Genomic DNA, 454349 nt, shown 5'->3' on the forward strand with positions numbered 1-454349 from the left:
TTCGGACGCCTGAAGGACTGGCGTCGTGTCGCTACACGCTACGATCGATGCCCGACGGTCTTCTTCTCAGCCATCGCCCTCGCCGCCACCGTCATCTTCTGGCTATAGCCAATGAGTCCTGACCCTAAGCCGTCGGGAATCGGTCTTGACCGGCTGATCCCCACTCAGCGAACATAGCTCGCCCCATTGACGTCGAGGGTTGCGCCGCTGAGGTGGCGGCATTCTCCCGAGGCCAGGAATGTCACGAGAGCAGCTATTTCCCGTGGAGGTACCCACTCGCCCATGGCGAGACTGGAATTGACGGCCGCTGCACCACCCTGCGAAGCCGCAAAATTTTCAGACATCTGGGTCTGCACGACGCCCGGCGCGACCACGTAAGTGAAAATGTTCTCCTTCGCATATCCCCGGGCGAGGGTCTGCGTCGCGGCTTTGATGGCGGCCTTGGAGGCGGCGTACGCGATCGTGTCCGGATCGGTGCTTCCACGCTGCGCCGACCAGCTCGAAATCGTGATGATGATGCCACCCTTGCTCTGGCGAAAATGCCGAACGGCGTTGCGCAGAATTCTCGCAGGCGCCAGCACGTTAACCTGAAGGGTTTCTGACCAGACGCGGTCCCAGGCAGCGTCATCTTCATCAATGCCACCATCCCACAACATCACCGCGGCATTGTTGACGACGACATCAATCCTGCCTCGCCAGCCAAGCGCGGCGCTCCATAAAGCCTCCACAGCACCCATGTCGCTGAGGTCCGCCTGCAACAGCATTTTGCGATCCTCCGGGATATCGGACGTGGCCGATTGCGCGCCTGCGAGATCGCTGCCGTATTGTGCAATGACCCTCGCGCCCGCTTCGCCGAGCGCTCGTGCAATGGCAGAGCCGATTCCCTTCGAGGCTCCGGTTACGAGAACCACCTTGTCGGCAAGATTCTGCATGTGGACGTCTCCGTTAGTGTCTGAATCAGGTCGCTGTGCTCAGGCGATTCCAGCGTCAACCGGTAGCAGCAATCCGGTCTGCGCCGCTGACAGGTCACTGGCGAGAAACAACACTGAATTCGCAACGTCTTCATCGGTCGCCATTCGCTGCAAGGCGCTCTGTTCTGCATTCTGGCGCAGGGCGTCCTCGACAGAAAGACCACCTTCTGCCGCGCGCGTTGTCATCCGCGTGATCAACGCTTCCGTCGCGATCGCTCCGGGCCCCACGGCGTTGACCCGAATCCCGTAGCGTCCGAGATCGAGCGCGGTCGCGCGAACGATGCCGAGGACGGCATGTTTGGTAGCCGAGTAAAGGCATTGACGGCCATGGGCCTTCCAGGAATTCAATGAACCCAGCGCGATGATTGATCCACCGTCCTTTTTCATGGCAGGGACGACCGCTTTGATCGTTGCGGCTACGCCCCTCACATTGACGGCGAACACTCTGTCCCATTCATCGAAATCGATAGTCTCTGTTTCTCTCCAGGGCGGCACAAGCCCGGCATTTGCCACCACGATGTCGAGTCGTCCAAACTGCTCGCGAACTTTCGCGACGGCTGCCTGCAATTCAGCGGCGCTCCGTACGTCGACCTTGGCGGAAATCCATCCAGAGGGAGCCGCCTGAGCCACGGCATCTTCATCGAGATCGAGCGCGATGCCAGTCGCACCTTCGCTCTGCAGGCGGTGGGCAATCGCTCGGCCGAGGCCACCACCGGCGCCTGTGACGAGTGCGACGCGGTTCTTCAACAGCCCCATGTCTTCATCCTCTAATTTCCATTACTCTGCCAAATCTGCCCACGTCTGCAAAACGAAAACGCACAAATGTTCGCGTTTTTCCTCGCCTTCGTGAACGTGGAGCAACCAAGAGGAACGCCGGCAATTGATCTTCCGATCGAACGTGCGATATACGAACAACTGTTCGTCTTCCTCAAGGGGTGCACTCCAATGGTCGAGGCTCTTGTCCGCAAGTCTCCCATCGCCATCATCGGTTCGGGAAGCATCGGTGTGGCATGGGCTATCGTATTCGCACGCGCAGGCCATCCGGTGGCGGTACAGGATACGGACATCGGACGGCTCGAAGTAGCGAAGGGCGATCTTTCGTCACGGCTCGCGGCGCTTGAGAGCTTCAACCTCATCGACGAACCACCGCACACCATCGCCGCACGCGTGCGGTGGTGCCGGGACCTCGCGGAAAGCGTCGCAGAAGCGGAGCTCGTGCTTGAAGCCGTCCCGGAAAATCTCGAGATTAAACGTATCGTCTTCTCGGCGCTTGATGTTGCTGCGCCCGCTGAATGCGTCCTCGCAAGTTCATCATCGGCCATCGCCGCATCGCAGTTTGCGGGTCATTTGCCTAGCCGCGCCAGGGTGCTGGTGATCCACCCGGGCAATCCACCCTATCTCATTCGTGTCGTTGAACTTGTGCCGGCTCCATTTACCGAGCCCGCAATCGTGGATCGCGCAGAGGCGATTCTGTCGGGCGCTGGCATGGTCCCGGTGAGAGTGCGGAAGGAGGTCGAAGGTTTTGTGTTCAACCGGCTACAAGGGGCGGTTCTCCGGGAGGCCTATTGTCTCGTTCGCGACGGCGTCGCATCCGTCGAGGACATCGACTCCGTCATGCGCGAAGGCTTGGGACCGCGCTGGTCAATCATCGGCCCGTTCGAAACGGTGGACCTCAATACCCGCGGCGGCATCGAGGCGCATGCGAAACGGTTAGGACCCGCATATGCGCGGATGGGGGCGGAGCGGGGACAAAACGATCCCTGGACAGACGATCTCGTGGCAAAGGTAAGCGCCGAGCGTCGCGCCAAGCTACCGCTCAGCGCCTGGGAGGAACGCGTTGCATGGCGGGACCGGAAGCTCATGGCAATGGCCAAGATCCGCGTCTCCACGGACGAACCCTGAAACAGTCCCCTTCGCGCTGGCTTTATGGAAGTCCCATGGCGATCCGCTGTGCGCCGGCCTGCAGTTCCGGCAAGAAACGGACACGCATATCGTCCAGAGTGACGCGCGGCGTCGGGCACGTGATGTTCAGGGCCGCGACTGTTGTCCCCGCTCGGTCCTTGATCGGCACTGACATCGATCGCAGGCCGATTTCATATTCCTGATCGACGATGGCCCAGCCCTGGCGGCGGGCCTCATCAATGGCGGCGCGCAATTTCACCTTCGAGGTCATGGTATTGGGCGTCAGCTTCTCGACCTTGAGCGCTTCGAGGTAGGCCTCGAATTCGGCATCCGGCAGTGCGGCCAGGAGAACCCGTCCACTCGACATGGCGTGCGCCGGAGCGCGGCTGCCAATGCTGATGCCCACGTTGACGAAACGGCGGGACTCTGCTCGCGCGATGTAGATGACGGAGTCACGGTCCAGCACTGCGGCGAAGCAGGATTCCTCCAGTTTCTCGGCGAGTTCGTCCATGACGGGACGCAGAACTTCCGTGAGGTCCATTGATGCGAGAACCGAGAAGCCGAGTTCCAGCACCTTCGGCCGGAGGCGAAAATATTTGCCATTCGTCTCGGCATAGCCCTCACGGACGAGCGTCAGCAGAAAGCGCCTTGCGGCGGCCCGGTTCATGTCGGTCCGCTCCGCCACTTCACTCAGCGTCATGGCGGGCTTGTTGCGGGTGAACGACCGGATAACCTCCAGTCCGCGCGCGAGAGAGTTTACAAAGTCGCGGCTTTCCTGTTCGACGATTTCGGGCATATGGCAAATATCAATTCTAAAAGGGAGGGAGGCAGGAGGTGATCGGCGTCACTTCTCCAGACCGGCTACGCACAGATACTTTATCTCGAGAAAGTCTGCAATTCCGTGCCGGGAGCCCTCGCGCCCTGTCCCCGATTCCTTCATCCCCCCGAAGGGAGCGCCCTCGTAAGAAATAATTCCGGTATTGACGCCAACGACCCCGAACTCGAGCGCTTCACCAACCCGCCACATACGGCCGAGATCGCGGGTGAAATAGTAGGCGGCCAGCCCGAACTCCGTCGCATTCGCAAGGGCAATGCCCTCTTCTTCGGTCTCGAAGCGAAACACGGGTGCCAACGGTCCAAACGTTTCTTCCCTGGCGACGCGCATGGTGGGCGTGACGCCAGAGATGACCGTCGGCTGAAAGAACGTCCCGCCGAGAGAGTGGCGGCTGCCGCCGACCAAAATCTCCGCGCCGTTTTCCAGAGCATCCGCAATATGCTCCTCCACCTTGGCGACTGCCGCTTCGTCGATAAGGGGCCCTTGTTCGGAGTCAGGGTCCAAGCCGTCGCCGACTTTAAGTGCGGCTACGGCCTCTGAAAGACGCTTCACAAATGGCTCATAAATGGCCGACTGCACGAGAATGCGGTTCGCGCAGACACAGGTCTGTCCAGTATTGCGAAACTTGGATGCGATCGTTCCGGCCACGGCTGTCTCGATATCCGCGTCGTTGAAGACCAGAACGGGCGCGTTTCCCCCGAGTTCGAGCGACATTTTCTTCACGGTGCTGGCGCATTTCTGCATGAGCGCTTTGCCCACTTCGGTCGAACCAGTGAACGTCAACTTGCGGACAATCGGGTTGGTGGCCAGCTCGTCGCCGACAACGCTGGCGGACCCGGCGAGAACGCTGAATACGCCATCAGGAATGCCGGCACGCCTTGCAAGCTCGCCCATGGCCAGCGCCGAAAGCGGCGTGGCGCTTGCTGGCTTGAGCACCATGGTGCACCCGGCGGCCAGCGCGGGGCCGGCCTTACGGGTGATCATCGCCATCGGAAAATTCCATGGGGTGATGGCCGCGCAGACCCCGACCGGCTGATGAATGACGATCAGGCGCCGACCATCGGAATTGTGCGGAATGGTTTCGCCATAGATGCGCTTCGCCTCTTCGGCATACCATTCGATGAAGGCCGCGCCGTAGAGAATTTCTCCTTTGGCTTCCTTCAGTGGTTTGCCCTGCTCAGCAGTCAGAATCGCCGCGAGATCGTCCGCGTGCAGCACCATCAAGTCGAACCACCGCCTCAGGATCGACGAACGTTCCTTCGCCGTCTTGGCCGCCCAGGCGGGGAGGGCGCGATGCGCCGCTTCGATGGCCCGGACCGTATCCTCGCGGGAGGCACTTGCCACTGTGGCGACCAAAGACCCGTTGGCCGGATTGGTGACATCCAGCGTCTTGCCGTCGGAGGAGGGGCACCAAGCGCCGTCAATGAACAGCTCGCTTTGGAGAAGGCCCGGGTCTTTCAACACGGGCAGGTTGCGGGTTTGAGTTGTGGCCAGATCAAGCACGGGGCTCTCGCTCCAAAACGGCGTTGGGATTTAACGAAGGACACTCTAGCACCCCACCCGCAAAAATGCGCACAAATGTTCATTAATGGGTGGGCGGCCGGGAGGTTTCTGATCTTTCTACGAGTCGCTATTCCCCACGGAGGGTCGCTTCCTTTTGTACGCCCGCCAGGTCATGGCCCAGCGGTCGGGATCTTCCAGGCTCTCGTACTTCATCTGGTGGATGGACTGATTGTGCGGCGCGGTCTTGACAAGGTCCGGCGTCGCATAGGCTTCCGCGGAGATTTGCGCGAGGACCGCGATCCAGTAGTCGAGATCCTCTTTCGAATACATCTCACCAGCTTCCGGCGTGAACGGCTCCGGCACCAGCCACGGCTCATGACTCAGCCAGTAAGCGTCCATGCCGAAATCCACCATGCGATTTTGCACGTCCAGGGTGCCGATCCCGGTTTCGGCCTTCATGGTCTCGAGGCTGTACCGGGTCATCTCCATCCGCCATGAATCCACGTCAGGGTTAGAGCGGGTGATGCCCCTGATCCCGAGCAGACCGACTTCCATGTAGTTGTTGGCCAGCACCGAGATATCGGATGCCTCATTGATCCCCTCGGCTCCCATGCTGCGCGCCCACGCATAGGCTTTCACCACCTGCGGAATGTTGCCCCAGAACTCCCGAACCTTCCCGGTGCTGTGGGGCCGGTCGGAATCGAGCGCGTAGCCGTTCTCCGTCTTGATCACCACCGGAGCCGGAAGGAATGGGGCGAGGGCCTCCGAACAGCCATAGGCGCCCACGGCAGGCCCGCCGCCGCCTTTCGGGGCACCAAAGGTCTTATGGAGCATGTACATGCAGGCGTCGAAACCGATCTCTCGCGCCCGGATCTTGCCCATGACGCCATTGAAGTTCGCGTGGTCGTAGAAGCAGAGGCCGCCAGCCTCGTGAACGATCCGCACCCATTCCTTGATATGAGGATTATAAATTCCCATGTCGTCCGGATTGTTGATCATCAGGGCGGCCGTGCGGTTCGACACAGCGGCTTTCAGCGCCTCGAGGGACGGATAACCGTCTTCCTCGAGCATCAGCGTGATCACCTTGAACCCTGCCGCAGCCGCTGTCGCGGGATTGCACGGATGGGTCTGGATGGTGGTGATGATCTCGTCGCGTTGTTCGAGTTCGCCGCGCGATGCATGGTAGGCGCGTGTCACGCAGCAATGGGTATAGGCTGCATCCGCGCCGCCGCCCGCCTGAAAGACGAACTGATCCATGCCCGACAATTCGCGCAGGATGAGATCGAAATTATGGACGATCTCGAGGGTACCCTGCAGATCTTCCTCGCTCTGATGGGGATGCACCTGCGCCAGCTCCGGGCGCGCAACGACGGCTTCGTTGACCGGCGCGTTGTATTTCATCGTGCACGTCCCGAAGAGACTGATGCCCATCATGCCGAGCGTCTGCTGCGACAGGTGGAGATAGTGCCGCAGCACTTCGGGCTCGGACAACTCCGGAAGAGAGGGCCTCGCCTTGCGCCGCATACTCGCAGGGATCATCGCGTCGATGCTCCCCGCAGCCGCGCGCAAGGCGTCTTCCGCCTGCGGAAACACGATTCCGCGCCGGCCGGGATGTCCCATCTCCATGACGACGGGTTCGTCCCACACCGCCGCGTGATAGTTGCGAAGTTTGATGGCGTTTGTCATGAGGCAAGAGCCTTGCTCAGCGCGGAGTGAAGCCTGTCGAGATCAGACTGACTGTGAATCTCTGTGACGCAGAACAAGGCGGCTTGGCCGAGCTCCGGGAAATCCGCGGAAAGATCCTTGCCCCCGAAAATCGCCTCCTTGCGCAAGCGTCGATTAATCTCAGCGACGCTCATCCCGGTCTCATTGAAATCGACGACGAATTCCTTGAAGAACGGACCCTCAAGCCTGATCCTGATGCCGGGTATCTCCTCCAGACGCTTTGCGGCGTAGTGGGCGCGCTGAAGAATGAGCGTCCCGACGTCGTGAAAGCCCTCAGGTCCCAGCAGCGACATGTAGACAGCGTTCGCGACAGCCCACATGTAAACAGAGTTACCTGTCCAATCCTTCCCCTTGTCGCGCATGCCGTAGGACGATTGATGGAACAGGCTCAGGCCGAACCCCCGCTCCCCGGCCTTGATGGTCTCACCAATGCTGATCATCAGGGTGGGATATTCGCGGGCATATTTCACTTCGTCGCGCGACGCGATGTATCCACCGACGCCGCCACCGCAGTTCATATGGACGCCCAAAGGTTGCGTCGGGCCGACAGTGATATCGGCACCGAAATCGGCGGGCGCTGCCAGGACGCCAAGGGAAATCGGATCCGCGCCGACAATGGTCTCCGCGCCGTGAGCCCTGGCCAATGCCGCGATCTCTGCGCCTTGCGACTCGATGATGCCGAAATACGACGGTGTTTCAAAGTAGACGGCCGCAACGCGCTCATTGAGTTTTGCGCGGAGGTCAGACAGATCAAGAAGGCCGGTGGCGGGGTCATAGGCGACGAGCGTGACCGCAAGATGATCCGACATCTCCGGCGGTTCGCAGTAGTTGCGAATGACCGACAGGCGCTCCGGATCGATCGCCTTCACCACCAGAACTTCTCTTCGTCCTGTAATGCGCGACGCCATCCTCAGCGCGTGACCGGCCGCGCAGCCCCAGCTGTATACCGGGAGCCCAACCAATTCCATGTTCACCAATTCGCCGATCTGGCTACAGAACTCGAACCAGGCCTGGTTGCGGCCATGGTCGGACATGGGCGACCCGAACACAGAGGTAAGGAATTCGGAACGGCGGACGATCTCCTCGCAAACCGCAGGCACATAATGTTGCCAGCACCCCGCGCCAAGAAAATTGAGGTTGGCTTCGCAGGTCTGATTCTTCGACAGGGTCTGTATCAGATGACGCCGCAATTCGCTCTCGGAGCTCAGGGCCGGCGGCAGAGCGAGGGGGCGAGAAAGACGATGGTCGGCGGGGATTTGCTCGAACAATTCCTCGATGGTTTTTGCACCGATCGCCGCGAGCATTTCCTGTTTGGTGCTCTCGACCGAATTGGCCATCCAAGGGTGAGCGGTCCCACGTGCGTACGTCACGATCATACCTCGGCTGCAGCGGCCCACGAAAAGCGGATTTTTGAGACCCGGCTAGGGGGCGCGCGATGATAATGCTCAAATTCGCACAAATGTGCGAAAGCGGCAATATCCCGCGATTGGTTTTAGCTCAGCCCCCAACACGCAGCATTACGCTGCGGCCTGGACCGATCTGAACCGGGATAAATCCTGAAAAAACGGCATCCAGGGATATGTCTCCTGTGTCCACGAAAAGACGGGCCGGCTTGAGGCCGGTGATCTTGTTCAACGAGGCCGCCACGATCACGTTCTCCCGGCCGATCCGTGCGAGCGCCCGAGCGCCCAACTGCTGATTGCCGCGTCCGAACAGGCAACCCTGGCCACCGATGACGCCTACAATCGCCTTGGCGGGGCCGGTATCGAGCAGCGCGAGAATGTCACTCTCTGTAAGGTCGCGCCCTACCAGGCGTCCGTCTCTGACGGCGTCGATGCCGAGCAGGGAGCCCCCAAGGCCGAGATGGTGCAGGATCCGTGCCGTCGTGGTTCCGGGCCCAAGGATATAGAGGCACCCTGGGGTCAGCGTTTCGGCCAGTTGGGCACACAGCGCTTCAAGCGAAGCGTCGTCGCCGTGTCCGACAGTCGATTTCGCGCTTTGGATCAAGCGGCGCTCGAAGGGCGTCCTCGCGTAGCCAAAGAGTCGGGTTGCAAACCGTCCGTCTGTGCCAGGACGGTCATCCCGATCCATGATCTCCGCCTCGCAGGTCTGGAGTTGGATCGCGTCCTGCGACAGACAGAGGGCTGCCAGCTGGCCGGCGCTCTCCGGAGTTGTTCCGAACACGCCGGAATGCATTTTCACCCCGGTTGGGATACCGAGCATCAAGGCCTTGTCCTCGACTATCCCGAAAATGTCCCGAGCTGTGCCGTCGCCGCCCGCAAAAAGAATCAATCCGCAGTGGGCATCGCGCATTTCCTGCGCTGCGTTGCGGGTATCGAGCGACGTCGAACTGGCGGCCGGATGATGGACGACGATGGGCCGATGGCCGGCCTGCCTCACCGCATCCTCGCCCATGAGGCCACCAGCTGTCATGATCTCCAGAGGTCCTGTCGCCGCAAGGGCCATAAGGGCTCGGCGGGCACGATCATTCGCAAGGGGCTGACCGCCGAGTCGCAATGCCGTTGCCACATCGGCAGGGCCATCCGTGCCTTTGAGAGCCACCGGACCGCCCATTCCAGCGATCGGATTGACGATCACCCCCAAGGTCCTTGTCTGCCGTTTAAGATGCAATGTCATGCGGAAAGGCTAACGCATCGCACAGCAAGCCAAAGGAAATTCTTGAACGGCGTGGTCTGAATTCAGGCCCTAATCTGGTTCAGGCCCACGATCTGGGGAACGCCTCGAATTGTTTCCTCACAGCCTCTCGGAATGCCGCTCGGGTTGTTTTGGGAACGGGACCAGGCCTTTCGCAGGCATGAGTCGCCTGCGCCGACTCGGCGCCAGCCCAACAAGTTGGAAGTTCGCTGAACGCCAAGCAGGAAGCAATCCAATCCATCCGGACTGTCGCACGAGACGGCCCTACGCTCTGCGCGAAAGGGACCATTCAGTGCCAATTTGGGAGTCCACTTTGTCAACATGTCCTACGCGGGCTCCACCTCAACGCCGGCATCAGCCAGATCCTTGAACCCGCCGATATTGAACACCGCTGTGTAGCCCATGTCCTGGAGTGTTTTTGCTGCCAGAGCCGAACGTCCACCAGACGCGCAGTGAAGAAGAATGGTCTTGTCCTTCTGAAAAGCCGGATTGTGATACTGGCTCTCAGGATCGGCGCGGAACTCCAACATGCCGCGCGAAACGTTCACGGCCCCTTTGATCTTTCCCGTTTGCTGGACCTCGGATGGATCACGAACGTCCACGACGAGCACGTGGCCTGATCGGATCTTTGCCACGGCATCAGGCGGCGGCAGTTTCGTGACGACCGCGTTTGCTTCGCCCAGCATATCTTTCACGTTCTTGGCCATCGTTTCATTCCCCGCACGGACATTCCCATCGGACGAGGGAGAAGGCTCCGCCCCGAGAAGACTCATGTCAAGTGAGAATGAGTTGAGTCTCTCGCGAGGTCAAACGCACGGTCGCCGCCCTGGTGATCGTCGAAATCAGCCTGCGGAGCGCGGCGCCCCCTGGCATACACCGGCTGGGTCTCAGTCCGTAAGTCACGATTTCTCATTGCGAAATGCATCGAATGCGACGTTGCTTCCTTCCATGTCGGGGCGAAAAATACCGGGTTTTGTCTCAACGTTCAAAAACTGGACGATAGATCGAGAAATCTCATCACGATGCGGGGAGGTTGATGGAGGACATGATGTTGAATGAAAACGACCATGGGAGTGTCACTCCGTGCCGTGTTGCCGGGGATAGGCGCAGGAGCTGGTAGGCTCGCGGCTCCCGCTTTTCGCTCAGCCGGGGAGAAAGTCGTCCGCTTGTGGTCGCAATTCGATCAGGCGTCCGCGCGGGATCCACGCGAGAAGGGTCCTGGCGAAATTGATCGCCGGGGTTGAGGCTGAGAACCCCGGGGGCAAGGTCGGCGCCGAACCTTAGAACTGGGTTCGGATGACCGACAAGTTTTGTCGGGACGGCTGACGGGTTGCTCTCGGCGCCGTTCCAACACACCTTGCCGGTCACCGCGACGTGTCTCGGTGCTGACATTGCGGCACGGCGGGCGGAGCATTGGCGAGGAGATCAGGGCGTGACGTCCGTTGCCCCTCGGGGCCCGCGGTATCTCGCTGACGGGCGTGACGGAGGCAAGCAAGGTGGAGGTCAGGCGCGGGCGATCGCCATTACCGTTTTCCCCGGCTGGCCACGACCATAGCAGCCTGGAGTCGCTTTTTCACATTGAGCTTCTGCAGGATGCGTGTGACGTGCCACTTCACGGTTTTTTCCGACAGGCCCATTCGCGCAGCAATCTCCTTGTTGCTGCTGGCAAGGCCGATCATTTTCAGAATTTCCTCTTCCCTCTCGGACAACGGCTCATGCCAGGATTTTAAATCCTGCCCAACCGGCGCGCGCTCTTCGATCTCAAACAGAAGATCGGCCGCAAGGCTTGGGGGCACGTATGTCCCGCCCGCATGGATCAGCCGGACGATCTGGACAAGTTCCGCACTCGCTGTGCCTTTGAGCAAGTATCCGCGGGCGCCTTCCTGCAGAGCCTGCCGGACGCTTTCCAGCCCATCATCGACGGTCAGCATGATGATGTTGATCCCCGGATGACGTCGCTTGATGGCTGCAACCGCCGACAGCCCGCCGCCCGGCATAGCCACATCGAGGATAACCACGTCGGGTGCATGTCCGTCGCAGAGGGAAAGCGCTTCGTCCGCCGTGCCGCCTTCCCCGACGATCTCGAAATCCTGTTCGGATGTGAGAGCGTAGATGATTCCTTCCCGATAGATCGGGTGGTCGTCCACCACGGCAATTCGGATGGTCTTATCCGCCATGAGCATCATCCTCTGGCAGGGGCAACCGCGCCGAGAGTGCCGTTCCCTCTCCGGGTTTGCTGACGATCGTCAGCTCTCCGCCAAGGCTGCTGATCCGGTCGCGCAGACCTTTCAGCCCGAGACGAACGTCCCCGTTGTCGAGACTGACGCCGATGCCGGGTCCGTCGTCCGAAATGTCGATGATGACGGCTTTGCCGTCGCCGCAGACCGAGACACGTTGATTGGCGGCATTGCCGTGCTTGAATGAGTTGTTGAGACCTTCTTGCAGAAAGCGGCACAGCGAGATCTTGACGAAATCAGGCGCCCGCGACGGCAGGTTGTTGAACGAACTTTCGACTTTCGTTCCCGTCTTGCGTTCGTGATGGGCCACCATGTAGCGAAGCGCCTCGGAGAAGCCAAGTTTCTCGACCTCCGGGAGCAGCATGCCGCGGCAGAGATTGCGAATGTCCGCAAGGGCTTCCAGGAGAGCCTCGCGAATTCTTTCCATGTTTTCGGCTCCATCCTTACCCGGCTGCAACCGATCGAGGCGCAGAAGAGCGAGGCTGACGAGCTGGGCTACGCCGTCGTGGAGATCGTACCCCAGGCGACGGATTCCGCGCTCGAGATTGTCGGCGGCATTCTGCGCGCCCAGCGCGATGCGACCGCGCAGGATATCGTTCTGGTGAAGAAGGGTCGAGAGCTCGGCCACCCGCGCAGACAGAGCGAGCCGTTGCTGATCGATAGTCTTGCTTCCCCTTGCCACAATCGAAAAGAGCGCGCCGATCATGAGGATTGTGATCAGGCCTGAGACGCCCCAGCTGTGCCACTGCGCTTGCTTGAGTTCGGCAGCCAGCGGCTCGGCGCGTTCGTGAAATTCGAGGACTGCGATGACGTTTCCCGAGTTAAAATCCCGAATCGGCGCATAGACTTCTAGCACCTGGAAGCCGTTCGTGATCTCCCTGTGATCTTCCTCGAAGGCGAGGTTGTCGAAAACGGTCGTGACCGCACCCTCCCAGGCAATGTTGGGGCTGGGGTTCGCAGGAAAACGGCGGCCGATCAGGTCCGCCTGCGTGCTGTAGGCGATCAAGCCTTCGCGCTTCCAGACATTGATCGCCGTCACATGGTCCCGCACCGCCCGACTCGTCATGGCGACATTGAGCGCCTCGATATTTTGGACAGACAGAGAGTCGCGGTGGGCCAGCTCCTGGAGATGGGGAGCCACGAAGCTGTTGATGTAAAGCGCCGCCTGGGTGGCCGCAACGTCGGTGACGCCTTCCTCGATCTTGCGCGTCACCCAGACGCCTTGTGCGATCATCCCGAACAGAAGAACGCCGGACGCAACGAACAGGAACTGCCGCGCGAGGTTCTGCTGTGACCTTTTCCCGGCAGACGTGAAAGTGGCCTGAAGACTCATGGGTCGGAGCTCTGCCGGGTTGCAGAGTCGCACGAACAGGCTCTTGCAAAAGTACTCATGGACAGAGAATAGCGGGCTCGTCTCAAAAGGACTATTCGGATTTGGTACCCCGTTTGCATTTGTCCGCCGGGGACGGCGGCCGAGCCGCCGGCTGCTCCGCGACCGGTCTCGGCGTACGTCGAAAAAACGATACTTCTCAATGGCTTGCCAATGGCTTCCGCAAAAGGTCCGACCTGTCGCCCGACCAAGGTCGTAGGTCGCGCCCGACCCCTCCCGGGACCTCAGTCCGTCTGGTGAGCGCATCTCTTTGCTGCGCTTCTAAGTCGAAATGAACCCCGCCATCGCCAGTCCGGAGAAACGATCATGGTAAACCTTGTCAAGCACGACCTCGAGTTCATGCTCAAGCAGATTAAGATCGCCGAAGCGCACGCGGCTGGTGGAGATCTCCAGCAACTCGTCGCGCAGGCGGGTGGGTTCGACCCGAACGCTGCTGACACGCCTGCCCAGGCGCACCTTCTCCCCTACGGCCTGCGGACTGTCGATGGAAGTTACAACAACCTCATCGACGGGCGAGAGCAGTGGGGCGCGGCAGACCAGCCGTTCGTCTCGATGTCGCCGGCGAGTTATCTCAACGAGGGTGACGATGCACTGATGTTTGGAACGCCCGCCAATCCCGTCTGGCTGACCAACAACAACTACGCCTCGACGGGCGGGACCCCTGCGCCGGGTCAGTTCCTGCCGGCTGGAACGGTCGTGGACGCGGATCCCCGGCTGATCTCAAACCTCATCCTCGACCAGACGAGCAACAACCCGGCCGCAAAGGCCCTCTACGAGTCGATGTTGGCGGAAGGAAAGGCGGTTTCGCGGACGGCATTGCTGACCGCGGATGGCGAACCGGTCTGGGAGACGGCGCCGGTCCTCGACGGCGATGGAAACGCGGTGACGCCCGGCGAGCCGGTCTGGAACTACACCTTCGTCAACGTCTCGCCGGATATCGGCGACTCGGCTCCCTACAATTCCATGATGACCCTGTTCGGGCAGTTTTTCGATCACGGGCTCGATCTCATCGCCAAGGGCGGCAACGGCACGGTCTATATCCCGCTGGCGCCGGACGATCCGCTCTACAATCCCCTCACGCCGCATACGAACTTTATGGTCATGACGCGGGCGACGCCCGGCGCCACCAACACCACGACGCCATGGGTCGACCAGAATCAGACTTATACGTCGCACGCTTCCCACCAGGTGTTCCTGCGCGAATATGCGCGGGAAGACGGTGAGACGCTGGCGACCGGTAGGTTGCTCAACGGCGAGCGCGGCCTCGCGACGTGGGCGGACGTCAAGGAGCAGGCCCGCACGATGCTGGGCATCGAGTTGACCGACGCGGATGTGGCCAATGTACCGCTCCTGCGAACCGACCCTTACGGCCGTTTCATTCCCGATCCGGTGACCGGCTATGCCCAGGTGATCGTCGGCATCGGCGCCGATGGCGTTCCGAACACCGCGGACGATATCGTCGTGTCGGGCACGCCCGACGCGCCCGTCAGTCTCACATCGGCGGTGCGCACCGGCCACGCGTTCCTTGACGATATCGCCCACGCGGCGGTTCCGGTCCTGATCGGGGGCGTCCTGCAACAGGACAGCGACAGCGATGTCGGCTATTCCGGCGCCTTCAACGGGCAGGGCAAGCAGACCTCATACGACAACGAGCTTCTTGACGCGCATTACATCACCGGTGACGGCCGCGGAAACGAGAATATCGGCCTTACGGCGATTCATCACGTCTTCCATTCCGAGCACAATGCCATCGTCGACCAGCTGAAGGAGGTCATTTTCAGCTCCGGCGATCTCGCCTTCCTCAATGAGTGGCTGCGCACGGATGTCACGTCGTTTCCAAGCCAGGCTGATGCGGCGTCCCTCCAGTGGGATGGCGAGCGTCTGTTCCAGGCCGGCCGCTTCACCAACGAGATGGAATACCAGCATCTGGTATTCGAGGAATTCGGCCGCAAGATGCAGCCGGATGTGGACGCGTTCCTCTTCGAACCGTCATCGGACATCAATCCCGCCATCTTCACGGAGTTCGCGCAGGCCGTCTATCGCTTCGGCCACTCGATGCTGAATGAGAACATCGATCGGATCAACGCCAACGGCACCTCCTACAACATCAGTCTGTTCGAGGGCTTCCTCAATCCCCTGGCACTGGGCAGCGTGGATGCTGAAGGAAACGTCATCGTCGATCATCATGAGGCCGCAGGAGCGATCATCCGCGGCATGTCGCGCCAGGCCGGCAACGAGATCGACGAATTCGTGACCGACGTTCTGCGCAACCAGCTTGTCGGCATCCCGCTCGACCTTGCGGCCCTGAACATCGCCCGCGGCCGCGACATGGGACTCCCGACGCTGAACGAAGCGCGGGCCCAGTTCCAGGCCATGGCAGGGCGAGACTCGCAGCTGAAGCCCTATGTCAGCTGGGCGGATTTTGCGCTCAACATCAACAACCCGGCATCCATCATCAACTTCATTGCCGCCTATGGGCAGCACCCGACAGTCACGGCCGAGACCACCATCGACGGCAAGCGGGCCGCCGCGCTCCTCCTTGTGCTCGGCGGCGCCGATGCGCCGGCCGACCGGGTGGACTTCCTGAATTCCGTCGGAACCTGGGCCAACCGGGAGACCGGCCTGAACGACATCGACCTCTGGGTCGGCGGACTGGCCGAAAAGAAGATGGATTTCGGCGGGATGCTGGGGTCGACCTTCAGCTTCGTGTTCGAACTGCAGATGGAAAACCTGCAGGAGGCCGATCGGTTCTATTACCTCTCCCGGGTTCAGGGGCTCAACCTGCTCAACGAACTGGAGAATAACTCGCTCACCGACATCATCATGCGGAACACGGACCTGGGCGATGAAAACGCGACGGCATTGCCGGGCGATATCTTCTCAACCCCGGATTACACCCTCGAACTGGATCAAACTCGCCAGATCGGCGCTGACCCGTCCCGCGTCGATCCCACCGATCCGACACCCAATCCAGCCGATGTGATTATGGATACGATCGCCCCGCTGGTCGTGCGGCGCGACGTGGACGGCGATGGGGACAACGACGTCCTGATCTACAACGGCTCGGCCCACGTAGTCCTCGGGGGAACCTCAGAAGACGATCTGCTGGTCGCAGGCGAAGGCGATGACACCATCTGGGGGCGTGGCGGCAATGACACGATCGAGGCCGGCTACGGAGTGGACATCGTCCATGGCGGCGATGGCGACGACATCATCACCAACGCGGGTACCGATATCGGAATGGCCGATTTCCTGCATGGCGAAGGCGGCAACGACGTCATCCACGGGGGCAGCGGTCTGGCACTCATCTTCGGCAATGAGGGCAAGGACTTCATCGTCGGCGGACCCGACGGGAAGCACGTGCTCGGGGGAACCGGCAACGATTTCATCATGGGCGGCGATGGCGGCGATTTCCTGCTCGGCAACGAGGGCGACGACTGGCTGGAAGGCGGCGGCCGCTTCGACACCTTGGCCGGCGAGAACTCCGAGCTGATGTTCAATTCGACGATCATCGGACACGACGTCCTGAACGCCGGCGGGAGCGACGGCGACTACGACGCGGAATCCGGCGATGACATCATGTTCCAGAGCGATGGCATTCAGCGCAACAATGGCATGGCGGGGTTTGACTGGGCCATCCACAAGGGCGATGCAACGGCCGCCAATTCAGATCTCGGGATCCCCATTTTCGCCAATCAGGAGGCCTTCATCCTGCGCGATCGCTTCGATCTCGTCGAGGGACTCTCGGGCTGGAAGCATGACGATCGCCTGACGGGTCGCGTGGTCGCCGTGAACACCCGCGCGGAGGCGACAGGAACGGCTGCGATTCCGGGTCCAGATGCACCTCTGGAATCGTATTCCAACGCGCTGCTGGAAAAGAATGTCGGACTCATCCGGGGTCTGGACACCCTCGTGGCACACCGCGAAAGAACCGTGGCGACCGATGCTGACGGCAATGTCATTCGGGACCAGAACGGCAATGCGGAACTGATCGTGATGGATACGGCGGACGCGTCCGATATTCTTCTGGGCGGCGGCGGCAATGATACCACCGAAGGAAAGGCCGGCAACGACATCATCGATGGTGACCGTTGGCTCAATGTCCGGATTGCCATCCACAACGCGCAAGGGTTCGAAATCGGCTCCGCTGACGGCATGTCGTCAAAGGTGTTCAATGCCAGCGGGCAGGAGCTGTTCGGAGGGCGGACGCTCGATGCGCTGATGTTCGACGCAACCCTCAATCCCGGCCAGCTTCACATCGTCCGGGAGATCCTCGACGGGAATGAGGCGGGAGATGTGGACGTTGCGGTCTACGGCGACAGCGTCGATAACTACACGTTCGTCCGCAACGGCGACGGGAGCGTCACCGTGGAACACGTCACGGTGACGGCCGAGACGGATCCGACGACCGGCAATAATCGCATTTCGGATGGCATCGATCGTCTGTTCAACATCGAGCGCCTGCGCTTCGCGGATGGAGAATTCGCGGTCGAGGATCTCATCAACAGCCCCGCCACCGGGCTTCCGATCATCAGCGACATGACGCCGACCGAGGGGCAGACGCTGACTGTCGTGACCGACGGCATTCAGGATGCCAACGGCCTGGGCGCCTTCTCGTATCAATGGCAATCCTCGGCGGACGGCGTGACCTGGACCAACATCGCAGGTGCGACAGCGGCAAATTTCACCCCTGACGATAACCTTCTGACGTCGTTCGGAGATCATGCGGGATTGCAGCTTCGTGCCGCGGTGACCTTCACGGACGGTCGAGGAAACGTCGAAAGTCTTGTGTCTGCGGCCACGCGGGCGGTGGGTGTCGACTGGGACGCCGTCCTGTCATCGACATTCAACGGCACCGCCGGCGACGACATCGCCGATGGGTCGCTGTTCTCCGACGTTCTCAACGGCAATGCCGGGGATGATGACCTGGACGGAAACGGGGGCGCCGACACCCTGATGGGTGGGCAAGGAAACGACCGTCTGGAAGGCGGCGCGAACTCCCTTTTCGGCGCTGGCGATACGGCTGTATTCTCGGGGCCAGTGACGAACTATTCCTTCTCGCTTGCCGGCGCCAATCTCGTGGTGGCGGACACCCTGGGGGCGGATGGGACCGATACCCTGAGCGGCATCGAAATTCTGCGATTTGGCACCCAGAACCTCACGCTCCGCCAGGGCACAGGCGGCAGCAACGCGCTCAACGGCGGAACGGGCGAGGATCTGGTTCTCGGATTTTCCGGGAACGACGTGATCGATGCCGGTACCGGCGATGATGTCATCCTGGCCGGCGATGGCAGCGACACCATCAACTGGGACGCGAATGCGACCGGGAGCACCGACGGTCGCGACATCATCGACGGAGGGGCGGGCGAGGACACCTATGATATCGATGGGCGGGCCAGCACGTCGGAGGTCTTCCGGGTCTACACCCGCGACGCGGCCATCGCCGCTGGCATGACGGGTCTTGCGGCCAACACTGAGATCGTGATCACGCGGAACGGCACCAACAACGCGTCGATCATTGCCGAGCTCGATAACATCGAGGAGATCTCCATCGGAACGCGCAGCGTGGCGGTTCCAGGCGGACCGACGGGCGGCACAGCGGGCAGCGGCGATTCAGTTCTCGTCATCGGTGACTTCACGAGCACCAGCTTGAACTACAATACCATCACGGTGAACGGTACCGCGGGCGACGACACCATCGACATCTCGGAACTCGCATCTGCCCACCGTATCGTGTTCCGCTCGCAGGGCGGCAACGACACCATTGTCGGGACTCTGCGGGCAGCGGACGTCATCGAGTTGGCGCCCGGCATGACGGTGGCAGATTACACCCTTGTCGATAACGGCGACGGCACGTCGACACTGGGTTGCGACACGCACAAGGTCACCTTTGCAAGCTCCGGAACGCCGACTTTCGTGGAGGCCGCCGCCCTGCCGCCGGTGGTGGACGTGCCGGTCGGGCGCGCGATTATGGACCACCACCTCACTGGCGGTGCCCGCAGCGATATTCTTGAAGGCGATGCCGGAGCCGACCAGCTCTATGGCAATGCCGGACACGACAGGCTTTATGGCCAGGAAGGCAATGACCGGCTCTACGGGGGCACCGGCAACGATACCCTGGTGGGCGGCAGTGGCAACGACACGATGGCGGGCAGCCTCGGCAACGATGTCTACTACGTCGACAGCCGCCTCGACCGAGTGGTGGAATATCGGGGGCAGGGGACAGACACGGTGATCGCGTCCGCCACGCATGTCATGGCCGCCAATGTCGAAAAGCTCCTGCTCGTCGGTTCCGCCGACCTGCGCGGCAGCGGCAACAACCTCGACAACGCGTTGACGGGCAATGCCGGCGACAACGTTCTGAAAGGCGCAAGCGGCCGGGACGTTCTCAAAGGCGGCAGCGGCGATGATCGCCTGGACGGCGGGACTGGAGACGACGTGCTGATCGGAGGGGCGGGCAACGACATCCTCCTGGGGGGTGCCGGCAACGACAGGCTCTCAGGCGGGAGCGGGGACGACACCCTCAAGGGCAATGCGGGCCACGATATCTTCGTTTTCGATCGCGGGGCCGGCCGGGATACCGTGGTCGATTTCCGACACGGGCAGGACCGGATCGACACCCGGGCGCTGCAACGTGTGGACGACCTGTCGGACCTCACCCTCCTGCAGCAGGGCAACGACACTCTCATCAGCCATGGCAGTGAGATCCTCGTTCTGAAGGGCGTCACCGCGTCCGATCTCGATCAGACCGACTTCATCTTCTGATCCCTGGGAGACAAGGCCCGTCCGGTGATGACCACCGGGCGGGCGACCGGCTTTGTCGCCCTCCAGACAGCCCCGGACCCGGCCTCTGTCGCGTTTCATTAAGGACAATCGTGATGCCTCCATCATCCCGTCGAGATCGCATCAGCCTTCTGGCATCTTGCCGGGGGGCCTTGGTGGGAGTCGCTTTGCTCAGTGGCCTCATCAACGTCCTCTATCTGTCCGGGTCGCTCTTCATGATGGAAGTCTACGACAGGGTTCTTCCCAGTCGTAGCATTCCGACGCTTGTGGGCCTCTCGGTGATTATCGTCATTCTCTACCTGTTCCAGGGCGTGTTCGACATGATCAGGGGGCGGATCTTCGCGCGTGTGGGGGCGGCGATCGACGAGGATCTCAGCCAACGGGTGTTTCAGTGCCAGGTCTCCGCGCCACTTCGCGACACCGCTGAAGGGGACAGCCAACAGCCGCAGCGGGACCTGGATCAGATCAGGGCTTTCCTGTCCGGCGGCGGGCCATCCGCGCTCTTCGATTTGCCTTGGATCCCGCTTTATCTTGCCGTCTGCTTTGCGTTCCATCCCTGGATCGGGTGGGTAACGGTTGCGGGCGCAAGCGTGCTGGTGTGCCTGACGATCCTGACTGATCTATTGACGCGGAGCGCGTCTAGCGCCGCTGTGGGCGCCGCTATTCGACGCAATGGCATCGGCGACGGCGCGCGCCGGAACGCCGAGGTTGTGCGTGCAATGGGAATGGCCGGTCGCATGGGCACACTCTGGGGCCATGCGAACGCACAATATCTGTCTCATCAGCAGAGAGCATCCGACGTCGCCGGCGGCCTTGGCGCGTTCTCCAAAGTCCTGCGCATGCTGCTGCAGTCGGCGGTGCTCGGCGTGGGTGCCTATCTGGTCATCGACAATCAGGCCACCGGCGGCATCATGATCGCCTCGTCGATTCTGGTTTCCCGCGCGCTCGCTCCAGTCGAATTGGCCATCGCCAACTGGAAGGGGTTCGTGGCTGCCCGTCAGGGCTGGGAGCGGCTCGGCGATCGGCTGTCGAAAATCGCCGAGACACGCGATCCGATCAGGCTTCCCGCGCCGCGGATGACGCTGTCACTCGAAGGGGCGGGCTCGGGGGCGCCATCGTCGAAGCGTTTTTCGGTGCAGGACATCTCGTTCGAGCTGAAAGCGGGCAGCGCCTTGGGTATCATTGGTCCCAGCGCGTCGGGCAAATCGTCTCTGGCTCGCATGCTGGTCGGCGTATGGCCGACATGGCGCGGGACGGTTCGGCTGGATGGTGCAGCCCTTGACCAATGGAATGGGGACGACCTCGGACACCATGTCGGCTACCTGCCTCAGGACGTGGAGCTCTTCGCCGGGACGGTCGCGCAGAACATTGCGCGCTTCCAGGTCGATCCCGACCCGCAAACCGTGATCGCTGCCGCCGTTGCGGCTGATGTCCATGCGATGATCCTGCGACTTCCGGAGGGGTACGAGACGCAAGTCGGCGAGGGCGGAGCCGCTCTGTCCGGCGGCCAGCGTCAGCGCATCGGGCTCGCCCGGGCGCTCTACGGCAATCCGTTCCTCGTGGTGCTCGATGAACCCAACTCCAATCTGGATGGCGAAGGCGAGCATGCGCTGACGCAGGCAATCCTGGGTGTGAAGGCACGGCAAGGCGTGATCGTGGTGATTGCCCATCGGCCGAGCGCCATCGCAAGCGTGGATCTGCTTCTCGTGCTCGCCGAGGGCAAGGTCCAGAGCTTCGGTCCAAAGGACGACGTCATCGGGCGGGTCCTGCGCCCGGTCGACGCAGGCGCGCGGCGATCGACCCCACCCGTCAAGGCGACTGATCTTCGAGGAGCCGCATCATGAGCCCGATCCACACATCACAAGCCCGCCGGTCCATCAAGAACCATACCCGGCTCGCCTTTGGGGGCGCGCTCCTCCTCGTGGGGGGGCTCGGCGGATGGGCCTTCGTGACAGAGCTCTCAGGCGCCGTGCTCGCGCCCGGAACGGTGGTCGTCGACAGCCATGTCAAGAAAGTGCAACACCCCACCGGGGGCGTCGTGGGCGAGATCCGTGCCCGTGACGGCGACAGGGTCACGGCGGGCGATGTGGTGATCCGCCTCGATGAAACGGTGGCGCGCGCCAATCTGGCCATGGTCACCAAAACGATCGACGAGATGATGGTGCGACAGGCCCGCCTCGAGGCGGAGCGCGACAGTGCCGGCGTCATTCAATACTCCGCTGTGATACAGGACAGGGCCGGCGAGACGGAGGTCTCCGCCCTGATGCGGAGCGAGCAGCGGCTCTTCGACAATCGCCAGGCCTCCCGACTGGGGCAGAAGTCGCAGTTGCGGGAGCGCGTAGCGCAGCTGCGCGAGCAGATCGACGGCACCACCATTCAGGTGGAGGCGAAAGCCGACGAGATCCGGCTGATCCAGGATGAACTCGCCGGTGTCCAGGAACTGTGGCGCAAGAACCTCATTCCGCTCACCCGGCTGACCGTTCTCAAACGAGAGGAAACGCGCCTTCGCGGCGAACGCGGGATGCTCGTCTCCAATGTGGCGCAGGCAAAAGGCCGAATCAGCGAGACCGAGCTCCAGATGCTTCAGATCGATCAGGATCTGCGCAGCGAAGTCTCGACCGAGCTGCGGGACCTTCACACGAAGCTTGCCGAATTCGCTGAGCGGAAAGTCGCAGCTGTCGACCAGTTGCGACGCGTCGACATCCGGGCGCCGCAGGATGGCGTCGTCCACCAATCCGTCGTCCATACGGTGGGCGGCGTCATCCCTGCGGGCGATGCCCTCATGCTGATCATGCCGGAGGGCGAGAGCCTCTCGGTCGAGGTCAAGGTCGCGCCGCAGGACATCGATCAGTTGCGCCAGGGCCTCGACACGGTCTTGCGGCTCTCCGCGTTCAATCAGAGAACGACCCCGGAGATTGTCGGACGCGTCTCCCGCATTGCCGCGGATCTGGTCGTGGACCCCCGCAGCGGCATCTCGCATTACCCGGTGCGGATTGACATAGCCGACTCCGAGCGCGATCGCCTCGGGGGCGCCAAGCTGGTGCCCGGGATGCCCGTTGAAGGGTTCATCCAGACCGGTTATCGGACCGTTCTCTCCTATCTGACGAAGCCTCTCACCGACAATATCGCCCGGGCGTTCCGCGAGGAATAGAACCGCTCGTCACGCGCCGAAAAACGGGTTCGATCATGCCCGTGCGCGCGAACGCCCGAATTCAACCGTTCACCCAGGCGAGGGGAGATCCCGATGTCCGTCCGTCCCAGCGAGAAACCGCCATGCTCGCCCTCGATCGAGGACCAGGTGCGTCAGCTCTTTGCCGACCTGACGGCTCATAAGATCCTGACCGAGGTGCTTGTTCACGTGATGAGCCTCGAACTGATCGTCATCAGCAGGCTTCAACTGCTCAAGATCCTCGACATGGTCTATACCGAGATGGGCAACACGCTGGGCTATGACGACGGCACCGTCCTGGCGTTCGGAGAACAGCGGGACAGTCTTCGCGTGCTTCTTACCAGCAGTGAGATTGATGAGGGGGACGTTGCGCAGGACGTCAGTTAAGCGGCGCTCCGGAGGGCTGCAGCCGCACCTTGGCGGGCCTGCGGTGCGAGGCGAGCAGAGCCGCCTCGACGCGGTTGCGCACTGATAGCTTCTGCAAAATGCTCGTCAGGTGATGTTTGATCGTCTTCTCAGTCACCGCCAGCCGGTTGCCGATTTCCTTGTTGCTGCGACCCTCGATGAGGATCTCCAGGATCTCCGATTCGCGCGGGGTGAGCGAAGCGAACTTATCCGGCGCGGTTGCGGCCGCGCTGGACGGTCGATCCTTTGCTGACAGCAGGCGAACTGCCAGGCTCGGCGTGATATAGCGGCCGCCGCTGTGAATGATCTTGATGGCCACCGCCAGTTCTGCGCCGCTGCCACCCTTGAGCATGTAGCCCGAGGCACCGGCTTTCATGGCGGGCCGAACCTGGTCCTCGTGCTCCCCCACCGACAGGATCAGCACCCTGGTGCACATCTGGTGCTGGCGAATGGCCTCCAGCGCCGTCAATCCGCCCCCGGGCAGGTTCATGTCGAGGATCAGGACGTCCGGGTGATGGTCGCTGGCGATACTAAACGCGTCCGCCGCGGTTGCTCCGATCCCAACGATCTCGATGTCTGGCTGGCAGGAAAGGGTAAACACGACACCATCTCGATAGAGCGGGTGATCGTCGACGACGGCGACGCGGATACTCATTACCCTCGACCTCGGTGCATCACGATTGTCGCCGGCGGCGGTGCGTGCCGGGGGCGATTGCGGGCGGCGTCCCATAAACGCCGCCTTCACTAGTTCATCGTTAATATCTTGATAATCCTCTGACACGTGCATTCGACTTTCGTCGAAGGTGATGCCAGTGACGTGTGTCAACCATGTCGCCGATCCCTCTCTGTTGCGGGATATGCGCTGCACCTCGCGCCGCGACCGCGACGAGCGACGTCCCGAAATCGCGAAAAAATGGCAGATATTTCAATGGGTAAGATCCGATCGCTGACACATCTCACAGCCCGTGCCGCAACGGCCGGACGGGGCCGCTTCCCCATGCGATGACGTGGCGAAGCCAAACTCGCGATGCTAAAATTCTTAGGGGTACTCAGAAAGAAGCAGCGCAGGAAAACGGTCCGTGGGCTGCCGCAGAATCCCGACCGGCCATCTGACGAACCCAGGCGCACGAGCGGCTCGGCTTTTCAGATTACGCGCCATCCTCACGCAACACCGCAGCCGGGGCTGGAGCGGAGAGGAGACGATCGGCACCGCTCGCCAGACAAGAACGGCGTGAAGGATGCGTCACGCTCTCAACAGCGACGATGATAGTCATCCGGCCCGACACCAAGAGCACGACGCGGTTTGCGATGCGCGGTATTCCCCCGATAGCGAGATGCAGCATACTTGGCGGCCGATGTGCCGAACGACATCCAACAATGTTTCGCAAGACCGCATGCGGTGAGCTGGTTCGTGAGTTGGAGAGTGTCTTTGTCCCGTGACTCTGCGCAGGCCGTCACCAAGTCTCTGATCGCTTCACAATTCGTCACCGGCACGAAGACACCGGCACGAAGAAGAGAGACTTTGTGACTGGCGGAAGGGGTGGGATTCCTTCCGTTCACCAAAACTCCTTATTTTGCAACGAAATATAGATTCGCCTTGGCCTGCAGTGCGAAAACGTGCAACAGAACGTCCAACAAAACGTGCAACATTGAGACGCCGTGCCGACGTATCTGACGAAGCGAGAAGGGTTCTGGCACTACGTCCGGCGTGTGCCGACACCCTTCGTTGAACTCGACCTTCGCGGGGTCATCAAGCAGTCGACGAAGATCCGCGTCGTGGACGATCCGCGCGGCCTGAGGGCCGCAAAAGTCGCCCAGAAAATGAATGGCGAAGCCGAGGCCTATTGGCGAGGGCTGGTAGAAGGCCAGGCTGCCGAAGCGAAGCGTCGCTACGATCTATCGCGCCGACGGGCGAAGGATCTCGGGTTTCAGTACGCGACGGCGGCCGAGATTGCTGAGGGGCCGACGACTGAGATCCTCGCTCGTCTTGAACGCCTGATGGACAAAGGGCTGGCCGAGGACGACAAGGCCGTCGAGGCCCTGACCGGGTTAGAGAAGCCACCCGAGATCATGCTGTCTCATTTGTTTGAAGAGTACGAAAGTCTGTCGCGCGCCTCGATCGCCGACCTGTCTCCCGATCAAAAGCGGAAATGGCGAAACCCGAAGAAGCGCGCCCTGGAAAACATCGTTTCCGTCGTCAAGGATAAGCCGCTGCATCGTCTAAGCCGATCCGACGCCCTGGACTTCCAGGCATGGTGGCAGGACAGGATTCTTGCGGAAGGCGTGCAGATCGGAACTGCCAACAAAGATATCTGTCACCTCAACAAGATGTTTCGCACGGTGGACCGCCGGCACCGGCTCGGGCTGGATCCGATCTTTGGCGATCTGCGGATTGAAGGCGAGCAAGAGAACTCACGGACGGCTTTCGAGCCCAACTTCGTGCAAGCGAAGCTCCTCAAGACAGGGGTGCTCGACGCGCTTAACGAAGAGGCCAGGCGTGCCTTGTACCTGATGTCCGAAACTGGGCTGCGACTCTCGGAGGCCGTGAACCTCACGACCGAGACCATCCATCTTACGGCAGCTGTCCCCTATGTTAGCGTGAGACCGGACGGTCGTCGGATGAAGACCGCCCAATCGGCCCGCGATGTGCCACTCGTCGGCGTCGCGCTAGAGGCCATGCGGCTCCAGCCTGACGGCTTTCCCCGTTACCGCGATCGGGGCGCCACCCTATCTGCGACGGTGAACAAATTTCTCTCTGACAATAATCTGCGGCCGACCGAGGGCCATTCGCTGTACTCGCTGCGGCATACCTTCGAAGATCGTCTGACGGCCGTGGAGGCGCCTGAGAAGTTGATTGCAGCCTTGATGGGGCACAAATACAGCCGCCCAAAATATGGTTCGGGGCCAAGCCTCGAACAAAAATGCAAATGGCTTCAGCAGATCGCCTTTAAGCCGCCATCGACAGTGTAACTCTCCAGGAGGAGCCGAGCGCGGTCCACCGCGCCCCGGCGCTTCCTGATATCTTCGAGCTCATGTTCCAGCCGCTCAAAGATGGGAACGAGGCCTGGACCCTTCCGGGTCACCAGATAGGCGAGGAAGACAAGCGCCCGTTCCAGGCACTCCTCTGTCACCTCGTCACTCCGGGCATTAGCCTGTGATGCCACAGTTCAGATCTCCGTCACCGATTTGCTCCGCTTCATCATGGCGACGAGAGGATCGCATTTCTCCCATTTGTAGGCGTGAAGGACCATCGCAACACCGAGATAGGTCGCTGGATTCAGCGGTGTCGAGCAGGCCGATAGGGTGAGCAGGAGGGCGAGGGCGCGGATCATGACTTGTGACCCTTGGGTGCGCGCAAGCGGAGCATCCCAGCCGTGCAGATCATTTGGAAGCCCTGCGGCTCAACCTCGACGACGTACCGCGTTCCGCCCTTGGTGGTCTGGTAGACGCTGACAATCTGGCCGGTATAGCGGGCTTCGCCAGAGTGTTTCTCGACGTGGTCGCCAAGCTTAAATTCAGCCATCTACTCCTCCTCAGGTGCGATAGCGGAACGGGCGCGGATGGCGGCGGCAACGCCTTTGGTCAACTGCCCAGAGGTAGCGAATTCGTGCGGCGCATAACTCCACGGGTCATCTGCAATCTTCGCGCACTCTTCACGTTCCGCAAGAACCGCCTCTGTGACAGCGGGTGGAGTAGGAACGGCGGCGGGCATGGCGGTGTAGAGGGCGCGTTCCTCTATTATGTAGTTCTCGCCGAGCGACGGCGCGCGACCTTGTCGCCAATCACTCCAACTCCCAACGAAAGCGGTGAAGCGCCACTGCCATGCGGCAGGCTCCGCCTCTGTGGCAGCGGGTGGAGTAGGAGCAACCGGCATCGCGCCAAACAGCCAGCAATTCCAACTCATTGTTGCGCGCGCCCAAAATTCGCGGGCTTCGGCTTCATCGGTGAATATCGCATCGCCCCGGTCGGCGTCGTCAAACCGGACGATGAAATAACGATTGGCCTGCATATCGCCAGGCTGGCACCACTTCGTGCCACGCGCGATTGACGGTTCGGTGACAGCGGGTGGAGTGGGAGCGGCGGCGAGTTTGGCGAGGATCGCCCGTGCAATCGCTGGAACGGAAGATGCTTCGTGCGCGGCCTCTTCGATTGCGCGGTTCCAACCTTCCAAGTCGGCAAGGAATGTCGCCGAGTGACCTGAAATCGGCAGCGCATCTTCGGGCGCGCTTGCCTTAGGTGCTGCGGCGGCATATTTCCGGGCGAGCATTTCAGGCGACAGGTAGGCATCTTCTATCGGGCCGAACGGAGTAGGGGCGGCGGCGACAGACTCATTCTCATCGTCGATCCCGGAAAGCGCGTCGTTCGGGTCGGTTTGCGTCATGTGTTCCATGATCTCGCAGGCTCCGGCCCAAGCCTTCCTTGAACGAGCATCTTGCGCCTCATAGAAGCGATGATCGGGCGGGACCTCGTACCCTGTGCCGATGTAGCGAAGCATGATCCGCGCAAGGTCGTTCGTCTGACTTACAATTTCCGCGTCGGTTCGCGGCTGTCGCCCTTCGGGCGCGCTTGCCTTAGGTGCCGCGTCGTACTGCTCAAGGATTGTTCGCATGTGTTTTTGGGAAATTGGTAGCGCACATAACCTTGAAAGTTGCCGCGTATAGTTCTCTACCTGCTCATCCGTCACTGCTACGGGAGCGGTGAGGGCGGCAATCCATGCGGCCTCCCATGCTTGCCACGCCTCGTGCGCGCCCATGAGTCTGTAAGATTCGCCGTTACGCCGGACGGCCTCGGGATGTTCGCCACCGTTCGAATACCAGAGTTCGAATTCGGTCCGTGCGTTGCCGCTGCTCATGGCTTATCGCTTCCTTCTGTGAGACGAGAGAGCGTTTGTCTCGCGATTTCGACCGCCCCGCCTTCGCCTTCGGCAATTGCTTCCAGCGCCTTCAGTGCCTCGTCACGCTGACGGGCCGCGTCGTCGCGATCTTGCATTAGGTCGTCACGCTCCCGTCTCAGCCGATCGACCTCTGCTGACAGGTGAGTGATGGCGACGACTCCTCTCGCCATGGCGGCGGCTCTGAATTCAAGGTCGTTATCCGACAGCCACTCAACTTTGGCCTCCATCTCATCACACAGCGCGGCATATGCCGTTACATCGGTCATGACCTGTCCTTCAGCGCTTCGTCACGAGCGCGGTTGATCAGTGCCATTCGGCGCGCATCGCCGTTTCGATCGGGATGGTGCTCGGAAGCCAGGCGTCGATAGGCCGCCTGAATGTCGCTCGCCGAAGCCGTCGTCTTGACCGCGAGAATGTCGGACCAGTGCTCGCCGGCCGGGGCCGGCAGCGCCTTAAAGCCCTCGAAGGTGGCGCGCACGAGCGCCAGCGTGCCGTGTCGAAGTTCGACGCGACGAGCCTCCACCACATGGTGGATCGCCTGGAGGTTCGCCTCGGGCGTGGCGTATCGATCGACAGGGATGCACACCTGAATGCCGTCCCACACGAACCAGGCGGCGATGCCCGGGTCAGCGGGCCTCTGAACGCCGAGCGCCACGTTCGACGAGAGGACGATGCTGCTCACCGGCTTGCCGCTGTCGCGGCCGAAAGCGGCAAGGCTCTTCTCGACATTGCCAAGCGCTGAGGACAGCGTGGTTCGGAACTGGCCGGATTCGCGGCGCTGGGCGCGCGGAAATCCCGGAGGCCATGAGAGCGGATATGCGGTTGTCATGGTGGGGTCCTAAAACGGGATGTCGTCGTCGATGTCGCCGTAGCGGGAGCTGCTGCCCGATGCCGGCGCCCGACGCTCGGATGGCGAGGCATCGGAAGGCCCGGCATAAGCGCGTTTCATCACAGCCCCGCCCAGCGGTTCGCGCGGAAGGCCCGCAGACCTCTTTCCGCCTGGCGCGCGGCCGCCCTCCGGTTGCGGATGATCTGGTGGGGCGGAGGGTATCGAAAAGTCAGGAGCAGCAGGCCGTTGGTGGCGTTCGCAATCAGCGCCAGGATGTCCGCATGGCTGCGCTCGGTGGCCGGGCAGGGCGAGGCCAGCAGCTTGCCGGCCAGTTGCGCCTGGACGGTTGCGAAGTCCGGCGGCGGCGGAAGGTCTCGAGGGATATGCGAGGCGACACAGGGGGCGAGCGCATCGAGCGTCCGCAGGCACCATTTTCGATACAGCTCGACCGCCGCCCAGTGCCGGTTGTCGGCATTGTTGGGGTAGTAGAAGCGGCCGAGCGAGGCGCGCTTGAGAAAGGCTTCCTGCAACGGTCGCGCGTCGGCAAAGGGATTGCTCCACGCTGTGCCTGGGCCAACGCAGACGGCATTCTCTGGTGAGGGATTGCCACAGCCGGTCTGGAAGCGGTGAGGGCGGTTCATAGAATCCTCCAGCAGCCCGCCACCACAAGGCATGCGAACCCGCTCACAAGGGCGGCCAGGGCGATGCAGCCGGCGGCAGGGCAGCGCGCGGCGAGAGGCGAAGGAAAAGGGTGCCGGTTCATCGTGCGGCCTCGCAACAGGGGCGCTGCTCACGGTTTTGTCGCTGGACCCGTTGCCGGTGGCGCTCCGCTGCGATCTGCTCGCCGACGATGAAGGCCAGGGCCTTCTCTGAAAAAGCCGCGGCCCCGAATCTGCGGACCGCAGCGCTCACGACAAGGGCATCCGCTTCAGGGTCGGAGCCGTAGAACCACGCGAAGACTTTGGCGTCTGGCGCTTGGCCGCGCTTGCTCTCTAAAGGAGTCAGGCGGTTCGTCTGCTGGACGGAGTTGAACTGCTCTCTCATAGGGCCACCCATCATGCGATGAGCGGTAATCTGCATTTTGCATAAATTATGTCAACTGCAAAATGCAGAGTATAAGCGAACGTTCCTTGTGCGCTTTGTTGCGGAAAACTCTGCCCGCAAGGATCGACTCATTTCGATGAGCCGGCCTTCCGCGTCTGCTGCCTTAGGCTAGTTTCCGCCAGTCGTTGCCAGTGTGGAGCCCGGACAACCGCATAGACATCGCTCGCCCAGGAAACCGGGACATCCCGCAGAGGCGCTGCGTTGTGGCTTTCCAATGTAAAAAGACCCGGGGCTGACCCCTGGACAAGCCGCTTAAGGTATCGATTGCCCTCGGGTGTCGTTACAACAGCCTCCCACCCAATGAGGCGCAACAGATCATTGGAAGGTTTCGAGCAGACGATTATGTCTTCGGGGTCATAGCGAGGCCACATAGAATCGCCTTTGACCTGTAGAGCGAAAGCACCTTGGGGCACTGGTACTGGAACGAGGACCTCGAAAATATTTCCTTCGGCGTCGAGTTGCTCGCTTCCCGTCTCTATGGATCCTCCGACGCCAATCAAGCCCTTCACGCCGACCGCATTGTTGATCCCTTGCTCCCCCTCGCCAGTGGCAAGCCATGCCAGAGACGCCTTGAATGCCTTCGCATAAAGTTTCAGCTCGTCGTCTTTGATGCCGCGACCCCCATTCTCATGGCCTGAATAGGTTCCGTAAGGGACGCCGACACGTTCGGCGGCGGCAGCGGCGGAGCGGAAGCCCGCGTCGATGCGGGCCTTCTTCAAACGGTCATGCTTATCCATTCCTGCATAATGCAGAGAAAAACTCTGCAAGTCGCAAAGAAATGGATTGACGCCAAGCTCTGCTTTATGCAGAGCTTGAGCAATGGAGACCTTTGCAGCCATCATCGATGCCTTCGGCTATGCCGAACTTGCGTCTCTCCTCGGCAAGCCGGAGGGGACTGTCAGCTCGTGGAAGACCCGGAACTTCATACCTTCTGAAGTTTGGATATCCGTTGTGAATGAAGCTTCCCGCCGCGAGCTGGAAGGTGTGACGTTCGAGTTGCTCGCTCGCCTTGAGACCGAGCGCCACTCGGCAAAGCGGTCCGCGCCTCGTAAGCCGTCGGCTGCGAAGGTGGCGCAATGAGGCGGCTAGCCGACGTCGCGCCGCCTGAATCCGGCACCCCATCTCATCACCCCTTGGCGTCAGCACCCTATCCGGCTGAGCCCTCTGCGACCGTAGGGCAGCAAAACACGCCCGACATGCGTCCTTCCCGTTTTGACGTGGGCGGGAAGGGCGTCAACACCGCGCTGGCGAGCAAAGCCATGCCCACGACCGGTGAATGTCGGGAACACGGTCGCTTCCATTTTCATGCCGAGCCTTGGCCCGGATGCTCGTCGCTCGCGCGGGGCAGGGCGGTCTGATGGCCAAAGCCCGCTACCGCTTCACAGCCTCCGGCGAATTCTGGTTCTGCACTCAGGACGGCTGGCTCCTTCGTTGGCGAGCCCCTCGGATCGATCCGATGAAGCCCATCATTCCCCAGGACGGGGACGCGCTCACCTCAAATCTCAGGATCGGAATTTCATGAGCAGGAATCCGTACTCGGCTCTCAAGGCCGCGTTTGATGCAGATGTCGACCGGCTCGGCGGTGTTGTCGCCGTTGCCAACCGGACGCGCGTCGGACCCGCGCTCATTTCGCGCTATGGCTCGATTTCCGATCAGAACATCACGACGCATGTGCCGGCGGATGTGCTCCTCGATGTCACCATGGAGATCGCCCGGCGGGGAGGGGAGCCCGAGACGCTTCGGCTTCTGGCGGATCTCGCCGGCTTCAAGCTGGTGCCCCGCGAGGCTGCGGAGTCCAACGAGCAGAACCTGATGCGCCACGTCGTGGACACCACACGAGCCCAGGCGAACCTGGCCTCCACGGTCGCGGATGCCCTTGAGGACGGCAAGATCGACGATGCCGAGCAGCTCGCGATCGATGTCGCTGCAGCGATCGTCGAAACGGAAGCCGCCGAGTTGCGCAACGACATGAAGCGCGGCGGCAATGTCAGCCCGCTGAGGACGAAACTGTCATGAACCTCCGCGAGCAGGACGCCCCGGATGATGAGGGAATGATGACCGATGCCGCGCGCGGCGCGGTCAATCTGTTCACCACGGAATCGGTGGCCGGCGATCAGCTGAAGGCCTTCATCGAGCGTCTGGAGCGCCTCGAGGAAGAGAAGGCTGGGATCAGTGCGGACATCAAGGAGGTTTACCTCGAGGCCAAGGCCAACGGGTTCGACACCAAGATCATCCGCAAGATCATTGCCCTGCGCAAACGCGATTACGCCGAGCGCCAGGAGGAGGACGCTGTCCTCGATTTGTACATGCAGGCGTTGGGAATGATCGGATGACCGTTGTCCCATCGCGCTTCCCCATCAGGCAGAACGAGCTTTACGAGACGGAGCCCTGGGCGACCAAGGCGCTGCTGCGGCACTTCCCGGTTGCGGGAATGCGGATCTGGGAGCCGGCCGCCGGCAACCACATGATGGCGGACGTGTTGCGCGATCACGGCGCGACTGTCTTTACCAGCGACATCGCGGTCTACACCCGCGAGCATGACAGGATCGCGGATTTCATCCGGGGCCTGGATGCCGGTCCGCCATGCGACGGCATCGTCACCAATCCACCCTACGGAAAAGGCAACCGCGAGGCGGTTCGCTTCATCGAGCGCGCGCTTGCGGCGTGCGATGGCCTGGTGGCGATGCTGCTCACCGCAAAGTTCGACTTCGGCAAGACCCGCCTCCACCTGACGCGCGATAATCCGCGCTTCCTCGGGCGCATCGCGCTTGTCGATCGCATCCAGTGGTTTCCCGGCGCAACAACCGGCACCGAAGATCACGCCTGGTTCGTCTGGGGCGCTGGGCGCCCGGCCGGTGCGCGCCCGATTCTGCTCTATGAGGGGAAGCCCGCATGAGGCCGGCCCTTCCGCGAGAGCTCAATCTCCACATTCAAGTTGCCAACCTGCTGACGCAGTACCTCGCAGACGGGTGGGAGTTCACGCACCCGGCCTCAGGCGAATACCGGGACAAGCGCACGGCCGCGCGCCTGAAGCGCATGGGCACGAAACCCGGATGGCCGGACCTGATCTTGCTGTCACCCACAGCCGTGTTTCACGGCCTCGAGCTGAAGCGCAAAGGCGGAAGCCTGAGCAGCGCGCAACGGGACTTCCACCGCCGTGCCATCGGCAAGGGCTGGAACGTCACCCAGGCCGACAGTTTCGACGCCGCGTTGGCGATCCTCGAGCGGTGGGGATGCCTGCGGGTCACTCTTCTGAAGTCCTATGCAGGAGTCCCCCATGCCGAAGCCTAAAAAGCTGCCCGTGCGCATTCAACGGATTATCGAAAAATGCCAGAGGGGCGCAGTTCTATGTCGATCCAACGGCCGGGAAGCCGCTGGCCCCACTGACGCGGTCTTTTTCTTCGAGCCGACGGGCGAGCGCGTGCAACCCAAAACTGCATTTCAGGTCCTAGCCACGGGCTTGTTGCGCCCGCGCGGCGACGGCCTATTCGGCGCGGAATCCTCGCAGACCTGGGAGGCGCATCATGATGCCCCGCCGGTCTGATGCAGCGAATCCGCGCGGTCTCACAGACGGCGAGATTGCCGAGGCTGTCCGCGTGTTCTGGCCACGTTTCAACACCTGCGAGATCGCACGGATCTACGCCTGGCCGGAATGCCTTGTCGCCAATGCGCTCGCGCGCCTCCGGGATGGGGTCGCCGTATGAGCCGCGGTCGCACTCTCACGTTCCAGTTCCCCGGCTCGCAACCGGCGAAGCCGGCCCAGGTCGTGGCCGAGACGCCCGAACATATCTGCGCGGTCTGCGGAGCACGACACGCATCCTTTGGCTATGCCGTCAACGAACCCGGTGGCATGCCGGTCCGCTGGTATTGTCACGCCCACTGGCCCGATCGCCCGGTAAGCCGGGAGAACGCGGCGTGAGGCTCGTTATCGTGGAAAGCCCTTACGCGGGGAACGTGCACCTTCACGAGCGCTATGCCCGCGCGGCACTCGTGGACTGCCTGCGGCGGGGTGAAGCCCCTTTCGCTTCTCACCTGCTCTACACGCAGCCTGGCGTGCTGGACGATGGCATCCAAGAGGAACGGGCGCTCGGCATCGAGGCTGGGCTGATGTGGGGCGCGAAGGCGGACGCCACGGTCGTTTACATGGATCTCGGTCTTTCTGGCGGGATGCTAGCGGGCGTTGAGCGCGCCCAAGCCGAAGGTCGACCCATCGAGGTCCGCACCATCCCGGGCTGGCCGGAGGAGGCGGCACCATGAGCTTCCAGGCCATGGCATGGGCGGCAGCCCAGAAAACCGGCTCACCGGCGCGCAAGGCTCTCCTGCTGGCGATTGCGAACTATGCGGATGAGGACGGCGTGTGCTGGCCGTCGCGCGAGACGCTTGCAGACGACTCGGAGCAGTCCGTGGACAGTGTGGACCGCCACCTCAGGGAACTGGAGGCCTCCGGTTTCATCCGCCGCACGAGCCGCGGCGGCCGGCGTCCGGATGGTGGAGAGCAGAGCAAGCTCATCACGATCCTCTACAGCCGCGAACGGCTGAAGAACGACCTAGCGGCCAATCGTGGGAGCGACCACAAGGGCTTGGGACCTCAGCCGCAATTTGCGGCCGAGGGGTCAGCCGCAAACAGCCCCGACCTCAGCCGCAAATTGCCGGTGACCTCAGCCGCAATTTGCGGCCCTAACCTATCAGTAGAACCTATCAGAGAACCTACCCCCTTACCCCCCGAGGGGGACTTGGGTGGGGTTTCGGATTCGGGTGAAGTCTCGAAGTCCGCCCGGGCCCGGTTCGATCGCCTTCGCAGCGCCTGGCCTGCCGATCCCGATATCACCTGGTCGGTTGCCGAGCGCGTGTTCTACCGGCTCAGCGCCGAGGACCAGGACGATGCTGCACGGCTGGCCGGCCGATACGTCGCCTACCGCAGGCAAGCCGGGCGCAAGCTGATGTTTCCCGGCAACTGGCTGAAAGAGCGCGGCTAGGAGGGTTTCCTCAAGGTCGAGCGCAAGTCGGCCGCCGCGATCGGCGCAGCCCGCGTGAAGGTCTTCGTCCAGGACGGGACAGCGGCCTGGGACGCCTGGCGCCGGGACTTCGAGGCGAGGGGCAAGCGCATTCCGTCCCCCCAGCAATTCAAGGGCGAGAAGGGTTTCGGATGGTGGTTCGATTCACTGTTTCCCGCGACCGCTCTCGTTTCACAAGCATCCTGACCAGAAGGGGCATATCATGAGCAAGCGAAACACCGGCACGGACAGGGAAGGCGCCAGCCGACCTGGAAGACTCGACTTCGCCAACGTCGTGAACCGGTCCCTTACGGTCTCGGTCAATGAACGCGTCTACGACGAGCTGACGAGCATGGCCAAGAAGGCGGGTATGTCGGCGACGGCTTACGCGCAGGCGCTCTTCCTCGCGGCCTATTCGGCACGGTGCGGCGTGAAGGACGATCCTGACCTCTCCGATGCTGTTGCCGGAACGCTGATCCTCCACGGAGCAGGGCTCGATTCCACCGCGATTGCAAAGACGCTGGGGATTGCCGAGCGGGATGCCGTTCGGATCGTCACCACCTGGCGCGATAGCCGGGCAAAGGTTGCCGCATGACGAAGCGCGGGCAGTGGCAGATCGAACGTAACCGAAGGGCGGCATTGTGACGATACAGACGGGACGTAAGACCTTCTCCGGAGCAGGGCGCAAAAGGCTCGCGGGTCCCCGCTACAAGAATGGGGACCGGGTCAAGAAGAAGAGCAGCGAGGCAACAGCCGGTAACCTCGCTGTGGTGCTCGCCCAGCCGCATCGCCGCGGAAGCACGGACCAGCGCCGGCATCTCCCGATCACCCGGCTCATCATGGACGGGAAGGTCAAGCACTCACGGCTCAGCGCTCATGATCTCGAGCGTGCTGCCGAACTGTACCGCAAGGCCTACGCAAACTGGCGGTGGGTGATGGATTGCCGTCGACCGCTCGCTAAAATGACGGGAGGTTCCGGCGAGCCAACGGCTGCGGAAGCAGACGTCTTTAAGGCTGGGTGGGAGCGTGTGACGCGCGCGCTGAGGGCCTGCGGCACGCGGGTTGAAAAGGCGATCGATGCTGCCGTGCTCAAGGATGATCCGGACTTTCCAGAGGACGCATACGCACCGTGGATTATCCTATCTCTTCCACAGGGACTTGAGGCGATTGCGGACCACTACGGCTTGACGACGAATCGCGCCTGTCGTATCCGGAAATAGATGATGCCTTCATGCGCTCGGAACCCCGGTTTCGGGCGTTTTTGATTCGGGTTTATGAAGATCACACGGGTCATGTCGGTAAATCTGTGCAACAGAGAACGCACTCCAGTTGATCGGCGCTACTGGTGGTGGCCTCTAGCCGCCCCATAGCTTCGCAGAGCGGCCGAGTTCGATCACGAACACCCCAAACGCAGCAGCGGCTGTGAAGCCTGCGACCCACCGTTCAAATGTTCCAAGTTCGAAAGGGCGCCGAAGCACTACCCGAATGCCGTCCCAGTAGAGCTCGCCGGTTTTTTCATTTATCCCCAGCAGACTCAATCCTTGCTGAGAAATGCCCCGAACGTTCGCGGGCCAGTGCAGCGGCGGGGTGCAAGTGGTAAATTTGAACTTCCGAACTTTGTCCCAATCCATCTCTTTTCCTTGCGTCGCAACTGGCGCAACGTAACGCCAGTCCGGACAAGTGCCTACTATTGAAGTCCCCAACGGTAACCGATGTCCTGTTAAATTTTCTCCGCCCCTTGATACTCAGTAATCCCCAAGGCCAACGCCGCACAGGCAAGCTCAACGGTCTTAGGAACGACAACGGGCCTCTCATCCTCGCGACGGCGTCCGCGCTCATAAAGGTCGACGGACCCCTTTGATATTCCAAGGGCATCCGCAGCTGCCTGTTGAGTCAGGCCCATGTGATTGCGCCAGGATTTGAACTGCTCTCTTGTCATGCTATATTCCCCGCGTGGGGTGACACCGCTCTACCCTTCCGCAGGGACCGGGCTTTCGCCCGATCCCCTTTCGCCTACCTGAAGATCAGGATGAGTTCCCGTCCAAGGAACCTGATCGACAGGATGACTTTCGGAAGCTTCATTCGGTGTCACCCCCTTTCGTCAGGCTCAAATCGCCTGACCCGACTTTGATAGCATACTCAGTATGTTTTGCAACTCAATTACACCTTGTTGAGGCGGTTTTCTTCCTGTTTTGCAGGCCGCTCGCCTTGAGCATTGCGAAAGTGGAGAAGGCTACTTGCGGAATTTCTCGAGCAGGACTCATCGGGGCGATGTGAGCCGAAGAGATCGGCCTTGGCGGGCCTGGTACGCGACGACACGATGGCGAGCCATCCGGTCGAGCCAGCTGAAGCTAGAGCCCTATTGCCGCCTCTGCCGAACGCGCGGCCAGCTCACGCTCGCAAGGGTGTGCGACCACATCGAACGTCACAATGGAAACGAGGCACGGTTCTGGTCAGGTCCGTTCCAGAGCCTCTGCGATGGGTGTCACAACATCGACAAGCAGCGCATCGAGAACGGCGGCAAGGCGCGCCAGGTGCTCGATGCTGACGGGTGGCCGCTGCCTTAGGCAGGGGGGGGCGGACGATTGGTTACAGCCTTTGGGGGCCTACACCGGTCCGGGCCAAAAGCGCGTTATCCCGCAGGTTTTCGTTTGAATTACGGAATTTGAAAAATGGGCAAGCGGGGACCCCGGCCGAAGCTGGCGGCTATCGAAAAAATCGAAGGAAATCCGGGGAAAAGGGTCATCATTGAGACCGGCATTGTCGCTGAAGGCGACGTGTTCATTTCTAGCCATTTGCACGAAGATGCGCAAGCCTGCATCGAGATCATCAAGTCTTCAATGCCCCCCAAAACGTACGCGAAAGTCGACAGTTTTGCGCTGGCTGCCTTTGCGACGGCTTGGGCGATTCACAAGCGCGCCGCACATGAGATGAGCAATCCGGACTTTGAGTGGCTCGTCGTGAATGGCGCGGGAAGTCTCGCGAAAAATCCATGGTTCGAGTATCTCAGAGGCGCGGCGAAGGACATGATGTCGCTCGGCGATCGTCTGGGCCTCGATCCAAAGGCAAGGGCCGGGCTCAAGCTCCCCGAGCAAAAGCCGAAGAGCAAATTCGACGGCCTGATCGGGCAGAGCGGATCATCGCGTTCATTGAATGCCTGATCGTTCCGAGCGGTGAAGGGCAGGGCGGCCCTTTCAAACTTCGCGAATGGCAGAAGACGTTCATTCGCGCGATCTACGAGCCCCACCAGTTCACTGGCGAGGAGTGGCGGCGGATTGTTCGCCGGGCCATCCTTTCCATCGCACGCAAGAACGGGAAGACAGCGCTCATCGCCGCCCTTGTGCTCGCCCACCTGGTCGGGCCTGAGGCTATCCCGAACGGAGAAATCTACTCCGCGGCGAATGATCGTGAGCAGGCGGCTCAGGTCTTCAAGGTTGCCCGTCAGATGGTGGATGCGGATCCGGAGCTCAGCGCTCTCGTCCGCGTCATCCCGTCGACGAAGACCCTCGTCTGCTATGGCAACGGATCGTTCTACCGGGCCATTTCCGCGGAGGCCGGAACCAAGCACGGCCTCAACCCATCGTTTGCCATCTTCGACGAGCTGGCCCAGGCAAAGAGCCGTGAACTCTACGATGTGATTGACACCTCGTTCGGCGCCAGGGCCGAGCCGTTGTTCGTGGTGATCTCGACGCAATCAAACGACCCTGAACACATCCTGTCGAAGCTCGTCGATGACGGCCTGAATAGTGCAGACCCTACGATCGTCTGCCACCTCTATGAGGTTCCGGAGGAGCAGAAGGACATCTTCGATCCGAAGTGCTGGAAGCTCGCCAATCCGGCACTCGGTGACTTTCGCTCGCTTGACGATCTGGAGGCGATCGCCGCCAAGGCGCAACGCATGCCGGCCGAGGAGCCGAAGTTTCGGAATCTCTACCTCAACCAGCGAGTCGCGCCGGTTTCGTCGCTGATCTCGCGGGTCGAGTGGTTCGCTTGCGCAGGAGAGCCGGAGTTTTCTGACGGCGAGGCCGTCTACCTCACCCTCGATATGTCGACGGTGGTGGACCTGTCGTCCCTCTGCATGGGAAGCGCCGAGGACCCCACTCGGATCAAACCCTATTTCTGGAAGCCGGCCGATCTCCTCGAGGAGCACAGTCATCGGGACTTCGGCACAGGCAACCGCCGCTATGTCGAATGGCACGCCGCGGGGCATCTCGAGACTTCACCCGGCCGATCGATCGACCCTGCCGTCATCGCCCTGAAGATCGCCGAGCTCTGCCAGCGCTACCGGGTTCTGGGCCTCGCCTATGACCGATGGCGGATCGACGACCTGTTGCGAGAACTGGACCGCATCGGCCTCCAATCCTTCAAGGAAGGCGAGAAGGGCGACGGGCTGCGCCTGATCCCATGGGGTCAGGGTTTCAAGGATATGGCCCCGGCCATCGACGCCCTTGAGCTCGCGGTGATCGACCGCAAGCTCATTCATCCGTCCAATCCGGTGCTCAACTGGAACATGGCGAACGCGGTGGCGACAATGGATCCGGCCGGCAACCGCAAGATCGACAAGAACAAGGCTCGCTTTCGCATCGACGGCGCGGTGACACTGGCCATGTTGTGTGGCCTCAAGTCGCGCGACCGCCAGGACGAGAAGCCTCCCGAATATCAGATGCTTTTCCTCTAGGAGATACGGCATGCACCGCGCTTACAGCGTCCTCGAGATCCGCTCATTCAACGATGGCGACAGGGTGATCGAGGGCATCGCCACAACCCCGTCGGCCGATCGGATGGGTGATGTCGTCGAACCGATGGGTGCAAGATTCGCGTTGCCAATGCCACTTCTCTGGCAGCACAACCACGATGAACCCGTCGGGCATGTAGAGTTCGCCAAGCCGCCTCCCAAGGGCATCCCCTTCAAGGCCCGTATCGCCATCATCGACGAGCCGGGGAAACTGAAGGATCGGGTTGATGAGGCCTGGCAATCGGTCAGGGCGCGTCTGGTACGTGCCGTATCGATCGGTTTCAGTCCGCTCAAATACGAAATCATGAAGGATGGTGGGTACTGTTTCACCGAGTGGGAATGGCTTGAGCTGTCGCTCGTCACCATCCCGGCGAATGCTGAAGCCACGATTCAGACCATCAAGTCCATCGACAAGGAATTGCGGGCCGCGTCAGGTCACGTGCAATCCGATGACGTGCGACCTGTACCGCCCGGCGCTTCGGGATCCCTCAAACAACAACCCAACGCGCCTGAGGAGGGCCGTAACATGAAGACAATTGCCGAACAGATTGCGGCATTCGAGGCAACACGTGTCGCCAAGTCAGCCCGCATGACCGAGTTGATGAACAAGGCTGCTCATGAGGGCGTGACTCTCGATACGGCCCAGACTGAGGAATATGACGCGCTCGAGACTGAGGTTAAATCCATCGACGATCATCTCGTGCGGCTCCACCGAATGGAGAAGGTGAATAATGCTGCCGCAAAGCCGGTCGACGGGACGAGCTCCGACACAGCTTCAGCATCCCGTGGCGGCGCAGTCCGCGTAGAGGTGAAAGGCAGCAATCTGCCCAAGGGTACGGCATTCACGCGCTACGCCATGGCCCTGGCGCTCGGCAAGGGCAACCTCATGCAATCCGTTGAGATTGCTAAGGGCTGGCATGAGAGCACGCCCGAAGTTGAAACGGTTCTCAAGGCAGCGGTTGCCGCCGGCTCCACTACAGATGCCGATTGGGCAAAGCCGCTGGTCGAGTACCAAAACATGGCTTCCGAGTTCGCCGAACTTCTGCGGCCGCAAACGATCATCGGCCGCATTCCCGGCCTCCGTCGCGTTCCATTCAACATCAAGATCCCGCGGCAGACCGGTGGCTCCTCTGCCTCATGGGTAGGTGAGGGCGCTCCAAAGCCGGTTTCTGAGCTGTCGTTCGACCAGATCACGCTCGGTACGACCAAGCTTGCCGGGATCGTTGTCCTGACCGAGGAATTGGTTCGCGCCTCGAACCCCGCGGCGGAATCGATCGTTCGCCAGGATCTTTCCGACACCATCATCCAGACGATGGATAAGGACTTCGTCGATCCTGCAAAGGCTGCCGTCGCGAACGTCTCGCCGGCCTCCATCACGAACGGTGTCACTCCCGTTGTCGCCAGCGGCACCGACGCAGATGCAGTCCGAGGGGACGTGCGAAAGCTATTCTCGAACTTCCTTGGTGCGAACCTGTCGCTCGCCGGCGCGGTTTGGATCATGTCGGAGACCCAGGCGCTCGGTCTGGCGATGATGCTCAACGCACTGGGTCAACCTGAATTTCCGGGAATATCCATCAACGGCGCGAGTGGCGGGACTTTCTTCGGGCTGCCTGTCGTTCTCTCGGAAAACGTCACCGCGAACGCCGGCAGCGGCAATCCTTTGGTTGGCGCCGGCGCGCGCATCATCCTGGCGAAGGCGAGCGAGGTTCTGCTCGCAGATGACGGGCAAGTCATGCTGGACGCGAGCAATCAGGCCTCCCTCCAAATGGACAGCGCTCCGACCAATCCGCCAGTCGCCGCGACCGTGATGGTCTCCCTGTGGCAGATGAACATGGTCGGTATTCGCGCCGAGCGCTTCATCAACTGGACAAAACGGCGGCCGGGCGCGGTTCAGTTCATCGACAGTGCGAACTACGGCGCTTGAACATGATCTCGGAGGGCCGGTGAAAGCCGGCCTTCCCCGTTCGTTCGGAGGTGACGATGAAGATGATTGCGACAAAATCAATGACTTACGCGACTCGGCGACTTAACGCCGGGGACGTCTTTGATGCAAAGCCGCGCGACGCGCGCATCCTGCGGGCCGTGAAAAAGGCCAGGTACGACGCCGCGACCGATTCTGACGAGGCGATAGGACACGACGCCGCGAGGCCGGCTGATCTCGCCGAGCTTCGGGTTGAGTACGAAAAGCTGGTCGGCAAGCGCCCGTTCATGGGTTGGGATGCTGCCACGCTGCGCGAGAAGATCGCGAACCGGACCGAGGGCTGAAACGGTGGAAGTCTTCGGCCTCTCGATCAAACGTCGGGGAAAGGGGGCTTCACTATCGCCCGTCGACAACCGCGGTGGCTGGTGGGGGATCATTCGCGAAGCGTTCGCGGGGGCCTGGCAGCAGAATGTCGAGGTGCGGCTCGATACGGTTCTCACTTATCATGCCGTCTATGCATGCGTGACGCTGATCGCAACAGACATCGCAAAGCTACGCATAAAGCTCGTCTCGCAGGATGCCGGCGGAATTTGGAGCGAAGTCGATAGCCCCTCCTTTTCGCCAGTTCTCAGGAAACCGAACCGCTTTCAGAACCGGATCAAGTTTGTCGAACAGTGGATTGTCTCAAAGCTCATCAACGGCAACACCTACGTGCTCAAGGTGCGAGACAACCGCAATGTGGTGACCGCACTCTATATCCTCGACGCCAGCCGCGTTAAGCCGCTGGTGGCGCCGGACGGATCGGTCTTCTATGAATTGCAGCGGGACGAACTCTCAGGTGTCTCTCAAGACAATGTCACGGTGCCCGCTCGCGACATTATTCACGATACGATGGTGGCGCTTTACCATCCGCTTGTTGGCGTCTCACCTATCCACGCATGTGGTCTCGCGGCAGTCCAAGGGATCCGAATCCAGAACAATTCGGCCCAATTCTTTGGCAACGGATCCAACCCGGGTGGTATTCTCACAGCCCCGGGAAAAATCGACGAAGCTACTGCGGCGCGTCTGAAGGCCCATTGGGATGCCAACTATACCGGCGCGAATGTTGGCAAGGTCGCGGTGCTTGGCGACGATCTCAAATACGAGCCCATGAGTGTCAATGCTGTGGATGCGCAGCTCATCGAGCAGCTCAAATGGACCGCTGAAACCGTTTGTTCGTGCTTCCATGTCCCGCCTTACATGGCTGGGATCGGGAGCATGCCCACCTACAACAACATCGAGGCGCTGAATCAGCAATACTACACGCAGTGTTTGCAAGGTCTCATCGAGTCGCTGGAGCTCTGCTTGGACGAGGGTCTTGAACTTCCGAAGCCCTACGGCACGGAACTGGATTTGGACGGTCTCTTGCGAATGGATACCGCGACGCAGTTCCAGTCGATAGCGAACGGTATCAAAGGCGGATTTCTCGCTCCGAACGAAGGTCGGAAAAGGCTTGATCTTCCTCCGCTCAAGGGCGGCGACACGGTTTACTTGCAGCAGCAGCAGTTCAGCATCGAGGCGATCGCCGATCGTGACGCCGATAAGCCCTTCAGCAAACCGACCGAGCCCACCGCGCCATCTCCTCAAAAGGAAGAAGAGCCCTCGGCCGCGGATGCTGCCGAGCGGTTTGCCTCTGGTCTCCAGCTGAAAGCCCTACAGAGGTTCAACTATGTTTGATGTGGGCAAGATGGTGGACGCTGTCCTTGATGCCATCGACAGGCCGTTCGGTGCCTTGGCGAAGCGCTTGGACGCACTCGAAAGGCGAGAGTTGCCTGAGCTCGTTCCGGGGAAGGACGGCCGGGACGGCGTTGACGGCAAGGACGGAGCCCCGGGCCGCGATGGCCGGGATGGTTCCCAGGGATTGCCCGGTGAGAAGGGCCGTGACGGGAAGGATGGCCGGGACGGTGTAGACGGCAAGGACGGTGCTCGGGGGTGCGATGGCCGGGACGGGTCCCAGGGATTGCCTGGAGAGAAGGGCCTTGACGGTAAGGATGGCCGTGACGGCGTTGACGGTAAGGACGGTGTGCCAGGGCGGGATGGCCGCGATGGTTCGCAGGGCCTGCCTGGAGAGAATGGCATGGCCGGGAAGGATGGCCGAGACGGCGTTGACGGCAAGGACGGTGCTCCGGGGCGCGACGGTCTTCCCGGATTAGCCGGTGATCGGGGCAAGGACGGTCGGGACGGCATCGATGGAAAGGACGGCGCACCAGGTCGGGATGGGGAACGTGGCGTCGATGGAAAAGACGGGCGGGATGGGATTGACGGCAAGAATGGATTGGACGGTCGCGACGGCGCAGCGGGTCGCGACGGTCGCGATGGGTTCGGATTCGACGACCTGGAAATGTCGCATGATGGCGAGCGAAGCTTTTGCTTCCGTTTCACCCGAGGCGAGGAGGTTAAGGAGTTCGCGTTCTCAATTCCGGCAGTTATCTACCGCGGCGTCTTCAGGGAAGGGATGACTTACGCCATTGGAGATTCCGTCACGTGGAGCGGATCCCAGTGGATTGCCCAGAATGAAACAGCCGAGAGACCCGAGACGGGCAAGGGATGGCTGTTGGCAGTTAAGCGCGGCCGCGACGGGAAGGATGGGAAGGACGGCGGACGCGGGGAGCGCGGTCCCCAGGGAAATCCCGGACGAGACCTGACGCAAGTCGGCCCCGATGGGAGCAAGTGGTAATGGCGCTTGTAGTCGTGACCCCGGCAGTCGCCACACGGTTGACGACGGCAGACAAGGTGATTGCGGAAGCCGGCCCTGCAGCAGCCGATATGGATGAATGCGACCTCGAAATGCTGATCGACCAAGCGTCTGCCTTGGTCTCCGGATTCTGCAATCGCGTGTTTGCCATGGAGACGGTCCAGGAAACATTCCGCAATGGGAGAAGCGGGCCTCTGATACTTCGCAGGAGGCCCGTCGTTTCGATCGACGCCGTCAAAACCGCCGGATCAATTGTCAGCAGCGCTGACGTCGATCTCGAGGCGGAGTCGGGCTTGCTGTACCGCGCCACGGGCGATTGGACCGGCCCTGTCGAGGTGACATACACATCCGGTTACATTTTGCCGGGCGAGAATGACAGCAACCTTCCGGGACTCGTGGAACGCGCCACTATTCTCGTTGCGACCGCCATCATCGCGGGACAGGCGCGAGATCCGCTGGTGAAGAGTGAGAGCGTGGAAGGCATCGGGCGAACTGACTATTTTGCCGGGTCTTCTGCTCTCACTCTCCCGCATCCTTCAGCGGAGTCGCTCCTGCAGTCCTTTGTCACTCCGACGTTGGTTTGACATGCATCCCTCTCAGGCCCTTGCAGCCCTTGACCGCCAGTTGGCGTGCCACGGCCAGACAATCCGCCTTCGGCGCGGCGCGGCCTCGACGCCCACCGCAACGGCCTGCCTGAGGGCCCATGTGCGGCGGTCACGGACAGACGAGCTCGCCGGCGACGTCGCCCAGGCCTTCAGCACGGTCATCCTCTCGCCCTCGGGCCTCGCGGCTCAACGCTGGCCGGCCTGCGAGCTTCGTCGCGGCGACTTCATCACCATCGACGGCCGCCTCTGCCACGTCGAGGCGGTCGAGGCGCTCAAGATCGGCGACACGGTCGTGCGCATCGAAGTGCAGGCAAAGGGCTGATCGATGGCGCGCCTGCAACCCGTTTCGCGGGAACTCACCATCGCCGTCTCGGCGGACCTTGCTCCGGCCGCCCAGGCGAAGCTGATCGCCGATGCCGCGCGCCAGGGACTGAAGGAAGCGCAGGCAGACAACCAATCGGCGCTCGGGCATGTCCCGGCGCATTCGACTTTCGTGAATGGAAGTAGCAGTGAGGCGCTGGAAAGCGTCAATCCCGACCGCGGCTCAATCGCGTTCGTCTTCGACGTGCAGAACCCCGTTGTGGATTGGGTGTGGGACCAGGTCGTGCGGCACTCGCCGGTTCTCACGGGCCGCTATCAACGCGCGCACCTGCTTTTTGCCGACGGCGTCGAAATGGCCGAACCCGATCCCGTGAAGACGGCCGACGAATGGGTGGTCATGGCCGGCGTCCCCTATGCCCGCAAGATCGAGCGCGGTCTGTCCAAGCAGGCGCCCGAGGGTGTCTATGAGGCGGTCTCGGTTCTCGCCGCCCAGCGCTTCGGCAACCTCGCGCAGATCCGCTTCAGCTATCGCACGGCCGTCGCCTCCACGGCCGAGGTGGCCAAGGAGAGAAAAGCGGCCGATCGCGCGGGCCGGCAGCCTGCCATCATCATCAGGATGCGCTGAACCATGGCCCGCAAGGCAGTCATTGAGGCCGTCACCGCGCGGCTCGCGGCGCAGTGGACCTCGTGTCCCATCATCCCGACCAATCGGTCAGGGGACCGGCCCCGGGACGGCAGCCCCTTTCTGGTGGTGCAGTTTCCGGTCGCCAACACCGCGCGGCTCACACACTCCGCTTACTACAGGGAGGAGGGGGCCTTTCGCATCGTCATCGCCACCGAGCGGGGCGAAGGCATGGCCACACCACTCGCCTGGGCGGACGAGCTTGCCGCCCTGTTTCGCTCTCAGCGCTTCGACGGGGTGCGGTGCAAAACTCCGGGTTCGCCGCTGATCCACGACGAGAACGACGACGGGGCCTATTTCGTGACGTCCATCGTCGTCCCGTATTTCTTCGACTTCCAGGACTGAGCAGGAGCTATCCATGGTGCAGATCACGAACAACAGCCGCCAGACCCTGACCTATGTGGTCGGCGGCACGCGCGCCAACCCCGAGCTTGCCTCTATCGCGCCGGGCGAGACCGAGACCCTCAGCATCGATCCGAACGACGCGACCCTGCGCGGCCAACGCCATGCGGGCGTGATCTCGATCGACGCCCGGCGGCCACCACGCCCCCGCAAGGACCAGGCGCCGCAGGAGCCCGATCCGGCCGCCTGATCGCCTCCACGGCATCGTCTTCAAGCCCCGTCGCCCGCGGGGCTTTTTCATGCGCACACGGCCCTGGGCAGTCGTGATTTTCTGCAGAAGGACACCACGATGGCAATCACCACCGCCACCGGCACCAAGATCTATATCGGCCCCGCCGTCACCGACACGACCGATACGATCCCTGAATTTGCGGCACTGACCCCGTGGGTCGAGATCACGCTTGTCGAGACCTATGGGGAGTTCGGCGACGAATCCTCGGCTGTGACGTTCGCTGCGGTCGGCGACGGCCGTGTCCGCAAGGCCAAGGGCGCCCGCGATGCCGGCACGCTGGCCCTGACGGTCGGTCACGACCCGCTCGATGTGGGGCAGGCCGCCATCGATGCGGCCGAGAGCACGAGCAACACCTACGCGTTCAAGGTCGTGCTCTCCGACAGCCCGTCCGATCTCTACACGGACACGGTCATCTACTTCCGCGGCCTCGTCATGTCGAAGCGCAAGAACGTCGGCGGCAACGATAACGTGCTGCGCAACACCTACAACATCGGCATCGACTCGCCGCTCCACACGATCCCGTCCGCCCTTATCTGATCGCCGGCCGGCGAGGGGCGGGGCGGTCATGTCGGGTGCCGCTCCGCCCCATTTTTCCACACCCGACGATCCGACACCGAGAAAGACACCCGATGAAACTGACATCGCTCAAGATCGATACCGAGAAGCTCGAAACCGGCGCGTGGGTCGACACCATTCCGGAGATGGGCGAGCTTCGCCTGCATGTGCGCGGCCTCAACAACGCGGATTATCGCCGGCACCAGGCCAAGCTCCTGGAGGCTGTGCCGCGCGCCAAGCGCGTCGGCGGGCGCATCGATCCGGACGAGCAGGATCGTATCGTGTCCCTCTGCCTGCTCAACACGGTCCTGCTCGACTGGGACGGCCTCACGGATGATGACGACAAGGCCTTGCCGTACAGCCGGGACATGGCCCAGACGCTCCTCGTCGATCCGGCTTATCGCCGCTTCAGGGACGCAGTGATCTGGGCTGCCGGCGTCGTCGCCGAGGATGGCGATCTCGCCCTTCAGGACGCGGTGGGAAACTCCTCGCCTGCCTCCGCTGGCACCTCCAATGGGGCAGCCAGTCAGGGCACTACGAGCGCCTGATCGAAGAGGGCCGCGACGTGCCTGCGGCCTATCTCGACCGTCCGCTCCTCGATCCGCATCTTCAACTCTACTGGGATGCGTTCTGGGAGCTGACGTCGGACCGGCCCGTCGGCATGAGCGTCGGGCCCATCCCGTTCTCGTCCATCGCCCGCTGGGCGCAATGCTACGGCATGTCGGCGGTCGATAACCTCGAGCGCCTGCGGGTGATCGTTCGGGCGCTCGATGGTGAAAGCCTCAAACATGGCCGGACGAAATCCGGGCGCGAGGAGCGCCTGGTGGAAGTCGCGGCCGACGACGTGGCCGGCGTGCGGTACGTTTTTCAGGGGCTTACGGCAAGGGCGCTACGCAACCGAACATAAGGGACATGCGGTTAAGAGCATCGGTAGGCATCTCCCACCGCGTTGTGGCTCGACCACCCACTACTGAAGTCGATGAGCAGCAAGTGCGTGCCGCTGACCTCCGCCGTCTTGCTCTTGAGCTGGGCGAGCAGGCTGTCATAGCCCTGCGACGCGAGAACTCCAGTCATCAACGAGGTGGCCCTGATCTGTCCGAGGTTCTGGCAGCCCGCCACGGCGGCCTGCTCGCGCACAATTTTCACTGACACATCGCGATCAGAACTCGAGACACACCCGGCTAACAAACCTGCCGTAGCGGCAATCATTGTAGGCAATCGCTTCATCAATCCGCTCCACCGGCACCCTGCCGATTCGAAATGATATTACAAGTGTCGATAGGTTGTGAACCATGAAGGTCGGCGAGATCGTCCGCGAGTACCGGCTCGAGGCGCGCGCGGTGGGCGTCCAGGAAACGACGGCTGCCGCGCGTGCCCTCGGTGCGGCCAACGATGCGGTGGCAATCACCAGCGAGCGGGTGGAAAAGCGCAGCCTCGATGCCGGCAGGGCGCTGGAAAGCCTGGCGCGGCGGATGGATGCGGATTACCGCGCGACGCAAAACCTGGTGGCAGCCCAGAACCTCCTCGATCGCGCTATTGCGCAAGGGCTCGGCGGCACCCGGTCGTACGAGGTCGCGCTGGAAAACGTCCGGCTGAAACAGGAGCAGCTCGCGCGATCCGCCAAGGGCGTGACCGCCGCCAACACCAACATGGTCGGGCAATCGGCCAATCTGGCGGCGCAGTTCAACGATATCGCCGTGCAGCTTGCCGGTGGCACCTCGCCGCTGACGGTCGCGCTGCAGCAGGGCACGCAGATCTCGCAGGTTTTGGGACAGGCGGGGGCCGGAGGTGTCGTGAAGTCGCTCGGCGCGGCCTTCCTGTCCGTCATCAGCCCGGTCAGCCTGTTGACGGTCGGCATCATCGCGGCAGGCGGGGCTGCCGTTCAGTACTTCGCCACGATGGGCGGGGGCACGCAGGATCTCGACGACAAGCTGAAGCGGCATAGCGAGATCATCAAGGGCGTGAAGGACTCCTACGGCGAGGCCATGAAGGGCGTCGAGCAATATGGCGAGACCAGCAAGAAGGTGCTGGAATCGCAGTTGCGCGCCTCCGTCCTGAGCCTTGGGGCCGAGATCAAGAAGACCTCGGACGAGTTCCTCAAATCGGTCAGCCGCACCCAGCATGTGCGCGCCGGCACCGGCTTGTCGCGCGCCTCGACGACGGTCGAGACGGTCGATCCGCAATACCGGGCTTTTGGGGAGGCCATCGCCAAGTTTCGCGAGGAATCGGCGCGCGGTGCGCCGGACATCCGGGCCTTGCGGGATGCGGTTGCCGACGTCATGACGCGCTTTTCTGACAACAAGAGCATCAACGAGTTCGGTGCGAAGATCCTTGACGCCTCCAAGAACGCCTCTGATCTCGACAACACCCTGCGGGCCGCCAACGGGACGCTGACGGCAACCGGCACGATCGCCGCCAACAGCGCCGAACGGGTCAAGGTCTTTGGCGCGGCGCTGACCGCCATCAACGGCCTCGGTCTTCCCGATCTGACCGACGCCGAGAAAGCCTTAGAGGCCTATCGCAAGGGCGTCTCAGCCGCCGTCACGCCCGGCGATCAACGTGTCATCAAGGACGCTCTGGTCGATGCGCAGGCGCGGATCAACATCCGCGACACCACGAAGGCGTTCGAGGAGCTGACCAAGGCAGAGCAATCGGTTCGGCTGCAGGGCATGAAGCCGCTCGAGCGGGCGACCGAGGAAGCCAACGCCAAGTTCCGCGAGCGTCAGGTGGCCATCGACAAGCTGAAAGCATCCGGGGCGGATTCATCCGCGGTCACACAAATGGAGGCCCGCAGCCACAAGCTGCTCGCTGAAGAGGTGCGCAATGCCGGTGCGGCCGAGCAGGAGCGCGGCGCGAAGTCCAAGGATGCGTTCGATGACGCGCTGACGACCGCCCACGCGCGGACCCAGCAGATCGCCGAGGAAACCCGGCTGCTCGGCCAGAACGGCGCCGAGCTCGAGGCTAACAAGCTGCGGATCGAGCTCGAAGCCCAGGCCAAAAAGAAAAGCATCGCCATGTCGGACGAGGTTCGCGCCTCGATCGAGGCGGAGGTGGCGGCCCGTCGCCAGGCCGTGCAGGAGCATAACGCCGCGCGCATGATGGGCGACCTGACTTTCGAGCAGGATCAGATGGGCCGCAGTCCGGTCGACCAGCGGGTCTATTCGCAATTGCGCTCTGCCGGCATCGAGGTCAATTCGGTGCAGGGCGAGATGATCGCCGATCAGATCCGCTTCAACGAGCAGCTGAAGGAAACCAAGGATCTGGCGGGCGAAGCGCTGAAGGGCTTCCTGTCCGATATGCGCAACGGCGTCTCGGCCTCGAAGGCGTTGGACAACGCGCTCGCCCGCATCGGCGACCGCCTGGCCGAGAAGGCGCTCGATCAGCTTACCGGGGGCCTCTTGGGCGGCAAGAGTGGGCTCAACCTTGGGGCTGCCAACGACAACACGCCGGGCAGTGAGGGCGGCCTGCTCTCCGGTCTGGGCAAAGCGATCGAAAGTGGCTTTGGCAAGATTTTTGGCACCGGCTCACTCACCGAGGCAGCGCCAAAGCCTGCCATGGAGGGCGGGATGCAGCGGGCCGGCGTCGCGGCCCAGGCGCCTGGCGGCGGCATGGGCGGCCTTGGCGGGCTTGCCGGCGGGGCCAGCCATGAAGGCGCTGAAAGCCGAGTTTACCGGCGATCTCAAGAGCAAGATCAACGATGCCAGCGGCAAGGGCTACCTCAACGATGCGGCCGACCTGGTCAAGGAACGCGCACGACTGCTGGCGGACGCCAAGCGCCTCAACGTCAACCCTGCGCTGGTCGAAAAATACTTCTCGACCGCGGCCCAGAAGCTCGTCGACGGGGCGCAGTTGACCGGCGGCGCGTTTGACGAGCTGATCAAGCAGTTCCCCTCACTCGGTGGCGTCGTCAAGCAATACGCCGCAACCATGGACGAGGCAGCCACCCGCACGGCGGGCGCGATCTCCAACATCCAGAAGTTTCTCGACGATCTCAAAGGCGGGCAGGGCTCGACCCTGTCGCCGGAGGATCGTCTTACTGCGGCCCAGGCAGCCTATGGCCGTGAGTTCTCGAAGGCGCAGGGCGGCAATCTTGACGCGCTCTCGGGCATCACGAGCTATGCGCAGAACCTGCTCGATGCGAGCCGGGATTTCTATGGGTCGGGCGCGGGCTATCAGGGTCAGTTCACGCAGATCACCGACCAGCTCACCGGCCTGCAAAACCAGTTCTCCGGCGTGGGCGGGGCGATCGCGCAGGCGGTGTCACCCACGGCGGCGGTGCCGGTGTCGGCGCCTGCCTCGATCGCTGCGCCGGCGGTCGCCAATGACAATTCGCTCGTGGCGGAAGTCCAGGCGCTGCGGCGCGAACTTGCGGCGGCATTGGCCCAGCTCGGCGCCCAGATCACGAGCGCCGACGGCGAGAACACCAGCAAGGTCACGACTGAGCTCGGCAAGCTGCGATCCGACCAACGGCAGGCCGCCAGTAGGCCCGCCATGGCCGGCAGCCGGCGATAGGAGGAGCGGATGGGAAGCCTGACGAACTACACCGAGAAGAAGCTGCTGGACCATCTCCTGGGCAAGGCGGCCTTTCCCCTGCCGGCCGGGCTTTATCTCGGCCTCTTCAAGGCCGACCCAACGGAAGCCGGATCGCTGGCAAGCGAGGTTACGGGCGGCTCTTACGCCCGCGTCGACGTGCGCAGCATCATGACCGTGAGCGATGCCACGACGGGACAGAGCGTCAATGCCAGCGCCATCGCGTTTGCGGCGCCAACCGCCGCCTGGGGGACGATCACCCATGTGGGGTTTCTGGATGCCGCGACCGGCGGCACCCTGCTCGCCTGTGCGCCCTTGAGCATCGCCCGGGTCGTCAATGCCGGCGATCCGCCCTCGCGCTTCCTGCAAGGGCAGCTCTCGATCCGGCTCGACTGACATGCTGGGCTTTGAGGCCATCGCCGAGGCAACGCTCGGCTCGCCGGTGGTCAACGCGGTGCTGCTCGACCTGCGCGGCACCCTTGATCTCGTGGCCTATCTCAGTTCGGAGTTGTTTGAGGTGCTGGCGAGCCCCACCGCCGACATCGTCTATGTGGCCGAGATCTCGATCAGCACCATCAACGACGGGGTCTCGGCATGATCGGGCACGGCGCGATCGCGTCAGCCCCTCTTGCGGCCTTCCTCGAGGAATGGAGTGCGGCCTCTGCCGGCACCGCCACCATAGAGGCGGCCGACGCCTCGCTGTTTCAGCTCTATAGCGGCACGCAGGAATTCATCACCGAGCCCGACGACACGCCGGGCAATCAGCCGATCTTCGGCACCCTGCAGCACGCCCTTCGCTTCGAGCGCTCGATTATCAGCAGTGACGGGTTCGGGCGTGTCACCATTGGGTGGGGCGAGATGGCGATCATCAACGCCGACGGCGAATACGACGACTTCATCGGCGGCTATTCGGTCGACGGCCGCCGTGTCGTGCTGCGGGCGGGCCTCGCGGGCTCGCCCTACAGCCGTTTCGTGACCGTCTTCGACGGCACCGCCCAAGACTGGCTGATCGAGGAAGACATCCTGCGCATCAAGGTGCGCGACAACGGCTACAAGCTTGCGGTGCCGGCGCAAGGCAATCTCTATGGCGGCACGGGAGGCCTCGACGGTTCGGCCGACCTGAAGGGCAAGCGCAAGCCGAAGGCTTTTGGCCAGACTCTGAACGTGACGCCGGCGCTCGTCGATCCGGCGCGGCTGCTATACCAAGTTCATGACGGAGCGATCGAGGCGGTGAGCGCCGTCTACGATCGCGGCGTGGCGCTCGTCTTCGCCGGGGACTACAGCTCCTCGGCGGCGCTTCTGTCGGCGGCGATCGCGCCCGGTCACTTTTCCACCTGCCTCACTGAGGGGTTCTTTCGCCTCGGGGCAGCCCCTGCCGGCACCGTTACGGCCGATGTGGAGGGCGACAAGGCGGGCGGTGTCTATGTGACGTCGGTCGCTGGTATCGTACGCCGGCTTGTCGCGACAACGGCCGTGACGGTGCCGGACGAGATCGATGATTTGTCGTTCGAGCGGCTGGACGCCAGCCAGCCCGCCCGGGTGGGTTACTGGCTGGCGCCGGATTCCAACGCCACCGTGGCCGATGTCATTGCCGACCTGATGGCCTCCATCGGCGGCTGGGTGGGCTTTACCCGTGCGAGCTTGTTGCAAGCCGGCATCTTCACCTTGCCCGACGGCGCGGCAGCCGGCCGCTACGATGAGCAGGACATCATCGAGATCGAACGGCTGGGCCTGCCCGAGGGCCTGAGCCCCCCGCCGTGGCGCCACCGTGTCGCCTGGGGCCGGAACTGGACGGTGCAGCAGGATCTGGCGGGCGCCGTGGGTGCCGCCCGCGTGGCGGCTTTGGCCGAGGCCTTCCGGGTGGCCGAGGCCTCACTCCCGGCGATCAAGGCGAACCGCCCCCTGGCGCAGGACCCGGCCGTCATCGAGGCCTATTTCGTCGACCAGGCGGATGCGGAGATCGAAGCGCAGCGACGGCTCGGCCTCTTCAGCGGTGCGCGCTCGCTCTATCGCGTCGTCATCAAGGGCAGGCTGTTCTCGCACGATATCGGCGATGTGGTGGGACTGACCTATCCGCGCTGGAACCTCACCGAGGGGCGGCTTTTGCGCATCGTTGCCGTGTCGGAAGACACGGACAGCCACCAGACCCAGCTCACCGCCTTCGGCTGACCCCGTCGTCTCTCCGATCCGGAGCCATCATGATCACCGCTGACACGACCGGCCTCACGGCGGATTCCACGCATCTGCGCGCCTGCGGCTGGACCGACGGCTTTGCCGATCGTTCCGCACCGGCCTGCATTGCTTTCGAGAACGTGGCCGACAGCGCAACGCTGCTCTCCTCGAGCGCCGCGGCGCTCACGCCAGTCTCGCGCCTGCAGAACGAACACGTGCAACGCAAGTGGCGCGGCACCGCCGGCGACACCGAATATCTGATCGCCGATCTGGGCACGGCGCAGGACATCGACACGGTCGCGCTGATGGGGCTCAACCTGACGCGCAAGGCGATCACCCGCGTGCGCTTCTCCAGCGCCGACCCATCGGGGGCGGCGGGCGACCTCTACGATTCCGGGTTTTCCGGCAGTGAAGTCGACGAGGCCTACGGCATGCTGGTGGGCCTGGCGCCGGCAAGCGTTTCGGCTCGCTATGTGCGCATCGATCTCATGGAGACGGGCAGGGCCTATATCGAGGCGGGCCGTCTGTTTGTCGGCAAGCGCTACCAGTTCGCCACGAACTTCGCGTTCGGTGCCTCCCGCGCGTGGGTCGATCCATCCCGGCGGACCATCGGGCGCGGCGGGCAGACCTTTATCGATCGCGCCCGCATGTACCGCACCGTCGAGGTGACTTTTGAAGCCCTTCGCGCCTCGGAACGCATCGATTTCGTCGAGCGGCTCGACTGGCTGAACGGGGCCCATGTGGACGTGCTGTTTGTCGGCAACCCGCTCAGCCTGAACCCCGGTCGCGATAGCATCTGGGGCCTCATCGACCAGGTCAGCCCCGTGCTGCAGCCGGTCGGCTGGCTCGACGGCCAGCCGCTCTATTCCAAGGCCTACAAGATCTCGGAGAGATTGTGATGTCGCTGATCATTGCCGACCGCGTGCGCGAGACCTCGACCACGACGGGCACCGGCGCCCTGACGCTGCTCGGCGGCGTGTCCGGCTTCCAAGGCTTCGCTACCGCCATGGCGATCGGCGACAGCTGCTGGTACGCCATCGCCGGCGGGGCGCAATGGGAGACCGGGCAGGGGATCCTGACCGCCGCCAACACGCTCTCGCGCACGACGGTCTTTGCATCCTCGAGCGCCGGCTCGCTCGTCAACTTCGCGGCCGGCTCCAAGGATGTCTACATGACGCTGCCTGCCAAGGCCCTGCAGGGCGCGTTGACGAGCCTGATCCCGCCCGGCGCCGAGTTTGCCTATGGGGGAGACACGCCGCCGCCGGGCTTCCTGTTTCCCTACGGGCAGAATGTGAGCCGGGCCGCCAATCCAAAACTGTTTGCGGTCTACGGCACCAAGTACGGGGCCGGCGACGGTTCGACCACCTTCGGCATGCCGGATTATCGCGGCCGTGCGCCGTTCGGCCGCGATGATATGGGGGGCATTGCGGCAGGGCGCATCACGTCGGGCGTGTCCGGCATTGTCGGCTCGTTGCTGGGGGCCGGTGGTGGATCGGAATCCATGCAGATCCATACCCATCCGGTTTCCGCAACCTATTCGGAAGGCGCCAATCAGCAGCACACCCACGCGACGCGGTTCAAGTATCTCAACGCCAGCCTCACGGCGACGCCCGGCGGCGACGTGGTCATCCTCGCCGTCGGAAACGCGCGCGGAACCACCTACGACGTCGGCACGGCCGCGGAGATTCCCGATCACGCGCATTTCGTCTCGGGACAGACGGCCACGTCCACCGGCGGCGGCAACAGCCAGAACATGCCGCCCGCCCTTATCCGCAACTGGATCATCTTCACGGGGAATTTGTCATGACGGTTCAGATCGCCAGGACCATCGTCGATGCGCTCGCGTTCGATATCGCGGCTGCGGTCGCTGATTTTACGCAGGCGGTCGACGATCACCGCCTGACCCTCGACGTACCGGCGCCGGTCGCGCATCCGCTCGTGGAGTTGATCGTGCGCCATCACGAAGGGCATTTCGAGATCATCGAGGATCCCGAGTCGCAGCCTCTCGAGGTGGAGCCACCCGCACCCTCGCGCACGCTGCCCTTCGACGTCTTCGTCAGCCGGATCGACGGCTCCGCGCAGCTGGCGCTTGTGGGCCTCACCATGACCGATCCAGGATCCAAGCTCTGGTACGATCTCGGCCTGTCACGCAACGGCTTCTCGCTCGACGACACGCGCACGATCGCGGTGCTCGACCGGCTCGTGGCCGATGACGTGCTGTCGTCAGACAAGCGCGACGCGCTCCTGGCGAACGCGCCCGTCTCCTGACATCACTCCCACACAACAGGCACAGACATGGTTCAACAGACCATCAATATCGGCACCTATCCGAATGACGGCACGGGCGATCCGATGCGCGAGGCGTTTCGGAAGGTCAATGAGAACTTTGACGAGCTGTTCGCTTCAAATGACGGCTGGTCGCCCGTCTTCGCCATTGCGACGGACGGCACGCGACGGGTGTTGCGCCTTGCAGACTGGGTCGGTGGGGAAGGCACCAAACCGGCGATCCTCAGCGGCGGGAACCCGCTCTATGTGGGCGCTGCGGGCTTCACGACGATCATTGCGAACGCGGTCGACGTTCGAGGTCCGATCGGAGCCACAGGAGCTACTGGCGCAACAGGTGCATCGGGTGCGACGGGCGCCATTGGTCCGACGGGATTGACAGGTCCGACAGGTCCTACGGGACCAGCTGGTCCAACCGGTCCGACCGGTCCCGCGGGACCGGCAGGCGGACCGGCTGGTTGGTCCCCCGTCTTCGCCATTGCGACGGATGGCACGCGACGACTGTTGCGCCTTGCGGACTGGACGGGCGGCGAGGGGACCAAACCGGCGATCCTCAGCGGTGGGAGCCCGCTCTATGTCGACGCGGCAGGCTTCACAACGGTGATATCAAGTGCGGTTGATATCAGGGGTGCTACGGGAAGTCCGGGGTCAGCTGCTGGCATCATCCTGCAGCGTCGCGTTTTCCGATACGCCCTCGCTCCAAACGTGCTTTTTGCGGCTTACATGGACGAAGGCAGCACCTCCAATACGGCCGGCGTCTATCTATGGCGAGAAACGATCGAGAAGCAGAACGCATCGTCGCGTCTGAGGATCGACGTGGTGTTTCCTGCGGTGTCGGGCAGCGGTGAGCCAGACAACTACGTGACGGGCAAAATCTTTGTCGATGATGCCGCGCCCGCCCAGACCAACATCACCTCGGCTTCTCTGGCTGGATATGGCAACCGGCAGCCCGTTTGTGCCTTGGCTGACGTCAGCGGTCTGGCAGCCGGAAGTCATGCGGTCATGTTCCGGATCGGCGAAAACCGCACGGGCCTGGGCGCGGTTGTGTGGGGATATCTGCCAAACGGCACCCCCGGCCTTTCCATCAACGCCATCATGATCATCGAGGAATATCTGCCATGAGCGTCACCATTTTGTCCGCCTTCTACGTCTCGGAGAGTGAGGACACAGCCCTCCTCAACACGGAGGAACTCGGCGCGGCGCTGGCCGACCCGCTCAATCAACCAGATCTGTGGTCCGACTTCGAGGCTTGGATCGAGACTGGCGGCGTTCCTGCACCCTACCAGCCGCCGCCCCGCACCATCGCCCGCAAGGCCTTCCTGCTGACCCTCGCCAACCTCTCGAAATACGACGCCTTCATGGCCTGGAAGGCAGGCCAGCTCGACGAGACCAAGATCCACTTCGACGAGGAACCGGCCTTTCGCGAGAATGACCTCAAGCTGCAGCAGGCCGTCGCCGCCCTGTCGGTGACCATGGGCGAATTCTTCGGCGGAATCTGACCGCCCGCATCACGCTGCCATGCCGACCGCCCGCCGCCTTCGAGGCGGCTTTTTCATGCAGCAAGTGGAGCCTCCCCATGGATGAATCTTCCAGGCTCGATCCGATGGTGTTCCCGCCCTTCACCAACCGTGAGGCATGGGAGGACGGGATCGTGCTCATCGACGAGAACGACGACCCCATCGACCTTTCGGTGCCGGGCGCTCACGTCCAGATCGAGCTGTGGTCGAAGTCGCCGGAGCGTTCGGTACTGGCGGCGAAGACGGGCGAGCCCGCGCTCACCGTCACGCCCGGCCGGATCGACTGGCTGTTTGCAGCCACCCAGACGCGGGCGCTCAAGCCCGGCACCTACAACATCGGCTGCGTCTTCCGGGAACCCAATGGCCCGACCCATCAGCTGCTCGTCGGCACCGTCAAAGTCAGGAAGGGATATATCTCATGAGCCCCAACTTCGAGCGGCCTGAAGGGACCACCCGCACCATCCGCATCGTCGGCCGCGGCCTTCCCGGCAAGTCGGCCTACGAGATCGCCCTCGATCATGGCTTTGTCGGCACGGAAGCTGAATGGCTGGCGTCGCTGGGCGGCACGGCCCATGGCGTACCGCCTGGCGGCCTGAGCGGGCAGGTCCTGGCGAAATCCTCCGATGCCGATTTCAGCGCCGCATGGATCGATCCGCCGACAGGCAGCGCGGCGCCGTCGCAATGGCTGGTCATCCTCGACGAGGGCCAATCCAACCGCGCGGGTATGGGCGGACCCGCCTCCGTCGATCCGGTGATCGACTGGATGGACGATCGCATCTTCCAGTTCTCGCCTGACGGCGGCGCGGTGCTGGTCAACGGGACGCCGACGGCGCAGCCCGGCTATGCACGCCAGCTCGTGAAGGCCTCGGCGGTGTTGCGCTCACCCCATGGCGAGACGTGGATTGGTGGGCTCGGGCCGAGCCCGGCCATGGCGTTTGCCCGTGCCATGGTGCCGTACCTGCCGGCCGGCACGAACATCGTCATCATTCCGTGCTCAGTCCCGGGCTCCGGCCTGGTCAACAGCTCCTGGAAGGCACCCGACGGCGAATTGTTCCTGCAAGCCGTGTCGGCCGCCACCGCCTTCATGACGCTCTATCCGGATGCGGAGCTCGCCTACATCCTCACCAACCAGGGCGAGAATGAAGCCGCCTCGAGCACCGTGACGCCGGCGGAATTCGAAGCCGCCTGGTACGCCAAATATGCGGCTTATCGCACATTGATTCCGAACGCCGCCAGCGCGGCCATCATCGTCGGCTCCATGGTGCCCGAATGGGTGGAGGCAGGGGCGGGAGCTTCACCGCCGGCCTTGCATGGCGCGGAGATCGACCTCATCCACCGCCTGACGCCGCAGCGGCTCGATCGCGCGGTGTACGTGGCGGGACCGCGCAACCGCTTCAAGCCGGGCGACACCATCCACTACAACGCCGATGGCGGCCGCGAGCTGGGGCGGCGCATGGCCGAGAAGGCGCGATCAACGGCGCTGACGTCCAACGGCAGCATGTCCGCACCCACCAGCCTGCAGGCGCTCGGCACGACGATCTCGTGGCAGGTGCCGACATCGGACGCACCGGGCTTTGCCATCGAGCACCGGCCGGCCGGGTCGACCGACGCATGGTCGCGCATCGTCGTGGCGCCGCGGGACTATTACCGCCCCGGCGACACCCTGACCTATCCGTTGCAGGGCTTGAGCGAGGCAAACGAGGTGAGGGTGGCCGGCCTGATGCGTGACACGTCCGGGCCCTTCAGCCCGTCGATCGTCGTGACGCCCGCCCAGTTGCCGACGCCGTGGAGCGACCTCGACTTTGCAGCCGCAACGATCACGGGCGGCAGGGTCGTGAGCGTACCGAGCACCGGGACAGACCCGACACCATGGGCCGCCCCCGCGAACAAGCAGCCGCTTCCGGGAAGCGTCAACGGCCATGCCGCCTTGCAGACGAGTGTCGGCAATTCCCTGCTGATCGGCCCGACCCTGCCGCTTGGCTCCTACACGCTGTTTGCCCTTGTCCGGCACATCGATCTCGCCGGCGGTGGCACCTACTTCTCGACGGTCGAATTCTTCACCCGATATCTCGTCTGGCGGGGCGCGTCGGTGCCGACCCACGTCTATGCGTCAATGAACGGCAATGGCGCGATCGTCGATTCCGGGCCGGTTCTCGCGCCTGACAAATGGTTCGCGATAGCGCAGGTCTTCGATCCGGCAGCCGCCGCCGGCGACGAGCTGACGCTCTACGTCAATGGCGTCACGGTAGGGCAGGGCGCCGCCGCCCTCTGGGCGCCGGACACCACCGGCATCGTCCTCAACGCCATTGGCGGCACAACGGAAGGCGACGGCAACCAGGGAGGCAATAACGCCGTCTATGGCCGCGTGACGGTCTGGACGGCGGCGCTCGCGGCGGACGAGATCGCCGCGATCAGCGCGGATGCCGCGGCTGTTTTGGGGGTGACGCTGGGAGAGTGATGGGGAATTTTGCGGTAGTGCGTGAGACTGGGGCTCGTAACGTTGAGGACTTCAGTCTCATTGCTCGTGACGGATCCACCAGAGCCAGAACGCAGCCGTGACAAGCCCGCCCACCGGCATAATCATGAGTGTGAGAAACTGGGCCGTCGTCATTTAAGGCTCCTAAGGTGCCTGCGCGTGTATCGCGGTATTTGCGGGCAAAAGTCGAATTGTCAGATAGCTACTTCCGGCGGGTCGGCTTTGGAGACGTGACAGCTTCAGGTTCTGCAACCCGCCTTAGCGCGCGGCCCAAGAGCCGCTCAAACTCGGCTTCAATCTCCTCCACCGAGAACGGGTCGGGCTTCTTACCTCCAAAGCTGGCCTCAAGCCGGGAGATGATTTCGGCGTTCATCGACGAGGTTTCCGCGGCGATTTCTAGGCGCCGATGGAGTTCCGGTGGAAGGCGGAGTGTGATCCGCACGAAGTCATCTTGCTTGCCCATCGGATAATTATGACACCACCATGGTGCAATGTCTTGACACCACCATGGTGACATGTAACTTCATGACACCACGATGGTGGAATGGAGGAAAGATGGACGCTGAAATCAGAATGACAGTGCGCCTGCCCGCCTCGGCAGCGCAATTTCTCGACGGACTAGCGAAGGAGAATTTTACCTCGCGAAACGCGGAGATTGTCCGGTCAGTCCGCGAGCGGATGGATCGTGAAGCCCAAACAAAAACGGCGACGAAGCAACAGGCCTGAGAACCCGCTTCGTCGCCGCTCTGAAAACATCAAGGTCGAAAGGACCGTCAATGAACGAGCATACATATAACGCAATTCAGGCTGGCGTCCAAGACGCGAAGAACGGGCCGGCTACCATGTCGAGCCTGGAGATTGCCGAACTGACGGGCAAGCAACACTCGCATGTCATGCGGGATATCCGCGCCATGCTAGACCAATTGGCGGGCGCTGGGGGTATCTCCACTTTTGGAGACACCTTCCAACGGGGTGTCGTTTCTGGAAACGATACCCCAAAAGGGGGTCTGCTCAATTTTGAGCATACCCACCAGAACCCGCAGAACGGCCAATCCTACCCGATTTTTCGGCTTCCTAAGCGCGAAACGCTGATCCTGGTGTCCGGCTACTCGGTCGAACTCCGCGCCAAGATCATCGATCGCTGGCAGGAGTTGGAAAGGAAAGCCGTCGAGCCGGCCTTCGTCATCCCCCAGACGTTGCCGGATGCTCTTCGGCTGGCTGCCGATCTGGCTGACGAGGTCACCCAACAGAAGGTCGTGATTCAGGATCTTTCACCCAAGGCGGCGGCGCTCGACCGGATCGCCAGCGCCGATGGCTCCCTCTGCGTCACGGACGCGGCCAAGGCGCTGCAAGTCAGACCCAAGGAGTTGTTCGCTTATCTCCGCTCTCACGGCTGGATCTACCGGCGGGCCGGCTCGCTTCACGACATCGGCTATCAGCCGAAAGTGGCAACAGGTCTATTGGAGCACAAGGTGACGACTGTGCTCCGGGCGGACGGTTCAGAGAAAATGACCGAGCAAGTGCGGATCACGCCAAAAGGCTTGGCTGCCCTGGCAAAGTTGTTTCCATCGTCCATCGCGGCATGAGCCCATGTCGAACGTCATCGCTTTCCCTGACGCGACCCCCGCCGCCAATCTCTCTCAGACCCTCGATCCGGATTTGCATCGGGTCGTCGAGGAGGTGAACCGCCTCGTCGACTACCTCAAATTCGAGGCTCGGATGCTGAGCCACGCGCTTCAGTCGATCGATGAGCGCATGAGCCTGCTCAGGGTCAAAGAGGCTGTATCCTGAAGATCTGACCGCGCAGTCACGCGGCCGCATTCATCGAGAAAAGCCGCCCTCACGGGTGGCTTTTCCGTGCGCCGCCGTCCTGGGCGTCACGCTCGGCTGAACTTCCCCCTAAACGCAGGAGACGACAATGGACGTGCTGGCCATCCAGCGCGCGCTGAACGCGCGCGGGCATGACCTTGGACGAAGCGGCCGAAACCGCGACGGCGTCGACGGCGACTTCGGCCCTGTCACCATTCAGGCCCTCAAGGTTTTTCAGGCCGGAGAAGGGCTCGTCGCCACTAGCAATCCGGACCTGCAGACGCGCGTGGCGTTAGGTGTGCCGGCGCTGTCGCCGCCAGCCTGATTTTCCACACCTCTCCGCTTTCCAGCCGCCCTCATCAGGCGGCTTTTTTAATGGACAATCCCCATGACCACCACAGGATTTGCCGGCGCCATGAAGGTCGTTCTCGCTTACGAGGGCGGCCGGGCACATCATCCCGCCGACCCCGGCGGGCGCACGAACCAGGGCGTCACGCAGCGGGTCTATGACGGCTATCGCGATCGCCAGAAAAAGGAACGCCGCAGCGTCTACAATGCGAACGCTATCGAGATCAGCGAAATTTATCGGCTGCAATATTGGCAGAAGATCCGCGGCGATGCGCTGCCCTCCGGCATCGATGTAGTGGTCTTCGATGGGGCGGTCAATTCCGGCCCGGTGCAATCGGCCAAGTGGCTGCAGCGGGCGCTCGGCACCGTGCCGGTCGATGGCATGATCGGCGAGGTGACCTTGTCGGCGGTCGAGGCCCATCCTGATCATGACCAGCTCATCGCCGGAATCCTCGAACGACGGCTGGCCTTCCTCGCGGCGTTGCGCACCTGGCCCATCTTCGGGCGCGGGTGGAGCAACCGCGTGGAGCACCTCCGAAACGTGGGTCAGGCGCTTGCGAGCGGCACCGTCCCGCCGCCGCTGGAATATTTCGTCGGGGGAGAGGCCAAGGCCACCATCGCGGATGCGCGGGGGCCGGCCTCCACAACCCTCGCTGCCGGCGCCTCAGGCGGGGGAGGGTGCGCGGCGTTGCTGTCGACGGCGCAGGCCAAGCTCGAGCCCTTTGTCGGCACGTCGGTGTGGGTGGAGCGGGTCGTTGCCGCTCTGGCAATCACGGGCGTCATCCTCATGCTGGGAGGGGCCGCCTACGCCTGGTGGATTGGGCGGCAGAACGCGAAGCTCGGCCAGGCCCTCGACCTGCGGCCGTCGCCGGTGCCGGCATGATCACGCTCCTTGCCAACTGGCGCATCGTCGCCGCGCTCCTGCTCCCGATCCTGCTCGGCCTCGTCGCCTGGCGGATCGAAGACCACGGCTATGGCCGAGGCTACGGTGCCCGCAGCGCCGAAATTGCCACCCAGACCCTCACATCGGAAGGATTGATCGATGATGAAGCCCGCCATGCTCGCGCTGCTGCTCGCGCTGCCGTGCGCCGGTTGTGCGACCGGCAAGCTGACCCCGACGCCTGTGCGCGATAGCGCCGGGGCGAGGACGCGGGTGGCGTTCTGCGACGTCGCCGAGCCCATGCCGTCGATCGACGGCGATCCGCTCCGGACGCAACAGCAAAAGGCGGCCCATAACGGCACCGGGGGATATCTCTGCGGCTGGCCAGGGAAAAAATGATGATGATCGAAGTGCTGCCAACGGTGGGGGATGTCGTGACCATCTCCCGCAAGGATCTCGACGACCTGCGGGATATCGTCCGCGCCGCCGTCCGGGAAGAACTCTATGCGGTGGGACTGCGCGCCGACGAGCCCGCCCATGTGGATGAGGCGCGCGAGGATTTCCGCTTCGTGCGCCGGTGGCGCAAGGCGATGGAAAGCGCTGCCAGCAAGGTGGGGATGACGGTCCTGGTGCTGGTCGTGGGCGGTGCGGTCTCGGTGGTTGTGTTGGGGTTCAAGACGGCGCTGGGGCGGTGACGGTAGAAGGCCTTCGAAGGCCAGGTAGACAGGGGGGCCTAAACACGAAATTCAGGGGAGGCGTGACCTTCGTTTGCAGTTGACGACTGAAGGGGCGGGTTCCAGCGTCGTGGAGCAAATGGACAAGCTGAATGCGCGGCTAGAGACGATCGGTAACACGATCATTAAAACGCTGGCGGCGAGGTAAAGCCGGCCACGTTCAGCGTGCAACATGAGCATTGACAGGCGCGGATGAAGCTGGCTCATAGGCAAATGACGAACTTTTTCCGCACTTGGCGTCTCTCCCCTTCGGGAGAATGGATCGCCGGCCTGCAGGCCCCAGCTCAGGACTAACCTGACCTGGGCGGAATCGCGTCGACTCCTCAAAAGCTAATTTCGACATAACTGCGAATTTCTTCGCGGTAACTGGATTCAGTACGATTATGACAACGCCTATAGGCAAAAAGTTGCCGAAAATCATCGTGGGAAGAACCGACAGTTTGGCCCTCACTAAACTAGCGCAGGCCGCAGAGATGCGCATGCCCACGGTGGCAGATTCTCTTCTGGCGGAGCTAGAGCGCGCTAAGACGGTGAGTGATAGTCATGTCCCGAACAACATCGTGAAGATGAACTCCGTTATTCGCTTTAGCTACGACGACGGTCCACAGATCGAAGCAAAGCTCGTCTATCCGCAGGATGCAAACATCTCAGAGGGGCGAATCTCAGTTTTGACTCCCATCGGTGCCGCGTTAATCGGCCTCTCTACGGGTCATTCCATCCCTTGGCAGGGCCCGGACGGCATCTTGCATAATCTCACGGTTCTCGAGGTGCGGTCCGAAGTGCCAGCCTAGGGCGTGAACCGGCACGGCAGGGGCTGCTCGAAGTCAGCGTTCGCGCCGGTAATGCATGGCGACCGCGCCATTTCGGAGCGGCTTGGCGGAGACCAGCTCGAGCCGTCGCGTGCTGGGCAGCCCACCCTCGTACAGGGTCGGTCCGTGGCCAGCGATCCTAGGATGGATGAGGAGCTTGTACTCGTCGATAAGATCCAGCCGGTCCAACTCTGTCGCGAGTTTGCCGCTACCGAGGAGCACGCCCGCCGGGGTCCCGTCCTTGAGCTTCTGCACGCCGGTTCGGAGGTCTTCGGCGATGTGGTGGCTGTTGGCCCAGGGGAAGTCCTTTCGCGTCGATGACACGACGTATTTCGGCTTAGCCTCCAGCTTGACCGCCCACTCGAGTACCGCCGGCGGCGCCTCCACGTCGCCGCGAGCGACAGCTGGCCAGTAGCTTTCCATCATCTCGTAGGTGATGCGGCCCCACAGCATCGCGCCACCCTCGTCCATAAGGCGGGTGTAGAACGCATGCGTCTCGTCGTCAGCGATTCCCTCCTGGTGGTCGACGCAGCCGTCCACGGTGACGTTCATGCTGAAGGTCAATAGTCCCATGCGGCGAGCCTAACTCACGCATCCGAGAAGGCCAAGGGCGCTGGTGCAGGTCGTGGCACTCCCAGCCGGTGACCTCTACAGCACGACGAGACACTCCTGAAATCCAATGACTCAGTTCTGGAAATAAACGGCGGCTTGGTTCCGACCGGCAGCTTTCGCTCGGTAGAGTGCCGCATCCGCTTGAGCAAGCAACGTGGCAGGCTCGCATCTCGCTGCTCGCGTCGAAGCGATCCCGACGCTGGCAGTGACGACCCCCTCGATACCTTCAGGATTCGTAATCCCGGCGGCAACTATGGATTTTAGCACTGTATCGGCTAAATCGGCTGCGGCAGCCGCTTCAATTCCGGCCAAGATGAGAGCGAACTCTTCGCCTCCGTAGCGGGCAGCCAGATCGTCCGGCCGGCGAGCGATCGCCGATAGGAGAGGACCGATCCGGCGTAGGGCGTCATCGCCAGCTTGGTGCCCGAGGACATCATTCAATTTTTTAAAGTGATCGATGTCGAGAAACAGTAGGGAGTAAGGCTCACCCGTGCGATGCGCTCTTCTCATTGCCACATCGAGCACATCGTCAAAACGTCTGCGATTGGCGAGCCCTGTCAAAGCATCCGTTTCAGCCAAGCGAGACAGATTCCAATTAAGGCGCCAGAGTTCAAGCTCGTCCATCGCGATAGCGGCTAGATCCTTGAGAACAGACAGGTCGATGTCGGCTTCCTGTGCCTCGTGCTTGAGAACGCACAGCGAGGCAATGGCTTCGCCCTCTTTTGTGAGCAGGGGGACACCAGCATAGAATTTGAAAGGGAGATGGGGAACAATTGGATGGCCGGCAAGGCGCGGATCGGTCTGCATGTTGCCCACAACGAGCGGCTCGCCAGACGAAATGACGATCTGGCAGACGCTATTGTCACGTCTTATCCAAGGCGCGAGCCCCTCCTTGCTGGCGGACTTCATCCACTGATCACGACCGTCGACAAATCCCAAAAATGCGACGTCGGCCGAATAAAATTCCGCAGCGAGCCTTGTTACACGATCGAACCGCTCGTCCTTTGGAGTATCAAGAATTTCACTCGACTTAAGAAACTCGAGACGCTCTACCTCATTCTTTGGGGGAGCTGGTACTGTAAACACTGAAATTTGCCTAAATAATGGTGAACTAAAATCACAACTCTCTTCTGTATACTTTAGTTCAGAAATATATTCGGAACTTTTATATTTGTCGCTGAATGAGAACTAATCGAGTGGAGTGGCCTCTCTATTTTGAGAGGAACGGGAAGGAGTTTTCACACGCGGTCGTGACCCGGATAACGCTGGTCCATCGGGCCTGAAAACGACCGTCAAGCCGGGGCTCAAATTTCATAGCTTTGATATATGGGTCGACACGGCAATTCAGGCCACCTGCGATTTCCTCGAATGCTGACGTACCTTGTCATAGGCTCGCCGGGGGTTGCGACCGGCCTTCACGACTTCCCTCCATCAATCACCTTCAGCACGCGCATAGGCGGAGGCATGTCGGGCGGCACGGGGCCGCCGACGTCGATGAACCGCGCCTTGCACCGCGGGTGATACTTGCCGCGATCGCGACCGCCCGGCTTTGGCCGCCATGGGCAGTCGAACGCGATTCGGTCGATCACCTCGTCCAGCTCCGCCTCCGCTCCGAACTTCTCCGCCAGCCTGGCGAGGCGATACTGTCCGCTCCTGTGTGGGCATAGCGCGCACCCCACGCGGACGATGACCCACGGAAAATCGGACAGACGGTCTAGCATCGAGCGACGGTAGCGCGCAAGCCGACCGTGAACAAGACAGGAACATTATACGCTGGCTGCCCGTCTCTCTCAGCTAGTGGACCTATTCGGAGCCTTTTCTGAGATTGGCGTCCATCGCACTCGCGAAGGGGATTGTCCCCAGGGCCGATTGGTTTGATGCTCATTGCTCGAAAAAGGGACCGCATCCATGGTGTCCACGACGATTGAGCTGCGCAACGTCCAGGGAACGCAAGCCGCAATGGGCTGGGCAGGCGGGCACACTGTCGTGGTCGATCGACCGGACGGGAAGGCGGGAGGCAAGGGTCTTGGCTTCAACGGCGGCCAACTCCTGGCGCTGGCAATCGGAGGGTGCTTCTGTAACGACCTGCGCTACGTCGCCGATGCCATGGGTGTGCCTCTGGGGAAAATCGCTGTCAGCGTCACGATCGAGCTCGAAGGCGCCCCCTTGCTGACAACCGGAGCCACGATGATGGTCTCGTGCGAGGCACTGGACGGCTCCGATCCTGAAGCAATCATCGAGCGAGCGAGGGCTACTTGTATGGTGAGCAACTCGCTTCGAGCCGGCATACCCGTGACGATCCGATCCGTTTCATAGACAAGGAAACTTCAGTCGAAGATTGCCTTGCATTTCAGAGTCGCAACTCCCCGCGCTTCAACACCTCCGCCAGCGCCTGGGCCGTTGACCGAGCACCGGTCTTGCGGCGGATCTGTGTGAGGTGACCCACTGCCGTCGACTCTGCGATCCCCAGGATCTGGCCGATCTCCCAGGTTGTCTTTCCCTCGGCCACCCAGCTGATCACGTCGCGCTCGCGCGGCGTGAGGGTAGGGCGCTTGTCATCCGCTGGACGTTTGACCGCCGCCCGAGCCGCCGCACTATAGGCATAGGCAGAGACCAGGTTGATGAGGGGGCGGCACTCGGGCGGCACTTCCACGTGCCGGCCGGCCATGGTGACGATCGCCTGAAACTCGAATAGCCCATGAAGGGGGACGCTCAGCCCCTTTGCCAGTCCGAATTCGGCCGCCTCATCCATGACGAGCCTAGCCGCTCTCGATTTCACCATCTCGGGCGGCAGCTCATCCCAAGCGAAGGGGGCTATCGTCTGGAAGCATCTGAGCGCGACGGGATCCACGCCGTAGTAGTGCTTGGCGTTGTAGCGCTCATACCATTCGGGCGGCCAGCCATCGATCAGGATGTGAGGATCGATGCGCTGCAGCTGTGGGGGCAGGTTGGAGATCAAAAACGACGAGAAGCCGAATTGCGAGAGGTACGCTGAGAACCGGGTCATGATGACCGTCGGATCGTCCGTCTCCCCGAACCGATCGATCATCTCGTAGATCTGCTGAGACTGATCTGGAGTGCGCTTCATCGACCGGGGCCCGTTCACGCTACGTCATGACGGCAGTTTCGCTTAGAACTAAACCGTTTCGGCCTCAACGGCTGATCTATTTCCAGCGCCGCGCGGCAGTGTGCCAAGCGCATCGGGGGGGGCGGCGTCAAGCCCTAGAATCCTAGGGCTTTCGAAACTGACAACGCGGTGTCATTGAAACAACATTGCAGACGCGGGCGGTAGGGCCCGGCGATCATCGGGTATTCCCTTCCATGGCCACGATCATTCCCTTTCCCCACGTTCCGCCGCGGCCGGTTCGGACCGAACGCGTGACGAACGACCAAGTACTGATCGATGAGGCGCAAAGAATTCTGAGCTATCTCAGGTTCGAAATCGATCACGCTCGCATGGCACTGCAGGCCTATGACGATCGGGTGCGTCAGTTGACGGACGTTGCTCCTAATCAAACGGCAGATGCGTGACAGAGGAAGCGGGAAGGGTATGGCTGCCGCCCGCATAGGCTGCCCGATTTACCGTTGGGGAACTGGCGGCCCTCTGGATCGTCTCTGACGAGGTTGTTCGCGCGTTACAGGTGCTTGAGTGAAAATTGCCACCTTCAATGTTAACGGCGTAAACGGACGCCTTCCCGTGTTGCTCCGTTGGCTGGAGGAGACTCGTCCAGACGTCGTCTGTCTCCAAGAGCTGAAGGCGCCACAAGAGAAGTTCCCTCGTAAAGAGATTGAGGCTGCTGGCTATGGGGCCGTATGGCACGGTCAGAAGAGCTGGAACGGTGTGGCTATCCTCGCGAGGGGAGCGGAACCGGTAGAGACCCGGCGTGGTCTCCCCGGTGATCCCGACGACACCCATAGCCGATACATCGAGGCCGCTGTGAGCGGAGTTCTCGTTGGCTGCCTTTACCTCCCTAACGGCAATCCTGCGCCGGGACCCAAATTTGACTTCAAACTGCGCTGGTTTGAGCGACTGTCGCGCTATGCGGCGGACCTATGCGCACTTGATGTCCCGGTCATTCTGGCCGGGGACTACAATGTCATGCCCACAGACCTGGATGTTTACAAACCGGAGCGATGGCGAGACGACGCCCTGTTTAGGCCGGAGGTGAAAGCTGCCTATCAAAAGCTCGTGGCGCAGGGGTGGACAGATGCTCTTCGCCATCTGCATCCGGAGGAGAGAATCTACACCTTCTGGAAATATTTCCGGAATGCTTTCGCTAGGGACGCCGGACTCCGGATTGACCACATTCTCCTCAATCCGTTCATTGCCAACCGCCTACGAGGCGCTGGTGTTGATCGGCATGTGCGTGGCTGGGAAAACGCTAGTGACCATGCGCCAACATTCATCGAGATAGCTTGATCGTGCTTCGGGGGTAACTCCCCGGCAATCCATCGCGCACTAGGGAGCGATACGGACCGATGAGTGACAATTCGGCGACCCGCGACGTCGCGAGATATCCGACTACTCCGGACGGCCGCTATTTCGTGGTGAAAGAACGCCTTTGGCGTCTGAGCAATCCGAGACTTCATCCGAGTGACAGAGAAAGCTACGTTGGGGCTTTGATGGCGGCTCGTAGAGCGGTTGGAGCCGCCAGGCGTAAAGTTGATACTGAGGCCGAACTTCTGGCTCGGGTCGCAGTCGATCGCGCAAAACGCAATCTTGGGGAGCGGGGGCCTGTCTGGTGGTCCGACGGAGCTCAAGATTGGAACCGTTATCTCATCAAAAACACGCCATACCAGAAATGGTATGAGGCTCTACAAGCGGAGCAGGTAGAAAAGCGTGACGGCAATCGCGATGCCTAGCAGGAGCCACGGCATCCAGGGTGGGAAAGCCTGGTTCATATAATTTCTTCCGGTGTTTTCGATCACCTGTGAAGAGGACACGGTAGACCCGTGTGCGGCCGATCCCAAGGCGCTTTCGTTACCCTCGAGGAGCCGCTGCACTTCACCGAGCGTTCGGCTCGCCGATCGTAGGTGACAAGACAGCGACGTAGGGCGAGCTTTGGGGAATCAAATTTTGGAGGGGCTATGAGTTGGGTTCCGCATAAAAACCCTCGGGCCAGCAGTATAGGCCAAGGGGGTCGTCCCCGTAGCCCTTTGGAAGGCCCGCGTAAAATTCGATTGTGAGGAAAAGCAGCAGGCTAGCGCAATCTCGGCGATGGACATGGATCTCAGAGCAAGCAGCGTTTTCGCACGCTCCAACCGCATCCGACTGAGATATCGGTGAGGCGGCATCCCCATTGCTGCCGAAAAGACCCGACTGAAGTGAAACGGGCTCAGATTGGCGACCCCTGCGAGACTATCAAGACTGACATCCGTCTCAAGATGGGCCGCCATGTAGTCGAGAACGCGTCTGAGCCGTCTCTCCTCCAGTAGGAGGCGATCACTGCGTCGGGTCGCACGCCCCGTATGGCTGGAATGGCTATCGACCAGCCATTCGGTCAGTGCAAGGGTGAGCGTATCCAGAAGCATTGTGCCCGCTGAACTCGGGGCTCGGAGTTCTCGCAGCAAGTCGATGCCCATACGTCGAACCTGCTCGTCGTAGATGCCACCGAGGTAGCGCACGGCGTCTGGTCGGGATGCCGCCCCGCCACGGACCTCAGAGAGTTGCGCAAACCGCTCGGGAGGCATGTAGATGTGGAGCACGTCGTGCCAGGCCGAAATGTCGATGTCCTCTTCCAGCACGCCGACCGGGCAAAGCCAGATCGTTCCGGGCTCGACACGCGTGTGTTGGCGCAAGCGATCGCCTGTGCGGCTGACGACGCAGTCCGCGTGGCACCCTGTGGCGATGCCGATTTCCATATGCTGCGGCTGAAAGGTGGGCAGCAGGCCCTTCGGGTGCCGTCGGTGCTCTGCAGCGATCCCGCGCCAGCCCAAACCGGCCGAAGACGCCAAGAGATCCTCGGCGCCATACTTGATGCGGCCATGCTCTTGAAGTTCCAAGGTCGTCGGCTCCTCGGCAGATCGGCATCATATCAAGGTCTCAGGCAAAACAGCAATTCGGGAATAGACGCGGTTTTGAGGTCGGCCGATGATCGAACCATGGCAGGGGAGAACAAGTGATGCGAAAGCGCGCCTTGTTGGTGGCACTGGCACTGGTCTCTTCGCCGCTAGGGAACCAAGCCATGGCCGATGAAGTGCAGTCAAAGCGACTTCCCGCGCAGCTGGTGGAGGATTTTCACGGGGCATTTGGCGAACATCACGCGCGCGCTGTGCATACCAAGGGAGCGATTTTCGGGGGTCGCTTCGAGCCCAGTCCCGAGGCGTCGACCCTGTCCCAAGCCCTTCTCTTCACCCAAGCCGTACCGGTGATAGTGCGCTTTTCCGACTTTACCGGCCTCCCGGACATTCCTGACACCAGTGGCAGTGCCAACCCGCGCGGGTTCGCCGTCAAGTTCTTGATGCCCGATGGATCAAGTCTGGACGTCGTCAACCACAGTTTCAACGGCTTTCCGGTCGCCACCTCGGCCGAGTTTAGCCTGCTGCTGCAGGCCTTGGGCCACAGCCCCGCAGGGTCTCCTGCGCCTACGCCGTTCGATAGCTTTCTCGCCTCCCATCCCGCCGCGAGAACGTTCTTCACCACCCAGAAACCGCCGCCCGAGAGCTTTGCGACCACGGCCTATTTTGGCGTGAATGCGTTCTTCTTCATCGATGGGGAAGGCCATAGCCGGCCAGTCCGCTATCGGTTCATGCCGGACGCTGGAGAGAGTTACCTTGACGAGGCGGCGCTTATCGGAAAACCACAGAACTATCTCTTCGATGAGATACCCGCCCGAGTGGCGAAAGCACCGGTGCGCTTCACGTGGCTTGCGCAACTCGGTGAGCCCGGTGACAGGGTCGATGATCCATCGCTCGCATGGCCGGACAGCCGGCGACTGGTGCAGCTCGGCGTGATCGCCATCGACAAAGAAGGGTCCAACACTGAAGCATCTGATCGCAGCCTGGTTTTTCTCCCCGGCACCCTGCCGCCTGGGATTGCGATCGCCGACCCGATGCTCACCATTCGCAATGCGGCCTACCCGGTTTCGTTTCATGAACGTCAGTAGGGTCATCGCGCTTTTTGTGATCGTGCCTGGGATGGGATTTGCGGCGCCGGCCGAGGAGACAATCGCGCCGCTGGTTCAGCAGTCGCTTCCGGGCATCCCCGGCAAGCAATTCACGGCGGTCGTCGTGACCTTCTCACCTGGAGCCCGGGCCGTGCCCCACAGGCACGGCACCGCATTCCTGTATGCGTATGTGCTGGAGGGTAGCGTGCGAAGCCAGCTGGACGGACAACCGATGCGGACTTACCAAGCTGGTGAAGGCTGGACGGAATTTCCAGGCGCCCGCCATCTCATCACGCAGAATACGAGCACCTCGGTGCCTGCCCGCCTCCTCGTCACCTTCGTTTCAGACGATCGGGCGCCTTTGAAAACGCCGGAATCGCCATGACACTTCGCCTCGATTATCAGGCTCTTACCGCCGGTGGCATGAAGGCGTTGGGCGCGGTGTATGCCTATGTCAGCGGCTGCGGGTTGCCGAGAGACCTCGTGGATCTGATTTATCTTCGCGTGTCGCAGATTAATGGATGTTCCTATTGCGTCGACAGCCACAGCCAGGATCTGCTCCGGGCTGGCACCCCACCACGAAAGCTGATGCTGCTGTCGGTTTGGCGAGAAACCAGTAGCCAATTTTCCGATCGCGAACGCTCAGCATTGGCGTGGGCAGAGGCTGTGACGCAATTGGGGGATGGGCATGTCTCTGATGACACGTTTGCCCTCGTCCGGGCCCAATTCTCCGAAAAGGAAGTCGCCGACCTCACGGTCGCAATCAGCCTCATCAATAGTTACAATCGTATTGCCATAAGCTTCCGCCGCGGGCCTCCGTGCGAATAAAAACTTCAGTATGAGTCACCCTCACGAGCCTTTCGCTCCGGTTTTTCCCGGCTGTCGCCAGTTGTCCGTGCCGGCTGCCCACCTGATGCAGGAGGCTCCGGCGGTTCGACAGTCAATGGTATCGAATGACGAAGTTAATGGCGGCCCCTAGGGTCAGGACTCATTGATCAGAGCCAGAAGATGACGGCTGCAGCGATGCAGATGGCCGAGAAGAAGGTGTGAGCACAGCGGTCGTAGCGTGTTGCGATGCGCCGCCGGTCCTTGAGCCTGGCGAAGAGGTTCTCGACTTTGTGGCGTTGGCGGTAGAGCATCTTGTCGTAGGGAGAAGGAATTCTCCGGCTTCGGCTTGATGGAATGCAGGGCTCAATCCCTTTGGCGACCAAGGCTTCACGGAACCAGGCGCTGTCGTATCCTCGGTCGGCGATGAGCGTTTTGGCGGATGGCAAGGCATCGAACACGAGGCTTGCGCCCTTGTGGTCGCTCATCTGGCCTTCCGAGAGAAGCATGAGGATCGGGCGGCCCGCATCATCGCAGACCGTGTGAAGCTTGGAGTTCAGGCCGCCTTTGGTGCGCCCGATGCGACGGGGAAAAGCCCCTTTTTGAGCAGGCTTGCGGCCGTGCGATGCGCCTTCAGATGCGTGGCGTCGATCATGATCCGCTCAGGCTTCGGTCCTTCGCCGGCAAGGCCTGCGAAAATACGGTCGAAGACGCCGAGTCGGCTCCAACGGATGAAGCGGTTGTAGAGCGTCTTGGGCGGTCCATACTCCTTCGGTGCGTCCTTCCACTGCAGGCCGTTGCGGATCACGTACACGATCCCGCTCACCACCCGACGGTCGTCCACACGAGGCACCCCATGAGGCAGCGGAAAATACGGCGAGATCCGCGCCATCTGACGCTGACTCAGCAAAAACAAATCACCCACCACGATGTCCTCCCCAACACCGTGAATCACAAATCAATCCGAATTAATAGGTCCTGAGCCTAGGGCAGCAAGCTGAGTGGTCAGATGCTGGCCCGTCGACGACACACGTTCATACCCAGACAAGGTAATTTGAAGCTCCTAAATGTCTCAATATTATATAGACCCTAACTTTATTCTGCCTCACTTATTTGAAGCCTAACCTATGGGGACAAAGAATACGTCTCACTGCATTGTCTCGCTGCGGAATAATCATAAAGGACAAAGCAATCTCCCGTCCTTGGTCGCGGGCTCTACACTCGCAGACGCGACGGACTTTAAAATTCCTTCGGATGGGGGTGTGTATAAGCTTGTTGGGGTCCCGGCGCTGATGTTGCCATGATGCCCTCTCAGTGTAGGGTTGCGCGAGGTTGGCTTGGCCGGTGGCGGCGCTGCTGAGAGGCGGGAACGGGCATCTCAGGGAAAGAAGGATCGTATGGCCGCGTTGCTAAACTCTGCCGCACCCGATCATCTACCGGCGTTCATCACTGCACCCGGTGAGACGGATGTCCTCATGGTAGTGGTGGCCATCTTCCTGACCCTTGCCGTGCTTGGGTTCGGTTTGCTCTTCCTCCGGCTGCACACCATGCCCGAGCGCATGGCGCACAAGGCCAAGAAGATCCAGTTCGAGATCGTGGCGGTCCTGGGCCTGCTCGCCCTCTTCACACACGTGCATCTCTTCTGGGTGATCGGCCTGCTGCTCGCGGTGATCGACATCCCAGATTTCGGGGGCGTGCTTGGCCGGATGGCGGGATCGCTAGAGAAAATTGCCGGTATTGCCCCGGGAAAGGGCGCCGCAGGCGTGCCGGATGACGACAACGTTGATACCAGCGAGCCCGATGAACGCCCGCAACCAACGCGGCTCCGTGCGGCTACGGGGAGCTAGGTCATGCTTGAACTTCTGCTCTGCTCCCTGCTGACGATCGTCCCGGATTACCTGTTCCGACGCTACGCCGAGGGCAAGCGTCTTGGCAAAGAGATCACCCTCTATTCAGTCTGGTTCGAGCTCAGGTGGGGAATCACCGCCTGTCTGATGCTGACCATCGGGCTGATCACCGTCATCTTCTACAACCACCCCTCCACCACTAACGCCACCCTGTTCTACAGGACCGTGCCGATCATTCCGGAAACCAACGGACGCGTGGCAGAGGTGCATGTGGGCTTCAGCGCGCAGGTTAAACAAGGCGCGCCGATCTTCAGACTGGACAGCTCGACACAGCAGGCGGCCGCGGAGGCTGCTCGCCGCAAAATCGCCGAGACCGACGCCGCCATGGTGGCCGCCCGGGCCGATGTGGCTGCGGCCGAGGGCAAAATCCAGGAGGCCAATAGCGCATATCAGCAAGCCCTCGACGAATTGCAGACGAAGCAACAGCTCAACCGCAACAACTCCGCCATTGTGCCGGCGCGCGAGATCGAGCGACTCCAGAACGTCGTGGACGGTCGTCGCGGTGCAGTTGGGGCCGTCACCGCGGCCAGGGATTCCGCCGAGGCGCAGCTCACCACCCTCATTCCGGCTCAGAAGGCCAGCGCCCAGGCCGCCCTGGCCCAGGTCGAGGTGGACCTGGCCAAAACCATCGTCCGCGCTGGCGTCGACGGGCGTGTTGAGCAATTCACGCTGAAAGTTGGTGATATCGTCAATCCGTTTATGCGTCCGGGAGGGATCCTGATTCCTGAGGGTGCTGGGCGGGGCACTATTCAAGCAGGGTTCGGGCAGATCGAGGCACAGGTGATGAAAATCGGCATGCTCGCCGAGGTCACCTGCGTGTCAAAGCCCTGGACCGTCATCCCGATGGTAGTGACGGGCGTGCAGGATTTTATCGCCGCGGGGCAGTTCCGGGGCGGCGAGCAATTGATCGATGCTCAGCAGGTCGTGCGGCCGGGATCAATCCTGATCACTCTGGAACCTCTCTATGAAGGCGGACTCAAGGGGGTCACCCCCGGCAGTTCCTGCATCGCCAACGCTTATTCGAGTAACCACGACCTGATCGCCTCAGGGAAAGTCGGCACCCTCAAGAGCCTAGCCCTTCACGGGGTGGATGCCGTCGGGATTGTTCATGCCGGGATCTTGCGGATGCAGGCGCTCATGCTGCCGATTCAGACACTCGTCTTCGGCGGCCACTGACAGTCAGGTGTCGATGACGGGCCTTTACGCGTCGCCATGGAGATCAATCTATCAATTTGAGACTGACGGCTCGGTCTCCGGAGGGAACCCACAGTTTCCCCCGATGGCTTGCAGGATTGACAGGCCAAAATGCCCCGCTACTGAAACAGGCATCCCAACGTATGGATGTGACAGCGTGCACTGGCAACGTGGTCTGATCCCCCGCGTTCGCCACGTGGAAGGGTTGTAGCTACGCTCCCAACCTGCTTTCTACGAAAGACAGGCAGCAGAGGATTAGGTCGGGGATTTACCGGCCTACCAAGGCAAAAATACCCGCTCCGCCCTGACGCAAAAGCTGGCGGTAGGCGTCGCGCCCACAAACGCGAAACGAACAGGCTGGAGAGTGAAACGTGGATGCCATATTGGTCAGTCTTGTCGCATTTTGTTCGATTTTTGGAAGTGCGCTAGCGGGCGTGCAACTCGCCCGTCGGTTGCCGGAGCCACACCTCAGTACCGAAACCAGAACAGCAGTTTCCGTATCAATGGCTGTGGTAGGCACGATGGCGGCGCTTGTTCTCGGTCTCATGATCAACACCTCCAGCACGTCGTTCAACAGTCGCTCTGAAGCAGTCGAAAGCTTGGCCGTTGGCGTTCTGAAACTTAACCGCGCGCTGATCCGCTACGGTCCGGATGCCTCGTCCATTCGCGAGACCCTGCAAAAGTATACGAAAGCCAAAATAGACGAGCTGTCGCATTCTACGCAAAGGAGTGACGTCGGCCTACCAACATTGCAGGTTTTAGAAACGATCAATGACCAGATCCTGGCCTTGGAACCGAGTGACGATCGTCAGCGAAACATCCAAGGCCGGGCTAGGGAGCTCGCCTATTCGATGGCGGACGCGCGATGGATTTTGGTCAGCAAATCAGTTTCGGCTGTACCCTTTGCGTTTCTCACTCTCCTCATTCTGTGGCTGAGCTTCCTGTTCGCAAGCTTTGGGCTGTTTGCTCCAAGGAACGCGACTGTGATCGTCGCCCTCTTTTTGTGTGCATTCGCGATCTCAGGCGGAATTTTCATGATCTTGGAGCTAGGATCACCAGCGCGTGGCCTAATTCGACCCTCGGTAGCCCCGATGTACACCGCCTTATCTGAAATCACGAAAACTACGGATTAGAGCAGAGGCCAATGCGGCAGGCTCCGCGATCCCCATCTGGGTTGTAGGGGCTGCCGTGTGGGCCCTCGTCATGCTGATGATGATCCTGGGTAATCCCCCCATGTCGCCCGCCCCAGGTGGCGGTCATGCTTTACAGCAGGGGGATTTCGTCTAGAGCCTCGTCATGATCGCCGCACCGCCGTTGTTGGCGTTGGTGGGGGGACTGATCTTTATGCGCGTGGGTCAATATGTGGTGCGAGATTTCCGCTCATGACCAAGCTTCCCGTCGCCTATATCCGGGTCTCTACAGCCCGACAGGGTCGTCGTGAACGAAGCGGCAAGCGCGCCCGCACCAAGGGTTAAGGCCTGACGCCGGTTGAGCAGGCGAAGGTTGTATTATGTGCCTTGAACCCGTCCTTCCGCGAGCCAGAAGCTAGGAGCAAAGTTGCCACCACACAAACGATTCTAATCCTGGCCTGCCGCCGACGCTCGTCAATCATAGGAAGGGTATCGTCGTCCAGATCCGCGTACTGGTCGCGCTCGTGATATGGCATCCCACTGTCCTGCCGGGCCAGAGTAACTCAGCCCTTCCAAGACTCCGCGATTAATGTAATAGTGTTGCGTATTCTGGCAAGACCCGTGGAGCGGCATGGAGCCTTTCGACCCCGACCAGCGGACCCTCGTCAGGTCCCCCCTCGACAACGAGACCATTCTCAGCGGTCAGTTCTGGGGGGAGCTTCGCGTGTTCCTGGCTGTCGCCAAGGCCAAATCGTTCAACCGCGCGGCCGATGTGCTAAACACCAGCCAGCCGACGGTGAGCCGACAGGTCAAGCGCCTGCAGGACCTGATGGGATCGCAGCTCTTCGTTCCAACCCAGAATGGCGTCAAGCTGACGGCCAAGGGCCAGGCGCTGGCCCAGTCCCTGACCCTTCTCGATCACTCCCTCTTCGCCCTCACCAACGACCTGCGAGCCGAGACGAAGGAGGCCGAGGGCGTCGTGCGCGTCTGTATCACCGACGGCCTGAACACGTTCTTCATCGCGCCGGCCTTGTCAGCCCTGTCGCTGGAGCACCCCAAGATCCAGCTGCATCTGAAAAGCCCGACGAACCTGGTGAGCCTACGGGAAAACCAGACCGATCTCATGATCGGGTTCACCCCCATGGACGGGGCGGACATTACGTCACGCAAGCTCGGGCATCTCCATTTCATCCCGGTGGTCGCCAAGTCCTACATCCAGCAGCACGGCATCCCGACCCGCAGCAATCTCGAGCGCCACCTGTTCATCCAATCGGAGTTCTATGCTGCCCGGACGGGGTTATGGGATTCGTGGAATCATGCCGTCGATCAGGGCCGAGTCGTCCACTTTTGCGATAATTCGATGGCGTATGGCATGCTGGGGAAGGCCGGTCTGGGGATCGGCCTTCTGGGGAGCTATGCGGTCCTGGAGCCTGACGCCGTGCCGCTTGAGCTCGACGTCCGCATCTCGGTGCCGCTCTATGCCCTAGCCCTGAGCGAGCGCCTCAACTCGCGCCCGGTCGGCCTGGTGTTCGAGTGGCTGTGCGAGCTGTTTGGACCGGGAAACCCGTGGTTTGGGCCCGACCCTCGCCTGAAGCACGCGCCCAGCCGGTTCGATGCCGGCATCAAGCTCCTGTTCAACCTTTGACCGTCGGGCACAGTAGCGGCTCGTCAGTCCTTCCGAGAACCGCAGGTAGGTGTTGCCCACATCCTCGAACAGCTCCGCCAGGGACAACGGGATGTCGTCGGACTGAAAGAGCAGCTTGTCGAACATCGCCGTGTGAAGCGCGACGACCTGTTGAAGGTGCGCATGAAACCGATCCATGATCATTCCTGCCGATGCGTCATTCAGGTCCAAGGTTGTCTCGATGGGGCGCGGCGTCATAACACTTCCGCCTCGAATTCGGAGCGCGCATCCCAATGTCCTTCGATCCGAAAGAGTACGGCGGTGTCCGTCTCAGATGAGATCGCATCGGCCGGTGGGGTCAGGACCTTGACCAGCTCGTGATAGGGCTCGTCATGCCCCTCGAAATGCAGGGGCACTTTTCCGGGTGCCGGCTGGAAGCCCAGCATGGTGCGCCACAGGCGTGCATATTTCGGCTTGGCGTGGGTGATGACCCGATCGTAGCCCTTGCGCGCGATGTGCTCGAAGATGAAATCTGCGCAGCGCTTGATGGTGCGCACGTCGCGCCACTTCTCCCGGAAGCTCGTCCGCTCCATCTTGGCGAAATCCTTGAACCAGCGGATCCTCGCGGTGCCGACCGGCTCGTTTCCGGCATAAACGATTACGTGCGTGGCCTGATAATCGTTGCCGTCGAAGGTTTGGCCGGCCGATACCCCGTGTTCCTCCATGAAGCAGATGGCCCGGATGGAATAGGCATGGAGCAATTGCTCGTACGTCGTGACGATCTCTACGCGAATGTCGTTGTCGTTGCGTCCTGCTGCTGACAAAGCTTGTCTCATCGAATGCCCCCCTTTGGGTTGTAAGCGGAGCAGTAAGGAGCATAGGCAGGTGGCTGAGATGAAGGCATCAATATGTTACGCTGTTCTACATCAGCGTTGAACGGGAGGCGCAATTGACCGAAAATAAAGGGCCTGTGCCCCTCACCTGGCCTCAGCTATTGCATGAGGCCATAGAACGCTTCGGGACCGACTGGAGCCTGGTTCAATCCTATGTTGCGGAGCGGGTTGCGGCCATATCGGTTGCCGATCGTGACAGGTTGAACGACGAGCTGCGCCGTGTGCTCGCTTTCCAGGCCCCCCATCGTCCGGACGTTCTCCACTAGGTAGACGCCGGATCAACCCATGAAAAAGTCCCCCAATGCGGCCGACGGTCATATCGGCCGGCGGATGCGCCTCCTGCGCCAGCAGCTCGGAATCAGTCAGGAGCGGATGGGGGAGGCGCTTGGCATCACCTTCCAGCAGATCCAGAAATACGAAAAGGGCACTAACCGGATCTCTGCCGGGCGCCTGGTCGCCGTGGCCACCATCTTCGGCGTGCCGATCGAGTCCTTCTTCGAGGGGATGGAACCGGACACAAAGGCCATCAAGACCGAGCCGGACCCGTTACGCTTTCTGGACACCGCGTTGGGCCGCCGCCTGGGGCGTGCTTTTGGGGAGATCGGTGACGAGCAGGCGCGTTTGAAACTCGTCGAGCTGGCGGAGGCTTTGAAGGGCATGAGCAAGGTGCCTGCCTCATAGGCTGACCCGTTGCCGTTGGCCGTGCGAAGGCTTTTAAGCGGCCAGGCTGAGCGTCCAGAGAGGCGATTATCAGGCTGGTTGCGCCTGGCTCAAAATGCAATTTGTTCTCGTCTTGTTCACGGTTTGGGAATCGTGCTTTGGTGTGCCTCTGAACCATCAGAGGCAACCATGGCGCACACCCTTTCAGACTGGCAACGCGCCAGGCAGGACCGTGAGGAGCTCGATTTCACGGTCGAGGCCTGGACGCGGGATGCCCACGCGATCGACCAGGTCCTCAGCCGCAACGGCAACATGCTGGTGGCGCGCGCCGCCTTCGAGCAGGCCTGCTTGCAGTACCCCAACGTCTACCTGCGACTGCGCCATGGCTGCCGTCTCATCGAAGAGCGAAAGGGCACACCTTGAGCAACACAGAGATTGAAGACGTGGCCGCGGCCTACGCGGCCGCTTGCGAGGGCGACGTCAGCCAGGCGCTGCGCGCCGCCGTCGCTGACCTCATCGAAACCCACCGCGATGCGGAACAGCGATTGCGCGCAATGGACCAATGGGTCTCGCGCGGCTATGTGCAGGGGAGGGCAAGCGACGTTTACCTTAGAAGAGCGGGCGGATGTGCAATCTCTACTCCGTGACCAAGGGACAGCAGGCGATCCGTGACCTGTTTCGGGTGGCGCGCGACAGCACGGGCAACTTGCCGCCCATGCCTGGCATTTTCCCCGACTACGCGGCGCCGGTGGTGCGCAACACTCAGGACGGCCGCGAACTGACCATGATGCGGTGGGGGATGCCGTCCTCCCAAAAAGCACTTCTGGAGGCAACCCAGCGGCGGGCTCAGAAGCTGGAGGCCAAGGGAAAGGCCGTCGACTTCAAGGAACTGCTCAGGATGGAGCCTGATAAGGGCACCACAAACATCCGGAATGTGAAAAGCCAGCACTGGCGGCGGTGGCTCGGGCCCGACAACCGATGCCTGGTGCCCTTGACCAGCTTCTCGGAATTTAACGCCGCGGCTGGCGGGGACATCTGGTTCGCCTTCGACGCGGAGCGGCCGCTGACTTGCTTTGCGGGGGTATGGACCAATTGGACCTGCGTGCGGAAAGTGAGGGAGGGAGAGGTGACGTGTGACCTCTACGGCTTCCTCACCACCGAGCCGAACGCCGAGGTAGGAGCTGTCCATCCGAAGGCGATGCCTGTCATCCTCAGGACCGAGGAAGAGCGCGACGTTTGGATGCGAGCCCCGGCAGACGAGGCCCTGTCCCTGCAGAGGCCACTGCCCGATGGATCACTTGAGATCGTTGCCAAAGGCACCCGACAGGACGGCCCGAACCTACTGAGCTTCGCCTAAGGGAACCAGCACCCAACCGGCGGCACTTTCGTCGGCATTCATGGAGAGAAACATGGCCGACGACAAATCGAAACAGGGCAGTGGCGATCGATCCCGCGTTGCCGGTGGCGAAGAGTACGAGGTGTCTCATTTCGCCAAGAAACACGGTATCTCGGCAGAGCAGGCTCGCAGTCTCATCAAAGAACACGACAACGACCGCAGCAAGCTGGACGCAGCCGCGTCGAAGATGAAGCGTTAACCGCACCTGACGATCTGATTCGACTCGCTTTGGCGGGGGCTTCACCCTCACGGGATGGCAAAGCCTCCGCCCCGGCGACCCATCACGCGCGCGACCACGCCCAGCTCGACGGCTGCTCGTGGCCCCGTCGTGCCGGACATCCGGGACCATCGCCAAGGCGCGCTTTTCGACCTGCCTGTGCCCGGATGGATCGAGCCCTGTCTCCCCACTCTGGTTGCAAAGGCGCCAAGCGGCCCGCAGTGGGTTCACGAGATCAAGTGGGACGGATATCGCATTTCCGCATATCTTGACGCTGGCAAAGCGACCATACGGACCCGCAACGGTCACGACTGGACGACCAGGTTCCCCCTCATCGCTGAGGCCCTGGCTGCTCTGCCTGTTCACTCCGCCGTGCTGGATGGCGAGTCAGTTGTCCTGGACGAGCAGGGCCGGTCGGATTTTAGCGCCCTCCAGGCAGCCCTTGGCAAAGGGCGGGCGGGCAGGAACCCAGCGGGGAGCGCCATTTTCTACGCCTTCGACCTGCTTTTTCTCGACGGTCACGACCTGAGAGACTGGAAACTCGAAAGCCGACGGGACGCGCTCGAGGCGATTCTTTCTCATCGGGACGAGGTCATCCGTCTTTCCGAAGAGATTAAGGGTGAGGGACCGACGATATTTGCCCATGCCTCCCAGCACGGCCTCGAGGGGATCGTGTCGAAGCGGCGGGATGCCCCCTATAAATCTGGCCGGCGGGACGAGTGGCGTAAAACCAAGTGCGTCCTGTCCGACACATTCTTCGTGATCGGCTTCGAGACTACGGGCGGCACCCTCGCGAGCATCAGGCTCGCGCACTTCGAGAGCGGCACCCTTAAAGTCGCTGGCGGGTTAGGGACTGGCTTTAGCCGTTCAAGCGCAGCGGATCTGCTGAAAAGGCTCAAACCCCTCGTCACCATGAGGCCTCCGGTTGCCGGAGCTGGCGGCAAAGGTGTGGTGTGGACGAAGCCTAAAATCAGAGTTGAGGTCGAGTACCGCGGGTGGACCGCCGACTGCCAGCTTCGGCATCCGTCATTCAAAGGAATCCGCGAAGAATAGCAACGGGGTCGCTCGAAAAGGCTCGTAAGGCTGGGCATCCCACCACTCGGTCAATCACTCATTGATTGCGCTTCGAAATAATAACGTCAATATGGATGTAGGGACGTGCGCCAGAATTCTGGCTTGACCAACTGTCTCCCTATCCGGACAGCAACAAGACGTCAAACCGATCCGGGAAGTCTTATCTATGCTCGGTAACATTTGAATCGAGAAGTCCATTGTTTCTTCAACCAACTGAGCTGACGCTGTGGAGCGATGAGCACATTCGGCTCGCGATCAGCGCGGCGGGTATCGCCTTCTGGTCATGGGATGTCGATACGGACCGGCTGACCCTCGACGGCCACGGTTTCGATCTCTGGGGGGTATCTCGAAGCTCTGAGGTAACCTTCGCCGAGCTTTCGGAGCGTATTCATCCCGCAGATCGGGACAGGGTGCGGGCTGCGTTCATCGCCACAAGTGCGGTCATTGGTCCCTACGAAATCGATTTCAGGATCCTCGTCGACGACAATATCAGGTGGGTCTCGGCCAGGGGTCAAGGCAATGAGGCTGGTATTGTCGGGCGGACGATGTTCGGCGTCTTCCTCGATGTCACTGGTCGCAAGCAGGCGGAGGAGGGAAACGAATTGATGGCCGGCGAGATGAGCCACCGGGTCAAAAACCTCCTTGCCGTTGCCTCAGGGTTGACCGCCATAACATCGCGCTCAACTAACTCGACCAAAGACATGGCTCGCGAACTGATCCAGCGGCTTTCGGCCTTGGGCCGAGCGCACGACCTTGTTCGGCCTCTTCGAAGCCAGGACGGAAAGGCTGCGCTCCTGGGTGACCTTTTGACCGTTCTTCTGGCGCCCTACGACGATCTCGGGGCGTTCAGCGGTCGCATACGAGTTTCCGTGCCGCGAATGGGCGTCGGAGAGGCGACAGCGACGACCCTCGCCCTGGTCATGCATGAGCTGGCGACCAACTCGGTCAAATACGGGGCGCTCTCCTCGGAGACGGGCACGTTGGATATATCCTGCAACGCGTCGGAGGATGAGTTTTTGGACATCATCTGGACGGAGCGGGGAGGACCGTTGGTCTCAGCGCCTGCTCAGGCAGTCGGATATGGGAGCACGCTGATCGCGAGGTCGATGGACCAGCTGGACGGCGCTCTCGAATACCGATGGGAGCCAGAGGGATTGATTGCCATTCTGAAGGTAAATTCAGAGCGGCTCGCCCGATGAGGAAGTTCACCTTTGTGAAGTACTGCTTTCCGCGCAGCACTGGTAATCCGTTGAAGCCTTAGTCGCGCACCTGCGCAAGGCGATCCGACTTCGCACGTGCATAGCAGGCAGCGCCGCAGAGTAAGAGTACCTCGCCCGGGACAGGAACATTTCCTCTCCCCGCTTGTTAAGAGCCCTCGCCAGGAGGGTCGAGATGGACCGAGTTCTTCAGATTGTGAGAGTGCTTCTGGTTGGAGAAGAGACAACATTCACTGCTGACGAGGTTGAAGAGGCCTTTGGGGATCATGCCGCCTTTCTGACCGCGTGCCTGAACGCCAATTGCGAGGCGACATACCACAGGTCAGCCCTTTCTGACTTTTACCGTGTGAGGCGCAAGGCGGGGTCGGTGCGTCTTACCAGGCGCAAATAAGAGAGCAGGGAACTGCAATGAGTTCACCCTTCAAGCCGGGGAGAGATCAGCTCATGTGGCCTATCTGACGTCGAAACACTTCACGAACACTACGATCGCGTCTGGCCTCAGCGCAGAGAGGGCTGACCTCATTCTGAGTCTGGCGGATCAAACGCGTGTCCAGCCCACCAGGTCCGCTTCAGAAAGCCTCATCTGTTCCGCCAGCTGTCGACGGGCTCTACTAACACGGCTTTTGATCGTTCCGATCGCGCACCCCATTCGAGCAGCAGCCTCCTCATATGAGAGGCCTTCAATGGTCACCATCGTGAGAACGTCTCGGAAATCGGCAGGCAGCGCCGCGAGCGCAGAGGCAAGTTCTTGATGAATGAGTTTGTCATGCTGCTCCGGCGCAGTGGCCATCTTGCTGGCATGTAGACCGTCTGGATCAGCAACCTCCCGGCCGTTTCTCCTGATGCCACTAAAGAATGTATTTTTGAGGATCGTGACTAGCCAGCTGCGCAGGTTCGTGCCCTCTTCGAATGCCTCGCGTTTTGACAGGGCTTTGAGGATCGTCTCCTGGACCAGATCATCCGCAAAATCGTAGTTCCTAGACAGCGAAAAGGCGAATTTTCGGAGCTCCGGTAAAAAAGAAATTATTCCCTGCAAGAAAGCTGGTTCGGTTGGTTCCTGAAAGGCTCGGATGGCGAGAAATGTTCGCTTGAGAAGCCGTCGCAGATCGGGAGGAAGGCGCTGCGCCGTTGTCTCCGCGTATATCTCCTGGAGGAGCTCTCCGAGATGCATTCGGGTAGCGGAATCCAGTTGCGGAAAGGGTGGGTTGGAAATCTCAGTCACGGGCGAAGCTCCCTGGCTTGAAAATCAACAACCGTGAAAATTCCCTAACCGGGCGTTTGATCCGCGTGGTCAGGAAATTTTTTTACGATCCGAAACTCAAGAAGGAAATCACCGAGGCGACCGATTTCTCCTAGGGAGGAAGCCCCGCCGTCTCACCCTGATCGACCCGACGAGTTGGCCTCACGCGGCCGATCGGACCACCACTTTCAGCGGGAAGCCTTGTACAGCTCAAAACGTCCAACAAAACGTGCAACATCGATTTGTGAGACAAGTCTGAAATCGTTATTTTGAAAGGTATTCAGTGATGCGAACTCGCGAGCTGGCGGAAGGGGTGTCTGCCAATAAACGTTGAAAACATTGATATTTTTACCGCACACTCTCAAAAACCTAACCCTGCACCCTAACCAAAGACGCCGCAGCCCGATGCAAACATCGACGTGCGTCGGCGTCTTGACTTGAGTAAATTCATTTCCTAAATCAAATACGCAAGTTGAGTTTCGAGTATCTGCATAAAGCGTAGTCTACATCTTAAATTAACTTCGCAATTTGCGTAGTTAGTTCAGGCAATCGTGCCGACCATTGGAAAGTTAATAGCCGCCCTGCCGGGTGGTCGAAGCTCCAAGTGGTCGCCACGTCCGGCGACCACTCCAACCGGTCCGCCAAGTCTAGGCGGCCACAAGAGTAGGGTCGCGAAATGTCAAAAAATTTTCTTCCCGGTCGTTCGGAGACCGAAAAGCCACTCCTTGTTGACATCCCGGAGACAGGGCGGCTCCTTGGTGTCGGTAAAACGTCCGTCTACGCGCTCATCAAGTCTGGGAAGCTCAAAACCCGCCGGATCTTGCGACGCAACCTCATCACGCGGGACTCTATTGACGCGTTGGCGGACAATAGCGAGGGGGCGGCATTGTGAGCCGCGTGGTTGAACTCCACCGCGCCGACATCAGCGGAGAGGAATCGATCTGCGTTTCGATCGTAGTCGCGGACCCACTCCGACTCGACATTCGGATTGTAGAGGGAGGAGTCGCAACAGCGAACGGGCTTACCCTCGACGCGGCGGCACTGCACATCCTCGGCGATGCCATCCTTGAAGCTGAGTGCCGCATTCGGGAGGCTGACATCCTGATCAGGGCAGGAGAATTTAATGAAGGCAGATGAAGACCGTACGGAGCCTGAGCTTACGCTGTTTGACCTCGTTCAGACGCCGATATCGAGGACACCGCGGCGCCGTAAGAATATATCGCTCAGAAACGCGAAGGAAGGTGATGCATCGAAGCGCGCCATAGAAACCTTGAAAAGCTCCCTTGCACACCTGCCCCCGGACAGCATCGCCTTTGCTTTCGGCCTGGTTGCGTACTTTGAAGACAACGGCCGGCTGTCGAGCAAACAGCTGGCGTGGGCTCAAAAGCTCCCGACCCTGGTGATGGGTCCGGATGAACGCGCCAATACGTCGGCTAAGAATGTTCACTTCTTAAGTCTCGCTCACCACTCCGGCATCGTCGACGACCTCGTTTATCGGTTGAGCAATCTAAGTGGCACAACAACAAGAGCCGCCGTCCGCGCCACCCAGCGACATCGCTTCATAAAGCTAGGCCTCGAGCGCGGAGCAGGTATCCAGCGGGCAGAAAGGGACGCCGACGATCTCATCCGTGAAGCAACGAACCTGGTCGAGAACAAAACAGGAGGCAGCGGAGCTGCATGACGCTGTCCTCCGTTCGTCGGGAGGTGTCGCCCAAAGAAAAGGCCCCCACGCTCACGCACGAGAGGGCTCTCAAGTCGAAATTTACATTACCGACAGATGGCGCATTACCTGCTGAAAATCAACCCAAAGTCTGGCATCGACGGACTTCCGACGCTCGCTTGTTCGGATCGGTCGTCATGTCCGAGCGGCAGAGAGCGACTCCTGGAAGCCCTCGAGCCGCGAAGATAGGGCGCGCGATCCTCAGGCAAATAGCTGACCTGGTTCGTCATCGTGGTCATTCTCACGAGGTCTCGGACGACCTGCAGATTTACATCGAGGCCGCGCTTCCCCAACTTTCGCTAATCGAGCGGGCTCACGTGAGAGGACCGGCCTTGCACGACTGGGTTGAGGAGACCCTGCCTGTTTTGTTTCGATCTCGCCGGCCCGGCTGGCTGGCGGACATGAAGCTGGCGTTTGATGATAACCCGTACCAAACCTCGATGGTCGACCTCGGCAGGATGTTACGGGTGACCGACTCGGAGCGCCAAGGGTTGAAGCTCTGGCAGATGATGCCGGTTGATATGTCGCCTGAAGAGCTCCGAGAACAGTGCCTTCAGCGCGATCGGGAGCGAAAGGCGAGAACCCGGGCTGCTGCAGGTGCCATATCGCGTGAATCTTCCAAAGCTCGAGTTAAGCCGTGGGACGACGAAGGAATATCTCGCGCAGCGTGGTACCGCCGGCAACGTATCAGCCGCGCAGGGCAGCCGTCCGGAGGCTGAGCGAGCTCTTGCCTTGGAGGCCGTCCCGGCTCCGCTACCCCGCCTCCGACGCCCAGATCCGCGCGCACCGTCTCGCAAGGCTCGCACGATGAGCGTGATTGAGACCTTGTCCATCGTCGAGATAATCGCGGACCTTAAGGCCCAGAACCGCGAGCATGGCTTGGATGCCAAGACGGTGGCCGATTACCGCGAGGCGATGACCGAGGGCGCGAAGTTTCCACCTGTCGCTGTGTTTCGATCCGCTGCCGGAACGTTCCTCGCAGACGGCTTCCATCGATACGAAGCCGCCCGCCTCGAAGCGTTCACGTCGATCGAGTGCGATATCCGGACTGGCACCCTGCGGGACGCCATCCTTTACGCAGTCGGCGCCAACGCCGACCACGGCCTGAAGCGCACCAATGCCGACAAGCGGCGCGCGGTCATGCTCATGCTTGAAGACGACGAGTGGTCCGGGTGGAGCAACCGGGAGATTGCCAGACGTTGTCGTGTCGACGAAGCACTCGTGCGGCGAATGAGGGATGATACTGCGGTTAAGCCGCAGTCTGGCGAGCGTTCATTCGTCCATCCGAAGACCGGGAAGCCTGCAACGATGAACGTTGCTGCGATCGGCAAGCCCGCGCAAAAGCCCGCGTCCCCGCCTGTCCAGGGGGTGAGCGGAGGAAACGTGATTGAACTGGCGGGTCGGCTCGAGAGCCACCTCGGTCGAGGGCAGGCGACCGCCGCGCGACCCTCAACGCCGTCACGCACCTAAAGCGGATCTTTCGCACCACCACGCCCCAGGATGACGTCATGGAAAGCCTGCCTGTGGTCATCACGACCGACAGTCTCGTCACCATCGAAGGGGAAACTCGCATCCTCGATACGGATCTGGCGGCGGCGCTCGGAATTCAGAGCCAGCGCACCATTCGAACTGTCATTCAGGATAACCGGACGGAACTTGAGAGTTTCGGGAGTTTGATGGCGAGGCCGACAAACTCCGGAACCAAAGGTGGCCGTCCCGAAAATGCATTCCTCCTCAACGAGGAACAAGCGGTCCTCATAACGATGCTTTCCCGCACCGAACGCGCCAAACAGGTTCGTGCCGACATCATCCGAGTTTTCGTCGCCTACCGACGCGGCAGCTTTCGCCATCGACCGCGGTCGTTGACCCTCGCACGGATGATCAGATGGCCGTTCTCGAGGATGGAAAACGGCCCCGAAACGAGTGAGACAGATTCGTCCGCTGATATACGTAGTACTACGGGCGGACGAATTCGTCTCACCCTGTGTTTTTAATAACGAACATAGTACCTTAGCTATATAAATATACACACCGAGCTCTGAAACAGGGTCGCATCTCTTCCAATGAACGGGCCGGCCAAGCCGGACCTCCCACTTGAATTTTAGTGGCCGGGTGTCGAAGCGGGTGACAGTCAGTCGATAGACGAATGGCTGGACGGCTCGCGCCGCCTTCGTGGTTAGGCCGTGATCAGTCCAGACTGCCATCACAGTCAACGGTTGAGCCATCACCAACAGGCGCGCGTAGACCTGCCTCCATCCCGAGTTGGACGACTAGCGCAAAGATGGCCGCAATTGGCAAAATTGGCGCGACTTTAAGGGCCGGCCTCCCTCGATACGCACTGCGGCCGTGACCTTTCGAAAACAGTAGGTCTCCGCGTCATGATGGCCGCGCCTCAAGCGCGGGCCCAATCATCGATGTCATTTCTGACGTGCATTGAACGTCTGCGTGGATCGTCTGGTCAGAGTCGTGTGTGTCATCTCCACGGTTAGGACGACTGCGCACGGGATCGAACAGGTTAGGTCGGCTCAGGTCCGCTGTGTCGTCATGACGGGTGAGGCATGGGTGAGCCTCAGAGCTTGCGTTGTGAGACCCGGCGTTGATGGGACGTGGCACGCACATCTCTCACAACGTGGGACGAAAGGTCGATCTGTGATCGAGGGCGATATCAGAGGCCAGAGCTGGCAATGAAGCGCGGTTGGTAGTCTGGATCCCGCGAAGGACGAGAACGCCGTGTGCGGCCTCCGTAGACGATTTTACGGTCAAAAAGATCTAGGGACCGTATCCGCGAGGAGGGCGGGCGAGGCGCCCCGCAGCCCGCCCCACATCACAATTTTTTCCCGCTCAAGGGGGGAACGCCGTCCCAGAGACGGCGAACCCGGCCAAAACTGATCGCTCCGGTCGATCGAGTTCAGTACCGCGACGAGTTATCCACAAGTCAGATCGTATCCTCCACGATCACCGGCAATCATCGGCGTGCACCGACAGGCAATCAGCCGCCACTCGTTGCAAATCAGAAGAAAAATAGTGGTTCAACTCTTCGCCGTCGCCGTGTTGAACTAGCTCGCGATCAATCGCTGAGGCTCGTATGACACTTCTTCTGAAACTTCCCGTCGCCGCTCGAGAATTGGCAGTCGGCATGACGACGCTGAACTCGCTCGTTCGCGAAGGACGGCTTCCGATCCGGAAGATCGGGCGCTCAACACGCGTACACCGGACCGATCTCGAAAATTTTGCAGAACGTCTTCCCGTGGGGAACGTCCTCCGGGAGAGCACCAAGTGACGATCCGGACAACTGCAGACGACGAAATTCGCGGCCAGCGAATCTTTCGGATCGGCGGCACGAACACTTTCATCAGGGTACCCACTTCAAGCTGGCAGAAGCAGGCTCCGGAGATTGAACGCGCGCCATCAGCTGCCGTATCGTCGGCCGCCCCAATCACCAATTCCCCGCCACTGGCGTCTGCGCCGACGCAACCACCCGCGACGATGTCGCCGCCCGCGGCTAAGGCTAAGGCTCAGGCTCCGGCGCCACCGCCCAAGCCATCAGCCGGAAACTGGAGTTATGCGCTCGCAATCGCGAACGGGAAACTCGCCAGCGGCTCCTCGCTTGCGGGACCACCGCCCAGCTCCTCGGTCCAAGCGACCACCGCTCCGATGCAACCGGCACCGCCCCCTAGACCCGCTGGAAACTGGAGCGGCGCGATCGTAGCCGCGAACGCATCCATGTTTGGCGATGCGCCGAAAAACCAAAGGTAAGACGATGAACTTTGAAAAAATGCGATCGGTGCTGGCCAAGCCGGACCTGAGCTCCCCCGTTCTCACGGCCGTCCTTGCGGAAGCGAAGTCGCACCTTTCGGCCGAGGTCAGCGCCCTCGAGGCGCTCGAGGCAGGGCGCGGTGATATGATCCTCGCTCCCGATTCAGAACGTCTGAAGTACAAAGCCGACTTGGCCGCAGCTCGTGACAGTGTCGACGATGCAGCGGCCCTCGTCGGTGCAATCGAGGGGCGCCTGGCGGCCGCCCACGAGACTGAGGCGGAGAATGGACGCCGCGAGCTTCGCGCCAAGGCGGACAGTCTCACAGAGGCCGCGCGCAAGGCGCTCCGGCGCTACGTCAAGGCTGCCCGGGAGATTGCCGAGATCGTGGAATGTGTCGCCCGTGCTGACGAAGCCGTCCAGGCTTCAAATTCCGATCTGCCGGCGGGCGAAAGCCCGCTTCTGTCCCCCGAGTTCGAGCAGCGGGGCCGACTCGGCTCCGACGAGCGCATCGTTTCCGACGAAATCGTAACGGTCTGGGCTTATAGCGGCAGCGGCGAGCCGGTGCCGACAGATCTTGTCGCCCGGGTGCAGAGTAGCGGTCGCGGCATGGGCTGGATCCCGGCGCCGGAGGTTACGATGGGCTCGCCGTCGATCGAGGTCGTTCTACGGCGTTTTCGGCGGATCGAGCGAATCCCGGCCGTCTCTGCGGTGCATCTGGAAAGCCTTGCCCGCTCGGTGAACTTGCCAGGACTCACACATCTCGACCCGGTTATCTTTGAGCCGGCGCGGTGGGCCGATGGAAAGTCGGTTCTTGCCCACCTCGAGAAGCATCGGAGCGCGTCTGTTCGGCGGGAGCAGGAGGCGGAAGCGGTTGTCCAGTTCATCCCGGTTTCCGACCGTGTCGATGACGCGCCGAGCCCGCGCTACGACCCAAGCATCGGCCGCACCGTCGCCCCTAAGCGCGATGAGCGAAACACCACGCCGTGGCGCGAGATCGACGTCCACGTGGGCATTGTGGGGGCAAACTGATGGCACGCCAAATCCTCGCACAACTGATCCTAAACCTCCGTGACAACCTATCGGGTGGCGCTAAAAAAGCGGCTGGAGCGCTCGACGGCGTCGGCGCGGCAGCCGACCGATTGGGAAAGAAGCGTCCGGGGCTGGATGGTCTCGCGTCGAATCTGGACAAGGCTCGGATCAGCGCTGCGGCGATGGGGAAGGAGCTGCAACACGCTCAGTGGGGTACCGCATTTACACGCCAGTTGGAGAAGATTCGGATCGCACCGAGCGAGTTCGAGCGGTTGCGATCGAGCTGGAATAAGCTTCAGACCGATCTGGCCGGAGGCAGCCGTCGCGCGAATGTCGTTCTGGGCGCGCAGGAAACCTGGCGGAAAGAAACGCTCGGTGCCCTCGTCGCCGTCCGCGCCGAAACCGAGCGGCTTCACAACGCCCGCACCCGCCTCATTGCGGGCACGCGCGGCTTCGTCAGGCAAGGCCTTCTTCTGGGCGGGATCGGCGGTGGCGGATACTTAGCCGCTCGCGGCGTCCGTGGAACCGCAATCGCCACGGCCACTGAACAACGCGAAGGTGCCCGCGATTACCTTGGCGGGCTCTCCCCCTCAGACACCGCACGCATTGCGGCAACATCCCTTTCGGCATCCAATAAGTACCAGTCAGTCGACGTGCCTACGCTTCACTCCCTCATCCGGGAGTCAGCACTGTCGATGGGCTCTGTGGATCGTGCGATCCAGGTGTCAGAGTCGATTGCGCAGTCGATGACGGTGTTGCAGTCGTTGAAGGGCAAGGACGCTGCCCTCGGACAGCTGACTGGCTTTCTCAGGGCGCTCGATACACTCGGCAAAAATCAGGATCCGGCGCAAATCCGGAGCCTGCTCGATGGCGCCACGCGCGCGGCCGGTGTTCAGGGTGCAGAGTATAATCCCGCGGACGTGTGGACGACTGCAAAGACCGCCAAATCCGCAGGGTTCTCTCTCTCAGACGAATTTATCAATTCGGTCCTTCCAGCCTTGATAGCGGACATGGGCGCGGCACGTCCTGGCACCGCGCTCGGCTCGGCAACTGCCCAACTCATCGGAGGGCGCGCCACGCCGGCGGCGAAGCTGTACCAGACGGATCTCGGACTCCGCGACAAGAACGACCGTTTCACGTCACGCGATCTTTTCGCCTCGAATCCTTATACCTGGGCGAACGAAGTCCTTGCCCCGGCGCTCGCCAAGTCTGGCGTAGATACCGCAAACGAGGCCGCCGTTGTCGAGGCAGTAAACAAGGCCTTTTCCAACCAGACCGTGGCGGATTTGATGGGCCGCATGATCACACAGCGGGATCAAATCGACAAAACACGGGCTGCGTTATCGCGGGCACCGGGGCTCCCAGCCGCCGAGGGTTTGAGCGGGAAGGACCCGTTTGTCGCGTTCGAGTCGTCCGCCGCACAGCTCCGAAATGCCGCCGCGGCACTGGCTGATCCTATCCTTCCTGCGGCCACGGCCGCGATGAACGGATTCGCCAGTGTTCTCTCCCGTCTGAGCAGCAGCCTTCGCGAGAATCCTCTTGGAACATACGGCACGGCTGCCGCCGGTGCCGGTGCGATCGGGCTCGGCGGGTTCGCCACGTGGAAGGCCATCAAGGCGATCACAGGGGCCGCCGCTCTGGAGGGCGCCGCCGTGAGCCTAGTCGGCTCTGCCCAGGCGTTGACCGCGGCGGCAACGCGTCTCGGGCTCGGAACTGCGGCCGGATCGGTAGGGGCGGCAACAGCCGCCGCGGCAGCGGGCGGAGCTTCCTCCACAGCAGGCGCGGCCTCCTTGGCTCCCGCCATGGCCGTCCTCGCTGCCGGCGGATACGCGGTGTACAAGGTCTCCAGCGGCGACTGGCCCCTCCGGACCGAAGAGTCTCGGGCCGCTGGTCGCTCGCTGGAGCAGCAAAACAATCCGATGGGCTCATCCGCCTCCCAGGATGCGGCCCTGAAGGCGATGCTGGCCGGCCAGCGCGCCGGCGCCGAGAAAGCCAACGGCATCCGCCAAGGCATTGAAGCCAACGCAGGGCAGGTCGACGCGGCGTCGCAGTCCATCATGGATCGGATCCGTTCGTACTTCAGCAGCGGCGTAAGCGTCCCGGTGCGTCCGCAACTCGGCGGCAGCGCGATCTCCGGCACTCCGGCGGTCTCCAATCCGGCCGGCCGCGCAAACGGCGGGTCGGTCTATCCCGGCGGCCTCTATCAGATCAATGAGTTCGGGAACGAGTTCTTCCAGCCAGCCGAGCGCGGCTCGATTATCCCACGTCGTAAGATGGGGGCGGGCGGGGGCGGCGGCGCAAGTAGCCCGGTCTCGCTTTCGATCCATCCGACATTCAACATCTCCGGTAGCGCAGATCCGAGTTCGATCGCAGACACGGTTATGCAGCGGATCGAATCCGAAACCCGGCAGGCTCTCCGGAGCATGTTCTCCGACTACGGCTTGGAGATTGCCTAAAACCAATTGAGCGCGGGTTTCTTCCTTTGCCGCGCTCAAGGCCGCCCGGACCATCTCTGCGTCATGGGTCCGGGCGGCACCTTTCAATTAGCGCGGTCATCGCACGGTACGAGAAGAGCTCATCATCATGACCGGCCTACGTCACGCCAAGCTCTGCGCGTTCGTCTTCGACACGCTGCGCCAAAACGGCGAGATTAGGCGCCATGAGCTGTTTATGATGGCGGTCCAACGTATCGAGTTGGACTACGGCCCGCACGGACGCGAGATGCTGCGCGCCGTGCTCGATGAGCTTGCTGAAGAGGGCTCGATCGCGTTCACGCGCCTTACCGTTCGGCCTCTCCTCGACGAACGTCCGATAAAGCCACCGGTTAAGACGCGGCGCATCTTCCGTAGCCGCCCGATGATGTGGCACCTCAAAAAGCACGGCCGATTAAAACGTCGGGAGTTCCTGGCCTGGTGCCGCACGAACTACCTTGTCGAGGCATCGTGGTACGGCGGCCACCTTTTCCGGATCTCGCTCGTCAGGCTGCAGGTTCAGGGCGTGCTGGGCTTCGACAAGGACGAGGTCTGGTACGTGGACGAAAAGCGCAGGCGAACGCCGCGCGGATTCATGCGTGAGAAGCTGGAGCGAGAGGGCAAACTCGAGGAAGCGATCGCCAAGGTGCGACCGAAAACCGTTCGCCCGCGGATCCTCCGACTCCAGGAAGAGCGATCGCGTGAGCGGGAAGAGCGCCGCGCACGGCGCGCGGCGGATGTCACGAAAACCGCGAACGACGTCACTCCTCCGTTAGATCACGCTGGATCGCCGTCGACAGACGTCACGATTCGGCAGAAAGCCGTCTCGTCGCTGGCAGAATGAGTTGAGAGACGGCCGGCGACGTTGTCCCGGAACCGCGTGTCGGATCAGCGACCGCGACGCGTAACCGTCGAGATGTCCCCCCGACTGATCCCGATATCGGAAAGCATGTGGTCACTGAGTTTGGAAAGCTGGCGCTCGGCCTGTCGGTTATCGAACCACCGGCGTATCGTAGCGAGAACATGCACAATCATCGTCTGCTCCTTCGTTGGCCCCGACGCAGTAGGCGCGCACGGTGACGAAGGTGTGAACCTTTCGGGCAAAACGGCGGCTGTGCCCGCTCGCCTCTGCACTTGGTTAAGGATGTCTTACGCAGGACTTTGGGCGACCACGCTCCGGGCGCTAGCCACGGAAGGTCTGGAGAATGAGCAAAGCTGCAGCGATCGCATTCGCAACAGCCGCCCATGCGGCCCAGCGGCCTTGTCTGCCCAGATCGCCAATGAACTCGTCCTGATCATCCCGGACGGTGACCGTCGCGGCCTTCACCCCAAGGACGGCAGCTAAACCGGTTGCGACCGCGGCGCAGATCGTCAGGGCATGATCCATTGGGCCAATCAATCTTCCGGTTCAGCGGCGAAGTTTTTCTTGAGCCTGACCCCAGGCCCCTCGCCATTCTCGGCGATAAAGATCACGCCGGCGGCTTCGAGAGCGGAACGCAGTGCGTCCGTGGACTTTTGTGAGACGGGGCGCCTCTCGCGCTCAAAATCTACGATCGTGGACAATCCGACATTGGCCGCTTTCGCCAAGTTTGGCTGCGTCATGTTCAGCATTGTGCGAGCGGCTCGACATTGGGCAGGGGTCATAATTATCACAATTTAATGTTGACTTGGATTATTGTTGGAGATACGCATACCAACATCAGATGTTGATTTCAATCTAGGGAGATGGGCAGTGGGATCACCAAAAAAGACTACCCCCGTTGATGAGATCGAAATCCTCATCAAGGATTTTTGGATCACGACCGCGTCGACGATCACGGTGAGCGACCTCCCCGATGATGAGAGAGACGACGTGATCAACGCAGCGACTTGCCGGCAGGGCGAGGTCGCGCTTCAGATTGCGGTGACGCCTTCGGTATACGTTAGGCACATCGCCGAAAAGGTGAAGGTCCTCGAGCGCCTGATGGACAGGGGCGATCGTGAGTTTAACAACCTCATCATCGAGATGCTCCTGGCATCGGTCCGTGCGGATGCAGAGGTTCTCTCGTAGACACCCGATCCTAACGTCGACGTGGGCAATTTCCCAGTTCACAATCACAACGGTCCGTCGAGCGACGGCCGTCCCCCCACGAGGCTCGCGCCTTCTGTCACGAGGAACTCAGAGCATGAGTGACGACGAAACTCCAACGACAAACGTGGTTCGCTTCGTTCAAAAAGCTGATCGCAACAAGAGCGAGGAGTTAAAGCACCGGGATCTCGTCCTGGGATATTGTTTGCCCGATGATGCCGATGACTCGCTTGTGTGGGTAGCTCAAAGTCGAACGGCCGACGTTTTGCCTGACGGCCGAACCGCTGTCATCAGTTTGGATGATGGGCCGCTCGGCGACGATAGCTGGAGCCCCATGCGACGCGCCTTCAACGATCTGTTCCGGATAGCCCAGATGAGCCCGGTGCTGGCAGAAATACCGAATGGCAGATGGCTCCGCATCAAAGTTGAGGTCAGGGACGATTGGGCTGAACACCCCCTCAATCCAGAAAATGAGTGGAATTCAATCGACAACATCAGCGCGCCTGAGGATTTTGAGGCAATTGAGCCTGCGGTTGCAGATCGCCTTCGAATTAAATTCCCGACGGTGACTTAATCCGACGAGCACACCCGGCAATCGTGCCGGCCCGAGGGAACGACCACGAAGGCCCGCCACGGCGGGCTCTCCCACGATCGAGCGAATGGCATCCCCAGGAGACCAAATGCTAATGACCGAAACCGGACGGCAGTTCACGAGGCCGACCATGCTGTGATCGGACGTGTCCTCGGAATGATCTGCGGGAATGTGACGATTGAACCCGACGACGAGTCTGCGGGCCACAGCATCACAGAGGACATGTGGCCCACCCTTGCAGAGTGGGAGGCCCGCCAGAAATATCGAGACCCTGATTCAGCTATCCGGGGTCGAATAATGACCGTTCAAGCTGGCGCTGAGGCGGAGCGCGAGATCTTTGGTACTGACGGTGGCGGGGATGGCGATGACAGAAGGCAGGTCGCGTTCATGCTCGATAGCCTTCTGCCACTTGGTTCAGATCCTCTGCAATATGAGGCACGGTTCCGTTCGCGAACTCGGTGGCTGGTTCGTCGTCACAGAAAGAACATCGAGCGCGTAGCGGAGGCACTGCTCTCCCAGGATCGCCTCACCGACGATGAGGTCCGTGCCGTTATGCACTCCGAGTAGGCAAGCAGACCGATGCCCAAAATCAACCACGGACTGTTCGCGCGCCGCAAGGTCCATGAGCCCGCCGTTCCGATCGAATTCCAATCGCCGCCACGTGCAGGGCCCTCCAAGGCGTCCCTACGGGATGAGGCGGCTCGAGCAGTAGCAGACTTCAAGGCGCCGACGCCCAAACCGGCGTCCGCTCCGGCTTCGCGCGGGCAATCCAGCTCTGCTTTCGCCACACATCCCAGCACGGTTGCGCGCGATGTCTCCATCGAATGCCAATGCGGGCATAAAGCAGTGATCCACCGGGCGCCGGCCGATCTCATCAGAAGGCGATTGCGTTGCTCAAAGTGCGGGGAAGAGCCGCTGCCTTTCTGAGAGCGCCCCTTACTTCCTATGTGCGCAGGCCGCAGCGGCGGCACCACGTGCAGACGAACCCGACACAAGCTAATTCGAGCCGCCCGAAGCGCCATTTTAGCGTTTGTACGCGGCGATGGTTTTCAGGGAAGTAGTCTCCTCAGGATGGGAGCTGGTTCCAAAAGTTGGTTCAAGTGCCTTCGGAGCATCTCTGCAAACGACGATGTCATTGCCGATGAGGGCCAATGCTCAGGCCTGACGATATCGAGATCGAACGTTAGAGAAGGGCGAAATGGTCTCAACTGCTTCATGCCGCCAGGAATTTGGCTTGCTGTCAGGCGGTCGACGATAGCTATGCCTAGTCCGCGCATCACCAGTTCCATTGCAATAGACGTCCAGAAAACCTGAATGCGTCTGCGTGTGTAAACCTTCTCCTTGTCCAAGAGGGCATCTAGCCAGAATTGCGTGCGGTCGAGATGGTCATAAGTAATCAGGTCGCGTCCTTCGAGATCGCCGATCTCAATGATGGTTTTGTCCTCCAAGGGGTCCCCGGGCGGTACTGCGCAAAAGAGTTCAAGCTTTACAAGGGGCTCGGCAACGATGCCCGGCGGTTTAGAAAAGCAGAAGCACACACCAAGGTCGACCTGTCCCGCGGCAACCCATTCGATGATTCGCGCAGAGCTTCGCGTTTGAAGGGCGATGGATGCGCCAGGTCGTTCCTTCATGAAGCTCGCCACCAAGTCTGGCATCACGCTGAACGCCAGAAGCGGGAGGCTGGCAACCGTGAGATGCCCGCGCTTCTCGCCGGCGAGATCGTGCATGAACTGCTCCACATGCGCGAGGCCGAGAAACAGGCGGTCTACCTGATCGAACAGAGCACGCGCTTCAGGGGTTGGGAGTAAGCCGCTTCCAGACCTAACAAATAGCGGCAGGCCAAGGCGTCGCTCGAGTTGCGCGATATATTTGCTGGCTGCAGGCTGCGAAATCCGAAGATGTTTCGCCGCTCGCGAAACTGAGCCCTCCTGCATCACGGCACGAAAGATTTCGATCTCGCGAACGTTCATAATCAGACTCCCTCATAACCATATGGTTATGGACTGCCTAGAAAATTGCATTAGGCAGCTATGGATTTCAAGCTCTATTAGTAGGCGGTGTTTTGCGCTTAGGGGGTGAGTTTGGTGGCAGAAGATTACGCTCGTATGCAGCTTGCTTTCCCCCGCAGCATGTACGTTTCAAACTTGGAGATCGTTCAAAGCGATCTTCGAGAAAAGGGATTGGCGGCGGTCGCAATCTTTGATCCCGAAAGCATCTATTGGCTCACAGGATATCGCTCCATTGGCTACTTCACATTCCAGTGCGTGATCGTCATGCCTCAAGGCGGCCCTATCATGGTGTCGCGTCAGGTCAATCATGCAATCGCCGAGGCCAACGACAACATTGCAAGGTTTATCTCCATTGCAGACACCGCGGATGCTGTGGAAATCCTGTCCGGCGTCCTGCATGATCTGCTGCCAGAAGGAGGCCTTATCGGGCTTGAGACCCACTCAACCTATCTCAGCGTCGCCAACTACAAGATATTGGAGAGGGCGTTCAATGGAAACCTAGCCGATTGGGGGGGGGTGATCGAAGCCGCACGCATCATCAAATCACCTCAGCAGCTTGACTACATGCGTTTGGCCGCCAAGGCTGCGGTGGCCGGACTTGATGCTGCCGTCAAAGCCGTGGCTCCCGGTTGCACCGAGAATGACCTAGCCGCCGCTATGCTTCACGGGGCGACGAAGGCTGGAAGTGAATACACCCGTGTGCCACTCGTGGTGACCGGAAAGGCAACGGGTGTCTGCTTTACCACTTGGGAGCGCCGGGAGGTTAAGCGGGGCGATGTGGTCTTCTTAGAAGCAGCAGCGAACATCAATCGTTATCACGCTATGATTGCACGCAATTGCATCGTGGGCCGGGCAACCGCAGAGCATAAGCGTCTTGCCAGTATCGTAATCGAGGCCCTGAATCGTGGAATCGAAGCGATACGGCCAGGCACAACATCTGGAGAAGTCGACGCTGCCTGTCGCTTAGTTATCGATAAAGCGGGCCTTGGGCGCTATTTTGACCATCGAACCGCCTACGCAATTGGTATCGGGTTTCCACCCAATTGGGCGGAAGGACGTTTCCTCGCTCTGAAGCCCGATGATCCGACGGTTCTTGAAGCAGGCATGACCTTCCACTTGGTCCCTTCGCTGTTCATGCCTGACTATTGCTTCATGTCGAGCGAGAGCGTCGCCGTCACCGAAAATGGGTGCGAGGTCTTGACCAGCTATCCTCGCGAACTCGTCGAGATCGATGTTTGAGCAGCAATGCCGATGCAACTGGCAGAGCGGCCGGAATTGGCATGCTTGGAATGGCTGATCTTTAGGATTGGCTCCAGATAACTTACGACAGCAGGAGAGATGATATGCGCACGAACTGGATCTATCCAGCAACGGCAATCCTGCTCTCGGTCGCGGTCTGGCAATTTTCCGTCTGGGCCTTTGCCGTGCCGGCCTATCTTCTGCCGCCACCACTCGCGGTTGCTCAGAGACTTGTGGAGGATTTCACCTTTCTTTCGTACCATTCCTGGATCACTACGCTTGAAACGCTTGGCGGCTTTCTCCTCAGCGTTATCATAGGAATCCCCCTCGGCATTCTCCTCGTCTGGTCGCGCACGTTAGAGCGGGCCATTATGCCGTTGCTCGTAGTGTCGCAGGCCTTTCCAAAAGTAGCCGTTGCGCCCCTCATCATCATTTGGTTCGGCCTAGGGCTGTTTCCGAAGATACTCATCGCTTTTTCAGTAGCGTTTTTTCCTATCGTGGTCAGCACGATTGCGGGAATGCGATCGGTCGATGCGGACCTGAACGACCTGGCCCGCTCTATGCAGGCCTCTTCCCTAAAGACGTTTCTAAAGATCCGACTTCCCTTCGCCATGCCACAGATTTTCTCGGGCCTTAAAGTTGCAATTGCCTTTGCGACTGTAGGTGCCGTAGTCGGGGAGTGGGTGGGTGCCGAAAGTGGATTAGGTTACCTGCTGCTTTCCGCCAATGCGAATCTCGACACTGCGCTGCTCTTTGCAGTTCTAGTCGCGCTGATGGTGATCGGTCTGGTACTTTACTATGCAGTTGAACTTGCGGAGCGTCTGATGATCCCCTGGCACATCAGCATCAGAAGTGATGAGCTGCGCGCCTCTTCCTAGAATATGTCACGATAACAAATGAGGGACACATGAAAATTCATCGGACATTGTTGATCGCGAGTGCGTTGGCTGCTGCAGTCTTCGCATCCGCTCAGGCTCAGGCTCAGGCTCAGGCTCAGGCTCAGGATAAGCTCAGCCTGCGTCTGGACTACAGCGTCTACGGCACGCATGCACCATTCTACCTCGGTAAAGAAACGGGTCTCTATAAAGATGCTAATATCGATCTTCAGATCGGTGAGGGCAGCGGCTCCAGCAACACGGCGAAGCTTGTCGCGCAAGGCACGGACCCTGTCGGCTTCATGGATTACGGCACCATGGCCAAAGGCGTTGCCTCGGGAATGCCACTGAAGGCGATCTTAGCGGTTCATCAGCGATCGCCTATGGTGATCATCAGTCATGCGGACAGTCCCATCAAGTCACCGAAGGACCTTGAGGGCAAGATCCTCGGCATGAGCGCGTCTGAATCAACAGCTCAGATGTTTCCGGTCCTGGCTTCGGTGTCGGGCACCGATACTGCAAAGGTAAATGTCATTTCTCCCGCCGTCGGCGCCAAAACCGCTTTGTTTCTCCAAAAGCGCGCGGATGCGATCACGGGTGTCACCTATTTCCATCTTCCGCCTCTTGAGGCTCAGGGAGCCAAGTTGCACTACTTCTACTTCGCCGATTTCGGGGTCAGTGCTCTTGAAGGCGGTGTAGTCGCCAATACGGAATGGCTAAAAGCCAATCCCGATTTGGCACGTCGCTTCGTAACCGCCACGCAGAAGGCCTTCGTGCTAGCCAAGGCGGAGCCGGCCACGGCCGTCGACGCCCTCATCAAGGCCCGGCCTGATCAGGCGCGCAACAGGGATTTGCTCGTTCGGCAACTCGAATTATCCATGAGCGCCACAGCCACTCCGAACACAAAGGACATGCCGTTTGGAAAGATGTCGGAGAAAGATTGGCAGACGATGATCGAACAACTCGTCCAATCGAAGCAAATCGCCGAGAAAATAGCCAGCGACAAGCTCTTCACGAACGAATTTTTCGCAGATTAAGTTAACGCTGATGACCACGGACGCTAATTTAGTCTCATCCGTACGAACGGAAGCAGACATTCAAATCGCTGGGGTCACTCAGCGATTTGGAAGCCTTCTCGCTCTCGACACCGTTGACCTAAGGATCTCCGCGGGAGAATTTGTCTCGGTCCTCGGGCCCTCGGGCTGCGGAAAAAGCACGTTGATGAGAGCCGTTGCTGGTCTCGTGCCTCCAACGGCGGGCACGATTCACATCGGAGCGGATCTGGTCCGCAAACCGCATCCCGATGTCGGGATCGTCTTCCAGAAAGCCACCCTTCTCCCGTGGAGAAATGTGAGAGACAACATCACACTACAGCTCGAGATGCGCAATCTTCCCGCCGCGCGCTTTGAAAAACGTCTAAGGCAGCTTATTACGCTGACAGGTCTTGAAGGCTTCGAATCGGCTCTGCCTCATCAGTTGTCGGGCGGTATGCAGCAGCGAGTCGCCCTGTGCCGGGCGCTCATTCACGATCCAAAGATCATGCTCATGGATGAGCCCTTCGGTGCGCTCGATGCGATGACGCGTGAGACGATGAATCTGGAGCTGCAACGCGTCTGGCTCGAAAGCCGCAAGACTGTGATGTTTATCACCCATAGTATCTCGGAAGCCGTCTTTCTCTCCGACCGCATCGTCGTCATGAGCAAGAGACCGGGCAAGATCGCTACCATCATCGATGTGGATCTACCGCGGCCTAGAAGCTTCTCTATGGTTGGTGAGCCTGCCTTCATCGAAGCAACGATCCGCATCCGCGAATGTTTTGATGCATTAGGAATGACGGAGTAGTTCTTCCACCAGACAGGAGCGGCTGTACTCGCCGTGTTTCGAGGCACGGGGCGCGCCAGTCCGGCTCGCCGGATATTTTCGTCTCGTCTTGGGACAGAGACGCCTAAGGTGCCTGATCGAAACAGCTCAGCAACCTGGTAGACGCGATCGTGATATAGAGCAGCGTCAGCAGCAAAGTGAGCTTTTATCGCGCGCCTTTTCGGAAGGCTTCTTAGACCGCCGGGCCCGAAGGGCGATTTAGTACCGTCGATCGCACCAACGGTCGACTGTCGATCGCACCAACGGTCGACTTCCGCGTGCTGGCAGAAAATAGTGTAGACACGATTATCCTTCTCGGCCCTGACAACCGCTTCTCGTACGTGTCGCCGGCCGCTACTCAATTGTTCGGGTGGACGCCCGAAGAGATGATTGGTCGAAGAGCGGAGGAGTACGTTTTTCCCGATGACCTCCCCGCGATCCAGCAGGCGATGTCAAAATTTAATGCCGGACTGGCGGAGAGTGCCAAGACCGTAATACGCCGTTTCCGGAAGGACGGCACACTCGTGTGGGTTGAGGTCACAGCACGCGCGTTGCTTAACCCTGCGTCAAGTGAAGTAAACGGCATCGTTCTTGTGATGAGAGACGCTGAGGAAAGAAAACGGCACGAGCAGGAACTGGAGGCTTTAGCCAGGCAGGACGGACTGACGGGCCTTGCAAATCGGAGGGCTTTTGATGAGGTCCTCCATCTGGAGTGGCGCCGCACGCTGCGTGAAGGAACCCATCTCTCGTTGCTGTTGGTCGATGTTGACCACTTTAAGCTTTTCAATGACCAGTACGGACATCAAGTTGGCGACGACTGCTTGCGCGCAGTCGCAATTGCCGTCCAGGGGGCAGCGCGCCGGCCTGGCGAGATTACGGCGCGCTACGGCGGGGAGGAGATCGCCGTCATTTTGCCCTCTACAGACGCAGCCGCGGCGCTTTTGGTTGCCGAGCAGGTTCGCTTAGCAGTCGAGACTCTACGCCTGCCACACGCCAGAAATAGCGAAGGAGGGGGCTTGGTGACAGTGAGCGTAGGAGCGGCAACCGCTATGGCAAGCATGGGCGGCACAAACACAATGCCCGAAAGCCTACTGACCTCCGCGGATATGGCTCTCTACAAAGCGAAGGAGAACGGGCGGAACCGAATTGAAACGGCGCTCCTGCTCGCGAAGCCGTGACGCTGGACGTGCTAGTAGGTCGATTGACGAACGCGGCGAACGCATTCACGATGGCTCAGCGCCATTCCCGCGAGACGCTCCAGGATGGAAAAGAGCCTTAAGGGGTGGCATCCCATCGCTAAGATCGGAAAGATCCGAGGGATCGTTATCGGTGTTTGGTGTGCGAGCGACGAGCACGGCAGGATGAAAGCGATGATGCTTGATCCCGGTGGCGTCTGGCATGACCTCTACGAGATAGACCATTCGGAGCCCGCTGCCCTTAGCCGAGCTATTGCCACTGCAGAGGCCGTCTACAAAGCCCTAAGGGTTGCAGCTGATGGGTGGCGGGTAGAGCCGCCGTAGCCTCGTCGTCGAACATCACGGCCGAAGCAAACGCCCCGAGGGCGCACCCTTTGCGTCGCTGTGACTTAGAAACAAGTCGCCCCGGCAACGGACTGGCCGCGCCGGGGCGTTGTGGAGGTCTCGGTCGATACGCAACGCGACCGATGGAATCAAACGGTAATCGAGCTCTGTTAAGGCTCCCTGACCGAAATTCGAACCGCTGTCCGGCAACTGCCGGATTACGCAACAAAAGCAGCGTGTCGTAGGCGTATGGTCCCTTAATCGCCGATTCTGAAGCCCCTCTTTCGAGGTAGGTCAGTGGACGTTGAGCTATGTTGCAGGCATGCAACACGCGGATGAGCCACTCGCATAGCATCTCGGGATCCTGAGGCGCCCTCTTTCATCGGCGGCCTCAATCCTGAGCCTGTCATGATCTTTACCTTCGACGAGTAGGTATCGGTCGCATTTCCGTATCTGGGAAATAGTTGTCCCACCGGGCTGCACCGGTTTTCAGATTGACCTCGATCGCGAACCACCGCGGGCGTCTACCTTGGAATATTCGCCGATACCCTCGTGAGGGTCTGCCCGGTTTCACCAGTGGATCTTGGTGCAAACGTGGTTCGATATAACCGTTTACAGATTGAGGCGTGGGCTAACGCCCTTCCTCCGAAACTGCGAGGAGCCCAAGCTTCCATGTACCAGAAATTGATGTCAGCAAACTCTGGAGTGGCAGCCGCCGAGGAGTTGGCGGCGGAGGAGCGACGCCACGCTTCGATTGAGCGGGATCGGGCTAACGCCGTGGCATCCCTGCAGCGACAACAAAAGACCAGGTAACAGCGAAAAGCCTTCGTTAGCTGCCCTGCTGACCGGCCCAACAAGTCAAAGGAGCTCTCGTTCGGGGTGGGTGCGATCGCGAAACGGCGACGAGACGCCGGTGCCGGTTTGAGGTGATCTGTTCCACGGCGAGTCTAGAAAGCAGTGATTTGTCGGTTGGAGGATAGATTTTCTAGTCAGAGACCAGTTGCTGGACACTCCAAAGGCGCTCTTGAACATCCTGTTCCAAAACCTTGAGCAGTGTCTTCCCGTCTACGGCAAGCAACTTTTGTTTCGTTCTTTCGCGAGGAATCGCGTTGTGCTCCTCGTTAACTTCGTGTTCTACGAGAGCGTCCCAGATCAACTCTTCCAAGCGCGTGAACTTCGCTTTCATTTCGGCTGGCATGAAAATTCCGTTCTTCAACAGGTATACGTTGAATTCGCGACATGAGGACCTACACTTGTCGAGGTGGTGCCAAAATATCGCTTTTTGGTAGTACTCTAGTTTGTCGTGCGACGCTCTAAGTTCTTCCCGTTGCGTGCCGGTGAGTGGGCTTCCAGCAAGAAACTCTTCAAGCTGTGGAAGGGTCATTCTGTTGACGTCAGGGTAGCTTCGGAAAGCGCTGGTGAATCCCTTAACTGAGCTGTGCGCGTCGATTAAGCGTGCCCATGCCTCTGGAACGACGTCGAATTCCCGCTCGTGAAGCTTTGTTGTCCGATCCATCAATGAGTTGATCCGAAACCGAAGTTGTTCAAGCTCTTTCTGCTGAGCGTGCTTATAGGCTTGGAGCCGTTCGTCGAATTTTGCGGTCAGCCACCGCTCACCCAAGTATCGGAAAAGGCCGTACACAATTATAGATATGCCGCCTCCTGCGACAACTATCGTTCCGGCAGCTGTGGCGAGGGTTGAAAACGCGGCTTGGGCTTGACCGAGGTAACTCATAGCGAACTTGGCTTAGCGCGTTTATACTGTAGGTTCACTGAGGAGAACAGCTTCTCAAAAATTTGGAGTGTCGCCTCTGGAATAATCTTCTCCGGAGAAGAACCCATCTTCGTCATAAACTCGCGCGCGGGTCGCGTTTTATTAAAGGTAAAACCAACATCCGCGAACGCCCCCTCATACTGCTTTACGATCCTCGGAACCTGCGGGTTTAATGTCAGCTTCTTGCCTCTTAATTCCTGCTTGTAAGTCTCACGGACGAGAGCATCGTAGACAGTAGCATCTAGCAAATCCTCCATATCAGCCTCTCGTTGGTGAGGAAGAGCCTCCGAGACAAGTATTACCGCTCGCTCATGGATCATTCTGGTTGTGACAAGTTCCTTTCGGGCCTCATGTCCGGCCTTCTCATCATCGAGCAAAATAATGACGTTAAGCTGCTGTGACGAAAGGAGCGCCACCATATAGGAGATCTTTCCGGCGCCCCCGGCCGGCGTAATCACTATCTCGGGCTCAAGCGCTATCCTGCCTAAAGATCGCAGGTGGTTGTTGATAGATGAGAGAATCCAGAAATCCGTAATTCCTTCGACCAGTAACATCGCGTTCCCGACAAACAGTGTCTGGGAGATACGATACCCCAACGCGGTCTGGAGTGGGAATAGTGTTCGGGAGTCACCCGTTGGATCATTAGTGACGGTCGTACCAGTCTTCGGCGAGATGTTTACCGTCCGAACCACACTAATGTCGTCTGGGGGCACCATAAACGGCGAGTGTGTTGTGTAGATGATCTGGTTTGGAAGATCATGCCGAAAGTGTCTTAGCAGGTCCTCCTGGGATCTCGCATGCAGATACAGCCCTGGTTCATCCAGAAGCAGAATAGCACCATCAGCATTGCCGCCATCGGTATCGGCGGCAAAGGTGATATGGAACGAAAAAAACCACCTAAATCCACGGCTCCGCTCATCAAGATTTACCTCGACGGGATAGGTCTCGTTTGGATCGGAAACGAGAGTATCGAGATGTGGACCATCGAGGTTAAAGCGCACCGTCAGTGAGCGATCCTTCCAGAGTCGGCGAATTTCACCTGTTACCAGAGCGCTTGCCCGGTTGAGGAGCTGACTACGGGTTTCATGATCTTGATTTTGACGCAAGTTATGAAGCATTTGAACTTTGAAATCGGCGACCTTGGCAAGCTTCTCGAAGTTCTCCTCCGCCGCTGTAAGCGGGGTGTTCTGCCCCCGGTTCTGAATATACTGATCGATATCCTGGTGACCACTTAACTCGGGGAAATCTGATACGTAAACAAAAAGCGGCAGCCATTCTGCGACCGCCGATCGAGCCTTTTTGTGTGCATCATCATAGGACGTGATGGTTGCAGCACGCTCCTCCAGTTCAGCAAGGGCTTCGTCGGCCCCATCACTAAGGATAACTCCAGCTCTCCCAAGTTCTGCACGAAGAGCAGAGGCGTGCTTTGTTGTATTGGTCGCCCAAGATTTCGCCAGGGTGACAACACAGCTAGCTGCTTTGAAGGCGTCCCAAGCACTCCTCGCAGCAGGGGCCTCACCTTCGCTCGCACGTCCGATTTCCGCGAGGACGACCGGATCTAGCTTTCGAATGTTGGCTTTGGCTTCTTTTTCGGTGATGGAAGGAAAGGCAGACCCAATGAGGTTGACCCAAAGCGTCGTGCCATACCACCGCCCGACCTCTACCTTTTTGATGGATTGAGCAAAACCAAGTATGTCTGTCAGTTCCGATATTTCATCTTCTGTCAAATCCCAACGCGTGGAAATCACAGGAGTTGTAGAAGTGCATTCCTCAAGTCGACGATGCCGCGGGAAGTCCTTGATAGGCGACATATCTTTCCGGCCGCCCGGAGGGTTTAGGCTTTGAAGAGCGAGGAGTAAGTTTGATTTGCCACTTTCATTCCGGCCGACGAGAGATGTTAGCTTGTCCGCTCGAACCCAGCCGCTATCTGTGACGGAACGAAAATTCTCGACCTTGAACTCTGTGAGCTTCATTTTGTGGCCCTATCCCAGCTGAGCCATAAGATGACGACGCTCATGCAGTGAGTCGAGTGGGGTCGGTGACTCGATTGTGAAATCCATCCAGGGCGGTCCTGAACTCTTCAGATCACTAACGCTTCGCGAGAACAGGGCCGCGCAGCCGCCAGAAAATCTGGATAGGCGCGTTAGATTTCAGTGGGTTGGCGTGATTTCGCCCGGATTGGATAGTTCCCAAACGAGCGCTGAGCAATGGTGCGAGGAAGAACAAACTTCCACAGGGGTGTTGCCGCCGTGTCGCGTCAAATCAGCCGTCGCCTTCTGAAATCGTTGAAAATCTGCCGAATCCCGGACGGGGCGCGTCTCCGGTCGTTCCCTCGCGCAACTAGGTGGCTGCGGCTGTCGGTTGATCTATTGCCTAGGGGAAAATCAATGCCTGACGAGACTCCGCCAACTTCCGGCGACCCAAACAAACCCGATCGGACCTGTTGAGCCTGGCTGTGGCCCTTGCCCCGGTTCGGCGAAGCTCGAGAGGAAACGGATTTTCCAAGAGGGTGACGAGCGAGCAAACGGGTGCAAGCGAAGGCGCCTGAATGACCAAAACGAGCGCGGCCTCAAGCGGTAACTAGCGGATCTAGAAGCCGGACATCACACTAAGTCACATCCTGTCGGTAAGGACGGCTATTCCTGGTAGGCAGAGGGAATGTGACTTACCCAAACTGATCAAAATGGCACTACCTATGCTTTTCGAGCTGCGGCGATGTCCACGACAACACCCGGATCCTTCGGCTCAATGAAGGTGGCCCAATCTTTCATGAGTGCCCTCCGCTTTTCCAAAGCATCGCCACGACGGTACGCGGCTTCAGTCTCATCCTTCACTACGTGAGCAAGGGCGAACTCTACCACGTCGCGAGGATAGGCCGTCGTCTCGCCTGCCCAATCTCGGAATGATGACCGAAACCCGTGGGGTGTGGCGTCCGTCACCTTTAGGCGGCGCAACTGCATTTCCATCGCCATCGTCGAAAGCGGGCGCCCCTGTCTGGAACCGGGGAATACGTAGGCGTCCGGATCATCTGACCCCGGCAGAAGCCCAACCTCCTCAAGAATCTCGACGGCTCTACCACTCAGGGGGACCCGATGCTCTCGCTCTGCCTTCATTCGGCCTTCCGGCACGGTCCAGAGCTTCGCTTTGAGGTCTACTTCGGCCCAGGTCGCACCAAGGGTCTCCCCCGATCGGGCGGCCGTGAGAATGGTGAACTCGAGTGCGCGGGCGGAAATTGACCCAACTTCCCGAAGTCTCGAGAGGAAAGCCGGAACGTCGTCGTACGGCATGGCCGGATGGTGCCGAACTTTTCGCTTGGTCCTATTGCCTAGGGCGGCCCGCATGATGGGGGTGAGGGCGGCCGGATTTTTCCCTTCCTCCCTCAGATTCTCTGCCATGGCTGAGTCGAGCACCCGCTCGATCCGACCTCGAACGCGAGAGGCGGTCTCGCGTTTCGTGTGCCAGATTGGTCGAAGAATCCCGATTACGTCTGCCGATGTGATTTCATCCACGGGCTTGTCCTTGATGGATCCGGCGTAATCGATGAGGGTGTTTCGCCATTGCTGGCGGTGCTTGGGGTTCTTCCACTCCTCGGCAAGATGGTCCATCAGGACGACGGCGACATTCCAGAAGGTCGGTTTGGCCTTCACCTTGGAGGCAGATTCCGCCATGGTGCGCTTTGCTGACTTTGCCTCCCGGCGGGAGGTGAGGGGATCGATACCCTTATCCTTCAGCGCGTCGAGAGCAACCGCCTCTGTCCGGGCGGCCCTGAGCGAAACCTTCGGATACACGCCGAGCCCCATTTCAGACCGTTTGACGCCGATCCTATAGATGAACACCCAACGCTTATTCCCTTTCGGGTCCACCCGAAGGTAGAGACAGGCGCCATCGGCATGAAGTCCCGCCTCTGTCGCGTTCTTCACGAACATATCGGTTAGGAGGTGTTTCGCCATGACTTATCCAGATGGGACCCGGCAACCAGAGCCCTAACCGAGAGGATGCGAATCGCCAGTTCCAAGTCCAACCCTAACCGAAAACCCTAACCAGTTTCTTGGCTTTTGAAAGGTCGCGGCGAACGTGCGCGAACAGAAACGGACGCTAAGCCTTCGATTTTGCGGAATTTTTGTGGATAATGGCGATCACTGGCGAACGCACTAAAATAGCGTTCTGGCGGAAGGGGTGGGATTCGAACCCACGGTGGGCTTGCACCCACGGCGGTTTTCAAGACCGCTGCCTTAAACCACTCGGCCACCCTTCCAGCACAGTGCGAGCGAGTGCCTGTCTATGGTGGGTTCACCGGCGTAGTCAACCGCAAGCTTAAGTCAGCCTCCGACAGGTTTTTGCTTCCGCAGGTCGATGGGGGTGCACGGGTGACGGAAGCAGATCGAAGCGATTCTTGAATGTGGCAGCATGTGGCTTCCGTGGGGCAGGTGTGGCTGAAAGGCGTCAGTCGGCGAAAAACAGAGGCGATGAGCGCCGCAAGCGACAGGGATCGTGAGACACGGTTAAGGCGCGCTTTCGTTTGGTTCATGAGTTCAGCCAAAACGCTGCTAAAGAATCGGTGCTTCGGCGATTAACGCCCGCTAAGTTCTTGTTCTAACGATATTTTACTCCTGCCTCATTTCTCTTTGCGGAACCGGAGGGTCGCAGCAGACAGGTGGTGGCGGGCAGAGGCCGGCAAAGGCCTTCATCGTTGACTGTTCTCGCATCTGACTTTCAAAACGTCCGTTATCCACCTGAAAAATCATCATCTTTACTATAACTGCAACCTTACGGTCGTTCCCTGGCCCTTACGTTGACAACTCCATGCCTTTCATCTCCTTTTAGCCTCTGGACGGCCACGCATGGGGCTATTCCGAAGTTGCGAAACTGGCCGTCTATTGGGCGGGCAAGGGGATGCAAACCAAGATGCTTTCAGAACGCGCCGAACCGAGAACCGGTCAGACCCGCTCCATTGCTGCCTGCCGCTGGTCCCCTCTCGTCCGCCTCGCAGGCGTTACTGCCATTGCGCTGATGGCCGCAAACTGCTCATCCAATATGCAAGGCGGCATCGACCCCAAATACGGCGTCGCGCCAAGCCCGCGTGTGGTTCGTGACGGCGACCCTGTGCCGAAGGGCGGCGGCCGCGAGCAGCTGGGAAAGCCCTATACCGTTGCGGGCCGGACCTACGTTCCGAGTGCAAACCCCAATTACAAGAGCGAGGGCCTCGCGTCCTGGTACGGATCGAATTTCCACGGGCGCCGCACCGCGAACGGGGAGGTGTTTGATCGGGGCTCGGTCGCCGCCGCCCACACGACCATGCCGCTTCCCAGCTATGCGCGGGTTACCAACGTCCAGAACGGCTACTCGATGATCGTACGCGTGAACGATCGCGGACCCTTCCACGGGAACCGGATCATCGACGTTTCCGAGCGGGCTGCCACCGCACTCGGCTTCAAGAATCAGGGCACCGCGCGTGTCCGGGTCGACTATGTCGGCCGCGCTTCGACCAATGGCAGCGACGATCGGATTCTGCTCTCCAGCTTGCGGACAGACGGGCTGCCGGCCGCGCTGACCAATACGCTGCCGACGATGCTTGCAGACGCGACGCCGCGCCCGGCCCCCATGCGCGAGGCGACTGTCGCGCGGGCTCCTGAGGCTGTCGAGCAAGCCGAGCCGGTCCAATCCTTCGCCTCCCAGCGTGTCGCCACGGCTGCCGACCCTGTGAACACGTCGATGGCCCGTTCCGCACCGCTTCCTCCGGAGCGCCCCTTTGATCTTGGGACCATTCCGAGCGCTGCTACGCCGGTCCGCGTGAGCGCCGTGTCAACGGGCGCTGGCCAGGCACGATCAACAGTAGCCGGCTTGTATTATGCTGAGACAGAGACGTCTCGGGCTATGCAGAAGGGCAGCGGGTTCGTGTCTCTTGACCGTTCGAAATTCCTGACGCGCTAGGGACAGCGTCAACTGCCAGGACCGATGCCGCAGGCGAGGGCCTGCGCAGCCTTCAACTGATATGCCGTTGAGGATATCAGGACTGTAAGGCCTCGGTTGCTGTCGGGCGCGCAGGGTTTGATTCATCGACAGTTGAAGACAGGCACCCTGCAGGAGCGGGGCGTCGTCAACTTGCGCCCTTCGTTCCCTGGCAGCTGGCCGTATTCGGCGGAAAACAAGCCCTCACTGCGGCTCGATCAACCATGCGGCGCGGATTCGCGCGCCCTCGTTCGAGGACCATTTCGGCCTCACTTGCTCGTGTGCGCCCCCCGTGTGAGCCACCGCACCGAGCTCTCTGACGTTTCCGATCTGCCAAGAAGCGTTGCCTTGAAGCGCCGCTGGCATGCTACAGATTCAAACTCTCCTAACGGAAGAGTTGGCATGTCTGGCAAGCGACGCATTTCAGGGCTTTGGACGTTGATCGGGCTAGGTTTTCTCAGCTCCGGTGTACTGGCTGCCGGAATCGCCAGCGGCGCTTCTGCCCAATCGTTTCAGACGACCGCGCCAACGGCAATTCTGATGGACGCGGACACACGGGCAGTTCTGTTCGAAAAGGGCGCCGATGATCTGGTGGCCCCGGCAAGCATGGCAAAGATCATGACGGCCGAGGTCGTCTTCAACGCCCTGAAGGCGGGTCGCCTCACCATGGACAGCGAGTTCACGATTTCGGTCAATGCGTGGAAGAAGGGCGGGGCAGGGTCCGGCGGATCGGCGATGTTCGCCAAAGTGAACACGATGGTGCGCCTGGAGGACCTCCTCCGTGGTCTGATCATCCAATCGGGAAATGATGCCGCGATCGCCATAGCGGAGGGAATCTCGGGGACGGAAGAGAACTTCGCGCGGCTGATGAACGAGCGGGCGCGCCAGATTGGCCTGACGAAATCGAATTTCCGTAACGCGACGGGCTATGGGGAGCCGGACCAGAAGGTCACGGTCCGCGACCTCGCCAAGCTCTCACTCTTCGTCATCGAAACCTATCCCGACTATTATAAAATGTTCGGCGAGCGCGAATTCACCTGGAACAAGATCCGTCAGTTGAACCGCAATCCTTTGCTGGCGATGGATATCGGCGCGGACGGCTTGAAAACCGGCAATGTCGACGAGTCGGGCTTCGGGCTTTCAGGCTCCGCGGTCCAGAACGGGCAGCGCCTCATCGTGGTCGTGAATGGCATGAAGACCGCCCGCGACCGGGCGACGGAATCGCGCAAGCTCCTTGAATGGGGGTTTCGGTCGTTCGAGCAATTCGCGCTGTTTGCGCCGGGTCAGGTCGTCGGCGAGGCACAGGTCTTCGGTGGGGACCAACGTTCCATCCCGCTTGTCGCCGAGCGACCGGTTCGTGTACTCGTTCATCGGGGAGAGGGCGACCGGCTCTCGGCCCGCATCATCTATCAGGGCCCCTTGCGGGCCCCCATCAAGAAGGGCACGCAAGTGGCCCGGATCGAAGTCAACCGCGGCGACACGAAAGCCCTCGACATGCCACTTTTCGCTAACGAGGATGTGGCAGTCGGGACCATGCGGCAGCGGGCCTTCGACGGTCTTCTGGAGATCAGCACCGGGTGGGTCCGGCGCGCGGTCTCGGACGTGTTCAGCGGGATCTGATGGCGGGAAAGTTCATAACGTTCGAAGGCGGGGAGGGCGCGGGCAAATCCACGCAGATTGCGCGCCTGAAAAGCCGTCTCGAACGCATGGGAAAGACAATCCTGGCAACACGCGAGCCCGGTGGTTCGCCCTATGCGGAGGACATCCGCGCGTTCATCCTAGCAGGGAATGCGAAGCCCCTGGGAGCCTTTGCCGAAGCCTTGCTGTTCACCGCTGCCCGGATCGATCACATCGACCACACCATCGCCCCGGCGCTGCGGGCTGAGACGCATGTACTGTGCGACCGTTTCGCCGATTCCACCCGTGCCTATCAGGGTGCGTCGGGGGAGGTGGAACCGGCGCTGATCCGGAGTCTGGAGCGCGCTGCCCTTAACGGATTGCGGCCCGATCTCACCCTCATCCTCGATCTGCCGCCGGAAACGGGGTTGGCCCGGGCGGGGGCCCGGCGCGAGACGAGGAGCGAGGAGATCGACCGGTTCGAGGCCGAAGATCTCACATTCCACCGCAAGCTTCGCGAGACGTTTCTGGCGATTGCGCGGACAGAGCCGGACAGGTGCGCGGTCATCGACGCTGACCGCTCGGCGGATGATGTGGAAGGAGCAATCTGGGAGATTGTGAGTTCCCAGTTGCCGCGCCTTGCCGGCCAGCGCGAGAGGAATGCGGATGTCGCGTGATGCAGGCGAAGCCGAGCCGGACGGATTTGCGGGGGCCCCGCACCCCCGCGAGAACTTTGCCTTTTTCGGCCACGGGGAGGGCGAGGCGGCCTTTCTCGATGGTTTGCGGGATGGGCGCCTGCACCATGCCTGGCTCATCGGCGGGCCTCAGGGGATCGGAAAAGCGACCCTTGCCTATAGGGTTGCCCGGGCTCTGCTGGACCCTGTCAAAAGCCATGATCGATCCATCCAGACCCTCGACTGTTCGCCGGATTCGCGGGTCGGCCGTCAGGTCGCGGTCCTCTCGCATCCCAATCTCGCAGTGCTTCGCCGAGCCCCGGCGACTGACAAGAAAGCCGCTACCACAACTATCCCGGTCGAGGCGGTCCGCAAGGCGCTCAGCATGTTCGGCTCGACGGCGGCCGATGGCGGCTATCGGGTCTGTATCGTCGACAGCGCCGAGGATTTGACAGTCGCCAGTGCGAACGCATTGCTGAAGGTCGTCGAGGAACCGCCCCCGCGCTCGATCTTTCTGATTGTGAGCCATGCGCCGCAACGGGTGCTTCCCACGATCCGCTCCCGTTGCCGACGGTTGCTGCTGCGGCCGCTCGGGGCGGCCGACATCGCTGCCTCGATCGACGCGATCGGGCCGCCCTGGACCGATGTGCCGGCGGCGGTCATGAACGAAGCGATGCAGCTAGGGGAGGGCTCCGTCCGGCGGACGCTCGATCTCATGGACGCCGATAAGGTCGCCTTCATCGGCCAGGTTCAGGGAATTCTCGACCGCCTGCCCGGTTCCGATCCGAAACAGGTTCTCGCACTGAGCGAGAGCCTTGCTCGACGGGATGCACAAGACAACTACGAGCTTGCCCTGGATACGGTGGAACGCTGGGTGTCTCGGCGTTTGCAGGAGGGCGCCAGCCTGGGCGCTGCCCGCCTTGCGCCGCTGGTAGAGGTGTGTGACAAGATCGCCCGGAAAGCGCGCGAGATCGACGTTTATAATCTCGACCGTCGCCCTCTCATCCTCGGACTGTTCGACGATCTGGCGGATGCCGTGCGACGAACCGCCTGATGGCTGTACGCACTCACGCCTCAGATCGACACCAAGGTTGCCCCATGGCCGACAGACAGACATTTTACATCAGCACGGCCATTTCCTATCCCAACGGCGCGCCGCATATCGGTCACGCTTATGAGATTGTCGCCTCCGATGCGGTCGCGCGCTTCAAGCGCATCGACGGATTCGACGTTTTCTTTCTGACCGGCACGGACGAGCACGGCCTCAAAATCCAGCAGACGGCGGACCGCAGCGGCACGACGCCCAAGGCGTTGGTCGACGAAATGGCGGCCAAGTTCCAGGCGATGGCCGATCGTCTCGACGCATCGTACGACCGATTCATCCGCACCACGGATTCTGACCATCTGGCCGCCACCCAGGAGCTGTGGCGCAGGATGGAGGAGCGGGGCGACATCTATCTGTCGAAGTATTCCGGCTGGTACTCTGTCCGGGACGAAGCCTATTACGACGAGGCCGAGTTGGCCCGGCAGCCTGACGGGAGCTTCCGCGCTCCAAGCGGCACACCGGTCGAATGGATCGAGGAAGAGAGCTACTTCTTCCGCCTCTCGGCCTATCAGGACAGGCTGCTCCAACATTACGAGGACAATCCCGATTTCATCAGCCCACCCACGCGCCGCAATGAAATCGTCAGCTTCGTTCGCTCCGGCCTGCAGGACCTGTCAATCAGCCGTACGACCTTCAACTGGGGCCTGCCGGTTCCCAACGACCCCAGGCATGTCATGTATGTGTGGGTCGACGCGCTCACAAACTATCTGACGGGTTGCGGCTTTCCTGACGAGACGTCTGAGCGGTGGCGCTACTGGCCGGCGGACGTCCACATTATCGGCAAGGACATCGTCCGCTTTCACACGGTGTACTGGCCCGCCTTCCTGTTGTCGGCCGGCTTGCCGCTTCCCAAGCGGGTGTTCGGCCACGGGTTTTTGTTCAACCGCGGCGAGAAGATGTCGAAGTCGGTTGGCAACGTCATCGACCCGTTCACCCTGGCCGACACCTATGGGGTCGACCAGCTACGGTATTTCTTCATGCGAGAAGTGCCCTTCGGTCAGGACGGAAATTATTCTCATGAGGCGATCGTCAACCGGATCAACGCGGATCTCGCCAACGACCTTGGAAATCTGGCTCAGCGCTCCCTGTCGATGATCGCGAAGAATTGCGAAGCAGCGGTGCCGCAGCCAGGGGCCTTTACCCAGGCCGACCAGGATATGCTGTGGCTGGCGGATGGATTGCCCGCGAAGGCGAGGGCGGCTGTGGCGGATTACGCGCTCCACACCGCGCTTTCGGAGATCTGGGCGGTGGTCGCGGATGCCAACCGCTATTTTGCCGCCCACGAACCGTGGAAGCTTCGCAAGGATGATCCGGTCCGGATGGCGACGGTGCTGTACGTGACAGCCGAGGTTCTGCGGGCGGTTGGCATCCTGGCCCAGCCCTTCATGCCAAGTTCGGCCAGCAAGCTCCTGGATCTCCTGGCGATCGCGCCTGAGGATCGAATGCTGGTGCGCGTCGGGCCCGACCACCGGCTTGTCCCCGGGCAGAGCCTTCCGCAACCGCAACCGATCTTCCCGCGTTACATCGAGGCAGAGGCCTAGACGCTTCCGCACGACGCGGCCCGCGCCCTTCAGCGAAAGCACAGATGTTCACAACCTTCATGTTCGCCACCGGGATCGAGAACAGCATCCCGACCATCAATAACGGCCGCACCCGCATCGACGAGATGGAAAAGTGCGGCCACTACAAGCTCTGGCAGAAGGATTTCTCGCTCCTCGCTGAGCTCGACATCCAGGTCCTGCGCTACGGACCGCCGCTTCACACGACCCTCGTCGGCCCCGGCCGCTATGACTGGTCTTTCGCCGACATGACCTTCGCGGAGCTGAAACGGCTCAACGTGATCCCCATCGTCGACCTTTGCCATTTCGGCGTCCCTGACTGGCTGGGCAATTTCCAGAACCCTGATTTTCCCCAGATTTTCGCCGATTATGCGAAGGCGTTCGCGATCCGGTTTCCATGGGTCCAGCTTTATACGCCGATCAACGAGATGTACGTCTGCGCGCTCTTTTCCGCGTCCTATGGATGGTGGAACGAGCAATTGCGGTCGGACACCGCCTTCGTGACGGCGCTCAAGCATCTGGTCAAAGCCAATGTTCTGGCGATGGAGAAGATCCTCGAGGTCCGCCCCGATGCGATCTTTGTCCAGAGTGAGTCGTCCGAATACTTCCACGCCGAGAATCCCGCTGCGATCCAACCCGCCGAGGTCATGAATTCCAAGAGGTTCTTGTCGCTCGACCTGAATTACGGGCGGCGGGTGGATTCGGAGATGTACGAATTTCTGATGGATAACGGCATGAGCCGTAGCGAGTATCATTTCTTTCTTGATCGCTCGTCCCTGCGGCACCACTGCATCATGGGCAACGACTACTACGTCACCAACGAGCACCGGGTTGCCGCCAACGGGTCCACGGTCGCGGCGGGCGATATCTTCGGCTACGACGAGATCACGCGGCAATACTACGACCGCTACATGTTGCCGGTGATGCATACGGAGACCAACTTCATGGAAGGTCCCAATGGCGACGAGGCGGTCAACTGGTTGTGGAAGAACTGGGCGAACGTTCTGCGGGTCCGCAATACCGGCGTGCCGATCATGGGATTCACCTGGTATTCGCTGACCGACCAGATCGACTGGGACACCGCTCTCCGCGAGGAAAATAACCGCGTCTGCCCGGTGGGACTGTACGATCTCGATCGGAACATCCGGCCGGTCGGCCGATCCTACAAGCAACTCATCGCAGATTGGGGCGACGTGCTGCCGGCCCAGAGCGTCTGCCTGACGCTTCCGCTGATCCTTCCCCAGGAATACCAAGCGCCGCTGCCGTTGCGTCACCAGGAGCAGGTCCTCGAGCGTATCTGCAAAACCACGAAGGACGACATCCATAAGGCAGCAGGCTGACGGGACGGTGGACGGCGCGGTCGGATCGGTCTTATGAAGGCGAGGGCGGGTGCTCCGTCGACAGAGGAGGGGCTTCCGCGCATGTTGGTCGACAGCCATTGCCATCTCGATTTTCCGGATCTGTTCGACCGCCTTCCCGCGGTGCTTGACGCTTCGGCAGCAGCAGGCGTCGGCAGGATGGTGTCGATCTCGACCTACGTGGCGCGGTATGACGTCTATCGCGCGCTGGCCGATACCCACAGTGAGATCTTCTTCACGATCGGCACACACCCGCACAACGCCGCCAGCGAGCCGGACATCCCCGCTGACCGGCTGGTAGACCTTTCCCGCCACCCGCGTTGCATCGCCATCGGCGAGGCCGGGCTCGATTACCATTACGACAAGAGTCCGCGCGATGTGCAACGTCAGGTGTTCCGGACCCATATCGCGGCCGCGCGTGCGGCCGGCCTTCCGCTGATCATCCATGCGCGCAACGCCGACGATGACATGATCGAGATCCTGACCGACGAGATGGGGCGAGGGCGATTCGACGCGGTTCTGCACTGCTTCTCGTCTGGCGCGCGCCTCGCCGCCGTGGGAGTCGATCTCGGTCTCTACGTGTCCTTCTCGGGGATCCTGACCTTCAAGAACTCCGAGGATATCCGCGCGGTGGCAGCTTCCGTCCCCACAGACCGGCTTCTGGTGGAAACCGACGCGCCCTATCTCGCGCCGATGCCTTATCGGGGCAAGACCAACGAGCCTGCTTATGTCGCTCAGACGGCCCGCGTTCTCGGCGAGGTGACGGGCGTCAGCGAGGCTGAAATCGCCCGCATCACCACGGCGAATTTCTACCGGCTCTTTGCCAAGGCACGCGCGATCGACGCAGCCACCGGATGGGCGGCGGCCTCATGACAACCCATGTGACGATCCTGGGGTGCGGATCATCGGGCGGGGTCCCGAGGGTCGGCGGCGGATGGGGGGCGTGTGATCCCGAAAACCCCCGCAACCGACGTCGTCGCTGCTCCATTCTGGTGCAGGAGAAGAATGGGGGCGGGACCACCAATGTGCTCGTCGACACCTCGCCTGATCTTCGCGAACAACTGCTGGAGGCCGGGACCTCCCATCTCGATGGCGTGCTGTTCACGCATTCGCACGCCGACCACGTCCACGGGATCGATGACCTTCGGCCACTGGTGATCACCATGCGTCGCAAGATCCCGGTTTACGCGGACCGCATGACGAGCGAACTCCTGCTCGCGCGGTTCGGCTATTGCTTCGAGTCGCCGGCGGGAAGCGGCTACCCGCCGATCCTCGAGGCGCACCGCCTCGACAATGGCGCTCCCACAACATTGTCGGGCGCTGGCGGACCCATTACGGCAACGCCATTCCGCATGGTGCACGGCGATCTCGATGCCTATGGCTTCCGGATCGGCCGGTTCGCCTATGCGCCCGACGTCAGCGAAATGCCGGCCCACAGCGTGGAGATGCTGCGCGACCTCGACATCCTCGTGCTGGATGCCTTGCGTTATACGCCACATCCGACCCATTTCTCTGTCGAGGAAGCCCTGGACCTGATTGCGGATGTCAAGCCGCGCCGCGCCATTCTCACGAATCTCCACACAGACCTCGACTTCGAGACCCTCCGGGCGCAACTCCCGGCAAATGTCGAGCCTGCCTATGACGGCCTGCAATTCGCGACGATCTGAGAACCTGTCCCGGGCGGTTCGCCAGGCGGCAGCGAGCGTCGGTGGAGCAACGGAATGTCATAAAGCGGCTCGGACGCGATGTGAGAACACGGCACCGCGAAGGGTGCAAATTGATAACCTATTCCACTGATTGAGCAATTTAAGTTCCATAATATATCTTATGCGAAATATGGATGGTCCAAGTTCTTCTGGATAAGTCCGCGCCTATCCTGACTCCCCGGTTCCCAGATGGCATAAGGCCGGCATGAGATTTGTGAGACGCGTCCTGGGGCATCGCGCGGCCGGAGGCTTTGCGGCCGCCGCGTTTGCGTATCTCCTGATGTTCCAGGGATTGGCGGGCGCCCTCGCCCAAGGCCGCGTGGTGGGTCTGCCGATGGATGTCGGCACGCTCTGTATTCCCTCGGCTGATCCTGCCGCCGGCCCAGCCGCGCCGGGTGACGGAGAGCGTCACACACTCTGCGCAATCGTCTGCCAGCTTTCCGGCGCGCACGTTGCGGCGCTTCCTGCCCATGCACCGACCTTTGGCATCCAGCGGGCACCGCAGGCATCCTGGCCTGCCCGTCTGGTGACGGCGCCGGCTACGCGGCATTTGCCGCTCCATGTGGCGGAAGCCCGAGCGCCGCCCCGCATCGGCTGATCTCTGCCTCCGAAATCACCGGCTGCCTTTGCGCGGCCCGTTTCATGGCGCGTCCTCCGACGCTTATCCGAGCAATCATCATGTCTGACCAAACCCTGAGCCTGGGTCGCGCTGGCGCGCGCGCTCAAAGCGGATCGTCCGATCTCTATCGTGCCGTCTGGCGCTGGCACTTCTATGCAGGCCTTCTTGTCCTGCCATTCCTGATTACGCTTGCCCTCACCGGCGCTCTCTACCTGTTCCGCGACGAGATCGACGCGGTCGTGCACGCCGACCTCAAGCGGGTCGCCGTCACAGAAGGCGCCAGCCGGATCGCCCCCTCCACGATGGTCTCCGCGGCGCTGTCGGCCCATCCGGGCAAAGCGGTCAAATACACCGATCCGCCGACGCCCGGATCGTCAGCAGAGGTCACCGTTGCTGCCGCGACGGGCCAACGCCTTGCGGTCTATATCAATCCGTACGATGGCCGGGTCCTGGGGTCTCTTCCCGACCGGGGCACGGTCATGTGGACCGTTCGCACTCTCCACAGCCTCAAGTATTTTGGTCCTGTCGCCCGCGGTGCCATCGAGATCGCCGGAGGCTGGGCCATCCTTCTGGTCGGGACGGGGATTTACCTTTGGTGGCCGCGAAGGCAGGGCGGCGGCGTGGTGTCTGTGCGCGGCACCCCCAAACGTCGGGTTTTCTGGCGCGATACACACGCGGTCACGGGCGTTTTCGTCGGCTTTTTTATCGTCTTCCTGGCGGTCACTGGCATGCCCTGGTCCGGGGTATGGGGCGAGAAGGTGAACGAATGGGCGAACGGGACCAATTTTGGCTATCCCACCGGGGTCTATGTAGGGGTTCCCATGTCGGACGATACGCTCAGGCAGACCGGGCCCAAGACGTGGTCGCTGGAGCAGGCGCGGTTGCCCGAATCCGCCACCCCTGCCCGCCCGACCGATCCTGTCGGCCTTGACGCGGCCGTTGCGGCCTTCGGTCGGATGGGGCTGCACGCGGGCTTTGCCGTGAGCCTGCCAACCAAGCCGAAAGGAGTTTATACGGGTACCGTCTATCCTGACGACCTCGCGCAACAGCGCGTGGTGCACCTCGACCAATATACCGGCAAGCCCCTGCTGGACATGAGCTATGCGGATTACGGGCCGGTGGCGAAATGGCTGGAATTTGGCATCAACGTCCATATGGGACAGCAGTTCGGGCTTGCAAACCAGCTCTTCCTGCTGGTGGTCTGCGCCGCCATCGTGCTGCTGGCGGCCTCGGCGGCCGTCATGTGGTGGAAGCGACGCCCGGCGGGCTCATTGGGCGTGCCGCCCGCCCCTTACGATCCGCGCGTGATGAAGGGAGTGATCGCGATCCTGTTCATCGGCGGTATCCTGTTCCCGCTCGTCGGAGCCTCGTTGATCGTGATGGTGATCCTTGACCTCACGTTGGCTGCGAGACGTCGGGAAAAAGCGGCCTGAATTTGCGGAATGCCGCCTCGGAAGGCTCTGCTCGTTCGCGTAGCAGAGCCCTCCGAGCCGCGGGGCCGTTGCGGCCAGAAGCTCAGTCTTTGTGGCTACAACGCCCCTGTCAGGTAAAGCAGAGTGCCCAATGTCGAGCATGCCGCGATCGTCTGGAGCACGCCTGCCTTATACCGGAAGATGGCAACCATGGCCCCAAGGGACAACGCCAGCGTCCAGCCGTTGAGGCTCGCAAGGACGGGCGCGTCGAAGCGGAACAGACCCCATTCGAGCAATCGTGTCTCTTCGAAGAGGGTATGAACGGCGAACCAGACCGCGAGGTTCAGGATCACCCCCACGACGGCGGCGGTCACGGCTGACAAGGCCGCGGTCAGGATCGTGTTGTTGCGGAGGTTCTCCATGAACGGCGCGCCGATGAAGATCCACAGGAAGCACGGCGCGAACGTGACCCAGGTGGCGAGCAGGCCGCCCATGCTGCCGGCGAGAAGGGGCGGCAGGGCTCCGGGATCACGGAAGGCTGCCATGAACCCCACGAATTGCAGCACCATGATCAGCGGCCCTGGCGTCGTCTCTGCCATCCCGAGGCCGTCAAGCATTTCGCCCGGGCGAAGCCAGCCGTAATGGTCGACCGCCTGCTGGGCCACGTAGGCCAGCACGGCATAGGCGCCACCGAAGGTGACCATCGCCATCTTCGAGAAGAAGATCGCGATCTGGCTGAACACGTCAGCCGAACCGAGGATGGCGGCGGTTGCCAGCACCGGCACGAGCCAGAGCGGCAGCCAGATCGCGGCTGTTTTCAGGACGCCACGTGTTGTCGGACGGGCATGGGCCGGGAGATGCGCCCCAAGCAGGCTGTCGGCGTCGCTCAAGCCGGCATGCGCCTGCCCCGGCCGGTCGATCGCAAAATGGGTCATCCCTGCCCGTGTGCCGCCCGCACCCGCCAGACCCGCCGCCACGATGATGACGGGAAACGGAACGTGGAAGAAGTAGATCGACAGGAAGGCGGCTGCCGCAACCCCGATGAGCACCCGGTTGCGCAGGGCGCGTTTGCCGATCCGCAACATCGCCTCCAGCACAATAGCGAGAACGGCGGCTTTCAGCCCGAAGAACAGCGCGGCAACGAAGCCCACGCTGCCGAACAGCGCGTAGATCCAGCTCAGCCCCATGATCGCCACGATGCCCGGGAGGATGAACAATCCGCCCGCGATCAGCCCGCCCCGGGTACCGTGCATCAGCCAGCCGATATAAGTCGCGAGCTGCTGGGCCTCTGGGCCTGGCAGGAGCATGCAATAGTTCAGCGCATGGAGGAAACGGCTCTCGGAAATCCAGCGCCTTTCATCCACAATGATGCGGTGCATCACGGCGATCTGGCCCGCCGGGCCACCGAAACTGAGCAGCGCAACCCGCGCCCAGACGCGGGACGCCTCCCTCAAACTCACACCATGCGTGGGAGGGCCGACCGCGGCTTTTTTCTGAAGCAGGTTCGGGTCGTCCATCTCAGTCTCGAGGCTTTCTGACAGGCCAGTGATGGGTTTCGTCCGTGGCGTCGCGGCACCAGCGGTAGAACGCGTCATAGAGCGCGATCCCGGCCTCGAGCTGGGGAAGGTCGTCTGCGTACATCCGTGACAGCCCAAGCGACGCGGCGAGCAAACCGGCCGCTTCCGGCGCGAGTTCGGGCTGCGCCGTATCCGCCCCGCGGACGATCGTTGCCAGTCGCAGGAGAGGCTCCGTTCCGAGGCCAAACTCATCGACCATGACGTCGAACGTGCACAGCGCCCCCCGGTGGCTCCAGAACACGCCCTCGCCTTCAATGTCGAAGGGCGCCGCCCCAAAGCGTAACGCGACCTCGCGAACCTCCGACGGGCTGACGAAGAGGAAGACCGCCGCGGGATCGACGAACCGCCGGATCAGCCACGGGCATGCGATCCGGTCGACTTTTGGGCGAGAGCGCGTGACCCAGAGTGATCGGCCGCGCTTGTCATGTGGCGGGATTTTGTCGGCCGGGACCATGGGCAGTTTTGCCGTAGACCAGGCCAATGCGCCGCCCTCGAGAGTTTCGGCAAGGGCCCCGGCATGGCGAAGCCAGGCCGCGACGCCCTGGCTGAGCTTCAGTCCTTTCTGGCAGATGACGACGACCGGGCGGCCCGTGAAGTCTGGCGCCCAGTCGGATGCGTCGGACCAGGAGCGCCGGAAGGACCCCGGGATCAGGCGCGGATCGGCCGCGAAATCCTCATCCGTTCGGACGTCCATGAGGATCGGACAGCCGGGCGTGCCAACCAGACGCGCAAGTTTGTCAGGAGATATGGTGTTGATCGACGACATGATGCGTCCTCTCGAGAAACAGGACGCGATTCTTGGGCATGTCGCCTCGTGGGGAGATCGCGATCCCCATCCATCCATTCGACTGCCGCTGGCCCGGTGTTGTCAAGGGCGATTGCAACTGGCCTTCGTCCCCGGCCGCGGTCTAAGGAGAGGGCTATACCAGCCGGAGAAACCCCTGTGACACTCTCGTCGGATATCGCGCGCTTGTTGGAAATCATGGCAGCCCTGCGGACGCCCGGTACCGGCTGCCCATGGGATCTCGACCAGACCTTTGAATCGATCACCCCCTACACGATCGAGGAAGCCTACGAAGTTGTCGACGCGATCCAACGGGGAGATTTGTCCGACCTGCGGGATGAGCTGGGCGACCTGCTGCTGCAGGTCGTCTTTCATGCTCAGATGGCGGGCGAACAGGGGGTATTTGATTTTGGAGACGTCGTCGAGGCGATCACCGGAAAGCTGATCCGCCGTCATCCCCATGTCTTCGGCACCACCCGCGATCTTTCGGCGGGCGAGGTCAAGACGCTGTGGGATGAGATCAAATTGGCGGAAAAGCGCGACCGTCGGGAGACCCGCGAGAGGCTCGGAGCCCCGCCGGAGCCGGGGGAGACTTTCCTCGGCGGCATTCCCACCGCCCTGCCCGCCCTCACCCGCGCCCAGAAGTTGACCGCCAAGGCCGCAAAGGTCGGGTTCGACTGGCCGGATCCAGGGCAGGTTGTGGACAAGATCCAGGAGGAGTTGGCGGAGGTGGCCGATGCTGCAGCCTCAGGCCAGCGGGATCGAGTCGAGGACGAGATCGGCGATCTCCTTTTCGCCGCAGCCAATCTGGCCCGCCACTACGACATCGATCCGGAAACCGCCTTGCGGCGCACCAATGCGAAATTCGAACGACGGTTCGGTTTCATTGAAACGGCCTTGGGGCACCGCGGCGAGTCGCTTTCCCAGGCAAGCCTTGAGACGATGGAAGAACTCTGGATGGAGGCCAAGCTGGCAGAGCGCATGCCCCGCTAAGCCTCGCTCCTCAGAGGGATTGTGCGGACGGAAACCGGTTCAAAAACTGCGGCTCCTTGCCGGGCATCACCCGCACGCGCAAAATCGAATGGCCCTCATCCGTGGTTTCGCGATCGAGAATTTCCGTGTTCTCGTGGAGCCAGGCCAGACCCTGGCCATCCTCGGGCTCCACGTCGACCTGATAACTGACCCGGCCCTTGGAAAGGTGCTCTTCGATCAAGGCAAGGAGTTCCGGAATGCCCTCCCCCGTCAGCGCGGAGATCAGCACCGGCCGCCGCTCTTCGTCGGTGCGGCTCGACTTGGCCGCAAGCTTCGCGCGGTCCTCTGGTGACATCAGGTCGGCCTTGTTCCAGACCTCGATAATCCGCTTGGTGTCGTCTGGATCGATCCCGAGTTCGCGCAGGACGACCGCGACATCGCCGGCCTGGGCGTCCGTTTCCCCATGGGAGACGTCGCGGACGTGAAGCAGCACATCGGCCTCAACCACATCCTCGAGAGTGGCGCGGAAAGCCGCCACCAGCATCGTCGGAAGATCGGAGATGAAGCCTACCGTATCGGAGAGGATCGCCTTCTCTCCATGGGGCAGGTCAATCGCCCGCGAGGTGGGATCGAGAGTGGCGAACAGCATGTTCTCCGCCAGCACGTCCGCCTCGGTCATCCGGTTGAACAGGGTCGACTTGCCGGCATTGGTGTAGCCCACAAGAGCGATAATCGGGTAAGGCACCCGCCGCCGGCTCTTTCGATGCAAGGTGCGGGTCTTTACAACCGTTTCGAGCTCGCGCTCGATCCGCGTCATGCGCTCCTGAATCATGCGGCGGTCTGCCTCGATCTGTGTCTCACCGGGTCCGCCGAGGAAGCCGAAGCCGCCGCGCTGGCGTTCAAGGTGAGTCCAGGAGCGGACGAGTCGGCCTTTCTGATAGGACAGATGGGCCAGCTCGACCTGCATCGTTCCTTCCTTGGTGCGGGCCCGCCTGCCGAAAATTTCCAGGATCAGACCGGTGCGGTCGATGACCTTGGCGCCCCATTCCTTCTCGAGATTGCGCTGCTGGACCGGGCTGAGAGCGCAGTCCATCACCACCAGGCCGATCTCCTCGGCGCGGATGATTCCAGCGACCTCTTCGACCTTGCCGCTTCCGATATAGGTGGCGGGGCGCGGCGCACTCAAAGGCGCGATCATCGTGTGAACAATGTGGAGGTCAATGGCAGCAGCCAACCCGGCGGCCTCATCGAGACGAGCCTCGACGGCGCGGGGGTTCTCGCCTTCCTTTTCCTCACGGGGGCCGCCCAGACGCCATTTCCGGGTCAGATAGGGCCCTATCACAAGCGTGTTCGTTCCGGCCGCAACCTCTTTCTCAGGTTCGGCCAGCTGCAACAGGCGCTCTTCTCCTGGCGTGCGCGGTTCGGTCACTTCAGGCCTTTTCGCCCACCTCGTCGACTGGATCAAATAACTGCACCGGCTGTCCGGGCATGATGGTGGAAATAGCGTGCTTGTAGACCAACTGAGAATGGCCATCCCTGCGAAGCAGGACGCAGAAATTGTCGAACCAGGTCACGACACCCTGTAGCTTGACGCCATTCACCAGGAAGATGGTCAGGGGAATTTTTTGTTTCCGGACATAATTGAGAAATGTGTCCTGGAGATTTTGCGCGCGATCGCCCGCCATGAAAGTTGCCTCGCAAGCCCATCGCCGCCGGTCTTGGCTATGGGGCCGCCTATATGGTTGTCCGCATTCGTGCGGTCGGTGACCGGCCTTCTTATTACAGGGCGAACCCTGCCGTTAGGCAAGAGGGCAATGCCCGCTTAATTGTGGGCATGGCCGATTTTCTCCATCGCCGCACTAGCCGCCGATGCCGAGGGATTTGAGCTTACGATGGAGCGCGGAGCGCTCCATTCCGATGAACTCCGCCGTGCGAGAGATGTTTCCGCTGAAACGGGCGATCTGGGCCAGAAGATATTCCCGCTCGAAGATTTCCCGAGCCTCCCGCAGCGGGAGGCTCATCAGTTTCTCGCCGCCGGACCCGCCGGGCGTCGACGGCACCAGGGCGCCAATCTCCGTCGGCAGCATGTCGGTGGTGATCGGCGCATCCGGCTCGCCGGCCGTGAGAATCATCAGCCGCTCGACGTTGTTGCGCAATTGCCGGACGTTGCCGGGCCAATCGTGGGATTGCAGGACCGCCATGGCGTCCTCGCCGATCCGCCGCTTGGGCAGCCCGGTCGTGCCCGAGATCTGGTCCATGAAGAACTCGATCAATTCCGGCACGTCCTCCCGCCGCTCGGAGAGGGACGGGACCCTGATCGGGACCACGCCCAGCCGGTGGAACAGGTCCTCGCGCAGACGGCCCGCCGCAATTTCGGCAGCCAGATCGCGGCTCGATGACGAGATGATCCGGACGTCCACATGGACCCGCGTGCTTCCGCCGACGCGCTGGAAATTCTGATCCACCAGGACGCGCAGCACCCGGTTCTGGGTTTCGCGCGGCATATCGGCGATCTCGTCGAGATAGAGGGTGCCGCCATGCGCCTCCTCGAGGGCGCCGACCCGGCGGCCCTTGCCGTCTTCGCCCTCCATGCCGAACAATTCGGCTTCCATGTTCTCCGGCGTGATCGTGGCCGCGGACACCACGACGAAGGGGCCGTTGGCGCGACCCGACAGACCGTGAATGGTGCGCGCGGTCAGTTCCTTACCGGAACCCGGCGCGCCGGTAACCAGGATGCGCGCATTGGTGGGCGAGGCACGCTCAACGGCTTGGCGAAGATGGTTGATGGTAACGGATTTGCCTGCGATCCGCGTGGCCTGAACGGAGCGGGCGCGAAGGTCGCGAACCTCCCGCTTCAGCCGGGAGGCTTCGAGCGCCCGCTCGGCCACCAGCACCAGACGGTCAGCCTTGAATGGCTTCTCGATGAAGTCGTAGGCACCCGCCTTGATTGCCGAAACGGCGGTCTCCACGTTGCCGTGGCCGGAAATCATGACGATCGGCAGGTCCGGATGTTCAGCCTTGACGAGTTCGAGAACCTGCAGCCCGTCGAGCCGGCTGCCCTGCAGCCAGATGTCGAGAAAAACAAGATGGGGACGCCGCCCCTCGATGGAGGCGAGCGCCTCGTCAGAGGAGCCGGCCGTCCGGGTCCGATGGCCCTCGTCCTCGAGGATTCCCGCGACCAGGTCCCGAATGTCGGCCTCATCGTCGACGACGAGAATATCGGCGCTCATGAAGTCACCCCGCGTGTTTCGGTCTCGGCGGGAGCCGATGGCTCCTGGACGGGAAACTGCGTGGCTTTGGGAATCCACATGCGAACCTGTCCGCCGCGTCCATCCGGGTTGTCGACAAGTTCCATGCCTCCTCCATGCTCTTCGAAAATCTTCGCAACGATGGGAAGTCCCAAACCGGTGCCTCCTTCACGTGTTGTCATATAGGGCTCCAAAAGCCGCTGCCTTCCTTCAATGGGGAATCCCTTGCCGTTATCCGTGACGGCCAGGATCAAATAGTCGGGATGAGTGGTGTCGAGCGTCACCGTGATCGCGCCCTCGCCCCGCTCAGGATCGGGAACAGCCGAAATGGCCTCCGTGGCGTTCTTGACGATGTTTTGCAGCGCCTGCGACAGCAGCCTGCGGTCGAACGGCGCCTTGACCGGACCTTCGGGCAGAACATCGGAGATGACGATGTCCGGATGCGCGATGCGCATCATGAACACCACCTGGCGGATCGTCTCGGCCAGATCCTCCACCCCGATGGTGGGCTTGGGCATCCGCGCAAAGGACGAGAACTCGTCGACCATGCGCTTGATGTCATCCACCTGGCGGACGATCGTGTCGGTGCACTGGTCGAAGACCTCCCGGTCGGTAGTGATGACCTTGCCGTATTTCCGACGGATGCGTTCCGCCGCGAGCTGGATCGGCGTGAGGGGATTCTTGATCTCGTGGGCGATGCGTCGCGCGACATCCGCCCAGGCCGAGGTGCGCTGAGCGGAAACGAGGTCCGTGATGTCGTCCAGCGTAATGACGAGGTCGCGCTCTTCGCTACGGGCCTGCTCACTGGTCACCCGGACGTTGATGGTGCGTTCCTTGCCCCGCCGCGAGATCAGGATCTGCTTTTGCATCAGCCGCTGTCGGCCGTGTCGCATCTCATCGACGAGGTCTGCGACCTCGGGCAGGATCACGCTGATCGGCGCGCCCAGCAGGTTGTCCACGGACATGGCGAGCAGCGCCTCTGTCGACGGATTTACGATGGTGATGGTCCCCTTCGCGTCGATACCGATGACGCCGGCCGAAACGCCCGCGAGGACGGCCTCGGTGAAGCGACGGCGGCGATCCATGAGATCGCTGGCAGCGGTGAGGCCGTCGTGCTGGTGGCGCAGCTCCGACGTCATCTTGTTGAAGGTCTCGCCCAGATGCGCCAGATCGCCCTCCCCGCGGCGGACAGGAACCTGAACGTAGAAGTTTCCCGTCGCGACCTGGTCTGTGGCGTGGATCAGCCGTCTGATCGGCGCCACCAGCCGGTTGGCGAAGTTCAGCCCGAACCAGATTGCCGACAGCAGGACGATCAGCGCAATCAGCGCGAACATGGAGGCGAAAGCGACCTGGATGCCGACCTTCTTCTGCTCCAGCGCCTCATAAAACGCGACGCCGGCCTCGGCCACCTGGGGGAATTCAATCGCCCGCGGATCGACTTCGCGGGCGACGAACAGGACCCTGTCCCCCTGGGACGACAGCTTAAGGACCGAGCGGAAGATATTGCCCTCCCGCGGGAACAGGCACAGGGCATCGTCCGCGCTCGCTTCGTGGAGGTCGTCCGCCGATGGCAGCGCGATCCCCTCGACCTTCTTGGGCTCGATCCGCTCAACCACCGTGCCGTCAGGCTCGAGGATCATCGCCAGCGGGAAGCCGAGAAAGACGGACCGGGAATTCATGAAATCGCGGAAGACCTTCCGATCGGCGTCATAGAGAACCTTCGCCCGGTTGAGATCGGCAGCCATGAGCTGCGTTTCACGCGCGAGCGTCGTGCATTGCAGGTCGCGATAGGACCTGGCGATCGACACGGTGTTGCCCATCAGCTCCTTGATCGAGCCGGTAAACCAGGGGTCAAGGCCGCGCTCGAGGGTCACTGTTGCGACGACCGCAACCAGAATCGCAGGAAAGACTGCCACGAGACTGAAAAGACCGACGATTCTAACATGGAGACCGGCCGCGGCGGCACCCGCCCGCCGCTCTCGCACGAGCCGCTTAGTCTGCCAGGCCACAATGCCCAGCAGGAGCACGATGAGGAGGCCGTTAAGAATGAAAACCCAAATCACCACGAAGTGGGTGGGCAGAATGGGCGTCAGGCCGGCGAGGACCAGGAAGGTCGCCAGCGCAGAGGTCAGGGCGGCCAGGACAGCCACGGGCCCTAACCAGCCGAAACCGCGCTGATGTGCCTCCGACGTCTGACGACCGGGCTGAATATCCTGCTGATTCAAGCCGAAAAGCTCCGCTGACTCGCCTCCGAAGAGGTCGCCCGTATTGTACGGTGATGCACCAACACAACACTGTGGTCAAATGACCACATTAAGGCAGCGGCGGAGAAAAGGCGGGACTGACAGGATGCGGGCTGAAAAAATCTCAGGGAGAGGAATAATTACCGGCTGGTGCGGACGACCTGTAGCTCGAGGTCGCGGACCTTCTTGCGCAGGGTGTTCCGATTGACGCCGAGCAACTCCGCCGCCCTGATCTGGTTGCCGCGGGTCGCCGCAAGCGCCGCCCCGATCAGCGGACCCTCGATCTCGCGCAGGATGCGGTGATAAAGCCCGGGTGGGGGAAGGTTGTCCTTGAAGCCCGAGAAGTAGTCCACAAGGTGCCGTTCCACCGCATCCGACAGCCCCTCCGAGGGATCGATACCCTCTCCCCGACTTGTCGACATCGGCATTGCGATGGGCTGTGAGTCGAGTTCCGAATCGATGATCGCGCCGCTGATCACATCCTGCGGATAGAGGGCGGCGAGACGCCGGACGAGGTTTTCAAGCTCGCGCACGTTCCCGGGCCAGCGGTATCGCTTCATCCGGTCCATCGCATCAGCGTCGAGTTGCTTGCGCGACAGTCCTTCCTTTTCGACCAGCGCGAAGAAGTGACGGGCGAGATCAGGAATATCCTCGACACGTTCCCGCAAGGGGGGCAGCCGCAACGGCACGACGTTGAGGCGGAAGAAGAGGTCCTCTCGGAAGAGCCCCTGCTGGATCAGGATTCGCAGATCCTTATTCGTGGCAGCCACGATCCGCACATTGGTCTTGATCGGGATCCGGCCGCCCACCGTCGTGTATTCGCCCTGCTGGAGGACACGCAGAAGTCGCGTCTGCGCCTCCATCGGCATGTCGCCGATTTCATCGAGAAACAGGGTACCGCCCTCGGCCTGCTCGAAGCGGCCGGTATTGCGGGCTGTCGCGCCCGTAAAGGCCCCCTTCTCGTGGCCGAACAGGTCGGACTCGATGAGCTCCCGGGGAATTGCCGCCATATTGACGGCCACGAACGGCCCCTGCCGCCGCTTGCCGTAATCGTGCAGGGCTTTCGCCACCAGTTCCTTCCCGGTCCCCGATTCGCCGGTGATCATGACCGTGAGATCCGTGGGCATGAGGCGCGCCAGCGACCGGTAGATGTCCTGCATCGCCTGCGACCGGCCGACGAGGGGAATCTCCTCCTGATCGCCTGTCGGCGGGGCGTTCGACATCGCCCGAGGGCGGGACAGTGCGCGCCCGACGACGGCCACCAGTTCTTTCAGGTCGAAGGGCTTGGGCAGGTATTCGTAGGCGCCCCGCTCGGACGCCTTGATGGCGGTCATGAAGGTGTTCTGTGCGCTCATGACGATGACAGGCAGGTCAGGCCGAAGTTTCTTGATCCGCGGCAGAAGGTCGAAGGCGTTCTCGTCCGGCATCACGACGTCGGTGATGATGAGATCGCCCTCCCCTTGCGCCACCCAGCGCCAGAGCGTGGCGGCGTTGCTGGTGGAGCGCACTTCGTAGCCTGCGCGGGAGAGGGCCTGATTGAGGACGGTGCGGATCGCGGCGTCATCGTCGGCGAGGAGGATCTGTCCACTGGGCATGTTGGCAAGTCTCACAATTCGGACGCGCGACCGTCATCGGCGCGGTGCATGGGAAGGAGAATGCGGAACGTGGTGCGTCGCGGCGCGGGGTCGCATTCGACGATCCCCCCGTGATCCCCGACGATCTTGGCCACAAGGGCGAGGCCGAGACCGCTCCCCTGCGCTTTGGTGGTGACGAAAGGATCGAACAGATCGGAGACCAGGTCGGCTGGAACGCCCGGACCGTTGTCGCGGACGCTGAGCTCGATCGGAAGGCTGACCCGCTCGCCCGCGCCGGGCATGTGGAGGCGCACGCCGGCGCGGAACGCCGTCGACAGCACGATCTCGCCTTCGGAGCCGTCGCTGCCGATCGCCTCGGCGGCGTTCTTCACGAGGTTGAGGACCACTTGGATCAGTTGATCGCGATTGACGAGAACCGGCGGCAGGGACGGGTCGTAGTTTTCCACGAAGCGGATATGGCGGGCGAAGCCCGACTGGGCGAGACGCTTCACGTGGTCGAGAACGCCGTGGACGTTGATCGGACCACGCTCGGAAGGACGCTCCTCGCCGAACAACTCCATCCGCTCGACGAGCTTCACGATCCGGTCGGTTTCATCGCAGATCAGCCGCGTGAGCTGCCGGTCTTCCTCGTTGGCGGATTGCTCCAGCAATTGCGCGGCCCCGCGAATCCCGGAAAGCGGATTTTTGATCTCATGGGCCAGCATGGCGCCTAACGCCGTAATGGATCGCGCCGCGCCCCGATGGGTAAGCTGCCGGTCCATCTTGTCGGCAATCGTGCGCTCCTGGAGCATCACGATCACCTCTTCGCCCGCATCGCCCATGGGTGTCGCGAAGACATCGACGATGCGCTCTGCGCCGATCCGCGGGGAGCCGATATCGACGCGGTGCTCGCTCACGCTCGAGCCCCGCTGGCGCACATCGTCGATCAGCGCCATCACGGGCGACCCAAACGGAATGAAATCGCTGAGCTTCCGGCGCTGCATCACGCGCAGGCTCATGTCGAAGAAGGCTTCCGCTGCGGCATTCGCGTGCGTGACGACGCCCTTCCCGTCGATGGTGAGCACCGGCAGCGGCAAGGCGTTCATCACCCGGTCGTTTACGCCCGCTGTCATGCGGCCTCCCGGCTGCGTTCGGCATAGATCGTTCGCAGCAATTGCAGCACCGTCCTGGAATCGTCGGTGGTGACGAGTTTCATCCGCGCGCGCGGATCGAAGGCGAAGCCCGCCGCCATGGCGACGTCCGCATAGGCCGCCAGATGCTTGCGGGCATGACGAACCGCGACCTTCGGCCCGTAGAGATCGATCAAACCCTCGTAGTGAGTGACGACGATTTCCGTCATCGCCTCCGGTGTCGGGTCGGCGATGACGCGGCCTTGCAATCCAGCGCCAATCTGGCCGACGAGCCAGGGGCGGCCGACGGCGCAGCGCCCGACCATCACGGCAGCGGCTCCGGATTGCCGAAGACAGGTGCGGGCGTCCTCAACGGAGCCGATGTCGCCGTTGGCGATCACCGGTATCGACACGGCCTCTACCACGGCGGCAATCGCCGTCCAATCTGCCGAATCCTTATAGAATTGCTGGCGCGTCCGCCCGTGCACGGTCACCGCCTTGACACCCAGTGCCTCGGCCCGCCGCGCAAGCTCCGGCGCGTTGAGCGTCGCGTGGTCCCATCCGAGGCGCATCTTGACGGTCACGGACACGCTGGCTGCTTCCACACAGGCTTCGATCAGCCGGCAGGCATGGTCGAGATCGCGCATCAGCGCGGAACCCGCATAGCCACCGATCACCCGCTTGGCGGGGCAGCCCATATTGATATCGACAATGCGCGCGCCGGCGGCCTCGGCAATGCGCACCCCCTCCGCCATCGAGCGGGGATCGCACCCGGCGAGCTGGACCACATGCGGATCGACGCCCGTCCCCTCTGCCCGCAATTGCGCTTCAGCGTAGCCCTTCACGAGTTCGTCCGAGACGACCATCTCCGAGACGACGAGGCCTGCGCCGAGGACTTGCGCCGCCCGCCGGAAGGCCACATCGGTCACGCCCGAGAGCGGCGCCAGAACCGCCGGCACCGGGACGGGAACCGCGCCGATAACGAACGCCGCTTCGCCTATTTTTTGATCAGTTCGCATTATGCCCAATGAATAGCCAATTATCTGAAAGACGCAAGTCCCTGCGGGGATTGGTCTCGCGTTCGTGCCGTTTGCCTTATGGCGATCCGGTGCTTAGGAGAAACGAACCTTGAGGAGTGCAACCCCCGCATGACAGTCGCCGCTCTCATCGTTGCCGCCGGACGCGGGAATCGCGCTGGCGCTGGCTTGCCGAAGCAGTACCGGATGCTGGCGGGCCGGATGGTTCTGTCGCGGACCGTGACGGCGTTTTTGCGGCACCCGCACATTGCACAGACGAGCGTGGTCATCCACCCAGACGATGCGGCGCTGTACGCCGCAAGCGTGTGCGATCTCGAACCGGCCTCAGGCCGGCTCCTTTCTCCGCCCATTCATGGCGGCGAGACCCGGCAGGATTCGGTGCGCTGGGGGCTCGAGGCAATGGAAGCGTCGGCACCTGACCTTGTCCTGATTCACGATGCGGCCCGGCCCCATATCGATCCCGCCCTGATCGAAAGGGCGATCCGCGCCGGCGAGACTTTTGGGGCGGCGGTTCCCGGCTGCAAGGTCACCGACACGATCAAGATCGTGGACCCGGACGGCCAGGTCGTCGGGACGCCGGATCGCACCGCGCTGCGGGCCATCCAGACGCCTCAGGTGTTTCGCTTTCGCGACCTGCTCGCCGCCCATCGAAGGGCGGCGGAAGCCGGGTTGCACCATTTCACCGATGATGGCGCGCTTGCCGAATGGGCAGGCCTTGCGGTTGCCGTTTTCGAGGGCGATGCGGGCAACGCCAAGCTGACCCACCCGGACGATTTCAAAGAGGCCGAGCGCCGCCTTGGACAAGATGCCATGCCCTACCTGACCCGTCTCGGAACCGGTTTCGACGTCCACGCCTTCGGCGATGGCGATCACGTCTGGCTCGGCGGGATCGCCGTTCCGCACGATCGCGGCGTCGTGGCCCATTCGGACGGCGACGTTATCCTCCATGCCCTCACCGATGCGGTGTTGGGCGCTTTGGCCGATGGGGACATCGGCACGCATTTTCCGCCCAGCGATCCCCAATGGCGCGGCGCGTCTTCCGACCGCTTTCTTGCTTATGCGGTCGATCTGGTGCGACAGCGCGGCGGGTTCGTCGATCACCTCGATGCGACGCTCTTGTGCGAACGCCCGAAGCTCGGGCCGGTCCGCGAAGCGATCCGCCAGCGCATTGCCGAGATTGCGGGACTTCGCATCGACCAGGTGTCGGTCAAGGCGACAACCACAGAGCGGCTCGGCTTTACAGGGCGGAGCGAGGGCATCGCCGCCCAGGCCGCCGCAACCATCCGGCTGCCAGAGGAATTGCCATGACGAACGACCTCCTGCCGCGCGCTGCGGCGCTGCTGAAGACCTGCGCAGCGCGCGGGTTCAAGATCGCGACCGCGGAATCCTGCACCGGGGGTCTCGTTGCCGGATTGCTCACCGAAATTCCGGGATCATCCACGGTGGTCGAGCGAGGCTTCGTCACCTATTCGAACGAGGCCAAGACCGAGATGCTGGGCGTGTCCAGCGATCTCCTCACCGCGCACGGCGCAGTCAGCGAGCCGGTGGCGCGGGCCATGGCCGAAGGGGCGCTCGCGCGCTCACGGGCCGATGTCGCGGTCTCGATTACCGGGGTTGCAGGTCCGGGCGGCGGGAGTACCGCAAAGCCGGTGGGACTGGTGCATTTTGCCCTGGCCCAAAAGGGACAGCCAACGCGCTCGCTTGAGCGCCGATACGGCGATCTCGGACGCAGCGTCGTGCGCGCCCGTGCGGTGGCGGACGCTCTTGGATTGCTGGAGAGCGCGGCGTCGTCCGACCCTTAAGACGGACCCGAACCGACACGGTCAGCGTAGACTAAATCCGCCCGTTCTTCAAAGGCTTCAGCGAATTTTCTGAAGGCCTTGTCGAAGACCGCACCCATGAGCACGCCGAGCGCGAAGCTCTTGAACTCATAGTTGATGTAGAAGTCGATCTCGCTGCCGGTGGGCGTCGTGCGGAACGTCCAGCGGTTCTCGAGATATTTGAAGGGACCGTCGACATACTCGACCGTGATCCGCAGGCGCGGTCGGTCCAGCTCGACGCGGCTGGTGAACCGCTCCTGGATTGCCTTGTAGCCGACACTCATGGCCGCCACGATGGTCTCGATGCCCTCGCCGCTTTGCGACCGGCGGACCACGCGCAGGCTCTCGCAGAGCGGCACGAATTCCGGGTAGCGCTCGACATCCGCAACGAGAGCGAACATGTCGGCGGCGCTGTGCCTGACAGGACGGGTGGAGCGGAACGTGGGCATCGGTCAGGCAGCTTTCGCGGTTCGGGCCAATTGCGCCGGCAGCGCCGCAAGGTCGGCGGCATTTCGCACGATAAAGGCATCCTGATCGGGCCGCAGCCGGCTCATCAAACGGGCGGTCTTCATTCCCATCGTTTGCGGATACGACCAGATCCACCGCATGAAGGAGGGGTCGAGCCGTTCCGCGCAGTCTGGACCGAGATCGGGCCTGTTGCGGCCGTAGTGACGCAGCACGCGCCAGAGCACGCGGGCGGCACAAGCCCAGCGCGGCACATCGAGCCACACCACAGCAGTGGCGCGCGGCACGCGGATGTCGAAGGTGCTGGCGTAATTCCCGTCCATGACCCAAGCGGGGCGGCTCGCGAGTTCGGTCGCCCGCACCCGCCATTCGGACTTCGACGGCATTGTCCAGCCCGGCCCGAAATATTCCCGGTCGAGATGGATGAGCGGAAGGCCGAGAGCCGCCGCCAGCCGTCGAGCGAGCGTGCTCTTGCCTGCGCCGGGGCTGCCGATCACGAGGATGCGGTGCATGGGAACTGGGCTCTCAGCCGAGGCGCGCCAGCCGGGCCGCCTTGAGCTTGGCGAAATCCTCGCCCGCATGGTGCGACGACCGGGTCAACGGGGTTGAGGAAACGAGGTGGAAACCCTTCGCGTAGGCCGTCGTGGCGAAAGCCTTGAACTCGTCCGGCGTGACGAAGCGGATGACCGGATGGTGCTTCTTGGTGGGCTGGAGATACTGGCCGATCGTCATGAAATCCACATCCGCCGAGCGCAGGTCGTCCATCAATTGCAGCACTTCGTTCCGCTCCTCTCCAAGCCCGACCATGATGCCGGACTTGGTAAAGATGGTCGGATCGATCTCCTTCACCCGCTGCAGCAGGCGGATGGAGTGGAAGTAGCGCGCGCCGGGACGCACCTTGAGGTATTTCGACGGCACCGTCTCGAGATTGTGGTTGAACACGTCGGGCTTGGCCGCGACCACGATCTCGAGCGCGCCCTGCTTGCGCAGGAAGTCAGGCGTCAGGATTTCGATGGTGGTGCCGGGGGAACGCGCCCGGATCGCCAGGATCACATCGGCAAAGTGGCGGGCGCCACCGTCATCGAGATCGTCCCGATCGACTGACGTGATGACCACGTGCTCGAGGCCGAGCTTCTGCACCGCGATGGCGACGTTCTCGGGTTCCAGCGGATCGAGCGCCTGCGGCATGCCGGTCTTGACGTTGCAAAAGGCGCAGGCCCGCGTGCAGGTATCGCCCATGATCATGAAGGTGGCGTGCTTCTTCTCCCAGCACTCGCCGATATTGGGGCAGCCGGCCTCCTCGCACACCGTGACGAGTTTATTCTCCTTCACGATCCGGTTGGTCTCGGCCCATTTGGGCGAGCCGGGAGCCTTGACGCGAATCCAGTCGGGTTTGCGCTGCTGAACCGGCTGATCGGGCCGATGCGCCTTTTCAGGGTGGCGGGGACGGCTGTCCCGGTTCAGGAGATCGAGAACGACGGCCATGGATTGGAAGTCCTTGAGCGAGACGGAAGGCTGCGCGGCAACATCCCTGACTTAAGGCTTCGGCGGCCGCTTCGCAAATCATGAGCGCCGCCGCCCTGCGCATGCCTCCCCGGAAGCCCGTCTCGTCAGGCGAGTCCCAGCATCAGGCGGATGTTCTGGACCGCAGCGCCGGATGCGCCTTTCCCCAGATTGTCGAGGCGCGCCACGAGGACGGCGTGGTGATAGGCCTCGTGTGAGAAGACCCGCAGTTCCATGCCGTCGGTGTCGTTCAGTCCCTCCGGCTCGAGGCGCTCCAGGAGCTTGCCGCCGGAAGCGGTCGGAACAACCGAGACGGTCCCGCCGTGGGCATAATAGGCCGTCAGCGCCGCCTCGAGATCACGCGCGGTCGGATTGCCGGGCAAGGTCTCGAGATGGAGCGGGATGCTCACGAGCATGCCCTGACGAAAATTGGCGATCGACGGCACGAAGATCGGCCGACGGGTCAGGCCGGTGAACACCTGAAGCTCCGGCAGATGCTTGTGCTCGAAGCCGAGCCCATAGAGCTCGAAGGCCGGCGCCCCGCCCGACTCGAACAACTCGATGGCAGGACGGCCGCCGCCGGTGTATCCGCTCACCGCATTGATCGAGATCGGGTAATCGGCCGGAATCAGGCCGGCATCGATCAATGGGCGCAGCAGCGCGATGGCGCCGGTGGGATAGCATCCCGGATTTCCGACCCGATCAGCCTTTGCGATCAGCTCAGGCTGGCCGGGCGCCAGTTCGGGAAAGCCATAGACCCATCCCGGTGTCACCCGATGGGTGCTGCTGGCGTCGATGATGCGAGGCCCCTGGCCGCCCAGGCTGTCGACGAGGGCGACGGTGTCGCGCGCGGCCTGATCATGAAGACAGAGGACCACGAGATCGACCTCCCGCAGGATCGCCAGCTTGGCGTCCGGGTCCTTGCGAAGCTCGGGCGCAATGCTCCGGATCGCGACACCGTCCAGCTGCTGCAAGCGGTCGCGGATGCCAAGACCGGTCGTCCCGGCTTCGCCGTCGATGAAGACGCTCGCCTGGCGCAGCGCTTGCTGGGAAGTGCTGTTGATCATGGTGGTCATCATCGGTTCCGTTCGTCTTGCCGGCCACTCGTATCAATCGAGGCATTCAGGCCAGTCCTGGAAAACAAAAAAGCCGCGCATCGGGCGCGGCTTACGAACAGGCTTCATGGACAGCCGTCATCGCACGCGCGCAAGAGCAGCCTTCGGTCGGCGTCGCAACAGTATCCGGTCCAATATCATGAATTTTCTATCCCGCAGATTGGCAACCCTGTCAACCAGTCAGAGTCCAGCGCCCGATAACAAAAAAAGGCGACCCGGAGGCCGCCTTTTTCGAATTCGCAGGAAAAGCGCTTAGCGCTTCGAGAACTGGAAGCTGCGGCGGGCTTTCTTCTTGCCGTACTTCTTGCGCTCGACGACGCGGGAGTCGCGGGTCAGGAAGCCGCCCTTCTTGAGGGCGCCACGCAGCTCCGGCTCGAAATAGGTGAGAGCCTTCGACACGCCGTGGCGAACAGCACCGGCCTGGCCCGACAATCCGCCGCCCTTGACGGTGACGGTAATGTCGTATTGGTCCTCGCGGCTGACGATGCCGAGGGGCTGCTTCAGGATCATGCGCAGCACGGGGCGAGCGAAGTAGACTTCGAGCGCGCGGCCGTTGACGACGATCTTGCCGGAGCCGGGCTTGATCCAGACGCGGGCGACCGCATCCTTGCGCTTGCCGGTCGCGTAAGCGCGGCCCTGGGCGTCGACCTTCTTGACGTATTTTGGTGCTTCGGGAGCAGCCGCCTCGGCGTTCTGGCCGAGATCAGAGAGTGACTGAAGGGTCGCCATTACTTAGCTCCCACGTTCTTGCGGTTGAGGATGCCGACATCCAGCGCTTCAGGCTGCTGCGCGGTATGGGGATGCTCGGCGCCCTTGTAGACGCGGAGATTGCCGAGGATCTGGCGGAACAGCGGGCCGCGGGGCAGCATGCGCTCGACTGCCTTCTCGACGATCCGCTCCGGGAAGCGGCCTTCGAGAATGAACTTGGCCGACCGTTCCTTGATGCCGCCGGCATAGCCGGTGTGATGGTAATACACCTTCTGCTCGCGCTTGCGGCCGGTGAACACCACTTTGTCGGCGTTGATGACGATGACGTTATCGCCGCAATCGACGTGAGGCGTGTAGCTGACCTTGTGCTTGCCGCGCAGACGCATGGCAACCACGGATGCAAGACGGCCAACGACGAGGCCCTTCGCATCGATCACAACCCACTTCTTCTCGACCTCGGCGGGCTTCAGCGAAGTAGTCTTCATCGCGCTGTTTCCCATTGGAGCGTTTTAAGGCTCAGGTTCTGAAATAAGAAACCGCCACGAGATGCGGCGGTCGATGGCCCGGGGTGTAAGCGGCAGGCGACGTTCTGTCAATCGATTTCATCGCGGCAGGAGGCCCGGAATGCCAGCAAACACGGGCACTTTCAGGTTGCGGTATTATGATACCGCATTTTTCGCGATTGGGATCGAATAGGTGCCTGTCGCGTGGCAGACGAGCGCGGGATCGCCCTCCGACGTTAGACGCACCTCCCCGACCGCCAGCCGCTTGCCAAGTTTCAAAATCGTACACTCCGCAATCAGTGCGCGCTGGGCAGGTTTGCGCAGGAAATTAAAGCTGAGATTGGTCGTGACGGTCAGCGGCTTTGGCCCAATCTGGGCGAGGATCGCCGCATACAGAGCGAGATCCGCCAAGGTCATCATGGCCGGCCCGGAAATCGTGCCGCCCGGACGCAGGTGCCGCTCGTGATAATCCATGCGCAAACGCGCCGTGAGGGGACCGACCGTTTCCAGATGAAAGGTCTGGCCCCCGAAATGCATCTGCGGAAACTCGGCATCGAGAAAGGCGCGCAGCGTATCGACGCTCATGATGGGTTCGTGCATTTTCATCGGCCGCCTTTGTCCATTGAACTGCCCTCGCCTCTCCCATACGGTTTGGCCATGAACCACGACTCTTATCCCAATGACTACATCCGCGACATCCTGATGGGCGTAAAGACCATCGCGCTCGTCGGTGCGTCGCAGAACCCGGCTCGCCCGAGCTGGATCGTGACGAAATATCTGATCGAGCGCGACTACGACGTCATTCCGGTCAATCCGGGCCTCGCCGGAACCGAACTGCTCGGCCGAAAAGTCTATGGCAGCCTGGCGGAGATCCCGTTTCCCATCGACATGGTGGAGATTTTTCGCAACTCGGAGGCAGCCTCCGGCATCACCGACGAGGCCCTGCGGCTGGTGCCGCTCCCGAAGGTCATCTGGATGCAACTCTCCGTCCGCAACGACGAGGCGGCCGCCCGGGCAGAGGCGAAATGCATCAAAGTCGTCATGGACCGCTGTCCGAAGATCGAGTTCGGAAGGCTTTCAGGCGAGATCTCCTGGCAGGGCGTCAACTCACGCATGTTGAGCGCCAAGAAACCGGTTCTCTCCGGCAAAGGCTTCCAGAAACTGAGCCTCAACAGGCCGCGCTGAGACCCTTGACCGGCGAACAAAACGTTCTTTAAATAGAACGAGGCTCTTTTCAACGATCGCAGAGGACGCGCCATGACCGACCGCTTGCCCGGTTTCGACACGCTTGCCATTCACGCGGGGGCAGCGCCAGACGCGGCAACCGGCGCGCGGGCGACGCCAATCTATCAAACCACGTCTTTCGTGTTCGACGATGTCGATCACGCGGCGTCCCTGTTTGGTCTGCAGGCCTTCGGCAACATCTATTCGCGGATCGGCAACCCGACCTGCGCGGTGCTCGAGGAGCGGGTCGCAGCGCTTGAAGGCGGCACTGCCGCGCTTGCCGTCGCGTCCGGCCACGCGGCACAGATGCTTGTGTTCCATGCGCTGATGCAGCCAGGCGACGAATTCGTCGCCGGAACAAAGCTTTACGGGGGTTCGATCAACCAGTTTACGCACTCGTTCAAGAATTTCGGCTGGAACGTGGTTTGGGCGAACCCGGACGAGCCATCGACCTTCGACGCTGCCATTACGCCGAAGACCAAGGCGATCTTCATCGAATCGATCGCGAACCCCGGCGGCGTGATCGTGGACATCAAGGCGATCGCGGCGATCGCCAAGAAACACCGGATTCCGCTGATCGTCGACAACACGATGGCGTCGCCCTACCTGATCCGCCCGTTCGAGCACGGCGCCGACATCATCGTCCACTCGGCGACGAAATTCCTGGGCGGTCACGGCAATTCCATCGGCGGCGTGATCGTCGACGGCGGGTCGTTCAATTTTGCCGGCGACGACCGCTACCCGATGTTGTCCAAGCCCCGCGCTGAATATGGCGGCATGGTTCTGGGCGAGACCTTCGGCAATTTCGGCTTTGCCATCGCCTGCCGGGTTCTCGGCCTGCGCGATCTCGGTCCGGCGCTGTCGCCCTTCAACGCGTTCCTGATCCTCACCGGCATCGAGACCCTGCCCCTGCGCATGCAGCGGCACTCCGACAATGCGCTCGCGGTCGCGACCCATCTGGCCAAACACGACAAGGTCGCCTGGGTGAGCTATCCGGGTCTTCCCGACGATCGCTATCACGCGCTTGCCAAGCAGTATTGCCCACAGGGCGCGGGCGCGGTCTTCACCTTCGGTCTGAAAGATGGCTACGAGGCAGGCGTCAAGCTCGTCTCCAACCTCAAGCTGTTCTCGCACCTGGCCAATATCGGCGATACGCGCTCGCTCGTGATCCACCCGGCCTCGACCACTCACCGGCAGTTGACCGACGACCAGAAGACGCAGGCTGGCGCAGGCCCGGAGGTCGTTCGCCTGTCCATCGGCATCGAGGACAAGGCCGACCTGATCGACGACCTCGACCAGGCCCTCGCCGACGCCTGAACACACAAAAGGCGCCGCCTCCCGTGGGGAGCGGCGCCTTCAATCCTTTGATGCGACGCTTGGGAAATGGGCTTCCGAACTCACGCCGGCGGCGCGCGTATCCCGATCTCTCCCAAGCCGAAGAGCTACGCCGCGCTTCGCGCGCCCCGTGCGTAAGCGCTATGGACCGCCTTCATGGAGCGGTCGATCGCGGTCCAGAGACGTGACATTTCCTCTGCCGCGTGTGAGCCCGACTCAAACTCTTCGGCGCCTTCGCCCTCCGTCAGCGCTTGGGAGAAATCGGCCCGATGGGTGACCTGTCCGGCCCAGACGGGGATCTTGAGCGCATTCAGCGCGCCGCGCGCATCGGACACGATCGCAACCTCCTGATCGTTGCGCTTGGGCGGCGCACCATTGATCACGGCAGCGTAAGGCTTGCGCAGCTCGCGCGCGAGCTCGACCGTATCCTGCACCGCAGCGATGTCGAAGACGCCGGGGCGCATCGGGATGATGACCAGTGTCGCCTGCTTAATGGCCTCGACCACCGTCGCCGACTTATCCGGCGGCGTATCGATGAGCACCCACTCGTAACCCTCGCGCTTGGCGGCCTTGACGGCCTCGGCGATGTTGCGGGCGCCATGGCGCAGCGCCGGGTTCTCCTTGCCGCGGATCTTGTGCCAGAACGACAGGGAGCCCTGCGGATCAGCATCGATGAGGAGGGTCCGGCGCGTGGGGCTGGCGATATAGGTCGCGAGATGCGCGGCGAGCGTGCTCTTTCCAGAGCCACCCTTCCGTGAAGCGAAGACCAGCACGTTCATGCCCTACTCCTCATAAAGCGCAATCATGATTCCCGGGCGTCAGGTCCGGGCATTTCCGATACAATATCTATCTAACAGGAGAATGCTCGCCTACCCAAGACAGTGGAGCAAATTGTCTCTGGACAATTTTTCAAGCCCCCCCGCAGGGACCGCTTCGTGAGGCTATCGGCTGAGCGCCGCGACGATCTCTAGGGCTCAAGCTTGACGCTTAGGAAGGTTCCACATGAATAAAGGCTTCCCCACCCGCAGATTTTGACGATTTTAGTCGGGAACTCTCAGTTTACTTTTCGGTTAGCCCACCGATTTAGACAACAGGAGAGTCCCACATGTCGAATAAAATCATTCTTGCTGGCGCAGTTCTGGCGTCGCTGATTCCCGCAGCTGCTTTTGCTCAGACCAATGCTCCCGGCGGCGCAGCGGCCGGTGCAGCGACGGGCGCCGTTGGCGGCGCGATTGTCGGCGGCCCGGTGGGCGCGGCCGTTGGCGGCGTCACCGGCGCGATCGTGGGCGGCATCGTCGGCGACCAGCAGCCGCGCTTCCGCGAATATGTCGTCACGCAGCGTCCCTCCTCGTACCGTTACCAGCAGGACGTGGCCGTCGGCACCGTGCTCCCGTCGTCGGGCGTGACCTATTATGATGTGCCGGCCGAATATGGCGTGCGCGGTTACCGCTACACGGTCGTAAATGACACTCCGGTCCTGGTTGATCCGGGCACACGTCGGGTCGTGCAGATCATCCGCTAAGCTTTTCAGCGGGAGACGGAATGGAGCGGCCGAAAGGCCGCTCTTTTCTTTGCGTTCAACTCAGGCGGGCGTGAACCACGGCCATCGCGAGCACGAGCATCGCCAGCACCTGGTGAGCAAGACCCGCAACGAGCGGGACAACGAGCACCAACGTTGCGATTCCCAAGGTCATCTGACCCAAGGCAAGACCCGCAATCGCGGTGGCTCGTCGGGCGGGTTTTGAACCCGGCATTCTCCGCAGCAGATCGACCGCGTGCCACACGGCGAGAGCAACGATCGCGTAGGCGAGCATGCGATGGTTGAATTGCACCAGGGCCAGGTTGTCGACGAAGTTTTCGATGAAGGGCGTGACGCTGAATAGCACGGAGGTCGACGGCACGAAGGCGCCGTCCATCAGCGGCCAGGTGTTGTAGGTGTATCCCGCCTTTGCGCCGGCCACGAGCCCACCCAGCCCGATCTGCAGCATGATCAGCCCGAGGATCAGCCGCGGGGCGATGGCCTTGCGGGACGCCGCGATGGCGGAGACGGGCGATGGCCGCAATCCGGCTGCAATCCACACGAGCAGAGCTAGAATAATGCTGGCCACGAGCAGATGAAGCGCAAGCTTGATCGGCGCAACCGCCGTCATCCCCGGCTCCAGCCCCGACGCGACCATGATCCAGCCGATACCGGCCTGAAGGCCACCGAGCGCCCCAACCCCCAGCAGTGCCGTTGCAAGCCGACCGGAAACGGCTCCCCGCCACCAGAACCAGGCGAGCGGCAGGAAAAAGACGAGGCCGATCACCCGTCCGAGCTGGCGGTGCCCCCATTCCCACGCGTAGATGAACTTGAATTCCGAAAGGGACATGCCCTTGTTCAAAAGCTCATACTGGGAAATCTGGCGATATTTCTCGAACTCCGCGAGCCACGCCGCCTCGCTGAGCGGCGGAAGGGCGCCGGTGACCGGTTTCCACTCGGTGATCGAGAGGCCGGATCCGGTGAGGCGGGTGGCCGCGCCCACGGCCATCATGAGGATGACCAACCCGGAAAGGGTGTAGAGCCAGGTCTTCACAGCCGGCAGGCGGGGACTGGTTGCAGTGGGGGAGTTGAGGCTTTCGGCGGATGCTGCGACAGCCATGCACGCTCTCATCATCGATTAGGGGTTGAACCCGGGATGGCGCCTGTCACATAGAGGCAGCATGACGCCGACGCAATCAATGCCGATGCCGCACCCGCGCGGCCGGTGGCGTCACAGGGAGGCCGGCCATGGGGATGCGCACGCGAAAATTCATCGGAACGGTCGTGATGCTTGTATTCATCGGGTTCTATGTTCTGTTTGCCATGGCCGCAGCCGAAGGCACGATCACCCGGGCGCCGAAACTCTTGCAGACGGTCTTCTACATCGTGCTGGGCCTGATCTGGATTCTCCCGCTCCTGCCGCTGATCCGCTGGATGGGCAAGCCCGACAAGGTGTGAATGTCCGGCAGCCAGCGGCGGATGTGGAAAGACACGACCCGATGAACACAGACAAGCAGACCACGCCCGCCCTCGGGGCTGTTCTTGAGACGGCGCTCTACGTCGCGGACCTTGAACAAGCCCGCGGCTTTTACGAGACCGTTCTGAACCTTGAGCCGCTTTTCGCGGACCACAGGCTCTGTGCGTACGACGTGGCGGGCCGCACCGTGCTCCTGCTGTTCAAGCGCGGAGCCTCGACTGGGACGACAATCCTGCCCGGAGGCACGATTCCACCCCACGATGCGGCCGGACACCAGCACATTGCCTTCGCGGTCACGGCCGATGAACTCCCGGCCTGGGAAAACGCCCTCACCGCACGGGGGATTGAGATCGAGGGCCGCACCAACTGGCCCAAGGGCGGGACCAGCATCTATTTCCGCGATCCCGATGGGCACCTGCTGGAACTCGCAACCCCGGGACTCTGGAAGACCTACTAGGGTTTCCCGCGCCGTGCCGCGAGACATGGCCGAAACGAGAAAGGCCCGCGTGACGCGGGCCCCTTTTTGCTTATCGGCAAACGGTGCGCCGGCTCGGCTGCCATCCCCAGCCGGGGACCCACTCATTGAACCGCTCCGTGTAGCAGGGGCGGTAAAGCGGCGGTGGCGGCGGGGCGAAATAGACGGGCTCCGGCTCCACATAAACCGGCGGCGGCGGTGGGGGTGGCGCGTAGACGGGCGCATAATAAGGCCCCTGCGACGCAGCGATCGCTCCGCCAACGGCCAGGCCGCCCAACACGCCGAGCGCAGCCGCGGCGCCTGGGTTGAAGCCATCCCGCGCCACGGCGGGTTCGACCACGGCCAAGCCGCCCACCAGGGCTATCGCTGCAGCCGTGCCAGAGAGAACATGCAGAACTTTCATGATCGTCACCTCGCGCCAGTGAGAGGCCGGTTGTGCGCCTCTTCAGCTGCCCGTTTTATCGGGCCCAACCTCACTGGGAGCTGAACAAATCAGGGCAGCGCCGTGTCGAAAACCTTGTTCTGGCGAGATGGTAACAAATCGGTAAACGCCAATCGGCTCAGCTCACGGCCGACCGCAACGGCACCGACAGCAACACGCGGATCAGATCCGCCTGCCGGTTGGTGTCCGTCTTGCGGAACAGGTTTTTCAGGTGGAACACCACCGTGGTCTGGGCGATCTCGCACTCCTCGGCGATCTGATCCAGCCGCTTGCCGTCGATCAGCATGAGGGCAACGCGCGTCTCGGCGGGGGTGAGGTTGTAGAGCCGCACCAGCGTGTCGCCGGACACTTTCGTGCGTTGCTCGGTATCGATCAGCAGAAGCACCACCGCCTCGGGCTTTTCTTCGGGCGTGAAGCGCTGCCCGGGGATCAGCACCAGATAGGGACGCCCCCCGGACTGGCGTGGAAAGGAGACGATTTCGTCGAGATAAGCCTCCTCGAACGCCTTCTTGAGCCCCTCGTGAAGCTTTGTGTTCTGCTTGGGGACAGCTCCTTTCAGGATGCCCCCGACCACCCCGATGCCTTCGTTCTCGCCGACGATCCGCTCGGCCTCCTTGTTCATGAGGCGCACATTGCCGGTCTCGTCCACGACCACCACACCGACGAGAAACCGGTCGAACGCGAAGGTCGCCTTGTAGAGAGCCTCGACGGTCCGCCCGCGGGACGTGTTGAGAACCTCCTGCCAGGCCTCCTCGGCGCGCTCCACCGCCCCGGTCTGGACGCGAGCGACCTGGTTCAGGCGCGCCGCGATGGTGGCGAGCAGAATCTCGTAGTCGATGGGCTTGACCAGGTAATCGTCCGCGCCGGCTTGTTTGCCGATCAGCACGTCGTTGCGGTCCGCGAGCGCGGTGAGGAAGATGAACGGCACATCGCCAAAGCCACCTTTCTCCCGCATCGCCTTCAGCACATCGTAGCCCCCAAGACCCGGCATCGTGATGTCGCACAGGACGAGATCGGGCCGGTGCTCATTGAGGATCGCGAGCGCCTGCTTGCCGTCCGAGGCCTGCAGAACATGATAATCGGCGGCCGAGAGCTCTTCGGCGATATCGCCTCGCAGATCGTCTTCGTCCTCGATGCAAAGGATCGTCCGTTGGGCGTTCATATTGGCATGCCCCCTTATGCAGCCTGCTGCGCTTCGTCGGCGTGCTCCACGGGCAGATCGAATGTGAACACCGATCCGCCCGCCTCGAAGCTCTCCACGTGAATGTCACCTCCATGGAGGTGCATGATCTTCTGGGCGAAGTTCAATCCGATCCCGGTCCCCGCAATGCCGATGGCAGTTCGCGCGCGGTAGAAACGGTCGAAGATCTTGCCCACCTCATCCGAGGGAATGCCGATCCCCCAGTCGCGGATCGAGCCATAAGCCCGCGACCCGTCAACCCAGACCTTCACCTCGACAATCGGGCGTTCGCCGGAATATTTGACGGCGTTGGACAACAGGTTGACGACAACCTGCTCGATCAGCACCCCGTCGCAATGGACCTCGACCGGCTCGTCCGGCGCCTCGACCCTGATATCGGCATGGGGACTGAGTTCGCGCTGCCGCTCGCAGATGTCCCAGATCAGCTCGTTCAGATTGCACGATGTGGGGTTCAGCTCGATGCGACCCGCGTCGAGCTTGGCCGCGTTGAGCACGCTGTCCACCAGCCGCGTCAGCCGACTGGTGGCGCTGCGGATCTTCTGCACGCGCAGGGTCAGCTCGTCGTGACTGGCATTCTGGCCCCGGCGCAGGATGCGCTGTGCGCTGGAATCGAGAATGGCGAGCGGCGTGCGGAACTGATGGGAGACCATCGAGACGAAATTGCGATAGGCGCCTGTCGTCTCCCGCTCCCGGTCCAGAGCCGATTGCAGCGCACGCGCGGCGTGCTTGTAGGCGGAAATGTCCACCAGCCGCACGAAAATGATGCCGCCCTGCGCGCGGGTCACCGACAGGCGGGCCCAGACGTCCCGCTTGATGAGAAGGTCGAGCTCGATCTCTTCCGCCGGCACCGAGTCGGAGACGAGACGCGAATCGGCCCCTTCGCAGATGGCGAAGCAGCGCAGAAAGGCGGACAGGTTCATGTCGTCCGAGCACCAGACGGTGACGGGCTCGGCCGCGCGGATCCTCTCGTTGGCGAAGAGCAGGCTTCCCTCGGCGTCGAAGGCCGCAAAGCCATCCGGCGCGGCCTCGATCGCGGCGATCAGGCGCTGTTCAGCCTGTTGAAGCGCAGCCGTGCGCTGCTGGACCTTGATCTCGAGGTCCACCGTCTGGCGCTCCGCCCGCTTGCGCGCCTGCCATTGTTCGGTGACGTCCCGCGCAAAGGCGATGCCGAGCTGACGCTCAGCCAATGTCAGCGGGAAACAGCTCAGTTCGAGGCAGCTCTCGTGCCCCTTGGCGTCGACGCCCTCGAATTCGCGGATCGCGCTTGCGCCATCTATGGCGCCATTCAGGGCCGCTGCGATGCCCGGATGGCCGAAAAGCGGGTCGAGATCCTGCAGGCTTTGGCCGACGGTAGAGTCGGGCCTGACGCCGAGCAGCGTTTCCATCCCGGGGTTCCACAGCAGGCAGTGCAGGCGTTCGTCGAAGATGACGATGCCCTGGTTGCTGATGTTGTTGATCACCAGATCGGAAAGCTCCTGCTCCTGCCGGAGCAACCGGCGCGCTTGCTTGGCTTCCTGCATGCCCTTGAAGAGCCTCAACAGCAGGAACGAGGCGGTCACCACGATGCCGGCGATGAAGGCAAGGCTCTCGAACACCACGCGCAGATACATCGAGCGGGTGCGAATCCCGTTCTCGCCGGTCACGAGTACGAGCTTGTTGGCGATGTCGCGAAGGTCGTAGGCGAGTTCCCGGGTCTGCGCGCGCAGGGTCAGCGCGCTCTCGCGATCCAGAGGAGCGTCGAAGAGGGGTTCGGCCAGAAGGATCTGCAGATAATGCCGCTTCAGATTGCTCATCATCCCGAGCCGCTCGATCGTCTCCCGCTGCGGCCCTTCCAGCAATGTGGAGAGCCGGCTGACCAGGATCGCGTAGCGGAATCGGGGCTCCTGATCGGGTTGGGCGAACGTGTCCTGAACGGCCGCGCGCGCGAGACTTTCCGACACCAACGCTGCTTCGAACTGGGTCTGGGTGATCTGCCAAAGGTTGCTGTGCGTATCTTCCGTGCGGAGGTCCGCTTCCACATAAAGCAGCCGCGCCACGGTGAACACGAGGCATGCCACCAGACCCGCGATGGCCACGAGCATGATGAAAACTGTCTTATAGCTCCGAAGGTTGATTCTCATGGCTACTCGACGTCAAGGCGATAGAGCTGCCAGACCCAGCGCGAATCGTATCTGAGATCGTCGAGATCCTTGAAATCGTCGCGGGGGTAGACGATCCACAGCGGCCCCTTGTCGCGCATTTTCAACGGCTCGCCGTCCGAGGTCGAGGCGACCAGCGGGTCGAACCGCAGGTCGCTCACAGGGATCACGGCCTCGAAATCATTGAGGGCTACCGCCCGGATTTCCTGGCCGTTTGCGCCGACGCGATCGAGAACGGCCTTCAGCGACACCCCTTCGAACCGGTGCCTCCGACCCGTGGCGGGCGTCATCGTGGTCAGGCTTCGGTGGCCGATGGCATCCAGCATGGCGCGATCGAAGCGCGCCTCGCCGGGCGCGTTCGTCACGCCGATCTTGCCCACGACCGTGAGAATAACCGGGCCGGCAGGCGCGGGAAGCGCCTCGAGGGCGCGCGCAGGTGTCGCGATTGCGAGGCAAACCGCTATTGTCGAGAGAAGCGCTGCAGCACGCGTCATGATATCGATCCGAGTGAACTTCGAATAGAACGATATCACGTCTGAAGAAATTTCCATCTAAAATCTCTGTCTTCCCTAGCGATTGCGGATAAAGTTTCACAGGAAAACAACTTCTGGATAGTAATATAGTTTCATTTCAATCTGGGCGTCTTATCCTGCGCTGAGGTAACCGCATCAGCTGCGGGCCGTGACGTGCCATGGCGCACGCAGGTCTCAACTCAGCGACAACCCGGATTGTGGAACCTGAGCCGCCCGTTATATATTCAGGGCGAGAGGCCGCGCCCCGAGGCGCAGGCCCGTTCACGATCATGGAGTGACAGATGCGCAAGTTTATTGCCGCGGTGCTCGGCGTTGTGACGCTGATGCCGGTCCTGCCCGCGGCCGCCGACGTCGTGCCGACCCCGGCTGCGACGCCCGACGTCCAGCAAGCTTATCCGTCGGAGAGCTACTCACAGTATTATCGTCGTGGTTACGGCTATTACGGCCGTCCTTATTACGGCAGGCCCTATTATCGGGACAATGGCGCGGCCGTGGCTGCGGGCGTTGCAGGTGTGGCTGCCGGCGCACTGATCGCGGGCGCCATCGCCAATCAGGCAGCCCAGCCGGCCGCTCCCCCGCCTCCCGGCACCGTCAGCCCCTCGGTGGCGGCCTATTGCGCCCGCAAATACCGCTCCTACGATCCGGCCTCCGGGACGTTTCTCTCCAATAACGGCATGCGCTACGTCTGCACGTACCCCTAAAACCCGCTCCCATCGGCGTGCTTGAAGAGCCCCGTGACGATTGCGTCGCGGGGCTTTTTCATGGGCTCCCGTCGGGCGTCTCATCGGCTGGGCCGGGTTGCGCGGACACCACCCCTCCGATGAGGTTCACGGCCAGAAGTCTTTCGGTAGAAATCCCGGCTCCGGCCAGATCCAGATTGTCACGGATCATGTCGCCCTGAGCGGCAAACGCAATCGCCAATCGTTCCGCAGCCTCCGCTGAGATGGCCTCGAAGCGGATCACCTGGCCGATCCGGGCCTGGCCGATCTTCGCCAGATCGGCGCTGACGATGGTCGCGATCTTCGGATAGCCGCCGGTCGTCTGGCGGTCGGCGAGAAGAATGATCGGCCGGCCGTGCCCCGGCACCTGGATGCTGCCATTTACGATGCCGTCGGACACGATGTTGAAACCGTCCCGGTGGGCGATGGCGGGACCGTCGAGTTGGCACCCCATGCGGTCGGTCTTCGTCGTGACCGTGTAGGGCGAGCCGAGAAAGGTCGCGATCCCCTCAGCCGTAAAGGCATCGGCCTGCGGACCCATGACCACGCGCACAGGACCCGCCTGATCGGGCCGACGATCGGCGGACAGAATGAGCGGCGGGCCAATGGGCGTTGGATCGCGCAATGGCATGACGCTGCCCGCGCGCAAGGGCGTCCCGTCGATGCCGCCGAGACCTGTGCGCAGATGCGTCGATCGGCTCCCGAGCACCGGCTCGATCGCGAACCCGCCTCCCACGGCCAGGTAGGCGCGCATGCCGGTCCGGGCGAAACCGATTGTGAGAATGCTCCCCCGTGCAAGATCATGGGCACGGTAGGGTTCTGCCGGCGCCCCGTCGATCGCAAGCGGCATCTCGGCACCCGCAACGGCGATCCGGCACAGGTCGGCCTCTACCCGCAAACTCCCGCCTGACAGCGTGAATTCGACGACAGCCTCGCCGGGACTGTTGCCCACCAGCGCGTTGGCGATGCGCATCGCCATGGGGTCGAGCGCCCCGGCGGCAGAAATGCCGAACCGTTGCAGGCCGTAGCGGCCGAAATCCTGGATCGTGGACAAGGTCCCCGGATCGAGGACGACCAGATGATCAGCCATCGATGGTCTCCACCTCGGCCACGACGTCGCCGGCTTCCGCCGCCCGGGCCATCTCGCGATAGAGCTGCGCGGAGACCGGCCGAAAGCGGATCCGGTCACCTGCGGAGAGCAGAAACGGCTCCTTCCGTGCGGGATCATAGGTCCTGACCGGCGTACGCCCCAGCAGATGCCATCCGCTAGGAACAGGCAGCGGCGGGCAGATGGCGGCCTGCTTGCCGCCGATCGAAATGCTGCTGGGCGGGATCTGGAGTCGAGGGTCAGTGCGGCGGCTTGTATGAAGCTTTTCGGGCAACCCGCCGAGATAGGCAAAGCCCGGCGCGAAGCCGATCATATAGACGCGATACTCGGCGCCGGCGTGAAGGTTGATCACCTCCTCGGGCGTGAGACCATGTTGGCGGGCCACCTCCTCGAGGTCTTCGCCAGCCTCACCCCCGTAGAGCACCGGGATGGTCCAACGTCGAAATCCGCCGCGGGCTGCCGCATCAGGAGGCCATACCGCCAGCACGCGCTCCCGCAGCACCTGTTTCGGGATGACGACAGGATCGAAGAGGATCGACAGCGACCGATAGGTCGGCACCATTTCGACGATACCCGGAATGTCCTGGGCGGCCAGCGCCTTGTCGAGTGCGATCACCAGCGCGTTGGTTGCCTCGTCAACGGCTTCGCCGAGTTCGACAGTCAGACCGCAATCGCCAGCGTCGAGAAATGTGAGTGCGTCCGACATGCGGCTTGATCGCCCGAAATGAAACTCAGACACGCTTACCACGACGGCGGCCCAGGAAAACAGCTTCCGTTTCGGCACTTGGGTCCCAGGATAGAGCCTCGCCGGAGATGTCTTCAGAGACGGCTTCCGGGCCCCCTCGCCTTCAGCCTGAATGAGAATTCGCCTCGCGCCTTCCAGGAGGGCCAAAGCGTTTTCCGCCTCCAGCCATTCGATTGCCGTGGGACCGGCCTCCGCGTGCCGGCGATCCCCACTTTGCTGGTCGCCAGAATAGCGAGCGACAGCCTGCTCAGCGGCGCAATCGCCCCGGGCGTGGCGCTCGTCGTCGCGCGTTTCCTGACACAGCGACGCGGGCTGATGTTGCGACAGTGGGTCGGGCTGAAACGCTCTTTGGCTCCCTGGCGCTTCCCGAGTGGACGATGGTGTAACGGAGGCGGTTATGATCTGCCCGCGGAATCCGGGATAGGGGGCGCAACCGACCCGTCAACCTGGCGCGCGGGCATGTGCGGCTGCCGCATGATCCGTCTCGCAGTGGCTGTGATCCCCGAGAACCTGGATGACACGGCACTCGCCCACCCGGCCATGGCCGCATTCTTCCACCATGCGCTGCAACTCTCCCCGCAGCGCAATGAGCTGGGAAATCCTGCGTTCCACATCGCCGAGATGACGACGGGCAATCTCGTCGGCGGCCGCACAAGGCTGATCGGGGGTGCGGCCCATTTCGAGAAGTTCGCGGATGGGTCCGATCTCGAAACCAAGCTCACGCGCATGCCGAATGAAGTTGAGACGGCCAAGGTCGGCGCTCTCGTAGCGTCGCTGCTTCCCTTCAGTCCGCTTCGGCACTTCCAGAAGCCCGATCTGCTCGTAGTAGCGGATGGTCGGAATCTTGACGCGGCTGCGTCGGGAGACTTCCCCGATTGAAAAATCCATTCCAGCCCCTTGTACCTCTAGCCACTAGAGGATGTAGGAAGCGAATCGAGATTGAAAAGGGTTCGCCATGACGGAAGCAGTCGCCACCCGCTATCGGGTTTCGGGAATGGATTGCGGTGCCTGCGCGGCCAAGGTGGAAACCGCGGTGCGGCGCCTGCCGGGCGTGGAGGATGTCTCGGTTTCGGCGACGGCCGGCACCATGGTCGTTCGCCATGGAGCGGACGCCCACCTGCTGCCGGCCATGACGTCCCAGCTCAGGAGCCTCGGCTATGGCCTGGCGCCGGCCTCCAGGGAGGAGGCCCCTTCGCACGCGGAGGCGCATGGCCATGACCATGACCACGACCACACTCATCATCATGACCATGACAGTGACACCGACAGCAGGAACTGGTGGACCTCGACCAAGGCGCAGCTCACCATCGGCTATGGTCTAGCCCTGGCGCTCGCCTTCGTGACAGGCTGGATCGTCCCGTCCCAGCACCAGGCCGCGTTTCTCGTGGCCATGGCGATCGGGCTCGTGCCGATCGCCCGGCGGGCCTTCGCGGCAGCCCGCTTCGGCTCGCCGTTCTCGATTGAAATGCTGATGACCATTGCGGCTGTCGGCGCGGTGGCCATCGGCGCGACCGAGGAGGCTGCGGCGGTCGTCTTTCTGTTCCTGATCGGAGAATGGCTGGAAGGGGTCGCGGCCGGACGGGCGAGGGCCAGCATCCAGGCCCTGACCGCGCTGGTGCCCAAGACCGCTCTTCGCGACCGTAACGGAACCACCGAAGAGATACCCGCCGCCGACCTCAAGGTCGGCGATGCCATCATCGTGCGCCCGGGGGACCGCATTCCTGCAGACGGCGAGATCCTCGCGGGCGAAAGCGACGTCGACGAAGCGCCGGTGACCGGCGAGAGCACGCCTCTGCGCAAAGGCCCCGGCGCATCGGTGTTCGCCGGTACCATCAATACCGATGCGGTCCTGCGGATCCGGGTGACGGCGGCTGCCGCCGACAACACCATTGCCCGGGTGGTTCAGCTGGTGGAGGAGGCACAGGAGAGCAAGGCGCCGACCGAGCGGTTCATCGACCGCTTCTCGCGGTATTATACGCCCGGTGTGCTGGTCGTCGGTGCGCTGGTCGCCATCGTGCCCCCGCTCCTTTTTGGCGGGAGCTGGACCGAGTGGATCTACAAGGGGCTGGCGATCCTCCTGATCGGCTGTCCCTGCGCCCTGGTGATTTCGACCCCGGCGGCGATCGCAGCGGCCCTGTCGGCCGGTGCACGGCGCGGTCTGCTGCTCAAGGGCGGCGCGGTGCTCGAGACGATCGGCAAGATCACTGCTGTCGCCTTCGACAAAACCGGCACGCTCACCGAGGGCAAGCCCAAGGTCACGGACATCGTCGCCTTCGGTCGCAGCGAGGCGCAGGTGCTGTCCATGGCGGCAGCCCTGGAAAGCGGCTCGAACCATCCGCTGGCCCTTGCGATTCTCGGTCGCGCCAAAGAGGACGCCGTGCCGGTGCCTCCGGCCGCGGATGCGCGGGCAGTGCCCGGTCGCGGTGTTACCGGGAAAGTCGGCGGCGAGGCGGTTTTCCTCGCGTCCGCGCGCGCCGCAGGCGAGGAGGTCGCCCTGAGCGCGGCGCAGGCCGATCAGGTGGCCAGCCTCAATGGCGAGGGCAAGACGGTGTCCGTTCTGATCGCCGCCGGCAGCATCGTCGGCCTGATCGCCATGCGCGACGAGCCGCGCGCGGATGCGGACGAGGGCATCGCTGCCTTGCGGGCGATGGGCGTCGAGCCCGTGATGCTGACCGGCGACAACCAGCGCACCGCCGAGGCCATCGCCAAGGGACTGCACATCGACGCACGGGCAGAACTGCTTCCGGAGGACAAGCTGCGGATCGTCCGTGAGCTTCAGGCAAAGGGCAAGATCGTCGCGAAGGTCGGCGACGGCATCAATGACGCCCCTGCCCTCGCCGCCGCCGACGTCGGCGTTGCCATGGGCGGGGGAACCGATGTGGCGCTCGAGACCGCCGACGCCGCCATTCTGCACGGTCGCGTGATGGACGTCGCCCGCATGGTCACGCTCTCCCGCCGGGCCATGGCGAACATTCACCAGAACATCGCCATCGCGATTGGCCTCAAGGCGATTTTTCTCGTGACCACCATTGTCGGCATAACAGGATTGTGGCCAGCGATCCTTGCCGATACGGGCGCGACGGTGCTCGTGACCATGAATGCCCTGCGCCTGCTGCGCGTGCGGCTATGACACAACCTGCAACGGCGGGGCACCTCCGTCACGTTCGCGTGACGGAGGTGCCCCGCCTGCATCCAGAATGCCCGATGATCTGTAGTCCAGGTTAGGATGGGTTGGATGCAAACCGGAGGATGACGATGGTCACAAGACGCTTTTTCGTGATGCTAGGCATGGCCGGTACAACTTCCCTCGTCGCGCCATCGCTCCGGGCCGCGGGCTCAAGCAAGGGCACGCTCAACCGCTCGGACGCCGAATGGCGCAAGCAGCTTTCACCCGAGCAATATGCCGTCCTGCGCGAGGGCGGCACGGAGATGCCTTTCACCAGCCCGCTGCTGCATGAGAAAAGAGCCGGTACCTTCATCTGCGCAGGCTGCGATCTCGCGCTGTTTTCGTCGACCACGAAATTCGACAGTGGAACAGGGTGGCCGAGCTTCTGGAGCGCCATCAAAGGGGCCGTCGGAACATCGGTCGACAGGTCGTTCGGTGCGGTCAGGACAGAGGCCCATTGCAGCCGGTGCGGCGGCCATCTCGGACACATTTTCGACGATGGCCCAAAGCCGACGGGGCTGCGCTACTGCATCGACGGCGTCGCCATGGCCTTCACCCCCTCGGTGGGATGATCGATCGCCTGTCCGCCGTGAAGACGGCGGACAGGCAGAGCCGCCCTCAGTAACGATAGTAGCGCCTGCCATAATAGCGCGGCGGCGGCCCGTAATGCCGCCCATAGGCGCGCCGGGGCGGGCCATAATAGGGGCGTCCGTAATAGGGACGTCCATAATAGCGCGGCGGGCCATAATAGGGACGACGGTAGCCATAGGGAGGCGGCGCGCCGAACCCGAACTGCACATATTGCGCATATTCGGCTGATGGGAGCAGAGCGCGCGCATGAGGCAACGGCTCTGCCGCTGCCGGCTGGATGTGTACGACAACGGGGGCCGCGAATAGCGCGAGGGTCAGAATCACTTTCTTGAGCATGTGCACTCCTTCGATAATGCCGAAGTGTGACTCTCCTAACGTGAAGCAAATCTGAACATCGGAGCTGCCGAACTTTCAGAATTTTGCGTCATCGTCATATCATTTCGAAACGCTTCAGGTTCCCTCAAGCGATCGGAATTACGTTCTGACGATGCAGAATGACTTCGCCGCGCTTCGTAATTTACTGCTCACCGACGAGATTGACCAGCGCGAGAGGACGCCGCAAGCGTGCCGCTTCACAATCCTCCCTTGGCTGCGAGCGTCCCGAGAGGCACATCCATCCGATACGTGAAGCCTGCGGGGGAATAGAGGAGTTGCACTTCCCCGTTCAGTTGCTGCCCAAGCGATGACATCATGCGGGTTCCAAAGCTGCGGCGGGTCGGCTCCCGAACGGGCGGGCCGCCTGTCTCCATCCATGTGAGCTGAAGACGCTGCTGGTCGTCATCGATGGTCCAGTCAATCGCAACGCCACCGGACGCCACAGAGAGCGCGCCAAACTTTGTCGTGTTGGTGCATAGCTCGTTAAACGTCATCGCGAAGGCGATGGCGGCGCCCGATGTGATCCGGACATCGGGACCGTTGATCGTGAAGCGTCCGCCTTCCTTGCTGTCATAGGGTTCGGTCGCGCTGCGAATGGTCTGCGCCAGACCGGCATTGGCCCAACTGACCTGCATCAGCATGTCGTGCGCGCGCCCCAGCGCCGCCAGCCGTCCCTCGATGGCGCTCTGGGCGTGGGCCGTGCTGGTGGCGGTCCGCAGGCTCTGCGTCGCGATCGCGCTCACGGTGGCGAGCGTGTTCTTGATGCGATGATGCAATTCCCCGTGGATGAGCTTCTGCAGCTTGTCGGCGGCTTCGCGCTCCTCGGCCTCGATGCCCGCCTGCACAAGCAGCGCTTTGGCATCGATCCCGGCTTGTTCGAGGGACAGACGAAGGCTGTCGTTCTCAGCAGTCAGGGTGTCCCGGCTGACCCGATCGGGATCAAGGAGCGCTGGTGTAGCGGCTCTATCGGACGGGGGCAGCGCTACCGTTGGAATGATTTCAAGCTTGCCCGACCCGACCATCGTCTGCAGGGCCGTGATCATCTCGTTGATCTCGACCGGCTTTCCAAAGAACCGGCTTTCTGCCGGCTTGTCCGCATCCGTGACCGCCACCTGCCCGGAGACCAGAATGATCTTGATCGTCGGCCACCGCCGATGGACCGCGTGAGCAAGCTTCAGCCCGTCCATGCTGCCGGGCATCTGAATGTCGGTGAAGAGCACCGAGATGTCCGAGCGTGACTCAAGGATCGCAAGGGCCTGATCAGCGCTGGCGGCTTCCAGGGGCGTAAACCCCGCGTCCTCGACAATATCGACAGCCTTCATCCGCAAGATGATCTCATCCTCGACGACGAGGACGACCGGCTGCAAGCTCGTCTGTTCTGGCGGCATGGCGAGGTCAGGCTTTCAATGGTGTGTGATCGTGAGAAAGCGTTATGGCACAACGGATCTCTCTTCGCCGTGCTTTTCTCCAGCTCAGGTTGCATTCGGTTGGCGCGGACGAGGAACAGTTGAACGTTGCAACAGGCGGATCGGCGGTTTCCGGGGCGCGTCGACAACCTGCCGCTTGTCTCGCCACATGCGGCGGCTCTAAACCCCGTCAGGGGGCTATTGCCCGAGAGAGCCCTGACAACCGGCCCAGGCCTGTAACAAGGGTGTGGCGAGCTTGCGTTGCACAGGGGCTCTGCGTGTAAGCTGGGGTCAAAGGCATTATTTGGACCGGTCAGGAACGTCATCATGTCACACACGCCAGACGGAGGCGTCGATCGCCGGGGTTTCATGATCGCATCGATGACAGCGATCGGCGCATCGGCCGCTCTCGTCTCAAGTCCGGGTTCGGCGACCGCACAACCCTCCGCGATCTCCCCTGTGGCCCCGGCGCCAGCGGCGCCATCGGCAACCGTCTATACCGGCGACGTCATCCAGGGGAAAAAGGTCGTCAGCGCGCTGGACGTCGACGACCTTCAGGCTGGGCAGAAGCATCGCCTCTATTTTCAGGGCGTTCAGATGCCCAGCGGCCAGTATTGGTATGTCTCCGTCACGGTCGCCAAGGGAGCAAGGCCGGGCAAGCGCGTGGTCTTGGTCAGCGGCGTGCATGGTGACGAGATGAGTTCCGTGCATGCGGTTCAATCCGTGATGAACCAGCTCGATCCGGCGCAGATGTCGGGCACGGTGATGGCTGTCACGGACGTGTCCCGTCCCGCCATGGAAGGCATGCAGCGCAGGTGGCCCAATTCCGGCAGAGGCGTCGATCTGATCGACATGAACAGGGAATGGCCCGGACAGGAGAGCGCGGGGGCCTCCGCGCCCAGCCGACACGCCTTCCTTCTGTTCAACCGTTTGCTGCGGCCGAACGCCGACGCCGCGATCGACTTTCACACGGGAACGACGGGGTTCGATGTCGCTGCCTTCAACCTGGCCAGTATGGATGTGCCGGCCGTCAGGGCGATGGTGGAACTCTATCCGGTCGGACAGATCTTCGACAACCATGTGTATCCCGGCGTCCTGCACAACGCCTTCGTTGACGTGGGCATTCCGGCCTTCACGCCGGAGATCGGTGCGGCGCGTGCGCTGAACCTCGAGATGATTCCGCTCTTCGTCGAAGGCACGCTGAACGTCCTCAAACACTATCAGATCCTGGCTGGGCCGATGGGGCGCACGGGCAAGGATGTGGGTGTGTTTACCGGCAACAGTGCGCTCCCGATCCTTGCCACGCAGGGCGGGCTGATCGAGCATCTGGTCAAGCTGAATGACAAGGTCAACGCAGGCCAGAGGGTGGCGATCCAGCGCAACAGCTTCGGCGAAGTGGTTGCCGAATATGCTAGCAGCGTGGCCGGAGAGGTGAGCGGCCTGCGGAGCGACGCGATGGCCGAGCCCGGCAACCCTGTGGCGTTCATCCTGTTTCACAAGGAGCCGCCCGACGGCGGTGAGAGTTACCCCGAGTAGCTGCCATCCAGTTGTCCGCGTTTGCAGTCGCGATGTGCGGGGCGGCAATGTCCTGGCCGTGGACCATGAGGCGCTGGATTGCGAATGACACGCCCAGCCTCCAACTAGCATTTTTCACCTTGGTCTCTGACAGCTGGGATCGCGTTTGCGCCTGTTTCGACATCTGCTCCGCCCGGGTAGCCAGAGTGTGGACCCGCCCGCGCCAGTGGATGCTTGCGCCAACCTGGTGCGCGATCATCGCCTCGGCGAGTCGACTCGTTGCGGGTCTGAATCCGGGCTGCAGGCGAACGCTTTTTTGAAAACCCTTTGCACACAGGGCCCAAAAACGAAAAGGCCGCCTCGGCGGCGGCCCTTCGTAAATCTCTGATGTATCGGGGTTATTTGGTCGGAGCGAGAGGATTTGAACCTCCGACCCCTAGTCCCCCAGACTAGTGCGCTAACCGGGCTGCGCTACGCTCCGACTGAGCCGCCATATAAGCTGACGCTGAGGAGGAAGCAATCGTTCTGTCGATGAAAAAGCAGGAACTTATCCGTTGACATCCGGCTCGGTCGCGCCCCGAAGGGAGCTCAGAACCCGGTCGCATTCGAGGAGTTCGTCGAGAGCGGCATGAAGCGCCTGGAAATCGGCCGCGGTGGCGGCGCCGAGTTCCGAATCGGACAGCGCGCGAAGGGTCTCGGCGGTCAGGCCGTCGTCGTCGGGGGTGAAGGATGCAAGGGCGTCGGGCGCCTCCTTGCGGAGCGCGCTTGTCGCCTGCTCGCCGCGTCCCACCGATTGCACAAATCGGACACCCTCCTCCTTGAGGATGCGCTGCACGCCCTTGATCGTGTAGCCCTCGCCGTAGAGAAAATGCCGGATGCCCTTGAGCAGGTCCACATCGTCGGGACGATAATAGCGCCGTCCGCCGCCGCGTTTCAGCGGCCTAATATGCGCAAACCGCGTCTCCCAGAAGCGCAGCACATGCTGGGGCAGGTTGAGGTCTTCAGCAACCTCGCTGATGGTGCGAAAGGCATCGGGGCTCTTGTCCATGGCACCATTCGCCATCGGGATCCTAGTCCTCGCCCGTGGCGACTTCGCCGTTGATATGCGCTTTCAGAACGTTCGATGGCTTGAACACCATCACGTGTCGCGGGTTGATCGGCACCTCGACGCCGGTCTTCGGATTGCGTCCGACCCGCTCGCCCTTGCTGCGCACGATGAACGAGCCGAACGACGACAGTTTCACCGTCTCGCCGACTGCCAGGCTGTCGCAGATCTCGGCCAGGACGCGCTCCACGAGCTCCGCCGATTCCGTTCGAGAGAGGCCGACCTTCTGGTAGACCGCCTCACTCAGGTCAGCTCGCGTTACAGTTTTGCCTGCCATCACGCCCCCCCAGCGTTCGGTTTCAAAATCAGTCCTCGAGTCTTGGTCGAAGACGCTATGCAGATGGGCCCACCGGGTCAACCGTCCAGGTGCGGACTCGACTGCCGGAATGACCTACCAGCGGATGAGCGCGCTGCCCCAGGTAAATCCGCCCCCGATGGCCTCGATCATGACGAGATCGCCATCCTTGATGCGGCCGTCCTTGCGCGCGACGTCGAGCGCCAGGGGAATCGAGGCCGCCGACGTATTGCCATGCTTGTTGACGGTGATCACGACCTTTTCGGCCGCGATGCCGAGTTTGTCGGCGCTGGCGGTGATGATCCGCCGGTTTGCCTGATGGGGCACGAACCAGTCGAGGTCGTCAGCGGTCGTGCCGGTTGCCGCGAAGGCGTCGCGAACCACGTCCGTGACCATGCCGACGGCGAATCGGAACACGTCCTTGCCTTCCATCTTCAACACGCCGGTGGTCTTCGTGGAGCCAGGGCCGCCATCGACGTAGAGCTTGTCGCGGTAGCGGCCGTCCGAGCGTAGGTGGGATGTGAGCACGCCGCGATCGGCAGCCGTCCCCTCCCCTTGCGCGGCCTCGAGCACGATCGCGCCCGCACCATCGCCGAACAGCACGCAGGTCGTCCGGTCATTCCAGTCGAGCAGGCGCGAAAAGGTCTCGGCGCCGATGACGAGGGCGCGCTTGTGCGATCCGGAGGCGAGAAACTTGTCGGCGGTCGACACGGCGAAGACAAAACCGGCGCAGACCGCCTGCAGGTCGAAGGCGGCCCCGTGCGTGATCCCGAGCCCGCTTTGGATCTGCGTCGCCGTGGACGGGAAGGTGAAATCCGGCGTGGAGGTGGCGCAGACGATCAGGTCGATATCCTGCGCCTGCAGCCCCGCATCCGCGAGCGCTGCCTGTGCGGCCTTGATGCCGAGCATGGAGGTCGTCTCGCCCTCCGCCACGATGTGGCGCTCCTCGATCCCCGTGCGCTGCAGGATCCATTCATGCGAGGTGTCGACGATCTTCTCAAGGTCTTGGTTCGTGAGGACCCGCGTCGGCAAATATGAGCCGATGCCGCGGACGATGGAACGAATGCGTGTCAAAATGGAGCCTTCCTCAGGCCTGCTGGGCGATCGGATCATGCTCGAGCATGACGCGGATCGTTTTCATCAGTTCGAAATGGGCCATGTCGTAGGCGACGTCGATGGCGCTGGCAAAGCCCAGGGCATCCGTGCCGCCGTGGCTTTTGACCACGACGCCCTCGAGTCCGAGGAATACGCCGCCATTCACCTTGCGCGGGTCCATCTTGTCCTTCAGGGCGTCGAAAGCCTGCTTTGCGAACAGATAGCCGATCTTGGCCATGATGGTCCGGCTCATGGCGGAGCGCAAATACTCGCCGATCTGCTTGGCGGTCCCTTCGGCGGTCTTCAACGCAATGTTGCCGGAAAAGCCCTCGGTCACCACCACGTCCACGGTCCCCTTGCCCAAGTCGTCGCCTTCGACAAAGCCGTGATAATTGAGATTGGGCAAGTTCGCCTCGCGCAGGATGCGCGCCGCTTCCTTGACGGCCTCGATCCCCTTGATCTCCTCGGTGCCGACATTCAGCAGACCGACGGTCGGACGCTCGAGATCGAACACGATCCGCGCCATCGCCGCGCCCATGATCGCCATGTCGACCAGGTGGCCCGCATCGGCCCCGATGGTCGCTCCCACATCGAGAACGATGCTCTCGCCCCGCAGCGTCGGCCACATGGCGGCAATCGCCGGGCGCTCGATATGCGCCATCGTTTTCAGGCAGACCTTGGCGGTGGCCATGAGCGCACCGGTATTGCCCGCCGATACCGCAGCGTCAGCCTTGCCGTCCTTCACCGCCTGTACGGCCCGCCACATGGACGACTTGCCACGCCCCATCCGGATCGCCTGGCTGGGCTTGGCGTCCATGGCGATCGCCAGATCCGTGTGGAGAATCTCCGTAACGGCCTTGAGCTTGGGATGCTGCGCGAGAAGCGGCGCGATGAGGGCTTCGTCGCCGACCATGAGGAAACGGATGCCCGGATGGCGCTCCAGGGCCAAAACCGCGCCTGGCACGACGACGGACGGACCGTGGTCCCCGCCCATCGCATCAAGCGAAATACAAACTGGTTTTGGCATGTAGCGGCGGTGCTTTCTGAATTTCCCGGGCGTGCGGGCGGAAAATAGCGGTTTGCGGGGTCACCGCAACCGAATTTTCGGACGGCGACGAAACGCCCTGACCACAGCTGAAATGTGTCAACAAGAACAGGTCTGGCTGGGGTAAACGAGAGGTTTTGCGCTGACCCTGAGGAAACGCGCGCTCGAATGCTCTCATTTCGTCATCGACAGGAGGCGGCGCGCAGCGGATCGGAGATCCCGTTCCGCCCCCTTTATCGGTCGTGCCCTACCCGCCCTTGAGCTTTCCCAATGCGGAGAAAGGCGACATCTCGGCATCGGCCGGGTCCTTGAAATCGAAGTCGACGCCAGGCTTGCGGGGATAGGGGTCGAGGCCGAGGGCCAGGAATTCGGCCGCGACAGCGCCCAGGTCGATCTTGCCGTTCACAATTTCATCGGGCGGCTCATATTCGTGCATTTCGGTGGGAGGCTCTGCGGGCATCCCGCTGGGCTTGGCGAAATCCACCTCGACGGCCTCGTCGACGGACGAGTCGAAGGGCTCGAGGCTGGCGACGCAGGTCTGCGTGATGCTGGCCTTCACGACGCCCACCACATGCACGCCCTTCGCGGTGCTCGTCAGCGTGAAGTCTGCCGCAAGCGCGTGGATGCCCTCAAGACCGAAATCCTTTGCCAGAGCGCGGCACTCGTCGGCGGTCGCGTGGACGTGGACGTGCTTGCCGCCCGGGGGAACACTCCCGACATCGATCAGGCGCGAGAGCGGACCGACAGCGTCGGGGGTCATGGTTCGCGTACCTGTCATAAGTGCCTCCCTATCGGCCAAAAGATTCGGGCTCAGGAAAAACGTGGCCTTGCGCGAGCAAAGCTGCAAGGTCTGAACGCCGCAGGTCACGATCTGCCGCAAGGACATAGCGGGCGAGCGCATGGGCGGGTTGGTCCGTGCCGATGGCATTGCGTCCCAGGGCTACGGCGAGAGTCGGCTCGTCCACCGCGTCGAGGGGCCCGTCATAGGCGTGAGCGCGACCATAGAAGGCGGCGGCCAGCGTCTTCATGCGCTTGGGCACCACGGTGTCCCCTGTCCCCATCTCCCGTAAGGACGCGTCGAGATCCTGGAAGAACGCATCGGTGAGATCTTTTGCGACATCGTCAGCAGGCGGCGGGAGATGGCGCAGGGCGCGCAGCACAAGGATCGTGTGCAGGGAGACGGATTCGAAGCGTCCCTCTAGGGTGTCGGGGATACCAAGCGACTCGTAGAGCCCCGGGGCCCGCGACGCAGTGGCAATGCGCTGGTAGAGCGTCGCGATGGCAGCGCGCCGCGGATCCTTGCGAAACAGACTGAAGATCACGGGGCTTTGCCTTCCTGCCTTGTCAAAATTACATCGTCGGGGTACGCCATCCCCATCCGAAGGCGCAAGCTTATCCGCGCCGCAGACTTGGAAGAACCATACGATGCGTCGATATAGATCACTTTTCGCACGCTTGGCCGCAGCGACTTTCCTGGCGTCGACTTTGGCGGGCTGCATGGGCGGCGAGACATTCCAGCGCGGTTACATCGTGGACGAGCGCGCCGTTGCCCAGATCAAGAAGGGCATGACAGGCGAACAGGTCCTGACGACGCTCGGCACTCCGTCGACGGTCTCCACCGTGGGCAACAAGAGCTGGTATTACATCAGCCAGACGTCGAGCCGGCGCTTCCAGTTCATGCCGGAATCCGTTGTCGATCAGCGGGTTACGGCCGTTTATTTTGACAATGCACTAAGGGTCGAGCGCGTGGCGCTCTACGGCATCCAGGACGGAAAGGTGTTCGACTTCATCACCCGCACCACTCCGTCGGGCGGACAGGAGACGAGCTTCCTCACCCAGCTGTTCCGCGGAACGGGCGCCTTCAATCCCTTCGGCGCTTAGGCGGTCTATCAACAGGTATTCATGGCCGGGCGCAGTCCCGGCCATTTTTTTGAACGCGTCGCCAAAGAAAAGCCCCGCGGTTCGCGCCGCGGGGCTTTTGTGTTCGAGCAGGAGCGCTCAGGAATGGGCGAGGATCGCCAGCAGCAGCAAGGCGATGATGTTGGTGATCTTGATCGCCGGATTGACGGCGGGGCCCGCCGTATCCTTGTAGGGATCGCCGACGGTGTCGCCGGTGACGGAGGCCTTGTGGGCCTCCGAGCCCTTGTGATGGACCACTCCGGCGCTATCGGTGAAACCGTCCTCGAACGACTTCTTGGCGTTGTCCCAGGCGCCGCCTCCGGACGTCATGGAAATCGCCACGAAGAGACCGGTGACGATGACGCCGAGAAGCATCGCGCCCAGCGCCGAGAAGGCCTGCGACTTGCCGGCGACCGAAAGGACCACGAAATAGGTCACGATGGGCGCCAGGACCGGCAGGAGCGAGGGTACGATCATCTCCTTGATGGCGGCCTTGGTGAGCATGTCGACCGCGCGCCCGTAATCCGGACGCTCGGTGCCCGCCATGATGCCGGGCTTCTCGCGGAACTGGCGCCGAACCTCCTCGACCACCGCGCCCGCTGCCCGACCCACCGCTGTCATGGCGATGCCGCTGAACAGGAACGGGATCAGCCCGCCAAACAGAAGCCCGACGACCACGTAGGGGTTGGTCAGCGAGAAATCGGGTTTGACGCCCTGGAAGTAGGGAAACTGCGCCGCGTTCTGGGTGAAGTAGTTAAGGTCCGACGTGTAGGCGGCAAACAGCACCAGGGCGCCAAGCCCTGCCGATCCGATGGCGTAACCCTTGGTGACGGCCTTGGTGGTGTTGCCAACGGCGTCGAGGGCGTCCGTGGACTTGCGGACCTCCTTCGGCAGGCCCGCCATCTCGGCGATGCCACCCGCATTGTCGGTGACAGGACCGAAGGCGTCGAGGGCGACGATAAGCCCGGCAATCGCCAGCATGGCCGTGACCGCGATGGCGATGCCGAAGAGGCCCGCCAGCGTGAACGAACCGATGATGCCCGCAATGATCACGATCGCCGGCAAGGCGGTCGATTCCAGCGAGACCGCCAGACCCTGGATCACGTTGGTGCCGTGTCCGGTCACTGAGGCCTGGGCGATCGAGCGCACGGGGCGGTAGCCGGTGCCGGTGTAGTATTCGGTGATGACGACGATGAAGGCCGTGACCCCGAGGCCGATCACCGCGCACCAGAACAGGTTCATGCCGGTAAAGGCTGCCCCCGCGACCGGGCCGAAACCGATCATCGCGTAGGTGACGAGGGCGATGGCCCCCACCGACAGGATGCCGGTGGCGATCAGGCCCTTGTAGAGCGCGCCCATGATCGACTCGTTCTGGCCGAGTTTCACGAAGAAGGTGCCGATGATCGAGGTGACGATACAGGCAGCCCCGATCCCCAGCGGGTAGAGCAGCATGGTATCGAGGTTGGGCTGGCCCGCGAAGAAGATCGCCGCCAGAACCATCGTGGCGACAATGCTCACCGCATAGGTCTCGAAGAGATCGGCCGCCATGCCGGCGCAATCGCCGACATTGTCGCCTACGTTGTCGGCGATGGTGGCCGGGTTGCGCGGGTCATCCTCGGGAATGCCTGCTTCCACCTTGCCGACGAGATCGCCGCCCACATCCGCACCCTTGGTGAAGATGCCGCCGCCGAGCCGCGCGAAGATCGAGATCAGCGATGCGCCGAAGCCGAGCGCCACGAGACTGTCGATGACCACGCGGCTGGAGCCCGCAAAGCCCTCGATCCGCGTCAGGTAGCCGAAATAGAGGGCGACGCCGAGGAGCGCGAGGCCGGCCACCAGCATGCCGGTGACTGCCCCCGACTTGAAGGCGACATCGAGACCGCCGCTCAGGGACTGGGTCGCCGCCTGGGCCGTCCGGACGTTGGCGCGCACCGACACGTTCATGCCGATGAAGCCCGCGGCTCCCGACAGGATGGCACCGATGGCGAAGCCGATGGCGACGCGGATGCCGAGGAGATAGGCCAGGATCGCAAAGAGAACCACGCCCACGATGGCGATGGTGGTGTATTGCCGCCGGAGATAGGCCTTCGCACCTTCGGCGATCGCGGCTGCGATCTCCTGCATGCGTTGGGAGCCTGCATCGCGCTTCATCACATCGTTGATGGCCCAGAGGCCATAGACGATGGACAGGAGCCCGCCCAGGATAATGAGGGTCAGTGCCATGGTGCCGTCCTTGTTATGGGAAGGCAGAATCTCGGCCTCGCAGCCTCATATTCGGCCACGAGTCGCTCTTGCCCCCAGCGAAGTGCGACAACGCTGCCAAAATTCTATGCAAGCCGCAACGCGACTTCCGCATGAGTCACAGCAAGACTCTATGCCGGAGCCAAGATTCTTGTCCGATTCTGCAAGAAAAGCAGGCTGAGGGCGATCAGGACGGGCGGAAAGACGAGCCAGTTCACCAGATCCCAGCCGCTGAAGTTGAGAAGGGTACCGGACGAGAACGACGCCATGGCGGTAGCCCCGAACACCAGGAAGTCGTTGGCGGCCTGGACCTTGGCCCGCTCTTCGGGCCGGTAACAATCGGTCACGAGCGCGGTGGCGCCGATGAAACCGAAATTCCAGCCAAGCCCCAGGACCACCAGGGCGACCCAGAAATGCCAGACCGAAAGACCCGAGAGCCCGATCACGGCCGAGAGGGCGATGAGGACCAGACCGGCTGCCGTTACCGCCTCCTTGCCAAAGCGGGCGATCAGCCGGCCGGTGAAGAAGCTCGGCGTGAACATCGCCAGGATATGCCATTGGATGCCGAGAGCGGCGGAGCCCACCGGCAACCCGCACCCGATCATGGCGAGCGGCGCCGCGGTCATCATGAAGCTCATGAGGCCATAGGAGACGAGGCCTGAGACGACCGCCACGATGAAGCGGGGCTGGGAGACGATCTCCCGCAGAGGGCGCCCGCCGCCGGTGGGAAGGGCCGTCGAAATCGGAGCGCTACGCAGGAAGGTCACGACCAGGATCGCCAGTAGCGCGAGAGCAGCCTGGCCGATGAACGCGCCGGCGAACGGCACTCCTTCGATGAGATCTTTCGTCCAGATGACCGTCTGCGGTCCGACAACTCCGGCGACAATTCCGCCCGTCATCACCCAGGCAATTGCCCGCGGCTTGAAGGATTCGGAGGCGGTATCGGTGGCGGCGAACCGGTAGCTCTGGACGAACGAGGCATAGAGACCGGCCGTGAAGGTGCCCAGACAGAAGATGAGAAAGCTCATGGACGCGATGCCGAAGGCTGCCACGCAGCCGGCGAGCACGCCGATGGCGCCACCCATCACATAGCCGGTCCGCCGCCCTGCCCGCTTCATCAGGATGGCGGCCGGGATTGTCCCCAGCGCCAGGCCGAGATGGCTGAGGCTGACCGGCAAGGTGGCAAACTGCTTGTTCTCGGCAAGAGTCTGGCCCACCAAACCGCCGAGCGACACGACGATGGCGGGGTTCGCGCCGCCCAGCGCCAGCGCGAAGGCCAGCACCAGCGCATTGCGTTTCGCCAGTCCGTCGCCGCGAAAACCCCTTGGATCGTCAGAAATGCGAGTATGAACCGCCATCGTACCGCTTCTCGGACCCGCCCAGCCTGAAAACTGGCGGATTGTCTCCCGAAACCACCTGTCCGATGACCGTGATGGGGATGCCGAGGCTATCGGCCTGTTTCCGAAAGCTGTCGAGACGCGTTTGAGACACGGTGCACAGAATTTCGTAGTCGTCCCCACCCGTAAGCGCCCGGTCGAGACGGTCTGTTTGCCCGTCGATGAAGAGGCGCGCGGGTTCCGAAAGGGGAACCCGGTCGAGGTCGACCATCGCCGAAACGCCGCTCGCCCGCATCATCTTGGCAAGATCTCCCACGAGACCGTCCGACACATCCATGGCGGCGCTGGCATGGTCGCGCAGGACCTTCGCCAGCCGGTGGCGCGGCTGGGGATGCAGGTAGCGGTCGACGAGATAGCTCACGACACCCTCCGGCAAAGGCTTCCCCAAATCGGTGGAACGCCGCAGGGCCAGCCCAAGCGCTGCGTCACCGATGGTGCCGGAGACACAGATGGCGTCACCGACCTGCGCCGAGGTGCGCTTGACCATCCGTCCCCGGGGCACCTCGCCCAATGCGGTGATCGAAAGCGTCAAGGGACCGGTCGTCCGCACCGTGTCGCCGCCGAGGAGCGGACAGGCGAAATCCCGGGCGGCAGCGCCAAGCCCGGCAGCGAAATCCGCCAGCCACGCTTCGGTCCAGTCGGGCGGAAGGGCGAGGTTGAGCAGAAACCCGGTCGGCTCCGCGCCCTTGGCCGCCAGATCCGACACGTTGACGCCCAAAGCCTTGCGGGCGATCGATCCGGCCGCATCATCGGGGAAGAAATGGACCGCTTCGACGAGCGAGTCCGTCGTCAGGACAAGGTCGTGATCGGGCCGGGGCGTCAGGCAGGCGGCGTCGTCCATCAGCCCCAGGCCGCCCTCGGCCGCAAGCGGCGCGAAGTAACGCGCGATCAGGGAATCCTCCGACAGGCGCCCGGACATCGGCCGCGTTACGGCTTGGCCTGCCCGGCCGATTTCTTCTCGAGTTCACCGGCGCGCACATCGCGGGCGAGGGTGTCGAGAACCGCATTCACGAGGCCCGGCTCGTCCTGGTCGTAGAAGCCGTGGGTGACATCGACATATTCGGTAATGACGACGCGAACCGGCACGTCCTTCCTGAACATGAGTTCGAACCCGCCAGCGCGCAGGATCGCCCGCAGAACGGCTTCGATCCGGGCCAAAGGCCAACCATCCGCCAGCGCCTTGTCGATCTTCACGTCGATCGCGCGCTGGTCCTTGACCACGCCTTCGAGAATCGCGCGGAAGAAATTGACGTCGGACGGCTGAAACTTGATGCCCTCGACCTCGCGCCCGAGCCAATGGGATTCGAACTCGGCCAGGGCCTCGGTCACGTTCGTGCCGGACACGTCCATCTGATAGAGCGCCTGAACGGCGGCGAGCCGCGCGGCTGATCGTTCTGCAGGTTTGGCCATGATCAGAGCTCCCGAACGTGTCGTTTGATGCGAAGAACGGCGAGTGCCGCCTCGACGGCGCCGCCGCCCTTGTTCATGTCCGAAACCCTGGCGCGCGCCCAGGCTTGTCCGTCATTCTCGACCGTGAGGATACCATTGGCGAGCGGAATGCGGCGCGTTACCGACAGGTCCATCAGCGCGCGAGCGCTCTCGCCCGCCACGATCTCATAGTGCCCGGTCTCGCCGCGAATGACACAACCAAGCGCCACGACCGCCTCGTAGGGCTTCTCGGCAGCCTCGGCCGCATCCAGCGCGATGGCGATGGTGGACGGGATCTCGAGTGCCCCGTCGACCGTCAGCACGTCGACGACGGCGCCGGCGGCGTCTGCCGCACCCCGTGCGCCGCGCAGCAGTTCGTCGGCGAGATCGTCGTAGAAACGAGCCTCGACGATGAGAATGCGCGCACCGGTGACAGGCGGACGGATTGTGGCTTTGGCGGATGTGGCGACCATGTGAACAACCAGTTGCGGCTTATGGCCGGACACGAGCGCCGGAACGAGCTTCAGCCCCGCCCTCAGCGATCGTCCGGCATTGCAGGAGGCGCTCCTCGTCCACGAGGCGATACGACATCCGCCTCGAAACGCGGGCGCTTTTGCGGGCGGATCAGAGTATCCCGCCTCCCTACCCCGCGTTGCGGGCATCCGCAAGCCGCGCGGCGTAGCGTGCCATCAGATCGACCTCGATGTTGAGCCTGTCGCCCGCCTTGCGCTCCCCCCAGGTCGTCACCGACAGGGTGTGCGGGATGATCAGAACCGAGAAACAATCGTTGTCGACGGTGTTGACGGTGAGCGAGGTCCCGTCGAGGCAGACCGAACCCTTCTCGGCAATGAACTGGGCGATCTGGGGCGGCACTTTGATATCGAACCGAGCGGTGGGCCCCCATGGATTGTCGCCCGCCGTAACGGCTTCGCGGGCGATGATGGTGGCCACGCCGTCGATGTGCCCGGTGACGAGGTGGCCGCCGAGTTCGTCGCCGATCTTCAGCGAACGCTCGAGGTTCACGCGGGTGCCTTCCTGCCATTCCAGCACGGTCGTTCGATCGAGCGTCTCGGCGGCGGCGTCGACCTCGAACCAGCAGCCATTGCCGTGGCGCTGGACGTCGACAACCGTGAGGCACGGGCCGCCGCAGGCAATCGACGCGCCCAGCGCGATCGAGGCAGGATCGTAGGTGGATTCGATGCGGATGCGGCGGAGGGATGTTCCCTCCGACACCGCGCTGACGCGGCCGACATCCGTGACGAGGCCAGTAAACATCTAGGCTTTCTCCCAGGACATGATGAGGTCCGACCCCACTTGCTCATCGCCGATCAGGCGCATCTCGTCCATTCTTTCATGAAGCGCCGCCCCCAGTGCCGGGACGTCGCCCTCCCCGCGCGCAGACCGCCCCGTGATGAGGACGAGTTCGTCGATCAGATCGGCCTGGGCAAGGCCTTCGGCGAGCGCCGGGCCCCCTTCGCAGAAAATGCGCGTGATGCCGCGCGACCCCAGGAGGCCAAGCGCATCCGCAAGCACGGGGCGCCCGTCGGCATCGACATCGACGCGCAGAACCTCGATCCCCGCAGCGACCAGCGCCCGCTCTGCCGCAACGGGCGCGTCGAGGCCCGCCACAATCCAGGTCGGCACATCGCGGGCCGTCGTGACAACATGCGCCTCCATGGGCGTCCGCAAGCCACTGTCGAGGATGATGCGAACCGGAGAGCGGCCCTCAAGGCCCGGCAATCGGACCGTCAGGAGCGGATCGTCCGCCAGGACCGTCCCGACGCCCACCATCACCGCGTCCGCGTGGGCGCGCATGAGATGCGTGCGGGCGTTGGCGATGTCGCCGGTGATCATCAGACGGGGTCCGCTGCGACGTCCAGCCAGCCCCTCGGTGGTGCGTGCGAGCTTGACGATCACCTCGGGCCGCCCGGTTTTCACCCGCATCAGATGGCCCCGGTGAAGCCGGCGCGCCTCCGCCTCGCACACCCCCGTCGAAAAATGGACGCCGGAATCCTGCAGGCGCGCATAGCCGTGGCCATGGGCAAAGGGACTGGGATCGCCAGCCCCGATGACCAGCCGGCCGACACCGGAGGCGACGATCAGATCCGTACAGGATGCCCCGTCATTGGTGCGGCTGCGCGAGGAGCAGGGTTCCAGTGTCACGTAGAGCGTCGCACCACGGGCCGCCTCACCGGCCGCATCGAGCGCCATACGTTCCGCGTGAGGCCGTCCGCCCGCTTGCGTGAATCCCTGGGCGATGATGACCGGCGCACCCCCGCGTTCATCCACGAGCACGGCGCCGACAGACGGATTGGGCCATGTCAGGCCGAGATGACGTTCGCCCAAAGCGAGCGCGAGACGCATGAACCGATCATCATCCGACAAGGCAGATCCGGGATGCGGTTGCCCCGGCGTGGCGGCGGGACGGGTCATTCCGGCGAGCGCGCCTGGCGCGGTTCGTCGTCAGGGCCGTCCTCGTCCGGGTACTCGCTCGCAAGTCGCACGAGGATTTCCTCGAAATCCTTCGCCTCGCGGAAGTTCTTGTAGACGGACGCAAAGCGGACATAGGCCACGTCGTCGAGGCCCTTCAGGCCCTCCATGACGAGTTCCCCCACCGTGTCGCTGCGCACTTCGCCTTCGCCCAGGCTCTCGAGCTGGCGCACGATGCCGTTGATCATGCGCTCCACCCGCTCCGGCTCCACCGCGCGCTTGCGCAACGCCACGTTGACGGATTGTTCGAGCTTGTCGCGGTCGAACGGGACGCGCCGTCCGGATCGCTTGAGCACGAACAGCTCCCGCAGCTGCACACGCTCGAAGGTCGTGAAACGGCCGCCGCAATCGGGACAGATCCGGCGACGACGGATGGCCGACGCGTCGTCCGTGGGCCGGGAATCCTTCACCTGTGTGTCCAGGCTCCCGCAATAGGGACAACGCATCGGGTGGTATCGACCTCAGGCGTAAATGGGGAAGCGGCGGGTCAGGGCGTGCGCCCGTTCCTTGACGGATTCTTCAACGGAGCCATTGGCTTCCGGGCCGTTCTTCGCGAGTCCGTCGAGGGTCTCGACGATCAGGTTTCCGACCGCCTGGAACTCCGCCACACCGAATCCCCGGGTTGTGGCCGCAGGGGTGCCGAGCCGGATGCCCGAGGTCACCATCGGCTTCTCGGGGTCGAACGGGATGCCGTTCTTGTTGCAGGTGATGGCCGCGCGCCCGAGGGCCGCCTCGGCTGCCTTACCGGTAAGCCCCTTCGGCCGCAGATCGACGAGCATGAGGTGGTTGTCGGTTCCACCCGCCACGATCGCGTAGCCGTTCGACGCGATGGTGTCGGCCAACGCCTTGGCATTGTCGACCACCGCGCGGGCATAAAGCTTGAATTCGGGCCGCAAAGCCTCGTTGAAGGCGACGGCCTTGGCGGCAATCACATGCATGAGAGGGCCGCCCTGCAGGCCGGGAAAGATCGCCGAATTGACCTTCTTGGCGATGTCCTCGTCGTTGGTGAGGATCATGCCGCCGCGCGGCCCCCGCAGGGTCTTGTGCGTGGTGGTGGTGGCGACATGCGCGTGGGGGAATGGCGACGGATGGGCCCCGCCCGCCACCAAGCCCGCAAAATGGGCGAAGTCGACCATGAAGATCGCGCCGACCTCGTCCGCAATCTCCCGGAAGCGCGGAAAGTCCCACAGACGCGAATAGGCCGAGCCGCCGGCCACGATGACCTTGGGCTTGTGCTCCCGGGCGAGACGCGCGACCTCGTCCATGTCGATCAGTTGGTCATCCTCGCGGACCTTGTAGCTCACCACGTTGAACCACTTGCCCGACATGTTGACCGGGGAACCATGGGTGAGATGGCCGCCGCAGGCCAGATCAAGGCCCATGAACGTATCGCCGGGCTTCATCAGCGCCATGAAGACGGCCTGGTTGGCCTGGCTGCCGGAATTAGGCTGGACATTGGCATATTTGCACTCGAACAGCCGGCACGCGCGCTCGATGGCCAGTTCCTCGGCAATATCGACGAACTGGCAGCCGCCATAATAGCGCCGGCGCGGGTAGCCCTCGGCGTATTTGTTGGTCATGACCGAGCCCTGGGCCTCGAGGACGGCCAGGGAGACGATGTTCTCGGAGGCGATCAGCTCGATCTCGTCCCGCTGCCGGCCGAGTTCCAGCTCGATGGCGCGGGCGATCTCGGGATCGCTGTCGGCAAGGCCGGCCGAAAAAAAGCTGTTGGACAGGTGGCTGGTGGCTTGGCTTGCGCTCATGGGAACCCTCGTCTGCTTCGATCGCCTTTTGGACGCGCAGATCTTGAACGGCCGCTTAGGCTTCCCGAGCGACCCGATCTGAACTGATCGCAGGCCTTTACCATGGGGGGATGACCGCCGCCAAGCGGCACGAAACGCATGGCTCGGCTGTGCCAACAGGACGGGGTATGAGCGTGAACCGGCGACTGGTCAAAAGAGCTGCGGCCCGGCCGATTCGCATCTCTTGGTTTGGCGCAGGACGGGACAGATCGGCTCACTTGCGTCGGACATGAAAACGTCCCGGACCATGCCGGGACGTTGATGGGACCGGGCCGCCTGCCCTGCCGAAACCGAGAGCCCAGAAGACGAACGGACGTCAGTTCTGGAGGAACATCTCTTCGTCGGGAGCGGTCGGCACGCGGCTCGCCACAGGGATCGCATTGCCGAGGCCGTCCTTGTTGTAGATGTCGTCGCGGAACTGGACCAAACCATCCGGGGTCGCCCAGGCGGTGATATAGGTCCAGTAGATGTTGACCGGCACGGCCACGCGCGCATCGGTGCGCGAACCCGCCTTGAACACTGCGTCGATCTGTTCACGGCCCCAACCGGGCGTCTCCTTGAGCAGCCATTCGATATAATCGCGCACGTTCTGCACGCGGACGCAGCCGGATGAGACGAAGCGGAAATCGTCGCCGAAAATGCCTTTTGACGGGGTGTCGTGCATGTACACGCCATGCGGATTGGGAATGTTGATCCGCACGAAACCCATCGAGTTCAACTCACCGCCCGGGTCCTGCCGGAAGCGGTAGCGAGTCGCCTCGTCCGAGAACCAGTTGACCTGGCTCGGGCTCAACTCCGTCGCGCCGTTGAAGATGCGGATCTTGTTATCCGTGAGATAATTCGGCTCCTTCTGCATCTTCGGAATCAGATCCTTGCGGATGATCGATGCGGGCACCGTCCAATAGGGATTGAAATTGATCTCGACGACCTTCGAGCTGAGGATCGGCGACTGGCGATCACTCTTGCCGACGCCGGCCGCGTGACGGGTATGGACGACGCCGCCCTCGACCGTCTCGACAAGCGCCGCCGGAATGTTGACGGTGACGTAGCGGTTGCCGAGGTTGCCCGCATGGGTGCGCAGGCGCGCAATGTTGATCTCGAGCTGCCGGATGCGCATGTCGACCGGCACGTTCATGGCGGTGACCGTGGGACCCGTCATGGTTCCGGTCGAACTCAGCCCATGCCGGGCCTGGAAGCGGCGCACCCCTGACTCCACGTACGAATCGTAGATCGGCGAATCGCCCGCCGACGGATCGAGATCGCCCGTGACAATCAGGCGCTGACGCAGGGCGACGACTGCCGGGCTCTGGACGCCGACGCGCAATCCGTCGACGCCGCGCACGGAGGGCCAGCCGCCGCGGGACGCGATCTGCCGGTATTGCTCGATCATCTGCTCGGTGGCTGCAAGCGATTCGGCGGACAGCATCGGCGTGGTGGTGCGCTTGACGCGCGTCCGGGACACGGCCTCGTAATTCTGGGACCACTCGGCCTGGTTCTGAGCCCAGACCGAGGTGGGTGTGGCGACGAGGGCGAGCGATCCTGTCAGGAGCGTACGGCGGGACAACATGAGCGCAGGCTCTTTCTTTAGCGGGTGGGAGACCGGACGGAGAGAACGCGTAACACCGTTCATAACCGCTCTCATTCGGAAACGACAGTGCCGCGAGACGATTAAGGAACGGTATCGAAAGCGTCGAACAACCGGGCCATTTTAAGGCAGATTGCCCTGTGGTGGCGCTGCGCGGAGAGGGTGTCGCGTTCGCGCAACAGTCCGATGCCGTATCGTACGGCCGTTCACGTTAATGTGATTGAAATCCTAGTCTGGCCTTAGGCCAACGCCCACCGGGTAGACCCGCGAGCCAGTCGGCTTCCGGCTCCACCTCGTGTGCGCCGAATCCATCATTCAGGCTAGGCCGGAATCGAAAAAAGCCCCCCGGTCATGTGGACCGGGGGGCTCGTTTGCTCAAGCGATCTTAGACGACGAAGAAGTCGCCTGCGCTCATCTTCAGCTTCTTGGCGGCCGAGGTGATCTCGACCTGCTTGGCATGACCGGAACCATCCGAGTCGTAGTACAGGACGCCCTTCTTGCTGTCGTAGATGACGTGCTGGTCCTTCGTCGTGGCGTGGTCGCCAATGGTGAAGAACTTCTTGCTCAATGCGCCGGGCTTGACTTCCGAACCCTTGCCGAGGGCCTTGAACACGGCGTTGTCGAGCCAGATCGAGTCGTCCTTCGTGGAGAAGTCCGTGATCTTGTCGACGTTCGTCTTGCCCAGCTTCGTGTTGAACACGAAGATGTCCTTGCCGGTGGCACCGGTCAGGATATCCTTGCCAAGACCGCCATAGATCTTGTCATCGCCGAAGGCACCGTTGAGGCGATCATTGCCGGCATTGCCGAAAATGATGTCGTTGCCCGACGTGCCGGTTGCGTTGTCCGCACCCGACGTGCGTTCACTTTGATGCTGTCACCAGCCGCAAACGTCAGGGTACCAAGGGCCGATAGCTGAGCCGGGGTGAAGCTCAGCTTGTTGTCGGTGGCATCGAGCCCATCGACGCCCTTGCCGGCGAGATCCGACAGCTGGGCAGCGGAGAGCGCGGAGATCGCAGCACCAGTATCGGTGACGGTGACCGCGTCAGCCGCCGTCAACTTCACCGTCGAGGCAGCCAGAGCAATCGCCTGCGAGACGTTCAACGCCAGCACGTTGGTGCTCGAGTCGAGGACGTCCACGTTGCTGGTGCCGAGCGCCGCGATCTGCGTGCCGGTCAGCTTGGCAAGGTTGGCGCCGGTATCGAGAACCGTCACCACATCGTCGGTGGCCAGTTTGAACGCGCCCAGGACGGTCGCCTGGGAGACGTTCAGGCTGAGAACGTTGTCGCTGGCATCGAACGAGTCGATGTTGGAGGCGGCAAGGCCCTTGTAGACATCGGCAGTCAGGGCAGCGAGCTTGGCGCCGGTGTCCTTCACCGTGATCGTATCGGCGGCGAGGAAGCTGACGGTTCCCTTGAGGGCGCCGAACTTGGCGGCATCAAGTGCGAGAACGCCGTCGCCGCTGATGTCGAGGATATCGACCTGCTTGGTGGAGATCGACCCCAGATCGTCGTCAGTCAGCCCGGTCAGTTCCGTGGCTGTCAGGGTCACAGTGACCTTGTCGGCCGCCGCAAGCTTGAGGGACCCCAAAGCCTTGAACTGCGTCAGGCTCAGAGCCTGATCGGTGCCTGTGAGGTCGACAGAGTCGACGCCGAGAGCCGTGAGCGCCGTGACCTGATCGGCGGTCAGGGCCGTGTACTCAGCCGCCGTCAGCGCCACGGTGACATTGTCGGTCGCAGCAAGCTTCAAACCGACCAAAGCGGTCGCCTGCGTGAGGCTCAGAGCCACGTCAGCGACTGTCGCCCCACCAACGTCAAGGAAGTCGACGTTCTGAGCCTTCAGATCCGTGATGTTCTGAGGCGTCAGGGCGGTGAGTTCCGCAGCCGTCAGAGAAACGCTGACCACATCGCCGGTTGCGAGCTTGAGCCCGTTGAGAGCCTGGGACTGCGCAAGGGTGAGCGAAACCGCCGCCGTATCACCCGTCACGTCGAGGGTGTCGACGGCCTGTGCCTTCAGTGCCGTGATATTCGCGGCCGTCAGGCCGGTGAGTTCTGTCTGCGTCAGGGTGACGGAGACATTGCTCGCTGCCGAAAATGCGACAGTTCCGAGGGCACTGGATCGTGCCAGCGAGAGCACGAGGTTTACATCGGTGACGTTCAGAAGGTCGACCTTGTGTTCCGAGAGTGCGGCAAGCACCGCGTCAGTCGCCCCGGCGAACTGAGCTGCAGTAATTCCGACCGTCACGTTATCGGCAACCGGATAAGGCCAGTGAGCGGTATCGAGAAGGTAATCTGCAAAAAGCAATGTCTGATCGGCCATAGGAGACTCCAAATTCTTGTTTTGCTGCAATTCATGCCTCTCAGTTACGAGAGCCATGAGTGACCGTAGGCTATCCCGCTACGTAAATGCAATGTTATTCTATTGTTAGTCTTTGCGGTCGCCTCTGCAAAATCCGTTATTTTGCAACATTTAATTTCCGGAAACAGCAAGGCGCGACATAATGCGCAAGCACGGCGGGCGACGATCGGGAGATTTCGATCATGTCGGCGGCCAGCGTTGATCTGCGGAGGCGGGAATGCGTGAACGGACCCAGCGTCAGGCGCGGCTCGCGTGGCGCCCTCGCGACAAAGGGGGCGTTGAAGGACAAGGGGTCAGGTCAACTCGCGGACATCAAGCGATGCCAGATCGACGGTCCGAGAGCAGGCGGACGCCACAGCTCATCTCATTTTGTGGCGGCGAAAGATATCGTCCGCCCTGCGTCGTCTGAATCAAGAAAGCCCCCGGCCACAGGGCTGGGGGCTGATCTCAATTACGGCAGTGCAGAAGGGCCAATAGAGAGCTCGTCGCGCTGCTCACTGGACCCAGCCCCCTGTCCTGTGACAGGGGGCTGAAGTCAGTGCTTAGACGACGAAGAAGTCGCCTGCGGTCATCTTCAGCTTCTTGGCGGTGGTTGCGATCTCGACCTGCTTGGCGGAGCCGGAACCGTCGACGTCGTAATAGAGGACGCCCTTCTTGCTGTCGTAGATGACATGCTGGTCCTTCGTCTTGGCGTGGTCGCCAATGGTGAAGAACTTCTTGCTCAACGCGCCGGGCTTGGCTTCCGAACCCTTGCCGAGCTTCTTGAACACGGCGTTGTCGAGCCAGATCGAGTCGTCCTTCACGGAGAAGTCAGTGATCTTGTCCGTGTTGGTCTTGCCCAGCTTGGTGTTGAACACGAAGATGTCCTTGCCGGTGGCGCCGGTGAGGATGTCCTTGCCAAGACCGCCATAGATCTTGTCGTTGCCGAAGGCGCCGTTGAGACGATCATTGCCGGCATTGCCGATGATGATGTCGTTGCCCGACGTGCCGGTTGCGTTATCCGCACCCGACGTGCCGTTGATCTTCACGCTGTCGGTGGCGCCGAAGGTCAGCGTTCCCAAAGCAGCCAGCTGTGCCGGGGTGAAGCTCAGGGCATTGTCCGTGGCATCGAGCCCGTCGATGCCCTTGCCGGCGAGAGCCGACAGCTGGGCAGCGGAGAGCGCCGAGATCGCCGCACCGGTATCGGTGACGGTGACCGCGTCAGCCGCCGTCAACTTGACGGTCGAGGTGGAGAGCGCAATCGCCTGCGACACGTTCAACGCCAGCACGTTGGTGCTCGAGTCGAGAACGTCGACATTGCTGGTGCCGAGCGCCGCAATCTGCGTGCCGGTCAGCTTGGCGAGGTTGGCGCCGGTATCGACAACCGTCACCACATCGTCGGAAGCGAGCTTGAACCCGCCCAGGACTGTCGCTTGGGCAACGCTGAGGCCGAGAACGTTGTCGCTGGCATCGAACGAGTCGATGTTGGAGGCGGCAAGGCCCTTGTAGACATCGGCAGTCAGCGCAGCGAGCTTGGCGCCGGTGTCCTTCACCGTGATCGTATCGGCGGCGAGGAAGCTGACGGTTCCCTTGAGGGCGCCGAACTTGGCGGCATCAAGTGCGAGAGCGCCGTCGCCGCTGACGTCGAGGATATCGACCTGCTTGGTGGAGATCGACCCCAGATCGTCGTCGCTGAGAGCGGCGAAGTCTGCCGCCGACACCGTGACGGTGACCTTGTCGTCAGCCGCAAGCTTGAGCGTGCCAAACTTCTTGAACTCGGCGAGTGTCAGCGCCTGATCGGTGCCATTGAGGTCGACGAAGTCGACGCCAAGTGCCGTGAGTGCCGTGACCTGAGCATCTGTCAGGTTGGTGTACTCGGCCGCCGTCAGAGAGACGGTGACGTTGTCTTCCGCTGCCAGCTTCACACCCGCCAAGGCGGTCGCCTGAGTGAGGCTCAGAGCCACATCGGCATTCGTGCCCGAACCGGCCACGTCAAGGAAGTCGACGTTCTGATCCTTGAGGGCGGTGAGGTTCGCGGCCGTGAGGGCGGTGAGTTCCGTTGCCGTCAGAGAAACGCTGACCACATCGCCGGTTGCGAGCTTGAGCCCGTTGAGAGCCTGGGACTGCGCAAGGGTGAGCGAAACCGCCGCCGTATCACCCGTCACGTCGAGAGTGTCGACGTTCTGGGCCTTGAGCGCGGTGATCTGGGCTTCCGTCAAGGCGAGGAGCTCATCGCCGGTCAGGGTGACGACGACCTTGTCGGCCGTGGCAAGCTTCAGCGTATCGAGGATCTTCGACTGCGCCAACGACAGGGTGACATCGGCTGTCGCGCCCGTCACGTCGAGGATATCGACGTTCTGTGCCTTGAGCGCCGTGACCTCGGCAGTCGTGAGCGCGTTCAGCTCCGTCAGCGAGAGGGACACGGAGACATCATCCAACGTCGCCAGCTTGACCGTATCGAGAGCCTTCGACTGGGCAAGCGTGAGGACGGCGGGGGAGTTGGTGACGCCATCGATGTCGATCAGATCAATGCCGCGGGTTTTGAACGTCGCCAGCTCATTGGTCGTCAGGCCAGCAAGCTCAGCGGCAGTCATGGTGACTGTCACGGTGTCGCCCGCAGAAAACGCAACCGCGCCCAGAGCCTTGACCTGCGCCAAGCTGAGCTTGATGTCGGCCGCCGCGCCCGCTACGTCGATTGTGTCGACGCCCTGGTTCTTGATCGCAGTCAACGCGTCAACGGTGAGATTTTGAAGATCAGCCGCAAGGACCACGGTGAGCGTGACGTTGTCGCCGGCGGCGAGCTTCAGGGTACCGAGAGCCTGCGATTTCGCCAGGCTGATTTGCAAATCAGCGCCGGCAACATCGAGGGTATCGACGTTCTGGGTTGTAAGAGCCGCGATCGTGGCCGGCGACAGATTGTTGAACTCATCCGTCGACAGCGTCACCGTGACATTGTCACCAGCGGCGAGCTTGACGCCGCTCAAAGCCTCGAACTGCGCAAGCGTCAAAGTCTGGTCTGCACCTGCGATGTCGATGGAATCGACGCCCCGGGCGAACAGAGCCGCGAGCTTGGCCGCGTCAAGCAGAGCGTACTCGGCCGCCGTGACCGAGAGAGTCACGTTGTCGCCGGCCGCAAGCTTCAGCGTCTTGAGCGCAGTCATGTCTGCCAAAGTCACGGCCTGGTCCGCGCCGGCGAGGTCGACGGCGTCGACACCCTGTGCGATCAAAGCGTCGACAGTTGCTGCCGTCAGATTGGTGTACTCCGTCGCCGTCAGCGCGACGGTGACATTGTCGCCAGTGGCGAGCTTGAGTGCCCCGAGCGCCTGAGACTGACCGAGCGTCAGCGACAGGTCGGTACCAGCGACGTCGAGCGTGTCGATGCCCTTGGCGATCAGCGCGGCGGACTTGGTCGCGTCCACGGTGAGGAACTCGTCAGCGCTGAGCATCAGCGTGACGTTGTCGCCGCCAGCCAGCTTCACTGCTCCCAGTGCGGTCAGGCTCGCCCAGCTCAAGGTCAGATCAGCATCGCCAGTGACGTCGATCATGTCGACGCCCTTGCCGGCCAGTTCGCCGAGCTGAGCATCGGTCAAGCCGTTGAAGGTGTCGAGGTCCATGGTCAGCGTGACGTTGTCCGTACCGACAAGCTTCAGGGTGCCCAACGCGTCCAATGCAGCCTTCGACAGCGTCAGATCCGCGCCGGCAACGTCGAGCGTATCAACGCCCTTCGCGATCAGAGCGTCGGCAGCTACGTCATCAACAGCGGCAAATTCGGTAGCCGAAAGCGTGAGCGTGACGTTGTCCGTACCGACAAGCTTCAGGGTGCCCAACGCGTCCAATGCAGCCTTCGACAGCGTCAGATCCGCGCCGGCAACGTCGAGCGTATCAACGCCCTTCGCGATCAGAGCGGCGGCCACGGTCCCATCCACGGCGGCAAATTCGGTAGCCGACAGCTCGAGCGTGACGTTGTCCGTACCGACAAGTTTCAGGGTGCCCAACGCGTCCAATGCAGCCTTCGACAGCGTCAGATCCGTGCCGGCAACGTCGAGCGTATCAACGCCCTTCGCGATCAGAGCGGCGGCCACGGTCCCATCCACGGCGGCAAATTCGGTAGCCGACAGCTCGAGCGTGACGTTGTCCGTACCGACAAGCTTCAGGGTGCCCAACGCGTCCAATGCAGCCTTCGACAGCGTCAGATCCGTGCCCTCAACGTCGAGCGTATCAATGCCCTTCGCGATCAGTTCCGCAGCCACGGTCTCATCCACGGCGCGGAATTCCTCAGCGATAAGCGTCAAGGTGACGTTGTCGCCACCGGCAAGCTTCAGGGCGCCCAGAACGAGGAGGGTAGCCTTCGACAGAGTGAGATCGGTGCCCTCAACGTCGATGGTGTCGACGCCCTGGGCGAGGAGTGCAGTGACGGCGGCCTGGTCGAGGGCGCCGAACTCGACCGTCGACAGGGCCAGCGTGACGTCACTTGCGGTCGAAAAAACGACGACGCCGAGCTTCTCGAGCCGGGCGGTGTCCAACGTGACCGCATCGGAGAAGTTGAGGGCATCGACCCCCTTGCCGGCAAGGGCCGCAACGGCGGTGTCGGTAAGGCCCCCAAAATCGTTCGCCGACAGAGTGACGGTGATGTCGTCGGCTGCCGTCAGCGCGACAGTACCGAGTCCCGAAAACTGGCCAAAACGCAGTGAGATCGAACCGTCGTTGGCTTCGATGCCATCGACGTTGTTGGTTGCGAGGGCCAGAAAGTCCGCATCGCTCATCCCGGCGATGTTGGCCCCCGAGTCTGTGATGATGACGTTGTCAGCCGCGTCCCACGTGCCGGCTTTATAGTCTACTACGGAAATAAAATGATCAACAGCCACGGTCTTCTCCCGATTTGGCGTTTCGATTCGTGCCGCCTCATCAGTCTGAAGCGCGACAGTGCGGGATTAAACATTATAGTGTTCGCTTGTCAACGCGTACGATACGAAGTTATGTTGTGTTTCGGCCAAAATTAAAGGTTATACTGTGTCAATTCGGCGACGCACGCCGCCTTTTGGCTCAGCGCGCGCGCGCGGCCAGCCAGGAAATGGTGACGTAAAGGGCCACCAGCGTCAGAAAGAACGCCATCGTGAGGAGGCCGCTCGAGACGATTCCCGGGAAGAAGGCAGCCAGAATCAGGTGGCTCATCACCGCGAGCAACCACAGGATGCCGCCCCAGGTGCTGGCCATCCAGAGGCCGACGGCCGCGATGATGTCGATCAGCGCGAAATAGATGATGGTCGATTGATAGCCGGTCGAGCGCCCTTCGAAGTGGCCGATGGGCGTCCAGATGCCGAGGATGATCGCCCAGGCGCTAAGGCCCTTCATGAGCCAGAGAATCGACAGGACCCGCATGAACCAGGTCATGGCGAAGGTCCAGCGCTGGACTCCGGCCGTCCGCTCGCCGTCGAGCCGGTCGGACGGGGCCCGCATCGGGGCCTCTTGAGTCACCCTCCGGCTGCCTGAGCCCGGCATCAGGCAATCTCCAGTTCGTCGGGGCCCAGAGCCGCGAAGAACCGCGCGATCTCGCCCGCGTCGATGGCGGCGAGATCGGGGGGATTCCAACGGGGCGCGCCATCCTTGTCGATGAGAACGGCGCGGACGCCCTCGTAGAAATCCTCTCCGTCCAGAATCCGGGAGACGATTCGGAACTCGGTCTTCATGGCCTCGTCGAATGTGAGGGCGCCGCCACGGCGCATCTGTTCGAAGGCCAAAGACAGGCTGGTGGGCGATTTGCCGTCCATGGCGGCATGGATGCGCCGGGCCGATTCGGACCCATCGCGATCGAGACAGGTGAGGATCTCGCCCACGGATTCAGCCCCGAAGCACCTGTCGATCAACGGAAGGTCAGGGGCCAAAGGGGGCGGACCGGGCTCCACGGAGCGTGCGGCCAGGGCCTGGTCGATGTTTTCGCCGCCCGCCAGCGCCGCCAGAAGGCCGTCGAAATCCTGGCTCGCGACCGCATGGGTGGCCAGATCCAGCATGAGGGCATCGGCCCGGCGGATCCGCTCGCCCGTGAGCGCGATGTAAAGCCCGGCCCGGCCCCGCAGGCGCGGAAGGGCGTAGGTTGCGCCCACATCGGGGAAGAAGCCGATTCCCACCTCGGGCATCGCAAAGAGATAGCGCTCACCCGCCACCCGGTATCGCCCGTGGAGCGAGATGCCGACGCCACCGCCCATGACGATGCCGTCGATGAGCGCGATATAGGGCTTGGGATAGCGCTGGATGAGCGCGTTGAGCTGGTATTCCTCGCGCCAGAAGGCCAGGGCCTCGTCGGCCCGCCCGGCGCGGCCGAGATCGGTGAGGCGACGGATGTCGCCCCCGGCGCAGAACGCCTTCTCGCCTGCGCCGCGGACCACCACCCGGGTCACCGCAGGGTCGGTCTGCCAGGCATCGAGGGCGACCCGCATGGCGCGCACCATGTCCAGTGTCAGCGCATTGAGCGCCCGCGGCCGGTTGAGGGTGATGAGGCCAGCCTCCCCACGGATCTCGCAGAGGATTTCCGGGTCCTGGTCCATACGCGTCTCCATGGCATTGCCTCTTGGGCTTAGGACGGTCGGGGAGCGCAGGTCAATCGACCTCTCCGACGAAGGCATGGACCGGCTGTGGAATCGACAGGGGGGCACTGGTCGGTCGGAATAAAGCCAGGGCTGCGACGTCCGGGCCTTTTTTAGAGCGATTTAAATGTGCTAAGCGATGGTGCAGGCCGGGCGCTCAACCCGGCGCCGGATTTGAAGCCTCATGTCGAAGCTGTCCCCCTTCCCTCGCCCCGCCATTCTGGAGGCGACGTCCCCCGCCCTGTCGCTGATCCAGCGGCCGCGCCGCAATCGCAAGTCCGATTGGTCGCGACGTCTGGTGCGGGAGACCACTCTGACGGTCGACGACCTGATCTGGCCGATCTTTCTGGCAGAGGGCGCAAGCGGGCGCCACGCGGTAAGCTCGATGCCCGGCGTCGAGCGCCTGACGATCGGCGAGGCGGTTCGCGAGGCCGAGCGTGCGGCTTCCCTTCGAATCCCAGCCATCGCCCTGTTTCCCAATACGGACCCCTCCCTGCGCGACGAGCGCGGGAGCGAGGCGCTCAACAGCCGCAACCTGGTCTGCCGCGCGGTGCGCGAGATCAAGCGCGCCGTTCCCGAGATCGGCATCATCACCGATGTCGCCCTCGATCCCTATACGAGCCATGGCCATGACGGCGTGATGGACGGCGATCGTATTCTCAACGACGAATCCATCAGCGTTCTGGTCGGCCAGGCTCTCGTGCAGGCGGAGGCCGGTGCGGATGTGATCGCGCCCTCCGACATGATGGACGGTCGCGTCGGCGCGATCCGGGCGGCGCTCGATCAGGCGGGCTTCACCGACGTTCAGATCATGGCCTATGCGGCCAAATTCGCCTCCGCGTTCTATGGCCCCTTCCGCGACGCGATCGGCACCAACGCGACCCTCGTTGGCGACAAGCGCACCTATCAGATGGACCCCGGCAATTCCTGCGAGGCTCTGCGCGAGGTGGCGCTCGATCTGGAGCAGGGCGCCGACATGGTCATCATCAAGCCGGGCATGCCCTATCTGGACATCATTCAGCGGGTGAAGGAGACCTTTTCGGTTCCGACTTTCGCGTACCAGGTCTCCGGCGAATACGCGATGATCCAGGCCGCAGCCGCCAATGGCTGGATCGACGGCGAGCGCGCCATGCTGGAAAGCCTGCTCGCCTTCAAGCGCGCCGGCGCCGATGGCATCCTGACCTATTTCGCTCCTCGCGTGGCCGAGACGCTCAAGGCGATGGGGTAAGCGTCAGGCGCTTCGGATTGTCGTGACCGGCTCCTTCATGCGGACTTTCTGGCGCGGGGCCGCCGTCCTGGTTCTCGCCGGCGTTGTCGCCAGCTGCTCGTCATCCGATGCGCAGCAGACCCGGGTCTGCCGGTCGACTCTCCCTGCTCTCAATGCCACGGCCCGTATCCTCGTCAAGCGGGTTGAAGCCGGCCCGGTGGCGCGCAGCCTCCGGATCGATTACGAGGCAAGCGTAGACGGGGCGCCGCCTGCAGCACGCTTCGTCATCTGCCGCTTTGCCGCCGAGGGCCTGTCTCCAAACAAGGCAGAACTGACCGAGCTCGCGACCGAGCAGGGACCGCTCGGCGGCGCCAGCCTCTATCTCCTGAAGCGCTATTATCTCGACAGTCCCGAGGGTGTCGCCGGCGATCCCGGCAGCACGATCGCGACGGCCGCGCCGGAAATTCCAGCCGATGCAGCCTACCTGCTCCAGCAGCTCAGCGCGGGCCTGCCCCGCACGGCGATCTACGGCCTGCTCGCGGTGGCCTATTCGCTGGTCTTCGGGCTTACAGGGCGGATCAACCTCGCTTTCGGGGAAATTGCCGCCATCGGGGCCGCGGGCACGATTGCGGCGGCGTCCGTTGCCCTCGCGCTCGGATCGACAGCGCCGATTCTCGGGCTCGCCATCGGGCTGGTGGCGGCGATGGTTGCAGGCGCCATCTACAATGCTGTCGGCGGGTTTTTCGCGATCGGGCGGGTGAGAGCCCGCAGCACCCAGCCGAGCCTGATCGCGACCGTCGGCCTGTCGCTGTTCCTGATGGAATATCTGCGCCTCGTGCAAAGTCCCGTCACAGTCTGGCTGCCGCCGGTCTGGTCGCAGCAATGGCCGCTGGCGCGGGCCGGTGACTTTCTGGTCACCCTGACGCCGATCTCTCTCCTCACCGCGGGGATCGGTCTTGTCGCGGCCATGGCCCTCATCGCCGTGATGAAAGCGACGCCGTTCGGCCGAGCGTGGCGCGCTTTCGCCGACGACGCCCACGCGGCAGCCCTGTTCGGAATCGACGGCGATCGGCTTCTGATCCACACCTTGCTGCTGGCGGGCGCGATGGCGGGCCTGTCCGGGATGCTCATCGTCGCCCAGTTCGGCGGCCTGGGCTTTGCCGGAGGATTCCAGTTCGGCCTCAAGGCCCTGATCGCCGCCATCATCGGGGGGATCGGCTCGGTGCCCGGCGCGCTGCTCGGCGGTCTGGCGGTCGGCTTGTTCGAAACGCTCTGGTCGGCCTATCTACCCATCGAGGCGCGCGACGTGGCGCTTTATGCGACACTTGTCGCGTTCCTGATCTTCCGGCCGGGCGGCTTGCTCGGCTTGCGGGATCCGACACCCCGGCCCGTGTAAGGGCTGGCTCACGATCGAACCGGAGGCCGCCTTGGCAGCATTTGCCATCACCATCGACGACATCAGAAACGCCGCGGAGGTCATCAAGGGACAGGTGCTGCGCACGCCACTGATCCCCTCCCCACGCCTGTCGCAACTCACCGGAGCCGACGTCTTCGTCAAGCTCGAGAACATGCAGCCGACAGGCTCGTTCAAGGAACGCGGCGCGGTCACCAAGCTTGAAAGCCTGACCGAGGAGGAGCGTCGGCGCGGCGTCATCGCCATGTCGGCGGGCAATCATGCGCAGGCAGTGGCTTATCATGCGCGGCGCCTGGGCATTCCGGCCACCATCGTGATGCCGGAGGGCGCGCCCTTGGTGAAGGCCGAGAACACCCGCTCCTACGGCGCCCGCGTCATCCTGTTCGGCGAGACCCTCTACGAATCCGCCGACCGGGCACGGCAGATCGGCTCCGACGAGGGTTTGGTCTTCGTGCACCCCTACGACGATGCGCGGGTGATGGCGGGCCAGGGCACCATCGCGCTCGAAATGCTGGCGGACCGGCCGGATCTGGACCAGATCGTCGTTCCCATCGGCGGCGGCGGCCTGATCTCAGGGATTGCAGTCGGCGCGAAGGCGCTCAATCCCGATATCGACATCGTCGGCGTGGAGGCCGCGCTCTATCCGTCGTTCCAGAATGCCATCGCGCAGGAGGACCGGCCCATCGGCGGCGCGACCCTGGCCGAGGGCATCGCGGTGAAGACCGTGGGGCAGCTTCCGCTTCCCATCGTGCGCGCCCTCGTCTCGCAGATCATCCTGGTGGAGGAGGCCCTGATCGAGCGGGCCGTGAATGCCTACGCGACCCTGCAGCGCACCATGGCCGAAGGCGCTGGCGCGGTGGGGCTTGCCGCGATGCTCGCCGAACCGGAGCGCTTCAAGGGCAAACGGGTGGGCCTCGTCCTGTGCGGCGGCAACATCGACGCCCGGATCCTCGCCTCCGTCATGGTCCGGGAGCTCGAACGCGACGACCGGATCGTCTCGCTGCGCATCACCTCCAACGACAAGCCCGGCCTGCTGGGCACGGTCGCGAGCCGGCTGGGCGATCTGGGGGCCAATATTCTCGAAGTTTCGCACGGCCGTTTGTTCCTCGACGTGCCGGCCCGTGGCGTTTCCATCGACATCACTATCGAAACGCGCGACAGAGATCATACATTGGAGGTGTTCGCCGCCCTTGCGGCGGACGGGCTGGCCCCGCGACGCATCGACTCGCGCGGCTTGTCGGAAACCGCCTTCTGAGAGTGATGGGAGAAAAGAATGGCCAACGGGCCTATCGTGCAATCCGCGAGCGGATCGTACCAAGTCGACGAACGCCTCACGCGCGGCGTGATCAGCCGGCGCTTCTGGGCCTATCTGGTCGATCTGATCGTCATTGCGATCTGGTCGGCGATTGTCTGCGTCGCCATCTTCATGCTCGGGTTCCTGACCTTCGGGCTCGGCTGGGCACTCTTCGCTCTCGTGCCATTGACGGCCATTCTCTACAACGCCGTGACGATTGGCGGTTCAGCCCAGGCCACTGTCGGGATGCGCTTTGCCGGCCTGAAGGTCGTCGACGCGGTCACCGGTGGCAGGCCGTCGGGCCTCGCGGCGGCAGTCCACGCCCTGCTGTTCTACGTGGCAGTGTCCACCTTCATCCTGTGGGCCTGCGACATCCTGCTCGGCCTCTTCCGGGACGACCGGCGGTTTGCGCATGACGTGCTGACCGGTCTCATGGTGATCCGCGCCAGCTGACGCCTCGGTGTCAGGCGCGACAATTTTCACCATGGCGGGCTCTTTCGGTAGACGCCGTGCGGAGCGATGGTATCCTTGAGCGTTCAGTAGACGCTCAAGGTTTCTCCACGAAGGCAAAAGCGTGACGAGTCAGCCGCGCGACGCACCGCAGTTCTACCTCACGTCCCCTTCCGCGTGCCCCTACCTCCCGGGCAGGGAAGAACGGAAGGTTTTCACGCATATCGTCGGCCGGCGCGGGCGTGAGCTGAACGAGATCCTCACGCAGGGAGGTTTCCGGCGCTCGCAGACGATCGCCTACCGGCCCGCCTGCGATCTGTGCAACGCCTGCATCTCCGTGCGGGTGCTGACGGACGCCTTCGCGCCCTCGGGCAACATGCGCCGGATCAACAAGCTCAATCGCGATCTCATCGGCGAGGTTCTGCCGAACCGACCGACCAGCGAACAATACGCCCTTTTCCGCCGCTACCTCGACGCACGCCACGCGGATGGTGGCATGGCGGATATGAGCGTCCTCGATTACTCCATGATGGTCGAGGACAGCCATATCGACACGACAGTGATCGAATATCGCCGGCGCGGGATCGACAGCGGCATCACCGGCCGTGGCGACGGCGACCTGATGGCGGTCTGCCTCACCGACGAGATGAGCGACGGTCTGTCGATGGTTTATTCCTTCTACGATCCCGCCTTGCAGGACCGCAGCCTCGGCACCTTCATCATCCTCGACCATATCCGACGCGCCCGGGCGATGGGGCTGCCTTACCTGTATCTCGGCTACTGGGTCGAGGGCTCCAAGAAGATGGCCTACAAGGCCCGCTACACCCCGCAGGAACGACTGCTTCCTGGCGGTTGGGTGCGCGTGGACGGCTAATTGTCTCGCTGCGGCAAAGGCTTTCCTTGTCCCTTGTTTACAAGGGAATCAATATAATGTAACGCTACGTCATGATTAGGAATTAGGAGTTTCTTTCCATGGCGTTGACGGTCAGCCCGCTCACAGGCGGATATTATGTTACCTCATCAGGTTCCGATCTGATCAATGACCAGACCGTCGCCGCCATTCTTCCTGGCGCGACCCTCATGGGCAACGATTCCATCGTTCTGCAGGCCAACGGAATCCGGACGGTTTTCGCGAGCGCGGGCAACGACACGATCAGCGGTGGGATCTCCGAGGGCAGTGCGGTCGATGCCGGCTCCGGAAACGATGTTCTTACCCTGTCTGCGCTGGTTGGTCGCCCACCTTCCGGCACTGCGTCCATCGTACAACTGGGTGAAGGCGACGACGCCATTACCCTGAACACATTCCACGACGAGTTCAATGACGAGCACTACAACGTCCGCATCTATGGCGGCGCGGGTGCCGACACCGTCAATGGGAGCACCACTGACGGGGATTGGGTTTACGGCGGCGATGGCAACGACACGATCATCCTGGGTGGGACATTGTCGCGGTACATCGACGCGCAGTTGCTAACCCATGAATACGATGTCGCTTTCAACCGGGCCTATGGGGATGCGGGCAACGACAGCATCACCGGCGGGAAAGGCTACGACCTGGTCTATGGCGGCGCGGGAGACGACGTGATCCATGGCGGCAGCAACTACATGCCTCCGGCGAAACCCGTCAAAGGGCCGCAACACGTCTACCATTATCTGGGCGATCGGCTCTTCGGCGATGCAGGCAAGGACACCCTCTACGGTGAAGTCGGCCATGATCGGCTCGATGGCGGCGCCGATGCCGACAAGCTCTATGGCGGGACGGGGAATGACGCGATCTTTGGCAGCACCGGCAACGACCTGATCGTCGGCGGCGCCGGCCGGGATCTGCTCAATGGCGGTCGGGGCCGCGATATCTTTGTCTTCGATACGAGCCCAAAGGTGTCAAACCTCGATACGCTCACGGACTTCGTGGTCAGAGATGACACGTTCCAACTCGACAACGCGGTGTACAGGGCGCTCGGCCATACGGGCCGCCTGTCATCGGACGCCTTTGTGGTCGGAAAGGTCGCTCAGGATGCGCAGGACAGGATTGTCTACGACAAGACAAGTGGACGCCTGTTCTATGACAAGGATGGCGTCGGCGGGTCGTCGCAGATCGAGTTCGCCCACCTGACCCACCGGGTGGCGCTCACCCACTCAGATTTCTACGTCATCTAACGGCACGGTCACGGGATTTCGAGAGAGCGCGATACTCCGCGGGCACGATTGGCGGCTTCCGCACAGCTATGCCGCAGCCACGGCTTTTCGTCCTGCTGCAACCTTGCCGAAATGTCTTGGTTTACCGAACAATTAATATGATATAACGCTACGTCATCTACTGAGTGAAGGAGTATTTTTCTATGACACTGAAGGTCACGCAACTTGGCGGCGGCTATGAGATTGTCTCCAACGGCGCCGACACAATTAACGATCAGACAGTCTCGGCGAGGCTCCCAGGCGCGACGCTGGCCGGAAACGACTATGTGCAGATGGACTTCTCGTCCGTGCGCGACGTCAGCACGTCGACTGGCCTGGATCGCATATTCGGCAGCTTCTCAGTCGGCACCATGATTGACGCCGGTACCGGAAATGATGTGCTCGATATCACAGCTGAGCTGGTACCCTCTCCTTCTGCCCTCAGTGTTGTGACGCTTGGCGACGGAGACGACTATATCCGGCTCATGTCACTGCAATCCGTAAGCGATGACCATAAGAACATTCGGATCTATGGAGGTTCTGGAAACGATACCATCACCGGGATGGCCACCGATGCGGACTGGATTTACGGCGGCGATGGCACCGACACGATCATTCTCGGTGGAACCTACGAGCAATCCCTTGGGGAGGAATCCGGCATCGCGTTCGATGTCGCCTTCAACCGGGCCTATGGGGATGCGGGCAACGACAGCATCACCGGCGGCAAAGGCTATGACCTGGTCTATGGCGGTGCGGGCGACGACGTGATCCATGGCGGCAGCAACTACATGCCTCCAGTCAAACCCGTCAAAGGGCCGCAGAATGTCTACAAGCATCCAGGCGATCGGCTCTTCGGGGACGCCGGCAAGGACACCCTCTACGGTGAAGTCGGCCATGATCGTCTCGATGGCGGCGCCGACAACGACAAGCTTTATGGCGGGACGGGCAATGACGCCATCTTCGGCGGCACCGGCAATGATCTGATCGTCGGCGGAGCCGGCCGGGATGTGCTCAACGGCGGTCGCGGCCGTGATATCTTCGTGTTCGATAGCGCGCCCAAGACGACCAACCTCGACACGCTGACCGACTTCGTCGCGAGGGATGACACCTTCCAGATGGACCACAAGGTGTTCAAGACGCTCGGCCATATCGGCCGCCTGTCATCGGACGCTTTCGTGGTCGGAAAGGTCGCGCAGGATGCGCAGGATCGGATCGTCTACGACAAGGCGAGCGGCCGCTTGTTCTATGACAAGGATGGCGTCGGCGGGGCTGGCCAGATCGAGTTCGCGCACCTTACCCATAAGGTGGCGCTCACCCCGTCCGACTTCTACGTGATCTAGCCTCGACGGTGGGGCGATGCCGGGACACGTAGCCCGGCCTCGCCCTGCCGCCCGGCGGATGCCGCAGGCTTAGCCGAACGTGTTGCTCTTCGGGAACCCCTTGGGTGGCAGGCGGCCGGCTTCGGCCCGGTTGCCGATCCAGTCGCGCAGGTCGTCCTTCCCCACCGTCCAGGTGCGGCCGGCCGTGTCCTTCCAGGTGAGCCCGTCGGCAAGCGCAAAGACCTTGGCGTCCGAGATGCCGCCGTCTTTGTAGCGCTGCAGCCGCACCCCTTTGCCTCGCGTCATCTCGGGCACCTGCGTGAGCGGAAACACCACGAGTTTCCGGTTCTCGCCGATGACCGCCACATGGTCGCCCTTCGCCTCCGCGCAGATCACAGCCTTCGCCCCGGCATCCAGATTCAGGATCTGCTTGCCCTTGCGGGTATTGGCCGTGACGTCATCCGTCGGGACAACGAAGCCGCGCCCGTCCGACCCTGCGATGAGAAGCTTTCCGCCCGGCTTGTACGGGAACGTGGCGATGATCGCCGCGCCCTCGTCGAGATCGGCCATCAGCCGGATCGGGTCGCCGAAGCCCCGTCCGCCCGGCAGTTTTGCGGCCTCGATGGTGTAGAAGCGACCATCCGTGGCAACGACCACGATCTTGGCGGTGGTCTCGGTGAAAAACGACGTCCGCAGCTTGTCGTCGCCCTTGAACTGGACCGCCGACAGGTCCGCCACATGGCCTTTCATCGCCCGGATCCAGCCCTTCTCGGAAACGATCACGGTGATGGGCTCCCGTTCGACCATCGCCTCGGCGAAGTCGATCTCCGAGGTGTCGGGGATTTCGGCAAAGCTCGTCCGGCGCTTGCCCAGCGCCGTGTCGGGCCCGAAGGCCTTGCGCACGTCGCGGATTTCGCCCGCCACCGTCTTCCATTGCAGCTTGTCCGAGCCGATCAACTCCTCGATCGAAGCCTTCTCGCCCTGCAATTTGGCCTGCTCGGTCTTGAGCTCCATTTCCTCCAGCCGGCGCAAGGAGCGCAGGCGGGTGTCGAGGATGGCGTTCGCCTGCAATTCGGAGAGCGCGAAGAAGCGCATCAACTCGACTTTCGGCTCGTCCTCCTCGCGGATGATTTTGATCACCCGGTCGAGATCCAGATAGACGATCAGCAACCCGCCCAAAATCTCAAGCCGCCTGTCGATGGCGGCAAGCCGGAACGTGGAGCGCCGGATCAGCACCTCGCGCCGGTGGTCGAGCCATTCGCGCAGGCACTCCACCAGGCTCAGAACCTTAGGCACCTTGCCGCCCGCCAGAACGTTGACGTTCATGGGAATGCGGCTCTCGAGCTCGGTCAGGCGGAAGAGCGATTCCATCAGGATGATCGGGTCCACGGTGCGCGAGCGGGGCTCGAGCACCACGCGGATATCCTCGGCCGATTCGTCCCGCACATCCGCCAGAAGCGGCAGTTTCTTGTCCTGCAGAAGCTCCGCGATCTTCTCGATCAGCCGCGACTTCGGGACTGAGTAGGGGATCTCGGTGATGACGATGTTCCAGGTGCCGCGCCCGGTATCTTCCTTCTCCCAGCGCGCCCTCACCCGGAACGAACCGCGCCCGGTGCGATAGGTCTCGGCGATGGAGGCCGGCGTGTCGACGATGATCCCCCCGGTCGGGAGATCAGGTCCCGGGATGAAAGCCGCGAGGTCGTCGCAGGTCGCGCCCGGCTCCTTGATCATGTGCAGGGCTGCGTCGCACAGCTCGTAGGCGTTGTGGGGCGGGATGGATGTGGCCATGCCCACCGCGATCCCCTGCGAGCCGTTGGCCAGCAGGTTCGGGAAGGCCGCCGGCAGCACGATCGGCTCTTCGTTGGTCTGGTCGTAGGTTTCGCGGAAATCGACCGCGTCCTCGTCGATCCCCTCCAGCAGCAGGCGGGCGACTTCGGTCAGGCGCGCCTCGGTGTAGCGCATGGCGGCCGCGTTATCGCCGTCGATATTGCCGAAATTGCCCTGGCCTTCGACGAGGGGATAGCGCTGGGCGAAATCCTGCGCCATGCGGACGAGGGCATCGTAGATCGATTGGTCGCCGTGGGGATGATACTGGCCCATGACGTCACCGACGACGCGGGCGCATTTCTTCGGCGCGGATTTCGGATCGAGCCGCAACAGCCGCATGGCGTGCAGAATGCGGCGGTGAACGGGTTTCAGCCCGTCCCGCGCATCCGGCAGGGCCCGGTGCATGATCGTCGACAATGCATAGGCGAGATAGCGCTCCTCGAGTGCGTCCTTGAGATTGATATTCTCGATCTCGCCGCCTGTGGGTGGAGTAACCACCTTACCCATGACACTACCTCGCCGGACATCGCGCGACCCGAATCACCGGGCCGGAAAAAGAACAGAACGGAAACCTAGAGGGGTTCGTCCCCTTTGTCGCCATCCGATCGCGGCGCTTGATGCCGCAAGAACGGAGCGGGCGCAAACCAGTATCGGTGCGTGTCAGGCCGCGTCCCCCGTTTCCACGGTGGCGAGAGCCACGAACCGCTGCCGTTCAGCGGGAGCGCTGGCACCCAGCGGCTCGAAAACGTGGCGCTGGAGAAAGTACCCCGTGAGTGCAAACCCGTCGCGCAGATCGTCCGGCGCGGGGCGATTGTCCCGGCTTTGGCCGACGAGGAACCGGGGCAGCCGCAGAAGCCGGTCCCGGAACGGCGCGCCGGCATCGGCGCTGACGGCCGAGCCGCTTTTTGGCGACACATAGACGAGGTCGTGGCGCTGGCCCGTCGCCGCGCAGGCGGACAGGTCCAGCCCGAAGCCGAACTCGGCCAGAATGGAGAGTTCGAACATGACGAAGAGCGGGGGCGCGAGGTCCGGGTCCGTGAGGTTGGCGAGGAGACCCGTCAAGGACTCGTAGAGATCGCGGTGTGGATCCCGCTCGGGAAGTTGCCGAAGGAGATGCGCGAGTGTCGCCAGGCCGAACAGCGCCATGGGCGAGGCCATGAACTCCCCCGCCCGTAACGTCATCCCCTCGATTCGAAAGGTCCCGAGATGCTCGTCCAGCCGCGCGCTCCAGGTGGCGTCGACGATGTTGCCGGGCTGGAGGACCGGCTGCTGGCGCTTGGAGCGGCCGCCATGGACGAGTCCCAGATGCCGGCCGTGCTCGCGGGTCATCAACTCGAGAATCACGCTCGACTCGCCGTGCTTGCGCACGCCGATCACGACGCCTTCGTCACGCCACTGCATTAAATTCCATGGATGTCAGGCTGCCAAGATGCGTCTCAGGAGGGTGTAAGTTTTCTATTTAGATCAATGCCATACGATAAGTTATTCGTCCAACGCACGAGCTTCTGGGCGTCGTTTGAGGAACCATTCAACGGCGTTCGGATTGTCGGGGTTCATGTTCACCACGTCACGAACTGGACCGATGAAACATTCATATCTGCTTTTTGCCTCCACCGCCCTTCCCTTGATGCTTTTCGCGCCGCATGTGACAGCGCAGCCAACGCCCGTTGCGGGCCTCCCCCTCGTGGTCGCTCAAGCGCCGCCACCACCGCCGGCAGCACAGCCTGCCGACGACGCGCAGCCGAATGCAGATGGCCCCCGTCGTCGCGACGGACCGCGGCAGGGCGCGCCCGGCGAACGACGTCCTGGCGCAGACGGCCAGGAGATGCAGCGTCCCGGCCGTGACGGCCCCAGGGGCGCGCCCAACGCTCCGCAGGACATACAGCGCCCTGAGCGCGACGCCCCTCGCGGTGGCGCCGACGCGCCGCAGAGGCCCCGCGATCAGTCACCGCCGGCCGAGCGCCCCGTAGCCCCTCCGGCGACAGCCCCGAACCCTGCGGCCCAACCGCCCCGACCGGCTCCCAACGCCGATCAACCCGAGCGCCCCGCAGCCCGCCCGCCGCAGGCGCAGGAGCGGCCTCAACCGCCGGTCCCAGGCCAGCCTCCCCGCCCGGTTCAGCCGGACCGTGGGACTGCGCCTCCGCCGCCCCCGGCCGTCGCACCGCCCTCGCCTCCCGCGCAGATTGTGCCTGAGCCAAATCGCCAGAGGCAGCCTGATGCGCCACGCGATGTCGCACCGCCCCAGGCCGCGCCCATCCCCGGCAATCCTCCGCCCCCGCCCAGCGCCGCTCCGCCCGCGCCGCGTCCCTCCCAGATGGACGCTCCCGGGGCTCCGTCGCCCTCCATGCGCCCACCGCGTGATCGCGGACAGCCGGGCGTCCCGCCCATTCCGCCCGGCGCCGTTCGCGGGCCGGATGGCCGCCTGATGGCTCCGCCGGACGGTCCGGGCGCTCCGCCTCCGTCCATGCGTGGCCCTGCCCCTGCAATGCAGCCGAATGCGGCACGCGGCCCTGACGGGCGGCTCCTGCCGCCACCCGATTTCGCCGACAGGCGGATGGAGGATCTGCGCGGTGACCGTCGGCAGCGCACGGAAGATGGCGGTCGTCGCATCATCATCGAGGAACCGGGCAACCGCACCATCGTTCGCCAGGGCGACCGCATGATCATCCGCCACGACGAATCCGAACGCTTCCGCCGCACCTATGGCGATGCGGACGTGCGGGTCGAGCGCCGCGACGGCAATAATTTCACCGTCATCCGCCGTCCGGATGGGAGTGAGATCGTCACCGTGGTCGACCAGAACGGCAACCTCGTCAGGCGCATCCGCCGGGAAGGCGGTCGCGAGGTGGTGCTCATCGACAACCGGCGCGGCAATCGGCCGGATCGGGGGTACTTCGTGCAGGATGTCCTGCGCCTGCCCCCGCCGGTGATCAGCATTCCGCGGGAGCAGTACATCGTCGATGTGGAGGATGCGTCGCAGGAGGAGCTTTACGAGGCCTTTGAGGCGCCCCCGGTCCAGCGTCTCGACCGCGCCTATACCCTCGACGAGGTGCGTCAGAGCCAGCCGCTCCGCGATCGCATGCGTCGGGTCGATCTCGACACGATCACGTTCGATTTCGGCTCGTGGAATCTGCCGGAAGAGCAGGTCGGCGCCATGACGGGGATCGCGGAGGCCATCAAGCGGACCCTGTCCCAGAACCCGAACGAGATCTTTCTCGTGGAGGGCCATACTGATGCCGTGGGGTCGGATGAGGACAATCTCAGCCTGTCGGATCGTCGGGCCGAGACAGTTGCGACGGTGCTGACGCAGCGGTTCGGGATCCCCGCCGAGAACCTCACCACGCAGGGCTACGGCGAGCAGTATCTGAAGGTGAATACCACGGCTGCGGAGCGTCAGAACCGGCGCGCGACCCTCCGTCGGATCACGCCCCTGCTGCAGGGCAGCAACGCCCGCTAACGACGAAATAGGGCTGGACTACCCGCCGCGCGGGAACTCCAGCCCCATCTCGCGATAACGCTCGGGGTCGTCGCCCCAGTTTTCGCGGACCTTGACGAACAGGAACAGGTGAACGGGCGCCTCGGCGATTTCCGCGATTTCCTTGCGGGCCGACTGGCCGATCGCCTTGATGGTCTGACCGCCCTTGCCCAGCACGATCTTGCGCTGGCTGTCGCGCTCGACGAAGACCGTCTGCTCGATACGGATCGAGCCATCCGGCCGCTGTTGCCACTGGTCGGTTTCGACAGTGGATTGGTAAGGCAATTCCTCGTGCAGCCGCTCGTAGATCTTTTCGCGCGTAATTTCGGCCGCCAGCATCCGCAACGGCGCATCCGAGATCTGGTCTTCCGGATAGAGCCAGTGGCCCTCCGGCATCAGTTCCGCCAGATGAGTCTTGAGCTTCGCAAGACCGTCGCCTTTGAGGGCCGAGATCATGAAGGTATCGGTGAATGGCACCTTCTCGTTGACGGCGGCCGCCAGTGCCAGAAGGCGCGAGCGCTCGATGAGATCGATCTTGTTGAGGATCAGGATCTTGGGCCGCTTCACCTCCGGCAGCTTTTCCAGAATGGCCTCGGCCTCCTCGTCGATGCCCTTGCGGGCATCGAGCAGGAGCGCCACGACGTCAGCGTCGCTGGCCCCGCCCCAGGCCGATGTCACCATCGCGCGGTCGAGGCGGCGCTTGGGTTTGAAGATGCCAGGCGTGTCCACGAAAATAATCTGCGCCGTGCCCTCGATGGCAATGCCGCGCACCAGGACGCGGGTCGTCTGGACCTTGCGCGAGACGATGGAGACCTTTGATCCGACCAGCGCATTGAGGAGGGTCGATTTTCCGGCATTCGGAGCCCCGATCAACGCCACGAACCCGGCCTTTGTCTTGGTATGCTCAGGTGTCGCCATGGGTTTCCTCCGTCCACACGCCTTCCCGAAGGAGAAGACGCCGTGCTGCCGCTTGTTCGGCGATGCGTTTCGACGCGCCGAGCCCGAACTCGCTCTCGGCATCTTTGACTCTCACCACAACCCGGAATTTCGGGGCGTGGTCCGGCCCGGTTTGTTCGACGACGCCATAGACCGGTGTCGGCAATCCGCGCCCCTGCGCCCATTCCTGCAACGCGCTCTTCGGGTCGCGCATGGCCCGTTGCGGCGCCGTCAGCTTGTCGACGAAGGCCCGCCCGATCAGGGCCTTGGCGACATCATAACCGCCATCGAGAAACACCGCCCCGATGATCGACTCGCAGACGTCGGCCAGGATGGCGGGGTTGCGGCGCTCGCCGGACTGCGCCTCGCCGGCGCCGATCCGTAAGTGCGGTCCCACATCCCATGCCAGCGCCGTTTCGGCGCAGCTCTCGCGGCGCACGAGTTCGGCCAGACGACGGGAGAGCTCGCCCTCGGGGGCGGTCGGAAAGCTTTCGAACAGGAGTTCTGAAATCGCAAGGCCCAGCACCCGGTCCCCGAGAAACTCCAGGCGCTGATAGCTCTTGCCGTTTCCATTCGGCGCGCTGACATGGGTCAGGGCCTCCGTCAGCAGCTCCGCGTTCTTGAATCGGTATCCAAGCCGCTCGATCAGGATTTCAGGACTGGGCGCGCGGCGGGCCACGTCTCAGCGGATCCGCTCGAACATCCGGTCCCACCGGATATGCGTGGGCCATTCCCACGGGCGCCACAGGGAGGAATTTTCGTCGATGGAGAAGAAAATGATCTCCGCCCGGCCGACGAGGTTCTCGAACGGCACCTCGCCGACATTCGCATCGTCCCGGGAATCCGTGGAATTGTCGCGGTTGTCGCCCATCATGAAAAAGTGGTCCGGCTTGACCGTGTAGACTTCGGTGTTGTCCCAGTAGCCCCGGTCGCCGTCGCGCTCGATGACGAAGTGGGAGGTCCCCTCGGGGAACGTCTCCTTGTACATGGGCACCGAAACAGTCCGGCCGTAGAGATCGGTGGTCTTGTAATCCTCGACCCGCTCCCGCTGCACGGGCTTGCCGTTGATGTGCAGCAAGCCCCCGATCACCTGGATCTTGTCGCCGGGCAGCCCGATCACGCGCTTGATGTAATCGGTCGAATTGTCCTTGGGCAGCTTGAACACGACGATGTCGCCGCGCTTGGGCTGCGACCCGAAGATCCGGCCGTTGAAAAGCGGCGGCCCGAACGGAATCGAGTATTTCGAATAGCCGTACGAATATTTGGACACGAACAGATAGTCGCCGATCAGCAGGGTCGGGATCAGGGATCCGGACGGAATGTTGAAGGGCTGGAACAGGATCGTCCGGACGAGGACGGCGATCAGCAGGGCCTGGATGATGACCTTGACGGTCTCCCACAGTCCCCCCTCGTCCTTTTTGACGCTGTCGCCGACGTATTTCTTGGCGTTTTCGCTCACGGTGTCGTCCATGCTTGAGAGATGCGCGGCGAAGCTCCACGCCGACCAGTCGGCCGGGGTCTAGCCCAAGGCGCAGCGGGCTGCAACGCGACGGATCACCTTTATCGTCCCGGTTGAGACGATAAGGGAAGAGCCTCGATGATCACGAAGGCCTGCGCCGTGGGAGGATCGTCGGTCAGCGAAACGTGAATGACGGCCTCATGGCCCTCCGGAGTCAGGGCTTCGAGACGTCTCAGGGCACCGCCGAACAGCCGGAAGGTCGGCCGCCCCGAGGGCAGATTGACGATTTCCATGTCCCGCCAGAACACCCCGTGGCTCAACCCGGTGCCAAGCGCCTTGGCGCAGGCCTCCTTGGCGGCGAAGCGGCGGGCGTATGAGGGCGCGCGGGCGGCGCGCCGGTCGCTTCGCGCCCGCTCGATCTCGGTGAAGATGCGATGGGTGAAGCGTTCGCCGAACCGCTCGAGCGAGCGTTCGATCCGCCTGATGTCGCAGAGGTCCGAGCCGATCCCCACGATCATCGAAAGGCCCGCGCGCGGCCTTCGTCCATGGTGGCGCGCATGGCTTTGACGGCTTCGTCCAGGCCGAGGAAGATCGCCTCGCCGATGAGAAAATGTCCGATATTGAGCTCCGCGATTTCCGCGATTGCCGACACAGTCCGGGCCGTGTCGAAATTGAGCCCGTGGCCGGCATGGATCTCGAGACCGAGGCGCGCCCCATGCGCGGCAGCGTTCCGCAACCGCGCGAGCTCGTGAGCCTCGCGGTCAGGATCGCCCTCCGCCACAGCCTCGCAATAGGTTCCGGTGTGGAGCTCGACAACGGCCGCCTCGAGGGCGCGGGCCGCCTCCATGACGGCAATGTCAGGCTCGACGAACAGCGAGACCCGAATTCCGCTGCCGGCGAGTTCCCGGATTGCCGGACGCAGATGATCGTGGCCGCCGATGATGTCGAGGCCGCCCTCCGTCGTGCGCTCCTCGCGCTTCTCCGGCACGAGGCAGGCCGCGTGGGGTCTCAGTGCTAGGGCGAGCCCGATCATCTCGGAGGTCGCCGCCATCTCGAAGTTCAAGGGAACGAAGAGCTGCCGCTTCAGCCGCTCCATGTCGAGGTCGCGAATATGCCGTCGGTCCTCCCGCAGATGCGCCGTGATGCCATCCGCACCGGCCAAAACAGCAAGGTGAGCCGCGCGGATAGGATCGGGATAGGGCCCGCCACGGGCGTTTCGCACCGTGGCCACATGATCGATGTTCACGCCGAGGCGGATCGGAGGAGCTTTCATCTGGATTTTCTATCCCACCCGATCCTGTTGCCCAAGCCCTGTTGCGGCGATTGCCGCATCTGTGAAGATGACGGACGGTCGACTGTGAAGAATGCGGCCAAGCAGTCTCCCGCGTGCGACCTTGAACCGTTGCGAAGTCCTTGCCTTCCGGGACCATCGGCGCTATAGGCCCACTTCGCGTTCGCTCCGGCCGGGGGCTAAACGGACGGCATGGCTTGCCATGCAGGAACTTGTCGGTTCCGTCGTCCCGTGTCTCCGCCTTCGACAACCGCTCGGGCCTTGCAGGCTCGAAGGGCTTGGCGCCGAACGAATCGCGATCGAACCGGCCCGCTTCACGCTTCTTCTCGAGCCGTGTCGGGCTTGAACTCAAACCTGAGAAAGGCCCCATATGCCTCTCTATGAGCATATCTTTATGGCTCGCCAGGACGTTACGTCCCAGCAGGTCGAGGCGATGGTCGACACCTACAAGTCGATTATCGAGCAGAACGGCGGCAAGGTCGACAAGACCGAGATGTGGGGCGTCAAGTCCCTCGCCTACCGGATCCGCAAGAACCGCAAGGCTCACTTCACGCTCTTCAACATCGACGCTCCCGCCCCGGCGGTCGCCGAGATGGAGCGCCAGATGAGCATCAGCGAAGACATTCTCCGCTTCCTGACCATCCGCGTCGAAGAACTCGACGCCGAGCAGTCGGTGATGATGCAGAAGCGTGACCGCGACGATCGCAAGGACCGCGAACGGCGTGACCGCGATGGCGGCGGATTCGAATCCGGCCCAGGCGAGGAGGCATAATCATGGCATTCGGTACTGGTGGTAGCAGCGGTGGCGGTGGCGGCGGCGGTGGCGGCGGCGGTGGCGGTGGCGGCGGACGTCGTCCTTTCTTCCGTCGGCGTAAGACTTGCCCCTTCTCGGGCGAAGGCGCACCGAAGATCGACTACAAGGACACCAAGCTCCTGTCGCGCTACATTTCCGAGCGTGGCAAGATCGTTCCTTCGCGCATCACGGCCGTGTCGGCCAAGAAGCAGCGCGAGCTCGCTCAGGCGATCAAGCGCGCCCGCTTCCTGGGCCTCCTGCCCTACGTGATCCGCTAATAACCTTCGGACGGGCCGCCTTCGCGCGGCCCGTTCCTCCACGTCGCCCGGCGGTGCGAACCCTCCGGGACAGTTGGGGCGAAGCCCCTAACCCTGCGTAAAGCAGCGGGACAGCGAGACCATGAATTTCATTCTCACAGGCATTGGCGCGGGCCTCGTCTCGGCCCTTCTGACAGCGGTGGTCATCAAGGCCACGCCGCTGGCCGCCGTCCTGTATCTGCTGGCACCCATTCCCGTCCTGATCGTCTCGCTCGGTTGGAATCACCGCGCCGGGCTCGTGGCTGCGGCGGTCGGCGGGCTCGCCATTGCGATGTTTATCTCTCCCCTCAGCGGCGTGGGGTTCGTGGTGGTCACGGCCCTTCCAGCCTGGTGGCTGTCCTACCTCGCCCTGCTCGGGCGACCGGGCAAGGACGGCACCATCGAATGGTATCCGGTCGGCCGGCTGCTGGCGTGGATCGCGGGAACCGCGACCGTCACCATCGTGTCAGCCGGGATCATTTCGACCGGCGGCGATTATGCCACCTTCCACCAGAATGCCCGGTCGGTCTCGCAGGCCTTCGTGAACCTCCAGTTTCCACAGGGTGGCGCAGGCGGGATCGACGCCGAGACGCGTGAAGGCGTCGTCGACTGGATCGCGCGCGCGACTCCATTCCTGTCGGCGCAGGGCTTCACCCTCGTCCTGACGGTCTATCTGTACACGGCCGGCAAGATCGTCTCGATCTCCAAGCGGCTGCCGCGGTCCTGGCCGGATATTTCGCAGTTGCGGATGCCGAGAGCCACCGTCGGCCTGCTTGTCGCCGGCGGCGTGCTGGCTTTCCTGATGACGACCAGCTTCATCGGCGTGCTGGGCATCGCGCTTGCCGGCGCGCTGCTGACCGCCTTCGCCCTGCAGGGACTCGCTATCATTCACAACCGCTCCCGGGGCAGGGCCTTTCGCCCGATGATCCTCACGGGCGTCTACGTGCTGCTGTTTCTGACCCAGGGCATCCTGATGATCGCCCTGTCCCTTTTCGGCCTTGCCGATACCCTCTTCGGATTCCGCCGGTCGACCGGCGCGGGTCCGACCCTTCCGCAACCCCCATTGTCTGCCTAAGACCAAACACAGGAGATACCCATGGACGTCATCCTTCTCGAACGCGTCGCCAAACTCGGCCAGATGGGCGAAAAAGTGAAAGTGCGCGACGGCTACGCGCGCAACTTCCTGCTCGCCCGCGGCAAGGCGCTGCGCGCCACCAAGGCGAACACCGAGCATTTCGAAAAGCAGCGCGCCCAGCTTGAGGCCCGCAACCTCGAGCGCCGCAAGGAAGCTGAAGGCGTCGGCGAGACCCTCGACGGTCAGAGCTTCACCATCATCCGCCAGGCCGGCGAAACCGGCGTGCTCTACGGTTCGGTCTCGACCCGCGACCTCGCCGAGACCATCTCGGCCCAGGGCGTCTCGGTCGATCGCAACCAAATCGCCATCAACGCCCCGATCAAGACCCTCGGCCTGCACACGGTGCCGGTTTCGCTGCATCCGGAAGTGGAAGTGCACGTGACCATCAACATCGCCCGCAGCCCTGAAGAGGCCGAGCGTCAGGCCCGCGGCGAAGCCGTGTCGACCCGCGAGGAAATGAACCTCGACGATCTCGGCCTGGAAGTCGGCGCAGCACTGGCGGAAGCCGGCGACGTCGAAATGTAAGACCCGCGCCTCTCGCGCGACCAGAAGCCGCCCCGGCACGGCCCGGGGCGGCTTTTTTTGTGACTTGAAGAAACGAACGGCGCTTGTTCGCCCTTTCCGCAGCGGTTCCGACACTTGCAAGCGTTCTCTTTATGTTCTATTTTGCAGCCAAGACGATTCGTCAGAGAAGTTGGCTGGGTGTTTGCGAACGGTTCGAGTCAAGCACTTCATCCACCCGGGGCGCTCGCGTGTGGGTAATGAGGACAACGCGTAAAAAACGCGCGGATGACGATGAAGTCGGACGCTGTGGCCATAGGGTCATCTCCGGCCGTGCGAAACTCACCTAAAGACGACGGGCCTTGGTGAGTCGACAGGTTCGCCTTTACCGTCCGCACGTCCCCTTCCCTCGTACCGGAGCACCTGATGGCCAGCGCCAATGCCCTGATCGCCCGCATCGATGCCGCCGTCCCGGAATACCGGGCGTCGCCGAGCAACATCGATGCCGAGCAGGCTCTTCTCGGCGCCATTCTGGTGAACAACGACGCGTATTATCGCGTGTCTGATTTCCTTGAGGCGGGCCACTTCTTCGAGGACCTGCACCGGCGGATCTATGAGGTCGGGACCAGCCTCATCAAGGCGGGCAAGGTTGCCACCCCGATCACCATGAAAACCTTCCTGGGCGACCAGGATCTCGGCGGCGTCACCGTCTCGCAATATCTCGCGCGCCTTGCCGCCGAGGCGACGACGGTCATCAACGCGGAGGATTACGGCCGGACGGTCTACGATCTGGCGATCCGCCGCAACCTCATCGGCATCGGCGAGGATCTGGTCAACGTCGCCTATGACGCACCGGTGGAGACCTCGCCCCGCGACCAGATCGAGGAGGCCGAAAGGCGGCTCTACGAACTGGCCGAGACGGGGCGCTACGATGGCGGTTTCCAGCGCTTCTCGGAGGCCCTCACCCACGCCATCGACATGGCGGCGGCGGCCTACAAGCGCGAAGGCAAGCTGTCCGGCGTCTCGACCGGGCTCGTCGACATGGACCGGACGCTCGGCGGCCTGCAGGCTTCCGACCTCGTGATTCTCGCGGGTCGTCCGGCCATGGGCAAGACCTCGCTGGTGACGAACATCGCGTTCAACATCGCCAAGGTCTACGAGGCCGAGAAGCAGCCCGACGGGACCATGAAGACCATCAATGGCGGGATCGTCGGATTCTTCTCGCTGGAAATGTCGGCCGAGCAGCTGGCAACCCGCATCATCGCCGAGCAATCGGGCGTGCCGTCCTACAAGATCCGCCGCGGCGACATGCGCGAGGACGATTTCTACAAGATCACCGAGGCTGCCCGCGAGATGCAGTCGATCCCGTTCTACATCGACCAGACCGGCGGCATCTCCATCGCGCAGCTTGCCGCGCGCGCCCGGCGGCTCAAGCGCCAGCGCGGCCTCGACGTGCTGATCGTGGATTACCTCCAGCTGCTGTCCGGATCGGCCAAGAAGGGCGAGAACCGGGTCCAGGAACTGACCGAGATCACCACCGGGCTGAAGGCGCTGGCCAAGGAACTGGCGGTGCCGGTCATTGCCCTGTCCCAGCTCTCGCGGCAGGTCGAATCCCGCGACGACAAGCGGCCCCAGCTCTCGGACCTGCGTGAATCAGGCTCGATCGAGCAGGACGCCGACGTGGTCATGTTCGTCTACCGCGAGGAATACTACCTCAAGAACAAGGAGCCCAAGCCGGGCACGGAGGAATACTTCAAGTGGCAGGCCGAAATGGACCAGGTCCACGGCAAGGCCGAGGTGATCATCGGCAAGCAGCGCCACGGCCCGACGGGGACGATCCAGCTCGCCTTCCAGGCTGACATCACACGGTTTACGAACCTCGCCGAAGAAGACAAACTTCCCGAACGGATGGGCGATTGAGCACGACACGACCCGACCCCGCGGGGCCCGTCGACGACGACGCGGCCGGGGGCATTCTTCACATCGATCTTGCCGCCCTGGCGGCGAACTGGCGCTTGCTGCGCGATGCCGCCGGAGGCGCCGAGGCGGCGGCCGTCGTCAAGGCCAACGCCTACGGCATCGGCATCGAGCAGGCCGTGCCGACGCTCGCCCGCGCGGGATGCGCGAGCTTCTTCGTCGCCCATCTCTCGGAGGCGATCCGTGCGCGAGCGGTTGCGCCCGAGGCCACCATCTACGTGCTGAACGGGCTGTTCCCCGGCACGTCGCCTCATTATCGCGCGCACCGCCTTCGCCCGGTTCTCGGATCTTCGGGAGAGATCGACGAATGGGCGGGCTTCTGCCGGGCTCAGTCCGAAGCGCTTCCGGCAGCGCTCCACGTGGATACCGGCATGAACCGCCTCGGGCTCGGCATCCCGGAAGGCATGACGCTCAAGGACAATCCGCATCTGGCGGATTTCGCGCCGAGCCTTCTGATGAGTCATTTCGTCGGCGCCGAAGAGAACGAGAACCCGCTCAACGCCCGCCAGGTCGAGGCGTTTTCGGCCCTCCGCGAGACGCTGCCGGGCATTCCGGCCTCGCTGTCGAACTCGTCCGGCATCTTCCTGCGGGACAATCCGCAATTCGATCTCGTGCGACCCGGCTACGCGCTCTATGGCGGGAACCCCACCCCCTACGCCGACAATCCGATGAACCCGGTCGTGGGCCTCGAGGTGCGCGTCGTCCAGATCCGAACGATCGAAGCGGGCGAGACGGTGGGTTACAACGGACGCTGGGTTGCCAATGATCGCCGCCGCGTCGCGACCCTGTCGGTCGGCTATGCGGATGGTTATCCGCGGGCAGCGAGCGGGCGCGGCGCCAGCGGTGAGACGATGCTGTCCGGCATGGCCCTGGTGGCTGGGCATTCCTGCCCCTTCGCCGGCAACGTGTCGATGGACCTGATCATTGTCGACATCACCGACGTGCCCGACGGCGCAATCGCCCGGGGCGATTGCGTCACGCTGATCGGTGGCGATCTCACCATCGATGAGGTGGGACGTCGCGCGGGCACCATCGGCTACGAGATCCTCACCAATCTGGGCGCGCGCTATGCCCGGCAATACCGCGAGGCGGCGCCCTGATGGCCAAACGTCAACCGACCTTTGCCTGCCAGGCCTGCGGCGCCGTCACCAATCGCTGGAAGGGCAAGTGCGAAGCCTGCGGCGGCTGGAACACCATCGTCGAGGAAACCGGCGCCATGAGCCCGATGGCCGGCCCTGTCGCGACGCGGCCATCCCGCGCAAAGGGCCGGATCTTCGCGCTGGAAGGACTGTCGGGCGAGACAAAGGAAGCGCCGCGCATGCCGTCCGGCATCGGCGAACTCGACCGGGTCACCGGCGGCGGCTTCGTGCACGGTTCCGTGATCCTCATCGGCGGCGATCCGGGCATTGGGAAGTCGACCCTGCTGACGCAGGCCTCCGCCGCGCTCGCGAACCAGGGGCATCGGGTCGCGTATATTTCGGGCGAGGAGGCGGTAGCCCAGGTGCGACTTCGGGCCGAGCGCCTGGGACTCGGCCAGTCGCCCGTTGAACTCGCATCGGAGACCAATGTCGAGGACATCATCGCCACCCTGTCGCAAGGGCGTCCGCCAGCATTGGCGATCATCGACTCGATCCAGACCATGTGGACCGAAACCGTGGAATCGGCCCCCGGCACGGTGACCCAGGTCCGCGGGAGCGCCCAGGCGCTGATCCGCTTCGCCAAGACCACCGGCACGGTGGTCATCCTTGTGGGCCACGTCACCAAGGACGGCCAGATCGCCGGCCCCCGGGTGGTGGAGCACATGGTCGACGCGGTGGTGTCGTTCGAAGGCGATGGCGGCCACCATTTCCGCATCATGCGCGCGGTCAAGAACCGCTTCGGGCCGACCGATGAGATCGGCGTGTTCGAGATGTCGGACCAGGGCCTGCGCGAGGTGACGAACCCGTCCGAGCTGTTTCTCGCCGGGCGCGACCTTGCCACGCCCGGCACCGCCGTGTTTGCCGGAATGGAGGGCACCCGCCCGGTTCTCGTCGAGATTCAGGCCCTGGTAGCGCCCTCCTCGCTCGGTACCCCGCGCCGGGCTGTCGTCGGGTGGGACCAGAGCAGGCTCTCCATGGTGCTGGCGGTGCTGGAGGCCCATGGCGGGCTGCGGCTCGGACAGCACGACGTGTATTTGAATGTTGCGGGAGGCCTGCGGATTTCGGAGCCGGCTGCAGATCTTGCGGCGGCCGCCGCGCTCATCTCGTCCATGTCGGGGGCGGCGCTTCCCAACGATACGGTCTATTTCGGCGAACTCGGCCTGTCGGGAGCCATTCGGCCCGTTGCGCAGGCGGCCGCCCGCCTCAAGGAGGCGGCAAAACTCGGCTTTGCCACCGCCGTGATGCCCAATCCGCGGGGCGACGCGAAGGAACGGATGCCGCTTGCCGCGTCGTCCATGGGACACATCACGGATCTCGTCGCCGGCATCGCCGCCAGTCGTCCGCGGGGAAAACCCGCCCTCCGGCGTTCGGAAGGGTGACGGATGCGATTCTTGAAGCTATACACGCCTCGCCTTGAACCCGCGAAGGCGGCTTACATCCTGTTTCTGCGTTAGGCTGGCTCATGCCCTTTTCTATCTTGGATCTCGTTGTCCTCGGCGTCGTTGTGATCTCGGCCCTTCTGGCCGCCGTGCGAGGCTTCACCCGCGAGGTTCTGGCCATCGTCGCGTGGGTCGCTGCGGCAGCTGTCGCCTGGTACCTGCACCCGGCGATCCTGCCGATGGCCCAGCAATACATCCACAACGGCACCATCGCGCTGGTCGCTTCCATCGGCGCGGTGTTCGTGGTGACGCTCATCGTGGTGTCGATCATCACGGTACAGATCTCCGACATGATCCTCGATTCGCGCATCGGCGCGCTCGACCGGACAATGGGTCTGTTCTTCGGCGCGTTCCGCGGCTTTCTGATCTGCGTCATCGGCTGGGCCTTCATGGGATGGCTGCTGCAGGGCAAGAATCCCGAATGGGCGGCGACGTCCAAGACCCGACCGGCGATGGAGAACACCCGCGACAACATCATCGGGATGCTCCCGGAGAATGCCGAGGCCCTGCTCCAGCGCCTGCGCGAAAAGGGCGTGACGCCTGACGCGGAGCCGGCCGAGCCGGCCGAGCCCGATCCGCAGCGCACCACCGTTCCGCCGGCGGGATCGCGCCCGGCAGCCCCGCCGGCATCGGCCACGCCTCCGGCAGCGACACCTCCGGCCGCGCGTCCCTTGCAGCCACGCGGATAGCCGTTTGCGCCCATCGCATGGGGAGTCACCGGAATAGGCATTGGCGGCCGGGGCTCCGCCGACTACATAGGGGGCTCGCCCGCCCGATGAGTCCGCATCCCAGGGAAATCAAAATGTCCGCTTGGTCAGAAACGTCGCAGGTCCAGCCCAAAGCGGTCGACCTCGACCTCGAAGGCGATACCCTGCGTGAGGAATGCGGCGTCTTTGGCATCTACGGTCACCCGGATGCCGCAGCGATCACCGCTCTCGGTCTGCACGCGCTCCAGCATCGCGGGCAGGAGGCCGCCGGCATCGTCTCCTTCGACGGCCACGTGTTTCACCTCGAGCGCCGGCTCGGTCTCGTGGGCGACGGGTTCTCCGATCGTGCGGTCATCGAACGTCTCGAGGGCCTCCAGGCCATTGGCCATGTGCGCTACTCGACGACCGGCGAGACGATCCTGCGCAACGTCCAGCCGCTCTTTGCCGAACTCGACGGCGGCGGCTTTGCGGTGGCCCATAACGGCAACCTCACCAACGGCCTGACGCTTCGGCGCAATCTCATCCGCGACGGCGCCATCTGCCAGTCGACCACCGACACCGAGGTCATCGTCCACCTCGTCGCCCGCAGCCGCGAACGCCGCGTCATCGACCGCTTTATCGAGGCCATCAAGCAGATCGAGGGCGCATTCTCGCTGGTTGCCATGACCAACAAGAAGCTGATCGGCGCGCGCGACCCGCTGGGCATCCGTCCGCTGGTGCTCGGCGAACTGGACGGGCGCTATATTCTCGCCTCCGAGACCTGTGCGCTGGACATCATCGGCGCGCGCTTCGTGCGCGACATCGAGAACGGCGAGGTGGTGGTGATTTCCGACGAGGGGATCGAATCCTATCGCTTCGCGCCCGAACAGCCTGCCCGCCCCTGCGTGTTCGAGTACATCTACTTCGCCCGTCCCGATTCCATCGTGAACGGCCGCAGCGTCTATGACGTGCGCAAGAACATGGGCCGTGAACTCGCCTTCGAATCGCCCGCCGACGCGGATGTCGTCATCCCCGTTCCCGATTCCGGCGTGCCGGCGGCGCTGGGCTTCGCGCACAGCTCCGGCCTGCCTTATGAGCTCGGCATCATCCGCAATCACTATGTGGGCCGCACCTTCATCCAGCCGACGCAATCGGTCCGCGAACTCGGCGTGCGGATGAAGCATTCGGCCAATCGCGCGGCCGTCGAGGGCAAGCGCATCGTGCTGGTGGACGACAGCCTCGTGCGCGGCACCACCTCAGTGAAGATCGTGCGCATGATGCGGGAGGCCGGAGCCAAGGAGGTGCATTTCCGCATCGCGAGCCCGCCGATCACGTTCCCGGATTTCTACGGCATCGACACGCCGGAGCGGGACAAGCTGCTCGCAGCGACCCATAACCTTGAAGAAATGCGCCAGTATATCGGCGCGGATTCGCTGGCCTTCCTGTCCGTCGAGGGTCTTTACCGCTCCATGGGAGAAGTCTCGCGCAATGCCGATCAGCCGCAATTCACCGATCATTGCTTCACCGGCGATTATCCGACCGCGCTGACCGATCTGTCGATCGCCACGCCGCGACGCATGTCCCTGCTGGCGGAAGCCGATTAGCCTGACGCTGCTGTCTCGAAAGCTCCGAACGCCATGACCAAGCCCCTTCTGAACCGCGTCGCCGTGGTGACCGGCGCCTCGCGCGGCATCGGCCGTGCTGCTGCCCTCGCCCTTGCGGAAGCCGGCGCCCATATCGTGGCGCTTGCCCGCACGCAGGGCGCGCTGGAATCCCTCGACGACGAAATTCGCGCCAGAGGATCCAGCGCGACGCTGGTGCCGGTCAACATGAAGGATTTCGAGGCGCTCGACCGCCTTGGTGCGGCCATCCACGAACGCTGGGGCAAGCTCGACATCCTGCTCGGCAACGCGGGGATTCTGGGTGAACTCGCCCCCATCACCCATATCGATCAGGCGGTCTGGGACGAGGTGATGGCCATCAACGTGACGGCCAATTACCGCCTGATCCGCTCCCTCGACCCTCTGCTGCGCGCGTCCGATGCCGGCCGGGCGATCTTCGTGTCCTCCGGGGCTGCCCACAAGGCCACGGCCTATTGGGGGCCTTATTCCGTGTCCAAGGCAGCGCTCGAAGCGCTCGTTCGGACCTATGCGGCCGAGACCGTGACCACGCCGCTCAAGGTGATGCTGGTCAATCCGGGGCCGCTGCGCACCAACATGCGCCGCGCCGCCATGCCGGGTGAGGATCCCCTGACCCTGAAGACGCCCGACGATCTGGCCCCGCATATCCTTGCCCTCGCCCTGCCCTCGTGGGCCGAGACCGGCAAGATCTGGGACTTTCGCGAGGCGAGAGTGCTGACGCCGCAGATGCCCGCCTGATCAGGTCTCGACCCGGCTCTGCAACATGGCCCAGAGAACCGAATGGGCACGGGTCGTCGATCCGTTACGGACGATATCGGGCACCGGGCGCGACACAACTGATCCTGACTTTCTCTGCCGGTCGTTGTCGGCATCCGCGTAGGCGGACGTAAATCCTCCGACAACAAGAAGGCTTGCAGCCACAACGGCCTTCGACACGGTGCTCATGGACAACTCCTCCGGGCAGCAGGCGAAACATCGCCGACCCCGAAGAGGCGCTGTAATTATGTTGCAAGTGTGTCGATAGGGAAAGCGGGACTTTCAGCGCCTTACCACTTCGACTTCTTCTCCTTGTCGAACGGGTTCGCGCCCATGCGGAGCGAGATCCGGATCGGCACGCCGGGAAGATCGAAGGATTCGCGCAGCTTGTTGACGAGGTAGCGCGAGTAGGATTTCGGCAAAGCATCGAGCTGGTTGCCGAAAATGGCGAAATGGGGCGGACGCGCCTTGATCTGCGTCATGTAGCGGATCTTGATGCGACGGCCCGACACTGCCGGCGGCGGATTGGTCTCGAGCGCGTCGGCCAGCCACTGGTTCATCTTGGCGGTCGAGATGCGCCGGTTCCAGGTCTCATAGACCTGCAGCACGGCTTTCATGAGCGGGTCGATGCCCGTGCCGGCAAGTCCCGACAGCGGTACGATCGGCGCGCCTCTGACTTGCGGGAGGAGCCGGGTCGCCTTCTCCTTGAGCTCTTTCAGAAGTCCCTGCTGGTCGGCAACGAGATCCCACTTGTTGACGCCGATGACGAGGGCGCGGCCCTCGGTTTCCACCAGGTCGACGATGGACAGGTCCTGTTTCTCGAACGGGATGGTGGCATCGAGCAGGATCACCACCACTTCGGCGAACCGGATCGCCCGCAGGGCATCGGCGACGGAAAGCTTTTCCAGCTTGTCCTCGACGCGGGCGCGCTTGCGCAGGCCGGCGGTGTCGAACAGCTTGATCTCGCGCCCGTGCCAGCTCCAGTCGAGGGAGATGGAATCGCGGGTGATCCCCGCTTCCGGCCCGACGAGCAGGCGGTCTTCGCCCACCATCCGGTTGATGAGGGTCGACTTACCCGCATTCGGGCGTCCGACGATGGCGACCTTCAGCGGCTTGTCGGGCGCATCCTCGTCGTCCTCCGGCTCCGCGTTGGGATCAGGGAAGAACGGCATCAGGGCTTCGAACAGGTCGGACAAGCCCTCGCCATGCTCGGCCGAAAACGGGATGGGATCGCCAAGGCCGAGGGAGAAGGCCTCATAGGCGCCAGCGAGCCCCGCTCCGCCCTCGGCCTTGTTGGCCACGAGGATGACGGGCTTGCCCGACCGGCGCACCATTTCGGCGAACGGCCGGTCGGCCGGCAGAATGCCGACGCGGGCATCGATCACGAACAGGATGACATCCGCGTCCATGATCGCGGCCTCGGTCTGCGCGCGCATGCGACCGAGGAGCGATTCCTCCGTCGCCTCTTCGAGGCCGGCGGTGTCGAGAATGCGGAATTCGAGGTCGCCCAGATGCGCATCGCCCTCGCGGCGATCGCGGGTCACGCCCGGCCGATCGTCGACGAGCGCGAGCTTCTTGCCGACGAGGCGATTGAAGAGGGTCGATTTGCCGACATTCGGCCGCCCGACAATGGCGACGAGGGGCGTCATGTCATGTCCTCACTGCGTGACTTGCACAGGTCCACCCGCCACAAGGGCAGTATAGATGGCCAGGCGTTGTTTCAGGGACGGCGGCGTTTCGCGGTCGGCGGCGATCTGGTCGAACCACTTGCCGGCAAATTCCATCTCGCCGGTCTTCAGGCCGGACAGGCCGAGCAATTCGCGGGCCGAGTGCCGCCACGGATTGGTCGGGACCGCCAGACGCTCCAGCGCCGGACGCACCACCGAAGGCTCGGCGGTGTCGAGGCGCAGCCACGCGGCGCGAAGCCGCGCGAGGTCCTGCCAGACGGATGGGATCTTGGTGTCGGCAGCCAGCGCGTCATAGGCGCTTGCCCCGTTCTCCGCGCTGCCGTGGCCGAGCTCGGCTGCGAGGCGGAAGCGCGCCAGCAGGCCGTAGCCGCCGTCCGCGTCCTTGGCCAGGGTCTCGAACGCGGCCTCGGATTCCGGCCCCTTGTCTTCCCGAGACAGGCGCAGCGCATCTTCATAGCGCGCGCCGGCGGCCTGCGATTTCGTTTCCGCAAGGTGCTCCCAGTAGCGCCAGCCTCCCACGAGGGCGAGCACAAGCACGGCCGCGCCGATGATCACGCCGTTGTAGCGCTTCCAGATCAGGGCGATCCTGTCGCGGCGGTATTCGTCGTCGACCTCGCGGATGAACTCTTCGTTGGGAGCCATGGTTCTGCTGCGGCCGAGCCGCCTCCTTTATCGAAGAGGGTCGCCTATCACACAGCCCTTGCGAAGGCGAGGGTTTGATTGCGGCGGCGGTGACACGGCAGGCCCCTCGCCTATCCTCGCATTGCCAGCACGGGCACGCCGATCAACAGCGGGTGAAGCCACACCACGAACAATCCATAGACGATCGACCCGATGGCAATCGCCAGCAGGTCGTTGCGGATCCCGTGCGGCGCCGCCAGGGGTGCCCCGTGGGGTACGCCCTCATCCCGACGTTTCGCACTGATGCGGGCCAGCACCGCCCAGACCAGAAAGGACCCGAACAGCAGGATTGAACCGAGATCGCCATTGGCGAGGAGATGGGCCAGCGCCCAGATTTTCACGGCCGTCAGCATCGGGTGCTTGAGCCTCGCCTTGATCCGGCCCGGCAGATAGGCGGCGGCAAAGCACACGGAGGACACCCAGACCAGCAGCAGCGCCAGGTGGCGCGTCCAGGTCGGCGGGTCCCAGACCGGGATATAGCCCGCCGCGCGGTAGCGGCCGAACCCGACGGAGATGAGGATGATGCCGAGAAGGGACGCGAGGGAATAGAGACCCTTGTAGGGACCTTCCCCGACCTTCGCGACCAATCCCGCCCGCGCTCCACGGGCCATGGTGAAGGCATGAACGCCCAGGAAAACGAGTAATCCGAGAATAAGGACGGTCACTAATCAGATCTCCCAGGAGATGGACGCGACTGGCGCCCGAGTAAAACATGACGAATCACACAGACATTATTCAGGAGAGAATGCCATTCTATTAGGCGGCCACCACACTTGATTGCATGCTCACGACCTTTTACGGGCTCACTATTCCTCATCGGTAGCCAGCGCTACTCAATCGACCACGGCCCCCGCCTTAAGTCGAGTGTGCGTATCGCCCTGAGGGGCTAGCGCGGCGCTGCCGATTTCGATAGCTAAAAGTTCAAACAATACTGACGACGAGGTCAGGGGGAGAGACGGATGGAAACGCTCCTGAGAATATCCCGCGCGATCGACGCGTTCAATGTGCGGATCGGAAAGACCGTCGCCTGGGCGATCGTCGTCGCCATCCTGGTCTCGGCGATCAATGCCTTTATCCGGCGCATCTTCGGGGTTTCGTCAAATGCCTGGCTCGAGCTGCAATGGTACCTGTTCGGTGCCGTGTTCATGCTCTGCTCGCCGTGGACGCTGAAAGCCAACGAGCACATCCGCATCGACATCATCTCCAATATGCTCCCCAAGCGGCGCCGGGACGGGATCGACGTGCTGGGCCACATCTTCTTCCTGTTTCCGTTCGTGGCGCTGATGATCTATCTCGCCGTGCCCTATTTCTGGCGCTCCTATCTGTCGGGCGAAGTGTCGTCCAACGCCGGCGGGCTTCTCATCTGGCCCGCCAAGGGCCTGATCCTTCTCGGCTTTCTGCTCCTCGGGCTTCAATGGTTCAGCGAGCTGGTCAAGCGCATCGCCATCATGCGCGGAGACCTTGCGGACGATGCGCCAACCGGCCACAGCGCGGAAGCCGAGGCCGAGCGGCTTCTCGCGGAACTTGCCGATCCTGTTGCGCCGCTGGGCGGTGAGCCTCCGGGCGACGGCATCCGATAAGCGGATGGACGCCTTGTTTTTCCTTTCCGGAGTTTCCGTTCATGGCTGAGTTTATCGCCCAGAACCTCGCGCCGATCATGTTCGCGGCGCTCGTGATCTTCCTTCTTCTCGGCTACCCTGTTGCCTTCTCGCTGGCTGCCAACGGCCTGCTGTTCTTCTTCCTCGCGGTCGAGCTGGCGCCCCTCGCCCCGCAGACCATCACCCTCTCGTGGCCCCTCCTCGGCGCGCTGCCCGACCGGGTCTTCGGCACCATGTCGAACGAGGTGCTGCTGGCCATTCCATTCTTTACCTTCATGGGGTTGATCCTGGAGCGATCCGGGATGGCCGAGGATCTGCTCGACACCATCGGCCAGCTGTTCGGACCCGTCCGCGGCGGTCTCGCCTTCGCGGTGATCTTCGTGGGCGCGCTGCTTGCCGCCACCACCGGCGTGGTCGCGGCCTCCGTGATCTCCATGGGCCTGATCTCGCTGCCGATCATGCTGCGTTACGGCTACGACCGTCGCCTCGCCTCGGGCGTGATCGCGGCCTCCGGCACGCTGGCGCAGATCATCCCGCCATCGCTCGTTCTCATCGTCATGGCCGATCAGCTGGGTCGCTCGGTCGGCGACATGTACGAGGGCGCGTTCCTGCCCGGCATCATCCTGGCCGGCCTCTATGCCGGCTACGTGGCCCTGATGGCCCTGATCTTCCCGAAATCTGCTCCCGGCCTGCCGCAGGAGGCCATCGGGTTCCGGGAGCCGGACGGCTCGCGCGGCGTCTGGCAGCTCGGCGTCCTTGTCGTCTTCTCAGGCTTCGTCGGCTACTACGTCCTGTCGCAGACGCAAACCAAGTCCGGCGCCGATTTCGTGATCCTGACCATCTGCGTGGCAACTGTGGTGGCGTTGATCTGCGCCCTCATGAACCTGATGCTGGGGGCGCGCCGGGTCGTCATCTCGGCCGTGCTGGTGGCCGCGCTCATCGCCCTCTACATAGCCCTTCACCGGACGGGCTACGAATCCCTCGCCCTCCTGATGGAGATGATCCTCGCCGGAGCGTTCTACGCCCTCATCGTCGGCCTTCTCGAGAAGGTGACCGGCTTCCGGCTGATGTCCCGCATGGCCGTGCAGACCACTTTCGTGATGGTGCCGCCGCTTCTGCTGATCTTCCTGGTGCTGGGCACGATCTTCATCGGGCTCGCCACACCCACCGAAGGCGGCGCGATGGGCGCGCTTGGATCGCTGATCCTGGCGGCAATCAAGCGCCGGCTGGACAACAATCCGAACCGCTTCAACTGGCTGCTGGTGCGGCAGGCGACGGAGGCGACCGCCAAACTCTCCGCCTTCGTCCTGTTCATCCTGATCGGCGCGCGCGTCTTTTCGCTGACCTTCTACGGTGTGAACGGCCATATCTGGGTCGAGCACCTGCTGACTTCGCTGCCGGGCGGCTCGACGGGCTTCCTGATCTTCACCAACGTGCTGGTCTTCTTCCTGGCGTTCTTCCTCGACTTCTTCGAACTGGCCTTCATCATCGTGCCCCTGCTTGGCCCACCGGCCGAAAAGCTCGGCATCGACCTGATCTGGTTCGGCGTGATCCTCGGCGTGAACATGCAGACGTCGTTCATGCATCCGCCCTTTGGGTTCGCGCTGTTCTTCCTGCGATCGGTCGCCCCGAAGGTTCCCTATCTCGACCGCGTCACCGGCAAACGCATGGAGCCGGTGACCACGGGACAGATTTATTGGGGTGCGGTGCCGTTCGTGATCATTCAGGTCATCATGGTGGCGATCGTCGTGATGTTCCCGCAGATCGTCATGCACTACAAGGGAAGCGGGGTCACGGTCGATCCCGCCGCCGTGCAGAAGAGCCTCGACAACATTCTCATGCCGGGGCTGGCACCCGGTGGCGACGGCGGGTTGCCTGGTCTCAATTTCGACGCTCCGAAGAGCCCCTGACGCGGGCGATGCCTTCGGGGTGAGCGTGCAGCGCCTCTCACTCCGGAGTCCAACCATGACGCGTCTTCACACCGAACGCCATCTCGTGTCGCGCATCGGCTGGCTGCGGGCCGCGGTCCTCGGCGCCAATGACGGGATCGTCTCGACTGCAAGCCTGATCGTCGGCGTGGCGGCTGCGGCGACCGCCAGCTCGGAAGTGCTGGTGGCCGGGATTGCCGGCCTCGTCGCGGGCGCCATGTCGATGGCGGCCGGCGAATACGTGTCCGTCAGCTCGCAGGCCGACACGGAGAAGGCCGACCTCGACCGGGAACGCGCCGAGCTTGCGGCACAGCCAGAATTCGAGCGCGACGAATTGGCCGACGTCTATGTGAAGCGCGGAGTCGAGCGGGCGATTGCCTTGAAGGTCGCCGAGCAGATGATGGCCAAGGACGCGCTGGGCGCACACGCCCACGACGAACTCGGCATCAGCGACAGCACCACCGCCCGGCCGATTCAGGCGGCTTTGACGTCGGCTGCCACCTTTTCTGTCGGGGCTGCCATGCCACTGCTCATGGTGCTGGTCTCGCCGACCCGATATCTCGTGCTGCTGGTATCCGTCGCCTCCCTGTTGTTCCTCGCCCTGCTGGGCGCCATCGGCGCGCGGGCGGGCGGTGCCAACGTGGTCCGCGCAACCATTCGCGTGACCTTCTGGGGCGCATTGGCCATGGCCCTGACCGCGGGCATCGGCGCCCTCGTCGGGAGGGCCGTTTAGGCACCTGCAGGGGACTGGCTGGGTCTCGGCTCTCTCCCTCAGGACAACAAAAGCTGCAACCCGTCGCGGACTTGCGACCAGCGCAAGAAGTCTTTAATCGAACATTATAACAATAATGTTGGAGAGAGTCGGTGTTGCAGCGGTTCAAGACCCGGTGGAGCGGAAGCACCCGCCGGGAGAAGATGATTCTCGTGTCAGCTCCGATCATGGCAGGCCTTCTCACGGGTCTCTTTGCGGCCAGCCGCACCCCACCCCTTGACCGTACCGCGTTCCTGAAAGGCTGCCTCAAGGGGCAATATCCCGGCATGGATGCGAGCGGCCTGCAGCGCTATTGCGAGTGCGCTGCTGACAGCATCACGCCCGAGATGCTGATCCCTGCCCGCACCGACCCACCGCGCCTGACCCCGGAACTCAGCCGCCTCACCCAGGCCTGCGCCCGCAAAGCAAACGGCGGGGGTTAGACGGGGGTGCTCCGCAGGCCGCGCCGCATGGGTCTGGGGCAAGGGCCTCAGCGGCTTGACAGCGCCTTCGCGTGATCGAGCCGCAGAGGCGGCTTCATGCCTCTGCGGCTGTGATAGGTGAGTGAGGACGCGGGACGCTCTACGACCATTCCGGCAGAAGCGGCATGAGGGTCCCGCAGTTCTGCGCTGGGCGCTATGGAAGAAAATTGCCATGGCATTGACGGTAAGATTGCAGCGATGGCGCTGTTGATGCTGCTCACGCTGCCCTTGCAGCAGCAGGTGCATGATTGGAGCATATCACGCCGTCCCAATGCCGAGAATTCCGAAGGACGCAACCAAAGATGACCGCCTAACCTCTACTTTGAGAGGCGCCAAACCAAGCAAGCATGCAACCCACATCTGAACCTCCCTCTCGGCGTCGCGAAACGGTGGTTCCATTTCCTAGAAGCTGAACACCCATTTACTAGAAAGTGGAAGCTGCCGAGCATTGAGCTACGATAAAACGATATTCCCATCTTGCTATAGCGTAGCTTCTGTAGGGCGAGGTAGAAACGATGCAACGGCTAGACGTGTTCATGGGAACGGTTGGATCGGTGGCAGCACTTGTCGCTGCTGGCTTGTTTCTTTACGCATCCCGGTTCGAGGTGCGGGAGAACCTCGATACGATGGTTCCCGAAATCCAGCGCATCGGGCGATGGAATGCGTACGGATCAAGAGCCGCATTTGTCGGCGCTTTGTGCGCTTCATACGTGTTCGCGCGACAGAGCGGCTGGATTTGAGGTGGCGACCCCTGCAGGACTTGAACCTGCGACCGTCGGTTTAGAAAACCGATGCTCTATCCAGCTGAGCTAAGGGGCCTTTGGACACTGCGGCAGTAGCAGTTGCTCAAATTTTATCGGCACGCAAGATAACCGTACGATCTGAAAAGACCTTCTATCCCTTTTCTCCAAGGGCACCCAGTAGTACAGCCTGGTGGTTTTTTATCATCCTGCTTCACCGCTGATAACGATAAATAATTCTGATTCACAGATACTGCCTAGAAGGCAGTTGCTCTATCCAGCTGAGCTAAGGGGCCTTGGGATTTTGGGCTGGGCTCAGTGAGTCCAGGGGCCGACGCGGTTGAACTTGAAATTGTCCGAATAGGCCATGGGACGGCGCTTGATATCCTGCGGCTCCTCGACCCGGTAGGCGATGCCCTCGCGTTGCGCGTAGGCGATGGCCTCTTCGCGGGTGTCGAACCACAGGCGCAACTGCTGACGGGTGTCGCCGGAACTCGTCCAGCCCATGAGGGGCTCGATCACCCGGGGCGCATCCTGATCGAAGGCCAGGAGCCATTGCTTGGTACGGGCCATACCGGACTGGGCTGCGGATTTGGCCGGCTTGTAGATCCGTGCTGCCATGGCGTTCGGTCTCTCATATCGTCTTCAGGCGAGGATGGTCGGGGCGGCAGGATTTGAACCCGCGACCCTCTGGTCCCAAACCAGATGCGCTACCAGGCTGCGCTACACCCCGACATCATCGCCTCAGCGGGTGTTGGCTATCACGACCCTTGCGGTTTCAGCAAGCGCCGCGGCGTCAGTGTTTGAACATCCCATGCTCAATTTTGTCGCCAGCCTTGATTCCGAGCCTGGCGGCGGTGCCGGCATTCAGCTCCAGGACCGCCAGGATCGGCTCGCCGGAGGGGATGGTGCGCGTCGAGAGCGGTTCCGTATTGGCCGCGATCCGCGCAATCGTACCATCGGGGCGAACGAACAGCATGTCGAGGGGCAGATAGGTGTTCTGCATCCACATGCTGACCGGGGCGACGCGGCCGAAATCGAACAGCATTCCCTGGTTTTCAGGCATCGCCCGGCGATACATCAGGCCCTGGGCGCGATCGGCGTCGTTGCGGGCGACCTCCACCTGAAAGCTCTGCCGTTGGCCGCCGGCGCCGACGATGGACAGGGCCTCCATGGCCTGCGCATAGGCGAGTGCGCCGAAGGCGAGGAAGGCCATCCCGGCCGCCGTAGCAGCGGGAACAAACCGCCTGGAAAATCCCGGTTTCATGGAGAGCCGATCAGTGAGAAAGGGGAAGGGCCGTATCGGTGAGCCGCACCTCGGCCGCCATCAGCCCCTTGGAACCGTCGCCGAACCGTACGAAAACCTCGTCACCCGGCTTCAATTCCATGATGCCGTAACGGCGAAGAGTTTCCATATGAACGAAGATGTCCGGCTTGCCCTCGCCCTGGGTGAGGAAGCCAAAACCGCGCAGGCGATTGAACCACTTGACCGTGGCCGCCTCGAGACCGCTGGTCGCGACGACTTGCACATGGGTGCGGGGAAGCGGGAGTTCGGACGGGTGCAGCGCAGTCGATTCGTCGAGAGACAGCACGCGGAACGCCTGCAGGCCTCGCGGCCGCTGGACGGCCTCCACCACGATCCGCGCACCCTCGTTGGCGATCTGGTGGCCGTCGCGGCGCAGGCAGGTCACGTGAAGGAGAACGTCGGGCATTCCGTTATCGGGCAGGATAAAGCCAAATCCCTTGGCCACGTCGAACCACTTGATCCGACCACTGACCTGAATCAGCTCCAGCGCCGCGTCTGCGGTACCGTCCTGCGTGACCTCGCGACGGTGATGATCCTGGGATCCGTCCTCGCGGAGATCGAACGATCGTGACCGAAAATCGCTAGCCATTTACAAACCCGAACTCAAACAAAACGCCGATTCTGACTGTCAGGATAACATTGTCCTGATTCTGGGGAAGCCCTGAAACGCGCTTTGGTGGTCGAACTTTCCCGAGCATACGCGAATCAGCTCAAAGTTCACTGGCAATTCGGGACAGGACCGGCCCAATTTCTCCTGCAATCACAAGGTCTGCCTGCCCGTCCAGGGGCGTCGGCTCCCGGTTGACGATGACGAGACGCGCGCCGTTTTCCTTCGCCAGGGAGGGGAGACTCGCGGCCGGATGCACCACGAGGGAGGATCCGATCACGAGAAAAAGGTCGCTCTCAAGCGAAAGCGTCAGGGCTGCCCGGAGCTTCGCCTGGGGCATCGCCTGGCCAAAGGAGATCGTCGCCGATTTCACGATCCCGCCGCAGCTCTTACACACGGGCGGCTCGCCGGAAGCCTCGAAAGCCAGGCGGATGTCGGCAAGTTCGTGGCGGCGGTCGCAGGACAGACAGGTGGCGTAGCTGCCGTTCCCGTGCAGTTCGATCACCTCGTCGTCTCTCAGCCCCGAGGCCTGGTGCAAGTTGTCGATGTTCTGGGTGATCACCGCCGTCATCCGCCCTCCCGCGACGAGGCTCGCCAGCGCCGCATGGCCGCGGGTTGGTCGCGCATCGCGATAGAGGTCGTCCATGGTGAATTTGCGCCGCCACGCTTCCCGTCGCGCGGCCGGATTTTCCAGAAACAGCCCGAACGGGATCGGCTTGTTCTGCATCCACGGGCTTCCCGGGGAGCGGAAATCCGGCACCCCGCTCTCGGTCGAAATTCCGGCGCCGGTAAACCCCGCCATTCGGCGTGACTCACCGATGAAGCGCAGCAGAGAAGCAATTGACGTTTCGAACGGATCGGGCATGACACTCATATAGGCGCCTTCGCTTTCACGTCACGCCGTTCCATCGGATCACAGCCTTGACCCTCTCGCCTGAACCCCTCGCCGCCCCGTCCCGGGTTCGCTGGGACGTCATCGACGTCGCCCGCGGCGTCGCGATCCTGGCGATGATCGTCTATCATTTCGGGTGGGACCTGAGCTTTCTCAAGCTCATCGAGACCAACCTCATCACCCTGCCGGCCTGGCGCTGGTTTGCCCGGGGAATCGCGGGCTCGTTCCTGTTCCTGTCCGGAATCGGGCTGGTGCTCGCCCATGGGCGCGGCATCCGGTGGCGGCCGTTCCTGCGGCGTCTCGCCATCGTGGGCGGCGCGGCGCTGCTGGTCACGGTCGCAACCTATTTCGTATTTCCCGACAGCTTCATCTTCTTCGGAATTCTGCACTGCATCGCGCTGTCCAGCATCCTTGCCCTGCCCTTCCTGCGCGCTCCGCGCTGGATCGCGGTCGCCGTTGCGGCTTTCGTGCTGGCAGGACCCTGGTTGTTCACCGGGGCGGGATGGGACAGGCCTGTGCTCGACTGGCTTGGGCTCGGCGCCTTCGATCCTGTGACCAACGACTATGTGCCGATCTTTCCCTGGTTCGCCCTCGTCCTGCTGGGCACCGTCTGGGCGCGGACGTTCATGCTCGTGCACCAGGCGCCGCAACCGGCTCCCTGGCAGGCCTCGGGGGCGACCGGGCGCGGCCTGATCTGGGCGGGCCGGCACAGCCTGCCGATCTACCTGCTGCACCAGATTGTCCTGCTCGGGTTTCTCTTCGGCGTCCTGCAACTCACCGGACCGAACGCCGCCGTGGAAGCAAAGCCGTTCGTTCTCGAATGCGAATCCACCTGCCTCCGGCAGAATGCCGAGCCCGCCACGTGCCGCTCGGTCTGCGGCTGCGTCGTCACCGGCCTTCGGCGCGACGGACTCTGGGCCCGGGTTCTGGCCAACGACGTCGACGATGAGGCCCGCATGCGGGTCTCCCGGCTAACCCAGCAATGCCTGCGCGAAGCGCCGAAAGCTGCGCCCTAGCTGACCGTCAGCGGCCCGCCGCACGCTGGGATCGGGATTCAGCCAGCAGACAGAGAAGTTCGAAGGCCATCGCGGCCCCGACCAGTGCCGTGTTGCCGGTCTGGTCGAAAGGCGGCGAGACTTCAACCATGTCTGCACCCACCAGATGGAGGTGTCGCATCCCGCGCACGAGCTGGAGGGCTTCGCGGCTCGTCAGGCCGCCGATTTCAGGAGTGCCCGTGCCAGGCGCGAAGGCCGGATCGAGGGAATCGATGTCGAAGGTGAAATAGGTCGGCGCCGACCCGACAACCCGGCGGGCCTCGGCGATCGCATGGGCGACGCCCTTTTCGCCGATCTCCTCCATGTCGATGATGCGGATGCCCTGGTCGAGTGCCCATTGACGCTCGTCGGCAGCGTACATGGTGCCGCGAATGGCGATCTGGACCATGCGCTGCGGATCGATCACGCCGTCTTCGATGGCCCGCCGGAACGGCGTTCCGTGGGTGAGCTTCTGGTTTCCGAAAAAGGTGTCGCCAGTGTCGCTGTGCGCGTCGACGTGGATCAGGCCCAGCGGCTCCCCGGCGCCCAGGACGCGCAGAATCGGATAGGAAACCAGGTGATCGCCGCCGATCGAGAGGGGCGTGATGCCCGCCTGATGAAGATCATGGATGAACCTGTCGATCCGGCCCAGCGTATCCTCCACGTTGATGGGGTTGACCGGGATGTCGCCGATATCGGCACAGACGCACAGGTCGTAGGGCGCCACGAGCGTGCCGTCGTTCACGAGGCGCATCAGCGAGGAAGCCTCGCGTACCTGTCGTGGGCCGAGGCGGGTGCCGGGCCGGTTGGTGGTCGCCCCATCGAAGGGAATTCCCAGCAGCGCGATTTCGATCTCGCCCGCGGCCAGCTGTGGCGAAATATGCGGCAGGCGCATGAAGGTCGCAATTCCCGCAAAGCGAGGCACGACCATGCCGGACAGAGGCTGATAGGCCTGAAGGCGCTGGGCGCGGTTCAGGCGGGGCTGTGCGGCGTCTAGGTGCGGGGTCATTGGTGAAGCTCTTTCCCGGTCAATGGAGGGCGCGGCCGAAGACGCGTTCCACGCGCTCCATGCCCCAGTCGATTTCCTCACGGGTGATCGTGAGGGGCGGCGCAAAACGCAGGACCGTCCCGTGCGTGTCCTTGGACAGGATCCCCTCCGCCAGCAGCGCGTCGCACACCAATCGGGCGGAGACGACCGCCGGATCGACCTCGACGCCGACCCACAGCCCCTTGCCCCGGACATCGGTGACGAAGTTGCTGCGGATGCCGCGCAGGCGGTCTTTCATATATTGCCCCAACGCGGCACTGCGTTCGACAAGATTTTCGTCCGCGATGATCGCCAGCGCTTCGGAACCGATCCGCGCCGCGAGCGCATTGCCGCCGAAGGTCGACCCGTGCGACCCGGGTGTAAAAACCGCCATGACCTCGCGCGTCGCGACGAAGGCCGACACAGGATAGACCCCGCCGCCAAGCGCCTTTCCGAGGATCAATCCATCGGGAAGAATGCCATCGTGCTGATAGGCGAACCAGCGCCCGGTGCGACCGAGGCCCGACTGCACCTCATCGAGGATCAGCAGGACGTTGTGACGATCGCAGACCGCGCGAAGGTCGCGTAGATAGCCATCCGGCGGGACGACGATGCCGGCCTCGCCCTGGATCGGCTCGATCAGCACGGCGCAGGTCTCCGGCGTGATCGCTTCGGCCACCGCCTGCGCATCGCCGAAAGGCACGGAGCGGAAACCGCCATCGTAGGGTCCGAAATCGTCGCGGTAGGATGGATCCGACGAGAACCCGACGATGGTGGTGGTCCGGCCGTGGAAATTGTTCTCCGCCACGATGATCTGGGCGCGGTCCTTCGAGATGTTCTTGACCCGGTAGCCCCATCGTCGGGCCGCCTTGATGGCGGTCTCGACGGCTTCTGCGCCGGTATTCATGGGCAGCGCCATTTCGAGACCGGTGAGGCTCACCAATGTCTCGAGAAACGGACCGAGAAGCTCCGTATGATAGGCGCGGCTGGTCACCGCAAGCCGGGCCGCCTGGTCCGCCATCGCAGCGAGAATGCGCGGGTGCCCGTGCCCGAGGCTGACCGCCGAATAGGCGCTCATCATGTCGAGATAGCGCTTGCCCGCGCGATCGCTCGCCCAGACCCCCTTCGCCTCGTGCAGGACGACGGGAAGCGGGTCGTAATTGGCTGCTGTGACGATTTTCTCGCGTACGATGCTATCCATGGGCGCCTCCGGGAGAAAGCTTAGCGCTCAGGCGGTATCGATGAGGTCGAATCGGGTCGCGGGCCCAGCCAATTCGGCTGTGGGGCTTGGGCGGCCTGTCAGTCTCGGCTGTCGGCCACCGGATAGCCGTCGAAGCTCTTCAGGGTCTTCAACACGAAGGTCGTGTGGATCCGCCCGATGCCGAAAGCCGGATCCGCCAGAAAAGCGCCCGTCAGCGCCTCATAGGCCGAGAGGGTCTGCGAGACGATGCGCGCCACATAATCGTGCTCGCCATTGACGACCTGCAGTTCGACCACTGCCGGATGGGCGCAGAGCGCCCGCTCGAGACGCTGGCGGACAGCGGCCGACGGATCGCGCATGGTGATGCCCGCATGCGCGATGATGTCGTGGCCGAGCCAGGACGGCTCGACGAGGGCCGCGTAGCCCCGGATGACGCCCTTCTGCTCGAGACGCTTGACGCGCTCGAGGCATGGCCGCGGCGACAGGCCTACTTTCTCCGACAGAGCCTGATAGGTCATGCGCCCGGCCCGCGTCAGGGCATCGAGGATCGAGAGATCGATTCGATCGAGAACGGCTCTCGGCTGGCGTGCGGGCGGCTTCATGGCTCTTCTCGCGTGATGGCGCGGCGCCTGCGGAGGCACGCGCCCGGTCTCCCGGCGTCTGTATCGCACGGCCGGAGATCAATCAAAGGCGAAGACGCTGACCTCCTCATCGTCTCGGGGCGGTTGAAAGCTGCCGGCTTGTCAGCCAACAATGCAAGGACGGCATTCGCGCAATCGGGCGCGCCCTGCGTCCCCGCCTGAAGCGAGTCTTTCGAAAAGGAACTGAATGGTGCTGCGCGATTATCTGGCCGATCTCCCCCTCGTCGCCATCCTGCGCGGATTGCGGCCCGAGAATGCCGAGGCCGTCGGAGCCACGCTGGCGGAGGCCGGCTTCCGCATCATCGAGGTGCCGCTGAACTCGCCCGATCCGTTCAAGAGCATCCAGATCCTGGCCCGCACCCTGCCATCCTCGGTGCTGGTAGGCGCCGGCACCGTGCTCGATCCGGAGCACGTCAACGGCGTTCTCGACATGGGCGGCAAGCTCATCGTGATGCCCCATGCGGACCCGGCGGTGATTCAACGGGCAAAACAGTTGCGGATGATCTGCACGCCGGGAGTCGCCACGCCGACGGAGGCTTTCGCGGCCCTGCATGCGGGTGCGGATGCGATCAAGATCTTCCCGGCCGAGGCAATCCCGCCCCAGATCGTCAAGGCGTGGCGGGCCGTGCTGCCGCCCGACGCCCTCGTGATCCCCGTGGGCGGCATCCGGCCCGAGACGATGAAATCCTATGTCGACGCCGGCGCGAACGGATTCGGGCTCGGCTCGGCCCTCTTCACGCCCGGACTTTGCGTCGATGAGATCGCTCGGAACGCCCGCGCCTTCGCCGATGCGTGGAAGGCGCTGAAGCCGGCCTGAGAGGCCTTAGCGGCCGCGCCCGCTGCGCTGTCCCCGAAAGAACGGGACCGTCAGCAGGCGCCGCCCGCTTTCATCCGCAATCTCGAGTTCGATATTGCCCGCGTCGGAGAGCTGATCGCGCAGCTCCTCGACGGTGGCCAGCGCTTCGGCCCGCGCCGCATCGAGATCGGGAAGCTCGATCCCCTCGTCATCCTCATCGAGATCATAGCCATCGCGGATGTTGAAATAGAAGCGGGGCATGGCGGCACTCGGTTTCGCGCGTTGAATCGGCCCTGGGCCGACTCAGAGCCTGGGCGTGACGGACATTTTGGTAAAGGGGAAAAGTGGCGCGGCCTAGGGGAGTCGAACCCCTCTCCCCAGCGTGAAAGGCTGGTGTCCTAACCGATAGACGAAGGCCGCGCATCGGGGCAAAGCCGCCGAAGTGGGCGGACATATAGATGGCTTCCTCCGGCTGGGCAAGCGCAAGAATGACCTATTCGGGCTTCGCCGCATCCATAATTCTGAGGGCTACTTTCTCGCCCCCGCCCCACCGGTCGATGGACAATGTTCCGGCCACATGAACGGGGCTGCCGATGGCTCCGGCCAGCATATTGCCAAGAGGTTGCCCTGCTGCGCGAAACGCAATGCCGCCGATAAAGGCGCCGTCGCCGCCGCGCAGCTTGACCCGCACATGGCCGCCGCTGCCCACTTCGCGCGCTTCGACGAGGCGATGGTTCGCGAACGCGAAGACGGGTTCCGGCTGCGCCGATCCGAACGGCCCGGCCCGCTCCAGCGCGGAGACGACACTGGTCTGGGCGCCGCCCGCGGTGAGCGTGGCGTCGATGGCGAAATGGGTGTCGAGGCGCGCATGTCCCACGCGCTCGGCGAGGCGCGCGGTGACGAAATCCTGAAACGCGGTGACGCCGCTGGCCGCGAGGGTCACGCCCGCCGCCATGGCATGGCCGCCGCCCTTGATCGCGACGCCCGATTCGACCGCCGCACGGACAGCCTGGCCCAGATCGACGCCGATAACGGAGCGCCCGGATCCCGTCGCCGTCCCGTCCGCGTTCAGCGTGAAGGCGAAGGCCGGGCGGCGAAACCGCTCCTTCGTGCGCGCGGCGACGAGGCCCACGATGCCGGGATGCCAGCCGGCGGACGACGTCAGCAAAATCGGCAGGTCGGGCGCAGCATCGAGCGCGAACAGTGCCTGGGCCTCCGCTTCAGCGACCGCATCCACCTCGATCGCCTGTCGCTCGCGATTGAGCGAATCAAGCTCGCCCGCGAGTCTCGCCGCTTCAATCGGGTCCGTGCTGAGCAGAAGCCGTGCGCCCAGCGCCGCATCGCCGATCCGTCCGCCCGCATTGATGCGCGGTCCGACGAGAAAGCCCAGATGCCAGCTCTCCGGTGCGCCTGACAGACCAGCCACGTCGAGAAGGGCTGCCAGTCCCGGCCGGCTCCGGCTGCGCATGACGGCAAGGCCCTGACGCACGAACGCGCGGTTGAGCCCCACCAGCGGCACCACGTCGGCCACGGTCGCCAACGCCACCAGATCGATGCTTGCCATCAGGTCAGGGGCGGGTCTCGTCGCAAAGAATCCCCGTTGTCGCAGAACGCGGTTGAGGGCCACAAGCGTGAGAAACACTACGCCCGCGGCACACAGGTGGCCGAGCCCCGACAGATCGTCGAGCCGGTTCGGGTTGACGATGGCCAGCGCCTCGGGAAGCTGTTCAGGGGCCTGGTGGTGATCGAGCACGACGGTGTCGAGCCCAAGCCTCCGCGCTTCTGCCAGCGGCAAGATGCTGGCGGTTCCGCAATCGACCGTGACGAGGAGGCCCGCGCCCTCCTGTTTGAGCGCGCGGATGGCGTCCACGTTGGGGCCATAGCCCTCGGTCACGCGGTCGGGAATATGGATGACGGAATCAACGCCGCAGGCCGTGAGATATTCGGACAGCAACGCCGCGCTGCAGGCCCCATCCACATCGTAATCGCCGAAGATCGCGACCTTCTCGCGCCCGAGGACGGCATCCGCAAGACGCCCGGCCGCCCGCTCCATATCGACCACCACATGCGGGTCGGGCATGAGATCGCGCATGCGGGGGGTCAGGAAGCCTTCGACCTCCTGGACGCCGACGCCCCGCCCTGCGAGGACGCGGGCGAGCACGTCCGGAAGCCCGTGCGTCTGCGCAATCGCCAGCGCGATGGTGCCCTGGGCCGCGTCGCACCGCTCGATCCAGGTCTGGCCGAGGGCGGAGCGTGTCACGCCGAGGAAGGGGCGCGAGGACGCGCGCGGAAATGCTGATTCGTTCACAGTGCGAGTCTAGAGCGGTTGTCAGGGTTATGAAACCGTGTGGCGCCAGACGTGAGCCAGCCTCGCTAATCCCGTAGTCTCGCCTCCCTGGAGGAGACCAGCCATCGCTGCACTCTGCCGTCGATAAGGGCCAGGCCTGCCGCAACGAGCGCCATGCCGACCACATGACGGGGGGCGAGGCGTTCCCCAAGGACCAGGGTGCCCATCACGATGGCGCTGACCGGAATGAGAAACGTGACCAGCAGGAGGTTGGTGGCGCCCGCCGTGGCGAGGATCCGGAAATAGAGGACGTAAGCGACCGCTGTCGACAGGACGGCGATGCCGAGGATCGCGCCGATCACCGGCAAGCCCGGGAGGGGCAGCGTCCAGGGGCGGTCGACCAGGAGCGCGATGGGCGCAAGCAGGATGGCCGATGCCGTCACCTGTCCGGCGGCGGTTGCCAGCGGGGGCACCCCTAGCTGCTTGAACCGTCGTCCGTAAACACCTGCAAACGCATAGGAAAGGGCTGCCACAAGGCACGCGATCTGGGCCCAAATCGCAACGCTCATGCCACCCAATGCCGCCGGCCCGATCATCACCGCGACCCCGAGAAATCCCACCACCACACCGGCCAGCCGATTGGCGGTCATGCGCTCGTCGGCGGTCGCGACATGCGCAACGACGACGGTCGCTAGGGGCGTCGTCGCGTTGAGAATCGCCGCGAGCCCTGAGGCGATATGGGTCTGGCCCCAAACGATGAGGCTGAAGGGCACGACGTTGTTGAGGCACCCCATGACGACAAAGGCGGCCCAGACCCGACGGTCCCTTGGGAGGGTCATGCCGGCCACGCGGCAGGCCGCGATCAAGAGGAGCGCGGCAAGTCCGACCCGCAGGGCCACGATGGTGAAGGGCGGAAGGGCCGTCACAGCGATGCCAGTAAAGAAGAACGACCCACCCCACAGCACCGACAGCGTGAGAAGCATCGCCCATTCCTTCACTGTCATGGAACGGTGGATGGCGGCAGCGGGTGGGGCAAGGCGTTCGGTCATGGCGGGGGGCCTGTTGTTGCTCGCCGCACGAGATCAGGCGGCGGGTTCGCCGGCGCTCCGTTTCTTGCTGCGGCCTTCTCAGTCGTGCCCGCCCTGCGAGCCCCGCCCCTTCTTGATATCGCCGCGCCGGCCTTTGGCCTCCAGCCGACGCTGTTTCGACGCGAAGGTCGGGCGGGTCGGACGTCGTGGCTTCGGGCGCTCTGTCGCCTGCCGGATCAGATCTACCAGACGCGCCTGCGCGTCCTCGCGGTTGCGCTCCTGCGTCCGGAAGCGTTGCGCGGTGATGATGATGACGCCGTCATTGGTGAGCCGCTGCCCGGCCAAGCGTTCGAGGCGCTCGCGCACGTCGTCGGGAAGGTTGGGCGACATGCGGGCGTTGAACCGCAATTGCACGGCCGTCGACACCTTGTGGACATTCTGCCCGCCGGGACCCGATGCCCGGATGAAGCTCTCCTCGAGCTCATCCTCGTGGATCGACAGAGTGTTGGTCACCTTGATCATCGCGCCCCGGCCCGAAACGACGGGATGGTCCCGCACATCGCTTGTAGAGCCATTCAATAGCGGCTAAGCGCCTCGGACACATCCCAAAACCGCAACTGAGCCACCGCGGTTTCCCCAGGCGGGCGCCCCTTCATGACAGCGGTTTTCGCGAGCCTCATCCCGACCTTCCTGATCATCGCGACGGGTTGGCTGTGTCGCGTGACCGGATTTCTCGACGACCGCCATTGGGTGGGGCTGGAACGGGCCACCTATGTCATCTTCTTTCCGGCCCTGATCGTCGACACCCTGTCGCGGGCCGATCTCGGATCGGTGCCGGTGGCCGGCGTCGGCGGCGCGTTGGTGAGCGGGATCCTGCTGATCGCCGCGATCACGCTCGCCTTGCGCACGACGCTTGAGCGGTTCGGCGTCGATGGGCCGAGCTTCACGTCGGTGTTTCAGGGCGCGACCCGGTGGAATACCTTCATCGGCCTGTCAGTCGCGGGCTCGCTGTTCGGCCCGCGCGGCGTCGCGCTGATCGCGGTCGCGATCGCCGCCATGGTGCCACTGCTCAATCTGCTCGCGTTCACCGTGTTCATCCGCTACGCCGGCCAACCGCGACGAAGCCCGCTCGACCTTTTCCGGTCGTTTGCCACCAATCCCTTCATCTGGTCCTGCGCCCTAGGAATCGGGCTCAATCTGCTGGCGCCTCCCCTGCCGAAACCGCTGGTGATCTATATCGACATCATGGGGCGGGCCGCACTTGCGGCCGGGCTGCTCGTCGTCGGGGCCGGGCTCGATATCCGCAGGCTCGCACGTCCGGGCGTGCCGCATCTCGTCTCGGGGTTTCTGAAGCTTCTCGTGCTCCCGGTGATCGTCGTCAGCCTTGCGCGATTCTGGGGCGTGGCCGGCAACGACCTGATCGTCGCCATCATCGCCGCGTCTGTGCCCTCAGCCAGCGCCGCGTACGTGCTGGCGCGTCAGATGGGGGGCAACGCCCCGTTGATGGCCGAGATCCTGACGCTGCAGACCCTGATCGCCATGGCGACAATGCCCCTGCTGATCCTGCTGCTCGCCTGAGAACCACAACCTAAAGTAATTTATTTGTTGTTGTTTTATTTTCGGTTGTGTTGATAACGTGACGGATTGCAACGTTATCGTCAGACACCACAGATCATGGCCAAAATTCCCACAGCACCATCCCAGCGGGCCAGTCACGATCCGCAAGCCGTCGAGGCCAACGAGGGGTCGGCTGTGCGCGGGCCCACGGGGCCCATGGAAACCGCTCGCTTCGTGGCCGATTTCACGTTGGAGCTTTCCGGCATGGCGCGCCAGTCTCGGCTCGATCTCCTGGCCTATCTCCTCGATATGGCGCGCCTCGAGGCGATCCGTGTTGTTCAGTCCAACCCCACGGACAGGTGACGACTTACGTCTTGGTGATCAGCGAGACCGCGTTTCCGCCATGGCGTTCGAGCCTGCCGGCCATCTCGAGTTCCAGCAGCGCCATGTGAACGTCGCGGATCGCGATCCCGGATTGCCGCACGAGGTCGTCCACCGGGACCGGCGACGGGCCGAGAAAGGCCACGAGATCGACCTCGATCCTGTCGGCAGGTGCGTCCTCATGGAAGGAGCCTTCCGCCGGCAGCACGACCCCGACGGGCGGGCGCGGCACATCGGGCAGGTCGAGTTCGTCCCACAACTCCTCGGTGCCCAGCAGATGGAGCGGCTCGCCCATGGTGTCGTCGGCCCGCGGTCCCGCTGCCACCAGCGGGGCCAGCACGTGGATGACGTGGTCGATGCTCGCGCAGAGGGTGGCGCCGTCGCGAATGAGGTCGTTGGTGCCCTCCGCCCGCGGATCCAGCGGAGAGCCCGGCACGGCGAACACCTCCCGCCCCTGCTCGAGGGCAAAGCGGGCGGTGATCAGGGAGCCAGACCGTCGGGCCGCCTCGACCACGACGACCCCGTAGGACAGGCCAGACACGATCCGGTTGCGGCGCGGAAAATCCCGCCCGCGCGGCTCCCAGCCCATGGGCATCTCGGACACCACGGCACCGCCGTTCTCGACAATCGCGAGCAGCAGCGCCTCGTTCTCGGGCGGATAGATTCGGTCCTGCCCACCCGCCAGCACCGCGATGGTGCCCGACGCCAGCGTGGCCTTGTGAGCCCGGGTATCGATTCCGCGCGCCAATCCGGACACGACCACATAGCCCGCCTCGCCCAATTGGCGCGACAGGCGCTCGGCAAAGGCCAGACCCGCCGCCGAGGCATTCCGCGAGCCGACCATCGCCACCGCTGGACGGTTGAGGATGTCGCGCGACCCCCTTACCGCGATCATCGGTGGCGCCGTGTCGGCAGCCTGCAAGGCCTTGGGATAATCCGGTTCGCCCATGGCGATGAAGCAGGTGCCGATCCGTGAAGCGGCGGCGATCTCCCGCTCGGCGTCCGCACGGCTTGTGATTTTAAGGGCCGGACGTCCACTGCGCCTGGCAATCTCCGGCAGCGCCGCAAGGGCGGCCGACGCGCCGCCATACTGGTTGATGAGGGACCGGAACGTGCGCGGGCCGACACGCTCCGAGCGGATCAGCCGCAGCCAGTCGATGCGCTGCTCATCCGTGAGCGAAACGCCGGTCATCCCTTTTGTCCGATCCGCCCCTCGGTGCCATCGAGCAACCGGGCGATGTTGTCGCTGTGCTTCCACCACAGAAGCGCCGCCAGAACGAACGCCACGCCGGCCATCTGCGGCTCGCCAAGCAGCCACAACACGACGGGCGAAGCGGCGCTGGCGATCAGCGCTGACAGGGAGGAATAGCGGGTGGTCAAGGCAAGGCCCATCCAGATCACCGCGAAGGCGAGCGCCGCCAGGGGTTGCAGACCGAGCAGGACTCCCAGGAAGGTCGCCACGCCCTTACCGCCCTTGAAGCCGAGCCAGACCGGAAAGAGATGACCGAGAAAGGCCCCAAGCGCCGCAACGGCACCGAGGTCATCCGCCCAGTAGCGGGCAATCACCACGGCGGCCGTGCCCTTGAGGGCGTCGCCGATCAGCGTGGCGGCAGCGAGCCCCCTCCGGCCCGTGCGCAGAACATTGGTCGCGCCAATATTCCCGGAGCCGACTTTCCGGATATCCCCCAGCCCCGCCATGCGGGTGAAGATCACGCCGAAGGGAATCGAGCCGAGCAGATAGCCGAGGACGAGGGCCGCCAGCAGGTACAACAGGTGGATGTCGTCGGACATTCGTTCCCTTTCAGGTGGGCCGGCGGTCGAACACGATCCTGCCCGCAACCAGGGTCAGCGTCACCTGTCCTTCCAGACGGGCTTCCTCGAACGGCGTGTTTTTGGACAGGGAGCGCAGATCGCGCTTGTCGAGAACGTAAGGGGCGTCGGGGTCGAACACGATGAGGTCGGCGGGCGCGCCTCGCGCAAGCCGACCCGCCGCCAATCCGAGGATCTCGGCCGGCTGGCTGGAGAGCGCCTGCAACAGGCGCGGCAGCGGGATGAGGTCTGCATGAACGAGCCGCAGGCCGGCCGAGAGCAGCGTCTCGAGGCCGACGGCCCCGTCCTCGGCTTCGGCGAACGGCAACCGCTTGGTCTCCACATCCTGTGGATTGTGGTCGGAGACGATCACGTCGATGGTGCCGTCGGCCAGAGCCGCGATCATCGCCTGCCGGTCATCCTCATGGCGCAGCGGCGGCGACAGTTTGAAAAACGTCCGGTAGTCGCCGATGTCGTTCTCGTTGAGGGCCAGATTGTTGATGGACACCCCGCAGGTGACCCGCAGCCCCTGCTTTTTCGCCGCCCGGATGATATCGGCCGAATCGGCACAGGAGATCATCGCCGCGTGGTAGCGGCCGCCGGTGAGTCGGACGAGGCGCATGTCGCGTTCCAGCATCACCGTCTCGGCCTCGCGGGGAATGCCCGGCAGGCCGAGGCGCGCGGCGAACTCGCCCTCATTCATGACGCCTTGGCCGACCAGATCCGGGTCCTCGACGTGGTGGACGATCAGCGCATCGAAATCGCGGGCGTAAGTGAGCGCCCGGCGCATCACCTGCGCGTTGGTGACCGAGCGCGCCCCATCCGTGAAGGCGACCGCCCCCGCCTCGCGCAAGAGCCCGATCTCGGCCATCTCGACCCCCAGCAGCCCCTTCGTCAGGGCGGCGGCCGGCAGCACGTTGACGATGGAGGTGTCGCGCGCCCGGCGATAGAGAAAATCGACGATGGCCGGATCGTCCACCACTGGGTTGGTGTCGGGCATCGACACGATGGTCGTCACGCCTCCTGCGGCGGCCGCCTCACCTGCGCTCTTCAGGGTTTCGCGATGGGCCGCCCCGGGTTCCCCGAGGAAGGCCCGCATGTCGATGAGGCCCGGGGCCAGCACCTGGCCACCGCAATTGACCGCCTGCGCGTCGTCCGGGGCTGCCACAGCGTTCCCGAGATCCGCGATTAATCCGTCGCGCACGAGAAGGCTGCCGCGTTCCTCACGTCCCGTGGCGGGGTCGATGAGGCGGGCGTTGGTGAGCAGGATGGGGCGATCTGGCGTCATGGCGAATTCTGTCATTCCCGATCCAATGTGTGGAAGGCGGTCGCGTTATCGGTTCGGCAGGTGGCTCGCGAGAGCCTCCAGCACCGCCATGCGGACCGCCACGCCCATCTCGACCTGTTCGCGGATGAGCGATTGCGCGCCGTCCGCCACCTCGGAGGAAATTTCGACGCCGCGATTCATCGGGCCCGGATGCATGACGAACGCATCGGGCTTCGCATAGCCGAGCTTTTCCTGATCGAGTCCGTAGAAGCGGAAATACTCTTTTGTCGACGGGACAAACGAGCCATTCATCCGCTCCCGCTGCAAGCGCAGCATCATGACGATATCCGCCCCTTCAAGGCCGCGGCGCATATCGGTGAAGGTCTCGAACCCGAGGGCTTCGATCCCCGGCGGCAGCAGCGTCGAGGGCGCAACGAGCCGGACCCTTGCGCCGAGTGTCGCCAGCAGCAGCATGTTGGAGCGGGCGACTCGAGAATGGACGATGTCGCCGCAGATCGCCACCGTCAGGCCCGCGATGCCACCCTTGTTGCGGCGGATCGTGAGGGCGTCGAGGAGCGCCTGTGTCGGATGTTCGTGCGCGCCGTCGCCGGCATTCACCACCGAGCAATCGACCTTCTGGGCAAGAAGATGGACCGCGCCCGCCGCGTGATGGCGCACGATGATGAGATCGGGCCGCATGGCGTTGAGGGTGGCTGCCGTGTCGATCAGCGTCTCGCCCTTCTTCACTGAGGACGACGCCACCGACATGTTCATGACGTCCGCCCCCAGACGCTTGCCGGCGATCTCGAAGGAGGATTGCGTGCGGGTCGAGGGCTCGAAGAAAAGATTGATCTGCGTGCGGCCGCGAAGGGTCGACTTCTTCTTTTCCACCTGCCGGCTGACTTCGACCTGCGCCTCGGCGAGATCGAGCAACGCGGTCAGATCGGGGGCGGACAGCCCCGCGATTCCGAGCAGGTGGCGGTGGGGGAAAACGGATCGGGGTGTGTCGCTCATCTTAAGCGATTGGCTATAGGCAATTGCCGATGGTGCGGCAAGCCGGGAGAAGGGCGCCGCGCGGATTTACCGGGCGCGCCACGACCGGTAGGGTGCGGTGCGCAGAACCACGCGTCGGTGGCCCGCCATGACGACCCATGAGGTTTTCAACCAGACCCCGCCCCTGCCCGACCACAATCTGATGGCGACCGACCGGCCGCTCTGTGATGCGCTCATGGCGAATGGCGGCGATCCGGGCAGTTTGCAGGAGTTTGGCGAGCGTTGGGGCACGGCCGGGCGTTTCGACCTCGGGCGCCTCGCAAACGAGAATCCGCCCGTCTTGCAGACCCACGACGCCGCGGGTCGCCGGCGCGACGAGGTGACGTTTCATCCGGCCTATCATGCGCTCATGAGCGCCAGCATGGCCGACGGCCTGCACGCCTCGACATGGGAGCCGGCCGGCGCAGGCGCCCGCCATGTGGAGCGGGCCGCGCGTCTCTTCATGATCTCCGGCGTCGAGGCTGGCCATGTCTGTCCCCTGACCATGACCCATGCCTCCGTCGCGGCGCTGAGCGCCGGTCCCGCGCACCTCGCCGAATGGCTGCCGCGCATTCGCGGCCGCGCTTACGATTCCCGCTTCATCCCATTCTGGGACAAAAGCGCAGTCACGCTCGGGATGGGCATGACGGAAAAGCAGGGCGGCACGGATGTGCGCGCCAACACGACACGGGCGGTCAAGACCAGCGGCGACGAATATGCCCTGACGGGGCACAAGTGGTTTTTGTCCGCCCCCATGTGCGACGCGTTTCTGGTGCTGGCCCAGGCAGCCGGGGGCCTGACGTGTTTTCTCCTGCCCCGGTTCAGACCGGATGGCAGCCTCAACACCCCTTATCTGCAACGGTTGAAGGACAAGCTCGGCAACCGGTCGAACGCCTCCGCCGAGGTCGAGTTCGACAAGGCTTTCTGCTGGCTTATCGGCGAGGAAGGGCGCGGTCTCGCGACGATCCTCAAGATGGTCCATCTCACCCGGCTCGATTGCGCGGTCGCTTCAGCGGGCCTCGTGCGGAAGGGGCTCGTGTTCGCCCATCACCATGCCCGCCACAGGCATGTCTTCGGCAAAATACTGCTCGACCAGCCGCTGATGCGCAGCGTCCTTGCCGATCTCGCGCTTGAATCGGAGGCGATGACGGCTTTGGCTGTCCGTCTTGCCCGCAGCTTCGACGGCGCAGAGGGTGATGCCCGCGAGGCAGCCTTTGCGCGACTTGTGACGCCGGCGTCCAAGTTCGGCATCTGCAAGCGGGCCCCAAACCTGCTCTACGAGCTCATGGAATGCCTCGGCGGCAATGGTTATGTGGAGGAATCCCCCCTGCCGCGGCTCTACCGCGAAGCGCCGGTCAACGCGATCTGGGAGGGCTCTGGCAACGTCATCGCGCTTGACATCCTGCGGATGGTGGCCCGCGACCGGGATGCCGCTGGGGTAATCATCGAGGATCTTGTCACAGCGGCCGTTGACCTTCCGGGCGTGCGAGAGACAGGGGCGGCGGTCCGGCAGGCTCTTGCCGCGCCCGATGCCGAGGCGCGCGCCCGGTTCATCGCAGACCGACTCTACGCTCTTGCGGCAGCAGGAGCCCTCGCGGCCTCCGCGCCCCCCGAGATCGCGACGGCCTGGGCGCGAACCCGGCTTGTAACGCCAGCCGGCATGATGGGCAGCAACCCGCTGGGGGATTCCGCCAAACCCTTGCTGGAGCGGATTTTCACCGCCATATAGCTTGGCAGCCGGCGCGGTCGATTTGACTTGTCGGCGATCATCAACCACTTATCCGCCCCCACGGTAGTCAAGGCTGGCTGCCGCTTTCGCCGTGACCATCGAGCGCACGCTCGCGGCTATCGCTAGGAAGTCGCACATGAAAATCCTCGTCGTCGAGTCGCCAGCCAAGGCCAAGACGATCAACAAGTACCTTGGCAAGGATTACGAGGTCCTGGCCTCCTTCGGGCATATCCGCGACCTGCCGGCCAAGGACGGCTCGGTCGATCCCGAAAACGATTTCAAGATGATCTGGTCCCTGGAGGACCGCGGCGCGAAGCGGCTGAACGACATTGCGCGGGCCATCAAGGGCGCCGAAAAGCTCATTCTGGCGACCGACCCGGATCGTGAGGGCGAGGCCATCTCCTGGCATGTGCTCGAGGCGCTGCGCGAAAAGCGCGTGCTGAAGGATATCCCGGTCGAGCGGGTGACCTTCAACGCGATCACCAAGGATTCCGTGCTGACCGCCCTGCGCAACCCGCGCCAGATCGATCAGGCGCTGGTGGACGCTTATCTCGCCCGTCGGGCCCTCGACTATCTGGTGGGCTTCAACCTGTCGCCGGTGCTGTGGCGCAAATTGCCGGGCGCCCGCTCCGCCGGCCGCGTCCAGTCGGTCGCCCTGCGGCTGGTCTGCGACCGCGAACTGGAAATCGAAACCTTCAAGCGACAGGAATACTGGTCGCTCATTGCCACCCTGGCGACCAAGGACGGCGGCGTTTTCGACGCCCGTCTGGTGGGCGCGGACGGCAAGAAGATCACCCGGCTCGATATCGGCAAGGGCGAAGAGGCCGAGGCCTTCAAGCGCGATCTCGAGATCGCGACGTTCTCGGTGTCCAACATCGAAGCCAAGCCGGCCAAGCGTCATCCCTACCCACCCTTCACCACCTCGACCCTGCAGCAGGAGGCCTCGCGCAAGCTGGGGCTGGCGCCCGCCCAGACCATGCGGGTTGCGCAGCGGCTCTATGAGGGCGTGGAGATCGGCGGCGAGACGGTCGGTCTCATCACCTATATGCGAACCGACGGCGTGGATATCGAACCGCAGGCCGTGCAGGATATCCGCAGCGTCATCGGCAAGGAATACGGCGCCCCCTACGTGCCGGGCGTTCCGCGCAAATACACCGTCAAGGCCAAGAACGCGCAGGAGGCCCACGAGGCCATCCGCCCCACCGACATGAGCCGCCCGCCGAAGCACGTGGCCAAGTTCCTCGAGCCCGAGCAGGCCAGGCTCTACGAGCTGATCTGGACCCGGACCATCGCCAGCCAGATGGAATCGGCTCAGCTCGAGCGCACCACCGCCGATATCCTGGCCGAAGTCGGCCCCCGCCGGCTCGACCTGCGCGCCACCGGACAGGTCATCAAGTTCGACGGCTTCCTCACGCTCTACAACGAGAGCAAGGACGACGAGGCGGACGAGGATGAAGGCCGGCTGCCGCCCATGAGCAAGGGCGATGGGCTGGAGCGCCGCCGGATCGTCTCGACCCAGCATTTCACCGAGCCGCCGCCGCGCTTCTCCGAGGCGAGCCTCGTCAAGCGCATGGAAGAACTCGGCATCGGGCGGCCCTCGACCTATGCGGCCGTCCTCCAGGTTCTGCGGGACCGGGAGTATGTGCGCATCGACAAGAAGCGCCTCGTCCCCGAGGACAAGGGCCGGCTCGTCATTGCCTTTCTGGAAAGCTTCTTCCGTCGCTATGTGGAATACGATTTCACGGCAGATCTGGAAGAACAGCTCGACCGCGTTTCCAACCACGAGATCGACTGGAAGCAGGTTCTGCGGGATTTCTGGACCGATTTCTCGGCAGCCATCGGCGAGACGAAGGATCTGCGCACCACGCAGGTGCTCGATTCGCTCAACGACCTGCTCGGCCCGCACATCTTTCCCGACAAGGGTGACGGCTCGAACCCGCGCACCTGCCCGACCTGCGGCACGGGTCAGCTTTCCCTGAAGCTGGGCAAGTTCGGCGCGTTCATCGGTTGCTCGAACTATCCGGAATGCAAGTTCACCCGCCAGCTCGCCGCGACCGGCGTCAATGGCGAAGGCGACGGTACGTCGGAGAATGGCGGCCAGCCGGGGACCCGCATTCTGGGCGACGATCCCGTCACCGGACTTCCCGTGAGCGTGCGCGACGGCCGGTTCGGTCCCTTCGTCCAGCTGGGCGAGGGCGAGAAGCCGAAGCGGTCCTCCCTGCCGAAAGGGCGGACAGCCTCCTCCATCGATCTCGAAATCGCGCTCAAACTTCTGGCCCTGCCGCGCGAGGTGGCAAAGCATCCGGTGTCAGGCGAGCCGATCTTCGCCAGCATTGGCCGCTACGGTCCGTATGTTCAGCACGGCAAGGTCTACGCCAATATCGGCAACGACGACGACGTGCTGGAAATCGGCGGCAACCGGGCGATCGATCTGATCGTCGCCAAGGAAGCAGGCGGCGGGTTCCGGCGCGGTGCAGCCGATCCTGGGAGGCCTCTCGGCGATGATCCGGAATCGGCCAAGCCCATCGTGGTCAAGGCCGGCCGCTTCGGGCCCTACGTGACGGATGGGGAAACTAACGCCACCCTGCCGAAGCCCATGACGGCCGAAGCCGTCACCCTCGACGAGGCCATCGCCCTTCTCGTGGCGCGTCGCGCTGCTGGGCCATCGAAGAAGCCGGCACGCCGGAAGGCTGCGGCCAAGAAGCCCGCTGCCAAGAAGGTTGCGGTCAAGAAGACCGCGACCAAGACGGCGGTGAGCAAGAAGGCTGCCCCGAAAGCGGCTGTTGAGCCTTCGGATGCGCCGACCAAGAAAGCGGTTGCGAAGAAGACAGTCGCCAAAAAAGCGAGCGCCAAGAAGACGGCGACCAAGAAGACGGCAGCCAAGAAGGCAGCTCCTGCAAAAGCAGCCGCAGCCAAGAAGGCGAGTGCTTAGAATCCGTCTGGAGAAACGCGGCCAAGCCCATGATAACATGGCCTGATGTGATCACCGACGAGCATCTGGAAATCCTGCTTCGGCTGGGAGCCGCGATGCTCGCCGGGATGACCATCGGTATCAACCGCGATCTCCATGGCAAGCCGATCGGCGTCCGGACTCTGGGGCTGGTATCCCTCAGTTCAGCCATCGTTGTGCTGGCCGGATCATCCTATGGCGACCTGCGTTTCGATCAGGACGCCGTCAGCCGGGTGATCCAGGGGATTTTGACCGGATTGGGTTTTCTCGGCGCTGGCGTCATCTTGCGGGAGGAATCACGGCTGCAGGTTCACGGGCTGACGACGGCCGCCACGGTCATGGCGGCGGCCACCTTCGGGATTACGGCAGCTCTCGGTGCTTGGTTTTTGACCTTCACGGGGACCGTGCTGGGCTTGACCCTGCTCGTCTTCGGCAAGACGCTGGAGCGCGCGATCAGTCACGCACTCAAGCCCCACAAGCCAGATCTTTCCGTTAGGTTAGGCGAGGAGATAGAGCCCCGCGAGGGCAATCGCACCGAGCGCGACCCATAGGATGGACGTCCATCCATATCGTTGCGCCAACGGCGCGAGATCGGGCTCGTCGAACGCGAACGCCTCACCGGCAATGCGCGCCGCGCGATCGAGGTGGATATGGTGAGTGGCAGCCACGGTGCGCGTCGTCACGTCTCGTCTCCGTCAAGCTTGATTCACCTTAGTGCCTCAACGTGAACTACAGCTAAACAGTTCCGCTGTCCCAGCGCTAGCTCCTCTTTTGGAGGGCCCCCTTCAGACAGAGATGGCGTCACGGAGCATAATCTTTTATGGCTCAGGCGCATCCAGCAACCCTTCACGTTTCTGATTTGTTCCCTTATGAGTGGGGGAATGAGCGCACCATCAGCGAAACGTGAATCACGACGGACCAAGGTCCCCATGACCGATAACGACGACCTGTTCGGGGGCGACGGGCCCCTCAAGCGCCCGGTCACCGTTGCCGCCAAGGCTTCCGCTCGCACGGCGCGCGCTCCTGCCCGGGGCCTGCCTGACGAGAGCGGCTACGACGCTTCCGACATCGAGGTCCTGGAGGGTCTGGAGCCGGTGCGTCGCCGCCCTGGCATGTATATCGGCGGGACGGACGAGAAGGCCTATCACCACCTCTTCGCCGAGGTGATCGACAACGCCATGGACGAGGCAGTGGCGGGGCACGCCACCTTCATCGAGGTCGCGGTCGAGGAGGACGGCTACCTGTCGGTAACGGATAACGGCCGCGGCATCCCGGTCGACCCGCATCCCAAGTTTCCCAAGAAATCGGCTCTCGAAGTGATCATGACGACCCTCCATGCGGGGGGCAAGTTCGACTCGAAGGTCTACGAGACCTCGGGCGGCCTCCACGGAGTGGGGGTCTCGGTGGTCAACGCGCTCTCGGAAGTGCTCGAGGTCGAGGTGGCGCGCGGCCAGATGCTCTATCGCCAGGTCTTTTCCCGGGGCGTTCCGCAAACCAAGCTTGAGACGGTCGGCCGGGTGCTGAACCGGCGCGGCACGAAGGTCCGCTTCAAGCCGGACCATCAGATTTTCGGCAAGGATGCCCATTTCCAGCCGCGCCGGCTGTTCCGGATGGCCCGCTCCAAGGCCTATCTGTTCGGCGGCGTCGAGGTGCGCTGGACCTGCGCGCCCTCGCTCCTGCCCGGCACCGACGTGCCGGCCGAGGCGACCTTCCGCTTCCCCAACGGCCTGAAAGATTATCTGGCCCACGACATCGAGGGCAAGGAGTTGGTCTCTGACCAGATCTTCTCGGGCAAGATCACCAAGCCCGGCGGCCACGGCTCGCTCGAATGGGCCGTCGCCTGGATGGTCCATGACGACGGGTTCTCGTCGTCCTATTGCAACACCGTGCCGACGCCGGATGGCGGCACGCATGAAAACGGGCTGCGCATCGCCCTCCTGCGCGGCCTGCGCGACCACGCGGAGCGGGTTGGCCAGCAGAAGCGCATGGCGCCAGCCACCACCGACGACGTGATGGCGACCTGCGCGTCCATGCTGTCGGTCTTTATCCGTGAGCCGGAATTCCAGGGCCAGACGAAGGACAAGCTGGCGACCCTGGAAGCGGGCCGCATCGTGGAGAGCGCGATTCGCGACACCTTCGACCATTGGCTCGCCGCTTCGCCGCTCCAGGCGAACAAGATCCTCGAATGGGTGCTGGACCGGGCCGACGAGCGCCTCCGCCGTCGCCAGGAGAAGGAGGTCGCGCGCAAGACCGCGACCCGTAAGCTGCGCCTGCCCGGCAAGCTGGCTGATTGCTCCAATGCGGGTGCGGCTGGCTCCGAACTCTTCATTGTCGAGGGCGACTCGGCGGGTGGCTCGGCCAAGCAGGCGAGAGACCGCAAGAGCCAGGCGATCCTGCCGTTACGCGGCAAGATCCTCAACGTGGCCTCAGCCGGCCGCGATAAGCTCATGGCAAACCAGCAGCTTTCCGATCTCATCCAGGCGTTGGGCTGCGGCATGGGGTCGGCCTATCGCGACGGCGACCTGCGCTACGAGAAGGTCATCATCATGACCGACGCCGACGTCGACGGCGCCCATATCGCTTCGCTTCTGATCACGTTCTTCTACCGTCAGACACCGCGTCTCATCGATGCCGGACACCTGTACCTCGCGGTGCCGCCCCTCTATCGGCTGACCCAAGGGACGAAATCCGCCTATGCCCGGGACGAGGCCGACAAGGACAAGCTTTTGAAGACGATGTTCAAGGGCAGCGGCAAGGTCGAGATCGGCCGGTTCAAGGGCCTGGGCGAAATGCTGCCGGCGCAGCTCAAGGAAACCACCATGGATCCGAAGAAGCGCCTGCTTCTCAAAGTGGTCATCGACGCCGACGAGCGGCCCGAGACCGGCGACGCCGTGGAGCGCCTGATGGGCAACAAGCCGGAGGCGCGGTTCACGTTTATCCAGGAACGGGCGGCCTTCGCCAACGAGGAAGAGCTCGATATTTGAGGCGGAATCGCATCGCCGAAAAAAGATTCGTTAATTTTCCGTTTCCACGGAACCAACGATCGGATCAGCCGTTGATCAGGCATCACCGGCTCATTCTGCCCCCACGAGCCGGTCCCTCCAGGCCCCTGACAAGGGGCCTTTTTTTGATTCCGCCTCGGGGGTCAGGCTCTCTTCGGCGCCAGGGTAGCCGCGTGCCACGCGCCATGCGACAAGACGTGATGCACCCCATGAGTCTGTCCCTTGGCTAAGCGCCCCCCTCCCTCAGCAACCGGTCTGCCGTCCCGTGAGCAGATTCTGACGTTCATCGCCGAGACTCCGGGACCGGTCGGCAAGCGCGAAATCGCCCAGGCCTTCAAGGTCAAGGGCAGCGACCGCATCCGTCTGAAGCAGATCCTCAAGGATCTCGACATCGAGGGAGCGGTGGAACGGCGCGGCAAGCATATGCACCGCCCCGGCCAGCTGCCGCCGGTCGTCCTTGCCGACATCAAGCGGCGGGACCGGGACGGCGAATTGATTGCCGAACCGACCGAATGGGACGCCGACGAGCACGGACCGATCCCGACCATCATCATCAGCGTGCCCCACAAGCCTCGGCCGGGATCACCGGTCCCCGGCGTGGGGGACCGCGCGCTGATCCGCGTCAATCCGCTGAAAGCGGGCGATCTCCACCGTTATGCCGGCCGCGTCACCAAGATTTTGGAGAAGCACCGGGCCCAGGTGCTCGGCATCTTCCGGTCTCTGCCGGAAGGCGGCGGACGGCTGATCCCCGTCGAGAAGAAGTCTCGCGAGCGCGAAATCCAGATCCAGCCGGGCGACGAAGGTGGCGCGCAGGACGGCGATCTCGTGGCGACCTCGGTCGTTCGGCATCCCCGCGTCGGCCTTCCCCACGCCAAGGTGCATGAGCGACTGGGTTCGGTGAAGTCCGAGAAGGCCGTCAGCCTCATCGCCATCCATACCCATAACATTCCCAACGCCTTCCCGGCCGATGTGCAGGCCGAGGCCGAACGCGCGGAGCCGGCCACCCTTGCGGGCCGCGAGGACTGGCGCGACCTCCCGCTCGTCACCATCGACCCGCCTGACGCCAAGGACCACGACGACGCGGTTCATGCGGTGCGCGACGAGGACGAGGGCAATCCGGACGGCTTCATCGTGACGGTCGCCATCGCCGATGTGGCGGCCTATATCCGGCCCGCTACCGCCCTCGACCGCGAGGCCCAGGAGCGCGGCAACTCGGTCTATTTCCCGGACCGGGTCGTGCCGATGCTGCCCGAACGGATTTCCAACGACCTGTGCTCGCTGCGGCCGCATCAGCCGAGGCCGGCGCTCGCGGTGCGGATGGTGATCGAGGCCGACGGACGCAAACGCCGCCACACCTTCCACCGCATCATGATGCGGTCTGCCGCCAAGCTCTCCTACCAGCAGGCGCAGGCCGCCATCGACGGAAGGCCGGACGAGACGACGGGGCCGATCCTCGACAGCATTCTGAGGCCCCTCTGGGCTGCTTTCGATGCGGTGAGAAAGGCGCGGGACCAGCGCGAGCCGCTTTTTCTCGACCTGCCCGAGCGCAAGATCATCCTCAAGCCCGACGGCACCGTCGACCGGGTGCATGTGCCGGAGCGGCTGGAAGCCCACAAACTGATCGAGGAATTCATGATCCTCGCCAACGTCTCGGCGGCCGAGACGCTTGAGCAGGCGAAATCCGACCTGATCTACCGCGTCCACGACGAGCCCTCACTCGAGAAGATGCGCTCGCTGAGCGAGGTTCTTGCCTCCATCGCCCTCAAGATGCCGACGCAAGGCCCCGTGCGGCCCGAACTCTTCAACCGCATCCTGCGCAGCGTCGAGGGGTCCGAGCACCAGCTCTTCATCAACGAGGTGGTGCTGCGCTCCCAGTCGCAAGCCGAATATTCGGCGGACAATTACGGGCATTTCGGCCTCAACCTGAAGCGCTACGCGCACTTCACCTCCCCCATCCGCCGCTATGCGGATCTCGTGGTGCATCGCGCGCTTATCCGCGCCCTGAAACTCGGCAAGGACGGCCTGCCACCGGATACGACGCGGGCGGAACTGATCGAGATCAGCGCCCGGATCTCGGCGGCAGAGCGCCGCGCCATGGCGGCGGAGCGGGAAACCAACGACAGGCTGATCGCGCATTTCCTCTCCGACCGCATCGGCGCCACATTCGAGGGCCAGATCTCGGGGGTGACCAAATCCGGGCTGTTCATCAAGCTCGACGAGACCGGCGCCGACGGTTTCGTGCCGGCCTCCACCATCGGGGCCGATTACTACCGCTACGACGACAAGACGCATTCCATGCGCGGCGAACGTACGGGAGAAACCTACCGGCTCGGCGACCGGGTGCAGGTGAAGCTCGTGGAAGCAGCACCCGTTGCTGGCGCCCTGCGGTTCGAGTTGCTGTCCGAAGGGCAATTCAGCCGCAAGACACCCTCGGGCAAGGGCGCCCGGGGCCCGAAGACCGTCTCGCCGGACCGACGCATCACGCCTCGCGTCAAGAACAAGGGCACGCGCAAGCGCAGCGCCTGAGGATGACGACCATGCCAGATCTTGCCATGCCGCTGCCGCCGATGGTGAGCCGCGTCACCGCCATGAAGCGCGGAATGCTCGGCCGCTGCCCCGCCTGCGGCCAGGGGCGGCTGTTCGGCAAGTTCCTCAAGGTCAACGAGTCCTGCTCCCATTGCGGGACGGAGTTTCATCATCATCGGGCGGACGACATGCCGCCCTATATCGTCATGTTCATCGTCGGCCATGTGATCGGCTATTGCGTTCTGATGTCGGAAACGCGATTCGACATTCCGCTCGCCGTCCAGATCGCCGTGTGGCCTGCGGCGACGCTGGCCCTGTGCCTCGGGCTTCTCCAGCCGGTGAAAGGCGCTGTCGTCGGGCTGCAATACGCCCTCGGCATGCATGGTTTCGGAAGCGCCGCGGCGCTCGCACACAAAAGCAGGGCCGAAAATGGATACGCGTCTGGCGCCAACGACCTCCCCCGCGACAACGGCCCGGCCTGAGGCAGAGGACACCGTCAGGAAGCCGCGCCTGCGGCCTGCCGATGCGGCGACGCTGATCGTCATCGATCGGAAGGGGCGTTCTCCCAAGCTCCTGATGGGCAAGCGCCATGCGGGCCTGAAGTTCATGCCCGGCAAGTTCGTCTTTCCGGGAGGGCGCATCGAGCCCGGCGACGCCAGGATGTCCGTGGTGGGAGCGCTGCATGCGCGCGCCGAGCAGGCGCTTCTCGCCCATGTGCCGCGCCCGTCCCCGCAGCGGGGCCGCGCGTTGGCGCTGGCGGCGATCCGCGAGACCTTCGAGGAAACCGGCATCCTGTTCGGCAGCCGCGCCTACGGCCGGCCTGAGCGGGTTCCGCCAGGTTCCTGGGCGGCTTTTGCCGAACATGAGGTCACGCCGGATCTCGAAGACCTGCAGGTGATCGCGCGGGCCATCACCCCGTCCAAGCGGACCAAGCGCTTCGACACCCGGTTCTTCGCCATCGACCGGCGGGCCATCGGGCATGTGACCGAGGGCGTGATCGGACCCGACTCGGAACTGGTGGAACTGGCCTGGGTCACCCTCAGGCAAGCGCGGGCGCTGGACCTGCCGCACATCACCCGGGTCATCCTCACCGATCTGGAGGAAAGGCTCGCCAATGGCTTCGGCCCGCACCTGCCGGTGCCGTTCTATCATCACCGCAGCGGCCGCTCGGTCTGCGAAATGCTGTGACGCGCGCTCTTCCCTACCGGAAGCACGAAGCGTCGTCGCCGATGCCCAAAACCCTTGACGAAACCGACGCTATCGGGCATGGGAACGCAATGATTTTCGGCCGGGTTCGCCCGGCCTTTGCGTTTCGGCGCTTTGGGCGCACCGAGACACCGCACTGAGAGGTCCCGACCATGGCCAAGGCCGCCACCATCAAGATCAAGCTCGTCTCGACCGCCGACACGGGTTATTTCTACGTCACCAAGAAGAACTCGCGCACCATGACCGACAAGCTCGCGATGAAGAAGTACGACCCCGTCGCGCGCAAGCATGTCGAGTTCAAGGAATACAAGATCAAGTAAGCCTTTTGGTCTCGCGACCAGCAAAAAGGCGCCTCAGGGCGCCTTTTTTATTGCGGGCAGATCGTGATTCTCGGGAGACGGTCAGGGCACACACCTCGGGGGCGGCCATCCGCACCCGGCGGATCAAAGAGGTGGCCGGCTGGAGTCGGCGTTGAGGAGGCAACATCCGTCCCCAGCCAGGCCTAGCCTACGAATTCCCAGGAGATGCGGCGGACCTGAGCATCCGTGAGGCATAACGGCCCCGGCAAGCGGGGCATGTGTGTGCGAACATAAAGAAAACATTGGACATTGCAAGGGGCCGTACGGTCAAGCTTGGCCGGCGCCGTTCAGCCGTAACGGCGCGCTAGACAGGCGGCGCATCCGCCTCGAGATAGGTCTTCACCGTGGCGATGAACTTGGCCACCGAAATAGGCTTCGACAGATAGGCCTCGCAGCCGCCCTCGCGAATCCGCTCCTCGTCGCCCTTCATGGCGAAGGCCGTGATGGCGATGACCGGGATCGATTTCAGATCGTCGTCGGCCTTCAGCCAGCGCGTGACCTCGAGACCGGAGACCTCAGGCAGCTGGATATCCATCAGAATCAGATCGGGCTTGTGGGCCCGTGCGAGTTCCATCGCCTCGATTCCGTGCCCCGTCTTGAGGGTGGCATAGCCATGTGCCTCGAGGAGGTCGTTAAAGAGCTTCATGTTGAGCTCATTATCCTCAACGATGAGCACGGTCTTCTTCATTGCCGCGATCCCAGGGGCCAAAAACGGACTTCACCGGCCCACATATTCATCCGATGATGACCGTAGTTTCGAACTTATTGACGAAATGAGAATCCTCCCCGTGAAAACGTATGCATTGCCTCAAAAAATGTCCGCCGACGAAGCGGAGACCGTTGCGGTGGCGGTCTTCTCGGCGATTACGGGAGATGGCGAGCGCATGAGCCGCTTCATGGCGATCTCCGGCCTCGAGCCCCACAGCATCAGGGCGGCGGCCGAGTCGCCCCGATTCTTCGCCGCCATTCTCGATTACGTGGCCTCGGACGAGCCCCTGCTGATCGCGCTGGCGAGCGAAATGAACATCAGGCCTGAACGCCTGATGGGCGCGCATCTTGCGCTCTCGCCTTCCGAGTTCGAATAGACGCCGCCGTGAACGCCGCCCCCTTCTGCCGGGATTGCCTGACCTTCGCGGCAAGCGCGCAGGCGGTGCGCTGCAGCGTCTGCGGGTCCCCTCGCCTGCTCCGGCACAAGGAGCGGGACAGCCTGACCATCGCCCATGTGGATTGCGACGCCTTCTTCGCGGCGGTCGAGAAGCGCGACGATCCCAGTCTCGCCGACAAACCGGTCATCATCGGCGGCGGCAAGCGTGGCGTCGTGTCGACGGCCTGCTATGTGGCCCGCACCTATGGGGTGCGCTCGGCCATGCCGATGTTCAAGGCGCTGGAGGCGTGTCCCCACGCCGTCGTGGTCAAGCCGGATCTGGAGAAGTATCGCGTCGCCGGCCGCGAGGTACGCGATCTCATGCTCGAACTGACGCCCCTGGTGGAGCCGGTCTCCATCGACGAGGCGTTTCTCGATCTGTCCGGGACCGAGCGCCTCCACCACGGGAGCGCGGCCGTCACGCTGGCGCGCTTTGCCCGGCGGGTCGAGGACAAGGTCGGCATCACGATCTCGGTCGGCCTGTCCTACAACAAGTTTCTGGCCAAGATCGCGTCGGACTTCGAGAAGCCACGGGGCTTTTCGATCATCGGGCGCGAGGAGGCGGTGGAATTCCTCGGCGACAAGCCGGTGTCGATGATCCCGGGCATCGGGGCTGCCGCTCAGGCCCGCCTTGCCAAGGCCGGCATCACCCGCATCGGCCATCTGCGCGAGGGGTCCCTGCGGGCGCTCTACGAGGCACTGGGGCGCGATTCGCAGCGTCTGGCGCGGCTGGCTGTCGGGCAGGACGATCGCCCGGTGCGGCCTGAGCGCGAGACGAAAAGCGTCTCGGCCGAGACCACTTTCGACACCGACCTGTCTCGCTTTGACGACCTCGAACCGATTCTCTGGCGGCTGTGCGAAAAGGTCTCCCGCCGGCTCAAGGCCGCCCATCTCGCCGGGCAGAGCATCACGCTGAAACTGAAGGATTCGGAGTTCCGCATCCTCACCCGGACGCGATCAGGCCTGCCGCCGACGCAGCTCGCCGTGCGCCTGTTCGGCCCGGCCCGCCAGCTTCTCAAGGCCGCCTGCGACGGCACGCCGTTCCGGCTCGTTGGCGTTGGCGCCGCCGACCTGTGCGACGGAGAAGAGGCGGACCACGGCGATCTCGCGGATCAGAGCGTCCTCAAGGACGCCCACATGGAATCGGCGATCGACCGGATCCGGGCGAAATTCGGAAACGACGCCCTGCAAAAGGGCCTTGCGCTCCGCAAACCTCAGCGCTGACAGGCGCTCGCGGGCTGGACCTGCAAGGATTGCAAGTCGCCCTTCAGGACGAAATCACCGTAATCCAGCCGCAGCGCCCGGCTGATGCCATTCTCGTAAAGCTCGAACGACACCGTGTAGGCCGGGGTGCGGTCAGCCGAACCATCGGCGAAATAGCTGATCGTCACAGGCCAGCGGGCGATGTTCTGGAGATCGGCCTGCCGGCTCGCTTCGTCGAGATTCGCACCCGCGCCCGGCTCGATCTTGCGGCCGATCAGCCCAAGCGTGTCATAGACCTTCTTGCCGTCGTCCGATCCGTCATACACCTTCACCGCAAAGGTGGACTGGCCCTGCCGCGCCGCCTCGATGATGCGCTTGAGGTGATCGGTGGGAAAAATCGGCTGGCCCGCCGCCGAGAACCCGGCGCTGCGCGGCTGCTTGAAACGCACATCGAGCGATCCGTCGGGCTTCAGCTGCGCGTCCCCATCGACCCCGCTGCTGGCTGTCGACCCGGAGGTCGACTTCGACTTGAACCGCATGGAGAGGCCGTCGCCGGCCTCGAACGTCGCCGTCTGCGTGTCGACGGTGCGCGCCCCGGTCTCGTTGCTGTTCAGCACCGTGACCTGCCGGTAGTTGAGCGTATAGCCGTCACAGGCATCGCCGCCGAAATCCATGGCAATGCGTCCGCGTGCGCTATCGAGGCCGCGCGATCCTTGCGAGCGCAGGAGCGACAGGTCGTAGACCGCCCGGTGCGGCACCAGATGGACGACCGACTTGGCCGGCTGGGCGGTGGCGGGCACGAGGAAAGCGAGCGTGAGTCCGGTGGCGATGACAAGGGAGCGCATGGATTCTCCGTTCTTTGAAATCCAGAATAGAAGCGTCCGGCCGACATCGCAATGTTGCAGCTTGCCGCCCTCTTGCGTCGCATCACCTCATCCGCCACAAGGTTGCCAGATCAATGACAGGCCGAGGCTTCACATGAGCGTTGTCGACAAGAAACTCCAGGATCTGGGGATCGTCCTCCCCACCCCCGCGGCACCGGTTGCCAACTACGTTCCGTTCGTCCGGACCGGCAATCTCGTGATCATTTCCGGTCAGCTCTGTCTCGGCGCCGACGGCAAGATCGCGGATGCCCACAAGGGCAAGCTCGGTGCGGAGGTTTCGCCCGAGAACGGCCAGGCGGCGGCCCGCCTGTGCGCGATCAACCTGCTGGCGCAGCTGCAGGCGGCCATCGGCGATCTCGACAAGGTCGTGCGCTGCGTGCGCCTCGGCGGTTTCATCAATGCAACCCCGACTTTTGCGGCCCTCGCCCCGGTCATGAACGGCGCGTCCGATCTCATGGTCGAGGTGCTGGGCGACAAGGGCCGGCATGCCCGCTCCACCGTCGGCGTCGCCGAACTGCCCCTCGACGTGTGCGTCGAGGTCGAAGCGATGTTCGAAGTCCAATGAGCACACCGGCCTGGCTTGTCGCAAAGCCGATTGCCCATCGGGGCCTTCATAACAAGGCGCAGGGCATCATCGAAAACACCCTGGGGGCGGCCGAGGCCGCCATTGCCCACGGCTTTCCCATCGAATGCGATGTGCAACTCACCGGGGACGGCGAAGTCGTAGTGTTCCATGACTTCGCGCTGGAGCGCCTGACGGCCGAGAGCGGGCTGGTGGCCGATCGCTCGCTTGCGGAACTGTCCCGCATGGCCATCACCGGATCGACGAAGGGCGACAGAATTCCGTCTCTCCCGAGCTTTCTCAGCCAGATCGCCAAGCGGGTCCCGCTGGTGATCGAGATCAAGAGCAAGTTCGACAAGGATCTGCGCCTGACCACACGCGTGTGCGAAATCATGCGCGATTATCACGGCCCCTTCGTGCTGAAATCCTTCGATCCGGATATCGTCGAGGCGCTGCGGACGCTCGCGCCCAACATCTCCCGCGGCATCATCGCGGAGCTGAGCTACGCGTCGAAAACCGACAGCCTGCTCGCTGCGGCACTGAAGCACCGGCTGGCCAACCTGCTGCATTTCAACGAGTCGAAGCCGCAATTCATCTCGTGGAAGGTGCAGGACCTGCCATGTGCGCCGCCGTTCCTGTGCGGGCTCCTCGGCAATCTGCCGGTGATGACGTGGACGGTGCGCAATCCGGAGGATCGCGCCCGTGCCGAGAAGCACGCGGACCAGATGGTGTTCGAAGGCTTCATGCCATAGGCGAGCATCCCGGCGCTTTCCCAAAACCTGCGCCGTTGCCAGGATCCCGCCGTCGCCCTACCTATAGGGAGCAACGGCGAGATCCCGCGTCCCAGTGACACTTCAGGTAAAAATGACCCAGGGTCTCGGACCGGTTTCGGCCGGTTCGTGGGATTCCTGTGCGCGCGGCCAGATTGGGGCTGAGACCGACGAGGATACGCAAAACCCCTTCGTGTCCTATGCCTTCCTGTCGGCTCTGGAAGATTCCGGCTGCGTTTCGGCCAAGACCGGCTGGGCGCCGCGGCACGTGCTCGTGGAGGACGCCGCCGGGACCTTGTTGGGGGCGGCGCCCTGCTACCTCAAATCCCATTCCATGGGCGAATACGTGTTCGACCACTCATGGGCCGACGCCTACCAGCGCGCGGGTGGGCGCTACTATCCCAAACTTCAGGTCACCGTTCCATTCACGCCGGCAACCGGCCCCAGGCTGCTGGTCCAGGAAGGCCCACGCGCCGAGGAGATCAGACGCCAACTCATTGCGGGCTTGCGGGCCGTCCGGGAGAAAACCGGGGCGTCATCGATCCACGCCACATTCCTGCAGCCGTCCGACCTCGCCCTTTTGACCGCCAACGGCTTCCTGCGCCGGGACGATCAGCAATTCCACTGGTTCAACGAAGGCTACGAGACATTCGAGGGGTTTCTCGCAGCCCTCTCCTCTCGCAAACGCAAAGCGATCCGCCGGGAGCGCCGGGACGCCCTGGCGAACGGGATCACGGTGGAGTGGCTGACGGGCTCTGCCATCACCGAAAGCCATTGGGATGCCTTCTACGCGTTCTACCTGGATACCGGGTCGCGCAAATGGGGGCGGCCCTATCTCAACCGCCAGTTCTTCTCGCTCATCGGCGAGCGCATGAGCGACCGCATCCTTCTGGTGATGGCCAAACGCGAAGGCCGCTACATCGCAGGCGCCATCAATTTCATCGGGCAGTCGCGGCTCTTCGGACGAAACTGGGGCTGCATCGAGGATCACCCGTTCCTGCATTTCGAGGTCTGCTATTATCAGGCGATGGATTTTGCCATTGCGCGCGGCCTGCAGCGCGTCGAGGCAGGCGCCCAAGGGGAACATAAGCTGGCGCGGGGATACCGACCGGTGATCACCTCGTCGGCGCACGACCTGCCCGATCCGGCCTTGCGGCGAGCAGTGGCGGATTATCTCGAGGACGAGCGACGCTACGTGTCGGAGGCCGTCGAGGAATTGTCGAACGCAACCCCCTTCCGGCGCCCGCACGACCCGCGCACGGACGAGGAATAGGGGCCAAATCCCTCAGAAGTTCGAGGTGATCGTGGTCAGGCCGCTGAAGATCGCGGAGAACGACGTGCCGACCGCGCCGAGCACCCCTTCGACGACCCAGTAGCTCCCGATCAGGATGGCAGGAACGAGGATCCACCCCAGAATTTCCTCGAACCACACGCGCCGGCGACGGCGGTTCCGGCGTTGTTCGCGCCAGGACGCCTTCGCCGGCGCGATGGTCGGGGAAGCCTCGAGAGGGCCTTCATGCAGTTCAGTCGTCATGCCTTAACCAGCGGAACCTTCGGGACGGTGCGGATGCCTCCGCCGCTCGTACCACCCGAGCTCTTCGGTTTCACTGCTTTTTTTGCCTTGCTGGCAGTCGCGGACCGCGCGCGCGGCTTGCGCTTGGCCACCACCTTTTCGGGCTTTGGCTTCGCGGGCCCCTCCGGATACTCGAAATCGAGCGTTTTCAGCCCGATATCGTCGGTCTTGACGATCACGCGAACCGCGCCGCCATCCTTGAGGCGACCAAAGAGCACGTCGTCTGCCAGCTGAGTCTTGATGCTCATCTGGATCAGGCGCGCCATGGGCCTCGCGCCCATCGCCTCGTCGTACCCGTGCTCGACCAACCAGTCGCGCGCCTCTTCCGTCAGTTCGATCGTCACATGACGGTCGGCAAGCTGCAGCTCGAGCTGCATGACGAACTTGTCGACCACCTTCTGGACGACTTCCTTCGGCAGATGGCCGAAGGAGATGATGGAGTCGAGGCGGTTGCGGAATTCCGGCGCGAACAGCTTGTTGACCGCATCCGTATCGTCGCCCTCCCGCTTGGAGCGGGTGAAGCCGTAGGCCGGCCGGGCCATGTCGGCCGCGCCCGCATTCGTGGTCATGATGATGATCACGTTGCGGAAATCGACCTGCTTGCCGTTGTGATCGGTCAATTTGCCGTGGTCCATGACCTGCAGCAGAATGTTGAACAGGTCCGGGTGGGCCTTCTCAATCTCATCGAGCAGCAGCACGCAATGCGGATGCTGGTCGATGCCGTCGGTCAACAGCCCGCCCTGATCGAAGCCCACATAACCGGGAGGCGCGCCGATCAGTCGGCTGACGGTGTGCCGTTCCATGTATTCCGACATGTCGAAGCGCAGCAATTCGACCCCGAGCGACACGGCCAGTTGCTTGGCGACCTCGGTCTTGCCGACGCCCGTGGGGCCGGCAAAAAGGTAGGAGCCGATCGGCTTGTCCGAATCGCGCAGGCCTGCGCGAGCAAGCTTGATCGCCGACGTCAGGGCGTCGATGGCCTTGTCCTGCCCGTAGACGACCCGCTTCAGGGTCTCCTTCAGGTGGGCGAGCACCTCGGCATCGTCCTTCGACACCGTCTTGGGCGGGATCCGCGCCATGGTGGCAATGGTGGCCTCGATCTCCTTGACGCCGATGGTCTTCTTGCGGCGGTTCTCCGGCAGCAGCATCTGCGACGCACCGGTCTCGTCAATGACGTCGATCGCCTTGTCGGGGAGCTTGCGGTCGTTGATGTAGCGCGCCGACAACTCGACTGCGGCCCTGACAGCCTCGTTCGTGTAGCGGAGCTTGTGGAACTCCTCGAAATAGGGCTTCAGGCCCTTCACGATCTCAATGGTGTCCGGCACCGACGGCTCGTTGACGTCGATCTTCTGGAAGCGCCGCACCAGCGCCCGATCCTTCTCGAAATACTGGCGGTATTCCTTGTAGGTGGTCGAGCCGATGCAACGCAGGGTGCCCTGTGCCAAAGCGGGCTTGAGCAGGTTGGATGCATCCATCGCGCCGCCTGACGTGGCGCCCGCGCCGATCACCGTGTGGATTTCGTCGATGAACATGATGGCGTTGGGATGCGCCTCGATTTCCTTCATCACCTGCTTCAGGCGCTCTTCGAAATCGCCGCGATAGCGGGTCCCGGCCAGGAGCGTCCCCATGTCGAGGGCGAAGACGGTAGCGTCTCGCAGAACCTCGGGCACTTCGCCCTTGATGATCTTGCGCGCAAGCCCTTCCGCGATGGCGGTCTTGCCGACGCCCGGATCGCCGACGAGCAGCGGATTATTCTTCTGGCGGCGGCAGAGAACCTGGATGGTGCGCTGCACCTCCGTCTCGCGGCCAATCAGCGGATCGATCTTGCCGTCCTTCGCCTTCTTGTTGAGGTTGACGCAGTAACTGTCGAGAGCGTCACCCTTTTTCTTCGGACGCGCTTCGGTTTCGTCGGACGCCGGGCGTTCGTTGCTCTCCTCCTCGGTGCCGCGCGGCGCACGGCCTTCGGTCAGGCCGGGACGCTTGGCGATGCCGTGGCTGATATAGTTGACCGCGTCATAGCGGGTCATGTCCTGCTCCTGCAGGAAATAGGCCGCATGACTCTCGCGCTCGGCAAAGATCGCCACGAGCACATTGGCCCCGGTCACTTCATCGCGACCGGACGACTGGACGTGAATGACGGCCCGTTGAATAACCCGCTGGAAGCCTGCGGTCGGCTTGGAATCCTGCCTTCCGTCCGACACGAGATTGGCCAACTCGCCATCGACATATTCGACCAGATTCCGGCGCAGCAGGTCCACATCGACGTTGCAGGCGCGCATGACGGCTGCCGCATCCTGATCGTCGACCAGCGACAGCAAGAGATGCTCGAGGGTCGCGTATTCGTGACGGCGCTCCCCTGCGATGGCAAGGGCGCGGTGTAAGGCTTGTTCCAGACTGCGAGAAAAGCTCGGCAACGGCTTGTCCTTAATGAGACGGCGTCTCTGCTAATTCTTTTCCATTACACATTGCAGCGGGTGCTGGTGTTTACGGGCGAAATCCATCACCTGCGTCACTTTCGTTTCCGCCACTTCGTAAGTAAATACTCCACATTCCCCGACGCCGTTCTGGTGGACATGCATCATGATGCGGGTCGCACCCTCGCGGTCCTTGTTGAAAAACCGCTCCAGCACATGCACCACGAACTCCATCGGGGTGTAATCGTCGTTCAGCAGCAAAACACGGTAGAGGTTGGGCCGCTTGGTCCTAGGCTTCGGTTTCGTGACGATGGCCGTTCCCGAACGGCCTCCGTCATCGCCGCCGGGTGGTTGAGACCCGGCACCCATGGTTGGGACGCTTTCACCTCTAGCGGAATTGCCCTCACCTATCCGCAGCATCATATTCAAAACGGCCCCTCGCAGATGACCTGCAGCGTTGTTCGCGACGACGTCGCTCCTGCAAATGTATAGTCGCTCCACCTGCTTCGCTAGATCAACAAGGTGGGTGGTCGCACGGTTCGCGGAAAGCGCGACATTTTCGACCGGCCGCCGAGCGAGCCTTCCACAACGAAAATCGCCCGGCACGAAGCCGGGCGATCAATCGGTTCAAACATGGACCCAACCCGAAGGGCCAGGCGGCCTGTCCGTTCAGGCTGCGGTGAATTTCGCATAGAGGCCCTGGACGGGCTTGAGGGCTTCGGTCGCGAAGGACGAGTAAAGCTCGCCGAGCTTCGTCGACTGGCTGATCATGCCCTCGTAGGCGCTTTTCACGTACTCAGTCTGGATTTCGACCGCTTTCTCGATGGTGCGGGCGCCGGTCAGCTGCTCTATGGCCGAGGAGTTGCGCTCGAAAGCCTTGCGTGCAAAGTCGCTTGACTCAGTCGCGATCGCCTGGGCACCCTTGGAGAAAGTGCCAACCGCCTGCAGGGCGGCTTCCATGTTTTCCTGGCCATACTTCTGAAACTGGTCGAAAGACGGGATCATGGGAGACCTCTAGGGTTCGGAGTGTGGGGGCTAAAACGTGTCAAATTCACCGTTGACGCATAATGTGCAGTGCACAATAATTGTCAAGAAATTTGTGCAGTGCAGCATTTCCCCGCCTCTAATTTCCGCCGCGTTAACCCGCCCGTAACCGCGTCCCCGTAACTTCCATCACTGTGTTGTGCCGGCAACGATCCCCAATAAGGGGCGGCCGGCTGGGGCCTGAGACCATGATAAGCAGGGACCGTTACAGGATGAACTCGATAAGCCTTTGGGTCGGACGTCGAAGGACACTGGCTCTTGTCGGGGTGACAGCCGTGTCGCTCGTCATCGCGATGGCCTCGCCCGCGGACGCTGCGCGCCGCAAGAAGGCGGGCGGCGGTTACAATCCGCCGACGGCCTCCATCGTCGTCGATGCCAAAACCGGCAAGGTGCTGGAATCGGAGAATGCCGACGCTCAGCGCCATCCGGCGTCGATCACCAAGGTCATGACCCTCTACCTGCTGTTCGAACAGCTCGAGGCCGGCAAGGTCCGGCTGAACACGCCGTTGCAGATCTCGGCCTACGCCGCCCGTCAGTCGCCCTCCAAGTTGGGCCTGCCTGCGGGTCGCACCATCGAGGTCGAGGACGCCATCCTCGCGCTCGTCACCAAATCCGCCAACGACATCGCCGTGGTCGTCGCCGAGAACATCGCCGGCTCCGAAGACGCGTTCGCAGAGCAGATGACCCGCAAGGCGCGCCAGCTCGGCATGTCGCGGACAATCTACCGCAATGCCTCGGGCCTCCCGGATCCGGAGCAGGTCACCACGGCCCGCGACCTGTCTGTCCTCGGCCGTGCCATTCAGGACCGCTTTCCGAAATACTACACCTACTTCAACACCCGCGTGTTCAACTTCGCCGGTAGCAGCATCCGCAACCACAACCGGCTTCTCGGCCGCATCGAGGGCGTTGACGGCATCAAGACCGGCTTTATCGGTGCCTCCGGCTTCAACATCCTGACCAACGTCAAGACCGACAACCGCCATGTGGTCGCCGTGGTGTTGGGCGGTCGCTCCGCCGCCTCCCGCGACAACACGATGGCAGCCCTCATCGGCTCCAATCTCCCCCGCGCATATGCGGGAGCCCGCGTCGCTCCGCCAGTTGGCGAGGGCGGTGCCCGCGAGGTGATGGTTGCCGATGCGTCGCCTTCCGCCACCATCCCGGTCCAGGCCGCTCCGGCACCCGAACCCGTGGCCGTCGCGCCGCCGGCGGCGCCCGCCCGCAAGGCTCTCGATCTCAACACGCTACGTCCGGTGGTCGCATCGGCCACGGGCGCCAGCGGCACCACGACCCCGTCCTCGTCCGGCGTTCGTTGGCAGAAGGGGGCGCAGCCCCTGCCCCTCAACGCCCAGGCTTACGCAGCCTTGCAGGAAGCCGACGAAATTTCAGAGACGCAGAAGCTGGCGCTTGCGGCCAAGATCGAACCCCGGGTTCCGGCAACGCCGCCGACTCCGGTGAACGCCATCAAGACCGCGTCCGTCGACAAGGTCGAGGTGTCCAAGGCTCGCGTGGATACGGCGAAGGCAGAGCCTGAGACGGCCAAGCCGTCTGCCCGCCAGACCGTCTCGGGCTGGGTGATCCAGCTCGGCGCAACCGACGACGAGGAAAAGGCCAAGGCGGTGCTCGACCGCGCCGGTAAGATCCTGCCCAAGGCCTCGCCCTTTACCGAAAAGGTAACGGTTGGCGGCAATACTCTGTATCGCGCCCGGTTCTCCGGTTTCGAGGAGCCCGATGCGGCGCAGAACGCCTGCAAGACGTTGAAGAAGAGCGGTTTCGCCTGCTTCGCTTCGCGGGCGTAAAAATTAGCGACCCCGCTGGCGCGTGTGTGTGTGCCAGCGGGGGGACGTTCTTCCTTCGGGATCGCGTGTGGAGTATCAGCGATGTCGGCTCAACAAGACTTCTCTGGCCTGGTTGACCCGGGCCGCGAGATGCGCCGTCCCCCCCTGGTCGGGATGGAGTTTCTTCATCAGCCGCCGATACGATTCTCGGATCTCATCGAGGCTCGCGCCCGGCTGAAGCCCCAGGACCTGGTAGGCTTCCTCTTTCGACATCGCGCCCGGCTGCGGTCGCGCCCGCGTGTCGCCATTGCCCTGAGCGTATTCACGCCAGCCGGGAAACCGGCGGTCGAAATAAGCCTCTAGGAGGGCTGCGCCCTCGGCATCGAGGGAACGGCACTCCCCATATAGCGCCTGCAGCGATTGCTGGTCGAGGTCGCCAAGCCTTCGACCTGTGAACCCGCCCGCCAGCACGGCGCCGGAGATCGCGCCTGAGCGCCGGTCGACTTCCATCTCGATCATGGCCGATCGAAACCGCGCGAGATCCTCGGGCTTGCTGCGGCGCCAGGGGAGCGAGAGGTTCATGCCGCTCCACCCCAGCGCCCATGCGCCGAAACCGCCCAGCAGCAGCGCCATGTCGATGCGTCCCTTCATGCCGAGCAGCGCCGCCGCACCCAGCGCAAGCACCCCGCCCACAATCTTGACCGCCTTGGCAACCGCTTTGGTATCGGTGCGAACGAAGACCTTCGAAAGCCACCAGACGACGCCAAGGGCTGCGAGTCCGTAGAGAAGCATCATGTTTTTCGTTTCCCGCTCGTCATGTGGGGCAAGCACGAGCCGCTTGTAAATGAGCCCGCGCATGACAATTGCCTAGTCCCCCCGTGCTCTGCTAGAGCGCTTTCGGGTCGGATCGCAGGGCAGGCCGACGGGATCATCTCGCCGGACCGGGCCCTATCGCGACAATTCGACCCCCATACCGCAAGGGGTAAGCGATGTCCGCCACACAAGTCGTCGATCGGGTCGTGACCCTGCGAGAGAGTGTCGGCGGATGGCGGGGCGCTGGTCAGCGCATCGCGCTCGTGCCGACCATGGGGGCTCTTCACGAGGGCCACGTCTCCCTCGTCCGGCTAGCGAAAGCTCATGCCGACAAGGTTGTCGTCTCGATTTTCGTCAACCCGACCCAATTCGCGCCGACCGAGGACCTTGCCAAATACCCGCGTCCCTTCGAGGCCGACCGGCAGGCTCTCAGCGGGCTCGCGGATCTGATCTTTTCACCCCCGGTCGAGGAAATGTATCGCCCCGGCGACAGCACGCGGATCCAGGTGGCAGGTCCGGCGACCGTCCGTCTGGAGGACCGCTTCCGCCCGACGCATTTCGAGGGCGTTGCCACCGTGGTGGCGAAGCTCTTCCACCAGGTCCAGCCCGATGTGGCGCTGTTCGGCGAGAAGGATTACCAGCAATTCCGGGTCCTCGTTCAGATGGTTCAGGATCTGCACATGCCGGTGGAGCTGCTGGCGGGCCCGACGATCCGCGCGCCGAGCGGCCTCGCCCTCTCCTCGCGGAACCGCTACCTCGATGAGGAAGAGCGCGAGCACGCTGCGATCATCTACCAGACGCTGCGATCCTGCGCCGAGGGCATCAGGGCGGGCGATACGCCGGCATCTGTCATGGAAGCAGGCTTCGCCGTACTGTCAAAGGCCGATTTCCACGTCGACTACTTCGAAGCGCGCGACGCGGAAACCCTGATGCCGACGGAAGACCCGGAACGCGCACTTCACCTCCTGGTTGCCGCGCGGCTGAACACCACGCGTCTGATCGACAACATCGCGGTCTGATGGTGGATGCCTCTGGCGTAGCCCGGGGAAGCGCAACGCGAGGGGGGCCGGAGGAGCGTCTAATGCAGCAGATGCGGCGCCGCGACGGTAACGGGGTGATCCCACGTTAAGGAGATCGGACCCTGCGTGCCGGTGTCCCTGAGACGATCGCTGATATCGACAAAGTGCTGCTCGGCCAGGGCGACTTCACGGCCTGTCTCCGCATTGTCGGCGAAATCGCTCCCAGCGGCGGTGAAGCGTTCATAGGCCGCCGACATCTCCGCGTAGGCAAACGCCACCGGGAGCGTGCGAAAGATCGTCGAGAAGTCCTCGTCCACATCGCCCGAGATGAGGTCACGCATCTGGACGAGATAGCCATCGGCGTGCTCGCACACGTCGTAGCTCCAATCCCAGCCTTCACATGTTGAGAAAACCATCGTGACCTCCACTCCACCAAGTGCAAGCCAATGCGAGTTTTGACACGGGAGTTCCCTCAGGCAGGCGGCCAAAAAGGACTAACGCTGGACGCCAGCATCCACCCGCACACGGCCGCCGACACGGACCTGCGTTCCGTTGCCGAGATCGATGAAGCCGTTCTCCTGCTTCAGACGCCCCTGCTCAGCCACCGGCTTTCCGGCGGGAATATCGCAATCAGCGGCTGTCCGGATCGGCACCTTGCCGGGGAGGTGCGGAGCGCGGCAATCCTTCGCGCCTGCCGCTTGGGCCGCGCCGGCGCTGAGAAGAATCAGGGTCACTAGTCCCGTGGCGAGGCGCATCACAGCAATCCCATTTCGGCGAGCTCGCGCCGCATGTCCTCAGGCATCTTGGAGAGATCGCCGGCCGACATGTCAAGATCGCGTGGCGCGTCGGTGGCGGTCAGATAGCGCCAGCCCTGAAACGGACGATACGGCCGGGGCTCCACCGGTACGATGGTTTGATCGAGCGACAAGCGACACCTGCCGATTCCGCCGGCATCGGTGAAGGGTGTGATCGCCAGCAATCCCTGACGGCAGGCAACCTGCCCCCGAATGACCCAGAAGAGAGAACCGCCATCCAGCAGCTCGTCGCCGCGCTTGGGCATCATGCGTGTCGTGTGCGTCTGGTCAAAGGGGCGGCCGAGCCGTGCATGGTGGGCCCGGTTCTCCTCGATCCAGCCTTCAAGGTCGGCGATAGAATCGCAGCCTACGCAGAGTTTGATCAGATGCAGTGACATGGGGCCATCAACCACGCGTGAGCGGTGACGAGAACGGGGCGTTCCGCCGCATCTCAGGATTCCGTCGTCAGGACGATCAGCCGGGCGCCCTCGGCCACCTGCGCGCCCTCTTCGGCTGCCACTTCGGCCACCACTCCGTCAGCAGGCGCCATGAGGGCGTGCTCCATCTTCATGGCCTCCACGACCGCAAGGCGCTGCCCTTTATGAACCCGGTCGCCGGCCTTGACGAAGAGCGCGATGACCTTGCCGTGCATCGGTGCTTTCACGGTGTCGCCGCCATCGAGATGATCGAGGTCGACCGTGAAAGGATCGTAGGGCGTGATCCGGGTCTGGCGGCCTTCCCTCACCACGATCACGCCGTCATCGGTGTCGACGATCCGGGGCCCGCCGCCAGGGAGGAAATCGTCGAGCATGGAAGACGAGGCTCCGCCCCAGGATGCGGTGACGTTGATGTTGGCATAGGCGCTGCTCGGGTCAGGCCATTCCAGAGCAACCTCCACGCGCTCATCACCAATCGTGAGGGGGAGCAACTGCCGACGCCTTTGGCCGAGTTGGAAGCCATCCTGATTGTCCCACGGAGAATCCTCCGGGCCGTTCAGCGTCGCCGAATAGTTTCGTGCACGGAATTCCCGATCGATCAGGCTGAGAGCGCCGAAGCGAACGGCCTCGGCATCCATCTCCTGCGGGACGGCACCCAGCGCCGCGATATGAGCGTCGATGAAACCGGTGTCGAACCGCGCTTGTCGGAACGCCTCCGCGTCACACAGTTTTTTCAGGAATGCGACATTGGTTTTCGGCCCCGCTACGACCGTGTCGCCGAGGGCGGTCGCGAGTTTGTCGAGCGCTTCCTCGCGGTTCCGCCCGTGGGCGATGATTTTCGCAATCATGGGATCGTAGTGGGGCGTCACGGCGTCGCCGGCCCTGACACCGGTGTCCACACGGATCCCCTCCTCGCTCGGAAAGTCCAGCGCCCAGAGCTTGCCGGTCGACGGCAGGAAGTCCCGCTCCGGGTCCTCCGCATAGAGCCGCGCCTCGACCGCGTGCCCGTCGATCGTGAGATCGGCCTGCGTGAAGGGAAGCGTTTCGCCGGCCGCCGCCCGAAACTGCAGCTCCACGAGGTCGAGGCCGGTGATCGCCTCGGTGACCGGGTGCTCCACCTGCAGGCGGGTGTTCATCTCCATGAAGAAGAACCGGTCGGGCCGCAGCCCCTCGCGGCCGTCCGCAATGAACTCGACCGTCCCGGCGCCGACATAGCCGACGGCGCGGGCGGCCTCCACGGCGGCCTTGCCCATAGCGGCCCGCATGGCTTCCGTCATGCCGGGCGCGGGCGCTTCCTCAATGACCTTCTGATGCCGGCGCTGCAGCGAGCAGTCGCGCTCGAAGAGATGCACCACGTTGCCATGGCCATCGGCAAAGACCTGAATCTCGATATGGCGCGGCGAGAGGATGTATTTCTCCACCAGCACACGCGGATCGCCGAACGCGGCGGCGGCCTCGCGCTGGGCGCTCTCAAGGGCTGAATCGAAATCGTTGACTTTGTCGACGCGGCGCATGCCCTTGCCGCCGCCGCCCGCCACCGCCTTGATGAGCACCGGATAGCCAATCTCATAGGCTTTCTGGCGCAGGAAATCGGGCTCCTGCCTGGAGCCATGATAGCCCGGCACCACCGGTACTCCGGCCTGCTGCACCAGTGTCTTGGCCGCGTCCTTGAGGCCCATGGCGCGGATCGCGGAGGCGGGTGGACCGACGAACACGATGCCGGCCTGGGCGCAGGCATCTGCGAATTCCGCCCGCTCGGACAGGAACCCATATCCGGGATGGATGCAGGCGGCGCCCGATCGTCTAGCCACGTCGATAATCCGGTCAATTCGCAGATAGCTGTCGCGGGCCGGGGCTGGCCCGATCAGGTAGGCCTCGTCGGCCATCCCGACAAACAGCGCCGATTTGTCCGCTTCGGAATAGACCGCGATGGTGCGCAGGCCGAGACGCTTTGCGGTGCGGATGATCCGGCAGGCGATCTCGCCGCGGTTCGCGATCAGAACGCTCTCGAGCATCGTCTTTCCCTCTGGCAGAGCAGCCCCTCTGGCAAGGCAGCGCGCAGGCCGACAATGCGTCAGCTAGAGCAAAACCGCACCGCCTTGTCACGCCCGAAGCTTCTTTTTCGCACTGGCATCCGCTGCGGCAGCTCTCGGACGGTCCATGCCGGTCCCGGCGGGACGCCTAAAGAAATAAGGCATTTTGCGGGCGTCAGCCGAAATCAGCGCTTGCGGGCCATCCGGCGACCGTCTACCTTTTTGCAAATAGCTCGCAACTGCAGAAAGAGTCCATGGACACCCTGCCCCCCTCTCCTCCAACTCCCGAAGCCGGCTGGCGGCGGGCGCGGACCGGCCTCTCTCTCCCGGAGGTCAGCCGTTCGATCGCTGTGAAGTCAGGATCGAAATGGCGGCGAATGGCGGCGTTCTTCGGCCCCGGCTATCTCGTTGCGGTGGGCTACATGGACCCCGGCAACTGGGCGACATCCATCGCTGGTGGCTCGCGTTACGGCTACACGCTGCTCTCGGTCGCCCTGATCTCCAACATCATGGCGATTATTCTCCAGGCCCTTTGCGCGCGCTTGGCCGTGGCGACCGGCCGTGACCTCGCTCAGGCCTGCCGCGACGCTTATCCGGCACCGGTCGCCTGGGTCCTGTGGGCCTTGGCCGAACTTGCCATCTGCGCCACCGATCTTGCCGAGGTGATCGGTACCGCCATCGGCCTGAACCTGCTGTTCGGGCTGCCGCTCGAAGTGGGCGTGATGATCACCGCGCTGGACGTGTTCCTGATCCTCTATCTGCAGAATCTGGGTTTTCGCTGGGTGGAGGCTTTCGTGATCGCCCTGCTGGCCGTCATCGCGGTGTGTTTCGGCTTTCAGGTCGCGCTTGCCGACCCGAACTGGGGCGACGTGTTGCGCGGCTTTGCGCCGACCACGGATATCGTGACGAATCCAGACATGCTCTATCTGTCCCTGGGCATCCTGGGCGCGACCGTGATGCCCCATAACCTTTATCTGCACTCGGGCATCGTTCAGACGCGCGCCTATGGCGACACCCTGCCGGAGAAGCGGGAGGCGTTGCGGTTCGCCACCATCGATTCGACCATCGCGCTGATGTTCGCGCTCACGGTCAACGCGTCCCTGCTGATCCTCGCCGCCGCCGCCTTCCACCACACCGGGCGGACGGAGATTGCCGAGATCGGGCAGGCGCACACTCTCCTGCAGCCGCTCCTGGGCGCTGCCATCGCGCCCACCCTTTTCGGCATTGCACTCCTCTGCTGCGGCCTGAATTCGACGGTCACCGCCACGATGGCGGGTCAGATCGTCATGGAAGGTTTCATCAACTTCAAGCTGCCGCCTTGGCTCCGGCGTCTCGTGACGCGCGGCATCGCCATCGTTCCGGCTGCCGTCGTGACCATCGCCTATGGCGAATCCGGCACGGCCCAATTGCTGATCATGAGTCAGGTCGTGCTGAGCCTCCAGCTGCCATTCGCGGTGATCCCGCTGGTCATGCTGACCGGGTCGAAAACTAAGATGGGGCCGATGGTCTCGCCGCTCTGGCTGACGATCCTTGCAGCATTCATCGCGGCGGTGATCGTCGCCCTCAACATGAAGTTGCTGATCGACTTCGTGACAGGTTAGCTACTTGATCGCGGCCGACACCGGCACAAGCCCGGACCGCCATTTGAGGTCCACCATCAGGCCGCTCGGGAGGACCGACAGGAGCGGCACTGTCGGAACCCCGGCCGCGTCGAGCAGGTCCGCCGTCCAGTGATTGCAGACCCGCAGGAGGCTGAAGTGGCCGCGGGCCCGGTAGAACAGGCTCGGTCCGTAGAGCCCGGGCCCCAAGGCCTCGGCCACGCCATCGGAGTTCAGCGCAAATGACATCGAAAGATGTCGGGCCAGTTCATCGAAGCCCAGGGGCGAGATCGCGATCCTGACGAGGTTGGCGCCTGGAAAAAATGTCTCGGGCGCTCCTTCGATCCCGACCACATGGAGCACCGACCCGCTTCCGCGGCCGAGAAGCGCCGTCAACGCGAGCCCCCAATCGAGGGACGCGACCGTCGGCGCGCGATAAAAGTCGGCATCGCCCCAGCCGATCTCGATCCAGTCATAGTGCCTGAAACGCTGGGCGAGTTGCGCGACAGCGGGCATCCCTTCGCGCGCGGCATTCTCGGCCAGGCGCGAGACCGGGAGCACCAGCCCGGAATGATAGCCGTTGCTCACCAGCAGAATATCAGTCGCGTCCCGCGACGGGGGGTAGAGCGTGGGGTTTCCCGGACGCGCCGACAGAAGGAGCGCGGCAGCCACCCCCAAGATGAGGCTCGCCGCCGCGATCAGAAGCCGGCGAGGCCCTCGCCTATCCGGCATCCTGCAATCGCCTCAGGGCCTCTTCCATCTTCACCTTGCGGCCGAGCGACTCGGCCCGGCGCTCGCGCTGCTCCTCGACCACGTCGTCGGGCGCCCGCTTGAGAAAATCCGCGTTGCCGAGCTTGGCGTCGATCTTGGCCACGTCCGCATCGACCTTCTGGATTTCCTTGGTCAGGCGCGCCCGCTCCGCCACGAGGTCGATAACCCCTTCGAGCGGCAGCGCTGCGATCTCACCCCGCACGAGAAGCTGGATCGAGCTCTTGGGCGCGCTGTCCACAACCGTGATGTCTGACAGCCGGGCAAGCCGCCGCAGCGTATCGTCCCAGCGCGCCGCGCGGGCTTGCACGTCTGCCGAAGGCGCGACCAGCGCGAGCGGGATCTGGGCGCCGGCCGGGACATTCGTCTCGGATCGCGCTGAGCGCACTTCAGTGACCAGATCCACCACCCAGCCGATTTCGGCATCCGAGGCCGGATCGATCAACGCATCGAGGTTCGACCAGGGCGCCAGCGCGAGGATCGAGGCCCGCTCCGGCCCGTCTTCGCCTTTGATCGCCCACAGCTCCTCGGTGATGAACGGCATGAAGGGATGCAGCAGCTTGCTGATCTCATCGAAGATGAAAGCGATCGTCTTCTGCGTCTCGGCCTTGGCGTCGGAATCCGGTCCCTGGAGAACGGGCTTCGCCAGTTCCAGGGTCCAGTCGCAGAACACGTTCCAGACGAACCGGTACACTGAGAGCGCCGCCTCGTTGAACTTGTAGGCCTCGATGCCGGCCGCGACCTCGTTGATGGCCTTCGCGGTCTCGCTCAAGGCCCATTTGTTGAGCGTCTCGGTGACAGCAGCCGGATCGAAGCCAGCGACCCGTTGGCACCCGTTCATCTCGGCGAAGCGGGCGGCATTCCAGATCTTGGTCGCGAAGTTGCGATATCCCTCGACCCGCTGCACGCTGAGTTTGATGTCCCGGCCCTGCGCGGCCATGGCCGCGAGCGTCATGCGCAGCGCATCGGCGCCGTACTGGTCGATGACGTCGATGGGGTCGATGACGTTGCCCTTCGACTTCGACATCTTGGCGCCCTTCTCGTCACGGACGAGGGCGTGGATATAGACCGTGTCGAACGGCACGTCGTCCATGAAATGCAGGCCCATCATCATCATCCGGGCAACCCAGAAGAAGATGATGTCGAAGCCGGTGACCAGCGTGTTGGTCGGATAATAGCGCTTCACCTCGGGCGTATCCTCGGGCCAGCCGAGCGTCGAGAATGGCCAGAGGGCCGACGAGAACCAAGTGTCGAGCACATCCTCGTCGCGGACGAGCGTGACGGCGCGGCCGTGCTTCTCCTGCGCCTTGGCGTGCGCCTCCTCCTCCGTCATGGCGACGAAGTGGTTGCCTTCCTCGTCATACCAGGCCGGAATCTGGTGTCCCCACCAGAGCTGGCGGGAGACGCACCAGGGCTCAATGTTTTCGAGCCACTGGAAGTAGGTCTTCTCCCAATTCTCGGGCACGAATTTCGTCTTGCCATTGCGCACCGCCCCGAGGGCAACCTCGGCCAGCGGCTTGACGTCCACATACCATTGGTCAGTGAGGTACGGCTCGATCACGACGCCCGAGCGGTCCCCGTGCGGGACCGCATGGGTGTGCGGCTCGATGGAGACGAGATCGCCGCTCTCTTCGAGCATGGCGACGATGCGTTTGCGCGCCTCGGCCCGGTCAAGTCCGTCCAGCGCCATCAGCGCGGTCAGACTGTCCGAGGTCGGAAGATCGCGGAGAAAATCGTCGTTGCCCGCAACCGAAATCTGAGCCTCTGGACCCAAGATATTGATCGACAACAGCTTGTGACGACGGCCGACCTCGAAGTCGTTGAAGTCGTGGGCGGGCGTGATCTTGACCGCGCCGGTTCCCTTTTCAGGGTCCGAATAGGAATCGGCCACGATCGGAATGCGGCGCCCGACGAGCGGCAGAATCGCATGGCGTCCGACGAGGTTGCTGTAGCGCTCGTCATCGGGATGAACCGCGACGGCCACGTCACCCAGCATCGTCTCGGGACGCGTCGTCGCGACCGTGATGAAACGGCCCGGCTCACCCTCGATGGCATAGCGGATGTGCCAAAGGCTGCCCTTGACCTCGATCTGCTGCACCTCGAGGTCGGAAATCGCCGTCTGGAACTTCGGATCCCAGTTGACGAGGCGTTTGTCCTTGTAGATCAGGCCCTGGTCGTAGAGATCGACGAAGACCTTCAGCACCGCGGCGGACAGGCCCTCATCCATCGTGAACCGTTCCCGCGACCAGTCGCAGGATGCGCCGAGACGCTGGAGCTGCGACTTGATGCGGCCGCCGGATTCCTCCTTCCACTCCCAGACCCGCTGGACGAAAGCGTCTCGGCCGAGCGCCCGGCGATCGATCTGTTGCTCCATGAGCTGGCGTTCCACGACCATCTGCGTGGCGATGCCCGCGTGGTCCATGCCTGGCTGCCAGAGGACGTCGCGACCGCGCATGCGCTCGAAGCGAGACAGGATGTCCTGGATCGTGTTGTTGAGGGCATGACCCATATGCAGAGAGCCGGTCACATTCGGCGGCGGAATCACGATCGCATAGGGAACCGCGTCCTTGCGATCAGGGCGGCCGGCCCTGAACGCTTCCTTGTCCTCCCAGACGGCGGAGATGCGCGTCTCGACGGCTTTCGGATCGAACGTCTTGTCCATCATGGTCAGTACCGGCAGGTTGGCGCGCCACGGCGCATGCCACCGGCATCGAGCCGATGGCGGACGAAATCGAAGGGTCAATGGAGGGGGAACTGTCCACGCCGCACAGGGCTGTCAACAATCCGGGTGTCGATTCCGGCCTCCAGCATCACGGTTACAAACCGGACGGCCGGGGTGAAGTCAACCGAGGGCCGTGAAAGTTAGAGACGGCCGCGCGAAATCCGCTCAATTTCAGCCTGCACCAGCCGTTCGACGAGAGCGGGCAGATGGGCGTCGAGCCAGGATTTCAGCATCGGCCGAAGCAGATCCTTCATCAGGTCGTCGAGGGTCTGGGGATGGGCCGGCATCAAAGTCGAGCCGAGCCGCGTGAAGGCGTCGGACACGGAGGCGTTGGCCGCGCTCGAGAGAAGCGTGTCGGCCCCATGGGCACCGGCGAAATCGACGTCATCGCGCAGACGGGGCGCGACCGGCAGGTCGTCTTCCTCCTCGTCGTGGTAGGTGACAAGCTCGAGTTCATCGGCTGACTCGTCCGGTGGACTCGCAGGGACCGATTCGACCTGACGTTCAGACAGATCAGCGACGAAGGGACGCCGTTCAGGGGGCGGGGTCGACTCCGCGCGACGCTCCGACCTCTCCACGACAGTCCGGACGGCACCTGTTTGCGGCTGGTCCCGCTCGGCGCCACGCAACACTTCCTGATCGTCCGCGATGATGCGTCGGATGGAGGCAAGAATCTCCTCCATCGACGGCTCCTGGAGCTTGGAATTCGCAGAACTCATGCGTGCGACCGATCCCTCGGATAGAGAATCAAACTCGTAACGAGCGATGGCAGTATTTCACGCAGGAGAAGAGACGCAAGCAGAGCCGGGCAGCGCGGTTAATCGCCGCCCCGGAAATGGCATCAGCGTCCGTCAGGCGTCGAGAGGCCGCCCCACAGATCCTTGACCTGTTCGTAATGGACACGCGGGCTGTAATGATTGACCGCCAGCCCGAGGCTGCGCGAATTCAACCGACCCATGGCCTGGACCACCGCGTAGGAGGCCACCACGCGGTCGCGCTGGGCGGTGATGAGATTGACGCGGGCGTTGAGAAGTTCCTGCTGGGCGTTCAACACGTCGAGGGTCGTGCGCTGGCCGACCCGGGCTTCCTCGCGCACGCCGTTCAGGGCCGTCTCGGACGCATCGACCTGGGCCTGCGCCGCCACGATCTGCGCGCGCGCTGCCTCCAGCTGGCCGAACGAGGAGATGACCGCGGCGCGGACCTGATCGCGAATCGAATCCGCTTCCATGCGGCGCTGGCCGACCTGCTCCTTGGCCTGCCGGGTCGACGCATAGGCAACGCCGCCGTCATAAATCGGCACGGTCAACTGGGCGACGACCGAACCCGACAGGATGTTGTCGCCGCCAAGCTGGGTGTCAAAGCGCTGGGCGACGGAGCCGCGAACGCCGAGCTGTGGCGCAAGTGCGCCCTGCTCGATCTTCACCTGAAGCTCGGCCACGTCGACGCCATGCATCGATGCCTTGATGGCCGGGTGCTCGTTGAGGGCAATCGCCAATGCGCCGTCCACGTTGCGAGGCAGGAGCTTGTCGAGGGGGCGGCCGGGCGCGAGCTGCTTGGGCTCCACGCCAATCACCTGACGGTATTGGGCGACGCTGGTCCGCAGATTGGCTTCAGCCAGACTCGCCTGCGAGCGGGAGGCGGCAAGCCGCGACTGGGATTGCGCCACGTCGGTCCGGGTGACCTCGCCCACATTGAAGCGATCGTTGGTCTGGCGCAGTTGCTCGTCGATGACCTCGACGTTGTTGCGCTGCAGATCGAGAATCGCCGTGTCGCGCAGCACGTTCATGTAGGCCGAGGCCGAATCGAACAGGGTGTTCTGCTCGTTGTTCGTCAGGGTCTGACGGGCGCCGAGAACCGAGGTCTCGGCCTGCTCGACCGAATTCTTCGTGCGAAAGCCGTTGAAGATGTTCTGGTCGATCTGGACGCCGGCACCGCGTGGGAAGAGCCGCTCGATGTTCCCTTCGCCAGGACCCGGACGGGTGTATTCGGTGTAGCTTCGCCCGGCATCGGCCGAAGCATTGATCTGAGGGCGGTAGCCGGATTTGGCCCGGGCGACGTTCTCGTCCGTCGCGCGGACATTCGCGCGCTGGGCATTGAGAGTCGGATTGTTGCCATAAGCGCGAGCCAATGCGCTTTCGAGGGTCTCAGCTGACACGCCGCCGGCAAATGCCAAAACGAACACGGATGTCATCGCGCCGAAAAACGCCTGCCCTCTTTTGCCAATTCGAGTATCGCTCACGCCCACCTGCCTGTCGGTTAGAGCTGACCGTGGCCGCTCGACCGTTTCTCTTCAATGTCTTTAAACCAACACGATGCAAAACGAAACAATAACCATGGCGGACGAGTCGGCAATCCGGGTCCCGCAACTTTGTCTATTTTACGCACGAGTGGCGCAAATAAGCGACACCCCCACAAGGGTTAACGGGCGTTAAAACTTGAAGCCCGGCTTGGCCTGAAACGCCGCGAGTACGGGCGCCGCCGCATCGAACAGGGCGCGCTCTCCAAACGCATCGCCTGCCCGAACGAAGAGCGTCGCGCGCGCCGAGCGACCCCGGCCCATGACGCAGGCAAGCCGGCCGCCATCCTTCAACTGGTTCAGCAAGGTCTCTGGTTTCACGTCGAGCGCGCCGTTGATGAGAATGGCGTCGAACCCCTCCGGCTGCTTGTGGCCATGGGCGAGGTTTCCAACCTTGATCGTGACAGTCGCGTTTCCCGCATCGGCCAGCGACCGGCGGGCTGAATCCGCCAGCGCCTCGTCCGATTCCAGGCCGGTGACAGTGGCGCCGAGAAGCCCCATGATCGCAGACGCGTAGCCTCGTCCGCACGCGACATCGAGGACCGCATCGCCGGAATTGATCTCGAGGGCCTGAATCAGGCGCGCCAGGACCGCCGGCGTCAGCATGAAGCGACGGTCCGGACCGTCGCTCACCGGCAATTCCTGATCGCTGTACGCGAGGGACTCGCGACCCGGCATCACGAAGGACTCGCGCGGAACCGCGTCGATGGCGTCGAGAAGCGGGATGTCGTTCACATCGAAAGTGCGCAGCTGGCTGTCCACCATCGTCCGACGCGCCTGCGAGAAATCGACCATGAAATGCCTCAGAAGATGGATGGAGGCCTCGCCCGGAATCGAACCGGGGTGCAAGGATTTGCAGTCCTCTGCGTAACCACTCCGCCACGAGGCCATCCGGGGCGCGCCGCAACCGCGACGGCTGCTGCATAGCAGAGCACTGGTCCAAAGAGCAACAGCCGGACCAGCGAAATCCCGGACTTGAATACAGGACTTGCAACGCGCGAAACCCGTGCTATATCGCTCCCACCTCACGCCGACCGCCCCACCCTGTCTAAGGGAGAGCCTTCGGCGAGAGACATCCAGCCGGCTCAGACCCGGCATGGCTTATTCCGGCGTGGCGCAGCGGTAGCGCAGCGGACTGTTAATCCGTTGGTCGTAGGTTCGAATCCTACCGCCGGAGCCAATTTTTCCAATTATCACAATAACTTGGCTGATCCTGACCCGCCTCGCGGCGGCCGTTGATCGCTCACGGTGTGGCACTCTCCGACGGTTTCACCGTGCGGGTTTGGCGATCCGTCCAAGCCGCCCCCCCGGAGCGGCGGTTGCATGTCCGTCGCGAACCGAGCCTGACAGACGTGGTCGGCAAAAAAAGCCGAAAGGGATCTCAGGCGTAGGCGACCCAGCCCCGGAACGTAAAGCCGACGTAGAACAGGCTGATCCTGCTGAAGCCGGCCTCCCTCAGGAGGTGCTCGTCCTCTTCCGGCGAAAGGATCGGTAGGCGTTCCGCGATCCCGGTACGCGCCTTGTCAGCTTGAGAACGCTCGATCCCGGACAAAACCGCGAAGGCCGCAAATCGCGACATCCACAGATCGAGTTCGCCCGCCGGGATGCTGTAATGGGCAACCACGAAGGGCGCGCCCGGTTTCAGCCGATTCCTGACCTCCTTCAGGGTGCTCAGACGCTCCTGCCGCTCGATAAAGTGGAGCGTGAGAATACAGGCTGCGGCGTCGTACGGCCCTGTCGGTGCATGATCGATATACCCGTTGTGCCACTGCGCCCGCGCCGAGAGCGGCCCGAGCGTCGATCGCGCAAGGTCGAGCATCGGAGCGGAGGGATCGACCCCCACAAAAGACCAGCCGGGCTGAGCCTCGGCGAAGACCTTCATTTCGAGGCCGCCTCCGGCACCGAGAACGAGAATCGTCGCATCATCCGGCGCCTGTTCCGCGAGAAGCAGCATGGCCATGCGTTGCATGTCGGCATAACCGGGCACCATGCGCGGCGGGTTTTCAGCGTAGCGCGCGGCGGCCTGTGGGTCATCGAAAGCATCCATGCTCGTGGATATGACGCATGACGGCCCGGTGCAATCTCCAGGCCGGGTTGTGATTGGCCTCCGGCGGTTCTCAGAAGGGCCGAATCATTGTTCAGGAAGAATGGAGAGCGCGGGGCTGGCTGAAACCCATCACCGCCGCCAATTCCCTCCCCGGGTTCAAGATTGGTGTTTGAAATTGGCTCGCCCTGAGCCATTTCGGTGGGATCTTTCGTTCCGGCCGCGCCCGATGGGCCTGCCCTTCTCACAGATGGGATCCCGAAATTGGCTGCTCCAGCCCTGGTCTGGTTTCGCGACGACCGCCGCATGGCAGATAACCCCGCTTTGCGGGCCGCCATCGCCGCAAAGGTCCCTGTCCTGTGCTTTTTCATTCTCGACGACGGCAGCCCCGGCCTGCGTCCCCTCGGCGGCGCGGCGCGATGGTGGCTCCACGGTTCCCTCGAAAAGCTGGCAGAATCGCTTGCCGGCATCGGCGGCGAACTCCTGCTCTTCGAGGGGCCAGCTGAACAGTGGGTGTCGCGGATCGCAGCCGAGACAGGCGCGACCGCGATCTACTGGAACCGTCGCTACGGCGAGGGCGAGATCGGGATCGATTCGGCCCTGAAAGAGCGCCTGGGTGCCGACGGGGTCACGGTCGAAAGCTTCAACGGGTCCCTGCTGCACGAGCCGTGGGAGATCAAAAACCAGTCCGGCACGCCGTTTCGCGTGTTTACCCCCTATAGCCGCACAGCCATGGCCCGTCCTGTTCCAGCGCCCCTGCCCGCGCCCCGAACGATCCCTGGCGGGGCGTGGCCGGCTGACCTACGCAAGGCCTCGGTCTCCCTGAGCGCTCTCAGGCTCGAACCCGGCAAACCCAATTGGGCGAAGGGATTGGCCGAAACCTGGACCCGTGGCGAGGCGGCCGCGCGGGGACGGCTCGGCGACTTTCTCGATGAGCACCTGGCGGGCTACGCCGACAAGCGGGAGCGGCCGGGCATCGACGGCTCGTCCCGGCTCTCGCCCTACCTCCGGCATGGGGAAATCAGCCCCCGGCAGGTCTGGCACGCCGTTTCTGCGGCCATGGCCGAAAATCCGTCACGCGCCACGGACGGCCGGAAATTTCTCACCGAGCTGACGTGGCGCGATTTCTGCTACCAGATTCTCTACCATCAGCCCGACCTTGCGACCCGATCCTACAGCGCCCGCTTCGACGCGATGCCGTGGTCGCAAGGCAAAAGCGGCCTGGAGCCGTGGCAGCAGGGATTGACCGGCTATCCGATCGTCGATGCGGGCATGCGTCAGCTCTGGCAAACCGGCTGGATGCATAACCGGATCCGGATGGTTGTCGGCTCCTTCCTGTCCAAGCACCTGTTGATCGATTGGCGCGACGGCGAGGCCTGGTTCTGGGATACCCTCGTGGATGCCGACCCGGCCAACAACGCCTTCAACTGGCAATGGGTCGCCGGATCCGGCCCGGATTCGGCGCCGTTCCACCGCATTTTCAACCCGGTCACCCAAGGCGAGAAGTTCGATACGGATGGTGCCTATGTGCGGCGTTTCGTGCCCGAACTGGCGCGCTTGCCGGACCGTTTCCTTCACAAGCCGTGGGACGCGCCGGAGACCCAACGGGCGGATGCCGGGGTTGGGCTTGGAAAGACCTATCCCCGTCCGGTGGTCGACCATGCGGCCGCCCGCGCACGCGCCCTGGACGCGTTCCGCATAGCCCGAGGCCCCGTCGAATCCGGCAGCGACACCGCGGCATGAAGGCTGTGGAGGCGGCTTGACCGGGCCACGCTCTTGCCGTCAGCTTCCGTCCCCACCCGGGGCGCTTCCTCCATGCTCAACAGCAGGATCACGATGACCGCGACCGCGCTTCTCTTTCGAGACGATGCCTATCTGCGACGCTGCGACGCCGTCGTCGTCGGCACCACCCCTGACGGCGGCGTCATTCTCGACCGCACGATCTGCTATGCGCAAGGCGGTGGACAACCCGGTGACTCGGCAGTGATCCGTCGCGCCGACGGCACCGAGGTTCCGGTTTCGAATACGGTCTACGCGGCAGACCGCACGCAGATCGCTCATGTGGTCGGACCTGAGGAGGCGACACGGTTCGCGCCGGGCGACCCTGTGTCGCTGACCCTCGACTGGGAACCGCGCCTCAAGCGCATGCGCGTGCATACGGCTCTGCATCTCCTGAGCGTCGTCCTGCCGTATCCGGTCACCGGGGGGGCGATTGGCGAGGGCGACGGCCGTCTCGATTTCGACATCGCGGATTCCGGCCTCGACAAAACCGACCTCACCGACAGGCTCAACGCCCTCATCGCCCGCGACGCCGCCGTTACGGAAAGCTGGATCACCGATGCGGAACTCGACGCCAATCCCGGCCTCGTCAAAACCATGTCGGTCAAGCCGCCACGGGGCTCCGGCAAGGTGCGTCTGGTTGCCATCGAAGGCATCGACCTGCAGCCTTGCGGCGGGACGCATGTGCGGCGCACCAGCGAGATCGGAACGGTCGCCGTGACCAACATCGAGAAAAAGGGGAAGCAGAACCGCCGCGTGCGGATTTCCCTCGTCGATTGACCGCCCCGCCGCGGGCCGCGTCTGCGTGACGGCCCGCGAACGCGAACGCATTTTAGGCGCCTTACCGCGCATCGGAGTGATTGCCATGCCTCAGATCTTCGTCACCCCCGCCCTGCTGGAATCGCATCTCGGCGATCCGAATGTCGTGATCGTCGACGGTTCCTGGTATCTGCCGACCCAAAACCGCGACGCGGAGGCCGAGTACCTCGCCGGCCACATCCCCGGCGCAGTGCGTTTCGACATCGATTCGATCCGGGATATGTCGTCGTCCCTCCCCCACATGCTGCCCCCGCCGGAGGAATTCGCCCAGCGAGTCGGCGCGATGGGCATCGGCAACGACACGCTTGTGATCGTCTACGACGGCGCCGGGCTGTTCTCGGCCCCCCGGGTGCGCTGGACCCTGCGCGCCTTCGGGGCAAAGGATGTTCGGATCCTGGAAGGCGGCTTTCCTGCCTGGCTCGCCGAAAAGCGGCCGGTGGAAACCGGCCCCGCCCGGGTGCCGGCGCCCCGGGTCTTCACCCCGGTCTTCGATCCGTCCGTCGTCGCGGATGCCGCAGTGGTCAAGACCGCCCTTGAGACCGGATCGACGCAGGTGGTCGATGCGCGTCCGGCCGACCGGTTCCGGGGCGAGGCGCCGGAGCCGCGCCCGGGCGTGCGGGCGGGACATATGCCCGGCAGTCTGAACCTGCCCTTCGCGGCCCTGATCGAGAACGGAAAGCTGAAGGACAGCGCCGGCATCGACAAGGCGCTGGAGGCGGCCGGCGTCGATCCGGCCAAGCCCGTCATCACCAGTTGCGGATCGGGTGTTTCGGCCGCGATCCTGTCGCTCGCGCTGGAGAGTGCGGGCCATCCCGCCAAGGCCCTCTATGACGGCTCCTGGGCCGAATGGGGGTCGCGGGAAGACCTGCCGATCGAGACCGGCCCGACGACGCCGCGCTAGCCTTTGCCGACGCCCGTCACGAAAAAGGCTCCGGAGAGACCGGGGCCTTTTTCAAGGCGGCGTTGCCTGAGACCGGGAAGCGTCCCGGCGCCTGGGTCCGGCGTCAGTGCAGGATCTGCGACAGGAACAGGCGGGTGCGCTCGTGCTGCGGGTTCTTGAAGAAGGCGTCCGGGGTGTTCATCTCCACGATCTGCCCGTAATCCATGAAGATCACCCGGTCCGCGACCTGACGGGCGAAGCCCATCTCATGGGTCACGCACAGCATCGTCATGCCCTCGTCGGCGAGACTCACCATGGTGTCGAGCACCTCCTTGACCATTTCCGGATCGAGCGCCGAGGTCGGCTCGTCGAACAGCATGATCTTCGGGCTCATGCAGAGCGAGCGGGCGATCGCCACACGCTGCTGCTGGCCGCCCGAGAGCTGGCCCGGATACTTGTTGGCCTGCTCGGGGATTTTGACTCGCGTCAGGTATTTCATGGCCACTTCCTCGGCCTCGCGCTTGGGCATCTTCTTCACCCAGATCGGCGCCAGGGTGCAGTTCTCGAGGATGGTCAGGTGCGGGAAAAGGTTGAAGTGCTGGAACACCATGCCGACCTCGCGCCGCACCTCGTCAATGCGCTTGAGGTCGTTGGTGAGTTCCGTCCCGTCCACGATGATGCGGCCCTTCTGGTGCTCCTCCAGCCGGTTGATGCAGCGGATCATGGTCGATTTTCCGGATCCCGACGGACCGCAGATGACGATCCGCTCGCCCCGCTGGACCGACAGGTTGATGTCGCGAAGGACGTGAAACTCGCCATACCATTTGTGGACGTCGATCAGTTCGATCGCCGGCTGAGCCGTCGGATCGATGGCCGCTTGTCGCGAAGTCAGTGTCGTTGCCATGGAAGAACTCACCTGTTTTGACCTGCTGCCAGCCGTCGCTCAACCCCAAGGGAATAGCGCGACATACCAAAGCAGAAGACGAAGTAGAAGAAAGCCGCGAAAGCGTACCCGGTATAGCTGATGGTCGGCGCCGCCCAGTTCGGATCGATCCGGGAGGCCTCGATGGTCTTGATCAGATCGAAGATGCCGACGATCGACACCAGCGACGTATCCTTGAACAAGCCGATGAAGGTGTTGACAATCCCCGGAATGACGATCCGAAGCGCCTGCGGCAGGATGATGAACACCATCATCTGCGGGTAGTTGAGCCCCAGCGACATCGCGCCTTCATATTGCCCCTTCGGCATCGCCTGCAGGCCGCCGCGCACGACCTCGGCCATGTAGGCAGAGGCAAAGAACGCGACACCGATCAGCGGCCGCGCCAGCCGGTCGACGGTCATGTCGGCGGGCAGGAACAGCGGCAGCATGGTGTTGGCCATGATCAGCACCGTGATGAGCGGCACGCCGCGAACGAACTCGATGAAGATCACGGAGGCCAGCTGCACGACCGGAAGCCTGGACCGTCGGCCGAGCGCGAGCAGGATCCCGAACGGCAGGGAGAAAACAATGCCGACCGTGGCAACCAGAAGCGTCACGAGGACGCCGCCCCAGAGGGAGGTCGGCACATGCTGGAGGCCGAAATCGAAATCCATCAGCGCGAGGGTGATGCCGAGGACGGCGACGATGCCGCCAGCAATCGCGACACCGGATTTGACCGACACTTTCAGCAGGTGGGCCATCAACCCGAATGCCGCCATGAGCAGGATCGCGAAGGCCACGAATCCGAGCCAGAACCGGCCACCGAGATCGAGATTGCCACCGGTGAGGAGGACGTAGGAGAAGGTCGGGAACAGCCAGAAGAAGTACGCAGCACCAAGATCCCGCCGGGGCGCCTTCAGCCACAGCAACCATGTCACCCCAAGGGCCAGCATGGCGAAGAAAATGTTGACCCGCCAGCGCTCTGCGATCGTGTAGGAGCCATAGGTGAAGTAATTGATCTTATCGATCACGAAGGCCCAGCAGGCCCCGACCCGATGTCCCGCGGTTTCCGCCCGGCAAGCATCGCGGTCCGTGCCAGTCCAGACCGCATTGATGAAAAGGAAATCAACGATCGGCGGAATGAGAACGTAGAGCAGGTAGGCGACGAACAGGGTCAGAAGCGTGTTGAGAGGGCTCGAGAACAGGTTTTCCCGCACCCAGGCGACGGGCCCGCGGGCGAGGTTCGGCGGTGGGAGAGCCGCGATGGGCTCTGATCGGACGAAGCGATTGGTGTCGACGGCGGTGCTCATGACAATTCCTACCGTTCAACGATCGCGACGCGGCGATTGTAAATGTTCATCACGAAGGACGTCACGAGACTGATCGTGAGATAGACGCCCATGGTGATGACGACGACCTCGATCGCCTGGCCGGTCTGGTTGAGCACGGTGCCCATGAAGACCTGGACGAGATCAGGATACCCGATGGCGACCGCGAGCGACGAGTTCTTGGTCAGGTTGAGATACTGGCTCGTGAGCGGCGGGATGATCACCCGCATGGCCTGCGGGACCACGACGAGCCGCAATGTCTGGCCCGGACGCAGACCCAGGGAACCGGCAGCTTCCGTCTGACCCTTCGAGACGGCCAAGATCCCGGCGCGCACGACCTCGGCGATGAACGCTGCCGTATAGGTCACGAGGCCAACGAGCAACGCCACGAATTCCGGCAGGATCTGCATGCCACCGCGCAGGTTGAAAGTGCCCTTCTGGGGCATTTCGAAGCTGATCGGATTCGCGCCGACGACGGCCAAAGCGAGCCAGGCGAGGATCGGCAGGCCGAGAACGAGCCCGATCGTCACCAGGCCGAGCGGGTATTGCCGGCCGGTCGATTCCTGCTGCTTCTTCGCCCAGGTCCGGAAGATGATGGTCCCGACGATACCGATCACAAGCGCCGCTCCCATCACCCAGGCGTCGCTCGCGTAGAGCGGCCGGGGCATGAAGAGACCGCGGGAATTGAGGAAAAAGCCGGCCCCCATCCCGATGGAATCGCGCGGTTGCGGCAAGGGCCCAAGCACCGCGATGTACCAGAACAGCAATTGCAGCAGCAGCGGGATGTTGCGCAGGAGTTCCACGTAGACCATCGCCACCTTGGCGACCATCCAGTTTTTTGACAGCCGCGCGATGCCGACGGTGAACCCCAGGAATGTCGCGAGCACGATGCCGATGGCCGACACAAGCAGGGTGTTGAGGAGGCCGACGATGAAGGCATCGCCATAGGTGGACCCTGCAGCGCTGAATGAGATCAGCGTCTGGCTGATATCGAAGCCGGCCGTGTTGTTGAGGAAGCCGAAGCCCGAGGCAATCTTGGCGCGCTGGAGATTTTCAACCGCGTTCGAGGCGGCCATATAAAAAAGGTAGCCGACGATCAGGACGAGCAGCACCTGATAGAAGGCGCCGCGAACCTTTGGATCGTAAAGGATCGACTTCTCAGGCGGCGATGTCTGGCTGACGGTTGTCTGCACTGAACTCAACCCCTCACGGCGTGTTGTTGGACGTCACGCCTCTTGGTCGGGCGCGCATTCTTTTGCAAGAAGGGCGCCCGGATCACTCCGGACGCCCCAAGGTCGGTTCGCTTAGCGGATCGGGATGCCGTATTGCAGGCCGCCCTTCGTCCAAAGCGCGTTCTGGCCGCGCTTGATCTTCAGCTTGGAGCCCTCGCCGACGTTGCGCTCGAAGCTCTCGCCGTAATTGCCCACCTGCTTGATGATGCGCAGAGCCCAGTCGTTGGTGAGTCCGATGGCCTCGCCATACTTGCCCTCTGTGCCGAGGAGACGCTTGATCTCGGGGTTGTCCGAGCCCTTCATCTGCTCGACGTTCGCCTTGGTGACGCCGAACTCTTCGGCGTTCAGCATGGCGTAGTGGGTCCAGCGGACGATATCGCCCCACTGGTTGTCGCCGTGACGAACTGCCGGGCCAAGCGGCTCCTTGGAGATGATCTCCGGGAGCACGATATGGTCATCGGGAGCCGAAGCGCGCAGGCGCTCGGAATAGAGGCCGGAGGCGTCGGTCGTGAACGCATCGCAACGACCCGCGTCATAGGCCTTGAAGGTTTCGTCCGAGGTGGCGAATGCCACCACTTCGTACTTCATGTTGTTGGCGCGGAAATAGTCCGCGAGGTTCAACTCGGTCGTCGTGCCCTGCTGGGTGCAGATGGACGCGCCGTTCAGCTCCTTGGCGGACGAGACGCCGAGCTTCTTGCGGACCATGAAGCCCTGGCCGTCGAAGTAATTGATGGCCGGGAAGTCGAGGCCGAGCTGGGTGTCGCGCGACATGGTGGCGGTCGAGTTCCGGGACAGGACGTCGACCTCGCCCGACTGCAGGGCCGTGAACCGGTCCTTGGCGGCGAGCGGAATGAACCGCACTTTGGTCGGATCGTCGAAGATGGCTGCCGACATGGCGCGGCAGAATTCGACGTCGAGGCCCGTCCAGGTCCCCTGCGCGTCGGGAACGCCGAAGCCGGCAAGGCCGGTATTTGACCCACAGGTCAGGTAGCCCTTCTGCTTCACACTGTTGAGCGTCGCCTGAGCCGAGGCGCCCGTCGCAACAAGGCAGGCCGTGAGGCCGAAGGCGATCGATACGATGGCCTTTTTCATTTTGTTATCGTCTCCACTAGACGGCTTAGCGCCCCCATGATCGGAAGCGTCCAGCCGAGTTCCTGTTTGGCACGTGTCCGCCGCCTGACGAAGGCAGCTTCCGAAACCATCACATTCTATCATCGATGACGGGTCAAGTGTTGATAGGAAGGTGGCCCCGACCTGACTTGACGGCAGCCGCGCGGCCGTCCCACATCAGAGCCCCTGCCCTCCAAAAATTTCCGTAGGCAATGTCAAACCTCCCTCCCAAGATCGACGACCTCGGCGAACGCACCCGGCTGGTTCACGCCGGCCGCGACCCGAGCCAGCAGCACGGCTTCGTCAACACGCCGATCTATCGCGGCTCGACGGTGCTGTTCCCGACCACCGACGACCTCCTGAACCGCCGCGGGCGCTTCACCTACGGCACACACGGCACACCCACCACGCAGTCATTGGAGGCGGCCTGGACGCAGGTGGCGGGAGCCGCCGGCACAGTGCTCGCACCCTCGGGTCTTGCTGCCGTAACCCTCGCGCTGATGGCCTTCCTCAAGGCGGGCGACCACCTGCTGATGACGGATTCGGTCTATCGCCCGACCCGGATTTTCTGCGAGGGGATGCTCAAGAAGTTTGGTGTGGAAACCACCTATTACGATCCGCTGATCGGCGCCGGAATCGCCGATCTGTTGCGGCCCAATACGAGCGTTGTCTTTACGGAAGCACCCGGCTCCCAGTCCTTCGAGATGCAGGATATTCCGGCGATCGCCGAGGTCGCCCACGGCCACGGTGCGGTGGTCATCATGGACAATACCTGGGCGACCCCGCTGTTTTTCCCGCCCCACGACCGCGGTGTGGACGTGGCCATCGAGGCCGGCACGAAGTATCTCAGCGGTGGTTCGGACCTGCTCCTCGGCATGGTCTCGGCGAATGAACGCTGCTTCGCCACCCTACGAAAGACCTATGACGCGCTGGCCATGTGCCCGGGCCCGGAGGATGTGTTTCTGGGGTTGCGGGGCTTGCGGACGATGGCGCTGCGCCTGCGCGAACATGAACGTCAGGCCCTCGACATGGCGAAATGGCTCGGGGACCGCCCGGAGGTGGCGCAGGTCCTCCACCCGGCGCTGGAAACAGACCCTGGCTACGCCATCTGGAAACGTGATTTCAAAGGGTCGTCGGGTCTGTTCTCGGTGGTCCTGAAGCCCTGCTCGGACAAGGCGCTGGCGGCCATGCTCGACGGCCTCGCCCTCTTCGGCATGGGATTTTCATGGGGCGGATTCGAGAGCCTGGTGGTGCCCTTCGACTGTGCAACCTACCGGACGGCGACGCAGTGGCGCCCGGGCGGGCACGGTCTGCGCTTCCACATCGGCCTCGAAGACCTCGACGACCTCAAGCGCGACCTCGATGCGGGCTTTGCGCGATTGCGGGACGCCGACGGCTAGGACGGCTGGGCTGAGGCGCGGTCGGGCGCTATCCCGCCGCGCCTTCCGCGCCCACGGCGGCCTCCGCCGCCGCCATCGCCTTGCGCTTCTTGGCATCCTTGGCGATCAGCATGAGATTGCGGATGTAGATGAAGATGGAAAAGGCCTGGCCCAGGATGATCACCACGTCTCGCCGCGCAAAGCCGTAGACGAGCGTCATCAGCCCGCCCGAAATGGACAGGAACCAGAAGCCGACCGGAATGACGCTCTTTTCCGCCTTCTCGCTCGCCAGCCACTGCACCAGAAACCTTGCGCCGAAGACGAACTGGGCGATGACGCCAAAGGCGGCCCACAGGTCGAACCGCGCCACGAGCACGTCGTAAAAGTAGAGGCCGATATCATGCGACAGCCGCATCAGCATCAGACGATCTCCTGAATGACCGGGACCTTACGGCGGCGGCGGATCAGCCACCACACCCCGGCCAGATCGAGAATACCGACCCAAAGGCGATCAAAGAGGCCGTAATTTGACCGACCGGCATGCCGGGGCCGATCGACCACGTCCACATGGGCAACCGAGTAACCGTCGCGCTTGACCAGGGCAGGCATGAAGCGGTGGAGCGCATCGAAATAGGGCAAAGCCAGGTAGACGTCGCGGCGGAACGCCTTGAGTCCGCATCCGGTATCTCGCGTGTCATCCTTCAGGATCCGGCCGCGCACGCCGTTGGCTATGCGCGACTGCCACTTCTTGGAGGCGCCGTCCTTGCGTCCCACCCGTTGCCCTGCCGCAAGGGCCACTTCCGGAGCGTTCAAGGCCGCCACCAGTTCAGGCAGGAAGGCCGGGTCGTTCTGCCCGTCCCCGTCCAGCGTAACAATGATATTCGACCGCGCCGCGACCACGCCTGTCCGGACCGCGGCGCTCTGGCCGCAGCTCGACCCATGCCGCAGAACCCGAAGCCAGGGGCGCGAGGCCTGCGCCTTGCGGATCTCCGCGATGGTCGCATCGGTCGAGCCGTCATCCACGTAGATCACTTCGAAGGGCGCCAGGACGGCGCAGGCCCGCTCGATCTCCTCGAGAAGCGGGAGAACGTTGAGAGCCTCGTTCTTGACGGGCACGACGACGCTGACGCGGGTCGCAGCACTGAGATCGGTCATAGGGCAATGGCCTCGAGGCCACCTCTTGATGGAACGAACGGCCTCACAGGCCGACCGCGTAGGCTCCGATGTCGAGCCGCCGTCCGCTGTTGATATTGAAACCCGCGACCCGGGTCGAGAGCACCGGCTTCTGCCCGAGGCGCTCATTCTCGGCGCGGAACTCGTCCTCGAACCGTTTTTCGACGAAAACGAGCCGGCATCCGCCGCCCTGTAGGAAGGCTGCTGCCTCGGGACCGCTCTCAAGCATCTCGAGACCGGTCCCCGTCAGGAAGACGAGGCTGGGCTCGCGATAACCGAGTGTCGCGATGCGTGGGCTGGTGCAGCCCAGATTGCGGGCTACCTCCGCAAGACGCGGCGACACCTTCAGCGACCGCAGATCCAATTGTCCAAGTCCGAAGACGCCGACCGACAGGAGCATTGCCGCGCCAAAACTCGCCCAGACGCATTTCAGCACCTGGTTCCGCACAAACAGCCACCAGGCATAGAGCGCCGCCAGCGACGACAGGATCAGAACGGGAAGCGCCCGATAGGGAAGCGTGCCGTCCAACGTCCACGCGGCCACCGCAATGCCCACGGTCAGCCCCACCGGGATCAGCGCGATCAGGACCGCCGCCACTTTGGCAAGTGGCCGGTGCGGACCCACGAAATGACGGGAGATCGCCATCACCGTCACGATTGCAATCGCCGGATAGAGGGGCAGCACATAATGGGGCAGCTTGGTCGGAACGAGCTCGAAGATCAGCCACGAGGGCACGATCCAGGCAATGGCAAAGGTCACCGGCTCGTCCCGGCGATGAATCCACGCGAAGGGCACGGCGATGGCCGCCAGGATCGCGCCCGGCCAGAACGTCGCGAAGAAGGCCAGAAGGTAGTAGCCAGGCGGGGCCCAGTGGTAGGTCTGCGCCGTGCCGACCTTTCCCAGCATGTCGTGCCCGACGGCCTCCGCGTAGAACGCGCCGCCGCTTTTCAAAGCGATGGCAACGAACCACGGCAGCACGACGAGCACCGTGAGCAGACCTCCATAGAGGGGTCGAAGCGTCAGCAGCCAGCGCGCCGACCGTTCGCGCCAGGTCAGCGAGGCGGCGCTCAGCCCGACGAACATCAGGATCAACGGGCCCTTGATGAGAATTCCGGCGGCGAGCCCGACCCAGAAGACCACAAGCGTTCGACGCGGCAGAATGCCGGCCCCACGGCCGAGATAGGCCCGGGCAAGCCCGCCCATGGTCGCAATAGCGCAAGCCGCCAAAGCGGCATCGGTCTTTGCAAGGCGCGCCTCCACCATCAGGAGGATACAGGTGGCCATGAAGGCGGCGGCCAGGAAGGCCCCGCGCCTTCCGAGAAACGCCAGGGCCGCCCAGTAGGTGAGAAGGACGGCGGCGAGCGCCCCGAGAAGCGAAGGAATGCGGTAGAGCGCGATCGTCGTGCGGGCCTCCGGTACACCCAAGGCCTCACCGATGGCGACGGTCCCGGTCTGGAGCCAGTAGATGCCGATCGGCTTCTTGTGCCGTGCCTCGTCCTGGAAGCGAATATCGACGAGGTCGCCCGTCTCCAGCATCTGCTTCGACGCCTGCGCATAGCGCGGCTCGTCGCGGTCCATGGGGTGCAACGAGGTGAAGCCGGGAAGAAAGCAGGCCAGGGATAACAGGACCAGAATCAGGCAAAGCCGCGCATGGCTCCGCTCCGCCGCGCTCGCCAGCCTGGCCACATGGAAATGGCGCCATGAGCTACGCTGATGCGCGACGTGACCGTCCATTCAATACTCCGGCGGCGACAAATCTGATCGAGACAAAAATGTGCCAAGGCAACACCGACCCTGACGGGGGCTGATGTCTCTCAAAGCAGGGGGGAAGTCAAATGTGGCCGGGGTTGTCGGCGGGGCACGCCTTGCAGCCATGCCAGCGACGGGTCTCAGGGCTCGAAAGCCGGCACGTCAGCCCCCGGACCCGGTCGCCACTCTGCTCAGGCGGAGGCTGCCCGCCCAAGCGAAAGGTATCACACGATCAGCCAACGAGTCGGCGGGGTTCGCGGGTCGCCCCCTTGGCGGCCATCCGGAGGCGATCGAGCGCAGCGATGGCAAGACGCGCCTCGGTCAGGAACCGCTCCTTCAGAAGCCCCGGCTCGTGGTCCCAGCCCCGGGAATCGTACTCCGATCCGTAGATCGCACGCGCAACGTCTTGGACTTCGTCATCGCTGATCATTCGAATCTCCCTCTCTGACAGACTGTCGCAGTTCGAGGGTAAGGCTCACATGATGCAAGGAAAACAAGGGGGTAGAAGATCGCCATTTCCGGCGGGATCTCGAGCGCCAGGCCCGCTTAACTGGGCGCTTTTTCGTCTTGCTCGCGATCTTCTCGCGCCGGAGAGGGAATGATTCCGTCGATCTGGACCCATCCGACATCCGGCCGTTCGCAGGGCACGAGATACACGGAACCGCCCTCTCTTTTTGCAACGCGGCAGGCAATCGCCCGCAGGTCGCCGGGGGGGCGATAAATCACCACGCTGCCGACAACGAGTTCCTCGGCTGTCCTGGACGGGATGATACCGGCAAAATCGGGATTCTCACCCGATTCCAATTGAATAGCACCACTCTGCTGCCGGCTGGCACGAAGGCGTTCAAGGGCCGCAATGGCGACGCGTGCTCTGTCTCGGTAGCGATCGCTGACCACTCGAAGGATGGCGTTCGGCTCACGCCCTGGATACCAGGCAACACCGCCCACCTTGGCCAGTTCTTCCGCAACGCACTCGACTTCTTCCTCGGACATCATTGCTCCCATACGCGCTACTGCGAACGCTTAACAACGCACGAACCTAACATTCTATGAATTATTTCACGGGCAACTTGGGGGTAATCAAGAATGAAATAGGTTGCGTTGATTTCGCCGCAACCTAACACGGAATCGACAAGCCGTCGCGCCATATCGTGGCTGTGGAAAGCTGTGGCCGCAAGGGCGCGTTGCAAATCGGGCCGGCGCGATATGACGCGGGGCCGCTTGCCAGTTTCATAAAAAGGCCGAATCTCAGGTCAGCTTGACCTTTGCTGGCGCTCCGCCAAAGCGGCCTCCCAGGCCAGCGCGTGAGCGATGATCGTGTCAAGATCGTCGAGAGCGGGACGCCATGCGAGCAGATCGTGGATGCGAGAGACGCCGGCAACGAGGGTGGCGGGATCACCGGCACGGCGCGGAACGATCGTGGTCGAGAAGGCGACACCGGATACCCGCCGGACCGCCTCGATCACCTCGATCACCGAATGCCCTGTCCCGTAGCCACAGTTCAGGACAGTGCTGGCGCCCCCCGATTCGAGATGGGCCAGGGCCGCCAGATGCGCGTTGGCGAGGTCGGAGACGTGAATATAATCCCGCAGGCACGTGCCATCGGGAGTCGGATAATCGGTGCCGAACACGTCGACGTGCGTGCGCTGTCCCAATGCGGCCTGAGTCGCGACCTTGATGAGATGCGTCGCGCGCTGGCTCGACTGGCCGCTCCGACCCTGTGGATCGGCCCCGGCGACATTGAAATAGCGGAGCGCCACATAAGTCAGCGGATAGGCGAGAGCCGAATCCCGCAACATGATTTCAGTCATGAGCTTGGAGGAGCCATAGGGCGAGAGCGGCCGAAGATCGGCTGTCTCGGAAATCGGGCTTTCCGCTGCATCGCCGTAGACAGCGGCTGTCGAGGAGAAGATGAAGCGGGTCACGCCGTTGGCCACCGCAGCACTGAGGAGCGCCCGGGACTTCACCGTGTTGTTCAGGTAGTAGCCAAGCGGATCCGAGACCGAATCCGGCACGACGATCGAACCCGCAAAATGGGCGATGGCATCGATATCATGCTGGCGGATGATGTCGCCGACCAGGCCTTCGTCGCCGCAATCGCCCTCGACGAACGTCACGTCCGCTGGAACGATCCAGCGGAAACCGGTGCTGAGATTGTCCAGCACTACAACCTTCCGCCCGGCATCCAGCAGCGCGAGAACCATATGGCTGCCGATATAACCGGCACCGCCCGTCACGAGGATTGTCATGATCGAACCTTTTGTCTTGATCGGAGCATGGGGAACGCCCTTCCCCCTTAGGGCCTGGATCTGAGGGCGACCGGGACGCGCACCAGATCGCGATCCCAGGTCACTTTGCAATCCCTTAGCTGATAACGCGTGAGATAGAGAAAGCCTTCGCTGCCCATATCCTCGAAAGAAAGTGTCTTCGCCTCAGGGTCGATGAGCGTGGGATAGAAATACGCCGAAGGCTCCGCGCAGGATTTGTCCCAGAGCAGAGAGGCCCCCATCACCAGCGCAGGTTGCGTCCAGGCGAGCAGGTCCCGCGAACTCGATGCGAAGATCCCCTCTTCCACGGTTCCGTCAGCCCGCTTCCGCTTGTCGCCAAACACCGCAACGATCTCGCCGCTCTCCCGCAACTGCACCATGCCGCCGATCATCCGGCCGAGAAGGTGCGGTGCGACCGGCGTGCAAACGTGGTTGGCCGCATCGGCGGATCCGACCCGGAACGGGTCGATGAAGGTCACCGAGAAGGCCGTCCCGTCCCAGGCGCGCCATGCGGTCGGATCGGCCAGGTCCTGCGTGCGGATCAGACAGTTGCCCCTTGCCTGGTCCCGGTAGCGGTCGGCGAACACGAACGCATAATACCACCCGTCCCGCGCGACGATGTTGGTGGGGTTGGCGTAGCCTACCCGGGACTCGCGATCGGTCGGGAACGGATAGGGCAAGGTCGCGACGACGGGCGGCTGTCCTTTGTGCTGCTCGGCCGCGAATGTGCGGCCACCATCGTGGGAGACAAGCGCCGTCACCGTATTGAGCAGGCAGGCGCTGTAGGCGCCAGCCGGACACTGACCCGGCGTGCGCTCTCCGCGAAGCTCGGTATGCGCCAGGGCGTCCACCCGCCGGCCGTCGCGGGTATAGACGGCGGAGATCCAGCTCAGATCATTGAAGCTGGCGAGATCCGCGGATCTCCCTGCCTCGAACAGCACCTCGCAGTCCGGCTTCACGGTCCCGAGGCTCGTGCCCACAAGCGCCCGGTTATCGTTGTGGCTGACGATCAGGCGCACTTCACCGTCCACATTCCGGAAAGCGCGCGCCGGCGCGTCTGGAACGTTCGTCTTGACGCAGGCCTCACGCGACCAGTCGAATACCGTCTCCACCGGTCCGGTTTGCGCAATCTCGACCTCCGCCCGCGAGGGGTCGGTCCAGGCCAGAAACAGACCGGCGGCGGCGATTCCACAAAGTCCGAGCCGGACGCGCGGTTCCATCAGGCGACCTTCTGCACCGGGCTCCGCGCCTTGTCCTGCAAGACATCCACCATTTTCGTGTCGGCCCCGTTCTCCACCAGAAACTGCTGCATCTCGCGATAGGTGTGGTGATAGGCGCGATTGAACTTGTCGAAGAGGGACTGGTCCCAATAATCCTCGATGTTGAAGGCCTTGCCCGAGAACACGTCGAAACTCGGGATCTGGTAAGTCTCGGCGAACTCGACCGTGCGGCTGTCATACGTGAAATAGATGGACGGCGTCGCATTCGCGAGCGCCATCAGATTGCCGTGGAGCCGGTAGCCCAGGACAAGATCCTTCTGCTGCACGAGTGCTTCGTAATCCGCCACCACATCGGAATAGAACAGGCGCTCCCGGTGCAGGCGCTCCATCGTTTCGTCCATGTACCACTCGGACACCCACTTGTTGGCGCGCAGGCTGGCGAAGGCCTCCTCCTTCTGCTCGGGCGTGCCGAACACCATCTTCTTCTCCTCGACCTCGCCCTGAGCCATCAGCACCACATCGAACCGCTCCGCGAGGGATTTGACGAGGTCCCGATGGAACGTCAGATAGCGCTTGATGTCCTGCGCATAGGACGGCGAGACCTCGCGGCGGACGGTGATGCCCACGTTGCGCACTTTCTCCAACGCCGGAAGCCGGATTTCGAGGTTCGGATCGTTCCGTCGGAAGGCTGTCGGACACCCCACGATGCGCACGTTCTTGATGCCGATATCCCACAGAACCTGGGCCGAATAGGCGCCACGCACGCCGATGGACGTGGTGGAATCGGCCATCATCCGAAGCACCAGCTTGGTCTCGGCGGAGAGTTCGATGTTGCCCTTGACGGGCGCCTGCGCGCCAATGCCGAGCGCGATGACGGGGATCTTGAGCCGCTTGAGAACCTCGACGGTCTGGCTCCACCGCATGTCCTTGTGGACATAGTTCGAGCCGCGCAGGAAGACGTAGTCGTATTCCTCATTCAGCCGGTCGACATCCTCGAGCTTGGGGTCGGCAATGGTCAGCGCGTCGAGCTTGTCGAAATTGAGCAGCTTCAACGTCGAGTCGAATACGAAGGCGTCGCCAATGTTATGGTAATGATTGATGTGCTTCTGAATGTCCTTGTAGCGGTACCACCGGACATTGTCGTGATCGTAGACTTCTCCCGACGGGATCATGACGAGGACGCGTGCCATTGGGGGGATTTCCTTTCAATGACGGTTTGACAGGCTCAGGCCGAGCGGGCCGTGGCTGATAGGGCAAGGGGCGAGCGGGACGCCAGATCCCGGTAGAGATCGAGATGGAGGCTCGCGCAGGCGTCGATGTCGATCGGCCGCCGGATGCCGTCCCGGAGGCGGCCCCACAAGGTGGGATCGGTCAGCGCCTCGACCATGCGGTCGATCAGGTCTTCCGAGGAGCCGACGCGGAAATGGAGACCGTCGATGCCATCGGTGATCTTTTCGGCCATGCCGCCCACGTTGCTGCAGATCATCGGGCGGCCGTGGAAGAACGATTCCTGAATGACGATCGGCGAGTTCTCCCACCAGATTGACGGAATGATCGTCCAGTCGACGGATTTCATCAGCCGTGGCATCTCGCTGTTCTGATAGGCGCCATAGAACCTCACCCGCGACCCAGCCCGTTCCAGCAAGGTCGCGATCTTGTCCTGAAACGCCTTGGGCTGACGTTCGAGGTTGCCGCCGAAGATCATCAATTGCGCGTCATCGCCCCAGACGGCGTCGGGAATCCGCGCCACGGCGTCGAGCAGCACGTCGACGCCCTTGAACGCGGTGATCTGTCCGAAATAGGCAAAGCGCGACCGCCGTCCCTGCGGGTCGGGAAGCGCGCGCGCAGGCGCCGGCTCCACGATGTCGAGGCCGTTCTCGATGACGGTGAACTGATCACGCGAGAGCCCCCAATCGACGTAGCGGTCCACCAGAAACTGGCTCGGCGAGACGAAATGGTCGGCGACCTGCAGCAGCGACCGGATGAAATACTCACGGCGCAGAAACCGCGCCGGGGGAATCGCCGGAAAGCACGCATTGCAATCGGCAGGCGACGAGCGGTGGCAGAGCTTCGTGCTGCCCGTCTTCACCATCTGGCCGTGGTGATGGCAGATGGACAGGAACTCGTGGAACGTCACCACGATGATCACCTCCGGCAGCGCCTGGCGAACCGCATACAGGCATTCGAGGCCGAGGCCGATGAAATGGTGGAAGTGGACCACATGCGGCTTCAGTTCACGCACCACGCGAAGGAAGTCCCGTTCCAGCTCCTCGGTGTTGTGGTTCGACAGCAGGAAATCGTCGTAATCGTCCGCATGATAAAGGATTTCGCCGTCCTTCTGGCGCAGGCTCAAAAGAGCCGTCCCGCCATGGCGGACAACCGGATGACCGACCCGCGCGAGAAAACGCGATTCCGCGCCGTCTGTGCCGTTGAGACCCTTGTGCAGATTGTAGGAGGCGATCTCGCCGCCGCCGAGGGAGAAGCTCGGATGCCCGTGGGAGACCACGAGGACACGCATGCGATCCGTCATTTGGCCCCCCGCATGTTCGCGACGAGAAGCGACCAGCGCCGGTTGAAACTCCATCGGTCGATCCGATCCGCCAGTCTGCGCCACGGCACGCCCATCGCTCCAGCCTCCTCGTCAGCGGCCACCATCTCAACCTCGGGAAGCCACAAGGATGGAATGCCCGCGAGCTTCAGCTTGAGACACAGGTCCCGCCCCTTCTCGGCGACGCCCAGATACGACCGGCTGAATCCGCCGGTGCTGGCGAGCGCCGAGCGCGCGACGATGCAGCACGCCGTCGTGCCGGCGATCACCTCGGTGGCCTCCGCACCCCGCACAACGTCGCGGGGATAGCCGATGAAGCGGTCGACCAGGAGACGCTCGCTGTCGTCGAGCCAGGTTCCGGCAAAGCGGATGGAATCGTCCTCGAACACAATGGTCGGGCTGACCAGAACCTTGCCGCCGCGCGCGTGATAGGCGCGCTGCAGGCGGGTGAGCCAGCCGGTCTGGCGCGGCAGCACGCCTGCAGACAAGAGAACCAGCGTCTCAGCCTTCGTGCCGCCGATCGCCGCCTCGAAGGCGTCGCATGCATCCTGCACGCCCTCCGCCGCGATCAGCCGGACGCCCAACCCGTAGAAGGCCGCGACCCGCTGGACCTCGGCTGCGATGTCGCCCAGAACTGCGACCGGCACGCAGACCGCGATCGGCGTCGCGCCGACGTCGGGGTCGAGCGCCAGAAGTGCCAGAGTGACAGTGACCTCCTCGATGTCGAGGCCCGCGCCCACGATGACCACGGTCGAGGCGGCAGTGTCGTTGAAGCCGAAATCGCGGATTTCCACGACGCGCGGCGCCGGATGGTCGAGGGCCTGCATCATCGGCCCGATATGCCGCTCGATCGCCTTCACACCGCCAGCCATGCGCGGATCGAGGGACGAGACCAGCCGCTCAAGCGCCCGGCGGGACAGTGCCCGCACGGGTTTCAGCGGATAGAATGCGAGGCCCTGTGTCTCGAGCGCCAGCTCGAAATAGACCGCCGCATCGCTTGCCGAGGACAGGCCCGGAACGAAGGCGAGGAACCCGTGATCGTGCCGCGCCGGGTCGATGCTGCCGGCGAACAGATCGTCATGCTGAAAGGCAGCCGTGACGTCGGGACGCGGAAGGCGTGTCCAGGAAGTGTTGACAGGCGCGGATTCGGATCCGGCGCGCAGAACGATGGACTCGACGAGGCGATCGGGATCGAGCATCCAGCCGGTGACCAGGATCCCGCCGCCCGGAACCTCGACCACCAGGTCCATGCCAAGGCGAATGGGCTGGTCGAGGATCGACACCGTGTCGCGGCCGTCGAAGCGCTGACCTGCGCGGCGCAGCACTTGCAACGTGTCGGGACCGGCGCTCGCGCGCTTCACGACATCGCGGATATGGGCCGGCACGTCGGTGGGAGGCAGAAGCACGCGCCGCTGATAAATCTCAAGCGTCCGCCACCCATCGGCGGTACGGAAGTACAGGCGTTCGAGCCGTTCGAGATCGAGCGCCATCGCGGGATTGGCAAGGAGGCCGACAAACCCCTGCCCGCTTCCGCCGAGATCCTCGCGCATGACGGCTGCCGCGGTGAGGTCGGCAATGTGGTGGCCATTGTGAGCGACGAGCACGCGCGACAGATCCACCGGCAGGGTGTTCGACCATCCCTGAAGATAGGCCTCCCCCGCATCCAGGGGCCCCATGACCTCCACGTAGCCGTCATTGCGCGCGGTGGCGGCGAGCAGGGCCATGGCGGCGGCCAGGCGGTCGGCGCTGGGGCTTTCCGCCATCAGCGCTTGCGCCATCACGTCGGCAACGGCGGCAAAGCGATCGCCGGATTCTGCCGACACGATCCGCATGAGAAGCGCGAAGGGCACCGCACGCTTGATCAGCGTATACCGCGCCGGCTGACCCTGGCTCCGCAGGACAATGGAGCGCAGGCGCAAGCGCCCGGCAATCTTGAGCGGAACGACAGCCACGAAACCAACGGACTGCTCGGCGGGCGCGCCGGCGCGGGCCCAGGTGGCGACCGTCGCTGTCATCGCCATGCTCGGGTCACCGTTGAGCAGGGCGGGCGCCTGTCCGGACATCGCCGCCGCTACGCCGCAGACCAGAACCAGATCCTCGCCGATGGGCGTGGCGAGAACGGACTCACCGTCGAGCGGCAGCGACAGGTGATCGGTCAGCGTGTTGGTGCTTGTCAGCCCGCTTCCGCCCGGCGGAGCGGAGTGGCGCAGATCGACGAGGGCGTGGATCGACGTCATGGGCTTCCCGAACGCAGGAGGATCAGAAGGATGGCTGTGCACGCCACCGCGGTGACGGCACCGAGCATGATCAGAAGCGAAGCGGCCCGACGCATCGGCCGATCCGCGGCCTTCGACAGATCCCGGATACGGGCGTCGAAACCGGTCAGGACCGTGTCGAAGCGCAACAGAAAGACCTCCAGATCCGACACCCGCTGGACGAGATCGTCACGGCCCGACCGCACGAGGTCGAGCGCAGCACCAAGACCGTCCTCCTTCGAGGCCATCTGCTCCACCTGTTCGGCGGTGCCGCGCAACGTCTCGACCGTCTCCCGCTGGATGATCTGCGAGCGGCGCTGCGCCGCAATCAAGACTTCCAGCTGATCGAGCACCCGGCTCAAGGGCGCATTGATAGCCGCCTCGGCGCTGCGCTCGGTCTGGACCGGGATCTGCAGGACGACCTCATGCCCAGTGGTGGGCGAAACCGCCACAACCGAGAGGCGACTGCGATCCTCATCCGACAATCCCTCGGGAAGTTCGACCTCGAATGCGTAAGCCCCGTCGCCGATGCCATTGCGGCGCAGGTCGACGCGTGGCCGGTCGGCAGTTCCCGATGCGATCATGCGGCCCGCCAGCAGAACGCGCACGAGGAGCCGTTCCTGCGGGCGCGCCCGGTCGCGCACCCAGCCGAAGAGCCGCCGGGCCTCGATGGCGTCCATGCTGCCCTGGATCTGCGGGGTGATCGCCTCGACGGCGACCGGCATTTTCTTTTCTGCTGCACTCATGCTGCTTGCGCTCCACGGTCCGCACTGTCAGCGGCAGGGCCGGACGGCTCGAGGTTGTGCGCCGGCAGCCCGAGGCCGCGATAAATTTCAAGATGACGGTCGGCGACCGCCGCGATGGTCGGTGGCGGCCGTATCCCCGCGACCAGCCTGCTCCACAATCCCGGCGTATCAGCGGCCTCTCGCATGACGCGTGCCAGCGCCTCCGGATCGTCCGCCCGCACATGCAGACCGTCGACCCCATGTCGGACAGCCTCCGCCATGCCGCCGATATCGCTGACAATCACCGGCCGGCCGTGCCGAAATGCTTCCTGGATCACCAGAGGCGCATTCTCCCACCAGATCGACGGCACCACGACCCAATCGACGTCCGCCATGAGCGCGCCGATCTCGCCGCGCTGGTAAGGGCCAAGGCGACGGACCTGCGGAGCGGTGTCCGCAAGGAGCGTGTCGATTTCGTCGAGGAAGGTCTGTGCCTGGAACGGTGCGCCGCCGTGCACGCGCAATGCAAACCCCTCGAGTTTGTCAGCGCGCAGTTGCTGCGCGGCATTGAGAAGAACGACGAGGCCCTTCCACGGATTGAGGTTTCCGAAATATCCAAACACCGGCCGTCGACCGTCGGGAGACGGACGATGCGGTGCGGAAGGCACATCCGGCCGGCCGTTCGACACGACGTCGATGGAGGCTGCTGGCAATCCCCAGGCGACGTGACGATCCTTGATGAACTGGCTCGGTGCGAGAAAGCGATCGACCTGCCCCAGCATCGTCTTGATATGGCGTTCGCGCAGCAGGAACTTATCCGGCGCGATGGCCGGGAAGCAGGAATGGCAGCGGTTGGGAGACGCGCCGGTGCAGCGCTCCCGGCCGGTCGTGCGCATCATGAGGCCGTCATGGGCGCAGATGGCGTAGTAGTCGTGCAGCGTCATGACAATCCGCGCTTTGGGCAGCACGCGCCTGACGAGGGCAATGAACTCCACGCCGAGGAGCAGCAGGTGATGGATGTGGACCACATCCGGCCGAAATTCCTCGAGCAGCCCCTGCAATTGTGGAATGACGCCGTAGGCGTCGATCTGGCTCATATAGAAGCGGTCGAAATGCCCACTCCACACCACGACCTCGTCGGGATCGGCGCTGACGGTCTGAAAGCTGGTTCCAGGGCGCTGCTCCCGGTGATTGCGATCGGTGGCGGCAAGAAACAGGGCCTTCACGTCCGGGCGTGATCGCAACTCGCCGAACAGGTCGTGGGCGAAGATCTCCGTGCCGCCCGGGTGCAGGGCCGGATGGTTATGGGCCACGACGAGGATGCGGGTCGTCAAGCGCGCGCTCCGGGCTTGGTGGCCACGATGATGTCCTGGTAATGGGCGCTTGGCGTCCCGCGCCAATGCCCGAGCGCGACACGTTCGATCCCCAATCCCGCCGTCTCCAGCACCGCTTCGATCACGCCGGTTTCAAAACCGATGGCGCCGAGCGGCGCGCTCGGATCGGCTGTCCAGGAGCGCGGCTCCGGGCCGGGCACAAAGCGAGGACGCGCGTCCGCTCGCTCCATATCTCCCGGACCGATCAGGAACGCCGTGACGAAGAGGCGCCCGCCGGGCGCAAGGAGACGCACCGTCTCGCGCGCATAAGCGGCGATTTCGCTGGACGGCAGGTGCGTTGCGACGGACACCATGGCGGCGAAATCGAAGCTCCCATCGGAGAAGGGCAGCACCACCTCTTCGCCCCGCAGGGAACCGCCGGGGTTATAGAGCGCGTGGGCGACGTCGACCTGGCAAAAGCGGAAATGCGGGTAGACGCTGGTGATGTGGCGTCCGCACCACGCGATGCCCTCGCCCACCGGGTCGACACCTTCATAGCGCCCCGGCTCTCCATCGAGATATTGCGTCAACGGCACCGCGATGCGCCCGATGCCGCACCCGATATCGAGAACGCGGTCGGACGGCCGCAGACCGCCGATGCGCACGAAGTGGCCGAGGAACTCTGCGCCGATAGCGCGATAATCGCCGTCGCCGACAAACACGTTCTCCGGCGCCGGCGCGGGCAGAAAGCGGTTGGCCTCGACAGCCGACATCAGCCAAGTCAGGCGCATATCCTCGGCGGCCGACAAGCCCATGGTTTCGGGCGCTGCCGCGATGACGCGTTGGACGTTCATGAGAGGGCGCTCCTGGTTCTGAGACTGCGTCGTTCCGACGTCGCGATGGCCGCGATCAAACCGCCCCAACGGGCGGTGTGGAGTGCGCAGTTGTATTGCCATGCGATGCCGCGCATGTAGTCGGCGTTGACGGACATCGACTGCCGTTCGAGGTGATAGAGAGAGACCTCCGGGACGTAGGCGATCCGGCGGCCTGTCATCGTGATCTTCAGGCACAGGTCGCTGTCTTCGTAATCACCGATGACATAGTCCTCGGTGAAGCCGCCAACCTGTTCGTAGAGCGCGCGCTTCATCACGAGACAGGCGCCGGTCACGGCGGGAACAATGCGCGGCTCGGCGGCGGGCGCATAGGAGCCCGGCATCCCCTTATGAAAATGGTGATTGAGCCAGCGACCGCGGTGATCCTGCGCGAAATACATGCCCGCGTGCTGGATCGACCCATCCTCGAAGAGCAGTCGCGGTCCAACGGCTCCGATGCGGTTGCGGCCGCCGAGTCGCACGACCAGCGGCTCGAGCCAGCCGTTCGCCGTCGGGATGACATCGGAATTGACGAGCGCGAGGGTCTCGCCCCGCGCTGCCCCCGCCCCTGTATTACAGGCCCGCGCGTAGCCGGCATTGCGCTCCATCACGACGACCAGCATCGGCATGCCGTAGATCAGGTAGAAGCCGCCGAGTAGATGGTGGAGGTCGCCAGCCTGGTCGGGTGAATCGAGGACGAAGATCAGTTCCGCATTCGCGCGAAGCCACGGATCGGCGGCGAATGCAGCGATCTGAAAGCGCAGGAAGTCCAGAACCTTGTAGAGCGGAATGACGACCGACACTTTCGGCCGAGGTGGCGCCGTGCCGATCCAGGCGCTGGTCGGTGCGCCAACGCCGGCGCCACTCTGCGCATGCAGATCGGCGATGACTGGGCTCAGGATCGTGGCGAGCACATGGTCGCTGACATGCTCCGGCGGGACCGCGCGCAAGGCCACGGCCCGCGCGCCAACGGCGTCGATCGGCTGCGGCGGCGGGACGAGCGTATGATGTGAGCCGGATTTCAGGCAAAGCCGAAAGCGGGGCTGGAGGATACGGGCCGTCCCTCCCCGCGGCGGCGCGAGAACCGCAAAGCCCGTTGCGGTCATAGGGCTGCCGTCCTTGGGATTATTGACGCTGACCGGGAAGCGATGCTGGGCGTCGGTCAGATCGTGCGTCTGCGCGCCGAGTGCGGCCAGTCCCGAGACCAGATCGGCCGGATCATTGTACCACCCGGTCACAAGCGTGCCCGCAGCGGTCGACAGGGCGCAGACGATCTCGGCCGTAGGCGTTAACTGCTGGCCGACGACCCGGCGGGCCTGAAGCGGCGCGCGCAACTGCGCCTCGAGCGCGATGGCCCGACCCGCGTCGGACCGGCCGCACAATTCGATCAGAAGCGATTCACGTAGGTCCGGCGCTCCCGGGCCGTGCTGGCTGAGCCACCGGGCCAGAGAGGGCTGCCCGGCAGCCATCGGCGCGACTACGCGCATCGACAGCCCGCCCGCGCCGACGAGGACGATGATCGCCCTCGCAGATCTGCCGAAGCGATGCGGCACCAGCAAGTGGAGTGCGTTGCGGGCTCCAGGCGCCATCGATCGATGCGCCTGCGATGAAAGCCGCACGGGCCCGTCCGCCGACAACCCGTAGACGGCATCGATCTTGCCGAAACTGGCCGGCAACGACGTCTGCAACAGAAGCGCCTCCGAGCCAGCGCTCGCAGCAACGGATGCCGCGGCCGGCTCAGGAGCCAGAACCTGGAGGACGGCGCGCAGGAAATGCGCAAATTCAGGCGCACGTTGGAGCCGGAAGAGAGGGCCCCAGACGTTGAACAGGGTCGAGACCAGAGCCACGCGCCCGGTGCTGTCGACCGTGTCGATCAGCGCCTGTGCATCAACCCTGGTCAGGTCGGCATCGCTCGCGATCTCGATATCGAGCGCGTTGCCGTGCGTCTTCGTGCTGAGCGACACGCGGAACAGGGCATCTTCTCGCCGGCGGAGAACCCACACCACCCGTGTGCCGCCATCGGCCCGCGTCAGCCGGAGTGAGGCATTCGGCGTCACACGACCGCCTTCGACGACGGAAAGGGGTGCGGCGGAGCGGACGGCCTCAGGCACATCAAGGACGATCATGACGACATTCGGAGCGAGCGACCCCACACGCGGAACACTGGTCCGGTCTGCCGGGGCTGCAAGGGAATGAGCGTCGAGCATCGTCATGAAATCTGCACACCTCGATGGGCGGACGCCGCAGCCTCTTGGCCGCGGCGCCCGGTTTCATTAGCTGACGTTGAAGTAGTCGCCTGGGTTGTTGTGGATGTCGTTGGCGCTGACATCGACCAGGGTGACGGTATCGCCATTGCCCAGATCGATGAGCGTGTTGGCTCCGACCTGATGCAAACGTCCCGCGAGATCGTCCGCGGATTCGATATCCGTCCCGTTGATGCCCTTGGCGATCTGGAGAAGGTCCTCGCCGACCTTGAAGTCCAGGACGACGTCGTTGCCGCCGCCGCCGGCAAACACGAACACGTCGCGTCCGCTGCCACCCGTCAGGAGATCGTCGCCGGCGCCGCCCTGGAGAAGGTCATTGCCGGAGCCGCCGGTGAGGATGTCATCGCCATCACCGCCCTGAAGGATATCATCGCCGGATCCGCCGCGCAGGATGTCGTCGCCGGTCCCACCCTGAAGGATGTCGTTGCCGGAGCCGCCGTCGAGAACGTCGTTACCGGCGCCTCCCTGCAGCAGGTCGTTGCCATTCCCGCCGCGCAGGTAATCGTCACCCGCGCCGCCCTGGAGAATATCGTCATCGTTGCCGCCGAAGATGAAGTCATCCCCGGCGCCACCTTGAATGAGATCCGCACCGGCGCCGCCGAAGAGAATGTCACCCCCGGCGCCGCCGAAAATCGCATCGTCACCTGCTCCGCCGAACACGACATCGTCGCCATCATCGCCATAAATGATGTCGCTGCCGCCACCACCGAAAATCAGGTCGTTGCCGCCGTGTCCGAAGATCACATCAGGTGAGTGTGTACCGAACAGCACGTCATCGGACGCACCACCTCCGAGGGTTGCCATATCTGTCTCCTTCGTGTTTGCGCCGGAAGAACGGACGATCGCCCGATCGAACCGACCGATCAGTTGCGTCGTGAGTTACGCGACAAAGTCGAACTGGGACTGCGATTCAGCAAGCCAAATTCCGTTCAACACACAAGACGCTAAGTTAAAGAAATTGCATTGTAAAGTATATTTACGCTGCATCGCACAATTCGAATTCGCAGTGCAAGAATTACTATTTAGCAATACTTTCAATTCTATTTTGAAATGGCTTTACGACGAGTTTGATTTGAAATTCGAAACGATTTTCTGCGACCCGCGCGATTGGGGCCCGACAGCCGTCAGCGCTGCGGCCGGACGGTCGCCGCTCTCAGGCATGGGTCGCGGCGTCGCTATTCTTCGCGGAAGGCCCGATTGAAGCTCTCGGTGATCGGGGCTACCAGATAATCGATCGCCCGACGTGGCTTGTTGAGGATCAGGATCTCCGCCGGCATTCCGGGATAAAGTGCCGTCGCCGGATTCTTGGCGAGACTTTCGGGAAGGATCTCGGCGCGGGCGATGAAATAGGCCGTGTCTGTCCGCTCGTCGACCTGCTGGTCGGCCGACAGATAGGTCAGCTTTCCGTCAAGTGGCGCGGTGCTGCGGTTGTTATAGGCGGTGAGGCGCACCTGGACAGGAGCCCCGATCCGCACCGAGTCGACGTCCCGCAATCCCACCTTCGCCTCGACGATGAGACGCTCGTTCTCCGGAATGATGTCAAGAATCGGCTGCCCGGGCGAGATCACGCCCCCTGGCGTCCGCGAGCGGATGTTGGTGATGATCCCATCCTGTGGCGACACGACATCGACGCGCCGCAGAATATCGCGGGCCGAGTTCATGCGCTCGGAGGTGTCGGCGAGATCGAGTTGCGAGGTCTGGAGATCGGAGCCGACCTGCTGCTGGAAATCGTTCTCGATCGACATGATCTCGAGTTCGGCGGCAGCCATCGCCTGCTCGGCCTTCGCCTTGCGGGCGATGAGTTCGCCCGCCCGCCCCACCAATTCGCTTTCGCGGGTCTGAAGTTCGGTGAGCCGCGGCCGCGGCGCATAGCCCTTTTCAACCAGGCTTGCGATCGCTTTCAGCTCCCGGTCGAGCAATTCCGCCTGTCGCGCATTCGCATCGGACTGCGCCTGGACGGCACGAAGCTCCGCCTGGAACTGCTCGATCGTCTTGTGCTGGATCTCGACTTTCTGGTGATACATCTGACGTCGCGCAGAAAAAAGTTTGCGCTCGGTGCTGATCACCTCCCCGATGATGGGACTGTCGCTTGCCACCAGGGCCGCAGGAAAGGCCAATTCGGACTGTCCAGACTGCTCGGCGCGCAGCCGCACAAGGCGCGCTTCCAGCCCGACGCGCCTGCCGCGCAACTGTTCGAGCTCGGCTTTTGGGCGCGTGTCGTCGAGCCGAACGACGGCCTGACCAGCCTTCACCACCTCGCCCTCCTGCGCCAGCAAGGTCTTGAGGATGCCGCCCTCGAGGTGACTGACGGTCTTTCGTTTGGAATCGACAACGAGAGTCGCGGACGCCACCGCGGCGCTGTCCAGTTGCGCCGAAAAGGCCCACCCGACAAAACCGCCCAACCCCAGGACGATCGTTGTCAGGCCAGCAATCATGGGCGTGCGGAAGGTCGGCGATTTCGGCTCTTCACTCTCGTAGCGCTCGGCCCAGGGCTTCATGTCGGTCGGTCTCAGGGCGGGCATTTTCTCGAGGGGGGCGAGAATCTGGGGGGCGCGCTTCATGTTCCGCTCCGTTGAACTGAGAGGGCCGTACCGCGGCCGGCCTTGGCGACAGCCTTCTCGTCGGGATCGATGACGCCGACGATGGACGTGCGCGGCCCGAACTGGCTGATGCGGCCGTCCTGAAGGATCAGCAGCTTGTCGGCGATCTGCATGATGGAAGGACGATGGGCGATCAGGATGACGATGGCGCCGTCGAGACGCATGTCATCGATGGCGCGCATGAGCGCGCGCTCTCCTTCCGTGTCGAGGTTGGCGTTCGGCTCATCGAGAACGATGAACCGGGGTCGTCCGTAGAGCGCCCGCGCCAGCGCGATGCGCTGCCGTTGACCGCCGGACAACAGATGCGCGGCGTCACCCAGAGCAGTGTCGTAGCCGCCTGGCAGCCGCCCGATCATATCGTGCACGTTCGCGGCGCGGGCAGCTTCGAGAACGAGTCTGGGATCGGCCTGCCCCATCCGCGCAATGTTGTCCCGGATGGATCCATCCAGAAGGGACACGGCCTGGGGAACGTAGCCGACCATGTCGCCGAACGAGCCACGCTCCCAGAGAAAGACGTTGTGACCGTCGAGATAGACGCCGCCCGATGTCGGCTTCAGCACGCCGACAAGGAGACGCGCCAGCGTCGATTTCCCCGCTGCGGAGGGCCCGACCACACCGAGCACCTCGCCCGGCGACAGGGTGAACGAGAGGCCTTTGAGAATCGGCACGTCCGCGCCCGCCGGCGCATAGACCAGCCGGTCCACAACCAGATCGCCCTGGGTGCGCGGCGTCGGCACAGTGTCGCGCTGCGGTGTCTGGTGTTCGAGGAGGTCGCGAACCCGTTTCCATGCGCCACCTGCCGTCACCCATTGCCGCCAGCCATCCACCATGGTGTCAAAGGGGAGCAGAAGGCGGCCCATGATGATGCTCGAGGCTACCATCGATCCGGCGCTGACCTCCTGTCTGATGACCAGCACGGCGCCGACGGAGAGGACGACGATCTGCATCATGTAGCGCATCGTGCGCGTGATCGATGAGAGCGCCCGCCCGCGGCGGGTGGCGAGGTCGAGCAGGTCGAGGGTGTGGAGCTGGGCGCCGCGCCACCGCCGCGCCAGTGCCGGGAGCATCCCCATCGCCTCGATCGCCTCCGCATGGCGAAGGGAGCCGCTGATCTCGCTGAGGCTGTCGATGGCGGATTCGTTGGCACGCTTGATCGCGCGACGGGTCAGGAAATCGGACAGGAAGCTCATGACGACGAGAATCGTTGCCGACACCACGGCGACAAAGCCATAGAGGGGGTGAAGAGCGAAGAGGACCGCGAGAAAGATGGGCGACCACGCTGCCTCGAGCGGCACGCTGATCGCGCTGCCGGTGATGAAGGAGCGGATGTCATTGAGGTCGCGCATCGCCTGGCCGGCATGTGCCGCGCCGCGTCCGACCGAGGCCGAAACGGCAGCCTGCAGGACCGGGAGATTGAGCTTGCGCAGCAGGATGCTGCCCATCACCTGGAAGGTCAGCGCCCTGATGAAGTCGAGCACGCCGTAGATGAGCAGGCCGATGGCCGCAATCACGATGAGCATCGCCAGGGTATCGGTGCTCTGGCTGTTCACGACACGGTCATGCACCTGCAACATGAACAGCGGCACGGTGAGCTGCAACATGTTGATGACGGCGCTGAGCAGCCCCGCATAGAGCAGCCCTGTGAAAAATGCCCGGCGACCCTGATGAATGAGGTCTGCCGCGGCGACCGCTTTTGTGGTTTGCTTCATACGAGGTGAGCTCCGGTCAGCCAAGGCCAGGCTTGCTTTCCTATCGCCGGACAAACTTTACCCATGTTTGCCTGAGAAGATAAAAACTTGTCCTGTCCCTCGACGATCTTCTTTATTAGCGTAGATTATCTGCAAGGGATGTCACTTATAAATCATCTGTGGCAAATAAAAGGACCATAAAAACACGGCATGTTATTTGGGAAACGCTTCGGAACCATTTCGAATTTCGAACTAATTTATAAGCATTGGTGGAACCCAGCATGGAAAGCAGGAACGATAGCGAGTTGCAGGCTCTCGCGGCAGAACGCCCTTCGGGGCGCGCGGACCTGATGTCTCGCCCCTCTCAACCTCACGAGGATATTGCGCAGCGCCCCCCAGCGCTGCGGCCGCCAGACTCTGTCGGCGAGACGAACGCCGTGACGCATCTCGACCTGCTCCGGCTCATCGAACGGCTGCATCGTCGATCCCTCGATCTTTTTCGAGTCGATCTGAGTCGGCTGGGCATCGAGGACCTCAGTCCATCTCAAGTGATGGTGCTGTTCACCATCGGAGCCGACGATCTGTCGGTGCGCGATCTCATCGATCGCGGCTACTATCTTGGCTCGAACGCCTCTTACAATCTCAAGCGGCTTGTCGAGACCGGCTACGTGGATCGCAACGCTTCGCAGCGGGATCGTCGCTCGGCCCGTATTCGCCTGTCCGATAAAGGCAAGGCGCTCTGCGAACTCGTCCGCGAAGCGGATCAGGCCTATTACCGCTCGATGGCGCGGGACGACGAGGAAGCGCGCGACCTGGAGACGACCTTCCGGACCTTGCGCCGGATGGAACAGGTCTGGTCGAACACCCTGAGATACGGCGAATCACAGATTCTCTGACCACGGACGAGGCGCAGCCGGAGCTCGGGACCAGGTTCCACCCGAAGCGCTCCGGCGGCCTCGCGCTCTGCCGCACTTCGCGCTCCTTCACGGTCTGATGGATGTCGGGAGGCCCCACGGATGGCAGTCTGGTCAAAATTCTATGCAGCCGCAGCACTCTCTGGCCCATGGGCGCTAGGAGGGAGTGTGCGCACCGCGGGCGAGTGCCGCACCATTGCCAAGTATCCTGACCACACCTATCGTGATTGAAAATCCGACCTGGCAATCAGGTCGGCCACTGGACCGCGCCTTGTCTCGGGTGGCGGCAGCGGGAACGGGTTTTCAGCGGGGAATGGCATGAAGGCGGATTTGATGATCTCCGGGGGGCGCATTTTTTGCGGTCTCAAGGAAGGTTTTGTGGAGGCGCTTGCCGTACGCGATGGACGGATCGTCTCCGCCGGAAGCGTGTCGGACGTTGCAGAGCTTGCCGGCCCATCGACAAAGCGAGTCGATCTGGCGGGACGGGTCGCCATTCCAGCCTTCAACGATGCTCACATGCATCTCCTCCCGCTCGGCGTGGGTATGGTTGAGGTAAACCTTCGCCCGGAAGAAGGCATCCTGTCCGTGGATGACGTGCTCTCCCGTGTGGCCGATGCAGCCCGGACGAAAAAGCCTGGGGAATGGGTCCTCGGCCGTGGCTATGACCACAATGAATTTCGCGGCGAACGCCGTCACCCGACAGCCGACGAGCTGGATCGCGTCGCACCGGACAATCCCGTCTTCATCAAGCGCACCTGCGGCCACGTGGCCGTCGCCAACTCGTTGGGGCTGAAAGCGGCCGGCATCGGCCAGAACACGCTCGACCCGGCGGGTGGTCTCATCGAAAGACGCAACAACAAGCTCACCGGCTTGCTCGCCGAACGCGCCATGCTGCTCGTCTCGGACGCCATCCCGCGAATCCCTGGCTCAGAGCTTGTTGATGCCATCGAGCGCGCCGGCAAGTTCATGCTGTCACAAGGTTTCACCGGCGTCATGGATGCAGCTGTCGGACAGACCGGCATGGTCGAAGTCGAGGCTTATGAGGAGGCGGCACGAACGAACCGCCTGCCGGTGCGGACCTGGGTTTGCCTCTATGGGGATCCGGGCGGTGTGGCGGAAGACGCCCACGCACAGGGGTTTCATTTTGGCCGCGAGGTCGGCTTGCTGCGCTACGGGGCGATGAAGATCTTTACCGATGGCAGTGCCGGCGGCCTGACCGCAGCGGTCAGTGAACCCTATCTCGTCGGTGAGCCCGGCAACACCGGCATCCTCGTCTTCAAGGATGAAGAAGCCCATGGTCTGCTTGGCCGCTATCACGCCCAAGGCTACCAGCTCGCCATCCATGCCATCGGCGATACGGCGATCGAACAGGTTCTCAGCGGGATCGAGAAAGCCGGCACGGCGGACAAGCCGATCGCCGGTCGGCGCCATCGCATCGAGCATTGCGGTTTCGTCACGGAAGATCAGCTGCAGCGCATGAAGACCGCCGGCATCTATCCCGTGCCGCAGCCGATCTTCCTCTACGAGTTCGGCGATCTGTACATCGAGAACCTCGGACCTGAACGATCCGCAGCATCCTATCCCATGCGGCGCTGGCTCGACGACGGTCTGCTCCCGGCCGCAAGTTCCGACGCCCCGGTCTCGACCACCGACCCGTTCAAGAACCTCTATACGATGGTGACGCGTCGTTCGCGCCGCGGGACGGTCCTGGGCGAAGATCAGCGGCTCACCATGGAGGAAGCGGTTCACTGCTACACGTATTGTGGCGCATTCTCGCAATTCGCCGAGGAGGACATCGGCCGACTGATTCCGGGCCAGCTCGCGGATATCGCCATCCTCTCGCACGACATTTTTGCGTGCGACCCGAAAGTAGTTGAAACCGAAGCGCGCTGCGACATGACCATTCTCGGCGGTGAGATCGTGTTCGAGCGCGGGACACCAGCAATCTGATCGGTTCGGGCCCCAAACCCCGATCAGCAGGGAATCACGACAGGCGGCGCCCGACGCTCCGTCTGTCGGTGGTCCGAAGGCAATCGATACCGGTCAGATCGACGCTTGGATGAGGAATGGCCCTTTGCGGGCCAGACCTGTCTTCAGCAGGGACGCAAATTCTGCAACCGTGGTGGCGTGCCCGCCGTCGACCCCCATGCCCTTCGCCAGAGACACCCAATCCAGATCGGGCTTGTCGAGGTTCAGCATCATCGAAGCATTCTCGCCAAACTGATTGACGCCGACGTTACGCATCTCAAAATGCAGCGTGCCATAGGTTCGGTTCGCCAGGACGATGGTCAGCACGTCGGCGTTCTCGCGGGCCTGGGACCAGAGGCCCTGTACTGTGTACATCCCGCTTCCGTCCGCCTGAAGGCAGATGACTTTCCGATCCGGACAGGCGAGCGACGCCCCAAGCGACAGGGGAATACCCACGCCGATCGCGCCGCCGGTGAGTTCGAGATAATCGTGCGGCGCGGATTCATGCGACAATCCATAAAAGCTCGCCCCCGACGAAATCGACTCGTCGCAGATTACCGCACCTTCCGGAATGGCGCGGGCAACCATCCGGCAGACCGACTCGCCCGTCAGCGCTCCATCCTCGGGCGCTGCGGTCGGCTGGCCGGGGGAGGAAGGCGAAGGGACCTCCGTCGCGCCGAGCTCGTGGGCCATACGGGACAGCAAGGCAGGAAGGTCGCTGGCGGACGATGCGAGATGAATCACGTCACAATCGTCGCGATAGGGAACGCCTGGTTTGCTGGGATACGCAAAGAACGCGGCTGGCGCGATGGCGCCGATGAGCACCAGCACATCGACGTCCCGCATCGTCTCGACCGCCAGATCGATGCGATAAGGCAATTTCTCAATGGTGACCCGGCCGGCGCCGCGCTCCATGCGGGCGTTGGAGGTCTGCGCCATCAGGCGGGCTTTGGTCTTTGCGGCAATTGCGCTGGCGGCCCGAAGAGGCTCGGCGCGAAGTGCCGTGCCGCTAAGCATGATCATCACCCGCTGGTCGGATCGCAGGGCATCGATGACTGTTCCCAGCAGCTCTTCCGATATGGCGGCTGGAAGTGGGCGTTCCGTGCGTTCGACCGGTGTTTCGGCCGCCGGCGACCATGCCACATCCGCTGGCAGGATGAGCGTCGCCACACCCGGCAACGAGACGGCGGCCGCGTAGGCATCGCCGGTATCGCGGTCCATCGCATCGACGCTGGCGATCGTTCTGACCCAGTTCGACATGGGACGCGCGATGCTCTCGATATCGCTCGTGAGCGGAGCATCGTATTGAAGATGATAGGTCGCGTGATCTCCGACAATATTGATCATCGGTGTCTCGGCGCGGCGGGCGTTGTGCAGGTTTGCAAGCCCGTTTCCGAGGCCCGGACCCAGATGGAGCAGCGTCGCCGCCGGCTTCCCCGCCATGCGCGCGTATCCGTCGGCGGCACCTGTCACGACCCCCTCGAACAGGCCGAGGACACACCGCATTTCCGGCTTCCGATCGAGCGCCGCCACGAAGTGCATTTCCGACGTGCCGGGGTTGGCAAAACAGACATCGACGTCATTGGCCAGAAGCAGGTCGCACAGTCGGTCAGCGCCGTTCATCACAGTCTCATCTCGCAAAAAGGGGGCAGCCGATCGGAGGCTATCCCCGACCGGTCCTTAGTGATGCACGCGAATGACAGCGTTTTCGAGCGCAGTCGAGGTCGGTCCACGAGAAGAGGACGCGACTCCGTTCAAACCTAGTGCTTGACCACTTCGCGCAGAGACTGCTCGAGAATGTCGAGCCCCTCGTCGAGTTGCGCATCCGGAATCGTCAACGGGGCGAGCAGGCGGACGATGTTTGCGTTCACGCCGCAGGAGAGCAGGATGAGGCCCTTTTCCTGGGCCCGGGCGATGACTGCCGAGGTCAGAGCCGCGTCCGGCTCCCGGGTTTCGCGGTCTGTGACAAATTCAACCGCCACCATCGCGCCGAGCGATCGGACTTCGCCGATTCCCGACATGGTATTGCTCTTCGCAATGGCCTCAAGACGTTCCTGCATGCGGGCTCCGATGGACTCCGCCCGGGCGCACAGATTGTCACGCTCGACGATATCGAGGACCGCGTTGGCGGCGGCAATCCCGATGGGGCTTCCGCCATAGGTGCCGCCAAGACCCCCGGGCGCGGCCGCATCCATGATCTCGGCGCGGCCGGTGAGCGCCGCCAGCGGGAAGCCGCCCGCAAGGCCCTTGGCCATCGTGATGAGATCGGGAACCACACCCGCGTGCTCAACCGCGAACATCCGGCCGGTCCGGGCGAACCCGGTCTGAATCTCGTCGGCGATCATGAGGATGCCGTGCTCGTCGCAGACTTTGCGGATCTCCTTGAGGAACTCGAACGGCGCAATATAGAAGCCGCCCTCCCCCTGCACCGGCTCAACGATGATCGCCGCAACCCGGCCCGGGTCGACATCGTTGAGGAAGAGCTGCCTGAGACCGGCGATGGCCTGCTCCGTGCTGAACCCGTGATAGGGCTTCGGATAGGGCGCATGGAACACTTCGGCCGGAAATGGCCCGAAGCCTTTCTTGTAAGGCGTCACCTTTCCGGTGAGCGCCATGCCCATCATGGTCCGGCCATGAAAGGCGCCGCCGAAGGCGATGATCGCCGAGCGGCCGGTCGCGCTGCGCGCCACCTTCACGGCGTTCTCGACCGCTTCCGCGCCTGTCGTCACCAGCATCGTCTTCTTGGCGAAGTCGCCCGGCGTCAGAGCATTGAGACGCTCCGCGAGGCGGATGTAGCTCTCGTAGGGAGCGACGTGGAAGCAGGTATGGGTAAACGCGTTCATCTGCTCGGTGACGGCCGCCACCACATCCGGGTGTCGGTGACCCGTATTGAGCACCGCAATGCCGGCGGCGAAATCAATATAGCGTCGGCCCGACACGTCCCACAATTCGGCGTTCTCGGCCCGGCCAGCGTAAATTGACTTGGTGGCGACGCCACGGGGAATGGCCTGTTCGTGTCGCTTCTGCAATGCAGCGGTAACGCTCATTATATTGACCTCGGTCGCGGCAGGGTGATGAATTTAGTGAAGATTGCTCAAAATTTTGAGCAAGACAAGCCCTTATTCATCGTCTAATCCGGTAGGGATGTTATAAGATGCGTCTGCACGGGAGTGACGGAATGGATTTTGACACCGGCGGAAGGCTGAAGGAATTGCGCAGCGCCGCGGGCTTGTCGCAGCGGGAACTCGCCAACCGGGCCGGCGTCACGCACGGCCTGATCTCCATGATCGAGCAGAACAAGAACAGTCCCTCTGTGGCCTCCCTGCGCAAAATACTGGGCGGTCTGGCCATGACTATGGCGGATTTTTTCCAGGAAAAGCCGAAGGATCAGGATACCGTCTTCTTCCAATCCGACGAGTTGACCGACCTCACCTCTCGCCTGAGCCGGCTCCATGGCCACAACAGCAAGCGCATGACGTTGCGCCAGGTCGGCAACGCCCGCGAGCATGGCTTGCAGATTCTCCACGAGCGCTATGAACCGGGGGCCGATACCGGCCCGACCATGTTGGAGCACAATTCCCACGAGGGCGGCGTGGTCCTGTCCGGGCAACTGGAGATCCGTGTCGGCGATCAGGTGCGATTGCTCGGACCCGGCGACGCTTATCTGTTCGACAGCCGCACGCCGCATCGCTTCCGCAATATCGGCAAGGTCACCTGCGAGGTCGTCAGCGCCTGCACGCCGCCCTACCTCTAAACCGGCCCCGCGCGTTCATCCGCGGCCGTCTGCCTTGATCAGGTCGGCGCCCTTCTCGGCGATCATCATGACGGCCGCCTGGGTATTGCCCGACACCATCGTCGGCATGATTGACGCATCGACCACGCGCAGCCCGTCAAGGCCCAGCAGCCTGAGCCTTTCATCGACAACAGCCAGGGGCCCGCTCCCCATGCTGCAGGTTCCCATGGCATGATAAATCGTCTGACCGGTCCGGCGTGCAAAATCGAGAAAATCCGCGTCGCTCGTGACATCCGGCCCGGGATTCATTTCAAAGGCGCGGTACGGGTCCATTGCCGGTTGTTCGACGATCCGGCGGGCGATGCGCATGCCTGCCACGAGCGCCTCCTGGTCCACGGAAGCCGAGAGAAGGTTGGGACGGATGGCCGGCGGCACCGACGGATCGGGCGAGCGCACATGGATCGACCCTTGCGATTCCGGCCGCAATTGCGTCACCCCTATGGTCATGCCTGGCAGCCGATCGAGCTTGCGATCGCCGGCATTGGCATAACTCGCATGCATGAAGAAATATTGGACGTCCGGCGTCGCAAGCCCCGGACGGGTCTTGACGAAGCCATGCGCCAGGCCGGTTCCCAGGGTCAGGATGCCCGTCCGCGCCAGGTAATATTGCGCGACCGCGAGGCCAAGACGCCATCCGCGGCTTGTCTCGTTCAGGGTAAGCGACTGCTTCACGCGCCAATTCATGCGGGTGGCGTAGTGATCGATGTAGTTGTTGCCGACTCCGGGAAGCGCATGAAACACGTCCAGCCCGGCCGAGGCCAGGATCGCGGGATCACCGACGCCCGACAATTCCAGGAGATGTGGTGATTGCACCGCGCCAGCTGTCAGGACAACCTCGGCGCGCGCTCTGACACGCCTTTCTTCGCTGCCAACCCGATACGTCACGCCGACCGCGCGACGGTCCTCGAAATCGATCCGCGTCACATGCGCGCCGGTCCGAACCTCGAGATTGGGCCGGGACAGGGCGGGTTTGAGATAGGCGTCGACCACACTCCAGCGTCGACCATTGCGTTGATTGACCTGATAGTACCCAAAGCCGTCTTGATCGGCGCCATTGTAATCCGGGTTGGTGGCAAAGCCCGCTTGTTCGGCAGCCGCGATAAACGCCTCCGATAGCGCAGGCCGCTCGCCCACCCGCACGATGCTGACCGGGCCGCCTTTCCCGCGCAGGGGATCGTCGCTTTCCGGGAAATCCTCCAGCTTCCTGAAATACGGGAGCACATCGTCGAAGCTCCAGCCCTTGGCGCCGCGCTGCGCCCAGGTGTCATAATCCTGCTTCTGTCCCCGCACGAAAATCATGCCGTTGATGAGCGTCGATCCGCCGAGACCCTTGCCACGGGGTACCACGATGGTGCGGTCGTGAACGTTCGACTCTGGCTCGGTTCGGAACAGCCAGTTATGCCGGGGGCTGGTGAGGAGCTTGCCAAACCCTGCGGGGATCGGAACCCAGAAGCCTGCGCCCGCGCGCCCGGCTTCGAGCATCAGCACCGTGTGCTTGCCGGACGCCGTGAGCCGATCGGCGAGCACGCACCCGGCGGTTCCGCCACCCACCACAATGTAGTCGAAGCACTCCGCCGTCATGATGAGACCATGCCCATGAAATCGGCCATCAAGTGGAGCTGGCTCGTCAGCATCGGGCGGCCCGGCTGAATGCCGCAGCCCCGCAGACGTGCTGCGGCCAAGAGCGGCGTGATCTCGGGCTGCATGATGATCTCCGCCACGATCTGGGTCTGGTCGAGACGGGTAACGTCGAGCGGGAGGGGGTCGCGGTCCCGGAGGCCGAGCGAAGTAGCATTCACCACGAGTTCGTGGCCGGACGGGTCGGTCGTTGAAACGTCGATCACAAGCCGGGGACAATGGCCGTGAAGGCGGCGTGCGAGATCGTCGGACTTGCTGCGGGTTCGGTTGGCGATACTGAGTTTGGCAATCCCCGCATCCGCCAATGCAAAAGCGATGGCGTTGGCGGCGCCGCCGGCTCCGGCCAGGTAAACGCTCATTCCGGATGGCTCAATACCGGCCGTTCGCAACCCTGCCACGAACCCCGTGCCATCGAGCATGGCCCCGACCAGCCTCCCGTCATTTTCCCGGCGGATCGTATTCACCGCACCGATCGCGCGGGCGCTGTCGTCCGCTTCATCGCAGAGCTCCAGCATCGCCGACTTGTGCGGCACGGTAACGATGAACCCCTTGAGATTCTGCATGCGCCGCAGCCCGTCGACGATCCGAGACAGATCGTCCGCCACCACGTGAACGGGAATCAGGACGCCGTCGATCTCGCGATCCCGCAACACCGCATTTAGCGCCTCGGGCGTCTTCACATGATGGATCGGATCCGCGAGAATCGCCCAGATCGCGGTCATGCCGGAGATGTTGGTCATCATGTCACTCAGGAGGTCCGGTCCCTGTCTATCACGCCCGCTCCAGGGCCTCGACCGCTCGTCGTGCAAAACTGGCCGAGAGAAGACCGGTTTTTCCTGCATTGGCATCAGCGGCGTTGCCCCCCTTGGCACGCGCCGCGATACCTTCGAAGATGACAGAGAAGCGAAAGAGCGCAAACGCCATGTGAAAGGCCGTCATTCGCAACCCGTGGTCGACCGCATCGTAATAGGCCTCTTCGTATTCAGCCTGGGGGGGAAGACCCAACCGAGCGAGATCGAGTCCCCTGAGGCCGCCATATTCGCTCGGCTCGGAATGCCAGGCGATACAGCTATGTGCCAGATCCGCCAGCGGGTGTCCAAGCGTCGACAGTTCCCAGTCGAGCACCCCGACGACGCGCGGCTCCACGGGATGAAACATGACGTTTCCGACCCGATAATCGCCATGGGCGATGGCGGTGATGTCGTCTGCGGGAACATGGGCAGGCAGCCAGTCGATCAACGCCTGAACGTTGGCATCCTCGCGGGTGCGGGACAGCTCCCATTGCCGCGTCCAGCGGGCGATCTGCCGGGAAAAATAGTTTCCGCCCCTTCCATAATCGCCGAGCCCGACCGCCGACGGTTCCACGTTGTGGAGAGCCGCCAGCGTGCGCGCGAGCGCCTGATAGAGCGGTTGGCGGCGCTCCGGGGATACCGTCGGAAGCGCGGCATCGTGAGCGACCTCTCCGTCTAGGCGGTCCATGAGGTAGAACGGCGTCCCGATCACCTGCTCGTCCTCACAATACAGCACCATGCGAGGAACCGGCACCACCGTCTGCGCCAACGCGCTCATCACCCGGTATTCCCGGTCGATCGCGTGGGCCGATGGCAGCAGCACGCCCCCCGGCTTTTTGCGCAGTACGAACCGATGCCGGTCATACGTTACGAAGTAAGTCGGGTTCGACTGCCCGCCGGCGATGGGTTGCAGACGCATGGGGCCGGACAATCCCGAGAGGTGGGCCCGCAGATATGCGTCCACCTGCATCGGATCGAATCCAGGCACGGCAGGGCTCAGCGCAACGTCTTCGTGTGCCATGGCAAACTCCCATTCCGACTCAGGCGACCGCCTTGTCGCTTTCGACCGGCCAGGTCCAGAACGCAGGTCCTTCCTCGGTCAGAAACCGGTTGAGGACCATCCGATGGACCTCGTCGGCGCCGTCGACAAGTCGCGCCTGGCGAGCGTAGCGATAGATCCATTCCAGAACGGTGTCCTTGGAATAGCCGCGAGCGCCATTGATCTGGATGGCAGTATCGGCTGCCTGATGGAGAATATTGGCGACCTGGATCTTGGCCATCGACACCTCCTTGCGAGCAAAGCCGCCGCGGTCGAGTTCCCAGGCCGCCTTCATCACCAGCAGACGACCGATCTCGATGCCCATGGCGAGTTCCCCCAGCATGAGCTGGATGCTCTCCCGGTCCGCAAGACGCTGGCCAAATCCCTGCCGGGTCGCAGCATAGTCGCGGGCGATGGCGACACACCGTTCCGCCAGCCCGAGCCAGCGCATGCAATGCGTCAGCCTTGCGGGACCAAGCCGGATCTGCGTGACCTTGAGACCCTGGCCTTCAGCCAGAACCACGTTCTCGACGGGGATCTCCAATCCGTCGAATTCGATTTCGCAATGCCCCCCATGCTCCTCGGGCCCCATGATCGGGATCCGACGCGCGATCCGCCATCCCGGCTGGTCCTTGTGAAAGAGTAGGGCCGTCAACCCATAGCGCGGATCGTCCGATGTGCGTGCCATGAGGATGAAATGGCTCGCGGCACCTGCGCCGGTGATGAACCATTTGCGGCCATGGACCACGTATCTGTCGCCCTTGAGCTCCGCCCGCGTCTGGATCATGCCCGGGTCCGACCCGCCGCCCGGATGCGGCTCCGTCATGGCGAAGGCCGAGCGGACCTCGCCCCTCACAATCGGCTGCAGCCACCGTTCACGTTGCTGGGGCGTGCCAACGGCTTCCAACAGCATCATATTGCCGTCGTCCGGCGCGGCAGAGTTGAACACAACCGGGCCGAAGATCGAGCGATTCATCGCCTCGTAGCAGACCGCCATCCCGACCCGGCCGAGCCCTGCGCCGCCGGTCTCAGGGCGCAGTTGCAGGCACCACAATCCCTCAGCCCGCGCTTTTTCCCGCATGACCTCGAGGAGATCGGGGCGAATGTTCTCGTGGGGATCGTAGGCGGTCGGATCGGATTCGAGTGGGATCAATTCTCGTTCGACGAAGGCCGCGATGCGCGCGCGATAATCCTCGACCCGGGGCGAGATGCGAAAATCCATCAAACTATTTCCTCACAATGACGAGACGAGGTGACCGCCATCGACCGCCAGGATCGAGCCGGTGATGTAGGACGAGGCCTCCGAGCACAGGAGGAGGAGGACGCCGTCGAGTTCCTCTGGCCGGCCGAGACGGCGTTGCGGAATTCGGCGGATCAGCGCCCGGCCTGCCTCACTCTGGAAGAATTCTCGGTTGAGATCTGTTTCCATGTAGCCTGGGCAGATCGCGTTTACGCGGATCCCATCGCGCGCCAGTTCCAACGCCATCGCCTTGGTGAGGTGCACGACTCCCGCTTTCGACGCGGCGTAGGCGGGAACATGGCCCGCGACGCGCAGCCCGAGAATAGACGCGATGTTGACGATGGAACCGCCTCTTCCGTAAGCCTTCATGGCACGGGCAGCGGCCTGCGCCATCAGGAATGTTCCCTTGAGATTGGTATCGAGCACCTGATCCCACTCGCTTTCGGCGAGTTCGAGAGCGGATTTGGTGACCGTGACGCCTGCGTTGTTGATCAGAATATCGAGACCGCCCTGTGCCACGGCGTCGTCCACCGCGGCAACGACCGAGGCCTGATCGGTCACGTCCAGCGCGAGCGGTCGGGCCTTGCCACCCTCACGGTGGATTTCGTCACACAGCGTTTCCAGCGCCTCAGCCCGCCGTGCGCCAACCATCACATCCGCCCCTGCCCTTGCAATGACCTGCGCAAAGTGGCGGCCAAGGCCGCTGGATGCGCCGGTTACCAGACATCGCCGGCCTGTCAGATCGAAACTCGGCATCACTGGCGCTTCTCCCTTGCCCGAGTGTCGATTTTTCATTTTTCGAGCGAGCGTTCGTTTTTTAAACGGGTTTTGATGCCTCCGCAATCGACAAGTTGCGATTGTCTTCAGGCTGTTAGGACCTTACAAGCAGAAACCTATGGCACCCAGTGGTTCAGAGACAGATCTGAAGGGCCGTTCGATTGTCGTCGAACGGCCGCGGCACGCTGACGGCGTCCGTCCGCCTTCCACCCGCGGACTGAAGGCATTTCAGGCGGAGTTCGATTTCTCGCTAGAGGCCATCTGCACCCGCATGCTGGAGCGGCACCGAAAAACGATACGGACGCAAAAGCCGCATGTGGCGGTGACGAAACTGATGCGCATCGTGGAGACCACACTGACACTGGCGAACCGCAAGGGGTTCCACTCCATGAGCCTGCGTGACCTCGCGCAGGGTTCGGGGCTGAGCATGGGGGCGCTTTATACATATTTCGACAGCAAGGAGACTCTCCTGCTCATGATCCTCGGGGAGGTGTCGTCCGCTGTCGCAATGACACTCGGCACGACGCCCCCTTCCATTGCGGACGACCCCGTGGCGCGCTTGCGATGGCTGCTCGAAACCCATGTCTATCTCACCGAGACCATGCAGCCCTGGTTTGCCTTCTCGTATATGGAGGCGAAGGCCTTTCCCAAAGCCGCCCGCGACAAGGCGACGGCGGCCGAGCTGGAAACCGAAACCCTGATTGCAAGCGCGCTGGCCGATGGGACGGCGAGCGGCCTTTTCATCATCGGCGACATTGCGCTGACAGCATCACTCATCAAGCCGCTGTTGCAGGACTGGTATGTCAAGCGCGGCAAGTATCGCAGGCGCGGTGTAACGCCCGAGCACTATGTTCAGGCTGTGACGGCATTCGTGGGGGCGGCCATCGGCTACCGGCCGCGCCTGGGCTGACGAGAGAGAGATTCCCACGCAAAAAAGGGGCCCCCGAAAGAGCCCCTCTCTGGCTGACGAGGATCAACCGTTATCGGGCATTCAGAAAGTCTGTGACCTCGAGGAGAACGAACTCGTTATCGTCCTGCTTGTTGGGCTCGCGGCTGGAAGAGAACGGCAGGTTGTTATCGTTGCCCACCACAATATGGCGGCTGTCCACCACATCCACATTCTCGATGGTGAAGAACGGGAAGGCCAAAGCATTTCCGGTGAGCGGCTTGCGCGCCTTCCGATTGGGGTCAGCGATCTGCATGAGGTCGATATAGCCGATCTTGCGAACGGGCCCATTCACCGTCTGGTCGGACAGTTCAACCTTGTAGACACGCTTGAACTTGGCAATGTCACTGAAACAATCCGTGCGCTTCTGTCCTTCCGGACAGGCTTTGTCGGCCGTTCCTTCTCCATTGTCCCGTTCGATGATGAGGCCAGTGGTGCCATCGACCATATTGAAGTCGCCGATGGCCTGTCCGTTCTGCTCAAGAACATACTTCCAGTGCCGGCCTGTCCATTTTTCAGACGCGATATCGAATTCGAGGATGCGCAGGTATTCCTTGCCGTCCGGCGTTTTCTCGAGATCCTTTTTCTCACCATCCCACAGAGCGCCTTCGAGCAAGGCGTAGAGGAATTTTCCATCGGGCGACGCAGCCATGCCTTCAAAACCCTTGGACCGTCGGACGTTGAAGCTTACCGGACCGCCGGGTGCGCCGGGGGTCGTGACAGCCGGGTGGTCCGCCGAGCGGACCGGCTTGCCGTCCACGAGGGTCTCAAACACCGCCTCGACCTTGCCGGAGCGATTGGCCCGGATCAGAAACGGACCGAATTCGTCCGCGATCCAGAAACTGTCGCCAATGATCTGAAAGCTCTCGGTGTCGAAATCGGAACCAGTGAGGTAGCGCGTCTTTGTCCCCTCATTGGCAATGCGAAACGGCACTTTCTTGTCGGGGTCGCTCAGAAACACCGTCTCGAGACGCTCGACGGTGCCGGTGTCGAAATTGACGCGATGGTGATTGAGATAGAGCATCGAATCCGGCGACGTCACCTTCGAGCCAAAGCCGTTATCAGTGAGCACCCAATAGGTTCCATCCTTCATGGCCTTAATGCCGGAATGGCCTTGCAGCGGCTGACCGCGGAACGGCAGCTTGATGCCCGTGGGACGATCGCCCGACAATCCCTCGACGGTTCCTAACGCATCGACGCGCTTGCCCGTCGTGAACTTGCCGGAGACCTGCAGATCCTCCGGCGCGTCCGCCGGCGCCGGAACAAAACTCTCGGCCGGAAGAACCGCGTGGCCGGCAAGCACGGACGGAAATGGCTGCTGCGCCAGACACGGCGTGGCGAAGGCGAGCATGAGAGGGACGAGCGTCAGGGTGCGTGTGAGCATGAGGTATTTTTCCAGACTCGAAGCGAGTGTTCGCCTTCTCGCGCCGGCGGATGTCACCACCATGACGGGTCGGTATCAACCGGGTGACAATGCGGGCGCGGCGCAAGGCCTCTCGCGCATCCGTGTCGCACAGCCGTCATGCATCGGCTCTAGGAGGACAGCATCTGCCCTCATCGGAGGCAGGCCACCGGATATGCCAGAATAGAGCACGGCAGGATGTCGTGGTCTCGGAGCCAAACCATGCGCAAAAGTCTTCTCGTCCTCCTGTCGACCGCGCTCCTGTCGGGGACCGCATTCGCCGACACGATCTATCCCCTTGATCGCGCCACCATCCTTGCCGGCTCACCATTCGATTTCAAGATCGAGTTCGACGGTGTGGTCAAGAAGGACGACGTGAAAGTCCTCGTGAATGGCGAGGATTACAAGACGGTGTTCGGGAAGGACGCGACTTTCGTCGAGAAAGAGGACGGAGCGCAAGGATCGGCGCTGATCGTGCGCAATGTGGCGCTGTCGAAGCCGGGCGCCTACAAGGTTGTGGCCGGCAACAAGAGTGTCGCATGGGACGTCTTCGGAACCTCGGCGACGCCCAAGGTCAAGAACGTCATCTTTCTTCTCGGCGACGGCCTCTCGGTGGCGCACCGCACGGGCGCTCGGATCATGTCGAAGGGCGTGACTGAAGGAAAGGCCAATGGGCGTCTCAACATGGATGACTTGGACCGCATGGCATTCATCGGCACATCGTCGACGGATTCGATTGCCGTCGACAGCGCCAACTCCATGTCCGCCTACATGACGGGTCACAAGACCGCCATCAACGCTATCGGAGTCTATGCTGACCGCACCAAGGATAGCTTCGACGACCCCCGGGTCGAGACGATCGCGGAGGCGCTTCGCCGGACAGGCGGCAAGGCGATCGGTATCGTATCGACATCGGAACTGCAGGATGCAACGCCTGCGGCCGTTGTCGCCCACACGCGCCGTCGTGCTGACAAAGCTGAAATCGCCGAGATGATGTTCAAGGTCAAACCGGAAGTCGTCCTGGGAGGTGGGTCAGCTTATTTCCTTCCCAAGTCCACACCGGGCTCGAAGCGCAAGGATGATCAGAACTTCGTGGAGATGTTCAAGCAGGAGGGCTACCAGCTCGCAACCGACAAGACAGAACTGGCAAACGCGGCCAAATCGAATTCCGGCAAAGTGCTCGGCCTGTTTCACACCGGCAACATGGATACGCTGCTCGATCGCGAGTTCCTGAAAAAGGGCACCGTTTCCGCCTTCCCCAATCAGCCGGGGCTCGTGGACATGACGAAGACCGCCCTTGAGGCTCTGTCGAAGAACAAGGACGGGTTCTTTCTGATGGTGGAAGGTGCTTCGATCGACAAGATGTCCCATCCCCTGGATTGGGACAGGGCGATCGTCGAGACCATCGAGTTCGACAAGGCGGTCGGTGTCGCGCGCGATTTCGCCAAGAGCAATCCCGAGACGCTGATCATTGTCACCGGCGACCATACCCATGGCCTTTCCATCATCGGCACCATCGATGACGACAAGCCTGGAACCGACATGCGCCAGAAGGTTGGCACTTATGCTGAGGCCGGCTTCCCCAACTACGCCGATGCCAATGGTGACGGCTATCCCGACACCATCGACGTCACCCGTCGTCTGGCCATGTTCGCCAACAACTACCCCGACTACTACGAGACTTTCCGGCCGAAAATGGACGGCCCCTTCGTTCCGGCCATCCAGAACGAGAAGAAGGACTACGTGGCAAACGAGGCCTACAAGAACGTGCCGGGCGCCGTGTTGCGCACCGGAAACATCCCCCGCGACGCCGATAGCGGCGTCCACGCCGTCGATGATGTGGTTCTCCAGGCGACCGGTCCGGGCTCTGAATTGTTCCACGGGTACATGGAAGAGAGCGACGTCTACCGCATCCTCGCAGACGCCCTCGCGCTTGGCGGCCCGAAGAGCTGATCGCGTCACTGAAACTGATCGCGCAGGCGGCTTTGGCCGCCTGCGCGATCCTATTGCGGAGTTCCCCCTTGATCGATTCCTTACACGTGCGACCGACGCGACGTCAGCTTCTGCGCATGGCCGTGGGGACGGCCGTTCTGAGCGGGATCACGTCGGCCAAGGCAGCGGCAGCCCCGCTTGATTTCGATGATCTCTATGGCAAGATCGGCGTGCTGGGACTGGAGTTTTCCGCGAAGACAAAGGCACTCAACGGAGCCGCAGTGACCATGAGGGGATTCATGGCCCCTCCCCTCAAGGCCGAGTCCGATTTCTTCGTGCTCACCGAAATTCCGATGGCGCTCTGCCCGTTCTGCTCCTCCGACTCCGATTGGCCCGACAATATCGTTGTGGTCTATCTCGGCCAGAAGCAGACCTTCGTGCAATCCAATGCGGTCATCACCGCGACGGGCACCCTCGAGGTCGGGTCCTGGACAGACCCCCAAACCGGATTCGTCAGCTTGCTGCGCCTGCGCAATGCCAGCTTTGCCCTGGCTTGACGACAATGCTGTCACTTGCCTTGTCGGACGTGAGCGTCTCCTATCCGGGTCTTGCAGAGCCCGCGCTTTTTCTATCCGATCTCTCGATCACCGCCGGAGAGCGGGTCGCTGTGACGGGGCCGTCGGGATCCGGCAAAAGCACACTCGTCAACATCCTGACAGGACTCGATCGCGCTACACGCGGCAGCATCGTCTGGCAGGGCACGGATATCGCGCGGCTGTCCGAGGGCGCGCGCGACAGATGGCGCTACCAGAATGTCGGTCTCATCATGCAGGACTTTCACCTCTTTGCCGGACTGAGCGCAATAGATAACGTGCTGCTCCCAGCCCGTCTGCGCCTCGATGCCGACAACGCACTGAAAGCCCGGGCCGCGTCGCTTCTCGATCGCGTGGGCCTTGGTGGCCGTGATCAGCCCATCGCGACCCTGTCGCGGGGGGAGATGCAGCGTGTCGCGGTGGCGCGCGCCGTTTTGCGACGGCCGGGGATTCTCGTGGCGGACGAGCCTTCGGCCAGTCTCGATGCGGCGAGCGGCGCCGTCGTCGCCGACCTGCTGGATACCCTGAGCCGGGAGGATGGCACGACCTTGATCGTCGTGAGTCACGACGATCGCATCGTCAACCGGCTGGATCGGCGGATCCATCTCATTCGCGGCCGGATCCACCCCGATGAAAGTTCCTCCTCATGATGCGGCTGATCCTTGCCGACCTGAGGCGTCTTTGGCTAGGCGCCGCTGTCGTCCTGGTCCTCGTTGCGCTGGCCACCGCTCTCGGCATGGCGGTCACGCTTCAGGAGCGCGCCTTGCGCCTCGGCAGCGCGCGTGCGGCCGACAGCTTCGATCTCATCGTTGGAGCGCCGGGCAGTGAAACGCAGTTGGTGCTCTCCACTGTCTTCCTCCAACCCTCGCCGCTTCCCTTGATGAAGGGCGACGTGCTTGCAAGGCTCGCCGCGGATCCCCGGGTCGCCTTCGCAGCGCCGGTCGGATTTGGCGATTTCTTCGGGACTTATCCTATTGTCGGCACCTCCTCGGACCTGGCGACGGATGCCGGACACCGTCCTCTTGCCGAGGGAAGACTCTTCGCACAGACACATGAGGCGGTCGCAGGCGCGGGGACGGATCTCAGGGTTGGTGACATCATCCATCCGATGCATGGCCGCCCGGACCAGAGCGGGTCGGTCCACAAGGAGGCCGCCTACAGGGTCGTCGGCCGAATGGCCCCTTCCAACACGCCATGGGACCGCGCGATCCTCGTGCCCATCGAGGGAGTCTGGGCCGTGCACGGGCTCCATGCCGGCCGGCATCAGGAGCACGAGGGCGAGGAGCCTGACTCTCACGACGGAGACGAGCCGTCCCGCCAAATCCACCAGAGCGGAGGCTGGGCGGCGGATCTGCCCGGTCTGCCGGCCATCGTGGTCAAACCCAAGACCATCGCGGACGCCTACAGGCTAAGAGCTGCCTACCGGACGGACTCGGCTCTGGCGGTGTTTCCCGGCGAGGTCCTCACCAATCTCTACGGCACCCTGGGTGATGCCAGAACGGTCCTGGCACTCGTCGTGACCGGTGCGCAGGCGCTTGTGGGCGCTGCCATCGCCCTGATTGCTATTGGCCACGTCAGTCAGCGGCGGCGCCAGATCGGCGCTCTGAGGGCGCTCGGTGCGCCTCGGATCGCCATTTTCGGAATCGTCTGGGGCGAAATTTTCGCCCTCGTGGCAGCGGGTATCACGGCGGGGCTCGGCCTCGCGTATCTTGCCGCGCGGCTCATCTCTGCCGAGATCAGCAAAGGAAACGGCGTGACGTTGCCAGTGGCGTTTGAGGGCAGCGACGCCAGCCGCGTGCTGGCATTGGTCGCCGCTGCGGGACTTTTGGCTGCAATTCCGGCAGCCCTCGCCTACCGCCAGCCAGCCACGGCGGCGTTGCGACACTAGCCGCTCTCCAAGGATCCCCGATGCTGGCATGCTTGAGGAACTCGCATGTTTGAGGCATTGTCGGTCGTATTCCGAATTCCCGGACTCAAAGCGGCATCACCAAACTTGGAACTGCGCCAGCTTCGCTACTTCACGAAAATCGTCGAGGCGAAGAGCTTCGGCAAGGCTGCGCTCAGCCTCGGGCTTGCCCAGCCGGCCCTCAGCCAACAGATCCGGAAACTCGAGGAAGAACTCGGCGTTCTCCTGCTTGTGCGCCATTCGAGTGGCGTTGTGCCCACCGAACCTGGTGAGGTGCTCTTCGGCCATGCCCAATCCATTCTGGCTCATATCGAACGGGCTGCCCACGAAACCCGAGACAGGGGCGATGCGATCAGCGGCAAGGTCGACCTCGGTATGCCGGCGCCCCTCTGCGTCGCCTTTGGACCACGAGTCCTGCGCGAGGTGCGCGAGTTCTTTCCTCAGATCGATCTTCGGCTCGTGGAGGGCCGCAGCGTCCACCTGGAGGATCAACTGATCGAGGGCTCTCTCGATCTGGCCGTGCTCTATGAGCCCTCGTCCACGAAGCTGCTTCTGCACGAGCGGCTCGCAGTCGAGGAACTCGTTCTCATCGGCCCGCATTCGGACACGGCCCTTCCGGCTCGCCTTTTGCATCTCGAAGCGTTGGCGAGCTTCCCGCTGATCCTACCGACGACGGTGCGCGGCTTCGTCGAAAGTGCGATGCAACATCGTGGCGTAGGACCTCAATCGGTCATCGAGCTGAATTCACACCCGACCATGATGCGACTCGTCACCGAGTGTTTCGGCTACGGTCTCCTGCCAGAATTGTCGATCATCGACGGCGTGCGAGCCGGACGTTTCCGGATTTGCCGGCTGCCTCAGCCGGAGATGAGCCATCGAGTCGTTCTGTCCTCAGCAACGGAGCGGCCCCTGTCGAGGGCAGCCCGGGAGATTGCCCGACACCTGCGCCCGCTTCTGATCGACTGCTACCGGACGTCAGGTCTTCAGGGGTCTTCGGCCAATCAAGCGTTGCCCATAAGCGAAACTGCTCTCTGAGATCAGGCGAAGCTCTCTATCGGCCGACGGCCCCCGCCATTATTTTGAAATTTTTATCCTGATTGATTTCTCTGATACAAAGTATAGCGAAATCATTGTGCAGTAATTGCCCAATATAAATTCAACATGCGACGTGCATTCGTTTGCATTCTCCTGCGTCATTTCGATACTCTGACAACACTCGTCGCCGGACCGCGCATCTGCGTTCGACGCGAACCATGGAGGCCGAAATGATCGCGACTCCCTCCCATCTTTTCGGACTCGAAGCCGCGCGCGGTTCGGCTTCAATCGCGCTGGTCGTCGTCGACATGCAGTTCTTCGATGCGCACCGCGACTGGGGCGAGGGACTGACAGCCAGGACGCTCGGCGTCTCGCACCTCTTTGAGGAGTATTTCGAGCAGATCGACTCCATCACGCCGGCCATTGCGCGTCTCCTGGCGCTTTTCCGGCAGAAATCCATGGAGGTCATCCACCTGCGGGTGTCGGAGCTCACACAGGATTCCCGTGACGTCGGGTTGAAGCAACTGGTGCGCGGGCTCGTAGTGCCGGTCGATAGCAAGGAGGCGGAGTTTCTTCCGCATCTCGAGCCCGAGCCGAACGAGATCGTCATCAACAAATCATCCTCCGGAGTTTTCGCGTCGACCAATCTCGACCGCATTCTTCGAAACATCGGCATCGACACCTTGGTCTTCGTCGGCACGGCAACCGGGGGCTGCATTCAGAGTGCGGTCTATGACGCGACTGATCTGGGCTACAACGTCGTTCTCGTCCCGGATGCGTGCGCCGACACGACCAGACAGGGGAATGAGGCTTCTCTGGCTGCACTCGACGCTCAGGCGACCGCAGCGATGACCGCGGCAGAGATCGAGGCTGCCCTGCGCCACCTCCCCGATGTAGATCCGGCAGCGCGAAGCGGCCTGGAGCGCGTACGCGCCTATATGTTGTCTGATCCCTACCTCCCCAATCTGCAGTCGGGGGAGACCATCGGCCCTTATGCCACGATTTTCGGACCTGCCGTTCCCCTGACCATCCGCAAGGAGACGGCAGCTTTGGTTCTCGTGGATTGCCAACGCCTGACATGTGACCCGCGCCATGAGCCGCGCGGTTTGACCGCTGGACCAGTGGATTATTCCGGCTATTTTGAGCGCGTGGAGAAGGCCCTTCCCCGCTTGGAAAACCTGCTCGCCGCCTGCCGCCGGAACGGCTACCCGGTCATCCACGTGCGCACGGCAGGTTATCTTGCCGATGGACGCGATCTGTCGCGCAAGCGCCGTCAGCAGGGCGTGCGAACGACCGTCGACAGCGTCGAGGCGGAGTTTATGCCGCAAGTCGCGCCGCGCCCGGGCGAGGCGGTTTTGAACAAGCCCGGCAGCAGCATCTTCAATGGCACCGGTCTAGACGCCATCCTGGCCAATCTGGGCATCGAAAACCTGATCCTGGCCGGCGCCTCCCTCGACGGCACGATCGAGTCGTCAATGCGGAGCGCTGGCGACCGCGGCTACGGAACATGGCTGGTCACCGATGCCTGCGTGGCGGCAGCCGCCGTGGAGACTCAGTTCCTCGACGCGGAGCGCGGCATCATCAACGCGCGGACGTTGGACGAGACACTCGCCGTTCTACCCGAAGCACAATCTGCAAAGCCGCATCCTGCCGAATCCTGAAACGTATCTGGGGAATTTGTCGATGAGAATGATTCACGCCCGATGCCTCTCCGCCGCCCGGATCGCCATATCGGCGAGCCTGCTTTCCCTCGCCGCTTCACAGGGGGCTGTTGCGCAGACGCCTCCGCTGACACAGGGCGGCACGCTCAACTGGGCATTCATTCTGCGTTCGCAAAGCCTGGATCCAAACGTGTGGTCCGGCAACAGCGACGTCGCTGTGATGCGCCAGATCTACGATCCGCTGATTTGGTCCTCGGCACCCGGGCAGTACGAGCCCGGCTTGGCGACGGCCTGGACAATTTCGCCTGACGGTCTCGTCTACACGTTCCAGCTCCGCAAGGACGTGACGTTCCACGACGGCACACCCTTCACCGCGAAAGCCGTCAAGGCGACATTCGAGCGGATTGCCGACCCGGCCACAAAATCTCTCATGACGGGCGCCATCGGAACCTTCGAGTCAGCGGAGGTGATCGACGACTACACCGTCTCGATCAAGTTGAAGCAGCCGTGGGGCGCGTTCCTTGCCAATGTCAGCGGCGTCGCGCTCTCGCCCGTATCGCCGGCAGCGATCCAGAAGTTTGGCGCCCAGATCGGGCAGAATCCGGTCGGGACAGGCCCTTTCATGTTCGATAAGTGGGTCGGCAACGACCTCCACCTGAAGCGGAATCCGACTTATAACTGGGCGCCGGCCATGATGGGCAGGACCGGCCCCGCGCTTCTCGACGGCATCGTCGTGAAAGAGGTGCCGGAGGCATCGACACGGATGAACGCCCTGCGTAGCGGCGAAGTCAACCTGACCCATTTCCCCGTTCTGTCACAGCTCGGCTCGATGGAAACTGCCGGTTTTCAGGTCATCCGCATCGATCAGCCAGGATTTGCCTGGAGCTTCCCGATCAACATCACCAAACCGCCGACAGACGATCTCAAAGTCAGGCAAGCGATCCTCGCCACTATCAACAAAGACCAGGTGGTGCGCAGTGTGATGTTCAATCAGGCCAAGCCCGCTTTCGGCCCCCTGACGGCGCCAACCTTCGGCTACGATCCGGCCGTCAAGTCCACCTCGACCTATGATCTGAAGAAGGCAGCTGCGCTGCTCGACGAAGCGGGCTGGAAACTGCCGGCCGGCGGGACGATTCGGGAACGTGCCGGAGAGAAACTCAAGCTCGAAATGATCATGTTCGATTCCGGCCCCAACAAGGCGATCTCCGAACTGACGCAGGCGATGCTCCAGCAGGTCGGCTTCGACGTCACATTGTCCGTCACGAACTATCCTGCCTTCGCGGCGAAGGTTGCCGACAGCCAGTACAACCTGGCTCAGATGCGGTGGTCCGCGCTCGATCCTGACCAGGTCATCCCGACCATGTTCAGCAGCCGGCAGATCACCGGTGGCGGACAGTTCAACCGCACGCGGATTGCCGATCCTGCCCTCGATAAGAAAATTGCCGAAGCAGGCGCTTCGACAGATACGGCGCTTCGCAAGAAACTCTACGGAGAAGTCCAGATGGAGGTCATGAAGAACGCCTGGCTGGCGCCGATCTATGACGACGTCTGGTTCTGGCTCGCGCAGCCTTCGGTCAAGAACATCAAGATCGATCTTGAAGGGCGTCCGCTCTTCTACGTGATGTCTCTCGCCAAGTAGGCCTCGGCTCGTTCGACAGGCAGGATGTGAAGCATGACACGATACGCCCTCTGGCGGATAGGAGCAGTCATTCCGGTGCTCCTCGGCGTGACCTTCGCCGTGTTCTTCATGCTGCATGTCCTGCCTCTCGACCCGATCCAAGTGATGATCACTCAAACGAGCAGCGGGCAAGCTCCATCGGCCAGCGCGACAGAGCAGACAATCGCCAATCTCAGGCGCGAATTGGGACTGGATCGTCCCCTCTACGTTCAATACGCATCGTTCTTATTCAAGGGACTCAGCGGGGATCTTGGCATCTCGTTCCGGAGCCATCAGCCGGTGGTCGACCTCCTGCTCGCCCAGTATCCCTATACGATCAGGCTCGCCCTGGCCGGTCTGCTGTGCGCCGTGGTTCTGGGAACGACATTCGGGATCATCGCAGGGCTGATGCCAGGCTCGCTAGTGGACAAGTTCCTGCTGCTGGTGGCGACGCTGGGCATTGCCGCGCCATCCTTCTGGCTCGGCCTCATGCTCATTTATTTCCTGGCCATCGTCTTTCCCATCTTTCCTGTGCTTGGCGTCGGACGTCCGGAAGCCATCCTTTTGCCGGCCCTCACGCTCGGCCTGCCCGGCGCCGCCATTATCGCGCGGCTGACCCGATCCAATCTTGCGGCCACCATGAAGGAAGATTTTATCGTTACGGCGCGCAGCAAGGGGTTAAGCCGGCGTCTGATCCTTCTGAAACACGCACTTCCCAACGTGCTGCTGCCAGTTCTGACGGTCATCGGATTGCAGTTCGGAAACCTGATGACCGGCACAGTCATCGTCGAGACGGTATTCAGCCGGCCTGGCATTGGGCGTCTTGGCGTCGACGCCATTCTGCAATCCGATTATCCCATCGTCCAGGGATTCGCCGTGGTCCTGGCGACGACCTATGTGTTCGTCAACCTCATCATCGATCTGGCCTATATGTGGCTGGACCCGAGGATCCGTTACGCATGAGCCAGCCCCAGGATATGATGGCTGACATGCAGGATGGGACGCCAACGACCGTGCTCGCGATCCCAGCGACGAGACCCAGGCGACGCAAGCCCGTATGGCGTCGCCTGCTGTTGTCCCCGAGCGCGATCGCCCTGATAATCATCGTCCTGCTTGCGGCATTCGCCGGGGTGATCGCGCCCTACGGCGAAGCGCAGATCAACCCTGTTGCGGCCCTTGAACCGCCGTCATTCGCGCACCTGATGGGGACCGACACGTTCGGGCGGGATATCTTCTCGCGTGTTCTCTACGGCGGGCGGCTGTCGCTGATGATCGGATGCTCGGCCGCAGCCATTGGCGCAACGATCGGCGTCCTGGTCGGGATGGCGGCGGGCTATTTCGGCGGCCGCATCGACAGCATCGCCATGCGCATTATTGACGTCCTGCTCGCCTTTCCCGGAACGCTTCTGGCGATTGTCATTGTGGCCGTGCTCGGTCCTAACCTGCTCAATCTCGTTCTTGCGGTCGGCATCGCGTCCGTGCCCGGCTACGCCCGGCTTGTACGCAGCCTGTCTCTGTCGATCCGCGAATCCGACTATGTGACAGCGGCCCGCGCAACCGGTGTGCGATCCTGGACCATCATTTTCCGCCACGTTTTCCCCAACCTGCGCAACTCCGTGATTGTCTATGCGACCTTGAACATCGCGACCGCCATCCTCAACGCGGCCGGACTCGGGTTTCTGGGGCTCGGCTCGAAGCCGCCGACGGCCGAATGGGGCCTGATGGTTGCAGACGGGCGGGAGACTCTCGAGATCGCCTGGTGGATCACAGCATTTCCAGGCCTTTCAATCCTCGTGACTACCCTCGTGATCTATTCGTTCGGCGAAACGCTGACGGCCGCGCTCGATCCCCGCCAATCCCGCCAATAGCCTGGTCCCTGCCGCCCGGAGGCTCCCGTGCCATCGCGAACACCCTACAACATGCTGATGCGAGCCATGCCACTCGCCCGCCTCTCACCCGGCAGAACGGCCCTTGTGCTCATCGATATTCAGCACCACACCACAACCCGCGGTGAGGGACAGGATGCCGAAGCCCGGCTACGGGGGATCGCCGGGGAGTTCGACGAGTACTATCAGCAAGCGGAGGCGGCGATCAGGAACGTCAGCAAGCTTCTTGCCGCGTGCCGCGCCCGCGCGATCGATATCGTCCATGTGGTGAAGGCCGATGACGGGAATGTCTCGCGACAGTTTCGCCTGGGTGGCCTCACCTTGCCTAACGCCGAGAGCGCCAGCGACGACATCCGGCCGGAAGCTGCCCCCCAAGATCGTGAGACGATCATTCCACGCGGAGTCTACAGCCCGTTCTCGACATCAGATCTCGAGGCGCATCTGAAAGCGCGCGGAGTTGAGACCGTCATTCTGGCAGGCATGCTGGCGAACGTGACGATCGCACTCGCTGCTCGCGAAGCCGCCGACCGCAGTTTCGACGTGCTCGTGGTGCACGACGCATGCGCCAGCGAAACGCTGGAATGGCACGGGCTCACCATGCAGGGGATCGGTGGAGGAGGCATTCGCGTGCTGTGGGCGCAGGACATTCTGGACATGCTGGAGGGAACCCGACAATGAGACGCGTCCGCACCGTTCTCGGCGACATTCTGCCCGAGGAACTCGGCGTTACGGCCGCCCACGAGCATCTCTACTGCGACCAGCGCCTCTGCAGCGAACCGGATTTTCCCCGCAAGGTCGAGAAGATGGTGCTGCTCGATACCGACCTGATCGTTCAAGAAGCCGGCTACTTTCATGAAGCAGGCGGTCGGGCAATCGTCGAGGTCACGGTGCATGGCTGGGGCCGCGACGTGAAAGTTTTGTCTGAGATTTCGAGGCGTACGGGGCTTCATGTGGTGGCGACCTCCGGGTTCTACGTGGAAGATTGCCTGCCGGCATTCGTGCGCGACAGTTCTGTCGAAGCGTTGGCCGCATTTTTGGTCTCGGAGGTGATGGTCGGTGCCGACGGTTCTCCTTCACGGGCGGGGCTCCTCAAGGCCGCGGTCAGCCGGGCGAGGATCGAGGGCGCGGAAGAGCGTTGCACGCGCGCGGTCGCGCGGGCTCACCTCCAGACCGGCGCTGCCATTACGACCCACACATCGGCGTCGTCGCGCTTCCAGATCGACGGCGGCAATGCAGGCACGATGTTCCTCGATCTGTTCGAGGCTGAAGGCGTCGACCTCGGGCGTGTGATCATCGGGCATTGCGATGAGAACGCGGACCTGCGTCAGCTTGCCAACCTCATGGATCGCGGCGCCTACGTCCAGTTCGATGTCATCGGCAAAGAGCACTGGCTTCTCGACACGACCCGTGCCGATCTCATTGCAGGCCTTCTTGACCGCGGGTACGGCCATCGACTTCTTCTGTCGACGGACAGGACGCGGATTTCCGAGCTCAGGATCTCCGGCGGCAAGGGCTACGATCACGTCTTGCGCAAGTTCGTCCCCCTGCTCAAGGACCGTGGCGTCGACGATGCCGCGCTCGAACTGCTCCTCGTTACAAATCCCGCAACAATCTTCAGCATGCCCTTCCCCATCCAAGAAGAAACGCATCATGAATGAACACGCAGAAATCCTGGCCCACATCCATGCCCATCTCGACGAGCACATCTTGGGCATCCAGCGCTTCGTCCGCCAACCCAGCATCAGTCTCGACAAGCGCGATCTTGCCGCCTGCGCGGCGGTGTTCGCCGAGGAACTCAAGGCTGCCGGTTGCGAGGACGCCGAGATCGTCGATCTCGGTGACGGCTATCCCGGTGTCTGGGGGAGCATTGATTGCGGGCAACCCGAGACGCTGCTGATCTACGGCCATTACGACGTCCGCCCGGTCGGGACCGAACCCTGGACGTATGGCGCCTTCGATGGCGCAATCGCGCCATTCGGCGGGTTTCCCAAGACCATCGTGGGCCGTGGCGCTGCCGCAAAGGGGCCGCTGCTCGCTTTTGTCTACGCGATGAAGGCAATTTTGGCTGTCAAAGGCACCCTGCCCGTCAACCTGATGTTCCTCATCGAAGGCGCGGAAATTCTCGGCAGTCCGAACTATGGCCGTCTTGCCGAGACGCGCATGGACCGCCTCCAGAAGGCGACTGCCCTCTATGGTCCGCGTGCCGGTCAGGATGCAAGCGGCGCTGTCGGATTCACGCTGGGCTATAAGGGGCTCATCTATTTCGATCTGGTCGCCAGCACGGCAGCTTGGGAGCGGGGCCCCCAGGGTGGAGCCGTGCATAGCGCTACCAATGCTGTCGTGGACAATGTCGCCTGGCGCCTGATCCAGGCGATGGCGACGATGACCGATCCGGCGACCGGAGCCATTGCAATCCCGGCGCTTCTTGCGGCGGTGTCGTCGCCAAAGACCATCGAGCCGTGGGAAGTCCCCATGGTCGAAGGCTTGCGCGGTAAGCTCGCAGAGCGCGATCCAAACGGGGTCATCCCTGGCCTGTCGCCCCAGAGCCCGGTCCGACGCTTCCGCGATGATCTCTCGGGAGCGGATCTCGCCGAGACCTACATGTATGGCCCATCGATGAATGTCAGCAGTCTTCGTTCCGGCTACACCGGACCCGGGACCAAGTCCTTCCTGTTGCCGGATGTGGCCCGCGCCACCATCGATCTCCGCGTCGTGTCCGAAACGCCGGCTGCGGAGATCGTTCAAATCCTCCGCGACCACCTCGACAACGCCGGATTTCCCGACGTGGCCATTGAGGCCCATGCCGCCTATGACTGGTTTCAGACGTCGATTGAATCACCCCTCGTCCAGTCGGCCATCCAAACGCTTGCAGAAAAGGGCCATCCCTCATTGCCCTGGGCCATGCAGGCCTTTGGCGGTCCTTGGGCGCATTTCGGCAAGACGCTTGGGATCCCGTCTTTGCAAGGCGCGGCGCCGGGTCACGGCGCGCGTGCCGCCACCAGCGACGAGTTCTTCGTACTGGAAGGACAAGGCCCGGTGGTCGGACTGGCCGAGCTGGAAGCGCATTTCGTCAGTTTCCTCTACGCCTACGCGGGGATGGGACATGCCGCTGTCGCGCGCGCGCCGGAAAGCGTCACGTGACGACAGCCTCCTCCGCTCCGTTGCTGAAGGTCAGAAACCTCTCGGTCTATTTCCGGCTGGAGGAAGGCGTTCTCACGGCAGTTGACCGCATCAGTTTCGACGTGTTCGGAGGTCAGATCCTGGGTCTTGTGGGCGAGTCCGGCAGCGGCAAGAGCATGTCAATGCTGGCGCTTGCGCGGCTGATCCCGCAAGATATCGGCATCATCGCGGCCGATGAGTTATCGTTCGACGGAGAGCCGGTTCTGAGCATGAACACGCGACAGCTCAAGGCGTTGCGAGGTCCCGGCATCGGCTTCATCTTTCAGAACCCGCTGAGCAGTCTCAACCCGCTGCTGACCATCGGTTCACAGATCAGTGAATCCCTGCGGAGCCATATGGGCCTCTCCCGAAAAGCCGCGGCCACGCGTACCATCGATCTGCTGGCCCGGGTCGGAATTCCAGACCCGAAGCAGCGCGTCGACGACTACCCGCACCAATTCTCGGGAGGAATGCGCCAGCGCGCGATGATCGCCATGGCGATCGCCTGCGAGCCGAAACTCATCCTTGCCGACGAGCCAACGACGGCACTTGACGTCACCATCCAGGCGCAAATTCTCGAATTGCTTGTGTCCATAGTCGAAGAGACCGGCGCTGGTGTCATTATCGTGACCCACGATCTCGGGGTGGCAGCCAACATCTGTGACCACGTCAATGTGATGTATGCTGGCCAGATCGTCGAATCCGCGCCGGTCGATGACCTCTTCTACCGGCCAAGCATGCCCTATACATGGGGGTTGCTCGACTCCATTCCGCGCATCGACCATGCGGCCACTGATGTTCTTCCCTTCATCGGTGGACGTCCGCCGGACCCAATGGATTTCGGCAGCGCCTGCCGGTTTGCGCCTCGCTGTTCCTATGCCCGCCCAGCCTGCATTGCCCGCATGCCGAACCTGAGTGACCGCGACGGGGTCGCTCACCTCGCGCGATGCCTCGGAACGGAGTCTTCGGGATGGCTGGAGGTCCAGTCGTGACGGGCCCGGCCCCCTCTTCGCCTTTGCTGGATGTCACCAATCTGGTCGTGCAGTTCCGATCGCGCGGCAAACTGTTGTCGGAACGGTCGCGGACATTCAACGCGGTCAACGACGTGTCGCTGCAAATCATGCCGGGCGAAAGTCTGGGCCTTGTGGGCGAGTCTGGATGCGGCAAGACGAGTTTCGGCCGGGCGATCCTGATGTTGAACCGGCCAGCCGCCGGCAAGATCCATTTCGATGGAACGAGCATCACCGATCTGCCAGCGGAACGCCTCAGGACTATGCGTCGGCACATGCAGATGGTGTTCCAGGACCCCTACAGCAGTCTCGACCCTCGGATGACAGTCGGCCAGATTGTCGGGGAACCGGTGAAGACACACGAGCCTGCGCCGCTGCGGACGATCCGCGAGAAGGCTGCCGCGACGCTGGAGATTGTCGGCATCGATCCGCGCCGCATGGACGATTATCCGCACCAGTTCTCCGGGGGACAGCGGCAGCGCATCGGCATCGCACGGGCCCTGGCGGTGCGGCCGAAATTCATCGTCTGCGACGAGGCGACGTCGGCCCTCGATGTGTCGGTCCGTGCGCAGATCCTGAACCTGCTTGTCGATCTGAGGCAGCGATACGGGCTTACATACCTGCTGATCTCTCACGATCTTGGCTCACTTCGGCATATGAGTGACAGGATCGGAGTGATGTATCTCGGCAAACTCGTCGAGATCGGACCCGTCTCGGCGATGTATGAAACGCCGGGGCATCCGTATACCCAGAGTCTTCTTTCCGCGATGCCCGTTCCGGATCCCCGGCTGGAACGGGCGCGCAAGCGCATCGTGTTAAGCGGCGATGTTCCAAGCCCTCAGGCAGCACCCACGGGCTGCTGCTTTCACACCCGATGCTGGCTCCGCGAGCACCTTGGCCGGCCTGCACGCTGCCATGAGCAAGAGCCGGAATTGCGGGCGACGATGCGGGGAACCAAGGCTGCGTGCCACTTTTCGGAGGAGGCGGCAGCCCAGCGCCCTGTCACCTCTTCCACGGATGGTGTCGCCACGAACCGACGCGTCATCGTCCGCTCGTAGGCGAGATTGGCCTACGCCCGGGTGGGTCAGCCACGAGACCTATCCCACAAGAGCGTTCGCCGGGCTCCCGTGATCGCACACAGAGGTACGGCGGCAGGAACGCGTCCGATAGAGAGGGCGTTCTTTCACGAGACCGCCGCTGAGATATGACAATGATGAGCGCACCCTTTAGAGACAACGCCGCTGACAGCCGGTTCGAATGGGACGTGGATGGCCAAACGATTTTCGCCACCTATGAGCGAAGAGGCACCGATCTCCTGATCAAGCACGTAGAGGCCCCTCTATCCCTCCGCGGCACGGGCCTCGCCGGACATCTCATGGCCGCGATTGTCGAATTGGCGCGAGCCGAGGAACGTCGGGTTGTGCCGCTGTGCGGTTACGCCCGCGCTTGGATTCTCGGCCACTCGGATAGGGGCGCAGCCGCAGGCGATCCGCCGTCATAACAATATGGTGTTCCGTCCGCGATGCAGACCGCCTGCCATGTCGCGTTCCATTGGCATGTCGCTTGCGAGTGGGACTGCCGTAGCTCCTGAAACTCGGTTGCGATTACCTGTGACTTTGCGTCGGAAATCTCGACGCCCATCGCTTGCGAGGCCAAATCCAGCTCTCATCGGCAAACTTGGCCGTTTACAATTCCCTTGCGTCACATCCAAGATCTTCAAGTCGACTTGATTCGACCATTTCCGTTCAGGGGGTTCCGTGCGCAAACTTCGTCTAATGGTCCTTTCCATGGCTGTCATGCCGGTCGCGCACTCAGCCACGGCGCATCCGACAGCACCCCACGGAGAGAAGAGGCAGGTCCTCGGAATTCACCGCCATGATCCGAAGGTGCAACCCACGGAAGACTGGGGCACCTATTGTGTCACGGAACTAGCCCCCGTATTTCGTGAAGCGGTCGCGCTGAACATCAAGGCTGGTCTCTCGCCCAAGTCGTCCCCGATGAAGGTCGCTGTGGTGGCCGGAATGCCCATCCCGGCAGCGCCCCCTGCGGCGCCGCCCAAGATCACCGTGTTCCTGGCAAAGAAATTCGTCACAATGGACCCAGGTTGGCCGGAAGCGACAGCCGTTGCCGTAATGGACGGGAAGATCGTCTCGGTCGGCGTCACATTCGACGATTTGAAGCCGTGGCTGGACAAGTACCCTTACGAAGTGAACGATCAATTCAAGGACAAGGTGATCTATCCGGGGTTTGTGGAAGCCCACACCCACCCCGTCATGGGCTCGCTCGCCCTCAGCCGTCCGTCTCTCAGCTATTTCCCGATGCGCAACCCCTATGGGGCCGACATTCCCGGCGTTAAGACGCAAGCAGAAGCGCTTGCCAAGCTCAAGCAGTTCGTCGCCGATGCAAAGTCGCCGAGCGAGACGGTGCTCACGTGGGGATACGACATTCTCGCCATGGGCTCTGATTTCGACCGCAACAAGCTCGACGAAATCTCGAAGACACAACCCCTGATCGTCTGGGATGCGTCGGAGCATTATGCCTACGCCAACAGTGCCGCGCTCAAGAAGTATGGAATTACCAACAAGACCATCGCCGGCGTGACGGGGGCAGGTGCGTATCCCGACGGCTCATCAAACGGCAAATTCCTCGGGACCGATGCAGCTCGTTTGATCCTGCCCACCGTCATCGCCGAGCAGATGACTCCGGACGCGGCGGCGCGGAACCTCACCTACTTTGGCTCGCTGATGCAGCAGGCGGGCGTCACCACGGCCGGTGATCTGTTCTTCGGCGGCGTCAACATGGATCTGGAACAGCAACTCTCCCGGACTTTCTTCGCGTCGGACGCGTCGAAAGCCCGCATCGTCCACGTGATCGACGGGTTTACCGCAAAGCAGCTTTATGGCGACGGCGCTATCGCCAAGGCGCAGCAGATGCAGCAGCAGGCCACGGACAAGACAATGTTCAAGGGGGTCAAGTTCTATGCGGATGACGCCTTCGTGAGTATGGGGATGGAGATGCAATGGCCGGGCTACATCGATCCGCAGACGTACAAAGGCCTCTTCATGTACTCCTCAAAGGAGGACTTCATTTCCGCCATGCGGCCCTGGTGGAACGCCAACTTCCCCATCCATGTCCATTCCAACGGAAGCGGTGGCAATCAGGTGACACTTGATGCTCTGGCCGCCCTGCAGAACGAGAAACCCCGCTTTGATCATCGCTTCACCTTCGAGCATTTCGGCATCTCAAGCGTCGCGCAGGGGCGGCAGGTGAAAGCACTCGGTGCGGTGGTAAGCACCAACCCCTATTATGTCTACGAGCGCGCCGATCTCTCGGCTGCTCAAATCGGAACTGATCGCGCCTCTCTCGCCTCGCGCATGCGTTCGCTCATAGACCAGGATATTGTCGTTTCATTGCATTCAGACACACCTGTGGGCATTCCGAGCCCGCTCCTGGAAGTCTGGACCGCCGTCAACCGGATCGGCCTGTCGTCAGGCAAGACCCATGCGCCGCATGAGAGGGTCGATGTAGCTCGCGCCATGAAGATGGTGACGATCGACGCCGCATACACACTTGGCGTGGAGAACAAGATCGGGACGATTGAATCGGGCAAGCTCGCGGACTTTGCGGTTCTGAGCGAAGATCCACAGGCGGTCGATCCCATGAAGATCAAGGACATCGCCGTCGAGGCGACGATCCTGGGTGGGATCGTCACGCTTACGTCGGAAACCAGGCATCCCTGAGGTCGCCTTCCAGTCTGATGCAGTCCCCTCCCGCGGCTTCGCGCCTTGGTGGGCGAAATTTTCTAAATGCCGGGGACAATCACGCAGGTGAAGACGGAGACGTCACACACAAAAGCTGCGCCGCCGCTCCCGGAATGCGGGGCGCGCGGCCGTCTGGACAGAGTGCAAACGAGAGGCCTCGGCGTCACGGTGTTCCTGTGTATGGCGCTGTCCGCTCCGTCAGCCTCCCTTGCCGACGAGGGAGGCGTGCCGTTCTGGCTGTCTGGACAATACGGCAGCCTATCCGCCGTGCCACCGCAAAAGGGCTGGGCTCTCACGGCCATGCCTTATCTCTACGAAGGCGGATCGCAAGGACGAACCTTTCAGCGCGGAAGAAGCTTGGCCGCTGGAATCGACGGCACGACAGCTCTCACGCTGCTTCAGCTAAGCTATTCGCCGGATGCCACTTTCCTTGGCGGGAAGCCCTCGTTCGGGCTGGGCTTCGGCGTCGGAGGCAGTTGGACGCGCGCCGCAGCGTCCGTTTCGGCGCTGCCGATTGGCAGCAGTGCAGCCCTTTCCCGCAAGGATTCCGTGGGCGGACTGCTCGATCTATATCCTATTTTCACGAACAGTTGGTCCCGCGGCGTCCACAACTGGATGGTATACGTGACGGGAGATATCCCGACGGGCGCCTATCGGAGCAGCCGGCTCTCCAATCTCGGAATCGGACACGCGGCCGTCGACGCTGGTGGCGGCTATACGTACCTTGATACAACCAGTGGCCACGAGGCTTCCATCGTGATCGGGGCCACCTACAATTTTGAGAATTGGTCGACAGACTACAAGAATGGCATCGATTTGCATATCGACTGGGCCGCATCCCAGTTTGTGACTGCTCAGTGGCAGATCGGAATCGTCGGCTATATCTACTCGCAATTGACGGGCGACGGTGGTTCCGGCGACAAGGTCGGGCCGTTCCAGTCAGCCGTGGCCGCACTGGGCCCGCAAGTGGGATACTCCTTCACCGTCGGCAAGAAGTCCTGGTATGCGAACCTTCGGCTTTATCGTGAATTCTGGGCGCATAACCGCGTGCGCGGCACAGCGGCGTTTCTCACCCTCAATATGCCTCTCGGCGACTGACGCTTCCGGAGCGCACGTCCTGGCAGCCTTCATCAGTCGATCGGTGCAATAAAAACCTCACGCTACTCCCTGTTTGCCGTCACAGTGCCGAGCAAAATATGCACAATTCATCGTCATCAATGATAGTACGAGGCACCGATGAAACCAGGCGCAATGATCACGGTGATTGCCAGCATCGGACTTCTGGCGTCCGTCAGCCAAGCCAGCTCGCAATCCATGAAAGCTCTTTCCAAGGACGAGATCAAGGCGGCGTGCCGTCAGGAGGTCGAGGCGGTCAACCCACACGGATCGTTGTCGACAAAGCGCCAAAGTCGCAATGCTCTCATCAACGAATGCATCACCAGACGCAAGACAGCCCGCTGAGGCTGTGTTCCAGATGCTCGCTTGATCGTATTCCTTCATGAGCTCTGCCAACCGGCAATAGAAAAGACTGCTCGCGGCTCACAAAAGCTGGGCGGCCTCCCTCTGACTTGAAGACCTCAGCGCGGGGTCACGTCAAACCCGAAATAACTGATCGAAAGCTTCTCGATTGTCCCATCAGCCGTCGCCCCGGCCATGCCTTGTCAGACATCACTTCAGCTCGGGATCGATCTCGCGCAGCCCGACGGAGCTGCCGCGACCGAGAATGCCCCCGTTGAATACCCTGTCCGGCGATGGTCATCTGCTCATTGCCCGATTTTTCAGCCGCACCGGACAGAGAGGCAGTCGATGCCATGATGAAATCGATCCGGCCCGCAATAAGCTCGAGAACCTGCTGCTCGGTGGTCTCGTAGTCGCGGATTTCAGCGACATCCTTGAGAGACTTGTAGAGGAATCCGGCAGCGATCGATGTACCCCCACGCCAGTCCCCTTGCCCTTCAAGAGCGGTCCCAGCGCGTCGACCGTGGCAGCGGCACCCGCCTCGTTGATCGGAAAGGGAAAACGTCCTGCCTTCCTCGGGCAGGTTTACCGACACGCTCGACCTTAGGACAGCGAACATCTGCCCCACAGTTCCATAGGCCTCGGGGCGGAGACCTTCGCTGCCCCGCGAACTGCGCGCGACTTCTCCAAGAATTGCGCTCATGATCTCCGGCGCGATGGAGTAGAATCCGTAGGCACCCCACTGGCCAGACGACAGTGCGCACTGCGGCGGAAGTAGAAGCGGGAAGAGGAGAATACCATGCGTGCGAGTCTGTGGCTGGTCCTGGGAGGCCTGCTCGTTGGGGCCTGGCCCGTCCTCCAATCCGGGACGGCGCAGGCCGAGGGCGGCCGGACGCCGATCCGCATCGCCTATGTGCCGCCGAAGGATCCGAGCCATGAAATGCTCTACCAGACACTGCGCAGCAACCGGGTGCTCGAACGTCTTCGCGCCAGTCTTGCTGGCATCACACTTCCCAAAGTGCTGACGATGCGGATAGAGGGGTGCGACGGAGACGTGAACGCGTCGTACGAAGCTTCGGATACGACGCTGACCATCTGCTACGAATATCTCGCCTACATTCAGGAACTCGCTCACGACCTCCCGCCTGCGGCCGCTGCCGAAGGATTGACGCCAGGCAATTACGTCATCGGCCCCTTCCTCGAGGTGGTCCTCCACGAGCTTGCACATGCAATCTTCGACCTGAAGAAGGTGCCGATCCTCGGGCGGGAAGAGGATGCGGCCGATCAGCTCGCCGCTTACGCGCTGCTTCAAATGGGAGAACAGGAGGCCCGCCGAACGATTGCCAGCATCGCCGCGATGTACGCCGTCGAGGCGAAGGACGCGCCACCGCAACTCAAGGACTTCGCTGACGAACATGGCTTGCCGGCCCAGCGCTTCTTCAATCTTCTCTGCATCAGTTATGGAAAAGATCCAAAGACCTTCAGTGACTTGGTCGCAAAGGGCTATCTGCCTAAGGATCGGGCGGAGCAGTGCGCGGGAGAGTACAAACAGGTAGCGTTCGCCGTGTCGCGCCTCATTGCCCCCGCATGGTCAGGGATGCAGCGTCGGGCTCGGGCAGGACATAGGAAGTCGGTGATGCGCGCGGATTCGATTCACTGATATTTGGCACGTGGGAGGTGGCTCCACCGCGCGCACCAGTCTTTGCCATCCCTCCGCGCGTCGGCCCACGGACTCGGCAAGGTCGGCGACGGCAGCCTCCAGCGCCGAACCAGCCAGCACTTCCGGCCTTGCGACCAGCGCGTAGCCGTGTCGGTATCAGTATCTGGTCCGGAGGACCATTCGACAAACGCGACATCAGTCCCCTCCGGCCTAAAAAGACCAAGCTCAGGCGCGACATGACAGGGCAACGACAATACTATGCCGCGAAAGGGACAATCAGGTTATGTGGACAAACAATCGCTATCATGAGGTGTCTGACCGGTTCTTCCAACCGGTCGAGCTGAGCCCGGTCGTCGCGCCGCAACTCGTCCTTCTTAACGAGTCGCTCGCGAGAGATCTCGGACTCGACATCGGCTGGTTGCGATCGGACGAAGGGGTGGCGTGCCTCGCCGGCAACACCGTGCTTCCCGGAACACGGCCCGTTGCGCTTGCCTATGCCGGACACCAATTCGGGAGGTTCGTGCCAGTCCTCGGAGATGGACGTGCACTCCTGCTTGGAGAAGCGACAGATTCACGCGGTGCCCGTTTCGAGATTCAGCTGAAGGGATCAGGCAGGACGCCCTTTTCCCGCGGTGGCGACGGCCGCGCTGCCCTGGGACCGATGCTGCGGGAATACGTGGTCAGCGAAGCCATGCAGGCGTTTGGGATACCCACGACGCGCTCACTCGCAGTTTTGACGACCGGCGAACCGGTCTACCGCGAGACAGTGATGCCAGGCGCGATCCTCGTCCGCGTCGCGGAAAGTCACGTGCGGGTGGGGACGTTTCAGTATTTTGCGGCGCGCGGCGATGTCGACGCCTTGAGACTGCTCGTTGAGGATGTGGTTCGAAGAAGCTACCCGCACCTCGCATCCGTCCCCCCGGCCGAGCAAGCGCTCGCCCTCCTCGACGCCGCAAGCACGCGCCATGCTTACCTGGTCGCGGCGTGGACAGGCGTCGGATTCTTGCACGGAGTCATGAATACCGACAATGTGGCCCTGTCGGGCGAGACCCTCGATTATGGGCCGTGCGCATTCATCGACTCGTACGATCCCGCAGCGGTCTTCAGTTCTATCGACACCGGCGGCCGTTACGCCTATGGCAACCAGCCGCATATGGCAGCCTGGGCGATGGCGCGTCTAGCCGAGGCACTGCGGCCGCTCATCGCGGATGACAAGGCGGTCGCGGACACAGCCGCTCAGGGCGTGGTCGACCGCATGGCCGCGACCTCCCGTCTGGCGCAGGAAACCGTCATGCTGCGCAAAATCGGCCTCACGCCGAAGGATCCCGGTGCACAGATCCTCCTGTCACGCCTGCTCGGAATGATGGCCGAGGCCCATTCCGATTTCACGACAACGTTCACGGCTCTCGGTGAGGCCAACGCGGCGGATGGAACCGACACGCCATTTCTCGCGCAGCTTGAGCGCAAGGAGGCGTCAGCCTGGCTTGGTGAATGGCAAACCGCTCTTCGTGGCAGCGAGGCAGGAGCCTCCGATATCCGCGCCACCATGCGACAAGCCAACCCGCTTTTCATTCCCCGCAATCACCGCATCGAACAGGCCCTGGAAGCAGCTGTCCAGGACGGCTCGCTCGACCGGGTCGAGAACCTGCTGGAGGTCCTTCGCGCGCCCTTTGATCCGCACCCGCGGCTCATGCACCTGGCACTCCCGCCGGAGCCCCATGAACGCGTCCTCCAAACATTCTGCGGGACCTAGAGCACCGACAGGGTCTTCCGCGGTCTGAGCAGGATGGACATCGGAGCATCGGAAGGATCGAGAACCGGACGCTCGCATTGGTCGGGTCAGAGCAGTCGTTCCGCCGTCGGTTTGCAAGGGCCGCGTCCCGGCTCTTGTCACAAAGGCGGGGCTGTGCTCTCGCGGATCACGAGGCTTGTCTCAAGCCGGATGCTGCGCGGTGTCGTCCGGCCTGATAACAGGCTGACCAAGGCAGTTGCGGCAGCCTGCCCGAGTTGGCGGCGTGGCTGGTGAATTGTGGTCAGGGCAGGCTCGGCCACGGCCGCGAATTCAATGTCATCGAAGCCCGCCACGGACATGTCGCGGGGAACCCGCAGGCCGTGAGAATGAACCGTCCGCATCAGGCCAATGGCCATCTCGTCACTGGTGCAGAAAACGGCGGTCGGTCGCGCCTCACGCGCCAGCAGATCTCGACCTGCTGCAACTCCGGACTCGACGGTGTAATCCCCGCCTATGACGAGGCCAGCATCGAATGCGATCTGCTCGGCCTCAAGGCCATCCCGGTAGCCGCGCATCCGCTCCCGTTCAAGGACATTGCCCGCTGGCCCGCTCACATAGGCGATCCGGCGATGCCCCAACGACGCAAGATAGCGCGTCATTGTCTCGGCGCTGAGCCGATTATCGATCTCGATTTGCGGAATGTCCGCATTTGGAATGGCTTCGCACAAGGCGACGAGGGGGATATTGATGGCGACAGGCATGCCCTTCCCTTCCCGGCTTTGCCCGAACAGATGGCCGTTCAGGAGAATGGCACCATCGACCCGCCCGGCCGACGCGAAGGCGGCAAAGTGCGCCTCCTTGACCGGCGACCCGTCGAGATCCCCGATGATCATGCCGTATCCTGCCTCGAACAGGGTCTCCTCGACACCCCGCAAGATTCGCGAAAAGAACGTGTTGGCCAGGTCCGGCAGAACGACGAGCACCATTCCGGTCTTGTGAGAGCGCAACGACCGCGCGGCTGGGTTCGGTACATATCCCGTAGACGCAATCGCGTTCAGCACCCGCGCGAGCGTCTCGGCGGAGACGCGATCCGGGCTCGCGAGCGCCCGGCTGACTGTGGCAGTGGACACATTTGCGAGCTTCGCCACGTCGTGAATACGCGCGACCTGTTGGGCAGGACGGCGTCCGGAACCCGCTTTGCGCCCGTGTCCATCCATCGACAACCCAACCCACCTGAGTCGCGTGTTTGACAGAACAGGCGCTTCCGGTAAAGTAAATGTAATCGTTTACATGCTGCGTTGTCGATCGTCTCGGCAACGCTGCCAGACTGAAACGTTCCGCAAGAGAACGACCGATCATTTCAGGAGGAAACGAATGCCACGCACCCAGACCCCCGGTTAACGCCCAGAGACTCCACGCGCATCGAAGTGCTCCCGGAAAAGGGAGCGCTCCCTTCCCGCTTTTTGCGGATCCGAGGAACGCCATGGAACTCGTCCTTCGCGTTGACGCTATCTCGAAGTCGTTCGGCCCCATCGAGGTTCTGAGCGGGGTTTCTCTCGACGTGAAACGCGGTGAGATTCATGCCGTCATCGGAGAGAATGGCGCTGGAAAATCGACCCTGATGAAAGTCATGTCGGGCCATCTCGCGCCGACCAGCGGCGCCATTTATCTCGAGGATCAACCTGTCGTGTTCGCAACTCCCAGCGAGGCAGAGAAGCGCGGCATCGTCCTCGTCCACCAGGAAATTCTCCTCGCTCCCGATCTGACAGTTGCCGAGAACATTTTCCTTGGACGGGAAATCACCAGACTTGGCCTCATGAATGACACCGCGATGCGCGCGCAGGCGAGACAGGTTCTGAACCAGCTCGGCGCGAGGATCGATCCCAACATCCGCGTCCGCGAGCTCTCCATCGCTGACCGGCAGATCGTTCAGATCGCGCGTGCGCTGCTCGTCCCACACCGCGTTGTTGTCTTCGACGAGCCGACAGCCGTTCTGACACCCGTTGAGGCCGAGAGCCTGTTCGCCATCATCCGCCGTCTGCGCTCTCACGGTGTAGGCGTACTCTATATCTCCCATCGCCTGAGCGAGGTGAAAGCCATTGCAGATCGGGTGACCGTCCTGCGTGACGGAAAACTCATCGCCACTCGCGACATTGATGGGTTTGAGCCAATCGAGATGGCCCGCCTCATGGTCGGGCGTGATATGTCCAAGCTGTATCCCGAAAAGCCCGATGCCGCGTCCGACGAAGTGACATTGAAGGTCGAGAACGCCTCGGTGCCCGATCACGTAGTGGATGTCTCTTTCTCCCTTCGGCGCGGCGAGGTCCTTGGTTTTGGCGGTCTCATCGGGGCTGGGCGAACAGAACTGTTTGAAGGTCTCGTCGGCCTCCGTCCCTTCAAGGGGCGCGTCCTTCTGGACGGAAGTGCGGTCTCGTTTCGCGATGCGCGAGACGCGATGGCCGCTGGAATTGTCTACCTGTCGGAAGACCGCAAGGGCAAAGGCCTTCTTCTGCAGCAGAACCTGCGCATCAATCTCACGCTCTCCGCGCTGCAGAAATTCACGCACGGCCCGTTCATTGATGTGGGCGCCGAAAGGGCGGCGCTTGATACTGCCATCGGAGATTTCGACATCCGGGCGCGTCGCCGCGACATGCTCGCGGGCGAGCTGTCAGGAGGCAATCAGCAGAAGTTGCTTCTCGCGAAAATGATGCTTGCGGAACCCCGAATCGTGATCATCGACGAACCGACGCGCGGCGTGGATATCGGCAACAAGGAGCAGATTTACCGCTTCATCGCAGACCTCGCCCAGCAAGGTCGCTCTGTGATCGTTATCTCCTCGGAGATGCAGGAGCTGATCGGCCTCTGCCATCGCGTGATTGTCATGCGCAACGGCATCGCCGCCGGCGAGGTGCCTCAGTCAGACCTGTCTGAGGACAGGATCGTCTTTCTCGCCACCGGCGTTCATGAAGAGAGGGCGGCCGAGATCGCCGCAGGCCACGTATGACGGATACCGCATTTCGGACCGGCGCCACGGAGCGCCGCTTCAGCCTCGATTTGAGGGCACTCTCGCCGTTCATCGCGCTTGTCGTGCTGATCATCGCCGGCTCGCTCGTTAATCCTGACTTCCTGACGATATCGAACCTGACCAATGTCGCGACGCGCTCTGCATTCATTGCGATCATCGCGGTCGGCGCGACCTTCGTGATCGCGAGCGGCGGCCTCGACCTTTCGGTCGGATCCATGGCAGCCTTGGTCGCCGGCGTCATGATCCTGACGCTCAACAAGGTCGGGGGGGCAGATTCAGCCACGCTTGTGGCCGGAATGGCGGCTGCGATCGGATTAAGCGTAGCCTGCGGTCTCGCAAACGGACTTATCGTGACGTTTGGACGTATCGAGCCATTCATCGTGACCCTCGGGACCATGGGGATCTTCCGATCGCTGGTTGTTTGGTTGGCCGCCGGCGGGACGATCACCATGCGCAACGCAGACCTCAGGGAATTGTATCGCCCGATCTATTTCGGGGACATCTTCGGCATTCCGATCCCCATCATAGTCTTCCTTGTTGTCGCCGGCATTGGTGCGCTGATCCTCTACAAGACATCGTTCGGACGCCACGTCGTCGCTCTCGGATCAAACGAGGAGGTCGCTCGCTACTCGGGTGTGCCAATCTGGCGCGTCCGGACGCTTGTCTATGTCATCCAGGGCGTATGCGTCGGCATCGCCGTGCTGGTCTACGTCCCGCGTCTCGGCTCGGCCACCCCAACGACCGGCCTTCTATGGGAACTTCAGGCCATCACCGCGGTGGTGGTTGGTGGAACCGCCCTGAAAGGCGGCATCGGGCGGATTGGCGGAACGGTGATCGGCGCAATCATCCTGGAGCTGGTCGCCAACATCATGGTGCTGTCGAACTTCGTCTCCGAGTTTCTCGTGGGCGCAGTGCAGGGTGCCATCATTATCGTCGCCATGTTGTTGCAGCGAAGTCTGCATCGCGGGCGGTAGATCCGGGAGGGCCCACCGGTCAGCAAATCGGGGCTCGGCCTAATATCAGGGAGGAAGACATGAGAAAAACGGCATTGAAGCTCGCAACGGCCGCTGGTCTGTTTGCGGGCTTGACAGGCGTCGCCATCGCTCAATCGAAAAACGTAACGATCGGCGTTTCCATTCCGGCCGCGACCCACGGCTGGACCGGAGGTGTCGTCTATCATGCTCAGGAAGCCGCCAAGCAACTCGAGAAAACCTATCCAGGCCTCAAGGTGATCGTAAAGACCTCTCCCGACGGGGCATCGCAAGCGAATGCCCTCGATGATCTCTCGGCCCAGAAAATTGACGCGCTCGTCGTTCTCCCCTTTAACTCGGACGAACTGACAAACCCAGTCAAGGAAGTGAAGAAGCGCGGCACATTCATCACCGTCGTCGATCGTGGCCTCAAGGATGCGACCATTCAGGACATCTACGTGGCGGGCAACAATCCCGAATTCGGCAGGGTCGCTGGAAAGTACTTCGTAGACACCCTTAAGCAAGGCAACGTGGTAGTTTTCCGCGGAATTCCGACGGTGATCGATGAGGAGCGCGTGTCGAATTTCGAGAAGGCGCTCGAAGGATCTGGCGTGAAGGTCATTGACAAGCAGTACGCCAACTGGAACCGCGACGACGCGTTTCGGGTAATGCAGGATTTCCTGTCGAAGCACCCGAAGATCGATGCGGTCTGGGCCTCGGATGACGATATGGCGCTCGGCGTGATGGAAGCGATCCGGCAGGGGAAGCGCGAGGATATCAAGTTCGTCCTCGGCGGCGCCGGTATGAAGGACATCGTCAAGCGCGTGATGGATGGGGACAAGATGATCCCGGCCAACGTCTCCTATCCGCCGGGCATGATCGCAACCGCAATGAACGTGACCGCCGCACAGTTCTTCACCAACGCCCCCATGCGCGGAACCTATGTGCTCAATGCGCTGCTGATTACAAAGGACAACGCGAAGAACTACTACTACCCGGATTCACCCTTCTAGAACGCCGCGCTTCCCTCCCCGTCCTGGGGAGGGAATTTCGAGGAGAAGACGATGAAGACGATGAAGGGGCCGGGCCTGTTCCTTGCGCAATTTGCAGGCGATGTGGCGCCGTTCAATTCCCTCGACGCCATCTGCGGCTGGGCGGCTTCAATGGGATACAAAGGCGTTCAGATTCCGACCTGGGACGCGCGCCTGTTCGATCTGAGCAAGGCTGCGGAATCCGACACCTATTGCGAGGAGGTCGCAGGAACCGCGAGACTCCACGGCCTCGAGATCACCGAGCTTTCGACCCATCTGCAAGGTCAACTCGTGGCGGTTCACCCCGCATTCGACGAAGCGTTTGACGGTTTTGCCGCACCAGAGGTCAGGGGCCGTCCGAAGGCGCGTCAGCAATGGGCTGTTTCACAGTTGATGCTCGCCGCGAGGGCGTCCCGTCGCCTGGGATTGAAAGCGCACGTGAGCTTTTCGGGCGCACTCGCCTGGCCCTTTATGTACCCGTGGCCACAGCGGCCAGCCGGGCTGGTGGACGCGGCATTCGACGAACTGGGCCGGCGATGGCGTCCCATTCTCGACGCCTTCGACGAGGCGGGATGCGATCTGTGCTACGAGATCCACCCTGGTGAGGACCTGCACGACGGAGCGACGTTCGAGCGTTTCGTTGACGCCGTCGGCGAGCACAAGCGCGCCTGCATCAATTACGATCCAAGCCACTTCCTGCTGCAGCAACTCGATTACCTTGCCTTCATCGATCTCTATCACGAGCGCATCAAGGCCTTTCACGTCAAGGACGCTGAGTTTAATCCGACCGGCCGAGTCGGCGTCTATGGCGGGTACGAAAACTGGATAGAACGCGCGGGGCGCTTTCGATCGCTGGGCGACGGACAGGTCGATTTCGCTGCCATCTTTTCCAAGCTCGCCCAGTACGACTATGAATCCTGGGCCGTGCTGGAGTGGGAATGCTGCCTGAAACACCCGGAGGATGGTGCCCGCGAAGGCGCACCTTTCATCCAGAACCACATTATTCGTGTGACAGAAACAGCCTTCGATGACTTCGCCGCCGGGGGGACCGACGCGGCCGCAAATCGCCGCCTGCTGGGTCTGGATCCGACGAGCGGCGCGGGAGGAGAATGATGACGATCAATGCCTCGAACGATAGTGCGGTCTCGCGCCGTCTCCGCCTTGGTATGGTGGGAGGGGGCCGCGGCGCCTTCATCGGCGCCGTTCACCGTATCGCCGCACGCCTGGATGACCGCTGGGAGTTGGTGGCAGGCGCTTTGTCGTCCGATCCAGAGCGCTCGCACCTTTCCGGACAGGATCTCCTCCTAAGCCCGGATCGGGTTTATGCCAACTTCGACGAGATGGCAAAACGAGAGTCCAGCCGGGAGGACGGTATCGATGCAGTTGCCATCGTCACGCCCAATCACGCCCATGCCGCGCCAGCACGGGCATTTCTGAAAGCCGGCATCCATGTAATCTGCGACAAGCCCTTGACGACCACGTTGCGTCAGGCTGAGCAACTGGCGCGTCTGGCGCGGGACAGCGGCCTGATCTTTGCGGTGACCCACAATTATACCGGCTATCCGCTCGTGCGGCAGGCTAGGGCATTGGTGCAAGCCGGTGATCTCGGTGCCATTCGTGTCGTACAGGTCGAATATGCCCAGGATTGGCTGGCGACGCCGACAGAAGACAGCGGTAACAAGCAAGCCGAGTGGCGTACGGATCCGGCCCGGTCCGGTCCGGCTGGAGCAGTGGGCGATATCGGCACCCACGCGTTCAACCTCGCGGAGTTCATCACGAACGACGAGGTATTGGAGTTGTCCGCTGATCTGCAGACGTTCGTCGCGGGACGGCGACTGGACGACAACGCGCACATGATGCTGCGCTTCGCCTCCGGCGCGAAAGGCATGCTGTGGTGCAGTCAGGTGGCGTCAGGCCTCGAGAACGGCCTGCGGATCCGGGTATTCGGCGAGAAGGCCGGCCTCGAATGGCACCAAGAAAATCCGAACATTCTCATCTTCTCACCTCTCGGTGAGCCGCAGAGGCTGATCCGCCGCAACGGCCCCGGTACTGGAGAAGCCTCCCGGGCGGCATCCCGCATTCCCGCGGGACATCCAGAAGGATATCTTGAAGGGTTTGCGCAACTCTATTCCGACGTGGCGGAGCAAATTTCTTCTCGACTTGAGAAGCGAACTCCCAATCCTTTATCCTTGGAGGTGCCCACCGTCGAAGAAGGCGTCCGTGGCGTCCGCTTTATCGACGCCGCCGTTCGATCCTCTCGGCGTAGGGGCGCATGGATTTCGCTGTGAGACGAAGGAGGATGGAACGTCGCGTCAGAACGACGGATTCTACAGCGTATCGATGTTGCTCGTACCGGCCTTCAACGTATCTGTGAACCTGTCGGCAGCGAAAGCTTGAGCCAACCCCAGCGTGTCGAACTGCTCGCTTTCAAAAAGTGTCTTGCCGATAGGCTCGCCGCCGTCTGCAACGTTGGTCTGGAAGATCGCTGCGAGAAACGCGTCGCCGAGCCGCAGAACAACGTAGTTCTCGTCTTGTGGGTGAGACCAGGCGACCTCGGGCTTCAGCGCCGCAAAATCCTCTAGGGAGATCGTCGGCCCTTCCGCGAGCAACATTGCGACGTCCATGGCAATTCTCCTGGGTGGTGCCTTATCCATTACTGCCTCAGAGATCCGACCGCAACGGCGTAAGCAAGCGACGCCGCTCTGGCGCTGCGGTCACACCCCGCCTGCCCGCGCGAAGCCGATGATCGCGTATTTGCACCTTCGCTCCAGTGTCCACCGGCATGGAGGTGAGCGCCGTCAGTCTTCCGGCTTATTCCCACACGCCGCGTATCCCACTTGGTCCCGACGCGTTCATGATGTCCACTCGTCGTAGCGTTCGCATAGCTCTGCGCGTCCCCCAAGTTCGCTCCCGTCCAGCCACTGCGCAATCTTGGAAGCGCAATCGCCGGACGAGCGCAGACGACATTGCCCTTAATTCAGGCTCGTAAGTATACAAAAACACCACATTGATGCGGTTTATTCGCTTGGCATGCCCATTAAAGTATACAATGATGACGTTGCGTACCTTGCTGAACCGCTTACCACCCCGGAGCACGTTCATGACCCGCACCATCCTCACCAATCAGCCACCCAGTCGACGAACAGTCATTAAAGGCGGCATTGCGGCTAGTTCGGTAGCGCTGGCCGGCGTGAGTGCAACTGTTCCTGCTCAAGCCGCTGATCGAGAAATCAGGCTAGGGTTCGTCGGGCCGGTGACCGGAACGTTCGCCGAACTCGGCACCGCGATGCGCGATGGCGCGCAGGTCGCTGTCGATGCCATCAATGCTGGCGGCGGCGTCAAGGTTGGCGACAAGACATATACAATCACCATGGTGATTGGCGACGAGGAGGCCACACCTGAGCGCGCGCTTGCTGCGACGCGCCGCCTGATCGACGTCGAAGGCGTCACAGGAATTCTCGGCTACGCAAACAGCACCAACCTGCTCGCCACAATGCCGCTGCTGCAGGACTCGCGGATCCCCATGATCGACACGAGCGGCCGCGCTGACTCGATCCCCCGGTTGATCGCTGAGAAAAAGATGGACTACCTGTTCCAGCTCAGTCCAGTGAACAATGATTTCGTCGGATTGCACGGCGACATCATCAAGCATTACGGCAAGGCCGATCGTGTCGGAATTCTCGCATTCAATACCGACTTCGCTCGCGAATACACGGTACAGGCCGATAAGCTCTGGCCGGAAATGATACCCGGTGTGAAGATCGAGAAGTATTTCGTTGAAGTCAACAAGATGGATCTGCAACCGGAACTCCTCCAGATCCGCCGCTTCAAACCGCAGTTCCTGTGGGTCCTGTTGACTGGTCCGCAATCCTATCAATTCGTCGACCAGTTTCACAGCTCCGGTATGATCAAGACGATGCTGGTCCTTGGGGACTCGATCTACGGCTCGGACTTGTTCCGCTCAAAGAACGGAAACAAAGTCGACTACCATATGGCGAACGCAATTACGCAGAAAAAGCCTGTAACTGCGCTGACGATCCCCTTCTACGATGCGTTCAGCAAGAAGGTTGGGTTCAACCCGCCCTACTACGCAGTGCAGACCTATGACGGCATGATCATGATGCTCGAAGGCCTCACCCGAATGGCTGCAATCTCGGGGGACGTCAAGAACGACCGAACGGCTCTGCGCGACGCGCTCGTATCAATTGACGCGCAAAAGCCTGTGATTGGCGCACGTGGAAGCCTCGCGTTCTCCTCGCTCGAGACGGGCCGACGCGTTCCGGTAACACCGGTGGTCACGCAATATCAACCCGACAACGTGACAGATGTAGCTTGGCCCCTCGCCCAGGCTGGAAAATTCCTGGATCCCCGCAGCTAGCAACGGAGCCGACCGCGATGCGCGATATCAGCGATCTTCAACCCGTGAGACCGGGGACAAATCTCCTCGCCGAATTCGATCGTGTGTTTGTTAAAGACAGCGAGATCCCGAAACAGCCCATCGGCTCCGCCGAAGGTGCCAAATTCACCGACGCCGATGTGCAAGTGAAGCTGCTGATGGTCGGTGACCGAATGCATATGCTGAAAGTCTACTTCACCAAAGGCTCGGTCGTCCCTGTCCACACTCACCATGACCACTCGACCATCGTTTGTCTCCACGAGGGCAAGCTGAAGGTCAATATCGGTGACGAGACCTTCATCGCCAATCCAGGCGATGTGTGGCAGCACCCGCGCGGCGTGCCACACAACCATGAGGCGCTTGAGGACAGTCATGTCATCGAGATCAAAGCGCCCGCCACGAAGACTTGGTGAGAGGATCGAACATGAGCATCGCCGAACCGCGTATTCTGTCACCGATGAAGGAAATGTTTCGCCGAGATGAGGACATCGAATCCTTCCCACTGACCAATGTCGAAGGGACGAATTTCACGACGCCGTCGAGGATCAAGATTCTGATGGTGACCGAGGATATGCACTGTATCAAGGTCTTCCGGGTCGGAGGAACGGTGGATCCGGTTCATCAGCACGACGACCACTCCACGATCATGTGCCTCCTGTCGGGCAAGCTGATCCTGCATATCGGCGATGAGACCTTCACGGCCGAGCCAGGCGACGTCTGGTACCACCCACAAGGCGTGCCCCATTACACGGAAACCCTGGTCGACAGCGTTCAAATCGAGGTGAAGGCGCCGGCCTGCAAGACCTGGTGAGCGCCATGCCCATCCTCGAAGTATCAGGGATCGGGAAACGCTACGGCGGCATCGTTGCGGTCGAAGATGTTTCGTTCAAAGTCAAGCGCGGCATCGCAACGGGGTTAATCGGTCCCAATGGAGCTGGAAAGACAACCGTCTTCGATATGCTGACTGGCATGCAGCGCGCCGATCGCGGCAGCATTCGCTTCGAAGGGCAGACAATCACCAACCTCGCATCGCATAAAATCAGCCGACTCGGGATTGGACGCACGTTTCAGAGCGTACGCGTATTCGGTAACCTGAGCGTCCTCGAGAACCTCAATATTGCCGAGGCCAACAGCGCGGCACCCGCGCGTCATGGCGCCACCGATCGGGTACACCGCGCACTAGCCCTCGTCGAAATGGAGGAGCATGCCGGCAAACCTGCTGGCGCGCTCTCCTATGGCCAGCGCAAGCTGGTCGAACTAGCGATGGTGCTCGTCCAGGAGCCGCGCCTGATCATGCTTGACGAACCCGTCGCAGGCGTGAACCCCGGCTTGGTCGAGCGATTAAGCGATATTCTTCGGCGATTGATTGACAGCGGCATCAGCCTCCTCCTCGTCGAACACAACATTCGTTTTGTGACCGGTCTCTGCGATCATATCGTCGTCCTCGCCGCCGCACGCATGCTGGCCGATGGAACGCCTGAAGAGATCATGAGAAACCCCGATGTGCTGGAGGCATTCCTTGGCTCCGACCACTGAACCATCGTCACTGGCTGAACTGCGGAATGTCACTGCCGGCTATCGCGGATCTGCGATCCTGCAAGGTCTCAGCCTACGCGCAAACGCCGGCGGAATTACTGGCATCATCGGTCCCAACGGCGCGGGAAAATCGACGTTGCTGAAAGTGCTGCTCGGGTATCTCAGGCCGATGTCGGGAAGCGTTTGGTTTGACGGCAGCGACATTCTCGCCCTACCTCCAGAGGAGCGTATCAGTGCTGGGATCGCATACATCGCCCAGACGAAAAGCTATTTCGCTTCCCAGACGATTGACGAGAACCTTCTGATTGGTGCCTACCTCGTCCGCGACCGCCAGCTGATTGCGGAGCGGCGTGAGGCCGTATTCCGACGCTTTCCAATTCTCGGCACTCGCCGGCGCCAGCTGGCCGGCGTTCTCAGTGGCGGCGAAGCACGTTTGCTCGAGATCGGCCGGATGCTGATGACGGCTCCGCGCCTCGCTGTCCTTGATGAGCCTTCAATCGGACTTTCGCCAAAGATGGTCGATCTCGTCTACGACGAGGTGCGCAAGCTATCTTCGGAAGGCGTTGCGTTCCTGATCGTCGAGCAAAACGTGCGCAAGCTCCTGGCCGTGGCCGACTTCGTGTATGCGCTCGATAACGGCCGCAACAGATTCGAGGGTAGCCCGGCAGCCCTGGCCGATCGCGATCTCCTAGCGGAACTTTATTTCGGTCGACCATCCCGCCATACGCCCGACGCAACCCGGGCTTCGACATGAGCGACATTCTCTACTTCGTCATTCTCGGAATCATGACCGGAAGCCTCTATGGCCTCCTCGGGCTCGGCATGAACGTCATTTTCAGCGTGCTTCGTTTTGTGAACATCTCCCACGGAGACATGTTGACGGTCGGTGCCTATGTCGGCGTCGCGCTTGCTTTTGCAGGTCTCCAGTCCCCCTGGTACAGCATGGCGATCGGAGTGGGAGCCGTCGCCCTGTTGGGCTTGGTGATCGCCCGTGTCTTGCTGGCTCCGATCACGACAGAGGGGCGCGTGAACGAGCAACGGGGCATGGTCGTCACGCTCGGTCTCTCGCTCGTTATCCCCAATCTCATCCTCGAGATCTTCGGACCTGACTACCAGCGCGTGCCTGGCCAGTTCATGACGGGGGTGGTCGAGTTCGGCGATCTCATCATCGAGAAGCAGCGCCTCGCGATCCTGGTGGGAAGCTTCCTCATCGCCGGCGCCCTCATGGTCTTTCTGCGATACACACGCCTCGGCCGCGCTATTCGGGCAGTCGGAGAAAATCCCGAAGCCGCACAGGCCAGCGGAATCAGTGTTCGCCGCATCCATCTCTTGACCTTCACGCTCGGAACGATGCTTGCAGGCGCTGCCGGCGCGCTCGTGACACCGGTGACTTATGCTTTTCCTGCGATGGGCCTCAACTACACGCTCTATAGCATTGCGGTGGTGATCATCGGTGGACTCGGAAGCGTCTGGGGCGCCATCGTGGCAGGTCTCCTCTTGGGCATTGCGGAATCGCTCTCCGTGATCTGGATGGCATCCGGGTATAACGCTCTCGTGGCGCCGATGATGATGCTCATCATGCTGATCGTGAGGCCACAAGGCCTCTTCGGCAGCAAAGCGGCTAGGGCATAGCGATGATGAACCAACCCGCATCGTCGCGCAGCGCTGCGATGATCGCTGTCGCCGTGCTCGCAATCATTGCCCTGGCGGTGCCACGCTTGGCGCCGAACGAATTCATCCTGAGCATCCTCGGCTTTGCGATGATCTACGCCATGCTGGCCGCAAGTTGGGACCTTCTGATCGGCTTTGCCGGGCTGGTCAGCTTCGGCCATGCCGGCTTTTTCGGCTTGGGCGGATATGCCGCCGCGCTCGCCACCTATCATTTTGGATTGTCACCGTGGCTTGGTCTGCCCATCGGCGGTCTAGCCGGAGGCGTGTTCGGCATCCTGATCGGTATCCCGACCCTTCGTCTGCGAGCAGTCTATCTTGCACTTGCGACGCTGGCATTCGCAGAGAGCCTCAGAATCATCGCCACGAACTGGCACGATCTCACGCGAGGATCGCTCGGCTTCAACCTGCACCCGACGTTCTTCCGGCTGAGCGGCGAGGCGGCAAACTCATATTATGTGGTTCTGCTCGTCTCGAGCCTGAGCATTGCAGTCATCTACTACATTGCCCGGCACACAAGCCTTGGCATGACGTTCCAGGCCGTTCGCGATGACGAATTGCGTGCACGTTCCCTCGGAATCGATGTCGTTCGTCACAAGATCGCGGCTTTCGCTCTTAGCGGCTTTTTTGCCGGTGTTGCTGGCGCTCTCTACGCGCACTACCTCGGTCTGATCAGCCCGAGCGAGCTGGGGCCCGCTACAACGATGCTTGTCGTGGCGATGTCGACGATCGGTGGAATCGGCACCATCATCGGTCCGGCCCTCGCCGCCATCGTGCTCTATCTCGCCAGCGAGCTCCTCCGCATGATCGGGTCCACGTACGGACAGGTCGCCATCGGCGCGCTCTTGATCTTCTTCGTCATCCTATTCCCCGAAGGCGTCGCTGGCTGGCTTTCCCGGCAACGTGCGTCATGGCGAAACAAGAGGAAAACATGACCTATCGCATTGGCATCGATATCGGCGGAACGTTCACAGATTTTGCCATGATTGACGACGCGACTGGCGCGCTGTCGTTTGACAAGATCCTGACGACACCGAAGGATCCCTCGCTTGCAGTCATGGAGGGACTTCGTCGGCTTCTCGACACGACGGGCGTCTCCATTTCACAGGTTGTTTCGATTATTCACGGCTCAACATTGGTGACCAACGCCGTCATCGAACGCAAGGGCGCGCCCACTGGCATGCTCGTAACGGCAGGCTTCCGCGATGTCCTTAATATCGCTCTCGAACGTCGCTACGATCTCTACGACCTGCGCATGACACTCCCTGAGCCGATCATCGACCGCGAATGTCGCGCGGAGATCCATGAGCGTCTTGCCGAGGACGGCTCCGTTCTCAGCCCCCTCGATCTCCGGGAAGTCGAGAAAGCCGTGCAAGCTCTCATCGACGAGCATGCCATCACAGCGTTGGCGGTCTGCTTCCTGCATTCGTTCAGCAACCCTTCCCATGAGCAGGAAGCCGCGGCCCACATCACCGATCTTTTTCCAGAGCTCTACGTCACGTACTCGGCCGACGTTCTGCCGTTCATGCGCGAGTACGAGCGTTGGAATACGGCGGCCGTGAACGCCTATGTCCGCCCGCTCGTTGATCGCTATCTCGGCCGCCTGGAGGGCAGTCTCGCCGATCTCGGCTTCAACGGAGCATTCTTCATCATGACGTCAAGCGGCGGCACGGTGACATCGGACATTGCTCGCAGGTATCCGGTGCGGATGCTTGAATCCGGGCCTGCTGCCGGAGTGCTGATGGCTGCAGATGTGGGCCGCCGCGTCGGCGTGAGCGATCTTCTGTCCTTCGACATGGGCGGCACCACGGCAAAAGGCTCGATCGTCCGTGGCGGCCTTCCCCGCAAGAAGTACGAAATTGAAGTCGCCCGCGTTCACGAATACCAGACGGGAAGCGGATTGCCCGTCAAGATTCCCGTCATTGACATGATCGAAATCGGTGCTGGCGGCGGAGGAATCGCGGAGCTGGACGATCGTGGCCTCCTGCGTGTTGGACCGCGTAGCGCCGGCGCCGATCCCGGCCCTGCCTGCTACGGCCGCGGCGGCGAGAACGCGACGCTCAGCGACGCAAACCTGACACTCGGTTATTACGACGCCGACACGTTCCTCGGCGGCACCATGCGTCTTGATCGGGCGGCCAGCGAGCGGGCGATCAGATCTCGTGTCGCATCCAAGCTCGACCTCGACCTCGCGCGGGCGGCGTGGGGAATTCACGAGACGATCAATGAGGACGTAGCACGAGCCTTTCGCGTCCATGCGTCCGATATCGGCTTTGACTACCGCCGCTGCAGCATGGTTGCGTTCGGTGGATCAGGCCCGGCGCATGCGGCACGCATCGCGCGCAAACTTCGTGTTCCAAAAGTGATCTACCCACGAGGGTCAGGTGTCATGTCGGCAATCGGCATGCTGGTCTCCCCGCTATCGTTTCAACTCGCGCGCAGCAATCGTGTCGCGCTCACCGCGCTGACCGCCGAAGCCTTCGCGGAATACTTTGCAGGGCTGCAGGGCGAGGCAGAGAAGGTTCTGTTTCCCCGCACCGAAAACCGGCCCAATCTAACGGTCAGGCGCTCTCTCGACATGCGCTATCAGGGTCAGGGCTACGAGCTCGAAGTAGTCCTGCCAGAGAACGAAACACCACAGATGCTTTTCGATAGCCTTCCCGGAAAATTCGCGGCGGCCTATCGGGATATCTTTTCGCTCAGCTACCTCGATGAGCCGATTGAAATTCTCAACTGGAAAGTCGAGGTCATCGGACCTTCGCCGGTGGCTGCAGACAGCGCGGTGACCGACGGGACCAGCGGCCGAGCGGCTCCACGTGCGACACGACAGGCGTATTTCCCTGAGAAGGGATATGTCGAGTGCCCGGTCTACGACCGCTATCTGATGAGTGCGGGCGACTATGTCGACGGCCCTGCCTTCGTCGAGGAGCGTGAATCCACTTGCGTCCTCGGATATGGCGACCGCGCGACGATTGACCACCACGGAAACCTTGTTGCCGAAATCGGAGGCCTGTCATGAGTACCGAGCGATCTTTTGACGCAGTGAGCCTTGGCATTCTCTGGGACCGGCTCATCTCGGTCACCAATGAAATCGTGCAGGCACTGGTGCGGACGTCGTTCTCGACCATCGCGCGGGAGAACTATGATCTGTCGTGCGTGTTGTTCGACGCAAAGGGGCGCAGTATCGCCCAGGGTACCATGAGCGTTCCCGTGTTCATCGGGACAGCTCCCCAGACCATGCGCCATATGCTCGATGCCATTCCGCCCGAATCCCTAAAGCCAGGCGACGTCATCCTCACCAACGACATTTGGATGGGCACTGGGCATCTCTGGGACCTTAATGTCATGCAACCTGCCTTCAAAGATGGGCGAATCGTTGGCTTTGCCATGAGCATCAGTCATCTGCCCGATATCGGCGGACGAGGATTCTCGACGCTCAACGAGAACATGTATGAGGAAGGACTGCAGATTCCCATCACGCGGATTGTCCGCGCAGGGGAACCCAATGTCGAATTGATTGAACTCATTCGAAAGAATGTCAGGGTCAGTGAACAGGTCATCGGCGACCTCATGGCGAATATTGCCGCAACGGATGTCGGTTGCCGGCAGCTCGTGGAGTTCATGGATGACTATGGCATCGATGATCTCGTCCCGCTGGCCGATGCGATCATCGAGCAGTCGGAAGCAGCGATGCGCCAAAGTATTGCTGCCGTCCCGGATGGTGTCTATCGCAACGAGATCAAGGTTGAGGCCTTCAACGAAGCCGTGACTCTTGCCTGCGCGGTGCAAATCAGCGGCGACCGCCTGATGGTCGATTTCGAGGGCACCGGCCCCATGGTGCCGTTCGCGATCAACGTCCCCCTTTGCTACACAAAGGCAATGGCTGCTTATGCAATCAAGGCGCTGATCCTGCCGCATGTCCCGAACAACGCCGGGTCCGTGACACCAGTAGAAGTGAAAGCGCCTGCCGGATGCATTCTCAACGCTGTGGCGCCAGCAGCGACGGGCGCACGATTCATGGTCGGACACTTCATCGCACCACTGATATTCGGTGCCATCGCGAAGGTGATGCCGGAGCGCGTCCAGGCGGATTCCGGGATGACGAACATCATGAACGTCATCGGTCGCAACCCGAAAGGTCAGGAATTTACAACACTGTTCTTTTCGGCGGGTGGCTTTGGAGCCATGGCGGGTCTCGACGGCCTCGCGACGACTCCGTCTCCATCAAACATGATGGTCATGCCTACAGAGACCTGGGAGGTGCTGACGGGGATCCGGGTCCTGTCGCGGACACTGCGCGCCGACAGCGGCGGGGCCGGAGAGTTTCGCGGCGGCCTCGGCCAGGAAATTGCCATGCGCAACGACACCCGGCACGCGCTGACGGTCTATGCCATGGGCGCACGGACGGTGTTTCCCGCTCTTGGCTCGCGCGATGGCAAGCCGGGCGCTCTACGCAGCTACAGGGTGAACGGCAAGGATGTTCAGGCGCAGGGGCGTTACGATCTCAAGCCGGGCGACCACCTTCATCTCCTTGAGGCCGGCGGCGGCGGCTACGGCGACCCGGCGCTGCGTGATCGAAGCGCGATCGCGGCAGATATCGAACGCGGCTTCGTGACTTTAGACGCCGCCAAGCGAGACTACGGCTATGTCCCGGTAACGCCTGCTCACTGATGGGCGACGACAGCTGCAACCATCCAGACTGCGCCGCCATGCTTAGGAGATTTTCATGCCGCTCGAACGCTACGCCGCCGACTTCTCCATCCTCTCGAAGGAGACCCTCGCCAAGTGGGTCGGTTGCCCGTCCGCGATCGCTGGCGATGCGATGAACCGCGCGCGGTGCATGATCGGTGCGATCAAACCTCTGCGGCCGGGAATGGCGCTTGTTGGCCAGGCGCGCACCGTGCAGGTTCCTGCCGGAGACAACGCTGCCATTCACGTGGCGCTTGCCATCGCGCGCCGCGGCGAGGTTCTCGTCATCGATGCCTGCGCGCATCCCGATACCTCGGTCTGGGGTGGCATTCTCACTGACGCGGCGAAGAGATGCGGGCTTGCCGGGATTGTCCTGGATGGCGCAACGCGCGATGCGGGGGAAATCGCTCAGCTGGGGTTTCCTGTTTTCTGTCGCGCCGTCTCGCCACGCGGTGGACAGAAGGGTGGGTTTGGAATGGTTGACGGCGATGTGGCTGTAGGGGGAGTCACCGTGCGCAGCGGAGACCTGATCCTCGCAGACGATGACGGCGTCGCTGTCGTGCCGCTGCACTTGGTCGAGAGCGTGTGGGCGGAAGTGGAAAAGGTCAAGAGCAAGGAGGCCGAGATACTCGCTGGAATTGCGCAGGGCCGGACGAGTGCCGATGTTCTTGGAATTAAAGTCCCGGAGATCAATCGATAACGCGCTTCGCGGCCGCCCTGTGGCGGAGCTTCGGCGCGGTTGCAGCACTTGAATTCTTCTCAAGGGCGTAGCTCATGATAGCATTCCGGGAGGCTAGGAAATGCGACTTGAAGACCGCAGCCGCCCAGACGCCGTCGCCGGCGCGGAAAGCCTTGATCATCTCCGCGTAGCGAGAGACGGCTCGTGCCCAATCCTCTGCGCTATAGGCGTAGTAAGCGCGCTGGATGTTTGCGACATTAGAGGTTTGCTGAAGCAGCGCGGCAAGCCATCGGTTGCCGCAGTTCCGGGAGATGATCTCGTGAAACTGGACGTTGAGGCGCGTTTGTTCGTCGATCCTGGTGTGGTTGTCATCGGTATCGATGAGCGCCATGGCCCGGACGATGTCTTCCATCGCGGCAATCTCGCTGGCATTCGCATGTCGGGCGACGCCGCCAGCCGCGAGCCCCGCGAGTTCCGCGCGGACGCTGATCAACTCGGAAAACGATTCGTCCGACCATGGCGTAACGTAAGCGCCTTGATTGGCGACGAATGTGACAAAGCCATCGGCTGCAAGCCGCCGCAACGCCTCGCGCACCGGCGTGCGGCTGACGCCGATCTCAGCCGCGATGACTGCCTCACGCAGGTGCGAGTGCGCGGCATAACGGCCATCCATGATGCCCGCTCGGATTGCGTCATACGCGAGATTCGATGCCTTCGCCATTTGCTGACCAGGATTCATCCGTCGACACCCCTTCGCCATCTTGCCGCGGCCGTTGCCTGAAGCACGGCCTATACACAGAGAGCGACACGCGAACCATAGCAGTCCCACCACCGTAAGTCAGAAAAACGGACGGCGTTGGGTCGTCGAAATTACCCCGTGCGAATCGGATACGATCATGAAGACTACGACGATTGGCGCTCTCCATTTGCCGGTAGCGCGTCTCGGGCTGGGTTGTATGAGCTTTGCCGGTGTTTATGGGAATGTTGACGAGGACGAGGTGAGTCGCACTGTTCAGGCGGCCTTGGATCTCGGCGCCAACCTCTTCGATACCGCGGATGTCTATGGCGCCGGTGTCAGCGAGAAGATGCTCGGTCAAGCATTGCGAGGCCGCCGCCAAGAGGCAGTCATCTGCACGAAATTCGGCAACATTGACCACGCCGGAGCCGCGCCTGTGGCCGAGGCCTATGCAGGCCGTTGGGAAACCTGCGGGCGGCCGGACTACGTCAGAAGCGCCTGCGAGAAAAGTCTCCGCAATCTCGGCGTCGAGACCATCGATCTCTACTACGTCCATCGGATCGATCCGACGGTACCGATCGAGGAGACGATCGGCGCCATGGCGGACCTCGTACAGGCCGGGAAAATCCGAGCGATCGGTCTTTCCGAGGCCGGCGCTGAGACGATCCGGAGGGCACATGCAACCCATCCACTCGCAGCTCTCCAATCCGAATACTCTCTGTGGTCGCGCGAGCCAGAGGATTGGGCAATTCCCCTGTGCCAGGAATTAGGCATGGCTTTCGTCGGGTACTCGCCGCTCGGTCGCGGTTTCTTAACCGGCGCGGTCCCGCCGCTCAACGAGCTCTCCGAGCAGGACTCACGCCGCCACCAGCCCCGCTTTGAACCGCAGAACTACGCCGCAAATCGTCGCCTGCTGGACATTCTAGACGAAGCGGCGATCTCTCATGGCTGTAGCAAGGCTCAGGTCGCGCTGGCATGGATGCTGGCTCAAGCACCAAACGTCCTGGCAATTCCCGGCAGCAAATCCGTCAGACACCTGAGGGAAAATGTTGCATCCGAGAGAATTTCGCTGACGACCGTTGAACGCGAGACTATTTCGGCCGCGTTCCCGAGGACTGCGGCTCTCGGTGAGCGCTATCCGGACGTTCAGATGACGAGGATCGGCCTTTGAACGTCACTGACAATGCCCGCCTGCAGCGATCCCTGCGCCGTGGGCATCACCGATCTGCTTTCTGCCTCCCCCGCACCGGCTGCGGGCGCTGCCGGTGTCAGCGGTTCTATGAAAACAGGCGTGCCGGACACTGAGTAACGCGGAGGCAGGAAACCCTTGCTCCAAATTCTGCCCGCACTCTCGCAGTGCAGGGCACCTCGCGAGGCAAGAGCCGTAGAAACTCGAAAAGTATCGTGTAGGAACCCCGGCGCAGAGCGGAGCGGCACCAAAGTGGGTAATCTATCCAACTTGCAACGCGATCCTCGATCGCCTCCAGAAGTGTCGGGCCTCCTGAGTTCACGCGATGTCTGCGAAGGCAGCCGGCTTGCTGACGCGAAGCTTTTTCACGTCGTTGCGGCGCCCCCCCGGTCGAAGACGGCCGCGCGAGGTTCCTCTCCACTTTTGGGTTGTGTGGCGTCGAACTTCTCGAGATATGACAGGGTTGTGAGCAGCGACCTCTTTGCCCTGCAAAGGTCACTCCGCGGCGTCCACGCGTCTCACTCGCACGCCGACCCGGCGCCCTCTTTCCTCGGTTAGCTACTCGGAAATGAAGAACCCACCTCCGAAGGCGCTTGAAGCCTCGGGGACAGCCCGGAAGCGAACCATTTCTGATTAATTGATCAGGCAGCATTGACGTTGACGTAGAGTTATAGGATTTTGGAGTCCTCGAGACTGCCCTGATCCGTCTCTGAAGCCGGTTGAGCAAGAGGAATAATCTCAATCAGAGTCCACAGACAGAAATAGAGAAAGAGAGGCCTCGTTTTCAACGTCACGTGAAAGGCCATTTGCACGGCTCAGGTTTCTATCTCCACACCACTTGCATGCGACGGTACTGGCTCATTCGGGTGCGGATACTGACACCAGAGGCCAGGAACGAGTGCTCACATCGCCAGCCATGCCCACGACTGGTCTCCTATGGCGACGATAATTATCGGGCCAATTGGGTCATAAGGCGCCAACCATCGTCACTTAGTGGTCAAGGCGTCGCCACTTTCAACGGGAGGAAAAAATGCATAGACTTTCTCTACGAGCGATCGCGTCCGGCCTGCTGACCACCGCCACAATCCTGGCATTTGCCCTGACACCGGCAACCGCCGCCGAAAAAGTGAGGGTTGGCATTGCCGGCTCCTCGAGCCAGATCGCATTGCTTGCCTTCAATGTTGCCCGCACGAAGGGTTTTATCGAGAAGCAGGGCGTTGATCTGGAAGTGATAGATTTCGGGTCAGGCAGCAAAGGCGTCCAGGCCTTCGTTGGCGGGGATGTTGACCTCGTGGCGGCCACATTCGAGCACGCCATCCGCCTCCGCTCGAAAGGCATCAACGTTAAAAGCGTCGCTTCCATGAGCAAAGCGCCCGGAGTCGTTCTGGCGGTCACGAAAGCGTTCGCACCAAATTACAAGAGCGTCAGAGATCTGGTTGGCAAGAATGTCGGTGTTTCCGCGCCAGGCTCAGCCACGCATTCATTCCTCAACCTGTTCCTTGCCAAAAGCGGCATCAAGCCGGACCAGGTCGGCGTAATCGGAATAGGCAACACGGCCGGCGCATTGGCGGCAATCCGCACGGGCTCCGAGATCCAGGCGATCGTCAATTATGATCCCGTAATCACCATGCTGGAGCAATCCGGCGACGTGACAGCCGCCATCGACCTGCGGGACGCTGCGGCAACGAGAGAGGCCTTGGGCACAGACTTCACGTTCCTGAATCTCCTGGCGCACGACACCTATATTAACAAAAACCCCAAGGCGGTCCAAGCTGTCGTGTCCGGGCTCGTCGAAGCGCTCCGTTGGATCCCAACGGCCACCCCAGAGGAAGTTCGCGCCGCCGTCCCAGAGCAGTTCTGGAAGGAAAATCCGGGTCTCTATCTGGAGTCCATCAAGAAAAATCTGACAGGGCTTTCACCGGACGGAAGGATCACACAGGCAGAAGCCGAAGGGGTTTACAAAGTTCTCTTGACTGAAGATCCGCAGATCGATCCGAAGAAAGTCGATTTCGCCGCCACCTTCGACAATAGCTTCGCCGAGAAGGCAAATGCAAAATGAGTAAAGGTGCATGGTAGTTCGAATTCTAATATTTTCTTCCGTTAGGAAATGAGATGTCTTCCATTCTATGCTCGCAAAATGAGGGATTACCGGATTGACCTCGCTCGACCGCCGGGTCGCACTGCTGACAGGATGTGGCCAGCGGAACGGTATCGGCGCGGCTTGCGCATTGACTCTCTCGCGGCACGGCGTCGTGGTAGCGATCAGCGATATCCCACGTCGATCGACCTCCGGCAGATCGACCCCGATTCACGACGCGCTAGATGCCTTGGTCGACGAGATCGTTGACCAAGGCGGGACTGCACTATCCCTGCGGGGCGATCTGCTTTCGGAAGCGGACGTGAAGAAGATGGTCGAAGAGGTCCTCGATCACTTCGGCCATCTCGACATCCTGGTCAACAACGCAGCCGCTGCCCATGGTCCCGACCGGGCAGAAGTGGACGACGTTCCTCTTTCGGCGTGGGATGAGGTGATGAACATCAATGCCCGCAGCGCTTTCTTACTCTCAAGAGCCACCCTTCCCTCAATGCGCCAACGGGGCTTCGGACGCATTATCAACATTTCTTCTGCAATTGTCGGCCAGCCACGGCGGCTTCGTGCGGTCTACGCCGCATCAAAAGCCGCGGTCGTGGGTTTCACCCAAGGGTTGGCAGTCGACGTTGCCGACAAGGGTATCACGGTCAACGCCGTCTGCCCTGGATCGATTCTGACGGCGCGCGCGGAGAGGACGGCCCACCGTTCCGGACATTCGGACGGGAAAGTCGCCTTTGCGGAGAGCGCGCTTACCATTCCGGCTCGCCGCCACGGTACTCCGGAGGATGTCGCCGGCATGGTTGCGTGGCTGGCGTCCGAACAAGCTGCATACATTACCGGACAATCGATCTTCATCGATGGCGGCGGCATACCTCACTATCGGGCGTGAAGAGAACTGGCGCGCGATCGGTACGAGTTAGTGCATCGATTGAACTTCAATGCGCATGGGCGCCTTACCTTTACACACTTGACAGCTCAAAGCGGCAGGCTGCCATCCGCCAAAGACGATGGCTTGCGTCGTTGTTTCGGCTTCTGCTTCTGGCTGGGAATGTTGAGGCCCGCAAGGATGAAGGCGAAGACCGCTTCCTCGATCTCGGGGCGTTCTGCATGGGCCGAAAGATCCCATGATCTCAAGGCGACGATAGCTGGAACGAATGACAGGAGATTGGCAGCAATCCTTTGGTTCGCAACAAGGCAAGGTCCGTATTCCTGCTCGTAGTCTTTAAGGAGAATTTGGAAACTCTTAATAAGCTTGGCAATTGACGATAGAATGATCTTTCGATCCGCCTTCTCGAGCGCGTGCGTTTCGTTGTAGAGGAGTTGCACCTCGTCCCGATGCGCACTCATAACCCTTATGACCGAGCGAAGAGCTTCCACCAGACGGCTGTGCGAGTCTTCGTGCTTTAGAACCGTCTCGTCGACCGCATCCTGATAGAGCTGCACCAAATGCTCACAGACGAGGAAAAGGACATCGTGCTTGGATCTCACATAGTTGTAAAGATTGCTTTGCGTAAGCTCGGCTTCGTGCGCGATGTCTTTTGTGGTGGCGACGTGGAAGCCGGAGCGTCGAAACACCGTGATCGCAGCACGGATGATACGCTCCCGACGATCAACGATAAGCTTTTCGTTCTGAACTTGGCTGACGATGGGGCGGTTCATGCGGATTCCGTTCGGAGAAGGAAGGTGAGCGCTACCGTCGACTGAAAAAATCGGCTCTGTGCAAGCGTTCCGCTCGACTTATCGGCGACAATCACGGCGTGTCAACATGAATGAGCCGCAACGAGAATAGCTGGAGCGCAGTCTTCAAGCACGTGGAAAACTTCCCAGTCTCGCAAGGTAGTCCTCCTTAAGTTTGAATTTTTGTACTTTCCCGGTGGGCGTCATTGGCAGTTCCTCGACGAGGCACAGAAACTCCGGGAACTTGTATTTCGCGATGCCAAGCTTGTCGAGAAAGCCAGTCACATCCTCGAGAGAAAGATCCTTGCCTTCCCGAGGCACGATAAAAGCACAACCCTTTTCACCCAGTCGTCGATCTGGGATGCCGACGAGCGCGACGCGAAGCACGACGGGATGCCCGGCGATCGCCGTCTCCACTTCCTGCGCGCTGACCTTCAGCCCGCCGCGATTGATGATGTCCTTCTTTCGTCCGACGACCTTTAAATATCCTGCATCGTCGATAAAGCCGAGATCATTGGAGAATAGCCATCCATCTCTCGAAAATGTCTCGGCTGTCCTTTCTGGATCGCGGAAATAGCCAAGGCAAACGTGCGGGCCGCGCGTGCCGATCTCGCCGATCTCCCCGTCTTTCAGCACAGAAATTCGATCCTCGCCGAGGATCGCGACCTCCGCGCCAGGGAGTGCGCTGCCGTCCGTTCCCCATCTCCTGTCATCTGGGTCAGTGACAGAGCCCATCGTCGCAGCAAAGCATTCCGACATGCCCCAGCATGGAACGAGATTGCACCCGATCGATTCGCGCACCTCAGCGCCAAGTGTCGGCGGGATGGCAGCCCCTCCGCAAAGAAACACGCGAAAGCTCGACAAGTCTCGTGTCGCGAGCGACGGGGATTCAAGTAGCATCGTGGCAAACGGCGTCGCCGCGCAGGTGTAGGTGCAGCGTTCCTTCTCAATGAGCTCCAGAGCCAATTCCGGGTTCCAGATCTCCTGCATCACAAGCGTTCCACCCAATACGACTGCTTGACGAAGATTCCACTCGATACCCGTCGCATGACAAATCGGGGACACGGCCCAGACGACTTCATCTGACGTCAGCGAGAGACGCTGTGCGCCAGCGAGGTTGCCATACATCAAGCTGTTGTGGCTGTGCATGACACCTTTTGGTGAGGATTCGGTTCCTGAAGTAAAGATCAGGATGGTCACGTCGTTTCCATCGAATTTTCGGCGCGGGACCTTGGCCGCGCCGTTTTCGATCATCAGGTCGGAGAATGGCGTCATATCCACCGGGCAGGCGTCTCCGACGACGAATATACGCTCGAGGTCCGGAAGATCAGGCCGAAGCTTCCGATATGTCCCGGGGTAATCGTAGCCGCGAAAGTCATTCGGTATGATCGCAACTTTGGCTTTGGCGAGTCCAATGATGTAAGCGATGTCCTTGGATCGATAGATCGGAAGCAGCGAATTCGTCACTGCGCCGAGTCTGGTCGCAGCCAAATGTATAAGAAGAAACTCCCCCCAGTTTGGCAATTGGACTGAGAGTACGTCCCCATGTCCGATGCCGAGCCCTGCGAGATTGGCTGCCAGTACCTCAACCTTATCGGCCACGTCGCGGTAGCTCCACCGGACATCTCGCGCTGCGACACAGAGCATCTTGTCTGGCGTCGCCCCGACGTGCTCGTCGAACGCGTCGATCAACGTGCGATTATTCCACAATCCGTCAGCAACGTAAGCGTCACTCCTTTCAGGATCGAGGATCATTTCGAAGATCATCGTTCTTCCTCCCGGCGGGTCTTGCGTGCGCCCGCCTCGCGCGCCTCAAACGTTGACCCGACAGCAGCCGCCAACGTCACATCATCGTGTAACCACCGCTGGCGCTGATGGTCTGCCCAGTAACGAAACTTGCGCCGTCAGATGCCAAGAACACAACGACAGGAGCCACCTCGCCCGGACGAGCAATACGGCGCAACGGGTATACCTTAGCAATTCTCTCTCGCATTTCCGGAGTGTTCCAGCGCTTCTGCCCCTGCGCCCACATCGACAGGTCGCTGATCTCCTGGTCGGAATCCGGCATCGTGGTTCCAGGGCAAACGACGTTGAAACGGATGCCGTATTTTCCGTATTCTCGTGCCAGAGTTTTGGTTAGCGCGACGACCCCCGCCTTACAGGCGGCATAAACGCCTTCACGGAACTCTCCCATCCGGGCTGCGTCCGATCCCATGCTCACGACTACACCGGATTTGCGTGCGATCATGTCGTCGAGTACGGAGCGGGTACAGTTGATCATTCCCCACAGGTTGATCTGAATTTCCTTTTCCCACTGCGAGCGCTCCTGCTCCACGAAAAGACCCTCGACAGTCCATCCGACATTGTTGACAAGAATGTCGACTGGGCCGAACTCCGCCTTGGCTCGCGCAACCATCGCGGTGACCGACTCGATACTGGTGATATCCGTCTTGTGGGCTATCGCGCCTTTCGCCCCGGCCGCAATCGCTTCATTCGCGACCCTTTCGCCTTGGCTTTGATCGATGTCCGCGATAACGATATTGGCTCCCTCCTCCGCAAAGGCGAGCGTGATGGAGCGTCCGATATTCGAACCTCCGCCGGTAATCACAACCGTTTTCCCTGCTATATTCAAATCCATGGATTGTTCCTGCTGACAGCCGCGATCCCTGCTTCCGGTCGCGAGAATGGCGCGCGTCGCGGTTCGATTGGCTCGGACTGGGTCTTTGATCCGCGAGAATCCTAGGTCCAGTAATGGAAACTGTCAATCTGAATGATCAATCAGTTATAACTCGGAAGCCTCATTTTCGTTTGCTGAGGAACTTTCTGATGCTATCGCGGGTGGCCTGGCTTTCCATCAACTGCGATGGCCAACTGAGTTCAAAGGCATAACCATCGCAGGATGGATCGTCTGCTGCCGTGATGCACGCCTTTGCAGCTCGCAGTGCTTCGGGCGGCATTTCTGCAAGCCTGCGGGCAATGCGGTCCGTCGTTTCGCGAATCTCATCTGTCACCGCGATCCATTCCACGAGGCCCAGCTGTAGCGCCTCCTCGCCTGACACCAACTCCGCCCCGGCAATCAGGCGCAGTGCGATGCCTCGGCCACATAACTTCGTCAGGCGCTGCGTCCCTCCCGCCGCCGGCAACAGTCCCACCCCAACCTCGGGCAAGCCGAGCCTCGTAGTCTTAGCCGCCACCCGCAGATCGCAAGCGAGTGCGAGTTCCATCCCGCCGCCAGCGGCAACACCGGCAATCTCTGCGATGGAGATCTGCGGAAGCGCGGCGATGCGGGCGAATAGGCCTTGAAAGTACCGCGCCTCTACGGCAAGCAATTCTCCAGCCTTACCGGTATCCAGCCGATCAGCATATTGCTTGATGTCTCCGCCGGCCGAGAAAACCTTCTGATCGCTCGCGATGACAAGAACCCGCCAATCGTCTCGTGCCTCCAACTCATCCAGCATATTGCAGAGATGGTCGCCCCATGCGCGCGATAGGGCATTGACAGGTGGATTGCACATCGTCAAACGAGCGATGCCATCATCGATTTCGAATCTGAGCATATGGCCTCTCCTGTTTGGCCGTCACTAGGGATGCGGATCGGAGTAATCCGTCGCCTGCTGGACGAGATCCCAGATAGCGTTGGCCTGTGGCATTCTGATTTCTTCCAGAACGTGGCCTATCAAACCGACCGTCCGAGCAATCAACCCGATTCCGCGAACAGCCCGCCAATCCAAACCGATATCCGAGGAAATCGCCCCGATAGCGGCGACTGCGTTCAACGTAAGCGGTCGCTGTAGCTTCTGGACCGCAAAACGGTGAATCTCCAACATCAACTCCGTGTTCAGCGTAGGAACGCCCAACTCTCTTTGCATGTCGAACAGTTTCTGTGTGCGCGGATCAACCGGGTGGTGCGGCTGCCCCAACCCCGGAATCCGGCGCTTCGTAGAGGTGTACAATTCGACAATAGATTTCGCCTTCTCCGCCATCGAACCATCAAAGGCCGCAGCTTCAATCTGGAGCATCTTCGCCACGTTGCTTGAAGGCCCGACAAACGTATCGCCAGCCCCGAGCAAGCCACTCGCGACAGCCCCTTGCAGAGATTCCGGTGCGCCAAGAAATGTCAGTCGAGCGGCTATTACGCTCGGCATCATGCCATGTTCGGCAATCGCTACAACCATGGCATTGATTAATCTGGACTCGGCAGGCCGCGGCAATTTTCCAGAAACTTCTAGAAAAAACAAGTCCGCGATATCGATCTTGCCGATGAGTTCGTCGACAAGGTTATGGCCACGAACCGTGATGGAATCGACGTCAAGGGTCGCCATCTCCGTTTTCACGCGGGAGGATTTTTTTGTCGTGCTCATGATCTATTTCTTTCTGCCGTTCAGAAAGTCGTTTCGAGGGTCGAATAGGCGCAACCGGATAAGCTCTTCGCGTGTCGGCATCGGCTCGACGTCAAGGGTCGCCGCGACATCGAAGGTCCACTCACATTCTGCACGTATTTTTTCGACGACTTGAGATTGCGAGAGATCATTCTGTGGGAATATGCCCGTCAATGCGAACCGTCCCTCTCGTTTCTCGAATATGCCGAGGTCAGTCACGAGAGTGGAAACCAGTCGCCCGGGGCTGGTGATATAGGGAAGTTTTGTAACGAGCCGCTTCGCAGATTGTTGCGTGATCGCGATGATGTCACGCGATGCAGAATTGATATCATTTGCGCCACCCGAACCGACGAGAAAACGACCATCTTGGGCGTAGGTCGAGTTGATGTTGCCTTCTGCGTCGATCTGCGCCGCACCGATGATCGAGAGGCAGTTATTGTGACGGCTCCCGACAAATTGTCCAAGGACACCAAAGGCCGTTGTGAAACTCTTCGCACTCGCCAAATTCCGATTGGCAAAAATAAAGGGTTCGCCAGGCTGCGGCATGAAACCGTAAAGTCCGATTTCTGCCACCAGTTCGACGGGAATTCCGTCATCGATCTGTAACTTGGAAACGGCTAACCACGCCGCGAGGTTGGCATAACCGACGCCCGCCTCAATGATCTCGAAGCCCTCTTCCTTGACCTTGTGTTCCAGCACATGAGTCGCTGCAACAACCATGGCGTCGATAGCGTCATGACCCTCTCGACTCACGATCGAATCAATCGTCTCGGGAGTGAGATCATCCTGCCAGCTCTCGGTGAGGGAGCGGCCTCGCAGCATCTGAACCCGATCTCCGCCGAGCTTGCGGACATAGTCTTCGTGACTTCCAACGTCCAGGATCCATTCTTTCACCCATCGGTCAAAGTCTTCCTTTGTCCGCGAGGCCAGCCGAATTTCGCGAAAGAAAGAGTAATCCTCCACATAAGCCGCAACATCGACGCCGCCCGGGTTGTAGATCGCGTAAGGATGAGACCCCATCGGGGCTTCCGACACACTCAGAACGCGATGCGAGGGAATTAGAGTTAGGGTCGGGTTGGCGCGGATCACATCGGTTGACACGACGCGTTCGACCGTGGCGATCACGCCCGCTTTCGCGGCGAACGCAACAATATCGCCCTCGCCGAATGGTGGAGAAACCAGAATGTTTCCCTGCTCATCAGCTGCTAGTCCGTGCACGATCGTGACATCTGGCACGATCGCCTCCGCCAAGCCTATCCTCTCACCGCTGCCGAATGGATCGTCCATCTGTTGAAAGCTTGGGTTATCCTCCATCGAACTGCCCATCAGCGAACGCGTAAGGGCAAATGGAAAGCCTGATGCTCCCGCGGCGAGCCGCTGAGCGATAACCAAAAGCGACTGGTTCTCGATCTCGACCGAGCCGGAGTTGATCGCATGCTGAAATATCCGGTGTGGAGACGCTGTCGGGTAGTTCTCTCCGACAAAAGAGACCGTCATTTTCCGGATGAGGCCTTCCGAAACCAGGCTAGCCTGATTGGCAACCATTCCGGCGCAGACGACCCAGAAATTTGGCTTGGTACCCGCAAAGGCTCGCACGAGAGCATTGCTCGCCGCCATCGGTCTCGCGCCCGTGTAGCCGAAATGAATGGTCATTCCCGCCTTTACGTGCTTGGCAATGGCAACATCGAGAGGCATCACCTTGCTGGTGGCGTAGCGGGAAGGCGGTGCGAACATCTCCCGCAGGCGCCGGCGATCATAAACCGAATCGTCGCGCGACACACGATTCGAGTCACGTTCCATGGGGTGTCCAATCAATTACAGCGTTCTGAAGACGTTGCGAGCAGCCTTGTAGAGAAGCATTTCGCGTGCATCCGGCTTCAGGCTCAATACTTTTACCTGGGCGAGGCTGTCGGCGTGGTTCACAACGGGAAAGTCAGTCCCCCACAGGACCTTCCCCTTCCCACGGCTGTTTAGAAATTGAACGAGCGCAGGATCCCAATATTTCGGCGCATGCGCTCCCGCCCCTATGTAAAGGTTCGGGTGTTTCCACGCGAGTGCGATCAGTTCCTGAACCCATGGCCAGCCGGTATGCGACGCGACAATGCGCAACTCCGGGAAATAGAGCGCAACGTCGTCGAGCAGGATGGGCTGTGCCATGGCGGATGGCATTCGCTCGGCGGAATGCCCCGTTTGAAGGATCACGGGCACATCGAGTTCGACACACTTGGCGTAGAACGGGTAGAAGTCACGATGGTTAAGAGGCATGCCCCACCCGTAGGAATGGATATGAGCGCCCTCGAACCCCCATTCCTTAACGGCTTTCTCGAGTTCGCGCACGCCGTCCATTCCGAGAGTGACATCGACCCCGTAGAGACCACCGACCCGTCCGCCGCAGCTTTCCATCAAGTCTCTTATGACCGAGGCCTTCACATCGAGTAGCGGTGCCTTGTGCTTGAAACTCCACATCTTGAAGCTCGGCACAAAGACCTTTCCGACCCCGACTTCATCAAGCATGTCCACGAACTCGGCGGGTGAGTATCCCTTGAGGCGCTCGTCCATGTTCCACCACGAAACGAGCTTATGAAGCTCGTCGTTCTCAAGATACATGTTCCGCAGACCGTCCGGGGTGAAGATGTTGGTCCAATAGTCAATTGCGCGTGTATCGGCCGTCATCATGCTCCTCATCGACCTCTATAATCCTGAAGGAGTTTTTTGCCTCGCGGCCAAATCTCGCATCAACGATGGCACCATCACTACCAGATTCAGACTGATCGAACAATCATTTTACGATGTTGCTCTGTCCACTCCCTCTCTTAGAATCGAGAATATTGAGAGCTCGACAATGAATTCGACCAGCGCTCCGGTCCGCGAGCCGGCAAAAGGGCAGGACAAATCCCCTCTTCTCACGACCGTATTGAAGAGACGATTAAAATAACCCAAACTTGCCAACCCTTTCTGGGTTTATTGACTGGTCAATCAATCATATTGACTTCCAATGCCTCCCGTGTACGGTTTAGCCTCTCGCGTCCCCCGTGTAATCGGTCATGAGGTCTCTCCGGCCGGCCACTGTGCCAGGTGCCGGGCGCAAAAGACTGATCAAGGAGCAATTTGATCGTGGAAGCAGTTGCCCAGTCGGTGATCCTGTCCGCCGCTTCTCGGCCTACGGCCGTTTCACTCCAAGGTGTCACCTGCCAGTTTGCGGACTATACGGCCGTCGAGGATGCGAGCCTGACAATTGCCGACGGCGAATTCGTATCGATCATCGGACCGACAGGTTGCGGCAAATCAACGTTGTTGAATGTCATCGCCGGCCTGCTTGAGCCAACGAGCGGTTCGGTTGAAATTTTCGGGCTTCCGATCGCCGGCCTCAACAGAAAGGCCGGATACATGTTTCAGTCAGACAGCCTTTTCCCGTGGCTCAGCGCGTTGGACAACGCTCAGATCGGCCTGGAATTCAGAGGCGTCCCCCTGGCGGAGCGCAAGGACCGCGCCGGAGTCTGGTTGAACCGTGTCGGACTCGCTGGGCACGAGCACAAATACCCACATCAGCTCTCGGGCGGCATGCGCAAACGCGTCTCACTTGCTCAGATGCTCGTTACGGATCCCGATATTCTTCTCATGGACGAGCCATTCAGCGCTCTTGATGTGCAGACACGGACCCTGATGGAGAATGAGCTCCTCGACCTCTGGTCTGCAGATCGCAAATCGGTAGCCTTCGTCACGCACGATCTGGAGGAAGCGATTTCGCTGTCGGATCGTGTGGTCATTCTCTCGGCCGGCCCCGCGACCCGCCCCATAGGAGAGTTCGTGATCGATATCCCACGTCCGCGCGATGTGGCGGAGATCCGGCATCAGCCACATTTTATTGAACTTTATCGCAACATCTGGGAGGCCATGAAGGACGAAGTTCTCAAGGCTTACGCGGTGAACCGACGGAAATAGATGGAGAGAAGCATGCCCACCGTCGCAAAAACGGATCCATCAACGATGACTACGGCCGGCGGGCAGACCCATCGCGCTAAGGGCAATCAGAGACGTTCGCCAGTGTCAATCCACGTGATGCAGGTGGCGCTCTTCATCGGCATTCTCACAGCATGGCAAATCACCTCGACTTTCAGCCTCGTTCCTCCGTACATCCTGGGCGAACCCATCGGCGTCGCCAGGCAACTCTACGTCTGGCTTGTGACCGGCAAGGTCTATCCTCACATCGCTGTCACGCTGTTGGAGACCGTGCTCGCGTTCGTGATCGGTCTCGTGCTTGGCATCGGCATGGGCTTGCTGCTCGGCCTGAACGTGACGCTCGCAAAGCTATTTGACCCGTATCTGAAAGCTTTCAATGCCATGCCGCGCGTGGTTCTGGTGCCCATTTTCATCGTGTGGTTCGGCCTCGGTATCTGGTCGAAGGTGGCGTTGGGGATCACGCTTGTGTTCTTTATCGTTTTCTTCAATGTCTTCCAGGGTGTCCGAGACGTAAATCCAGTTGTCCTCGCAAATGCGCGCATGTTGGGAGCCTCACGTCGCCAATTGCTTACGCGTGTATATCTGCCGTCTGCCACGGGCTGGGTTTTCTCAAGCCTTCACGCATCGGTCGGAATGGCATTCGCGGGCGCCGTTATCGGGGAATATATGGGGTCCGCAAGGGGCCTCGGTTACCTCATTCTGCAAGCTGAGAGCGTCTTCGATATCAACGCCGTTTTTGCCGGCATGGTACTCTTGACAATCTTTGCCGTGATCCTGGACTGGATTGTCTCGAGCTTCGAGAAGAGGTTGGTGAAGTGGAAGCCGGAGTGAGTGATAAGGTTCTTGAGCTGCCCGGGCTGGTCGACAAAATCGCAGTTGTCACCGGTGCGAGCCGCGGGATTGGCGCAGCAATCGCGCGCGAGTTGGCGAGGCACGGTGCGGATGTGGTGTTGACTGCTCGGGATCCCGCTCCGCTGGCGGAGGTCGCTGCGGAAGTCAAAAGCCTTGGTCGCCGCTCAACCGTTGTTGCTGGTGATTTGACCCTGCCCGACTTCGGGTCCAAGGTTGTGAACGCCGCAATCGAGACATTCGGAAGGGTCGACCTGCTGGTCAACAATGCGGGCGCAACCAAGCGAGGCAATTTTGTTGACCTGACCGACGCAGACTGGGACGATGGTTTCGCGCTCAAATTTTTCGGCGCAGTGAGGATGTGCCGTCTGTGTTGGCCGGAGCTGCGGAAATCTCGTGGTGCAGTTCTGAACATCGGTGGTGCCGGTGGCCGAACCCCCGATAAGCCCTTCACCATCGGAAGTTCCGTCAACGCCGCCATGATGGCGTTCACAAAAGCCTTGGCGGATCTCGGCCGGGAAGATGACGTTAGAGTGAACCTCGTCAACCCTGGACTCATCCGTACCGATCGCCTTGAGAAACGGATCGTCGATGCCATGAAGGCGGATGGCATCACTCGTGAGCTGGCTGAGCAACAACTCAGTAATCAGGCCGCCATCACCCATATCGGCGAGGCTGAGGACATCGCACGCATTGTGGCGTTCATGCTGTCAGACAGCGGAATGCTATTCCATGGCAGCCTCGTGGATGCAGATGCCGGTTATACTAAGGGAGTTTGATGCGACTCCGACCCGCGCGTTTGCCGCCGCAGCAACGCAATCACACTGGCGCGCAATCCCGGCCGGGGTTCGTCATGATGTGGTTAGAACGACAGTCAACGCCATCGGCTGCATGCTGGGAGGCGTTGACCATCCAGCCGTCAATCAGATCGAAGAATTCACCAGGTCGATATCAGGCGCGCCCGTCGCGACCGTCTTGGGCACATCCATCTCACGTGATGCACCGAGGGCCGCACTGCTGAATGCTCTATCGGGATCCGTCTACGCATTTGACGATACCCACGCTCACTCGATTGTTCATCCGGGCACGCCGGTGGTCGCAGCAGCGCTGGCAGCGTCCGAGACCGCTCGCGGTGCGATCCCTGGCGAGACATTCCTCAACGCAGTAGCATGGGGACTTGAGATCGCCTGTCGCGTGAGCCGGCTGGTATCACCGGGTATGCCGATGGCCATATCGCAAACCGGGACAGCAGGAATGCTTGGAGCCGCCGTCGCAGCCGGCGTCACACTTGGCTTGTCGGCGCAGCAACTGGGGTGGGCAATCGGGATTGCGGCAAGTTCTGCTGCCGGTATCCGAGCCGGGCATGGCACGATCTCGATGCACCTGCTGCCTGCCCGAGCCTCGATGCTCGGGGTGGAGTCGGCTCTCCTCGCCCAGGCGGGATTTGAGGGCGGAGACGAATCCCTTGCCGGACCTCATGGGTTCTTTGCTGGTTTCGGGGGCACCGCTTCGACGGATGGTCTTCTTGACGGACTTGGCACAACCTTCGAGCTCTCAGCCAACACCTTCAAGCCCTATCCGTGTGGGATCGTAATCCACCCCATTATCGACGCCTGCCTGGCGCTCAATCCGCGCTTCAGTGCGCGCACCTCACCCATCAGAACCCTTAGGTTGATTGTTTCGCCTCAAGCGGCGGCGCTCGCTGATCGTCAGCATCCCGTCTCTGATTTAGCAGTGCAAGTCAGTCTGCAGCACTGGGCAGCGGCGGCACTCGTCTTCGGTAGAGCCGGGATCGATGAGGCAAGAATGCTCGCTGGTGAGAACAAGGAACTGATCAGGGATCTCCGCGACAGGAGCTTGATCGTCGTTGATCCAGTGTGTGCCATCGACGCTGCCAGCGTCGAAATTTGTTTCGACGACGGAACGTCTGAAGTGGTTGTGGTCTCCCACTGCCGCGGAAGTCTTGACCTGCCTATGACGGACGCTGAGTTGAACGAGAAATTTGTGGCGCAAGCCACTCGAACTGTTGGTGCTGCGCAAGCGAGGCGCGCAGCGTCTCAGTCATGGGCTCTTTCAAACGTCCGTTTTGTGGCCACATTCATCCGGGAGCTGGCAATCTAAGCGACGAGACTGCTCAAGCCGCTAATCGGCATCGAGCGCCTTCGGTTGAACGCTTCGATGGAAACCTTCGAAGGGCTTCGAATTGCTGTGATCCTGCAAATCCCACACCGGCCGCGCGTTTGGCACCCCGCCGTCGACGCGGATGTAGGATCCTGTTGTGAACGCTGAGGCTGGTGACAATAGGTACGCCACCGCCGCGGAAACTTCTGCTTCCGTTCCCAGCCGCTTCAGCGGCACGTTGGCCCGCAAACGCCGGAACATCGCCTGGGCTTCGGCCGGGTATTTGTCCATGCCAGATGATGCGATCCACCCGGGGGCGACTGCGTTCACCCTGACGCCAGATACCGCCCACTCGGTGGCTGCGGACTCGGTGAATGAAAGCATGCCCGCGCGCGCTGCGCCTGAATGCGCAGAGCCGGGCCATCCTCCCCAGATATCCGCAATAATATTGACAATGGAGCCCCCATTGAGCTCCATCCACGAGCGATAGACCTCGCGCGACACCAGAAAGCCGCCGGTCAGGTTGGTATCGACAACCGCCCTCCACCCTTTTGACTTCATGTCGCGGATAGGCTGGATATACTGTCCACCCGCATTGTTTACCAAGCCATCGACCCGGCCATGATGCGCGAGAACCCCTGAGACCATCGCACTGACAGCCTCCTCATCGCGAATGTCACAGACGTGCACACTGGCCCGCCCTCCATCCTCGGCAATTTCCCTCGCGGCGGTCTCAAGCCTGTCCAAAGAACGCCCGACAAGCGCGACAGAAGCACCAAGCGACGAAAGTTCATGCGCCATGCAGCGACCAAGCCCACTGCCCCCGCCTGTCACAACGACCACTTTGCCAACGAAAAGATTCTGTCGAAAGACTGAGGAGTAGGGCATTGCAGACCTCCAAGACCGTCAGGATGCGAGTTGCCGGCCGATAATCTCCTTCATGATTTCGTTAGTTCCACCATAGATCCGGTGGATGCGAGAATCTGTCCAAAGCCGCGAGATCGGGTATTCGCGCATGTAGCCGTATCCGCCAAAGAGTTGCAGGCAGTCGTCGATCGCCTTACAGGCGATGTCCGTGACCCAAAACTTGGATATCGCGGCAGACTTGATGTCGAATTCTCCCCTCGCCTCTTCGTCGATGCAGCGGTCGACATAGACACGTGCGACCTCGAGGTCTGCGGCAATCTCCGCAAGCTTGAATCGGATGGCTTGGAAATCGACGATCCGCTGCCCGAAGGCCCTCCGCTCGCGGACGTACTGGAGGGCGAGATCATAGGCGACCTCAGCTTCGCTTATGGCTGTCGTAACAATGGCCAATCGCTCTCGGGGCATCAGTTTCATCATGTTCTTAAAACCCGCACCCAATTCTCCCAGCGCGTCGGCGGCCGCAAGCGGGACGTCATCGAAGAAAAGTTCAGCAGTATCCCCCGCCTTTTGGCCGATCTTCTCGAGCATCCGCCCCCGCCGGTATCCTGGAAGAACGGTGTCCAGAAGAAAGAGGGAAATTCCCTTTTCGGAACTTTTGCAGGCGACGACGACCAGATCGGCGTTGTGGCCATTTGTAATGAATGTTTTCTGACCGGACAGAAGATATCCCCCCGCACCATTGGGACGGGCGGATGTCCTGATCGACTTCAAGTCACTTCCGGCCTCTGGCTCCGACATGCCGATCGCTGCAATCGCCTCACCGCTCACCATCTTCGGCAGCCACTTCATCTTCTGCTCTTCAGAACCAAGCTCGAGAAGGTATGCGGCCACGATATCGCTATGTGCAATCAGGCAGGCATTGAGAGAGTGCGCGCCGCCCCTAGCAAGCTCTTCGTGGACGATGGCGTTGAAGAGAAAGTCGCCGTCCGGCCCGCCATATTGCTCCGGCACATCCGGGCAGAGCATTCCCATCTGCCCAATCGCCCGCCAAACGTCTCGCGATACGATTCCCGCATCGTCCCAATCGTTCACGCGCGGGGTGATGTCTCGTTCGATGAACCGACGGACAGCACTTCGGAAGTCTTCGTGAGCGGATGTGAATATTCTGCGCTGCATCGTACATCCGTTTGAGGCCGCCTGAATGGAGCGAGCGCAACTTCGCCATCAGTCGTTCGGCGACCACGACAAAGACCTAGCTCACGTTAGGTAAGCGACGGAGAGATTATGTTGACTGATTAAACAATCACTCATAATCTGCCTTACCGACAGTACCTCGTCAATACAGAAACTAAGGGCTGTCCGCATTTCGGCACGCTGAGAGTGCGTCGCCGTCACGTAACCATCTCGCGGAGGAGACGCATGAGACATTTCGGAAAACTGGTCATGGTTGGCATGGCCGCAGCTTCTCTGGCTGTGGCGACGGGATCCGCCTCAGCGGCGGACGATATTGTACTGGGCTATGTCGACGATCTCTCGGCCTTGGTGGCGGAAGCCGGCAATGACAGCCTGAAGGGCGTAAAGCTCGCGGTAAGCGAGGCCAATGCGACCGGCGGCGTGGGTGGAAAGAAGATTCGCCTCGTCGTGTACGATGGCAAGGTCGATACTCAGCTGACCTCGACCTACATCTCTCGCGCAATCGAGGATGACGGCGCAGTCGCTGTATTTGGCGGAAATGTCTCTGGTGCAATTCCGAGCGCCATGACGATTGTGAATGAAGAAAAGGTGCCGTTCTTCAGCATGTCTGCCGCCACGGACTCGTTCACGAATCCCGTCACGCCTTACTTCTTCCGCTTCGGTCCGTCGAACAGCCAAGATGCCGCCGCCGTCGCGCAGCTGATCTCGGAGGCCGGCCTCAAAAAGGTCGCGATCATTAACAATTCCCTGCCGTTTGGACTCGACGGCAGCAAAGCCATCACAGCCGCCCTTAAAGAAAAGGGTGTCGATGTTGTGATCAACGAAGTCTACGAGGTCAACAGCACAGATGTCTCGCCGCAAGTCGTGAAAGTTCGCGACGCCAAGCCAGAGGCCGTTGTCGTCTGGCCGTATCCGGCCGACGGCGGGCGCGTCCTGCGCACGATGGCCCAACTCAATCTAAATGTGCCTACGGTGATTGCCCGCGTGGCGCTTTTCGATGCGTTCAGGGAACTCGCCGGCAAGGCTGCCGATGGCGTGCTGGTACCCAATACGGTCGACACCGAGCGCCCCGAGGTCAAAGCCATGCTCGACAAGTTGACGGCCGAGTTCGGCCAGCGCCCCCCAACCATGTATATCGCCATGGGCTATGACGGTGCGAAGGCCGCCATTCAGGCCCTTCAAGATTCAAAGGTTCAGGCCGCGTTGAAATCCGACGACCTCCCCGCGGCCCGCGTCGCGCTTCGTGACGCCCTTGAGTCGATTGGAACGTTTTCGAGCCTGCAGGGGGCAGCGGGGAATACTTTGAAGTTTAGCTCTCAAAGTCATCAGGGCCTTCACGGAAACAACATTTTTGTCTGGGCCCAAGTGCAAGACGGAAAACTGAAAAAGGCTGACCCAAAATCCTTTGCTCCGAAGAACTAGTCTGCAACTCAGGGCGCTGCCATTCTGCAGCGCCCCGTAAAGCGACGATCACTCGGCAACATCGAGGTGCGTGTGCAGACATTTGGCATTCTGATCCTTTCGGGACTGACGAACGGCAGCGTCTATGCTCTCGTCGGTCTCTCTCTTGCGATGACCTACGGTGCAAGCCGTGTGATCAATTTCGCCCAGGGCGAGTTCGTCATGCTCGGCGCGTTGTCGACGGTCCTCTTCGTGACAACTTTTTCGCTCCCAATGGTCGTCGGTATTCCGATGGTCTTGATCGTTTGCGCTACCGTGGGTTTCCTCGTCGAGCGCCTCGCCTATCGTCCGCTGGTTCGTCGAGGCTCGCAACCATTGACTATCATGATCGGCACGCTTGCCTGTGCGTCCATCATGACCGGGACTGCCTTGCTCATCTGGGGGCCAAACCAGCTTTTCGTCCCGAACGCATTCTCGCTTGAGGGGGTGACAATCGCAGGCATCACCTCGACGCCACAGCAGCTAGCTATCATCGCGACATTCGCATTCCTGATGGCACTTATTTGGTTCATGCTCTACCGGACGACCTTTGGCCTCACCATCAGAGCGGTCGGAATCGATCCTGCCGTCGCCACACTGATGGGAATTCGCGCAGAAACAATCATTGCATTCTCGTTTGTCTTCAGCGCGATCGTTGGTGGGCTGACGGGGGGCCTCGTCGGTCCACTGCTTGGTGGCCATGTATCGATGGGCATCATGCTCACGATCAAGGGTTTCATGGCAGTCATCCTTGGGGGCATGGGCAGCCCCTTCGCTGCGGCAGCCGGTGGCATCGCGATCGGGCTGCTTGAGGCGACGGTCGCGTTCTATGGAAATAGCTTCTATGCGGAGCCGATCATATTCGGCCTCATTCTGATGATGCTGATCATTCGACCCACGGGGCTTCTCGGGGAGTGGGAGGCCAATCGGAAATGAGCTCCACCACCCTTCGCAACTGGCTCCCGGCCACGGTGATCCTCATGATCGGGGCGGTCCTCCCTTGGCTTTTGCAAGGAAACTTTCAGCTTCGAATCGCGATGTTGACCTGGGTCTTCGCAATATTCGGAATGGGGTTCAATTTGCTCTATGGAATAGCCGGACAGCTGTCGCTTGGACAGCAGGCCTTCTTTGCTATCGGCGCATACACGTTCGCACTTCTACAAATCCATTTCGCCTTGTCGCTTCCCCTGGCTTTGCTCGGAGGAATTGTCGTCTGCGCTGTGGTCGGACTCGTGATTGGACTACCTGTCCTGCGCCTCCGCACCCACTATCTTGCCATGGCGACATTGATGTTCGCCATGATTGTCCACGACGTTGCGTTGCGCTGGACCGACTTCACAGGCGGCACCTCTGGATTGCGCGTGCCGCCACCGTCGCTATTCGGCGCACGGCTTGAACGTATTGATCTCTACTATCTCGTCTTCGGACTGGCGGCGGCGGCGTATTGCCTCCAGATTTTCATAAAATCCACTCATCTTGGCAGGGCTCTCGAGGCCGTCAAAACAGACGAGACGGCGGCCTCGAGCGTCGGAATCGACGTGACACGCTACAAGGTCAGCATATTCGTCGTTGCCGCCATGTTTGCTGCCGTAGCGGGCATAGCGTACGCTCTGGTAAGTCGTGGCGTCGACCCATCTTATTCGGGCATCGGGATGGTCGTGAACCTGCTAACGCTATCGGTCGTTGGCGGCCTCGGCAGCCGGATTGGCCCTTTTATCGGGGCCGCAATCGTGATCATCGCGCCACAGATTCTCGCGGGCTTGCAGGAATACCAGACCCTGATCTACGGCGTCGGACTGCTCGTGTTTATGATTTTTCTGCCACGCGGCATCGGTGGATCGATAGAGCGATCAGCTGAAGGTTCGTTTGATGATCCTAAAGGAGAGAAATCGGCACGGCGTATATCGAGGGCCGAGACCCCATGACCACGCCTCCCCCTCTCCTGTCGATCCGGGAGGTCAGCAAGCGGTTCGGGGGGCTTTCTGCGGTCGATGCCGTGTCTTTCGAGGTCCATAGTGGAGAGATCGTAGGTGTCATCGGGCCAAATGGCGCCGGTAAGTCCACCTTGTTCAACCTGGTGTCAGGGTTAGCACCGTTGACCGGCGGTGATGTGATCTTCGGCGGCAACGATATGACGCTTGTTCCGCCCCATGAGAGAAGCGCGATTGGGATGACGCGCACCTTTCAGATCGTTCGGCTGTTCGGTCATCTTTCGGTGATCGAGAATGTCATGCTTGGCGGTCATTGTCGTACCACGCAAGGGTTTGCTTCGTCGCTTCTCAGACTCCCAAAGGTTCTCATCGATGATCGGAAGCTGCGTCATCTCGCGATGCACTGGTTGAATTTCGTCGGTCTCTCAAAGCGCGCAGACGAACCCGCGTCCCACCTGCCACATGGACAGCAACGAATGGTCGAGATAGCGCGTGCGATGATCTCCGGCCCAAAGCTCCTGCTGCTGGACGAGCCAGCAGCCGGCCTGAACGGCGCGGAAACGACGAACCTGCTCAACATTCTTCGGCAGCTGAATGATCGTGGGCTGTCCATCCTTCTCGTCGAACATGACATGAAGTTCATCATGGGCATATGTGACCGCATCGTCGTTCTGGATCACGGCACGGGCATCGCCCAGGGAACACCTCAGGAGATTAGGCAGAACCCAGCCGTCATCGAAGCTTATCTCGGCAAGAGGAACGGTGATGCTGCGCATTGAGGGCCTCAAGTCCGGCTATGGCAAGAGCGAGGTTCTTCATGGCGTATCCATGTCGATCAATGCCGGACAAGTGGTCACGATCATCGGCGCAAACGGTGCCGGAAAGTCCACCCTGGTCAACACCTTGTCGAAGCTTTTACCGATCATGTCCGGTAGAATCGAGTTCGATGGCCGCGACATCACGGCTCTTTCGGCGTCGGACGTCGTGGACCTCGGAATCATTCAGGTGCCGGAAGGACGAAAGCTATTCGGGCCGCTCACGGTTGACGAGAATCTCACACTCGGTTCTTACCGCGTGCGGCACGCGCCGAAAGCGGAGCTCACCGATCGTCGGAAATTTGTCTTGGATCTGTTTCCTCGTCTTGCCGAACGGGCGACGCAGCGCGCAGCGACGCTATCGGGCGGCGAGCAGCAGATGGTCGCCCTCGGCCGTGCGTTGATGGCAGGGCCGCGGCTCCTCCTGCTAGATGAATTGACCCTTGGCCTTGCACCCATCGTCATCGACGAGATGTTCGAAACACTGGAGCGTCTCAAGCGCGAGGGGCTGACGATGCTACTGGTGGAGCAACGCGCAGATGCAGCCTTGGCATTGGCGGACCATGCCTACGTCATGGCAACCGGGGATGTGGTTGCAGAGGGACCGGCGCCTGACCTGCGCAACGACGAGCGCGTCCGGAAGGCGTATCTTGGCGAGTCGGACATCACTTCCGACTAAACAAAGGTGTTTAAATGCGGCCACTCAGCGATCTCCTGGTGCTGGATTTTTCGACGCTTCTCCCCGGTCCCATGGCAACGCTTCTGCTCGTCGAGGCCGGCGCGCGGGTCGTCAAGATCGAACCACCGTCTGGTGATGCCATGCGCAGTTATCCGCCGATCTGGGGAAAGGACAGTGCGCTCTTTGCAATGCTCAACCGGGGCAAGGAAAGCCTCGCGCTGGATCTCAAAAGCTCAGATGGCCTCAAGCAGGTGCGCAAGCTCGCAAAAGAGGCGGATGTCCTGGTGGAGCAGTTCCGACCTGGGGTGATGGCAAGGCTTGGACTTGGACCCATTGAGTTAGCGGAATTGAATCCGCGTCTGATTTACTGCTCTATCACGGGCTATGGCCAGACAGGCCCTCGTTCGAACGAAGCGGGCCACGACCTCAATTTCCTCGGCGACACCGGTTATCTTGCTCTTTCGAGCGGCGACATATCGGCGCCTGTTCAACCAGCCGCCCCTATTGGAGACATCGCTGGCGGCTCCTATCCTGCCGTCATCAATATTCTCCTTGCGCTCGAAGAACGACGCCAAACGGGCCGGGGCCGGCATATCGACATCGCTATGAGCGAGAACTTGTTCCCCATGACCTATTGGGCTCTTGCAACGGGATTTGCGACGAACGAGTGGCCGGGCAATGGGACTGATCTCGTGACCGGTTCGTCACCACGGTATCGCGTTTATGCAACGCGCGATCGCAAGGGACTCGTCGTGGCTGCCTTGGAAGAAAAGTTCTGGTCAATCTTTTGCGCTCGGCTCGATCTGGACGTCTCGTTCCGCGATGACTCGGTGGACCCTGCCAGGACCATGGGTGAGATCGCGCGCATCGTCATCGCAGAGGATGCTGAGTTCTGGACAAACCGGTTTTCTGGCGCGGATTGCTGTTGCTCGATCATGTCGGATATTTCACACGCGGTAAGAGATCCGCACTTCGTCAAGAGAGGCGTCTTTGCACACACGGTTGTCAACGAGCGCGGCGACACCATGCCAGCGCTACCCATTCCTATTGATCCCGGATTTCGGCATGAGCCAGATGTTGCACGCAGCGCACCTGCATTGCGTCGCGCGCTTGACTGATCGACACCTGCCTCTCACCGAACTGCCAAAGACGGCAAGGAGTCTTGCATTTTGCTGGATCAAACTGTTATCGGCGCTGCGGATAAAGACGTCGTAATTTCCGTTGACCCAAGCCATCTCAGTGCGTACGCAGAGGCAATCGGGGAGACAAACTCCGTATACTTTTCGAAGCAGTCCGCCTTGAAGGCCGGCTATCCCGATATCCTGATCCCCCTGACGTACTATTTCTCGCTCGGATTATTGCGCGAGAGACCGCTGGGATTTTTGGAAGATCGAAGCGTCGATCTCAAAAAAATCCTGCATGGAGAGCAATCATTCCGCTACACTCGCCTCGCTTTCGCAGGCGAAAGCCTGATGGTTTCACGCCGTGTTGGGGACTTCTATCGAAGAAAAAGTGGAGAACTGCTGTTTATCGTGGTGGAGACGAGAATCTGTGACGCCTCGGGCGACCTCGTTGCAACTTCCAGCGAAACCTTGGTTTTGCCGAGGCACCCACCGATAGAAAAGTCAGTCGCCCGCGAGCCGATTGTTCACCAGAAAGTTGATCCGGGTGGATTACATCCGCTACGACCTGGCGTCGTCACGAAAGCGCTCCTGAGACGGTTCGCTCACGCATCGGGCGATCAGAACCCAGTCCATACCGATCGGCTGGTGGCCAGGGCCGCTGGCTACGATGATGTGTTTGCGCACGGCATGCTCTCAATGGCTTGGCTCGGGCGTCTCCTTACCGATGCAACCCGACAAGAAAACGTGCACTCGTTTACCGCTCGGTTTTCTCGACGGATGCCCCTTCATGCGAGACCGATTTGCAACGGCCTGCTCCGGAAACATGACGCCCCTTCGGGCGATCATGAATTCGACCTCAGCATTCAATTGTACTCAGGACAACCGATCGCAACTGGGGCAGCAGCCGTCGCCCGTTCTTGAGATGGACCGTCCATCGGCTTGACCAGAACTCATGCCTCTGGACCGACCGTGTCTTTCACTGCTTCCAGCGTCCACAAGCCAAGGGAAAGAGTCGGATCGGCATCAGCCGGCCAAGCAGCAGCAATTCGCCAACCGACCCCAAGCAGGTATTATTGTCCCCCGCCGCTTGCGCCCCGTTGAACGGCCTCAAGCGCCTTCTCGATGCTGAGCGAGCCGCCGACCTGGCTCGGCGGATAGTCTTTGAACGTCTGGAGAAACTCGCCAACGAGGGTCACGGCCGGGACCATGGTCCAGAGTTTTTCTCCCCACCATCGGCCGTACAACATCGACTCGCTCTGATAACGCTCCCACGGATCTTGGCGAAGGTTGGTAACCAGGGGAAGGTTCGTCGTTTCCTCGGTGCCGGTGAACAGGTTGCCCTTGATGGTCTTGAAGCTCAGCTTCCAGTCATTGTAGCGGATGGCCGTGAGGTCGCCGTTATCCGTGAAGTAGAAGAATTCTTTCCGCGGGCCCTCGTTGGCGTCGCCTTTCAAAAAAGGCATAAAATTGTAGCCGTCGAGATGCGTCTTGAAGATCTTCTCTCCCACCTTCAGGCCGGTCAGAAGCTTCGCCTTGACGTCGGGTTCCCCGGCTGCTGCCAGGAGTGTCGGCAGGAAGTCCTCGCCGGCGATCGTATCATTGATGATGCGACCTGGCTTGATGGTCCCCGGCCACTTTGCCACCATGGGCACGCGGAAGCCGCCTTCGTAGGTCGTGCCCTTCTCGCCGCGGAACGGTGAATTACCGCCGTCGGGCCAGGAAAACGTCTCGGCTCCGTTGTCGCTGGTAAACACCACAATGGTGTTGTCGGCGATACCGGCGTCATCCAGCTTCTTCAGGATCGACCCGACGGCTGCGTCCAGTTCCATGATCGCGTCGGCATAGAGGCCGTAGCCGCTCTTGTCCTGCCATTTTGGCCCGAGATGCGTCCAGACGTGCGTCCGGGTCGTATTGTGCCAGAGGAAAAATGGCTTGTTGGCCTTGACCGAACGGTCAATGAAATCGACCGACCGGCGAACAAGTTCGTCGTCGACGTCCTCCATGTTGAACTTCGCCTTCGGGTCCATATTCGGATGCGGCGGCAATGGACCAGCGTCAACGATGACCTGTTTGCCAACCTTGCCCCAGCGTGGATCCGTCGTCGGATCGTCTACGGTCGTAGCCTTGGTATCAATGATATTGCGCGGGCCAAAATTGGCGAGAAATTGCGGACTCTTCGGGTACTGAGGGTCGTACGGCTCTTCCATGGCGTTGAGATGGTAGAGGATGCCGTAGAATTCATCGAAGCCGTGGACCGTCGGAAGGTACTCGTTGCGGTCGCCAAGATGGTTCTTACCGATCTGCGCCGTTGCGTAGCCGTGAGGTTTGAGCAGTTCCGCGATCGTCGGGTCTTTGTCCTGCAACCCCTGCTTGGCTGCTGGCATTCCTACCTTCAGCAGCCCGGTGCGGAAGGGACTCTGTCCGAGAATGAATGCAGCGCGCCCTGGGGTGCAGGATTGCTGGGCGTAGTAGTCGGTGAAGAGCGCACCTTCGCTGGCAATGCGGTCGATGTTGGGTGTGCGTCCCCCCATCATGCCTCGATGATAGGCGCTGACGTTCCAGATGCCGACATCATCCGCCATGATGACCACGATATTCGGCTTGGCTGACGTTTGGGCCGACGCTGCGCTGCTCAGCGTCAGTGGCAACGCCACGGCTGCGGCCATCAAAAGCTTGGCTTTGATCATATTGTACCCTTGTGGTCTGTTATCGGGAGGATGGCCGGATGATCGATGTCGATACCGATTCTAGGCTTCCTCAGTTTGCCGGAGGGAAAATCACCTTCCAGTCGCTCTTCATATCGACGATGGTCCAGCCTTTGGCAGCCGCCTCGTCCCACGCCTTGTCGAGCTTGCCGATCAGCGATTTGCGATCGTAGGCCCATTCGCGCACCGCGTCGGTATGATGCACGAGGGCGGCGAAACGTGGTCCCTCGCCGGCCATGGTCCATTCCAGCATCTGTTGGTCACCGTCGGAATTTCCGAACGCAAAAATCGGCCGCCGTCCGATGAAGCGGTTAATGCCGACCGGCTTTCCGGGACCATCGTCGATGAAGTCGATCTTCATCTCCTTCACCAGTTCGGGCTTCCCGTCGTCACCCTTTTGAAACTTGACGACGCCCGATGAGCCAACGACCTGTTCGGGCGGGATGCCATAGCTGCTTTCCGCGAAGACGCGCATGAATTCGACCCCACCACCCGAGGCGATGAAAGTCTTGAATCCAGTGGCCCGGAGGTAAGCCAGCAGCTCGAGCTGCGGCTGGTAGACCATCTGGGTGTAGGGCACCTTCTTGGTCGGATGCCGGGCCGTTGCGAGCCAGTCGGCGACGGTCTTGTTGAACGCGTCAGTCGTCATCCCGCTATGGGAGATGGCCACAATCTCCTCCAGGCCCTTCTTGCCCGACGCCATGACCTTCTTCATGTCGCCGGCGAGGACGGACTGGAAAGGCTCCTTCTTGGCCCATTCCGGATGCTGTGGCGCCAGGCGCTTCACTTCCTCCAGTGCGTAGATCAGCTGGAAGTACAGGGGCTGCTCGGCCCACAACGTGCCGTCATTGTCGAAGGTCGCAATCCGCTTCTCCGGAGCAACGAAGTCTGGCCCGCCTTCCTTTGTCACCTTGGCGACGAAGTCGAGGATCGACGTTTTTGTGGGTCCGTCGTTCCAAGAGGGCAGCGGGTCGGATTGGGCGGAGGCAGGCACGGCCGCGGCCAGAAAGAAGCTTCCGGCAACCAGGAGGCGCCTGATTGATGGCCGAGTGAACAGCCTTGTGAACATAGTGACACCTTTACGACGTGGTCGTCGGCAGACACCGGACAGCCTGAAGCTGCTGGCTAGCGTGGATTCCCTGTAGGGGGCGCCTTCAGACTCGTCTCGACACGTCATATTCGAGGACCGCACGGTAGGCCCATCGAATCAGCTGGCGCTCCGAACCAACACGTTCCGCACGACCTAGAAGTCGTCACCCGAACTCCGGCAGCGATAGCCGATGAAGCACTGAGGGTTATTGGAACTCGGCACCCAGGCGGGCTCCGGGAACTGATCAACAAGGCACTCCGCCCCGCTTTTGACGAACCGCGCATAGGTGTTGGGGCCGGTATCGAGGACCACGGCACCCTCTTTCATGACCATCTGTCGATTGGCCGAGCAGGGACGGGTCGAGGTCGGTGGGCCGACCTGTGCCAGGGCGGCTGTCGACAGTGTCACCAATGCAAAGCCGGCAAGAACGTATCTCATCTCCAACTCCTTTTTATTTCGAGGCATGTACGACGATTCAAGGGGAGCAGTGGCCGAACCAATCGTTGGCTCGCCACCACCCTTTCGCTACTTGTTCATCTCGATGAGGACTTCGTCCTTGCCGAGGCTCAGGGTCATGCCCTCGCTCGTGCCGACGAGGTGCATGATGACGCCGGCCTTGTTCCCAAGCCAGAGTTCGCTACGGCCGCTCGTCTCAAGGCCGATGGGACCGGTTCCCTCAACCCAGATTCCGTCGAATTCAGACAGGCTGTTGAGGTCGTAGATTTCGCCGGAAACCTGTCGCTTGGAAACGCTGCCGGGTCCGATGACGGTGCCCGCGAGCCGGAACGGATAGGTCTTCCCCTTGAAGGCGAGGACGCCCTTGCCGACGCCGGCACCGCCGACGAAGACTTCAGTGAGGGTCACCTTTCCGGACGGCTTCTCATTCGCGATGCTCAGCTGCGTCGGGGCCTTGATGGGGATCGGGCTTTCCGATGTCAGGGAGGCGCAGCCTGCCACGGACAGCGCCAGAGCGATGGCCAAGGCCGGCGCCGAGCGGGAAAGCGAGACATCCTGCATCATCTTCCGAAAGGTATTCACGTCAATCTCCGTCGTGGTCGTCTGGCTGGCGTTTGCGGCGACGCACCGCCGCTCGATGCGATAGGATCTCGATCGTCGCGGTCTCAATACCGGCGGCGAGCGGGAGCAACCACCACCGCTCTGCGCGCTGGTACACGGCGTACGGCCACTGCGCCATGAGGTCCGACGCATCCCGCCCTGACCACGCCGCGGGCACAGACCACGGCGCTGGCTTCGGTCGGCAAAAGTGCGGCGGTGAACAGAAGCCCGAGAGCGAGTATGGCGTATTTCATGATGGTCTCCTGACGTTGAAAGGACGTCGGCATGGGTGGAATGGGGCAGCCTTCAGCTTTAGTCCTTCTTCTTGACCGCGTCTTTCATCTTGTCCTCGTCGGTCGCCGCAAGCTGCCACGGGCCGAGATTGATGGTGAGCTTGGAGATCTTGCCGTCGAAGGCGAACGGCAGCTGATAATCCTTGCCGTTGATCTCGGTGCGCAGATCCGTGCCGATGTCGAACGTCTCGTCGGAGACTTGCAGGAAGGCGATCGAGTTCGCCTGCTTGGCGGTCGCCACGACCTTGCCGTCGACCTTCAACACGCCGGTCCCGCCCTTCGCAATGCCAGGCCCGTCATAGGTGTAGTCGAACACCAGCGTGTGCTTGCCAGCTGAAAGGACATCCGGGCCCTCCCACCGATACTGCGCCAGTGTCAGCATGTTGTAGTTGAAGACCGGTTTTCCCTTCAGCAGATAGAACCCCCATCCGCCCCAGCGGCCGCCCAAAGTCGCGATCATGCCGTTGCCGCCCGAGGCTGGCACGTCGATCTCGGCCGTGATGGTGTAGTTCTTGCCGAGAATGTTTGGAGCGTTGGCCACGGGGATGCCGGGGTTGATGCCCGTATAGGTGAACTCGGTCCGGCCCGCTGTGGTACTCGGCCGGGGCTCGACAGCTCGGGCGAAGGAGCGGTTGTCGAGCGGCAGCACGTTGTATTTTGTCGCTTCCTGCAGCCAGATCGCCTGCATCTCCTTCAGCTTCTCCGGCATTTTGGCGGCGAGGTCATTGGCCTGGGAATAATCCTCGGCGAGGTTGTACAGCTCCCATTTGTAATCAACCGGAGACGGAAGCGGCGCGTTCAGGATCCACGGCCCGTGCGGGGGCGTCGTGTTGGCGTACCAGCCGTCGTGATAGATGCCGCGGTTGGCGATCATCTCGAAATATTGCGTCTTGTGCGTGGTGGGCGCGGCCGCATTGGCCTTGTCGAAGGTGTACAGCATGCTGACACCTTCGATCGGCTTCTGCTTGATCCCGTCGACGAACTCCGGCGCCTTGATGCCGGTGGCTTCGAGGATCGTCGGCACGATGTCGATGATGTGGTGGAACTGATGGCGGATGCCGCCGGGATCACCGATGTGACCGGGCCACGACATCGCCATGCCCTGGCGCGTCCCGCCAAAGTGCGAGGCGATCTGCTTGGTGTATTTGAACGGTGTGTCGAATGCCCACGACCAGCCTACCGCCATGTGCGGGTAGGTCTCGGCTGATCCCCACGCATCGTAGGACTTGAGCTGGTCGGCGATCGGGATGTCGAGGATGCCGTTGTAGGCCGTCCACTGGTTCGGCGTGCCGACCAACGTGCCCTCGGGGCTCGTGCCGTTATCGCCGACGATGTAGATGATCAGGGTGTTGTCGAGGTCCCCCATATCCTGGACCTGCTGGATGACGCGGCCGATCTCGTTGTCGGTATAAGCCGCGTAGCCGGCGAACACTTCCGCCTGCCGCGCAAACAGCTTCTTCTCGTCGGCCGAGAGGGTGTCCCATTTCGGCAGGCTGTCGGGCCATTCGGTCAGCTGCGCATTAGCCGGAACGACGCCCAGGCGCTTCTGGTTCGCGAAAACCTGGTCGCGCATGGCGTTCCAGCCCATGTCGAACTCGCCGCGGAACTTGTCGATCCATTCCTTCTTCGGCTGGTGCGGCGAGTGAGTGCCTCCCGGCACGTAATAAACCATCCACGGCGAGTCGGGCGCTGATGCCTTCATGCCCTGCATGTAGCTGATGGCCTTGTCGGCGGTATCAGTGGTCAGGTTGTAATCTGGCTTCCCGATCCAGGGAAACACCTGCCGATTGTTCTCGAACAGATACGGGGTCCATTGGTCGGTCTCGCCGCCCATGAAGCCATAGTAGTAGTCGAAGCCCATACCAGAAGGCCACTGATCGAAGGGTCCGGCGACGCTGTACTGGAAGTCAGGCGTGTTGTGGTCTTTGCCGAACCAAGACGTGGCGTAGCCATTGTCCTTTAGGACGCGCCCGATGGTGGCGTCCTCGGGGCCGATGATGGAATCGTAGCCCGGGAACCCTGTCGACAGTTCGGTGATGACGCCGAAGCCGCCGGAATGGTGATTGCGTCCCGTGATGAGCGCGGCGCGCGAGGGCGAGCACAATGCCGTCGAGTTGAATTCGGTGAACCGCAAGCCCGTGCTGGCGACGCGGTCTAGTGCAGGGGTCGGAATGACACCCCCGAAAGTGCCGCTGACGCCGTAACCCTGGTCATCGGTCATGATCAGGAGGATGTTCGGAGCGCCCTTCGGTGGCACGATGCGCGGCGGCCACCAGGTCTTCGAACCTTCGAGCGTCTCCTTGATGACACCGCCGAAGGGCGGTGATGGCACCGGGAGTTGATTGCCCGGAACGGTGATGGTCGCGCTGGGCTGGCCCAGGACGCCGTTGACCTGCTGGGCCATGACGGGCGTGCCGATGGTCGTGGTCGCGAGCAACATTGTCGCGATGGCACTCAATTTGAACGTCTTCTCAGCCATGGGCCTATCCCTTGCTCTGCCGGCCACCCCAATGGGCGCTGCGCGGACATCTGCGCGTGTCGTGGGGGTTCCTCGCGGCCATGGCCGCGAGGGAAACTTCGCGACGGCGAAGGCTATTTGAGTTCGATGCCGAGCTTTGCCCGTTCGTCCTTGAACACGACGGCGAGGCCCTCGATGATCTTCTTGCCGGGATTGGCTTTGCAGTAGACGATGAGCTCATGCTCGGTCTCGCGGCCCTTCTTGAAGTCGAGGAAGTGCTTCTTGGCGAGGCCGTTATACCAACCGCTGTACCAGCTTGAGAGCGCATCGGCGTCTTCCTGGAAAGTGCCGGCGAGTTGCGCGCAGGTGAGCGCCTGTACGTCGATGAAGCCTTTGGCATCGGCATAGCTCGACAGCGAGACCGGCGCCTGGGCGCTTGCCGGGACAGAACCGATCGCCGCAAGAGCAGCCGCGAGAATGATAGTTTTGAACATTGTCCGATTCCTTGTCGTCGGGTTCAGGTGTCCGACGCTACGGCATCGTCACTATCTGCTGAACGGCCGTAGCGGGACGTAGCATCCTGTAGTCTCTGTAGTGGAGGTGACGTAGGTGACGGCCCAAACATCTGGAAGAAATCGGTTATTCGCGAAGTGGCCTTCTACGGTGCCGAGGTGAGGACGTTCTTTCCCATCACCGGAAAGCCGGCCTTGATAGCCCCATCAGCCAGCCTTTGGCGGTCTTGGGGCGAGATCCCACGCACGGAAAGCTGCATGTCCAGGTCGTCGAAGAACCGGGGTTGCATCGACAGGAAGGCAGCCTTTGCTGCCACTGTTTCGGCCTTCATGCCCTTATCGGCATAAATGATGGCGGCCACCGCCTGATAAAGAGCAAACCGCTGGAGGTCGGCCTTGCGCACAAGATCGACCGCGCGATCCGTGTCGCCCTGCATGTAGGCTGCCAGCGCCAGCATGCCCTTGTAGAAGCCAGCATTGCCTGAATTCAGGATGAGAGCACGCTCAAGGAGGGTGGTTCCGCGCTCCCAGTCTCCCGACATGGCAATGCGGCTGCCGTATTCCCCGAGAAGCTCCGAGTCGTTCGGATTAAGCGTCAGCGCACGCTCGCCAATGCGCCGTCCCTCATTGGGTTGCCCTGTAAAGAACAGCATCGTCATCTGCGCCTGAATGGCACGCGCGTTGTCGGGATCGAGCTGTGCTGCGGTCTCGGCTGCAGTAAGAGCCCGCCGCGTGGGCGCCGGTTCGCCAGCCCTAGGATTGAAGCCGAAACGCATCTCGTCGAGGTAGAGGTAGGATAGCATCGCCCAGGCGGTAGCGTAGTCGGGATAGCGGGCGACCGCCTGCTCGAGGCAAGACCGGACTCCGGCATGCGCCGTTGCGCTCAACTCATTGCGATAGGCATAAAAGCGTAGCGTGCAGCTGTACGCCTCGATATCCGCCGTGGTCTTGCGCTCGGCGCGCCGGGTGTCGGCGCGGAAGATGATGCCATAGGGCTGCGCCACCGCGCTCGCGATCTTCTCGGCGACATCCTGTTCGATGGTGAGGATGTCCTGCGTGCGAAGATCATCATCGTAGGTCTGCGACCATAAGATGACGCTGGTCTCCAGGTCGATCAAGCGAGCAGTAACCCGCAATCGATTGTTGCCGACGAGCCGCAAGGATCCTTCGACAGCAAAGCGCGCCCCGAAGTCCCGCTGCAGCCGTGCCGGATCGACGATCGGGGAGATGCGAGCCGTCGTCTCGCGCCCCGGAATTGTCAGCTCCTTGAAGCGGGCCAGCTGCGCAATGATCTCCTCGGTCAAACCGGCAGCGTAGAGCTTGGTATCGGGTCCCTCGCCGAGATCGACAAACGGAGCGACCGCGACCGCCGGTCCGGTAGGCGAGGACGCAATCTCGTCACGCGCGGAAAACCGCGAACTGCCGCGCGCCAGGTAGGCTGCCACACTGAAAACGGCGACGAGGAGCACCACGACGGCGGCAATACGGGCCCACTTGCTGCGAGGAGATACCGGGCTGACGGGCCCAATCTGAGGGGCTTGCACCGAAGACAGTTGCGGTTCTGGCGCGATTTCCGCGATGACCGATGTCGCATGTCGAACGTCAAAAGTCGGGACGTAACCGCCTTTGGGAATGTTGATCAGAACGGTGTCACTGTGACCGGCCAACAAGTAGTAACGTTCGAGCGCCCGGCGTAGGCGCCCCGCTTCGATCCGCACCACCGGATCATTTTGGGCGTCAAACGAGGCATCGCGGCCGAAGACCTCCGTGGCGATCGAATAGGCCTTGAGTCGATCGGCACGGCCCTCGAGCGCCTCTGTGATGACGTAACGAAGAAACTGCCTGGCCCTCTCGGGCACTTTGAAATCCGGGCTTGCGTCGATCCGCGCCAGCTGCGCCTCGATCTCAAGCCGAGTTGCGTGAGGCCCCTCGGAAACGTCTGGCGTTGGTCGCATCGCTTCCTCCGTTCTACGACCGCCGGCGAACGAACGGAGGGAACGTTACCTACAGTAACATACGTCAAACCTCCCAATCCACCTGCTACACAATTCACCAAGGCGGGGAATCGGGGCTTTCGCCCGGGTTCCTGAGGATGATCAATGGACCAGGGCCTTGCCGCTGTCGTGCAGCATCTACCGCACCGCCGAAGAGCCATTATGGAGCTTGCCATGCGAAGCGAAAGCTTCCGCTCCTTATGCGCCGACGTGGTCGACGCCGAAAGGGCGCTGCAACGCTGGAAGCAAACCGATACTCCAATCAGCCGTGCACGAAGTGACGAGTACATGGCCCTCATAGAAGGTCTGCTCAACGAGGTCGAACTCGCCCTCGCGACCGATATTCAAGCCGACCTTAAACCTTGAGTCCGTGCAGCCGTCCCGCTCGTTTCTTTCCCCAGCCCGAACAAATGCGATTGGAGCGACCGGCAAAAGACGCAATCGGTTGCAGAAGATTTGGTGCCGCGAGAGGGATTTGAATCCTGCCACCCCTCGTTGCTGATCATTAAGCGAACCGTCGAAGCCTGACCGAGAGGGCTCAGACATCCCCCATCTGCGCGGTGGCTATTTGGCCACCGACCGACCGATCTCCCGGCGAGATTTAAGAATGACGAAGGGAGACGGGATCTTAAGCCGAACCTTCCACCAATTTTGGAGACGAGCGTGGCAGCCGGCTTTCGGCAAGGACATCAGGCCGGTGAGAGCGCTCGAACCCCTGCAACGCGATCTCCGATGCAGCGAGAGACCGATGGCCACGGTTGCGTCGCGCTCGATCGAGCATCCCCCGGGCGATCACGCAGACCAGCAATCCGGCTGAAGGGGCGGAATGAGAAGATTAAATTGCGACGCCGAGTTCCGCCAGACCGAGAGGCAAGCGTGGAGGCCATTTGGATTCGCTTGGATGCCTATTCGCCACCGACACCCCAAAGGGGGCGGCCAATCACCACCTAAGCCTATAGAAAGGCTTGGTGAGCGCGGATGGGATCGAACCATCGACCCGCTGATTAAAAGTCAGCTGCTCTACCACTGAGCTACGCGCCCATCTTGGGCGAGGCGGCGGTCACAAATCCGCCTCGAACTCCGCTAAGTCACTGGAAACCGTCATTCTTTCAAGAGCGGAAGAACGCGGTTAAGCCAGAGATTCAGCACGCGGGACGATGTCCCGCGGGAAGTGAGCCCGAAATAGGGGCTATCGGGTGGCGGGTCAATCGAAAAGGCCTAAGATGGCGCTCTAAATCGATCCCAGCGGAGGAGCGTTTCTCCGCGTCCGGTTCCTCCCTTCAGGTTGAGCAGTTTGATGTCCGATTCCCGTTTGGTGTACCTCGCCGAGTTCGAACGCAAGATCCGCTGGCTCGCCAGTTGGACGATTCACAATGCCAATCATGTCAGGCCGAACTCGGACGGCATGAAGGTGGGCGGCCACCAGGCGTCATCCGCCTCCCTGTCCACGATCATGACCGCCCTGTACCTGGCGGTGCTCAAGCCGCAGGACAGGGTCGCGGTCAAGCCTCACGCCAGTCCCATTTTTCACGCCATCCAGTACCTTCTCGGCCATCAAACCCGCGAGAAACTCGAAAATTTCCGCTCCTATAAGGGCGCGCAATCCTATCCGTCCCGCACCAAGGACATCGACGACGTGGATTTCTCGACCGGATCGGTCGGCCTCGGCGTCGCCCAAACCCTGTTCGCCAGCCTCGTGCAGGATTACGTGAAGGCGCATGACTGGGCCGCGGACCTGCCGGAAGGCCGCATGATCGCGCTGCTGGGCGACGCGGAGATGGACGAGGGCAACATCTTCGAGGCGCTTCTCGAGGGCTGGAAGCAGGGCGTGCGCAACACGTGGTGGATCATCGACTACAACCGCCAGAGCCTCGACGCGGTGGTCCGGGAGGGCCTGTTCGACCGTTTCGAATCGATCTTCCGCTCTTTCGGGTGGGATGTGGTCGTGCTCAAGCATGGCACCCTGATGGAGGAAGCCTTCGCCGAGCCCGGCGGTGACAAGCTTCGGACTTGGATCGACACCTGTCCGAACCAGCTTTATTCCGCCCTCACCTTCCAGGGTGGCGCGGCCTGGCGCAAACGCCTGCTCGATGACCTGGGCGACCAGGGCGATGTGACACGACTGATCGAGAAGCGCTCCGACGAGGCGCTGGCCCGGCTCATGTCCAATCTCGGCGGTCACGACCTCCCGAGCCTGCTCAAAGCCTTCGAGTCGATCGACCACGATCGCCCGACCGTCTTCATCGCCTACACGATCAAGGGGTTCGGCCTGCCGCTCGCCGGCCACAAGGACAATCATGCGGGGCTCTTGACCCCCACGCAGATGGACGGTTATCGCGGCTCGGCCAAGGTCCGGCCCGGACACGAATGGGAGCCCTTTGAGGGCCTCGATCTGCCGGCCGCTGATCTCGCGCAGTTCCTGAAATCGGTGCCCTTCAACGCGCGCGGCACGCGGCGCTACCAAGCCCCGAAAATCGACGTCCCTGCTGCCTTGAAGACGCCCACTCAGCCGGTGATGTCGACACAGCAGGGTTTCGGGCTCATCCTCCATGAACTGGCCCGATCGAGCGAACCCCTCGCCGATCGTATCGTCACCACGGCGCCGGACGTCACCGTGTCGACGAATCTCGGCGCCTGGGTGAACCGTCGCGGATTGTTTGCCCGCGACGAGATGAAGGACCTCTTCAAGTCTGAGCGGATTCCCTCGACGTTCACCTGGGATTTCGGGCCGACAGGACAGCACATGGAACTCGGCATCGCCGAGATGAACCTGTTCATTCTTCTCTCGGCGCTGGGCCTGTCCCATTCCCTGTTCGGCGAGCGGCTCCTGCCCATCGGCACCCTCTACGACCCGTTCATTTCACGCGGGCTCGATGCGCTCAATTACGCCTGCTACCAGGATGCGCGCTTCATCGTCGTGGCAACGCCCTCGGGCGTGACCCTGGCGCCGGAGGGCGGCGCGCACCAATCCATTGGCACGCCGCTGATCGGCCTCGCGCAGGACGGACTGGCCTCGTTCGAACCTGCCTTCGTGGACGAATTGTCGGTGATCCTGCGCTGGGCGTTCGATTACCTCCAGCGCGACGGCGACGGAGAAGCCAATGAGCGGACCTGGCTGCGTGACGAAACCGGAGGCTCGGTCTATCTCCGGCTTTCGACACGCAGCATCGATCAGCCGCAACGGGAGATGACGCCGGCTCTGGAGTCCGACATCGTGGACGGGGCCTATTGGCTGCGGCGTCCAGGCCCGAACGCGCAGGTGGTGGTGGCCTTTACTGGCGCCGTCGCCCCCGAGGCCATTGAGGCGGTGGGACTGATGGCGGAGGATCGGCGCGATATCGGGCTGCTCGCCATCACGTCGGCGGACCGGCTGAACGCAGGATGGACAGCGGCCCAGCGTGCCCGTGAGCGCGGCCTCGTTCATGCCCGCAGCCATATCGAGCGGCTTCTTGGCGAACTGCAGCCCCATTGCGGCCTGGTGACGGTCATCGACGGCCATCCGGCGACGCTCGCCTGGCTTGGGTCCGTCATGGGTCACCGCACCCGCTCCCTCGGCGTCGAGCATTTCGGCCAGACCGGCACGGTGAAGGAGCTGTACCGCCATTTCGGCATCGACGCGCAGGGTATCATTGCGGCTGCCGAGATGATCGCTCCGGGGCGGCCAATCCGGCACCTCAAGGCGCTGGGTTGACATCAGACCGGCCTGCCCCGATCACCCCCGGATGAGCGGCACCACCGACCTGACGCCGTGGCGGCATTTCAGCCTTTGGTTCGCGGCGACATCCTTCGCCGTGACCGCATTGCTGTTCGGGTTCGTCTTGGCCTTCGATCCCTATGGGCTGCGCGCCGCCCCGGGACGGGCAGCCTCCCCGCTCATGGATATCAACCAGCGCTTCATGTATCCGCAGATCGCACGCGGCGGCATCTTCGACTCGGCGGTCTTTGGGACCTCGACGGTTCGCCTTCTCGACCCGGCGCGACTTGATCGCGCTTTCGGCGGCGCCTTCGTGAATTTCGGCATGAACGCCGCGACGCCGTGGGAGCAGCTTCAGCTCGCGTCCCTGTACCTGAGGCGGCAGCCGGAGCCCCGCACTCTGATGTTCGGCCTCGACGAGACATGGTGCGCCGCCGACGCCGATGAAAAACGCCTGACCTTCCGGGCGTTCCCGCCGTGGCTCTACGACGACGACCCGCTGAACGATTATCCGGCGCTTCTCAACCTGACCACTCTGGAAATCGCCGGGCGGGTCGCCCTCAATCGCCTGGGGATGCTGCCGGCGCGCCTGCCGCAGAACGGCTACGAGATCTTCCTTCCGGACGATGCCGCCTACGATCTGGAGCGCGCCCGCATGCACATTCAAAGGAGCGGTTCCGGCATGGGGGAGATTGCGGCCGCGGCAGCCGTGGGCGCCCAGCCCTTCAAGCTCCCGGCAGTCGACTGGCTGGACGAACTTCTCGCAAGAGTGAAGCCCTCCACTCGCGTCGCCATCGCTTTCATGCCGGCCCACGCGGTGATGTTGCCACCGCCCAGCAGTGTCGACTTTCAGCGCGAGGCGGCTTGCAAAGCCCGCGTGGCGGATCTCGGACGCCGGCACGGGGCACTGGTCCTGGATTTCCGCCTTCGCTCGAACGTGACGACGGACGATTCCAACTATTGGGACGCGCTGCATTACCGTGTCGGCATCGCGGACCGGATCGTGGATGGTTTGCGGGACGCCGGGTCGACCGGGAACGCCGCGTCAGACGGCTTCTACACCGTGCTCAATCGTCCGCAGCCTTAGGCAGATCACCAAGCGGCTCGGCGAACCCATCGCGCTCGCCCTGCGCCCAGCCTTCCTTCACCTCACCGATGTGATCGGCGAGCCGTCCTTCCGCGATCGCCTTGCGCAAACCGGCCATCAGCTCCTGGTAATAGGCGAGGTTGTTCCACGTGAGCAGCATCATGCCGAGGATCTCGTTCGAGCGCACGAGGTGGTGGAGATAGGCTCGCGAATAGGCGTTGGAGGCCGCGCATTTCGACTCCGCATCGAGCGGGCGGGTGTCCTCCGCGTGCTTGGCGTTGCGCATGTTCATGCGGCCGTGGCGGGTGAAAACCTGCCCGTGGCGGCCGGCGCGGGTGGGCATCACGCAGTCGAACATATCGATACCGCGGCGCACCGATTCGACGATGTCGTCGGGCGTGCCGACGCCCATCAGATAGCGCGGCTTCTCCCGTGGCAGATGCGGCTCGACCGTCTCGATGATCCTCAGCATGACATCCTGCGGCTCGCCGACGGCCAATCCGCCAATGGCGTAGCCCTTGAGGTCGAGGGCTGCGAGTTCGCGGGCGCTTTCGATCCGCAGCGCGTCGACCGCGCCGCCCTGCACGATGCCGAACATCGCCTTGCCGGGCTGATCGCCAAAGGCGATCTTGCAGCGTTCGGCCCAGCGGAGGGACAGGCGCATCGCCTTATCGGCGACATCGTCCGCGCAGGGCAGCTTCACACACTCGTCGAGTTGCATCTGAATGTCCGAGCCCAGAAGGCCCTGGATCTCGATCGACCGCTCAGGCGTCATCACGTGGGTCGAGCCGTCGATATGCGACTGGAACGTCACGCCGGTCTCGTCGATCTTGCGCAAGGCAGCGAGCGACATCACTTGGAAGCCGCCTGAATCGGTGAGGATCGGATAGGGCCAGTTCATGAAGTGGTGGAGCCCGCCCAGCTTGGCCACGCGCTCGGCGCCGGGCCGCAGCATGAGGTGATAGGTGTTGCCCAGCACCACATCGGCACCCAGCGCTTTTACCTGGTCCGGATACATGGCCTTGACGGTAGCGGCAGTTCCCACGGGCATGAAAGCCGGCGTGCGGATGACGCCGCGCGGCATGCGGATTTCGCCGGTGCGCGCGACGCCGTCTGTCTTTGCTATCGTGAAGGTAAACTGGTCTGAGGTCATCAGGGATCCTGAGGCAATGGCGCGGACTGTGATCAACACAGTCGAACGGGAAAACGCGACCGTAAGCTGCCGCGCTAGACAGGGGAAGGCGACTTGCCGCTAGGCGGCGTCATCGCGGAACAGCAGGCTGGCATCGCCGTAGGAGTAGAACCGGTAGCCGGCGGCAATGGCATGGTCGTAGGCTGCCCGCATCTTGTCCATGCCGGCAAAGGCCGAGACCAGCATGAACAGGGTCGAGCGCGGCAGGTGGAAATTGGTCATCAGCACGTCCACCGCCCGGAACCGGTAGCCTGGCGTCATGAAGATGGCGGTGTCGCCGGAAAACGCCACGATCGTTCCATCGGGCTCCGCCGCGCTCTCGAGAAGGCGCAGGGAGGTCGTGCCCACCGCAACAACGCGGCCGCCGCGCGCTCGCGCGGCATTGATCGCTGAGGCCGTCTGCGCGCTGACGCTGCCCCATTCCGCATGCATCCGATGATCGGCCGTATCGTCGGCTTTTACTGGCAGGAACGTGCCCGCGCCGACATGGAGGGTGACGAAGTGACGGGCAATGCCGCGCGCATCGAGCTGTTGAAAGAGCGCGTCAGTAAAGTGCAGTCCGGCGGTCGGCGCCGCGACTGCGCCCTCGTCGCGGGCGTAGATGGTTTGATAATCGGCCGAGTCCTGGTCGTCGGTCGTGCGCTTTCCGGCGATGTAGGGGGGCAATGGCAGTTCGCCGAACCGGGCGATTGCCTCGTCGAGAACGGGACCCGAAAAGCCAAATCGGAGCACAACCTCACCGCCCTCCCCTTTTTCGAGAACCTCGGCATCGAGGCTGGTCAGTTCACAGGCGCTGCTCTCGCCGGCCTCCCCGAAGCCGATCCGATCGCCAACCAGGAGCTTCTTGGCCGGGCGCGCAAAGGCCCGCCAGCAATCGGCGCTCTCACGTTTGTGCAACATGATTTCGACCTTCGCGGAGGTCTCCTCGCGGGTGCGGATGCCGCGCAGGCGCGACGGAATGACCTTCGTGTCGTTGAGGACGAGAATGTCACCCGGGTGCAGCAGGTCGGCAAGCGCGCGCACGAGGCTGTCCTCGAAACCGGCATCGGGCCGGACGACGAGCATGCGCGCGGCGTCGCGCGGCTCGGCCGGACGAAGCGCAATACTGGTCTCGGGCAGATCGAAATCGAAAAGGTCAACACGCATGGGCGCTACCGTTAGCGGCACAGTTTGCCAGCGGCAAGCGGTGCGGGAACCGCATGGGTGCACAGCCGGCGACGCCGAATAGGCAAACGCGGTGGGAAAAGCGCGCCACCCTTGACGAAACACGAACACAAGTTATGTGTTATAAAATTACACATCTGGAGGCATTTGCGGTGGATGAGGAAAGGGCGAAAGCCGTGAGGGAGCGCCTCGCGGGCTACAGGGCGATCTGGCCGGATATCACGACCGAAAAAGGCGTGGCGGAAGCGGTCAAGGGCGGCGCTGCAGCGGCCGCCTACCTCGCGATATCGTACGCGCTGTCGATTGCGCTCTCCGTTTTCATGGGTATGGACGTCCTGCGGGCCGGCGGCGATGCCGCGGCGCTGATAAGCGTCAATGGCGTGCTTGCCGCCGCCGCGTTCTCCATCATGTGGTTGATCTGGAAGAAACACAGCATCGTGGCTGCGTCGCTGGGGTTGGCGTGGATCGCCTTCGAGGTCGCGGCCAAGGTGGTCTCGATGTCGGCCAACAAGAGCATGGTGGTCGCGATCTTTGCCCTGATCTTCAGCATCAATGGCCTGAGGGGCACGCTCGCTGCGCGACGCCGAGTGTCCGGCACGACCGAGCCGCAGGTCTAGACTCTTTCCGGTCCCTCCGGTGTTCGGCTGGAGGGACCGGGGAGCATGGTTTAGGCAGCGTCTGCCAGAACCTTCATCGACACGATCTTGTCGGGATCGCGGGCTGGCTCGCCGCGCTTGATGAGGTCCACATTCTCCATGCCTTCCACGACCTTGCCCCAGACGGTGTATTGCTTGTCGAGGAAGCGGGCGTCGTCGAACACGATGAAGAACTGCGAATTGGCCGAGTTCGGCGCCGAGGTGCGGGCCATCGAGCAAATGCCGCGCACATGCGGCTCGGCGTTGAACTCCGCCTTGAGGTCGGGCAGATCGGACCCGCCAGTGCCGGTGCCATTCGGGCAGCCGGTCTGGGCCATGAAGCCATCGATCACACGATGGAACACGATGCCGTCGTAAAAGCCCTTGCGGGCCAACGTCTTGATTCGCTCCACGTGGCCAGGGGCCAGATCGGGACGGAGCTCAATGACGACTTTGCCCTTGGTGGTTTCGAGCACGAGTGTGTTTTCGGGATCTGCCATCGGGGTCTCCTGTACTGGCATCAAAAGAGGAAGAACGGCGCGTCTGCCGCTCACATAGGTCTGGTGTCGCTAAAGCGGAAGATCATAAGACGCCCGGCGACTGCGCCTCCGAGCTTTTCCGTAAAGGGAAGCGGCGTACAGCGTTTGAACGCCTCTGTCACCGAGCGTGTGAAAGCCTCCCGCTGATCCTGATCACCGGCCCCTGGCCGGTAATAGGTGATCTGCGGCCGGCCGAGGACCTCGCCATTTCGCTTGAAGGCGAGGCGCAAGGTAATCTCCTGCCCGGAGAACCCGCTGCCAGCCGGCGCCTGCCAGCAGGCCCCAAGCGCCCGGAAGATATCCGCGAGGGTATCGATCCGTTGCAGGGATTCGTTGCTGCCCGGACGCACCACGCCACCCAGGTTCTCGGACAGACCCTGCGGCGGCTCGAGCTGCCGCTGCCGCTCATCGGGATCGCCGAAATCCTGAGCTTGCGCGAAGGCGTACGGAAGCAAGGACGCCAGTGCCAGTGCGGCTATCAAGCTGCCGGCTTTTGCTCCGCGTCCTGCCATCTCACGCAATCTCAGGAGGGCCGCGCCCCTACTTCGCGTCGGCAGCAATCTGCAGCTTCACGATCTTGTCGGGGCTCGTCACCATGCCGTTGGCGGCGGAATTGCCCTTCTTGATCTTGTCGGCCACATCCATGCCAGAGACGACCTCGCCGAAGATGGTGTACTGGCCGGTCAGCGGGCCGCACCCGTCATAGCAGATGAAGAACTGGCTGTTGGCGGAGTCGGGGCTCTGCGAACGTGCCATGCCGACAGATCCCCGCTTGAACTGGGTCTTGGAAAACTCGGCCGGAACGTTCGGCAGGTCGGACTTGCCCGTTCCAGTGCCGGTTGGATCGCCTGTCTGCGCCATGAAGCCGTCGATGACCCGGTGGAACACGATGCCGTCGTAGAACCCCTTCTTGGCCAGGGCCTTGATCTGCTCCACATGCTTCGGCGCGAGGTCCGGCCGGAGGCGGATCGTGATGCGGCCGTCCTTCGTATCGAGATAAATCGTGTTCTGCGGATCGGCTGCCTGCTGCGCCGCGGCGGGAATCAGGCTGGCAAGCACGAGCGCTCCGGCTGCGAACAAACGCTTCATCACAATGTCTCCTTGAAAGGGTGCGGCTTACCGCCGGTTGAATGTTTCTGTCAGGCGCGTGGCGACCCTCTCGGGCACAAAGGCCGAGACGTCACCGCCCATCCCGGCGATCTGACGGACAAGCGTGGCGGTGATGGGGCGAACGAGAGGCGAAGCGGCAAAGAAAACCGTCTGGATCTCCGGCGCCATCGCGGCATTCATCGAGGCCATCTGGATTTCATAGTCGAAATCCGTCCCGTCGCGCAGGCCGCGAACGATGAGCGTCGCGCCATGGCGTCGCGCCGCGTCGACGGCCAGATCCTTGAAGGTCACAGCCTCAAGAGTCGCGCCGCTTTCCGCGGCAACCGGGCCGCACACCAGGTTGATCAATTCGGCCCGTTCCTCGGACGAAAAGATCGGAGTCTTGGATGAGTGCACGCCGATGGCCATGACGATGTGATCCGCCACACGGCTTGCTTGCCGCACCACGTCCAGATGTCCGTTGGTGACGGGATCGAAGCTTCCGGTGAAGAGTGCGGTTCGGGCCATAAGGCTATGAAGTAGCTTGAGATTGGCGCGGGGGCAAGCTGAACGGCACCATTTCCCTAGGCACCCTCCGAGGCCGACCCGCCGCGCTGAACCATCCCGCAGGACTTACCGAGCGTAAGCTTGTGCGTTGGCGCACGCCCTTCTGTCCGTCCGCATGCGACAACACGGTCGACCTTGCGAAAAAGGAGGGTCTCATGTTCTTCCGCCTCTTCGTCGTCGTCGCGACTGCCGCCGTCGTCCTCAGCCCTGCCGCCTGGGCTACCTTCACCCACACATCCATCTAGCCTCGTCCGCTTGCCGTTTCCACAATCGTGGCCGGGACCAGCCCGGCCATCGAAAGCGATCGTCCCCTTCCCCGGAACCCCTTACTCAGGGTTTCGAGAGACGCACCACGCAACAGTTCTTGTCTCGCGTTACTGTTCAGCAGCGGTGGGTTCCGGGCTTCCCTTCATCAGGGCAGGAACACGCGGTCAGCTCTCGTTCTCGCCGTCCTCGGGCGCATCCTCACCTGGGCCGCCGTCAATGACCCCGCCCTCGTCGACGATTTCTTCGTCGTCGGCGGTGTCGTCCTCGCCCTCGATGTGCTCGACCGACACCACCCGCTCCTTGCCTTTGGTGGCAAAGACCGTGACGCCCTGCGAGTTGCGGCCGACCGTGCGGATGCCGTCCACCGGAACCCGGATCAACTGGCCGTTATCCGTAACCAGCATGATCTGATCGGAATTCTCCACCGGGAAGGACGCCACCAGTTGGCCGTTGCGGCTGTTGACCGCCATGGCCGTGATGCCTTTGCCGCCGCGGCCGGTGATCCGGTATTCATAAGACGACGTCCGCTTGCCGTATCCCTTCTCCGACAGGGTCAGGATGAACTGCTCGTGGGCGCTGAGTTCGGTATAGCGCTCCATGGAGAGGGCTTCTCCGGCGATCCCCTCCTCGTCTCCCGATTCGACCGCACCGTCACTGGGGGCGTCGGCGTTTGAGACTTCACCCATCACGGCGCGGCGCATCTTGAGATACCCTGCCCGCTCTTCCCCGGTCGCCGCCATGTGGCGCAGGATCGCCATCGAGATAATGGCGTCCCCGGCGGCCAGATTGATGCCGCGCACGCCCATGGAATCGCGACCCTTAAAGACACGCACCTCAGGGACGGCGAAACGGATGCACTGTCCCTTCGCGGTTGTCAGCAGGACGTCGTCGTTCTCCGAACAGATCTGCACGTCGACGATCGACTCGCCGGCATCGAGCTTCATGGCAATCTTGCCGCCGCGATTGACCTGGATGAAATCCGACAGCTTGTTGCGCCGCACGGTCCCGCGGGACGTTGCAAACATGACGTCGAGCTTGTCCCAAGTCGCCTCGTCTTCGGGCAGCGGCATGATCGTGGTGATGCGCTCGTCTTTCTCGAGCGGCAGCATGTTGACCAGGGCCTTGCCCTTGGCATTGGGCGCGGCAAGCGGCAGCCGCCACACCTTTTCCTTGTAGGCTTGGCCGAGCGACGAGAAGAAGATGACCGGCGTGTGGGTGTTCACGACGAAGAGCCGCGTGACGAAATCCTCGTCGCGCGTGACCATGCCGGCGCGGCCCTTGCCGCCGCGACGCTGAGCGCGATAGGTCGAGAGCGGCACCCGCTTGATGTAGCCGGCATGCGACACGGTCACGACCATGTCCTCGCGCTGGATCAGATCCTCGTCGTCCACGTCAGCTTCCCAGTCCATGATCTGGGTTCGGCGGGGCGTCGAGAAGGCGTCGCGGATCTGTGACAGCTCGTCCTTGATGATCGTCATGATCCGGATACGCGAGCGCAGGATCTCGAGGTAGTCGGAAATTTCCGCCGCGAGCTTCGAGAGCTCGTCGCCGATTTCGTCACGACCGAGCGCGGTGAGGCGCTGCAGGCGCAGCTCGAGGATCGCGCGGGCTTGCGCCTCCGAAAGGCGATAGGAGCCGTCATCGTTGATCTTGTGGCGCGGGTCGTCGACCAGCAGGATCAGCGGTGCGATATCCTGCGCCGGCCAGTCGCGGCCCATCAGGGCCTCGCGGGCGGAGTTGGGATCGGGCGCGGTCCGGATGAGGCGGATAACCTCGTCGATGTTGGCCACGGCGATAGCCAGACCGCACAGGACGTGGGCGCGCTCGCGCGCCTTGTTGAGCAGATATTTCGTCCGCCGCGATACGACTTCCTCGCGGAAATCGACGAAGGCCTTAATGAGATCCTTGAGGTTCATCAATTCCGGACGGCCGCCGTTCAGCGCCACCATATTGGCGCCGAAGCTCGTCTGCAGCGGCGTGTAGCGATAGAGCTGGTTGAGCACGACATCGGCCATGGCGTCGCGCTTGATCTCGATCACGATGCGCATGCCGTCGCGATCGGATTCGTCGCGCAGGTCGGAAATTCCCTCGATCTTCTTCTCGCGAACGAGCTCGGCGATCTTTTCGATCAGCGTCGCCTTGTTCACCTGATAGGGGATCTCATTGATGATGATCGCTTCGCGCTCCTTGCGCACGATTTCGATCTCGGATTTGCACCGCATGATGATGGAGCCACGCCCCGTCAGATAGGCGGATCGCGCGCCGGCACGGCCCAAGATCATCGCACCCGTGGGGAAGTCCGGCCCGGGGATGATCTGGATCAGTTGCTCGGTGGAAATGTCTGGATCGTCGATGAAGGCGAGGCAGCCGTCGATCACTTCGCCCAGATTGTGCGGCGGCATGTTGGTGGCCATGCCCACCGCGATGCCACCGGCACCGTTGACGAGGAGATTGGGAAAGCGCGCCGGCAGCACGACCGGCTCGTATTTCGACTCGTCGTAGTTCGGGCTGAAATCGACCGTGTCCTTGTCGATGTCTTCCAACAGCGGCATCGCCGCCCGGGTCAGGCGCGACTCGGTGTACCGCATCGCCGCCGGCGGATCGCCATCGACAGAACCGAAATTGCCCTGGCCATCGACCAGCAGCACCCGGAGCGCGAAATCCTGCGCCATGCGCACCAACGCATCGTAGATCGATTGGTCGCCATGCGGGTGATACTGACCCATCACGTCACCGACGATGCGCGAGGATTTCACGTGCTTCTTGTCGGGCGTGTAACCGCTCTCGTGCATGGCGTAGAGGATGCGCCGATGCACGGGCTTCAGGCCGTCTCTTGCGTCAGGCAGTGCCCGGCTGACGATCACGCTCATGGCGTAATCGAGATAGGAGCGCTTCATCTCGTCGACGATGGAGATGATCTTTACGTCGCTGGCCGGCTGGTCGCCCCCGGGGCCAATATCTTTCGGATCGGTCAAGGTCGGTCTTTCTCAAAACGCCCGTCTGCAAGGAGCGGCTGGAGCAGCCACCCTATACAGCTCGACCGCCACACGCGAATCCGGGGCGATTGCAAAAGGCGAATCCAAGTGAAATCAAACCTTTAGATGACTGACAACGGCGTATTTTTCAAGGCGTTTCGAGCGCTTATCCAAAGCCAGGCGGCATCTGCATCAAACGATTCGCGCCGGGTTGCCGACGCCTCTCATCTGCGAGGTTTATATACCTAATTCACCCGGAGATTTCCGAGGGCCGATAGGGTCAGGACGCTGCTTCCCCGTCTGCGTATCGGGGCTACCTGGCTATCATGCGAGAGGGACGGGACTCACGCTCTCAACAGAAGCGCCGTGGCATCATCGCTCACCTTGAAGCGCGGGAACAGGCGACCATCCGGGTCGATTTCCGTCTCGATATGGCGGGCCGTCGCGGCCAGGGACGCCAGCCCCTCGTTCAGCGCCTTTTGGACAAGCGCCTGCGCATCCAGGTGAGCGTAGAGGTCTACAAGTGAGGAAAATCCGTCGCTCGTGAGGAGGATGACCGTCCCGTCCTCACAGGGGACCCGGGCGTACCGGACCCGGTCTGCGGCGCCGGGGTCAAGCCCCAGCAGCGCAAGGCCGCCGCCCTTCTTCTGTCGCTCGCGCCGACCGGCGAGCCAGGTCTGAAACACCTCAGACTTGCCAATGTCCTTTGGCGTGCAGCCGCTTGCCGAAAGGAGTTCGGCCGCTTTCGCCATCTCGAATTTGCGCAGGTCCGGCGCATCGCCGACGGTCACGACGTGTCCGTCCAGGCCTCGCAGGAATGCGGTCGTGTCGGCAAAGGTCCAGACATCGAGGCTGTCGCCCTGTCGACGCACTAGGGTCATGGCCCCCACGGGCCAGGTCATGAAATCCAGGCGCTCGGGGGGAGCCCGGTGCATGAAGAGCCGTCGCGCCTCTTCCATCACATGCCGCAGGAGCGCCACTCCGTCAGCGGCCTGGGGCGCGAGATCGGACAGGCGCTCGCTGGCAAAGTCAGCAAGCCAGGCGGCATCGCTGTCTGCGTTCATGAGCGCAGGCGTGCCGGGAAAGATAGACGTGTCGATGACCCAAGCGTAGTCGCCGCTCGCCCCGCAGGAATCCTCGTTCGGGCGGTCATGAGACCCTGCCAGGCTGATCCGGTCCAGAACCGTGAACATCGTTGCGCAACCCCTCGCCAAAAGCTCTCGAAGAGGCCATAACCCATAGATCTCGACGAGGTCCAGCAGATGCTTCTCGACTACATCTCCGCCGCTCTGGTCACGATCCTCGTCACGCTCGATCCGCCCGCGCTGGCGCCGATCTTCGTGTCGTTGACCCGGGGCATGAACGCGGCAGAGCGGCGCCGGGTCGCGCTGCGGGCGGCGATTATCGCCTTCGGCATCCTGGCGTTTTTCGGCCTGGGTGGCGAAATCCTGCTTCGGCTTCTGGGAGTTGGAATTCCGGCGTTCCGCATTTCAGGCGGGTTGCTGCTGTTCTGGATCGCCTTCGAGATGGTGTTCGAGCGCCGCAACGAGCGCAAGCAACACACGGCCGACATCGCCATCACCGAGGATCACATCCGCAATGTGGCCGCCTTTCCCCTGGCGATCCCGCTCATGGCCGGACCGGGCGCCATCACGGCCACGATCCTTCTGGCGGGTCGGGCGGAGGGAAAGCTCGTTTATCTCGGCGCGCTCATCGCCATTCTGGCGCTCGGCGTCTTCAGCTGCTTTGCGGTTTTCATGGGCGCCGACAGGGTTTCCCGCTGGCTCGGCGTCACGGGCAACATCGTGCTGAGCCGCCTTTTGGGGGTGATCCTGGCGGGCCTTGCCGTCCAGTTCATCATCAACGGCGTCACCGACCTCATCCCCCTCGCGCGGCCCTGAGCGGGCTGGGTTGTCGGTCGCGACGGCTTGACACGCGGACTGACGCATTACCCGAGCGTTTCTAACAGACGTTTGATCAATTCCTGACGCGGTGCGATCGAGGAGATCAGGCCATATTCCTGCAGCGTGTGCGCGCCATCGCCGTCGATTCCCAGACCGTCGAGCGTCGGGATCCCGATGGCCGCCGTGAAATTGCCGTCCGATCCGCCGCCCGCCCGCGGGGAGGCTACCAGATCGATACCGATCTGGGACGCTAGGGATTTAGCGTGATCGAACAGACGTTGGGTTTCGGCGCTGCATTCGTAGGGCGGACGATTCATATCGCCCACCACGCTGACCTTGAAGTCGGGACTCTGGGCTTGGAGCGCGCGGATGGCCGCAGTGAGGACTTCGCCGTCAGACACGGTCTCGACCCGCAAGTCCACCGGGAATGTACAATGCTGCGGGATGGTGTTGACGGCCGTGCCGCCTGAAATCATGCCGACTGTCGTGGTAATGCCACGGGCATAGTCGGTCATCGCCTCGACGGCAAGAATCTGACGGGCCGCTTCGTAGATCGCGTTGCGTCCGTCGGGATGCCGCGAGCCCGCATGGGCGGGGCGCCCCTCCACATGGACATCAAAGCGACCGACGCCCTTGCGGGATGTGACGATCTTGCCGCCGTCCCGCGCCGGTTCTGTCACCAGCGCGAACGCCGATGCCCGACCGAGATCCTCGATAGTCGCGCGGGTCATCGGGCTGCCGATTTCCTCGTCCGGCGTGACGATGAACACCATCGGCCGCGCGGCGTCGCCGCTGCGGGCCACTTCCTTGAAGGCCTGGATGGCGAAATAGGCTCCGCCCTTCATGTCGTAGACGCCCGGACCATAGAGGCGGTCGCCTTCGATTCTGAGCGGCAGATCGCCCTTGATCGTGCCCACCGGATGGACGGTGTCCAGATGCGACATGATGAGAATCGAGGGCTTGTCCTGCTGCGGCCCCGCCCGCAGGATAAGCGCGTCGCCGAGTCCTTGCGAGCCGGGGATCCGCTCGACAGCGATGGGGGCATCGGCCACCTCCGCCGCCACGAGATCCATCATCAGGTTGACCCCCGCCACGTCGTTCGTCGGGCTCTCAGTGCGGATCCAGGTGAGCAGCGTGTCGAGCGAGGGCGATGAGAGGGTCATGGGGTGATGCCTATTATCTGCGCTTCCGGTGAGGTACCGTCTCGCTTCCCAAACATCAACCGCCGAAAGGCCTGCCAGCCCTAGAACGGGATGTCGTCGTCGATATCGCCGTATTTTGACCCGCCGCCCGAAGCGGGGGCGGAAGCCGGCCTGCGTTCCATGGGTGAGGAAGACCCGAAATCGCCACCGCGACTGATCTGCCCGCCGCCGCCCTGCTCCTCGGCGAAATCACCGCCACCGCCGCCGCGGCTGTCGAGAAGCGTGAGTTCGCCACGGAATCGCTGAAGCACGATCTCGGTCGTGTACTTCTCCTGGCCGGACTGGTCCTGCCATTTGCGGGTCTGAAGCTGACCCTCGATGTACACTTTCGAGCCCTTCTTCAGGTATTGCTCGGCAACACGGGCAAGGTTCTCATTGAAAATGACAACCGAATGCCACTCGGTCTTCTCCTTGCGCTCGCCGGAATTCTTGTCTTTCCAGTTTTCGGACGTGGCGATGCGCAGGTTGACCACCGGATCGCCCGATCCCATGCGACGCACTTCCGGGTCGCGGCCCAGATTGCCCACGAGGATCACTTTGTTCACGCTGCCGGCCATCGGCGTCACTCCCGTTCAAATCTCAGGGTGTCTTCTGCGGCGGGAAAGCGCCTGCGACAACCCGAAGGATCGATCTCTCCCCAATAAAAGGCAGGCAGCCTGAGAGTTCCGAACACGCAGGCCAGCAGGAGGCAGCGGACCGGATGGACGGTCCTCAGGGGCCTATGATTCGCCGAACCTCCGCCAAAGAGGCCTCGCAGGCGGCCTTGTCGCCGGCCGCGTCTGCCTGTCGGGCCTGAACCAGCGCAGCGGCGGCTGGCTCGAGGGGGATGCCCTCCCCCAGCTTCTCCTCCGCCTTGGCAATAGATTGCGGCGTCGGCTGGTGATGGAGTTGCGCAGTCTCCGCCTGCTTTCCAGTCGCGCCCTTCCCGGCCACGGAGTCGACGCGCTCATCGAGTCGGGCCTGCATTTTGTCGATGTCGACCGTGCACGGCCCGGCGATGGCAGCACCGACCGAAAGCACCATCGTCACCACGGCCCCGGCGAGGCGAAAACTTGTCATGTAGGTCCCCCGAATATTCGACCCCAGTCTACACCACAGAGCTTGTCAGCACATGGTTTGCTTAAAGGCCGAGGCCGATTTTGTCGCAGCGCCGACGCCCCGTAGGGCCGATTGCCGCATGTACTCTCTTTGTTCTAGAGTCTCCGGACCGAATCGCTCGGACTGGTTGTTTCCGCGCAGGCCGGATCACATATTGCTGATCCGGCCTGACGAGGCTGGTTTCCCACTTCAGAACTTGAGCAGGCCATGGCTAAACTCGACGATCTGTTCAACCGCGCCAGAGCGGGTGACCCCAACGCGCGCGTGATTTCCGTCCGCGGCGCCCGCGAACACAACCTGAAGAACGTGGACCTGATGGTCCCGCGCGACCAGCTCGTGGTGTTCACCGGCCTCTCCGGATCGGGAAAGTCCTCGTTGGCCTTCGACACGATCTACGCTGAGGGACAACGTCGCTACGTGGAATCCCTGTCGGCCTACGCCCGCCAGTTCCTGGAAATGATGCAGAAGCCGGACGTCGACCAGATCGACGGCCTGTCGCCGGCGATTTCCATCGAGCAGAAGACGACGTCGCGCAATCCCCGCTCGACAGTCGGCACGGTGACCGAGATCTATGACTACATGCGCCTGCTCTGGGCGCGGGTCGGCATCCCCTACTCGCCAGCAACCGGCCTGCCCATCGAGAGCCAGACGGTGAGCCAGATGGTCGATCGGGTGCTCGCATTGCCGGCCAAGACCCGGCTTTACCTGCTCGCGCCGGTGGTTCGCGGCCGAAAGGGCGAGTACCGCAAGGAGATTGCGGAGTTTCAGAAAAAGGGCTTTCAGCGCCTGAAAATCGACGGCGAGTACTACGCCATCGACGAACCGCCGACCCTAGACAAGAAATTCAAGCACGATATCGACGTGGTCGTCGACCGGATCGTGGTCCGGGCGGATATCGCGGCGCGGTTGGCCGAATCCTTCGAGACAGCGCTTGAGCTGACCGACGGCATCGCGGTGGTGGAATATGCCGACGACAAGGACGACAAGGGGCAGCCCAAGCGCATCGTCTTCTCGTCGAAATTTGCCTGTCCGGTGTCCGGCTTCACGATTCCGGAGATCGAGCCGCGCCTGTTCTCGTTCAACAACCCCTTCGGCGCCTGCCCTACCTGTGGCGGAATCGGCCACGAGATGCGGATCGACGAGGCGCTGATCGTTCCGGACGAGACGATTTCGCTGAAGCGCGGCGCGATCGCCCCGTGGGCGAAGTCGTCTTCGCCCTATTATGGCCAGACCCTCGAAGCGATCACGAAGCACTACAAGGCGTCCATGACCAAGCCGTGGGCCGAACTCCCGGAGAAGGTACGCGACGCGATCCTGTTCGGATCCGGGTCGGACGCGATCCGGATGGCCTATGACGACGGGCTTCGGGCCTATGAGGTGAGAAAGCCCTTCGAGGGCGTCATCACCAATCTGGAGCGTCGTTACAAGGAAACGGAGAGCGACTGGGCGCGGGATGAAATCGGCCGCTACATGAGCGAGACGCCGTGCGGTTCATGCGGTGGAAAACGCCTGAAGCCGGAGGCCCTGGCCGTCAAGATTGCAGGCTCGGATATCGGCGATGCGACAAGTCTGTCTGTGCGCGACGCCCACGGCTGGTTCGGCCGCCTGACAGAACAATTGACGCCTAAGCAGAACGAAATCGCTGGCCGCATTCTCAAGGAGATCCGCGACCGCCTGACCTTCCTGGTCGATGTCGGCCTTGAATACCTGACCCTGGCACGCGCCTCCGGCACCCTGTCGGGCGGCGAAAGCCAGCGCATCCGGTTGGCGAGCCAGATCGGATCGGGCCTGACGGGCGTGCTTTATGTCCTCGACGAACCCTCCATCGGACTGCACCAGCGCGACAACGAGCGCCTGCTGGTGACGCTGAAGCGACTGAGGGATCTGGGCAACACGGTCATCGTCGTCGAGCACGACGAGGACGCCATTCTGCAGGCGGATTATGTGTTCGATATCGGGCCGGGCGCCGGGATCCATGGCGGCGAGATCGTGGCGGAGGGAACCCCCTCCGAGATCCTCGCCAATCCGAAGTCGCTCACGGGGCAGTATCTCACCGGTGAGATGTCGGTGAAGGTCCCCCCAAAGCGGCGCAAGCCTTCGAAGAGCCGAATGCTCAAGGTCGTGGGCGCCAGGGGTAACAATCTCAAGAACGTGACGGCCGAAATTCCGCTGGGGACATTTACCTGCATCACCGGCGTGTCCGGCGGCGGCAAATCCACCCTGGTGATCGACACCCTCTACAAGGCGGTGGCGCGCAAGCTCAACGGCGCGATGGAGCACCCTGCCCCCTTCGACCGGATCGAGGGGCTCGAGCATCTCGACAAGGTCATCGACATCGACCAATCGCCGATTGGGCGCACGCCGCGGTCGAACCCAGCGACCTATGTGGGCGCATTCACGCCGATCCGGGAGTGGTTTGCCGGTCTTCCGGAAGCGAAAGCACGCGGCTACCAGGCAGGCCGGTTCTCCTTCAACGTCAAGGGCGGACGCTGCGAAGCCTGTTCGGGGGACGGGGTCATCAAGATTGAGATGCACTTCCTGCCGGATGTTTACGTCACGTGCGATGTCTGCAAGGGCAAGCGCTACGATCGGGAGACCCTTGAGGTCAAATACCGGGACAAATCCATCGCCGACGTGCTCGACATGACGGTCGAGGAAGCGCGGGACTTGTTCAAGGCCGTGCCGTCAATCCGCGAGAAGATGCAGACGCTGTCCCGTGTCGGTCTCGACTACGTGCATGTGGGCCAGCAGGCCACCACCCTCTCGGGCGGCGAGGCCCAGCGCGTGAAACTGTCGAAGGAGTTGTCGAAGCGGGCGACCGGCCGCACGCTCTACATCCTGGACGAGCCGACGACCGGCCTGCACTTCCACGACGTCGCCAAGCTGTTGGAAGTGCTTCACGAATTGGTTGAGCAGGGCAATTCGGTCGTCGTGATCGAGCACAATCTGGAGGTCATCAAGACCGCCGATTGGGTGATCGACATGGGGCCTGAAGGCGGCGACGGCGGTGGCCAGATCGTCGCGCAGGGCACTCCGGAGGACATCTGCAAGGTGAAGGAAAGCTATACCGGCCGCTTCCTCAAGGGCGTGCTGGCGCGCCGTCCCTTGAAAAAGGCGAAGATGAAGGAAGCGGCCGAATAGGGTTCAGCTCTCAGCTGATCGGTCTTCCCTTGGACGGCAGCATGCGCTGCAAGATGCCGTCGTGCCAGAGATAGTGGTGAGCCAGCGCGGCACCGGCGTGAACGAGGGCTATCACCATGATGAGGTTTGCTGCCAGCTCATGCCACTCCGTGAGGCTGCGGCGCAGAGTGGGATCGCCGATCCGAGGCAGCGACCAGAGCCCGAAGAAACTGACGCCGCGGACGAACGCGTTGGCGATACCCAGGGCCACGACGGCGATCAGCAGGCCGTAAAGCGCAAAATGGGTGATGCTCGCGAGAAGTCCCAGGAACCCGGTCTCGGCCGGGGGAAGCCTCCCGCCAGGTCCCAGACGCCACAGCAAACGGGCGATCAAGATCAGCGCGAGGCCGAAGCCGAACACGAAATGCAGGGACCAGTCCGTGTCGCGTAACGGGCCACGGGGGAAGAAATCCGCGGTCTGCCCCATCACCCATAAAAGCGCGACGAGAGCCGCGGTCGCCCAATGGAGCCCGATCGTGACACGATCGTAAGAAAGCTTGCTGTTCATTTCGGCTGACATCGTAATTCCTTACGCCTAGCAGGCTCGCGCGCCGTGGCCTCGCGAGGCTAGTCCTATATTGCACCGCAGCATAGGGTCTCAATCAATTGCGACTTCCATAGGTCTTTCTATGGCCAAGCTCGCGGCTTGTGATGAAAGCGCCAGCACGTTGATTCCGAGCCAGGTTGACGGCTCCAAGGCGACCGAAGTGCCCTGCGGCACCGTTGGCCGGGCAAACGCTCGATAGATACGGGTCGCCACCCTCATCCAAAGGGGAGATTGTCATGAATTGTGCAACCCATCGCTGGCTCGCCGCGACCGGCCCGTTGACTCAGGCCCTACTCGATGAAATCCGGGCCGCTCTTCATCACGTCCGGCATGATCATCCGGCGAGCCATCTGGCCGATCTGGCCGAGCGGAAGCTCAATGAGCTCCAATGTCATCTGAATCACCCGGAGAGACCAGACTAGTCGATGGCCAGCGGGCAGGGCTCGAACGAAAGGTGGTTAACAATCCATGCACCAGGCGCGCGCCTCCTTAACCTTGCCTTAGGCCGCTATGCGACTAAAGCATAACAGACCTACTTTATTACCACTCCTCGCGCGCACCCTCCGCCCCTATATGCTGCATTGCACACGCAAGAACAAACGGCCGCCGGTCGCCTAGGCCGGCTAACTGACAGGAAGCTATCATGTTCGTCACTTACATTCTCTCTAAGGTCCGCTCCTATATGCGTTATCGCGAAACCGTCCGTGAGCTTTCGCAGCTTTCGGATCGCGAGTTGGACGATCTCGGAATCTCCCGTTTCCAGATCGACAGCATCGCCCGCGAACACGCCGTCGCCTAAAAATTGCTGCATCGCAGCAACTGCCCTCGCCCGCCTTCCGGCGGGCGTTCGCATTTCTGGACCTGCAGCAGCCATGACATTCCTGAACTGTTGATCCGCCGGGCTATCGTGGCTTAAAGCGGTGCCATGAAAACCTTCAGCACGCCTCTCGAACCCATCCACGTCATCGGCGGAGGCCTGGCCGGATCGGAAGCAGCCTGGCAGATTGCCCAGGCCGGCGTTCCGGTCATCCTGCATGAGATGAGGCCAGTCCGTGGGACGGACGCCCACAAGACTGACGGTCTTGCTGAACTCGTCTGCTCCAATTCGTTCCGCTCGGACGACGCGGGCGCGAACGCCGTGGGACTCCTGCACCAGGAAATGCGATCGCTCGGCTCCCTCATCATGGCGAAGGGGGATGCGCATCAGGTTCCGGCGGGCGGTGCGCTGGCGGTCGACCGTGACGGGTTCTCGACCGCCGTAACCGCCGCCCTCGAGGCGCATCCGCTAGTCATCATCGAGCGGGACGAAGTCGCGGGCCTGCCGCCCGAGGAATGGTCGTCGGTCATCGTTGCCACCGGCCCACTGACATCCCCGGCACTGGCCGAGGCCATTCTCGCGCTGACCGGCGAGAAGGAACTGGCCTTTTTCGACGCCATCGCGCCCATCGCCTATCGCGAATCCATCAACATGGACGTGGCCTGGTTCCAGTCGCGCTACGACAAGGTCGGACCAGGTGGCACCGGCAAGGATTACATCAACTGCCCCATGAACAAGGAGCAGTACGACGCGTTCATCGATGCCCTGATCGCGGGTGACACGGCGGACTTCAAGGAATGGGAAGCGAACACGCCTTATTTCGACGGCTGCCTGCCCATCGAGCTGATGGCGGTACGGGGCCGAGAGACGCTCCGGCACGGGCCGATGAAACCGGTCGGCCTGACGGACCCCAATAACCCCACGGTCAAGCCCTATGCGATCGTCCAGCTTCGGCAGGACAACGCGCTCGGGACCTTGTTCAACATGGTCGGCTTCCAGACCAAGCTGAAATACGGTGAGCAGACACGGATCCTTCGGATGATTCCAGGTCTCGAGAACGCCGAATTCGCCCGGTTGGGCGGTCTGCATCGCAACACCTATCTGAACTCGCCGGTGCTGCTCGACCCGACCCTTCGGCTCAAAGCGATGCCGCGACTGCGTTTTGCCGGCCAGATCACGGGTTGCGAGGGGTATGTTGAAAGCGCCGCCATCGGCTTGATGACCGGCCGCATGGCCGCAGCCGAGCGCCTGGGCCACACGGTTGCGCCCCTGCCGGACACCACCGCGCTTGGCGCGCTCATCAACCACATCACCGGTGGTCACATCGAGACCATCGACGAAGGCCCGCGCTCGTTCCAGCCCATGAACGTCAATTTTGGCCTCTTTCCGCCGATCGCGTTCACGCCGAAATCGGAGGACGGCAAGCGGTTGCGCGGCCCGGCCAAATCGGTGGCCCGAAAGCACGCTTTGACCGATCGCGCCAGGGTCGACCTCGCCGGCTGGATCGCTTCTTCGGCAACCACCGGGTAATCGTCGGCGTGGTGCGATGACGACATGACGCGCGGCTGTCGTTGCGGCGGTCCCGGCAAGCGCTTAAAGTCACCAGGCTCGTTCTGGTGGACGGGCTGGTGCGGCAAAACATAATCTCCGGGAGAGCATCGATGTCGATAGCGTGCAGGTTTGAGCGGAGCCTCCTGAGGCATGATGAGATCGACGTGGTCGGTCAGAGCCATCACCCGACAATCCTGTCGCTCGATGCTGCGGATCTGCGGGCCCTGCGTGACAATCTCCGACAGTTGCGCGACGTCGAAAAAACCCTCGCGTTCCAAAAGCGACGCGAAGCACGGGGAAAAGGCGAGCCTCGGGGTGCCAATTTCCCTGGCACTGCCGAGCGGCCGCTGCAGCGCAAGCAGGTCTTTGCCGCGGCCCTCAAGCGGGTGAACAAGGAAGAAGCGCGAATGGCTCGCCTGACAGCGCGCCGGTCGCTGAGCGAGTCGGCCCAGCGCGCCCTTGCCCTTCGCAAGTCGAGCGCGGCAAGCCATCATCCGACGGCCGGACAGACCGCCGCTGAGGGGATGCGACCGGTCGAGAGCAACAAGCGACGTGCAACCATTCCCGGAAGCCAGATCGGGAGTGTTTCAAAGGCCACGAAACGTGCCCAGGCGACCCGCGACTCGCGATAATGGGCGCTCGACGATTTCCGAGCGGCTATGGGCGCGAAGTGGCTCGCATCGCCAAAAGAGTTGCAGATGCCTCCGCTTCCTGTCTGGCCTCCACAGACAGCGGTTGCAGAGGTGATGCGCGTGAGCCTTCGCCATCTGGCAGGCTCGCAGGCTATGGACGGCCCACACATCGATGACCGTCTCGCAACCGGTGTCAGACCTCGCCCGCTCCGCTCTCGGCTTTCTCAGCCTGGCGGATACCGAGGCGCTCGGCCGGAATGGAATTCTCGTCCCCTCGCCGCACACCACACTCGTCTCGCCCGACGTCGCGATTGATCGGGGAGTCGTTCTGTGGCCCGGAGTGATTCTCCAGATCGTCGACGAGGGCGTCCTGTCCATCGGTGGAGGGACAATTTTGTATCCCGGCGCCCGCGTCGTCGCGGATGGGGGCCGGATCCGGATCGGGGCGGAGGTCGAGATCGGGGAGGAAGGCGGGTTCACCATCAAGGCGTCGTCCGGTCATGAGATATCAATCGGACGAGGCGCGCGGCTGCTGGGCGGAGGATCGCTGACCCTGTCCAATGTCCTGGGCGAAGGCAGCCAAATCCTCGGGCCCATTCGCGCGCAGAATTGCCGGCTGGCGGATGGCGCCTCGCACCGGCATCCGGTGCCGGACGAACGGGGCGCAGTCCTGAAAGGCGCCGGTGTCGCTCGCGGCATTACGCTGGCGCGCGGGCAGGTCATTCAGAGTTTCGGCTTGTTTCACGAGACGCCGATAAGACGCCAATCCGAGTTTCACCCGGGCGCGCCGAAAGCCGAGAGCTGAACGCCGGTGCGGCCTTGCGCAGAGCGGGAGTCCGAAGGCTATTCCGCCGGGCTCCAGGGCACGTAATCACCCGTTGCCGGAGGACGCTGGCCGGTTCCAAGCTGGGAGCCGGGGGGATGGTAGGCCAACGGCGTCCCGGTCAGATTGGGAATATGCCCCTTCTCCCACTCGCGCGGGTGGTAGGTTTCCTCGCTCGGGGGCAGGCTCGAATTGTGGGTGAGCCAAGCGCGCCAGCCGGGCGGAACCTTCGATGCGTCGGCGATGCCGTTATAAATGACCCAGCGACGTTCGGTGCCAACGGAGCGATCGATCAGCGGTCCTTCGGCGCGGTAATAGCGATTTCCCAGTTCGTCGTGGCCTACCGGCTTGCCGAAGCGCCAGGTGTAGAACCGGGTGCCCAGGGTTTCGCCGTTCCACCAGGTGAAGAACTGAAGCCAGAATTGTTTCATGGGTGCCGCCAAAGAGGGGGTCGAGGTTGCGCGGAATATGGCTTCGCGGGCGCGCGAAGTCCAGCCGGAAGCGCGGCTGTCTCCAAGAGATGATTCTGGCCAGGAAGGGGGCGAGTCGCCACCGTCCGATTCCCCCGCGCGAGATTGCTTTTCCTACTGTTTTTCTTGTCAGCGCGAGGCTGTCGAAAAACCGGCGCACGTCAACGGCTGAAATAAATATTCCTCCCGGATTTGCGCCGTGAAGGCAGGTCCCAAGGCATCGCGACAGCGTCGTCCACGGCTCGCCAGCAGGATTCTCAAAGGACTCCCGGGAACTTAGCCGGCCATCCACAGGCTCCGCACTTTTTTAACGGTTAGACACTATATCTAGTTTCGAACGACGCCCGCGACCACAAGTTCTTGACGTCGGGCGAGGAAGGGGACTAGGTTTTGAGGGTGCCGATCCAAGACCGGCGCCGGCTGGATGACAGCCGGAGAGACATCCCGATAGGTATTGCGTCTCAGCCTCGTGGCAACCTTTTTGCTGCGGGCGGAATGTTGCCCGGGGTGAAGGTCGAAACTTGGACGCGTGTGCGTGTGGCGGCCCTAAAATGGGTCGCGGAGGCGTTTAAACCGATTGTGGGCTGGGGAGCCGCGAGGAATCGTGGCCAGGGGACGGTTGTCCCCGATTGATGGGATTTGACTGATGCGGATCGAGCGGCGCTATACGAAATCAGGGCAGTCGCCCTACTCCTCCCTCTCTTTTCGTCTCGCGACGAGCGAGATACGCAACCCGGACGGCTCGGTCGTCTTCAAGCTCGACAAGATCGAGGTCCCCGAGACCTGGAGCCAGGTCGCATCCGATGTGCTGGCCCAGAAGTATTTCCGCAAGGCAGGCGTCCCAGCGCGGCTGAAGAAGGTCGAAGAGAACGACGTTCCCTCGTGGCTGTGGCGTTCGACCCAGGACGACGCGGCCCTGGCCGATCTCGCGCCCGAGACGCGCTTTGGTTCCGAGGTCTCCTCCAAGCAGGTCTTCGATCGCCTTGCAGGGTGCTGGACCTATTGGGGCTGGAAGGGCGGCTATTTCACGTCCGAGGACGACGCGCAGGCATTCTACGACGAGTTGCGCTTCATGCTGGCCAACCAGATGGTCGCCCCGAACTCGCCGCAATGGTTCAACACCGGCCTGCACTGGGCCTATGGCATCGACGGCCCGAGCCAGGGTCACTATTACGTCGACTACAAGACCGGCAAGCTGACGAAGTCCAAGTCCTCGTACGAGCATCCGCAGCCCCATGCCTGCTTCATCCAGGGCGTCGAGGACGACCTCGTCAACGAAGGCGGGATCATGGACCTGTGGGTGCGCGAAGCGCGCCTGTTCAAATACGGCTCGGGCACCGGTTCCAACTTCTCCAAACTGCGTGGCGAGGGCGAGAAGCTCTCGGGCGGTGGTCGCTCGTCGGGTCTGATGTCGTTCCTGAAGATCGGCGACCGCGCAGCGGGCGCGATCAAGTCGGGCGGCACGACGCGCCGCGCGGCCAAGATGGTAGTGGTCGACGTCGACCACCCGGACATCGAGACCTATATCGACTGGAAGGTGAAGGAAGAGCAGAAGGTGGCGGCCCTCGTCACCGGATCGAAGCTCGGCAGCAAGCACCTCAAGGCGATTATGCGCGCCTGCGTGAATTGCGAAGCCGATGACGATGCCTGCTTCGATCCGGAGAAGAACCCGGCCCTGAAGAAAGAGATCAAGATGGCCCGCCGGGTGATGATCCCGGACAGCTACATCAAGCGGGTGATCCAGTTCGCCAAGCAGGGCTACACGGATATCGACTTTCCGATCTACGACACCGATTGGGATTCGGATGCCTACCTCACCGTATCGGGACAGAATTCCAATAACTCGGTGTCGCTGACAGACGACTTCCTCCGCGCGGTCGAAGCGGACAGCGACTGGGACCTGAAGGCGCGCAAGGACGGCAAGACCACCAAGACGCTCAAGGCGCGCGATCTCTGGGAGCAGATCGGCCATGCGGCTTGGGCATCGGCTGATCCGGGCCTGCACTTCAACACGACCATGAACGATTGGCATACCTGCCCGGCCGGCGGCCGCATCCGTGCGTCGAACCCGTGCTCGGAATACATGTTCCTCGATGACACGGCCTGCAACCTTGCCTCCGCCAACCTGCTGCAGTTCTACGATCGTGAGACCAAGTCGTTCGATGTGGAATCCTACGAGCATGCGTGCCGCCTGTGGACGGTGGTGCTCGAAATCTCCGTGACGATGGCGCAGTTTCCCTCGAAGGAGATCGCCGCCCTGTCGTACGAGTACCGCACGCTCGGCCTCGGCTACGCCAATATCGGCGGCCTTCTGATGACCATGGGCCTCGGCTACGATTCGGATGAGGCCCGCGCGCTGGGCGGCGCCCTGACCGCGATCATGACCGGTACCGCCTATGCCACCTCGGCCGAGATGGCCAGTGAACTGGGACCGTTCCCCAACTATCAAAAGAACGCCAAGGCGATGCTTCGCGTGATCCGCAATCATCGCCGTGCGGCGCATGGTATTGCGGAAGGCTACGAGGAACTGAGCAACATCCCGGTTCCGCTCGATTCCAAATCCTGCCCTGAAGAGAAGCTGGTTGCTCACGCCCGCCGGGCGTGGGACCGGGCGCTCGATCTCGGCGAAGCGCACGGCTACCGTAACGCGCAGGCCACCGTGATCGCGCCGACCGGCACCATCGGCCTCGTGATGGATTGCGACACCACCGGCATCGAGCCCGATTTCGCCCTCGTCAAGTTCAAGAAGCTCGCCGGCGGCGGCTATTGGAAGATCATCAACCGCGCCGTGCCCGACGCCCTGCGCACGCTCGGCTATCGCGAATCGGAAATCGCCGAGATCGAGGTCTATGCGCTCGGTCACGGTTCCATGAAGCAGGCCCCGGCGATCAACCCCGGTTCGCTCGCCGCCAAAGGCTTCACGGAAGAGAAGATCGCCGCGCTCGAAGGCGGAATGAAGAGCGCCTTCGACATCAAGTTCGTGTTCAATAAATGGACCCTTGGCGAGGATTTCCTCACCGGCACGCTGAAAGTACCGGCCGAAAAACTCAACGACCCGTCCTTCGAGATCTTGCCGTATCTGGGTTTCTCGAAGGCCGAAATCGAGGCCGCCAATATCCATGTTTGCGGAGCGATGACGCTTGAAGGTGCGCCGCACCTCAAGGTCGAGCACTATTCGGTGTTCGATTGCGCCAATCCCTGCGGCCGCATCGGCAAGCGCTACCTCTCGGTCGACAGCCACATCCGCATGATGGCGGCGGCGCAGCCCTTCATTTCCGGGGCGATCTCCAAGACCATCAACATGCCGAACGACGCGACGGTGGAGGATTGCAAGAGCGCCTACATGCTCTCGTGGCGCCTCGCGCTGAAGGCGAACGCCCTGTACCGCGACGGCTCCAAGCTCTCGCAGCCGCTCAATTCCGCGCTCATCGCCGATGAGGACGAAGAAGCGGATGAGGCGGTCGAAGCACTGGTTGCGATGCCGAACGCTGCGAAAGCCACGCACATCTCCGAGAAGATCGTCGAGCGCATCGTGGAGCGTGTGGTCGCCATCCGTGACCGCGAGAAGATGCCCGACCGCCGCAAGGGTTACACTCAGAAAGCCGTCGTGGGCGGCCACAAGGTGTATCTGCGCACGGGCGAATACGACGACGGCCGCATCGGCGAGATCTTCATCGACATGCACAAGGAGGGCGCAGCCTTCCGTGCGATGATGAACAACTTCGCCATCGCGATTTCGCTCGGCCTGCAATATGGCGTGCCGCTCGAGGAATACGTGGAGGCCTTTACCTTCACGCGCTTCGAGCCTGCAGGTTTCGTGCAGGGGAATGAGCGCATCAAGAGCGCGACCTCGATCCTCGACTACGTGTTCCGGGAACTGGCGGTCTCGTATCTGGGCCGCAACGACCTCGCCCATGTGGACCCGTCGGAATCCGGCCCGACCACCATCGGCCAGGGCGAGAACCAGTCGAAGGCTCCCGAGCCTTCGTCCGCCTCGTCGTACATCTCCAAGGGCTTCACCCGCGGCACGTCCGACCGTCTGATGCTCATCCCCGGCGGCGCCGCCAATAGCGGTCTCGCACGGACCGGCACGGTCGGCCTGACCATGGGCGCCACCGCGCTCAAGGCCGAGCCGCACGAACACGTGGGAGAGGCCGAGATCGCCAAGCTCGGGTTCAGCGCACCTGCCGCCATGCAGGTGACGACAGCGGACCGGCGCGCCGAAGCCAAGATGAAAGGCTATGTCGGCGAGAGCTGCCCTGAATGTGCGAACTTCACGCTGGTCCGGAACGGGACCTGCCTGAAATGCGACACGTGCGGGTCGACGACCGGGTGCTCGTGATCTTGTGAGCAGGGCTGCGGACGATGACATGCGAGGCGAAGCTCCCCGTTTTTGAGCTTCGACTTTCGCAAATGCGTCGTCTCGGCAATGCGTCAACCTAGCCGAGACGGCCACTGAAACGGCGGCGAGCGTCGGCTCGCCGCCGAAGCACAGGCAAACAAAACCGGGGCAGTGTGAGGCGAGCAGGAGGGCTGAGGACTTGAATATGTCGCAGCAGAACGTCTCGACGAAGATCGGCCTGAGCCACCCTTCCCGCTGACCGCGAAGCTGAACAAGCTCACCATCAAGGTGGATCGGCCGACCTTGTCACCGGAAGACATCAAGAAGCTCGAGGGCGCCCAGGCCACGGCGGTGGACGGCACGCCCCTGACACGCGTCCAGGCCGGACCGCACTAGCCGCCTCTGCCTTCTCCACAGGGGGATCCGGCGACTTTCAACGGCGCCGGGTCCCTTTTGCGTAGCCAGCAGCCGCAACGCCAGTCCTAAACCCGGGAGGCATCGAACTGTGCCGGACTCGGCAATGGAATTGATGCTTGGACGGGGGATAATGCTCGCTGAAGCGTGGCGAGGAATGAACGATGGACCATGTCAGCTCACTGGCCGGAACGACACTTTCGCGCCGACCGATGATCGTCGGGATCGGCGGGACAACGAAGCCGGACTCCACTTCCGAGAAGGCGCTCCGGGCCTGTATGGCAATGGTCGCGAAATCCGGTGCGGAGACCCGCATCTTCGGTGCCACGGATCTCGACCTGCCCATGTATCGATACGAGGCAGGCGAGCGAAGCGGCGCCGTTGCCCATCTGGTCGAGTCGCTGCGGCAATGCACGGGCGTGATCATTTCCGCGCCAGCTTATCACGGCTCGATCCCGGGCCTCATCAAAAACGCCTTGGACTACGTGGAAGATCTCAGCGGCGATGCGAGACCCTATCTCGACGGGCGGCCGGTTGCGTGCATCGTATCGGCTGCCGGCGTGCAGGCGATGGGAACGACGCTCGTCTCGCTGCGGATGATCATCCACTCCTTGCGTGGATGGCCAACCCCGTTCGGCGCCGTCATCAACGCGCAGACCGCGCCTTTCGACGCCGGCGGCGAATGCACAGACGAAGACGTCCGCAAACAGTTGAAGATCGTCGCCAAGCAGGTCTGCGCATTCATATCGGCCTGATTCATGATGCAAATCGCAGCATGACAGCGCCGAGAGAGCAGGGAAAATTGAAAAGGCCGCGTCCATCGGAATCGCCCGGGGAGCACGGCCTTCTTGTGCCAACCGTCAGTGAAACGTGCGTCCGCCGTCGACCGCGAGTGTCGTTCCGGTCACATATGACGACTCGTGACTTGTCAGAAACAGGATCGCAGCTGCGATCTCATCAGGACCGGCCCAGCGTCGGAGCAGATATTTGTCGAGAGGCACCGGCGGCCCGTCATCCGCGCTCTTCTTCAGACCCTCGTTCATCGGTGTATCCACCAGGCCCGGGCAGATGGTGTTGACACGCACATCTGGCGCAAGATCGACCGCGAGCGCCTTCGAGAAGGACAGCACTCCTCCCTTGGATGCAGCGTAGGCACCGGCCGTCGCCACCGGCTGTAATGCCTGCGCAGACGAGATGTTTACGATGGTCGAGCCCTCGGCCTGTCGCAACCATTGGCTCGTCTCGCGGCACACCAGAAACGCGCCGGTGAGATTGACGTCGATGACACGTTTCCAGGTCTCGAGCGTCGTCTCGGCGATCGTATTGAGGGCGACAATGCCGGCAGAGTTCACGAGCCCGTCGATGCCGCCGAATTCCGCGGCGGCCGCGGCGATGGCCCGCTTGACTGATGCCTCGTCCGTCACGTCGATCTGAACCGGATAGCCACCAATCGCCTCGGCGGCAGCCTCTGCTGCCGCAAGGTTGATGTCCATCACGGCGACACGGGCGCCCTCCTGCACGAACAGCGAGGCGGTCGCGCGGCCGATCCCGGAGGCAGCACCGGTGACCACGATCGTGCGCCCACGCAGTCGCCCGGCGGATAAAGAGGAGGTCTGTTCGGCCAAGAGGTTGTCTCCGGTTATTTGCTCTGAGTTTGTCGTCTATCGCTCACACGGCCTGATCATGCCACTGCGCGAGGATGGGCTTCACCACGTCGACCATTGCGTTGGTGTCCACGAAAATATGCTGCGTGGCTGCCGACATGTCGCGCATGCACCGCCCGAGGACGCTGGGATTGCGCAAGGAATCCGAGCCGCCCGACGTATAGCAAAACCGCACGACGTCGGCTGCCACCCGGTGGACGTAGATCACATTCTGACGAAACCGCTGGCGCTGCGCCGGCGTGAGGGTCTCGCCACGGGCGATGGTTTCCTCGGCGTCTCTGTAGACATCCCACGTGAACGAGCGTGCGGCCTGATAGGTCGCCTCGTGGAAAGCGAAGTCGTGGCGGAAAACCGGATGTTCTCCAAGAACTGTCTGGTAGGCCGGGCGCTTCTTCCCGAAGGCGAGCTTGGCGATTTCCTCGAGAGAGCGCTTCATCAGACCCAGAGCCACGGCGGTGTGACCCGCGCAGGCGAGGCCGGCGATCCCCACATCGTAAATCCGCCAGTCGCGCCGCCCTTTGACCTCAGTCCGCTCGAGCGTACGGCCTTCGGGAACGAACACTTCGGGGAGATCGTAATCGACACTCCCGGTGCCACCCAGGCCGAACACGTCCCAGTTACCCTTGAACTCGACCTGTGCACGGGGCACGAAGAAGATCTGCACCCTCGGGCTGCCATCCGGCATCTTACGGACCTGGCCATCATCGAGCACGAGCATGCCCGCACCGAGCCAATCGGCCTGGAGGGAGCCGCTCCCGAACTTGTATTTGCCGCTGCCGCGATACCCACCGTCGACTTCGACACAGGTTCCGCCGGGGCCGAGCATCCCCGCCATGATCGGCTTCTTCCCGTCGCCGAACATCGCCTCGACCTCGGATTCGCTGCAGAATCCGACGGCAACCGCCGTGCCGGTGGAATTGGCCATCAACGACCAGCCAGCCGACCCATGGGCGCGGCTGACTTCCTCCCAGACCGCAAGCGATGTGAGCAGGTTCGCCTGGAGGCCACCTAACGATTTGGGAACGAGAAGCCAGAACAGCTCCGACTCGCGAAGCGCCTCGAAGACAGGCTTGGTCATGTTGCCGGTCTCTTCGGAGGCCAGTGCCTCGCTGTCGACCAAAGCTGCAAGCGATCGGGCTCGGTCGATGAGGTCATCGTCCTCGGTCAGGAACCTCTGGCTATGGGCGTTCATGTGTTCCGTCTCCCTTCAAACCGGCCCAATTGCGATGCCTCAATCAGGCATGCAGCGGGCGTTTGTATCGCCGCATCGGTCGTTGAGAGCCGGACCGACTCCATCGCCGAGATGCTGACCACTTATCGCACGACGATACACCTTCAGCCGGCGTTGCCTCCAATGCCGTCTCGGCGCTCCGTCAATACTCAGGAGGCATCGAATGGGCGCCCACGTGACCCGGCGTCGCCGGATAACTCGGTGACAAGCTCGACGAACCGTGACAGGGCAGCGCTCATACGGTCGGCGCGCCAGACGAGATCGAGATCCACGGGAATCGAGAAATTCTCTATCGGCTTGAGCACCAGGTCGTTGTAGTCGCGGGTTCGGCACGAGGCGTTCACGAATGCCACGCCCATTCCGGCGGACACCATATTGAGAAGTGTATGTTCATTGTCGGCACGATGGGCGATGCGAGGAATCAGGCCCGCCGCAACGCATGCGGCAGTAAGCCGGGCGTGATGGATGCGATTGAGAGTCTTGCTAGGGAAAATCTGCGGCTCGTCCCTGAGATCTGACAAGACAATCTTGTCCGCCCGGGCGAGGCGATGGTCTGCCGGCAGCGCAAGAACGTGGTCGTCCTTCGACACGTTGAAATATCCAAGGCGCGTATCATCGCGCGGTCGGTTGAACAGAAAGCCGGCATCGATTTCGTTGCGCTCAAGCGCGAGGAATTGCCGCTCGGACATGAGGACGGTCAACTGGAGCTCGATATCGGGGTAGCGCAGGCGGAAGGCCTGAAAATAGCGCGGCAATGCCCGGTTTCTCGCCGCAATCTCATTGAAAGCGATCCGCAGGATACCGATTTGGCCCTGCGCCACTCTGATAACGCGCTCACGCGCATCGTCGATGCTGTCAAGAATCTTGATCGATTCCTCGAGCATCACTTCGCCTGCCGGCGTCAGCCTGATGCCCCTTGGTTGCCGATCGAGGAGCGCGACGCCGAGATATTGTTCAAGATCGCGGATCTGCCGCCAGAGTGCGGGCTGGGTCACGTGCACCCGCTCCGCCGCGCGATTGAAATTGAGCTCTTCGCCCACGGCAACAAAGTAGCGCAGATGGCGGAGTGCAATCATCACGATGCCTTTTGTTTATGATGCACGGCTGCATTGGGCAATGTTCCTAGCGCTGCGGTTCGGCAATAGTCTGTCCGCGCCGCAAGATGCGCGGGAACGACAAGAGCCGTGGGGGAAGCCGGATGAGACTGAAGAACCGACGCATCATCATAACGGGCGCGGGATCGGGTTTCGGCCGCGCCACGGCTGGCCTGTTCGCTCGAGAGGGCGCCGCGCTTGCCCTTTTCGATCAGGATGAAAAGGCAGTTGCCGAGACCGCGGCCATGTTCGGTGGCCACGCCTATCAGGTCGATGTTACCGATGAGGATCAGGTGAACCGCGTCGTGTCGTCGGCGGTAGAGGCATTGGGCGGGCTCGACGGGGTCGTCAACTCGGCCGGCATTATGTCGTCGGCCTCGTTCGAGGACACGGATCCCGCATCCTGGCGCCGGGTGATCGAGGTCAATCTCACCGGAACCTATCTCGTCTGCCGTGCCGCCCTGCCGGCATTGCGCCAGGCCGAGCATGCGACCATCGTCAATATCGCCTCCGGCCAGGCTCTGTTGCCTTCGCTCACCGGATGCAGCTATGCGGCGTCGAAAGCCGGTGTGATGATGTTCACCAAATCCCTTGCGGTGGAGCTGGCGCCCAGCATCAGAGCGAACGTAATCTGCCCTGGAGCCAGCGACACGCCCATGACCCAGAAGGTCCTGCCACCCAGCGAGGTCGCCAAGCGCGCTGCGCTGGCGCAATCCTACGCTCTCAAGCGCCTCACCGAACCCGAGGAAGTCGCCAACGCGATCCTCTTCCTGACGTCGTCGGAGGCCTCGGCCATCACGGGAATAGCCATGTCGGTCGATTGCGGCCGGACATTCCACTGACATCAGCCGGACGTCGATCAACGACTGTCGCGCCTGAGCGAGCGGCGCCCTCTCGCGCCGCTTGTTCACCTCAGTGAAGGGCGTCGGCACGCGACAACCAGTCCATCATGATCTGGTTGAACGCATCATCGAACTCCACGTTCGGAAAATGACGCCCCCCGGGAATCTCGACATAGCGCGCGCCTGGAATCAGCCGGGCAATTTCCTGGTTCGAGGCGGGCGGTGTGCTGACGTCGTCCGATCCCGCGACGACAAGCGTCGGAGCTGTCACGCCAGGCAGGCGGCCGGATACATTGTGGGCGAGGATTGCCTCCATGCAGCCGAAATAGCCGTCGAGAGACGTCCCCAGAAACGTCTCGCGCAGCGCCATCCACCGCGGCCCGTGTGTCTCCTGATACGCCGGCGAATACCGACGCCACATGTTGTCATCCACAATCGAACCCAGGGATTTCTGTGCGCGAACGGTCTCGATGCGTCCCCGCATGAAGGCCTCGTCACCATCCCACCGGGAGGTCGTCGCGCAGGCCATCAGGGACAGCAACCGGTCAGGATAATCGGCCGCGAGCACTTGGCCGATCATCCCGCCCATCGACAACCCGATCAGGTGGACGGACGTGAATCCAAGACTATCCAAGATTGCGACAACATCAGCCGCCAGGAGCTCGATCGTATAGGGGCCCGGATAGGGACTGCTCCCCCCATGACCGCGCATATCAAGCCGGAGAACCTGATAACCGGCCGCGAGCAGAATAGGCACCTGCTCCGCCCACATACCTGAATCCGACGTCAGCGAATGCGTCATGCACACGACAGGTCCAGACGCCGGGCCGAGCAAGTCATAGTGAAGATGACCGTTATCTCTCACGAGCAGCATCGAAAGCTCCCATCTCTCGTTAGGGGCATTGGGCCGTCATCAATAAAAGACGCGACCGCCGTTGATCACGAGCGTCTGCCCGGTGATGAACCGCGCCTCGTCGCTTGCGAGGAAAGCCACACCGTTGGCGATATCTTCTGGCTCACACATGTGCCCCATCGGGATCGCAGCCAGCGCGCGATCAAAGGTTTCCTTGGGCAGGCGTCGCGGTCCCCTTGTATTCGTGCCGCCAGGGCAGATCGAGTTGACGTTCACTCCGAATTCGGCGAGTTCCTGCGCGAGCGAGCGCGTGAACCCCATGACGCCGGCTTTCGCCGCGGCATAGTCGGCAATGCCATGATCGCCGGCAATCGCAGAATCCGACGCGATGTTGACGATCTTGCCGGTCTTGCGTTCGCGCATGGAGGGGACGACCTGCCGCGAGCACGACAGGGTCGTCATCAGCGAAACGCCAACGACAAAGTCCCAGATGGCAGGATCCGAGCACCAGAACTCACTCGCGCGCTCCCGCGCCGTCTGGCCGACATTGTTGAGCAGAATGTCGACTGGGCCAAGATCCTGGACGATCTTCGCGAAGGCGCCTTCTACCTGCTCCCGATTCATCAGATCACAGGCGATCGCAACCACCTCCCCTCCGACATCCCTGATCGCCGCCACCGTGTCGGCCAGTGGTCCATCCTCGATGTCGAGGACTGCCACCCTTGCGCCGTCCTGTGCGAAGCGGATCGCCGACGCGCGCCCAATCCCATTGGCACCGCCCGTCACCACTGCGACTTTCCCATCAAAACGCTTCGCCATCGCTTATCCTGTCTGAATGTGAGGTGTGAATCGGTTAAAGCCGTCAGGCCACGGCGAGATGCTTGTTGCGAATATCTTCGTTCGCATCGAACACGGCCCAGTCACCCTCAAAGACGACGCGGCCGGTATCGAGGACGTAGAGACGGTCCGTGCATTTTCGCGCGAACCAGATGTTTTGCTCGACCAGAAGCAGGGAGATCCCCTCCTCCGCACAGATCGACGACACGATTGCGGCAAGCTCCTCGACGATGACGGGTGCGAGCCCCTCTGTCGGCTCATCCAGCAAGAGGAGGCGCGGGCGGGCGGCAATCGCGCGCGCAACCGCCAACATCTGCTGCTGGCCGCCACTGAGTTGCCCGCCAAATCGCTCCCGAAGGGGCTGCAACATCGGGAAGCGCTCAAGGATCCGCGCCACTGGTAGCGCCGGTCGCTCGCGGGAAGCGCCGAACCCTGCAAGCTCGATATTCTCTTCCACGGTGATGTGCGTGAAGATGCGGCGGTCTTCCGGAACCAAGGCGATCCCCAGCCGTGCCCGCTTGAACCAAGGCGTCGCGCCGAGCATTCGGTCGAGATAGGCCACCTCTCCAGCCGCGCGTGGCCCGCTATTGGTGATGGACTTCAGCAATGTCGTCTTGCCGGCTCCGTTGCGCCCGAGCACGGAGACCCGCCCGCCGGGCGGAATGTGCAGGGACACATCGTGCAGAATGTGACTCTGCCCGTAGAAGGCATTGAGATCCTTAATGCGCAGCATTGTAGATATCCTGGCCAAGATACACAGCCCGCACGGTCGGATTCTCTCGGACCTCGGCGACGGTTCCTTCCGCAATGACCTCGCCGTAATTCATGACCAACACGCGGTCGGCAAGATTGAAGATGACGTCCATGTCATGCTCGGTCATCACCACAGAGACACCACGCTCGGCACGGATCGTCTGAATCAGTTCGACGATCTGCATGCGATCCCCAGGGGCCATTCCGGCTGTCGGCTCGTCGAGAAGAAGAATGCTGGGCTCGAGGGCCAGGGTCTCGGCGAGTTCGAGGCGCTTCTTATCGCCATGCGATAGAGACGCCGCCGATGCGTGTCTCAGATGGGCAATCCCAAGTGCGAACAACAGCGCATCCGCTTCTTCGACAACCTGCCTTGCCGGTCGCCACCGCCACCACGGCGCGCCGTAATCCCCAGCATTGCGGCGCCTGGATTCGATAGCCACAATCACGTTCTCCCGGGCCGTTAGCTCAAGGAAGACGCGCGACACCTGAAAAGTGCGGCCCATCCCCAGGCTCGTGCGCGTGTGGGCGGGGACTTTCGTGACATCGGCGCCCTGGAAGCTGATCGTCCCGGCGCGGCTGGCGACCTCGCCGGTCAGAACCTTGAACAGGGTCGTCTTGCCCGCCCCATTCGGCCCGATGACCGCAAGGCAGGACCCGTTCCCGACACTGAAACTGACGCCTTTGAGGACCTCGATCGGGCCATAACTGACGCGCAGCCCTTCAGACGCGAGGATGGTGTTAGGGGAGACGTTCATGAGTCCCTCCTTTGCCCGCAGTTCGCTGAAACACCCAGTTCCTGATCGTGTGGAGGAGACCGATGATGCCCGTCGGCGCGGCGATAATGACCAGCACCAAGGTTCCGCCGATCACGATTTCGGACAGGCCGACGAATGTTCGTGTCCAGTAATTGATGAGCGTGAACGCGACTGCTCCGACCACCGGCCCCCAAAACGAGCCGACACCGCCGAGCAGCGTATTGAGAATGGGCTGGGTCGAGGCCAGCCAATTGACCTCGTCGAGTGTGACGATGCGCGTCCAGGGAGCGAACAGCCCTCCGGCCATCGCCGCCACGCCGCCCGAGATCATGAACGACAGCAAACGATAGCGAGCGACATTGATGCCGAGAAAAGCCGCGCGGTCGGCATCCTGACGGATCGCCTGAAAGACCCGCCCGGTCCGGGAATGGACCAGCCACCACAACGCCGCCGTGATGAGGGAGCACGCACACAGAAGGAAAAGAAAGTACGCACGGCTCGACGTCAGGTCCAGATCCCAGAGAACGAGCCCGATCTTGGGTCGCGGAATATTGCCGAGGCCGTCATGTTCCCCCAGCGCAGGTGAGTAGCTGATGAGACGGCCCAATACTTCCGTCAAGGCCACGGTGAGGACCGCGAGAAAGATCCCCGCGAGCCGCCGCAGCGCCACCAGCCCGATCAGGCAGGCGACCAGGGCGCCGAGCCCAGCCGCGATGACAAGCATGCCAAGGAATGGAATCGGCACCGTGTAGCGGAGCATCGCTCCGGTAAAATAGGCGCCGATTGCGAAGAAGCCCGCATGGCCGAACGATGCGAGGCCGGTATAGCCAAAGAGCAGATTCCAGGAGAGCGCAAAGACCGCCTGGATGAGGGTGAGGCCGATAAGGAAGAGTAGGCCAGGATTGACGAGGTCAGGCGCGAGCGCAAGGGCGCCAAACACGAGCACCATCAGAAATCCGACAACGCGCCGCGACATCATCGGAGTTCGCTCAATCACACTGCCCTGGGTGTCTGTCATTGAAACCATTGTCACGTCGATCCTTGCGCCGGAAAGAGGCCATTGGGCTTCCAGACGAGGAAGACTGCGAGAACGATGTAGACGGCGATGCCGCCGAAATTCGCCATGAAGGTCGCATTCGCGCTCTCAACCACGCCGAGAATGATGCATGCCACGAACGTTCCGCGAATATTGCCGAGACCGCCGATGACGACGGCAAGAAACGAATAGAGCAGGAATGAGGAGCCGACATTAATGGACAGGGTCTGATTGGGCAGGAGAAGCCCACCCGCGAACCCCGCCAGCGCGAAGCTTGCGATCACGCTGATGGTGAGAATTGCCGGAACGTTCACGCCAAGCGTGCCTGCCATCCATGGATCATTGGCCACGGCCCGCATGATTTTTCCGACCCAAAGCCTGTGCATGATCGTGTCGATCACTGCAAAGACCACGAGGCCTGCGGCAATGACGAACAACGTGTAGCCCGACACGTAGGAGCTGCCGATTTTCAAAGCCTGATCCACCTGCGGCGGGGGCATGACGGAGAAATAGTCGATGCCCCAGATCCACTTCGCGACACCCTCGCAGAACAACATGAGCCCGAATGTCGCGATGAGGACGTAATGATAATCGACCGTCCGCAGACGGGTGAGCACGATCTTGTCCGTCAGATATCCGAGCACACCGACGACGAGGCCTGCAACCAATCCCGCACCCAGAAAACTCCACATGGATTCAGGATTCGAACCAACAATGCTGAATGCCAGATACGCTCCAATCATGAAGAACGCGCCGTGCGCCATGTTCAGGATCTTCAGGATACCGAATACCCACGTCAAACCGGCGGCGACGAGGAAGAAAGCCATCCCCGACGCCAGCCCGTTGATGAGAACGAAGATCGATTTCGAGACAATCATTGGACAGCGTTGGGATCGAACGCTTTCCCGGGCGTCGCGGGCTCGATCATCTCAGCCGAGTCGACCCGCGCCATCTGAGAGACTTTGTAGAATGGATCGACGTCATCCGGCTGCATCTGCGCGAAATAATTGTAGCAGATCGCCTGGTGGTCAGCCTTGCGGAACGTGAAAGGACCGCCGACCGTATCGATCTTCATGTCCTCCATGGCGTCGATCACCGCCTGCGTCTCTGTGGATTTTGCCTTCCGGATGCCTTCGAAGAGAGCCATCCCGGTGCGATGGCCGGCCATGACGAGGGCCGGAGGCGACTTGTCGCCCGTCAGCTCGACATAATCATCGTAAAGCTGCTGGCTGAGCGGATTGCTCTTGAAAGGTTCGAGACCTCGATTCCAGTAAGACACCGACCAGATGTCCTTCGGAAGGTTTTTCCCCAGCGCCTTGGCGGTCACGATCTCATTGCCGACCTCGCCGATCACCTTGATCTTGTCGTAGAGGCCGACCGACCGGGCCTGCTGAAAGAAGCTGATCTGGGCAGCGCCCGCGATGCCGAGATAGAGTCCCTGCGCCTCGGTATTCATCACCGCGTTGATCTGGGTCTTGAAATCCGTCGCGGTTGCCTGGGCATAGATCGTGTCAAGAACAGTTGCCTGCTTGCCTCCGGACTTGACGGAATATTTCTTGACGGCGTCGCCGAAGAACCGCGCCGAATCGCGACCAAAATCGCCATCTGGCGCCACGGAAATCCAGGTCGTCACTTGCGGATAGCGCTCGATCAGCGCGCGGCCGAGAGAGCTGTAGGCGGTGTAGTTGTTGGAGACGGTTCGAAAGATGTTTCGATTGAAGAGTTCATGGGTGACTGGCATCCCCGCCGCGCCGGCGATCATGACGACAGCGTTCAGTTCCGGCGCCAACGGGGCCAGCCCGAGGGCAGTCACAGTCTGCGAGCCGCCGATCAGCAGGTTGATGCCCTCGCCCGCAAGCTCGCGTGCGGCGGCGACCGATGTGGCGCTGTTGTACTTGTCGTCCCGCACGACGAGTTCGATCTGGCGCCCCAGAATACCGCCGCTGCGGTTGACCTGCTTTGCCGCAATCTGCGTTCCGATCCAGAACGCGTTCCCCACAGGTGCGCCGACACCGCTGAGGGCGTACATGACCCCCACTTTAATCGGCCCAGATTGCGCCCTGGCAAGATTGATCCGAGTACCAGCCATAGCACCGGCTGCACCCACGAAACCTTTCAGCACAGTTCTCCGTGTCGTCATGTCACTAACCTCCCTAAGGGTTTGATTGATCTGTCGCCTTCCGCTTCATTGGCGGCTCGTGTCGACGAGTTGTCTGAGTGTCGTCTCTAGAATCCGACTTTGTCCGCACCTTTCAGCTGAAGAATGTCGCGAGCCTCGTCGGGTGTTGCAATCTCGAGCCCAAGGTTCTCGATGATCGCGCGCGCGGTCCTCACCTGCTCGGCATTCGACTGCGCAAGCCGGCCACGACCGCTCCAGAGGGAATCCTCAAGTCCGACGCGGACATTTCCACCCATGGCGGCTGCCATGGCGGCAATCGGCATCTGATTTCGCCCAGCACCGAGAACTGACCACCGATAATCGTTCCCGAAGAGACGATCTGCCGTGCGCTTCATGTGCATCACGTCCTCCGGGTGCGGCCCGATCCCACCCAACAATCCAAAGACGCTCTGGACGAAGAACGGCGGCTTGATCAGTCCTCGTTCAACGAAATGCGCCAGCGTATAGAGATGGCCAATATCGTAGCACTCGATTTCAAACCGTGTCCCATTCTCCGTGCAGGTCGTCAGAATGTATTCGATGTCCTGAAACGTGTTCCTAAAAATGCGGTCGGTCGATCCTTCGAGATAGGGTTTCTCCCATTCGTGCTTGAAGGTCTTGAACCGGTTCAGCATGGGGTAGAGTCCGAAGTTCATCGAACCCATATTCAGAGACGCGACTTCCGGACTGAAATGCTGGGCCGGACGCACGCGTTCGTCAACCAGCATGGTCGGGGCGCCCCCTGTGGTGATGTTGATCACGCAATTAGATCGTTGCTTGATCACCTGCAGGAACGGCGCAAAGGCCTCGGGTCTCTGATCAGGCTTTCCTGTCTGAGGATCTCGCGCATGAAGATGAACGATCGCGGCGCCCGCTTCCGCGGCTTCGATCGCCGCATCTGCGATCTCCTGCGCAGTGATCGGAAGATAGGGCGACATGGACGGCGTATGGATCGCCCCCGTGACCGCGCAGGTGATGATGACTTTCGAGCTCGCCAATGGTGTCCCCGATATCTGGAGAAGATCGAACCGATCGCTCAAGGGAGCGGGTTCAGACCCCCCCGAGAGAATGTTTGTGTGCCTGGAGCGCAGCCAGCCGCGCATCACGCCAGTTACTCCGCTCCCGACGAGATGCCGAATTCGAGGCAGCCCCCCAGGCCCCCAGGATCCGATCGACATTTGGCCGATCCCAGACGCTGGGTTCGGCCGCGTCCTCGCTCAAGCGGCGATAGAAATCCGTGTACCGTCGGCAATAATCGTCAATGCCACCGGGTGCGTTGAGGTCGATCGTCTCAAACGGCCCCATAAAACTCCACCGTAACCCAAGGCCGTCCTTTACCGTCTTGTCGAGATCCGCAGGACTGATGACGCCCTCCCCCACCAGGCGGAAGGCCTCAGCAAGAAGGGCACCCTGGAGCCGATTCAGCACAAACCCTTCGAGCTCGCGGTTGACCACGACTGGGATCTGACCAATTTCCTCGTAAATTGCTTTTGCGCGCTCCAGCACTTCGGGAGAAGTCCAGGGCGAACCGCACAGCTCTACAACTGGTACGAGATGCGGCGGGTTAACCGGATGGGCGATGAGACAGCGTCCGCGCCCGGCGAGCGCGTGCGTGAAGCGCGACGACACGATCGCCGACGAGGAGGAGGCAAGAATGGCTGTCGGCGGTGCATGCCGATCAAGTTCGGCAAAGATGGAGGCTTTGACGTCTTCCCGTTCGGGCCCGTTTTCCTGCACGAGATCGGCGTTGCGAACAGCGCTCGCCACGTTGGGGCACGTCGTGATCTTCGCCATTGCCGTGTCGACATCATCGAGCAGGCCATGGCGGTGGAGTTCGTCCATGCCCGCGCGCACAAGTGCGGGGACCTCGGCGAGGGTCGCGGCATCGACATCGGTCACCTGAACGCTCCAGCCAGCCCTGGCGAAAACGATCGCCCAGGCTCGCCCGATCAGTCCGGCGCCGATAATCGCCACTTCCGCCATGCGCTTCCTCGATGCTATGTCGTTACGAAACTGCGCGTTTCGCTCGATCTCGTCGCCACAAACTGTGATCTAAGATGACAAATTTATTGCACCTCGCTATCGTCTTGTCCAGAGGTCTGAAAGAGGCACACCGATGAAATCAGCAATCGAGAGCATTGCGCCGATCGAGCACGTCACGTTGAGTCGGCGCGTGCACGCGGAGCTGTGCGACCTGCTCATGGCGGGCAAGCTCTACCCTGGCGAAAAGCTGTCGCTTCGCAAGGTCGCCAGCCTGATCGGCGTGTCGATGATGCCGGTTCGTGAGGCTGTCACACGGCTTGTGGCCGAGGATGCGCTGACGGTTCTGCCGAACAGGGCTGTCAGCGTGCCGCTGATGACGCGCACCAAGATGCGGGAGCTCACTCAGGTCCGTTGCGAGATCGAGGGATTTGCTGCAGCGACTGCGGCGCTGCAGCGGAGCCCGGCCAGCGTCAAGGCGATCCGCTTGCTCGACGAGCAGTTTCGCAAGGCCGTGAAGACTGAACTCCCCGATCTCGACAAGGCCCTGCGCCTCAACAAGGATCTTCACTTCGCGATCTATGAGGCCGCGGGCCTGCCAGTTCTCACCGAGATTATCAAAGGTCTCTGGCTGAAGGTGGGGCCGGTCATCAACCTCGACCTGCGCTCGGCCGAACAGCGCCTGAGATCGGGTGACGCGGAGCAGTATCACGCACAGCTCGCAACAGCCATCGCCGATCAGGATCCGACGGCCGCGCGCGCCGCAATCGTGGCCGATATCGCAACGTCGTCGCAGTTCATTCAGCAGACCGGAAATCTCCCTCAATAGGGACAGATGAGGATCGTCACCATGGACCTGAAGATTGGCGAATTACGTGCCATCGTCACCGCCGGCGCGAGCGGAATCGGATTGGCCATTGCAAAGGCGCTGGTCGAGGAAGGTGCGCGCGTCCATCTGTGCGACATCGATCCGGACGCCCTCGCAACGGCGCGGGCTGCATTGCCGACTGTGTCGACGAGTGTGTGCGACGTGTCCGACAGGGCCGCGGTGACGTCCTTGTTCGACGATGCGCTGACCAGTCTCGGCGGCCTGGATTGTCTGGTCAACAACGCGGGTGTCGCGGGCCCCACCGGGCGCGTCGATGCGATTGACCCGGAAGCGTGGGACCAAACGCTCGCGGTTAATATCACGGGGCAGTTCAACTGCGCGCGGCTGGCCGTTTCGCATCTCGCCAAGAGCCCCAACGCCAGCATCATCAACCTGTCCTCGGCCGCGGGCCGCCTCGGCTTCGGTCTGCGCTCTCCCTATGCGGCCTCAAAATGGGCGGTCGTCGGCTTCACGAAATCGCTGTCGATTGAACTCGCGGAGCTTGGTATCCGCGTCAACGCCATCCTGCCAGGCGCGGTGGAGGGCGATCGGCAGAACCGCGTGCTTGCCGCGAAGGCGGTGGAAAGACATCTCACTCTCGACGTTATGAAACGCGAGGCGCTGGAGCGCGCCTCCATCAAGGAGTTCATCACGCCCCAGCAGCTTTCCGATGCTATCCTGTTCCTGGCGTCCCCGCGATCGCGCACCACCTCGGGACAGGCGATCAGCATCTGCGGCGATCTGCAATCGCTGACCTGAGCGGCATGCTCAGCCCGTCGCCGATGGCGGCCCCCAATGGGGATAAGCCGCCTGAGCGCGGGTCGACAGCTCGATCCGGTTGCGGCCGCCCCGCTTTGCCACATAAAGGGCCTCATCCGCTTCGGAATAGAGACGCTCGAAGGTATCGGCTGCATAGCGCACGGCAACGCCCACGGACATCGTCACGCGAACGGCGACGCCCGGCATCAAAATGGGTGTCTTCTCGATCACCCTCAGCAATTCGTCGAGCGCGACCACGATCTCCTCCACCGAAGCGGTCGAGGAGATCAATGCAAACTCCTCGCCTCCGAGGCGACCCACGAGGCCATATTGATCGAGATGGTTCGCCGTGATCCGACCAATCGTTTGCAGCACCGTGTCGCCGATACGATGGCCATAGGTGTCATTGACGATTTTGAAACGATCCACGTCGGCGATGACAAGCACCATGGTTTGCGTCGACGACGCCTCGCTCGCCTCCATCAGGGCCCGACGATTTGCCAGTCCCGTCAAGGGATCGGTGCGGCTCAGCACCTCGAGTGTCCGTTTCGAATGCTGCAATTCCTGTTGCGCGCGTCCAAAGATGACAGACGCCGGCACAGCGATGATCACGACCACGAAGATTGTCAGGCCCCAGGACCTTATCGCTGTCGCCCACTGCGTGAAGAACATCAATTGGTTTGCGACGTCGATGGCAAGCGCCACCACAAGGGACACACCCGTCACAAGAACGACGTAGCGGATAAGATCACGCCTCGTGAGGATCCGCGGCTTGGCAAGCGTTTTGAAAAATTGTCGCATGGAAACATCAATATCGGTGGCGTGGTTCCGCTGATAACACGTTACCAGGGGGCGAAGTGAGTGGTTTGATGCCGCGCAATGCTGATGCTCCGGCTGGTCACAGCTACGTCATCGGAGACGATTCTGGTGATGAGAACTACATGGTTGTGGCAGTGTCGTGGGCCATGGAGAGAGTGTGCGCGCGATGAGAACGTTGTTACTGGCTCTGGGCCTTTCCCTGCTGAGCGCGGGCAACGTGATGGCACAAAGCCGACCGCTGTCCACCGCCCTCACATGTGCTCAGGCGAGCGCGTTGGTGAGGTCGCAGGGAGCGCTCGTGATGAACACTGGTCCATTCGTCTATGATCGCTATGTCACCAGCGCGCGATCATGCGGGGCCGCAGAGACGACAGAACCTGCCTGGGTTCCCACGACCGATCAGCTGCAGTGCTTCGTCGGATATCGCTGCCGGTCCACCGCACAGCGCCAATCCAGTCGATAAGGTCGTCGTCGGAGAACTGGAGCCCAGAAACAGAAACGCCCCCAGCGAGGCCTTCAAAAGCTTCGCCAGGAGCGCTTCGAGCGATACGCGACTTGCTCTTCATCTTTCTTATAAAAGAGCAGCCTCGGCGAAAACGGCCAGAACGTGGTTTTCCCCCGACCACATGGCGATTTGATCGTTTCTAATCCCGAATAGCCACTGAGCGATGTCTCGACGTCACACATCGAAGCTTGACCGTTTGAAGTTTTGCAACACTCGAGCATGCGACGTCTTGGTCACGCGGTCGTGTCGGAACTTAGCGAACGGTTAGGAAGTTCCCTGTCAAGATGAACGCGAAATGAACAAATGTAATGGAGTTTCAGTAATGATGTTGTCGAAACGACCCAACGTTGAGCGCTTCGCCTGCCTGTTCTTTGCGGGCTTGTTCATCTCGGCCCTGACACTGTCGCTCGCCTATCAGATCTGAACCGCCGGTCCCGCGGTCCTAAACGCTGCCAAGAAGTGGATTGCCCTCCCCCACAGAGGCGGGCCATGAAAGCCTAAGATGTTCAACCGCAACTCTGAAATCGAAGAACTCAAGGCCAGCCTCCACGGCATGGAAGCTCTGATCGGCGGTTTGATCTTCGGTCTCATCCAGCGTCGCATCTTCAGTCATGATCAGATCGTCCGCGAGATCAAGCACACCGAAGCCCAGCTTCTGATGATGTCTGCGCCCGCAGGGACAGTTTCCGTTCTTCAGCGCATGCGGGAAGCGCTCGAGGATGACGCAAACCCGGAAGCTGCCTAGCCCGATAGCCCCTATGCTAAATGTGAATCGCGTGCCCTAGAGCTCCCAGTGCGGCCTCAAGGAAACCCTCGCTCTGCGTTGGGTGTGCGTGAATGGTTTCCGCCACGTCCTCAAGCCGAGCGCGCATCTCGAGAGCCAGACTGAAGGCCGCCGACAGCTCCGAAATACCGGCGCCAACGCCCTGAATACCCAGAACCAGATGGTTGTCGGCACGAGCGACGATGCGAACGAATCCGGCCTCGCGGCCGAGCGTCATGGCCCGTCCATTGGCTTGGAACGGGAACTGACCGACGACGATTTCGATACCGCTGGCGCGCGCCTCATCCGGGGAGAGACCCGCAGTGACGATTTCCGGATCTGTAAAACACACGGCCGGAATAGAAACTCTGTCCCAGACCCTTTTCTTGCCCGAGATGATCTCAGCGACCATCTCGCCTTGCGCCATTGCCCGATGGGCGAGCATCGGTTCCCCCGTCACGTCCCCGAGTGCGAAGACGCCTCGCATCGACGTTCTGCACTGATCATCGATGCGAATGAAGGGGCCATCCATTGTCAGGTCGATTGCGTCCAGACCCCAGCCGGCAGTCTTGGGCCGACGCCCCACGGTCACCAGAACTGTGTCGGCCTCGACGAGACTTTCGGCTCCTTCAGCCGTTTCCACGAGGATACCCTCCTCGCGCGCAGCCTTCGCCTTCGCACCGGTAAGCACATCGATATTCAGCTCTCGCAGGTGTTTGGCGACGGGGCGGGTCAAATCAGGATCGTATTGCGGCAGGATCCGTGTCTGCGCCTCGATCACCGTGACCTTGGCGCCAAGCTTCGCAAAGGCGGTGCCCAGTTCAAGGCCGATATATCCGCCGCCAATCACCGCGAGCTTACCCGGCACGTGCGTCAACGCCAGCGCGCCGGTGGAGGAGATGACCCGACCGCCGAACGGCAGAAACGGCAATTCGACAGGCTCTGAACCGGTGGCGATCACCACGTGCTCAGCCCGGATCACCTGCCGCCCGAGTTCGGTCGTCACCTCCACGGTCTTTCCATCGGTGAACGTTGCCCAACCGACAAGGACCTTGACGCCAGCCTTCTTGAGCAGACCCGCGACCCCGTTATTGAGTCGCCCGACGATGCCATCCTTCCACGCGATGGTCTTGGCGAAATCAATGGCGGGCCCTTGTGCGGATATCCCGAGGGGGTGTCCGCCCCTGGCCATTGCGTTGACGCTTTCGTACTCGTCCGCGGCATGAATCAAGGCCTTCGAGGGAATACACCCGACATTCAGGCAGGTCCCACCTGCTTTCTTTGCCTCGACGATCACGGTGTCGATGCCGAGCTGTCCGGCGCGGATGGCGCAGGTGTAGCCTCCTGGTCCGGCGCCGATCACCAGAAGTTTGCACGAAATATCTTTCATTCGATCAGCTTTCGATGAAGATCAATGCCGGAGTTTCCAGCAATGCCTTGATCCGTTGGATGAACACTGCAGCGTCCCAGCCATCGATCACCCGATGGTCAAAGCTGGACGAGAGGTTCATGATCTTGCGCGGCACGAAAGTCGAACCGTCCCAGACCGGACGCACCATCATCTTGTTCACGCCCACAATCGCCACCTCCGGGTGATTGATGATCGGGGTCGTGACGATCCCGCCCATTGCGCCGAGAGATGTGATCGTAATGGTCGAGCCGGTGAGGTCGTCGCGTGTCGCCGTTCCGGCCTTTGCGGCTTCCGCAAGCCTGGTCAGTTCCGCGGCGGTGCCCCACAGGTCGAGCCCTTCAGCATGCTTGACGACAGGGACCATCAGCCCTGACGGCGTCTGGGCTGCGATGCCGACATGCACGCCCGCATGCTGCTGGATGATGCCGGCCTCGTCGTCGAAGTGGGCATTGAGGTTTGGCTGGTCGTCGATGGCGCGGGTCATCGCGCGGATCAGGAACGGCAGGAACGACAGTTTGGGCTGGTCCTGCCGCCTCCCGGCGTTGAGAGTCGAACGCAGATCCTCGACGGCCGTGACGTCGACTTCCTCCACATAGGTGATGTGGGGAATGCGGGAACTCGCCAGCGACATCTTTTCGGAAATGCGCCGCCGCAGGCCCACAATCTTGATCTCGTCGACACCTGTCCGCTTCTGACGCCCTGGGGCCCGCGCGAGAGCGGGGCCCTGGGCGAAGACAGCATCGAGATCCTCGTGGCTGATCCTGCCGGCCGGGCCGGTGCCGGCGACCTGCCGCAGATCAACCCCCGCCTCACGGGCCCGCAAGCGAACGGCGGGCGACGCCAAGGGCCGCTCACCCTCCCCCCGGGGCGCGCCGGACAAAGGCGTGCGCGGGGCTGATTCGGCCGAGGACCGTTTGTCAGCTGGCGCTACCGAAGCGGCAGGCGCAGCGGGAGCGGCGGTCACAGACGGCTCTGTGATAGTCGCCGGTGGAGAAACCTCCTGGCGCGCAGCAGCGAGAGTTTCACCGGAGGCTTTTTCGGTGTCCGCAGCTTTACTCTCGCCTGTGCCGGCGATGCTCAGGCGCACAAGGTCTGACCCCACGGCCACGACGTCGCCGACGCTTGCGCCCAACCACAGGACCTCGCCATCGACAGGCGATGGAATCTCGACTGTCGCCTTGTCGGTCATGACCGCGCCGATGATGGCATCCTCGCGGATGAGGTCGCCCACCTTCACATGCCACTCGACGAGTTCGGCCTCAGCCACGCCTTCGCCGACATCCGGCAATTTGATCACATGTTCGGTCATGTCATTGCTCCATTGCCCGCAACAAAGCCTCGCCGACACGCGCCGGACCGGGGAAGTAGTCCCATTCCTGAGCGTGCGGATAGGGCGTGTCCCAACCGGCCACCCGAGTGATCGGCGCTTCCAGGTGGTAGAAGCAGGCCTCCTGGACGAGGGCCGACAATTCACCCCCGAAGCCTGACGTCAGCGTGGCTTCGTGAACGATGACGCAGCGGCCGGTCTTGCGAACGGACGCTTCGATCGTCTCAAGATCGAGCGGAACGAGACTGCGCAGGTCGATAATCTCCGCGTCGATGCCCGTCTCAGCGGCGGCGGCCTCGGCAACGTAGACCATGGTCCCATACGCGAGAACCGTGACCGCCGTGCCTGCGCGACGGATGGCAGCTTTGCCCAGTGGAATCGCGTAGTGGCCGTCTGCCACCTCCCCCAGCTCATGTTTCGACCAGGGCGTGACGGGCCGGTCATGATGACCGTCGAAGGGCCCATTATAAAGCCGCTTCGGTTCCAGGAAGATGACCGGATCAGGGTCCTCGATTGCAGCGATCAGCAGGCCCTTTGCGTCGCTGGGGTTGGACGGCATCACGGTCTTCAAGCCTGCCACGTGCGTGAACAGCGCCTCCGGGCTCTGGCTGTGCGTCTGCCCGCCAAAGATGCCACCACCGGTCGGCATTCTCACCACGAGGGGACAGGTAAACTGGCCGTTGGAGCGATAACGCAGACGCGCCGCCTCCGACACGATCTGATCATAGGCCGGATACATGTAGTCGGCGAACTGGATCTCGACGCAAGGACGCAGCCCATACGCCGCCATCCCCACGGCTGTGCCGACGATGCCCAATTCGCTGATCGGCGTATCGAAGCAGCGGCTCTTGCCGTATTTGGCTTGCAAGCCCTGGGTGGCGCGAAAGACGCCGCCAAAGAACCCGACATCCTCGCCGAACACGACGACATTGTCGTCACGCTCCATCATCACGTCCATGCCATCGCGAATGGCCTCGATCATGGTCTTGCGCGGCATTTTTAGACCCCCGCCTGTTGGCGCTGCCGGCGCAGATGAGGCGGCATCTCTGCGTAGACGCCCTCGAACATGTCGCGGGCAGAGGGCCTGCCGCCGGCATGCAGAGTCCCGAACCGCTCCGCCTCCTTCTGGGCGGAGATGACAGCGTCGAGGACCTCGGCCTCCGCCTGCTTGTGGCGCTCGTCCGACCAGGCGCCCCGGAGAATCAGATGGTTCTTCAGCCGCAGGATCGGGTCGCCCAGCGGCCACGAGGAGGATTCGGTCTTGGGCCGGTAGACAGACGGATCGTCCGAACTGGAATGGGCGCCGACCCTGTAAGTGACATATTCGATGACCGTCGCGCCGAGGTTGCGGCGTGCGCGCTCCGCGGCCCATTTGGCGACCGCGTGGACCGCCAGAAAATCATTGCCGTCGACGCGCAGGGCTGGGAGCCCGAAGCCCAGGCCGCGCGCGGCGAATGTGCCGGAGCCGCCTCGAGCGATGCCCTGAAATGTCGAAATCGCCCATTGGTTGTTGACGATGTTGAGAACGACCGGCGCCTTGTAGGTAGAGGCGAAGACCAGGGCCGCGTGAAAGTCCGATTCGGCGGTCGAGCCGTCGCCGATCCAGGCCGCCGCAATCTTGGTGTCGTTCTTGATGGCCGATGCCATTGCCCATCCGACTGCCTGGACGAACTGGGTGGCAAGATTTCCCGAGATGGAGAAGAATCCGTAATCCTTCGCGGAATAGAGAACCGGGAGCTGGCGCCCCTTCAGGGGATCGCGCTCGTTGGAATAGATCTGGCACATCATTTCGACGAGGGGATACCGCGAGGCGATCAGAAGGCCCGCCTGCCGATAGGTGGGGAAGTTCATGTCGCCGGGGCTCAACGCCCGCTGAAAGGCGCAGCTCACCCCTTCCTCACCCATGTGCTGCATATAGAACGAGGTTTTTCCCTGTCGCTGCGCCATCTGCATTCGTGCATCGAAGGCGCGCAACGTCATCATGTCCCGCAAGCCTTGCAGAAGTTCGTCGTCGGTCAGGCTGCCAGCCCAGGGACCGACAGCCTCGCCATCGCGATTCAGGACGCGGATGATCGAATAGGCGAGATCGCGCATCGTCTCGGGGTCGGCATCGATCTCCGGCCTAGCGACCGAGCCAGCTTCGGGAATGGGCACATTGGAAAAGTCGGGGGTTCCTCCCGGCCGAACGGCCGGTTCCGGGACATGGAGCGCCAGAGGGGGATAGTCGCGCATCAGATCAAGGTCTCCCATTCGAGCCGAACCGAAGGTGTAGCGGTCCACGAACCGCCAGGACAAGCGGCGGACCAGCTGTGGGCATCATGCCCCAGCCGCTCGCACATATCGACCCGTCTTCTCCTGGCTCTGGGGGGGAAGAATTCCGCCGTCTTGAAGCGCTTGATCGCAATGGAAGCATGCTATTGAGGGTTCCATACCGCTGCGTCTCGCGATTTCCTTTTCGGAATGTCCTCCCCTTTCTCACGAGGTTCCCATGACAGAACACGCCAAACTTCCCGTCGACCCCGCCAACCCTGACGCCGTGAACGAAAATTTCATCAAAAAGCACGATACTCGCCAGCTCGTGGAATTGCACAAGATGGCGCTCGGGTTTGCCGCGGCGCCGCAAGGGCCAGGCCTTGGTGAACAATGGAAAAAGGTCGCCCATCACGTGCAGGACGAGATTGTCCGCCGCGACCAGAAATAGACGCCACAGCCAGTCCGCCGCCACAGGATGAACCGGTCTCGCGGGACGCGACCGGTTCACTATGGCGGATCGGATTCGGCTGCCTGTCCGAACCGCGCCTCATGAGCCGAGAGAGATTTGGACACGATGTCGCCGCCTGATGCCTTGGCCCAGTTGCCCGTCGAGATGGTTTACACGTCCTTTCATCTCTTCGAGATCCTTCTCGGCATCGCCATTCTCATCGTCATCGTTTTTATTCACGGCGCGGGAATCCGGCGCATTTCCCGGTATTTCTCGGCACGCTGGGTGCATGTGACCACTGAGACGCCGCATTGGCGGGTCAATCTCCTGTTTGGCGTGATCGTGGCGCAACTGGTCGTGGTCCACCTGGTGGAGGTCATCGTATGGGCGATCCCGATCTATGCCTTAAACCTGATCCCGGATTTTTCATCGGCAGCTTTTTTCGCCGCCGAGACCTATACGACGCTTGGCGAGGGGGTCGTCCGGCTGCCGCAGAGCTGGCGCCAGCTCGGTCCAGTCATTGCCATCTCCGGCTTGTTCACTTTCGGCTGGACGTCGAGCGTGCTTGTCTACGTGATGACGCAGTTCGGCACGCTCGACACCTCCCACGCGCAGCGCAGGAAAGCCGCTTCCGCCGACAGATCCCCCGGAGAGCACGTGCCGCCCGGGTAGCACTCCTGCTGAGTTGGCGTGCGACTTCCCCATTGCGGTGCCACACGTTGCGCCGTGGAGCGTCCCCCGGCGCCGACCCGCGAATGACAAAAAAGGATGCTTGCCGTGACCTCACAGCTGACCAGACGCATTGTTCTCGCCTCTCGGCCGGAGGGAGCCCCGAAGCCTGAGAACTTCCGGATCGAAGAGACCGCGCTCCCGCCCCTCAAGGACGGCGAAGTTCTCCTGCGGATCGCATACCTGTCGCTCGATCCCTACATGCGAGGCCGGATGAGCGCGGCGAAATCATACGCCGCCCCCCTCGCGGTCGGAGACGTCATGGAGGGCGGGACCGTCGCCACTGTCATGGAATCGCGTCATCCGGATTTGCAGACCGGTGACGTGGTTCTGTCCCATTCCGGATGGCAGAGCCACGCAGTCGCAAGCGGTAACGCCGTTCGCAAACTCGATCCCCGCGCAGCGCCGCCTTCGACGGCGCTCGGGGTTCTCGGCATGCCAGGTTTCACGGCTTATGCAGGCCTTCTGACGATCGGAAAGCCAGCAGCCGACGAGACCGTCGTTGTGGCGGCAGCAACCGGGCCTGTTGGATCAGCCGTCGGTCAGATCGCGCGGGTCAAAGGGGCCCGGGCGGTCGGCATTGCGGGAGGTGAGGCCAAATGCGCCTTCCTCCGTGACACGTTGGGCTTCGACGCTGCCGTCGACCATCGCGCCCCCGATTTCGCCGCGCAGCTCGCCGCCGCATGCCCCAACGGCATCGATGTTTATTTCGAAAACGTGGGCGGCGCCGTCTGGGACGGGGTGTTCCCCCTCCTCAACGACTTCGCCCGTATCCCGGTTTGCGGTCTGGTCGCGCAATATAACCAGACTGCGCCATTCCCCGGTCCGGATCGCCTGCCTCTGCTGATGCGCGACATCCTCTCGAAAAGCCTCACCCTGCGCGGCTTCATTCAGCGCGAATTCGTCGACCAGAGGCCAGCCTTCATCGCCGACATGACAAAGTGGATCGCCACCGGGCAGGTCCGCTACAAGGAGGACATTGTCTCCGGCCTCGAGGCCGCGCCAGATGCGTTTGTCGGCCTCCTGGAAGGGCGCAATTTCGGGAAGCTGTTGGTGCAGGTCTCTGACCTTCCAGCCTGAGTTGCCGTAGCCTAGCGGAAGCTGCCGTAGCCTAGCGGAAGCTGCCGTAGACTAGCGGAAAAGGTCGCGGATCCAGATTCCGAAACTCCAGACCCAGTGCTTGAAGCGCGTTGCAGGCGGATTGGGCAATTGCTGAGCCGCCTCGGTCGTGATGGCGGCTCGGGGACTGATCACCCCGATGGTGACTTCGCCATCGGTGTAGTATCGGTCGCCTCCGCCGTTACGGCCGTTCAATGTCGGGCCGACGCCTGACACCTGATAGGTCGAGACCAGCATCCTGGCGTCCAGCAGGTCTCGAATGACGAGGTCGCGGTCCGCATCCACGTCCGGGGCGATGTGGTGGGTGATTTGGCCTGTGTCGCGACTTAACCCGACCCCGATGTCGAAGCTGGCCGCGCCGAGCCATACCGGGCGGCCTTCAGCACCCTTTTCTAACACTCGCCAGAATCGGACGTGGTGCCGCCGGTCAGCACTTGTGCCAACGGGCTTCTCGAATGCCAGATCCTGCTTCCTTCCGTCGAAAAGGAGCGTGCTGACAGGTGCCGACGCATCCGGTCGGTCGAGAATGACACTCGCTCCGATTTCGATGCTGCTGGCCAATGTGATGGCGTCCGCCGGATCCCATCGGGCAGCGGCGAAGGCGCGGATGACTTCCTCCTTCGTTCCGACGAGTCCCACATTGATCGGATCACCCGGAATGTCCTGGGTCGTCCGGGTGACCATCGGCCGATTGGCGAGATCGGGCTGGTGCTCGTAGTGACGCCAGAGCGCCGGCAGGAGTCCATAGGCAAGCGCGAGATAGAGCCCGACGAGCACCCCCAGCGCGACGGAGCCGCGGCGCAGGATGGTACGATGTGGCGTGGACGTCATGCGATGGTCTCCGGTGTCCTGATAGGCCTGCTCGCCGCTAGCATGGCCGGTAGATGGCGCGTTCCCCTGCAATCCCCCGCAGCGAAAAAGACCCGAGCTCGATCATCGGCCGAGCGCAGCGTTCAGCGAAGGCTCGCGATGCGATGAGATTGACGCCGAGTGGGTCGCATAAGGCCTCCATCCGGCTGGCTTCGTTGACGGCCCTGCCGATGACCGTGAAGTCGAGCCGACGAGTGGCCCCGACATTGCCGTACACGACTTCGCCATAATGCAGCACCACATCGGCATCAAGGCGAGGCCCGCCCGTCGCGGACCGCCTGCGGTTAAGGGCTGCATTGGCCGCGAGTGCTTCCTCAGCGGCCTCCAGGGCCTCGCCGCATATCCTGCACGGCCGGGCATCGGGTTCACTCACGGGGAACACCGCCAGCAGGCCGTCGCCCATAAATTTGAGGATTTCGCCCCCGCGCGACATAACCGCGTCGCCGATCACTTCGAAGTGCTCGTTGAGCCACCCGACGACCTCCAGAGCGTCCTCACGTTCTGTCATCGCCGTGAAGCCCTTCAAATCCGCGTTCAGGATCGCGGCCGCGATCCGCTCACCCTCCCCGCGACGAATTTCACCCGCAAGGACACGGCGTCCGGTCTGCGGTCCCAGATAGACGCTGAGCGCATCCACCGCGATCCGGCCAACGCTGATCCGGTAGGCGGCCAACGCCAGGGCTGGGACAATGCGATGGATGAATGCGCATTCCTCATCGGAAAAGCCCCCTTCGCGATCTGTGGCGACCGACAAGGCAACCCCTTGGAGCACCATCTGCCCTGTGCCGAAGGGAACGAGTCTCAAAAGATAGTCGGTGCTTCCGCGCTCCTTCATTTCCCGCAGGAGGTCGAAGCGATCCACCCCCTCGCCGTCGGCAAGACGATAGCGCGCCATCGTTGATTTGCGCATCTGCAGGTCGAACACAACACTGCGGTGCAAGTTTTCCAGCTGCCGTCGTCCGTGGGGGACCCGTTCTGTGGCGACCCCTCGATCTCTCCACCAGATATAGGCAACGGCCCGGGCACTCGGATCAATCGTCGGAAGCGAGATGCTGGCACGCTGAAGCGGGAAACCTGCCTCAAGCAGCTTCTCGCTCAGTCCCGTCAGCAACGCATCCAGGTCGTCGTTTGCTGTTGCAAAGGCAAG

General features: G+C 62.4%; 438 protein-coding genes, 8 tRNA genes and 1 pseudogene (1 of these 447 running past the window's edge). 228 read left to right on the plus strand and 219 right to left on the minus strand.

Annotation, left to right across the window (positions count from 1 at the left end):
- Positions 1-108: pseudogene (locus J4G32_RS00005) on the plus strand (IS5/IS1182 family transposase); the annotation flags it as partial.
- 56 nt (positions 109-164) lie between these two features.
- Here J4G32_RS00005 and J4G32_RS00010 read toward each other — a convergent pair.
- Both J4G32_RS00010 and J4G32_RS00015 read right to left on the minus strand, forming a co-directional pair.
- Entirely contained in the window at positions 165-932 is a 768-nt protein-coding gene (locus tag J4G32_RS00010; RefSeq protein ID WP_210482653.1) for an SDR family NAD(P)-dependent oxidoreductase, read from the minus strand.
- 39 nt (positions 933-971) lie between these two features.
- Positions 972-1727 (minus strand): SDR family NAD(P)-dependent oxidoreductase, encoded by a 756-nt coding sequence (locus tag J4G32_RS00015; RefSeq protein WP_210482655.1) that lies wholly within the window; start codon positions 1725-1727, stop codon positions 972-974.
- 189 nt (positions 1728-1916) lie between these two features.
- Between J4G32_RS00015 and J4G32_RS00020 the strand changes: the two genes are divergently transcribed.
- Complete coding sequence (locus J4G32_RS00020) at positions 1917-2873, plus strand: 3-hydroxyacyl-CoA dehydrogenase (protein ID WP_210482657.1); 957 nt, start codon at positions 1917-1919, stop codon at positions 2871-2873.
- A 22-nt stretch (positions 2874-2895) separates the two neighbouring features.
- Here J4G32_RS00020 and J4G32_RS00025 read toward each other — a convergent pair whose 3' ends face one another.
- The 8 genes from J4G32_RS00025 to J4G32_RS00060 all read right to left on the minus strand — a co-directional run bounded on the left by J4G32_RS00025 (position 2896) and on the right by J4G32_RS00060 (position 13161).
- Positions 2896-3669 carry an IclR family transcriptional regulator domain-containing protein gene (locus J4G32_RS00025; protein WP_210482659.1) on the minus strand — a complete coding sequence of 258 codons (774 nt, stop codon included), beginning with the start codon at positions 3667-3669 and terminating at the stop codon, positions 2896-2898.
- Positions 3670-3717: 48 nt separating this feature from the next.
- On the minus strand, positions 3718-5202 hold the full coding sequence (locus J4G32_RS00030; RefSeq protein ID WP_281413513.1) for an NAD-dependent succinate-semialdehyde dehydrogenase: 1485 nt from the start codon (positions 5200-5202) through the stop codon (positions 3718-3720).
- A 126-nt stretch (positions 5203-5328) separates the two neighbouring features.
- Entirely contained in the window at positions 5329-6897 is a 1569-nt protein-coding gene (gene gcvPB, locus J4G32_RS00035) for an aminomethyl-transferring glycine dehydrogenase subunit GcvPB (protein WP_210482661.1), read from the minus strand.
- Positions 6894-8306 (minus strand): aminomethyl-transferring glycine dehydrogenase subunit GcvPA, encoded by a 1413-nt coding sequence (gene gcvPA / locus J4G32_RS00040; protein WP_210482663.1) that lies wholly within the window; start codon positions 8304-8306, stop codon positions 6894-6896. Before gcvPA ends, gcvPB begins: the two co-directional genes overlap by 4 nt.
- A gap of 127 nt (positions 8307-8433) precedes the next feature.
- Complete coding sequence (locus tag J4G32_RS00045; protein ID WP_210482666.1) at positions 8434-9534, minus strand: ATP-NAD kinase family protein; 1101 nt, start codon at positions 9532-9534, stop codon at positions 8434-8436.
- A gap of 383 nt (positions 9535-9917) precedes the next feature.
- Positions 9918-10298: a rhodanese-like domain-containing protein gene (locus tag J4G32_RS00050; protein WP_210482674.1), complete on the minus strand. Its 381-nt coding sequence runs from the start codon at positions 10296-10298 to the stop codon at positions 9918-9920.
- A gap of 816 nt (positions 10299-11114) precedes the next feature.
- Positions 11115-11768 carry a response regulator gene (locus J4G32_RS00055; RefSeq protein ID WP_210482677.1) on the minus strand — a complete coding sequence of 218 codons (654 nt, stop codon included), beginning with the start codon at positions 11766-11768 and terminating at the stop codon, positions 11115-11117.
- Positions 11758-13161: a sensor histidine kinase gene (locus J4G32_RS00060; protein WP_210482679.1), complete on the minus strand. Its 1404-nt coding sequence runs from the start codon at positions 13159-13161 to the stop codon at positions 11758-11760. Before J4G32_RS00060 ends, J4G32_RS00055 begins: the two co-directional genes overlap by 11 nt.
- Before the next feature lie 363 nt (positions 13162-13524).
- On the opposite strand from J4G32_RS00060, the gene J4G32_RS00065 reads away from it, so the two are divergent.
- From J4G32_RS00065 to J4G32_RS00080, 4 genes are all read left to right on the plus strand, one after another.
- Positions 13525-19983, plus strand: a complete 6459-nt coding sequence (locus tag J4G32_RS00065) for a peroxidase family protein (RefSeq protein WP_210482681.1) — start codon at positions 13525-13527, stop codon at positions 19981-19983.
- A gap of 113 nt (positions 19984-20096) precedes the next feature.
- Entirely contained in the window at positions 20097-21845 is a 1749-nt protein-coding gene (locus J4G32_RS00070) for a type I secretion system permease/ATPase (RefSeq protein ID WP_210482683.1), read from the plus strand.
- Positions 21842-23152: an HlyD family type I secretion periplasmic adaptor subunit gene (locus tag J4G32_RS00075; protein WP_210482685.1), complete on the plus strand. Its 1311-nt coding sequence runs from the start codon at positions 21842-21844 to the stop codon at positions 23150-23152. Before J4G32_RS00070 ends, J4G32_RS00075 begins: the two co-directional genes overlap by 4 nt.
- A gap of 93 nt (positions 23153-23245) precedes the next feature.
- The gene (locus J4G32_RS00080; RefSeq protein WP_210482687.1) at positions 23246-23557 is read left to right on the plus strand and encodes a hypothetical protein; all 312 of its coding nucleotides are present in this window, start codon (positions 23246-23248) and stop codon (positions 23555-23557) included.
- Here the strand turns inward: J4G32_RS00080 and J4G32_RS00085 are convergent.
- Positions 23550-24401 (minus strand): LuxR C-terminal-related transcriptional regulator, encoded by an 852-nt coding sequence (locus J4G32_RS00085; protein WP_246504703.1) that lies wholly within the window; start codon positions 24399-24401, stop codon positions 23550-23552. The two genes, J4G32_RS00080 and J4G32_RS00085, sit on opposite strands and share 8 nt — an antisense overlap.
- Before the next feature lie 833 nt (positions 24402-25234).
- Here J4G32_RS00085 and J4G32_RS00090 point away from each other — a divergent pair.
- Positions 25235-26545: a tyrosine-type recombinase/integrase gene (locus J4G32_RS00090; RefSeq protein ID WP_210482689.1), complete on the plus strand. Its 1311-nt coding sequence runs from the start codon at positions 25235-25237 to the stop codon at positions 26543-26545.
- Between the two features lie 197 nt (positions 26546-26742).
- On the opposite strand, the gene J4G32_RS00095 is transcribed toward J4G32_RS00090, so the two are convergent.
- The 8 genes from J4G32_RS00095 to J4G32_RS00130 all read right to left on the minus strand — a co-directional run bounded on the left by J4G32_RS00095 (position 26743) and on the right by J4G32_RS00130 (position 31241).
- Entirely contained in the window at positions 26743-26907 is a 165-nt protein-coding gene (locus J4G32_RS00095) for a hypothetical protein (protein ID WP_210482691.1), read from the minus strand.
- Positions 26904-27098 carry a hypothetical protein gene (locus J4G32_RS00100; protein ID WP_210482693.1) on the minus strand — a complete coding sequence of 65 codons (195 nt, stop codon included), beginning with the start codon at positions 27096-27098 and terminating at the stop codon, positions 26904-26906. The genes J4G32_RS00095 and J4G32_RS00100 overlap by 4 nt, the downstream gene beginning before the upstream one ends.
- Positions 27099-28427 carry a hypothetical protein gene (locus tag J4G32_RS00105; RefSeq protein ID WP_210482695.1) on the minus strand — a complete coding sequence of 443 codons (1329 nt, stop codon included), beginning with the start codon at positions 28425-28427 and terminating at the stop codon, positions 27099-27101. It lies immediately after the preceding gene.
- Positions 28424-28735, minus strand: coding sequence for a hypothetical protein (locus J4G32_RS00110; protein WP_210482697.1), 312 nt, complete (start codon positions 28733-28735; stop codon positions 28424-28426). The genes J4G32_RS00105 and J4G32_RS00110 overlap by 4 nt, the downstream gene beginning before the upstream one ends.
- Positions 28732-29298, minus strand: a complete 567-nt coding sequence (locus J4G32_RS00115; RefSeq protein WP_210482699.1) for a J domain-containing protein — start codon at positions 29296-29298, stop codon at positions 28732-28734. The genes J4G32_RS00110 and J4G32_RS00115 overlap by 4 nt, the downstream gene beginning before the upstream one ends.
- Positions 29299-29417: 119 nt before the next feature.
- Complete coding sequence (locus J4G32_RS00120; protein ID WP_210482701.1) at positions 29418-29939, minus strand: DUF4326 domain-containing protein; 522 nt, start codon at positions 29937-29939, stop codon at positions 29418-29420.
- 118 nt (positions 29940-30057) lie between these two features.
- Positions 30058-30342, minus strand: coding sequence for a hypothetical protein (locus J4G32_RS00125; protein WP_210482703.1), 285 nt, complete (start codon positions 30340-30342; stop codon positions 30058-30060).
- 128 nt (positions 30343-30470) lie between these two features.
- Positions 30471-31241 carry a LexA family transcriptional regulator gene (locus tag J4G32_RS00130; protein WP_210482706.1) on the minus strand — a complete coding sequence of 257 codons (771 nt, stop codon included), beginning with the start codon at positions 31239-31241 and terminating at the stop codon, positions 30471-30473.
- Here J4G32_RS00130 and J4G32_RS00135 point away from each other — a divergent pair.
- The 13 genes from J4G32_RS00135 (at position 31222) to J4G32_RS00195 (ending at position 36616) form a co-directional block, all read left to right on the plus strand.
- Entirely contained in the window at positions 31222-31482 is a 261-nt protein-coding gene (locus J4G32_RS00135) for a helix-turn-helix domain-containing protein (protein ID WP_210482708.1), read from the plus strand. The two genes, J4G32_RS00130 and J4G32_RS00135, sit on opposite strands and share 20 nt — an antisense overlap.
- Before the next feature lie 438 nt (positions 31483-31920).
- Positions 31921-32418 (plus strand): phage regulatory CII family protein, encoded by a 498-nt coding sequence (locus tag J4G32_RS00140; protein ID WP_210482710.1) that lies wholly within the window; start codon positions 31921-31923, stop codon positions 32416-32418.
- A gap of 38 nt (positions 32419-32456) precedes the next feature.
- Positions 32457-32735 (plus strand): DUF2312 domain-containing protein, encoded by a 279-nt coding sequence (locus J4G32_RS00145; protein WP_210485434.1) that lies wholly within the window; start codon positions 32457-32459, stop codon positions 32733-32735.
- Positions 32732-33298, plus strand: coding sequence for a hypothetical protein (locus J4G32_RS00150; RefSeq protein WP_210482712.1), 567 nt, complete (start codon positions 32732-32734; stop codon positions 33296-33298). Before J4G32_RS00145 ends, J4G32_RS00150 begins: the two co-directional genes overlap by 4 nt.
- Positions 33295-33693, plus strand: a complete 399-nt coding sequence (locus J4G32_RS00155) for a VRR-NUC domain-containing protein (RefSeq protein ID WP_210482714.1) — start codon at positions 33295-33297, stop codon at positions 33691-33693. Before J4G32_RS00150 ends, J4G32_RS00155 begins: the two co-directional genes overlap by 4 nt.
- Positions 33680-33946 (plus strand): hypothetical protein, encoded by a 267-nt coding sequence (locus J4G32_RS00160; protein WP_210482716.1) that lies wholly within the window; start codon positions 33680-33682, stop codon positions 33944-33946. Before J4G32_RS00155 ends, J4G32_RS00160 begins: the two co-directional genes overlap by 14 nt.
- Positions 33927-34106, plus strand: coding sequence for a hypothetical protein (locus J4G32_RS00165; protein WP_210482718.1), 180 nt, complete (start codon positions 33927-33929; stop codon positions 34104-34106). Before J4G32_RS00160 ends, J4G32_RS00165 begins: the two co-directional genes overlap by 20 nt.
- Positions 34103-34321, plus strand: coding sequence for a hypothetical protein (locus J4G32_RS00170; protein WP_210485549.1), 219 nt, complete (start codon positions 34103-34105; stop codon positions 34319-34321). Before J4G32_RS00165 ends, J4G32_RS00170 begins: the two co-directional genes overlap by 4 nt.
- Positions 34318-34659, plus strand: coding sequence for a DUF7768 domain-containing protein (locus tag J4G32_RS00175; protein ID WP_343232559.1), 342 nt, complete (start codon positions 34318-34320; stop codon positions 34657-34659). Before J4G32_RS00170 ends, J4G32_RS00175 begins: the two co-directional genes overlap by 4 nt.
- A complete protein-coding gene (locus tag J4G32_RS00180) occupies positions 34656-35378 on the plus strand; it encodes a helix-turn-helix domain-containing protein (protein ID WP_210482720.1) in 723 nt (240 codons plus the stop codon). Before J4G32_RS00175 ends, J4G32_RS00180 begins: the two co-directional genes overlap by 4 nt.
- 54 nt (positions 35379-35432) lie before the next feature.
- Positions 35433-35603, plus strand: coding sequence for a hypothetical protein (locus J4G32_RS00185; protein WP_210482722.1), 171 nt, complete (start codon positions 35433-35435; stop codon positions 35601-35603).
- A 16-nt stretch (positions 35604-35619) separates the two neighbouring features.
- Positions 35620-35991, plus strand: coding sequence for a hypothetical protein (locus tag J4G32_RS00190; RefSeq protein ID WP_210482724.1), 372 nt, complete (start codon positions 35620-35622; stop codon positions 35989-35991).
- A 46-nt stretch (positions 35992-36037) separates the two neighbouring features.
- Positions 36038-36616, plus strand: a complete 579-nt coding sequence (locus J4G32_RS00195; RefSeq protein WP_210482726.1) for a hypothetical protein — start codon at positions 36038-36040, stop codon at positions 36614-36616.
- Between the two features lie 135 nt (positions 36617-36751).
- Here J4G32_RS00195 and J4G32_RS00200 read toward each other — a convergent pair whose 3' ends face one another.
- A complete protein-coding gene (locus tag J4G32_RS00200) occupies positions 36752-37027 on the minus strand; it encodes a hypothetical protein (RefSeq protein ID WP_210482728.1) in 276 nt (91 codons plus the stop codon).
- 89 nt (positions 37028-37116) lie between these two features.
- A complete protein-coding gene (locus J4G32_RS00205) occupies positions 37117-37335 on the minus strand; it encodes a helix-turn-helix domain-containing protein (protein WP_210482731.1) in 219 nt (72 codons plus the stop codon).
- Positions 37336-38068: 733 nt separating this feature from the next.
- Here J4G32_RS00205 and J4G32_RS21580 point away from each other — a divergent pair.
- From J4G32_RS21580 to J4G32_RS00270, 14 genes are all read left to right on the plus strand, one after another.
- Positions 38069-38557 (plus strand): P27 family phage terminase small subunit, encoded by a 489-nt coding sequence (locus tag J4G32_RS21580; protein ID WP_246504705.1) that lies wholly within the window; start codon positions 38069-38071, stop codon positions 38555-38557.
- Positions 38557-40074, plus strand: a complete 1518-nt coding sequence (locus J4G32_RS00210) for a terminase large subunit (protein ID WP_343232603.1) — start codon at positions 38557-38559, stop codon at positions 40072-40074. The genes J4G32_RS21580 and J4G32_RS00210 overlap by 1 nt, the downstream gene beginning before the upstream one ends.
- 64 nt (positions 40075-40138) lie before the next feature.
- Positions 40139-42055: a phage major capsid protein gene (locus J4G32_RS00215; RefSeq protein ID WP_343232560.1), complete on the plus strand. Its 1917-nt coding sequence runs from the start codon at positions 40139-40141 to the stop codon at positions 42053-42055.
- Positions 42056-42111: 56 nt separating this feature from the next.
- Positions 42112-42396 (plus strand): hypothetical protein, encoded by a 285-nt coding sequence (locus J4G32_RS00220; RefSeq protein WP_246504706.1) that lies wholly within the window; start codon positions 42112-42114, stop codon positions 42394-42396.
- A 4-nt stretch (positions 42397-42400) separates the two neighbouring features.
- Positions 42401-43768 carry a phage portal protein gene (locus J4G32_RS00225; RefSeq protein ID WP_343232561.1) on the plus strand — a complete coding sequence of 456 codons (1368 nt, stop codon included), beginning with the start codon at positions 42401-42403 and terminating at the stop codon, positions 43766-43768.
- On the plus strand, positions 43761-44768 hold the full coding sequence (locus tag J4G32_RS00230) for a collagen-like domain-containing protein (protein WP_210482739.1): 1008 nt from the start codon (positions 43761-43763) through the stop codon (positions 44766-44768). Before J4G32_RS00225 ends, J4G32_RS00230 begins: the two co-directional genes overlap by 8 nt.
- Positions 44769-44824: 56 nt before the next feature.
- Positions 44825-45370 carry a hypothetical protein gene (locus J4G32_RS00235; RefSeq protein WP_210482741.1) on the plus strand — a complete coding sequence of 182 codons (546 nt, stop codon included), beginning with the start codon at positions 44825-44827 and terminating at the stop codon, positions 45368-45370.
- A gap of 1 nt (position 45371) precedes the next feature.
- A complete protein-coding gene (locus tag J4G32_RS00240) occupies positions 45372-45713 on the plus strand; it encodes a hypothetical protein (protein WP_210482743.1) in 342 nt (113 codons plus the stop codon).
- A 3-nt stretch (positions 45714-45716) separates the two neighbouring features.
- Positions 45717-46337: a hypothetical protein gene (locus J4G32_RS00245; protein ID WP_210482745.1), complete on the plus strand. Its 621-nt coding sequence runs from the start codon at positions 45717-45719 to the stop codon at positions 46335-46337.
- 3 nt (positions 46338-46340) lie between these two features.
- The gene (locus tag J4G32_RS00250) at positions 46341-46739 is read left to right on the plus strand and encodes a phage tail terminator-like protein (RefSeq protein WP_210482747.1); all 399 of its coding nucleotides are present in this window, start codon (positions 46341-46343) and stop codon (positions 46737-46739) included.
- A 13-nt stretch (positions 46740-46752) separates the two neighbouring features.
- Entirely contained in the window at positions 46753-46986 is a 234-nt protein-coding gene (locus tag J4G32_RS00255) for a hypothetical protein (RefSeq protein ID WP_210482749.1), read from the plus strand.
- Between the two features lie 99 nt (positions 46987-47085).
- The gene (locus J4G32_RS00260) at positions 47086-47565 is read left to right on the plus strand and encodes a phage tail tube protein (RefSeq protein WP_210482751.1); all 480 of its coding nucleotides are present in this window, start codon (positions 47086-47088) and stop codon (positions 47563-47565) included.
- A 92-nt stretch (positions 47566-47657) separates the two neighbouring features.
- Positions 47658-48131, plus strand: coding sequence for a hypothetical protein (locus tag J4G32_RS00265; RefSeq protein ID WP_210482753.1), 474 nt, complete (start codon positions 47658-47660; stop codon positions 48129-48131).
- Positions 48131-48490 carry a phage tail assembly chaperone gene (locus J4G32_RS00270; protein ID WP_485020559.1) on the plus strand — a complete coding sequence of 120 codons (360 nt, stop codon included), beginning with the start codon at positions 48131-48133 and terminating at the stop codon, positions 48488-48490. Before J4G32_RS00265 ends, J4G32_RS00270 begins: the two co-directional genes overlap by 1 nt.
- Positions 48491-48501: 11 nt before the next feature.
- Here J4G32_RS00270 and J4G32_RS00275 read toward each other — a convergent pair whose 3' ends face one another.
- Positions 48502-48735, minus strand: coding sequence for a hypothetical protein (locus J4G32_RS00275; RefSeq protein ID WP_210482757.1), 234 nt, complete (start codon positions 48733-48735; stop codon positions 48502-48504).
- Between the two features lie 140 nt (positions 48736-48875).
- Here J4G32_RS00275 and J4G32_RS00280 point away from each other — a divergent pair, with 140 nt between their 5' ends.
- The 11 genes from J4G32_RS00280 (at position 48876) to J4G32_RS00330 (ending at position 60543) form a co-directional block, all read left to right on the plus strand.
- Positions 48876-51452, plus strand: coding sequence for a phage tail length tape measure family protein (locus J4G32_RS00280; RefSeq protein ID WP_210482759.1), 2577 nt, complete (start codon positions 48876-48878; stop codon positions 51450-51452).
- 652 nt (positions 51453-52104) lie between these two features.
- Entirely contained in the window at positions 52105-52509 is a 405-nt protein-coding gene (locus tag J4G32_RS00285; protein WP_210482761.1) for a phage tail fiber protein, read from the plus strand.
- Between the two features lies 1 nt (position 52510).
- Positions 52511-52711, plus strand: a complete 201-nt coding sequence (locus J4G32_RS00290) for a hypothetical protein (RefSeq protein ID WP_210482763.1) — start codon at positions 52511-52513, stop codon at positions 52709-52711.
- On the plus strand, positions 52708-54282 hold the full coding sequence (locus J4G32_RS00295; protein ID WP_210482779.1) for a hypothetical protein: 1575 nt from the start codon (positions 52708-52710) through the stop codon (positions 54280-54282). The genes J4G32_RS00290 and J4G32_RS00295 overlap by 4 nt, the downstream gene beginning before the upstream one ends.
- A 29-nt stretch (positions 54283-54311) precedes the next feature.
- Positions 54312-55184, plus strand: coding sequence for a hypothetical protein (locus J4G32_RS00300; RefSeq protein ID WP_210482781.1), 873 nt, complete (start codon positions 54312-54314; stop codon positions 55182-55184).
- Positions 55184-56092, plus strand: a complete 909-nt coding sequence (locus J4G32_RS00305) for a tail fiber protein (RefSeq protein WP_210482783.1) — start codon at positions 55184-55186, stop codon at positions 56090-56092. The genes J4G32_RS00300 and J4G32_RS00305 overlap by 1 nt, the downstream gene beginning before the upstream one ends.
- Positions 56089-56553 carry a hypothetical protein gene (locus tag J4G32_RS00310; protein WP_210482785.1) on the plus strand — a complete coding sequence of 155 codons (465 nt, stop codon included), beginning with the start codon at positions 56089-56091 and terminating at the stop codon, positions 56551-56553. Before J4G32_RS00305 ends, J4G32_RS00310 begins: the two co-directional genes overlap by 4 nt.
- Positions 56554-56580: 27 nt before the next feature.
- Positions 56581-57690 (plus strand): hypothetical protein, encoded by a 1110-nt coding sequence (locus J4G32_RS00315; protein WP_210482787.1) that lies wholly within the window; start codon positions 56581-56583, stop codon positions 57688-57690.
- Positions 57687-58067, plus strand: coding sequence for a hypothetical protein (locus J4G32_RS00320; RefSeq protein WP_210482789.1), 381 nt, complete (start codon positions 57687-57689; stop codon positions 58065-58067). The genes J4G32_RS00315 and J4G32_RS00320 overlap by 4 nt, the downstream gene beginning before the upstream one ends.
- A gap of 77 nt (positions 58068-58144) precedes the next feature.
- A complete protein-coding gene (locus J4G32_RS00325; RefSeq protein ID WP_210482791.1) occupies positions 58145-58507 on the plus strand; it encodes a hypothetical protein in 363 nt (120 codons plus the stop codon).
- Complete coding sequence (locus J4G32_RS00330; RefSeq protein ID WP_210482793.1) at positions 58504-60543, plus strand: sialate O-acetylesterase; 2040 nt, start codon at positions 58504-58506, stop codon at positions 60541-60543. The genes J4G32_RS00325 and J4G32_RS00330 overlap by 4 nt, the downstream gene beginning before the upstream one ends.
- Before the next feature lie 220 nt (positions 60544-60763).
- Here the strand turns inward: J4G32_RS00330 and J4G32_RS00335 are convergent, their stop codons facing one another.
- Positions 60764-61024, minus strand: coding sequence for a toxin-antitoxin system HicB family antitoxin (locus J4G32_RS00335; RefSeq protein WP_210482795.1), 261 nt, complete (start codon positions 61022-61024; stop codon positions 60764-60766).
- Positions 61025-61116: 92 nt separating this feature from the next.
- On the opposite strand from J4G32_RS00335, the gene J4G32_RS00340 reads away from it, so the two are divergent.
- The 8 genes from J4G32_RS00340 to rnk all read left to right on the plus strand — a co-directional run bounded on the left by J4G32_RS00340 (position 61117) and on the right by rnk (position 65123).
- Positions 61117-61287 carry a DNA-binding protein gene (locus tag J4G32_RS00340; protein ID WP_210482797.1) on the plus strand — a complete coding sequence of 57 codons (171 nt, stop codon included), beginning with the start codon at positions 61117-61119 and terminating at the stop codon, positions 61285-61287.
- A 50-nt stretch (positions 61288-61337) separates the two neighbouring features.
- Positions 61338-62147 carry a Rha family transcriptional regulator gene (locus J4G32_RS00345; RefSeq protein ID WP_210482800.1) on the plus strand — a complete coding sequence of 270 codons (810 nt, stop codon included), beginning with the start codon at positions 61338-61340 and terminating at the stop codon, positions 62145-62147.
- A gap of 4 nt (positions 62148-62151) precedes the next feature.
- The gene (locus J4G32_RS00350) at positions 62152-62352 is read left to right on the plus strand and encodes a hypothetical protein (RefSeq protein ID WP_210482802.1); all 201 of its coding nucleotides are present in this window, start codon (positions 62152-62154) and stop codon (positions 62350-62352) included.
- Between the two features lie 127 nt (positions 62353-62479).
- Entirely contained in the window at positions 62480-62695 is a 216-nt protein-coding gene (locus J4G32_RS00355; protein ID WP_210482804.1) for a peptidoglycan-binding domain-containing protein, read from the plus strand.
- 63 nt (positions 62696-62758) lie between these two features.
- Positions 62759-63601 carry a glycoside hydrolase family 108 protein gene (locus J4G32_RS00360; RefSeq protein WP_210482807.1) on the plus strand — a complete coding sequence of 281 codons (843 nt, stop codon included), beginning with the start codon at positions 62759-62761 and terminating at the stop codon, positions 63599-63601.
- Positions 63602-63760: 159 nt separating this feature from the next.
- Positions 63761-63997, plus strand: a complete 237-nt coding sequence (locus tag J4G32_RS00365; protein WP_210482810.1) for a hypothetical protein — start codon at positions 63761-63763, stop codon at positions 63995-63997.
- Positions 63997-64293, plus strand: a complete 297-nt coding sequence (locus tag J4G32_RS00370) for a hypothetical protein (RefSeq protein ID WP_210482812.1) — start codon at positions 63997-63999, stop codon at positions 64291-64293. The genes J4G32_RS00365 and J4G32_RS00370 overlap by 1 nt, the downstream gene beginning before the upstream one ends.
- 422 nt (positions 64294-64715) lie before the next feature.
- Positions 64716-65123 carry a nucleoside diphosphate kinase regulator gene (rnk, locus tag J4G32_RS00375; protein ID WP_210482814.1) on the plus strand — a complete coding sequence of 136 codons (408 nt, stop codon included), beginning with the start codon at positions 64716-64718 and terminating at the stop codon, positions 65121-65123.
- A 33-nt stretch (positions 65124-65156) separates the two neighbouring features.
- Here the strand turns inward: rnk and J4G32_RS00380 are convergent, their stop codons facing one another.
- Both J4G32_RS00380 and J4G32_RS22050 read right to left on the minus strand, forming a co-directional pair.
- Complete coding sequence (locus J4G32_RS00380) at positions 65157-65714, minus strand: dihydrofolate reductase family protein (protein WP_210482816.1); 558 nt, start codon at positions 65712-65714, stop codon at positions 65157-65159.
- A 111-nt stretch (positions 65715-65825) separates the two neighbouring features.
- On the minus strand, positions 65826-66839 hold the full coding sequence (locus tag J4G32_RS22050) for a sensor domain-containing diguanylate cyclase (RefSeq protein WP_210482824.1): 1014 nt from the start codon (positions 66837-66839) through the stop codon (positions 65826-65828).
- 822 nt (positions 66840-67661) lie between these two features.
- On the opposite strand from J4G32_RS22050, the gene J4G32_RS00390 reads away from it, so the two are divergent.
- Entirely contained in the window at positions 67662-68069 is a 408-nt protein-coding gene (locus tag J4G32_RS00390; protein WP_210482827.1) for an OsmC family protein, read from the plus strand.
- A 34-nt stretch (positions 68070-68103) separates the two neighbouring features.
- Here J4G32_RS00390 and J4G32_RS00395 read toward each other — a convergent pair whose 3' ends face one another.
- Positions 68104-68841, minus strand: coding sequence for a LuxR family transcriptional regulator (locus tag J4G32_RS00395; RefSeq protein ID WP_210482829.1), 738 nt, complete (start codon positions 68839-68841; stop codon positions 68104-68106).
- Between the two features lie 233 nt (positions 68842-69074).
- Here J4G32_RS00395 and J4G32_RS00400 point away from each other — a divergent pair, with 233 nt between their 5' ends.
- The 3 genes from J4G32_RS00400 (at position 69075) to J4G32_RS00410 (ending at position 70616) form a co-directional block, all read left to right on the plus strand.
- Positions 69075-69284: a hypothetical protein gene (locus tag J4G32_RS00400; RefSeq protein ID WP_210482831.1), complete on the plus strand. Its 210-nt coding sequence runs from the start codon at positions 69075-69077 to the stop codon at positions 69282-69284.
- A 118-nt stretch (positions 69285-69402) separates the two neighbouring features.
- Positions 69403-70173, plus strand: coding sequence for an exodeoxyribonuclease III (xth, locus tag J4G32_RS00405; protein ID WP_210482833.1), 771 nt, complete (start codon positions 69403-69405; stop codon positions 70171-70173).
- A 59-nt stretch (positions 70174-70232) separates the two neighbouring features.
- Complete coding sequence (locus J4G32_RS00410) at positions 70233-70616, plus strand: hypothetical protein (protein ID WP_210482835.1); 384 nt, start codon at positions 70233-70235, stop codon at positions 70614-70616.
- A gap of 207 nt (positions 70617-70823) precedes the next feature.
- Here J4G32_RS00410 and J4G32_RS00415 read toward each other — a convergent pair whose 3' ends face one another.
- The gene (locus tag J4G32_RS00415) at positions 70824-71756 is read right to left on the minus strand and encodes an AraC family transcriptional regulator (protein WP_210482844.1); all 933 of its coding nucleotides are present in this window, start codon (positions 71754-71756) and stop codon (positions 70824-70826) included.
- Positions 71757-71938: 182 nt separating this feature from the next.
- On the opposite strand from J4G32_RS00415, the gene J4G32_RS00420 reads away from it, so the two are divergent.
- From J4G32_RS00420 to J4G32_RS00430, 3 genes are read left to right on the plus strand one after another with little or no spacing between them, the layout of a single operon-like run.
- Positions 71939-72859, plus strand: coding sequence for a catalase family peroxidase (locus J4G32_RS00420; RefSeq protein WP_210482846.1), 921 nt, complete (start codon positions 71939-71941; stop codon positions 72857-72859).
- The gene (locus tag J4G32_RS00425) at positions 72846-73244 is read left to right on the plus strand and encodes a cupin domain-containing protein (protein ID WP_210482849.1); all 399 of its coding nucleotides are present in this window, start codon (positions 72846-72848) and stop codon (positions 73242-73244) included. The genes J4G32_RS00420 and J4G32_RS00425 overlap by 14 nt, the downstream gene beginning before the upstream one ends.
- Positions 73241-73687, plus strand: a complete 447-nt coding sequence (locus tag J4G32_RS00430; protein WP_210482851.1) for a carboxymuconolactone decarboxylase family protein — start codon at positions 73241-73243, stop codon at positions 73685-73687. Before J4G32_RS00425 ends, J4G32_RS00430 begins: the two co-directional genes overlap by 4 nt.
- Positions 73688-73854: 167 nt before the next feature.
- Here the strand turns inward: J4G32_RS00430 and J4G32_RS00435 are convergent.
- Positions 73855-74609 (minus strand): IS5 family transposase gene (locus tag J4G32_RS00435; protein ID WP_210482853.1). Its coding sequence is split into 2 segments (ribosomal slippage): positions 73855-74276 and positions 74276-74609, totalling 756 coding nucleotides; the frame shifts between segments, so codons are not numbered across the junction.
- 472 nt (positions 74610-75081) lie between these two features.
- Here J4G32_RS00435 and J4G32_RS00440 point away from each other — a divergent pair.
- The 4 genes from J4G32_RS00440 (at position 75082) to J4G32_RS00455 (ending at position 79560) form a co-directional block, all read left to right on the plus strand.
- On the plus strand, positions 75082-75531 hold the full coding sequence (locus J4G32_RS00440; RefSeq protein ID WP_210482855.1) for a hypothetical protein: 450 nt from the start codon (positions 75082-75084) through the stop codon (positions 75529-75531).
- Between the two features lie 3 nt (positions 75532-75534).
- Entirely contained in the window at positions 75535-76767 is a 1233-nt protein-coding gene (locus J4G32_RS00445; RefSeq protein WP_210482857.1) for an HlyD family secretion protein, read from the plus strand.
- Between the two features lie 389 nt (positions 76768-77156).
- Complete coding sequence (locus J4G32_RS00450; RefSeq protein WP_210482865.1) at positions 77157-77918, plus strand: bestrophin-like domain; 762 nt, start codon at positions 77157-77159, stop codon at positions 77916-77918.
- A 628-nt stretch (positions 77919-78546) separates the two neighbouring features.
- Complete coding sequence (locus J4G32_RS00455) at positions 78547-79560, plus strand: LysR family transcriptional regulator (RefSeq protein WP_210482867.1); 1014 nt, start codon at positions 78547-78549, stop codon at positions 79558-79560.
- Between the two features lie 233 nt (positions 79561-79793).
- Here the strand turns inward: J4G32_RS00455 and J4G32_RS00460 are convergent, their stop codons facing one another.
- Positions 79794-80375, minus strand: a complete 582-nt coding sequence (locus J4G32_RS00460; protein WP_246504707.1) for a GNAT family N-acetyltransferase — start codon at positions 80373-80375, stop codon at positions 79794-79796.
- A 342-nt stretch (positions 80376-80717) separates the two neighbouring features.
- Here J4G32_RS00460 and J4G32_RS00465 point away from each other — a divergent pair, with 342 nt between their 5' ends.
- From J4G32_RS00465 to J4G32_RS00490, 6 genes are all read left to right on the plus strand, one after another.
- Positions 80718-81113, plus strand: a complete 396-nt coding sequence (locus J4G32_RS00465; protein ID WP_210482869.1) for a helix-turn-helix domain-containing protein — start codon at positions 80718-80720, stop codon at positions 81111-81113.
- A 168-nt stretch (positions 81114-81281) separates the two neighbouring features.
- The gene (locus J4G32_RS00470; protein ID WP_210482871.1) at positions 81282-81515 is read left to right on the plus strand and encodes a hypothetical protein; all 234 of its coding nucleotides are present in this window, start codon (positions 81282-81284) and stop codon (positions 81513-81515) included.
- A gap of 202 nt (positions 81516-81717) precedes the next feature.
- On the plus strand, positions 81718-82449 hold the full coding sequence (locus tag J4G32_RS00475; protein ID WP_210482873.1) for an SOS response-associated peptidase: 732 nt from the start codon (positions 81718-81720) through the stop codon (positions 82447-82449).
- 52 nt (positions 82450-82501) lie between these two features.
- Entirely contained in the window at positions 82502-82687 is a 186-nt protein-coding gene (locus J4G32_RS00480) for a DUF3606 domain-containing protein (protein ID WP_210482874.1), read from the plus strand.
- Positions 82688-82816: 129 nt separating this feature from the next.
- The gene (gene ligD, locus J4G32_RS00485; protein ID WP_210482876.1) at positions 82817-83758 is read left to right on the plus strand and encodes a non-homologous end-joining DNA ligase; all 942 of its coding nucleotides are present in this window, start codon (positions 82817-82819) and stop codon (positions 83756-83758) included.
- A 218-nt stretch (positions 83759-83976) separates the two neighbouring features.
- Positions 83977-84978, plus strand: coding sequence for a sensor histidine kinase (locus tag J4G32_RS00490; RefSeq protein ID WP_246504709.1), 1002 nt, complete (start codon positions 83977-83979; stop codon positions 84976-84978).
- Positions 84979-85534: 556 nt separating this feature from the next.
- Here J4G32_RS00490 and J4G32_RS00495 read toward each other — a convergent pair.
- A complete protein-coding gene (locus J4G32_RS00495) occupies positions 85535-86218 on the minus strand; it encodes a sigma-70 family RNA polymerase sigma factor (protein ID WP_210482878.1) in 684 nt (227 codons plus the stop codon).
- Positions 86219-86912: 694 nt separating this feature from the next.
- Here J4G32_RS00495 and J4G32_RS22140 point away from each other — a divergent pair.
- From J4G32_RS22140 to J4G32_RS00520, 5 genes are all read left to right on the plus strand, one after another.
- Positions 86913-87128 (plus strand): helix-turn-helix domain-containing protein, encoded by a 216-nt coding sequence (locus J4G32_RS22140; RefSeq protein ID WP_210482880.1) that lies wholly within the window; start codon positions 86913-86915, stop codon positions 87126-87128.
- Positions 87125-87373, plus strand: coding sequence for a hypothetical protein (locus J4G32_RS00505; RefSeq protein WP_210482882.1), 249 nt, complete (start codon positions 87125-87127; stop codon positions 87371-87373). The genes J4G32_RS22140 and J4G32_RS00505 overlap by 4 nt, the downstream gene beginning before the upstream one ends.
- A complete protein-coding gene (locus J4G32_RS00510) occupies positions 87360-87917 on the plus strand; it encodes a hypothetical protein (RefSeq protein WP_210482884.1) in 558 nt (185 codons plus the stop codon). The genes J4G32_RS00505 and J4G32_RS00510 overlap by 14 nt, the downstream gene beginning before the upstream one ends.
- On the plus strand, positions 87914-88675 hold the full coding sequence (locus tag J4G32_RS00515) for a hypothetical protein (RefSeq protein ID WP_210482886.1): 762 nt from the start codon (positions 87914-87916) through the stop codon (positions 88673-88675). The genes J4G32_RS00510 and J4G32_RS00515 overlap by 4 nt, the downstream gene beginning before the upstream one ends.
- Before the next feature lie 88 nt (positions 88676-88763).
- Complete coding sequence (locus tag J4G32_RS00520; RefSeq protein WP_210482888.1) at positions 88764-89426, plus strand: ParB N-terminal domain-containing protein; 663 nt, start codon at positions 88764-88766, stop codon at positions 89424-89426.
- Here the strand turns inward: J4G32_RS00520 and J4G32_RS00525 are convergent.
- Positions 89423-89806 carry a hypothetical protein gene (locus J4G32_RS00525; protein ID WP_210482890.1) on the minus strand — a complete coding sequence of 128 codons (384 nt, stop codon included), beginning with the start codon at positions 89804-89806 and terminating at the stop codon, positions 89423-89425. The genes J4G32_RS00520 and J4G32_RS00525 overlap by 4 nt on opposite strands.
- Positions 89807-91041: 1235 nt before the next feature.
- Here J4G32_RS00525 and J4G32_RS22145 point away from each other — a divergent pair.
- From J4G32_RS22145 to J4G32_RS00545, 4 genes are all read left to right on the plus strand, one after another.
- On the plus strand, positions 91042-91236 hold the full coding sequence (locus J4G32_RS22145; protein WP_210482892.1) for a helix-turn-helix domain-containing protein: 195 nt from the start codon (positions 91042-91044) through the stop codon (positions 91234-91236).
- Positions 91237-91716: 480 nt separating this feature from the next.
- A complete protein-coding gene (locus J4G32_RS00535; protein ID WP_210482894.1) occupies positions 91717-92742 on the plus strand; it encodes a hypothetical protein in 1026 nt (341 codons plus the stop codon).
- Positions 92742-95198, plus strand: coding sequence for a hypothetical protein (locus tag J4G32_RS00540; RefSeq protein ID WP_210482903.1), 2457 nt, complete (start codon positions 92742-92744; stop codon positions 95196-95198). The genes J4G32_RS00535 and J4G32_RS00540 overlap by 1 nt, the downstream gene beginning before the upstream one ends.
- A gap of 127 nt (positions 95199-95325) precedes the next feature.
- On the plus strand, positions 95326-96057 hold the full coding sequence (locus J4G32_RS00545) for a hypothetical protein (RefSeq protein ID WP_210482905.1): 732 nt from the start codon (positions 95326-95328) through the stop codon (positions 96055-96057).
- Positions 96058-96101: 44 nt separating this feature from the next.
- On the opposite strand, the gene J4G32_RS00550 is transcribed toward J4G32_RS00545, so the two are convergent.
- The 3 genes from J4G32_RS00550 to J4G32_RS00560 all read right to left on the minus strand — a co-directional run bounded on the left by J4G32_RS00550 (position 96102) and on the right by J4G32_RS00560 (position 96824).
- Positions 96102-96248, minus strand: coding sequence for a DUF1127 domain-containing protein (locus tag J4G32_RS00550; protein ID WP_210482907.1), 147 nt, complete (start codon positions 96246-96248; stop codon positions 96102-96104).
- 148 nt (positions 96249-96396) lie between these two features.
- Positions 96397-96600, minus strand: a complete 204-nt coding sequence (locus tag J4G32_RS00555; RefSeq protein WP_210482909.1) for a hypothetical protein — start codon at positions 96598-96600, stop codon at positions 96397-96399.
- An 8-nt stretch (positions 96601-96608) separates the two neighbouring features.
- Positions 96609-96824, minus strand: a complete 216-nt coding sequence (locus J4G32_RS00560; protein WP_343232562.1) for an XRE family transcriptional regulator — start codon at positions 96822-96824, stop codon at positions 96609-96611.
- A gap of 67 nt (positions 96825-96891) precedes the next feature.
- Between J4G32_RS00560 and J4G32_RS00565 the strand changes: the two genes are divergently transcribed.
- Together J4G32_RS00565 and J4G32_RS00570 are read left to right on the plus strand one after the other, a co-directional pair.
- A complete protein-coding gene (locus J4G32_RS00565) occupies positions 96892-97263 on the plus strand; it encodes a hypothetical protein (protein WP_210482913.1) in 372 nt (123 codons plus the stop codon).
- A 115-nt stretch (positions 97264-97378) separates the two neighbouring features.
- Entirely contained in the window at positions 97379-97855 is a 477-nt protein-coding gene (locus tag J4G32_RS00570) for a hypothetical protein (protein ID WP_210482915.1), read from the plus strand.
- Between the two features lie 1067 nt (positions 97856-98922).
- On the opposite strand, the gene J4G32_RS00575 is transcribed toward J4G32_RS00570, so the two are convergent.
- The gene (locus tag J4G32_RS00575) at positions 98923-99843 is read right to left on the minus strand and encodes a LysR family transcriptional regulator (RefSeq protein WP_210482917.1); all 921 of its coding nucleotides are present in this window, start codon (positions 99841-99843) and stop codon (positions 98923-98925) included.
- Positions 99844-99957: 114 nt separating this feature from the next.
- Here J4G32_RS00575 and J4G32_RS00580 point away from each other — a divergent pair, with 114 nt between their 5' ends.
- From J4G32_RS00580 to J4G32_RS00600, 5 genes are all read left to right on the plus strand, one after another.
- On the plus strand, positions 99958-101121 hold the full coding sequence (locus J4G32_RS00580) for a M24 family metallopeptidase (RefSeq protein ID WP_210482919.1): 1164 nt from the start codon (positions 99958-99960) through the stop codon (positions 101119-101121).
- 104 nt (positions 101122-101225) lie between these two features.
- Positions 101226-101999: an ABC transporter permease gene (locus tag J4G32_RS00585; protein WP_210482921.1), complete on the plus strand. Its 774-nt coding sequence runs from the start codon at positions 101226-101228 to the stop codon at positions 101997-101999.
- Between the two features lie 29 nt (positions 102000-102028).
- The gene (locus J4G32_RS00590; protein WP_210482923.1) at positions 102029-103033 is read left to right on the plus strand and encodes an ABC transporter substrate-binding protein; all 1005 of its coding nucleotides are present in this window, start codon (positions 102029-102031) and stop codon (positions 103031-103033) included.
- A gap of 10 nt (positions 103034-103043) precedes the next feature.
- On the plus strand, positions 103044-103838 hold the full coding sequence (locus J4G32_RS00595; RefSeq protein ID WP_210482925.1) for an ABC transporter ATP-binding protein: 795 nt from the start codon (positions 103044-103046) through the stop codon (positions 103836-103838).
- A 296-nt stretch (positions 103839-104134) separates the two neighbouring features.
- Positions 104135-105034, plus strand: coding sequence for a sensor domain-containing diguanylate cyclase (locus J4G32_RS00600; protein ID WP_210482927.1), 900 nt, complete (start codon positions 104135-104137; stop codon positions 105032-105034).
- A gap of 1327 nt (positions 105035-106361) precedes the next feature.
- On the opposite strand, the gene J4G32_RS00605 is transcribed toward J4G32_RS00600, so the two are convergent.
- From J4G32_RS00605 to J4G32_RS00620, 4 genes are all read right to left on the minus strand, one after another.
- Positions 106362-107111, minus strand: a complete 750-nt coding sequence (locus J4G32_RS00605; protein ID WP_210482929.1) for a hypothetical protein — start codon at positions 107109-107111, stop codon at positions 106362-106364.
- A complete protein-coding gene (locus tag J4G32_RS00610) occupies positions 107108-109123 on the minus strand; it encodes an AAA family ATPase (RefSeq protein ID WP_210482931.1) in 2016 nt (671 codons plus the stop codon). The genes J4G32_RS00605 and J4G32_RS00610 overlap by 4 nt, the downstream gene beginning before the upstream one ends.
- Before the next feature lie 720 nt (positions 109124-109843).
- Positions 109844-111100, minus strand: coding sequence for a tyrosine-type recombinase/integrase (locus tag J4G32_RS00615; RefSeq protein WP_210482933.1), 1257 nt, complete (start codon positions 111098-111100; stop codon positions 109844-109846).
- A gap of 215 nt (positions 111101-111315) precedes the next feature.
- A tRNA-Ser gene (locus J4G32_RS00620) sits at positions 111316-111405 on the minus strand.
- A 650-nt stretch (positions 111406-112055) separates the two neighbouring features.
- On the opposite strand from J4G32_RS00620, the gene J4G32_RS00625 reads away from it, so the two are divergent.
- The 10 genes from J4G32_RS00625 to J4G32_RS00670 all read left to right on the plus strand — a co-directional run bounded on the left by J4G32_RS00625 (position 112056) and on the right by J4G32_RS00670 (position 123170).
- Complete coding sequence (locus tag J4G32_RS00625) at positions 112056-113081, plus strand: septal ring lytic transglycosylase RlpA family protein (protein ID WP_210482935.1); 1026 nt, start codon at positions 112056-112058, stop codon at positions 113079-113081.
- 420 nt (positions 113082-113501) lie between these two features.
- Positions 113502-114719, plus strand: coding sequence for a D-alanyl-D-alanine carboxypeptidase family protein (locus tag J4G32_RS00630; protein WP_210482937.1), 1218 nt, complete (start codon positions 113502-113504; stop codon positions 114717-114719).
- Positions 114719-115393, plus strand: a complete 675-nt coding sequence (gene tmk / locus J4G32_RS00635; protein ID WP_210482939.1) for a dTMP kinase — start codon at positions 114719-114721, stop codon at positions 115391-115393. Before J4G32_RS00630 ends, tmk begins: the two co-directional genes overlap by 1 nt.
- Entirely contained in the window at positions 115383-116444 is a 1062-nt protein-coding gene (locus J4G32_RS00640) for a DNA polymerase III subunit delta' (RefSeq protein ID WP_210482941.1), read from the plus strand. Before tmk ends, J4G32_RS00640 begins: the two co-directional genes overlap by 11 nt.
- Positions 116445-116488: 44 nt before the next feature.
- A complete protein-coding gene (metG, locus tag J4G32_RS00645; protein ID WP_210482943.1) occupies positions 116489-118036 on the plus strand; it encodes a methionine--tRNA ligase in 1548 nt (515 codons plus the stop codon).
- Between the two features lie 44 nt (positions 118037-118080).
- Entirely contained in the window at positions 118081-119394 is a 1314-nt protein-coding gene (locus J4G32_RS00650) for a family 1 glycosylhydrolase (protein ID WP_210482951.1), read from the plus strand.
- An 81-nt stretch (positions 119395-119475) separates the two neighbouring features.
- A complete protein-coding gene (locus J4G32_RS00655; RefSeq protein ID WP_210482953.1) occupies positions 119476-120285 on the plus strand; it encodes a TatD family hydrolase in 810 nt (269 codons plus the stop codon).
- Positions 120282-121079: an MBL fold metallo-hydrolase gene (locus tag J4G32_RS00660; protein WP_210482955.1), complete on the plus strand. Its 798-nt coding sequence runs from the start codon at positions 120282-120284 to the stop codon at positions 121077-121079. The genes J4G32_RS00655 and J4G32_RS00660 overlap by 4 nt, the downstream gene beginning before the upstream one ends.
- Before the next feature lie 244 nt (positions 121080-121323).
- Positions 121324-121716, plus strand: a complete 393-nt coding sequence (locus tag J4G32_RS00665; RefSeq protein WP_210482957.1) for a hypothetical protein — start codon at positions 121324-121326, stop codon at positions 121714-121716.
- A gap of 80 nt (positions 121717-121796) precedes the next feature.
- Positions 121797-123170: a PepSY-associated TM helix domain-containing protein gene (locus J4G32_RS00670; RefSeq protein WP_210482967.1), complete on the plus strand. Its 1374-nt coding sequence runs from the start codon at positions 121797-121799 to the stop codon at positions 123168-123170.
- A 95-nt stretch (positions 123171-123265) separates the two neighbouring features.
- Here the strand turns inward: J4G32_RS00670 and chrA are convergent, their stop codons facing one another.
- Together chrA and J4G32_RS00680 are read right to left on the minus strand one after the other, a co-directional pair.
- A complete protein-coding gene (chrA, locus tag J4G32_RS00675) occupies positions 123266-124666 on the minus strand; it encodes a chromate efflux transporter (RefSeq protein ID WP_210485439.1) in 1401 nt (466 codons plus the stop codon).
- Position 124667: 1 nt separating this feature from the next.
- Entirely contained in the window at positions 124668-125492 is an 825-nt protein-coding gene (locus J4G32_RS00680; RefSeq protein WP_210482970.1) for a chromate resistance protein ChrB domain-containing protein, read from the minus strand.
- A gap of 177 nt (positions 125493-125669) precedes the next feature.
- Here J4G32_RS00680 and mazG point away from each other — a divergent pair, with 177 nt between their 5' ends.
- Positions 125670-126503, plus strand: a complete 834-nt coding sequence (mazG, locus tag J4G32_RS00685) for a nucleoside triphosphate pyrophosphohydrolase (protein ID WP_210482972.1) — start codon at positions 125670-125672, stop codon at positions 126501-126503.
- 10 nt (positions 126504-126513) lie between these two features.
- On the opposite strand, the gene hflX is transcribed toward mazG, so the two are convergent.
- The 7 genes from hflX to dusB form a co-directional block, all read right to left on the minus strand.
- Positions 126514-127911, minus strand: coding sequence for a GTPase HflX (hflX, locus tag J4G32_RS00690; protein ID WP_210482983.1), 1398 nt, complete (start codon positions 127909-127911; stop codon positions 126514-126516).
- Position 127912: 1 nt separating this feature from the next.
- Positions 127913-128167, minus strand: a complete 255-nt coding sequence (gene hfq / locus J4G32_RS00695) for an RNA chaperone Hfq (RefSeq protein ID WP_150945960.1) — start codon at positions 128165-128167, stop codon at positions 127913-127915.
- A 174-nt stretch (positions 128168-128341) separates the two neighbouring features.
- A complete protein-coding gene (gene ntrX, locus J4G32_RS00700; RefSeq protein ID WP_210482985.1) occupies positions 128342-129712 on the minus strand; it encodes a nitrogen assimilation response regulator NtrX in 1371 nt (456 codons plus the stop codon).
- The gene (locus J4G32_RS00705) at positions 129709-131880 is read right to left on the minus strand and encodes a sensor histidine kinase NtrY-like (RefSeq protein ID WP_343232563.1); all 2172 of its coding nucleotides are present in this window, start codon (positions 131878-131880) and stop codon (positions 129709-129711) included. The genes ntrX and J4G32_RS00705 overlap by 4 nt, the downstream gene beginning before the upstream one ends.
- Positions 131881-132113: 233 nt before the next feature.
- On the minus strand, positions 132114-133568 hold the full coding sequence (ntrC, locus tag J4G32_RS00710) for a nitrogen regulation protein NR(I) (protein WP_210482989.1): 1455 nt from the start codon (positions 133566-133568) through the stop codon (positions 132114-132116).
- Between the two features lie 11 nt (positions 133569-133579).
- A complete protein-coding gene (locus J4G32_RS00715) occupies positions 133580-134680 on the minus strand; it encodes a two-component system sensor histidine kinase NtrB (RefSeq protein ID WP_210482999.1) in 1101 nt (366 codons plus the stop codon).
- Complete coding sequence (dusB, locus tag J4G32_RS00720) at positions 134677-135696, minus strand: tRNA dihydrouridine synthase DusB (protein WP_210483001.1); 1020 nt, start codon at positions 135694-135696, stop codon at positions 134677-134679. The genes J4G32_RS00715 and dusB overlap by 4 nt, the downstream gene beginning before the upstream one ends.
- A gap of 129 nt (positions 135697-135825) precedes the next feature.
- Between dusB and J4G32_RS00725 the strand changes: the two genes are divergently transcribed.
- Positions 135826-137022 (plus strand): bifunctional 2-C-methyl-D-erythritol 4-phosphate cytidylyltransferase/2-C-methyl-D-erythritol 2,4-cyclodiphosphate synthase, encoded by a 1197-nt coding sequence (locus J4G32_RS00725; protein WP_210483003.1) that lies wholly within the window; start codon positions 135826-135828, stop codon positions 137020-137022.
- Positions 137019-137516, plus strand: coding sequence for a CinA family protein (locus tag J4G32_RS00730; protein ID WP_210483012.1), 498 nt, complete (start codon positions 137019-137021; stop codon positions 137514-137516). The genes J4G32_RS00725 and J4G32_RS00730 overlap by 4 nt, the downstream gene beginning before the upstream one ends.
- Here J4G32_RS00730 and J4G32_RS00735 read toward each other — a convergent pair.
- The 7 genes from J4G32_RS00735 to J4G32_RS00765 all read right to left on the minus strand — a co-directional run bounded on the left by J4G32_RS00735 (position 137513) and on the right by J4G32_RS00765 (position 142428).
- The gene (locus J4G32_RS00735) at positions 137513-137983 is read right to left on the minus strand and encodes a type II toxin-antitoxin system RatA family toxin (RefSeq protein WP_210483014.1); all 471 of its coding nucleotides are present in this window, start codon (positions 137981-137983) and stop codon (positions 137513-137515) included. The genes J4G32_RS00730 and J4G32_RS00735 overlap by 4 nt on opposite strands.
- A 3-nt stretch (positions 137984-137986) precedes the next feature.
- A complete protein-coding gene (locus J4G32_RS00740; RefSeq protein WP_210483015.1) occupies positions 137987-138511 on the minus strand; it encodes an AAA family ATPase in 525 nt (174 codons plus the stop codon).
- 13 nt (positions 138512-138524) lie between these two features.
- Positions 138525-139484 (minus strand): lipoyl synthase, encoded by a 960-nt coding sequence (lipA, locus tag J4G32_RS00745; protein WP_210483017.1) that lies wholly within the window; start codon positions 139482-139484, stop codon positions 138525-138527.
- Between the two features lie 125 nt (positions 139485-139609).
- The gene (gene argC / locus J4G32_RS00750; RefSeq protein WP_210485440.1) at positions 139610-140569 is read right to left on the minus strand and encodes an N-acetyl-gamma-glutamyl-phosphate reductase; all 960 of its coding nucleotides are present in this window, start codon (positions 140567-140569) and stop codon (positions 139610-139612) included.
- Between the two features lie 300 nt (positions 140570-140869).
- A complete protein-coding gene (rpsI, locus tag J4G32_RS00755; RefSeq protein WP_210483019.1) occupies positions 140870-141346 on the minus strand; it encodes a 30S ribosomal protein S9 in 477 nt (158 codons plus the stop codon).
- Positions 141346-141810: a 50S ribosomal protein L13 gene (gene rplM, locus J4G32_RS00760; RefSeq protein WP_210483028.1), complete on the minus strand. Its 465-nt coding sequence runs from the start codon at positions 141808-141810 to the stop codon at positions 141346-141348. The genes rpsI and rplM overlap by 1 nt, the downstream gene beginning before the upstream one ends.
- A 174-nt stretch (positions 141811-141984) precedes the next feature.
- Positions 141985-142428, minus strand: a complete 444-nt coding sequence (locus J4G32_RS00765; protein WP_210485441.1) for a PaaI family thioesterase — start codon at positions 142426-142428, stop codon at positions 141985-141987.
- A gap of 57 nt (positions 142429-142485) precedes the next feature.
- On the opposite strand from J4G32_RS00765, the gene J4G32_RS00770 reads away from it, so the two are divergent.
- Entirely contained in the window at positions 142486-143013 is a 528-nt protein-coding gene (locus J4G32_RS00770; protein ID WP_210483030.1) for a CoA-binding protein, read from the plus strand.
- 72 nt (positions 143014-143085) lie between these two features.
- Complete coding sequence (locus J4G32_RS00775) at positions 143086-144369, plus strand: O-acetylhomoserine aminocarboxypropyltransferase (RefSeq protein WP_210483032.1); 1284 nt, start codon at positions 143086-143088, stop codon at positions 144367-144369.
- Positions 144370-144494: 125 nt separating this feature from the next.
- Here the strand turns inward: J4G32_RS00775 and J4G32_RS00780 are convergent, their stop codons facing one another.
- Positions 144495-145166 carry a ParA family protein gene (locus J4G32_RS00780; protein WP_210483034.1) on the minus strand — a complete coding sequence of 224 codons (672 nt, stop codon included), beginning with the start codon at positions 145164-145166 and terminating at the stop codon, positions 144495-144497.
- A gap of 326 nt (positions 145167-145492) precedes the next feature.
- Here J4G32_RS00780 and J4G32_RS00785 point away from each other — a divergent pair, with 326 nt between their 5' ends.
- A complete protein-coding gene (locus J4G32_RS00785; protein ID WP_210483036.1) occupies positions 145493-145909 on the plus strand; it encodes a DUF1236 domain-containing protein in 417 nt (138 codons plus the stop codon).
- A 55-nt stretch (positions 145910-145964) separates the two neighbouring features.
- On the opposite strand, the gene J4G32_RS00790 is transcribed toward J4G32_RS00785, so the two are convergent.
- The gene (locus tag J4G32_RS00790; RefSeq protein ID WP_210483038.1) at positions 145965-147026 is read right to left on the minus strand and encodes a COX15/CtaA family protein; all 1062 of its coding nucleotides are present in this window, start codon (positions 147024-147026) and stop codon (positions 145965-145967) included.
- Between the two features lie 128 nt (positions 147027-147154).
- On the opposite strand from J4G32_RS00790, the gene J4G32_RS00795 reads away from it, so the two are divergent.
- On the plus strand, positions 147155-147364 hold the full coding sequence (locus J4G32_RS00795) for a DUF2842 domain-containing protein (protein ID WP_210483040.1): 210 nt from the start codon (positions 147155-147157) through the stop codon (positions 147362-147364).
- Between the two features lie 41 nt (positions 147365-147405).
- Entirely contained in the window at positions 147406-147840 is a 435-nt protein-coding gene (locus J4G32_RS00800) for a VOC family protein (protein WP_210483049.1), read from the plus strand.
- A 70-nt stretch (positions 147841-147910) separates the two neighbouring features.
- Here the strand turns inward: J4G32_RS00800 and J4G32_RS00805 are convergent, their stop codons facing one another.
- The 4 genes from J4G32_RS00805 to J4G32_RS00820 all read right to left on the minus strand — a co-directional run bounded on the left by J4G32_RS00805 (position 147911) and on the right by J4G32_RS00820 (position 152133).
- A complete protein-coding gene (locus J4G32_RS00805; RefSeq protein ID WP_210485550.1) occupies positions 147911-148261 on the minus strand; it encodes a hypothetical protein in 351 nt (116 codons plus the stop codon).
- 157 nt (positions 148262-148418) lie between these two features.
- The gene (locus J4G32_RS00810; protein ID WP_210483051.1) at positions 148419-149462 is read right to left on the minus strand and encodes a helix-turn-helix transcriptional regulator; all 1044 of its coding nucleotides are present in this window, start codon (positions 149460-149462) and stop codon (positions 148419-148421) included.
- Between the two features lie 14 nt (positions 149463-149476).
- Complete coding sequence (locus J4G32_RS00815) at positions 149477-151621, minus strand: sensor histidine kinase (RefSeq protein ID WP_210483053.1); 2145 nt, start codon at positions 151619-151621, stop codon at positions 149477-149479.
- 2 nt (positions 151622-151623) lie between these two features.
- On the minus strand, positions 151624-152133 hold the full coding sequence (locus tag J4G32_RS00820; RefSeq protein WP_210483061.1) for a putative pterin-binding protein: 510 nt from the start codon (positions 152131-152133) through the stop codon (positions 151624-151626).
- Between the two features lie 320 nt (positions 152134-152453).
- Here J4G32_RS00820 and J4G32_RS00825 point away from each other — a divergent pair, with 320 nt between their 5' ends.
- Positions 152454-152873, plus strand: a complete 420-nt coding sequence (locus tag J4G32_RS00825; RefSeq protein ID WP_210483063.1) for a BA14K family protein — start codon at positions 152454-152456, stop codon at positions 152871-152873.
- Positions 152874-152931: 58 nt separating this feature from the next.
- Here the strand turns inward: J4G32_RS00825 and J4G32_RS00830 are convergent, their stop codons facing one another.
- The 3 genes from J4G32_RS00830 to J4G32_RS00840 all read right to left on the minus strand — a co-directional run bounded on the left by J4G32_RS00830 (position 152932) and on the right by J4G32_RS00840 (position 155632).
- Positions 152932-153981 carry a 5-oxoprolinase subunit C family protein gene (locus J4G32_RS00830; protein WP_210483065.1) on the minus strand — a complete coding sequence of 350 codons (1050 nt, stop codon included), beginning with the start codon at positions 153979-153981 and terminating at the stop codon, positions 152932-152934.
- Positions 153974-154705, minus strand: a complete 732-nt coding sequence (pxpB, locus tag J4G32_RS00835) for a 5-oxoprolinase subunit PxpB (protein ID WP_210483067.1) — start codon at positions 154703-154705, stop codon at positions 153974-153976. The genes J4G32_RS00830 and pxpB overlap by 8 nt, the downstream gene beginning before the upstream one ends.
- A gap of 480 nt (positions 154706-155185) precedes the next feature.
- On the minus strand, positions 155186-155632 hold the full coding sequence (locus J4G32_RS00840) for a MerR family transcriptional regulator (RefSeq protein WP_210483069.1): 447 nt from the start codon (positions 155630-155632) through the stop codon (positions 155186-155188).
- Between the two features lie 67 nt (positions 155633-155699).
- Here J4G32_RS00840 and J4G32_RS00845 point away from each other — a divergent pair, with 67 nt between their 5' ends.
- Positions 155700-157874: a heavy metal translocating P-type ATPase gene (locus J4G32_RS00845; RefSeq protein ID WP_210483071.1), complete on the plus strand. Its 2175-nt coding sequence runs from the start codon at positions 155700-155702 to the stop codon at positions 157872-157874.
- Positions 157875-157999: 125 nt separating this feature from the next.
- A complete protein-coding gene (gene msrB / locus J4G32_RS00850) occupies positions 158000-158482 on the plus strand; it encodes a peptide-methionine (R)-S-oxide reductase MsrB (protein ID WP_210483073.1) in 483 nt (160 codons plus the stop codon).
- A 46-nt stretch (positions 158483-158528) separates the two neighbouring features.
- Here the strand turns inward: msrB and J4G32_RS00855 are convergent, their stop codons facing one another.
- Both J4G32_RS00855 and J4G32_RS00860 read right to left on the minus strand, forming a co-directional pair.
- Entirely contained in the window at positions 158529-158837 is a 309-nt protein-coding gene (locus J4G32_RS00855) for a hypothetical protein (RefSeq protein WP_210483082.1), read from the minus strand.
- Positions 158838-159073: 236 nt separating this feature from the next.
- Positions 159074-160264 carry an HWE histidine kinase domain-containing protein gene (locus tag J4G32_RS00860; RefSeq protein ID WP_210483084.1) on the minus strand — a complete coding sequence of 397 codons (1191 nt, stop codon included), beginning with the start codon at positions 160262-160264 and terminating at the stop codon, positions 159074-159076.
- A 345-nt stretch (positions 160265-160609) separates the two neighbouring features.
- Here J4G32_RS00860 and J4G32_RS00865 point away from each other — a divergent pair, with 345 nt between their 5' ends.
- Positions 160610-161818, plus strand: coding sequence for a M14 family metallopeptidase (locus J4G32_RS00865; RefSeq protein ID WP_210483086.1), 1209 nt, complete (start codon positions 160610-160612; stop codon positions 161816-161818).
- Positions 161819-162200: 382 nt separating this feature from the next.
- Here the strand turns inward: J4G32_RS00865 and J4G32_RS00870 are convergent.
- From J4G32_RS00870 to J4G32_RS00900, 7 genes are all read right to left on the minus strand, one after another.
- Positions 162201-162278 (minus strand) — tRNA-Pro (locus tag J4G32_RS00870).
- Positions 162279-162344: 66 nt separating this feature from the next.
- Positions 162345-162845 carry a MerR family transcriptional regulator gene (locus tag J4G32_RS00875; protein WP_210485442.1) on the minus strand — a complete coding sequence of 167 codons (501 nt, stop codon included), beginning with the start codon at positions 162843-162845 and terminating at the stop codon, positions 162345-162347.
- Between the two features lie 22 nt (positions 162846-162867).
- Complete coding sequence (locus J4G32_RS00880; protein ID WP_210483088.1) at positions 162868-163179, minus strand: integration host factor subunit alpha; 312 nt, start codon at positions 163177-163179, stop codon at positions 162868-162870.
- Positions 163180-163293: 114 nt separating this feature from the next.
- Positions 163294-164271 (minus strand): beta-ketoacyl-ACP synthase III, encoded by a 978-nt coding sequence (locus tag J4G32_RS00885; RefSeq protein ID WP_246504711.1) that lies wholly within the window; start codon positions 164269-164271, stop codon positions 163294-163296.
- 13 nt (positions 164272-164284) lie between these two features.
- Positions 164285-165319, minus strand: a complete 1035-nt coding sequence (gene plsX, locus J4G32_RS00890) for a phosphate acyltransferase PlsX (protein ID WP_210483092.1) — start codon at positions 165317-165319, stop codon at positions 164285-164287.
- 265 nt (positions 165320-165584) lie between these two features.
- Positions 165585-166115 (minus strand): YceD family protein, encoded by a 531-nt coding sequence (locus J4G32_RS00895; protein WP_246504712.1) that lies wholly within the window; start codon positions 166113-166115, stop codon positions 165585-165587.
- 10 nt (positions 166116-166125) lie between these two features.
- Complete coding sequence (locus tag J4G32_RS00900; RefSeq protein ID WP_210483094.1) at positions 166126-166659, minus strand: ubiquinol-cytochrome C chaperone family protein; 534 nt, start codon at positions 166657-166659, stop codon at positions 166126-166128.
- 103 nt (positions 166660-166762) lie between these two features.
- Here J4G32_RS00900 and J4G32_RS00905 point away from each other — a divergent pair, with 103 nt between their 5' ends.
- Positions 166763-167218, plus strand: a complete 456-nt coding sequence (locus J4G32_RS00905; protein ID WP_210483096.1) for an outer membrane protein assembly factor BamE — start codon at positions 166763-166765, stop codon at positions 167216-167218.
- A gap of 117 nt (positions 167219-167335) precedes the next feature.
- Here J4G32_RS00905 and J4G32_RS00910 read toward each other — a convergent pair whose 3' ends face one another.
- The 15 genes from J4G32_RS00910 to J4G32_RS00980 all read right to left on the minus strand — a co-directional run bounded on the left by J4G32_RS00910 (position 167336) and on the right by J4G32_RS00980 (position 187067).
- Positions 167336-169459, minus strand: a complete 2124-nt coding sequence (locus J4G32_RS00910) for a sodium-translocating pyrophosphatase (RefSeq protein ID WP_210483098.1) — start codon at positions 169457-169459, stop codon at positions 167336-167338.
- 149 nt (positions 169460-169608) lie between these two features.
- A complete protein-coding gene (locus J4G32_RS00915; protein WP_210483100.1) occupies positions 169609-170835 on the minus strand; it encodes an MFS transporter in 1227 nt (408 codons plus the stop codon).
- A complete protein-coding gene (gene thiL / locus J4G32_RS00920) occupies positions 170810-171793 on the minus strand; it encodes a thiamine-phosphate kinase (protein ID WP_210483102.1) in 984 nt (327 codons plus the stop codon). The genes J4G32_RS00915 and thiL overlap by 26 nt, the downstream gene beginning before the upstream one ends.
- A gap of 8 nt (positions 171794-171801) precedes the next feature.
- Positions 171802-172284: a transcription antitermination factor NusB gene (gene nusB / locus J4G32_RS00925; RefSeq protein WP_210483104.1), complete on the minus strand. Its 483-nt coding sequence runs from the start codon at positions 172282-172284 to the stop codon at positions 171802-171804.
- 2 nt (positions 172285-172286) lie between these two features.
- Positions 172287-172775: a 6,7-dimethyl-8-ribityllumazine synthase gene (gene ribH / locus J4G32_RS00930; RefSeq protein ID WP_210483106.1), complete on the minus strand. Its 489-nt coding sequence runs from the start codon at positions 172773-172775 to the stop codon at positions 172287-172289.
- A 169-nt stretch (positions 172776-172944) separates the two neighbouring features.
- A complete protein-coding gene (locus J4G32_RS00935) occupies positions 172945-173577 on the minus strand; it encodes a riboflavin synthase (RefSeq protein WP_210483108.1) in 633 nt (210 codons plus the stop codon).
- Positions 173578-174666 carry a bifunctional diaminohydroxyphosphoribosylaminopyrimidine deaminase/5-amino-6-(5-phosphoribosylamino)uracil reductase RibD gene (ribD, locus tag J4G32_RS00940; protein WP_246504713.1) on the minus strand — a complete coding sequence of 363 codons (1089 nt, stop codon included), beginning with the start codon at positions 174664-174666 and terminating at the stop codon, positions 173578-173580.
- Positions 174667-174731: 65 nt separating this feature from the next.
- Positions 174732-175238, minus strand: coding sequence for a transcriptional regulator NrdR (nrdR, locus tag J4G32_RS00945; protein ID WP_210483112.1), 507 nt, complete (start codon positions 175236-175238; stop codon positions 174732-174734).
- A 15-nt stretch (positions 175239-175253) separates the two neighbouring features.
- Positions 175254-176555, minus strand: coding sequence for a serine hydroxymethyltransferase (glyA, locus tag J4G32_RS00950; RefSeq protein ID WP_210483114.1), 1302 nt, complete (start codon positions 176553-176555; stop codon positions 175254-175256).
- Between the two features lie 355 nt (positions 176556-176910).
- Positions 176911-178161, minus strand: a complete 1251-nt coding sequence (locus J4G32_RS00955; RefSeq protein WP_210483116.1) for a L,D-transpeptidase family protein — start codon at positions 178159-178161, stop codon at positions 176911-176913.
- Positions 178162-178564: 403 nt separating this feature from the next.
- The gene (locus J4G32_RS00960) at positions 178565-178993 is read right to left on the minus strand and encodes a calcium-binding protein (RefSeq protein ID WP_210485444.1); all 429 of its coding nucleotides are present in this window, start codon (positions 178991-178993) and stop codon (positions 178565-178567) included.
- Positions 178906-180495, minus strand: coding sequence for a hypothetical protein (locus J4G32_RS21905; RefSeq protein ID WP_210483118.1), 1590 nt, complete (start codon positions 180493-180495; stop codon positions 178906-178908). The genes J4G32_RS00960 and J4G32_RS21905 overlap by 88 nt, the downstream gene beginning before the upstream one ends.
- 581 nt (positions 180496-181076) lie before the next feature.
- On the minus strand, positions 181077-185378 hold the full coding sequence (locus tag J4G32_RS22055) for a beta strand repeat-containing protein (RefSeq protein WP_210483120.1): 4302 nt from the start codon (positions 185376-185378) through the stop codon (positions 181077-181079).
- Positions 185379-185556: 178 nt separating this feature from the next.
- Positions 185557-185970 carry a DUF6163 family protein gene (locus J4G32_RS00975; RefSeq protein ID WP_246504715.1) on the minus strand — a complete coding sequence of 138 codons (414 nt, stop codon included), beginning with the start codon at positions 185968-185970 and terminating at the stop codon, positions 185557-185559.
- 41 nt (positions 185971-186011) lie between these two features.
- Positions 186012-187067, minus strand: a complete 1056-nt coding sequence (locus J4G32_RS00980; protein WP_246504716.1) for an enoyl-CoA hydratase/isomerase family protein — start codon at positions 187065-187067, stop codon at positions 186012-186014.
- Positions 187068-187278: 211 nt separating this feature from the next.
- Between J4G32_RS00980 and hemB the strand changes: the two genes are divergently transcribed.
- The 7 genes from hemB to J4G32_RS01015 all read left to right on the plus strand — a co-directional run bounded on the left by hemB (position 187279) and on the right by J4G32_RS01015 (position 194974).
- Positions 187279-188322: a porphobilinogen synthase gene (gene hemB / locus J4G32_RS00985; protein ID WP_210483124.1), complete on the plus strand. Its 1044-nt coding sequence runs from the start codon at positions 187279-187281 to the stop codon at positions 188320-188322.
- A gap of 22 nt (positions 188323-188344) precedes the next feature.
- Entirely contained in the window at positions 188345-189697 is a 1353-nt protein-coding gene (locus J4G32_RS00990; RefSeq protein WP_210483126.1) for a branched-chain amino acid ABC transporter permease, read from the plus strand.
- Between the two features lie 31 nt (positions 189698-189728).
- Positions 189729-190970 (plus strand): threonine ammonia-lyase, encoded by a 1242-nt coding sequence (locus J4G32_RS00995; protein ID WP_210483128.1) that lies wholly within the window; start codon positions 189729-189731, stop codon positions 190968-190970.
- Between the two features lie 18 nt (positions 190971-190988).
- Positions 190989-191462 (plus strand): RDD family protein, encoded by a 474-nt coding sequence (locus J4G32_RS01000; RefSeq protein WP_210483130.1) that lies wholly within the window; start codon positions 190989-190991, stop codon positions 191460-191462.
- A gap of 121 nt (positions 191463-191583) precedes the next feature.
- Positions 191584-192333 carry an arginyltransferase gene (locus tag J4G32_RS01005; protein WP_210483132.1) on the plus strand — a complete coding sequence of 250 codons (750 nt, stop codon included), beginning with the start codon at positions 191584-191586 and terminating at the stop codon, positions 192331-192333.
- Between the two features lie 98 nt (positions 192334-192431).
- Positions 192432-193616 carry a calcium-binding protein gene (locus tag J4G32_RS01010; RefSeq protein WP_210483134.1) on the plus strand — a complete coding sequence of 395 codons (1185 nt, stop codon included), beginning with the start codon at positions 192432-192434 and terminating at the stop codon, positions 193614-193616.
- Positions 193617-193798: 182 nt separating this feature from the next.
- Positions 193799-194974: a calcium-binding protein gene (locus tag J4G32_RS01015; protein WP_210483136.1), complete on the plus strand. Its 1176-nt coding sequence runs from the start codon at positions 193799-193801 to the stop codon at positions 194972-194974.
- Positions 194975-195043: 69 nt separating this feature from the next.
- On the opposite strand, the gene parC is transcribed toward J4G32_RS01015, so the two are convergent.
- The gene (parC, locus tag J4G32_RS01020; RefSeq protein ID WP_210483138.1) at positions 195044-197287 is read right to left on the minus strand and encodes a DNA topoisomerase IV subunit A; all 2244 of its coding nucleotides are present in this window, start codon (positions 197285-197287) and stop codon (positions 195044-195046) included.
- A 153-nt stretch (positions 197288-197440) separates the two neighbouring features.
- Positions 197441-198181 (minus strand): DNA repair protein RecO, encoded by a 741-nt coding sequence (recO, locus tag J4G32_RS01025; protein ID WP_210483140.1) that lies wholly within the window; start codon positions 198179-198181, stop codon positions 197441-197443.
- Between the two features lie 943 nt (positions 198182-199124).
- Here recO and J4G32_RS21600 point away from each other — a divergent pair.
- The gene (locus J4G32_RS21600) at positions 199125-200237 is read left to right on the plus strand and encodes an OmpA family protein (protein WP_246504717.1); all 1113 of its coding nucleotides are present in this window, start codon (positions 199125-199127) and stop codon (positions 200235-200237) included.
- 18 nt (positions 200238-200255) lie between these two features.
- Here J4G32_RS21600 and era read toward each other — a convergent pair whose 3' ends face one another.
- The 5 genes from era to J4G32_RS01055 form a co-directional block, all read right to left on the minus strand.
- Positions 200256-201173, minus strand: coding sequence for a GTPase Era (gene era / locus J4G32_RS01035; RefSeq protein WP_210483150.1), 918 nt, complete (start codon positions 201171-201173; stop codon positions 200256-200258).
- On the minus strand, positions 201160-201870 hold the full coding sequence (rnc, locus tag J4G32_RS01040) for a ribonuclease III (RefSeq protein ID WP_210483152.1): 711 nt from the start codon (positions 201868-201870) through the stop codon (positions 201160-201162). Before rnc ends, era begins: the two co-directional genes overlap by 14 nt.
- Before the next feature lie 3 nt (positions 201871-201873).
- Complete coding sequence (gene lepB, locus J4G32_RS01045; protein ID WP_210483154.1) at positions 201874-202662, minus strand: signal peptidase I; 789 nt, start codon at positions 202660-202662, stop codon at positions 201874-201876.
- 89 nt (positions 202663-202751) lie between these two features.
- Entirely contained in the window at positions 202752-203168 is a 417-nt protein-coding gene (gene acpS / locus J4G32_RS01050) for a holo-ACP synthase (protein ID WP_210483156.1), read from the minus strand.
- Entirely contained in the window at positions 203165-203923 is a 759-nt protein-coding gene (locus tag J4G32_RS01055; RefSeq protein WP_210483158.1) for a pyridoxine 5'-phosphate synthase, read from the minus strand. The genes acpS and J4G32_RS01055 overlap by 4 nt, the downstream gene beginning before the upstream one ends.
- 388 nt (positions 203924-204311) lie before the next feature.
- Between J4G32_RS01055 and rpsF the strand changes: the two genes are divergently transcribed.
- The 10 genes from rpsF (at position 204312) to J4G32_RS01105 (ending at position 214285) form a co-directional block, all read left to right on the plus strand.
- Positions 204312-204713: a 30S ribosomal protein S6 gene (rpsF, locus tag J4G32_RS01060; protein ID WP_210483160.1), complete on the plus strand. Its 402-nt coding sequence runs from the start codon at positions 204312-204314 to the stop codon at positions 204711-204713.
- A gap of 2 nt (positions 204714-204715) precedes the next feature.
- Positions 204716-205012 (plus strand): 30S ribosomal protein S18, encoded by a 297-nt coding sequence (rpsR, locus tag J4G32_RS01065; RefSeq protein WP_210483162.1) that lies wholly within the window; start codon positions 204716-204718, stop codon positions 205010-205012.
- A gap of 121 nt (positions 205013-205133) precedes the next feature.
- Positions 205134-206105 (plus strand): DUF2232 domain-containing protein, encoded by a 972-nt coding sequence (locus J4G32_RS01070; protein ID WP_210483164.1) that lies wholly within the window; start codon positions 205134-205136, stop codon positions 206103-206105.
- Between the two features lie 21 nt (positions 206106-206126).
- Positions 206127-206690, plus strand: a complete 564-nt coding sequence (gene rplI, locus J4G32_RS01075; RefSeq protein WP_210483166.1) for a 50S ribosomal protein L9 — start codon at positions 206127-206129, stop codon at positions 206688-206690.
- Between the two features lie 402 nt (positions 206691-207092).
- Positions 207093-208586 carry a replicative DNA helicase gene (locus tag J4G32_RS01080; protein WP_210483168.1) on the plus strand — a complete coding sequence of 498 codons (1494 nt, stop codon included), beginning with the start codon at positions 207093-207095 and terminating at the stop codon, positions 208584-208586.
- Positions 208583-209743, plus strand: coding sequence for an alanine racemase (gene alr / locus J4G32_RS01085; protein WP_210483170.1), 1161 nt, complete (start codon positions 208583-208585; stop codon positions 209741-209743). The genes J4G32_RS01080 and alr overlap by 4 nt, the downstream gene beginning before the upstream one ends.
- Positions 209743-211161 (plus strand): DNA repair protein RadA, encoded by a 1419-nt coding sequence (radA, locus tag J4G32_RS01090; protein WP_210483178.1) that lies wholly within the window; start codon positions 209743-209745, stop codon positions 211159-211161. Before alr ends, radA begins: the two co-directional genes overlap by 1 nt.
- Positions 211162-211244: 83 nt before the next feature.
- Positions 211245-211910: a CvpA family protein gene (locus J4G32_RS01095; RefSeq protein ID WP_210483180.1), complete on the plus strand. Its 666-nt coding sequence runs from the start codon at positions 211245-211247 to the stop codon at positions 211908-211910.
- A gap of 113 nt (positions 211911-212023) precedes the next feature.
- The gene (gene purF / locus J4G32_RS01100; RefSeq protein WP_210483182.1) at positions 212024-213511 is read left to right on the plus strand and encodes an amidophosphoribosyltransferase; all 1488 of its coding nucleotides are present in this window, start codon (positions 212024-212026) and stop codon (positions 213509-213511) included.
- Between the two features lie 33 nt (positions 213512-213544).
- Positions 213545-214285, plus strand: a complete 741-nt coding sequence (locus J4G32_RS01105) for an SDR family NAD(P)-dependent oxidoreductase (RefSeq protein ID WP_210483184.1) — start codon at positions 213545-213547, stop codon at positions 214283-214285.
- Here the strand turns inward: J4G32_RS01105 and J4G32_RS01110 are convergent, their stop codons facing one another.
- From J4G32_RS01110 to J4G32_RS01125, 4 genes are all read right to left on the minus strand, one after another.
- Positions 214286-214492 carry a hypothetical protein gene (locus J4G32_RS01110; RefSeq protein WP_210483186.1) on the minus strand — a complete coding sequence of 69 codons (207 nt, stop codon included), beginning with the start codon at positions 214490-214492 and terminating at the stop codon, positions 214286-214288. It abuts the gene before it with no gap.
- Positions 214493-214593: 101 nt separating this feature from the next.
- Positions 214594-215952, minus strand: coding sequence for a ribosome biogenesis GTPase Der (gene der / locus J4G32_RS01115; RefSeq protein WP_210483188.1), 1359 nt, complete (start codon positions 215950-215952; stop codon positions 214594-214596).
- Positions 215953-215961: 9 nt separating this feature from the next.
- Complete coding sequence (locus J4G32_RS01120; RefSeq protein ID WP_210483196.1) at positions 215962-216633, minus strand: tetratricopeptide repeat protein; 672 nt, start codon at positions 216631-216633, stop codon at positions 215962-215964.
- Positions 216634-216743: 110 nt separating this feature from the next.
- Entirely contained in the window at positions 216744-217337 is a 594-nt protein-coding gene (locus J4G32_RS01125; protein ID WP_210483198.1) for an NnrU family protein, read from the minus strand.
- A gap of 294 nt (positions 217338-217631) precedes the next feature.
- On the opposite strand from J4G32_RS01125, the gene J4G32_RS01130 reads away from it, so the two are divergent.
- From J4G32_RS01130 to J4G32_RS01145, 4 genes are all read left to right on the plus strand, one after another.
- Positions 217632-218252 carry a TRAP transporter small permease subunit gene (locus J4G32_RS01130; RefSeq protein ID WP_210483200.1) on the plus strand — a complete coding sequence of 207 codons (621 nt, stop codon included), beginning with the start codon at positions 217632-217634 and terminating at the stop codon, positions 218250-218252.
- A 41-nt stretch (positions 218253-218293) separates the two neighbouring features.
- A complete protein-coding gene (locus J4G32_RS01135) occupies positions 218294-220180 on the plus strand; it encodes a TRAP transporter large permease (protein ID WP_210483202.1) in 1887 nt (628 codons plus the stop codon).
- A gap of 55 nt (positions 220181-220235) precedes the next feature.
- Positions 220236-220931 carry a VIT1/CCC1 transporter family protein gene (locus tag J4G32_RS01140; protein ID WP_210483204.1) on the plus strand — a complete coding sequence of 232 codons (696 nt, stop codon included), beginning with the start codon at positions 220236-220238 and terminating at the stop codon, positions 220929-220931.
- 131 nt (positions 220932-221062) lie between these two features.
- The gene (locus tag J4G32_RS01145; protein WP_210483206.1) at positions 221063-221392 is read left to right on the plus strand and encodes a hypothetical protein; all 330 of its coding nucleotides are present in this window, start codon (positions 221063-221065) and stop codon (positions 221390-221392) included.
- A 781-nt stretch (positions 221393-222173) separates the two neighbouring features.
- On the opposite strand, the gene J4G32_RS01150 is transcribed toward J4G32_RS01145, so the two are convergent.
- From J4G32_RS01150 to J4G32_RS01175, 6 genes are all read right to left on the minus strand, one after another.
- A tRNA-Arg gene (locus J4G32_RS01150) sits at positions 222174-222250 on the minus strand.
- A 236-nt stretch (positions 222251-222486) separates the two neighbouring features.
- The gene (locus J4G32_RS01155; RefSeq protein ID WP_210483208.1) at positions 222487-222792 is read right to left on the minus strand and encodes an ETC complex I subunit; all 306 of its coding nucleotides are present in this window, start codon (positions 222790-222792) and stop codon (positions 222487-222489) included.
- 35 nt (positions 222793-222827) lie between these two features.
- A tRNA-Pro gene (locus tag J4G32_RS01160) sits at positions 222828-222904 on the minus strand.
- A 63-nt stretch (positions 222905-222967) separates the two neighbouring features.
- A complete protein-coding gene (locus J4G32_RS01165) occupies positions 222968-223387 on the minus strand; it encodes a DUF192 domain-containing protein (protein ID WP_246504818.1) in 420 nt (139 codons plus the stop codon).
- A gap of 61 nt (positions 223388-223448) precedes the next feature.
- The gene (locus J4G32_RS01170) at positions 223449-224066 is read right to left on the minus strand and encodes a cold-shock protein (protein WP_210483225.1); all 618 of its coding nucleotides are present in this window, start codon (positions 224064-224066) and stop codon (positions 223449-223451) included.
- Between the two features lie 121 nt (positions 224067-224187).
- Positions 224188-224958, minus strand: a complete 771-nt coding sequence (locus J4G32_RS01175) for an SIR2 family NAD-dependent protein deacylase (protein WP_425515484.1) — start codon at positions 224956-224958, stop codon at positions 224188-224190.
- A gap of 47 nt (positions 224959-225005) precedes the next feature.
- Between J4G32_RS01175 and J4G32_RS01180 the strand changes: the two genes are divergently transcribed.
- Positions 225006-225992 (plus strand): acetyltransferase domain-containing protein, encoded by a 987-nt coding sequence (locus J4G32_RS01180; protein ID WP_210483226.1) that lies wholly within the window; start codon positions 225006-225008, stop codon positions 225990-225992.
- Positions 225993-225999: 7 nt separating this feature from the next.
- Here the strand turns inward: J4G32_RS01180 and speB are convergent, their stop codons facing one another.
- The 3 genes from speB to J4G32_RS01195 all read right to left on the minus strand — a co-directional run bounded on the left by speB (position 226000) and on the right by J4G32_RS01195 (position 228840).
- Positions 226000-227019, minus strand: coding sequence for an agmatinase (gene speB / locus J4G32_RS01185; protein ID WP_210483228.1), 1020 nt, complete (start codon positions 227017-227019; stop codon positions 226000-226002).
- A gap of 19 nt (positions 227020-227038) precedes the next feature.
- Positions 227039-228238: an ornithine--oxo-acid transaminase gene (gene rocD, locus J4G32_RS01190; protein ID WP_210483230.1), complete on the minus strand. Its 1200-nt coding sequence runs from the start codon at positions 228236-228238 to the stop codon at positions 227039-227041.
- Positions 228239-228336: 98 nt separating this feature from the next.
- On the minus strand, positions 228337-228840 hold the full coding sequence (locus J4G32_RS01195; RefSeq protein WP_210483232.1) for an Lrp/AsnC family transcriptional regulator: 504 nt from the start codon (positions 228838-228840) through the stop codon (positions 228337-228339).
- Positions 228841-229066: 226 nt separating this feature from the next.
- Here J4G32_RS01195 and J4G32_RS01200 point away from each other — a divergent pair, with 226 nt between their 5' ends.
- Positions 229067-229696: a 2-dehydro-3-deoxy-6-phosphogalactonate aldolase gene (locus J4G32_RS01200; RefSeq protein WP_210483234.1), complete on the plus strand. Its 630-nt coding sequence runs from the start codon at positions 229067-229069 to the stop codon at positions 229694-229696.
- Between the two features lie 6 nt (positions 229697-229702).
- Here the strand turns inward: J4G32_RS01200 and J4G32_RS01205 are convergent, their stop codons facing one another.
- From J4G32_RS01205 to arfB, 5 genes are all read right to left on the minus strand, one after another.
- On the minus strand, positions 229703-229936 hold the full coding sequence (locus J4G32_RS01205; RefSeq protein WP_210483236.1) for a DUF6894 family protein: 234 nt from the start codon (positions 229934-229936) through the stop codon (positions 229703-229705).
- Between the two features lie 84 nt (positions 229937-230020).
- Positions 230021-230095, minus strand: a tRNA-Glu gene (locus J4G32_RS01210).
- A gap of 73 nt (positions 230096-230168) precedes the next feature.
- Positions 230169-231983 (minus strand): single-stranded-DNA-specific exonuclease RecJ, encoded by a 1815-nt coding sequence (gene recJ / locus J4G32_RS01215; protein WP_210483238.1) that lies wholly within the window; start codon positions 231981-231983, stop codon positions 230169-230171.
- Positions 231984-232048: 65 nt separating this feature from the next.
- A complete protein-coding gene (locus tag J4G32_RS01220) occupies positions 232049-233011 on the minus strand; it encodes a DMT family transporter (RefSeq protein ID WP_246504718.1) in 963 nt (320 codons plus the stop codon).
- 78 nt (positions 233012-233089) lie between these two features.
- Positions 233090-233512, minus strand: coding sequence for an alternative ribosome rescue aminoacyl-tRNA hydrolase ArfB (gene arfB, locus J4G32_RS01225; RefSeq protein ID WP_210483240.1), 423 nt, complete (start codon positions 233510-233512; stop codon positions 233090-233092).
- A 132-nt stretch (positions 233513-233644) separates the two neighbouring features.
- Here arfB and J4G32_RS01230 point away from each other — a divergent pair, with 132 nt between their 5' ends.
- Complete coding sequence (locus tag J4G32_RS01230; protein WP_210483242.1) at positions 233645-234568, plus strand: AEC family transporter; 924 nt, start codon at positions 233645-233647, stop codon at positions 234566-234568.
- A 96-nt stretch (positions 234569-234664) separates the two neighbouring features.
- Positions 234665-234910 carry a hypothetical protein gene (locus J4G32_RS01235; RefSeq protein ID WP_210485551.1) on the plus strand — a complete coding sequence of 82 codons (246 nt, stop codon included), beginning with the start codon at positions 234665-234667 and terminating at the stop codon, positions 234908-234910.
- 4 nt (positions 234911-234914) lie between these two features.
- On the opposite strand, the gene dprA is transcribed toward J4G32_RS01235, so the two are convergent.
- Genes dprA through J4G32_RS01255 form a run of 4 tightly spaced genes read right to left on the minus strand, consistent with a single transcriptional unit; the run spans position 234915 to position 239018 of the window.
- Positions 234915-236120 (minus strand): DNA-processing protein DprA, encoded by a 1206-nt coding sequence (gene dprA / locus J4G32_RS01240; protein ID WP_210483244.1) that lies wholly within the window; start codon positions 236118-236120, stop codon positions 234915-234917.
- Complete coding sequence (gene plsY, locus J4G32_RS01245) at positions 236117-236719, minus strand: glycerol-3-phosphate 1-O-acyltransferase PlsY (RefSeq protein WP_210483246.1); 603 nt, start codon at positions 236717-236719, stop codon at positions 236117-236119. The genes dprA and plsY overlap by 4 nt, the downstream gene beginning before the upstream one ends.
- 10 nt (positions 236720-236729) lie before the next feature.
- On the minus strand, positions 236730-238040 hold the full coding sequence (locus J4G32_RS01250) for a dihydroorotase (protein ID WP_246504719.1): 1311 nt from the start codon (positions 238038-238040) through the stop codon (positions 236730-236732).
- A gap of 30 nt (positions 238041-238070) precedes the next feature.
- Positions 238071-239018 carry an aspartate carbamoyltransferase catalytic subunit gene (locus tag J4G32_RS01255; RefSeq protein ID WP_210483248.1) on the minus strand — a complete coding sequence of 316 codons (948 nt, stop codon included), beginning with the start codon at positions 239016-239018 and terminating at the stop codon, positions 238071-238073.
- Between the two features lie 127 nt (positions 239019-239145).
- Between J4G32_RS01255 and J4G32_RS01260 the strand changes: the two genes are divergently transcribed.
- From J4G32_RS01260 to J4G32_RS01270, 3 genes are all read left to right on the plus strand, one after another.
- Positions 239146-240765 carry an isovaleryl-CoA dehydrogenase gene (locus J4G32_RS01260; RefSeq protein WP_210483250.1) on the plus strand — a complete coding sequence of 540 codons (1620 nt, stop codon included), beginning with the start codon at positions 239146-239148 and terminating at the stop codon, positions 240763-240765.
- Between the two features lie 136 nt (positions 240766-240901).
- Positions 240902-243697, plus strand: coding sequence for a type I DNA topoisomerase (gene topA, locus J4G32_RS01265; RefSeq protein WP_210483252.1), 2796 nt, complete (start codon positions 240902-240904; stop codon positions 243695-243697).
- 29 nt (positions 243698-243726) lie between these two features.
- The gene (locus J4G32_RS01270; protein ID WP_210483254.1) at positions 243727-244266 is read left to right on the plus strand and encodes an MgtC/SapB family protein; all 540 of its coding nucleotides are present in this window, start codon (positions 243727-243729) and stop codon (positions 244264-244266) included.
- Here J4G32_RS01270 and J4G32_RS01275 read toward each other — a convergent pair.
- On the minus strand, positions 244213-244398 hold the full coding sequence (locus tag J4G32_RS01275; protein ID WP_210483257.1) for a hypothetical protein: 186 nt from the start codon (positions 244396-244398) through the stop codon (positions 244213-244215). The two genes, J4G32_RS01270 and J4G32_RS01275, sit on opposite strands and share 54 nt — an antisense overlap.
- A 246-nt stretch (positions 244399-244644) precedes the next feature.
- Between J4G32_RS01275 and parE the strand changes: the two genes are divergently transcribed.
- From parE to rpmG, 5 genes are all read left to right on the plus strand, one after another.
- Positions 244645-246699, plus strand: a complete 2055-nt coding sequence (gene parE / locus J4G32_RS01280; protein ID WP_210483265.1) for a DNA topoisomerase IV subunit B — start codon at positions 244645-244647, stop codon at positions 246697-246699.
- A gap of 240 nt (positions 246700-246939) precedes the next feature.
- Positions 246940-249243 carry a ribonuclease R gene (gene rnr, locus J4G32_RS01285; protein WP_210483267.1) on the plus strand — a complete coding sequence of 768 codons (2304 nt, stop codon included), beginning with the start codon at positions 246940-246942 and terminating at the stop codon, positions 249241-249243.
- Positions 249244-249254: 11 nt separating this feature from the next.
- Positions 249255-249725 carry a DUF983 domain-containing protein gene (locus tag J4G32_RS01290; protein WP_246504720.1) on the plus strand — a complete coding sequence of 157 codons (471 nt, stop codon included), beginning with the start codon at positions 249255-249257 and terminating at the stop codon, positions 249723-249725.
- Positions 249673-250431: an NUDIX hydrolase gene (locus J4G32_RS01295; RefSeq protein ID WP_210483269.1), complete on the plus strand. Its 759-nt coding sequence runs from the start codon at positions 249673-249675 to the stop codon at positions 250429-250431. Before J4G32_RS01290 ends, J4G32_RS01295 begins: the two co-directional genes overlap by 53 nt.
- A 170-nt stretch (positions 250432-250601) precedes the next feature.
- Positions 250602-250769, plus strand: coding sequence for a 50S ribosomal protein L33 (gene rpmG, locus J4G32_RS01300; protein WP_210483271.1), 168 nt, complete (start codon positions 250602-250604; stop codon positions 250767-250769).
- Positions 250770-251112: 343 nt separating this feature from the next.
- Here the strand turns inward: rpmG and J4G32_RS01305 are convergent, their stop codons facing one another.
- Positions 251113-251496, minus strand: coding sequence for a response regulator (locus J4G32_RS01305; protein WP_210483273.1), 384 nt, complete (start codon positions 251494-251496; stop codon positions 251113-251115).
- A gap of 127 nt (positions 251497-251623) precedes the next feature.
- Here J4G32_RS01305 and J4G32_RS01310 point away from each other — a divergent pair, with 127 nt between their 5' ends.
- Positions 251624-251893 carry a DUF3572 domain-containing protein gene (locus J4G32_RS01310; protein WP_210483275.1) on the plus strand — a complete coding sequence of 90 codons (270 nt, stop codon included), beginning with the start codon at positions 251624-251626 and terminating at the stop codon, positions 251891-251893.
- Between the two features lie 8 nt (positions 251894-251901).
- Positions 251902-253176 carry a DNA polymerase IV gene (locus J4G32_RS01315; protein ID WP_210483277.1) on the plus strand — a complete coding sequence of 425 codons (1275 nt, stop codon included), beginning with the start codon at positions 251902-251904 and terminating at the stop codon, positions 253174-253176.
- On the opposite strand, the gene J4G32_RS01320 is transcribed toward J4G32_RS01315, so the two are convergent.
- Complete coding sequence (locus tag J4G32_RS01320; protein ID WP_210483279.1) at positions 253167-254000, minus strand: cell envelope integrity EipB family protein; 834 nt, start codon at positions 253998-254000, stop codon at positions 253167-253169. The two genes, J4G32_RS01315 and J4G32_RS01320, sit on opposite strands and share 10 nt — an antisense overlap.
- 133 nt (positions 254001-254133) lie before the next feature.
- On the opposite strand from J4G32_RS01320, the gene J4G32_RS01325 reads away from it, so the two are divergent.
- From J4G32_RS01325 to J4G32_RS01335, 3 genes are all read left to right on the plus strand, one after another.
- On the plus strand, positions 254134-254604 hold the full coding sequence (locus J4G32_RS01325; protein WP_210483281.1) for a RidA family protein: 471 nt from the start codon (positions 254134-254136) through the stop codon (positions 254602-254604).
- The gene (locus J4G32_RS01330; protein WP_210483290.1) at positions 254601-255353 is read left to right on the plus strand and encodes a glycerophosphodiester phosphodiesterase family protein; all 753 of its coding nucleotides are present in this window, start codon (positions 254601-254603) and stop codon (positions 255351-255353) included. The genes J4G32_RS01325 and J4G32_RS01330 overlap by 4 nt, the downstream gene beginning before the upstream one ends.
- A gap of 112 nt (positions 255354-255465) precedes the next feature.
- Positions 255466-256644 carry a GNAT family N-acetyltransferase gene (locus J4G32_RS01335; protein ID WP_210483298.1) on the plus strand — a complete coding sequence of 393 codons (1179 nt, stop codon included), beginning with the start codon at positions 255466-255468 and terminating at the stop codon, positions 256642-256644.
- 12 nt (positions 256645-256656) lie between these two features.
- Here J4G32_RS01335 and J4G32_RS01340 read toward each other — a convergent pair whose 3' ends face one another.
- From J4G32_RS01340 to J4G32_RS01355, 4 genes are all read right to left on the minus strand, one after another.
- Positions 256657-256905 (minus strand): hypothetical protein, encoded by a 249-nt coding sequence (locus J4G32_RS01340; RefSeq protein WP_210483300.1) that lies wholly within the window; start codon positions 256903-256905, stop codon positions 256657-256659.
- Positions 256902-259358: an ATP-dependent Clp protease ATP-binding subunit ClpA gene (gene clpA, locus J4G32_RS01345; protein WP_210483302.1), complete on the minus strand. Its 2457-nt coding sequence runs from the start codon at positions 259356-259358 to the stop codon at positions 256902-256904. The genes J4G32_RS01340 and clpA overlap by 4 nt, the downstream gene beginning before the upstream one ends.
- Positions 259359-259388: 30 nt before the next feature.
- Entirely contained in the window at positions 259389-259727 is a 339-nt protein-coding gene (gene clpS, locus J4G32_RS01350; protein ID WP_210483304.1) for an ATP-dependent Clp protease adapter ClpS, read from the minus strand.
- Positions 259728-260027: 300 nt separating this feature from the next.
- Complete coding sequence (locus J4G32_RS01355) at positions 260028-260363, minus strand: phasin family protein (RefSeq protein WP_210483306.1); 336 nt, start codon at positions 260361-260363, stop codon at positions 260028-260030.
- 314 nt (positions 260364-260677) lie between these two features.
- Here J4G32_RS01355 and J4G32_RS01360 point away from each other — a divergent pair, with 314 nt between their 5' ends.
- Positions 260678-262198, plus strand: coding sequence for an SPOR domain-containing protein (locus tag J4G32_RS01360; RefSeq protein ID WP_425515485.1), 1521 nt, complete (start codon positions 260678-260680; stop codon positions 262196-262198).
- Positions 262199-262273: 75 nt separating this feature from the next.
- Here J4G32_RS01360 and J4G32_RS21915 read toward each other — a convergent pair whose 3' ends face one another.
- Positions 262274-263035: a J domain-containing protein gene (locus J4G32_RS21915; protein WP_281413494.1), complete on the minus strand. Its 762-nt coding sequence runs from the start codon at positions 263033-263035 to the stop codon at positions 262274-262276.
- Between the two features lie 131 nt (positions 263036-263166).
- Between J4G32_RS21915 and panC the strand changes: the two genes are divergently transcribed.
- On the plus strand, positions 263167-264009 hold the full coding sequence (gene panC / locus J4G32_RS01370) for a pantoate--beta-alanine ligase (RefSeq protein ID WP_210483310.1): 843 nt from the start codon (positions 263167-263169) through the stop codon (positions 264007-264009).
- Positions 264010-264068: 59 nt separating this feature from the next.
- Here panC and J4G32_RS01375 read toward each other — a convergent pair whose 3' ends face one another.
- The 4 genes from J4G32_RS01375 to J4G32_RS22150 all read right to left on the minus strand — a co-directional run bounded on the left by J4G32_RS01375 (position 264069) and on the right by J4G32_RS22150 (position 267255).
- Positions 264069-264425, minus strand: a complete 357-nt coding sequence (locus J4G32_RS01375; protein ID WP_210483312.1) for a hypothetical protein — start codon at positions 264423-264425, stop codon at positions 264069-264071.
- A 78-nt stretch (positions 264426-264503) separates the two neighbouring features.
- Positions 264504-264764 (minus strand): hypothetical protein, encoded by a 261-nt coding sequence (locus J4G32_RS01380; RefSeq protein WP_210483314.1) that lies wholly within the window; start codon positions 264762-264764, stop codon positions 264504-264506.
- Positions 264764-265201: a DUF1489 family protein gene (locus J4G32_RS01385; protein ID WP_210483316.1), complete on the minus strand. Its 438-nt coding sequence runs from the start codon at positions 265199-265201 to the stop codon at positions 264764-264766. Before J4G32_RS01385 ends, J4G32_RS01380 begins: the two co-directional genes overlap by 1 nt.
- Positions 265202-265254: 53 nt before the next feature.
- Positions 265255-267255 carry an acetyl/propionyl/methylcrotonyl-CoA carboxylase subunit alpha gene (locus J4G32_RS22150; protein ID WP_210483318.1) on the minus strand — a complete coding sequence of 667 codons (2001 nt, stop codon included), beginning with the start codon at positions 267253-267255 and terminating at the stop codon, positions 265255-265257.
- A gap of 272 nt (positions 267256-267527) precedes the next feature.
- On the opposite strand from J4G32_RS22150, the gene J4G32_RS01395 reads away from it, so the two are divergent.
- On the plus strand, positions 267528-268874 hold the full coding sequence (locus J4G32_RS01395; RefSeq protein WP_210483320.1) for an Nramp family divalent metal transporter: 1347 nt from the start codon (positions 267528-267530) through the stop codon (positions 268872-268874).
- Here the strand turns inward: J4G32_RS01395 and J4G32_RS01400 are convergent, their stop codons facing one another.
- From J4G32_RS01400 to J4G32_RS01425, 6 genes are all read right to left on the minus strand, one after another.
- Complete coding sequence (locus tag J4G32_RS01400) at positions 268875-269603, minus strand: DUF2459 domain-containing protein (protein ID WP_210483322.1); 729 nt, start codon at positions 269601-269603, stop codon at positions 268875-268877.
- Positions 269593-272304: a valine--tRNA ligase gene (locus tag J4G32_RS01405; RefSeq protein WP_210483330.1), complete on the minus strand. Its 2712-nt coding sequence runs from the start codon at positions 272302-272304 to the stop codon at positions 269593-269595. Before J4G32_RS01405 ends, J4G32_RS01400 begins: the two co-directional genes overlap by 11 nt.
- Before the next feature lie 197 nt (positions 272305-272501).
- Positions 272502-273044 carry a PopZ family protein gene (locus tag J4G32_RS01410; RefSeq protein ID WP_246504721.1) on the minus strand — a complete coding sequence of 181 codons (543 nt, stop codon included), beginning with the start codon at positions 273042-273044 and terminating at the stop codon, positions 272502-272504.
- A gap of 158 nt (positions 273045-273202) precedes the next feature.
- Complete coding sequence (locus J4G32_RS01415; RefSeq protein WP_210483334.1) at positions 273203-274552, minus strand: TolC family outer membrane protein; 1350 nt, start codon at positions 274550-274552, stop codon at positions 273203-273205.
- A 237-nt stretch (positions 274553-274789) separates the two neighbouring features.
- Complete coding sequence (locus tag J4G32_RS01420; protein ID WP_210485451.1) at positions 274790-275452, minus strand: protein-L-isoaspartate O-methyltransferase family protein; 663 nt, start codon at positions 275450-275452, stop codon at positions 274790-274792.
- 20 nt (positions 275453-275472) lie between these two features.
- A tRNA-Cys gene (locus J4G32_RS01425) sits at positions 275473-275546 on the minus strand.
- A 216-nt stretch (positions 275547-275762) separates the two neighbouring features.
- Here J4G32_RS01425 and J4G32_RS01430 point away from each other — a divergent pair.
- A tRNA-Asn gene (locus tag J4G32_RS01430) sits at positions 275763-275837 on the plus strand.
- Positions 275838-276038: 201 nt separating this feature from the next.
- Here J4G32_RS01430 and J4G32_RS01435 read toward each other — a convergent pair.
- Entirely contained in the window at positions 276039-276704 is a 666-nt protein-coding gene (locus tag J4G32_RS01435) for a class I SAM-dependent methyltransferase (RefSeq protein ID WP_210483336.1), read from the minus strand.
- 198 nt (positions 276705-276902) lie between these two features.
- Here J4G32_RS01435 and J4G32_RS01440 point away from each other — a divergent pair, with 198 nt between their 5' ends.
- The 3 genes from J4G32_RS01440 (at position 276903) to sseA (ending at position 280200) form a co-directional block, all read left to right on the plus strand.
- Positions 276903-278444 carry a cryptochrome/photolyase family protein gene (locus J4G32_RS01440; protein WP_343232564.1) on the plus strand — a complete coding sequence of 514 codons (1542 nt, stop codon included), beginning with the start codon at positions 276903-276905 and terminating at the stop codon, positions 278442-278444.
- Positions 278445-278537: 93 nt separating this feature from the next.
- The gene (locus tag J4G32_RS01445) at positions 278538-279260 is read left to right on the plus strand and encodes an alanyl-tRNA editing protein (protein WP_210483340.1); all 723 of its coding nucleotides are present in this window, start codon (positions 278538-278540) and stop codon (positions 279258-279260) included.
- Between the two features lie 85 nt (positions 279261-279345).
- On the plus strand, positions 279346-280200 hold the full coding sequence (gene sseA, locus J4G32_RS01450; RefSeq protein WP_210483342.1) for a 3-mercaptopyruvate sulfurtransferase: 855 nt from the start codon (positions 279346-279348) through the stop codon (positions 280198-280200).
- A gap of 103 nt (positions 280201-280303) precedes the next feature.
- Here the strand turns inward: sseA and J4G32_RS01455 are convergent, their stop codons facing one another.
- The 4 genes from J4G32_RS01455 to J4G32_RS01470 all read right to left on the minus strand — a co-directional run bounded on the left by J4G32_RS01455 (position 280304) and on the right by J4G32_RS01470 (position 284753).
- Positions 280304-281083, minus strand: coding sequence for an amino acid ABC transporter ATP-binding protein (locus tag J4G32_RS01455; protein ID WP_210483343.1), 780 nt, complete (start codon positions 281081-281083; stop codon positions 280304-280306).
- 8 nt (positions 281084-281091) lie between these two features.
- Positions 281092-282411 (minus strand): amino acid ABC transporter permease, encoded by a 1320-nt coding sequence (locus J4G32_RS01460; protein ID WP_210483345.1) that lies wholly within the window; start codon positions 282409-282411, stop codon positions 281092-281094.
- Positions 282412-282419: 8 nt separating this feature from the next.
- Complete coding sequence (locus tag J4G32_RS01465; protein ID WP_210483347.1) at positions 282420-283622, minus strand: amino acid ABC transporter permease; 1203 nt, start codon at positions 283620-283622, stop codon at positions 282420-282422.
- Between the two features lie 111 nt (positions 283623-283733).
- Entirely contained in the window at positions 283734-284753 is a 1020-nt protein-coding gene (locus tag J4G32_RS01470; RefSeq protein WP_210483349.1) for an amino acid ABC transporter substrate-binding protein, read from the minus strand.
- A gap of 230 nt (positions 284754-284983) precedes the next feature.
- On the opposite strand from J4G32_RS01470, the gene metC reads away from it, so the two are divergent.
- Entirely contained in the window at positions 284984-286171 is a 1188-nt protein-coding gene (gene metC, locus J4G32_RS01475; protein WP_210483351.1) for a cystathionine beta-lyase, read from the plus strand.
- Positions 286172-286199: 28 nt separating this feature from the next.
- On the opposite strand, the gene J4G32_RS01480 is transcribed toward metC, so the two are convergent.
- The 17 genes from J4G32_RS01480 to J4G32_RS01560 form a co-directional block, all read right to left on the minus strand.
- Positions 286200-286571: a lipid-A-disaccharide synthase N-terminal domain-containing protein gene (locus tag J4G32_RS01480; RefSeq protein WP_210483353.1), complete on the minus strand. Its 372-nt coding sequence runs from the start codon at positions 286569-286571 to the stop codon at positions 286200-286202.
- Positions 286571-287305, minus strand: coding sequence for a glycosyltransferase family 2 protein (locus J4G32_RS01485; RefSeq protein ID WP_210483362.1), 735 nt, complete (start codon positions 287303-287305; stop codon positions 286571-286573). The genes J4G32_RS01480 and J4G32_RS01485 overlap by 1 nt, the downstream gene beginning before the upstream one ends.
- Before the next feature lie 43 nt (positions 287306-287348).
- Positions 287349-289058 carry an ArnT family glycosyltransferase gene (locus J4G32_RS01490; protein ID WP_210483364.1) on the minus strand — a complete coding sequence of 570 codons (1710 nt, stop codon included), beginning with the start codon at positions 289056-289058 and terminating at the stop codon, positions 287349-287351.
- Between the two features lie 247 nt (positions 289059-289305).
- Positions 289306-289503, minus strand: coding sequence for a hypothetical protein (locus J4G32_RS01495; protein ID WP_210483366.1), 198 nt, complete (start codon positions 289501-289503; stop codon positions 289306-289308).
- Between the two features lie 116 nt (positions 289504-289619).
- Entirely contained in the window at positions 289620-290066 is a 447-nt protein-coding gene (locus J4G32_RS01500) for a hypothetical protein (RefSeq protein WP_210483368.1), read from the minus strand.
- Between the two features lie 260 nt (positions 290067-290326).
- Positions 290327-291322, minus strand: coding sequence for a UDP-glucose 4-epimerase GalE (gene galE / locus J4G32_RS01505; RefSeq protein WP_210483370.1), 996 nt, complete (start codon positions 291320-291322; stop codon positions 290327-290329).
- A gap of 47 nt (positions 291323-291369) precedes the next feature.
- Complete coding sequence (locus J4G32_RS01510) at positions 291370-292560, minus strand: hypothetical protein (protein WP_210483372.1); 1191 nt, start codon at positions 292558-292560, stop codon at positions 291370-291372.
- Entirely contained in the window at positions 292560-293750 is a 1191-nt protein-coding gene (locus J4G32_RS01515) for a polysaccharide pyruvyl transferase family protein (protein WP_210483375.1), read from the minus strand. Before J4G32_RS01515 ends, J4G32_RS01510 begins: the two co-directional genes overlap by 1 nt.
- A 35-nt stretch (positions 293751-293785) precedes the next feature.
- Entirely contained in the window at positions 293786-295090 is a 1305-nt protein-coding gene (locus tag J4G32_RS01520; RefSeq protein WP_210483377.1) for a glycosyltransferase family 4 protein, read from the minus strand.
- Positions 295087-297345: a hypothetical protein gene (locus J4G32_RS01525; protein ID WP_246504723.1), complete on the minus strand. Its 2259-nt coding sequence runs from the start codon at positions 297343-297345 to the stop codon at positions 295087-295089. The genes J4G32_RS01520 and J4G32_RS01525 overlap by 4 nt, the downstream gene beginning before the upstream one ends.
- A complete protein-coding gene (locus J4G32_RS01530; RefSeq protein WP_210483379.1) occupies positions 297342-298109 on the minus strand; it encodes a hypothetical protein in 768 nt (255 codons plus the stop codon). The genes J4G32_RS01525 and J4G32_RS01530 overlap by 4 nt, the downstream gene beginning before the upstream one ends.
- The gene (locus J4G32_RS01535) at positions 298106-299422 is read right to left on the minus strand and encodes a glycosyltransferase family 4 protein (protein ID WP_210483381.1); all 1317 of its coding nucleotides are present in this window, start codon (positions 299420-299422) and stop codon (positions 298106-298108) included. The genes J4G32_RS01530 and J4G32_RS01535 overlap by 4 nt, the downstream gene beginning before the upstream one ends.
- Positions 299419-300255: a class I SAM-dependent methyltransferase gene (locus J4G32_RS01540; RefSeq protein ID WP_246504724.1), complete on the minus strand. Its 837-nt coding sequence runs from the start codon at positions 300253-300255 to the stop codon at positions 299419-299421. Before J4G32_RS01540 ends, J4G32_RS01535 begins: the two co-directional genes overlap by 4 nt.
- The gene (locus J4G32_RS01545; protein ID WP_210483383.1) at positions 300252-302486 is read right to left on the minus strand and encodes a glycosyltransferase; all 2235 of its coding nucleotides are present in this window, start codon (positions 302484-302486) and stop codon (positions 300252-300254) included. The genes J4G32_RS01540 and J4G32_RS01545 overlap by 4 nt, the downstream gene beginning before the upstream one ends.
- Positions 302487-302546: 60 nt before the next feature.
- Positions 302547-303341: a calcium-binding protein gene (locus tag J4G32_RS01550; RefSeq protein WP_210483385.1), complete on the minus strand. Its 795-nt coding sequence runs from the start codon at positions 303339-303341 to the stop codon at positions 302547-302549.
- Between the two features lie 371 nt (positions 303342-303712).
- Entirely contained in the window at positions 303713-305098 is a 1386-nt protein-coding gene (locus J4G32_RS01555; protein ID WP_210483387.1) for an HlyD family type I secretion periplasmic adaptor subunit, read from the minus strand.
- Positions 305095-306846: a type I secretion system permease/ATPase gene (locus J4G32_RS01560; RefSeq protein WP_210483389.1), complete on the minus strand. Its 1752-nt coding sequence runs from the start codon at positions 306844-306846 to the stop codon at positions 305095-305097. Before J4G32_RS01560 ends, J4G32_RS01555 begins: the two co-directional genes overlap by 4 nt.
- 416 nt (positions 306847-307262) lie before the next feature.
- Here J4G32_RS01560 and J4G32_RS01565 point away from each other — a divergent pair, with 416 nt between their 5' ends.
- Together J4G32_RS01565 and J4G32_RS01570 are read left to right on the plus strand one after the other, a co-directional pair.
- Positions 307263-307721, plus strand: coding sequence for a MarR family transcriptional regulator (locus tag J4G32_RS01565; protein ID WP_343232565.1), 459 nt, complete (start codon positions 307263-307265; stop codon positions 307719-307721).
- 336 nt (positions 307722-308057) lie between these two features.
- Positions 308058-309689 (plus strand): amidohydrolase, encoded by a 1632-nt coding sequence (locus J4G32_RS01570; RefSeq protein WP_210483391.1) that lies wholly within the window; start codon positions 308058-308060, stop codon positions 309687-309689.
- A 93-nt stretch (positions 309690-309782) separates the two neighbouring features.
- On the opposite strand, the gene J4G32_RS01575 is transcribed toward J4G32_RS01570, so the two are convergent.
- Positions 309783-311330 carry an acetolactate synthase large subunit gene (locus J4G32_RS01575; protein ID WP_210483393.1) on the minus strand — a complete coding sequence of 516 codons (1548 nt, stop codon included), beginning with the start codon at positions 311328-311330 and terminating at the stop codon, positions 309783-309785.
- A 137-nt stretch (positions 311331-311467) separates the two neighbouring features.
- Positions 311468-312754 (minus strand): 4-aminobutyrate--2-oxoglutarate transaminase, encoded by a 1287-nt coding sequence (gene gabT, locus J4G32_RS01580; protein ID WP_210483395.1) that lies wholly within the window; start codon positions 312752-312754, stop codon positions 311468-311470.
- Between the two features lie 131 nt (positions 312755-312885).
- On the opposite strand from gabT, the gene J4G32_RS01585 reads away from it, so the two are divergent.
- On the plus strand, positions 312886-313461 hold the full coding sequence (locus tag J4G32_RS01585; protein ID WP_210483397.1) for a cupin domain-containing protein: 576 nt from the start codon (positions 312886-312888) through the stop codon (positions 313459-313461).
- A gap of 15 nt (positions 313462-313476) precedes the next feature.
- On the opposite strand, the gene J4G32_RS01590 is transcribed toward J4G32_RS01585, so the two are convergent.
- From J4G32_RS01590 to J4G32_RS01610, 5 genes are read right to left on the minus strand one after another with little or no spacing between them, the layout of a single operon-like run.
- A complete protein-coding gene (locus J4G32_RS01590) occupies positions 313477-315081 on the minus strand; it encodes a GMC family oxidoreductase (protein ID WP_210483399.1) in 1605 nt (534 codons plus the stop codon).
- Positions 315078-315878, minus strand: a complete 801-nt coding sequence (locus tag J4G32_RS01595) for a shikimate dehydrogenase family protein (protein ID WP_210483401.1) — start codon at positions 315876-315878, stop codon at positions 315078-315080. The genes J4G32_RS01590 and J4G32_RS01595 overlap by 4 nt, the downstream gene beginning before the upstream one ends.
- Positions 315879-315909: 31 nt before the next feature.
- Entirely contained in the window at positions 315910-316950 is a 1041-nt protein-coding gene (locus tag J4G32_RS01600; RefSeq protein WP_210483404.1) for a phosphotransferase family protein, read from the minus strand.
- Between the two features lie 19 nt (positions 316951-316969).
- On the minus strand, positions 316970-318190 hold the full coding sequence (locus J4G32_RS01605) for an acyl-CoA dehydrogenase family protein (protein WP_210483412.1): 1221 nt from the start codon (positions 318188-318190) through the stop codon (positions 316970-316972).
- A gap of 12 nt (positions 318191-318202) precedes the next feature.
- Positions 318203-318964: an SDR family NAD(P)-dependent oxidoreductase gene (locus tag J4G32_RS01610; RefSeq protein ID WP_210483421.1), complete on the minus strand. Its 762-nt coding sequence runs from the start codon at positions 318962-318964 to the stop codon at positions 318203-318205.
- Positions 318965-319103: 139 nt separating this feature from the next.
- Between J4G32_RS01610 and J4G32_RS01615 the strand changes: the two genes are divergently transcribed.
- Positions 319104-319895, plus strand: coding sequence for a TetR/AcrR family transcriptional regulator (locus J4G32_RS01615; protein ID WP_210483423.1), 792 nt, complete (start codon positions 319104-319106; stop codon positions 319893-319895).
- A 70-nt stretch (positions 319896-319965) separates the two neighbouring features.
- On the opposite strand, the gene J4G32_RS01620 is transcribed toward J4G32_RS01615, so the two are convergent.
- The gene (locus J4G32_RS01620; RefSeq protein ID WP_246504822.1) at positions 319966-321282 is read right to left on the minus strand and encodes an esterase-like activity of phytase family protein; all 1317 of its coding nucleotides are present in this window, start codon (positions 321280-321282) and stop codon (positions 319966-319968) included.
- Between the two features lie 273 nt (positions 321283-321555).
- Here J4G32_RS01620 and J4G32_RS01625 point away from each other — a divergent pair, with 273 nt between their 5' ends.
- The 18 genes from J4G32_RS01625 (at position 321556) to J4G32_RS01710 (ending at position 341394) form a co-directional block, all read left to right on the plus strand.
- Positions 321556-323286: an alkaline phosphatase gene (locus J4G32_RS01625; protein ID WP_210483427.1), complete on the plus strand. Its 1731-nt coding sequence runs from the start codon at positions 321556-321558 to the stop codon at positions 323284-323286.
- A 116-nt stretch (positions 323287-323402) separates the two neighbouring features.
- The gene (locus J4G32_RS01630) at positions 323403-323822 is read left to right on the plus strand and encodes a hypothetical protein (RefSeq protein WP_210485455.1); all 420 of its coding nucleotides are present in this window, start codon (positions 323403-323405) and stop codon (positions 323820-323822) included.
- A 5-nt stretch (positions 323823-323827) separates the two neighbouring features.
- On the plus strand, positions 323828-324508 hold the full coding sequence (locus J4G32_RS01635; RefSeq protein WP_210483429.1) for an ABC transporter ATP-binding protein: 681 nt from the start codon (positions 323828-323830) through the stop codon (positions 324506-324508).
- Entirely contained in the window at positions 324505-325746 is a 1242-nt protein-coding gene (locus J4G32_RS01640; protein ID WP_210483431.1) for an FtsX-like permease family protein, read from the plus strand. The genes J4G32_RS01635 and J4G32_RS01640 overlap by 4 nt, the downstream gene beginning before the upstream one ends.
- Before the next feature lie 45 nt (positions 325747-325791).
- Complete coding sequence (locus J4G32_RS01645) at positions 325792-326799, plus strand: LysR family transcriptional regulator (protein ID WP_210483433.1); 1008 nt, start codon at positions 325792-325794, stop codon at positions 326797-326799.
- Positions 326800-327029: 230 nt separating this feature from the next.
- On the plus strand, positions 327030-328460 hold the full coding sequence (locus J4G32_RS01650; RefSeq protein WP_210483435.1) for a cysteine hydrolase family protein: 1431 nt from the start codon (positions 327030-327032) through the stop codon (positions 328458-328460).
- A gap of 22 nt (positions 328461-328482) precedes the next feature.
- A complete protein-coding gene (locus J4G32_RS01655; protein WP_210483437.1) occupies positions 328483-330099 on the plus strand; it encodes an ABC transporter substrate-binding protein in 1617 nt (538 codons plus the stop codon).
- A gap of 33 nt (positions 330100-330132) precedes the next feature.
- Positions 330133-331080, plus strand: coding sequence for an ABC transporter permease (locus J4G32_RS01660; protein ID WP_210483439.1), 948 nt, complete (start codon positions 330133-330135; stop codon positions 331078-331080).
- Positions 331077-331985 (plus strand): ABC transporter permease, encoded by a 909-nt coding sequence (locus J4G32_RS01665; RefSeq protein ID WP_210483442.1) that lies wholly within the window; start codon positions 331077-331079, stop codon positions 331983-331985. Before J4G32_RS01660 ends, J4G32_RS01665 begins: the two co-directional genes overlap by 4 nt.
- A gap of 27 nt (positions 331986-332012) precedes the next feature.
- A complete protein-coding gene (locus tag J4G32_RS01670) occupies positions 332013-332681 on the plus strand; it encodes a cysteine hydrolase family protein (RefSeq protein ID WP_210483444.1) in 669 nt (222 codons plus the stop codon).
- Positions 332678-333661: a phosphotriesterase family protein gene (locus J4G32_RS01675; protein ID WP_210483446.1), complete on the plus strand. Its 984-nt coding sequence runs from the start codon at positions 332678-332680 to the stop codon at positions 333659-333661. Before J4G32_RS01670 ends, J4G32_RS01675 begins: the two co-directional genes overlap by 4 nt.
- Positions 333654-335144, plus strand: a complete 1491-nt coding sequence (locus tag J4G32_RS01680) for a M20/M25/M40 family metallo-hydrolase (protein WP_210483448.1) — start codon at positions 333654-333656, stop codon at positions 335142-335144. Before J4G32_RS01675 ends, J4G32_RS01680 begins: the two co-directional genes overlap by 8 nt.
- The gene (locus tag J4G32_RS01685) at positions 335141-336154 is read left to right on the plus strand and encodes an ABC transporter ATP-binding protein (RefSeq protein WP_343232566.1); all 1014 of its coding nucleotides are present in this window, start codon (positions 335141-335143) and stop codon (positions 336152-336154) included. The genes J4G32_RS01680 and J4G32_RS01685 overlap by 4 nt, the downstream gene beginning before the upstream one ends.
- The gene (locus tag J4G32_RS01690) at positions 336133-337230 is read left to right on the plus strand and encodes an ABC transporter ATP-binding protein (RefSeq protein WP_210483450.1); all 1098 of its coding nucleotides are present in this window, start codon (positions 336133-336135) and stop codon (positions 337228-337230) included. Before J4G32_RS01685 ends, J4G32_RS01690 begins: the two co-directional genes overlap by 22 nt.
- 155 nt (positions 337231-337385) lie before the next feature.
- Complete coding sequence (locus tag J4G32_RS01695; protein WP_210483452.1) at positions 337386-337673, plus strand: GNAT family N-acetyltransferase; 288 nt, start codon at positions 337386-337388, stop codon at positions 337671-337673.
- A 385-nt stretch (positions 337674-338058) separates the two neighbouring features.
- Positions 338059-339912 (plus strand): amidohydrolase, encoded by a 1854-nt coding sequence (locus J4G32_RS01700; RefSeq protein ID WP_343232567.1) that lies wholly within the window; start codon positions 338059-338061, stop codon positions 339910-339912.
- 201 nt (positions 339913-340113) lie between these two features.
- Positions 340114-341031: a SphA family protein gene (locus J4G32_RS01705; protein ID WP_210483455.1), complete on the plus strand. Its 918-nt coding sequence runs from the start codon at positions 340114-340116 to the stop codon at positions 341029-341031.
- 138 nt (positions 341032-341169) lie between these two features.
- Positions 341170-341394, plus strand: a complete 225-nt coding sequence (locus tag J4G32_RS01710) for a hypothetical protein (RefSeq protein ID WP_210483458.1) — start codon at positions 341170-341172, stop codon at positions 341392-341394.
- 127 nt (positions 341395-341521) lie between these two features.
- Here the strand turns inward: J4G32_RS01710 and J4G32_RS01715 are convergent, their stop codons facing one another.
- Positions 341522-342094, minus strand: coding sequence for a type 2 periplasmic-binding domain-containing protein (locus J4G32_RS01715; protein WP_210483461.1), 573 nt, complete (start codon positions 342092-342094; stop codon positions 341522-341524).
- A gap of 96 nt (positions 342095-342190) precedes the next feature.
- Between J4G32_RS01715 and J4G32_RS01720 the strand changes: the two genes are divergently transcribed.
- Positions 342191-343051, plus strand: a complete 861-nt coding sequence (locus J4G32_RS01720) for a DUF4344 domain-containing metallopeptidase (protein ID WP_210483464.1) — start codon at positions 342191-342193, stop codon at positions 343049-343051.
- Positions 343052-343334: 283 nt separating this feature from the next.
- Complete coding sequence (locus J4G32_RS01725; protein ID WP_210483467.1) at positions 343335-344804, plus strand: protein adenylyltransferase SelO; 1470 nt, start codon at positions 343335-343337, stop codon at positions 344802-344804.
- Between the two features lie 137 nt (positions 344805-344941).
- Here the strand turns inward: J4G32_RS01725 and J4G32_RS01730 are convergent, their stop codons facing one another.
- Positions 344942-346000: a LacI family DNA-binding transcriptional regulator gene (locus J4G32_RS01730; RefSeq protein ID WP_246504825.1), complete on the minus strand. Its 1059-nt coding sequence runs from the start codon at positions 345998-346000 to the stop codon at positions 344942-344944.
- A gap of 266 nt (positions 346001-346266) precedes the next feature.
- On the opposite strand from J4G32_RS01730, the gene J4G32_RS01735 reads away from it, so the two are divergent.
- From J4G32_RS01735 to J4G32_RS01755, 5 genes are read left to right on the plus strand one after another with little or no spacing between them, the layout of a single operon-like run.
- Positions 346267-347787 (plus strand): sugar ABC transporter ATP-binding protein, encoded by a 1521-nt coding sequence (locus J4G32_RS01735; protein WP_210483473.1) that lies wholly within the window; start codon positions 346267-346269, stop codon positions 347785-347787.
- Complete coding sequence (locus J4G32_RS01740) at positions 347784-348782, plus strand: ABC transporter permease (protein WP_210483477.1); 999 nt, start codon at positions 347784-347786, stop codon at positions 348780-348782. Before J4G32_RS01735 ends, J4G32_RS01740 begins: the two co-directional genes overlap by 4 nt.
- Before the next feature lie 59 nt (positions 348783-348841).
- A complete protein-coding gene (locus J4G32_RS01745; protein ID WP_210483491.1) occupies positions 348842-349792 on the plus strand; it encodes a substrate-binding domain-containing protein in 951 nt (316 codons plus the stop codon).
- 51 nt (positions 349793-349843) lie between these two features.
- Positions 349844-350923 (plus strand): sugar phosphate isomerase/epimerase family protein, encoded by a 1080-nt coding sequence (locus J4G32_RS01750; protein ID WP_210483494.1) that lies wholly within the window; start codon positions 349844-349846, stop codon positions 350921-350923.
- A complete protein-coding gene (locus J4G32_RS01755; protein ID WP_210485458.1) occupies positions 350923-352098 on the plus strand; it encodes a Gfo/Idh/MocA family protein in 1176 nt (391 codons plus the stop codon). The genes J4G32_RS01750 and J4G32_RS01755 overlap by 1 nt, the downstream gene beginning before the upstream one ends.
- 39 nt (positions 352099-352137) lie before the next feature.
- On the opposite strand, the gene J4G32_RS01760 is transcribed toward J4G32_RS01755, so the two are convergent.
- A complete protein-coding gene (locus J4G32_RS01760) occupies positions 352138-352434 on the minus strand; it encodes a hypothetical protein (protein ID WP_210483496.1) in 297 nt (98 codons plus the stop codon).
- 476 nt (positions 352435-352910) lie between these two features.
- On the opposite strand from J4G32_RS01760, the gene J4G32_RS01765 reads away from it, so the two are divergent.
- From J4G32_RS01765 to J4G32_RS01810, 10 genes are read left to right on the plus strand one after another with little or no spacing between them, the layout of a single operon-like run.
- Positions 352911-354188, plus strand: coding sequence for an ABC transporter substrate-binding protein (locus J4G32_RS01765; RefSeq protein ID WP_210483499.1), 1278 nt, complete (start codon positions 352911-352913; stop codon positions 354186-354188).
- Positions 354189-354205: 17 nt separating this feature from the next.
- Entirely contained in the window at positions 354206-354619 is a 414-nt protein-coding gene (locus tag J4G32_RS01770; RefSeq protein WP_210483516.1) for a cupin domain-containing protein, read from the plus strand.
- Positions 354620-354630: 11 nt separating this feature from the next.
- Positions 354631-355017 (plus strand): cupin domain-containing protein, encoded by a 387-nt coding sequence (locus J4G32_RS01775; protein WP_210483519.1) that lies wholly within the window; start codon positions 354631-354633, stop codon positions 355015-355017.
- Between the two features lie 5 nt (positions 355018-355022).
- The gene (locus J4G32_RS01780) at positions 355023-355742 is read left to right on the plus strand and encodes an ABC transporter ATP-binding protein (protein ID WP_210485459.1); all 720 of its coding nucleotides are present in this window, start codon (positions 355023-355025) and stop codon (positions 355740-355742) included.
- Positions 355708-356496: an ABC transporter ATP-binding protein gene (locus J4G32_RS01785; protein ID WP_246504725.1), complete on the plus strand. Its 789-nt coding sequence runs from the start codon at positions 355708-355710 to the stop codon at positions 356494-356496. The genes J4G32_RS01780 and J4G32_RS01785 overlap by 35 nt, the downstream gene beginning before the upstream one ends.
- Positions 356493-357374, plus strand: a complete 882-nt coding sequence (locus J4G32_RS01790; protein ID WP_210483525.1) for a branched-chain amino acid ABC transporter permease — start codon at positions 356493-356495, stop codon at positions 357372-357374. Before J4G32_RS01785 ends, J4G32_RS01790 begins: the two co-directional genes overlap by 4 nt.
- Positions 357375-357376: 2 nt before the next feature.
- Positions 357377-358345 carry a branched-chain amino acid ABC transporter permease gene (locus tag J4G32_RS01795; RefSeq protein ID WP_210483528.1) on the plus strand — a complete coding sequence of 323 codons (969 nt, stop codon included), beginning with the start codon at positions 357377-357379 and terminating at the stop codon, positions 358343-358345.
- On the plus strand, positions 358342-360429 hold the full coding sequence (locus tag J4G32_RS01800; RefSeq protein ID WP_210483531.1) for a hydantoinase/oxoprolinase family protein: 2088 nt from the start codon (positions 358342-358344) through the stop codon (positions 360427-360429). Before J4G32_RS01795 ends, J4G32_RS01800 begins: the two co-directional genes overlap by 4 nt.
- Complete coding sequence (locus tag J4G32_RS01805; RefSeq protein ID WP_210483534.1) at positions 360426-362081, plus strand: hydantoinase B/oxoprolinase family protein; 1656 nt, start codon at positions 360426-360428, stop codon at positions 362079-362081. Before J4G32_RS01800 ends, J4G32_RS01805 begins: the two co-directional genes overlap by 4 nt.
- Before the next feature lie 55 nt (positions 362082-362136).
- Positions 362137-362799, plus strand: a complete 663-nt coding sequence (locus J4G32_RS01810; protein ID WP_210483537.1) for an RraA family protein — start codon at positions 362137-362139, stop codon at positions 362797-362799.
- On the opposite strand, the gene J4G32_RS01815 is transcribed toward J4G32_RS01810, so the two are convergent.
- Positions 362789-363607 (minus strand): GntR family transcriptional regulator, encoded by an 819-nt coding sequence (locus J4G32_RS01815; protein ID WP_210483540.1) that lies wholly within the window; start codon positions 363605-363607, stop codon positions 362789-362791. The two genes, J4G32_RS01810 and J4G32_RS01815, sit on opposite strands and share 11 nt — an antisense overlap.
- 67 nt (positions 363608-363674) lie before the next feature.
- Between J4G32_RS01815 and J4G32_RS01820 the strand changes: the two genes are divergently transcribed.
- From J4G32_RS01820 to J4G32_RS01830, 3 genes are all read left to right on the plus strand, one after another.
- Positions 363675-364685, plus strand: a complete 1011-nt coding sequence (locus J4G32_RS01820) for an aldo/keto reductase (protein ID WP_210483542.1) — start codon at positions 363675-363677, stop codon at positions 364683-364685.
- 1183 nt (positions 364686-365868) lie between these two features.
- Entirely contained in the window at positions 365869-366762 is an 894-nt protein-coding gene (locus J4G32_RS01825) for an ABC transporter substrate-binding protein (RefSeq protein WP_210483545.1), read from the plus strand.
- 94 nt (positions 366763-366856) lie between these two features.
- The gene (locus J4G32_RS01830) at positions 366857-367684 is read left to right on the plus strand and encodes an SDR family NAD(P)-dependent oxidoreductase (RefSeq protein ID WP_210483548.1); all 828 of its coding nucleotides are present in this window, start codon (positions 366857-366859) and stop codon (positions 367682-367684) included.
- Between the two features lie 86 nt (positions 367685-367770).
- Here the strand turns inward: J4G32_RS01830 and J4G32_RS01835 are convergent, their stop codons facing one another.
- The 7 genes from J4G32_RS01835 to J4G32_RS01865 form a co-directional block, all read right to left on the minus strand.
- Complete coding sequence (locus J4G32_RS01835) at positions 367771-368454, minus strand: TetR/AcrR family transcriptional regulator (RefSeq protein ID WP_210483551.1); 684 nt, start codon at positions 368452-368454, stop codon at positions 367771-367773.
- A 144-nt stretch (positions 368455-368598) separates the two neighbouring features.
- Positions 368599-370239 carry an AMP-binding protein gene (locus J4G32_RS01840; RefSeq protein ID WP_210483553.1) on the minus strand — a complete coding sequence of 547 codons (1641 nt, stop codon included), beginning with the start codon at positions 370237-370239 and terminating at the stop codon, positions 368599-368601.
- 76 nt (positions 370240-370315) lie between these two features.
- The gene (locus J4G32_RS01845) at positions 370316-371110 is read right to left on the minus strand and encodes an SDR family NAD(P)-dependent oxidoreductase (protein ID WP_210483555.1); all 795 of its coding nucleotides are present in this window, start codon (positions 371108-371110) and stop codon (positions 370316-370318) included.
- A 160-nt stretch (positions 371111-371270) separates the two neighbouring features.
- On the minus strand, positions 371271-372029 hold the full coding sequence (locus J4G32_RS01850) for an enoyl-CoA hydratase/isomerase family protein (RefSeq protein WP_210483558.1): 759 nt from the start codon (positions 372027-372029) through the stop codon (positions 371271-371273).
- A gap of 24 nt (positions 372030-372053) precedes the next feature.
- On the minus strand, positions 372054-372833 hold the full coding sequence (locus J4G32_RS01855) for a citryl-CoA lyase (RefSeq protein ID WP_210483561.1): 780 nt from the start codon (positions 372831-372833) through the stop codon (positions 372054-372056).
- Positions 372834-372836: 3 nt separating this feature from the next.
- Entirely contained in the window at positions 372837-374651 is a 1815-nt protein-coding gene (locus tag J4G32_RS01860; protein ID WP_210483564.1) for a CoA-transferase, read from the minus strand.
- Positions 374652-374666: 15 nt separating this feature from the next.
- Positions 374667-375524: an amidohydrolase family protein gene (locus J4G32_RS01865; protein ID WP_210483567.1), complete on the minus strand. Its 858-nt coding sequence runs from the start codon at positions 375522-375524 to the stop codon at positions 374667-374669.
- 462 nt (positions 375525-375986) lie between these two features.
- On the opposite strand from J4G32_RS01865, the gene J4G32_RS01870 reads away from it, so the two are divergent.
- Genes J4G32_RS01870 through J4G32_RS01885 form a run of 4 tightly spaced genes read left to right on the plus strand, consistent with a single transcriptional unit; the run spans position 375987 to position 379781 of the window.
- The gene (locus J4G32_RS01870) at positions 375987-376793 is read left to right on the plus strand and encodes an ABC transporter ATP-binding protein (protein WP_343232568.1); all 807 of its coding nucleotides are present in this window, start codon (positions 375987-375989) and stop codon (positions 376791-376793) included.
- Between the two features lie 12 nt (positions 376794-376805).
- Positions 376806-377642, plus strand: coding sequence for an ABC transporter permease (locus J4G32_RS01875; protein ID WP_246504727.1), 837 nt, complete (start codon positions 376806-376808; stop codon positions 377640-377642).
- Positions 377639-378439, plus strand: coding sequence for an SDR family NAD(P)-dependent oxidoreductase (locus J4G32_RS01880; protein ID WP_210483570.1), 801 nt, complete (start codon positions 377639-377641; stop codon positions 378437-378439). The genes J4G32_RS01875 and J4G32_RS01880 overlap by 4 nt, the downstream gene beginning before the upstream one ends.
- A complete protein-coding gene (locus J4G32_RS01885; protein ID WP_210483572.1) occupies positions 378393-379781 on the plus strand; it encodes an MmgE/PrpD family protein in 1389 nt (462 codons plus the stop codon). The genes J4G32_RS01880 and J4G32_RS01885 overlap by 47 nt, the downstream gene beginning before the upstream one ends.
- Positions 379782-379802: 21 nt before the next feature.
- Here J4G32_RS01885 and J4G32_RS01890 read toward each other — a convergent pair whose 3' ends face one another.
- A complete protein-coding gene (locus J4G32_RS01890; RefSeq protein WP_210483575.1) occupies positions 379803-380669 on the minus strand; it encodes an SDR family oxidoreductase in 867 nt (288 codons plus the stop codon).
- Positions 380670-380687: 18 nt separating this feature from the next.
- Positions 380688-381824 carry an acyl-CoA dehydrogenase family protein gene (locus tag J4G32_RS01895; protein ID WP_210483578.1) on the minus strand — a complete coding sequence of 379 codons (1137 nt, stop codon included), beginning with the start codon at positions 381822-381824 and terminating at the stop codon, positions 380688-380690.
- 243 nt (positions 381825-382067) lie between these two features.
- On the opposite strand from J4G32_RS01895, the gene J4G32_RS01900 reads away from it, so the two are divergent.
- From J4G32_RS01900 to J4G32_RS01930, 7 genes are all read left to right on the plus strand, one after another.
- Positions 382068-383264 (plus strand): ABC transporter substrate-binding protein, encoded by a 1197-nt coding sequence (locus J4G32_RS01900; RefSeq protein WP_210483581.1) that lies wholly within the window; start codon positions 382068-382070, stop codon positions 383262-383264.
- Positions 383265-383336: 72 nt separating this feature from the next.
- On the plus strand, positions 383337-384218 hold the full coding sequence (locus J4G32_RS01905) for a branched-chain amino acid ABC transporter permease (RefSeq protein ID WP_210483584.1): 882 nt from the start codon (positions 383337-383339) through the stop codon (positions 384216-384218).
- On the plus strand, positions 384215-385207 hold the full coding sequence (locus J4G32_RS01910) for a branched-chain amino acid ABC transporter permease (RefSeq protein WP_210483587.1): 993 nt from the start codon (positions 384215-384217) through the stop codon (positions 385205-385207). Before J4G32_RS01905 ends, J4G32_RS01910 begins: the two co-directional genes overlap by 4 nt.
- The gene (locus J4G32_RS01915) at positions 385204-385992 is read left to right on the plus strand and encodes an ABC transporter ATP-binding protein (RefSeq protein WP_210483589.1); all 789 of its coding nucleotides are present in this window, start codon (positions 385204-385206) and stop codon (positions 385990-385992) included. Before J4G32_RS01910 ends, J4G32_RS01915 begins: the two co-directional genes overlap by 4 nt.
- Complete coding sequence (locus tag J4G32_RS01920) at positions 385979-386707, plus strand: ABC transporter ATP-binding protein (RefSeq protein WP_210483591.1); 729 nt, start codon at positions 385979-385981, stop codon at positions 386705-386707. Before J4G32_RS01915 ends, J4G32_RS01920 begins: the two co-directional genes overlap by 14 nt.
- Before the next feature lie 14 nt (positions 386708-386721).
- Positions 386722-387825, plus strand: a complete 1104-nt coding sequence (locus J4G32_RS01925; RefSeq protein WP_210483594.1) for a CaiB/BaiF CoA transferase family protein — start codon at positions 386722-386724, stop codon at positions 387823-387825.
- A gap of 51 nt (positions 387826-387876) precedes the next feature.
- The gene (locus J4G32_RS01930; protein WP_246504728.1) at positions 387877-388752 is read left to right on the plus strand and encodes an FAS1-like dehydratase domain-containing protein; all 876 of its coding nucleotides are present in this window, start codon (positions 387877-387879) and stop codon (positions 388750-388752) included.
- Positions 388753-388901: 149 nt separating this feature from the next.
- On the opposite strand, the gene J4G32_RS01935 is transcribed toward J4G32_RS01930, so the two are convergent.
- From J4G32_RS01935 to J4G32_RS01965, 8 genes are all read right to left on the minus strand, one after another.
- Positions 388902-390518: an arylsulfatase gene (locus tag J4G32_RS01935; protein ID WP_246504729.1), complete on the minus strand. Its 1617-nt coding sequence runs from the start codon at positions 390516-390518 to the stop codon at positions 388902-388904.
- A gap of 70 nt (positions 390519-390588) precedes the next feature.
- Positions 390589-391605, minus strand: coding sequence for an HAD family hydrolase (locus tag J4G32_RS01940; RefSeq protein ID WP_210483597.1), 1017 nt, complete (start codon positions 391603-391605; stop codon positions 390589-390591).
- A gap of 174 nt (positions 391606-391779) precedes the next feature.
- Entirely contained in the window at positions 391780-392064 is a 285-nt protein-coding gene (locus J4G32_RS01945; protein WP_210483600.1) for a hypothetical protein, read from the minus strand.
- Positions 392065-392151: 87 nt separating this feature from the next.
- The gene (locus J4G32_RS01950) at positions 392152-392664 is read right to left on the minus strand and encodes a hypothetical protein (RefSeq protein WP_210483602.1); all 513 of its coding nucleotides are present in this window, start codon (positions 392662-392664) and stop codon (positions 392152-392154) included.
- Positions 392665-392747: 83 nt separating this feature from the next.
- On the minus strand, positions 392748-392936 hold the full coding sequence (locus J4G32_RS22155; RefSeq protein WP_246504730.1) for a hypothetical protein: 189 nt from the start codon (positions 392934-392936) through the stop codon (positions 392748-392750).
- A gap of 58 nt (positions 392937-392994) precedes the next feature.
- Complete coding sequence (locus tag J4G32_RS01955) at positions 392995-395454, minus strand: sulfatase-like hydrolase/transferase (protein ID WP_210483605.1); 2460 nt, start codon at positions 395452-395454, stop codon at positions 392995-392997.
- 113 nt (positions 395455-395567) lie between these two features.
- Positions 395568-395927, minus strand: coding sequence for an HdeA/HdeB family chaperone (locus tag J4G32_RS01960; protein ID WP_210483608.1), 360 nt, complete (start codon positions 395925-395927; stop codon positions 395568-395570).
- A 164-nt stretch (positions 395928-396091) separates the two neighbouring features.
- The gene (locus J4G32_RS01965) at positions 396092-397900 is read right to left on the minus strand and encodes an adenylate cyclase (protein ID WP_210483611.1); all 1809 of its coding nucleotides are present in this window, start codon (positions 397898-397900) and stop codon (positions 396092-396094) included.
- 144 nt (positions 397901-398044) lie between these two features.
- Between J4G32_RS01965 and J4G32_RS01970 the strand changes: the two genes are divergently transcribed.
- The gene (locus J4G32_RS01970; RefSeq protein ID WP_210483614.1) at positions 398045-398305 is read left to right on the plus strand and encodes a hypothetical protein; all 261 of its coding nucleotides are present in this window, start codon (positions 398045-398047) and stop codon (positions 398303-398305) included.
- A 600-nt stretch (positions 398306-398905) separates the two neighbouring features.
- Here J4G32_RS01970 and J4G32_RS01975 read toward each other — a convergent pair.
- Positions 398906-398980 (minus strand) — tRNA-Lys (locus tag J4G32_RS01975).
- 256 nt (positions 398981-399236) lie between these two features.
- Between J4G32_RS01975 and J4G32_RS01980 the strand changes: the two genes are divergently transcribed.
- Both J4G32_RS01980 and J4G32_RS01985 read left to right on the plus strand, forming a co-directional pair.
- Positions 399237-401630, plus strand: a complete 2394-nt coding sequence (locus tag J4G32_RS01980; protein WP_210483617.1) for a transketolase — start codon at positions 399237-399239, stop codon at positions 401628-401630.
- A gap of 31 nt (positions 401631-401661) precedes the next feature.
- On the plus strand, positions 401662-402720 hold the full coding sequence (locus tag J4G32_RS01985; protein WP_210483620.1) for a hypothetical protein: 1059 nt from the start codon (positions 401662-401664) through the stop codon (positions 402718-402720).
- Here J4G32_RS01985 and tgt read toward each other — a convergent pair.
- Positions 402701-403873 (minus strand): tRNA guanosine(34) transglycosylase Tgt, encoded by a 1173-nt coding sequence (gene tgt / locus J4G32_RS01990; protein ID WP_210483623.1) that lies wholly within the window; start codon positions 403871-403873, stop codon positions 402701-402703. The two genes, J4G32_RS01985 and tgt, sit on opposite strands and share 20 nt — an antisense overlap.
- 99 nt (positions 403874-403972) lie before the next feature.
- Positions 403973-405058, minus strand: a complete 1086-nt coding sequence (gene queA / locus J4G32_RS01995) for a tRNA preQ1(34) S-adenosylmethionine ribosyltransferase-isomerase QueA (protein WP_210483626.1) — start codon at positions 405056-405058, stop codon at positions 403973-403975.
- A gap of 53 nt (positions 405059-405111) precedes the next feature.
- On the opposite strand from queA, the gene J4G32_RS02000 reads away from it, so the two are divergent.
- Positions 405112-405693, plus strand: coding sequence for a hypothetical protein (locus tag J4G32_RS02000; RefSeq protein WP_210483629.1), 582 nt, complete (start codon positions 405112-405114; stop codon positions 405691-405693).
- A 50-nt stretch (positions 405694-405743) separates the two neighbouring features.
- Here the strand turns inward: J4G32_RS02000 and J4G32_RS02005 are convergent, their stop codons facing one another.
- The 6 genes from J4G32_RS02005 to J4G32_RS02030 form a co-directional block, all read right to left on the minus strand.
- Complete coding sequence (locus J4G32_RS02005) at positions 405744-406211, minus strand: peptidylprolyl isomerase (RefSeq protein WP_210483632.1); 468 nt, start codon at positions 406209-406211, stop codon at positions 405744-405746.
- A 50-nt stretch (positions 406212-406261) separates the two neighbouring features.
- Positions 406262-406762: a hypothetical protein gene (locus tag J4G32_RS02010; RefSeq protein ID WP_210483635.1), complete on the minus strand. Its 501-nt coding sequence runs from the start codon at positions 406760-406762 to the stop codon at positions 406262-406264.
- A 28-nt stretch (positions 406763-406790) separates the two neighbouring features.
- The gene (locus J4G32_RS02015) at positions 406791-407339 is read right to left on the minus strand and encodes a peptidylprolyl isomerase (protein WP_210483638.1); all 549 of its coding nucleotides are present in this window, start codon (positions 407337-407339) and stop codon (positions 406791-406793) included.
- Positions 407340-407366: 27 nt separating this feature from the next.
- Positions 407367-407867, minus strand: coding sequence for a pantetheine-phosphate adenylyltransferase (coaD, locus tag J4G32_RS02020; protein ID WP_210483640.1), 501 nt, complete (start codon positions 407865-407867; stop codon positions 407367-407369).
- Between the two features lie 470 nt (positions 407868-408337).
- Positions 408338-411070 (minus strand): DNA gyrase subunit A, encoded by a 2733-nt coding sequence (gene gyrA / locus J4G32_RS02025; protein ID WP_210485464.1) that lies wholly within the window; start codon positions 411068-411070, stop codon positions 408338-408340.
- A gap of 422 nt (positions 411071-411492) precedes the next feature.
- Positions 411493-412341 carry a protein phosphatase 2C domain-containing protein gene (locus J4G32_RS02030; RefSeq protein WP_210483644.1) on the minus strand — a complete coding sequence of 283 codons (849 nt, stop codon included), beginning with the start codon at positions 412339-412341 and terminating at the stop codon, positions 411493-411495.
- A gap of 69 nt (positions 412342-412410) precedes the next feature.
- On the opposite strand from J4G32_RS02030, the gene J4G32_RS02035 reads away from it, so the two are divergent.
- The gene (locus J4G32_RS02035) at positions 412411-413049 is read left to right on the plus strand and encodes a MarC family protein (protein WP_210483648.1); all 639 of its coding nucleotides are present in this window, start codon (positions 412411-412413) and stop codon (positions 413047-413049) included.
- Between the two features lie 47 nt (positions 413050-413096).
- On the opposite strand, the gene J4G32_RS02040 is transcribed toward J4G32_RS02035, so the two are convergent.
- From J4G32_RS02040 to J4G32_RS02050, 3 genes are all read right to left on the minus strand, one after another.
- Positions 413097-414215 carry a M20 family metallopeptidase gene (locus J4G32_RS02040; RefSeq protein WP_210483651.1) on the minus strand — a complete coding sequence of 373 codons (1119 nt, stop codon included), beginning with the start codon at positions 414213-414215 and terminating at the stop codon, positions 413097-413099.
- A gap of 80 nt (positions 414216-414295) precedes the next feature.
- Positions 414296-414811 (minus strand): single-stranded DNA-binding protein, encoded by a 516-nt coding sequence (locus tag J4G32_RS02045; RefSeq protein WP_210483654.1) that lies wholly within the window; start codon positions 414809-414811, stop codon positions 414296-414298.
- A 154-nt stretch (positions 414812-414965) separates the two neighbouring features.
- Positions 414966-415313, minus strand: a complete 348-nt coding sequence (locus tag J4G32_RS02050) for a hypothetical protein (protein WP_210483657.1) — start codon at positions 415311-415313, stop codon at positions 414966-414968.
- 246 nt (positions 415314-415559) lie between these two features.
- On the opposite strand from J4G32_RS02050, the gene uvrA reads away from it, so the two are divergent.
- Positions 415560-418493, plus strand: a complete 2934-nt coding sequence (uvrA, locus tag J4G32_RS02055; RefSeq protein WP_210483660.1) for an excinuclease ABC subunit UvrA — start codon at positions 415560-415562, stop codon at positions 418491-418493.
- Between the two features lie 10 nt (positions 418494-418503).
- Here uvrA and J4G32_RS02060 read toward each other — a convergent pair whose 3' ends face one another.
- Entirely contained in the window at positions 418504-419052 is a 549-nt protein-coding gene (locus J4G32_RS02060) for a cytochrome b (RefSeq protein ID WP_246504731.1), read from the minus strand.
- Positions 419053-419722: 670 nt separating this feature from the next.
- Between J4G32_RS02060 and J4G32_RS02065 the strand changes: the two genes are divergently transcribed.
- The 4 genes from J4G32_RS02065 (at position 419723) to J4G32_RS02080 (ending at position 422884) form a co-directional block, all read left to right on the plus strand.
- The gene (locus J4G32_RS02065) at positions 419723-419878 is read left to right on the plus strand and encodes a DUF1127 domain-containing protein (protein WP_210483676.1); all 156 of its coding nucleotides are present in this window, start codon (positions 419723-419725) and stop codon (positions 419876-419878) included.
- Between the two features lie 126 nt (positions 419879-420004).
- Positions 420005-421426 (plus strand): methylenetetrahydrofolate--tRNA-(uracil(54)-C(5))-methyltransferase (FADH(2)-oxidizing) TrmFO, encoded by a 1422-nt coding sequence (gene trmFO, locus J4G32_RS02070; RefSeq protein WP_210483678.1) that lies wholly within the window; start codon positions 420005-420007, stop codon positions 421424-421426.
- 185 nt (positions 421427-421611) lie between these two features.
- Entirely contained in the window at positions 421612-422079 is a 468-nt protein-coding gene (locus J4G32_RS02075; protein WP_343232570.1) for a hypothetical protein, read from the plus strand.
- A 172-nt stretch (positions 422080-422251) separates the two neighbouring features.
- The gene (locus tag J4G32_RS02080; protein ID WP_210483684.1) at positions 422252-422884 is read left to right on the plus strand and encodes a hypothetical protein; all 633 of its coding nucleotides are present in this window, start codon (positions 422252-422254) and stop codon (positions 422882-422884) included.
- A gap of 38 nt (positions 422885-422922) precedes the next feature.
- On the opposite strand, the gene J4G32_RS02085 is transcribed toward J4G32_RS02080, so the two are convergent.
- Positions 422923-423333 carry an NADH:ubiquinone oxidoreductase subunit NDUFA12 gene (locus J4G32_RS02085; protein ID WP_210483687.1) on the minus strand — a complete coding sequence of 137 codons (411 nt, stop codon included), beginning with the start codon at positions 423331-423333 and terminating at the stop codon, positions 422923-422925.
- 685 nt (positions 423334-424018) lie between these two features.
- Between J4G32_RS02085 and J4G32_RS02090 the strand changes: the two genes are divergently transcribed.
- Positions 424019-427714 (plus strand): vitamin B12-dependent ribonucleotide reductase, encoded by a 3696-nt coding sequence (locus J4G32_RS02090; protein ID WP_210483690.1) that lies wholly within the window; start codon positions 424019-424021, stop codon positions 427712-427714.
- A gap of 578 nt (positions 427715-428292) precedes the next feature.
- Positions 428293-428883 carry an NADPH-dependent FMN reductase gene (locus J4G32_RS02095; protein WP_210483693.1) on the plus strand — a complete coding sequence of 197 codons (591 nt, stop codon included), beginning with the start codon at positions 428293-428295 and terminating at the stop codon, positions 428881-428883.
- 105 nt (positions 428884-428988) lie between these two features.
- Here the strand turns inward: J4G32_RS02095 and J4G32_RS02100 are convergent, their stop codons facing one another.
- The 3 genes from J4G32_RS02100 to J4G32_RS02110 form a co-directional block, all read right to left on the minus strand.
- Positions 428989-429753 (minus strand): SDR family NAD(P)-dependent oxidoreductase, encoded by a 765-nt coding sequence (locus J4G32_RS02100; RefSeq protein WP_246504732.1) that lies wholly within the window; start codon positions 429751-429753, stop codon positions 428989-428991.
- A gap of 43 nt (positions 429754-429796) precedes the next feature.
- Positions 429797-430984 carry an acyl-CoA dehydrogenase family protein gene (locus J4G32_RS02105; RefSeq protein WP_210483695.1) on the minus strand — a complete coding sequence of 396 codons (1188 nt, stop codon included), beginning with the start codon at positions 430982-430984 and terminating at the stop codon, positions 429797-429799.
- Positions 430985-431172: 188 nt separating this feature from the next.
- Entirely contained in the window at positions 431173-432099 is a 927-nt protein-coding gene (locus tag J4G32_RS02110; protein WP_210483698.1) for a LysR substrate-binding domain-containing protein, read from the minus strand.
- A gap of 122 nt (positions 432100-432221) precedes the next feature.
- Here J4G32_RS02110 and J4G32_RS02115 point away from each other — a divergent pair, with 122 nt between their 5' ends.
- Positions 432222-432959, plus strand: a complete 738-nt coding sequence (locus J4G32_RS02115) for an SDR family NAD(P)-dependent oxidoreductase (RefSeq protein WP_246504733.1) — start codon at positions 432222-432224, stop codon at positions 432957-432959.
- Between the two features lie 70 nt (positions 432960-433029).
- Here J4G32_RS02115 and J4G32_RS02120 read toward each other — a convergent pair whose 3' ends face one another.
- From J4G32_RS02120 to J4G32_RS02160, 9 genes are all read right to left on the minus strand, one after another.
- On the minus strand, positions 433030-433833 hold the full coding sequence (locus J4G32_RS02120) for an alpha/beta fold hydrolase (protein WP_210483704.1): 804 nt from the start codon (positions 433831-433833) through the stop codon (positions 433030-433032).
- Between the two features lie 39 nt (positions 433834-433872).
- Positions 433873-434631 carry an SDR family NAD(P)-dependent oxidoreductase gene (locus tag J4G32_RS02125; RefSeq protein ID WP_210483707.1) on the minus strand — a complete coding sequence of 253 codons (759 nt, stop codon included), beginning with the start codon at positions 434629-434631 and terminating at the stop codon, positions 433873-433875.
- A 43-nt stretch (positions 434632-434674) separates the two neighbouring features.
- On the minus strand, positions 434675-435382 hold the full coding sequence (locus J4G32_RS02130; protein WP_210483710.1) for an ABC transporter ATP-binding protein: 708 nt from the start codon (positions 435380-435382) through the stop codon (positions 434675-434677).
- On the minus strand, positions 435369-436157 hold the full coding sequence (locus J4G32_RS02135) for an ABC transporter ATP-binding protein (protein WP_210483714.1): 789 nt from the start codon (positions 436155-436157) through the stop codon (positions 435369-435371). The genes J4G32_RS02130 and J4G32_RS02135 overlap by 14 nt, the downstream gene beginning before the upstream one ends.
- Complete coding sequence (locus J4G32_RS02140; RefSeq protein ID WP_210483717.1) at positions 436141-437136, minus strand: branched-chain amino acid ABC transporter permease; 996 nt, start codon at positions 437134-437136, stop codon at positions 436141-436143. The genes J4G32_RS02135 and J4G32_RS02140 overlap by 17 nt, the downstream gene beginning before the upstream one ends.
- Positions 437137-437186: 50 nt before the next feature.
- Positions 437187-438071, minus strand: coding sequence for a branched-chain amino acid ABC transporter permease (locus J4G32_RS02145; protein ID WP_246504734.1), 885 nt, complete (start codon positions 438069-438071; stop codon positions 437187-437189).
- The gene (locus J4G32_RS02150; protein WP_343232571.1) at positions 438068-439333 is read right to left on the minus strand and encodes an ABC transporter substrate-binding protein; all 1266 of its coding nucleotides are present in this window, start codon (positions 439331-439333) and stop codon (positions 438068-438070) included. The genes J4G32_RS02145 and J4G32_RS02150 overlap by 4 nt, the downstream gene beginning before the upstream one ends.
- Before the next feature lie 86 nt (positions 439334-439419).
- A complete protein-coding gene (kce, locus tag J4G32_RS02155) occupies positions 439420-440349 on the minus strand; it encodes a 3,5-dioxohexanoate:acetyl-CoA acetone transferase (protein WP_210483723.1) in 930 nt (309 codons plus the stop codon).
- Between the two features lie 52 nt (positions 440350-440401).
- Positions 440402-441334 carry a 3-hydroxyacyl-CoA dehydrogenase gene (locus J4G32_RS02160; protein WP_210483740.1) on the minus strand — a complete coding sequence of 311 codons (933 nt, stop codon included), beginning with the start codon at positions 441332-441334 and terminating at the stop codon, positions 440402-440404.
- A 133-nt stretch (positions 441335-441467) separates the two neighbouring features.
- On the opposite strand from J4G32_RS02160, the gene J4G32_RS02165 reads away from it, so the two are divergent.
- The gene (locus tag J4G32_RS02165; RefSeq protein WP_210483743.1) at positions 441468-442160 is read left to right on the plus strand and encodes a GntR family transcriptional regulator; all 693 of its coding nucleotides are present in this window, start codon (positions 441468-441470) and stop codon (positions 442158-442160) included.
- A gap of 21 nt (positions 442161-442181) precedes the next feature.
- Positions 442182-442958, plus strand: coding sequence for an SDR family oxidoreductase (locus J4G32_RS02170; protein ID WP_210483746.1), 777 nt, complete (start codon positions 442182-442184; stop codon positions 442956-442958).
- A 9-nt stretch (positions 442959-442967) separates the two neighbouring features.
- On the opposite strand, the gene J4G32_RS02175 is transcribed toward J4G32_RS02170, so the two are convergent.
- Complete coding sequence (locus J4G32_RS02175; protein WP_210483749.1) at positions 442968-443759, minus strand: GGDEF domain-containing protein; 792 nt, start codon at positions 443757-443759, stop codon at positions 442968-442970.
- 1025 nt (positions 443760-444784) lie between these two features.
- On the opposite strand from J4G32_RS02175, the gene J4G32_RS02180 reads away from it, so the two are divergent.
- The gene (locus J4G32_RS02180) at positions 444785-445027 is read left to right on the plus strand and encodes a hypothetical protein (protein WP_210483752.1); all 243 of its coding nucleotides are present in this window, start codon (positions 444785-444787) and stop codon (positions 445025-445027) included.
- Between the two features lie 16 nt (positions 445028-445043).
- On the opposite strand, the gene lpdA is transcribed toward J4G32_RS02180, so the two are convergent.
- From lpdA to J4G32_RS02200, 4 genes are read right to left on the minus strand one after another with little or no spacing between them, the layout of a single operon-like run.
- Positions 445044-446435, minus strand: a complete 1392-nt coding sequence (lpdA, locus tag J4G32_RS02185) for a dihydrolipoyl dehydrogenase (protein WP_210483755.1) — start codon at positions 446433-446435, stop codon at positions 445044-445046.
- A gap of 4 nt (positions 446436-446439) precedes the next feature.
- Complete coding sequence (locus J4G32_RS02190) at positions 446440-447765, minus strand: dihydrolipoamide acetyltransferase family protein (RefSeq protein WP_210483758.1); 1326 nt, start codon at positions 447763-447765, stop codon at positions 446440-446442.
- A gap of 1 nt (position 447766) precedes the next feature.
- Positions 447767-448780 carry an alpha-ketoacid dehydrogenase subunit beta gene (locus J4G32_RS02195; protein ID WP_210483761.1) on the minus strand — a complete coding sequence of 338 codons (1014 nt, stop codon included), beginning with the start codon at positions 448778-448780 and terminating at the stop codon, positions 447767-447769.
- A 2-nt stretch (positions 448781-448782) separates the two neighbouring features.
- Positions 448783-450015, minus strand: coding sequence for a 3-methyl-2-oxobutanoate dehydrogenase (2-methylpropanoyl-transferring) subunit alpha (locus tag J4G32_RS02200; protein ID WP_210483764.1), 1233 nt, complete (start codon positions 450013-450015; stop codon positions 448783-448785).
- 256 nt (positions 450016-450271) lie between these two features.
- Between J4G32_RS02200 and J4G32_RS02205 the strand changes: the two genes are divergently transcribed.
- The 3 genes from J4G32_RS02205 to J4G32_RS02215 all read left to right on the plus strand — a co-directional run bounded on the left by J4G32_RS02205 (position 450272) and on the right by J4G32_RS02215 (position 452293).
- Positions 450272-450484, plus strand: coding sequence for a hypothetical protein (locus tag J4G32_RS02205; RefSeq protein WP_210483767.1), 213 nt, complete (start codon positions 450272-450274; stop codon positions 450482-450484).
- Between the two features lie 126 nt (positions 450485-450610).
- Positions 450611-451156 (plus strand): ion channel, encoded by a 546-nt coding sequence (locus tag J4G32_RS02210; protein WP_246504735.1) that lies wholly within the window; start codon positions 450611-450613, stop codon positions 451154-451156.
- Positions 451157-451261: 105 nt separating this feature from the next.
- Positions 451262-452293: an NADP-dependent oxidoreductase gene (locus tag J4G32_RS02215; protein ID WP_343232572.1), complete on the plus strand. Its 1032-nt coding sequence runs from the start codon at positions 451262-451264 to the stop codon at positions 452291-452293.
- Between the two features lie 51 nt (positions 452294-452344).
- Here J4G32_RS02215 and J4G32_RS02220 read toward each other — a convergent pair whose 3' ends face one another.
- Both J4G32_RS02220 and J4G32_RS02225 read right to left on the minus strand, forming a co-directional pair.
- Complete coding sequence (locus J4G32_RS02220; protein ID WP_210483773.1) at positions 452345-453163, minus strand: LssY C-terminal domain-containing protein; 819 nt, start codon at positions 453161-453163, stop codon at positions 452345-452347.
- A gap of 37 nt (positions 453164-453200) precedes the next feature.
- On the minus strand, positions 453201-454349 hold the 3' portion of the coding sequence (locus J4G32_RS02225; protein WP_210483775.1) for an adenylate/guanylate cyclase domain-containing protein. The gene runs 39 nt beyond the window's last position; the window shows 1149 of its 1188 coding nt (coding positions 40-1188); its start codon lies beyond the right edge, outside the window; it ends in the stop codon at positions 453201-453203.

Origin of the sequence: Microvirga antarctica (assembly GCF_017921815.1) — a bacterium.
In the GTDB taxonomy this organism is placed as follows: domain Bacteria; phylum Pseudomonadota; class Alphaproteobacteria; order Rhizobiales; family Beijerinckiaceae; genus Microvirga; species Microvirga antarctica.

Excerpts from the sequence above, each read along its gene's own strand:
- J4G32_RS00010 (WP_210482653.1), bottom strand. The coding sequence starts at position 932 with ATGCAGAATCTTGCCGACAAGGTGGTTCTCGTAACCGGAGCCTCGAAG.
- J4G32_RS00015 (WP_210482655.1), bottom strand. The coding sequence starts at position 1,727 with ATGGGGCTGTTGAAGAACCGCGTCGCACTCGTCACAGGCGCCGGTGGT.
- J4G32_RS00020 (WP_210482657.1), top strand. The coding sequence starts at position 1,917 with ATGGTCGAGGCTCTTGTCCGCAAGTCTCCCATCGCCATCATCGGTTCG.
- J4G32_RS00025 (WP_210482659.1), bottom strand. The coding sequence starts at position 3,669 with ATGCCCGAAATCGTCGAACAGGAAAGCCGCGACTTTGTAAACTCTCTC.
- gcvPB (WP_210482661.1), bottom strand. The coding sequence starts at position 6,897 with ATGACAAACGCCATCAAACTTCGCAACTATCACGCGGCGGTGTGGGAC.
- J4G32_RS00050 (WP_210482674.1), bottom strand. The coding sequence starts at position 10,298 with ATGGCCAAGAACGTGAAAGATATGCTGGGCGAAGCAAACGCGGTCGTC.
- J4G32_RS00055 (WP_210482677.1), bottom strand. The coding sequence starts at position 11,768 with ATGGCGGATAAGACCATCCGAATTGCCGTGGTGGACGACCACCCGATC.
- J4G32_RS00060 (WP_210482679.1), bottom strand. The coding sequence starts at position 13,161 with ATGAGTCTTCAGGCCACTTTCACGTCTGCCGGGAAAAGGTCACAGCAG.
- J4G32_RS00065 (WP_210482681.1), top strand. The coding sequence starts at position 13,525 with ATGGTAAACCTTGTCAAGCACGACCTCGAGTTCATGCTCAAGCAGATT.
- J4G32_RS00070 (WP_210482683.1), top strand. The coding sequence starts at position 20,097 with ATGCCTCCATCATCCCGTCGAGATCGCATCAGCCTTCTGGCATCTTGC.
- J4G32_RS00075 (WP_210482685.1), top strand. The coding sequence starts at position 21,842 with ATGAGCCCGATCCACACATCACAAGCCCGCCGGTCCATCAAGAACCAT.
- J4G32_RS00080 (WP_210482687.1), top strand. The coding sequence starts at position 23,246 with ATGTCCGTCCGTCCCAGCGAGAAACCGCCATGCTCGCCCTCGATCGAG.
- J4G32_RS00095 (WP_210482691.1), bottom strand. The coding sequence starts at position 26,907 with ATGATCCGCGCCCTCGCCCTCCTGCTCACCCTATCGGCCTGCTCGACA.
- J4G32_RS00100 (WP_210482693.1), bottom strand. The coding sequence starts at position 27,098 with ATGGCTGAATTTAAGCTTGGCGACCACGTCGAGAAACACTCTGGCGAA.
- J4G32_RS00105 (WP_210482695.1), bottom strand. The coding sequence starts at position 28,427 with ATGAGCAGCGGCAACGCACGGACCGAATTCGAACTCTGGTATTCGAAC.
- J4G32_RS00110 (WP_210482697.1), bottom strand. The coding sequence starts at position 28,735 with ATGACCGATGTAACGGCATATGCCGCGCTGTGTGATGAGATGGAGGCC.
- J4G32_RS00115 (WP_210482699.1), bottom strand. The coding sequence starts at position 29,298 with ATGACAACCGCATATCCGCTCTCATGGCCTCCGGGATTTCCGCGCGCC.
- J4G32_RS00120 (WP_210482701.1), bottom strand. The coding sequence starts at position 29,939 with ATGAACCGCCCTCACCGCTTCCAGACCGGCTGTGGCAATCCCTCACCA.
- J4G32_RS00125 (WP_210482703.1), bottom strand. The coding sequence starts at position 30,342 with ATGAGAGAGCAGTTCAACTCCGTCCAGCAGACGAACCGCCTGACTCCT.
- J4G32_RS00135 (WP_210482708.1), top strand. The coding sequence starts at position 31,222 with ATGGAGACCTTTGCAGCCATCATCGATGCCTTCGGCTATGCCGAACTT.
- J4G32_RS00130 (WP_210482706.1), bottom strand. The coding sequence starts at position 31,241 with ATGGCTGCAAAGGTCTCCATTGCTCAAGCTCTGCATAAAGCAGAGCTT.
- J4G32_RS00140 (WP_210482710.1), top strand. The coding sequence starts at position 31,921 with ATGAGCAGGAATCCGTACTCGGCTCTCAAGGCCGCGTTTGATGCAGAT.
- J4G32_RS00145 (WP_210485434.1), top strand. The coding sequence starts at position 32,457 with ATGACCGATGCCGCGCGCGGCGCGGTCAATCTGTTCACCACGGAATCG.
- J4G32_RS00150 (WP_210482712.1), top strand. The coding sequence starts at position 32,732 with ATGACCGTTGTCCCATCGCGCTTCCCCATCAGGCAGAACGAGCTTTAC.
- J4G32_RS00155 (WP_210482714.1), top strand. The coding sequence starts at position 33,295 with ATGAGGCCGGCCCTTCCGCGAGAGCTCAATCTCCACATTCAAGTTGCC.
- J4G32_RS00160 (WP_210482716.1), top strand. The coding sequence starts at position 33,680 with ATGCCGAAGCCTAAAAAGCTGCCCGTGCGCATTCAACGGATTATCGAA.
- J4G32_RS00165 (WP_210482718.1), top strand. The coding sequence starts at position 33,927 with ATGATGCCCCGCCGGTCTGATGCAGCGAATCCGCGCGGTCTCACAGAC.
- J4G32_RS00170 (WP_210485549.1), top strand. The coding sequence starts at position 34,103 with ATGAGCCGCGGTCGCACTCTCACGTTCCAGTTCCCCGGCTCGCAACCG.
- J4G32_RS00180 (WP_210482720.1), top strand. The coding sequence starts at position 34,656 with ATGAGCTTCCAGGCCATGGCATGGGCGGCAGCCCAGAAAACCGGCTCA.
- J4G32_RS00190 (WP_210482724.1), top strand. The coding sequence starts at position 35,620 with ATGAGCAAGCGAAACACCGGCACGGACAGGGAAGGCGCCAGCCGACCT.
- J4G32_RS00200 (WP_210482728.1), bottom strand. The coding sequence starts at position 37,027 with ATGGATTGGGACAAAGTTCGGAAGTTCAAATTTACCACTTGCACCCCG.
- J4G32_RS00205 (WP_210482731.1), bottom strand. The coding sequence starts at position 37,335 with ATGACAAGAGAGCAGTTCAAATCCTGGCGCAATCACATGGGCCTGACT.
- J4G32_RS21580 (WP_246504705.1), top strand. The coding sequence starts at position 38,069 with ATGGGCAAGCGGGGACCCCGGCCGAAGCTGGCGGCTATCGAAAAAATC.
- J4G32_RS00220 (WP_246504706.1), top strand. The coding sequence starts at position 42,112 with ATGAAGATGATTGCGACAAAATCAATGACTTACGCGACTCGGCGACTT.
- J4G32_RS00230 (WP_210482739.1), top strand. The coding sequence starts at position 43,761 with ATGTTTGATGTGGGCAAGATGGTGGACGCTGTCCTTGATGCCATCGAC.
- J4G32_RS00240 (WP_210482743.1), top strand. The coding sequence starts at position 45,372 with ATGCATCCCTCTCAGGCCCTTGCAGCCCTTGACCGCCAGTTGGCGTGC.
- J4G32_RS00245 (WP_210482745.1), top strand. The coding sequence starts at position 45,717 with ATGGCGCGCCTGCAACCCGTTTCGCGGGAACTCACCATCGCCGTCTCG.
- J4G32_RS00250 (WP_210482747.1), top strand. The coding sequence starts at position 46,341 with ATGGCCCGCAAGGCAGTCATTGAGGCCGTCACCGCGCGGCTCGCGGCG.
- J4G32_RS00255 (WP_210482749.1), top strand. The coding sequence starts at position 46,753 with ATGGTGCAGATCACGAACAACAGCCGCCAGACCCTGACCTATGTGGTC.
- J4G32_RS00260 (WP_210482751.1), top strand. The coding sequence starts at position 47,086 with ATGGCAATCACCACCGCCACCGGCACCAAGATCTATATCGGCCCCGCC.
- J4G32_RS00265 (WP_210482753.1), top strand. The coding sequence starts at position 47,658 with ATGAAACTGACATCGCTCAAGATCGATACCGAGAAGCTCGAAACCGGC.
- J4G32_RS00280 (WP_210482759.1), top strand. The coding sequence starts at position 48,876 with ATGAAGGTCGGCGAGATCGTCCGCGAGTACCGGCTCGAGGCGCGCGCG.
- J4G32_RS00285 (WP_210482761.1), top strand. The coding sequence starts at position 52,105 with ATGGGAAGCCTGACGAACTACACCGAGAAGAAGCTGCTGGACCATCTC.
- J4G32_RS00290 (WP_210482763.1), top strand. The coding sequence starts at position 52,511 with ATGCTGGGCTTTGAGGCCATCGCCGAGGCAACGCTCGGCTCGCCGGTG.
- J4G32_RS00295 (WP_210482779.1), top strand. The coding sequence starts at position 52,708 with ATGATCGGGCACGGCGCGATCGCGTCAGCCCCTCTTGCGGCCTTCCTC.
- J4G32_RS00300 (WP_210482781.1), top strand. The coding sequence starts at position 54,312 with ATGATCACCGCTGACACGACCGGCCTCACGGCGGATTCCACGCATCTG.
- J4G32_RS00305 (WP_210482783.1), top strand. The coding sequence starts at position 55,184 with ATGTCGCTGATCATTGCCGACCGCGTGCGCGAGACCTCGACCACGACG.
- J4G32_RS00310 (WP_210482785.1), top strand. The coding sequence starts at position 56,089 with ATGACGGTTCAGATCGCCAGGACCATCGTCGATGCGCTCGCGTTCGAT.
- J4G32_RS00315 (WP_210482787.1), top strand. The coding sequence starts at position 56,581 with ATGGTTCAACAGACCATCAATATCGGCACCTATCCGAATGACGGCACG.
- J4G32_RS00320 (WP_210482789.1), top strand. The coding sequence starts at position 57,687 with ATGAGCGTCACCATTTTGTCCGCCTTCTACGTCTCGGAGAGTGAGGAC.
- J4G32_RS00325 (WP_210482791.1), top strand. The coding sequence starts at position 58,145 with ATGGATGAATCTTCCAGGCTCGATCCGATGGTGTTCCCGCCCTTCACC.
- J4G32_RS00330 (WP_210482793.1), top strand. The coding sequence starts at position 58,504 with ATGAGCCCCAACTTCGAGCGGCCTGAAGGGACCACCCGCACCATCCGC.
- J4G32_RS00335 (WP_210482795.1), bottom strand. The coding sequence starts at position 61,024 with ATGGGCAAGCAAGATGACTTCGTGCGGATCACACTCCGCCTTCCACCG.
- J4G32_RS00340 (WP_210482797.1), top strand. The coding sequence starts at position 61,117 with ATGGACGCTGAAATCAGAATGACAGTGCGCCTGCCCGCCTCGGCAGCG.
- J4G32_RS00345 (WP_210482800.1), top strand. The coding sequence starts at position 61,338 with ATGAACGAGCATACATATAACGCAATTCAGGCTGGCGTCCAAGACGCG.
- J4G32_RS00350 (WP_210482802.1), top strand. The coding sequence starts at position 62,152 with ATGTCGAACGTCATCGCTTTCCCTGACGCGACCCCCGCCGCCAATCTC.
- J4G32_RS00355 (WP_210482804.1), top strand. The coding sequence starts at position 62,480 with ATGGACGTGCTGGCCATCCAGCGCGCGCTGAACGCGCGCGGGCATGAC.
- J4G32_RS00360 (WP_210482807.1), top strand. The coding sequence starts at position 62,759 with ATGACCACCACAGGATTTGCCGGCGCCATGAAGGTCGTTCTCGCTTAC.
- J4G32_RS00365 (WP_210482810.1), top strand. The coding sequence starts at position 63,761 with ATGATGAAGCCCGCCATGCTCGCGCTGCTGCTCGCGCTGCCGTGCGCC.
- J4G32_RS00370 (WP_210482812.1), top strand. The coding sequence starts at position 63,997 with ATGATGATCGAAGTGCTGCCAACGGTGGGGGATGTCGTGACCATCTCC.
- rnk (WP_210482814.1), top strand. The coding sequence starts at position 64,716 with ATGACAACGCCTATAGGCAAAAAGTTGCCGAAAATCATCGTGGGAAGA.
- J4G32_RS00380 (WP_210482816.1), bottom strand. The coding sequence starts at position 65,714 with ATGGGACTATTGACCTTCAGCATGAACGTCACCGTGGACGGCTGCGTC.
- J4G32_RS00390 (WP_210482827.1), top strand. The coding sequence starts at position 67,662 with ATGGTGTCCACGACGATTGAGCTGCGCAACGTCCAGGGAACGCAAGCC.
- J4G32_RS00395 (WP_210482829.1), bottom strand. The coding sequence starts at position 68,841 with ATGAAGCGCACTCCAGATCAGTCTCAGCAGATCTACGAGATGATCGAT.
- J4G32_RS00400 (WP_210482831.1), top strand. The coding sequence starts at position 69,075 with ATGGCCACGATCATTCCCTTTCCCCACGTTCCGCCGCGGCCGGTTCGG.
- J4G32_RS00410 (WP_210482835.1), top strand. The coding sequence starts at position 70,233 with ATGAGTGACAATTCGGCGACCCGCGACGTCGCGAGATATCCGACTACT.
- J4G32_RS00420 (WP_210482846.1), top strand. The coding sequence starts at position 71,939 with ATGGCCGATGAAGTGCAGTCAAAGCGACTTCCCGCGCAGCTGGTGGAG.
- J4G32_RS00425 (WP_210482849.1), top strand. The coding sequence starts at position 72,846 with ATGAACGTCAGTAGGGTCATCGCGCTTTTTGTGATCGTGCCTGGGATG.
- J4G32_RS00430 (WP_210482851.1), top strand. The coding sequence starts at position 73,241 with ATGACACTTCGCCTCGATTATCAGGCTCTTACCGCCGGTGGCATGAAG.
- J4G32_RS00440 (WP_210482855.1), top strand. The coding sequence starts at position 75,082 with ATGGCCGCGTTGCTAAACTCTGCCGCACCCGATCATCTACCGGCGTTC.
- J4G32_RS00445 (WP_210482857.1), top strand. The coding sequence starts at position 75,535 with ATGCTTGAACTTCTGCTCTGCTCCCTGCTGACGATCGTCCCGGATTAC.
- J4G32_RS00455 (WP_210482867.1), top strand. The coding sequence starts at position 78,547 with ATGGAGCCTTTCGACCCCGACCAGCGGACCCTCGTCAGGTCCCCCCTC.
- J4G32_RS00460 (WP_246504707.1), bottom strand. The coding sequence starts at position 80,375 with ATGAGACAAGCTTTGTCAGCAGCAGGACGCAACGACAACGACATTCGC.
- J4G32_RS00465 (WP_210482869.1), top strand. The coding sequence starts at position 80,718 with ATGAAAAAGTCCCCCAATGCGGCCGACGGTCATATCGGCCGGCGGATG.
- J4G32_RS00470 (WP_210482871.1), top strand. The coding sequence starts at position 81,282 with ATGGCGCACACCCTTTCAGACTGGCAACGCGCCAGGCAGGACCGTGAG.
- J4G32_RS00475 (WP_210482873.1), top strand. The coding sequence starts at position 81,718 with ATGTGCAATCTCTACTCCGTGACCAAGGGACAGCAGGCGATCCGTGAC.
- J4G32_RS00480 (WP_210482874.1), top strand. The coding sequence starts at position 82,502 with ATGGCCGACGACAAATCGAAACAGGGCAGTGGCGATCGATCCCGCGTT.
- J4G32_RS22140 (WP_210482880.1), top strand. The coding sequence starts at position 86,913 with ATGTCAAAAAATTTTCTTCCCGGTCGTTCGGAGACCGAAAAGCCACTC.
- J4G32_RS00510 (WP_210482884.1), top strand. The coding sequence starts at position 87,360 with ATGAAGGCAGATGAAGACCGTACGGAGCCTGAGCTTACGCTGTTTGAC.
- J4G32_RS00515 (WP_210482886.1), top strand. The coding sequence starts at position 87,914 with ATGACGCTGTCCTCCGTTCGTCGGGAGGTGTCGCCCAAAGAAAAGGCC.
- J4G32_RS00520 (WP_210482888.1), top strand. The coding sequence starts at position 88,764 with ATGAGCGTGATTGAGACCTTGTCCATCGTCGAGATAATCGCGGACCTT.
- J4G32_RS00525 (WP_210482890.1), bottom strand. The coding sequence starts at position 89,806 with ATGGCGAAAGCTGCCGCGTCGGTAGGCGACGAAAACTCGGATGATGTC.
- J4G32_RS22145 (WP_210482892.1), top strand. The coding sequence starts at position 91,042 with ATGACACTTCTTCTGAAACTTCCCGTCGCCGCTCGAGAATTGGCAGTC.
- J4G32_RS00535 (WP_210482894.1), top strand. The coding sequence starts at position 91,717 with ATGAACTTTGAAAAAATGCGATCGGTGCTGGCCAAGCCGGACCTGAGC.
- J4G32_RS00540 (WP_210482903.1), top strand. The coding sequence starts at position 92,742 with ATGGCACGCCAAATCCTCGCACAACTGATCCTAAACCTCCGTGACAAC.
- J4G32_RS00545 (WP_210482905.1), top strand. The coding sequence starts at position 95,326 with ATGACCGGCCTACGTCACGCCAAGCTCTGCGCGTTCGTCTTCGACACG.
- J4G32_RS00550 (WP_210482907.1), bottom strand. The coding sequence starts at position 96,248 with ATGATTGTGCATGTTCTCGCTACGATACGCCGGTGGTTCGATAACCGA.
- J4G32_RS00555 (WP_210482909.1), bottom strand. The coding sequence starts at position 96,600 with ATGGATCATGCCCTGACGATCTGCGCCGCGGTCGCAACCGGTTTAGCT.
- J4G32_RS00560 (WP_343232562.1), bottom strand. The coding sequence starts at position 96,824 with ATGCTGAACATGACGCAGCCAAACTTGGCGAAAGCGGCCAATGTCGGA.
- J4G32_RS00570 (WP_210482915.1), top strand. The coding sequence starts at position 97,379 with ATGAGTGACGACGAAACTCCAACGACAAACGTGGTTCGCTTCGTTCAA.
- J4G32_RS00575 (WP_210482917.1), bottom strand. The coding sequence starts at position 99,843 with ATGAACGTTCGCGAGATCGAAATCTTTCGTGCCGTGATGCAGGAGGGC.
- J4G32_RS00585 (WP_210482921.1), top strand. The coding sequence starts at position 101,226 with ATGCGCACGAACTGGATCTATCCAGCAACGGCAATCCTGCTCTCGGTC.
- J4G32_RS00590 (WP_210482923.1), top strand. The coding sequence starts at position 102,029 with ATGAAAATTCATCGGACATTGTTGATCGCGAGTGCGTTGGCTGCTGCA.
- J4G32_RS00595 (WP_210482925.1), top strand. The coding sequence starts at position 103,044 with ATGACCACGGACGCTAATTTAGTCTCATCCGTACGAACGGAAGCAGAC.
- J4G32_RS00605 (WP_210482929.1), bottom strand. The coding sequence starts at position 107,111 with ATGAGTTACCTCGGTCAAGCCCAAGCCGCGTTTTCAACCCTCGCCACA.
- J4G32_RS00610 (WP_210482931.1), bottom strand. The coding sequence starts at position 109,123 with ATGAAGCTCACAGAGTTCAAGGTCGAGAATTTTCGTTCCGTCACAGAT.
- J4G32_RS00615 (WP_210482933.1), bottom strand. The coding sequence starts at position 111,100 with ATGGCGAAACACCTCCTAACCGATATGTTCGTGAAGAACGCGACAGAG.
- J4G32_RS00625 (WP_210482935.1), top strand. The coding sequence starts at position 112,056 with ATGCTTTCAGAACGCGCCGAACCGAGAACCGGTCAGACCCGCTCCATT.
- J4G32_RS00630 (WP_210482937.1), top strand. The coding sequence starts at position 113,502 with ATGTCTGGCAAGCGACGCATTTCAGGGCTTTGGACGTTGATCGGGCTA.
- tmk (WP_210482939.1), top strand. The coding sequence starts at position 114,719 with ATGGCGGGAAAGTTCATAACGTTCGAAGGCGGGGAGGGCGCGGGCAAA.
- J4G32_RS00640 (WP_210482941.1), top strand. The coding sequence starts at position 115,383 with ATGTCGCGTGATGCAGGCGAAGCCGAGCCGGACGGATTTGCGGGGGCC.
- metG (WP_210482943.1), top strand. The coding sequence starts at position 116,489 with ATGGCCGACAGACAGACATTTTACATCAGCACGGCCATTTCCTATCCC.
- J4G32_RS00650 (WP_210482951.1), top strand. The coding sequence starts at position 118,081 with ATGTTCACAACCTTCATGTTCGCCACCGGGATCGAGAACAGCATCCCG.
- J4G32_RS00655 (WP_210482953.1), top strand. The coding sequence starts at position 119,476 with ATGTTGGTCGACAGCCATTGCCATCTCGATTTTCCGGATCTGTTCGAC.
- J4G32_RS00660 (WP_210482955.1), top strand. The coding sequence starts at position 120,282 with ATGACAACCCATGTGACGATCCTGGGGTGCGGATCATCGGGCGGGGTC.
- J4G32_RS00665 (WP_210482957.1), top strand. The coding sequence starts at position 121,324 with ATGAGATTTGTGAGACGCGTCCTGGGGCATCGCGCGGCCGGAGGCTTT.
- J4G32_RS00670 (WP_210482967.1), top strand. The coding sequence starts at position 121,797 with ATGTCTGACCAAACCCTGAGCCTGGGTCGCGCTGGCGCGCGCGCTCAA.
- chrA (WP_210485439.1), bottom strand. The coding sequence starts at position 124,666 with ATGGACGACCCGAACCTGCTTCAGAAAAAAGCCGCGGTCGGCCCTCCC.
- J4G32_RS00680 (WP_210482970.1), bottom strand. The coding sequence starts at position 125,492 with ATGTCGTCGATCAACACCATATCTCCTGACAAACTTGCGCGTCTGGTT.
- hfq (WP_150945960.1), bottom strand. The coding sequence starts at position 128,167 with ATGGCGGGCGATCGCGCGCAAAATCTCCAGGACACATTTCTCAATTAT.
- ntrX (WP_210482985.1), bottom strand. The coding sequence starts at position 129,712 with ATGAGCGCCGATATTCTCGTCGTCGACGATGAGGCCGACATTCGGGAC.
- ntrC (WP_210482989.1), bottom strand. The coding sequence starts at position 133,568 with ATGCCCAGTGGACAGATCCTCCTCGCCGACGATGACGCCGCGATCCGC.
- J4G32_RS00715 (WP_210482999.1), bottom strand. The coding sequence starts at position 134,680 with ATGACAGCGGGCGTAAACGACCGGGTGATGAACGCCTTGCCGCTGCCG.
- dusB (WP_210483001.1), bottom strand. The coding sequence starts at position 135,696 with ATGCGAACTGATCAAAAAATAGGCGAAGCGGCGTTCGTTATCGGCGCG.
- J4G32_RS00725 (WP_210483003.1), top strand. The coding sequence starts at position 135,826 with ATGACAGTCGCCGCTCTCATCGTTGCCGCCGGACGCGGGAATCGCGCT.
- J4G32_RS00730 (WP_210483012.1), top strand. The coding sequence starts at position 137,019 with ATGACGAACGACCTCCTGCCGCGCGCTGCGGCGCTGCTGAAGACCTGC.
- J4G32_RS00735 (WP_210483014.1), bottom strand. The coding sequence starts at position 137,983 with ATGCCCACGTTCCGCTCCACCCGTCCTGTCAGGCACAGCGCCGCCGAC.
- J4G32_RS00740 (WP_210483015.1), bottom strand. The coding sequence starts at position 138,511 with ATGCACCGCATCCTCGTGATCGGCAGCCCCGGCGCAGGCAAGAGCACG.
- lipA (WP_210483017.1), bottom strand. The coding sequence starts at position 139,484 with ATGGCCGTCGTTCTCGATCTCCTGAACCGGGACAGCCGTCCCCGCCAC.
- argC (WP_210485440.1), bottom strand. The coding sequence starts at position 140,569 with ATGATCAACAGCACTTCCCAGCAAGCGCTGCGCCAGGCGAGCGTCTTC.
- rpsI (WP_210483019.1), bottom strand. The coding sequence starts at position 141,346 with ATGGCGACCCTTCAGTCACTCTCTGATCTCGGCCAGAACGCCGAGGCG.
- rplM (WP_210483028.1), bottom strand. The coding sequence starts at position 141,810 with ATGAAGACTACTTCGCTGAAGCCCGCCGAGGTCGAGAAGAAGTGGGTT.
- J4G32_RS00765 (WP_210485441.1), bottom strand. The coding sequence starts at position 142,428 with ATGCACGAACCCATCATGAGCGTCGATACGCTGCGCGCCTTTCTCGAT.
- J4G32_RS00770 (WP_210483030.1), top strand. The coding sequence starts at position 142,486 with ATGAACCACGACTCTTATCCCAATGACTACATCCGCGACATCCTGATG.
- J4G32_RS00775 (WP_210483032.1), top strand. The coding sequence starts at position 143,086 with ATGACCGACCGCTTGCCCGGTTTCGACACGCTTGCCATTCACGCGGGG.
- J4G32_RS00780 (WP_210483034.1), bottom strand. The coding sequence starts at position 145,166 with ATGAACGTGCTGGTCTTCGCTTCACGGAAGGGTGGCTCTGGAAAGAGC.
- J4G32_RS00785 (WP_210483036.1), top strand. The coding sequence starts at position 145,493 with ATGTCGAATAAAATCATTCTTGCTGGCGCAGTTCTGGCGTCGCTGATT.
- J4G32_RS00790 (WP_210483038.1), bottom strand. The coding sequence starts at position 147,026 with ATGGCTGTCGCAGCATCCGCCGAAAGCCTCAACTCCCCCACTGCAACC.
- J4G32_RS00795 (WP_210483040.1), top strand. The coding sequence starts at position 147,155 with ATGGGGATGCGCACGCGAAAATTCATCGGAACGGTCGTGATGCTTGTA.
- J4G32_RS00800 (WP_210483049.1), top strand. The coding sequence starts at position 147,406 with ATGAACACAGACAAGCAGACCACGCCCGCCCTCGGGGCTGTTCTTGAG.
- J4G32_RS00805 (WP_210485550.1), bottom strand. The coding sequence starts at position 148,261 with ATGAAAGTTCTGCATGTTCTCTCTGGCACGGCTGCAGCGATAGCCCTG.
- J4G32_RS00810 (WP_210483051.1), bottom strand. The coding sequence starts at position 149,462 with ATGAACGCCCAACGGACGATCCTTTGCATCGAGGACGAAGACGATCTG.
- J4G32_RS00815 (WP_210483053.1), bottom strand. The coding sequence starts at position 151,621 with ATGAGAATCAACCTTCGGAGCTATAAGACAGTTTTCATCATGCTCGTG.
- J4G32_RS00820 (WP_210483061.1), bottom strand. The coding sequence starts at position 152,133 with ATGACGCGTGCTGCAGCGCTTCTCTCGACAATAGCGGTTTGCCTCGCA.
- J4G32_RS00825 (WP_210483063.1), top strand. The coding sequence starts at position 152,454 with ATGCGCAAGTTTATTGCCGCGGTGCTCGGCGTTGTGACGCTGATGCCG.
- J4G32_RS00830 (WP_210483065.1), bottom strand. The coding sequence starts at position 153,981 with ATGGCTGATCATCTGGTCGTCCTCGATCCGGGGACCTTGTCCACGATC.
- pxpB (WP_210483067.1), bottom strand. The coding sequence starts at position 154,705 with ATGTCGGACGCACTCACATTTCTCGACGCTGGCGATTGCGGTCTGACT.
- J4G32_RS00840 (WP_210483069.1), bottom strand. The coding sequence starts at position 155,632 with ATGGATTTTTCAATCGGGGAAGTCTCCCGACGCAGCCGCGTCAAGATT.
- J4G32_RS00845 (WP_210483071.1), top strand. The coding sequence starts at position 155,700 with ATGACGGAAGCAGTCGCCACCCGCTATCGGGTTTCGGGAATGGATTGC.
- msrB (WP_210483073.1), top strand. The coding sequence starts at position 158,000 with ATGGTCACAAGACGCTTTTTCGTGATGCTAGGCATGGCCGGTACAACT.
- J4G32_RS00855 (WP_210483082.1), bottom strand. The coding sequence starts at position 158,837 with ATGCTCAAGAAAGTGATTCTGACCCTCGCGCTATTCGCGGCCCCCGTT.
- J4G32_RS00860 (WP_210483084.1), bottom strand. The coding sequence starts at position 160,264 with ATGCCGCCAGAACAGACGAGCTTGCAGCCGGTCGTCCTCGTCGTCGAG.
- J4G32_RS00865 (WP_210483086.1), top strand. The coding sequence starts at position 160,610 with ATGTCACACACGCCAGACGGAGGCGTCGATCGCCGGGGTTTCATGATC.
- J4G32_RS00875 (WP_210485442.1), bottom strand. The coding sequence starts at position 162,845 with ATGGACAAGAGCCCCGATGCCTTTCGCACCATCAGCGAGGTTGCTGAA.
- J4G32_RS00880 (WP_210483088.1), bottom strand. The coding sequence starts at position 163,179 with ATGGCAGGCAAAACTGTAACGCGAGCTGACCTGAGTGAGGCGGTCTAC.
- plsX (WP_210483092.1), bottom strand. The coding sequence starts at position 165,319 with ATGCCAAAACCAGTTTGTATTTCGCTTGATGCGATGGGCGGGGACCAC.
- J4G32_RS00895 (WP_246504712.1), bottom strand. The coding sequence starts at position 166,115 with ATGACAGGTACGCGAACCATGACCCCCGACGCTGTCGGTCCGCTCTCG.
- J4G32_RS00905 (WP_210483096.1), top strand. The coding sequence starts at position 166,763 with ATGCGTCGATATAGATCACTTTTCGCACGCTTGGCCGCAGCGACTTTC.
- J4G32_RS00910 (WP_210483098.1), bottom strand. The coding sequence starts at position 169,459 with ATGGCACTGACCCTCATTATCCTGGGCGGGCTCCTGTCCATCGTCTAT.
- J4G32_RS00915 (WP_210483100.1), bottom strand. The coding sequence starts at position 170,835 with ATGGCGGTTCATACTCGCATTTCTGACGATCCAAGGGGTTTTCGCGGC.
- thiL (WP_210483102.1), bottom strand. The coding sequence starts at position 171,793 with ATGTCCGGGCGCCTGTCGGAGGATTCCCTGATCGCGCGTTACTTCGCG.
- nusB (WP_210483104.1), bottom strand. The coding sequence starts at position 172,284 with ATGGCCAAACCTGCAGAACGATCAGCCGCGCGGCTCGCCGCCGTTCAG.
- ribH (WP_210483106.1), bottom strand. The coding sequence starts at position 172,775 with ATGGTCGCCACATCCGCCAAAGCCACAATCCGTCCGCCTGTCACCGGT.
- J4G32_RS00935 (WP_210483108.1), bottom strand. The coding sequence starts at position 173,577 with ATGTTTACTGGCCTCGTCACGGATGTCGGCCGCGTCAGCGCGGTGTCG.
- ribD (WP_246504713.1), bottom strand. The coding sequence starts at position 174,666 with ATGCGTCTCGCGCTCGCTTTGGGCGAACGTCATCTCGGCCTGACATGG.
- nrdR (WP_210483112.1), bottom strand. The coding sequence starts at position 175,238 with ATGCGTTGTCCCTATTGCGGGAGCCTGGACACACAGGTGAAGGATTCC.
- glyA (WP_210483114.1), bottom strand. The coding sequence starts at position 176,555 with ATGAGCGCAAGCCAAGCCACCAGCCACCTGTCCAACAGCTTTTTTTCG.
- J4G32_RS00955 (WP_210483116.1), bottom strand. The coding sequence starts at position 178,161 with ATGTTGTCCCGCCGTACGCTCCTGACAGGATCGCTCGCCCTCGTCGCC.
- J4G32_RS21905 (WP_210483118.1), bottom strand. The coding sequence starts at position 180,495 with ATGGCCGATCAGACATTGCTTTTTGCAGATTACCTTCTCGATACCGCT.
- J4G32_RS00975 (WP_246504715.1), bottom strand. The coding sequence starts at position 185,970 with ATGCGGGCCCCGTCCGACCGGCTCGACGGCGAGCGGACGGCCGGAGTC.
- J4G32_RS00980 (WP_246504716.1), bottom strand. The coding sequence starts at position 187,067 with ATGGAGACGCGTATGGACCAGGACCCGGAAATCCTCTGCGAGATCCGT.
- hemB (WP_210483124.1), top strand. The coding sequence starts at position 187,279 with ATGTCGAAGCTGTCCCCCTTCCCTCGCCCCGCCATTCTGGAGGCGACG.
- J4G32_RS01000 (WP_210483130.1), top strand. The coding sequence starts at position 190,989 with ATGGCCAACGGGCCTATCGTGCAATCCGCGAGCGGATCGTACCAAGTC.
- J4G32_RS01010 (WP_210483134.1), top strand. The coding sequence starts at position 192,432 with ATGGCGTTGACGGTCAGCCCGCTCACAGGCGGATATTATGTTACCTCA.
- J4G32_RS01015 (WP_210483136.1), top strand. The coding sequence starts at position 193,799 with ATGACACTGAAGGTCACGCAACTTGGCGGCGGCTATGAGATTGTCTCC.
- parC (WP_210483138.1), bottom strand. The coding sequence starts at position 197,287 with ATGGGTAAGGTGGTTACTCCACCCACAGGCGGCGAGATCGAGAATATC.
- recO (WP_210483140.1), bottom strand. The coding sequence starts at position 198,181 with ATGCAGTGGCGTGACGAAGGCGTCGTGATCGGCGTGCGCAAGCACGGC.
- J4G32_RS21600 (WP_246504717.1), top strand. The coding sequence starts at position 199,125 with ATGCGCCCACCGCGTGATCGCGGACAGCCGGGCGTCCCGCCCATTCCG.
- era (WP_210483150.1), bottom strand. The coding sequence starts at position 201,173 with ATGGCGACACCTGAGCATACCAAGACAAAGGCCGGGTTCGTGGCGTTG.
- lepB (WP_210483154.1), bottom strand. The coding sequence starts at position 202,662 with ATGGACGACACCGTGAGCGAAAACGCCAAGAAATACGTCGGCGACAGC.
- acpS (WP_210483156.1), bottom strand. The coding sequence starts at position 203,168 with ATGATCGTGGGGATCGGCTCGGACCTCTGCGACATCAGGCGGATCGAA.
- J4G32_RS01055 (WP_210483158.1), bottom strand. The coding sequence starts at position 203,923 with ATGAAAGCTCCTCCGATCCGCCTCGGCGTGAACATCGATCATGTGGCC.
- rpsF (WP_210483160.1), top strand. The coding sequence starts at position 204,312 with ATGCCTCTCTATGAGCATATCTTTATGGCTCGCCAGGACGTTACGTCC.
- rpsR (WP_210483162.1), top strand. The coding sequence starts at position 204,716 with ATGGCATTCGGTACTGGTGGTAGCAGCGGTGGCGGTGGCGGCGGCGGT.
- J4G32_RS01070 (WP_210483164.1), top strand. The coding sequence starts at position 205,134 with ATGAATTTCATTCTCACAGGCATTGGCGCGGGCCTCGTCTCGGCCCTT.
- rplI (WP_210483166.1), top strand. The coding sequence starts at position 206,127 with ATGGACGTCATCCTTCTCGAACGCGTCGCCAAACTCGGCCAGATGGGC.
- J4G32_RS01080 (WP_210483168.1), top strand. The coding sequence starts at position 207,093 with ATGGCCAGCGCCAATGCCCTGATCGCCCGCATCGATGCCGCCGTCCCG.
- radA (WP_210483178.1), top strand. The coding sequence starts at position 209,743 with ATGGCCAAACGTCAACCGACCTTTGCCTGCCAGGCCTGCGGCGCCGTC.
- J4G32_RS01095 (WP_210483180.1), top strand. The coding sequence starts at position 211,245 with ATGCCCTTTTCTATCTTGGATCTCGTTGTCCTCGGCGTCGTTGTGATC.
- purF (WP_210483182.1), top strand. The coding sequence starts at position 212,024 with ATGTCCGCTTGGTCAGAAACGTCGCAGGTCCAGCCCAAAGCGGTCGAC.
- J4G32_RS01105 (WP_210483184.1), top strand. The coding sequence starts at position 213,545 with ATGACCAAGCCCCTTCTGAACCGCGTCGCCGTGGTGACCGGCGCCTCG.
- J4G32_RS01110 (WP_210483186.1), bottom strand. The coding sequence starts at position 214,492 with ATGAGCACCGTGTCGAAGGCCGTTGTGGCTGCAAGCCTTCTTGTTGTC.
- der (WP_210483188.1), bottom strand. The coding sequence starts at position 215,952 with ATGACGCCCCTCGTCGCCATTGTCGGGCGGCCGAATGTCGGCAAATCG.
- J4G32_RS01120 (WP_210483196.1), bottom strand. The coding sequence starts at position 216,633 with ATGGCTCCCAACGAAGAGTTCATCCGCGAGGTCGACGACGAATACCGC.
- J4G32_RS01130 (WP_210483200.1), top strand. The coding sequence starts at position 217,632 with ATGGAAACGCTCCTGAGAATATCCCGCGCGATCGACGCGTTCAATGTG.
- J4G32_RS01135 (WP_210483202.1), top strand. The coding sequence starts at position 218,294 with ATGGCTGAGTTTATCGCCCAGAACCTCGCGCCGATCATGTTCGCGGCG.
- J4G32_RS01140 (WP_210483204.1), top strand. The coding sequence starts at position 220,236 with ATGACGCGTCTTCACACCGAACGCCATCTCGTGTCGCGCATCGGCTGG.
- J4G32_RS01155 (WP_210483208.1), bottom strand. The coding sequence starts at position 222,792 with ATGGCAGCACGGATCTACAAGCCGGCCAAATCCGCAGCCCAGTCCGGT.
- J4G32_RS01165 (WP_246504818.1), bottom strand. The coding sequence starts at position 223,387 with ATGGCCTTCCTCGCCTTCGGCGCACTCGCCTATGCGCAGGCCATGGAG.
- J4G32_RS01170 (WP_210483225.1), bottom strand. The coding sequence starts at position 224,066 with ATGGCTAGCGATTTTCGGTCACGATCGTTCGATCTCCGCGAGGACGGA.
- J4G32_RS01175 (WP_425515484.1), bottom strand. The coding sequence starts at position 224,958 with ATGAGTGTCATGCCCGATCCGTTCGAAACGTCAATTGCTTCTCTGCTG.
- speB (WP_210483228.1), bottom strand. The coding sequence starts at position 227,019 with ATGACCCCGCACCTAGACGCCGCACAGCCCCGCCTGAACCGCGCCCAG.
- rocD (WP_210483230.1), bottom strand. The coding sequence starts at position 228,238 with ATGGATAGCATCGTACGCGAGAAAATCGTCACAGCAGCCAATTACGAC.
- J4G32_RS01195 (WP_210483232.1), bottom strand. The coding sequence starts at position 228,840 with ATGAAGCCGCCCGCACGCCAGCCGAGAGCCGTTCTCGATCGAATCGAT.
- J4G32_RS01200 (WP_210483234.1), top strand. The coding sequence starts at position 229,067 with ATGGTGCTGCGCGATTATCTGGCCGATCTCCCCCTCGTCGCCATCCTG.
- J4G32_RS01205 (WP_210483236.1), bottom strand. The coding sequence starts at position 229,936 with ATGCCCCGCTTCTATTTCAACATCCGCGATGGCTATGATCTCGATGAG.
- J4G32_RS01220 (WP_246504718.1), bottom strand. The coding sequence starts at position 233,011 with ATGACCGAACGCCTTGCCCCACCCGCTGCCGCCATCCACCGTTCCATG.
- arfB (WP_210483240.1), bottom strand. The coding sequence starts at position 233,512 with ATGATCAAGGTGACCAACACTCTGTCGATCCACGAGGATGAGCTCGAG.
- J4G32_RS01230 (WP_210483242.1), top strand. The coding sequence starts at position 233,645 with ATGACAGCGGTTTTCGCGAGCCTCATCCCGACCTTCCTGATCATCGCG.
- J4G32_RS01235 (WP_210485551.1), top strand. The coding sequence starts at position 234,665 with ATGGCCAAAATTCCCACAGCACCATCCCAGCGGGCCAGTCACGATCCG.
- dprA (WP_210483244.1), bottom strand. The coding sequence starts at position 236,120 with ATGACCGGCGTTTCGCTCACGGATGAGCAGCGCATCGACTGGCTGCGG.
- plsY (WP_210483246.1), bottom strand. The coding sequence starts at position 236,719 with ATGTCCGACGACATCCACCTGTTGTACCTGCTGGCGGCCCTCGTCCTC.
- J4G32_RS01250 (WP_246504719.1), bottom strand. The coding sequence starts at position 238,040 with ATGACAGAATTCGCCATGACGCCAGATCGCCCCATCCTGCTCACCAAC.
- J4G32_RS01255 (WP_210483248.1), bottom strand. The coding sequence starts at position 239,018 with ATGAGCGACACACCCCGATCCGTTTTCCCCCACCGCCACCTGCTCGGA.
- J4G32_RS01260 (WP_210483250.1), top strand. The coding sequence starts at position 239,146 with ATGACGACCCATGAGGTTTTCAACCAGACCCCGCCCCTGCCCGACCAC.
- topA (WP_210483252.1), top strand. The coding sequence starts at position 240,902 with ATGAAAATCCTCGTCGTCGAGTCGCCAGCCAAGGCCAAGACGATCAAC.
- J4G32_RS01270 (WP_210483254.1), top strand. The coding sequence starts at position 243,727 with ATGATAACATGGCCTGATGTGATCACCGACGAGCATCTGGAAATCCTG.
- parE (WP_210483265.1), top strand. The coding sequence starts at position 244,645 with ATGACCGATAACGACGACCTGTTCGGGGGCGACGGGCCCCTCAAGCGC.
- J4G32_RS01290 (WP_246504720.1), top strand. The coding sequence starts at position 249,255 with ATGCCAGATCTTGCCATGCCGCTGCCGCCGATGGTGAGCCGCGTCACC.
- J4G32_RS01295 (WP_210483269.1), top strand. The coding sequence starts at position 249,673 with ATGGATACGCGTCTGGCGCCAACGACCTCCCCCGCGACAACGGCCCGG.
- rpmG (WP_210483271.1), top strand. The coding sequence starts at position 250,602 with ATGGCCAAGGCCGCCACCATCAAGATCAAGCTCGTCTCGACCGCCGAC.
- J4G32_RS01305 (WP_210483273.1), bottom strand. The coding sequence starts at position 251,496 with ATGAAGAAGACCGTGCTCATCGTTGAGGATAATGAGCTCAACATGAAG.
- J4G32_RS01310 (WP_210483275.1), top strand. The coding sequence starts at position 251,624 with ATGTCCGCCGACGAAGCGGAGACCGTTGCGGTGGCGGTCTTCTCGGCG.
- J4G32_RS01320 (WP_210483279.1), bottom strand. The coding sequence starts at position 254,000 with ATGCGCTCCCTTGTCATCGCCACCGGACTCACGCTCGCTTTCCTCGTG.
- J4G32_RS01325 (WP_210483281.1), top strand. The coding sequence starts at position 254,134 with ATGAGCGTTGTCGACAAGAAACTCCAGGATCTGGGGATCGTCCTCCCC.
- J4G32_RS01330 (WP_210483290.1), top strand. The coding sequence starts at position 254,601 with ATGAGCACACCGGCCTGGCTTGTCGCAAAGCCGATTGCCCATCGGGGC.
- J4G32_RS01335 (WP_210483298.1), top strand. The coding sequence starts at position 255,466 with ATGACCCAGGGTCTCGGACCGGTTTCGGCCGGTTCGTGGGATTCCTGT.
- J4G32_RS01340 (WP_210483300.1), bottom strand. The coding sequence starts at position 256,905 with ATGACGACTGAACTGCATGAAGGCCCTCTCGAGGCTTCCCCGACCATC.
- clpS (WP_210483304.1), bottom strand. The coding sequence starts at position 259,727 with ATGGGTGCCGGGTCTCAACCACCCGGCGGCGATGACGGAGGCCGTTCG.
- J4G32_RS01355 (WP_210483306.1), bottom strand. The coding sequence starts at position 260,363 with ATGATCCCGTCTTTCGACCAGTTTCAGAAGTATGGCCAGGAAAACATG.
- J4G32_RS21915 (WP_281413494.1), bottom strand. The coding sequence starts at position 263,035 with ATGCGCGGGCTCATTTACAAGCGGCTCGTGCTTGCCCCACATGACGAG.
- panC (WP_210483310.1), top strand. The coding sequence starts at position 263,167 with ATGTCCGCCACACAAGTCGTCGATCGGGTCGTGACCCTGCGAGAGAGT.
- J4G32_RS01375 (WP_210483312.1), bottom strand. The coding sequence starts at position 264,425 with ATGGTTTTCTCAACATGTGAAGGCTGGGATTGGAGCTACGACGTGTGC.
- J4G32_RS01380 (WP_210483314.1), bottom strand. The coding sequence starts at position 264,764 with ATGCGCCTCGCCACGGGACTAGTGACCCTGATTCTTCTCAGCGCCGGC.
- J4G32_RS01385 (WP_210483316.1), bottom strand. The coding sequence starts at position 265,201 with ATGTCACTGCATCTGATCAAACTCTGCGTAGGCTGCGATTCTATCGCC.
- J4G32_RS22150 (WP_210483318.1), bottom strand. The coding sequence starts at position 267,255 with ATGCTCGAGAGCGTTCTGATCGCGAACCGCGGCGAGATCGCCTGCCGG.
- J4G32_RS01395 (WP_210483320.1), top strand. The coding sequence starts at position 267,528 with ATGGACACCCTGCCCCCCTCTCCTCCAACTCCCGAAGCCGGCTGGCGG.
- J4G32_RS01400 (WP_210483322.1), bottom strand. The coding sequence starts at position 269,603 with ATGCCGGATAGGCGAGGGCCTCGCCGGCTTCTGATCGCGGCGGCGAGC.
- J4G32_RS01405 (WP_210483330.1), bottom strand. The coding sequence starts at position 272,304 with ATGATGGACAAGACGTTCGATCCGAAAGCCGTCGAGACGCGCATCTCC.
- J4G32_RS01410 (WP_246504721.1), bottom strand. The coding sequence starts at position 273,044 with ATGGAGGAGATTCTTGCCTCCATCCGACGCATCATCGCGGACGATCAG.
- J4G32_RS01415 (WP_210483334.1), bottom strand. The coding sequence starts at position 274,552 with ATGACATCCGTGTTCGTTTTGGCATTTGCCGGCGGCGTGTCAGCTGAG.
- J4G32_RS01420 (WP_210485451.1), bottom strand. The coding sequence starts at position 275,452 with ATGGTCGATTTCTCGCAGGCGCGTCGGACGATGGTGGACAGCCAGCTG.
- J4G32_RS01435 (WP_210483336.1), bottom strand. The coding sequence starts at position 276,704 with ATGGATGCTTTCGATGACCCACAGGCCGCCGCGCGCTACGCTGAAAAC.
- J4G32_RS01445 (WP_210483340.1), top strand. The coding sequence starts at position 278,538 with ATGACCGCGACCGCGCTTCTCTTTCGAGACGATGCCTATCTGCGACGC.
- sseA (WP_210483342.1), top strand. The coding sequence starts at position 279,346 with ATGCCTCAGATCTTCGTCACCCCCGCCCTGCTGGAATCGCATCTCGGC.
- J4G32_RS01455 (WP_210483343.1), bottom strand. The coding sequence starts at position 281,083 with ATGGCAACGACACTGACTTCGCGACAAGCGGCCATCGATCCGACGGCT.
- J4G32_RS01460 (WP_210483345.1), bottom strand. The coding sequence starts at position 282,411 with ATGAGCACCGCCGTCGACACCAATCGCTTCGTCCGATCAGAGCCCATC.
- J4G32_RS01470 (WP_210483349.1), bottom strand. The coding sequence starts at position 284,753 with ATGAAAAAGGCCATCGTATCGATCGCCTTCGGCCTCACGGCCTGCCTT.
- metC (WP_210483351.1), top strand. The coding sequence starts at position 284,984 with ATGTCAAACCTCCCTCCCAAGATCGACGACCTCGGCGAACGCACCCGG.
- J4G32_RS01480 (WP_210483353.1), bottom strand. The coding sequence starts at position 286,571 with ATGCTGATGCGGCTGTCGCATGATATCGGCCTCTACTTTTACGACGTG.
- J4G32_RS01485 (WP_210483362.1), bottom strand. The coding sequence starts at position 287,305 with ATGACCGATCTCAGTGCTGCGACCCGCGTCAGCGTCGTCGTGCCCGTC.
- J4G32_RS01490 (WP_210483364.1), bottom strand. The coding sequence starts at position 289,058 with ATGGACGGTCACGTCGCGCATCAGCGTAGCTCATGGCGCCATTTCCAT.
- J4G32_RS01495 (WP_210483366.1), bottom strand. The coding sequence starts at position 289,503 with ATGATCAGCGATGACGAAGTCCAAGACGTTGCGCGTGCGATCTACGGA.
- J4G32_RS01500 (WP_210483368.1), bottom strand. The coding sequence starts at position 290,066 with ATGTCCGAGGAAGAAGTCGAGTGCGTTGCGGAAGAACTGGCCAAGGTG.
- galE (WP_210483370.1), bottom strand. The coding sequence starts at position 291,322 with ATGACAATCCTCGTGACGGGCGGTGCCGGTTATATCGGCAGCCATATG.
- J4G32_RS01510 (WP_210483372.1), bottom strand. The coding sequence starts at position 292,560 with ATGGAACCGCGCGTCCGGCTCGGACTTTGTGGAATCGCCGCCGCCGGT.
- J4G32_RS01515 (WP_210483375.1), bottom strand. The coding sequence starts at position 293,750 with ATGGCACGCGTCCTCGTCATGATCCCGTCGGGAGAAGTCTACGATCAC.
- J4G32_RS01520 (WP_210483377.1), bottom strand. The coding sequence starts at position 295,090 with ATGACGGATCGCATGCGTGTCCTCGTGGTCTCCCACGGGCATCCGAGC.
- J4G32_RS01525 (WP_246504723.1), bottom strand. The coding sequence starts at position 297,345 with ATGACGTCGATCCACGCCCTCGTCGATCTGCGCCACTCCGCTCCGCCG.
- J4G32_RS01530 (WP_210483379.1), bottom strand. The coding sequence starts at position 298,109 with ATGAGTGCAGCAGAAAAGAAAATGCCGGTCGCCGTCGAGGCGATCACC.
- J4G32_RS01540 (WP_246504724.1), bottom strand. The coding sequence starts at position 300,255 with ATGAACGTCCAACGCGTCATCGCGGCAGCGCCCGAAACCATGGGCTTG.
- J4G32_RS01545 (WP_210483383.1), bottom strand. The coding sequence starts at position 302,486 with ATGACGATGCTCGACGCTCATTCCCTTGCAGCCCCGGCAGACCGGACC.
- J4G32_RS01550 (WP_210483385.1), bottom strand. The coding sequence starts at position 303,341 with ATGGCAACCCTCGGAGGTGGTGCGTCCGATGACGTGCTGTTCGGTACA.
- J4G32_RS01555 (WP_210483387.1), bottom strand. The coding sequence starts at position 305,098 with ATGAAGCGCGCCCCCCAGATTCTCGCCCCCCTCGAGAAAATGCCCGCC.
- J4G32_RS01560 (WP_210483389.1), bottom strand. The coding sequence starts at position 306,846 with ATGAAGCAAACCACAAAAGCGGTCGCCGCGGCAGACCTCATTCATCAG.
- J4G32_RS01570 (WP_210483391.1), top strand. The coding sequence starts at position 308,058 with ATGAAGGCGGATTTGATGATCTCCGGGGGGCGCATTTTTTGCGGTCTC.
- J4G32_RS01575 (WP_210483393.1), bottom strand. The coding sequence starts at position 311,330 with ATGAACGGCGCTGACCGACTGTGCGACCTGCTTCTGGCCAATGACGTC.
- gabT (WP_210483395.1), bottom strand. The coding sequence starts at position 312,754 with ATGAGCGTTACCGCTGCATTGCAGAAGCGACACGAACAGGCCATTCCC.
- J4G32_RS01585 (WP_210483397.1), top strand. The coding sequence starts at position 312,886 with ATGGATTTTGACACCGGCGGAAGGCTGAAGGAATTGCGCAGCGCCGCG.
- J4G32_RS01590 (WP_210483399.1), bottom strand. The coding sequence starts at position 315,081 with ATGACGGCGGAGTGCTTCGACTACATTGTGGTGGGTGGCGGAACCGCC.
- J4G32_RS01595 (WP_210483401.1), bottom strand. The coding sequence starts at position 315,878 with ATGACCAACATCTCCGGCATGACCGCGATCTGGGCGATTCTCGCGGAT.
- J4G32_RS01600 (WP_210483404.1), bottom strand. The coding sequence starts at position 316,950 with ATGGCACACGAAGACGTTGCGCTGAGCCCTGCCGTGCCTGGATTCGAT.
- J4G32_RS01605 (WP_210483412.1), bottom strand. The coding sequence starts at position 318,190 with ATGGATTTTCGCATCTCGCCCCGGGTCGAGGATTATCGCGCGCGCATC.
- J4G32_RS01610 (WP_210483421.1), bottom strand. The coding sequence starts at position 318,964 with ATGCCGAGTTTCGATCTGACAGGCCGGCGATGTCTGGTAACCGGCGCA.
- J4G32_RS01615 (WP_210483423.1), top strand. The coding sequence starts at position 319,104 with ATGGCACCCAGTGGTTCAGAGACAGATCTGAAGGGCCGTTCGATTGTC.
- J4G32_RS01620 (WP_246504822.1), bottom strand. The coding sequence starts at position 321,282 with ATGCTCGCCTTCGCCACGCCGTGTCTGGCGCAGCAGCCATTTCCGTCC.
- J4G32_RS01625 (WP_210483427.1), top strand. The coding sequence starts at position 321,556 with ATGCGCAAAAGTCTTCTCGTCCTCCTGTCGACCGCGCTCCTGTCGGGG.
- J4G32_RS01630 (WP_210485455.1), top strand. The coding sequence starts at position 323,403 with ATGGCCGTGGGGACGGCCGTTCTGAGCGGGATCACGTCGGCCAAGGCA.
- J4G32_RS01635 (WP_210483429.1), top strand. The coding sequence starts at position 323,828 with ATGCTGTCACTTGCCTTGTCGGACGTGAGCGTCTCCTATCCGGGTCTT.
- J4G32_RS01640 (WP_210483431.1), top strand. The coding sequence starts at position 324,505 with ATGATGCGGCTGATCCTTGCCGACCTGAGGCGTCTTTGGCTAGGCGCC.
- J4G32_RS01645 (WP_210483433.1), top strand. The coding sequence starts at position 325,792 with ATGTTTGAGGCATTGTCGGTCGTATTCCGAATTCCCGGACTCAAAGCG.
- J4G32_RS01650 (WP_210483435.1), top strand. The coding sequence starts at position 327,030 with ATGATCGCGACTCCCTCCCATCTTTTCGGACTCGAAGCCGCGCGCGGT.
- J4G32_RS01655 (WP_210483437.1), top strand. The coding sequence starts at position 328,483 with ATGAGAATGATTCACGCCCGATGCCTCTCCGCCGCCCGGATCGCCATA.
- J4G32_RS01660 (WP_210483439.1), top strand. The coding sequence starts at position 330,133 with ATGACACGATACGCCCTCTGGCGGATAGGAGCAGTCATTCCGGTGCTC.
- J4G32_RS01665 (WP_210483442.1), top strand. The coding sequence starts at position 331,077 with ATGAGCCAGCCCCAGGATATGATGGCTGACATGCAGGATGGGACGCCA.
- J4G32_RS01675 (WP_210483446.1), top strand. The coding sequence starts at position 332,678 with ATGAGACGCGTCCGCACCGTTCTCGGCGACATTCTGCCCGAGGAACTC.
- J4G32_RS01680 (WP_210483448.1), top strand. The coding sequence starts at position 333,654 with ATGAATGAACACGCAGAAATCCTGGCCCACATCCATGCCCATCTCGAC.
- J4G32_RS01690 (WP_210483450.1), top strand. The coding sequence starts at position 336,133 with ATGGCTGGAGGTCCAGTCGTGACGGGCCCGGCCCCCTCTTCGCCTTTG.
- J4G32_RS01695 (WP_210483452.1), top strand. The coding sequence starts at position 337,386 with ATGAGCGCACCCTTTAGAGACAACGCCGCTGACAGCCGGTTCGAATGG.
- J4G32_RS01705 (WP_210483455.1), top strand. The coding sequence starts at position 340,114 with ATGGCGCTGTCCGCTCCGTCAGCCTCCCTTGCCGACGAGGGAGGCGTG.
- J4G32_RS01710 (WP_210483458.1), top strand. The coding sequence starts at position 341,170 with ATGAAACCAGGCGCAATGATCACGGTGATTGCCAGCATCGGACTTCTG.
- J4G32_RS01715 (WP_210483461.1), bottom strand. The coding sequence starts at position 342,094 with ATGAGCGCAATTCTTGGAGAAGTCGCGCGCAGTTCGCGGGGCAGCGAA.
- J4G32_RS01720 (WP_210483464.1), top strand. The coding sequence starts at position 342,191 with ATGCGTGCGAGTCTGTGGCTGGTCCTGGGAGGCCTGCTCGTTGGGGCC.
- J4G32_RS01725 (WP_210483467.1), top strand. The coding sequence starts at position 343,335 with ATGTGGACAAACAATCGCTATCATGAGGTGTCTGACCGGTTCTTCCAA.
- J4G32_RS01730 (WP_246504825.1), bottom strand. The coding sequence starts at position 346,000 with ATGGATGGACACGGGCGCAAAGCGGGTTCCGGACGCCGTCCTGCCCAA.
- J4G32_RS01735 (WP_210483473.1), top strand. The coding sequence starts at position 346,267 with ATGGAACTCGTCCTTCGCGTTGACGCTATCTCGAAGTCGTTCGGCCCC.
- J4G32_RS01740 (WP_210483477.1), top strand. The coding sequence starts at position 347,784 with ATGACGGATACCGCATTTCGGACCGGCGCCACGGAGCGCCGCTTCAGC.
- J4G32_RS01745 (WP_210483491.1), top strand. The coding sequence starts at position 348,842 with ATGAGAAAAACGGCATTGAAGCTCGCAACGGCCGCTGGTCTGTTTGCG.
- J4G32_RS01750 (WP_210483494.1), top strand. The coding sequence starts at position 349,844 with ATGAAGACGATGAAGGGGCCGGGCCTGTTCCTTGCGCAATTTGCAGGC.
- J4G32_RS01755 (WP_210485458.1), top strand. The coding sequence starts at position 350,923 with ATGACGATCAATGCCTCGAACGATAGTGCGGTCTCGCGCCGTCTCCGC.
- J4G32_RS01760 (WP_210483496.1), bottom strand. The coding sequence starts at position 352,434 with ATGGACGTCGCAATGTTGCTCGCGGAAGGGCCGACGATCTCCCTAGAG.
- J4G32_RS01765 (WP_210483499.1), top strand. The coding sequence starts at position 352,911 with ATGACCCGCACCATCCTCACCAATCAGCCACCCAGTCGACGAACAGTC.
- J4G32_RS01770 (WP_210483516.1), top strand. The coding sequence starts at position 354,206 with ATGCGCGATATCAGCGATCTTCAACCCGTGAGACCGGGGACAAATCTC.
- J4G32_RS01775 (WP_210483519.1), top strand. The coding sequence starts at position 354,631 with ATGAGCATCGCCGAACCGCGTATTCTGTCACCGATGAAGGAAATGTTT.
- J4G32_RS01780 (WP_210485459.1), top strand. The coding sequence starts at position 355,023 with ATGCCCATCCTCGAAGTATCAGGGATCGGGAAACGCTACGGCGGCATC.
- J4G32_RS01785 (WP_246504725.1), top strand. The coding sequence starts at position 355,708 with ATGTGCTGGAGGCATTCCTTGGCTCCGACCACTGAACCATCGTCACTG.
- J4G32_RS01790 (WP_210483525.1), top strand. The coding sequence starts at position 356,493 with ATGAGCGACATTCTCTACTTCGTCATTCTCGGAATCATGACCGGAAGC.
- J4G32_RS01795 (WP_210483528.1), top strand. The coding sequence starts at position 357,377 with ATGATGAACCAACCCGCATCGTCGCGCAGCGCTGCGATGATCGCTGTC.
- J4G32_RS01800 (WP_210483531.1), top strand. The coding sequence starts at position 358,342 with ATGACCTATCGCATTGGCATCGATATCGGCGGAACGTTCACAGATTTT.
- J4G32_RS01805 (WP_210483534.1), top strand. The coding sequence starts at position 360,426 with ATGAGTACCGAGCGATCTTTTGACGCAGTGAGCCTTGGCATTCTCTGG.
- J4G32_RS01810 (WP_210483537.1), top strand. The coding sequence starts at position 362,137 with ATGCCGCTCGAACGCTACGCCGCCGACTTCTCCATCCTCTCGAAGGAG.
- J4G32_RS01820 (WP_210483542.1), top strand. The coding sequence starts at position 363,675 with ATGAAGACTACGACGATTGGCGCTCTCCATTTGCCGGTAGCGCGTCTC.
- J4G32_RS01835 (WP_210483551.1), bottom strand. The coding sequence starts at position 368,454 with ATGAACCGCCCCATCGTCAGCCAAGTTCAGAACGAAAAGCTTATCGTT.
- J4G32_RS01840 (WP_210483553.1), bottom strand. The coding sequence starts at position 370,239 with ATGATCTTCGAAATGATCCTCGATCCTGAAAGGAGTGACGCTTACGTT.
- J4G32_RS01845 (WP_210483555.1), bottom strand. The coding sequence starts at position 371,110 with ATGGATTTGAATATAGCAGGGAAAACGGTTGTGATTACCGGCGGAGGT.
- J4G32_RS01850 (WP_210483558.1), bottom strand. The coding sequence starts at position 372,029 with ATGCTCAGATTCGAAATCGATGATGGCATCGCTCGTTTGACGATGTGC.
- J4G32_RS01855 (WP_210483561.1), bottom strand. The coding sequence starts at position 372,833 with ATGAGCACGACAAAAAAATCCTCCCGCGTGAAAACGGAGATGGCGACC.
- J4G32_RS01860 (WP_210483564.1), bottom strand. The coding sequence starts at position 374,651 with ATGGAACGTGACTCGAATCGTGTGTCGCGCGACGATTCGGTTTATGAT.
- J4G32_RS01865 (WP_210483567.1), bottom strand. The coding sequence starts at position 375,524 with ATGACGGCCGATACACGCGCAATTGACTATTGGACCAACATCTTCACC.
- J4G32_RS01875 (WP_246504727.1), top strand. The coding sequence starts at position 376,806 with ATGCCCACCGTCGCAAAAACGGATCCATCAACGATGACTACGGCCGGC.
- J4G32_RS01885 (WP_210483572.1), top strand. The coding sequence starts at position 378,393 with ATGGCAGCCTCGTGGATGCAGATGCCGGTTATACTAAGGGAGTTTGAT.
- J4G32_RS01890 (WP_210483575.1), bottom strand. The coding sequence starts at position 380,669 with ATGCCCTACTCCTCAGTCTTTCGACAGAATCTTTTCGTTGGCAAAGTG.
- J4G32_RS01895 (WP_210483578.1), bottom strand. The coding sequence starts at position 381,824 with ATGCAGCGCAGAATATTCACATCCGCTCACGAAGACTTCCGAAGTGCT.
- J4G32_RS01900 (WP_210483581.1), top strand. The coding sequence starts at position 382,068 with ATGAGACATTTCGGAAAACTGGTCATGGTTGGCATGGCCGCAGCTTCT.
- J4G32_RS01910 (WP_210483587.1), top strand. The coding sequence starts at position 384,215 with ATGAGCTCCACCACCCTTCGCAACTGGCTCCCGGCCACGGTGATCCTC.
- J4G32_RS01915 (WP_210483589.1), top strand. The coding sequence starts at position 385,204 with ATGACCACGCCTCCCCCTCTCCTGTCGATCCGGGAGGTCAGCAAGCGG.
- J4G32_RS01920 (WP_210483591.1), top strand. The coding sequence starts at position 385,979 with ATGCTGCGCATTGAGGGCCTCAAGTCCGGCTATGGCAAGAGCGAGGTT.
- J4G32_RS01925 (WP_210483594.1), top strand. The coding sequence starts at position 386,722 with ATGCGGCCACTCAGCGATCTCCTGGTGCTGGATTTTTCGACGCTTCTC.
- J4G32_RS01935 (WP_246504729.1), bottom strand. The coding sequence starts at position 390,518 with ATGATCAAAGCCAAGCTTTTGATGGCCGCAGCCGTGGCGTTGCCACTG.
- J4G32_RS01940 (WP_210483597.1), bottom strand. The coding sequence starts at position 391,605 with ATGTTCACAAGGCTGTTCACTCGGCCATCAATCAGGCGCCTCCTGGTT.
- J4G32_RS01945 (WP_210483600.1), bottom strand. The coding sequence starts at position 392,064 with ATGAGATACGTTCTTGCCGGCTTTGCATTGGTGACACTGTCGACAGCC.
- J4G32_RS22155 (WP_246504730.1), bottom strand. The coding sequence starts at position 392,936 with ATGAAATACGCCATACTCGCTCTCGGGCTTCTGTTCACCGCCGCACTT.
- J4G32_RS01955 (WP_210483605.1), bottom strand. The coding sequence starts at position 395,454 with ATGGCTGAGAAGACGTTCAAATTGAGTGCCATCGCGACAATGTTGCTC.
- J4G32_RS01960 (WP_210483608.1), bottom strand. The coding sequence starts at position 395,927 with ATGTTCAAAACTATCATTCTCGCGGCTGCTCTTGCGGCGATCGGTTCT.
- J4G32_RS01965 (WP_210483611.1), bottom strand. The coding sequence starts at position 397,900 with ATGCGACCAACGCCAGACGTTTCCGAGGGGCCTCACGCAACTCGGCTT.
- J4G32_RS01970 (WP_210483614.1), top strand. The coding sequence starts at position 398,045 with ATGGACCAGGGCCTTGCCGCTGTCGTGCAGCATCTACCGCACCGCCGA.
- J4G32_RS01980 (WP_210483617.1), top strand. The coding sequence starts at position 399,237 with ATGTCCGATTCCCGTTTGGTGTACCTCGCCGAGTTCGAACGCAAGATC.
- J4G32_RS01985 (WP_210483620.1), top strand. The coding sequence starts at position 401,662 with ATGAGCGGCACCACCGACCTGACGCCGTGGCGGCATTTCAGCCTTTGG.
- tgt (WP_210483623.1), bottom strand. The coding sequence starts at position 403,873 with ATGACCTCAGACCAGTTTACCTTCACGATAGCAAAGACAGACGGCGTC.
- queA (WP_210483626.1), bottom strand. The coding sequence starts at position 405,058 with ATGCGTGTTGACCTTTTCGATTTCGATCTGCCCGAGACCAGTATTGCG.
- J4G32_RS02000 (WP_210483629.1), top strand. The coding sequence starts at position 405,112 with ATGGGTGCACAGCCGGCGACGCCGAATAGGCAAACGCGGTGGGAAAAG.
- J4G32_RS02005 (WP_210483632.1), bottom strand. The coding sequence starts at position 406,211 with ATGGCAGATCCCGAAAACACACTCGTGCTCGAAACCACCAAGGGCAAA.
- J4G32_RS02010 (WP_210483635.1), bottom strand. The coding sequence starts at position 406,762 with ATGGCAGGACGCGGAGCAAAAGCCGGCAGCTTGATAGCCGCACTGGCA.
- J4G32_RS02015 (WP_210483638.1), bottom strand. The coding sequence starts at position 407,339 with ATGAAGCGTTTGTTCGCAGCCGGAGCGCTCGTGCTTGCCAGCCTGATT.
- coaD (WP_210483640.1), bottom strand. The coding sequence starts at position 407,867 with ATGGCCCGAACCGCACTCTTCACCGGAAGCTTCGATCCCGTCACCAAC.
- gyrA (WP_210485464.1), bottom strand. The coding sequence starts at position 411,070 with ATGAAGCGCTCCTATCTCGATTACGCCATGAGCGTGATCGTCAGCCGG.
- J4G32_RS02030 (WP_210483644.1), bottom strand. The coding sequence starts at position 412,341 with ATGTTCACGGTTCTGGACCGGATCAGCCTGGCAGGGTCTCATGACCGC.
- J4G32_RS02035 (WP_210483648.1), top strand. The coding sequence starts at position 412,411 with ATGCTTCTCGACTACATCTCCGCCGCTCTGGTCACGATCCTCGTCACG.
- J4G32_RS02040 (WP_210483651.1), bottom strand. The coding sequence starts at position 414,215 with ATGACCCTCTCATCGCCCTCGCTCGACACGCTGCTCACCTGGATCCGC.
- J4G32_RS02045 (WP_210483654.1), bottom strand. The coding sequence starts at position 414,811 with ATGGCCGGCAGCGTGAACAAAGTGATCCTCGTGGGCAATCTGGGCCGC.
- J4G32_RS02050 (WP_210483657.1), bottom strand. The coding sequence starts at position 415,313 with ATGACAAGTTTTCGCCTCGCCGGGGCCGTGGTGACGATGGTGCTTTCG.
- uvrA (WP_210483660.1), top strand. The coding sequence starts at position 415,560 with ATGGCTAAACTCGACGATCTGTTCAACCGCGCCAGAGCGGGTGACCCC.
- J4G32_RS02060 (WP_246504731.1), bottom strand. The coding sequence starts at position 419,052 with ATGTCAGCCGAAATGAACAGCAAGCTTTCTTACGATCGTGTCACGATC.
- J4G32_RS02065 (WP_210483676.1), top strand. The coding sequence starts at position 419,723 with ATGTTCGTCACTTACATTCTCTCTAAGGTCCGCTCCTATATGCGTTAT.
- trmFO (WP_210483678.1), top strand. The coding sequence starts at position 420,005 with ATGAAAACCTTCAGCACGCCTCTCGAACCCATCCACGTCATCGGCGGA.
- J4G32_RS02080 (WP_210483684.1), top strand. The coding sequence starts at position 422,252 with ATGACCGTCTCGCAACCGGTGTCAGACCTCGCCCGCTCCGCTCTCGGC.
- J4G32_RS02085 (WP_210483687.1), bottom strand. The coding sequence starts at position 423,333 with ATGAAACAATTCTGGCTTCAGTTCTTCACCTGGTGGAACGGCGAAACC.
- J4G32_RS02090 (WP_210483690.1), top strand. The coding sequence starts at position 424,019 with ATGCGGATCGAGCGGCGCTATACGAAATCAGGGCAGTCGCCCTACTCC.
- J4G32_RS02095 (WP_210483693.1), top strand. The coding sequence starts at position 428,293 with ATGGACCATGTCAGCTCACTGGCCGGAACGACACTTTCGCGCCGACCG.
- J4G32_RS02105 (WP_210483695.1), bottom strand. The coding sequence starts at position 430,984 with ATGAACGCCCATAGCCAGAGGTTCCTGACCGAGGACGATGACCTCATC.
- J4G32_RS02110 (WP_210483698.1), bottom strand. The coding sequence starts at position 432,099 with ATGATTGCACTCCGCCATCTGCGCTACTTTGTTGCCGTGGGCGAAGAG.
- J4G32_RS02115 (WP_246504733.1), top strand. The coding sequence starts at position 432,222 with ATGAGACTGAAGAACCGACGCATCATCATAACGGGCGCGGGATCGGGT.
- J4G32_RS02120 (WP_210483704.1), bottom strand. The coding sequence starts at position 433,833 with ATGCTGCTCGTGAGAGATAACGGTCATCTTCACTATGACTTGCTCGGC.
- J4G32_RS02125 (WP_210483707.1), bottom strand. The coding sequence starts at position 434,631 with ATGGCGAAGCGTTTTGATGGGAAAGTCGCAGTGGTGACGGGCGGTGCC.
- J4G32_RS02130 (WP_210483710.1), bottom strand. The coding sequence starts at position 435,382 with ATGCTGCGCATTAAGGATCTCAATGCCTTCTACGGGCAGAGTCACATT.
- J4G32_RS02135 (WP_210483714.1), bottom strand. The coding sequence starts at position 436,157 with ATGAACGTCTCCCCTAACACCATCCTCGCGTCTGAAGGGCTGCGCGTC.
- J4G32_RS02140 (WP_210483717.1), bottom strand. The coding sequence starts at position 437,136 with ATGATGTCGCGGCGCGTTGTCGGATTTCTGATGGTGCTCGTGTTTGGC.
- J4G32_RS02145 (WP_246504734.1), bottom strand. The coding sequence starts at position 438,071 with ATGATTGTCTCGAAATCGATCTTCGTTCTCATCAACGGGCTGGCGTCG.
- J4G32_RS02150 (WP_343232571.1), bottom strand. The coding sequence starts at position 439,333 with ATGACGACACGGAGAACTGTGCTGAAAGGTTTCGTGGGTGCAGCCGGT.
- J4G32_RS02160 (WP_210483740.1), bottom strand. The coding sequence starts at position 441,334 with ATGGCGGAAGTGGCGATTATCGGCGCCGGACTGATCGGGCGAGCCTGG.
- J4G32_RS02165 (WP_210483743.1), top strand. The coding sequence starts at position 441,468 with ATGAAATCAGCAATCGAGAGCATTGCGCCGATCGAGCACGTCACGTTG.
- J4G32_RS02170 (WP_210483746.1), top strand. The coding sequence starts at position 442,182 with ATGGACCTGAAGATTGGCGAATTACGTGCCATCGTCACCGCCGGCGCG.
- J4G32_RS02175 (WP_210483749.1), bottom strand. The coding sequence starts at position 443,759 with ATGCGACAATTTTTCAAAACGCTTGCCAAGCCGCGGATCCTCACGAGG.
- J4G32_RS02180 (WP_210483752.1), top strand. The coding sequence starts at position 444,785 with ATGTTCAACCGCAACTCTGAAATCGAAGAACTCAAGGCCAGCCTCCAC.
- lpdA (WP_210483755.1), bottom strand. The coding sequence starts at position 446,435 with ATGAAAGATATTTCGTGCAAACTTCTGGTGATCGGCGCCGGACCAGGA.
- J4G32_RS02190 (WP_210483758.1), bottom strand. The coding sequence starts at position 447,765 with ATGACCGAACATGTGATCAAATTGCCGGATGTCGGCGAAGGCGTGGCT.
- J4G32_RS02195 (WP_210483761.1), bottom strand. The coding sequence starts at position 448,780 with ATGCCGCGCAAGACCATGATCGAGGCCATTCGCGATGGCATGGACGTG.
- J4G32_RS02200 (WP_210483764.1), bottom strand. The coding sequence starts at position 450,015 with ATGCGCGACTATCCCCCTCTGGCGCTCCATGTCCCGGAACCGGCCGTT.
- J4G32_RS02205 (WP_210483767.1), top strand. The coding sequence starts at position 450,272 with ATGACAGAACACGCCAAACTTCCCGTCGACCCCGCCAACCCTGACGCC.
- J4G32_RS02210 (WP_246504735.1), top strand. The coding sequence starts at position 450,611 with ATGTCGCCGCCTGATGCCTTGGCCCAGTTGCCCGTCGAGATGGTTTAC.
- J4G32_RS02220 (WP_210483773.1), bottom strand. The coding sequence starts at position 453,163 with ATGACGTCCACGCCACATCGTACCATCCTGCGCCGCGGCTCCGTCGCG.